General features: G+C 74.8%; 301 protein-coding genes, 1 tRNA gene and 3 pseudogenes (1 of these 305 running past the window's edge). 177 read left to right on the top strand and 128 right to left on the bottom strand.

Annotated features, from left to right (window positions below; genetic code table 11):
• From KLI87_RS26330 to KLI87_RS26320, 3 genes are all read left to right on the top strand, one after another.
• A partial coding sequence (locus tag KLI87_RS26330; RefSeq protein WP_214619081.1) for an alpha-glucosidase C-terminal domain-containing protein occupies positions 1 to 807 on the top strand: 807 nt, incomplete at its 5' end.
• A gap of 2 nt (positions 808 to 809) precedes the next feature.
• On the top strand, positions 810 to 2219 hold the full coding sequence (locus KLI87_RS26325) for a phosphotransferase (RefSeq protein ID WP_173390648.1): 1410 nt from the start codon (positions 810 to 812) through the stop codon (positions 2217 to 2219).
• A 138-nt stretch (positions 2220 to 2357) separates the two neighbouring features.
• Positions 2358 to 3851 (top strand): C40 family peptidase, encoded by a 1494-nt coding sequence (locus tag KLI87_RS26320; protein WP_214619080.1) that lies wholly within the window; start codon positions 2358 to 2360, stop codon positions 3849 to 3851.
• Positions 3852 to 4119: 268 nt separating this feature from the next.
• Here the strand turns inward: KLI87_RS26320 and KLI87_RS26315 are convergent.
• The 3 genes and pseudogenes from KLI87_RS26315 to KLI87_RS26305 form a co-directional block, all read right to left on the bottom strand.
• Positions 4120 to 4761 (bottom strand): annotated as a pseudogene (locus KLI87_RS26315) (serine/threonine-protein kinase); the annotation flags it as partial.
• A gap of 72 nt (positions 4762 to 4833) precedes the next feature.
• Positions 4834 to 6636 carry an N-6 DNA methylase gene (locus tag KLI87_RS26310; RefSeq protein WP_214619079.1) on the bottom strand — a complete coding sequence of 601 codons (1803 nt, stop codon included), beginning with the start codon at positions 6634 to 6636 and terminating at the stop codon, positions 4834 to 4836.
• 197 nt (positions 6637 to 6833) lie between these two features.
• The gene (locus tag KLI87_RS26305; protein WP_214619078.1) at positions 6834 to 7667 is read right to left on the bottom strand and encodes a PP2C family serine/threonine-protein phosphatase; all 834 of its coding nucleotides are present in this window, start codon (positions 7665 to 7667) and stop codon (positions 6834 to 6836) included.
• Positions 7668 to 7922: 255 nt separating this feature from the next.
• Here KLI87_RS26305 and KLI87_RS26300 point away from each other — a divergent pair, with 255 nt between their 5' ends.
• A complete protein-coding gene (locus tag KLI87_RS26300; RefSeq protein WP_214619077.1) occupies positions 7923 to 9266 on the top strand; it encodes a cytochrome P450 in 1344 nt (447 codons plus the stop codon).
• Here the strand turns inward: KLI87_RS26300 and KLI87_RS26295 are convergent.
• Together KLI87_RS26295 and KLI87_RS26290 are read right to left on the bottom strand one after the other, a co-directional pair.
• Positions 9253 to 10761 carry a prenyltransferase/squalene oxidase repeat-containing protein gene (locus KLI87_RS26295; protein ID WP_214619076.1) on the bottom strand — a complete coding sequence of 503 codons (1509 nt, stop codon included), beginning with the start codon at positions 10759 to 10761 and terminating at the stop codon, positions 9253 to 9255. The two genes, KLI87_RS26300 and KLI87_RS26295, sit on opposite strands and share 14 nt — an antisense overlap.
• Positions 10758 to 11630, bottom strand: coding sequence for a terpene synthase family protein (locus KLI87_RS26290; protein ID WP_214619075.1), 873 nt, complete (start codon positions 11628 to 11630; stop codon positions 10758 to 10760). Before KLI87_RS26290 ends, KLI87_RS26295 begins: the two co-directional genes overlap by 4 nt.
• A 269-nt stretch (positions 11631 to 11899) precedes the next feature.
• Here KLI87_RS26290 and KLI87_RS26285 point away from each other — a divergent pair, with 269 nt between their 5' ends.
• The 13 genes from KLI87_RS26285 (at position 11900) to KLI87_RS26230 (ending at position 24996) form a co-directional block, all read left to right on the top strand.
• On the top strand, positions 11900 to 13006 hold the full coding sequence (locus KLI87_RS26285) for a polyprenyl synthetase family protein (protein WP_214619074.1): 1107 nt from the start codon (positions 11900 to 11902) through the stop codon (positions 13004 to 13006).
• 121 nt (positions 13007 to 13127) lie between these two features.
• Positions 13128 to 15218: an ATPase gene (locus KLI87_RS26280; RefSeq protein WP_214619073.1), complete on the top strand. Its 2091-nt coding sequence runs from the start codon at positions 13128 to 13130 to the stop codon at positions 15216 to 15218.
• Positions 15219 to 15424: 206 nt separating this feature from the next.
• A complete protein-coding gene (locus tag KLI87_RS26275) occupies positions 15425 to 16477 on the top strand; it encodes a rod shape-determining protein (protein ID WP_156215533.1) in 1053 nt (350 codons plus the stop codon).
• Positions 16478 to 16589: 112 nt separating this feature from the next.
• Positions 16590 to 17522 (top strand): DUF5954 family protein, encoded by a 933-nt coding sequence (locus KLI87_RS26270; protein ID WP_156215532.1) that lies wholly within the window; start codon positions 16590 to 16592, stop codon positions 17520 to 17522.
• A gap of 64 nt (positions 17523 to 17586) precedes the next feature.
• A tRNA-Leu gene (locus KLI87_RS26265) sits at positions 17587 to 17659 on the top strand.
• Positions 17660 to 17690: 31 nt separating this feature from the next.
• Entirely contained in the window at positions 17691 to 19085 is a 1395-nt protein-coding gene (locus KLI87_RS26260; RefSeq protein ID WP_214619072.1) for an SDR family NAD(P)-dependent oxidoreductase, read from the top strand.
• Entirely contained in the window at positions 19085 to 20227 is a 1143-nt protein-coding gene (locus KLI87_RS26255) for a gala protein (protein ID WP_214619071.1), read from the top strand. The genes KLI87_RS26260 and KLI87_RS26255 overlap by 1 nt, the downstream gene beginning before the upstream one ends.
• Positions 20224 to 21822: an ankyrin repeat domain-containing protein gene (locus KLI87_RS26250; RefSeq protein ID WP_214619070.1), complete on the top strand. Its 1599-nt coding sequence runs from the start codon at positions 20224 to 20226 to the stop codon at positions 21820 to 21822. The genes KLI87_RS26255 and KLI87_RS26250 overlap by 4 nt, the downstream gene beginning before the upstream one ends.
• Positions 21819 to 22022: a hypothetical protein gene (locus KLI87_RS26245; RefSeq protein WP_156215529.1), complete on the top strand. Its 204-nt coding sequence runs from the start codon at positions 21819 to 21821 to the stop codon at positions 22020 to 22022. The genes KLI87_RS26250 and KLI87_RS26245 overlap by 4 nt, the downstream gene beginning before the upstream one ends.
• Positions 22019 to 22957 carry an MBL fold metallo-hydrolase gene (locus KLI87_RS26240; RefSeq protein ID WP_214619069.1) on the top strand — a complete coding sequence of 313 codons (939 nt, stop codon included), beginning with the start codon at positions 22019 to 22021 and terminating at the stop codon, positions 22955 to 22957. Before KLI87_RS26245 ends, KLI87_RS26240 begins: the two co-directional genes overlap by 4 nt.
• A 73-nt stretch (positions 22958 to 23030) precedes the next feature.
• Positions 23031 to 23603, top strand: a complete 573-nt coding sequence (locus tag KLI87_RS40370) for a CDP-alcohol phosphatidyltransferase family protein (RefSeq protein ID WP_156215527.1) — start codon at positions 23031 to 23033, stop codon at positions 23601 to 23603.
• A complete protein-coding gene (locus tag KLI87_RS40365) occupies positions 23600 to 24394 on the top strand; it encodes a phosphatidate cytidylyltransferase (RefSeq protein ID WP_308166176.1) in 795 nt (264 codons plus the stop codon). Before KLI87_RS40370 ends, KLI87_RS40365 begins: the two co-directional genes overlap by 4 nt.
• Complete coding sequence (locus KLI87_RS26230) at positions 24391 to 24996, top strand: 1-acyl-sn-glycerol-3-phosphate acyltransferase (RefSeq protein ID WP_156215526.1); 606 nt, start codon at positions 24391 to 24393, stop codon at positions 24994 to 24996. The genes KLI87_RS40365 and KLI87_RS26230 overlap by 4 nt, the downstream gene beginning before the upstream one ends.
• 115 nt (positions 24997 to 25111) lie before the next feature.
• Here KLI87_RS26230 and KLI87_RS26225 read toward each other — a convergent pair whose 3' ends face one another.
• The 5 genes from KLI87_RS26225 to KLI87_RS26205 form a co-directional block, all read right to left on the bottom strand.
• Entirely contained in the window at positions 25112 to 27079 is a 1968-nt protein-coding gene (locus KLI87_RS26225; protein ID WP_214619067.1) for a hypothetical protein, read from the bottom strand.
• Positions 27076 to 28236, bottom strand: coding sequence for a VWA domain-containing protein (locus tag KLI87_RS26220; protein ID WP_214619066.1), 1161 nt, complete (start codon positions 28234 to 28236; stop codon positions 27076 to 27078). The genes KLI87_RS26225 and KLI87_RS26220 overlap by 4 nt, the downstream gene beginning before the upstream one ends.
• Positions 28233 to 30515 (bottom strand): DUF5682 family protein, encoded by a 2283-nt coding sequence (locus KLI87_RS26215; protein ID WP_214619065.1) that lies wholly within the window; start codon positions 30513 to 30515, stop codon positions 28233 to 28235. The genes KLI87_RS26220 and KLI87_RS26215 overlap by 4 nt, the downstream gene beginning before the upstream one ends.
• A complete protein-coding gene (locus KLI87_RS26210) occupies positions 30515 to 31612 on the bottom strand; it encodes an AAA family ATPase (protein ID WP_156215523.1) in 1098 nt (365 codons plus the stop codon). The genes KLI87_RS26215 and KLI87_RS26210 overlap by 1 nt, the downstream gene beginning before the upstream one ends.
• A 74-nt stretch (positions 31613 to 31686) precedes the next feature.
• Positions 31687 to 34950 carry a DUF4132 domain-containing protein gene (locus KLI87_RS26205; RefSeq protein ID WP_214619064.1) on the bottom strand — a complete coding sequence of 1088 codons (3264 nt, stop codon included), beginning with the start codon at positions 34948 to 34950 and terminating at the stop codon, positions 31687 to 31689.
• 107 nt (positions 34951 to 35057) lie between these two features.
• Between KLI87_RS26205 and KLI87_RS26200 the strand changes: the two genes are divergently transcribed.
• Positions 35058 to 36188: a cystathionine gamma-lyase gene (locus KLI87_RS26200; protein WP_214619063.1), complete on the top strand. Its 1131-nt coding sequence runs from the start codon at positions 35058 to 35060 to the stop codon at positions 36186 to 36188.
• A 101-nt stretch (positions 36189 to 36289) separates the two neighbouring features.
• Here KLI87_RS26200 and KLI87_RS26195 read toward each other — a convergent pair whose 3' ends face one another.
• From KLI87_RS26195 to KLI87_RS26160, 8 genes are all read right to left on the bottom strand, one after another.
• Positions 36290 to 36475: a hypothetical protein gene (locus KLI87_RS26195; RefSeq protein ID WP_214619062.1), complete on the bottom strand. Its 186-nt coding sequence runs from the start codon at positions 36473 to 36475 to the stop codon at positions 36290 to 36292.
• 24 nt (positions 36476 to 36499) lie between these two features.
• Positions 36500 to 36727: a hypothetical protein gene (locus KLI87_RS26190; RefSeq protein ID WP_214619061.1), complete on the bottom strand. Its 228-nt coding sequence runs from the start codon at positions 36725 to 36727 to the stop codon at positions 36500 to 36502.
• 462 nt (positions 36728 to 37189) lie between these two features.
• Complete coding sequence (locus KLI87_RS26185; protein ID WP_214619060.1) at positions 37190 to 37417, bottom strand: hypothetical protein; 228 nt, start codon at positions 37415 to 37417, stop codon at positions 37190 to 37192.
• Positions 37414 to 37587: a hypothetical protein gene (locus KLI87_RS26180; RefSeq protein ID WP_214619059.1), complete on the bottom strand. Its 174-nt coding sequence runs from the start codon at positions 37585 to 37587 to the stop codon at positions 37414 to 37416. Before KLI87_RS26180 ends, KLI87_RS26185 begins: the two co-directional genes overlap by 4 nt.
• A 247-nt stretch (positions 37588 to 37834) precedes the next feature.
• Entirely contained in the window at positions 37835 to 39868 is a 2034-nt protein-coding gene (locus KLI87_RS26175) for a DUF4132 domain-containing protein (RefSeq protein ID WP_214619058.1), read from the bottom strand.
• Complete coding sequence (locus KLI87_RS26170; RefSeq protein ID WP_214619057.1) at positions 39865 to 43194, bottom strand: DUF4132 domain-containing protein; 3330 nt, start codon at positions 43192 to 43194, stop codon at positions 39865 to 39867. The genes KLI87_RS26175 and KLI87_RS26170 overlap by 4 nt, the downstream gene beginning before the upstream one ends.
• A gap of 47 nt (positions 43195 to 43241) precedes the next feature.
• Positions 43242 to 44627 (bottom strand): FAD-dependent oxidoreductase, encoded by a 1386-nt coding sequence (locus tag KLI87_RS26165; RefSeq protein ID WP_156215515.1) that lies wholly within the window; start codon positions 44625 to 44627, stop codon positions 43242 to 43244.
• A gap of 30 nt (positions 44628 to 44657) precedes the next feature.
• Entirely contained in the window at positions 44658 to 45779 is a 1122-nt protein-coding gene (locus KLI87_RS26160; protein WP_308166175.1) for an amidohydrolase family protein, read from the bottom strand.
• A gap of 152 nt (positions 45780 to 45931) precedes the next feature.
• On the opposite strand from KLI87_RS26160, the gene KLI87_RS26155 reads away from it, so the two are divergent.
• Positions 45932 to 47371, top strand: a complete 1440-nt coding sequence (locus KLI87_RS26155) for a glutamine synthetase family protein (protein ID WP_214619056.1) — start codon at positions 45932 to 45934, stop codon at positions 47369 to 47371.
• Between the two features lie 13 nt (positions 47372 to 47384).
• Here the strand turns inward: KLI87_RS26155 and KLI87_RS26150 are convergent, their stop codons facing one another.
• Entirely contained in the window at positions 47385 to 47525 is a 141-nt protein-coding gene (locus tag KLI87_RS26150) for a hypothetical protein (RefSeq protein ID WP_214619055.1), read from the bottom strand.
• A gap of 155 nt (positions 47526 to 47680) precedes the next feature.
• On the opposite strand from KLI87_RS26150, the gene KLI87_RS26145 reads away from it, so the two are divergent.
• Complete coding sequence (locus KLI87_RS26145) at positions 47681 to 48196, top strand: CGNR zinc finger domain-containing protein (protein WP_308166174.1); 516 nt, start codon at positions 47681 to 47683, stop codon at positions 48194 to 48196.
• A 169-nt stretch (positions 48197 to 48365) separates the two neighbouring features.
• Positions 48366 to 49622, top strand: a complete 1257-nt coding sequence (locus tag KLI87_RS26140) for an aromatic acid exporter family protein (protein ID WP_308166173.1) — start codon at positions 48366 to 48368, stop codon at positions 49620 to 49622.
• Between the two features lie 93 nt (positions 49623 to 49715).
• On the opposite strand, the gene KLI87_RS26135 is transcribed toward KLI87_RS26140, so the two are convergent.
• The gene (locus tag KLI87_RS26135; RefSeq protein ID WP_214619054.1) at positions 49716 to 51173 is read right to left on the bottom strand and encodes an LVIVD repeat-containing protein; all 1458 of its coding nucleotides are present in this window, start codon (positions 51171 to 51173) and stop codon (positions 49716 to 49718) included.
• A gap of 219 nt (positions 51174 to 51392) precedes the next feature.
• Between KLI87_RS26135 and KLI87_RS26130 the strand changes: the two genes are divergently transcribed.
• Positions 51393 to 52922: an ABC transporter substrate-binding protein gene (locus KLI87_RS26130; protein WP_214619053.1), complete on the top strand. Its 1530-nt coding sequence runs from the start codon at positions 51393 to 51395 to the stop codon at positions 52920 to 52922.
• Positions 52923 to 52925: 3 nt separating this feature from the next.
• Here KLI87_RS26130 and KLI87_RS26125 read toward each other — a convergent pair whose 3' ends face one another.
• Positions 52926 to 55190 carry an ATP-dependent RecD-like DNA helicase gene (locus KLI87_RS26125; RefSeq protein WP_214619052.1) on the bottom strand — a complete coding sequence of 755 codons (2265 nt, stop codon included), beginning with the start codon at positions 55188 to 55190 and terminating at the stop codon, positions 52926 to 52928.
• Positions 55191 to 55304: 114 nt separating this feature from the next.
• Between KLI87_RS26125 and KLI87_RS26120 the strand changes: the two genes are divergently transcribed.
• Positions 55305 to 57443 (top strand): M28 family peptidase, encoded by a 2139-nt coding sequence (locus KLI87_RS26120; protein WP_156215508.1) that lies wholly within the window; start codon positions 55305 to 55307, stop codon positions 57441 to 57443.
• Here KLI87_RS26120 and mtnA read toward each other — a convergent pair.
• Positions 57433 to 58470, bottom strand: coding sequence for an S-methyl-5-thioribose-1-phosphate isomerase (gene mtnA, locus KLI87_RS26115; protein ID WP_214619051.1), 1038 nt, complete (start codon positions 58468 to 58470; stop codon positions 57433 to 57435). The genes KLI87_RS26120 and mtnA overlap by 11 nt on opposite strands.
• A 147-nt stretch (positions 58471 to 58617) precedes the next feature.
• On the opposite strand from mtnA, the gene KLI87_RS26110 reads away from it, so the two are divergent.
• From KLI87_RS26110 to KLI87_RS26100, 3 genes are read left to right on the top strand one after another with little or no spacing between them, the layout of a single operon-like run.
• Positions 58618 to 59337, top strand: coding sequence for a hypothetical protein (locus KLI87_RS26110; RefSeq protein WP_214619050.1), 720 nt, complete (start codon positions 58618 to 58620; stop codon positions 59335 to 59337).
• Entirely contained in the window at positions 59334 to 60893 is a 1560-nt protein-coding gene (locus KLI87_RS26105; RefSeq protein ID WP_214619049.1) for a DNA polymerase Y family protein, read from the top strand. Before KLI87_RS26110 ends, KLI87_RS26105 begins: the two co-directional genes overlap by 4 nt.
• 9 nt (positions 60894 to 60902) lie before the next feature.
• On the top strand, positions 60903 to 64184 hold the full coding sequence (locus tag KLI87_RS26100) for an error-prone DNA polymerase (protein ID WP_214619048.1): 3282 nt from the start codon (positions 60903 to 60905) through the stop codon (positions 64182 to 64184).
• Positions 64185 to 64214: 30 nt separating this feature from the next.
• Here KLI87_RS26100 and KLI87_RS26095 read toward each other — a convergent pair whose 3' ends face one another.
• Positions 64215 to 65642: a polysaccharide deacetylase family protein gene (locus KLI87_RS26095; RefSeq protein ID WP_214619047.1), complete on the bottom strand. Its 1428-nt coding sequence runs from the start codon at positions 65640 to 65642 to the stop codon at positions 64215 to 64217.
• A gap of 289 nt (positions 65643 to 65931) precedes the next feature.
• Between KLI87_RS26095 and KLI87_RS26090 the strand changes: the two genes are divergently transcribed.
• The gene (locus KLI87_RS26090) at positions 65932 to 67908 is read left to right on the top strand and encodes a protein kinase (protein WP_214619046.1); all 1977 of its coding nucleotides are present in this window, start codon (positions 65932 to 65934) and stop codon (positions 67906 to 67908) included.
• Between the two features lie 12 nt (positions 67909 to 67920).
• Here the strand turns inward: KLI87_RS26090 and KLI87_RS26085 are convergent, their stop codons facing one another.
• Both KLI87_RS26085 and KLI87_RS26080 read right to left on the bottom strand, forming a co-directional pair.
• Positions 67921 to 70089 (bottom strand): MMPL family transporter, encoded by a 2169-nt coding sequence (locus KLI87_RS26085; protein WP_214619045.1) that lies wholly within the window; start codon positions 70087 to 70089, stop codon positions 67921 to 67923.
• 168 nt (positions 70090 to 70257) lie between these two features.
• Entirely contained in the window at positions 70258 to 71187 is a 930-nt protein-coding gene (locus KLI87_RS26080; protein ID WP_156215503.1) for a Ppx/GppA phosphatase family protein, read from the bottom strand.
• An 88-nt stretch (positions 71188 to 71275) separates the two neighbouring features.
• On the opposite strand from KLI87_RS26080, the gene KLI87_RS26075 reads away from it, so the two are divergent.
• Positions 71276 to 71698 carry a PH domain-containing protein gene (locus tag KLI87_RS26075; protein WP_156215502.1) on the top strand — a complete coding sequence of 141 codons (423 nt, stop codon included), beginning with the start codon at positions 71276 to 71278 and terminating at the stop codon, positions 71696 to 71698.
• A gap of 24 nt (positions 71699 to 71722) precedes the next feature.
• Here the strand turns inward: KLI87_RS26075 and KLI87_RS26070 are convergent, their stop codons facing one another.
• Complete coding sequence (locus KLI87_RS26070) at positions 71723 to 71935, bottom strand: hypothetical protein (protein WP_156215501.1); 213 nt, start codon at positions 71933 to 71935, stop codon at positions 71723 to 71725.
• 136 nt (positions 71936 to 72071) lie between these two features.
• On the opposite strand from KLI87_RS26070, the gene KLI87_RS26065 reads away from it, so the two are divergent.
• Both KLI87_RS26065 and KLI87_RS26060 read left to right on the top strand, forming a co-directional pair.
• On the top strand, positions 72072 to 73598 hold the full coding sequence (locus tag KLI87_RS26065; protein ID WP_308166172.1) for an alkaline phosphatase D family protein: 1527 nt from the start codon (positions 72072 to 72074) through the stop codon (positions 73596 to 73598).
• 72 nt (positions 73599 to 73670) lie between these two features.
• On the top strand, positions 73671 to 74114 hold the full coding sequence (locus tag KLI87_RS26060; protein WP_156215499.1) for a hypothetical protein: 444 nt from the start codon (positions 73671 to 73673) through the stop codon (positions 74112 to 74114).
• A 57-nt stretch (positions 74115 to 74171) separates the two neighbouring features.
• Here KLI87_RS26060 and KLI87_RS26055 read toward each other — a convergent pair whose 3' ends face one another.
• Positions 74172 to 75569 (bottom strand): FG-GAP repeat protein, encoded by a 1398-nt coding sequence (locus KLI87_RS26055; RefSeq protein WP_214619044.1) that lies wholly within the window; start codon positions 75567 to 75569, stop codon positions 74172 to 74174.
• A 263-nt stretch (positions 75570 to 75832) separates the two neighbouring features.
• On the opposite strand from KLI87_RS26055, the gene KLI87_RS26050 reads away from it, so the two are divergent.
• Positions 75833 to 77251 (top strand): APC family permease, encoded by a 1419-nt coding sequence (locus KLI87_RS26050; protein WP_214619043.1) that lies wholly within the window; start codon positions 75833 to 75835, stop codon positions 77249 to 77251.
• Positions 77251 to 78159: an acetamidase/formamidase family protein gene (locus KLI87_RS26045; RefSeq protein WP_214619042.1), complete on the top strand. Its 909-nt coding sequence runs from the start codon at positions 77251 to 77253 to the stop codon at positions 78157 to 78159. The genes KLI87_RS26050 and KLI87_RS26045 overlap by 1 nt, the downstream gene beginning before the upstream one ends.
• Positions 78160 to 78166: 7 nt before the next feature.
• Here the strand turns inward: KLI87_RS26045 and KLI87_RS26040 are convergent, their stop codons facing one another.
• Complete coding sequence (locus KLI87_RS26040; RefSeq protein WP_214619041.1) at positions 78167 to 78826, bottom strand: GAP family protein; 660 nt, start codon at positions 78824 to 78826, stop codon at positions 78167 to 78169.
• A gap of 85 nt (positions 78827 to 78911) precedes the next feature.
• Positions 78912 to 79355, bottom strand: a complete 444-nt coding sequence (locus KLI87_RS26035; protein ID WP_214619040.1) for a nuclear transport factor 2 family protein — start codon at positions 79353 to 79355, stop codon at positions 78912 to 78914.
• Between the two features lie 53 nt (positions 79356 to 79408).
• On the opposite strand from KLI87_RS26035, the gene KLI87_RS26030 reads away from it, so the two are divergent.
• From KLI87_RS26030 to KLI87_RS26015, 4 genes are all read left to right on the top strand, one after another.
• Positions 79409 to 80392: a YafY family protein gene (locus tag KLI87_RS26030; RefSeq protein ID WP_214619039.1), complete on the top strand. Its 984-nt coding sequence runs from the start codon at positions 79409 to 79411 to the stop codon at positions 80390 to 80392.
• 678 nt (positions 80393 to 81070) lie between these two features.
• The gene (locus KLI87_RS26025; protein ID WP_156215492.1) at positions 81071 to 84013 is read left to right on the top strand and encodes a helix-turn-helix transcriptional regulator; all 2943 of its coding nucleotides are present in this window, start codon (positions 81071 to 81073) and stop codon (positions 84011 to 84013) included.
• A 249-nt stretch (positions 84014 to 84262) separates the two neighbouring features.
• Positions 84263 to 85357, top strand: a complete 1095-nt coding sequence (locus tag KLI87_RS26020) for an alpha/beta hydrolase (RefSeq protein ID WP_214619038.1) — start codon at positions 84263 to 84265, stop codon at positions 85355 to 85357.
• A gap of 46 nt (positions 85358 to 85403) precedes the next feature.
• Positions 85404 to 88010 (top strand): GMC oxidoreductase, encoded by a 2607-nt coding sequence (locus KLI87_RS26015; RefSeq protein ID WP_156215490.1) that lies wholly within the window; start codon positions 85404 to 85406, stop codon positions 88008 to 88010.
• 119 nt (positions 88011 to 88129) lie between these two features.
• Here KLI87_RS26015 and KLI87_RS26010 read toward each other — a convergent pair whose 3' ends face one another.
• The gene (locus tag KLI87_RS26010) at positions 88130 to 88669 is read right to left on the bottom strand and encodes a CGNR zinc finger domain-containing protein (protein WP_308166171.1); all 540 of its coding nucleotides are present in this window, start codon (positions 88667 to 88669) and stop codon (positions 88130 to 88132) included.
• 107 nt (positions 88670 to 88776) lie between these two features.
• On the opposite strand from KLI87_RS26010, the gene KLI87_RS26005 reads away from it, so the two are divergent.
• Positions 88777 to 89541: a trans-aconitate 2-methyltransferase gene (locus KLI87_RS26005; protein WP_156215488.1), complete on the top strand. Its 765-nt coding sequence runs from the start codon at positions 88777 to 88779 to the stop codon at positions 89539 to 89541.
• Between the two features lie 37 nt (positions 89542 to 89578).
• On the opposite strand, the gene KLI87_RS26000 is transcribed toward KLI87_RS26005, so the two are convergent.
• Together KLI87_RS26000 and KLI87_RS25995 are read right to left on the bottom strand one after the other, a co-directional pair.
• Positions 89579 to 90007 carry a PPOX class F420-dependent oxidoreductase gene (locus tag KLI87_RS26000; protein ID WP_214619036.1) on the bottom strand — a complete coding sequence of 143 codons (429 nt, stop codon included), beginning with the start codon at positions 90005 to 90007 and terminating at the stop codon, positions 89579 to 89581.
• A gap of 184 nt (positions 90008 to 90191) precedes the next feature.
• Positions 90192 to 90911: a hypothetical protein gene (locus KLI87_RS25995; RefSeq protein ID WP_214619035.1), complete on the bottom strand. Its 720-nt coding sequence runs from the start codon at positions 90909 to 90911 to the stop codon at positions 90192 to 90194.
• A gap of 361 nt (positions 90912 to 91272) precedes the next feature.
• Here KLI87_RS25995 and KLI87_RS25990 point away from each other — a divergent pair, with 361 nt between their 5' ends.
• From KLI87_RS25990 to KLI87_RS25980, 3 genes are all read left to right on the top strand, one after another.
• On the top strand, positions 91273 to 91872 hold the full coding sequence (locus tag KLI87_RS25990) for a sigma-70 family RNA polymerase sigma factor (RefSeq protein WP_156215486.1): 600 nt from the start codon (positions 91273 to 91275) through the stop codon (positions 91870 to 91872).
• Positions 91869 to 92564, top strand: coding sequence for a zf-HC2 domain-containing protein (locus tag KLI87_RS25985; protein WP_214619133.1), 696 nt, complete (start codon positions 91869 to 91871; stop codon positions 92562 to 92564). Before KLI87_RS25990 ends, KLI87_RS25985 begins: the two co-directional genes overlap by 4 nt.
• A gap of 83 nt (positions 92565 to 92647) precedes the next feature.
• Entirely contained in the window at positions 92648 to 93382 is a 735-nt protein-coding gene (locus tag KLI87_RS25980; protein WP_214619034.1) for a hypothetical protein, read from the top strand.
• A gap of 5 nt (positions 93383 to 93387) precedes the next feature.
• On the opposite strand, the gene KLI87_RS25975 is transcribed toward KLI87_RS25980, so the two are convergent.
• Both KLI87_RS25975 and KLI87_RS25970 read right to left on the bottom strand, forming a co-directional pair.
• Entirely contained in the window at positions 93388 to 94203 is an 816-nt protein-coding gene (locus KLI87_RS25975) for an ABC transporter permease (protein WP_214619128.1), read from the bottom strand.
• On the bottom strand, positions 94203 to 95174 hold the full coding sequence (locus tag KLI87_RS25970; protein WP_156215482.1) for an ATP-binding cassette domain-containing protein: 972 nt from the start codon (positions 95172 to 95174) through the stop codon (positions 94203 to 94205). Before KLI87_RS25970 ends, KLI87_RS25975 begins: the two co-directional genes overlap by 1 nt.
• A 94-nt stretch (positions 95175 to 95268) precedes the next feature.
• Here KLI87_RS25970 and KLI87_RS25965 point away from each other — a divergent pair, with 94 nt between their 5' ends.
• Entirely contained in the window at positions 95269 to 96030 is a 762-nt protein-coding gene (locus KLI87_RS25965; protein WP_214619033.1) for a TetR/AcrR family transcriptional regulator C-terminal domain-containing protein, read from the top strand.
• A gap of 15 nt (positions 96031 to 96045) precedes the next feature.
• On the opposite strand, the gene hrpB is transcribed toward KLI87_RS25965, so the two are convergent.
• Positions 96046 to 98577, bottom strand: a complete 2532-nt coding sequence (gene hrpB / locus KLI87_RS25960) for an ATP-dependent helicase HrpB (RefSeq protein WP_214619032.1) — start codon at positions 98575 to 98577, stop codon at positions 96046 to 96048.
• A gap of 462 nt (positions 98578 to 99039) precedes the next feature.
• Here hrpB and KLI87_RS25955 point away from each other — a divergent pair, with 462 nt between their 5' ends.
• Positions 99040 to 99705, top strand: a complete 666-nt coding sequence (locus tag KLI87_RS25955; protein WP_246249465.1) for an NERD domain-containing protein — start codon at positions 99040 to 99042, stop codon at positions 99703 to 99705.
• Between the two features lie 131 nt (positions 99706 to 99836).
• On the opposite strand, the gene KLI87_RS25950 is transcribed toward KLI87_RS25955, so the two are convergent.
• Together KLI87_RS25950 and KLI87_RS25945 are read right to left on the bottom strand one after the other, a co-directional pair.
• Positions 99837 to 100241: a hypothetical protein gene (locus KLI87_RS25950; protein WP_156215678.1), complete on the bottom strand. Its 405-nt coding sequence runs from the start codon at positions 100239 to 100241 to the stop codon at positions 99837 to 99839.
• Between the two features lie 124 nt (positions 100242 to 100365).
• Positions 100366 to 100731 carry a hypothetical protein gene (locus KLI87_RS25945; RefSeq protein WP_214619031.1) on the bottom strand — a complete coding sequence of 122 codons (366 nt, stop codon included), beginning with the start codon at positions 100729 to 100731 and terminating at the stop codon, positions 100366 to 100368.
• 100 nt (positions 100732 to 100831) lie between these two features.
• Between KLI87_RS25945 and KLI87_RS25940 the strand changes: the two genes are divergently transcribed.
• Positions 100832 to 101542, top strand: coding sequence for a histidine phosphatase family protein (locus KLI87_RS25940; RefSeq protein ID WP_156215479.1), 711 nt, complete (start codon positions 100832 to 100834; stop codon positions 101540 to 101542).
• A 9-nt stretch (positions 101543 to 101551) separates the two neighbouring features.
• Here KLI87_RS25940 and KLI87_RS25935 read toward each other — a convergent pair whose 3' ends face one another.
• Positions 101552 to 103204: a GAF domain-containing protein gene (locus KLI87_RS25935; protein WP_214619030.1), complete on the bottom strand. Its 1653-nt coding sequence runs from the start codon at positions 103202 to 103204 to the stop codon at positions 101552 to 101554.
• A gap of 290 nt (positions 103205 to 103494) precedes the next feature.
• Here KLI87_RS25935 and KLI87_RS25930 point away from each other — a divergent pair, with 290 nt between their 5' ends.
• The 4 genes from KLI87_RS25930 (at position 103495) to KLI87_RS25915 (ending at position 106180) form a co-directional block, all read left to right on the top strand.
• Complete coding sequence (locus KLI87_RS25930; protein ID WP_214619029.1) at positions 103495 to 103638, top strand: hypothetical protein; 144 nt, start codon at positions 103495 to 103497, stop codon at positions 103636 to 103638.
• 66 nt (positions 103639 to 103704) lie between these two features.
• Positions 103705 to 104346: a hypothetical protein gene (locus tag KLI87_RS25925; protein ID WP_156215477.1), complete on the top strand. Its 642-nt coding sequence runs from the start codon at positions 103705 to 103707 to the stop codon at positions 104344 to 104346.
• A gap of 81 nt (positions 104347 to 104427) precedes the next feature.
• Entirely contained in the window at positions 104428 to 105129 is a 702-nt protein-coding gene (locus KLI87_RS25920; RefSeq protein WP_156215476.1) for an SDR family NAD(P)-dependent oxidoreductase, read from the top strand.
• Positions 105116 to 106180 (top strand): low specificity L-threonine aldolase, encoded by a 1065-nt coding sequence (locus KLI87_RS25915; RefSeq protein ID WP_214619028.1) that lies wholly within the window; start codon positions 105116 to 105118, stop codon positions 106178 to 106180. The genes KLI87_RS25920 and KLI87_RS25915 overlap by 14 nt, the downstream gene beginning before the upstream one ends.
• Before the next feature lie 239 nt (positions 106181 to 106419).
• Here the strand turns inward: KLI87_RS25915 and cqsA are convergent, their stop codons facing one another.
• The gene (gene cqsA, locus KLI87_RS25910; protein ID WP_156215475.1) at positions 106420 to 107592 is read right to left on the bottom strand and encodes an alpha-hydroxyketone-type quorum-sensing autoinducer synthase; all 1173 of its coding nucleotides are present in this window, start codon (positions 107590 to 107592) and stop codon (positions 106420 to 106422) included.
• Between the two features lie 176 nt (positions 107593 to 107768).
• On the opposite strand from cqsA, the gene KLI87_RS25905 reads away from it, so the two are divergent.
• The 3 genes from KLI87_RS25905 to KLI87_RS25895 all read left to right on the top strand — a co-directional run bounded on the left by KLI87_RS25905 (position 107769) and on the right by KLI87_RS25895 (position 110245).
• Positions 107769 to 108380 carry a TIGR03086 family metal-binding protein gene (locus tag KLI87_RS25905; protein ID WP_214619027.1) on the top strand — a complete coding sequence of 204 codons (612 nt, stop codon included), beginning with the start codon at positions 107769 to 107771 and terminating at the stop codon, positions 108378 to 108380.
• Between the two features lie 118 nt (positions 108381 to 108498).
• On the top strand, positions 108499 to 109536 hold the full coding sequence (locus KLI87_RS25900) for a lysylphosphatidylglycerol synthase transmembrane domain-containing protein (protein ID WP_214619026.1): 1038 nt from the start codon (positions 108499 to 108501) through the stop codon (positions 109534 to 109536).
• A 112-nt stretch (positions 109537 to 109648) separates the two neighbouring features.
• Positions 109649 to 110245 (top strand): hypothetical protein, encoded by a 597-nt coding sequence (locus tag KLI87_RS25895; RefSeq protein WP_250904206.1) that lies wholly within the window; start codon positions 109649 to 109651, stop codon positions 110243 to 110245.
• Positions 110246 to 110301: 56 nt separating this feature from the next.
• Here KLI87_RS25895 and KLI87_RS25890 read toward each other — a convergent pair whose 3' ends face one another.
• From KLI87_RS25890 to KLI87_RS25875, 4 genes are all read right to left on the bottom strand, one after another.
• On the bottom strand, positions 110302 to 111114 hold the full coding sequence (locus KLI87_RS25890) for an SGNH/GDSL hydrolase family protein (RefSeq protein WP_156215471.1): 813 nt from the start codon (positions 111112 to 111114) through the stop codon (positions 110302 to 110304).
• 208 nt (positions 111115 to 111322) lie between these two features.
• A complete protein-coding gene (locus tag KLI87_RS25885) occupies positions 111323 to 112147 on the bottom strand; it encodes an SDR family NAD(P)-dependent oxidoreductase (RefSeq protein WP_214619025.1) in 825 nt (274 codons plus the stop codon).
• The gene (locus tag KLI87_RS25880; RefSeq protein WP_156215470.1) at positions 112144 to 113493 is read right to left on the bottom strand and encodes a cation:dicarboxylate symporter family transporter; all 1350 of its coding nucleotides are present in this window, start codon (positions 113491 to 113493) and stop codon (positions 112144 to 112146) included. The genes KLI87_RS25885 and KLI87_RS25880 overlap by 4 nt, the downstream gene beginning before the upstream one ends.
• A 132-nt stretch (positions 113494 to 113625) precedes the next feature.
• Positions 113626 to 114402, bottom strand: coding sequence for an IclR family transcriptional regulator C-terminal domain-containing protein (locus KLI87_RS25875; protein WP_156215469.1), 777 nt, complete (start codon positions 114400 to 114402; stop codon positions 113626 to 113628).
• A gap of 116 nt (positions 114403 to 114518) precedes the next feature.
• Between KLI87_RS25875 and KLI87_RS25870 the strand changes: the two genes are divergently transcribed.
• A complete protein-coding gene (locus KLI87_RS25870) occupies positions 114519 to 115184 on the top strand; it encodes a DUF4286 family protein (RefSeq protein WP_214619024.1) in 666 nt (221 codons plus the stop codon).
• A gap of 24 nt (positions 115185 to 115208) precedes the next feature.
• Positions 115209 to 115772, top strand: a complete 564-nt coding sequence (locus tag KLI87_RS25865; RefSeq protein ID WP_156215467.1) for a carboxymuconolactone decarboxylase family protein — start codon at positions 115209 to 115211, stop codon at positions 115770 to 115772.
• 6 nt (positions 115773 to 115778) lie between these two features.
• Here the strand turns inward: KLI87_RS25865 and KLI87_RS25860 are convergent, their stop codons facing one another.
• Positions 115779 to 116174: a hypothetical protein gene (locus KLI87_RS25860; protein ID WP_214619023.1), complete on the bottom strand. Its 396-nt coding sequence runs from the start codon at positions 116172 to 116174 to the stop codon at positions 115779 to 115781.
• Between the two features lie 149 nt (positions 116175 to 116323).
• On the opposite strand from KLI87_RS25860, the gene KLI87_RS25855 reads away from it, so the two are divergent.
• A complete protein-coding gene (locus tag KLI87_RS25855) occupies positions 116324 to 116683 on the top strand; it encodes a nucleotide pyrophosphohydrolase (protein WP_214619022.1) in 360 nt (119 codons plus the stop codon).
• Between the two features lie 137 nt (positions 116684 to 116820).
• On the top strand, positions 116821 to 118695 hold the full coding sequence (locus KLI87_RS25850; RefSeq protein ID WP_250904205.1) for a DUF2075 domain-containing protein: 1875 nt from the start codon (positions 116821 to 116823) through the stop codon (positions 118693 to 118695).
• On the opposite strand, the gene KLI87_RS25845 is transcribed toward KLI87_RS25850, so the two are convergent.
• Complete coding sequence (locus KLI87_RS25845) at positions 118640 to 119248, bottom strand: hypothetical protein (RefSeq protein WP_214619021.1); 609 nt, start codon at positions 119246 to 119248, stop codon at positions 118640 to 118642. The genes KLI87_RS25850 and KLI87_RS25845 overlap by 56 nt on opposite strands.
• A complete protein-coding gene (locus KLI87_RS25840) occupies positions 119245 to 119658 on the bottom strand; it encodes an ATP-binding protein (protein WP_214619020.1) in 414 nt (137 codons plus the stop codon). The genes KLI87_RS25845 and KLI87_RS25840 overlap by 4 nt, the downstream gene beginning before the upstream one ends.
• Positions 119659 to 119971: 313 nt before the next feature.
• Between KLI87_RS25840 and KLI87_RS25835 the strand changes: the two genes are divergently transcribed.
• From KLI87_RS25835 to KLI87_RS25800, 8 genes are all read left to right on the top strand, one after another.
• Positions 119972 to 120853, top strand: coding sequence for a helix-turn-helix transcriptional regulator (locus KLI87_RS25835; RefSeq protein ID WP_214619019.1), 882 nt, complete (start codon positions 119972 to 119974; stop codon positions 120851 to 120853).
• Positions 120850 to 121044 carry a DUF397 domain-containing protein gene (locus KLI87_RS25830; protein ID WP_214619018.1) on the top strand — a complete coding sequence of 65 codons (195 nt, stop codon included), beginning with the start codon at positions 120850 to 120852 and terminating at the stop codon, positions 121042 to 121044. Before KLI87_RS25835 ends, KLI87_RS25830 begins: the two co-directional genes overlap by 4 nt.
• A 13-nt stretch (positions 121045 to 121057) precedes the next feature.
• Positions 121058 to 122005 (top strand): helix-turn-helix transcriptional regulator, encoded by a 948-nt coding sequence (locus tag KLI87_RS40360; protein ID WP_214619017.1) that lies wholly within the window; start codon positions 121058 to 121060, stop codon positions 122003 to 122005.
• Positions 122002 to 122256 carry a hypothetical protein gene (locus tag KLI87_RS25820; protein ID WP_214619016.1) on the top strand — a complete coding sequence of 85 codons (255 nt, stop codon included), beginning with the start codon at positions 122002 to 122004 and terminating at the stop codon, positions 122254 to 122256. Before KLI87_RS40360 ends, KLI87_RS25820 begins: the two co-directional genes overlap by 4 nt.
• Entirely contained in the window at positions 122253 to 122753 is a 501-nt protein-coding gene (locus tag KLI87_RS25815; protein WP_214619015.1) for a DUF6879 family protein, read from the top strand. Before KLI87_RS25820 ends, KLI87_RS25815 begins: the two co-directional genes overlap by 4 nt.
• Positions 122754 to 122916: 163 nt before the next feature.
• Complete coding sequence (locus KLI87_RS25810; RefSeq protein WP_214619014.1) at positions 122917 to 124035, top strand: radical SAM protein; 1119 nt, start codon at positions 122917 to 122919, stop codon at positions 124033 to 124035.
• The gene (locus tag KLI87_RS25805; RefSeq protein ID WP_214619013.1) at positions 124032 to 124202 is read left to right on the top strand and encodes a hypothetical protein; all 171 of its coding nucleotides are present in this window, start codon (positions 124032 to 124034) and stop codon (positions 124200 to 124202) included. The genes KLI87_RS25810 and KLI87_RS25805 overlap by 4 nt, the downstream gene beginning before the upstream one ends.
• Before the next feature lie 77 nt (positions 124203 to 124279).
• Complete coding sequence (locus KLI87_RS25800; RefSeq protein WP_214619012.1) at positions 124280 to 125128, top strand: GNAT family N-acetyltransferase; 849 nt, start codon at positions 124280 to 124282, stop codon at positions 125126 to 125128.
• Positions 125129 to 125132: 4 nt separating this feature from the next.
• Here the strand turns inward: KLI87_RS25800 and KLI87_RS41120 are convergent, their stop codons facing one another.
• Positions 125133 to 126464, bottom strand: coding sequence for a serine/threonine-protein kinase (locus tag KLI87_RS41120; RefSeq protein WP_214619011.1), 1332 nt, complete (start codon positions 126462 to 126464; stop codon positions 125133 to 125135).
• A 143-nt stretch (positions 126465 to 126607) separates the two neighbouring features.
• Between KLI87_RS41120 and KLI87_RS25790 the strand changes: the two genes are divergently transcribed.
• The 7 genes from KLI87_RS25790 to KLI87_RS25760 all read left to right on the top strand — a co-directional run bounded on the left by KLI87_RS25790 (position 126608) and on the right by KLI87_RS25760 (position 134547).
• Positions 126608 to 129718, top strand: a complete 3111-nt coding sequence (locus KLI87_RS25790) for a BTAD domain-containing putative transcriptional regulator (protein WP_214619010.1) — start codon at positions 126608 to 126610, stop codon at positions 129716 to 129718.
• Positions 129719 to 129785: 67 nt separating this feature from the next.
• Positions 129786 to 131339, top strand: a complete 1554-nt coding sequence (locus tag KLI87_RS25785; protein ID WP_214619009.1) for an MFS transporter — start codon at positions 129786 to 129788, stop codon at positions 131337 to 131339.
• A gap of 40 nt (positions 131340 to 131379) precedes the next feature.
• Positions 131380 to 132291: an SPFH domain-containing protein gene (locus KLI87_RS25780; RefSeq protein WP_156215445.1), complete on the top strand. Its 912-nt coding sequence runs from the start codon at positions 131380 to 131382 to the stop codon at positions 132289 to 132291.
• Complete coding sequence (locus KLI87_RS25775; protein WP_214619008.1) at positions 132288 to 132506, top strand: hypothetical protein; 219 nt, start codon at positions 132288 to 132290, stop codon at positions 132504 to 132506. The genes KLI87_RS25780 and KLI87_RS25775 overlap by 4 nt, the downstream gene beginning before the upstream one ends.
• 2 nt (positions 132507 to 132508) lie before the next feature.
• Positions 132509 to 133135, top strand: coding sequence for a GPP34 family phosphoprotein (locus tag KLI87_RS25770; RefSeq protein WP_156215444.1), 627 nt, complete (start codon positions 132509 to 132511; stop codon positions 133133 to 133135).
• Between the two features lie 118 nt (positions 133136 to 133253).
• Positions 133254 to 133943: a 1-acyl-sn-glycerol-3-phosphate acyltransferase gene (locus KLI87_RS25765; RefSeq protein ID WP_156215443.1), complete on the top strand. Its 690-nt coding sequence runs from the start codon at positions 133254 to 133256 to the stop codon at positions 133941 to 133943.
• Between the two features lie 31 nt (positions 133944 to 133974).
• Positions 133975 to 134547, top strand: a complete 573-nt coding sequence (locus KLI87_RS25760; RefSeq protein WP_214619007.1) for a 3'-5' exonuclease — start codon at positions 133975 to 133977, stop codon at positions 134545 to 134547.
• Positions 134548 to 134571: 24 nt separating this feature from the next.
• Here KLI87_RS25760 and KLI87_RS25755 read toward each other — a convergent pair whose 3' ends face one another.
• Positions 134572 to 135894, bottom strand: coding sequence for an MFS transporter (locus tag KLI87_RS25755; RefSeq protein WP_250904269.1), 1323 nt, complete (start codon positions 135892 to 135894; stop codon positions 134572 to 134574).
• Positions 135895 to 136145: 251 nt separating this feature from the next.
• Between KLI87_RS25755 and KLI87_RS41115 the strand changes: the two genes are divergently transcribed.
• Positions 136146 to 136766 (top strand): TetR/AcrR family transcriptional regulator, encoded by a 621-nt coding sequence (locus KLI87_RS41115; protein ID WP_214619006.1) that lies wholly within the window; start codon positions 136146 to 136148, stop codon positions 136764 to 136766.
• 21 nt (positions 136767 to 136787) lie between these two features.
• On the opposite strand, the gene KLI87_RS25745 is transcribed toward KLI87_RS41115, so the two are convergent.
• Positions 136788 to 137852 carry a mechanosensitive ion channel family protein gene (locus tag KLI87_RS25745; protein WP_214619005.1) on the bottom strand — a complete coding sequence of 355 codons (1065 nt, stop codon included), beginning with the start codon at positions 137850 to 137852 and terminating at the stop codon, positions 136788 to 136790.
• A 146-nt stretch (positions 137853 to 137998) separates the two neighbouring features.
• On the opposite strand from KLI87_RS25745, the gene KLI87_RS25740 reads away from it, so the two are divergent.
• Positions 137999 to 139645 carry a CocE/NonD family hydrolase gene (locus KLI87_RS25740; RefSeq protein WP_308166170.1) on the top strand — a complete coding sequence of 549 codons (1647 nt, stop codon included), beginning with the start codon at positions 137999 to 138001 and terminating at the stop codon, positions 139643 to 139645.
• On the opposite strand, the gene KLI87_RS25735 is transcribed toward KLI87_RS25740, so the two are convergent.
• Positions 139569 to 140255 carry a histone deacetylase gene (locus KLI87_RS25735; protein ID WP_214619004.1) on the bottom strand — a complete coding sequence of 229 codons (687 nt, stop codon included), beginning with the start codon at positions 140253 to 140255 and terminating at the stop codon, positions 139569 to 139571. The genes KLI87_RS25740 and KLI87_RS25735 overlap by 77 nt on opposite strands.
• Before the next feature lie 187 nt (positions 140256 to 140442).
• Between KLI87_RS25735 and KLI87_RS25730 the strand changes: the two genes are divergently transcribed.
• The 7 genes from KLI87_RS25730 to KLI87_RS25700 all read left to right on the top strand — a co-directional run bounded on the left by KLI87_RS25730 (position 140443) and on the right by KLI87_RS25700 (position 152710).
• Positions 140443 to 141705 (top strand): glycosyltransferase, encoded by a 1263-nt coding sequence (locus tag KLI87_RS25730; RefSeq protein ID WP_214619003.1) that lies wholly within the window; start codon positions 140443 to 140445, stop codon positions 141703 to 141705.
• Between the two features lie 314 nt (positions 141706 to 142019).
• On the top strand, positions 142020 to 144953 hold the full coding sequence (locus KLI87_RS41110; RefSeq protein WP_308166169.1) for an AAA family ATPase: 2934 nt from the start codon (positions 142020 to 142022) through the stop codon (positions 144951 to 144953).
• A 315-nt stretch (positions 144954 to 145268) separates the two neighbouring features.
• On the top strand, positions 145269 to 146114 hold the full coding sequence (locus KLI87_RS41635) for a nitroreductase/quinone reductase family protein (RefSeq protein WP_214619001.1): 846 nt from the start codon (positions 145269 to 145271) through the stop codon (positions 146112 to 146114).
• 180 nt (positions 146115 to 146294) lie between these two features.
• Entirely contained in the window at positions 146295 to 148853 is a 2559-nt protein-coding gene (gene lanKC, locus KLI87_RS25715) for a class III lanthionine synthetase LanKC (RefSeq protein WP_214619000.1), read from the top strand.
• 6 nt (positions 148854 to 148859) lie between these two features.
• Complete coding sequence (locus KLI87_RS25710) at positions 148860 to 148970, top strand: SapB/AmfS family lanthipeptide (RefSeq protein ID WP_156215438.1); 111 nt, start codon at positions 148860 to 148862, stop codon at positions 148968 to 148970.
• A gap of 82 nt (positions 148971 to 149052) precedes the next feature.
• Positions 149053 to 150753, top strand: a complete 1701-nt coding sequence (locus KLI87_RS25705; RefSeq protein WP_156215437.1) for an ABC transporter ATP-binding protein — start codon at positions 149053 to 149055, stop codon at positions 150751 to 150753.
• Between the two features lie 16 nt (positions 150754 to 150769).
• Positions 150770 to 152710, top strand: coding sequence for an ABC transporter ATP-binding protein (locus KLI87_RS25700; protein WP_250904203.1), 1941 nt, complete (start codon positions 150770 to 150772; stop codon positions 152708 to 152710).
• Here the strand turns inward: KLI87_RS25700 and KLI87_RS25695 are convergent.
• Positions 152642 to 153166 (bottom strand): annotated as a pseudogene (locus KLI87_RS25695) (DNA-binding response regulator); the annotation flags it as partial. The gene KLI87_RS25700 and the pseudogene KLI87_RS25695 sit on opposite strands and share 69 nt — an antisense overlap.
• Positions 153167 to 153448: 282 nt before the next feature.
• A complete protein-coding gene (locus tag KLI87_RS25690) occupies positions 153449 to 154426 on the bottom strand; it encodes an ornithine cyclodeaminase family protein (protein WP_214618999.1) in 978 nt (325 codons plus the stop codon).
• Between the two features lie 240 nt (positions 154427 to 154666).
• Here KLI87_RS25690 and KLI87_RS25685 point away from each other — a divergent pair, with 240 nt between their 5' ends.
• The gene (locus KLI87_RS25685; RefSeq protein WP_308166168.1) at positions 154667 to 155761 is read left to right on the top strand and encodes a S1 family peptidase; all 1095 of its coding nucleotides are present in this window, start codon (positions 154667 to 154669) and stop codon (positions 155759 to 155761) included.
• Between the two features lie 123 nt (positions 155762 to 155884).
• On the opposite strand, the gene KLI87_RS25680 is transcribed toward KLI87_RS25685, so the two are convergent.
• The gene (locus KLI87_RS25680) at positions 155885 to 156616 is read right to left on the bottom strand and encodes a thioesterase II family protein (protein WP_214618998.1); all 732 of its coding nucleotides are present in this window, start codon (positions 156614 to 156616) and stop codon (positions 155885 to 155887) included.
• A gap of 181 nt (positions 156617 to 156797) precedes the next feature.
• Here KLI87_RS25680 and sbnB point away from each other — a divergent pair, with 181 nt between their 5' ends.
• The 5 genes from sbnB (at position 156798) to KLI87_RS25655 (ending at position 161208) form a co-directional block, all read left to right on the top strand.
• Positions 156798 to 157823: a 2,3-diaminopropionate biosynthesis protein SbnB gene (sbnB, locus tag KLI87_RS25675; RefSeq protein WP_214618997.1), complete on the top strand. Its 1026-nt coding sequence runs from the start codon at positions 156798 to 156800 to the stop codon at positions 157821 to 157823.
• 28 nt (positions 157824 to 157851) lie between these two features.
• Positions 157852 to 158094 (top strand): hypothetical protein, encoded by a 243-nt coding sequence (locus tag KLI87_RS25670; protein ID WP_156215432.1) that lies wholly within the window; start codon positions 157852 to 157854, stop codon positions 158092 to 158094.
• Positions 158095 to 158135: 41 nt separating this feature from the next.
• Positions 158136 to 159143, top strand: coding sequence for an ADP-ribosylglycohydrolase family protein (locus tag KLI87_RS25665; RefSeq protein ID WP_250904202.1), 1008 nt, complete (start codon positions 158136 to 158138; stop codon positions 159141 to 159143).
• Positions 159144 to 159206: 63 nt separating this feature from the next.
• Complete coding sequence (locus KLI87_RS25660; protein ID WP_214618996.1) at positions 159207 to 160004, top strand: alpha/beta fold hydrolase; 798 nt, start codon at positions 159207 to 159209, stop codon at positions 160002 to 160004.
• A 121-nt stretch (positions 160005 to 160125) separates the two neighbouring features.
• On the top strand, positions 160126 to 161208 hold the full coding sequence (locus KLI87_RS25655) for a hypothetical protein (protein WP_214618995.1): 1083 nt from the start codon (positions 160126 to 160128) through the stop codon (positions 161206 to 161208).
• Here the strand turns inward: KLI87_RS25655 and KLI87_RS25650 are convergent.
• Positions 161201 to 161845, bottom strand: coding sequence for a class II aldolase/adducin family protein (locus KLI87_RS25650; protein WP_214618994.1), 645 nt, complete (start codon positions 161843 to 161845; stop codon positions 161201 to 161203). The genes KLI87_RS25655 and KLI87_RS25650 overlap by 8 nt on opposite strands.
• Positions 161846 to 161869: 24 nt before the next feature.
• Positions 161870 to 162514, bottom strand: coding sequence for an ACT domain-containing protein (locus tag KLI87_RS25645; protein ID WP_214618993.1), 645 nt, complete (start codon positions 162512 to 162514; stop codon positions 161870 to 161872).
• 180 nt (positions 162515 to 162694) lie between these two features.
• On the opposite strand from KLI87_RS25645, the gene grpE reads away from it, so the two are divergent.
• The 10 genes from grpE (at position 162695) to KLI87_RS25595 (ending at position 178388) form a co-directional block, all read left to right on the top strand.
• A complete protein-coding gene (grpE, locus tag KLI87_RS25640; RefSeq protein WP_308166167.1) occupies positions 162695 to 163411 on the top strand; it encodes a nucleotide exchange factor GrpE in 717 nt (238 codons plus the stop codon).
• 11 nt (positions 163412 to 163422) lie between these two features.
• Positions 163423 to 165006: an Hsp70 family protein gene (locus KLI87_RS25635; protein ID WP_156215427.1), complete on the top strand. Its 1584-nt coding sequence runs from the start codon at positions 163423 to 163425 to the stop codon at positions 165004 to 165006.
• 10 nt (positions 165007 to 165016) lie between these two features.
• Positions 165017 to 167686, top strand: coding sequence for a hypothetical protein (locus KLI87_RS25630; RefSeq protein WP_308166166.1), 2670 nt, complete (start codon positions 165017 to 165019; stop codon positions 167684 to 167686).
• Positions 167683 to 168948: a GTPase gene (locus KLI87_RS25625; RefSeq protein WP_242886066.1), complete on the top strand. Its 1266-nt coding sequence runs from the start codon at positions 167683 to 167685 to the stop codon at positions 168946 to 168948. The genes KLI87_RS25630 and KLI87_RS25625 overlap by 4 nt, the downstream gene beginning before the upstream one ends.
• A 2-nt stretch (positions 168949 to 168950) precedes the next feature.
• The gene (locus KLI87_RS25620; protein WP_214618992.1) at positions 168951 to 171056 is read left to right on the top strand and encodes a hypothetical protein; all 2106 of its coding nucleotides are present in this window, start codon (positions 168951 to 168953) and stop codon (positions 171054 to 171056) included.
• A 3-nt stretch (positions 171057 to 171059) separates the two neighbouring features.
• Positions 171060 to 172784 (top strand): hypothetical protein, encoded by a 1725-nt coding sequence (locus tag KLI87_RS25615; RefSeq protein ID WP_214618991.1) that lies wholly within the window; start codon positions 171060 to 171062, stop codon positions 172782 to 172784.
• A gap of 127 nt (positions 172785 to 172911) precedes the next feature.
• Positions 172912 to 174138 carry a multidrug effflux MFS transporter gene (locus KLI87_RS25610; protein ID WP_214618990.1) on the top strand — a complete coding sequence of 409 codons (1227 nt, stop codon included), beginning with the start codon at positions 172912 to 172914 and terminating at the stop codon, positions 174136 to 174138.
• 89 nt (positions 174139 to 174227) lie between these two features.
• Positions 174228 to 175295 (top strand): trypsin-like peptidase domain-containing protein, encoded by a 1068-nt coding sequence (locus KLI87_RS25605; protein ID WP_308166165.1) that lies wholly within the window; start codon positions 174228 to 174230, stop codon positions 175293 to 175295.
• A 90-nt stretch (positions 175296 to 175385) separates the two neighbouring features.
• Complete coding sequence (locus tag KLI87_RS25600) at positions 175386 to 177686, top strand: FdhF/YdeP family oxidoreductase (RefSeq protein ID WP_214618989.1); 2301 nt, start codon at positions 175386 to 175388, stop codon at positions 177684 to 177686.
• 9 nt (positions 177687 to 177695) lie between these two features.
• Positions 177696 to 178388: a DUF1707 domain-containing protein gene (locus KLI87_RS25595; protein WP_156215423.1), complete on the top strand. Its 693-nt coding sequence runs from the start codon at positions 177696 to 177698 to the stop codon at positions 178386 to 178388.
• Between the two features lie 21 nt (positions 178389 to 178409).
• Here KLI87_RS25595 and KLI87_RS25590 read toward each other — a convergent pair whose 3' ends face one another.
• Both KLI87_RS25590 and KLI87_RS25585 read right to left on the bottom strand, forming a co-directional pair.
• Positions 178410 to 179834: an amidase gene (locus tag KLI87_RS25590; protein WP_214618988.1), complete on the bottom strand. Its 1425-nt coding sequence runs from the start codon at positions 179832 to 179834 to the stop codon at positions 178410 to 178412.
• Complete coding sequence (locus KLI87_RS25585) at positions 179834 to 180832, bottom strand: D-2-hydroxyacid dehydrogenase (RefSeq protein ID WP_214618987.1); 999 nt, start codon at positions 180830 to 180832, stop codon at positions 179834 to 179836. Before KLI87_RS25585 ends, KLI87_RS25590 begins: the two co-directional genes overlap by 1 nt.
• Before the next feature lie 262 nt (positions 180833 to 181094).
• Between KLI87_RS25585 and KLI87_RS25580 the strand changes: the two genes are divergently transcribed.
• From KLI87_RS25580 to KLI87_RS25560, 5 genes are all read left to right on the top strand, one after another.
• Positions 181095 to 181577 (top strand): DUF3830 family protein, encoded by a 483-nt coding sequence (locus tag KLI87_RS25580; RefSeq protein ID WP_173390688.1) that lies wholly within the window; start codon positions 181095 to 181097, stop codon positions 181575 to 181577.
• A gap of 14 nt (positions 181578 to 181591) precedes the next feature.
• Entirely contained in the window at positions 181592 to 182353 is a 762-nt protein-coding gene (locus KLI87_RS25575; RefSeq protein ID WP_156215419.1) for an Asp/Glu racemase, read from the top strand.
• A 47-nt stretch (positions 182354 to 182400) separates the two neighbouring features.
• Positions 182401 to 183189 (top strand): aspartate/glutamate racemase family protein, encoded by a 789-nt coding sequence (locus KLI87_RS25570; protein WP_214618986.1) that lies wholly within the window; start codon positions 182401 to 182403, stop codon positions 183187 to 183189.
• Between the two features lie 24 nt (positions 183190 to 183213).
• A complete protein-coding gene (locus KLI87_RS25565; protein WP_156215417.1) occupies positions 183214 to 183873 on the top strand; it encodes a GntR family transcriptional regulator in 660 nt (219 codons plus the stop codon).
• A gap of 85 nt (positions 183874 to 183958) precedes the next feature.
• Complete coding sequence (locus KLI87_RS25560) at positions 183959 to 185209, top strand: aspartate aminotransferase family protein (protein WP_214618985.1); 1251 nt, start codon at positions 183959 to 183961, stop codon at positions 185207 to 185209.
• 13 nt (positions 185210 to 185222) lie between these two features.
• On the opposite strand, the gene KLI87_RS25555 is transcribed toward KLI87_RS25560, so the two are convergent.
• The gene (locus KLI87_RS25555) at positions 185223 to 185879 is read right to left on the bottom strand and encodes a TetR/AcrR family transcriptional regulator (protein WP_156215415.1); all 657 of its coding nucleotides are present in this window, start codon (positions 185877 to 185879) and stop codon (positions 185223 to 185225) included.
• Between the two features lie 69 nt (positions 185880 to 185948).
• On the opposite strand from KLI87_RS25555, the gene KLI87_RS25550 reads away from it, so the two are divergent.
• Complete coding sequence (locus tag KLI87_RS25550; RefSeq protein ID WP_156215414.1) at positions 185949 to 187388, top strand: MFS transporter; 1440 nt, start codon at positions 185949 to 185951, stop codon at positions 187386 to 187388.
• Between the two features lie 70 nt (positions 187389 to 187458).
• Here the strand turns inward: KLI87_RS25550 and KLI87_RS25545 are convergent, their stop codons facing one another.
• From KLI87_RS25545 to KLI87_RS25535, 3 genes are all read right to left on the bottom strand, one after another.
• Positions 187459 to 188601 carry a CaiB/BaiF CoA-transferase family protein gene (locus KLI87_RS25545; protein WP_214618984.1) on the bottom strand — a complete coding sequence of 381 codons (1143 nt, stop codon included), beginning with the start codon at positions 188599 to 188601 and terminating at the stop codon, positions 187459 to 187461.
• 83 nt (positions 188602 to 188684) lie between these two features.
• Positions 188685 to 190169 carry a hypothetical protein gene (locus tag KLI87_RS25540; protein ID WP_214618983.1) on the bottom strand — a complete coding sequence of 495 codons (1485 nt, stop codon included), beginning with the start codon at positions 190167 to 190169 and terminating at the stop codon, positions 188685 to 188687.
• Positions 190170 to 190430: 261 nt separating this feature from the next.
• Positions 190431 to 191354, bottom strand: a complete 924-nt coding sequence (locus tag KLI87_RS25535; RefSeq protein WP_214618982.1) for a pyridoxal-phosphate dependent enzyme — start codon at positions 191352 to 191354, stop codon at positions 190431 to 190433.
• Between the two features lie 251 nt (positions 191355 to 191605).
• Between KLI87_RS25535 and KLI87_RS25530 the strand changes: the two genes are divergently transcribed.
• From KLI87_RS25530 to KLI87_RS25505, 6 genes are all read left to right on the top strand, one after another.
• On the top strand, positions 191606 to 192394 hold the full coding sequence (locus KLI87_RS25530; protein WP_156215410.1) for a M50 family metallopeptidase: 789 nt from the start codon (positions 191606 to 191608) through the stop codon (positions 192392 to 192394).
• Positions 192395 to 192474: 80 nt separating this feature from the next.
• Complete coding sequence (locus KLI87_RS25525; RefSeq protein WP_308166164.1) at positions 192475 to 193794, top strand: SWIM zinc finger family protein; 1320 nt, start codon at positions 192475 to 192477, stop codon at positions 193792 to 193794.
• Entirely contained in the window at positions 193791 to 195308 is a 1518-nt protein-coding gene (locus tag KLI87_RS25520; RefSeq protein WP_214618980.1) for a DUF5691 domain-containing protein, read from the top strand. Before KLI87_RS25525 ends, KLI87_RS25520 begins: the two co-directional genes overlap by 4 nt.
• Before the next feature lie 89 nt (positions 195309 to 195397).
• Positions 195398 to 196468, top strand: a complete 1071-nt coding sequence (locus tag KLI87_RS25515; protein WP_214618979.1) for an AAA family ATPase — start codon at positions 195398 to 195400, stop codon at positions 196466 to 196468.
• On the top strand, positions 196465 to 198735 hold the full coding sequence (locus KLI87_RS25510; protein ID WP_214618978.1) for a DUF5682 family protein: 2271 nt from the start codon (positions 196465 to 196467) through the stop codon (positions 198733 to 198735). The genes KLI87_RS25515 and KLI87_RS25510 overlap by 4 nt, the downstream gene beginning before the upstream one ends.
• Entirely contained in the window at positions 198732 to 199898 is a 1167-nt protein-coding gene (locus KLI87_RS25505) for a VWA domain-containing protein (protein ID WP_214618977.1), read from the top strand. Before KLI87_RS25510 ends, KLI87_RS25505 begins: the two co-directional genes overlap by 4 nt.
• Here KLI87_RS25505 and KLI87_RS25500 read toward each other — a convergent pair.
• The gene (locus KLI87_RS25500) at positions 199887 to 201980 is read right to left on the bottom strand and encodes a serine/threonine protein kinase (protein ID WP_214618976.1); all 2094 of its coding nucleotides are present in this window, start codon (positions 201978 to 201980) and stop codon (positions 199887 to 199889) included. The two genes, KLI87_RS25505 and KLI87_RS25500, sit on opposite strands and share 12 nt — an antisense overlap.
• A gap of 113 nt (positions 201981 to 202093) precedes the next feature.
• On the opposite strand from KLI87_RS25500, the gene KLI87_RS25495 reads away from it, so the two are divergent.
• Genes KLI87_RS25495 through KLI87_RS25485 form a run of 3 tightly spaced genes read left to right on the top strand, consistent with a single transcriptional unit; the run spans position 202094 to position 204556 of the window.
• Positions 202094 to 203134, top strand: a complete 1041-nt coding sequence (locus tag KLI87_RS25495; protein WP_214618975.1) for a DUF6777 domain-containing protein — start codon at positions 202094 to 202096, stop codon at positions 203132 to 203134.
• A gap of 25 nt (positions 203135 to 203159) precedes the next feature.
• Entirely contained in the window at positions 203160 to 203549 is a 390-nt protein-coding gene (locus KLI87_RS25490; RefSeq protein ID WP_156215402.1) for a helix-turn-helix transcriptional regulator, read from the top strand.
• Positions 203546 to 204556: a cation diffusion facilitator family transporter gene (locus KLI87_RS25485; protein ID WP_214618974.1), complete on the top strand. Its 1011-nt coding sequence runs from the start codon at positions 203546 to 203548 to the stop codon at positions 204554 to 204556. Before KLI87_RS25490 ends, KLI87_RS25485 begins: the two co-directional genes overlap by 4 nt.
• 6 nt (positions 204557 to 204562) lie before the next feature.
• On the opposite strand, the gene KLI87_RS25480 is transcribed toward KLI87_RS25485, so the two are convergent.
• Positions 204563 to 205417 carry an amidohydrolase family protein gene (locus KLI87_RS25480; RefSeq protein ID WP_214618973.1) on the bottom strand — a complete coding sequence of 285 codons (855 nt, stop codon included), beginning with the start codon at positions 205415 to 205417 and terminating at the stop codon, positions 204563 to 204565.
• A 130-nt stretch (positions 205418 to 205547) separates the two neighbouring features.
• Between KLI87_RS25480 and KLI87_RS25475 the strand changes: the two genes are divergently transcribed.
• On the top strand, positions 205548 to 206525 hold the full coding sequence (locus KLI87_RS25475; protein ID WP_214618972.1) for a diacylglycerol kinase family protein: 978 nt from the start codon (positions 205548 to 205550) through the stop codon (positions 206523 to 206525).
• Here KLI87_RS25475 and KLI87_RS25470 read toward each other — a convergent pair.
• Together KLI87_RS25470 and KLI87_RS25465 are read right to left on the bottom strand one after the other, a co-directional pair.
• Complete coding sequence (locus KLI87_RS25470; protein ID WP_156215398.1) at positions 206522 to 207631, bottom strand: P1 family peptidase; 1110 nt, start codon at positions 207629 to 207631, stop codon at positions 206522 to 206524. The genes KLI87_RS25475 and KLI87_RS25470 overlap by 4 nt on opposite strands.
• Positions 207628 to 208317, bottom strand: a complete 690-nt coding sequence (locus KLI87_RS25465) for a TetR/AcrR family transcriptional regulator (protein WP_156215397.1) — start codon at positions 208315 to 208317, stop codon at positions 207628 to 207630. The genes KLI87_RS25470 and KLI87_RS25465 overlap by 4 nt, the downstream gene beginning before the upstream one ends.
• A 151-nt stretch (positions 208318 to 208468) precedes the next feature.
• On the opposite strand from KLI87_RS25465, the gene KLI87_RS25460 reads away from it, so the two are divergent.
• Positions 208469 to 209902 carry an APC family permease gene (locus KLI87_RS25460; protein ID WP_156215396.1) on the top strand — a complete coding sequence of 478 codons (1434 nt, stop codon included), beginning with the start codon at positions 208469 to 208471 and terminating at the stop codon, positions 209900 to 209902.
• Positions 209903 to 209939: 37 nt separating this feature from the next.
• On the opposite strand, the gene KLI87_RS25455 is transcribed toward KLI87_RS25460, so the two are convergent.
• Together KLI87_RS25455 and KLI87_RS25450 are read right to left on the bottom strand one after the other, a co-directional pair.
• Positions 209940 to 210497, bottom strand: a complete 558-nt coding sequence (locus KLI87_RS25455; RefSeq protein ID WP_156215395.1) for a PadR family transcriptional regulator — start codon at positions 210495 to 210497, stop codon at positions 209940 to 209942.
• Positions 210498 to 210582: 85 nt separating this feature from the next.
• Complete coding sequence (locus KLI87_RS25450; RefSeq protein ID WP_214618971.1) at positions 210583 to 211449, bottom strand: aldo/keto reductase; 867 nt, start codon at positions 211447 to 211449, stop codon at positions 210583 to 210585.
• Here KLI87_RS25450 and KLI87_RS25445 point away from each other — a divergent pair.
• The 4 genes from KLI87_RS25445 to KLI87_RS25430 are packed head-to-tail and all read left to right on the top strand — an operon-like array spanning position 211448 to position 214282.
• A complete protein-coding gene (locus KLI87_RS25445; protein ID WP_250904200.1) occupies positions 211448 to 212218 on the top strand; it encodes a DNA-binding response regulator in 771 nt (256 codons plus the stop codon). The two genes, KLI87_RS25450 and KLI87_RS25445, sit on opposite strands and share 2 nt — an antisense overlap.
• A 29-nt stretch (positions 212219 to 212247) precedes the next feature.
• Complete coding sequence (locus tag KLI87_RS25440) at positions 212248 to 213015, top strand: SDR family oxidoreductase (protein WP_214618970.1); 768 nt, start codon at positions 212248 to 212250, stop codon at positions 213013 to 213015.
• Between the two features lie 24 nt (positions 213016 to 213039).
• Positions 213040 to 213951 carry an NAD-dependent epimerase/dehydratase family protein gene (locus tag KLI87_RS25435; protein ID WP_156215391.1) on the top strand — a complete coding sequence of 304 codons (912 nt, stop codon included), beginning with the start codon at positions 213040 to 213042 and terminating at the stop codon, positions 213949 to 213951.
• A gap of 10 nt (positions 213952 to 213961) precedes the next feature.
• On the top strand, positions 213962 to 214282 hold the full coding sequence (locus KLI87_RS25430; protein ID WP_214618969.1) for a co-chaperone GroES: 321 nt from the start codon (positions 213962 to 213964) through the stop codon (positions 214280 to 214282).
• Here the strand turns inward: KLI87_RS25430 and KLI87_RS25425 are convergent.
• The 3 genes from KLI87_RS25425 to KLI87_RS25415 all read right to left on the bottom strand — a co-directional run bounded on the left by KLI87_RS25425 (position 214279) and on the right by KLI87_RS25415 (position 219386).
• Positions 214279 to 215817: a glycosyltransferase family 2 protein gene (locus KLI87_RS25425; RefSeq protein ID WP_214618968.1), complete on the bottom strand. Its 1539-nt coding sequence runs from the start codon at positions 215815 to 215817 to the stop codon at positions 214279 to 214281. The two genes, KLI87_RS25430 and KLI87_RS25425, sit on opposite strands and share 4 nt — an antisense overlap.
• The gene (locus KLI87_RS25420; RefSeq protein WP_214618967.1) at positions 215814 to 218168 is read right to left on the bottom strand and encodes a glycosyltransferase family 2 protein; all 2355 of its coding nucleotides are present in this window, start codon (positions 218166 to 218168) and stop codon (positions 215814 to 215816) included. The genes KLI87_RS25425 and KLI87_RS25420 overlap by 4 nt, the downstream gene beginning before the upstream one ends.
• 210 nt (positions 218169 to 218378) lie before the next feature.
• Positions 218379 to 219386 carry an SMP-30/gluconolactonase/LRE family protein gene (locus KLI87_RS25415; RefSeq protein WP_214618966.1) on the bottom strand — a complete coding sequence of 336 codons (1008 nt, stop codon included), beginning with the start codon at positions 219384 to 219386 and terminating at the stop codon, positions 218379 to 218381.
• Positions 219387 to 219488: 102 nt separating this feature from the next.
• Between KLI87_RS25415 and KLI87_RS25410 the strand changes: the two genes are divergently transcribed.
• On the top strand, positions 219489 to 219941 hold the full coding sequence (locus tag KLI87_RS25410) for a MarR family winged helix-turn-helix transcriptional regulator (RefSeq protein ID WP_214618965.1): 453 nt from the start codon (positions 219489 to 219491) through the stop codon (positions 219939 to 219941).
• 7 nt (positions 219942 to 219948) lie between these two features.
• Here KLI87_RS25410 and KLI87_RS25405 read toward each other — a convergent pair whose 3' ends face one another.
• The gene (locus tag KLI87_RS25405; RefSeq protein ID WP_214618964.1) at positions 219949 to 220101 is read right to left on the bottom strand and encodes a hypothetical protein; all 153 of its coding nucleotides are present in this window, start codon (positions 220099 to 220101) and stop codon (positions 219949 to 219951) included.
• Positions 220102 to 220170: 69 nt separating this feature from the next.
• On the opposite strand from KLI87_RS25405, the gene KLI87_RS25400 reads away from it, so the two are divergent.
• A complete protein-coding gene (locus KLI87_RS25400) occupies positions 220171 to 220317 on the top strand; it encodes a hypothetical protein (protein ID WP_214618963.1) in 147 nt (48 codons plus the stop codon).
• On the opposite strand, the gene KLI87_RS25395 is transcribed toward KLI87_RS25400, so the two are convergent.
• Both KLI87_RS25395 and KLI87_RS25390 read right to left on the bottom strand, forming a co-directional pair.
• Positions 220310 to 223363: an AAA family ATPase gene (locus KLI87_RS25395; protein ID WP_214618962.1), complete on the bottom strand. Its 3054-nt coding sequence runs from the start codon at positions 223361 to 223363 to the stop codon at positions 220310 to 220312. The two genes, KLI87_RS25400 and KLI87_RS25395, sit on opposite strands and share 8 nt — an antisense overlap.
• The gene (locus KLI87_RS25390; protein WP_156215386.1) at positions 223360 to 224493 is read right to left on the bottom strand and encodes an exonuclease SbcCD subunit D; all 1134 of its coding nucleotides are present in this window, start codon (positions 224491 to 224493) and stop codon (positions 223360 to 223362) included. The genes KLI87_RS25395 and KLI87_RS25390 overlap by 4 nt, the downstream gene beginning before the upstream one ends.
• A gap of 135 nt (positions 224494 to 224628) precedes the next feature.
• Here KLI87_RS25390 and KLI87_RS25385 point away from each other — a divergent pair, with 135 nt between their 5' ends.
• Together KLI87_RS25385 and KLI87_RS25380 are read left to right on the top strand one after the other, a co-directional pair.
• Positions 224629 to 225315, top strand: a complete 687-nt coding sequence (locus KLI87_RS25385; RefSeq protein WP_214618961.1) for a dihydrofolate reductase family protein — start codon at positions 224629 to 224631, stop codon at positions 225313 to 225315.
• Positions 225308 to 225745: a dCMP deaminase gene (locus KLI87_RS25380; protein ID WP_214618960.1), complete on the top strand. Its 438-nt coding sequence runs from the start codon at positions 225308 to 225310 to the stop codon at positions 225743 to 225745. Before KLI87_RS25385 ends, KLI87_RS25380 begins: the two co-directional genes overlap by 8 nt.
• 10 nt (positions 225746 to 225755) lie before the next feature.
• Here KLI87_RS25380 and KLI87_RS25375 read toward each other — a convergent pair whose 3' ends face one another.
• Positions 225756 to 226406, bottom strand: a complete 651-nt coding sequence (locus KLI87_RS25375) for a molybdopterin-dependent oxidoreductase (RefSeq protein WP_308166163.1) — start codon at positions 226404 to 226406, stop codon at positions 225756 to 225758.
• 47 nt (positions 226407 to 226453) lie between these two features.
• Here KLI87_RS25375 and KLI87_RS25370 point away from each other — a divergent pair, with 47 nt between their 5' ends.
• Complete coding sequence (locus KLI87_RS25370; protein ID WP_214618959.1) at positions 226454 to 227020, top strand: TetR family transcriptional regulator; 567 nt, start codon at positions 226454 to 226456, stop codon at positions 227018 to 227020.
• 24 nt (positions 227021 to 227044) lie between these two features.
• Here the strand turns inward: KLI87_RS25370 and KLI87_RS25365 are convergent, their stop codons facing one another.
• The 4 genes from KLI87_RS25365 to KLI87_RS25350 form a co-directional block, all read right to left on the bottom strand.
• Entirely contained in the window at positions 227045 to 227911 is an 867-nt protein-coding gene (locus KLI87_RS25365; protein WP_214618958.1) for an ATP-binding cassette domain-containing protein, read from the bottom strand.
• On the bottom strand, positions 227908 to 228984 hold the full coding sequence (locus tag KLI87_RS25360) for an ABC transporter permease (RefSeq protein WP_214618957.1): 1077 nt from the start codon (positions 228982 to 228984) through the stop codon (positions 227908 to 227910). The genes KLI87_RS25365 and KLI87_RS25360 overlap by 4 nt, the downstream gene beginning before the upstream one ends.
• A complete protein-coding gene (locus KLI87_RS25355) occupies positions 228981 to 229967 on the bottom strand; it encodes a sugar ABC transporter substrate-binding protein (protein WP_156215383.1) in 987 nt (328 codons plus the stop codon). Before KLI87_RS25355 ends, KLI87_RS25360 begins: the two co-directional genes overlap by 4 nt.
• 85 nt (positions 229968 to 230052) lie before the next feature.
• Positions 230053 to 231207 carry a Gfo/Idh/MocA family oxidoreductase gene (locus KLI87_RS25350; RefSeq protein ID WP_214618956.1) on the bottom strand — a complete coding sequence of 385 codons (1155 nt, stop codon included), beginning with the start codon at positions 231205 to 231207 and terminating at the stop codon, positions 230053 to 230055.
• A 378-nt stretch (positions 231208 to 231585) separates the two neighbouring features.
• Here KLI87_RS25350 and KLI87_RS25345 point away from each other — a divergent pair, with 378 nt between their 5' ends.
• Positions 231586 to 231906: a hypothetical protein gene (locus KLI87_RS25345; RefSeq protein ID WP_214618955.1), complete on the top strand. Its 321-nt coding sequence runs from the start codon at positions 231586 to 231588 to the stop codon at positions 231904 to 231906.
• A gap of 165 nt (positions 231907 to 232071) precedes the next feature.
• Here KLI87_RS25345 and KLI87_RS25340 read toward each other — a convergent pair whose 3' ends face one another.
• Together KLI87_RS25340 and lon are read right to left on the bottom strand one after the other, a co-directional pair.
• Positions 232072 to 232479 (bottom strand): VanZ family protein, encoded by a 408-nt coding sequence (locus KLI87_RS25340; RefSeq protein ID WP_308166162.1) that lies wholly within the window; start codon positions 232477 to 232479, stop codon positions 232072 to 232074.
• A 239-nt stretch (positions 232480 to 232718) separates the two neighbouring features.
• On the bottom strand, positions 232719 to 235115 hold the full coding sequence (lon, locus tag KLI87_RS25335) for an endopeptidase La (RefSeq protein WP_156215379.1): 2397 nt from the start codon (positions 235113 to 235115) through the stop codon (positions 232719 to 232721).
• A gap of 378 nt (positions 235116 to 235493) precedes the next feature.
• Here lon and KLI87_RS25330 point away from each other — a divergent pair, with 378 nt between their 5' ends.
• Positions 235494 to 236762, top strand: coding sequence for a serine protease (locus tag KLI87_RS25330; RefSeq protein ID WP_214618954.1), 1269 nt, complete (start codon positions 235494 to 235496; stop codon positions 236760 to 236762).
• Positions 236763 to 237475: 713 nt separating this feature from the next.
• On the opposite strand, the gene KLI87_RS25325 is transcribed toward KLI87_RS25330, so the two are convergent.
• From KLI87_RS25325 to KLI87_RS25310, 4 genes are all read right to left on the bottom strand, one after another.
• Positions 237476 to 238399: a helix-turn-helix domain-containing GNAT family N-acetyltransferase gene (locus KLI87_RS25325; RefSeq protein WP_308166161.1), complete on the bottom strand. Its 924-nt coding sequence runs from the start codon at positions 238397 to 238399 to the stop codon at positions 237476 to 237478.
• 70 nt (positions 238400 to 238469) lie between these two features.
• On the bottom strand, positions 238470 to 238781 hold the full coding sequence (locus KLI87_RS25320; RefSeq protein ID WP_214618953.1) for a DUF3817 domain-containing protein: 312 nt from the start codon (positions 238779 to 238781) through the stop codon (positions 238470 to 238472).
• An 89-nt stretch (positions 238782 to 238870) separates the two neighbouring features.
• A complete protein-coding gene (locus KLI87_RS25315; RefSeq protein WP_214618952.1) occupies positions 238871 to 239230 on the bottom strand; it encodes a hypothetical protein in 360 nt (119 codons plus the stop codon).
• A gap of 1 nt (position 239231) precedes the next feature.
• Positions 239232 to 240533, bottom strand: coding sequence for a citrate synthase (locus KLI87_RS25310; protein WP_250904199.1), 1302 nt, complete (start codon positions 240531 to 240533; stop codon positions 239232 to 239234).
• A gap of 37 nt (positions 240534 to 240570) precedes the next feature.
• Here KLI87_RS25310 and KLI87_RS25305 point away from each other — a divergent pair, with 37 nt between their 5' ends.
• Both KLI87_RS25305 and KLI87_RS25300 read left to right on the top strand, forming a co-directional pair.
• On the top strand, positions 240571 to 241818 hold the full coding sequence (locus tag KLI87_RS25305) for a hypothetical protein (protein ID WP_156215378.1): 1248 nt from the start codon (positions 240571 to 240573) through the stop codon (positions 241816 to 241818).
• Positions 241819 to 242005: 187 nt separating this feature from the next.
• Complete coding sequence (locus tag KLI87_RS25300) at positions 242006 to 242548, top strand: methylated-DNA--[protein]-cysteine S-methyltransferase (RefSeq protein WP_156215377.1); 543 nt, start codon at positions 242006 to 242008, stop codon at positions 242546 to 242548.
• A gap of 85 nt (positions 242549 to 242633) precedes the next feature.
• On the opposite strand, the gene KLI87_RS25295 is transcribed toward KLI87_RS25300, so the two are convergent.
• From KLI87_RS25295 to KLI87_RS25275, 5 genes are all read right to left on the bottom strand, one after another.
• Positions 242634 to 243122, bottom strand: coding sequence for a glutathione peroxidase (locus tag KLI87_RS25295; protein ID WP_214618951.1), 489 nt, complete (start codon positions 243120 to 243122; stop codon positions 242634 to 242636).
• A gap of 93 nt (positions 243123 to 243215) precedes the next feature.
• A complete protein-coding gene (locus tag KLI87_RS25290) occupies positions 243216 to 243383 on the bottom strand; it encodes a hypothetical protein (RefSeq protein WP_173390671.1) in 168 nt (55 codons plus the stop codon).
• 170 nt (positions 243384 to 243553) lie between these two features.
• Positions 243554 to 243712: a hypothetical protein gene (locus tag KLI87_RS25285; RefSeq protein ID WP_156215375.1), complete on the bottom strand. Its 159-nt coding sequence runs from the start codon at positions 243710 to 243712 to the stop codon at positions 243554 to 243556.
• 134 nt (positions 243713 to 243846) lie between these two features.
• Entirely contained in the window at positions 243847 to 244137 is a 291-nt protein-coding gene (locus tag KLI87_RS25280; RefSeq protein ID WP_156215374.1) for a hypothetical protein, read from the bottom strand.
• A gap of 25 nt (positions 244138 to 244162) precedes the next feature.
• Positions 244163 to 245305: an LCP family protein gene (locus KLI87_RS25275; RefSeq protein WP_214618950.1), complete on the bottom strand. Its 1143-nt coding sequence runs from the start codon at positions 245303 to 245305 to the stop codon at positions 244163 to 244165.
• A 307-nt stretch (positions 245306 to 245612) separates the two neighbouring features.
• Between KLI87_RS25275 and KLI87_RS25270 the strand changes: the two genes are divergently transcribed.
• From KLI87_RS25270 to KLI87_RS25245, 6 genes are all read left to right on the top strand, one after another.
• Positions 245613 to 247502: an ABC transporter ATP-binding protein gene (locus KLI87_RS25270; protein ID WP_374225476.1), complete on the top strand. Its 1890-nt coding sequence runs from the start codon at positions 245613 to 245615 to the stop codon at positions 247500 to 247502.
• Between the two features lie 123 nt (positions 247503 to 247625).
• A complete protein-coding gene (locus KLI87_RS25265) occupies positions 247626 to 247775 on the top strand; it encodes a hypothetical protein (protein ID WP_214618948.1) in 150 nt (49 codons plus the stop codon).
• A 73-nt stretch (positions 247776 to 247848) separates the two neighbouring features.
• Complete coding sequence (locus KLI87_RS25260; protein WP_156215370.1) at positions 247849 to 248094, top strand: hypothetical protein; 246 nt, start codon at positions 247849 to 247851, stop codon at positions 248092 to 248094.
• A gap of 7 nt (positions 248095 to 248101) precedes the next feature.
• Positions 248102 to 249766 carry a B12-binding domain-containing radical SAM protein gene (locus KLI87_RS25255; protein WP_214618947.1) on the top strand — a complete coding sequence of 555 codons (1665 nt, stop codon included), beginning with the start codon at positions 248102 to 248104 and terminating at the stop codon, positions 249764 to 249766.
• Between the two features lie 295 nt (positions 249767 to 250061).
• Positions 250062 to 251282 (top strand): MFS transporter, encoded by a 1221-nt coding sequence (locus tag KLI87_RS25250; protein ID WP_156215368.1) that lies wholly within the window; start codon positions 250062 to 250064, stop codon positions 251280 to 251282.
• Between the two features lie 11 nt (positions 251283 to 251293).
• Positions 251294 to 252175, top strand: a complete 882-nt coding sequence (locus tag KLI87_RS25245) for a JmjC domain-containing protein (RefSeq protein WP_214618946.1) — start codon at positions 251294 to 251296, stop codon at positions 252173 to 252175.
• 15 nt (positions 252176 to 252190) lie between these two features.
• Here KLI87_RS25245 and KLI87_RS41630 read toward each other — a convergent pair whose 3' ends face one another.
• From KLI87_RS41630 to KLI87_RS25215, 6 genes are all read right to left on the bottom strand, one after another.
• A complete protein-coding gene (locus KLI87_RS41630) occupies positions 252191 to 255781 on the bottom strand; it encodes an AAA family ATPase (RefSeq protein ID WP_214618945.1) in 3591 nt (1196 codons plus the stop codon).
• 95 nt (positions 255782 to 255876) lie between these two features.
• Positions 255877 to 256641, bottom strand: a complete 765-nt coding sequence (locus tag KLI87_RS25235; protein ID WP_156215649.1) for an SGNH/GDSL hydrolase family protein — start codon at positions 256639 to 256641, stop codon at positions 255877 to 255879.
• Between the two features lie 141 nt (positions 256642 to 256782).
• Positions 256783 to 257358 (bottom strand): ATP/GTP-binding protein, encoded by a 576-nt coding sequence (locus tag KLI87_RS25230; protein ID WP_156215648.1) that lies wholly within the window; start codon positions 257356 to 257358, stop codon positions 256783 to 256785.
• Between the two features lie 40 nt (positions 257359 to 257398).
• Positions 257399 to 257863, bottom strand: coding sequence for a DUF742 domain-containing protein (locus KLI87_RS25225; protein WP_156215365.1), 465 nt, complete (start codon positions 257861 to 257863; stop codon positions 257399 to 257401).
• Between the two features lie 30 nt (positions 257864 to 257893).
• Complete coding sequence (locus tag KLI87_RS25220; protein ID WP_214618943.1) at positions 257894 to 258343, bottom strand: roadblock/LC7 domain-containing protein; 450 nt, start codon at positions 258341 to 258343, stop codon at positions 257894 to 257896.
• Positions 258340 to 261855 carry a sensor histidine kinase gene (locus KLI87_RS25215; RefSeq protein ID WP_214618942.1) on the bottom strand — a complete coding sequence of 1172 codons (3516 nt, stop codon included), beginning with the start codon at positions 261853 to 261855 and terminating at the stop codon, positions 258340 to 258342. The genes KLI87_RS25220 and KLI87_RS25215 overlap by 4 nt, the downstream gene beginning before the upstream one ends.
• An 801-nt stretch (positions 261856 to 262656) precedes the next feature.
• Between KLI87_RS25215 and KLI87_RS25210 the strand changes: the two genes are divergently transcribed.
• The 7 genes from KLI87_RS25210 to KLI87_RS25180 all read left to right on the top strand — a co-directional run bounded on the left by KLI87_RS25210 (position 262657) and on the right by KLI87_RS25180 (position 269320).
• The gene (locus KLI87_RS25210; protein WP_156215363.1) at positions 262657 to 263640 is read left to right on the top strand and encodes an ABC transporter substrate-binding protein; all 984 of its coding nucleotides are present in this window, start codon (positions 262657 to 262659) and stop codon (positions 263638 to 263640) included.
• Positions 263641 to 263731: 91 nt separating this feature from the next.
• Positions 263732 to 264472, top strand: coding sequence for an ABC transporter permease (locus tag KLI87_RS25205; protein WP_242886164.1), 741 nt, complete (start codon positions 263732 to 263734; stop codon positions 264470 to 264472).
• A gap of 52 nt (positions 264473 to 264524) precedes the next feature.
• Positions 264525 to 265379, top strand: a complete 855-nt coding sequence (locus KLI87_RS25200) for an ABC transporter permease (protein WP_214618941.1) — start codon at positions 264525 to 264527, stop codon at positions 265377 to 265379.
• Entirely contained in the window at positions 265376 to 266980 is a 1605-nt protein-coding gene (gene mdlC / locus KLI87_RS25195) for a benzoylformate decarboxylase (RefSeq protein ID WP_214618940.1), read from the top strand. The genes KLI87_RS25200 and mdlC overlap by 4 nt, the downstream gene beginning before the upstream one ends.
• 5 nt (positions 266981 to 266985) lie before the next feature.
• Positions 266986 to 267741, top strand: a complete 756-nt coding sequence (locus KLI87_RS25190) for an ABC transporter ATP-binding protein (RefSeq protein ID WP_214618939.1) — start codon at positions 266986 to 266988, stop codon at positions 267739 to 267741.
• 29 nt (positions 267742 to 267770) lie between these two features.
• Positions 267771 to 268178: a YciI family protein gene (locus KLI87_RS25185; RefSeq protein ID WP_214618938.1), complete on the top strand. Its 408-nt coding sequence runs from the start codon at positions 267771 to 267773 to the stop codon at positions 268176 to 268178.
• Entirely contained in the window at positions 268175 to 269320 is a 1146-nt protein-coding gene (locus KLI87_RS25180) for an RNA polymerase sigma factor (RefSeq protein WP_214618937.1), read from the top strand. Before KLI87_RS25185 ends, KLI87_RS25180 begins: the two co-directional genes overlap by 4 nt.
• A 28-nt stretch (positions 269321 to 269348) precedes the next feature.
• On the opposite strand, the gene KLI87_RS25175 is transcribed toward KLI87_RS25180, so the two are convergent.
• From KLI87_RS25175 to KLI87_RS25145, 7 genes are all read right to left on the bottom strand, one after another.
• The gene (locus KLI87_RS25175; protein WP_214618936.1) at positions 269349 to 271127 is read right to left on the bottom strand and encodes a bifunctional 3'-5' exonuclease/DNA polymerase; all 1779 of its coding nucleotides are present in this window, start codon (positions 271125 to 271127) and stop codon (positions 269349 to 269351) included.
• Between the two features lie 225 nt (positions 271128 to 271352).
• Positions 271353 to 271871, bottom strand: a complete 519-nt coding sequence (locus tag KLI87_RS25170; RefSeq protein WP_156215356.1) for a DUF4234 domain-containing protein — start codon at positions 271869 to 271871, stop codon at positions 271353 to 271355.
• A gap of 152 nt (positions 271872 to 272023) precedes the next feature.
• Positions 272024 to 273571: a metallophosphoesterase gene (locus tag KLI87_RS25165; protein ID WP_214618935.1), complete on the bottom strand. Its 1548-nt coding sequence runs from the start codon at positions 273569 to 273571 to the stop codon at positions 272024 to 272026.
• 90 nt (positions 273572 to 273661) lie between these two features.
• Positions 273662 to 275320 carry a cation acetate symporter gene (locus tag KLI87_RS25160; RefSeq protein WP_214618934.1) on the bottom strand — a complete coding sequence of 553 codons (1659 nt, stop codon included), beginning with the start codon at positions 275318 to 275320 and terminating at the stop codon, positions 273662 to 273664.
• Positions 275317 to 275697 (bottom strand): DUF485 domain-containing protein, encoded by a 381-nt coding sequence (locus KLI87_RS25155; protein ID WP_156215354.1) that lies wholly within the window; start codon positions 275695 to 275697, stop codon positions 275317 to 275319. Before KLI87_RS25155 ends, KLI87_RS25160 begins: the two co-directional genes overlap by 4 nt.
• A 560-nt stretch (positions 275698 to 276257) precedes the next feature.
• The gene (locus KLI87_RS41625) at positions 276258 to 277187 is read right to left on the bottom strand and encodes a diacylglycerol kinase family protein (RefSeq protein ID WP_214618933.1); all 930 of its coding nucleotides are present in this window, start codon (positions 277185 to 277187) and stop codon (positions 276258 to 276260) included.
• A gap of 4 nt (positions 277188 to 277191) precedes the next feature.
• Positions 277192 to 278784 carry an FAD-binding oxidoreductase gene (locus KLI87_RS25145; RefSeq protein ID WP_214619114.1) on the bottom strand — a complete coding sequence of 531 codons (1593 nt, stop codon included), beginning with the start codon at positions 278782 to 278784 and terminating at the stop codon, positions 277192 to 277194.
• Positions 278785 to 278833: 49 nt separating this feature from the next.
• Here KLI87_RS25145 and KLI87_RS25140 point away from each other — a divergent pair, with 49 nt between their 5' ends.
• The 4 genes from KLI87_RS25140 (at position 278834) to KLI87_RS25125 (ending at position 282548) form a co-directional block, all read left to right on the top strand.
• A complete protein-coding gene (locus KLI87_RS25140; RefSeq protein WP_214618932.1) occupies positions 278834 to 279439 on the top strand; it encodes a TetR/AcrR family transcriptional regulator in 606 nt (201 codons plus the stop codon).
• Positions 279436 to 281049 carry a glycerol-3-phosphate dehydrogenase/oxidase gene (locus KLI87_RS25135; protein ID WP_214618931.1) on the top strand — a complete coding sequence of 538 codons (1614 nt, stop codon included), beginning with the start codon at positions 279436 to 279438 and terminating at the stop codon, positions 281047 to 281049. The genes KLI87_RS25140 and KLI87_RS25135 overlap by 4 nt, the downstream gene beginning before the upstream one ends.
• A 46-nt stretch (positions 281050 to 281095) precedes the next feature.
• Positions 281096 to 282067 (top strand): sucrase ferredoxin, encoded by a 972-nt coding sequence (locus tag KLI87_RS25130; RefSeq protein ID WP_214618930.1) that lies wholly within the window; start codon positions 281096 to 281098, stop codon positions 282065 to 282067.
• A 184-nt stretch (positions 282068 to 282251) separates the two neighbouring features.
• On the top strand, positions 282252 to 282548 hold the full coding sequence (locus tag KLI87_RS25125) for a WhiB family transcriptional regulator (protein ID WP_156215350.1): 297 nt from the start codon (positions 282252 to 282254) through the stop codon (positions 282546 to 282548).
• Between the two features lie 240 nt (positions 282549 to 282788).
• Here KLI87_RS25125 and KLI87_RS25120 read toward each other — a convergent pair whose 3' ends face one another.
• The 3 genes from KLI87_RS25120 to KLI87_RS25110 all read right to left on the bottom strand — a co-directional run bounded on the left by KLI87_RS25120 (position 282789) and on the right by KLI87_RS25110 (position 285723).
• Positions 282789 to 283445, bottom strand: a complete 657-nt coding sequence (locus tag KLI87_RS25120; RefSeq protein ID WP_156215349.1) for a phosphoribosyltransferase — start codon at positions 283443 to 283445, stop codon at positions 282789 to 282791.
• A gap of 87 nt (positions 283446 to 283532) precedes the next feature.
• Positions 283533 to 284519 (bottom strand): phosphotriesterase, encoded by a 987-nt coding sequence (locus KLI87_RS25115; RefSeq protein WP_156215348.1) that lies wholly within the window; start codon positions 284517 to 284519, stop codon positions 283533 to 283535.
• Between the two features lie 55 nt (positions 284520 to 284574).
• Complete coding sequence (locus tag KLI87_RS25110) at positions 284575 to 285723, bottom strand: YihY/virulence factor BrkB family protein (RefSeq protein WP_308166160.1); 1149 nt, start codon at positions 285721 to 285723, stop codon at positions 284575 to 284577.
• A 725-nt stretch (positions 285724 to 286448) separates the two neighbouring features.
• Here KLI87_RS25110 and KLI87_RS25105 point away from each other — a divergent pair.
• From KLI87_RS25105 to KLI87_RS25090, 4 genes are read left to right on the top strand one after another with little or no spacing between them, the layout of a single operon-like run.
• Positions 286449 to 288119: a nitrite/sulfite reductase gene (locus KLI87_RS25105; protein ID WP_156215345.1), complete on the top strand. Its 1671-nt coding sequence runs from the start codon at positions 286449 to 286451 to the stop codon at positions 288117 to 288119.
• Positions 288120 to 288134: 15 nt separating this feature from the next.
• Positions 288135 to 288299: an Insertion element protein gene (locus KLI87_RS25100; RefSeq protein WP_156215344.1), complete on the top strand. Its 165-nt coding sequence runs from the start codon at positions 288135 to 288137 to the stop codon at positions 288297 to 288299.
• Complete coding sequence (locus tag KLI87_RS25095; RefSeq protein WP_214618928.1) at positions 288296 to 289006, top strand: phosphoadenylyl-sulfate reductase; 711 nt, start codon at positions 288296 to 288298, stop codon at positions 289004 to 289006. Before KLI87_RS25100 ends, KLI87_RS25095 begins: the two co-directional genes overlap by 4 nt.
• On the top strand, positions 288988 to 289749 hold the full coding sequence (locus KLI87_RS25090; protein WP_156215343.1) for a sirohydrochlorin chelatase: 762 nt from the start codon (positions 288988 to 288990) through the stop codon (positions 289747 to 289749). The genes KLI87_RS25095 and KLI87_RS25090 overlap by 19 nt, the downstream gene beginning before the upstream one ends.
• Before the next feature lie 4 nt (positions 289750 to 289753).
• Here KLI87_RS25090 and KLI87_RS25085 read toward each other — a convergent pair whose 3' ends face one another.
• Complete coding sequence (locus KLI87_RS25085) at positions 289754 to 290485, bottom strand: DUF1707 domain-containing protein (RefSeq protein ID WP_156215342.1); 732 nt, start codon at positions 290483 to 290485, stop codon at positions 289754 to 289756.
• A gap of 172 nt (positions 290486 to 290657) precedes the next feature.
• Here KLI87_RS25085 and KLI87_RS25080 point away from each other — a divergent pair, with 172 nt between their 5' ends.
• Positions 290658 to 292280, top strand: coding sequence for an acyl-CoA dehydrogenase family protein (locus KLI87_RS25080; protein ID WP_308166158.1), 1623 nt, complete (start codon positions 290658 to 290660; stop codon positions 292278 to 292280).
• Positions 292281 to 292392: 112 nt separating this feature from the next.
• Here KLI87_RS25080 and KLI87_RS25075 read toward each other — a convergent pair whose 3' ends face one another.
• From KLI87_RS25075 to KLI87_RS25055, 5 genes are all read right to left on the bottom strand, one after another.
• The gene (locus tag KLI87_RS25075; RefSeq protein ID WP_250904197.1) at positions 292393 to 293127 is read right to left on the bottom strand and encodes a class I SAM-dependent methyltransferase; all 735 of its coding nucleotides are present in this window, start codon (positions 293125 to 293127) and stop codon (positions 292393 to 292395) included.
• Positions 293128 to 293327: 200 nt separating this feature from the next.
• The gene (locus KLI87_RS25070; protein WP_214618925.1) at positions 293328 to 293720 is read right to left on the bottom strand and encodes a hypothetical protein; all 393 of its coding nucleotides are present in this window, start codon (positions 293718 to 293720) and stop codon (positions 293328 to 293330) included.
• A gap of 215 nt (positions 293721 to 293935) precedes the next feature.
• Entirely contained in the window at positions 293936 to 294262 is a 327-nt protein-coding gene (locus tag KLI87_RS25065) for an Lsr2 family protein (RefSeq protein ID WP_156215338.1), read from the bottom strand.
• Between the two features lie 194 nt (positions 294263 to 294456).
• The gene (locus KLI87_RS25060) at positions 294457 to 295338 is read right to left on the bottom strand and encodes a hypothetical protein (protein WP_214618924.1); all 882 of its coding nucleotides are present in this window, start codon (positions 295336 to 295338) and stop codon (positions 294457 to 294459) included.
• Positions 295335 to 295985 (bottom strand): hypothetical protein, encoded by a 651-nt coding sequence (locus tag KLI87_RS25055; protein ID WP_214618923.1) that lies wholly within the window; start codon positions 295983 to 295985, stop codon positions 295335 to 295337. The genes KLI87_RS25060 and KLI87_RS25055 overlap by 4 nt, the downstream gene beginning before the upstream one ends.
• A 107-nt stretch (positions 295986 to 296092) precedes the next feature.
• Here KLI87_RS25055 and KLI87_RS41620 point away from each other — a divergent pair.
• The 7 genes and pseudogenes from KLI87_RS41620 to glgX all read left to right on the top strand — a co-directional run.
• Positions 296093 to 296233: pseudogene (locus KLI87_RS41620) on the top strand (hypothetical protein); the annotation flags it as partial.
• Positions 296218 to 297000 (top strand): SAM-dependent methyltransferase, encoded by a 783-nt coding sequence (locus KLI87_RS25050; RefSeq protein WP_308166157.1) that lies wholly within the window; start codon positions 296218 to 296220, stop codon positions 296998 to 297000. The pseudogene KLI87_RS41620 and the gene KLI87_RS25050, both read left to right, overlap by 16 nt.
• A 99-nt stretch (positions 297001 to 297099) precedes the next feature.
• Complete coding sequence (locus KLI87_RS25045) at positions 297100 to 298158, top strand: PP2C family protein-serine/threonine phosphatase (RefSeq protein ID WP_246249460.1); 1059 nt, start codon at positions 297100 to 297102, stop codon at positions 298156 to 298158.
• Between the two features lie 199 nt (positions 298159 to 298357).
• Entirely contained in the window at positions 298358 to 299299 is a 942-nt protein-coding gene (locus tag KLI87_RS25040) for a hypothetical protein (RefSeq protein ID WP_214618922.1), read from the top strand.
• Positions 299300 to 299450: 151 nt separating this feature from the next.
• Positions 299451 to 300014, top strand: a complete 564-nt coding sequence (locus tag KLI87_RS25035) for a DUF4262 domain-containing protein (RefSeq protein WP_156215333.1) — start codon at positions 299451 to 299453, stop codon at positions 300012 to 300014.
• Positions 300015 to 300054: 40 nt separating this feature from the next.
• The gene (locus KLI87_RS25030) at positions 300055 to 300642 is read left to right on the top strand and encodes a GNAT family N-acetyltransferase (RefSeq protein WP_214618921.1); all 588 of its coding nucleotides are present in this window, start codon (positions 300055 to 300057) and stop codon (positions 300640 to 300642) included.
• A gap of 49 nt (positions 300643 to 300691) precedes the next feature.
• On the top strand, positions 300692 to 302797 hold the full coding sequence (gene glgX, locus KLI87_RS25025; RefSeq protein WP_214618920.1) for a glycogen debranching protein GlgX: 2106 nt from the start codon (positions 300692 to 300694) through the stop codon (positions 302795 to 302797).
• A gap of 6 nt (positions 302798 to 302803) precedes the next feature.
• On the opposite strand, the gene KLI87_RS25020 is transcribed toward glgX, so the two are convergent.
• On the bottom strand, positions 302804 to 303202 hold the full coding sequence (locus tag KLI87_RS25020) for a hypothetical protein (RefSeq protein WP_214618919.1): 399 nt from the start codon (positions 303200 to 303202) through the stop codon (positions 302804 to 302806).
• A 156-nt stretch (positions 303203 to 303358) separates the two neighbouring features.
• Here KLI87_RS25020 and KLI87_RS25015 point away from each other — a divergent pair, with 156 nt between their 5' ends.
• Positions 303359 to 304096: a pyrimidine reductase family protein gene (locus KLI87_RS25015; RefSeq protein ID WP_214618918.1), complete on the top strand. Its 738-nt coding sequence runs from the start codon at positions 303359 to 303361 to the stop codon at positions 304094 to 304096.
• On the opposite strand, the gene KLI87_RS25010 is transcribed toward KLI87_RS25015, so the two are convergent.
• Complete coding sequence (locus KLI87_RS25010; protein WP_156215330.1) at positions 304078 to 304776, bottom strand: dihydrofolate reductase family protein; 699 nt, start codon at positions 304774 to 304776, stop codon at positions 304078 to 304080. The two genes, KLI87_RS25015 and KLI87_RS25010, sit on opposite strands and share 19 nt — an antisense overlap.
• A gap of 77 nt (positions 304777 to 304853) precedes the next feature.
• On the opposite strand from KLI87_RS25010, the gene KLI87_RS25005 reads away from it, so the two are divergent.
• A complete protein-coding gene (locus tag KLI87_RS25005) occupies positions 304854 to 305945 on the top strand; it encodes an ATP-dependent DNA ligase (RefSeq protein WP_214618917.1) in 1092 nt (363 codons plus the stop codon).
• A 60-nt stretch (positions 305946 to 306005) separates the two neighbouring features.
• Here the strand turns inward: KLI87_RS25005 and KLI87_RS25000 are convergent, their stop codons facing one another.
• Entirely contained in the window at positions 306006 to 307691 is a 1686-nt protein-coding gene (locus tag KLI87_RS25000; protein WP_156215328.1) for an alkaline phosphatase, read from the bottom strand.
• A gap of 274 nt (positions 307692 to 307965) precedes the next feature.
• Here KLI87_RS25000 and KLI87_RS24995 point away from each other — a divergent pair, with 274 nt between their 5' ends.
• Positions 307966 to 310365 carry a helicase gene (locus KLI87_RS24995; RefSeq protein ID WP_374225473.1) on the top strand — a complete coding sequence of 800 codons (2400 nt, stop codon included), beginning with the start codon at positions 307966 to 307968 and terminating at the stop codon, positions 310363 to 310365.
• Here KLI87_RS24995 and KLI87_RS24990 read toward each other — a convergent pair.
• Positions 310356 to 311741: a sulfatase gene (locus tag KLI87_RS24990; RefSeq protein ID WP_250904196.1), complete on the bottom strand. Its 1386-nt coding sequence runs from the start codon at positions 311739 to 311741 to the stop codon at positions 310356 to 310358. The two genes, KLI87_RS24995 and KLI87_RS24990, sit on opposite strands and share 10 nt — an antisense overlap.
• A gap of 314 nt (positions 311742 to 312055) precedes the next feature.
• Here KLI87_RS24990 and KLI87_RS24985 point away from each other — a divergent pair, with 314 nt between their 5' ends.
• Positions 312056 to 313990, top strand: coding sequence for a Xaa-Pro dipeptidyl-peptidase (locus tag KLI87_RS24985; protein ID WP_214618914.1), 1935 nt, complete (start codon positions 312056 to 312058; stop codon positions 313988 to 313990).
• 63 nt (positions 313991 to 314053) lie between these two features.
• Here the strand turns inward: KLI87_RS24985 and KLI87_RS24980 are convergent, their stop codons facing one another.
• Positions 314054 to 315136, bottom strand: a complete 1083-nt coding sequence (locus KLI87_RS24980; RefSeq protein WP_156215325.1) for a DNA polymerase domain-containing protein — start codon at positions 315134 to 315136, stop codon at positions 314054 to 314056.
• A 53-nt stretch (positions 315137 to 315189) separates the two neighbouring features.
• On the opposite strand from KLI87_RS24980, the gene msrB reads away from it, so the two are divergent.
• Together msrB and KLI87_RS24970 are read left to right on the top strand one after the other, a co-directional pair.
• Positions 315190 to 315591 carry a peptide-methionine (R)-S-oxide reductase MsrB gene (gene msrB / locus KLI87_RS24975; RefSeq protein WP_214618913.1) on the top strand — a complete coding sequence of 134 codons (402 nt, stop codon included), beginning with the start codon at positions 315190 to 315192 and terminating at the stop codon, positions 315589 to 315591.
• A gap of 4 nt (positions 315592 to 315595) precedes the next feature.
• Entirely contained in the window at positions 315596 to 316204 is a 609-nt protein-coding gene (locus tag KLI87_RS24970; RefSeq protein WP_284734194.1) for a TIGR04222 domain-containing membrane protein, read from the top strand.
• 726 nt (positions 316205 to 316930) lie between these two features.
• Here KLI87_RS24970 and KLI87_RS24965 read toward each other — a convergent pair.
• Genes KLI87_RS24965 through hemG form a run of 3 tightly spaced genes read right to left on the bottom strand, consistent with a single transcriptional unit; the run spans position 316931 to position 319707 of the window.
• Complete coding sequence (locus tag KLI87_RS24965) at positions 316931 to 317545, bottom strand: hypothetical protein (RefSeq protein ID WP_156215322.1); 615 nt, start codon at positions 317543 to 317545, stop codon at positions 316931 to 316933.
• A gap of 31 nt (positions 317546 to 317576) precedes the next feature.
• Entirely contained in the window at positions 317577 to 318281 is a 705-nt protein-coding gene (hemQ, locus tag KLI87_RS24960) for a hydrogen peroxide-dependent heme synthase (RefSeq protein WP_156215321.1), read from the bottom strand.
• A complete protein-coding gene (hemG, locus tag KLI87_RS24955; protein WP_214618911.1) occupies positions 318232 to 319707 on the bottom strand; it encodes a protoporphyrinogen oxidase in 1476 nt (491 codons plus the stop codon). The genes hemQ and hemG overlap by 50 nt, the downstream gene beginning before the upstream one ends.
• Before the next feature lie 184 nt (positions 319708 to 319891).
• Here hemG and KLI87_RS24950 point away from each other — a divergent pair, with 184 nt between their 5' ends.
• Positions 319892 to 320878: a DUF4349 domain-containing protein gene (locus KLI87_RS24950; RefSeq protein WP_214618910.1), complete on the top strand. Its 987-nt coding sequence runs from the start codon at positions 319892 to 319894 to the stop codon at positions 320876 to 320878.
• A 28-nt stretch (positions 320879 to 320906) separates the two neighbouring features.
• Here the strand turns inward: KLI87_RS24950 and hemE are convergent, their stop codons facing one another.
• The gene (gene hemE / locus KLI87_RS24945) at positions 320907 to 321875 is read right to left on the bottom strand and encodes a uroporphyrinogen decarboxylase (RefSeq protein ID WP_242887070.1); all 969 of its coding nucleotides are present in this window, start codon (positions 321873 to 321875) and stop codon (positions 320907 to 320909) included.
• A gap of 346 nt (positions 321876 to 322221) precedes the next feature.
• On the opposite strand from hemE, the gene KLI87_RS24940 reads away from it, so the two are divergent.
• The 4 genes from KLI87_RS24940 to efeU all read left to right on the top strand — a co-directional run bounded on the left by KLI87_RS24940 (position 322222) and on the right by efeU (position 325522).
• On the top strand, positions 322222 to 322422 hold the full coding sequence (locus tag KLI87_RS24940) for a hypothetical protein (RefSeq protein WP_156215316.1): 201 nt from the start codon (positions 322222 to 322224) through the stop codon (positions 322420 to 322422).
• Between the two features lie 133 nt (positions 322423 to 322555).
• Entirely contained in the window at positions 322556 to 323128 is a 573-nt protein-coding gene (locus KLI87_RS24935; protein ID WP_156215314.1) for a DUF3000 domain-containing protein, read from the top strand.
• 199 nt (positions 323129 to 323327) lie between these two features.
• Complete coding sequence (locus KLI87_RS24930) at positions 323328 to 324527, top strand: ribonuclease D (RefSeq protein ID WP_156215637.1); 1200 nt, start codon at positions 323328 to 323330, stop codon at positions 324525 to 324527.
• Positions 324528 to 324661: 134 nt separating this feature from the next.
• Entirely contained in the window at positions 324662 to 325522 is an 861-nt protein-coding gene (efeU, locus tag KLI87_RS24925) for an iron uptake transporter permease EfeU (RefSeq protein ID WP_242886237.1), read from the top strand.
• Between the two features lie 7 nt (positions 325523 to 325529).
• On the opposite strand, the gene KLI87_RS24920 is transcribed toward efeU, so the two are convergent.
• The 7 genes from KLI87_RS24920 to KLI87_RS24890 form a co-directional block, all read right to left on the bottom strand.
• Positions 325530 to 325892, bottom strand: coding sequence for a hypothetical protein (locus KLI87_RS24920; RefSeq protein ID WP_156215312.1), 363 nt, complete (start codon positions 325890 to 325892; stop codon positions 325530 to 325532).
• Between the two features lie 60 nt (positions 325893 to 325952).
• Positions 325953 to 327224 (bottom strand): ABC transporter permease, encoded by a 1272-nt coding sequence (locus KLI87_RS24915; protein WP_308166156.1) that lies wholly within the window; start codon positions 327222 to 327224, stop codon positions 325953 to 325955.
• Positions 327221 to 327898, bottom strand: a complete 678-nt coding sequence (locus KLI87_RS24910) for an ABC transporter ATP-binding protein (protein WP_214618908.1) — start codon at positions 327896 to 327898, stop codon at positions 327221 to 327223. Before KLI87_RS24910 ends, KLI87_RS24915 begins: the two co-directional genes overlap by 4 nt.
• Positions 327895 to 328923, bottom strand: coding sequence for a peptidoglycan-binding protein (locus tag KLI87_RS24905; RefSeq protein ID WP_214618907.1), 1029 nt, complete (start codon positions 328921 to 328923; stop codon positions 327895 to 327897). The genes KLI87_RS24910 and KLI87_RS24905 overlap by 4 nt, the downstream gene beginning before the upstream one ends.
• Complete coding sequence (locus KLI87_RS24900; protein ID WP_214618906.1) at positions 328920 to 329402, bottom strand: hypothetical protein; 483 nt, start codon at positions 329400 to 329402, stop codon at positions 328920 to 328922. Before KLI87_RS24900 ends, KLI87_RS24905 begins: the two co-directional genes overlap by 4 nt.
• Positions 329403 to 329563: 161 nt before the next feature.
• On the bottom strand, positions 329564 to 330430 hold the full coding sequence (locus tag KLI87_RS24895; protein WP_214618905.1) for a hypothetical protein: 867 nt from the start codon (positions 330428 to 330430) through the stop codon (positions 329564 to 329566).
• Positions 330431 to 330598: 168 nt separating this feature from the next.
• Entirely contained in the window at positions 330599 to 331516 is a 918-nt protein-coding gene (locus KLI87_RS24890; RefSeq protein ID WP_214618904.1) for an AraC family transcriptional regulator, read from the bottom strand.
• Between the two features lie 80 nt (positions 331517 to 331596).
• On the opposite strand from KLI87_RS24890, the gene KLI87_RS24885 reads away from it, so the two are divergent.
• From KLI87_RS24885 to KLI87_RS24845, 9 genes are all read left to right on the top strand, one after another.
• A complete protein-coding gene (locus KLI87_RS24885; RefSeq protein WP_214618903.1) occupies positions 331597 to 332439 on the top strand; it encodes an NAD(P)H-binding protein in 843 nt (280 codons plus the stop codon).
• A 519-nt stretch (positions 332440 to 332958) separates the two neighbouring features.
• Positions 332959 to 333858: an SMP-30/gluconolactonase/LRE family protein gene (locus tag KLI87_RS24880; RefSeq protein WP_156215300.1), complete on the top strand. Its 900-nt coding sequence runs from the start codon at positions 332959 to 332961 to the stop codon at positions 333856 to 333858.
• A gap of 45 nt (positions 333859 to 333903) precedes the next feature.
• On the top strand, positions 333904 to 334563 hold the full coding sequence (locus tag KLI87_RS24875) for a response regulator transcription factor (RefSeq protein WP_156215298.1): 660 nt from the start codon (positions 333904 to 333906) through the stop codon (positions 334561 to 334563).
• The gene (locus tag KLI87_RS24870) at positions 334560 to 335801 is read left to right on the top strand and encodes a cell wall metabolism sensor histidine kinase WalK (protein ID WP_250904194.1); all 1242 of its coding nucleotides are present in this window, start codon (positions 334560 to 334562) and stop codon (positions 335799 to 335801) included. Before KLI87_RS24875 ends, KLI87_RS24870 begins: the two co-directional genes overlap by 4 nt.
• Positions 335802 to 335839: 38 nt before the next feature.
• On the top strand, positions 335840 to 337042 hold the full coding sequence (locus KLI87_RS24865) for an acetyl-CoA C-acyltransferase (protein ID WP_214618902.1): 1203 nt from the start codon (positions 335840 to 335842) through the stop codon (positions 337040 to 337042).
• Positions 337039 to 339096 (top strand): 3-hydroxyacyl-CoA dehydrogenase NAD-binding domain-containing protein, encoded by a 2058-nt coding sequence (locus KLI87_RS24860; RefSeq protein WP_214618901.1) that lies wholly within the window; start codon positions 337039 to 337041, stop codon positions 339094 to 339096. Before KLI87_RS24865 ends, KLI87_RS24860 begins: the two co-directional genes overlap by 4 nt.
• Before the next feature lie 97 nt (positions 339097 to 339193).
• Positions 339194 to 340666: an amino acid permease gene (locus KLI87_RS24855; protein WP_214619110.1), complete on the top strand. Its 1473-nt coding sequence runs from the start codon at positions 339194 to 339196 to the stop codon at positions 340664 to 340666.
• A 55-nt stretch (positions 340667 to 340721) separates the two neighbouring features.
• The gene (locus KLI87_RS24850) at positions 340722 to 342092 is read left to right on the top strand and encodes an FAD-dependent oxidoreductase (RefSeq protein WP_214618900.1); all 1371 of its coding nucleotides are present in this window, start codon (positions 340722 to 340724) and stop codon (positions 342090 to 342092) included.
• A 51-nt stretch (positions 342093 to 342143) separates the two neighbouring features.
• Complete coding sequence (locus KLI87_RS24845; RefSeq protein ID WP_214618899.1) at positions 342144 to 342509, top strand: hypothetical protein; 366 nt, start codon at positions 342144 to 342146, stop codon at positions 342507 to 342509.
• A gap of 172 nt (positions 342510 to 342681) precedes the next feature.
• Here the strand turns inward: KLI87_RS24845 and dxs are convergent, their stop codons facing one another.
• Complete coding sequence (dxs, locus tag KLI87_RS24840; protein ID WP_214618898.1) at positions 342682 to 344598, bottom strand: 1-deoxy-D-xylulose-5-phosphate synthase; 1917 nt, start codon at positions 344596 to 344598, stop codon at positions 342682 to 342684.
• A gap of 165 nt (positions 344599 to 344763) precedes the next feature.
• Here dxs and idi point away from each other — a divergent pair, with 165 nt between their 5' ends.
• The 4 genes from idi to KLI87_RS24820 form a co-directional block, all read left to right on the top strand.
• Entirely contained in the window at positions 344764 to 345357 is a 594-nt protein-coding gene (idi, locus tag KLI87_RS24835) for an isopentenyl-diphosphate Delta-isomerase (RefSeq protein ID WP_214618897.1), read from the top strand.
• A 111-nt stretch (positions 345358 to 345468) separates the two neighbouring features.
• The gene (locus KLI87_RS24830) at positions 345469 to 346800 is read left to right on the top strand and encodes an ABC transporter substrate-binding protein (protein WP_308166155.1); all 1332 of its coding nucleotides are present in this window, start codon (positions 345469 to 345471) and stop codon (positions 346798 to 346800) included.
• Positions 346797 to 347699, top strand: a complete 903-nt coding sequence (locus KLI87_RS24825) for a sugar ABC transporter permease (RefSeq protein ID WP_308166154.1) — start codon at positions 346797 to 346799, stop codon at positions 347697 to 347699. Before KLI87_RS24830 ends, KLI87_RS24825 begins: the two co-directional genes overlap by 4 nt.
• Positions 347696 to 348134, top strand: partial view of a carbohydrate ABC transporter permease gene (locus tag KLI87_RS24820; protein WP_156215290.1) — the 5' portion only. The gene runs 401 nt beyond the window's last position; 439 of the gene's 840 nt are visible here — the first part of the coding sequence; the start codon lies at positions 347696 to 347698; its stop codon lies off the right edge, out of view. Before KLI87_RS24825 ends, KLI87_RS24820 begins: the two co-directional genes overlap by 4 nt.

Genomic DNA, 348134 nt, shown 5'->3' with positions numbered 1-348134 from the left:
ACCATCCCCACCAACTGCCAATGGGGCATCTTCCTCCGCAACCACGACGAACTCACCCTGGAGATGGTCACCGACGACGAACGCGACTACATGTACACCGAATACGCCAAAGACCCCCGTATGAAAGCCAACATCGGCATCCGCCGACGCCTGGCCCCCCTCCTGGACAACGACCGCAACCAACTCGAACTGTTCACCGCCCTCCTGCTCTCCCTCCCCGGCTCCCCCGTCCTGTACTACGGCGACGAGATCGGCATGGGCGACAACATCTGGCTCGGCGACCGCGACGCTGTGCGCACCCCCATGCAATGGACCCCCGACCGCAACGCCGGCTTCTCCCGCGCCGACCCCGCCCGCCTCTACCTCCCCGTCATCATGGACCCCATCTACGGCTACCAGGCCGTCAACGTCGAAGCCCAGGCCGACAACCCCGGATCCCTCCTGCACTGGACCCGCACCATGATCGAGATCCGCCAACGCCACCCCGTCTTCGGCGTCGGCACCTACAACGAACTCTCCGCCTCCAACCCCTCCGTCCTCGCCTTCACCCGCGAGATCACGGAAAAGGAAGCGGACCAGTGGGGCGGAACGGACGTCATTCTCTGCGTCAGCAATCTCTCGCGCTTCCCGCAGCCCGTCGAGCTGGACCTGCGGCGCTTCGAGGGCCACTCCCCCGTCGAATGCACGGGCGGGGTGCAGTTCCCCGCGATCGGCGAACTCCCCTACCTCATGACGTTGCCGGGGCACGGTTTCCATTGGTTCCAGCTCACTCCACCGGAGGACGCGGACACCGAGAGGACCGCCTGACCGTGCTGCCGCCGCGGAGCGTCCTGCAGCGGGACCTCGCCGAATGGCTGCCCCGGCAGCGCTGGTTCGGCGGCAAGCACATCCCCATCGACGGCATCACGATCGCCGCGACCACCGAGCTCCATTCCGGCGACCCGGCGCTGCACCATCTCGTCATCCACGTCCGGCAGCACACCGGTACCGACCGGTACCAGCTCCTCCTCGGCACCCGGCGCGACCTGCCCGACCGGCTCAGGCACGCCGAGATCGGCGGCTCCCCCGAGGAGGGGACGCACTGCTATGACGCCGCCCACGACCCCGACCTGACCCGGACCCTGCTGCGCGGCCTGGCGGCCGAGGCGTCCGTCGGCCCCCTGCGCTTCCGGAACGCGGGCGGCGGGGTGATCCGCACCGACCTGACGAGCCTGCCGATCACCGCCGAGCAGAGCAACACCTCGCTGCTGTTCGGCGACGCCTACATCTGCAAGCTGTTCCGGCGGCTAAGCGACGGCGTGAACCCCGACCTGGAGGTCAACCTCGCGCTGACGCGCGGCGGCTGCGCCCACGTCCCGGCCGTCCTCGGGTGGATCGAGCTGGAGCCGGGCGAAGGCGGCGAGCCGACCACGCTCGCGCTGCTCTCGACCTACCTGCGCACCGGCGCGGACGGCTGGAGCCTCGCGATCGCCAGCGTCCGCGACTGGTACGCCCACACGATGCCGCCGGGCGGGGACGAGTGGGCGGAGCTGGACGCGAGCGCCGCGGGCGGCGACTTCGCGGCCGAGGCCGAGCGGCTCGGCGCCGCCACCGCGCGGGTGCACCAGGCCCTCGCGGGCGCGTTCGGCGTGACGACGCTGCCCGCCGGCGAGGTCCACGCGATGGCGGCGCGGATGAACGAGGATCTCACCGAGACCTGCCGCGCCGTCCCCGCGCTGGCCCCGCACGCCAAGGCGCTCACCGGCGCGTTCCTCGACCTCGCGACGCGGGCGGCGCCGCTGCCCGTCCAGCGCGTCCACGGCGACTACCACCTCGGCCAGGTGCTGCGCACCGAGTCCGGCTGGACGGTGCTGGACTTCGAGGGCGAACCCGCCCGCACCCCCGGCGAGCGCCGCGCCCTCGCCCACCCGCTCCGCGACGTCGCCGGGATGCTGCGCTCCTTCGAGTACGCGGCGCGCTTTCTGATCACCAAGGCGGGCGCCCTGCCGCCGGAGTCCGGGCGCCGCCTGGAGACCCGCGCGCACGCGTGGGCCGCGCGCAACCGCGCCGCGTTCTGCCGCGGCTACGCCGCCGCGGGCGGTGTCGACCCGGCCGCCCACGCCGTCCTGACCCGGGCCTTCGAGTTCGAGAAGGCCGTGTACGAGGTGCGCTACGAGGCCCGGAACCGGCCCGCGTGGCTGCCGGTACCGCTCCGCTCGCTGGCCCATCTGACCACATGATCAAAGACACGAAACGCCGGATCCAATTCCGACCCATGATCATGTAAAATCCCCGCACTCACCCCATTCGCCCGCGATCAACGGGTACCCGAACTGTCGGTAGGAGATCATCTGACATCACGAAAACGGAGCACGCGAATGTGCGAAGCACGCCAGTCCGGCCGGCCGAACGACCGGCCCCGGGCATTCCCCGGCCGACCCCGCCACGGCGGGACGACCGAGCGAAAACGCAGGACGCTCCGGCGCGCGGCCACCGTGACCGCCGTCGGGCTCGCGCTCAGCCTTCCGGCGGGCACGCAGGCGCTGGCGGCGCTCAACCCGGTCGTCCTGAAAAGGCTCGACCTGGACGCGGTGACGCTGGGCAAGGTCAAGGCATACGACCGGTACCGCACCCGTGAGGCCAGGCAGAAGACGAAGGCGAAGAAGGCGCTGACCTTCGCCCGCAAGCAGATCGGCAAGCCCTACAGCTGGGGCGCCGCCGGTCCCGCGCGCTACGACTGCTCGGGCCTCGCGATGGCCGCCTGGCGCAGGGCGGGCGTGAAGATCCCGCGCGTCACCTACTCGCAGTACTCCGGCGTCCGGCGCAAGGTCGCCTTCAAGGACCTGCGCCCCGGCGACCTGATCTTCTTCCACGGCCGCAGCCACGTCGGCATCTACGTCGGCCACGGCCGGTTCCTGCACGCGCCCAACAGCCGCTCCCGCGTCCGGATCGACAGACTCGGCGCCGCCCGCAAACGGCAGTTCGCGGGGGCCGTCCGTCCGGGGGCGCCCGCGTACAAGAAGTGGTCGCCCTCCATCCGTGAACTCGTCGAGAAAATCGACCGGATGAGCGCCCAGGAGAAGGCCCACAAGGCACCGGAGACCACGGCGGATTCGCCTCTGGGCCTGCCGCCCGGCATAATCCTGCGCACCACGCTGGCCAAACCCGCGCCGCCCGCCAACGAGGCGGCGGCCACGCAGTCCCAATGGCCCACACCGCCCTACAACGACGCACCGGCCACCCATCAGGCGCCGCTCGTGAACCAGCCGACGCCCGTGGACGAAACGGCATCGACGAGCGAGGAAACGTCCGCGGAAGAGGCGGCGCCGACTCAGGACTCGCCGCCCATCGAGGCGGGGTCGCCGGCCAATCAAGCGGACGACGCGTCACCCGCAGCGGCACCGCCCGCAAATGACGCGGCCCAACCGGAGAACGCGGAGTCGACCGAGGACGGGGCGGCGCCCACCAATGCCGCCGCGCAACCGGAGAACACGGCCCACGCGCACAATGCGGCGCACGCGAACAGCGCGCCGCATGCGGACGCCACGCACTCGCATGATGCGGCCGCCGTCGCGGACGGCGCGGTGGCGGAGGCCGAGAACGCGCACCACGCGAACGAGCAGGCCCTCGCGCAGGAGGCGGCGGCCCTGGACGGCTCCGGGGCGGGGACGCCCGGGAGGCGTGAGCGCCGGCCCGTCCCGCCCAGGGGCGTGTCCCGGCCCGTGCACGAGGTGACCGTGCACGAGGTGAAGGCGCCGGTCGGCACGCACGAGGGGCACGGGCGGCCCGCGAACCTGGCCGCCGCGCAGCCGCGGCCCGCCGTCCTCGCGAAGGGCGAGCGGCCCGTCGCGCACACGGCGGCCCGGAGCTGACAGGACGCGGACCGGCCGGGCGCACGACGGGGGCGCGCCCGGCCGGTCCGTCATGCGCGGGCGTCAGCGGGGGTCGCAGGGCCTGGCCGACGATGAGCGCGTACATCCGCTCGGGGCTGGACGTGGACGCGGGTTCCAAGAATCCGGGCAGGAGCGGAAGGTCGGTCGCGAAGGGACGGACGCGTTCATAGAGGGACGGCGCGTCCGGTGGCCGGTTCTCGGGCTTCTTCTCCAGAAGATCCTGGACGAGGTAGTTGAGTTCGGAGGGGATGCCCTGGATGGGCGGCGGCTGTTCCCGGACGTGCTTGTCGAACACCGCGTAGGCGGTGGGCCCGGCGAACAGCTGCCGTCCGGTCAGCATCTCGTGCAGGACGCATCCGAGCGCGTACAGGTCGCTGCGGGGGTCGGCGACGCCCTGCTCGATCTGCTCGGGGGCCATGTAGGCCGGGGTGCCGAGGATCTGCCCGTGCCGGGTGAAGTGGGCGACGTCGGCGTCGCCGAGGACGGCGAGGCCGAAGTCGAGGACCTTGACGCTCCCGTCGGGGCAGAGCATGAGGTTGGTCGGCTTGAGGTCGCGGTGGCGGATCGACAGGGCGTGCGCGGCGGCCAGGACGGCGGCGGCCTGCGCGGTGATCCCGGCGGCCCAGGCGACGGGGACGGGGCCGTGCTCGGCGATGAGGTCGGCGACGGTGACGCCGTCGATGAACTGCATGACCTGGTAGAGCCGCTGCTCGAACGTGCCGAAGTCGTAGAGGGTGGGGGCGCCCGCGTGCTCCAGCCGGGCGAGGATGCGGGCCTCGCGGATGAAGCGCCGCTCAAGCTCGTCGTCGGGGCCGCCGGGGAGTTGGAGGAACTTCACCGCGACACGGCGGCCGAGGCGGGTGTCGTCGGCGGCGTAGACGGCGCCCATCCCGCCGCGTCCGAGCGGCAGGTCGTCGAGCTCATACCGGTCGGCTATGAGCATCGCGGGAGCCTCCCGGGGTCAACGGCGGGGACGCAGATGACCGTCCACCAGCCCGTCGAAGCTTAGCCGAACCAGCGCGTCGCCAAGGGCCGACATCTCCCGCAATGTCGCGGTCAGCCGGACGAGTTCCTGGAACGCCCGGCCGTATTCGCGCTGCCTTTCGAGGGAGAGCCTGGGGATGCGCGTCCGGCGCAGGTCCATGCGGCTGGAGCCGGTACCGGTGCGGGTGTGCGCGAACGTCAGGAACCCGGCGAGGAAATGCGGATCGAGACGCGCGCCGTCCGGGCGGTAGAGCGTGAGGTGGGGGCCGAGGACGGCGCCGGGCTCGGCGATGACGCGGGCGGACCCGGCGGCGGTGGCGACGACGTCCCCCGGCTGGAGCCTGATCAGGGACGGGTCGGGCGCGGCGGCGCCGGAGGGGTCGCTCCCGGTGGTGAGGTCGTCGACGGTGAGCACCGGCACGGCGCCGCCGGTGAGCGGCCGCGCCGGGGCGTGGATGACGGTGAGGACCCCGGCCCTGGCGAGTTCGGCGATCGTGGTGAACGGCAGCGGCCGCTGTTCGGGCAGGAGGTCGACGCGGGGCGGCTCCGGAGCGGCGGCGGCGAGCCGGTCGAGGGCCTCGGAGAAGCGGCGGCCGAACGCCGGGCCGCTGTGGCGGGGGCGGTGCCGGGAGGGGGTGACGTCGACCTCGTCGTCCAGGAGGTCGACGACGGGCACCGACCATTCGCCGCCGCCGTCGACGTGCCGGTTCCATTCGCGTTCGACGCGGTCGAGGTCGCCCTCGGCGTCCAGCAGGAGGATCCGTTCGGGGGGCCGTTCGCCCGGTCCGGGACGGCGCAGGAGCCACAGGTCGGGGCCGCCGGGCGCGAGGGTCGCGACGGCGCGCAGGGCGCCGGTCCGCAGCAGGTTGCCGCGGACGCGGCGGCCGGGCCGGCGGCTCGCGACGGCGGACGGCATGAGCAGCGCGGCGCGTCCGCCGGGCCGCACATGGGCGAGGCAGTGCTGCACCCAGGCGAGTTCGGGCTCGCCGCGCGGCGGCAGGCCGTACTCCCAGCGCGGGTCGCCGGTCAGGTCCTCGTGGCCCCAGGCGCGGTCGCCGAACGGCGGGTTGCAGACGGCGGAGTCGGCGGCCTCCTCGGCGAAGCCGTCCGCGCGCAGGGAGTCGGCGGCGACGATCTCGGCGGGCGTCCGGGCGAGCAGCAGCCGCAGCAGGGCGATCCGCGCGGCGGCCGGGTCGCTCTCCTGGCCGAGCACGCGCCCCGCGCCGGGCGCGGCGAGGAGCAGGGTGCCGAGGCCGCAGGCCGGGTCGAGGACGGTGTCGCCCTCCCGGCAGGCGAGCCGGGTCATCAGCCGCGCCACGTCCCCGCGGGTGAGGACGAGCCGCCGCGAGTGGGCGGCGGCGTACCGCTCGAAGATCAGCTCGAAGGCGCCCCGGTGGCCGTACTCGGCGGCGAGGTCCTTCAGCATGCCGGGCAGTTCGGGGTCGCCGGGGATGATCGCTGGTTGCGACGACCCGGTCGCGTCGCCGCGGTCGCCCAGCAGGCGCAGCCCGGCCCAGCCGACGAGGTCGGCGAGGCGGAAGTCGTCGGCGGACGCGCGGAGCCGCTGCCAGACCCGGTCGCCGAGCGACACCTCGAACGGCTTGCCATTGCGGATCAGCCAGCCCTCGACGTCGGTGAGCGAGAACAGCGGGCTGGCGGCCGTCCCGCCGACGGGCCGCGGAAAGTCGGCATGCCGGCGGCGCCAGTTGCTGACGGTCGCGCGGCCCACACCCGCGATACGGGCGATGTCGCCTGCGGTCACCCCAGGGTCGTCGCTCATGCCCCAACCCTAACGGAAGCCCAATGCGCGGAAAGAACACCCGTGAATCGTGTCAACAACCACTCCACAGGCCACACCTCGAACTCCCGGCAGGGACCGGGAGCCCAGGAGGCGAAGTCCGTCGCGGGCGGCGACATCGAGGGCACAGGCGGCTGAACACCGGCACCCGCGAACCGGGTCAACGGCTTCTTCGCTCGTCACGCCCGGCGCAAGCGGCGGCCGAGCCTCGCCAGAGGCCCCGTGGGGGCGTGCGCGGCGGCGCCGAGCAGTTCGGGCGACTGTGTATCGGCGTCTGCGGCCTCCGGGACGACGTCGGCGACGACGCAGGTGATGTTGTCGGGGCCGCCCGCACCGTTGGCGAGGGCGACGAGGCGGTCGACGGCCTCCTCGGGGGCCGGGGCGTCCAGCGCGTCCCGGATCGCCTCGTCGGGGATGACGCCGGACACGCCGTCCGAACACAGGAGGTACCGGTCGCCCGGTCGCGCCTCCCGGTGGTAGAGGTCCGGCTGAGCCCGCGCGCCGCCCTGCAACGCGCGCACCAGCACCGAGGCGCGCGGGTGCCGGGCGGCCTGCTCGGGGGTGAGCCGCCCCTCGTCCACCAGGATCTGGACCATCGTGTGATCGCGCGTGATCCGCTCCAGCACGCCGCCGCGCAGGACGTAGGCGCGCGAGTCGCCGATATGGGCGACGGCGAACCCGGCGCCGTCCCAGGCCAGCGCGGTCAAGGTCGTGCCCATCCGGGCGAGGTCCGGGTCGTGGCGTCCGAGGTCGTCCAGGCGGGCGGCGATGTCCGTGACCGCCGAGGCGAGCGCGGGCCCCGGGTCGCCTCCTTCGCGCCCCGCCGCGCGGTGCGGGGCGGCCTCGGCGAGGACGGTGATCGCGGTGCGGCTGGCGACGTCGCCGTGCGGGTGGCCGCCCATCCCGTCGGCGACCGCGAGCAGCCCAGGGGAGGCGAACGCCGAGTCCTCGTTGACCGTCCGCTGCCGTCCGGTGTGCGTCCCGGCCGCGAACCGAAGCACATGGTGAGTCATGCACTCCATGAAAGCACTCATTAACTCGATTCACAAGCAAACCCCTCCTGCGCTGGGCTTACGCGAGAGTCGTGCTTGGGAGGGTCGGTTGGTGGGGTCTCCCAGTGGGGCGGGGATCGTAGATCGTTCTTTGCTTGGTCAACTTCCTCTCTGCGGCGGGTAGTGGTTCGGGCGTCTGGGTGAAGGTGGGCGGTGGTGGCCGGAGGGTTGGGCGGGCGAGGGGATCGCCTCGCCTTCGCTCTTCATGGAGGTTCGATGCCGCTTCTCATCGGTCGCCACGGGCCCGGTGTTCCGCGGGGGCCCGGAGGGTCGGCCGTCGCGCGGCGGCTGCTCCGGGATCCCGTCGGGCTGTTGCAGGATCTGCGGGAGGTGGGGCCGGTCGTGGTGGTGCGGCTCGGGACGGTGCCGGTCTATCTGGTGAACGCGCCGGACCCGCTGCGGCGGATGCTGGTGACCGACGCCGGGTCGTTCGTCCGGGGGCGGGCCTACGACCGGGCGCGGCCGGTGCTCGGGGGCGGCCTGGCCACCGCGGACGGGGACGCGCACCTGCGCCGGAGGCGGCTGATGATGCCGTCCTTCCACCGGGCGCGGCTGCTCGGTTACACCGGGGTCCTGCGGGAGCAGGCGGAGGTGCTCGCCGGGTCGTGGCGGGACGGGCAGCGCGTCGAGCTGGACGTGGCGCTGCACCGGGCGAGCGCGGCCGGGGCACTGCGGGCGCTGCTCCGCGCGGACCTGGACGAGGCCACCGTCGCCGAGATCGACCACTGCGTCACGGTGTTCCTGCGGGAGATCCCGCTGCGGGCCGTGCTGCCGCGCTTCGCCACGCGGCTGCCGCTGCCCGGCAACCGGCGGTTCGCGCGGGTCGCCGCGCGACTCCGGGAGATCGTGGACGGCATGGTCGAGGAGCGGCGGCGCGATCCCGGGGAGCGGGACGACCTGCTGTCGCTGCTGATGGACGCGCGGGACGAGGACACCGGCGCCGCCATGTCGGCCGCGCAGCTCAGGGACGAGCTCGTGACCATCCTCGCGGGCGGGTCCGAGACCGTCCCGACCACCTTGTCGTGGCTGTACCACGAGCTGGGGCGGAACCCGGAGATGCAGGCCCGGTTGCAGGAGGAGCTGGACGCCGTCCTGGGCGGCCGCCCCGTCGAGTTCGACGACCTCCCCCATCTGCGCTACACGCGGCGGCTCATCGACGAGACGCTGCGGCTGCACAGCGTCGCGTGGATGATGTCCCGCCGCGCGCGCGTCGACGTCGATCTCGGCGGATATCGCATTCCGGCGGGAGCGGAGTTGCTCTACAGCCCCACGACGTTCCATCGGGACCCTGTTCTCTATCCGGAGCCGCTCCGGTTCGATCCCGACCGGTGGCTGTCGCCGCCGCCGAGGGAGCATTTCGTGCCGTTCGGCGCGGGGCCCCGAAAATGTATCGGCGACCATTTCTCCTACATACAGCTGAGCGTGATCGTCGCGAGCGTGTCCGCGCGGTGGTCGGTGGCGCCCGCGCCCGGGGCCGAGGTCCGGGAGCGGGTCGCGGGCGCGCTGCGTCCGGACCGCCTGCCGATGCTGGTGTCGCGGCGGACGGCTACGCGCCGCTAGGCGCGGTGCGGGCGGCGGCCAGCGCCGCCCCGGCCAGCACCGTCGAGGACGACACGTCCCGCGGCGTGTAGAGGCTTCGCCCCACCCAGAGTTCCGGGAACGGGCCGTCGAGGTGGTTCCGCAGGTAGCGGTGGGCGCCGACCCACGCCGACCTGGGGACGCGCATGCCGTGGCGGGCCAGGGCGTCCAGGTTGAGGACGGCGCAGCCCGTCTCCTCCGGCGTGCCCGTCCCGTACCAGCCCCACGACCCGTCCGGCCTCTGGGTGGCGAGGAGCCAGGCCAGGGTCCCCTCCAGCGGCAGGGTGGACGCCCGCGTCAGCGCGAACGTCACCTGCGCGGTCGCGTAGTAGGGGGACGCGTGCCATTTGTCGTACCACCAGGCGTCCTCGCGGCGGGTGTCCAGGAGGAACTCGACGATCTTCGCCATCGGACGCGTGTAGGCGGCGGGACGGAGCGCGAGCGCCTCCAGCACGCGGGCGTTCGGGGTGACCGATCCGTCGCGCTCGCCCGGATAGGTGAAGAAGCAGTGCTCGCCCTCGAAGTCGAGCAGGGCGTCCAGCAGGTGCGGGACGCCCCGGCCCGCCGCGTGCAGCACGATGATCGCCATCGCGGTGTCGTCGGGGTCGGGCAGCGGGAAGCCGCCGCTGAGCCCGAGGTGGCCGCGCGGTCCGAGGAGGGCCCGCAGCCGCGCGACGCGGCGGGCGGCGGAAGGCGCCCGCATATCGAGGAGCCCGCCGCGCTGGAGATGGTGCAGCGCCCAGGCCAACTCGAACGCCTCGGTCGGGTAGAGGGACGGGACGCCGCCGTCCGGCATTTCCACGTTCTTCAAATACGCCGGCATCCCGCCGTCCGGGCCGGCCGCCCAGAGCGCCGCCGTCGCGGAGGGGGAATTGGCGAGCGAGCCGTCCGGGCCCGCGAAACGCGCGAGCCCGCGCAGCGCGGGACCGGGGTCGACCGCTTCGAGGGAGTACATCAGCGACGTGGGCTCGCGGAGCAGGCGGTCCCTCGGAATGAGGTCGAGTTTCGCCCGGCGGGTCTTGGCCAGTTCGTCCCAGTCGCCATAGGGCAGGTCCAGTCCGCGGGCGGACGCCTGGCCGAGCAGGAACGGGACGGCCAGTTCGAACCCGATCGTCTCCCCGACGTCGGCGGCCCGCCACGCCGTGGAGTGCGCGCGCAGGTAGGCCAGCCCGGCGCGGACCGCCTCGGCCCGTCCGGGCAGGGGCGGCCCCGGGTCGGTCAGGGCCATGACGGCGGCGAGGGTGCAGACGGTCCTGTCGTGGGGGAGGCCGATGACGGCGCCCCACGAGCCGTCCGCGCGCTGCCGGTCGAGGAGCCAGCGGCGCGCGCGCGGGAACAGCACCCGGTCGCGGTCGCGCAGCCGCGACAGCCAAGCCGTCGTGTACGGGCAGGGGCTGAACGACCCGCCCTCGCCCAGGCCGTCGAGCAGCGTCTCCGCGCGGGCGAGCAGGGACGCGCGGACGTTCCGCCCGGTCATGCCGCGTGCCCGGCGTCGACCCGCTCGTAGTGGCGCACGGCCCACAGGAGTTGGCGCTCCAGGGCGAGCGCCGGCCCGGGGACCTGGCCGATGTGCGGACGCAGCGCCCGGCGGCAGCGCGCGACGCACTCGGCGGAGCGGGCCCGCGCCTCGCCCGGGCTCATGCCGAGGGAGAGCGCGTCCAGCACGCCCTCGGCCCGCTCGCGGCGGTGCCCGCTCAGGTCGTTGGCCAGCCGGACGGCCAGGCACGCGTCCCGCAGCGGCCCTTCCAGCGCGCGCAGCACCGGTTCCGGGCAGGCCATGCCCGACCACATCGCGAGGACGAGCGGGGCCAGCGCGACGCTCGCGGCGCCGTGCCGCAGGTACTCGCGGAGCGGCGGGGGCGGGCCCCCGGCGGCCACCCGCCGCGCGGCCTCGTACTCGAACAGCGCCCCGGCCAGCGCCGCGTCCACGGACCGGCGCCACGGGCCCGGCGCGTCCGGTGCGGCGGCGATCCCGTCCCGGATCTCCGCGAGCCCCTCCCCCAGCGGACCGGAACCGGCGGCCCCGGCGGCGACGGCGCGCAGGTCCGCCAGGCCGCGGCGCAGGGCGGCGGGGTCGCGGCGGGCGGCGGGGCCGTCGGTCCAGGCGTCCAGCGCGAAGATCCACAGGCCGGTGCGGGCGGTCAGGTCGGCGGCGGGGCGCGACGTCCAGGGCGCGACGAACGCGGCGGGCATCCCGCACAGCGGCGCGAGCGCGGGGTCCAGGGGCGGGCCGAGCCGTCTCGCCCACGCGGCGGCGCGGGCGGTGAGCCGGGCGGCGGCGACGGCCGCGTCCGCCGCGGCGAGAACGTCCAGACCCGGGCACGCGTCCGCTGACCTGTAGTCCATTGAGTGCGCTACTCCCCTATTCATGCCATCGATACGTCAGGAACATCCCTGGAACACCTCCGATCTAACCGGTAACAACCGTGTCCGGAGCGCTGTTTTGCCAGGTCACCGTCCCTTTACTCCAGGACCTTTGCCAGGTTGTCGGCAGGTATGGCGACGGTCATGGAAAGGCAATCCCAGCCGGATCGGCCATGTCTCTCCCCGTTGTTCTGGATGGTTCCGAATACGGTGGCCCTGACCTACAGGGCGGACGATGGAGGGGATCGAACATGACGGCGACCGAGGCACCGGCAGCGCCCACCGGAGCCGCCGCGCCCCCCGGAGCCGCTCCACCCGCCGCAGCGCCCGCTCCCCCGCTCGGCGCCGCGTTCGAGCCCGAGCACCTCGCGCTGTTCGAGCCCGCGCTCAGCGCCGCCGTGCACCGCCTGCCCGCCGCCGTCCGCCGCGTCGCGGGCTACCACCTCGGCTGGTGGGACGAGGACGAGCGCCCCCTGTTCGGACCGGACGCCACCGACGAGGCGGCCACGATCCGCCCGGCGCTGGCGCTGCTGTGCGGGGAGGCCGCGGGCGGCCGGGCGAGCAGCGCGCTCCCGGCGGCGGTCGCGGTGGAGCTGGCCCACCACTTCTCCCTGCTGCACGACGACATCATGGACGGCGGCGGGACGCGCCGGCGCAGGCCGGCGGCCTGGACGGTGTTCGGCGCCGCGCAGGCGCTGCTGACCGGCGACTCGCTCATGGTGGCGGCGATGGACGTCCTCGCCGCGGCCCCCCGCGACATCGCGCCGCGGGCCCTGCACGACCTCGCGGCGGGCCTCCAGGACCTCGGCGCCGGACGGAGCGCCGAGCTGCGGCTGGCCTCCGCGCCCGCCCCGACGCCCGACGACTGCCGCGAGGTGATCGCGGGCAAGACCGCGTCGCTGCTCGGCTGCGCCTGCTCGCTCGGGACGATGTTCGGCGGCGGGAGCCCCGAGCGGGTGCGGCTGATGCGGATGTTCGGCGAGCGGCTCGGCCACGCCGCCCACCTCGCCGAGGACATGCGCGGCGTCTGGGGCGACCCGCCCGGGACCGGCGGCGCCGCCCACCGCGACCTGGCCCGCCGGAAGCGGTCGCTGCCGGTCGTGGCGGCCCTCGCCTCCGGCACCGCGGAGGGGCGCGAGCTGGCCGCCGCCTTCGAGACGGGCGCCGAGTTCTCCCCCGCCGTGCTGGCCCACCTCGCCGGGCTCGTCGAGCGGACCGGCGCGCGGCGGCTCGCGGCGGGGCTGGCCGCCGAGAACCTGGCGGGCGCGGCGGCCTGCCTGGACGCCGCCGGCCCCCCGCCCGGGCCCGCCGCGGCGCTGCGCGCCGTCCTCGACCGGGTCGCCGCGAGGATCCCCTGACCACCGCGCCCGCCCACCCCCAGGGCAAAGGAGTCGGGCCGGGTTCGGACGTTCGCCTTACCGCGCGCTGTCGCGCGGCTACCGTCGAGAGTCCCGAAGGAACGCGGAACGGTGGCGCGAGATGAGCACATCGACGACGGCGGGCGGCGGGCGGAGCGGCGGGAACCTGCCCGCGGGGCTGCCGAGCTTCGTGGGCCGGGCCGTGGAGCTGGCCGAGCTGGACGGCGCGCTGGAGGAGTCGCCGCTGGTCACCCTGACGGGGGTCGGCGGCGTCGGCAAGACGCGCACCGCGCTGGAGGCGGCGCGGCGCGCCCGGGGCCGCTTCCCCGACGGGATCTGGCTGGTCGAGCTGTCCCGGCTGCGCGACCCGGTGCTGCTCGTCCCGACGGTCGCGACGACGCTGCGCGTCCACGACCCGGGGACGCGGCCGCTGGCCGAGGTCCTGGCCGGGCACCTGGCGGGCCGCTCCTGCCTGATCGTCCTGGACACCTGCGAGCACCTCACCGGCGCGTGCGCGGCGCTCGCGCGGGCGCTGCTGGCGGAGGCCCCCCGGCTGCGGATCCTCGCGACGACCCGGCAGCCGCTGGGGGCCGACGGCGAGCGCGTCGTCCCGCTCGCGCCGCTGCCGGTCGACCCCGGCGCCAAGGAGGAGGCGGGCGACGCGGTGCGGCTGTTCGCCGAGCGGGCCCGGCACGCCGTCCCCGGCTTCGCGGTGGACGAGGCGAACCGCGACGCCGTCACGCGGCTGTGCCGGCGGCTGGACGGGCTGCCGCTCGCGCTGGAGCTGGCCGCCCCCTGGCTGCGGGTGCTGCCGGTGGAGGCCGTCGCCGACCGGCTCGACGACCGGTTCCGGATGCTCGCCCGGGGCCCCGGCCACGAGCCGGGCCGGCACGAGAGCCTGCGGACGGCGATCGGCTGGAGCCACGAGCTGTGCGGGCCCGCCGAGCGGCTGCTGTGGGCGCGGGCGTCGGTGTTCGCGGCGGACTTCGACCGGCAGACCGTCCAGGAGGTGTGCGCGGGCGGGCCGCTCGCCGCCGCCGACCTGCCGCGGGTGCTGGCCCGGCTGGTGCACAAGTCGGTCCTCACGTGCGACGGGACGGGGCCGCACGCCCGCTACGGGATGCTCGACACCGTCCGCGAGTACGGCGCGCGGTGGCTGGCGGAGTTGGGCGAGGAGCAGGAGATCGCGCGGCGGCACCGCGCCTTCCACCTCGCGCTGGCCCGCCGCGCCTACGCCTTCTGGATGGGCGGCCGGCAGATCGACTGGTACGAGCGCGTCCGGGCCGTCCACCCGGACGTGCGGGCCGCGCTGGAGGGCGCCCTCGCCGACCCGCGCGACGGCGACGACGCGGTCGAGCTGGCGGGCGCGCTCTGGTTCTACTGGTACGCGTGCGGGTTCCAGCGCGAGGGGCGCCACTTCCTCGAACGGGCGCTCGCCGTCTCCTCCAGGCCCGGCCTCGGGCGGACGCGCGCGGCGTGGGCGCGCGGGCTGATCACCCTCGCCCAGGGCGACCTCACGGCCGCCGACCAGTGCATCGAGATATGCCGCGCGGACACCGGGCGGCTCGCCGCGACGGCCGCCGAGTTCCTGGCCGGGTCGGCGATGACGCTGCGCGGCGAGAACGCCGAGGCCCTGCGCGTGCTGCGGGCGCTGCGGCCCGACCCGGCGCGCGGCGGCGTCGACGAGGCGATCTGGTTCCTGGAGCGCGGCGTCCGCGCGTTCGCGCACGTCCAGCTCGGGCAGCTCGACGAGGCGGCGGCGATGGCGCGGGAGTCGCGGACGCGCAGCGCCGAGCGCGGCGAACGCTGCCTCCAGGCGTGGGCCGACTACGTGCACGCGCTGGCGGAGCTGGGCCTCGGCCGTCCCGGCGACGCCGCCGCGCACGCGCGCGACGCGCTGGTGGCCAAGCGCCCGCTGAACGACACCTGGTTCCTCGCCCTCTGCGTGGACGCGCTGTCGCTGGCCCTCGCCGCGACCGGGGAGGCCGAGCCCGCGGCGCGGCTCATCGGGGTCGGGCAGCGGCTGTGGCGCTCGCACGGCCTGCCCCAGCTCGGCGCGCCCGAGCTGGTCGCGGCGCGCGAGGAGTGCGAGCGGGGCCTGCGGTGCGCGCTCGGGGACGCGGCCTACGACGCCGCCCACACCGCCGGGCTGCGCATGCCGACCGAGGACGGCCTCGACTACGCCCTCGCCGCGATCGGCCCGCCCTCCTAGCCCGCGGGGGCGGAGCTGATGATCTCTTGGGCTCGGCACGGGGTTGCGGCGCGGGCGTGGGGAACGGCTCCCCGCCCCTGTCCGACATTCCGGATCCGCGTTCGCCGTGCCGTTGCCATTCGCTTACCCGGCGGTGGGCATTGCCCCGGACACCCGGGGCATGACAGGAATCCGTGGGCATTCCGGGCGATCGGGGGGACGCGAGGATGTGGGACTACGCGGGCCGGGACACGGCGATCGACTTCGGCAGCGCGACCGTGCGGATGCACGTCCGGGGCCGCGGCGTCGTCTGCCGCGAACCGTCGCTGCTGGCCCGCTCGCGGCGCAGCGGGCGGATCCTCGCGCTGGGCGTCCCGGCCCAGCAGATGGCGGGGCGGAGCCCCGACGTGCGGCTGGTGCGGCCGATCCGCGAGGGCGCGCCGACCGAGACCGACGAGGCCGAGTACCTGATGCGCCATCTCGTCCGCACCCACCACCGGCGCCACTACATGGCGCGGCCCCGGCTGGTCATGACCGTGCCGAGCGGGCTGTCGTCCGTCCATTACCGGGCCCTCCAGTTCTCCGCCTACCAGGCGGGCGCGCGCCGCCTCACGCTCGTGCCGACGCCGATCGCCGCCGCCGCCGGGATGGGGCTGATCGAGTCCGGGCCCGAGATCGCGGTCGTCGCCGACATCGGCGCCGAGGTCACCGACGTCGGCGTGATCGCCTTCGGCGGGCTGGTCACCTCGCACACCGCGCACGTCGGCGGCACCACGCTGGACCGCGCGATCGCCGCGCTCGTCCGGCGCGAGCACGGGGTGGCGCTGTCGCCCGCCGCCGCCGAGGCCGCGAAGATCGCGGTCGGCGCGGTGCCGCGGATCGGGCGGCATCCCGCGCGGCAGACGAGCGTGGAGGGGCGGGAGGTCGTCTCCGGGCTGCCCCGGCGGCTGGTCCTCACCACCACCGACGTGCAGCGCGCCATCGAGGGGCCCGTCGCGCGGATCGTCGAGGCGATCCGGACCGGGCTCGGCGGCTGCTCCCCCGAGATCTCCGGCGAGCTGCTCAGCGTCGGCGTGACGCTGACCGGCGGTTCGGCGCGGCTGCCCGGCCTGGACCGGCTGATCCGCGAGCGGACCGGGCTGGACGCCTGGCTCGGCGACGACACCGGCGACGCGGCGGTGATCGGCGCCGCGGGCGTGCTGCGCGCCGCCGGATCGCCGCCCTCCACCCGCGACATCACGCCGCATCCGCAGCCGCTGACGACCGTCCCGCAGTCCTGACCCTCGATGAGACCCCTCCCAAAACGGGAAAAGGCCGCATGACGAGCATGTGTTCGGTGACCGTGCGGTCGTTTGGGGCGCGGCGCGGCGGCCGCGGCGCCACGATGGGTGCATGGCCAGCGAGGGCATGCCCGGATACGACCTGATCAACCTCGTCCGGGATCTCGGGCCCGTCGAGGCGGTCCGCGACCAGGAGTCCGCCGAGCGGATGCGCGTGTACCCCAAGATCGTGGGCGCGGGCCCGCCGGACTTCGGCATCGCCGAGCGCTCCGGCGGCGCGTGGCGGATCCGGCATCTCGGCGCGCTGGAGCCCTACGGGGCGCGGATCGACCTCGCGATCCACCTGCGCGACACCGCCGTACGCCACGAGCGGCGCGTCCGGGAGAAGATGCTCGCGATCGCCGACCGGTGCGACCCCGAGGTGGGCGAGCCGACGACCGAGACCGACTTCGCGGCGGGCGGGCGCCGGTACCGGATCGTCCGGGTGCTGGGCTTCACCCGGTTCGGCGAGGACGGCCCGGAGCCCGCGCGCCCGACCGACACCGAGGAGGGCCCGCTGCGCTCGTTCCTCATCGACCCGACCGCGCCGGTCGGGCCGTCGGACGCGGCGCTGCGGCTGGAGCTGCTGAGCCTGCTGCCCGCCGCCGGGACGGTCCCGGAGGCGGTGCGCCGGGAGGCGGTCGCCGCGATCCGCGAGCATCCGGGCGTGGTGCTGCTGCCGCCGGAGTTCACCGTCGCCGAGGACCTCGACGACCGCTGGCGGCCGCTCACCGGCGGCGACGGCCCGCAGGACGCCCGGGACGCGCTCGCGCACTACTTCCGCGTGATCCTGCCGCGCCACGCGCCGGGCGGCGGGCCGCCGCCGAGCAAGGGCGAGCTGGCCGAGTACGCGCGCGCCGCCGACCAGGTCGACGCCGAGCGGGGCGTGGAGTTCGTGGCGTGCGGGCGGCGGTTCCGCATCGTCCGCGTGGTGCGGATGGTCCGGGTCGGCCCGGACGGGCCCGAGCCCGCCCGCCCCTCCGACGAGGACCCGGGCGACGGCTGAACGCGATCTTCGCGCCGGATCCGGGGGGCGGCGCGCCGGGTGCTTCGCTAGGCTGCCGCACGGCAGGGCCGTAGCGCAGAGGTCGTCGCGCCACCGCAGCTCGCTGGAGGACGCCGGTTCGAATCCGGTCGGCTCTGCCCCATCCGTCCCCGGGCAGCGAGGAGCGCCGTGCCGACCGTCCCGGCCGAGGATGCGCCGGAACCGGCCGACCTCGCCGCGTGCCTGCGGCTGCTGGAGCGGGCGCGGCGCGCCGACCCGGACGATCCGCGCTGGAAGGCGGTGCACGAGGCCGCGTCGCAGGTGCACCGCTCGGGCAAGAAGGCCCGCCGGACGGCCCGCGCCGCCGAGCGCCGCCGCCGCGACCTCGCCGCGCTCGCGTCCACGACCCGCTTCCAGGACCAGAACCCCTCGCCCGAGCCGGCGGCCGCCCCCGAGTCCAGCGCGCCATCGGATGGCGTGCGGCGGACGCTCGTGGCGGCGCGGCCGTGCTATGTGTGCAAGGAGCCCTACCGCGACGTCCACCCCGACTACCACCTGCTGTGTCCGGCGTGCGCGCGGGAGAACGCGGAGCGCCGGCACGCGCGCTGCGACCTGCGCGGGCGCCGCGCCGTCGTGACGGGCGGGCGCGTGAAGATCGGCTTCCAGGTCGCGCTGAAGCTGCTGCGGGACGGCGCGGAGGTGCTGGTCACCACCCGGTTCCCGCGCGACGCGGCGCGCCGGTTCGCGGCGGTCGGCGACCACGGCGACTGGATCGGGCGGCTGCACGTCCACGGCGTGGACCTGCTCGACCTGCCGGGCGTGGCGGGGCTGCTGGACGCGGTGCACGACCGGTTCGACCATCTGGACGTCCTGGTCAACAACGCGGCGCAGACCGTCCGGCGGCCGCCCGCCTACCACCGGGAGGTGCGCGCGGCGGAGGCGCTGCCGCTGACCGGCCCGGCCGCGCGGGTGGACGTCGCGGAGGGCGCCCGCGCGGCCCTCGCCCCGGCGCACGTCGCGATGGCGGCGCTCACCGCCCGCGAGGACGCGCTGTTCCCCGCCGGCCACACGGACGAGACCGGCGAGCCGCTCGACCTGCGCGAGCGCAACAGCTGGAGCCTGCGGCTGCACGAGATCGACCCGGCCGAGTGGGCCGAGGTGCAGATGGTGAACGCGTTCGCGCCGTTCCTGCTGACGGCGCGGCTGCGCGGGCTGCTGGAGCGCTCCCCGTGGCCCGACCGGTACGTCGTGCAGGTGTCGGCGATGGAGGGCAGCTTCTCCCGCCGGAGCAAGACCGTCCGCCACCCGCACACCAACATGGCCAAGGCGGCGCTGAACATGCTGACCCGCACGTCCGCGGCCGACTACGCGGCGGCGGGCATCCACATGACCAGCGTCGACACCGGCTGGGTGACCGACGAGCGCCCGCATCCGGGCAGGCTCGCGCAGCGGGCGGCGGGGTTCGCGCCGCCGCTGGACGTGATCGACGGCGCCGCCCGCGTGTACGACCCGGTCGTGCGGGGCGTCGGCGGCGAGCGGCTGTCCGGGCTGTTCCTGAAGGACTACCGACCGGTGGAGTGGTGATGGCCCCGACCCCCGTGCGCTGCCCCGCGATCGAGCACCCGGACGTGCCGCCCGCCGACCCGGCCGCGCTCGACCCGCTGCTGGCGCGGCTCGCCGAGGGCGCGCCGCCGGAGGCCGACGAGGGCTTCCCGCTCGGGACGCTGCGCCGCGACGGGCGCGTGGACCTGTGCAAGGGGGGCCTCGGCGCGGCGGGCGTCGCGCGGCTCGTCCCGGCGGCGGCCGCGTCCCCGCACGCGGCGCACCTGCTGCTCGGCACGAACGCGATGGGCGACGCGGGTGCGCGGGCGATCGCCGGCGCCCTCGTCCCCGGCCACGGCGTCCGCACGCTCTACCTCGGCTGCAACCGGGTCGGCGCGGACGGCGCGGCGGCGCTGGCCGGGCGGCTCGCCTCCGACACCCGGGTGCGGGCGCTGTGGCTGAAGCGCAACCCGGTGGGCGACGCGGGCGTTTCGGCGCTCGCCGCGATGCTGCGGACCAACCAGACCATCCGGACGCTCGACCTGGTCAACACCGGGGTGGGGACGGCCGGGCTGCGCGCCCTCCGCGACGCGCTGGCGGCGCGCGAGGCGCCGCTGGAGCGGCTGTTCCTCGGCGGCAACGGGCTCGGCCCGGACGCGGCGGACCTGCTCGCCGCGCTGCTGCGCGACGCGGGCGTCCGCGAGCTGTACGTGCCGGTGAACCATCTGGGCGACGGCGGCGCGGCGATCCTGGCGGACGCGGCGGACGCGGCGTGCGCGGCGGGGCGCCCCGTCCGGCTCGGGCTCGGCGGGAACGGCGTCGGGCCCGCCGGGGCGCGGGCCCTCGCGGCGGCGCTCGGCGGGATCGATGCGCTCGACCTCGGCCGCCCGCCGTCGGAACGCGCGCTCGGCGCGCCGCCCAACGCGACCGGCGACGAAGGGGCGGCGGCGCTGGCCGAGGCGCTGCCCGGCAGCCCGATCCGCCGCCTCGAACTGCGGCACAGCGGCGTCACCGGGCGCGGTGCCAAGGCCCTGCTCGCGCGGGTCGGCGACGGGACGCGGCTGGAGCACCTCGGGTTCGGGCCGGGCGTGCCGCGCCGGATCAAGCGGGCCGCCGCCGGGTTCCTGCGCCCCGCCGCCCGCGCCCACCCGGACATGCGCGCGATCGTGAGCGTCTACCGATGACCTGGACGCCCCTTCGGGCGGACCTGGTCGCCGCGCTCCGGATCCGCCGGCACGCCGTCCCCCGCTCGGTGATCGAGAAGGCCACCGAGCGGAGGCTGGCGGGCGACTGGCGCGGGGCGTGCGCGGCGGCGAACCTCGACGTGGCGTTCGAGCTGGACGATGTCGCCGACAGGTTCGGCGCCGAGCTCGCGTCCCGGCTCGCCGACGACCTGCCGCACTTCGCCCCCGACCTGCTGCGCTGGCACCTCCCCCGGGCCGGCGGCGGCCAGACGACCATCGCTCCCCGGCAGGTGCTCGGCCTGGCGCGCTACGGCGGGGGCGCCCGCGCGGCCGCCCTCCAGGTGGTCACGCCGCGCCACGTCCACGGGCCGCAGCGGCCGCGGCTCGTCGTGCTCCCCTGGTCCGAGGAGACTCGGGACTGGACGTCGGCGCCGCACATGTTCGACGCCCGCCGGGCCGGGGACCTGCTCAAGTACTGCGGCGGCGGGGACCGCGCGCCCTTCTTCCACCCGGACGGCACGCCGCTGGCGCCGGAGGAGCTGCCCGCGTCCCCGCCCGAGGGCGGGCCCGCGCTCCACGAGTGGGCGGTCCTCGCCTACGAGCGCGGCGACGTCGAGGCCGCCTTCGACGCCGTCGGGATCGACTTCGACCTGACCGGCGACGAGCGGTACCCGCGCTGGCTCAACGCGGCGACGTACGCGTCGGCGCCGGTGGCGCCCGCGCTGCTCGCGCGCGAGATCGCCCGCCACCCCGGCGGGCCGCCTCCCCTGTGGGTGGCGGTACGGCCGTATCAGGAGCTGGTCGTGCGGGCGGGCGGGAAGCGCACGCGCCCCCTCCTGCGGCCCGTGTCGCGCGGGGAGCGGGCGAAGCGGGCCGTGGAGCTGCCCGAGCACCGGTGGCGCCGGCTGCCCGACCTCGACCTGCTGCGCGCCGGGATGGCCACGCCGGACGAGCTGCACCCGCTCGTCGCGGCGGCGCTGTTCCCGGCCCGTCCGCCCGCCTCGGGCCCGCCGGGAATGGCGCCTCCCGCGCCGACGCGGGTGCGGTGCGGGGGCGAGTGGCACGAGGTCATGCCGGGCGGTCTCGGGCTGCTGATGCCGCACACGGCCGAGGAGCAGCGGAGTGAGGCGGCGCCGGGCGGGCGCGTTCAGGGCTGCTTCGCCGTCCAGCGGATGTGGCGGCGGGGCGGCGGGTGGCTGCCGCGCTCGCTGCGCGAGTACCGGCGGGAGGTGTTCCTGTGCGTGCAGCACGGCGACACCGAGGCCGTGCTGCGGCTGCTGGACGAGGGGCTCGACCCGTTCGTCCGGGACGGGCGCAGGCGCACGCTGCTGCACCAGATCCATCTGATGGACCACGAGGCGCTGCTGCCGAGGCTGCTGGGCGCCGGGCTCGGCCTGGAGGACGTCGACCACGAGAAGCGGACCCCGCTGCACGTCGCGGTGGGCGAGTCCGGTTCGCCGGAGGTGGTCCGCGCGCTGGTCGAGGCGGGCGCGCGCACCGGTGTACGCGACAGCCACGGAAGATCGCTCCAAAAGATGATCAAGGGGTACGGCCGGACGGAGCTGGAGTGGCTCCGCGACGAACCAAAGCGATGACCGCCCGGGAGGCGGTCGACGGGCTGAACGGCCTCGCCGCCGCGCTCGCGCCGCGCGAGCGGCCGCAGGTGGTGATCGTCGTCACCGGCGGATACACTCCGTGGCCCGCCGAGGCGCCCTCCCGCCGGCGCGACGCCCCTGCCCCTCCGTCCTGGGTGGAGACCGTCCACCCGGGCCCGACACCCGGGAGTTCCCCATGAGCGACGCGCCCGACCTCGACGGCCCCGGCGACCCCCGGCTGGTGGAGGTGTCCGACGGGATCTTCGCCTACCTCCAGCCGGACGGCACCTGGTGGATCAACAACACCGGCTTCCTGGTGGGGGCGCGCGGCGTGACGAGCGTCGACGCGTGCTCGACCGAGCGCCGCACCCGCGCCTACCTGGAGGCGATCGGGTCGGTGACGCCGCGTCCCGTCCGGACGCTGGTCAACACCCACCACCACGGCGACCACACGTTCGGCAACTACCTGTTCTCCGGCGCGACCGTCGTCGGGCACGAGGGCACCCGGCAGGGCGCGCTCGACTGGGGGATGCCGTTCGACGAGCCGTTCTGGACGAAGGTCGAGTGGGGCGGCGTCGAGTTGGAGCCGCCGTTCCTCACCTACGCCGACGGCGTGACGCTGTGGGTGGACGACCTGCGCTGCGAGGTCCGGCACGTCGGGACGCCCGCGCACACCACCAACGACTCGATCGTGTGGATCCCCGAGCGGCGGGTGCTGTTCTGCGGCGACCTGCTGTTCAACGGCGGCACACCGTTCCTGATGCAGGGCTCGGTGGACGGCGCGATCAGGGTGCTGACCGAGGTGATCGCGCCGCTGGACGCGGAGACGATCGTGCCCGGGCACGGGCCGGTCGCCGGGCCCGAGCTGATCGAGCGCGTGGTCGGCTACGCGCGGTTCGTGCGGGCCACGGCGGCGGCGGGCCGGGCGGCGGGGCTGACGCCGCTGGAGGCCGCGCGGGAGACCGACCTCGGCGAGTACGCGGAGCTGACCGACCCCGAGCGGATCGTCGGCAACCTGCACCGCGCCTACGCCGAGATGGACGGGTTGGAGCCCGGCGGGCGCATCGACCTGGCCGCCGCGCTCAACGACATGATCGCCTACAACGGCGGACGACCGCTGACCTGCCGCGCCTGACGAGTACTACTCAGAAGTAACCGAGTAGCCCGACGGATGCCCAGAATGTCCGTCCTGTTCGACGCTGGTCGGCATGGACGGACTCTACGCACTCAAGCCCTGGTACGCGGCGCGGCTCGGCGGCGTCCGGGCCGCGCTCGTCCGGCGCGGGGTCGCGCCGGACGCGGTGACCGCCGCCGGGGTGCTGGCGGGCGGCGCGGCGGGCGCCGCGCTCGGCCTCGTCGAGCCGGGCCCGGCCGCCGGGCTCCTCGTCACGCTCCTGCTGGCGGCGCGGCTGGCGTGCGCGAACCTCGACGGCGCGATCGCGCGCGAGTCGGGGCGGAGCACCCCGTGGGGCGCGGTGCTGAACGAGCTGGGCGACCGCGCGGCGGAGCTGGCCGCGCTGGCGGGCTGCCTGGCGCTCGCCCCGGCCTGGCTCGTGGCGTCGGCCGCGCTCGCGGCGACGCTGCCGTCCTGGATCTCCCTCGCGGGCGCGGCCGCCGGGGGCCCGCGCCCGCAGGGAGGGCCGGTCGGCAAGACCGAGCGGTGCCTGCTGCTGGCGGCGGTCGCCTTCACCGGCTGGGCCGTCCCGCTGCTCGCGGTGCTCGCGGCCGGGTCGCTGCTGACGGCGGCCGTCCGGGCGCGGCGGATCCGGAGGGCGCTGTGACCGCGGCGATCCCCTACGTGGGCGGCGCGTTCGTGCTCAGCGGCGTCGCGGTGTGGACGTCGGGCCGCCGCGAGCTGGTCCAGCGGTGGCTCGGCTGGCTGCTGATCGTCCCCGTCGTCGGGGCCGCGTTCTGGCTGGGCGCGCCCGGCGCCGCCGCGCTCGCGGCGGGCGCGGGCGTCGTCGCCGCCGCCGAGTACGCGCGGCTGGCCCGGCTCCGCGGGACCGACCTCGCGGCGATGGCGGTGACGCTGACCGTGTTCCCCGCCGTCGCGTGGCTCGCGCCCGCGCACCTGCTGCGGCTGCTGATGGTGGTGCTGCTGGCCGTCGTGCTCGTCCCGGTGCTGGCGGGCGACGCCGAGGGCGGCGCGGCCCGCGCGCGGGGCGCGGTGTTCGGCGTGGTGTGGCTGGCGCCGCTGAGCGGGCTCGTGCTGCTCGGCGACCTCGCGGCGCCGCTGTGCGCGGCGATCGCGGTCGCCGACGTCGGCGCGTGGTGCGGCGGGAAGCTGCTGCGCGGCCCCGCGCTGTCGCCGCTGAGCCCGGCCAAGCGGTGGGGCGGCGTCGCGGGCGGGGCCGCCGCCGGCATCGCGGTGCTGGCCCTGCTCGGCGCCGCGACCCCGGCGACCGTGCTCGCGGTGGCGGCCGGGGCGCCGCTCGGCGACCTGCTGGAGTCCATGCTCAAGCGCGGCGCCGGGGTCAAGGACGCCGGGACGTGGCTGCCGGGCTTCGGCGGCCTGCTGGACCGGATCGACTCGCTGCTGGTGGCGCTGGCCGTCGCGATGGCGCTCTCATGAAAGGCGCCGTCGTGATCACCGCGTTCTGGCGCAGGGCATGCTGGCGGGCCGCGTTCGGGCTCGCGGGCGGGCTGGAGGTCACCGGCCCCGTCCCGGACGGCCCGTGCGTCATCGTCGCCAACCACTCCTCGCACGCCGACACCGTCGCGCTGCTGGCCGCGCTGCCCGCGCGCCGCCGTCCGGTGGTCGCGGCGGCGGCCGACTACTGGTTCGCCGGACGGTTCCGCGCGCTGGTCTGCCGGACGGCGGTCGCGGGGTTCCCCGTCCGGCGGTCCCGGGGCGGGTTCGACGACCTGGCCTCCGCCGCCGCGCCGCTCGCCCGGGGCCGCTGCGTGATCGTGTTCCCCGAGGGCACCCGCTCCCGGGACGGGGAGGTCGGCGCGTTCCGCACGGGCGCCGCCCGGCTCGCGGACCTCGCCGGGGTCCCGCTCGTCCCGGTCGGGCTCACCGGCACCCGGGACCTGCTGGGCGTGCACGGACGGCTGCGCCGCACCCGCGTCCGCGTCGGCTTCGGCGCGCCGACGCACGATCTGGAGGCCGCGCGGCGCGCCGTCCAGGAATTGACCGCTCGCGCACAGCGCCGCCCCGGCACCCGCACGTGATCAAAGCGCACCGGCCATCAGGCGCGCCGCGAATGGTCCTCGAAAACATGCGGCGACTGCTCGTTCATCGACGTCCATTGAAGGATCCGGCCAGGCCCGGACCGGGGACGGCCGGTCAGCGGAGTTCGGCGGTCACCGTCAGGCGGACGCACGCGTCGGCCCATGCCCGCACGGCCGCCCGCGGGTCGTCGCCGGTGAGCGCGGCGGCGAGGCGCGCGAGCGTTCCGGCGGCGGCGTGCAGGCCGGCGCGGGCGAGGTCGTCGCCCGCGCGGGCGACCCGGTCGCTGAGGCCGGGCGGGAGGTGCCGCAGCCCGCGATGCGCGATCTCGGCGCAGGCGGCGAGCGCGGTGTCGAGGACGGCGCCGAGCGGGTCCGGGGCGGGGGCGGGGGGCGCGGCCAGCACCGCCGTCCCGTCGCCGGGCATCAGGTCGGGCACCACGGGACCGCCCGCGGCCAGCACCGCGAACGGGTCGACGACGAGCCCGCCGCGCTCGCGCCGCACCGCGCCGCTGACGAAGCGCGGGCCGTCCGCGAGCGCGGCGGCGAGCACGTCGAGGGCGGCGGGACGGTGCGGCGCGTACTCGGCCGACAGCACGGCGGTCGCGCCCGCCGCGTCCGCGATCACGGCTTCGAGGCGCTGGGCACCGGGGTGGTAGCCGATGTCGCGGACCTCGGCGATCTCCACCACGCGCACCGTCTCGGCCTCGACGCGGGGCCGGACGAGGCGCGGCGGCCAGGCGTCCATCTCCCGCTCGTGCGCCTCCAGGTCGCGGACGAGCAGCGCCGGCGGCAGGCTCGCCCACGCCTCCCCGAGCGGCGTCACGGTGGTCCTGGCGACCCGGCCCGCCGACACCCGCACGACGCGGCTCGCGCTGCGGGTCGCGCTCTCGGAGACGACGTTGGCGGCGGCGAGCGCGCGCAGGCTCACCCCGAGGACGCGGCGCCCGGCCACGTCGGCGCCGGTCAGCGGCGCGCCGTCGGGCACCGCCCAGTGCCGCCTGAGCACCAGCACGGTGTCGGCGTGGGCGAGGTAGACGTCGGCGGTGCGGCTCTCGGCGGTGCCGCCCACCCGGCAGCCGAGCGCGGTCAGCCGGACGCGGCGCAGCGGCGTGTCGGCGGACTCGTCCGTCCCCAGCACGAGGGAGCGGGGCACCCCCGATCCCGGCGGCGCCGACGCCGCGCGGTCGCGGGCGTGCAGTTCGGCGAGCAGCGCGGCGAGGCGCTCGGGCGCGTAGTCGGCGCGGCGCTCGCGGTGGGCGTCGAGCCGGTCCGCGAGCTCGTCCACCGCGGCGGCGGGCCAGTGCAGGTCGCGGGCCGCGAGGTCGGCGCCGGTCCGCCGCAGCGCCGCCGCGAGGACGGGCCCGGCGTGCGCGGCGCCCTCCACGAGCACCTGCCCGGCGAGGTCGAGCGCGGCCTCCAGCCCGGTGCCGCCTCCGGCGGCCCGGCCGGGTCCGCCGCCGACCTCGACGCGGACGTCGGTGCCGTCGGCGCCCTGCTCGTCGGCGGCGCGGAACGCCCACGCCGCCAGCACGACGACCTCGCCGCGCACCGCCGCGGCGGCGTCGGTGTCCACGTAGCCGAGCTCGTCCGGGACGAGGAACCGGACCGTGCAGGACGGCAGCTCCACCCGCGCCACCGGATCGTCCCCGGACGGCCGGTGGATCCGCGCGGTGTAGCCCGCGCGGAACGCCCGCCGCGCGGCGGTGACGGCCCGCTGCCCGAGGACGCGGGCGAGCGCCTCGTCGTCGAACGCGCCCGGCGACCAGGCCGCCGCGGGCTCGGCGCCCGTTTCGGTGCCGGGCTCGGTCGCGGCCGTCCGCTGGTAGGCGAGGACGAGGCAGACCCGGTGCCGGCAGAGCGACGTCGCCGCGCACGAGCACGTCGCCGCCTCCAGCCCGGCGCCGGGCGGGAGCGCGGCGCGCGTCCCGTCGGGGAACACGCCGTGCACGGCGCCGTCGCCGTCGACGTCCACCTCCGGGCCCTGGCCCGCGTCCAGGTCCTTCGTCGCGCGCTTGACCAGGCCCCGGTTGGCGAGCGCGGCGAGCGCGTCCGGCGTCAGCGCGAGCAGGTCGGCGCGGGTCACCGGCCGATCCTCGCCGCGACGAACTCGGCGAGCCGGCCCGGGGTCATCGCGCCGACGTGCGCGCCGACGTCGGCGAGCCGCCGCCCCATCTCCCGGTCGTAGGCGGGCTCGGCGTCCTCGTCCAGCGCGGCGAGGCCGAGCACCTGCGTGCCCTGCCCGACGAGCCCGCGCACCGCGTGCACGAGCCCGTGCGGGTCGCCGCCCTCGTAGAAGTCGCTGACGATCGCGACGATCGCGCGGCGCGGGTTGTCGAGGAGCCCCGCGCCGTAGGTCACCGCGCGGCAGATGTCGGTGCCGCCGCCGAGCTGCACCTTCATCAGCAGCTCCACGGGATCGGTGACATCGGAGGTGAGGTCCACGACGGAGGTGTCGAAGGCGACCAGGTGCGTGCTCAGACCGGGCAGCCCCCACAGGCACGCGGCGGTGACGGCGGCGTGGATCACCGACCCGACCATCGACCCGGACTGGTCGACCAGCAGGATCAGCTGCCAGCGGTCGGTCCGGCGCCGCGTGCGCGACACGAAGCGCGGACGCTCGATGTACAGGCGCCGCTCGTCCGGGCGGTAGTGGGACAGGTTCGCGCGGACCGTCGCGTGGAAGTCGAAGTTGCGCGAGTTCCTGACCTGGCTCGGGCGCCGCGACCGCGTCCCGTGGAAGGCCGTCCTGACCTCGGTCGCGAGTCTGTCCATCAACTGCCTGACGACGGCGTCGACGATGCGCCGCGCCAGCGCCAGCACCTCGGGGTTCATCAGGTGCTTGGTGCGCAGGACGGCGCGCAGCAGCGCCGGGTCGGGCTCGACGCGCTCCAGCACTGCGGGGTCGGTGACGACCTCGTGGATCTCGTACCGCTCGACGGCGTCGCGCTCCAGCCGCTCGATCGTCTCCTTGGGGAACAGCCGGTGCACGGCGTCGATCCAGTCGACGGTCGTGAGCGCGGACGGCCCGGACCTGCCGGTGCGGTCGCCCGACGGGACGGGGTCTCCGCCACCGCCCGCCCCGCCGCGCCGCACGCCCCGCCGGGCCAGCTCGGGGTCGCGGCCGTACAGCCAGTTGAGGGCCTCGTCGCGGGCGGCGGACGCGCCGTCCAGCCCGCCGGTGGACGGCTCGGCGGGCGCGCCGAGGATCAGCCGCCACCGCTCCAGGTCGGGCGTGGTCATGACTCCTCATCTCCGGTGGGGCCGGTGAGCCCGGCGGCGGCGAGCGCCGCGTCCACGCGGGCCTCCAGCGCGCGGGCCTCCGCGACCGCCATCGGGTCGGCCGGGGAGCGCAGCAGGGCGCGGGCGGAGCCGCGCACGCCGCGCCGCTCCATCAGCCCGCGCGCGATCGTCTCGCGCTCGCGCGGCGGGAAGAACGCGAACGCCTGCCGCAGCGCGGGCAGCGCGACGAGGAAGTCCTCCTCGCCGGCGGCGGCGACCAGCTCGTCCAGGACGGCCAGGACGGCGGCGGCGGGGTCGAGCACCTCCTCGCGCGCCAGCGCGAACAGGCCCGCGAGCCAGTCCCCGAGCACGCGCGGGGACGCCGCGCCCCGGACCGCCCGCGCCGTGTCGCCGGTGTCGCCGAGCGAGCGGGCCAGGCCGAACGCTGCGCCGCGCAGGTCGGGCGGGGCGTCCGGGTCGGCGGCGACGCGGCGGCCGACGGCGAGGGCGGCCGCGCGGTCGAGGCCGAGCGGCGCGGCGGCGTGCAGCAGCGCGTCGCGCAGCGCCGCGACGGCCCGCAGCCGCCCGAGGTCGGCGGGCGCCGCGCCGCCGCGCACCCCCTCCACCAGCCACAGCAGCCGGACGGCGCACTCCTCGATCACGGTGCCGAACAGCGGGCTGCGGGCCGTGCCGAGGACCCGGTCGTGCCGCCACAGCCCGAGGACGACCTCCAGCGCGACCCCGAGGGCCGCGACGTCGGAGGAGCCCGCGATCCCGGCGGCGATCCCCGCCGCGATCCGCTCGGACTGCCCGGCGCACCCGCACAGCGCCGCGTCGAACAGCACGGCCGCGAGCACGCCCATGTCGGTGCCCGCGAGGGCCATGCGCTCCTCCAGCGCGGCGGCCGCCGCGTCCAGCAGCGTCGGCCCGTAGGCGCCCGCCTCGACCAGCGCCGACATGCGGGACGCGGCGTCGTGCGGCGCGACCCGCCAGCGCTCCTCCAGGACGAGGTCGGCGCCCGTGTCCGGCCCGGACTCGCGGTCGAACCCGGGGACGCCGAGGACGCGCAGCCGGTGCAGCGCGCGGCTGCGCTCCAGCCCCCGCTTCTCGGTCAGCTTCACGGCGAGGCGGCCGCCCCGGTCGAGCCCGAGCCGCTCCAGCTCGGCGGCGGCGTCGTGGACGAGCGGCGGCGCGGGCGTGCCCGGGTGCAGCCGCCCGACGCGCTCGCCGCTCAGCGCCGCGACCATCTCGGCGACGGCGGGATGGGAGGCGGACGCGGGGACCCCGCGCGCCGTCCACGGCAGCCGCTCGTCCAGGTCGCTCGTGACGAGGGCGGAGACCAGGCCGTCCAGCAGGTCGGTGCGGGCGGGCGAGCGGTGGCCGCGCAGCCGCGTCAGCCCCTCGGTGAGGGTGCGCGCGGCGATCAGGTCGGCGGTCGAGACGACCTGGCCGCGCCCGCGCAGCCGCGCCACGACCGCCTCGGTGAGCGCGCCCGCCGCCGCGTCCGGGCCGCCCTCCCACAGCCGCTGGTAGTACTCCGGCGAGGGCATGCCCGACTGGTAGCCGGTGAACGCGTCGAGCCGCCGGAACGAGTACGGGACGAGGAAGCTTCCGCCGGACGCACCGTCGCGCGGCGCGGGCACCCCGGGCCACGCGGTGCCGCCCTCCCGCGCCAGCGCCTCCAGCGCGGGCTTGTGGAACCCGCCGGTCACGACCACGACGGGGCGGTCGCCCGCGTCCGCCTCCGCCGCCCGCACCCACTCCGCCATGTAGGACTCGCGGGCGGTGTCGTCGGGCCCGGCGCCGGACTCCCCGCGCAGCAGGTCGAAGTAGGCGCCGAGCCGCTCCGGCAGATCGTCGGCGTCGATCTCGAAGAGGTGGTCCCACAGGACGTCGGTGTTGTCGACGGCGAACTCCCGGCACAGCCGGTCGGTGACCTCGGCGTAGCGGCGCTCGGCGTCGGCGTACCGGTTGCGGCGCTCGGCGAGCGCCGGATGCCAGGCGGGCAGGTCGATGAACCGCAGCTCGGCCCCGGCGGCGCGGCCCGCGTGGAGCGCGACCCACTCCGGGGAGTAGGCGCAGAACGGCGACCAGGAGGCGTGCACCCGCTCCGCGTCGCGGTAGTAGCTGAAGATCGCGACGGGCGGCTCGTGCCCGAGCAGCAGCTCCCCCAGCCGGGACCCGAAGTCGGCCGGGCCCTCGACCAGCACGTACGCGGGCCGCAGCCGCTCGATCGTGGCGCGGACGAGCCGGGCGCAGGCCGGGCTGTGGTGCCGGACGCCGACGAAGGCGACCCCCATCAGCCGGGCAGCAGGTGCCGGGCCGCGTGCAGCGCCCGCCACTGCTCGCCGTCCCGGCGGGGCGCCTGCTGCTCCAGGTAGCGGCGGAGCCGGGTCAGGTCGTCGGGGCTGTCCTTGGCGGCCGTCCCGGCGAGGCACGCGACGATGTCGGCGGCCTCGCCCGCCTCGCCGCGCAGGAACCAGCCGCGCACGCCGACGGCGTGCGCGACCGAGACCGCCTCGGCGGTGCTCATGACCGACGACAGCCGGTCCATGGTGCGGCCGTCCTCGGTGGTGGCGTTCCGCAGCTCCCGGAACGTGGTGACCAGCACCTCCAGGACGTCGCGGCGGGGCGCGACGCCGACGCCGCTGCGCTCCAGCAGCCGCCCGGCCTCGGCCTCCACCAGCTCCAGCTCGGTGGCGAAGTCGGCGATGGGGAACACCGTCTCGAAGTTGAACCGCCGCTTGAGCGCGGCGCTCATCTCGTTGACGCCCCGGTCGCGGGTGTTGGCGGTCGCGATGACGTTGAACCCCTCGCGCGCGAAGACCATCGCGTCCGGGCCGGCCAGCTCGGGGATCGCGAGGACGCGGTCCGACAGCGGCGACAGCAGCGAGTCCTGCACCTCCAGCGGGCAGCGGGTGATCTCCTCGAACCGGACGACCTTCCCGGCGGCCATCCCCTCCAGCAGCGGCGCCGGGACCAGCGACCGCGTCGAGGGCCCCTCCGACACCAGCAGCGCGTAGTTCCAGGAGTACTTGATCTGGTCCTCGGTGGTGGCGGCGCCGCCCTGGATGGTCAGCGTGGACGTGCCGCTCACCGCCGCCGCGACCAGCTCCGAGAGCAGCGACTTTGCCGTCCCCGGCTCGCCGACCAGCATCAGCCCCCGGCTGGTGGCGAGGGTGACCAGGGCCCGGTCGATCAGCGAGGTGTCGCCGACGAACTTGCGGGTGACGCCGAGCGCCTCGTCCCCGACGACGAACCGCCGCGCCGCCGTCAGGCTCAGCGCCCAGCCGGGCGGGCGCGGCCCGGTGTCGTTCTCGCGGAGCCGCTCCAGCTCGCCGGCGAACCGCACCTCGGCGGGCGGCCGCTGGTGGTCGGTGGTGTCGTCGTGTGTCATGTCCTGTTCCGGGGGTGCTGGTGCTGCGGGGGGATCGGTGCCGTCAGCGTAGTGAGGGCCACCGACATCTCCCGCTACGGGACGGCGACCTCGGCGAGGCCGGTCAGCTCGGTGAGCGCCTCCGAGGCGGTGACCGGGTCCAGCTCGGCGAGGCGCGGCAGCGCGTCCAGCCGCTCCTGCCGGTAGGACGGGTAGTCGCCGGGCTGCTCGTCGAGCCACACCCGCTTGAGGAGCTGGTGGTCGCCGGTCGCGCCGAACTCCACCGCGGACAGCCCGGGATGCAGCTCGACGACGAGGTGCCTTCCGCCGTCCACCGGCCGCGAGATCCACATCTCGTTGCCGCCGCCCTGTGGCTCGCCGCGCTCCCAGCCGAACCGGACCAGCCCGGCCACCGACCCGACCGGCACCTTCAGGCCCTCGAACCGCTCCAGCCGCGCGCCGCCCCGCTCCCGCTCGGTGAGCGTGTGGACGGGCCGTCCGAGCTGCCGGAACGGCTGGAGGATCGCGTAGTCCGCGAAGACCTCAGACCATGCCGCCACGTCGAGGTACAGCGGATGCGCGACGCCGACGCGCGCCGACGGCGCGAGCGTGAACGCGTCGTCGGCGACGTCGGCGAAGGTGCCGTCCTCGGCGATCCGGAACGCGTCCTTCTCGTCGGACAGCCAGACCAGGCGGCGCGCGAGGTGCCGGACGAGCGGGTGCCCGGCGATGAACTTCTGGAACTCGGCGCCTGTCCAGCGGCGTCCCGTCACCATGGCGCGTTCGAGCCGCATCACCTGCGCGGCCGCCACGGTTCTGACGTCCTTCTTGAGCGCGGCGAACGCCGCGTGCGCGGCGGGCGCGAGGTCGGGGTCGTCCTTCGCGCCGGGCTTGGGCAGCGATTTGCGGGGCTTGCCGTCCTCGTCCGCGACGACCGGCCGGAGCCGTTCGTCGAAGCCGACGACGAACCGGCGCGGCCCGTAGTCGAGGGTCATCGACCCGGCCGCGTCCAGGCCGAAGGTCGGGACGAGCCGGTCGGCGAGCTGCTCGGTGCCGAGCCCGAGCCGGTCCGCGACCTCGCGGATCCGCGCCAGCGCCTCGCCCTTCAGCCCCTTGAACTTGATCTTCTGCGCGATGCCGTGCAGGTGCATGAGCGCCACGTCCGATCCGATCTCGGCGAGCACGCCGAGGCCGGTGACCGCGTTCTTGTGGCCGCCCTCGCCCGGCCAGGCCCGCACGATCGGCGTGAGGCGGCGGACGGTCTCGTCGTCGCCGCTGCGCCCGAGCTGGACCAGCGCCCAGGTGTCCTTGGACGGGGCGCCCGCGTCCCGCCACTTCCGGAACAGCGCACGCCCGAACTCGGCGACGGACGCGCGGTCGAGGTCGCGCGTCGCCTCCGCGTCATACCGGACGGGCATCGCGAGCAGCTCGACCAGACGGCGCGTCGCGTCCGCCGGGAGGGCCAGCTCGCGGCCGCGCAGCAGGACCTGCGGGAGGGCCGCCGGGTCCATCCAGTCACCGATCTTCGGCGGCTGGACGAGCCCGGTCTCCGCCGGATGCGCCGCCAGCAGCGCCCCGACCGCCTCGGCGGCCTCGTCGCCGTGGGCGTCCTTCGCGGCGGCCACGACGTCGCCGTCCAGGTGGCGCAGCGCGTGCTCGGCGGCGCGCTGCGGGCCCGCCGCGCCGCCGAGCGCGGCCGGGACCAGGAACGCGACGGTGTCCAGCCCGTGGCGGCCGAACCACTCCCGGGCGATGTGCGCGGTCCTGGCGCGGCGGGCCAGCAGGTCGCCCATCAGCAGCGCCACCTCGACGTCCAGGCACGGCATCAGCAGCGCGGCGCGCTCGGAGCCGCCCTCGGACATCCGCAGCAGCATCGGGAGCGCGTCCAGCCCGTACCGGGCGAGGAGGAGGCGCGACCAGTCGTCGGTGTCCCACCAGCTCCGGCCCGCCCAGCCCGGGAGGAGCGGCCGGACGACGTCCTCGGGACCGTGCACCATCAGCGCCACCGACTCCTGCGGGCGGGTGCGGCCCGCGCGGTGCTCGGCGGCGAGCGCGTCCCAGTCGGGGTCCTTCGGCGGTTCGACCGAGGTCACGTCCGAGGCGAGCCACTCGTCTCGTTCGCCCTCGGCCCAGGCCGTCCGCCCGGCGGGCGGCTCCAGCCCGGCGACGAGCGGACGGGTCGGACGCGTCCACGGCGGGTCGGCGAGGATCATCGGCACCGCGTCCCCCACGGCCTCCGGCACCCGGACCAGCGACGCCGCGACCTTCTCCAGGACGGCGCGCGTCCCGTCCGGCAGCCCGGGGAGCGCCGCCGCGACCGTGTCGCCGTGGGCCCGCATGTGGTCGGTGAGCAGCGCCGCCGCGTCCGACGACGGGGACGCGGCGAGGAGCCGCGCCGCCCGCACCGGGAACCGGCCGGACGCCGCGAGCAGCGCCGCGCGGGCGCGCCTGTCCCCGGCCCGCTCCAGCAACGCCTGGAACGCGTCGTCCGTGGGCAGCGCGGCGATCGCCTCGAAGAGGACCTTGTCCTCCTGGGCGCCGCGACCGGCGCTGCGGACCAGCACGGGCAGGACGTCCGCGCCGAAGGTCTCCAGCATCGTCGCGAGCACCCAGGGGGAGGCGTCGGTCCAGCCGAACGCCATCTGCGGCCGGGAGACCTGCGCGACGTCGGAGGCCGCGCAGAGCCACAGCCAGCGGTAGCCGCGGGCCAGCGTGTGGGGCTCCGTCAGGCACTCCTCCAGCCAGTCGCGCCGTTCGGGCACCAGGTAGGACACGACCCACCGCGCGACCGGCGCGGTCCGCAGGGCGGCCAGCCGCTCGACCGCGTCGGCGTGGTCGCGGTCCCCGGCCGACGCGAGCAGGCATCGGACGCGCCGGATCGTCTCCGCCTCCGCCCCTCCGAACCACTTGCGGTAGCCGGCGCCGATCCACTTGCCCTTCCACGGGCCGCCCGGAACAGGCTTCGCGATCATCTGTTCGAGTTCGACGACCGCGCACGCGGCGAACCCCGGCCCGTGCGCGACCGCCCACGCGTCGACGAACGTCCGCTGCACCACGACCGGCCCCGGGGAATCGACCGCCGCGGTGGTGACGGTCGCGAGCGCCGCCGCGCCCGCCGGGTCGGGGTCGCCGCCGAGGTGGCGGCGGGCGGCCTCGGCGAGCGCCGCGTCCCCCGCGTTGCCGGTCAGCAGCGACTCGACCGCAGCCTCCACCTTCCCGACCAGCTTCTCGGCCGCGCGCACCGCCGCCGGGCCCGGCGTGACCTCGGGGCCGGGCGTCCCGCCGCGCCGAGGATGCAGGTACCGCCGCCACGCGTCCGGAATCGTCAGGACATCCTCGCCGAAAAGCCGATCTGTCATGCCGCCCGAGATTAGAGGACGCCTGCGACACTCGCCGCCGATGCCCGATTCGTCCGCATCCGGGCAGGTGAGAGGATGGACAACGGCTTCGGACGAAGGGGACGCACGTGACACTGGGGGATGGAACGCTGGCGGTCGGCGCGGGACGCCCCGCCCCGGAGAAGGGCGCCCCGCCGCTGCCGGGGCCGGTGTTCGCGGCGTACTACCACCTGCCCGGCGAGCCCACGGGCCCCTACACCTACGGGCGCGACGAGAACCCGACGTGGACGCTGCTGGAGGCCGCGATCGGCGAGCTGGAGGGCGGCGCCGAGGTGACGTCGTTCTCGTCCGGGATGGCGGCGGTCGCGGCGGTGGTGCTGTCGCAGACGAGGGCGGGCGACGTGGTCGTGCTGCCCGACGACTCCTACATGCAGACCCGGTCGCTGCGGGAGCGTCTGGAGTCCTACGGCGCACAGGTGCGGACGGGCCCGACGGCCGGTGACGCGCAACTCCGCCTGCTGGACGGGGCGCGCCTGGTCTGGCTGGAGACGCCGTCCAACCCGAACCTGGACACCTGCGACATCCGCCGCATCGCCGACGCGGCCCACGCCCAGGGCGCGCTCGTGGCCGTCGACAACACCCTCGCGACCCCGCTCGGCCAGCGCCCCCTGGACCTCGGCGCGGACTTCTCGGTGGCCAGCGACACCAAGGCCATGACCGGGCACGGCGACCTCCTCCTCGGCCACGTGGCGACCCGCGACCCGAAGCTCGCGGCGGACGTGCGCCTGTGGCGCAAGACGGTCGGCGCGATCCCCGGCCCCATGGAGGCATGGCTCGCGCACCGCTCGCTGGCGACCCTGCCCCTCCGCCTCGACCGCCAGGCCGAGAACGCGCTCGCCCTCGCCCGGGTGCTGCGGCACCGTCCCGAGGTCGCGGACCTGCGCTACCCCGGCCTGCCGGACGACCCCGCTCACGACACGGCCGCGCGCCAGATGCGCCGCTTCGGCGGCGTCGTGTCGTTCACGCTCCCCGACGAGCCGTTCGCCGAGCGCTTCCTCTCATCGCTGCGCCTCGTCACACAGGCCACCAGCTTCGGCAGCGTGCACAGCTCGGCCGAACGCAGGGCCCGCTGGGGCGGCGACACGGTGGCCCCCGGCTTCATCCGCTTCTCCACCGGCATCGAGGACACCGAGGACCTCCTAGCCGACATCCACCAAGCCCTGACCAAAGCCGGTCAGGCCGGTGAGGTCGGCCAGTAACTCCAAGGTGGTGACGGGGCCAGGGCGTCGAACGGGGGCGAGTCTTCGCCGCAATGCTCATGATCCCGTTTTCGGGAGGTGACCACGTGGACGAGAGCGCATCACAGCGCCCCGTCCCGGCCGGTTTCGGCGAGGCTGGGTATCGCTCTGTGGTCGGAGGTGGTCGGTGTCTTCGACTTGAAGGTCGCCGAGTGCCGGACGTTGGAGCAGGTGTGCCGGACGGCGGACGAGGTCGAGCGGATTTCCGCCCAGCTCCGCGACGAGCCGCTCGTCGTGCCCGGGTCCATGGGCCCACGCCCCGGTCGTGGGAGCTACTGCCCGGCCGGCACGCGTTCGACGATCTCCCGCCACGGCTCGGGCTTGCCGGGCCGTACCCGCAGTTCCCGCACGCGGCCCCGGGTGCTCACCCGCCACCAGCCCTCGTCCTCGCCGGGAAGGAAGGTCGCGAGCGTGCGGCCGGTCGGCCGATGGACGGCGACGTACACGACCTCGTCGCCGTACACGTCGATGCGCTCCTGGTCGTCCTTGACGGGGCCCACCTCATCCGCCAATCAGACGCGCGGGGCGTGTCCGCCTCCCGGATCTCGCGCCGGAGCCCCTCCGGGGTGTCGGCGTCCACCGACCCGGCCCTGCCCTCTTCGCCGCGGCCGAGCGGTCCGCGCGTGGCCCACCACCGGCCCGCACTGCTGTAGATGATGCTCCATCCCGGAAACTCGGCCTTGAGCTGGGCTTTGTCGTCATCGTTGAGCATGGCGTCACCTCCACGGGTGAGTGAGCGCGGCGGCACCGTCGCGGGGGAAGGCAGTGCCGCCGCGCCGTCGAAGGGGCCGCCCGCCCGGAGGTCCCGGCCTCCGGGCGGGCGGCGGGCACGGACCTCGGGGGCGACGGGTCCGTGCCGGTGGTGCGGCCACGTCCACGGCGATCCCTGCGCCGGACCTCCAGCCGCACATTCGGGTGGGCGCGGCGGCCGGTGCCGCGCGCAGTGGAACGCCGCGCCCACGTCATCGGGCCGACATCGGGCGCCGGTTTCCTGCCGCGCCCCGCAGCCGCCGGCGCAGATCCTCAGCGGACCAGGTGGTGAAGCCGCCTCGCTCGTCCATACGCTCTCGGACGAGCCCGCGCGTCGCCCACCAGCGCACGCGCCCGGCGGGCCGGGTGTAGACGATCGTCCAGCCGGGGAACTCCGCGCTAAGCTCCGCCCGCTGCTCGTCGAGAGTCGACGCGGTCATCGGGACTCCCGACCGGACCCGATACCAAACGCCGACGCGACCTGGTCGGCCGCCCACTCAGGGTCGGCCGCGAGCTTCTCGCCCTTGTCCGGCCCGAACGACCACACGAAGGTCCCCGCGTCCTCGGTCCAGCGGACCCGGCGCGTGTCCTCGCCGCGCCGGACACGCACGTGGTTCCCCGGCCCCTGGGGCCTGCACTCCAGCCCGTCCGACGAAGGCTCGGGGAGGTAATCACAGCACGCGCCGAGCTGCGGATACCGGGCTGTCACCCTGCCTCTGACCCCCGGCCTCCTCCGGACGAGCGGAGTGGGCCACCGGCAAGGCCGACATGACGACGGCTGCCAGGTCACCACGCACCTGGCGGCCGACGTCTGCCGCGACCCGGCCAAGGCCGCGGATCTCGCCTCGTGCCGGGCCTCAACCTGTCAGGGCGGAGAGGTCGGCCAGCAGTTCTGACGTGGTGACGGGATCCAGGGTGCCGAAGGGGAGGCGGGTCTGTGTGGGCGAGAGCAGGTGGATGTGGACGACGCGCTGGGTGGGTGAGGCGTCGAGCTGTCCCGGCAGGAAGCCCGGGGAGAGGGTGAGGACGGCCCGGCGGCCGTCGCCCGCGTTTCGGACGAGCGTGGCTGCCACACCGGTGTCGTCGTAGGGGCCCCGGCCCCAGCCGCGCCGGGTGAGGGCCAGGACCGCGCCGATTGGGACGGTCAGGCCCTCGAAGGCGGGCAGGCGGTCCGCCGCGCGCTCCTGCGGGGTCAGGGTGTGGACGGCGCGCGCCAGCTGCGGGAACGGCTGGAGGATCGCGTAGTCGGCGAACAGCTCCGACCAGGTCTCCGGCCCGTCCAGCAGCAGCGGGTGGGCCACGCCGACCAGCGCCGTGGGCGGCGGCGTGAAGTCGCCGTCGGACGCGTCGGCGAGCCCGCGATCCTCGGCGATCCGGAACGGCGTCACCTCGCCCTCGTGCTCGGCCGCCCACACCAGGCGGTGCGCGATGTGCCACACCAACGGGTGGTCTGCGAAGTGGGCGCGGAACTCCCGCAGCGGCCAGCGCTCCCCGGCGACCATCGCGGCCTCCAGCCGGTGGACGCGCTCGGCCGCGACCCTACGGGCGTCCTTGCGCAGGGCGGCGAAGCGGGCGCGCGCCGCGTCCGCGCGGACGGGGTCGTCGCGGACGCCGGGCTTCGGGAGGGCCGCGCGGCGGCGGCCCCGCTCGTCCCGGACGTGGGGCACGAGCCGTTCGTCGAACCCGACGAGGAAGCGGCGCGGGCCGTAGTCGAGGACCAGGGTGCCGGACGGGTTGAGCCCGAAGTCCGGGACGAAGCGGTCGGTGAGCCGCTCTGGGGTGGTGCCCGCCGAACGCGCGGCCTCGCGGAGGGTCTCCCCGGCGCGTTCGCGTACGAGCTTGTACCGGGCCGAGCGGGAGATCGCGGCGATGTGCGGCAGCGCGCGGTCGCCGAAGGCGGCGAGCGTCTCCAGTCCGACGGCGGCGCGCGCGAAGGCCGCCCATCCCGGGCACGCCCGCACCCACGCGGCGAGACGGCGGACGGTCTCGTCGTCGCCGACCCGGGCGAGGACGGGCAGCGCCCAATTGTGGGGGCTCGGCGCCCCCGCGTCCCGCCAGCGGACGAACAGCTCCCAGCCGAGTCCGGCGACGTCGGCGGGGTCGCAGCGCCGCAGGGCGGCGTCGAGCCGGGCGGCCGAGCCGGGGTGGTCACCCGGCCGCTTCGTCGCCGCGAGCAGCAGGACCAGCGCGCGGACCTCCTCCGGCGGCAGCTCTCCCCCGGCGCGCAGGCGGACGTGCGGGAGCGTGGCCGGGTCGGCCCAGGCGGGGTAGGGCGGCGGGCACGGCGCCGGTTCGGACGGTCCGTCCGAGAGGAGGCGGGCGACCCCCTCAGCGTCGCGGGCGGCCTCGATCACCGGGCCAGGACCGGCGGACGCGGCGACGCGGCACAGCGCGTGCTCGGCGTCGCGGCGGACGCCCGGCGCCTCGTCCAGGGCCGGGACGAGGAAGGGCACGGCGGCGAGCCCGTGCCGCCGGAACCAGGCGCCGGTCAGCTCCCGCGCCGTCGGGGCCCGCCGCGCCAAGCGGGCCATGAGGCGCGCCACATCGGCGCTGAGGAACGGCAGCAGGATCTCCCCGTTCTCGCGCCAGTTCCACTCGGCGGCGTGGACGGCCATGTCCCAGGCGTCGAGGCCGAAACGGGCGACGAGGGGCTTGAGCGAATCGGTCAGGTCCCAGAACTCCGGACGCCACGCCCGGACGCGGGCGCGGACGGCCTCCTCGGGGGCCTGGGCGAACAGCCACGCCAACTCGAACTCGTGCTGGTCCTCTCCTTCCTCCAGCATGCGGAGGGACTGTGCGAGAGTGCGGTCGTTGTGGAGGTTCCGGAGCGGGGTGGCCGCCCAGGCGTCGCGCTCGCCCGGCTCCCAGGCGAGGGTGCGGTCGGCGGTCATTCGGTCAAGGCGGTGAGGTCGGCCAGGAGTTCGGAGGCGATGACCGGGTCCAGGTCGCCGAAGCGGTGGGGTCCCCCGGACCCCCAGTCGGGGCGGTCGGCCAGGCGGACGGCGGTGAACGTCTGTTCGGCCTCCGCCTCGACGGCGCCGGCGATGATGCCCGGGGTCAGATCGATGACCGCGTACCGGTCGCGGGACAGGCGGCGGGAGATCCAGCACTCGACGCCCGCGTCCTGCGGGACGCCGCGTTCCCAGCCGCGCCGGGTCAGGGCGAGGACGCGGCCCACCGGGACGGTCAGGTTCTCGAAGCGGGTCAGGTAGTCGCCGCCCCGCTCCGCCGGGGTGAGGGTGTGGACGGCGCGTCCGAGCTGCGGGAACGGCTGGAGGATCGCGTAGTCGGCGAACACCTCCGACCAGGTGGCGACCGATTCGCCCAGGTCGATGGGGTGGGCGACGCGGATCTCGCACGAGGCGGGCAGCTCGACGGTGTCGTCGTCGATGTCCGCGTAGGTGCCGTCCTCGGCGACGCGGAACGCGCGCGTCCCGGCGGCGTCGTCGGCGAGCCAGACCAGGCGGCGGACGAGGTGCCCCACCAGCGGGTGCGCGACCAGCAGGTCGTGGAACTCGGCGGCGGGCCAGCGGCGGCGGGCGACCATCGCGTCCTCCAGGCGGCGGAGCTGCCCGGAGGCGACGGTGCGGGCGTCCTTCTTGAGGGCGGCGAACGCCTTGTGAGCGGCGGGCGCAAGGTCGGGGTCGTCCTTGGCACCGGGCTTGGGGAGGGTCTTGCGGCGCTCGCCGTTCTCGGTGACGAACGGCTTGAGGCTCTCGTCGAAGGCGACGCGGAAGCGGCGCGGACCGTAGTCGAGCGTCATGCCGCCGCCGGCGTCGAGCCCGAGGTCGGGGACGAGGCGGTCGGCGAGCTGGTCGGGGGTCAGCTCCAGCCCGGCGGCCACCTCCTCGATCTTCTCGGCGGCGCGGGCCCGCAGCGCCTTGAACCGCACCCGCTGGGAGATCGCGTGCAGGTGCATGAGGGCGGTGTCGGTGCCGATCGCGGCGAGGACGTCCAGCCCGGTCACGGCCCGGGCGTGCCCGCCGTCGCCCGGCCAGGCGCGGATCATCGGGGCGAGGCGGCGGACGGTCTCGTCGTCGCCGGTCAGACCGAGCTGCGTCAGCGCCCACCCGTCCTTCGAGGGCGCGCCGTGCGCCTCCCAGCGCCCGAACACCGCCCATCCGAACTCGGCGAGCGAGGCGGGGTCGCACAGGTCGCGGACGGCGGCGACACCGGCGTACTCCTCGCCGGGCCGGGACAGCGCCAGCATCGTCAGGACGTGCCGTGCCGCCGCCCCGGGCAGCGCGCGTTCACTGTCGCGCAGGAGGAGTTGCGGCAGGAGCCGGACGTCGGCCCAGTCGCCGATCACGGGGACCTTCGCGGGCAGGATGTCGAGCGGGTCGGCCGACAGCAGCGCCGCGATCGCGCCGACCGCCGCGTCACCGTGGACGCGGGCGGCCTCGACGATCCCCTCGGCGCCGTGCTCGGCGGCGATGAACCGCAGCGCCCCCTCGGCGGCGCGGCGCTCGGTGCCGGACGGGCCGAGCGCGCCGGGAAGCAGGGCGGGCGCGGCGGCGAGGCCGTGGCGGCGGAACCAGGCGCGCGCCGTCTCGCCCGCGCGTTTGCGCCGCAGCAGCCAGTCGGCCATCGTGCGGGCGACATCGTCGCTGAGGTAGGGCATCAGGGCGTGGCCGGCGGCAGCCGGGGCACGGCGTGCGGCGAAGAGCACGGGTTCGAGCGCGTCCAACTCGAAGCGGGCGACGACCGCCGGCTCCCAGTCGCCCACCGCGAAGACGTCGGACGGCTCCCATCTCGCCAGCAGCGGGCGCACCAGGTCCTCAGGAGCCCCCAGGAACATGGCCGGATGCAGGTGTTCAGGCAGGTCGTCTTTCTCGAACCGCGCCGCCTGCTCCGCCCACGCGGGCTGTTCCATCCAGCGCCACAGATCGCGGACGTCGGTCGTCCAGTCGTCGCGTTCTCCCGGCTCCCAGACGATGGCACGCAGGGCGGGCAGGGGCAGGCCCTTGATGACGGGGGGCCTGGCCTTCTTGCGCGCACGCGTCCACGGCGGGTCGGTGAGCAGCGGCGGCAGGTCGTCCGCCTCGGGCAGCCGGACGTTGCGCGCGCGGTTCGCATCGACCGCCGCGCGGGACTCCTCCGGCAGGCCGGGGAGCATCGCGTCCGCGAGTTCCGGGTGCGCGAGCAGGTGGGCCGACAGCATCTCGTCGACCTCGGGGGTACCGGCCGACGCGGCGAGCAGCCGCAGCGCTCGCGCGGGATACCGGTTCGCGGCGCCGATCGCGGCGGCCTGGACGTAGCGGCGGCCGAGCCGGTCGACGAGGGCCTGGAACGCGGCGTCCACCGGCAGCCGTGCCAGGGTGTCCAGCAGCAGCCGCGCGGTGTCGGCGCCGAGGTACCGCTCGTCGGCGGCCTCGGTCACCAGCGCGGCGAGCGCGTCCGGGCCGACGCCCTCCAGCAGCGTCGCGATGACGTCCCGGCGGCGGCTGCCCCACTCCAGCGTCAGGCCGCCGACGTCGTCCGGGTCGCCGAGCGCGCACAGCAGCATCCAGGGGTGCCACTCCCGGTCGCCGTACGAGCCGCCGGGGCTCGGGAGCGCGCGGGCCTCGGCCAGCCAGTCCCGCCGCGTGGGCATCAGGTAGGACGCGATCACCTGCTGGGCCGGGGTCCGGCGGTGCCGCGCGACCGCCTCGGCGGCCTCGGCGTAGACGTCGTCGCCGGCGGCCGCCAGAAGGGCGCGCAGACGGCGAACGCCGGCCGGGGCCGTCCACCAGCGGCGGTCGTCGCCGGAGCCCCGTTCCCGGACACCGCTCCAGTCCCACCGGGTGGTACCCGTCCGGGGGTCGAAGGCGGCCGACCGGTAGTCGATGACCACCTCGCTCAGCTCCAGGTAGGCGCACACGGCGAACGCAAGCCCGTGCTCGGCCGTCCACGCGTCCCGGAACGGCTCGGACGCCCAGAGTTCGGGCGTGATGCGCACGGTCAGCGTGAGCGACGCGACCACCGCCGCGCCGAGCGGGCTGGGCGAACCGGCCAGGTGCGCGCGGGCGTGCTCGGCCAGCAGCGGCGTCGTGCCCGGCAGTGCGAGGACGTGCTCGATCTCGGGCAGCGCGGCGTCCACCAGCGTCCGCGCCCGGCCCACCGCTTCGGCGTCGGGACGGACGTCGGGGACGCCCGGACGGTCGCGGCGCGGATGCCGCTCGCGCAGCCATGCTTCCGGGAAGTCCGGGGCGTCCTCGTCGACCGCAGGAGGGTTCATGGCGCCACACCCTAGGAACGGCCACCGACAAACGACGGATCAGCAGGTCAGGGCGCGGAGCGCAGGTCCTCCTCGACGCGCTCGGCGGCCTTGCGCGCGGCGATCAGCACCGGGTCCCAGGTGGGCGAGAACGGCGGCGCGTACCCGAGGTCCAGGCCGGTCATCTCCTCGACCGTCATACCGTGCCACAGTGCGATGGCCAGGCCGTCGACGCGCTTGGCGGCGCCCTCCCGGCCCACGATCTGCGCGCCGAGCAGCCGTCCGGAGCGGCGCTCGGCGACCAGCTTGGTCCGCATCTCGGTCGCGCCCGGGTAGTAGCCCGCGCGGGTGGTGGACGCGACGACGACGCTGAGCGCCTCGAACCCCGCCGCCTCGGCCTCGCGCTCGTTCAGCCCGGTGCGCGCGACCTCGTACTCGCAGATCTTGGCGACGGCCGTGCCCACCACGCCCGGGAACGTCGCGTACCCGCCGCCGATGTTGATCCCGGCGACGCGGCCCTGCTTGTTCGCGTGCGTGCCGAGCGCGATCGCGACGGGCGCGCCGGACACCAGGTGGCGGTTCTCGACGCAGTCGCCCGCCGCCCACACCCGCTCGGTGCGGGTGCGCATCCGCCGGTCGGTGACGATGCCGCCGGTCGGGCCGGTCTCGATCCCCGCCGCGCGCGCCAGGTCGCTGCCCGGCCGCACGCCCAGCCCGAGGACGACCAGGTCGGCGGGCAGCGCGCGGTCCGCCGTGCGGACGGCCGTCACCCGCCCGTCCTCGGTGTCGAAGCCCTCGACGGGCTCGCCCAGGCGCAGCTTGACGCCCACCCCGCGCAGCGCGTCGGCGACGAGCGCTCCCATGTCGGGGTCGAGGGTGCCCATGGGCTGGTCCGCCGCGTCCACGAGGGACACCTCCAGGCCGCGCCGCACCAGCGCCTCGGCCATCTCCAGCCCGATGTAGCCGCCGCCGACGACCACGGCCCGGCGCGGCTTGTCGCGCTCCACCACGCGGCGGACGCGGATCCCGTCGTCCAGCACCTGGATGCCGTGCACGCCCTCCGCGTCGGCGCCGGGCAGCCGCGGGCGCGCGGGGACGGCCCCGGTCGCCACCATCAGCTGGTCGTAGTGCTCCCAGCGCTCGGCGCCGCCCTCCAGGTCGCGGACGCGCACCCGGCCGCCGGACAGGTCGATCTCGGTCGCCTCGGTGCGCGTCCGCAGGTCGATGCCGCGCTCGCGGTGCTCCTCCGGCGTGCGGGCGATGAGGCTCGACTCGTCCTCGACGTCGCCGCCGACGAGGTAGGGGATGCCGCACGCCGAGTACGAGGCGTGCCGCCCGCGCTCGACGACGCCGATCTCCAGCTCGTCCGGGCCGCGGCGGCGCCGCGCCTGCGAGGCGGCGCTCATCCCCGCCGCGTCGCCCCCGATGACCAGCAGCCGCTCGCGTCCTGCCATGTCGCCGCTCCTCCCGTGATCATCACGAGCCTATCCGGGGGCGGGGAGCCCGTAGACGCGGCGGGCGTTGCCGGACGCGACGAGCGCGGCGACGCGGTCGGCGTCGGCCGCCGTCCACGCGCCGTCCCGCACCCCCTCCTCCATGATCCCGGCGAGGCCGCGCCGGAACAGCACCGCGCCGAGGTGGTACAGCTCCGCGAGGCCGAACGCGTCGGAGGAGTACAGCACCTTCCCGAACGGGGCCAGCTCCAGCAGTTCGGCGAGCAGCGCCGGGGCGCGGTGCCCGAGGTTGTGGGTGGCGAGCCCGGCGTCCACGTACACGTTCGGGAGGACCTGCGCGAGATAGCCCGCCCGCCGGTGGAAGGGGTAGTTGTGCAGCAGCATCGCGGGGGTCCCGGCGTCCGCCAGCGCGCGCAGCAGGTCCAGGAGCAGCAGCGGGTCGCCGCGCCGCAGGTCGGCGTCGACGTCGCCGAGCCCGACGTGGAACTGCACCGGCAGGCCCGCGTCGGACGCGCACCACACCAGGAACCGGTGCAGCACCTCATCGTGGACGCGCGGCGCGTCCTGGCGCATCAGCCGCCCGGCCGCCTCCGCCACCCGCGCGGCCGACGGCCGCTCGCCCGCCATCTCCAGCCCCGCCCGGTAGGCGGCGATCGACTTGGCGCCGACCACCGACGGGCCGCGCGCCGCGAGCCGGGAGCGGACCTCGTCGGCGAAGCGCGCCGCCGCGACGCCGTCCGCCGCGACCCGCTCCGCGACCGTCTCCAGCCGGACGATCTCGTACGCGGGGGCGCCGGCGAGCCGTCCGAGGCCGGGCGGGTCGAGGATCGCCTCCGGCGTGTACCCGGTGTCCACGCACAGCGACTCCAGCCCGGCGGCGGCCAGGAACCGGCGGTTGACCTCGGCCGCGCCCAGCTCGGCGCGGCGCGCGAGATAGTCGTCCGGCGCGGCGTGCGCGTCCAGGTCCAGGACGGGCGGGCACCAGCGCCGCAGCGCGAAGCCGATCTGCGAGTCGAACGGGCTCACGCCCGGCGGCCCGCCGGTCTCGGCCTCGGTGAGCAGCGCCTCGAACCCCGCGCGGTCGAGCTCGCGGTCGAGGACGCCGTGGCAGTGGTGGTCGGCCAGTCGCGGCGACTCCGGCCATTGGAGCACGACACCCGCCTCCGTCCCTGAAATCGAGCGGTCGTTGTTCCTACGATGCCCCTACGGGCAAGTGCCGGGGGGCGTGGGGGGTCGCTCCCCACGATGACTCGGCCGCGCCCGCATGGTCCCGCCCCTCGCCGACTCCTCAGGAGAGCCTCATCGTGGAAGACTCCGGACACTCCGCAGCCCCGCTCGGCGCGCTCGACGGGGACGAGCGGGCCAGGCTCGGCGCCCGCGCCGCCGAGGCCGCCCGCCGCCTCGCCGGGCAGGACGTCGTCGCCGTCGCCCTGACCTGGGTGGACGTCAGCGGGATCACGCGTACCAAGACCGTCCCGGTGGCGCGGCTGGAGCACGCGGCCGCCTGGGGTGTCGGCATGTCTCCGGTGTTCGACGTCTTCCTGCTGGACGACTCGATCGTGTCCGGCCGCCACATCGGCGGGCCGACCGGCGACCTGCGGCTCCACCCCGACCTGGACCGGCTCGTCCCGCTGGCCGCGCTGCCGGGTTGGGCGCACGCGCCCGCCTCCCGGTACGCGCAGGACGGCTCCGTCCATCCGCTCGACACCCGCGCGCTGCTGCGCCGCGAGACCGAGCGGCTGGCCGAGGACGGGTGGGGCGTCCGGACGGCGTTCGAGATCGAGTGGGCGGTGTCGGAGAGCCACGGCGACGGCTTCTCCCCCGCCAGCCACGGCCCCGCGTACGGGATGACGCGGATCAGCGAGCTGTCGGGCTACCTGCGCGACCTGCTGAAGGCGCTGGACGCGACGGGCGTCCGCGTCGACCAGCTCCACCCCGAGTACGCGGCCGGGCAGTACGAGGTGTCGGTGGCCGCCGAGGACCCGGTCGGCGCCGCCGACACCGCGGTGCTGGTCAGGGAGACGATCCGGGCCGTGTCGATGGGCCACGGGCTGATCGCCTCGTTCTCCCCCAAGGTCGACGCGGAGGCGGTCGGCAACGGCGCGCACGTCCACCTGAGCCTGTGGCGCCACGACGGCGGCGAGGACCCGGCCGCCGCGGGCAACGCGATGGCGGGCGGCGCCGGACCGTACGGGCTGACGCCCGCCGGGGAGGCGTTCGGCGCCGGGATCCTGCGGCGGCTGCCCGCGCTGCTCGCGGTGGGCGCGCCGTCGGTGGCGAGCTACCTGCGGCTGGTCCCCTCGCACTGGGCGGGCGCGTTCGCCTGCTGGGGGCTGGAGAACCGGGAGGCGGCGCTGCGGCTGGTCGCCGGCGCCGAGGGCGAGCGGGCGGAGGCGGCGAACCTGGAGGTCAAGTGCTTCGACGGCGCCGCCAACCCCTACCTCGCGCTCGCGGCGCTGCTGGCCGCCGGGCGCGACGGGCTGTCCTCCGGGGCGCGGCTGCCCGAGCCGGTGGACGCCGATCCGGCGTCGCTGTCGGAGGAGGAGCGGGACGAGCGGGGCGTCGCGGCGCTGCCGTCCTCGCTCGGGGAGGCGGTCGCGGCGTTCGAGGCCGACGGGGTGCTGCGCGCGGCGCTCGGCGAGGAGGTGGCCGACACGGTGGCGACCGTCCGGAGGGGCGAGATCGCGCTGCTGGACGGCGCGACGCCGCGGCAGATCGCCGCCGCCACCCGCTGGCGCCACTAGCCCCCGCGCCGGCCTAGGACGGTTCGGAGGAGTCCTCCGGGCGGGCTCCCACGACCGCGCCGGGGCCGAACGGCTGGACCCGCACCTGCACCTCCCCGCAGGCGCAGCGCGTGTAACTCACCACGCCCTCCGAGGTCAGGTGGCGCGAGAGCACCTCGTACACCTGGGTCTGGGGCCAGCCACAGCGTGGGCATTCCTCCACCGCGCGTCCTCACGAAACTGTAAGGGTTATAGCTAAGATGTCGTTTACAGCATGGCATGGGAGCGGGAGCCGGGGCAATGCGGATCACTGGGTACAGAAGCCACGGGGTGGCCGCCGCCGTGGCGCTCGTCAACGCGGTGACCAGCGCGGGCGGTGACGCCTCGCAGGAGGCGCTCCAGCGCCTCCTGCGCGAGAACGAGTTCTTCTGGCGGGAGTTCGAGGCGCGCGACGCCGAGGAGTTCCGCCGCTGGGGCGCGACGCTGCGCCCCTTCTTCGAGGCCGCCTCGGTCGAGGACGCGATGCGGCTGCTCAACGAGCTGATGCTGGAGGTCCCCATGCATCCGCACCTGGCCGTGCACGAGCCGCACGGGCTGCACATGCACTACGCGCCGCCCTCGTCCCGGCTGCCGCACCGCTTCCGCGCGACGACGCTGATGAACCTCGCCGAGCTGGTCGTCGAGCACGGCCTCAGCCGGACCGGGGTGTGCGCGGCCGACGGCTGCGACCGCGTCTACGCCGACACCTCCCGCGCGGGCCGCCGCCGCTTCTGCTCCGAGACCTGCGCGAACCGGACGAACGTGGCCGCCTTCCGCGCCCGGCACCGCCCCGAACCTGAGTTTTGACCGGTTTTTGCTTTAGGACGGGAAGGATCGGGGACCTGAACCCCATTGGGTGAAATGTCCGGTCGTCCGACCGGGCTCCCCACCACAGTCCACGACCCCACACCCGATTGCCACGATGCCGCTCGCGTTCCTTCGCCGAGACCGTACCGACCGTCCACCGCCGATCCAGGTGGCGACGGAGGCGCTGCCCACCGCCTACCGCATCGCCCGCCTGACCCTCACCGCCGTCGCCGCGTTCGTGCTGGCGCTGGCGCTGCTGCCCGAGGGCGGTCCGCAGCCGCTGCTGGCACCGCTGACCGCGCTCCTCGTCGTCCAGTACTCGGTGTACGAGACGATCAAGTCGAGCGTGCTGCGGGTCGCGTCGGTGACCTCGGGGGTGCTGGTGGCGGTGCTGTTCGCCAGTACCGTCGGGTTCTCCTGGTGGAGCCTCGGGCTCGCGATCGGCGCCGCGCTGGTCATCGGGAACGTGCTCCGGCTCGGCGAGCACATCCTCGAAGTGCCGATCAGCACGATGCTGATCTTCGCGCTGGGCGCGGCGAGCGAGTCGGGCGCGGCCGAGCGGTTCCTGGAGACGCTGATCGGCGCGGCGACCGGGCTCGCGGCGACGCTGCTGGTGCCCTCGGTGCGGGTGCGTCCCGCCGAGGAGGCCGTCCAGTCCATCGCCGAGCGGCTGCGCGAGCTGATCGAGGACATCGCGGGCGGCCTGGACCGCGAGCCGGAGCCCGGCCAGGCCGCGCGCTGGCAGGACCAGGCGGAGCGGCTCGCCCGCGACCTCGCCCGCACCGACCAGGCGCTCGGCGCGGCCGAGGAGAGCGTCCGGCTCAACCCCCGCGCGCGGCGGCTGGTGGACGCGGGCGTCGCGCTGCGCGACGCCGTCGAGACCATGGAGCACTTCACGCTGTCGCTGCGCGGGCTGACCCGGTCGCTGGCCGACGACGAGCGGCTCGGCCGGCACGGGCGGCTGCTCACCGACCCGGTGCTGCGCCCCAAGCTCGCCGACGCCCTCGCCGGCATCGCCGAGAGCATCGCCGCCTACGGCCGGCTCGCCCGCTCCGACCTGGACCGCGACGCCCGCCCGTTCAAGGCCGAGCAGGACCTGGAGGTCCGCGTCGACATCGCGCGGGAGCGCCGCGCGCGGCTGACGCGGGAACTGCACGAGCGTGCCGCCTCAGGCGACCCGTGGCCGCTGTACGGGGAGGTCACGATGAACCTCGACCGGCTGCTCGGGCACCTGCGGGTCGAGCGCCGCGCCCGCGCCCGCGAGCACTGGCGGCGGCACCGCGACGCGACCCGGCACCTGCCGGAGCGGCCGGTGCAGGTCGTCCGGCAGGCGGGGCACCGGCTGCGCAGGGCCGCCGAGTCGGCGGTGGCCGCCGCCGAGCGCAACGCCCGGGACTCCGACAGCCCCTACCACTACCACCGCTAGCACCCCGCCGGCGGCATCCGCCGACAGCGGGGGGCGGGGGGCGGAGACCCGCCCCTGGGGGGTTGGGACGGGCCTCCGCGCGGGTGGGGGGAGTCAGCGGAAGGTCGGCTCCAGGACGTCGATGCCCCGGGTGTTGTCGGCGACGTAGACGTACCTGCCGTGCCAGTACGGCTGCCAGGACGCCGCGTCGGCGGGCCGGTAGTAGGCGATCTGCCGCGGGTTGGTGGGGTCGCGGACGTCCAGGAAGCGAGTGCCCTGCGAGTAGAACGACTGGGCGATCACGCCGTCGCGGACGTCGAAGTAGTGCGCCGAGCAGTCGTCCTGCTTCGGATCGGGGTCGCTGCCCTCCTTGCCCGCGACGCCCCAGGTGGCGACCGTCTGGAGGCGGAACTTCTTCTCCGGCGTGGAACGCCAGCCCTGGCCGTCGTAGGAGCCGCGCAGCGAGGCGATGACGAGCAGGCCGTCGTTGGCGCAGCCCTCGTTGAACGTCTCCTCGGTGACGAACAGCAGCTTCCCGTTGCCCCAGCGGCGCGGGTCGGCGGCCTGGTTCCGGGTGCGGCCGACGGCCCGGTAGCTGTTGTGCATGAACGTGGAGTTCGTCGTGGCCTCGTCGAGGCCGCCGCCCGCGTAGGGGACGGGGTCGACGGCGCTCGCGCGGCGCCACTTGCGCTTCAGCGGGTCGTAGTGGCGGCCGGTGGTGTGGTAGCCGCGGACGCCGCCGCGCCCGGACGCCCAGGCGACGCCGTCGGAGTCGACCTGGATGTCGTGGGTGTAGTCGGTCTTGCCGTCGTTGCGCCCGGTGTCGATCGGGTCCTTGTGGACGACCGGCTTGGCCGGGTTGCGGACGTCGGTGACCCACACGGGCCGGCCGCCCCAGTCGGCGGGCATCCAGCTCGCCTTGGACGGGCCGCCCGTCCACAGGTACTGGCAGTCGTTGACGCACGTGGTGGTGTGCCCGGCCGGAACCTGCACGTAGGTGATCTGCCGCAGGCTCTCGGGCCGCGAGGCGTCGATGACGTACACGCCGGACTCGCCGGTGGCGGTGGTGCCGCCGAACGCGCGCGGGTCGCGGGACAGGTAAATGATCTTGCGCTTGGGGTCGAAGTCGGTGTCCTCGGTCTCCCACATGCCGGGCATGTTGAGCTGCCCGACCAGCTTGGGGACGCGGGGGTCGGCGGTGATGTCGTAGGCCTTGAGCCCGAACTGGCCGGTCGCGTACATCACCGTGCGCTTGTGGCGGCCGTGCCCGTAGTCGATGAACATCAGCGAGATGGCGCCCTTGGCGTCCGGGACGCCGCCGACGCGCCGCACGTTCTTGATCGACTCCGAGCGCTCGGTGGTCGTGGCGCCGGCGCGGTGGTAGTGGCCGGAATGGCCGCCGGAGCCTTCGCTCTGCGCCTCGGCCTTGGCCCCGCTCGGCGGGGCTCCGGGCTCGGGCGGGCATGCCCAGGCGGTGCCGGCCATCAGTGCCAGCGACGCCGCGACGGCGCCACCGCCCTGGGCCAGCCGTCGTGCCCGGCGCGAGCTGCGGGGGTTGTCGCGGGGTGGCATGGGCGCCTCACTTTCGAAACGATCTGCGCAGCGTCAGTGTGACGAGTAGGCGAACCGTGATCAACAGGGCGGTATGTCACGAATTGGCAACAGGAGCGTAAGGGCAGATGATGCCTGTCATGATCGGGGGGCCGGTAGGCCCATGGTCGCTCTTCCGCCGCCGCCCGGCGGTGCCGTACGCTTCCCGGCGTCCCGCCCCCGACCTCCCGGGAGAGGCCGTTGAAGAGCGCCCCGCGCACCGCCGCCCTGGTCACCGGCGCCGTCGTGATGCTGGTGGCGCCGGTCGTGGCGCTCAAGGCGTGGAGCGATCCCGCCGACCCGCGGATCTCGGTCGGCGCGGCGGCGCCCGCGACGCTGCTGCCCGGCGACGTCCGCGACGCGACCGGCCGCATGATCGCGAACGCCGTGTGGACGGGCCTGATGACCTACGACCCGGCCTCGGGCGCGCCCGTCCCGGGCGCCGCCGAGTCGGTGACGAGCGGCGACCGGAAGGTCTGGACGGTGCGGCTGCGCACCGGCGGCCGCTTCTCCGACGGCACACCGGTCACCTCGCGCTCGTTCACCGACGCCTGGACGGCCGTCCTGCGCGAGAGGTGGGCGGGCGCGCGGCTGTTCACCGACGTCGCGCGGGTGAAGGGCGCCCGCGAGCCGGGCGCGGACGGCGTCGCGGGCCTGAAGGTCAAGGACGACCGGACCTTCGAGGTCACGCTCGACGGCCCGCTGAGCGGGTTCCCGGCGCTGCTCGGCGACCCGGCGTTCCTGCCGCTGCCGGACGGCGTGCTCAGGTCGCGGGACTGGGCGTCCTATGCGCGCCTGCCGGTCGGCAACGGCCCGCTGCGGATCACGGCGCGGACCGGCGCGGAGATCGTGCTGCGGCGCCCGTCCGGCGGCCGCGAGATCGTCGTGAAGACGATCGCGGACGCGGCGCGCCAGTACAACGCCGTCCAGGGCGGTGACCTGGACGTCGCGACCGGGGTCCCGCCCGCGCGGCACGAGTCGATGGACACCGACTTCCGCCGCCGGCACCTCGCCGTCCCCGGCCGGAGCGTGACCTACCTGGGGTTCCCCGCGCCGGTGGAGCGGCTGGCCTCGCCCACCGTGCGGACGGCGCTGTCGATGGCGATCGACCGCCCGGCGGTGACCGAGGGCGTGCTCGGCCACCAGTACTCCCCCTCCGACTCGCTGATCGCGCCCGGCATCCTGCCGGGGCACCGCGACGGCCAGTGCCGGCTGTGCCTGCACGACTCGCAGGCCGCGACCGCCGCGCTGAAGGACGCCGGCGGCCTGACCGGGCCGCTGCGGATCTGGTACCAGACGGGCTCGGGCGACGAGGGCTGGGTGAAGGCCGTCGCCGAGCAGCTCCGCAAGGAGCTCGGGCTGGACGCGCGCCCGCAACCCGTCGCCGACCTGCGCAAGGCGGTGGACGACCGCCAGGTCGACGGCCCGTACGCCGTCCACGCCACGGCCGCCTACCCCGCGCCGCTCGCGTCCCTCACGCCGCTGCTGGACGCCGGGACCGGCTACGCCGACGGCTACGCGACCGGCCTGCTCGGCGAGTCGGCGGCGGCCGCGTCCGCCGAGGACGGCGTGATCCCGGCGCGGCTCGCCGAGAGCGCGCTGCTGCGCGACATGCCCGCGATGCCGCTGTGGTCCGCGCACGACCACCTCGTGTGGTCCGAGCGGGTGCGCGGGGTCGCCTCGAACGCCTTCACCGGCCTGCGCCTGGACCGGCTGACCGTCAAGGACTGACCGTCAAGGGCTGAGGCGGTGGGCGAGGGCGGTGTGGCGGCGTCCCGCGCCCGCCGTGCGGACCGCCGCCGCGAGCGCGCGCGGCGACCCCACCAGCACGACCAGCCTCTTCGCGCGGGTCACGCCGGTGTAGAGGAGGTTGCGGCGCAGCATCGTCCACGCGCCGGTCGTGAGCGGGATGACGACCGCCGGGTACTCGCTGCCCTGCGAGCGGTGGATGGTGATGGCGTAGGCGTGGGTCAGCTCGTCCAGCTCGTCGAAGGCGTAGTCGACGCTCTCGTCCTCGTCGGTGCGGACGGTCAGCGTCTGCTCCTCGGGGGAGACGGCGGTGACGACGCCGACCGTCCCGTTGAACACGCCCGCCTCGCCCTTGTCGTAGTTGTTGCGGAGCTGGGTGACCTTGTCGCCGACCCGGAAGACGCGGCCGCCGTAGCGGCGCTCGGGGCGCGCGTCGTCGTGCGGGGTGAGCGCCTCCTGGAGCAGCGTGTTCAGCGCGCCCGCGCCGGCGGCGCCCCGGTGCATCGGCGCGAGCACCTGGACGTCGCGGCGCGGGTCGAGGCCGAACTTCCGGGGGATGCGGCGGGCGACGACGTCCACGGTCACCTCGGCGGCCTCCTCCTGCTCGTCGCAGGGGAACAGGAAGAAGTCGTCGTAGCCGCGCGTGTGCGGGTGCTCGCCGGAGTTGACGCGGTGCGCGTTGACGACGATGCCCGACCGCTGCGCCTGCCGGAAGATCCGGGTCAGCCGGACGCGCGGGATCGGCTCGGCCGCGAGCAGGTCGGCCAGCACCTCGCCCGCGCCGACCGAGGGCAGCTGGTCGACGTCGCCGACCAGCAGCAGGTGCGCGCCGCGCGGGATCGCCTTCACCAGCTTGTTCGCGAGGATCAGATCGACCATCGAGCTCTCGTCGACGACCACGAGGTCGGCGTCGAGCGGGTTGTCCTGGTCGAACTTGGCGTCGCCGCCGGGCTGGAGCTGGAGCAGCCGGTGGACGGTCGCGGCCTCGTGCCCGGTCAGCTCGGCGAGCCGCTTGGCCGCCCGCCCGGTCGGCGCCGCCAGCACGATCCTCGCGCGCTTGGCCGCCGCGAGCTCCACCACCGAGCGGACGGTGAAGCTCTTGCCGCAGCCGGGCCCGCCGGTGAGCACCGCTACCTTGGAGGTGAGCGCGAGCCTGACGGCCTCCTCCTGCTCGGGGGCGAGCGCCTGGCCGGTGCGCTTCTTCAGCCACGGGAGCGCGCGGTCCCAGTCGACGTCCGCGAACGCCTTCAGCCGGTCCTCCGGCGCGTCGAGCAGCTCGCGCAGGCCCCGGGCGAGCGAGCGCTCCGCGCGGTGGAAGGGGACGAGGTAGACGGCGGGGATCGTCGCCGCGTCCTCCCCCGCGCCGGGGATCGGCTCGCGGACGACGCCCTCCTCGCGGGCCAGCTCGTCCAGCGCCGGGACGATCAGCTCGCGCGGCACGCCGAGGATCTTCTCGGCGGAGGTCACCAGGTTGGGCTCGGGCAGGAAGCAGTGCCCGTCGTCGGCGGCCTCCGACAGCGTGTACTGGAGCCCGGCCTTGATCCGCTCGGGGCTGTCGTGCGGGATGCCGACGGCCTGCGCGATCGTGTCGGCCGTCTTGAACCCGATGCCCCACACGTCCGCCGCCAGCCGGTACGGCTCGCGCCGCACGGTGTCGATGGAGCCGTCCCCGTACTTCTTGTAGATCCGCACGGCGAGCGAGGTCGAGACGCCGACGCCCTGGAGGAAGACCATGACCTCCTTGATGGCCTTCTGCTCCTCCCACGCCTCGGCGATGCGCCTGGTCCGCTTCGGGCCGAGCCCGGGGACCTCGACGAGCCGGCCGGGCTCCTCCTCGATGATCCGGAGGATGTCGGTGCCGAAGTGCGCGACCATCCGGTCGGCCATCACCGGCCCGATCCCCTTGATCATGCCGGAGCCGAGGTAGCGGCGGATGCCCTGCACGGTCGCCGGCAGCACGGTCGTGTAGGAGTCGACCTCGAACTGCCGTCCGAACCTCGGGTGCGAGCGCCACCGCCCGGTGAGCCGCAGGCTCTCGCCGACCTGCGCGCCGAGCAGCGCGCCGACGACGGTGAGCAGGTCGGCGCCGGTCCGGTCGGTCGCGACGCGCGCGACCGTGTAGCCGGTGTCCTCGTTGGCGTAGGTGACCCGCTCCAGGACCGCCTCCAGCGTCACCGCTCCGGGCGCCCCCGAAGGCGGGGGCGTCGGCGTGGCGGACGGGGAGGACGAGGGGCTCGGCACGACAATCATGATGGCCGATCCCGCGCGGGCGGTGGCCGGATCCGGCAGTTGATCTAGATCTTCGCCGATCCGCGACGTACGTTCCGGGCGCACCGTCCCCGCGAACATCCGGAGGTAACGCTGGTGTTCCGCTCTCGAACCCCGGCCCTCGCGGCGCTCTGCGCGCCGCTCGTCACATTCGCCGTCACCCTCGCCGGCGCGGTCGTCGCGCCCGCGTCCGCCTCGCCGGGCGGGGCCCCGCCCGGCGGGGACGAGCCGATCGCCGGCTTCACCCAGAAGAACGCCAGATGGGAGCGGCAGTACGAGAAGCTGCTGAGCGGCATCCCGTCCGGGACGCTGGCCCGGGACCTGGACGCCGAGCTGGCGAGCGAGCCCGGGCTCGCGACCACGACCGGCGACTGGCGGCGCGTCCAGCGCATCGTCAAGCGGCTCAAGTCCTACGGGCTGCAACCCGAGGTCAAGACCTACTACGCGTACCTGTCGATGCCCAAACGGGTCAAGGTCGAGATGACCGCGCCGCAGCGCGTCTCGCTACCGGTGAAGGAGAAGGCGCGCCCCTGGCAGAAGCACTTCGAGGACGTCATCCCCGGGCACAACGGGATGTCGCCGTCCGGTGACGTGCGGGGCGAGGTCGTGTACGCCAACTACGGGCGGCCCGAGGACTTCGCGCTGCTCGCCGAGAAGGGCGTCTCGGTCAAGGGCAAGATCGTCCTCGTCCGGTACGGGTCGGTGTTCCGCGGCATCAAGCCGCGCGAGGCCGCCCGGCACGGCGCCAAGGGCGTGCTGATCTACTCCGACCCGGCCGACGACGGGTTCACCCGGGGCAAGGTGTACCCGGAGGGGCCGTGGCGCCCCGCGGACGGCATCCAGCGCGGCAGCGTCGCGCAGATCCAGCTCGCCGCGGGCGACCCGCAGACCCCGGGCTGGCCCGCGGTGAAGGGCGCGCACCGGATCGACCCGGCCGACGCGCCGATGCTGAAGGGCCTCGTCCCGACGATGCCGATCTCCTACGGCGCCGCCGAGCCGCTGCTGAAGGCGCTGACGGGCCCGGAGGTCCCGAAGGAGTGGCAGGGCGGGCTGAAGTTCCCCTACCGGTTCGGGCCTGGAGGAACCCAGGTCCACCTGGATCTGAAGAACACGTTCAGCGTCCGGCCGCTGTGGGACGTGACCGTGCGCATCCCCGGCAGCGAGCGCCCCGACCAGGAGGTCATCCTCGGCGCGCACCATGACGCGTGGACCTACGGCAGCTCCGACAACCTGTCCGGCGCGGAGAACGTGGTCCAGGTCGGGCGGGCGCTCGGCACGCTGCTGAAGCAGGGCTGGCGGCCGAAGCGGACGATCGTCCTCGCCACGTGGGACGGCGAGGAGTACGGGCTGTTCGGCTCCACCGAGTACGCCGAAGAGCGCGCCGGGCGGCTGCGGAACGCCGTCGCCTACGTCAACATGGACGGCGCGGGCGGCTCGAACTTCGGCCCGGCCGCGACGCCCGCGCTGGACGGGTTCGTGGTGGACGCGTCCAAGGAGGTGCGCTGGCCCGGCACCGACGGGACGCTCTACGAGGCGTGGAAGGCGCAGAACAAGGGCAGGACGCCGATCTCCCGGATCGGTGGCGGCTCGGACTTCCAGGCGTTCTTCCAGCGCTACGGCGTGCCCGCGCTGGACCTCGGCGCGTCGTCCACGGGGTCGGGGGGCAACTACCACTGCTCCTGCGACGACTTCTACTGGATGTCGCACTTCGGCGACCCGACGTGGGAGTACCACGCGGCGATGACGCGGCTGGTGGGGATCTCGACGCTGCGGCTGGCCAACGCCGACGTCGTCCCGCTCGGGTACCGCCCGTACGCGACGGAGACCGCGCAGTACCTCGCCGACTTCACCGCCGAGCAGCGCAAGCGGCTCGGCACGGTCGTCGTGGACGTCTCCCGCGACGTCGACCAGGCCAAGGCGTGGGAGCGGGCGGCCGAGGCGTTGCAGGCCCGCGCGGACGCGGCGCTGCGGGCGGGTGACACGGCCGAGTTCCGCCGCCTCAACGCCAAGATCATGCAGGCCGAGCGCGACCTGCTGACCTCGGCGGGGCTGCCCGGACGGCCCTGGTACCGGCACCAGATCTACGCGCCCGGCATCGACACCGGCTACGCCACGCAGCGGCTGCCCGCCCTGTACGACGCGCTGTTCGTCGACAAGGATCCGGCCACGGCGCGGGCCTACGAGCGGCACCTGAACGCGAGCCTGCGCGCCGCGACCCGCACCCTCACCCCCTAGCGGGACGGGCCGCCCCCGGCGTCCGCCCCGACGACACCTCCAGGACGCCCGTCTCGGTGACCAGCGCGGTCACCAGGCGGGCGGGGGTGACGTCGAAGGCGGGGTTGTGGGCGGCCACGCCGGCCGGGGCGGTGGGCTCGCCGTTCCAGGTCAGCACCTCGGCGGCGGGGCGCTCCTCGATCGGGACGCCCCGCCCGTCGGGCAGCGCGGCGTCGACCGTGCTCCACGGCGCCGCGACGACCAGCGGCGCGCCCGCCGCCGCGCAGGCCAGCGCCACCCCGAGCGAGCCGATCTTGTTGGCGGTGTCGCCGTTGGCGGCGATCCGGTCGGCGCCGATGACCGCGACGTCGGCGAGGCCCCGCAGCAGCGTGCTCGGCGCGGCGCCGTCGGGCTGGACCGCGCACGGGATGCCCGCCCGCGCCAGCTCCCACGCGGTCAGCCGGGAGCCCTGGAGGAGCGGGCGCGTCTCGTCCACGTAGACCATCTCGACGCGGCCCCGGGCGTGCAGTTCGCGGACGACGCCGAGCGCCGTCCCCCAGCCCGCCGTCGCGAGCGCGCCCGCGTTGCAGTGGGTGAGCACGCGCAGCGGCCGGTCGCCCAGGCGGCGCAGGATCCAGTCGGCGCCGAGCGCGCCGATCGCCCGGTTGCCGCGCACGTCCTCGTCCAGGAGCGCCTGGGCCTCGGCCGCGACGGCCTCGGCGCCCGCGCCCATGAGCGGGCGGACGCGGTCGACGCCCGCCGCGAGGTTCACCGCCGTGGGGCGGGCCTCCCGCACCCGGGCGACCGCCTCCTCCAGCGCGGCCGCGTCCCAGCCCTCGCGGGCGGCCTCGCGCAGGGCGATCGCCACCCCGAACGCGCCCGCGACGCCGAGCGCGGGCGCGCCGCGCACCACGAGCCGCCGGATCGCGTCCACAAGCGTCCCGACGTCGCGGACCACGACGTACTCCACCCGGCCGGGCAGGACGGTCTGGTCCAGCAACCGCAGCCCGTCGCCCGTCCACTCCACCGCCGGCGGCTCGGTCTCCATGCCGGGTCATTCTGCCGCAAATCCGCCCGAAGCCCGATGGCGTCGGGCTTTGCGGGTCGTCACGTTCCCCCGGTTGACCTGCGAGAACTTGACACAGATCGAATCTGTGTTCGAAATTGGTGCGGAGCAGCGGAGGGAGGGACGTCCGTGCCGGAGGCGGCGCTACGGGGGATCGCGGCCGGCGCGCCGGAGGGGTCCGGCGTGCCGGTGCTGCCCGCGCTGCGGGCGCTGGTCCCGGGCGGCGTCCTGCGGCCGGGGTCGGTGGTGGGGCTGACCGGCCTGGGCGCGGCCTCGCTCGGGGCGGCGCTCGCGGCGGGCGCCACCGCGCCGGAGGGCGAGGACGGGCCGGGCGGCTGGTGCGGCGTCGTCGGGCTGCCCGAGTTCGGCGTCCTCGCCGCCGCCGGGATGGGCGCGGTGCCCGAGCGGCTGCTGCTGGTCGACGAGCCCGGCGACCGCTGGCCGGACGTGGTGGCCGCGCTCGCCGAGGCGGTCGGCCTGATCCTGCTGCGGCCCCCGGAGCGGCCCGGCGCGGCGGCCGTCCGGCGGCTGTCGGCGCTCGCCCGCAGGCACGGCTGCGTGCTGACGCTGACCGGCGCCTTCGCGGACGCCTGGCCGGGGACCCGGCTGCGGCTCCGGCTGGAGGACGTCGCCTGGCACGGCCTCGGCGACGGGCACGGGCGGCTGCGCGGGCGCCTGGCCGACGTCGTCGCGGAGGGGCCGGGGCCGGCGCGCCGCGTCCGGCTGTGGTTCCCGGACGCGGACGGCGCGGTCGCGCCGGCGGAGACCGTCCCCGCGCTGAAGCCGGTGGGCGGCCCGGTGTCGGCGGGCGGGCCGGTGCACACGGTGGCCGGGGAGGAGATCGCGTGACGCGCGTGCTGGTGGTGTGGTGCCCGGACTGGCCCGCGACGGCGGCCGGGGTGGACGCGGCGACGCCCGGCGCGGCCGTCGCGCGGGGCCGGGTGGAGGCGTGCACGGCGGCGGCGCGGGCGCAGGGCGTGCGGCGCGGGCAGCGGCTGCGGGACGCGCAGCGGCGCTGCCCGGAGCTGGTCGTCCGCGAGCGCGACACCGGCGCCGAGGGGCGGCTGTTCGAGGCCGTCGTCGCGGCGGTGGCGGAGCTGACGCCGAGGGTGGAGGTGGTGCGTCCGGGGCTGTGCGCGATCCCGGCGCGGGGGCCCGCCCGCTTCTACGGCGGCGAGGAGGCGCTGCGCGTCCTCGTCCAGGACATGGTGGTGGAGGCCGGGTACGACTGCGGGTCCGGTGTCGCCGACGGGCTGTTCGCCGCCGAACTCGCGGCGCGCGCCGGGCAGGGCGGCGTGGTGGTGCCCGAGGGCGGCGCGGCGGCGTTCCTCGCCCCGTACCCGCTGTCGGTGCTCGACCGCCCGGAGCTGGCGGACCTGCTGCGGCGGCTCGGGGTGGCGACGCTCGGGGCCTTCGCGGCGCTGCCGTCCGGGCACGTCGCGGGGCGGTTCGGCGCGGACGGCGCGCTCGCGCACCGGCTGGCCCGGGGCGAGGAGCCGCGCCCGCCCGCGCCCGTCCCCGGCGTCCCCGACCTGTCGGTCCGCGCGGACCTCGACCCGCCCGCCGCGCGCGCGGAGCAGGTCGTGTTCGCGGCCAAGCGGCTGGCGGGCGAGCTGCACGAGGGGCTCGCGGCGGGCGGGCTGACCTGCGTGCGGCTGGAGACCTCGGTCGGGTTCGCCGACGGGCACGTGCTGCGGCGGCTGTGGCGGCACGACGGCCGGCTGTCGGCGCTGGCGGTGGCCGAGCGGGTCCGCTGGCAGCTCTCGGCGTGGCGGAGCGAGCGGCCGGTGCCCGGCACCGACCCCGACGGCGTCGAGGCGCCGCCGGAGGACGAGGCGGTGTGGGGCGGCGTCACGTGGCTGGAGCTGGCGCCCGACCAGCTCGTCCCGGACGTGGGGCGGCAGGAGGGCCTGTGGGGCGGGACGGCGGTCACCGACCGGGTCGCGCGGGCCGCCGACCGCGTCCAGGCGCTGCTGGGCCACCACGGGATCACCCGCCCGGTGCTGGCGGGCGGGCGCGGCCCCGGCGAGCGGGTCGTGCGGGTGCCGGTCGGCGACCTGCCCCCGGCGGGCGCCCCGGACGGCCCCTGGCCGGGCCGGGTGGGCGCGCCCGCGCCCGCCGCCGTCCCGCCGCGCGCCGCGTCCGCCGAGGTCGTGGACGCCGCCGGGGGCCCGGTCGTGGTGTCGGCGCGCTGCGCGGTGTCCGCGCCGCCCGCCGCGCTGGCGTTCGGCGGCGGCACGGCGGCGGTGACCGGCTGGACCGGGCCGTGGCCCGCCGACGAGCGCTGGTGGGACCCGGCGCGGTCGCGGCGGCTGGCCAGGTTCCAGGTCGTCACCGAGGACGGCGCCGCCTACCTGCTCGCGGTCGAGGGCGGCCGGTGGCATGTGGAGGCGTCCTATGACTGAGGGGCTCTGATGGGGTGGAACAACCCGCCGGTGCCGTGGCGGGAGTTCGAGGAGCGGCTGTCGTGGCGCCCGTCCGCCGCGCCGCCGGAGCCCGCGCCGGAGCCCGCCCCGCACCGTGCGGCGGGGGCGCCGGTGGCGCCGGGGAGCGTGCCGTGGGCCGAGCTGCACTGCCACTCCTCGTTCAGCTTCCTCGACGGCGCGAGCCACCCCGAGACGCTCGTCGCCGAGGCGGCGCGGCTCGGCGTCGAGACCATGGCGATCACCGACCACGACGGCATGTACGGGGCGGTGCAGTTCGCGCGCGCCGCTGACGAGGCGGGCATCGGCACCGTGTTCGGCGCGGAGCTCGGCCTCGGCCTGCCGGGGCCGCGCGCCGGGGAGCCCGACCCGGCGGGGCGGCACCTGCTGGTGCTGGCGCGCGGCGCGTCCGGCTACGCGCGGCTCTGCTCGGCGATCACGGCGGCGCAGCTCGCGGGCGGGCGCAAGGGCCGCCCGGTCTACGACCTGGACGCGCTCGCCGCCGCCCACGACGGGACGTGGGCGGTGCTGACCGGCTGCCGCAAGGGCCACGTCCCGGCCGCGCTGGAGGCGGAGGGCCCGGACGCAGCCGAACGGGAGCTGGGCCGCCTGACCGGGATGTTCGGGCGGGAGAACGTGTTCGTCGAGCTGGTCGACCACGACCAGCCGGACGACGACCACCGCAACGACGTCCTGGCCGCGCTGGCCGCACGGGCGGGCGTGGACGTCGTCGCGTCCAACAACGTGCACTTCGCCGCGCCGGGCCCGGACGCGCGGCTGGCGCAGGCGATGGCCGCCGTCCGCTCCCGGCGCGGCCTGGACGACATGGTCGGCTGGCTCCCGGCGGGCGGCACCGCGCACCTGCGCGACGGCGCGGAGATGGCGGCGCGGCTGGCGCGCTTCCCCGGCGTCCGCGAGCGGACGGTCGCGCTGGCCGCCGAGTGCGCGTTCCGGTTCGAGGTGATGGCGCCCCGGCTCCCCGACTGGCCCGTGCCGGACGGGCACACCGAGGCGAGCTGGCTGCGGCACCTGGTCGCCGAGGGCGCGCTCGCCCGCTACGGCACGCCGGGGGCCGAGCGCGTCCCGGGCGCGTACGCGCAGATCGCCCGGGAGCTGGACGTCATCGAGCAGCTCGGGTTCCCCGGTTACTTCCTGATCGTCCACGACATCGTCGAGTTCTGCCGGCGGGAGCGCATCCTGTGCCAGGGGCGCGGGTCGGCGGCGAACTCGGCGGTCTGCTACGCGCTCGGCATCACCGGCGTGGACGCGGTGCACCACGGGCTGCTGTTCGAGCGGTTCCTGTCCCCCGGCCGCGACGGCCCGCCCGACATCGACCTCGACATCGAGCACCGCCGCCGCGAGGAGGCGATCCAGTACGTCTACCGCAAGTACGGGCGCGAGTGCACGGCGCAGGTCGCGAACGTCATCAGCTACCGGCCGCGGATGGCCGTCCGGGACGCGGCGCGCGCGCTCGGCTTCTCCCCCGGCCAGCAGGACGCGTGGTCCAAGGGCATCGACCCGCGCGACCCGGTCGGCACCGAGACCGACGTGCCCGCGCCCGTCATGGACCTCGCGGGCCGGATGCTGCGGCTCCCCCGGCACCTCGGCATCCACTCCGGCGGCATGGTCATCGCCGACCGCCCGGTCGGGGAGATCTGCCCGATCGAGTGGGCGACGATGCCGGGGCGCAGCGTCCTCCAGTGGGACAAGGACGACTGCGCCGCCGCCGGGCTCGTCAAGTTCGACCTGCTCGGCCTCGGCATGCTCGCCGCGCTGCACGACTGCTTCGACCTCGTCGCCGAGCACCACGGGCCCCGCCACGACCTCCAGTCGATCCCGCCGGACGACCCCCAGGTGTACGAGATGCTGAGTGACGCCGACACGGTCGGGGTGTTCCAGGTCGAGTCGCGGGCGCAGATGGCGACGCTGCCGAGGCTGCGGCCCCGCGAGTTCTACGACCTGGTCGTGGAGGTCGCGCTGATCCGCCCCGGGCCGATCCAGGGCGGGTCGGTCCACCCGTACCTGCGCCGCCGGAAGGGCCTGGAGCCCGCGACGTGCCCGCACCCGCTGATGGAGCCCGCGCTGTCGCGCACGCTCGGCGTCCCGCTGTTCCAGGAGCAGATGATGCAGCTCGCCGTGGACTGCGCCGGGTTCACCCCCGCCGAGGCCGACCAGCTCCGGCAGGCGATGGGCGCCAAACGCGCGCCCGAGCGCGTGGAGCGGCTCCGGCGCCGCCTGCTGGACGGCATGGCCGCGCGCGGCATCCCCGCCGACGTGGCCGAGGACGTCTACCAGAAGATCCTGGGGTTCACCGGGTTCGGGTTCCCCGAGTCGCACGCGCAGAGCTTCGCGCACCTGGTGTACGCGAGCGCCTGGCTGAAGCGGCACTTCCCGGCGGCGTTCACGGCGGCCCTCGTCCGCAACCAGCCGATGGGGTTCTACAGCCCGCAGAGCCTGCTGGCGGACGCGCGGCGGCACGGGGTGGTGGTCCGGGGCGTGGACGTCAACGCCAGCGGCGTCCATCCGACGCTGGAGGAGCCCGTCGAGGTCGACAGCCCCCACCCGCACGCGCCCGCCGCACCCCAGCCCGCGATCAGGGCCGGCCTGGAGGGGGTCCGCAACCTGGGCACCGAGACGGCCGAGGCCATCGCGGCGGGACGTCCCTACGCGAGCATGGAGGACCTGGCCCGGCGCGTCCCGGTGTCGGCGGCGGCGCTTGAGGCGCTGGCGACCGCCGGGGCGTTCGGCCGCCTCGGCGTGACGCGCCGGGAGGCGCTGTGGGCCGCCGGGGCGCTGGCGGGGTCGGGGCCCGGCCGGATCGAGGGCGTCACGCCCGGCGCCGCCGCGCCCGGCCTGCCCGCGATGACGCCGATCGAGGAGACGCTCGCGGACCTGTGGGCGACGGGCGTCTCGCACACCCATCCCGTCGCGCACGTCCGCGCGGCGCTGGACGAGCTCGGCGCGCTGTCGTCGGAGCGGCTCGCGGACGTCCCGGGCGAGACCAACGTCCTCGTCGCCGGGCTCGTCACCCACCGGCAGCGCCCGCCGACGGCGGGCGGCATCGTGTTCATGACGCTGGAGGACGAGACGGGCATCGTCAACGTCGTGTGCCCGCCGCCGGTGTTCCAGCGGCACCGCGGCCTCGCCGTGGACGCGCAGGCGCTGCTGGTCGGCGGGCGGCTGGAGCGGGCGGACGGCGTCGCCAACGTCCGCGCGACACGGCTGCGGCGGCTGCCGGTCCCGGGCCGCTCCCGCTCCCGCGACTTCCGCTGACCCGTGCCGGCGGAACATGGGTAGGCCGGGTCACATGCCGGAGAACTGGCCGCCGGGCTGCACCGTGTGGCCCGCCATCAGCTCCGAGACGGTCACGAACGTGTAGCCCTTCGCGGCGAGCCGCTTCAGGATGGCGGGGACGGCCTCCGCCGTCGGCCGGTGGTTCTCGTGCAGCACCACGACCGCCCCCGGCCGGGCCCGCTCGACGACCCGGTCGGCGATCCTCCCGGCGCCGCGCTCGCGCAGGTCGCCCGGGTCGAGGCTCCACAGCACCTGCACCAGGCCGAGCGACTTCGCGACGCCCGCGACCGTGCTGCTGGTGGCGCCGTAGGGGGGCCGCATCAGCGTGACGCAGCGGCCGATCGCGCGGCGCAGGACGTCCTGCGTCCGCTGCACGTCGGAGTTGATCTGCATGGTCGGCAGCCGGGTCAGGTCGCGGTGGCTCTGGGTCTGGTTGCCGAACTCGTGGCCCGCCTCGGCGGCGGCGCGGACCAGCCCGGGGTCGGCGGCGGCGTTGTCGCCGACCACGAAGAAGGTCGCGCGGGCGCGGCGCGCCTCCAGGGCGGCCAGCACGTCCCGCGTGCGGGGGCCGGGGCCGTCGTCGAAGGTGAGCGCGACGCACTTGGCGCTCGCGCAGTCGACCCTGGCGGGCGGCGGGCGCGCCGCCGCCAGCTCGCGGGTGGGCGGCGGGCGGCCGACCGGGGGCGCGAGCGCCGCGTCCCGCGCCCGCCGCCCGAACGCCGACAGCAGCGGCTCGGTCACCTCGCGGCCGAGCGCGACGGCGACCCGCCCCGCCGACCCGGGCGCGACCGTGTAGTCGCTGAACTCCACCACGAGGTCGCCCTCGTCGTTGAAGCCGAGCGAGGGGAACGTCTGCGGCTCCGGCCGCACCTGCGCCGGGTTGGCCCGCGAGCCCAGCCGGTCGCGGACGTGCCGGGCGAGCGCGGTCAGCCCGACGCGTCCGGCGATCAGGTCGGCGGAGGGGTGCGCGGTGCGGGTCACGCCGTCGTACCAGAGCGTGCGCCGCGACTCGCCGCCGGAGGTGCCGAGGAACTGCCAGGTCACCAGCCGCACGCCCACGATCTGCCGGGACGCGGCGGTCAGCGACCACTGCACGTTCAGCTCCGGCAGCCCGCCGCCCGGCAGCGGCTCGGCGTCGGCGGTGTGGGCGGTGAAGGGGCGGATCTGCTCCTCCACCACGGCGGCGAGCCGGTCGGTCAGCGGCTCGGCGTCCGGGACGCGGGGGTAGGCGGCGTAGACGCGGCGCGCCGCGCCCTGCTCGACGCGCGTCACGGCGGTGACGCCGGGGACGGCGCCGGGGTCGACGGCGCGGACGGCGGTGTCGTCGGTGGCGGCGCGGCTGGGCCGGTCGGCGTCGCCCGAGCAGCCCTCGACCAGCGGCACGCAGAGCAGCACGGCCACCGCCGCGGCCCTCGCCCGGGTCCATGGGTCGATCACGGGTTCTCCCCACCGAGCCGCATGGGTTCGATCTTGAGTTGATCCGCCTGGTTCGCAGAGTATGCCCCGCTGTGCGGCACGGATCTCCGTCTTCGGGGCGGGTGACGGAGTTTTGCCGTGCGCCGGGCCGGACTTGAGCAACCGTTGACCTTTACCGGAACCCACCGGCACGGGCCCGGGGTCTGGCCGGGACGCCCCGTCCTCTGCCATCGTTGGGGCCGGAGGGGGCCGCGTGCCGTCGCGTGGCGGCCGCCAGGACGCGGCTCTGCGGGGGGCGAAAGGATCGCCGATGGAGAGCCCGAGATCTCATCCGGCGGGCGGGACCGCCCCGGGAGAACTGCGCGCGGACGACCCGGCCCGGGTCGGGCCGTACCGGATCGAGGCCAGGATCGGCGCGGGCGGGATGGGCGCGGTGTACCTCGGCCGCGGCCCGGACGGGCGGCCGGTGGCGGTGAAGGTCGTCCAGCCCGAGCTGGCGAGCGACCCGATGTTCCTCGCGCGCTTCCACGACGAGGCCGCCAACGCCCAGCGGGTCGCCTCCTTCTGCACCGCGCAGGTCCTCGACCACGGCGAGGACGGCGGCCTCGCCTACATGGCCACCGAGTACATCGACGGGCCCACGCTGCTCCAGCACGTGCGGGAGAACGGCGCGCTGTCGCCCGGCATGCTGCACGGCGTCGCGGTCGGGGTGGCCGCCGCGCTCGTCGCGATCCACAGCGCGGGGCTGGTGCACCGCGACCTCAAGCCCGGCAACGTGCTGCTGTCCATCACCGGCCCCCGGGTGATCGACTTCGGCATCGCCCGCGCGCTGGAGGAGCCGAGCGCGCACACCCGCACCGGCCAGGTCATCGGGACGCCCGGCTTCATCGCGCCCGAGCAGATCCTCACCCAGCAGGTCAGCCCGGCCGTGGACGTCTTCGCCTGGGGCTGCCTCGTCGCCTACGCCGCCAGCGGCCGCAACCCGTTCGGGCAGGGTTCGTTCCAGATCATGGCGGCCCGCGCCGTGCACGCCGAACCGGAGCTCGGCGCCCTGCCCGCGCCGCTCGCCGGGCTGGTCCGCGCGTGCCTGGCCAAGGAGCCGGAGCGGCGCCCGTCCGCCCGCGACCTGCTGCTCGCGCTGGTCGGCGGCGGTGACGAGGCCGCCGTGTCCACCACGCTCGGCGCGTCCTGGGCGCCGCCGCCCGTCCCGCTTCCGCCGCCGCGCCCGCCGGAGCCGGTCACGGTGCCGCCGTCCCCTGAGCCGACGCTCGCCGAGCCCCGCCCGGTGCCGCTTCCCCCGGTGCCGCTTCCCCCGGTGCCTGTGTCCGCGGCGCGGAAGGCGCGGCGCGGGCGGTTCGTCCTCGGCGGAGCGCTCGCGCTCGTGGGCGTGGTGGGCATCGCGGCCGGCGCCTACCTGCTCCTGGGAGGGGATGAGAAGGAGAAGCCCGGCCCCCAGGCCCCCCGCGCCGCCGCCACCGGCTTCCCGACCGGGCCGATGCTCGTCCGGATCGACACCGCGCCCGGGTGGCCGAAGACCTGCCACGCCGACATCGGCACCTACAAGGCCGGTGACGCGGCGCCGAAGACGCTGGTCGGCGGACCGGCGTGCGACAGGCTGCCGGTCCGGTCGCCCGACGGCGGGCGCATCGCGTTCACGCGGACGGCCGGGGGCGAGTCGGCGGCGTGGGTGATGAACGCGGACGGAAGCGCCCCCCGGAAGGTCACCGACATGGCGGGCGGGCGCGTGACCTGGTCACCCGACGGCACGAGGCTCGCCTACGTCGCGGGCCCGGGCACCGGCCAGCTCTACACGGTCACGGTCGAGGGCCACGCGGTCACCCGGCTCACCGGCGACGCGTCCGTCAAGGACGATCCGATGTGGTCCAGGACCGGGCGGCTCGTGTTCTGGAGCAAGCGGGACGGCGCCGAGCAGCTCTACACCCTCGATCCGGACCGTCCCGACAGGCCGTGGACGCGGCTCACCCGGGACGGCGTCCGCGCGGTCGACCCGGCGTGGTCGCCGGACGGCTCCATGATCGCCTACACGCGCGGGGCGTCCGGGCAGGCCGACATCTGGGTGATGAAGGCCGACGGGAGCGGCGGGCACCCGCTGGCGCGGACGGACGCGCGCGAGATGGACCCGGGATGGTCCCGCGACGGGCGCTGGATCTGCTACGTCCGGGGGGCGGTGGAGCGCCCGGAGGTCCGCGCCGCCCGCGTGGACGGCACGGGCGACCGGACGATCACCCCGGCGGGCAGCACGCTCGGCCACCCGAGCTGGTCCTGAGCCGCGGGGCGGTCAGGGTTCGCTGTGCCCGGCCGTCGCGGCCTCCCTCGGCACGGGCGGCTCGGCGTGCGGCCGGGCGAGGGCGCTGGGCCACCACATGTGCCGTCCGACGTCCAGGTTCAGCGCGGTGACCAGCACCGACCGGACCACGAAGGTGTCCAGCAGCACCCCGAACGCGACCGTGAAGCCGAGTTCGGTGACGAACACCAGCGGCAGCGAGCCGAGCGCGGCGAACGTCCCGGCGAGGACGGCGCCCGCCGAGGTGATGACCCCGCCGGTCGCGGCGAGGCCGATGAGGGCGCCGCGCCGCGTCCCGTGCTGTTTGGCCTCCTCGTGGACGCGCGTCATCAGGAAGATGTTGTAGTCGGTGCCGAGCGCCACGAGGAACACGAACGTCCAGAGCGCGAAGGACGGGTCGGCCGAGGCGAACCCGAACACATGGTTGAAGACCAGCGCGCTCACCCCGAGCGCCGCGGCGAACGACAGCACGACGGTCGCGACCAGCAGCAGCGGCGCGACCACCGAGCGCAGCAGCACGGTGAGGATCAGGAACACGACGACGAGCACGACCGGGATCACGACGTTCTGGTCGTGGTGGGAGGCGTCGCTGATGTCGAGGGTGACCGCCGAGCCGCCGCCGACCTCGGCGTCCGCGCCGGGGACGGCGTGGACGGCGGCGCGGGCGTGCTTGATCGCGGTGAACCCGCTCTGCCCGTCGGGCGCGGCGGTGAGCGTCCCCTCCAGGTAGACGAGTCCGTCGACGGGTCGGCCCGGGTTGTTCCCGGCGAGCCGCACGTCGGTGATGTTCGGCACCCGGGCGAGCGCGGTCCTGACGGCGTCCTGCGTCCCGGCCTTGGCGATGACCTGGACCGGCGACCCGCTGCCCGCCGGGAAGTGCTGGACCAGGGCCTCCTCGCCGACGACCGAGTCGGGCCTGCCGGAGCTGAAGGAGTCCTTGCTGGGCAGCGAGCCGGTCTTCAGCCCGAACAGCCCGAACGCGAACGCGCCGAGCACCACCGCCGTGGTCAGCCAGGTGACGCGCGGGCGGACGGCGACGAACGCCCCGACCCGCGCCCACGCGCCGCGCTCGGTCGGCTCGGGGGTGCCGTACTTCGGCCGCCTCGGCCAGAACACCCACCGGCCGCAGACGAGCAGCAGCGCGGGCAGCAGCGTGACCATCGCGGCGAGCGCGACGACGACGCCGACGGCCATGACCGGGCCCATGCTCTTGGTCGAGCTGAGCGTGGCCATCAGCAGGCACAGCATGCTGATCGCGACGGTGGAGCCGCTCGCGACGATCGCGGGCCCGGCGCGGTGCAGCGCGATCGCCATCGCCTCGTGCCGGTCGCGGTGCCGCCGCAGCTCCTCCCGGTAGCGGGCGATCAGCAGCAGCGCGTAGTCGGTCCCGGCGCCGAACACCAGGACGGTGAGGATGAACGCGGCCTGGCCGTTCACGGTCAGCCCGGCGTGCTCGGCCAGCAGGTACACCACGGCGTCGGCGGCCATCAGCGCGACGCCGACGCACAGCAGCGGCGCCAGCCACAGGACCGGGCTGCGGTAGGTGACCAGCAGGATCGCGATGACGATGGCGGCGGTGATGAACAGCAGCGTCTTGTCGAAGCCGGAGAAGACGTTGCTGAAGTCGCCGCCGTACCCGGCGGGCCCGGTGACGTGCGCCTTCAGCCCGGAGCCGCCGTTCTGGACGATGTCGCGGTAGTCGTCCACGGCGGGGCCGAGCAGGTTCCAGCCGTCGTTGCCGACCTTGACGTTGATGATCGTCTGGATGGCCTTGCCGTCCCTGGCGACCGTCGGGCCCTGCACGCTCTCGGTGATCCGGTGGGGCGGTTTGGAGCCCTTCGGGTCGCCGGTGACGGTGGTGAGGCGCGCCACGTCCGCCGCCGCCTTGGCCCGGTCGGCCGCCGTCACGGGGGCGCCGTCGCGGTGGTAGACGACCACGGCGGGGAAGGTGTCGGCGGGGACGAACTTCTCGGAGGCGTCGACGACGCGCGTCGACTCGGCGTTCTTGGGCAGCCAGGAGGACGCCTCGTTCGTCTGCGCGTCGGTCAGCTTCCCGGCCAGCATGCCGCCGACCGGGAGGATCAGCAGGACCCAGATCGCCACCACGACGAACTTGCCGACCCGGCCGCAGGGCAGGGACGACAGCCGGTGGGTGTCCGCCATGGATGACCAACTCCTCGGGGTGTGTGCCGCCGCGCTACTTCCTACGTCGCCGCACTCCGAGCGTCAAGACATATCGCGTTCATTCTTGGATCACCGAAACGGACATTCCGGCACGCGCTCCAGGTCATCGGCCCGCGTCCGGATCCGGCCAGCGCGGCCGGCAGCGCCTTACCCGGTGATCATGTCGAGCCGGCGCAGGATCACGCCCTCGCGCAGCGCCCACGGGCAGACCTCCAGCTCGGCGAGCCCCAGCAGGTCCATCGCCGCGTCCGCGACGATCGCGCCCGCCGGGAGCTGCGGGGCGCGCCGCTCGGACACACCCGGCAGCCCGGCCCGCTCGGCGGCGGGCATCCGCGCGAGCCGGTCGGCCCACTCGGTCAGCTCGGCGTCGCGCAGCACCCGCCGCTGGTACGGTCCATCGCCGGACGGCGCCGCCCCGCCGATCCGGGCGAGCTGCTTGAAGGTCTTGGACGTGGCGACCGCGTGGTCGGGCGGCCCGTAGCGGGCGACCTCGCCGACATGGCGGGCGATCTCGGCCCGGACGTGCCGCCGCAGCCCGCGCACCTCGTCCGGGGACGGGGGGTCGGCGGTGAACCAGTCGCGGGTGAGCCGCCCCGCGCCGAGCGGCAGCGAGAACGCCGCGTCGGGCTCCTCGTCGATGCCGACCGCGATCTCCAGCGAGCCGCCGCCGATGTCGACGACCAGCAGCCGCCCCGAGGACCAGCCCGACCAGCGCCGGACGGCGAGGAACGTCAGCCGCGCCTCCTCCTCGCCCGACAGCGCGCTGATGTCCACCCGCGTCTGCGTGCGGAGCCGCGCGAGGACCTCCTCGCCGTTGGAGGCGTCCCGGACGGCGGACGTCGCGAACGCCACCAGGTCCTCCACGCCCTTGTCCTCGGCGATCTGGAGCGCCTCGTCGACGAACGCGCGCAGCCGGGTCTCGCCCTCCTCCGAGAGCCGGTCGCCGTCCTCCAGGTGCGCGGCGAGCCGCAGATCCGCCTTGTGGGAGTACGCGGGGAGAGGCCGCGCACCCTGGTGGGCGTCCACCACCAGCAGATGCACGGTGTTCGAGCCCACGTCCAGCACACCCAGTCGCATGGAGCCGACGTTATCGGAACCGTCTGCGACAAGTGCGGGCAGACCAGCCTCGATAGGGATAGAAGGCACTTGCCGCTACGGTGACGTCATGGAGGGTGACACGGGGGTCGCGGCGCGCTGGCGGGTGCCGACCAAGCAGATCGTGGCCAAATGCGCGGCGGCGGCCGTGGCGGCGGCGCTGGCCGTCGCGAACGCCGGGGACGCCGAGCGCCTGCTGCTGGCGGGCGTCGCGGCGGCGGGGCTGGCCGCGCTCGCGCTGCGCGACCTGATCGCGCCCGTCCGGGTGGCGGCCGATCCGGGCGGCCTCACGGTCCTCACCGGCTACGCGTCCCGCCGCCACGTCCCGTGGAGTCGGGTGACCGCCATCCGGGTGGACGAGCGGCGCCGCCTGCTGCTGCACACCCGGCTGCTGGAGATCGAGACGACCGACGACCTCCACCTGTTCAGCGCGTTCGACCTGGGCGCCGACGTGCACGACGTGGCCGAGGCGCTCTACCGGATCCGCCCCTGAGTCCGGGCGCCCGGTCCCGGGCGCTCAGTCCATGCGCAGCTCGGCCAGGTCGACGGCCTCGGCCAGGTCCTCCACGGTCGGGTAGTAGCCGACGAGCGCGCCGTGCCGGGTGACCAGGAAGGCCGTCTCGCCCGGCACCCCGGCCAGGTCGGCCCACACGCGGTGCGCGCCCTTCAGCCGCACCGCGACCACCCGCAGCCCGTCCGGCCCCGTCCAGCCTTTGCGACACTCCCCCATGTACAGAACGTTACGCTTCGCTACTTTCCGTCATCCCAGCAGGTCACCATGTCGGCTCCGGGCCGCTACGGGAGCTTCACTCCGCGTTGCCCTGATCGTCGGCCGGACCTCGATCCGATGATCTGCACTGGACGGCGTGGACGTGACACGCAGGACGTTCCTGGCAGGCACGACCCTCACCCCTTTCACCGGGCGGGCGACCGGGCGGGCGCCGGAGCCGTTCGCGCTGGGCGTCGCGTCCGGCGACCCCGCGCCCGGCGGCGTCGTCCTGTGGACGCGCCTCGCCCCGCACCCGCTGGCCGAGGACGGCCGCGGCGGCGTGCCGGACCGCGACGTCACCGTGGAATGGCAGGTCGCCGAGGACGAGCGGTTCCGGCGGGTCGCCCGCGCGGGCCGGGCGACGGCGCGGCCGTCGGCCGCCCACAGCGTGCACGTCGAGGTGGACGGCCTGCGGCCCGGCGCGGAGTACTTCTACCGGTTCCGCGCGGACGGGCACCTCTCCCCCGCCGGGCGGACGCGGACGGCCCCGGCGCCGGGCGCGCTGGCCCCGCTGACGTTCGGCGCCGTCTCGTGCGCCGACTACGAGCGCGGCTACTTCACCGCCTACCGGCGGCTGGCCGAGCGGCACCCCGACCTGGTCGTCCACCTGGGCGACTACCTCTACGAGGACGCGGCGGGCGACGACGAGGCCGTGCCGGTCGTCCGGCGGCACACCCCCGGCAAGTGCCTGACGCTCGCGGACTACCGGCGGCGGCACGCCCAGTACCGCACCGACGCCGACCTGCGGGCCGCGCACGCCGCCGCGCCCTGGGCGGTGATCTGGGACGACCACGAGGTCGAGAACAACTGGGCGGGGAGCGTTCCGGGCACGAAGGTCCCCGGGTTCCCGGCGCGCAAGCGGGCCGCGATCCGCGCGTACTACGAGCACATGCCGCTGCGCCCCTCGGCGTTCCGCCGCGACGGCCGGATCACGCTGACGCGCCGCCTGGAGTGGGGCGGGACGGCGGCGCTGCACCTGCTCGACACCCGGCAGTTCCGCTCCGACCAGCCCTGCGGGGACGGGCTGCGCGCCGGCTGCGACGACCGCCTCGACACGCGCCGCGCCCTGCTCGGCCCGGCGCAGCTCCGCTGGCTGGAGGCGGGCCTGCGCGGGTCGCGCGCCCGCTGGAACATCCTGGCGCAGCAGGTGTTCCTCGCCCAGCGCGACCTGCGCCTCGGCCCCGGCCGCGAGATGGCGCTGGACGGCTGGGACGGCTACGCCGCCGAGCGCGACCGGCTCACCCGGGCCCTCACCCGCTCGCGGGCGGCCAACCCCGTGGTGCTCACCGGCGACGTGCACGTGGCGCACGCCTGCGACCTGCTGGCCGACTTCGACGACCCCTCCTCGGCGCGCGTCGGCGTGGAGTTGGTCGCCACGTCGGTCTCCAGCGACGGCGACGGTTACCACGACCCGGCCGAGAACGCGGCCGTCCGCGCGGAGAACCCGCACATCGCGCTCATCGACCAGCGCCGGGGCTTCCTGCTCGGCCGCGCGGGCGCGGACGGGCTGCGCGCCGAGTTCCACACGCTCCCCCACGTCACCCGCCGGGGCGCGGCGTCGTCGGTGGCGGCGGCGTTCACCGTCCCGGACGGCGCGCGGTCGCTGTCGGGTTCGTCCCGCTGAGCGGACCGGGAGGGAACCGGGAACGGGCGACACGCGTCGAAGTCGTGCCGGCTCCCTGCCTGAGGAGGAATCATGGCCGACATGAAACTCCGGCGGCTACCGCTCCTACTGCTCCTCCCGTGCGCGGCGGCGCTGATCGCGTGCGCGTCGGGCGCGTCCGCGGGCACCGACGATCCGACGATCAAGCCGGGCGCGCCGTTCACGCTCGCGCCGGGCCAGACCGGGCGGCTGGACGGCGGCGCCCTGACCGTGCGGTTCGACGGGGTCAGCGACGACAGCCGCTGCCCCGCCACGGTCGACTGCGTGTGGGCGGGCAGCGCGACCGTGCACCTGACGATCACCTTCGGGGAGGCCGCCCCCGCCGCCCGCGACCTGTACGTCAACGGGACGTCCGCGAAGACGGTGGCCGTCTCCGGGTACAAGGTGTCGCTGATCGGGCTGGCGCCGGAGCGGCAGTCGACGAAACCGCTGCCGAAGGACGCCTACCGCGCCAAGCTCCGGGTCGACCGGGACTGACGCGGCGAACGGGCCCGACACGACGAACGGGCCCGACACGACGAACGGGCCTGACGATCAGCCGAGGCTGTATCCGGTCAGCCCCCGGGCGGCCAGCGGGATCCGCGCCGGTCGCGCGGGGGTCCCGGTCACCTCGAACACCGCGCCGCCGAAGCCGTCGGCGCCCGGCGCGCCGACCACCAGCGTCCCGCCGCGGACGGTCAGCGCGCCGCCGAACCGGCTGTAGGGCGCGAGCGGCGCGGTGAGCGTCGTCGCCCTGAGCCGCCTCCCGCGCAGGACGAGGACCGTTCCGGCGCCGGGCGCCCCCGCCGCGAGGTCGGCGTGCCCGTCGCCGTCCAGGTCCCCGGCGGCGAGCGCCGAGCCGAGGCGGTCGTGGTCGCCGCGCCCGTAGCGGGTGGCCCCCGCCTGCGCCAGGCCGGGGCCCGCGAGGATCTGGACGGCGCCCGAGGCGAGGTCGGCGGAGCCGTCGCGGTCCTCGCCGGGCGCGCCGACGGCCAGGTCGTCGCGCCCGTCGCCGTCGAGGTCGGCGGCGGCGAGCGCGGAGCCGAAGCCGTCGGCGCGCTCGGACGTGCCGTCCACGGCGGGCTCGTCCTGGGACACGTAGTCGGCGGACCGTTCCAGCGGGTCGAGGACGGTCACCGTCCCCGCGCCGCGCGCGCCGTCGTCCGGGGCCCCGGCGGCGATCTCCGCGCGGCCGTCGCCGTCGAAGTCGCCCGCCGCGAGCACGCTGCCGAACCCGTCGGTCTCGGCCGCCGACTGGGCCACCCACGGCGTCCGCTGCGTGATCAGCGGGCCGGGCCGCAGCGCCCGCCCGCGCAGCCCGAAGACCGCGACCCCGCCGCCGCCCCGCAGCCCCGGGGCGCCGACCGCCAACTCGTCGTCGCCGTCGCCGTCCAGGTCGGCGGCGGCGAGCGACGCGCCGAAGCGGTCGGTGCCGTGGGCGCGGCGCAGGGAGCAGGCCGTCAGCAGCGGCCCCGGCCGCGGCCCGGACCGGGAGCCCAGGTAGATCCGCACCGCGCCCGCGCCCTCGGCGCCGGGACGGCGGGCCCCGAACACCCGGTCGGGGATGCCGACGGCCAGGTCGGCGCAGCCGTCCCGGTCGAAGTCGCCCGAGGCCAGCGCGGCGCCGAAGCCCTCGCCGAGGCGGGACGCCCCGCCCTCGCTCAGCAGGCTCACGCCGGACGCGGCGCGCACGGCCACCGCTCCCGCGCGCACCTGCCCGCCGACGTCCGCGTACGGCGCGCCCACGGCCAGGTCGGCGGCTCCGTCGCCGTCGAAGTCGGCGGGCGCGGAGCCCCGGCACGGGCCGGCGGGCACGGCCAGCGCCGCGACGCGGACGGGCACGGGCGCGGGCGGCGCACCGGCCATGGGAGCGGACGCGGCGGCCGACGCCGTCGCCACGAGGGCGGCGGCCACGCGTCCGGGCCGGGAGCGGAGGCGGGGGACGGTGCTCACCCCGGCAACGTCCCCGCTACGCGGAACCTGCGGTCACCGGGCGGATGACCGGCCGGTGAACCCGCGACGTCGTCCGGGCCGGGCGCCATCGGGCCGGGCTCGCGGTGGTGCGGCCGTGCGGCCCGCGCTTATTCTCACAGCCGCGCTTTCTCCCACCGCGCCCGCTCCCAGGCGCGTCCGTCCGCTCCCAGCGGGCCTCGACACCCCCGAGGCCCGGCAGGACCCGAACGGCCCACGAGGCCGACCGAAAGGCGTGTGCTCCCATGACGACCGCCCCCTCCGAACCCACGGACCCCACGGGACCCGCGCCGGGCGACCCCGGCGCGCGGACGCTGGAGTCCTTCGGCTACGCCCAGGAGCTGCGCCGCTCGCTCCGGCTGCCCGACCTGGTCGTCTACGGCCTGGTGATGATGCTCCCGATCGCGCCGTTCACGATCTTCGGGGCCGTGTTCAACGAGTCCAGGGGCATGGTGGCGCTGACCTACCTGATCGGGCTGGTCGCGATGGCGTTCACCGCGCTCAGCTACCGGGAGATGTCGCGCGCCTTCCCGATCGCCGGGTCCGTCTACTCCTACGCGGGACGCGGCATCAACGACAAGGCCGGGTTCCTGGCGGGCTGGGCGATCCTGCTGGACTACCTGCTCGTCCCGACCCTGCTGTACGTGATGAGCGCGGCCGCGCTGCACGCGCTGCGGCCCGAGGTGCCGCAGTGGTGCTGGATCGTCATGTTCGTCGTGGTCAACACCGTGATCAACTACCTGGGCATCGAGACGACGGCGCGGCTGAACCGGGTGTTCCTGCTCGCCGAGCTGGTGGCGCTCGCGGTGTTCGTCGGGTTCGGCGCGGCCGCCGTCGCGCGCGGCGAGAACGGCGCGCGCTTCTCCTTCGACCCGCTGGTCAACGCCGACCTGCTGACCCCCGGGCTGATCTTCGGCGCGCTGTCGGTCGCGGTGCTCAGCTTCCTCGGCTTCGACGGCATCTCCACGCTGTCGGAGGAGGTGGCGGGCGGCGACCGCCGGCTCGTCGGGCGCGCCACCCTGCTGGCGCTGTGCCTGGTCGCGGGGCTGTTCGTCGTCCAGACCTGGATCGCGGCGCTGCTGGTGCCGGGCCGCACCGAGTTCGCCGGGGACGAGGCCACGAACTCCGCCTTCTACGACATCGCCTGGATCGCGGGCGGCGGGTGGCTCAAGAACATGACGGCGGTGTCGGCGGCGCTCGCCACCGGCGTGGCGAACTCGCTGGTGGCCCAGGCCGCCACGTCCCGGCTGCTGTTCAGCATGGCGCGCGGCCGCAAGCTGCCCGCCTTCCTCGCGCACGTCCACCCGACCCGCCGCACGCCCGAGCGCGCCCTGCTGTTCGTCGCCGCGATCTCGCTCGTGCTCGGGCTGTCGTTCACGGGCCAGGTCAGCCTGCTGTCCTCGCTGGTGAACTTCGGCGCGCTGTTCGCGTTCCTGCTGCTGCACCTCGCGGTGTTCGTGCACTTCACGCTGCGGCACCGGAGCACCCGCTGGCACCTGCACGTCGCGGCGCCGGCGCTCGGCCTGGTGATCATAGGCTCGGTGCTGTGGAACGCCGACACGCGGGCGAAGACCGGCGGGCTGGCCTGGCTCGCCGCGGGCGTCCTGGTGCTGGTGTTCTACCGGCTCTCGGGCCGCGGGACCGACCTCAACCTGGAGGACTGATGCACATCCGCCGCACGAGCGTGCACAACGCCTGGGACAACGCGATCCCGCCCGTCGCGTCCCTGGTCCCGGACGCGGAGTTCACGGTCGAGACCGCCGACGCGAGCGGCGGGCAGCTCGGCCCGTCCGCCGGCACCGCCGAGGTCGCCGCGCTCGACTTCGCCCGCGTCAACCCGGTGACCGGGCCGTTCCTGGTCGAGGGCGCCCGCGCCGGGGACGCCCTGGTGATCGACGTGCTGGAGATGGCGGTCGGCGACTGGGGCTGGACGGCGAGCATCCCCGGATTCGGGCTGCTCGCCGACGACTTCCCCGACCCGCACCTGCGCGTCTCCAAGATCGCGAACGGGTTCGCCGAGCCGCTGCCGGGGGTGCGCGTCCCGGTCGTCCCGATGGTCGGCACGATCGGGGTGGCGCCGCCCGAGCCGGGGGCGCACTCGATCGTCCCGCCGCGCCGCTGGGGCGGCAACATGGACATCCGGCACGTCGGGCCCGGCGCGCGGCTGATCCTGCCGGTCGGGATCGACGGCGCGCTGCTCTCGCTCGGCGACGCGCACGCCGCGATGGGCGACGGCGAGGTCTGCGGCACCGGGATCGAGACCGAGGCGTCGGTCCGGCTGCGGGTGGGCGTGCGCCCGGGCGCCGCCCCGCCCACCCCGGTCGTCGAGGCCGACCCGCGCACCCACCGCGCGGGACGCGCCCTCGTCACCACCGGCGTCGGCCCCGACCTGATGGAGGCGGCGAGGGAGGCCACCCGCCACCTCGTGGCCGAGGTCTCCGCCCGCACCGGCCTGGCCCCCGCCGACGCCTACCTGCTGGCGAGCGTCGCCGCCGACCTGAAGATCTCCGAGGTCGTCGACGTCCCCAACTGGATCGTCTCCGCCCACCTGGAGCTGTCCCTGCTGGGGTAGCCGCGGCTCAGTCGATCAGGCCGCCGATCCCCTTGGCCACCAGGACGACGCCGATGACCAGCAGCAGCACCGACACGACCGTCGCGCGGTTCGGCTCCAGCCACGCCCCCAGGGCGTCCAGCCGGGGCCGCCACCGCTCGGCGTCGACCACGTAGACGACCACCGGGACGGCCACCCCGCACGCCGCGACCAGGGAGAACACCGCCACCGCCACGACCTGCCCGCCGACGCTCAGCATCCCCTGCGACACCGCGATCGCCGCCGCGACGAACATCAGCAGGTTCGTGGGATTGATGATCGACAGCAGCAGCCCCTGCTGGACGGCCCGCACCGGCGTGACGCCCGCCAGGCGGTCGCGACGGGTGTCCTCGTGCCGCCCCGTCCACTGCCGGACGGCGAGGGTGAGCACGAGGACGCCCAGCAACAATATGATCACCGACACCGATGTCTTCGGTTCGCCGGTGTCGGAATTCATGCCGATCACATTCGCGATCACCAGCAGCACCGTCGTCGTCGCGACGATGCCCGCCGTCCACCCCGCCAGGAACCCGAGCGCCGCGTCCCTCGCGCGCGGCGTCAGCAGCAGGGCCACGATCGCGATGATCGGGATCGGGCTGACCAGCACCCCCAAGGTGAGCGGCAGCACTTGCCGGATGACCTCGCCCATCTCGCCCCCGATTCGCCCCCGCCGATCGCCCCGACGGCCATACCCCCCTGACCAGCGGTGATACCTGACTCGGGAACGCGTGCCGCTACCGGGCGCCCGCCTGGCGCGGCCCGGCGCCCTCCCCGCCACCCTGGAACGCCTCGACGGCGGCCTTGGCGGCGGGCGGCGGCGGGTCGCCGAACTGGTGGTCGGTCATGATCAGCCCGTCGGCGCCGAGGGTGAGGAAGATGGCGCCCCTCCAGGCGATGTCCCCGCCGCCGGCGGGCAGCATGTGGCAGGTGAAGCGCAGGGCGTCGTGATGGCCGGTCGCGTCGCCCGCGGAGACGAAGACGTGGCCGCCGTCCCTGACGAGCCGGTCGTGGGCGGAGGTGACCCGCTCCTCCATCTCCTCAAGGCCGTGGTACTCGGCCGACTCGGTGTACTGCACGCAGTCCCCGGCCCACAGCTCGCGGATCATCGCGCGGCGCGCGGCGGGGTCGGGCTCGTTCCACACGGCGACGTAGCGCGTGACGAAGTTGTCGTAGTCCATGGCGGGACGCTACGGCGGGTCCACTGACAGGGAGTGTCAGTAGAGTTCGGGGCATGCGCGCGAGCCGTCTGGTGTCGATCCTGCTGCTGCTCCAGACACGCGAGCGGATGACGGCGCGGGAGCTGGCCGAGCGGCTGGAGGTGTCCGAGCGGACGATCTACCGGGACGTCGAGTCGCTGAGCGCGGCGGGCGTGCCGGTCTACGGGGAGGCGGGGCACGAGGGCGGCTACCGGCTCCTCGGCGGCTACCGGACGCGGCTGACCGGCCTCACCGGCGACGAGGCCGAGGCGCTGTTCCTCACCGGGCTGCCCGCCGCGGCCGACGACCTCGGGCTCGGCGCGGTGGTCGCGGCGGCGGAGTTGAAGCTGATGGCGGCGCTGCCGGCGGAGGCCCGCGACCGCGGCGCGCGGCTGCGGGCCCGGTTCCACCTGGACGCGCCGTCCTGGTACCAGGCCGGCGCGGCCGCCCCGCACCTGCCGGCGGTCGCGGACGCGGTGTGGCACCAGCGCCGCGTCCGGCTGCGCTACCGCCGCTGGGAGGCGCCGCACGAGGTCACCCGCCTCGCCGAGCCCTACGGCCTCGTCCTGAAGGGCGGGCAGTGGTACGTGGTGGCGCGCCGCGACGGGGAGTTCCGCACCTACCGGGTGTCGCGGATCCTCGACCTGGAGGCGCTGCCCGGGACGTTCGAGCGCGCCGAGGGCTTCGACCTCGCCGCGCACTGGCGCGGCTACCTCGCCGGGTTCGACGCGCGCCGGCACCGCGGCGAGGCGGTCGTGCTGCTGTCCCCCGCCGGGCTGGAACGGCTCCCGCACCTGGCCGAGGCGGCGACCGCGCGGGCCGCGCTGGAGACGGCCGAGCCCCGCCCGGACGGGTGGACGCGCGTCCGCCTGCCCGTCGAGTCCGACGAGCAGGCCGTGTCCGACCTGCTGCGCCTCGGCGCCGACGCCGAGGTCGTGGCCCCGGCGGGGCTGCGCCGGGCGATGGCCCGGACGCTCGCCGCGATGTCCGCCCGCTACGACGAAACCCGCCGAAAATGAACCTCCGAGAATGAGAACCTTTGGGCGGGGTCCCTCGTTGTCACTTCGGGTTCCCTTGGTCGAGCGGGCCCACAGGGACGGTCGGTCGCCCGGGTGGGGACGGTGCGCGAAAGCGCGCGGTCCGGGCACCGACCGTCCCTCCTTTTCCCGCCGTGCTCCCCGCCGCCCTCCCTGCCGCGCTCCCCGCCGTGCCGCCTCGACCGGCGCGGCACCCGGCCGGGTACGGCAGGCGGGGTGGCGGTCGCGCTTCTCCTCAGCCGCGTCCCGGAGCTCCTGATCCCGCGCCGGCCTGTGTAGACACCGTCCAAAAACCTAACTCCCCGCACCGGGCGGGGTTCGCGGTTTATGCTCGGCGCGTGCGGTCGCGACGGGGGCGTCGGCGGCGGCCTTCCGGCGGCGCGCCACGCCCGCGCCCCGAGGGCCGGACGGGGGCCTGGAGGGTGGGGCACGCATGGTGACGAGTCCGGAACGGTTTACCTCCCCGAGGTTGACACGGGGCCCTCCTCGGCGGTTGATAGCTATGGACAACTCGGTCCCGCCAGGGACCCGGCCCGCGGGGGCCGTGCCGTGATCATGGGCGTGTTGTCCCGTCTTATTGACGTATGACTCGATAAGGTATTTTCCGCGGATTCTCAGGTAAACGGCGTATCGACCGCCTGTCGCTGTTGGGGTGTGGACATGGAGGGTCGTACGGGCCAGCGCAACGAAGCGACCGCGAACGGCGCTCCCCTGGTCGGCAGGCGGGCCGTCCTCCACGACTTCGAGGAGGCCCTCGACGACACGGCGGCGGCGGCCTTCCGGTTCCTGGCCCTGGTCGGGGAGCCCGGCGCGGGCAAGACCCGGCTGCTGACCGAGCTGGTCTCGGCGGCGGACGCGCGCAAGCTCAGCATCCTGTCCGGCCGCGCGGCCGAGTTCGAGCAGGAGATGCCGTTCGGCGCGGTCGTCGACGCGCTCGACGACCACCTGGAGGAGCACTTCCCCGACCTCAGCCAGGCCACGATCCGGCTGCTGGCCCCCGTCTTCCCCGCGCTGTTCACCGCGCTCAGCGACGGCGTGGCCGCGGGCCCGCCCGGCGGCGCCGACACCACGCCCGTGGCGCGCTACCAGCTCTACCGGGCGGTGCGGCACCTGCTGGAGGAGCTGGCCGCCCCCTCGGGCCTCGTGCTGATCCTGGACGACGTGCACTGGGCCGACGACGCCACGATCGAGCTGCTGGACCACCTCGTCCGGCACCCGCCGCGCGCCCGGGTGCTGATCGCGCTGGCCTACCGTCCGGCGCAGGCGTCGGCGCGGCTGGCGGCGCTGGTGCAGGCGTCGGTGCGGGCGGTGGGCGGCCGGCGGCTGTCGGTCGAGCCGCTCACCGAGGCCGAGGTCGTCGAGCTGCTCGGCCCCCGCTTCAGCGGGACGCGCTCCCGCGAGCTGTACCGGGCGAGCGGCGGCAACCCCTTCTACCTGGAGGCGCTCGTCCGCACCCGCGAGCCGGTGACGGTCGGGCAGCCCGACGGCGACCTGCCGCCCGCCGTCCGCGCCGCGCTGCAACTGGAGCTGAGCGGCCTGTCGCCGGACGCGCTGCTGATCGCGCAGAGCGCGGCGGTCGCGGCCGACGAGTTCCCCCCGCTGCTGGCCGCCGCCGCGGCCGAGGTCAGCGAGGAGGCCGCGCTCGCGGCGCTGGACGAGCTGGTCGCCCGCGACATCGTCCGCCCGCACGCCGAGCGGTTCCGGTTCCGGCACCCGCTCGTGCGGCACGCCGCCTACCGGTCGGCGGCGGCCGGGTGGCGGCTCGCCGCGCACGGCCGGATCGCCGGCTACCTCACCGAGATCGGCGCGCCCGCCGCCGTCCGCGCCCGGCACATCGAGCGCTCCGGGCGGGCGGGCGACCGGCACGCGATCGCGACGCTGGTGGAGGCCGCGCGCGCGTTCGCCACGCAGGCCCCGGCGACGTCCGCGCACTGGCTCCAGGCGGCGCTGCGGCTCATGCCCGAGACGCGGCCCGAGGCGGCGCCCGGCGCCGAGAACGGCTCGGGCCTGCCGTCCCGGCTGGAGCTGATGATGGAGCTGGCGCAGGTCCAGACCGTCGGCGGTCACCTGGCCGAGGGCCGCGAGACCGCGCGCAGCGTGCTGAAGATGCTGCCCGAGGACGACTACGAGCGCCGGGCGCGGGCGGCCCGGCTCGCCGCGCTGATGGAGCGCCAGCTCGGCCGCCCGCACGAGGCGCGCGCCCTGCTGCTGGACGAGCTGCGCCGCATGCCCGACCCCCGCTCCCCCGCCGCCGTGCCGCTGCGGATGCGGCTGGTCGCCGAGCGGATGATGCGCATCGACTTCCGCGGCGCGCAGGCGGTGCTCGACCTGATGCCCGACGACTCCGAGGACTGGGAGCCCCACCTGAAGCTGGCCGTCGCGGCGCTGCGTCCGATGCCCGCGCTCGCGGCGGGCCGCGTGGAGGACGCGCTGCGCTACCTGGACGCCGCGAACGTCCTGGTCGACGGCGCCCCCGACGAGCACCTCGCCGAGTGGATGGACGCGATCGCCTGGCTGTGCTGGGCCGAGACGTTCACGGGCCAGTTCCTCAGCGCGGTGGGCAAGTTCCAGCGCGCCAGCGCCGTCGCCCGCAGGACGGGCCAGCTCTACGTCGTGACGAACCTGACCGCCGGCCTGGCCCGCGCCTACGGGATGCTCGGCCGGCTGGAGGAGGCGGCGGCCACCGCCGAGGAGGCCGTCGAGGAGGCGCGGCTGCACCACTCGGGGCAGCAGCTGGTGTTCGCGCTCACCCAGCAGAGCCTGGTCGCGGGCTGGTCGGGGGACGAGGAGTCCGCGCTGGCGCACGCCGAGGAGGCGATCGAGAGCGGCGCGGGCGTCGGCGAGTGGTGGGGGTCCATGGCCCGCTACGCGCGCGCGATGGCGCTGTTCGGCCTCGGCCGCCTCGACGAGGCCGCCGACGCCGTGGAGGTCGCGCTCGCGGGCCCGCTGGACCAGCGGACCCACCTGTCGCTGTGCGAGGCGATGGCGTGCCTGGAGGCGAGCCGGGGCCGCGCCGACGCCGCGCGGGGCTGGGTGGAGCGCACCGAGGGGTTCGTCATCCCCGGCCTGGAGGCGCACAACGCGCTCGCGCACCTGGCCCGCGCGCACGCGCTCCAGCTCACCGACGCCGACCGGGCGGCGCGGGAGGCGCTGCGGGCCGCGTCCATGTTCGAGGAGGCCGGGCACCAGATCGAGGCGGGCCGGGCCCGGCTGCGGGCGGGCACCGCGCACGCCGACGCGGGCGATCGCCCCGCCGCGCGCGAGCAGCTGCGGCTGGCCGCCGGGATCTTCTCCTCCTGCGGGGCGCGCACGCTGCACGCGCAGGCCGTCCGGGAGCAGCGCCGCATCGGCGTGCGGGTGCCCTCCAAGGGCGGGCGCCGCTCGGGGCTGCCCGGCGGGCTGTCCAAGCGGGAGTACGAGGTCGCCACGCTCGTCGTCGAGGGGTGCTCGAACTCCCAGATCGCCGAGCGGCTGTTCGTCAGCATCCGCACCGTCGAAACGCACCTGTCGCACATCTTCACGAAGTTCGGGGTGACTTCCCGGGTCGGCGTCGTGAGCGCCCTGACCCGCACCGAGGCCGACCCCGGTGCGCAGAGCGGCTGACCGGGCCTTACCCGGGTCGGGCGGTGGGGCGGGCGGCCGGATTGGAACGCACCAACCTGTCCATTCCCGGACAGTCGGGCAGGTTCCAGAACATCTGCGTCGCGAGGATCGTCACAGAGGTTACGTATGCCCGGTGCCGACGCGTCCCGTCCCCGCTGACCAGGTCGGGGAAGAAGTAAGGGTTTACCACGATGCCGCGTATGGGCCGGTCACCGCATCATCATTGCGGGGACGACGGAGGTGAGGAACATGACACGCACGATCTCGCGTTTCACACTCGAAGGAGTGCGGGAGGCCGATGTATCGGTGCATCCGTTCGGGACGGAGGACGGCCTCGGCCTGAACCTGACCCGCTTCCTGCGGAGCGAGAGCGACGACGTGGTCCTGCTCGTCCACGGGCTCACCTCCGCCAGCGACGTCTTCATCATGCCCGAGCACCGGAACCTGGCGAGCCACCTGCTCGACAACGGCTTCGGCGACGTCTGGGCGGTCGACTTCAGAATGAGCGGGCGCTTCCCCTACGACGGGGAGACGCACCGCTACAACCTCGACGACGTGGCTCTGTACGACTTCCCCGCGACGATGCGCGAGCTGCGCCGCCACGTCGGCGACCGCCGCGTGCACGTCATCGCGCACTGCCTGGGAGCGGTGTCGTTCTCGATGAGCCTGTTCGCCGGGCTGATCGACGACGTCGCGAGCCTGACCTGCAACAGCGTCTCGCTCACCCCCCGCGTCCCGGCGTTCTCCAAGCTGAAGCTGTCGCTCGGCACCTGGCTGCTGGAGTACGTGGTCGGGCTGCCGTTCATCGACCCGAGGTTCGGCCAGGCGCCGGCGTTCACGCGTCCGTGGATGCTGTCGCAGGCGGTGTCGCTGTTCCACGACGAGTGCCGGACGAGCGCGTGCCACATGCAGAGCTTCCAGTGGGGGGCGGGCAGGCCCGCGATGTACGAGCACTCCAACCTGCTGCCCGAGACGCACGCGCGGGTCGCCGACATCTGCTCGGCGTCCGGGCTGAACTACTACCGGCACGTCCGCAAGATGGTCGAGGCCGGCCAGTCGGTGAAGTACGCGCCGACCGACGCGCGGTACGCGCGCCTGCCGCTGACCTACCTGTCGAACGCGGCGGACGTGCGGACGCCCCTGCTGCTGCTCGCGCCCGACCGCAACCGGGTCTTCACCGACTCCAACATCCACCTGCACAAGATCCTGGAGAAGGCCGCGCCCGGACGCCACGAGCTGGCGGTGCTGCCCGGCTACGGGCACCTGGACCCCCTGATCGGCAAGAACTCCTACATCGACGTCTTTCCGCGCATCGTCGACTTCCTCAAGCGGCACAGCGCATGAGCACCGTGACGCTCACGAGCGGAAAGAACTCTGACTGGTGACTGGTATGGAACACGTTGACGCCGTGGTCGTCGGGTCCGGATTCGGGGGCTCGGTCGCCGCGTACCGGCTGGCCGAGGCCGGACGGTCGGTCGTGCTGCTGGAGCGCGGCCAGCCCTATCCGCCCGGCAGCTTCCCGCGCTCGCCGCACGAGATGGGACGGGCGTTCTGGGATCCGGCCGAGGGCCTGTACGGCATGTTCGACGTGTGGTCGTTCAAGGGCTGCGACTCGGTGGTGTCGGCGGGGCTCGGCGGGGGGTCGCTGATCTACGCCAACGTGCTGCTGCGCAAGGACGAGCACTGGTTCGTCACCGAGCGGTCGCTGCCGGACGGCGGGTATGAGTCGTGGCCCGTCTCCCGCGCCGACCTCGATCCGCACTACGACGAGGTCGAGCGGATGATGGGCGCGACCCCCTACCCGCTCGGCCAGCAGCCCTTCGACGACACCCCGAAGGCGCACGCCATGCAGGACGCGGCGGCCGAGCTGGGGCTCCAGTGCACGCTGCCGCCGCTCGCGGTGAGCTTCGCGGCCGAGCCGGGCGGCGCGCCGGGGCTGAGCCTGCCGATCGTCGACGCGGGGTTCCGCAACGTCCACGGGGTGGGGCGGCGGACGTGCAAGCTGTGCGGCGAGTGCAACATCGGCTGCAACGAGGGGTCCAAGAACAGCCTCGACCACACCTACCTGTCGGCGGCCGCGCACCACGGCGCCGACCTGCGCACCTCGCACGAGGTGAAGGCGATCCGGCCGCGGCGGGGCGGCGGGTACGAGGTCGACTACGTCCACCACGCCGACCTGACCGTGCGCGGGGGCCGCTCGCGGATGGCGACGATCTCGTGCGACCAGCTGATCCTCGGCGCCGGGACGTACGGGACGACGTACCTGCTGCTGAAGTCGCGCAAGGCGTTCCCGGGGCTGAGCCGCGCGCTCGGGACCCGCTTCAGCGGCAACGGCGACCTGCTGACGTTCCTGCTGAAGGCGAAGGACCGCAACCGCGTCCGGGCGCTGGACGCGGCGCGCGGCCCGGTGATCACCAGCGCGATCCGGCTGGCCGACGAGCTGGACGGGGTGCCGGGCGCGGGCCGCGGCGCCTACATCCAGGACGGCGGCTACCCGGGGTTCGCCGACTGGCTGATCCAGGGGCTCGACATCCGCAACGACTTCGAGCGCGTCGTGAAGTTCCTGTGGGACCGGTTCACCGAGTTCTTCAAGGACCGTCCCGACACGAACCTGTCCAAGGAGCTGTCGGACCTGATCGGGGAGGGCGCGCTGACGGTCAGCTCGCTGCCGCTGCTCGGGATGGGCCGCGACGTCGCCGACGGGCGGCTGCGGCTGGACGACGGCCGGCTCACCGCCGACTGGACGACGCGGACCAGCGAGGCGCACTTCGCGCGGATCCGCGAGACGATGCAGCGCATCGCGGACGTGCTCGGCGCCGAGTACGCCGACAACCCGATGTGGTTCCGCAAGCGGATCATCACGGTGCATCCGCTCGGCGGCGCCCCCATGGGCGCCCACAAGGACGAGGGCGTCTGCGACGCCTTCGGCGAGGTGTTCGGGTATCCGGGCCTGTACGTCGCCGACGGGGCGGCGATGCCGGGACCGGTGGGCCCGAACCCCTCGCTCACGATCGCCGCGCAGGCCGACCGCATGGCCACGCGGCTGCTGGAGGACGTGCCCGGACGACGGGGTACGGGCACGTCCTCCACGGTCCCGTCCGGCCCCGCGCCGTCTTCGGACGCGGCGCACGGGAGCGCGCCTTCGGGGGGCGTTCCGTCCGGCGCGGGGGTCGGGCCGTCCCGGGGGAACGGCTCGGCGGAGGGGAGAGGCCGGGGCGGCTTGGGGAGCCGCTCCGGGGACCGCCCGGGGGACGGCGGTCAGGGGAACGACTCGACGTACGGTCCGGTCGTGGGCGGGGCGTCCGCCTCGCACACCGCCCGGAACGGATCGGTCCCGGGGAGCCACGGCGGCGTCGGGGGATCGCTCGCCGTGGCATCGGACCGGTCGCCGGCATCGGACCGTACGTCGCTGTCGTTCACCGAGGAGATGAAGGGCTTCGTCACCTACGGGGTGTCCGAGCCGCGGGCGGGGGAACTCGCGGACGGCCGCGAGGCGATGGCGTTCCGGCTGACGATCACGGCCGCGGACACCGACCGCTTCCTGGCCGAGCCCGAGCACACCGCGCTGGCCGAGGGATGGATCGACGCCGCTGGCCACGGGGGCCGGCGTCCTGTCCAGCGGGGCTGGTTCAACCTGTTCGCGCCCGGCGGCGCGGAGGATCGACGGCTGATGAGGTACCGGCTGTACTTCACCGACGGCGAGGACCGGCCCCGCACCCTGTCCGGCACCAAGAACGTGCTGCACGGCCCGCCGACGCGGATCTGGCCCGACACCTCCACGCTGTACGTGCGGATCCTCGACGGCCATGTCGGCGCGGACGCCGAGGACGGCGCGCGGGTGCTGGGCGCGGGCGTGCTGCACATCCAGCTGACCGACTTCGCGCGGCAGCTGGCGACGTTCCGCACGGCCGGTCCGGGCGGCGCCGGGAAGCTGGTCGCCTTCGGCCGGTTCTTCGCCGGCGAGCTGTGGGAGGTCTACGGCCCCGACGAACGGTAGGGGCCGTCCATGTTCGTGCAGGCCGAGGGAACTGCGGGGTGCTCTCGGCCTGCACCTCCTTCTGTCCGGAGCCGTCTTCGGGTCCGCGCTCGGGGCGCGGTCAGGGCGTCTGCGCGCGGTCAGGGCGTCTGCGCGCGGGCGCGGAACGCGGCGGCCTTGACGCGGTTCTGGCAGGCGGTGGAGCAGAACCGGCGGGTGCCGTTGCGCGAGGTGTCGACGTAGACGCGGTCGCAGTGCGGCGCGGTGCAGACGCCGAGCCGGTCCTGGAGTTCGCTGCCGATGACGACGGCGAGGCCGGTGGCGCAGGGCGCGCCCCACATGTCGGCGACGCCCCGCCCGCGTCCGTGGAAGTGGACGTGCCAGGGCTCGCCGTCGTGGCGTTCCAGGCGCGGCCTGGCCTGCGTGGCGTCCAGCAGCGCGTTGACCCGCCCGGCCGCCGCGTCGACGTCGCCCGCGGCGACCGCCTCGAAGACGGCGCGCAGGTCGCGGGCGACGGCGGCCAGCTCGTCCAGCTCCGGGCGGCTGACGGGCACGCCGCCGCTGAGCGACAGGATCGCGCGGGCGGCCTCGGCCAGCTCGTCCGGAGCGGGAGGCGTGTAGGGCCGGCCGCGCCGCTCCCCCTCGGTGAACGCGTTCACCAGCTCCACGGCGGCCCGCACCACCGCGTCTGTATGACTGTTGAAGTTCACTTGACCAGTTACGCCCTCTCCGGTTAGCGTGTCACCGTCCAAAGGCTATACGACAGTTATACGAGGGGGTACGACCCATGCTCACCCGCGAGGTCGCCGACACGTGGATCACCCGCTGGGACGCGCAGCAGGAGGGGTACATCCCCGACCGCGAGGAGCGCTTCACCGTCATGATCGACGCGCTGGAGGCGGGGACCGGGCGTCCCGACCCGCTCATCCTGGACCTCGGCTGCGGCCCCGGCTCGCTCGCGGGCCGCGTCCTGGACCGCATCCCCGGCGCCACGGTCGTGGCGATCGACACCGACCCGCTGCTGATGGGGCTCGGCCGCGCCGTCCACGCCGGGCGCTCCGGGCTGGTCTTCACCGAGCTGGACCTGCGCGAGCCGGGCTGGGCCGCGCGGCTGCGCCTGGACCGGCAGGCCGACGCCGCGATCAGCACGACCGCGCTGCACTGGATCACCAGCGCGGAGCTGCGCGTCACCTACGGCGAGCTGGCGCGGGTGCTGCGCCCCGGCGGGCTGTTCCTCAACGGCGACAACCTGACGGTCGGCGACCGGGCGCCCGGCCTCGCGGCCCTGGACGCGGCGCTGCGCGAGCGCGAGACCGCGCGCCGGTGGGCGGACGAGAGCCCCGAGGAGTGGGGCCAGTGGTGGGACGCGGTCGCCGCCGAGCCCGCGCTCGCCGAACTGCGGGCGGCGCGCGAGGAGACCGTGGGCCACCACGGCTCGGAGTCGACGTTCTTCTCGGCGCACGAGGCCGCGCTGCGCGGCGCCGGGTTCACCGAGGTCGGCACGCTGTGGCAGCGCGGCGACAACCGCGTCCTGGCCGCCCTCCTGCCCTGAGCCCTGAGCCCTGAGCCCTCAGCCCCGGGCCCGGGGCTCAGCCGGCCGGGCGGCCGTAGAGGCGTTCGACGTGCAGGCGGATGACCAGGCGGCCGTCGGCGACCATCGCGCGGCGGTAGTCGTCCCAGTCGGGGTGCTCGCCGCGGATGTCGCGGTACACCGACACCAGCTCCTCGACGGCCGCGTCGGCGGGGTCGGCGGCGATGGCCGTCAGCTCGGCGGTGCCCTCGGCGACCGCGTAGGACCAGCCGTCGGCCGAGCTGACGTGCAGGCTGGCGCGCGGGTCGCGGGCCAGGTTGCGGGCCTTGGCGCGGTCGGCGGTGACCGACACCCGCACGAGGCGGCGCCCGGCGTCGTAGTGGTAGTTGACGTTGGACAGCTGGGGCCGCCCGTCCCGCTTGAGGGTGGCCAGCACCCCGAGGTCGTGCTCGGTCAGCAGCTTCGCCAGCCCCGCGTCGTCCGCCATCGTCCGCCTCCATCGCCGTTCGCCTGTCACCCGTTCGCCTGTCACCGGGGTCAACCCCGGCCACAGGCGATCACTTCCCGGTGCGGGCCGCCGCCGAACACCGGGCCGTGATCACCGGGCCGTGATCACCGGGCCCTGATCACCGGGCCCGGACCCCGGCACCGGCACCGGGCGCGATCACCGGCTACCGGACGGCGAGCGCCGGGAAGTCGTACACCCGGGCCTGCGCGGCGGGCCGGCCCGCCGGCCCGCCGCGTCCCTCCCCGCCCGCCTCGCGCTCTCCGGCGGCGCGGCCGGTGAGGATGTACCCGCGGAAGGCGTCGCCCTTCGCGGTGACCTTGATCGGCTGGAACGCCTCCGGCGGCAGCGCGCAGAACCCGGTCTGCACGACGTCCTCGAACAGCGAGTCCGACACCACGTAGGCGAGGTCGCGGTCCGCGTCGGTGACCAGCAGGCGGCGCAGCGGCCCGGCGTCCAGCAGTCGCTGGACGACGATCGGCGCGTCGCCGGCGGGCCCGAACGGCCCGGCCGCCAGCGTGCCGTGGTGCAGGGCGAGCCGCACCCGCAGCCGGTGCCTGGCGCCCTCGCCGGCGGCGTCGTTGACCTCCGCCAGCGCCGCCGCGAGCCCGAGGACGAAGTCGCCGGCCACCGGCGCCGGGTCGACGCCCTCCGGCAGGGTGGCGAGCTCCCCGTCACCGCCGACCTGCTTCTCCCAGCGGGAGCGGTCGAGGCCGACGCCGAGCGCGGCCCGGTCCAGCGCGTCCGACAGCTGCCGCTGCGCGAGCAGCTGCTCCCGCACGTCCCGCTTGCTGTACCCCTGGATGTCCACCGCCAGGAGCAGCCGGTAGAAGAGCTGGTGCCGCCTGTCGTGCTGGTTCCTGTCCTGTTCCCCGTTTCCTGTCACTCCCGATCCGCCCCTCGGTAGTCCTCCGAGCAAGTCGGGGCCGGTTGCCCCGCATTCGCTCCAGTGCATGGAGTGAGTGTGCCGGTTGGAGGACCGCCGTCGGTCGGTGCCCGGGGAGGGTGCCGCCTCCGTTCCCTGTGCCAGGTGGTGAGGTCTCTTGGACGCGTCCGCCGCGCTCACGGTGCCACAGGTAAGGAACTAGTGGCGAACTAATAAGGCCCCTTCTGGATTGTCCCGGTCCAGGGCTCGCCGACCGGCTCTCGGGCGCCCATTGAACCCTCTGCCGGGGGCCCGCCGTACTGCCCCCCGACGTGACATCAGACTCACGGTCCCCGTCCCCGCACCCCCGCCGGAGACCCCGATGGCCCACCGATCACCGGCCGCGACGACGGCGCCGCCCCGCGACCAGCCGCCCGACCGGTGGAGCTGGTTCCGCGGGCGGCCGCCGGCGGACGTGGACGACCAGGTCCTCGTCACCGAGCTGTACCGGGTGTACGGGCGGCCGCTGCTGTCGTTCGTGCTGCGGCTCACCGGCGGCGACCGGCACTGGGCCGAGGACGTGGTGCAGGAGACGATGATCCGCGCCTGGCGCAGCGCCCACCAGCTCGACGAGCGGGCGGCGTCGCTGCTGCCCTGGCTCGCGACGGTGGCGCGCCGGATCGTCATCGACGACCAGCGGCGCCGCAACGCCCGGCCGCAGGAGGCGGGCGAGGGCCCGCTGGAGAACCTGCGCGTCCCCGACGGGTTGGAGGACCTGCTGCGCTCGGTCGTCGTCTCCGAGGCCCTGCTGGCGCTGTCGCCCGCGCACCGGGAGATCCTTGAGGAGACCTTCTTCCGGGACCGCTCGGTCAACGAGGCCGCGCGGCGGCTCGGCATCCCCGTGGGCACGGTGAAGTCGCGCGTCTACTACGCGCTCCGGGCGCTGCGCGTCGCGCTGGAGGAGAGGGGGGTGACGCCGTGATCGCGGAACCGCCGCACATCGACGTCGGCGCCTACGCCCTCGGCCTGCTGGAGGAGCCGGACCGGCGGGCGTTCGAGGGGCATCTGCGGTCCTGTCAGGGATGCGGGCGGGAGCTCGGCGCGCTGCGCGGGATCGCCGTGACGCTGGAGGGCATCACCCCGGACGCGCGGCCTCCGGCGGCGCCGCCCGAGCCGGTGGTGCTCGCCGACGCGCTGCGCCGGCGGGCCCGGCGGGGGCGGCGGCGCCGCGCGGCGCGGGCGGCGACCGGGCTGGCCGCCGGGATCGTGCTGCTGGGCGGCGCGGCCGGGGCCGGGTTCACGGCCGGCGCCGACCGCGGGACGTCCGCGCGCCCCGAGGCCCCGTTCCCGGACGGGCCGCGCCTGACCGCCGCCGACGCCCGGACCGGCGCGTCGGGGACGGTGACGGCGCTGCCGGTGCCCTGGGGCAGCCGGGTCGGGCTGCGGCTGACCCGCGTCCGGGGGCCGCTGGAGTGCGAGCTGGTCGCCGTGGACCGCGCGGGCCGGGCCCGGACGGTGGCGGGCTGGTCGGTCCCGGCGGGAGGGTACGGCCTGCCCGGGTCGGCGGCGCCGATGCTGACCGTGCAGGGCGGTACCGCGCTGCCGCCCGCCGACATCGCGCGGTACGAGGTCCGCGCGACGGGCGGGCGCACGATCCTGACCGTCCCGGCGTGAGGGGCGCGGTGCTCGCGGCGCGCCGCCGCCCCCGGCCGCACCGGACCGGCGGCGCGCCGCGTCCCACCCCCTAGCCTGGACGGATGAGCGCGACCCGATCCTCGCCCGGCCCCCGGCTGATGCTGCCCGGACTCCGCGAGGTCTACGACGCCTACGTCCGGGAGGCGGACGCGCTGCCGTCGCTGCCGTCCGCCCTGCACGCGGAGGTGTGGGCGTCGCAGCGGCTCGGGAGCCTGGAGGGGGCGGCCCCGGACGCGCGGGCCGCCCGCGCCGCGCTCGCCGACCTGATCGTCTGCCTGCGCGCGGCGGGGACGCCGGGCGCGCGGGCGTTCCTGCGCGTGCTCGCCGCGATCGGCCCCCCGGAGGGGCGCGCGGCGGCGGGCGGCGCGGCGGACGCCTCCCCCGCTCCGGCCGCGCCCTGGGAGGGCGCGCTCGGGCGGGTCGTCCCCGGCCAGGCGTGGCTGATCCAGGAGGGCCCGCTGGACGGCGACCGCCTGGTCTGCGAGTTCCGCTACGAGGGCGCGGGCACCGCCGGGATGCACGCGATCGCCGTCCGGCTGGCCTACGGCGGCGCGCTCACCGAGGCCGTGGCCGTCGGGGACGTGGCGGCGCTGATGGCGGCGGCGCGCACCGCGATGCAGGCCGAGCTGTGCGTCGTCCAGCCCTGTGACGCGGCGGCGGCCGGGGCCAGGCTCCGCGCCGCCCTCCACGGCGCGGAGCCCCCGCCCGAGACGTGCTACCCGGCCCTGGCCCTGGCCCGCCACCGCGCCGGCCTCTTGTGTGGGGACGCCCCCCCACACCCCCCGGAACGGGCCTGACCCCTCTAGCGGCCCATCACCCGGTAGCGGCGAGCGGCGAGCGGGAAGAACACCGCCGTGATCAGCAGCGGCCACAGCACCGCGAGCAGCACGCTGTGCTGCGCCGCCCACGACCCGCCGGTCGGGCCCGGGTCGCCGAACAGCTCGCGGCACGCCGTGACGGTCGCCGACATCGGGTTCCACTCGGCGATGGCGCCGAGCCAGCCGGGCATCGTGTCGGGCACGACGAGCGCGCTGGACAGGAACCCGATCGGCCACACCAGGGTCTGGACGGCGGCGACCGACTCGGGCCCCTTGGCGACCAGGCCGAGGTAGACGCCCATCCAGATCAGCGCGAACCGCAGCAGGAGCAGCAGCCCGAGCCCGGCCAGCGCCCTCGCGGCGCCCTCGTGCGCGCGCCACCCGACCAGCAGCCCGCAGACCGCCATGACCGCGAGCGCGGCGACCGAGTGCAGCAGGTCGGCGGCGCCGCGTCCGGCGATGATGGCGGGCGGGGAGGTCGGCATCGCGCGGAACCGGTCGGTCACGCCCTTGGCGGCGTCCCCGGCGACGGCGGCGAACGTGGTCTCGATGCCGAACAGCATCGTCATCGCGAACATGCCGGGCATGATGAACTCGCGGTAGCCGCCGCCCCCGCCCGGGACGTCCATCTGGCCGCCGAACAGGTAGCCCATCATGAGCACGACCATCACCGGGAACAGCAGCCCGACGGCGACCTCGCCGGGGCGGCGCGCCCAGTGCGCCAGCGCCCGGCCGGTCAGCGTGCGGGTGTCGGCGACGGCCCAGCGCAGCCGTCCCACGGGGGTCTCCGGAAGCGTCATCACGCGGGGACCTCCTTCCTGTCCTGGGCGGTGTCGCCGGTGAGGTGCAGGAACACCTCGTCCAGCGTGGGGCGGCGCAGCCCGATGTCGGCGACGCGCACGCCCGCGGCGTCCAGGGCGCGGACGGCCTCGGTCAGCGCGGCGGCGCGGCCCGCGGCGGGCGCGCCGACCCGCAGCGCGGCGGCGTCGACCTCGGCCTCGGCGCCGACGGCGCGGGCGAGGATCGCGGCGGCGTCGGCCAGCGCGGACGGGTCGTCCAGGACGACCTCGACGCGGTCGCCGCCGAGCCGGGCCTTGAGCCGGTCGGGGGCGCCCTCGGCGATGACGCGGCCGTGGTCGATCACCGAGATCCCGTCGGCGAGCCGGTCGGCCTCCTCCAGGTACTGGGTGGTGAGCAGGACGGTCGTGCCGCCCTCCACCAGGGCGCGGACCTCGTCCCACACCTCGGTGCGCGAGCGCGGGTCCAGGCCGGTGGTGGGCTCGTCCAGGAACAGGACGGGCGGCGCCAGGATCATCGAGGCGGCCAGGTCGAGCCGCCGCCGCATCCCGCCGGAGTACTGCCCGGCGGGGCGCCCGGCGGCCTCGGTCAGCCGGAACCGCTCCAGCAGCTCGTCGGCCCGGCGCCGGGCGGTGCGGGAGCCGAGATGGTAGAGGCGGCCGAACATGACGAGGTTCTGGCGCCCGCTGAGCACCTCGTCGACGGCGGCGTGCTGGCCGACGAGCCCGACGCGGGTGCGGACGCGCGCGGCGCCGCGCACGACGTCGTGCCCGGCGACGGTGGCGGTGCCGCCGTCGGGCCGGGTGAGCGTGGTCAGGACGCGGACGGCGGTGGTCTTGCCCGCGCCGTTCGGGCCGAGCAGCCCGTGCACGGTCCCGGCGGGGACCGCGAGGTCGAGCCCGGCGAGGGCCTCGGTGCCGCCGTAGCGCTTGCGCAGCCCCTCGGCGACGACCGCGAACTGTGGTGCAGTCATCAGTCTCCCATAACTCCGTACGCTATACGGATTTACCATTCCGACGACTATAACGTACGCAGTACAGAGTTTCATCCCTGGGAGGATGGCGAACGTGACGACCGAGTACAGCGGGGCCGGCGACCCCAAGCGCAGCCTGGAGCTGCTGTGGGGCGTCCAGGGCAGGCCCCGGCGCGGCCCGAAGCCCCGGCTCAGCGTCGAGGCGATCGTGCGGGCGGCGATCGCGGCGGCCGACGCCGACGGGCTGGAGGCGCTGTCGATGCGCCGGATCGCCGAGGACCTGGGCGTGGCCACCATGTCGATCTACACCTACGTGCCGGGCAAGGCCGAGCTGGTCGATGTGATGCTCGACCGCGTCGTCGGGGAGCTGACGCCGCCGGAGGGCGGCGGCTGGCGCGACCGGCTGGAGCACATCGCCCGCGACAACTGGGCGCTGTTCCACCGGCACCCGTGGATGCTCCAGATCGCCGTGGCGCGCCCGCCGCTCGGCCCGGGCATGGTCGCCAAGTACGAGTACGAGCTGGCCGCCGTGGACGGCGTGGGCCTGACCGACCTGGAGATGGACTCGGTCGTCGCGCTGGTCACCGGGTTCGCCGAGAGCGCCGCGCGCGTCTCGGTCAACGCCGCCGAGGCCGAGCGGCGCAGCGGGATCAGCGACCTGGAGTGGTGGAAGGCGGCCGCGCCGGTGCTGGAGGAGCTGCTGGACCCGGCCGACTACCCGCTCGGCGACCGCGTCGGCACCGCCGCCGGGCAGGAGTACGGCGCGGTCCTCGCGCCGCGCCGCGCATTCGAGTTCGGCCTCACCCGCATCCTGGACGGCATCGAGGTCCTCATCTCCTCCCGCTCCTCCCGCTGACCCCCGCGCCGCGCGTCAGCGGCGCCGCTTGGCGCGGCGGGTCGGGACGGCGCGCGCCGGGTCCTCGGGCCAGGGGTGGCGGGGGTAGCGGCCGCGCAGCTCCGCCCGCACCGCCCGGTACCCCTCGCGCCAGAACGAGGCGAGGTCGGCGGTGACGGCGGCGGGCCGGCCCGCCGGGGACAGCAGGTGCACCACGAGCGGCACCCGGCCGCCCGCCAGGCGCGGCGCCGCGTCCCACCCGAACAGCTCCTGGAGCTTCACCGCCAGAACCGGCCGCTCCCCCGTGTAGTCCACCCGGATCCGGGACCCGGACGGCACCTCCACCCGCTCGGGGGCCAGCTCGTCCAGGCGGGCGGCGAGATCCCAGGGCAGCAGGCCGCGCAGCAGCGCCGCCACGTCGAGCCGCGCCAGGTCGGCGCGCCGCCGGGCGCCGCCGAGCCGCTCGCGCAGGTGCTCCAGCAGCGCCGCGTCGCCGACGTCGGGCCACGGCTCGCCCAGCGCGCCCCGCAGGAACGCCAGCCGTTCGCGGAGCGCGACGGCGGCGGGCATCCAGGTCAGCAGCCCGAGCCCGGCCTCGCCCAGCCCGGCCAGCAGCGCGGCCCGCACGCGCTCGGGGTCGGGGTCGCGCAGCGGCCGGGCGTCCAGCTCGATCGCGCCGAGCCGCTCGACGCGGCGGGCGGCGACGTCCCCGTCCCGCCAGGCGACCTCGTCGGCCGCCGCCAGCAGCGGCGCGGCGGCGAACCGGGCCACCTCCTCGTCGATCACCACCGCCTGCCGCACCCGCGCCGACGCGCTCCCGGCGGGCCGGTCGGCGGAGGCGACGGCGAGCCATCCCGCCCGCGCCCCGGCGAGCGCCGACCCGGCGGCGAGCACCGCGCCGGTCCCCGACGCCATCAGGTAGCCGTCGCGGTCGCGGGCGCGCGCCACGCGTTCGGGGAACGCCAGCGCCACCACGACGCCCGCCACGGCGTCGTCGCCGCGCCACTCCCCCGCCGGGGCCTTCTCCTCGCCGGGAAGGGCGGCCTGGAGGCGGCGCGCCTCGTCCCGCCAGCGCGCGGCGTGCGGCCCCGCCGGACGGGACGCGCGGCGCAGCACCCGCCAGGTCGCGGCGAGGTCGTCGCCGTCCGCGCGGGGCGGCGGCTCCGACAGCAGCGCGACGATCTCGGCGGCGGGCCGGGCGCCGACCTCGCGGGCGCCGTCGACCAGCGCGCGGGCCAGACGGGGGTGGACGCCGACGCGGGCGAGCGCGCGCCCCCGGTCGGTGACGCGTCCGCCGCGGACGGCGCCGAGCGCGCGCAGCACGGCGCGGGCGGCCTCCAGCGCGGCGGCGGGCGGCGGGTCGGTGAGGGCCAGGCCGCTCGCGTCCGGGTCGCCCCAGCAGGCGGCCTGCAGCGCGAACGCGGTGAGGTCGGCCAGCTCGATCTCGGGGCGCGGCCGGGCGGGCAGCCGGTCGTGCTCGGCCTCGGGCCAGCAGCGGTAGACGGTGCCGGGGGCCTCGCGTCCGGCGCGTCCGGCGCGCTGGTCGGCGGTGGCGCGGGACGCGCGGACGGTGGTCAGCGACCCGAGCCCGCGCGCGTGGTCGGTGCGGGGCTCGCGCGCCAGTCCGGAGTCGACGACGACCCGCACGCCCGGCACGGTCAGGCTCGACTCGGCGACGGAGGTGGCGAGGACGACCCGGCGCCCGGCGGCGGGGGCGAGCACCGCGTCCTGGACGGCGGCCGGCGCCTGCCCGTGGATCTGGAGCACCTCGGCGGGCAGGTCGGACAGCTGCCCGGCGACCCGGGCGATCTCCCCCACGCCCGGCAGGAAGCACAGCACGTCGCCGTCGTGCCCGGCGACCGCGCGGCGGACGGTGGCGGCGACGTGCGCGAGGAGCGCGGGGTCGACGCGCGTCCCGTGCGGCGGCGGGAGCGGGCGCTCCGGCGGCGCCCAGACGGTCGCGACCGGGTGCAGCGCGGCCTCGGTCTCCACGACCGGCGCGCCGCCCATCAGCCGCGACCAGGGCGCGGTGTCGGCGGTCGCGGACGCGGCGACCAGCGCCAGGTCGGGACGCAGCGCGGCGCGCACGTCCAGCAGGAACGCCAGCGCGGTGTCGGCGTCCAGGTGGCGCTCGTGGCACTCGTCCAGGATCACCGTGCCGGTCCCGGCCAGCTCGGGGTCGTCCTGGAGGCGGCGCAGCAGGACACCGGTGGTCACCACGTCGACCAGCGCGCCCGGACGCGACTCCCCCCGCACGACCACGCCGACCCGCCCGCCGACGCGCTCCCCCAGCAGCCACGCCATCCGGCGCGCGGCGGCGCGGGCGGCGAGCCGGCGCGGCTCCACCACGACCACCTTGCCGCCCCGGGACGGGCCGTCCGCGCCGTCCGGGCCGGCGAGGGCGAGCCCGGCCAGCGCGAGCGGGACGAGGGTGGTCTTGCCGGTGCCCGGCGGCGCGGCCAGGACGGCGGCGCCGTGCCCGGCGAGGGCCGCGCGCAGCGCCGGGACGGCGCGGTGGACGGGCAGGCCCTCCGCGTCCGGCAGGCGCGAGGAGCGGGTGTGCTGCATCGCTCCAGTGTGGCGGGAGCGCGGGGCGGGGCGCACGGCGGCAAGGCACGGCGGTGGTGCGGGCGCGGCCCCTTACCGTGCCCGGGAGGTGATCGTCCAGGTGAGAAATGCCACTGCCGCGAAAGGGGCCGTGCGGGTTACGGTGATAGTTGCACCGAGCATTTCGTCCATTTCTCTAGAACGTTCTAAAGAAATTCTCAAGAATCATCCGGGCCGGTTGACGCGTAAGACCAGGTTAGCACCCGTTTTCGCCCCCGAAGTGGCCGTGGAGCCTGAGTTATCTCACCGGTGGAAGTGTGGCGACAATGGCCTAGGTATCCCCATAATGGGAGCGTCGCAGCAGGGTGCCGGGAGGTTCGGATGTTCGGCGGCTCGATCTACACCAGGGATAGGGCGGCGTTCACGGGTGGTTCGCCACAGGCCGTTTACGAGGAGCTCTGGCAGCGGGACCGAAAGGGGCGGTTGCGGACCCGCGCAATTCTGGCGGGTCTGGCGTTCGCGCTGTGCGGGGCGCTGGTCAACGGCGTTTTCGGAATCGCGGTCGCGCTGCTGGTGGCGGGCGCCGACACACTGGTGCATTGGCGGATTTACCACGCGTCCCACGTGTGGCGCCGCGGGCTGCGCGGCGAGGAGCGGATGAACCGGATCCTGCGCCTCACGCTGGAGCGGCGCGGCCACCGGATCCTGTTCGCGCGGACCGTCCCCGGGCACGGCAGCGCCGACGAGCTGGTCGTCGGCCCCGGCGGGCTGTGGCTCGTGCACAACGAGGCGTGGCAGCCCGACTTCGAGCTGTCCCACCACGGCGGCAGGCTGTTCATCGAGGGCCGCACCCAGTCCAAGCTCGTCCGCGAGGTGACCGCGCGGGCCGATGCCGCCGCCCGGCTGATCTCCGACCGCTCGGGGATCCCGGTGAAGGTCAGGCCGGTGCTCGCCGTGCACGGCGGGCGGATGCCGCGCCGGACGCCGTTCGAGGCCGACGGCATCACCTTCGCCCGGCCCCTGAAGCTGATCTGGTGGATGCGGCGCAACCCCTCCGCCGACTACTCCGCCGACGAGGTGGAGGAGATCGCGCGCGCCGCCGTCCACGCGCTGCCGATCGGCGGCCGCGTGATGCCGGCCTCGGTATGAGCAGCGGTGTGGACACCGGTGTGCACAGCGGCTTCAACAGCGGCGTGGGCACCGCCGCCGCGCGGGGCGGCGGGACGCGCGGCGCGGGCCGCGCGGCCGGGCGCCCCCCACGACACCTGTGGCCGGAGGGCTCACCCGCCGCCCACAGGGCGCCCACCGCCCGTGTGGGGCCCGCCACCCGTGCGGGCGGTGCGGCGCAGCCACAGCAGCCCCACGACCGGCAGGACGAGCGGCACGAACCCGTAGCCGCGCCCGAACCCGGACCAGACCGTCGCGTCCGGGAAGGCCGCCGAGTCGATGAGGCTCAGCGTCCCCACGACCAGCACGCCGGCCAGTTCCACCGAGCACGCTGCGACGGCGACGCGGAACGAGGCGGCGCCGCCGCGGGCCAGCGCGACCGTCGCCAGGACGTAGACGACCGCCGCGACCGCCGACAGCGTGTAGGCCAGCGGGGCGTCGGAGAACCGGGTGCCGATCTGCACCCCGGCGCGCGCTCCGGCGGCGAGCGCGAAGATCGCGTAGACGGCGACCAGCAGCCGCCCGGGCCCGGTGCCCGTGGCGGTGGGGCGGGCCCCCGCGGTGCCCGTGCGGTCCTCGGTGCCGGCGCGGGCACCGTCGTCCGCACGGGCTCCGGGCCCGACGGCTCCGGCCCGCTCGCGCTCAGACACCGGTGCCGTCCCAGATCTGCCGCATCCTGACGACCATGACCGCGACGGCCAGGCAGGCGACGACGATCACGCCGGGGCCGTAGCGGGAGCGTTCGAGCACGCCCCACCCGGCGCCCGCGAGGGGCACCAGCAGCGCGCCCAGCATGTAGCCGATGAACATGGCGGGGCTCTCCGGCCCCTCGTCCCCGGCGATCTTGACGAACCCGACCACGACCTGCGCGACCAGCAGCACCTCCAGGACGCCGAGGACGATCAGGTGCGGCAGGCCCATCGCCCGGTCGCGCACCGTCGTCACCAGGGCGTGGGCGGCGGCCACCAGCGCCACCGCGATGATCGCGGCGGCCAGCACGTTCGTCACGGAACGACACAGTACTACCGGCTGTAGAGCGACACCGAACCGGCCGGTCCGCCGCGGGTCCGCCGCAGCGGCGGCGCGGCGGCCCGGCGGGGATGGCAGCATGGCGGGGGTGAACGCGCTCCAGTGGCTCAACCTGACCCGGCACGGTGAGAGCACCGGCAACGTGGCCTACCGGTCGGTGCTCGGCACCGACGCGGAGGAGACCGGCATCACCGAACGCGACGCCGACATCCCCCTCTCCGGCACCGGCCGCGCGCAGGCCGCGGCGCTCGGCCGGTGGCTCGCCGCGCTCCCCGAGGACGAGCGCCCCACGCTCGTGGTCGCCTCGCCGTACCTGCGCGCGCTCGACACCGCGCGGATCGCCCTCGCCGAGGCCCCCTACACCGTCCCGCTGCGGGTGGACGAGCGGCTCCGCGACCGGGAGCAGGGCGTCCTTGAGGGCCTCACGCCGACCGGCGTCCGCCGCCGCTTCCCCGCCGAGGCCGAGCGGGCGCGGCGCCTCGGCAAGTTCTACTACCGGCCGCCGGGCGGCGAGTCGTGGACGGACCTGGCGCTGCGGCTGCGCGGCTTCTACCGCGACCTGGAGGCGGAGGCGCCGGGCGGGCGGGTGCTGGTCGCCACGCACGACGCGATCGTGGTGGTGTCCCGGTACCTGGTGGAGGGCCTGTCCGAGCGGGAGGTCCTGGAGATCGAGAAGGAGCCGGTCGGCAACGCCTCGCTGAGCCGCTGGCGGCAGGACGGCGGCGGGCTGCGCGCGGTCTCCTACAACGACAGCACGCACCTGACCTCGGCGGGCTTCCCGGCCCACTGACGCCCCGGGTCACTCGCCCTCCAGCAGCCGGTCGCGGCGCGAGGCGACGGCGGGCAGCCGCGGGTCGCCCGGCGGCAGGACGGCGCGCAGCCGCTCCAGCACCTCCAGGTCGGCGCGGCCGGGCTCGGTCTGGGCGTAGGTCCACAGCGCGTCCGCACCGCCCCGGTCGAGGGCCTGCCGCCGGACCAGGACGGCGAGCTCGTCGCGTTCGGCGCGGACGGCGGGCGCGTCCGAGCCGGGCAGCAGCTCGCCCCTGTACAGCCGGACGGCGGCGGTGACGTCGCCCTCGTCCAGCAGCCGCCGGACGGCGCGGAAGTCGGCCTCGACCGCGCAGCCGAGCCGGTAGGGCTTGGCGTGCACGAGACCGCCGAGCTGCGCCCGCAGCCGGTGGATCTCGGCGCGGACGGTGCCGGGGCTGCCGGCGTCGCCGTACAGGTACCACGACAGGCGGTCGCCGGTGAGCCCGGCGGGGTGCAGGGCGAGCAGCGCGAGGATCTCGGCGTGCCGGGGCGTGAGCGGCAGGTGCGCGCCGTCCAGCCGCGCGGAGGGCTGGTCGGTGCCGAGCAGCGTCAGCGTCAGCAGCGGCCCCGCGCCCGGCCCGGCGCCCGGCCGCGCCACCGCGGCGGCGGCCGGCCCGCCCGCCGGCCTTTCCCGGAGGCCACGCTTGGAGGGCAGCCGGAGAAGGAAGACCTCACCGAGCGGTTCGGCGACCGCCGCCCGCCCGTCCGGGAGCGCGACCGCGCCGCCGGGGACGGGGACGGCGAGCCGGCGCCCGCACCAGCCGTCCGCACCGCCGTCCGCACCGCCGTCCGCACCGCCGTCCGGGGCCGTCGCCGAGGAGCCCGGCCCGGCGGCGAGGACCCGGCCGGTCGCGGTCAGCAGCAGCCCGCCGCCGCGCAGGCCCCGCAGCCGGGGCAGGAAACGCTCGCGGAGCCCCTCGTCGCGCCGCCGCATGTCCAGCTCCAGCCGCGCCTCGGCGAGCCGGGCCACCGCCGCGACCAGCGCGACCGTCGCGGGATGCAGGGTCTCGGCGACCGCGCTGACATCGACGCAGCCGATCACCCGCCCGGAGTCGGGGTCGGTGATCGGCGCGCCCGCGCACGACCAGCGGTGCAGGACGCGCGCGACGTGCTCGGCGGCGTAGACGTACTCGGGGCGGCCGGTGGCGAGGGCGGTGCCGATGCCGTTGGTGCCGACCGACCCCTCCGACCAGCAGAACCCCGCCGTCAGCCCGACGGCCTCGGCGGCGCGCCGGGTCGCGGGCGGGCCGTGCGTCCACAGCGCATGACCCGCCTCGTCGGCGACCACCATCAGGTGGTCGGACTCGTCGGCGACCCGGCGCAGCAGGTCGCGCAGCAGCGGCAGGTGCCGGTCGAGCGGGTGCGCGCCGCGCGCGTCGGCGAGGGCGTCGCGGTCGAACACCAGCGGCGCCGCGCGGACGCCGCCGTCGACGCCCGCCTCCCGGGACCGCCGCCACGACTCGGCGATCGTCCGCCGCACGGCGGCCATCGGTCCGGCGGGGGGCGGCAGCAGGGCGTCGGGGTCGCCGCGCCCCCGGACGGGCTGGTGCGCCGCCTCGTGCGCGAGGGCGATCCCGCGCGTCAGATCGCCCGGCTCGCGGCACGCGTGCGGCGCCGGCGCGGCCTGGTCGTGCACCACCATCAGCCCTTCCCCCGTGGAGACAAGACACCCCGGCCCCGTTCGAAGGATCGGCCCATTCCGGAGGCGGCGCAACCGATTCCCCGGAACCGGCCGCCCTCAAACCGATACGCAGAGTAGTCAGTCGGTCGCAACGTGCATGCAACGTCGCGGCGCTTACCGTACCTCCACGCCGGGGAGCGGGGGGCCGTCCGCCCCCACCGCCCCGCGCGCGTCCGGGGGACACGCGCGGGCGGGCGGCCGACATCGGCCGCGTCCGGCGCGAGGGGGAGGGAAGAGGGGGAGGAACGAGCATGCTGTGTCTGACCTGTCAGCGGGTCCGCCCGGCCCTGAGCCGGACCGACTACACCGCCGACCGCGCCCGGCTCATCGTCAGCCGGGGGCTGTGCACGTGCCGCGTCGCGCCCGTCCAGCGGACCGCCACGCAAAGTACATGAACCCTTTCACGGCGGTTCGCCTACAGTTAAGGAGCACCCCGTTCGCCGGCTCCTGGAGGGAGCACCATGACCATGATCCCGGGTCTTGTCCGCCGCACCGCCATCGAGGCGGAGCGCCACCTGCGCGAGGGTGCCCGCGAGGGTGTGCGCCTGCTCGGCAGACTCGGACGGGACCTGGAACGCGTCGAGGAGATCGGCCGGCTGCTGCCCGCCCTCGCCGAGCGTATCCGCGCCCTGGAGGAGAGCGTCCGGGCGCGCGAGGCGGAGCTCGCGGGCCTGCGCGCCGAGGTCGACTCCCTGGTCGGGCAGCTGAACGACCGCGTCCTGCCGCGCATCGACGAGCGGATGGACGACACCGAGCGCGACCTGACCGCCGTGGCCGCGGGCCTGATCCGCACCGGCCGCGACACCGCCGCCGGACACGCCCGCCTCGACAGCGCCGAACGCCGCCTCGGCGACCTGCGCACCAAGCTCGGCCAGATGGAGCAGCGCGCCGGGCTGTGGCGCGACGTACAGGCCAGCGTGGCCCGGCTCGGCGACGACGTCGACGCCCTGCTGGTCGGCGCCGCCCGCGACAGCGCCGTCGGCGAACGCGCGGCCCTGCGCCCGGCGGGTCCGCCCGCCCCCGTCCCCGACCCGGTGCCCGACCACGCGCCGCCCGTGGCCGCCGAGCACGCCGCCGAGCACGTCACCGACCGCCCCGCCTGACCCGTCCGCGCGGCCCGGCCGACCCGCCCGCACCCGGCCCTGCCGCGCGTGCGCCGCACATGATCCGCGATGATGGGCGGCATGACGAAGTCGGCGGACGACCCAGCGGGCGGCACGGAGAAGATCGTGGTGGTGACCGGCGCGAACGGCGCCGCCGGGCAGGCCGTGACACGGCGGCTGGCGGCCGGCGGCGCGCACGTCGTCGCCGCCGCACGGCACCCCTTCACCTGGGACGACGAACGCGTCACCCCCTCGGTCGTGGACCTGGCCGACGAGGCCGCCACCCGCGCGTGGGCGAACGACGTCGCCGCCCGCTTCGGACGGGTCGACGGGCTCGTCCACCTGGTGGGCGGCTGGCGCGGCGGCACGCCCTTCCCCGACACCGACCTGGGCGACTGGGCGTTCCTGCACGACCAGCTCGTCCGCACCGTCCAGCACGCGACGCTGGCCTTCCACCCGCACCTGAGCGCCTCCCCCGCCGGACGGTTCGCGATCGTGTCGCAGCACGCGGCGCGGCAGCCCCGGGAGAACGCCGCCGCCTACGCCACCGCCAAGGCCGCGGCGGAGGCGTGGACGCTGGCCATGGCCGACTCGTTCACGGGCACCGGCGCCGCCGCCGTGATCCTCGTGGTCGAGGCGCTGCTGACCGACGCGATGCGCGAGCAGCGGCCGGACGCCGACCTCTCCCGGCTCACGCACGTCGACGACCTGGCCGCCGCCGTCGCCGCGCTGTGGGACGAGCCCGCCGCCGACCTGAACGGAACCCGCCGTGACCTCTCCTGACCCCTCCCCCTCCCCTGGCCGCGCGGCGCGCGGCTTCGCCAGCGACAACCAGGCCACCGTCCACCCCGACGTCCTCGCGGCGCTGGCCGAGGTGAACCACGGCCACCAGCCCGCCTACGGCGCCGACACGACCACCGCGCGGCTCGGCGAGGTCGTCCGGCGCCACTTCGGCGCGCGCGCCGAGGTGTTCCCGGTGTTCAACGGGACGGGCGCGAACGTCGTGTCACTCCAGGCGATGTCGGAGCGGTGGAGCGCGGTGATCTGCCCCGACTCCGCGCACGTCAACACCGACGAGTGCGGCGCCGCCGAGAAGATCGCCGGGCTGAAGCTGATCACCGCGCCGACCCCGGACGGCAGGCTCACCCCGGAGTTGGTCGAGCGGTACGCCACCGGGTTCGGCAACATCCAGCGCGCGCAGCCGTCGGCGGTGTCGATCAGCCAGAGCACCGAACTCGGCACCGTCTACACCGCGGCGCAGGTCGCCGACGTCGCGGCGGCGGCGCACGAGCGCGGCATGCTGCTCCACATGGACGGCGCCCGCCTCGCCAACGCCGCCGCGTCCCTCGACCTGCCGCTGGGCGCGCTCACCACCGACGCCGGAGTCGACGTCCTGTCGTTCGGCGGCACCAAGAACGGGCTGCTGATGGGCGAGGCGATCATCGTGCTGAACCCGGACGCGGTGCGCGGGACGGCGTTCCTGCGCAAGGCGGGCATGCAGCTCGCGTCCAAGATGCGGTACGTGTCGGCGCAGCTCGTCGCGCTGCTGGAGGGCGACCTGTGGCTGCGCAACGCCCGGCACGCCAACGCCATGGCCCGGCGGCTCGCGGACGCGGCGCGCGCCGTCCCGGGTATGGAGATCACCCAGCCGGTCGAGGCGAACGAGGTGTTCGCGGTCATCCCGAAGGACGTCGCGGAACGGCTCCGCGAGCGGTTCGCCTTCTACACCTGGGACGAGCGGACCGGCGAGGTCCGCTGGGTGTGCTCGTTCGACACGACCGAGTCCGACGTGGACGCCTTCGCCGCCGCCCTCGCCGCCGAACTGTCCCCCTGATCCCTCACCACCAACCGCGCCCGCCCCCCCACGCCCGTAGCCGCCGCGCCCGGCGGACCGCCCCTGACCACTCACGCCCGCGGCCGCCCCCGCCCGCCGCGCTTGGTGGGTCGCGCCTGGCGGACCGCCCTTGACCGCTCACGCCCGCGGCCGCTCTCTCGCGTCGCGCCTGACGAAGCGCGCCTGACGAAGCGCGCCTGGCGGGTCGTGGCCGGGCTGGCGACGCGACCCGCCCCGCCCTAGGCGCGGTGGGGGGCGGGGGACGCCGGGGTCTGCGCCTTGTCGCACAGCTCGCGGCAGGCGACCAGGATCCGCTCGACGTCGTCGTCGCTCAGGCCCGCGTGCGTCGACAGCCGGACGATCGTGCGCCGCAGCGACGTCGCCGGCGGGAACAGCGCGGCGCTGAAGATGTCGCGGGCGGCCAGCGCGTCCCGCAGCAGCATCGCCTCGCCCTCCGACCGCGTCTGGAGCGCGATGATCTGCGTGTCGCCCTCCGCCAGGTCGTAGCCGAGCGCGGCCAGGCCGCGGCGCAGCCGCCGGGTGACCGTGCGCAGCCGCTCCCGCCGCCAGGACTCGTCCCGGACGACCTCCAGCGCCGCCGACAGCCCCGCGATGTCGTGCGGGAGCAGCGTCGTGCTGAACACCGACGGGAACGCCGTGTGCTTGAAGTACTCGACGAAGTCGGGACGGTTGCACGCGATCAGCCCGGCCCGCCCCGGGAGCGCCTTGGCGAGGCTCGCGGTGCGGAAGTCCACGCCGCTCTCCAGGCCCAGCTCGCGGGCCAGCCCCTCGCCGCGCTCGCCGTGCGTGCCGAGCGAGTGCGACTCGTCGACCACCAGCAGGCAGCCGTGCTCGCGCGCCACCTCCACCAGGCCCGGCAGCGGGCACACCGAGCCGTCGGTGCTGTAGACGGCGTCGGCGACGATCACGCCCGAGCCGCCGACCTCGATCCGCCGGCGCAGGTGGTCGAGGTCGTTGTGGCGGAAGTAGGCGATCTCGGCGCCCGCCGCCCGCGCGCCCTCCCACAGCGACATGTGCGCCAGGACGTCCAGGTAGACGGGGACGTCGGGCCCCGCGACGACCTGCAGCAGCCCGGTGTTGGCGGCCCAGCCCGACGGGCACAGCACCCCCGCGCCCGCGCCCAGGTGCCGCGCGAACCGCTCGCCCAGCTCGATCTGCGGATGGTCGTCGGGCAGGCAGGGGCCGGGCATCGGCGCGGCGCCGTCGGCCGCGCGCAGGCTCGCGATCATCGCGCCGGTGATCGACGGATGCTCGGCGATGGCCAGGTAGTCGCTGCAGGTGAGCACGATCGCCCTGGTCCCCGGTGCCTTGGCGGGCCGCATGCGGCGCCCGCCCCTGGCGCCGCGGAAGTCCCGGATGCGCTCGCCCAGGCGCTGGTGGGCGCTGGTCATGGTCGTCACACTCCCCCATCGGGTGACGGTCACGGTTGGTAGTGCATGTTAAGCATAGTGTGAAAAGAATCAATGGCGTGGCCCAAAACGGCGCCCGGATCCGGAAAAGTTTGAGTGGAACGAATCATTCCGTTCTGCTAGACTGGAGGCATCGCCAACGACGAGGAGACAGCGCGATGACCACCCCGAACAGCACCCCCGGCACCGGCCTCACCACCGGCTGGGACCTGCTCGACGCCGCCCACGCCGCCCTGCTCGGAACCGTCCGCCGCGTCCCCGCCGGCGCCTGGACGCGCCCCACCCCCTGCGCCGAGTGGAACGTGGCCCAGGTCGTCCAGCACGCCGCCGGAGACCAGCTCGCCTTCGCCGCCGCCATCACCGGTGGGCCCGGCCCCGACTTCAACCCCTTCGCCCCGTCCGGCGTGATCGACGGCGCGCCCGCCGACCTGCTGGAGCCGATGGTCGCCGCCTGCGCCGCCGCGTGGGCCACCGTCGGCGCGGACGCGGAGAGCGTGCCCGTCCCCGTCCCGCCGCACGCCCTGCCCCCGGCCGTCGGGGCGGGCGCCGCCGCGCTGGACGCCGCCGTCCACGCCTGGGACATCGCCAGGGCGACCGGGCAGCCGTCCCCGCTCACCCCCGGCCTCGCGGTCGGCCTGCTCGACGTCGCCCGGCAGATCGTCGAGCCGCTCCGCCGGTACGGCGCCTACGCCCCCGCCATCGAGGGCGCCGGCGACGACGAGACCGCCCTCCTGCACTACCTCGGCCGCGACCCGCACTGGACCGCCTGACCGGTCCGGCGCGGTCCCTCCCCGGGACCGCGCCCGCCCACCAACCTCCCATGGAGCGTTCCCCTCCCCGGCAGCCCACGGTCGCACAGCCGTCAACCGGAACACCGACAACAAGGGTGTGGAGACGATCGCCGCCCCCGCCGGCACGCCCCCCGCCATCCCGACGGCACCCACGACACCGACGACGCCCACGACCCGCGCGGCCTCGGCGGCCCGGCGGAGCGCGATCCGCCGGGCCGCCGCGGGCGTCCTGCTCGCGGCCCTCGCCACCGTCGCGGTCCTGGTCTTCGGCACCGGGCCCGCGCGTCCGGCCCTGACGGCGGTCCGGCACATGCGCTGGGGCTTCCTGCCCGTCCTCGTCCTGCTGGCGGCCCTGCACTACGTGGTCGCGGCGATCGCGCTGCGCGGCGCGTCCGGCCACCGCCTCCCCCTGTACGAGGCGACGCTGACGCAGTTCACCGCCGCCGCCGCCAACCGCGTCACCCCCGGCGGTCTCGGCGCCGTCGCGGTCAACACCCGCTACCTCGTCTGCCGCGGCCTGCCGCTCCCCCGCGCCGCCGTCGCCGTCGCCGTGCTCCAGGCCGCCGGGCTGCCCGCCGACCTGCTGCTCATGGCCGCCGTCCTCGGCGCGGGCGGCGACGACCGCATGCTGGACGCGGCGCGCGTGCACTTCGCGCGCGCCGCCGCGCTCGTCCCGCCGGTCCCGCTGCTGGTCGGCGCCGGGGTGCTGCTCCCCGCCGCCGTGCTGACCGGCCGCCGCGCCGCCCGCTCCGCCCTCGTCGGGCGCGCGGTCGCGGGGTTCGCCGACCTGTGCCGCCGCCCCCGCGACCTCGCCGTCACGCTCGGCGCGTCCGCGACGACCACGTTCATCCTCGCCCTGGCGTTCGCGCTCAGCGTGTGGGCCGTCCCCGCGACCGGCGCCGGGCCCGGCGACGTCTCCGCCCTGCTCGCCGCCTACCTCGTCGGGGCCGCGGCGGGTTCGGCCGTGCCCTCGCCCGGCGGCGTCGGCTCCACCGAGGCCGCGCTCGTCGCCGCGCTCGCGGCGCTCGGCATCCCCGCCGGGCCGGCGCTGCAGGCGGTGCTGCTGTTCCGCGCGATCACCTTCTGGGCGCCCGTCCCGGTGGGCCTCGCCACGTGCCGGACGCTCCGCCGGTGAACCCGCCCGGCGCCTTTACGTTGTAGATCATTAATGGGCTCCCCTGCGCGGGGGAGGCGGTTCCCCCGGAGAGGCGATCCGCGCGGCCGGTCCGCACTGCGATCTTGAGGGCATGAGCACAGTCCTCACCGCCCGTGCGGGCGCGGCCTGGCGGGCCGCGCACGAACCCGTCGCCGGCGTGCCCCGCTGGGCGCGGACCGCCGCCCTCGCCATCCCGTTCCTCGTCCTGCCCTCCAGCCTCTGGCGGATCGTCGGCGTCACCCTCCACGTGCCGATCGTCAACGGCGCCGACGACGCCGGGGCCGACGGCAACCTGCCGTCCTGGCTGCCCGGCGAGGTCTACGTGGTGCTGCTGTCGCTGCTGTCGGAGGGGCTCGCTTTCACCGCGGTCGGCCTGGTCTGCACGTGGGGCGAGGTGTTCCCCCGCTGGGTGCCCTTCCTGCGCGGACGCCGCGTCCCGACGCTCGGCGCCGTCATCCCCGCCGCGCTGGGCGCGGCCATCCTGACTCCCCTGTGGGGGACCCTGGCCGTGTTCGTCCCCTGGGAGAAGACCGTCCAGGGCCGGCCCGTCGAGGGCTCGGACCCGATGGACCTGGGCACCTGGGAGGGCGTGCTCGCCTACGGCGCCTACCTGCCGCTCGTGCTGTGGGGCCCGCTGCTGGCCGCCGTGACCGTCGCGTACTGGCGCCGCCGCCGCGCCGCCGGATGAGGGCACGAAGAAGGGGCGGACGCGGGCGTCCGCCCCTTCTCTCGTCAGCCGGTCCTTCAGGACAGGGAGTGCACCAGCTTGGCGGAGCCGCTGAAGGCCGGCAGGTAGCCGAGCCTCTGGCCCAGGGCGGTCGGGTGGTAGGACGACTCGATCGGCAGGGTCACCGAGTTGAGCCAGTCGTCGCCGGAGCACAGCTCGTGGCCGGCGAACTCGTCCCGCACGTCGGAGAAGGTGAAGCCGGCGCGGCCGGTCGCCGAGGAGACCGTGGTGTCGAGGGCGTCGGCGGCGCCGTTGAGCGCGGTGCGCTTGGTGTTGCTCAGCCCCACGCACACTTTGACGATCTTGTAGAGCCGCGGGTAGCCGAGCACCACGACGCGCGCGGAGGGCGCCTTCACCCGGATCTTGGAATAGATCGAGTCGAGCCGTCCGGGGAGGGTGTTCCTGATATAGGTCTTGGCGTTGTCCACCGCGGTCAGGCACGCCGACTCCGACTGGAGCACGCAGACCTGCATGACGTCGGAGAATCCGGCGTCGTTCCCGCCGACGGTGATGCTCACGAGGTCGGTGGAGGAGTTGAGCGAGTCCAACTGGCCGCTCGCGACCGTGTCGGTGGTCGCCCCGGAGCACGCGGCGAACCTGAACGAGCCGGTGGAGTGCGACGCCGCCCAGAGCTTGGGGTAGGCGTTGGCGCTGCGGTTGCAGTCCCCGCTGGCGGGGTCGTAGTCTCCCGCGCCCGTGCCGGAGGAGTAGGAGTCGCCGAGGGCGACGTAGTCGGGGCCGGCCGCCGAGGCGGTGGCGGGCAGGGCGAGCGAACCGGCGGTGAACGCCGCCACTCCGAGTGCGATCAGACAGGGGCGGGGAAGGCGCATCTGAACTCCGGGGCCGGGTATCGAATTGTGTCGATCTCCTTGTACCCGGCCCGCCATTCCGTGAAGCCCACGGCCTGATCAACAATCTTTGGCAGTTTTCGCCCTTGCCGCTCCCAATTGCCCCACAATAGCCGCTTCGTCCCACCAAGAATTCGCGGCACGTTCAGCGGAATGGCGGAAACGGCCAGGACCGGCCAAGATCGGCCGGTCAGTCGCAGCGGGCGGTCATCCCGCCGTCCACGACGATCTCCGTGCCGGTCACGAACCGCGCCTCGTCGGAGGCCAGGAACAGCGCCGCGTGGGCGGTGTCGCGGCCGTCCCCCATGAACCCGAGCGGGATGCGGTTCAGCCGCTCGCGGAGCAGCCGTCCCACGTTGCCGCCGGTGCGCTGGGCCGCGAGGCGCGCCTCGACCATCGGCGTGTGGAGCTGGCCCGGCACGACCGTGTTGACCCGGATGCCGTGCTCGGCGTGCTCGACGGCGGTGACCCGCGACAGCTGGATCACCCCGGCCTTGGCCGCCGCGTAGGCGGCCTGCGGCGAGCCGGTGTAGCGGATCCCGGACGTGGAGGCGATGTTGACGATGGCCCCGCCGCCCTGCTCGCGCATCACCGGCAGGACGCTCCGGCAGGCGAGGTAGGCGCTCGTGAGGTTGAGGCCGAGCTGCCCGTCCCAGGTCCGCTCGTCGAGGTCGGCCGCGCCGCCCGGACGCGACCCGCCGACGTTGCAGACCAGCACGTCGATCCGCCCGTAGACGGCCTGGCACGCCTCGGTCATCGTGGCGACGGCGGCGGCGTCGGTCACGTCGCACTCGTAGGGGCGGCCCTCTCCCCCGGCCTCCCCGATCAGCTCCATGGTCCGGGCGAGGGACGCGGCGTCCCGGTCGACCGCGAACACCCGGGCGCCCTCGCGCGCGAACACGACGGCGGTCGCGCGCCCGTTTCCCCAGCCCGGCCCCGCGCTGCCCGCGCCGGTGACGAGGGCGACCTTGCCCGCCAGCCTGCCTTCCACCCTGCTCTCCGGTCCGCTGGTCACGCGTTCCCTCCCACCGCGGCGGCGGCCGAGGGCGCGGGCTCCGCCGCGGCCGGGCCGTCCTCGGCGGGGGCGCGCCCGGACAGCACCAGCAGCGCCCGCTCGCGGTCGAAGACGCCCTCCCACGCGCTGACGACGATGCTCGCCAGCATCTGCCCGCACAGGCTCACGATGCCGCGCATCATCGACAGGAACCGGTCGACGCCGAAGATCAGCATGATGCCCGCGACCGGGACGGTGCCCGTGGTCGACAGCGTGGCCGCCAGGAGCACGAAGCCCGCGCCGGCGATCCCGGCGCCGCCCTTGGAGGTCAGCAGGAACACCGCGAGCAGGCCGAGCTGCTGCCAGATCGACAGGTCGATGTCGAAGGCCTGCGCGATGTAGAGGCCCGCGAACCCCATGTAGAGGCAGACGCCGTCGGAGTTGAACGCGTACCCGGACGGGACGACGAGCCCGACGATCGGCTTCGGGCAGCCGAGCCGCTCCAGCTTCTCGATGAGCTGCGGCATCACGGCCTCGTAGTTGGCGGTGCCGAGGGTGATGAGCAGTTCGTCCTTGAAGTAGCGGTACAGCGGCAGGACGCGGATGCCGCAGATCCGGGCGACGGTGCCAAGCACGACGAGGCAGAAGACGATCCCGGTCAGCCAGAACAGCCCGACGAACGTGCCGAGGCTGGTCAGCGTCTTCGTCCCGAACTTGCCGGTGGTGTAGGCCATCGCGCCGAACGCGCCGAACGGCGCCAGGTACATGACGAGCTTGACGATGCCGAAGACGGCCTCGCCGACCCGCTCGACGCCGCGTCCGATGGGGGCGCCGCGCTCGCCCATCATCTTGACGGCGATCGCGAACAGCACCGAGACCAGCAGGATCTGCAGGACGTTGCCGTCCACGAACGCGCCGACGACGCTGTCGGGGATCGTGTTGACCAGGAAGTCGTACCAGTGCTGGTGCTCGCCCTCGGAGGCGTACTCGCTCGCCTTCCCCGCGAGCTTGATGGCGTTCGGATCCGCGTGGACGCCGTCCCCGGGCCGCAGGACGTCCATCACCACCAGGCCCATGATCAGCGCGATCGTGGTGACGACCTCGAAGTAGACCAGCGCCTTGACGCCGATCCGGCCCATGCCCGCGAGCGCTCCCGCCGAGACGACGCCGGTGACGATCGTGCAGAAGATCACCGGCCCGACCAGCATCCGGATCAGCGAGATGAAGCCGTCGCCGAGTGGTTGCAGGGACGCTCCCGCGTCCGGCGCCGCGAGGCCGAGCGCGGCGCCGAGGGCGAGGGCGACCAGGACCGTCAGCCAGAGTCGCGTGGTGAAGGCGGTCCGTAGGAGGGAAGCGGCACGGGACATCGCGGTTCCTCTGTTCGCCAGTCGCACAGTTGTACGTCAGTTAGATGGTGAGTGTGACCGACCTCTCCGACCAGGTCAAGAGGCAGTGTGCGACGGCGGGGTTGGGAATCGGTGGGAGCGGCCCGAGGGGGCTCAGGGGGCGGGGACGAAGCCGATGTCGCGGGAGATCGCGTCCGCCGTCCGGAGCAGCAGCGGGACCTGGTGCTCGCGCAGCTCGTCCACCGACACCCGTCCGGCGTTGGCCGAGACGTTGATGGCCGCGATCACGGCGCCGCTCCCGTCGCGCACCGGCGCCGCCGCCGAGCGCACGCCCTCCTCGCGCTCCCCGTCCACCAGCGCGTAGCCCCGCTCCCGCACCCGGTCCAGCTCCTTCTCCAGCTCGCCGGGGTCGGTGATCGTGTGCGGGGTGAGCGGCTCCAGGGCGACGGCCGCGAGGTGCTCGCGCAGCGCGTCCGGCGGCAGCGCGGCCAGCAGCACGCGCCCCATGGACGTGGGGTAGGCGGGCAGCCGCGAGCCCACGTTGAGCACGATCGACATGCTCCGGTTGGCGGGGACGCGGGCGACGTAGACGATCTCCCCGCCGTCCAGGGTGGCGGCCGAGCACGACTCGCGCACCTCGTCGGCCAGCCGCCGCATGTGCGGCTGGGCCCGGTCCCAGATCGGCAGCGAGGCGAGGTAGCCGTACCCGAGCCGCAGGACGCGCGGCAGCAGCCGGAACCGGCGGTCGTCCACCTCGGCGAATCCGAGCCGGACGCAGGTCAGAAGGATGCGCCGCGCGGTCGCGCGCGACAGCCCGGTCAGCTCGGCCGCCTCGCTGACGGTCAGCGACGGGTGCTCCGCCGAGAACGTCTCCAGCACGCGGAACGCCTTCTCGACCGAGTCGATCACATCGGGGTCCTGCCTTGACATCCCTGACTCCCGCCCTCAAAGTATTCTACTGACGTACACATGTTCGTCAGTAGAACAAACCTACCCGCTGCCGCCAGCTCCCGGCAGGGGAAACACACCGATCGGGAGGGTCCACCGTGGCGGAAGGTCTGCTCTACGTCCTGTCGCAGCCGCGCGACGGCGACGAAGCGGCGTTCCACGACTGGTACGACACCGAGCACGGCCCGGCCAGGCTCGCCCTGCCCGGCGTCCATCGAGGCCACCGGTACCGCGCCGGCGACGGCGAGGTGCCGTCCTGGCTCGCATGGTACGACCTTGACCTGGCCGTCCTCCACACCCCCCGCTACCGCGACCTGCGCGAACACCGCAGCGACCGGGAGCGGTCGGTGATCGCGGCGCTGGAGGTCTTCGAGCGCCGCGTCTACCGGCTGCTGGCCGAGCACGGCGCGCCCGGCACCGCTCCCCCGCCGCTGCTGCTGGCACGGTCCCTCGCGGTCGAGCCCGAGCACGCGGCCGACGTCGACGAGTGGTACGAGCGCGAGCACGTCCCCGCCCTGCTCGCGATCCCGGGCTGGCGCCGCGTCCGCCGCTTCGCCCTGGAGGACGGCGACGCGCCGCGCCTGCTCGCCCTGCACGAGATCGACGACCCGTCGGTCTTCGACACCGAGACCTTCCGCGCCGCGACGGACACGCCGTGGCGCACCGAGATCATGCGGCGCGCGCTCGCGAACGAGCGCCGCCTGTTCACCTACCACTCCACCTTCCAGCCGGACGGCGCGCCCGCCGCCGGGAACACCCGCTGAACCACACACAACCGGGGGACATGAATGCCAGCCCGCGTCGACGCGCTCCGGCCAGCGGACCTGACCGACGAGCAGCGCGCGCTCTACGACCGGCTGCTCGACAGCGCCCGCGCCACCGGCCCGCGCCCCTTCCCGCTCGCCGACGACGAGGGCCGCCTGCGCGGCCCCTTCAACGGCATGCTGCTCAGCCCGGAACTCGGCGACTCCCTCCAGGAACTCGGCAACGCCGTCCGCTACCGGACGGGCTTCACCGCCCGGCAGAAGGAACTGGCGATCCTCACCGTCGCGGCGCAGGAGCACTCCGAGTACGAATGGGCCGTCCACGCCCACGCGGCGCGGGGGGCCGGGCTCACCGAGGAGCAGATCGAGGCCGTCCGCGCGGGCGCCGCCTGCCCGCTGGAGGACCCGTCCGAGACCGCCGTGCTCGCCGCCGCCCGCGAACTGGCCGCCACCGGCGACCTCACCGACACCGCCTTCGCCGAGGCCACCGCCGCCCTCGGCCTGAACCTCCTGTACGAGCTGGTCACCCTCGTCGGCTACTACCGCCTGATCGCCTGCCAGCTCCGCGTCCTGCGCGTCACCGACTGACCCGCCCTACCGCGGGGTGGACATCGTCCCCTCGACCCAGACTCCCGCGCCCCGGACGTCCACGCCGACCGTGACCGCGTCCGCCCCGCCGTTCCACCACACCGCCCTCTCCTCCCCCGCTCCCACCATCCCCCCGCCCACCTCGGCGTCGCCGACGCGCACAACAAAGGAGACCCCCTCCCTGGACGCGCGGTCGCGGACGACGAGCCTGCGCCCCGGCGGCACGAGCACGTCCTGGCAGTGCAGCCAACCGCCGGGCGCCCAGCACAGGAACCGCACCCCCGAATCGGCGCGCCCTCCGCGCGGCCCCCGCGCCTGCGCCGGCGTCCCGACCGGCGTCGGCGGCGCGAACGCGATCGCCACGAACCCCGCCACCGCCGCCAGCAAGATCGTCCGATTCATCACCCCTCCGCTCGTCCCACCCTGCAGAAAGCTACGCCCAGCACCCGCCCCCGCACACACAGTGGCGAAAAACCGGAGCCCCCGAATCTCGCGGCGCCCGCGCGCCGGGGCGCCGCCGCGTCCCGGCGGCGGTTGTCTAGCCTGGGGGGATGCATGACGACGGGACGCTCGCCGAACGGCTCCGGGAGTTCGCGGCGGCGCGCGAGTGGGAGCGGTTCCACACGCCGAAGAACCTCGCGATGGCCCTCGCCGGCGAGGTCGGCGAGCTGGTCGCGGAGTTCCAGTGGCTCACCCCGGAGGAGTCGGCGGCGGTGATGGCCGACCCGGAGTCGGCCCGCCGCGTCCGGGCCGAGCTGGGCGACGTCGCCATCTACCTCACCCGGCTCGCCGACGTCCTCGGCGTCGACCTGGACCGCGCCGCGCACGACAAGCTGGACGAGAGCGGGCGGCGCTACGACGCCGCGTCCTACCGGGGATCCGCGCGCAAGGCCCCGCCCCTGAACCGGTGAGGAATGTCGGCGGCCGCCGATAGCCTCTCCCCGTAAGGAGTTGCGGCCCGACGGGCTTCCCCCTCCCCGACTGATCACGGGCACGGGATACGCCCCCATACCGCACGAGAATTTCGTGCTGCCTGGGGGATGTTCCCTTGACGGTCTTCCGTCGTACCGCCGCGTCGTTGCTGTCACCCGCCGAGCGGAGGTTCTCGCAGGTCCTCGCCGAGCAGATGAAGATGCGGGACGGGCTCAACGTCTCGGCGTCGGAGGTGCGGTCGTGGGAGCGCAGCCTCCCCGTGGTCGCCCAGGACCTCGTCGAGGCGGGCCTCGGCCAGGTCGAGATGCTCATCGAGTACAGGCTGCCGCTGACGAGCAAGCGCGCCGACGTCGTCCTCGCGGGGGTCGACCGGCGCACCGGCGGCGACGCGTATGTGGTCGTCGAGCTGAAGCAGTGGAGCCGCGCCGAGGTGTGGGACGAGGACCCGACCCGCGTCCTCGTCCACAACATGACGGGAAGGCCGAAGCTCCACCCGGCCCTCCAGGCCAAGGGGTACACCGACTACATCTACGGCTTCCTGGTGGAGCTGGCCGACAGGCCCGAGGCGCTGCACGCCGTCGCGTACCTGCACAACGCGGCCCGGGGCGACGTCGTCGACCTCTACGACGCCGTCGAGGACGACCGGACCCGGCTGTTCACGCAGTCGACGCGCGGCGCGTTCGTCGACTACCTGCGCGACCGGTTCGCGCCCGCCCCCGGCCGCGCCGCCGCCGACCGGTTCCTGAGCAGCGAGGTCCGGCCGTCCAAGCAGCTGCTCGCGCACGCGGCGCGGGAGATCCGCGACCGCGACCAGTTCGTGCTGCTGGACGAGCAGCGGCTGGCGTTCGAGATCGTCCTGCACGCGGTCGAGCGGGCGCGCCGGGAGGACCTGAAGACCGTCGTGGTGATCACCGGCGGGCCCGGGAGCGGCAAGAGCGTGATCGCGCTCTCGCTGCTCGGCGAGCTGTCCCGGCGGGGCCTGCCGGTGCTGCACGCCACCGGCTCCAAGTCGTTCACGGAGACGATGCGCCGCCACGTCGCCAAGGGCTCCCCGCGCACGAAGGCGATGTTCAAGTACTTCAACAACTTCATGGAGGCCGAGCGGAACGATCTTGAGGTTCTGGTCTGCGACGAGGCGCACCGCATCCGGAAGGTGTCGGCGAACCGGTACACGCCCGCCCGCCTGCGCACCGGCCGCCCCCAGGTCGACGAGCTGATCGACGCGGCGCGGGTGCCGGTGTTCCTGCTGGACGGGCAGCAGAACGTCCGGCCGGGTGAGATGGGGACGCTGGAGGAGATCCGCGAGCACGCCCGTTCGAAGGGGCTGAGCGTCCAGCACGTCTCGCTGGACGAGCAGTTCCGCTGCGGCGGGAGCCGCAAGTACGAGGAGTGGGTGCTGCGGCTGCTCGGCCTGCACGAGGGCCCGGCGGAGCCGTGGACGGGCGACGACGACTTCGAGGTCTCCCTCGCCGAGTCCCCTGGCGAGTTGGAGGCGCTGCTGCGCGTCCAGCACGAGGCGGGACGCACCGCCCGGATGACCGCCGGGTTCTGCTGGCGGTGGAGCGACCCCCGCAAGGACGCCGGAGCCTATGAGCAGTCGCTCGTCCCGGACGTGGTGATCGGGGACTGGGCCCGGCCGTGGAACGTCAAGGGCGACCGGTCCATCGGCGACGCGCCGCCGAGCGAGCTGTGGGCCACAAACCCCGGCGGGTTCGGGCAGGTCGGGTGCGTCTACACCGCGCAGGGATTCGAGTACGACTGGAACGGCGTGATCCTCGGACCCGACCTGGTGTACCGCGACGGGCGGCTCGTCCCGAGGCGCGGGGCGAGCCGCGACCCGGCGCTGCGCCCGAAGACCGTCACCGACGCGGAGGCGGCGGGGCTGATCCTCAACACCTACAAGGTGCTGCTGACCCGGGGCATGGCCGGGACGCTCATCTACTCCGTGGACGAGGAGACACAGAAGTTCCTGACAAGCCTGCTCGGCTGACCGAGCGCTCGTACTCGCGGACCAGCGCTTCGAAAGGCATGCGCGGCCAGCGGCTGAGCGCACCGGTGTACCGGTCGACGACGAGCAGCGGACCGGGTTCATCGGTCACGCTCTCGACCGGCCGGGCGACGAACCCGCCGGGGAACTCCGCGACGGCCAACGGCACGGAACGCCCGCGACGGCGGAGCCAGGCGTCCGCACGGCGCCACGCCTCCGCCCGGTCGACGACCACCGGACGCACCGAGTAGGCGGCCAGAACATGGTCGACCCCTCGCAGCGTCCGGCAGTCGGGGGTGCCGCAGCCACGGCAGATCTCGCGCCCGTAGGGGTCGTCGCCGGGACGGTGCACCGCGAGCACGCGCGTCATGGCCGTGCCGCAGGCGAGCACCAGCCCGCGCGCCTGGCCGACGAACCTCCGGCTGTCCGGATCGAGCCGCCCGTCCTCCACGAGGACGGCGTCGATCGCGTGCGGGTCCGCGCGCAGCGCGGCGGTCATCGCGGCGTGCACGCCCTTGCCGACCTCGGTGTGCGTCCAGGACGCCGGGCCGCTCACGCGGCGAACACGGCGGTGACCGTGCGGCCGTCGGCGTTGCCGTGCCAGCCCCAACTCCGGGCCGTGAGCGAGACGGTGCGCAGCCCGCGCCCGCTCTCGGCGGACTCGTCCGCGTCGGTGACGGCGGGCTCATCCGGCCCGCCCTGGTCGGCGACCGACACCACGACCACGCGGCCGCACCGGGCGACCTCGACGGCGAACGTCCCGCCGTCCAGGCCGGACCTGGTGTGCCGGATCGCGTTGGCGGCGAGTTCGTCGGCGGCGAGCAGGACATCGTCGAGGCGGGGGCATCCGGCCAGCAGGCAGCCGACGAACCGCCGGACGGCACGGGCCTGCTCGGGACCGCCGGAGAAGGTCCGCCGCCAGAGCAGCGGCACGGACTCTCTCGCCAAGAGCACTACCGGTGACATGGGAACACCTCTGATCATGTCGGGAACGGCATTGCGGGATGTGTCGAGTCACTCCTCTTCCACGAGGCAAGCGTCACAGCCGGTCGAGTCACAGGCACGGAGAATCGGCATTCGCATGGCCCGGGGAGCCATTCGGCACATCGGTAGGAGGTACATGCGATGCGCGCACGTGCGAAATTCGCACGTGCGGATTCGTCCAGCACACCGCCGACCTGCCCATTTGTCGCGACGCCTCGACTACCGACCGCTACAGTCCCGGACAGTGCGGTAACTCAGAGTCAGCCGCCGAAGGCGCTGTCCCCGGGAGGCGGTCATGCCGAGCCCCTACGTCCGCCGCCGCCAGCTGGCGGCCGAGATCCGCAAGCTCCGCGAGAGCCACGGCCTGACGACCGACGACCTGGCCCGCCTCGTCTTCCACTCCCGGACGAAGATCACCCGCCTGGAGACCGCCCAGGTCCGCCCCGACCTCGTCGACATCATGAACATGCTCGACACCCTGGAGATCACCGGCAGCAAGTACGACAGGCTCCTCAAACTGGCCCGCGAGGCCGCCCAGAAGGGCTGGTGGGACAAGTACGGCATGTCCATGGGCCCCCGCCAGAAGCTCGCGGCCGACCTGGAGTACAACGCCGACACCGTCCGCTGCTACGACCAGACCGCGATGCCGGGCGCCTTGCAGTGCCCCGAGTTCATCGACGCCCTCGTCGCCCTGGACGAGAGCCAGCGCACCCTCGACTACCGGCCGAGCCGGATGGCGGAGGCCCGCGCACAGCGGCAACGTGAACTGCTCCGACCGGACGGCCCGCACCACGAAACCATCCTGGACGAATGCGTCATCCAGAGGCTGGCAGTTCCCTCACAGGCAATGGCGGCTCAGCTCAGGCACATGATCACAGTCATCTCCACCGAGGAACGGATCACTATCCGTGTCCTCCTACACGATGCCCGCATCCCCGGCGGCCATCTCCCGCAGTCATCTTTCTGCCTCTACACATTTCCCGAAGCAGGTGACCCCCCGATAGGGGTGGTCGACACCATCGCCACCGACCTGATCGTCACCCAGCGAGGTGAGGTCGCACGCTACGCCCGGATGTACGACCGGCTCAGAGCAGCTGCCTTGACCACCAAGGACAGCCTCGACTTCCTCAACCGGGTAGCCAATCACATCACCGATCGGACAGGATCGGGATTATGACCAAGAACTTTCGGGGCTGGCGCAAGTCCCGTCACAGCAACCCCGACGGCCACTGTGTTGAGGTCGGTCGTGCAGCAGATGGGACCATCGGTGTACGTGACACCGAACTCCACGGCATGGGCCCGATCGTGGAGTTCACCAAGGACGAATGGCTGACCTTTCTTCACCAGATCCGATCGGATCGCGGCTAGCACCTCGCTTCCGGTGGTCACCTCATCATCCTCCTCCGCCCAAGCGGCACGCGAACGGCTTGGTGCCCGGCTCCGCGAACTGCGCGAAGCCGCCAAGATCACCCCGAAGGTCTTCGCGGCTCAGGCGGGCTGGAAGAACACCGTGGTCATCTCGCAGGTCGAGAAGGGCCGAAGGAGCATCACGGCAGCCCACATCGATCTCTGGTGCCGCATCGCCGAGGCCCCATCGCACCGGCAGCGGGAACTCGAAGCGGAGCAGGCAGCAGTGGTCGGGATGTGGCTGAGTTATGCCGAGCTGAACCTGGCGGGGCTAAAGGGCCAGCAGGATCGAGTCAGGGGCCGCTACGACAAAGCCCGCCTCATTCGTGCCTACTGCACGAGAGGCATCCCCGGATTGATGCAGACGGCCGGCTACATCACGACGGCTCTCACCGCCGCCTGGATGGAGCAGGCCGTCGAGGTCGATGACATCGCCGAGGCGGTTGCCGCGCGCCTGGACCGGCAGGCGGTTCTCCGGCTTCCCGGAAAGCGGTTCGTGTTCCTCCTGGAGGAAGATGTCCTCTGGCATCGGGTTACCACCCGGACGACCCACCTCGAACAACTTGAGCACGTACTCGCGGCCATGCGGCTTCCGTCCGTGGCACTCGGCGTGATCCCGCGGACAGCGCGCCGCGAGGTCAGGGGGTTCGGAGTATGGCCCGAGGAGACGTTCTTCATAACCGACGAAACAGAGGTGAATGTCGAGTTGGTCTCGGGTTACCTCTCACTCACTCAGCCTGCCGAGATCGCGATGTACGTCGCCTCCTTCGACAGGCTGCGGACGCTCGCGGTCCATGGTCGAAGCGTAGTCGAGCTGGTCCATGCCGCAATGGGCGCCCTGACGTCGAATCCATCGCCGGGCGAAGGTGCTGAAGGTAGCACCCCACCCGAACCTGAGCCCTCTCGAAGGCGGGAAGAATGATCGAGTTTGTCGGTCAAGACCCAGAAAGTGTTGATCTCAAGTGCCCTGCGGTATGGCGAGACAAGGAAACCCGTCGGATCTACTTTCAGGGAAAGACCGAAACCGATCCCGAGGTGCTGGCAAGGCTCGCCAGAGACATTCCTCCGGCCGCTGACGAGTCCATCGTCTGGCTCGGCGAGAACATGATCCCGACCATCGGGGAGGCGATCGGCGGCACCTACGACGAGGGCAGGAGCGGCACCGCCCCGTGACCGTGGAGGACCTGGTCATGGGTGCGAAGCACTCAGCGATCCACTTGGAGATGCGCGACACCTACACGCCCGGCCATCCGGCGTACCTCGACTGGCTCAACGGTGGTACCGGACGGTACGACCGCACTCCGTTCACGGACCTGGTGCGCGACCTCGTCAGCCGGGGAGTAAGGATGCGGCGCGCCCGCGTCGTCTCCGAGCCGCTGAGCCGGGAGATCCAGTGGGAGCACATGATCACCGACGAGAACATCGAGGCGGGAGAGGAGGTCCGCTGGCTCCCGAGGACCCAGGCGTTCGACCTGTTGCTGCCCGGTGCTGACTTCTGGCTCGTGGACAGCCGGGTCGTCGCCTACAACTTCTGCGCCGGAGATGGCACCGATACCGGAGAAGAAGTGTTCACCAGCGCTCCTGACGCGGTCGCCCGGTGCCTGCTCGCCTTTGAGCAGGTGTGGGAACGCGCCGTACCCCATGTCGACTACAGGCCGCCGACCACATAGCTGCTAAAGCCTGCTAATTCTCTGGCCTTCGACCCAGGGCACGGGGCAAAGTCGATCCAGGTGGCGCGATTCGTACCTGATCGCCGTTCTGGAGGCCTACCCGATGGCTCGAAACATTTTGTCGCACCGACATTCTCGAAGCTCCCCGGGAGAGGGAAGCCTCGTGCATGAGCTGATCGTCAGCCCCTATATGGGTCGTTTCGTCATGGTAAAGCCCGGCCGAAAGGAGGGCGGGACCATGCCCGCGTATCTGTATCGGGAACTGGCCGAGACCGCCCCGACGTCACCGTGTCCGGACTGGCTGGTGAAGGCAGCGCGGCAGGCCTGGCACACCGAGCTGGAGGGCAGACCGCTCGCGCCTGCCGTCCTGGTTCGGGATGACCCGGGCCTGGGCTACGGCCGGGCCTCGTGGGAGCTGAACCTCGGTTGCAACTACGACTGCGAGCACTGCTACCTCGGAATCAAGGACTTCGCGGGGCTGGAGTTGCCGGAGCGTGTCCGCGTTCTGCACACGTTGCGGGACGCCGGGGTGCTGTGGCTCCAGCTGACGGGTGGGGAGCCGATGGTGGACCGGCTGTTCACCGAGACCTATGCCGCCGCCTACGACCTCGGCATGATGCTGACGGTCCTCTCCAACGGGTCCCGTCTGTTCCTCCCGAAGGTGCTCGACCTGCTGACGGAACGCCGGCCGGACCGCGTCACCCTCAGCGTCTACGGCGCGACGGAGGAGAGCTACGACGGGCTGACCCGGCGTAAGGGCGCGTACAGGCTCTTCAAGAAAGGCTTGGATGCGGGCCACGAGGCGGGTCTGCCCCTTTCCCTATCGATGATCGTGACGCGCCACAACGCCCACGAGGTACCCATGATGCGCCACATCGCGGAGCGGATCGGCGCACCGATGGAGGAGTACACGAACATGGTGCCGACGATCTACGGCGGGGACGAGACGCTGCCCACCCAGTCGGCCGAACACCTACGAAGGCGGAAGCCGTTCACCGGCTGCAACGCCGGTCACACGTTCTTCCACGTCAACCCGTTCGGAAGGGCGTCGATCTGCAAGGTCGGCCGCGACCCCGCCGTCGACCTTCTCGCCGAAGGCGTCGAGGGCCTGTCGCGGCTCGGCGCGATCGCCGACTCCCTGCTGCTACGGCAGGGCGGATGCACCGGCTGCGGGCTCCAGGGGACCTGCGGTACCTGTATGCCGCTCGTACAGCTGTACCGCAAGGCCGAGGCGCCCCTGGCCACGTACTGCCAGCACCGAGAGAAGGAGGAGTCTGTATGACCGTCCCATCGTTCGCCGATCCCACGAATCCCACGGAGAGCCTGCCCACGGGCCCGGCCGTGCCGGTCGCAGTCGAGGTGCCCGGGGTCTCGCTCATCGCGAATGTCGATGCCCTGTCGGTGGGCAACGTGTGTTCGTGTGCCGCCGGAGACGACAACCCGTTCTGACCTGCGCCGATCAGGGCCCCGGATCGCTTCGGCGGTTCGGGGCCCCTTCGCCTCCGGCCGTCATTAGCCTGCGAGGCATGGGTTTTCGGTGGGACTGGCTCGGGCCCGTGATGCGCGCACCGTATGTCCCGGCGCTCGGGCCGATGCCGCCCGAGGCCGTCACCGCGGAACTCTTCGACGCTGTACTGGAGATCGCCCGTACCGGACGGTTCCTGCCTTATGACAAGGATCGCCGCTGGATGGCGAGCAAGGACGAGTACGTCCTTGTCGACGAAGTCGTGCACACCCCGTTGGAGACGATCGTCCCCGTGCTGACCTCGCGCGGCGGTGGACTCGTGAAGCTCTACCGGTACGCCGCGCACGACCCCGATCTCAGCGCGTTGAGGCGGCTTGGCGAGCGGATCGCCCGGGACCACGGGGCGGGCAGCCGGGTGATCTGGTTCTCCGACCACGCCGATCAGGCGCACGGCAGGATCATGGTGAAGCGCTTCTCTTCGGACGACGACCAGGCCGCCGACGACGGGGTGCGGGATCTGACGGACTGCCCGGTCGCCGACACCTTCGACGCGTTCGCCGGAGAGATCGGGCCGGAGGGCTTTCAGTTCCTGTGTCAGCGTCTCAAGGCGGGGCATCGGGACGGCCCCATCCTCGTGACGGTCGCCGACGACCGGATCGTCGGCGGGCTCGGACCGCTTTGCGCGGTGGTCGGGCCGGATGGGCGGGTCATCCAGCAGCCCGCTTACTTCGCCGTCCACCCGGACTACCGGGGCCGAGGCTACGGCCGGAGGCTGTGGCGGGCCTCGATGGCCTGGGGCCGCGCGCGTGGGGCCGACGTCAAGGTCCTTCAGGCGGCCCGCGGAAGCGCCGCCGAGGCCCTCTACCTGGCCGAAGGGCTGGAGACGCACGGCTACCTCTGCCAGAGGTAGCAGGTTAGAAGGGGCAGGTGGGGAGGTCGGGGATCGGGGGGGTGGTCCAGGTCGGGGAGACCGAGGTGGCGGGGAACCAGCCCCAGCCCTCGTTCTGGTAGCGGTCGTCGCCCTGGGTGTAGAGCCAGGCGGTGGCGGGGTCGGTGGAGCCCTGGCGTTGGCAGACGAACCAGTTGCTGGTCGATCTGAGGTAGCCGGTCGTGGGGCCGGAGGTCGGTTCCTGGTAGAGCGGGCCCGGGCGGGCGGTCTGGCAGGACCAGGTGTCGAAGCTGCGGCCGGTCGGGTCGGTCACCCGTCTGGTCGCGTGCGTGCAGTGGGCGGCCGGTGCGGACGCGGTCGGGGTGGCGGATTTGGTGGGTGCGGCGGCGGGGGTCGACGGGTCGTGGATGAGGAACGCTCCCGTGATCAGGGTGACGAGGAGGGCCGCCGTGGCCGCGCCCGCCCAGATGGGCCAGGGTGAGCGGCGGGGTGGGGGCGGGGTTTCCTGGTGATGACTCACCATTTGGGTTACTTCGGGGGGTAGCCACTGGTCTGGGGTGGCCTCCGTGGTCAGGCGTTCGAGGATCTCGGGCGGCGTCGGGCGGGCGGCGGGGTCCTTGGCCAGGCAGGACGCGGCGATGTCGTGGATCGCGGGCGGGAGGCCGGTCAGGGTCGGTTCGCCGTGGACGATCCGGTACATCAGGGTGTGGGCCGGGCCCTCGCCGAAGGGGCGGACGCCCGCCGCGTGGCACAGGACCGCTCCCAGCGCGAAGACGTCGGCGGGCGGGCCGACGTCCGCGCCGGTGATGTGCTCGGGGGCCATGAAGCCGGGGGTGCCGACGGAGCCGCCGGTGCGGGTCAGCGCGGTGCCCTCGTCGGCCTGGGCGATGCCGAAGTCGATCACGCGGGGGCCGTCGGGGGCCATGATGATGTTGGACGGCTTCAGGTCGCGGTGCACGAGCCCGGCGGCGTGGATCGCCTCCAGCGCCTCGGCGAGGCCCGCGCCGAGCACGCGCAGGGAGTGCTCGGGGAGGGCGCCGTGCTCGGCGACGACGGCGGCGAGGGACGGGCCCGGGACGTAGGCGGTGACCAGCCACGGCGGGTCGGCGTCCAGGTCGATGTCGACCACCTGCGCGGTGTGGAAGCCGCCGACCCGGCGGGCGGCTTCGGCCTCGCGGGCGAACCGGCGGCGGAAGCCCTCGTCGGAGCCGAGTTCGGCGCGCACGACCTTCACCGCGACGGCGCGTCCGCCCGGCGAGTGGCCGAAGAACACCTCGCCCATGCCTCCGGAGCCGAGCCGTCCCGACAGGCGGTAGCGGCCGATCGTCTGTGGATCGGCGGGTCGCAGCGGCTCCATCGTCCCCCAGCTTCCGATATGCGAACACTCAAGTCTCCTGGACGCGCGGAGCGCCGGGCACGGTTCCGGGTCCGGGGCCGCTTCTGGTCAGGGGGCGTTTTCCGGCGATCTCGCGCACGCTCCCAGGCTGGGAGGATTGGGGTATGTGGTTTGGGGTTCTGGGGGCCGTGGAGGTCCGGGGCGCGGAGGGCGCGGTGGGCGGGCCCCGGGTGCGGGGGCTGCTCGCCATGCTGCTGCTGGAGGCGGGACGGGTCGTCGCCGCCGAGCGGCTGATCGACGGTCTGTACGGGGAGGAGCCGCCGAAGGGGGCGGCGAACGCGCTCCAGTCGCAGGTGTCGCGGCTGCGGCGGGGGCTCGGGGACGCGGGGCTCGTGGAGGGGCACGCGGCCGGGTACCGGCTGGCCGTCGCGCCCGAGCTGGTGGACGTCCACGAGTTCGGGCGGCTGGCGCGGGACGGGCGGGAGGCGCTGGCGGCCGGCGAGCACGCGCGGGCGGCGGCCGTGCTGAGGCGGGCGCTCGGGTTGTGGCGCGGGCCTGCCCTGGCGGACATCAGCGCGCCGTTCGCGGCGGCGCAGGCGGCGCGGCTGGAGGAGTCGCGGGCCGCGGTGGCGGAGGATCTCGCGGAGGCGGAGATCGCGCTGGGCGAGTTCGGGGCGGTGGTGCCCCGGCTGCGGGATCTGCTCGACGCGCAGCCGCTGCGGGAGCGGGCGCGGGCGCTGCTCATGCGGGCCCTGTACGGGGCCGGGAGGCAGGCCGACGCGCTCGCGGTGTTCGAGGACGGGCGGCGGCTGCTGGCGGAGGAGCTCGGCGCCGACCCCTCGCGGGAGCTGGCCGAGGCGCATCTGGCGGTCCTGCGCGGCGAGCCCGCGTCCGAGGCCGCGCCCGGGGCCGCGCCCGCGCGGGAGTTGCCCGCGCAGCTCACCGGCTTCGTCGGCCGCGAGGACGAGGTGCGCCGGGTCGGGGCCATGCTCGCGGACGGGCGGCTGGTCACGCTGCTCGGGCCGGGCGGGGCGGGCAAGACGCGGCTGGCGGTCGAGGCGGCGGGACGCGAGGACGGCGAGGTCCGCTTCGTGGACCTCGCGCCGGTCGACCGGACGGAGGTCGGCAAGGCGCTGCTCGGCGCGCTCGGGCTGCGCGAGAGCGGGATGCTGCCGGGGCCCGCCGAGGGGCAGCCGGGGGCGGAGGAGCGGCTGGTCACAGCGCTGGCGGGGCGGCGGATCCTGCTGGTGCTCGACAACTGCGAGCACGTCGTGGAGCCGGTCGCGCGGCTGGCGCACCGGCTGCTGAGCGCCTGCCCGAGGCTGCGGGTGCTCGCGACGAGCCGGGAGGCGCTCGGGATCACCGGCGAGGCGCTGCGTCCGCTGCCGCCGCTCGCGCTGCCGCCGGAGGGCACGCCCGCCGGTGACCTCACGCGCTATCCGGCGGTGCGGCTGTTCGCCGACCGCGCGGCGGCGGTGCGGCCGGGGTTCGCGGTGGACGAGGCGAACGCGCGGGACGTCCTGCGGATCTGCGGGGCGCTGGACGGGCTGCCGCTGGCGATCGAGCTGGCGGCGGCGCGGCTGCGGTCGCTGCCGGTCGGGGAGGTCGCGACGCGGCTGGACGACCGGTTCCGGCTGCTGTCGCGCGGCAACCGGGGCGCGGCGCCCCGGCACCAGACGCTGCGCGCCGTCGTGGGGTGGAGCTGGGACCTGCTGGACGGCCCCGAGCAGGTCCTCGCGCGGCGGCTGACCGTGTTCTCCGGCGGGCTCACGCTGGAGGCGGCGGCGGAGGTGTGCGACGTCGAGGACGCCGACGAGCTGCTCGTCGGGCTGGCCGACAAGTCGCTGCTCCAGGCCGACGGGGCGCGGTTCAGGATGCTCGACACCGTCCGCGCGTTCTGCGCCGAGCGGCTCGCGGACGCGGGCGAGGAGGAGCGGTTCCGGAGGGCCCACGCCGAGTACTTCCTCGGGCTGGCCAGGCGCGCCGACCCGCACCTGCGGGGCGCCGAGCAGGTGGCGTGGCTGGAGCGGCTCGCCGCCGACCACGGCAACCTGCACGCGGCGCTGCGGCGCAGCGTCCGGCCCGACCCGGCGCTGGCGCTGCGGCTCGTCGCGTCGCTGTCGTGGTACTGGTGGCTGCGGGGGCGGATCGAGGGCGCGGCGCTGGCGACCGCGCTGCTGGAGGAGATCGGGACCGAGCCGCCGGAGGGCCTGGGCGAGGAGTACGTCCTGTGCGTCGCCAACGCGGTGGGGGGCGGCGAGTCCGGCGCGCGGGCGGCGGGGTGGCTCGACCGGGCCGAGGAGCTGCTGAACGGGATCGGCCGCACGCTCGCCTACCCGGTCGTCACCGTCTCCTGGGCGCTGACGGCGGGGCCGGAGCGCACCGACATCGAGGTCATGACGCGGCAGATCGGCGACGACCCGTGGTCGAAGGCGCTGACCAGGATGAGCGCGGCGTTCCTGCTCCAGTTCCGGGGCGACCTGGCGGGCGCGGAGCTGGCCTGCGGCGAGGCCGTCGCCGGGTTCCGCGAGGCCGGGGACTCCTGGGGCATCGCGAACACGCTGGACTCGCTCGCCCAGCTCGCCGACTGGCGCGGCGACCGCGCCCGCGCGCTGGCCCTGCTGGACGAGGCGCTCGCGCTGACCGACCGGCTCGGCGCGCTGGAGGACACCGCCGACCTGCTCTACCGGCGCGGCGACGTGCACGTCCACGCCGGGGACCTGGACGCCGCGCACGCCGACTACACGCGCGGCGGCGGCCTCGCGCGCCGCGCGGGCGCGCCCGACAAGGTCGCGGGCGCCCACCACGGGCTCGGGCAGGTCGCGCGGCTGCGCGGCGACCTGGCCGAGGCGCGCCGCGAGTACGAATTGGCGCTCGGCGGCCCGATGTCCGAGCGGTTCATCGCGGGCGCCGTCCGCGCGGTCGCGCTGGTCGGGCTCGGCTGGGTGGAGCTGCGCGAGGGCGGGACCGCGCGGGCCAGAGAGCTGTTCCGCGCGTCGCTGGCCCTGTCGATCGACCACCCGGTCTTCATGAACCAGGCGGGCGCGGCCGTCGGCCTGGCGGGCGCGGCGCTCGCGGACGGCGACGGGGCGCGGGCCGCGCTGCTGCTCGGCGCGGCCCGCGCGCTGCGCGGCGCCGACGTCGAGCGCGACGCCGACGCGGAGGGCGTCGAGGGCGGGGCCCGCGCGCTGGTGGGCGACGCCGCGTACGAGGCGTCCTACGCCGAGGGCGCCGCGCTCCCCCGCGAGGAGGCCGTGGCGGAGCTGCGCCGCTGACCACCGGCGGGAAGCGCGGTCAGCGGACGGTGCGCGGGCGGTCAGCGGCCCCCGCGAGGCTCCGGCCATGGAAAACCCGACCCGCAAATGGGGCACGTTCGCCATCTGCACGCTGCTCGCCATCGTGCCCAACATCGACCTCACCGCGCTGAACCAGGCGATCCCCCGCCTGAGCGCGGACCTGGACCCCTCCGCCACGCAGATCCTGTGGATCGCCGACGCCTACGGCTTCGCGCTCGCCGGGCTGCTGGTCACGATGGGCGGCGTCGGCGACCGGATCGGCCACAAGAGGCTGCTGCTCATCGGCACGGCCGTTTTCGCCGCCGCGTCCGCCGTGACCGCCTACGCGCCGAGCGCCGAGCTGCTGATCGCGGCCCGCGCGCTGCTGGGCGTCGCGGGCGCGACGCTCATGCCGTCCTGCCTCAGCCTGATCCGGCGGGTGTTCACCGAGCCCAGGCAGCGGACGATGGCGGTGGGGGTGTTCAGCGGCGCCGCCGGGCTCGCGGTCGGGCTCGGCCCGGTCGTCAGCGGCGCGCTGCTCGACCACTTCTGGTGGGGCTCGGTCTTCCTGATCAACGTGCCGCTGATGGCGGTGGCGCTCGTGGCGGGCGCGCTGGTGCTGCCGGGCTCCCACCGGCGGGCGGCGTCCGGGCGGATGGACCTGCCGAGCGTGCCGCTGTCGGTCGCCGGCGTCCTCGGCCTGGTGTACGCGGTGAAGGAGGCCGCCGCCCACGGGGTGGACGAGCCGCGCGTGCCGGTCGCCGCCGCCCTCGGCGCCGCCGCGCTGGCGGCCTTCATGGTCCGGCAGACCCGGGTGGCCGAGCCGCTGATCGACGTCGGGCTGTTCCGCGTCCCCGCCTTCAGCGGGTCGGTCGTCACCAACATGTTCGCGATGTTCACGCTGGTCGCGCAGTCGCTGATCTTCTCGCTGCTGTTCCAGCTCGCGCTCGGCTGGTCGCCGCTGCGGGCCGGGCTCGCCGGGCTGCCCGGCGCGCTCGGCGCGATGATCGGCGGCGCCGCGCTCGCCCCGCCGCTGATCTCGCTGCTCGGCCGCGCCCGCTCGGTCGCGATCGGCATGGCCGTGTCGGCCTGCGCGTTCACCTCGTTCCTGACGATCGGGCTGGACACCTCCTACCTGGCGATGGTCCCGATGATCCTGGTGTCGGGGCTCGGGATGGGGCTCGCGATGACGGTCACCTCCGACACCGTGCTCGCCTCGGTGCCCCGGGAGCGCTCGGGCGCCGCGTCCGCGATCTCCGAGACCGCGACCGAGCTGGGCGGCGCGCTCGGCATGGCGATCCTCGGCAGCGTGCTGAACGCCGTCTACCGCGACAGCCTGGAGCTGCCCGCGGGGGTTCCGGCGCCCGCCGCCTCGGCCGCGCGCGACTCGCTGACCGGCGCCGTGCAGGCGGCGGCCGCGCTGCCCGGACGCCTCGGGGAGCAGGTCGCCGGCGCCGCCCGCGCCGCGTTCGTGGACGGCATGCACGCCGCCCTGCTGTGCAGCGCCGGGCTGGCCGCGCTGGTGGCGGTGTTCGCGCTGGTGACCCTGCGCGGCGTCCCCAAGGTCATCGAGGACGCCGAGGTGTCCGCCGAGGCCCCCGCGCACGAGTCGAAAAAGTGATATCACTTTGCTATGCTCGTGCTAACAAAGGAGGAAGCACATGGTGGAGTCGACACGGGTGGAGATGCCGAGGCCGCAGTCCTCCGAGCGCGCGGCGCGCGACATCGGCGGCTGGCCGATGCTGGGGGCCGGGCTGGCGCTGGTCCTGCTGGGGGCCGTGGCGGTCCTCGCCGGAATCGCCGCCGGGGGCGGCGCGGGGATCGGGGTCGGGATCGCGGCGGCGGTGGTGCTGGTGCTCGCCGGGCTGGTCGTCCTGGCCGGGCTGACGGCGGTCGCGCCGGGCGAGGCGCGGGTGCTCCAGGTCCTCGGCCGCTACGCCGGGACGGTGCGCACCGACGGGCTGCGCTGGGTGAACCCGATCACCGAGCGGCGCAAGGTCTCGACCCGGATCCGCAACCACGAGACCGGTCTCGCGAAGGTCAACGACCTGGACGGGAACCCGATCGAGATCTCGGCGGTGGTGGTCTGGCAGGTGCGCGACACCGCGCGGGCGATGTTCGAGGTCGACGACTTCGTGGAGTTCGTGGCCTTCCAGACCGAGGCGGCGGTGCGGCACATCGCGGGGAGCTTCCCCTACGACGCGCACGACCGGACCTCGCTGCGCGACAACGCCGACGAGATCACCGGGCAGCTGTCGGAGGAGCTGCGGCAGCGGGTCGCCTCGGCCGGGGTGGAGATCATCGAGTCCCGGATCACCCGGCTGGCCTACGCGCCGGAGATCGCGCAGGCGATGCTGCGCCGCCAGCAGGCGGGCGCGGTCGTCGCGGCCCGGCAGCGGATCGTCGAGGGGGCGGTCGGGATGGTGCAGCTCGCCCTGGACCGGCTCGACGAGGAGAACGTGGTGGACCTCGACGAGGAGCGCAAGGCGGCGATGGTCAGCAACCTGCTGGTCGTGCTGTGCGCCGACCGGGACGCACAGCCGGTGGTGAACACCGGCACGCTCTACCAGTGAGCGCCGAGCGGAAGAAGATTTTGCTGCGGCTCGACCCGGCCGTGCACGACGCGCTCGCCCGGTGGGCCGGGGACGAGCTGCGCAGCACCAACGCGCAGATCGAGTTCCTGCTGCGGCAGGCCCTCGCCGAGGCCGGGCGGATGCCCGGCTCGGCGGGGCGGATGCGCCGGCCGGGCCGGCCGTCCAAGGCGGAGACCGAGGGGAACGAGGAGTAGCCATGGTCGAGATACCGGACACGCTGCCGGCCCGCATGTTCCTCCTGGCCTACGATCTGCGGAAGGAACGGATGACGCAGCACGGCCCCCGGCTCGGGTACGTGCTGCGCGCCGCCGCGCTGACCGAGCTGTTCCTGGACGGGCGGCTCGTCGAGGAGCACGGCCGCCCCGTGCCGGGCACGCCCGGCGATGACCCCTACGGGCTGCTCGCGGAGATCTCGGCGTCGCGTCCCCGGTCCTGGCAGCACTGGATCCGCAAGGACGTCCGCGCGATGGCGGGCACCGTCCGCGAGGAGCTGGCCCGGGAGAGGTGGATCCGGGTGACGCGGGAGCGGCGGCTCGGGCTGTTCCCGCGCGACCGCGTGAGCGTGCGGGACCCCCGGGTGGTGAAGGCGCTGTGGGGAGGCGCGTCCTCGGCGCTGCGGGGCCGCCCGGTCGCGCACGTGAACAGCTACGACGCCGCGGCGGTGGCGCTGGCGGCGGCGGGCGAGATGGCCTCGGTGCTGCCCGGCTCGGACCGGCGGCGGCACAGACGGCGGATCGAGGAGCTGACGGCGCGGAGCGGCCCGGCGGTGCCCGCCGTCCGCAAGCTCCTCCGCGCGCGGCGCGCCGCCGCCGCGGCCGGGTAGCGGCCCGAGAGGGAGGGCGGGGCCGCCCGCAATGACGGGGCCGACAAGATTCCGGGGCTGGATCTTGTGTCGGGGCGGCACCGCGACGGCGGACGCGCGGCCCATAACCTGCTCGGACATGGACCCCGAACGCCTGATCTACCCGCTGATGAAGTACGTCCTGGTGGGCCCGGCGATGCGCCTGGCGTTCCTGCCGACGGTGAGCGGGCTGCGGCACATCCCCCGGACGGGCCCGGTGATCCTCGCGGCCAACCACCTCGCGTTCGTGGACTCCTTCGTCCTGCCGCTGATGGTGCCGAGGCGGGTGCACTTCCTCGGCAAGCACGAGTACTTCACGGGGGCGGGCGCGCGGGGCCGCGCGATCGCGACGCTCTTCCGGAGCGTCGGCGCGATCGCGGTCGACCGGTCCGGCGGGCGCGCGGCGCTCGACGCGCTCGACACCTCGGCGCGGGTGCTGGAGGGCGGCGGCGCGTTCGCGATCCACCCCGAGGGCACCCGGTCGCCGGACGGGCGGCTCTACCGGGGCCGGACGGGCGTCGCGCGGCTCGCGATGCGGACCGGCGCGCCCGTGGTGCCGGTGGCGATCGAGGGCACCGACCGCGTCCAGCCGCGCGGGCGGGCCGTCCCGAAGCCGGGCCGGATCGCGCTGCGGATCGGCACGCCCATGGACTTCACCGGACGCGACGCCGGGACCCCGCGCGGCCGCGCCGCCCGCGAGGTCACCGACGAGATCATGGAGGCGATCCGGGGGCTGTCGGGCCAGGAGTACGTCGACGACTACGCGCCGAGGCCGGAAAACGGGTCGTGAGCCGCGCGGCCGGGCCGGTACCGTCCCGCCCATGGACGAGAGGACCGGCCGCTACCTCAACGTGGTCGACGTCGAGGCCACCTGCTGGCCGACGCGGGCCGAGGCGGGCGGGCAGCCGAACGAGATCATCGAGATCGGGCTGTGCGTGGTCGACCTGGAGGCGCGCGAGCGCACCGCGAAGCACCGCGTCCTCGTGCGTCCGGCGCGGTCGGCGGTGAGCGCGTTCTGCACCGATCTGACCGGCCTCACCCAGGACGAGGTGGACGGCGGCGTCCCGTTCGCGGAGGCGTGCGCGATCCTGGAGCGCGAGCACCGCTCCCACACCCGCGCCTGGGCGAGCTGGGGCGACTACGACCGCAAGCAGTTCGAGGCGCAGTGCGCGCGGGCGGGCGTCCGGTACCCGTTCGGGCGGCGGCACACCAACGCCAAGGCGACCTACTCGCAGGCCCGCGGGCTGCCGAAGCGGCTGGGCATGGCGGGCGCGCTCCAGCACGCGGGGCTGCCGCTGGAGGGCCGCCACCACAGCGGCGCCGACGACGCGTGGAACATCGGCGCGCTCGTCCTGGACGTCGTGCGCCGGGGCGCGTGGCCGGAGCGGGCCTAGCGGCGGGCCCCGGCCACGCCCCGCTCACCCGCGGACGCGCATGACCACGAGCGTCACCAGCAGCGCCGCCGCCGCGAACACGGCGCCGGCCGCGAAGGCCGCGTCGATGCCGCTCATCGCGTCCTCCCGCGAGCCCTGGACCGCGACCAGGACGGCCGAGCCGAGCGAGGCGCCCGACCACAGCATGGCCTGCGCGACCCCGGACGCGGCGCCCGCGTGCTCGGGGTCCACGCTCGCGAGGATCGTCGCGTTCAGCGGCAGGATCGTCAGCCCCGCGCCGAGGCCGATGATCATGAAGGGGCCGAGCAGGCCGCTGACGAAGCCGTCCCCGGCCGAGAGCTGCGACAGCCACAGCAGGCCGGCGCCGAGCAGCAGCGTGCCGAGGGCGACCAGGGGACGCGCGCCGGTCCTCGGCAGCACGCGCGGGACGAGCCGGACGGTCGTGAACTGGAGCCCCACCAGCGGCAGGAACGCGACCCCGGCGCGCAGCGGCCCGTAGCCGAGGTTCTGCTGGAGGTACTGGGTCAGGAAGAAGAACGCCCCGAAGATCCCCGCCACGTACAGCAGGAGGACCAGGTAGGACGCGGCGCGGTCGCGCCCGGTCAGCAGCCAGAGCGGCATGATCGGCTGCCGGGCGCGCCACTCGACCGCGACGAACACCGCGAGCAGCACGGCGGCGGCGGCGAAGGCGCCCAGCGCGCGGGCGTCGCCCCAGCCGTCCGAGCCGGCCCGGATCAGCCCGTACACGAGCGCGGTCATCCCGGCCGTGGAGGTGAGCGCGCCGGCGACGTCGAACCGTCCCGGGCGCCGCGCGGTCTCGGCGAGCACGCGCGGGGCCAGCAGCGCCAGCACGACGCCGACCGGCACGTTGATGAAGAACACCCACCGCCAGGACCCCGCCTCGGTGAGGACGCCGCCGACGAGCATCCCGATCGCGCCGCCCGCGCCGGACACGGCGGAGAAGACGCTGAGCGCGCGGACCCGCGCGGGACCCTCGAAGTTGCTCGCGATCAGCGCCATCGCGCTCGGCGCGGCGACGGCGGCGGCCAGGCCCTGGGCGGTGCGGGCGGCGAGCAGGAACCAGCCGCTCGTCGCGAACCCGCCGACCAGGGACGCTGCGGTGAACGCGACGATCCCGGCGGTGAAGGCGCGGCGGCGGCCGAACATGTCCCCGGCGCGCCCGCCGAGGAGCAGCAGCCCGCCGAAGGCGAGCATGTAGGAGTTCTGGATCCAGGCGAGGCCGCCGGTCGACAGCCCGAGCCCGTCGCGGACCCGCGGCAGCGCGATGGTGACGACGGAGGTGTCGAGCGTGATCATGAGCTGGCAGCCCACGATCACGGCGAGCATCACGCCCGGACGGTGTAGGAGGCCCTGAAAAAGGCCATGATTGACTGGCGGAGCGGCGGCGCTGGGAGCGGCGAACTCCCCGCGCGCGGCCGTCCGCTCGTTGGATGTGGTCACGGGTGACCCCCGGAAACGAGAACTTAAGGAACGGGGACGTACACTATGTGGGAAACGTACCACCGATCCGCACAAAAGAGAACGCTAGCGTTCACTATATTGGCGGGGTCGAGGGTGCCGGTGAACGGGAGCGACCGGTGAGCACGGGCACGGGGGCGGACACGGCCGGGGGCGGAGGCCCGGGGACGGGCACGCGCCGCCGCGGCGGCGAACTGGAGGCGGCGATCTACGAGGCCGTGTTCACGCAGCTGGAGGCCGTCGGCTACCGCAGGCTGACCATGGAGGGCATCGCGGGCGCGGCGCGCACCGGCAAGGCCGCGCTCTACCGGCGCTGGCAGTCCAAGGAGGACCTCGTCACCGACGCGCTCAAGCACGCGCTGCCGAACCCGCCGCCGCGTCCGGCGACCGGGAGCGTCCGCGAGGACATGCTGGCCTCCCTCACCTGCCTGCGCGACACGCTGATCGCCTGCCGGGGCGCGGCGTTCAAGGTGCTGAAGGAGGAGGCCGCCGACAGCAACGGCCTGATGCACGACGTGATCCGCGCGCGCATCTCCGAGCCCGTCAGGGAGATGCTCTACCAGGCGCTGGAGCAGGGCGCGGCGCGCGGCGAGGTCCGTCCGGGCGCGGTCACCCGCCAGGTCGCGAACGTCGGCCCGGCGCTGGTCGTGTACGACCACCTCACCGAGGGCGGCGCGATGGACGACGAGCGGCTCGCCTCGATGGTCGACGAGATCCTGCTCCCCATCCTGCGCCCCTGACGCGCTCCCCGGCCCGCGGGGCTACAGGCCCGGCGACACCGGGCGGCCGTCGGGGCCGGACGCCTCGTCCAGCGTCACGCGGCGGCGCGGGTAGGGCGTCTCGACGCCCGCCTCGCGGAACCTCCGGTGCAGCCGCTTGACGAACTCGTGCTTGATGGCGAACTGGTCGCCGAACTCGCTGGTGCGCAGGATCACGGTGAAGTCGACCGACGACTCGGCGAAGGTGTGGAAGCGGACGAGGACCTCCGCGTCCTTCACGCCGCCCTGCACGTCCGCCATCACGCCCTCGCCGACCTCGACGACGAGCTTCTCGACCCGCTCCAGGTCGGCCTCGTAGGGGACGCGCGCCTGGATCAGCAGCGACATGTCCTGCGCGGGCCGGTGGTAGTTGGTGAGGATCGTGTCGGAGAACCGCTGGTTCGGGATGACCTCGATGTTGTCCGACAGCGTGCGGATGGAGGTGTTGCGCCAGTTGATGTCGACGACGTACCCCTCCTGCCCGCTGCTCAGCTTGATGTAGTCGCCGGGCTCGATGGTCTTGGACGCGAGCACGTGCACGCCCGCGAACAGGTTGGCGAGGGTGTCCTGCAGCGCGAGGGCGACCGCGAGGCCGCCGACGCCGAGGGCGCCGAGCAGCGGCGTGATCGACACGCCGAGGCTCTGGAGCATGACCAGCAGGCCGATGCCGATGACGATCACGCGGGTGATGTTGGCGAAGATCGTCACGTTGGCGGCCACGCCCTGCCGCGCCATCGCGATCGAGGTCACCGACCCGGCGATGAGCCGCGCCAGCGCCAGCGACACCACGAGGATCGTCGCGGCGGTCAGCACCCGGGCGGTCACGTCCAGCGTGCCGCGCGGCAGGTGCAGGACCAGCGCCGCGAACCAGGCGCCGGTGAGCACCGCGACCGGCATCGCGAGGTCGCGGATCAGCCGTGCGGCCAGGTCGTCCCAGGTCCAGCGGGTGTCCCCGGCGCGGCGGAACAGCCGCCCGGTGAGCATCCGCAGCGCCACCGCGACCCCCAGCGCGGCCACCATGACGATCGCCGCGATGATGACCCGCCGCCAGTCCAGGTGGTCGCCCATGACGCCCTGATCACTCCTCAATGGTCGACTTGCCGGGCAGATCCGGATTTCGCCCACGATCGTAGTGAAGGACCGGACCGGGTGGGACGCGTCCCGGGACGAGGCCGCCCGCGCGGTACCCGGAACCGGCGATTACGATCGATCAAGTGGTGAGCGTCGGGATGATGCGCCGGCTGGGGGTCACGGCGCTGGGACTGCGGAACGGCCCCCACCGGGTGCGGGTCGAGCGCGACCTGGAGGTCCCCGCCGCCGACGGCGTGACCCTGCTGGCCGACCGGTACGCGCCCGCCGACGTGGAGCGGGCGCCGGTGGTGCTCGTCCGCTCCCCCTACGGGCGGCGCGGCCCGTTCGGGCTGATGTGCGGGCAGGCGTTCGCGTCGCAGGGGTTCCAGGCCGTGGTGCAGAGCGCGCGCGGCGGGTTCGGGTCGGGCGGGGTGTTCGAGCCGCTGGACGAGCGGGAGGACGGCCTCGCCACCATCGCGTGGCTGCGGGAGCAGGAATGGTTCGGCGGCGCGTTCGCGATGCACGGCCCGAGCTACCTCGGCTATGTGCAGTGGGCCGTCGCCGCCGAGGCGGGGCCCGCGCTGAAGGCGCTGTCGATGCAGGTCACGGCGTCCACGTTCCGGGACGCGGTGAACGTCGGCGGGGCGTTCGCGCTGGAGTCGGCGCTGATCTGGGTCGACCTCACGGCCCGGATGAAGCACTCGCTGTCGGGCATCACGACCGGGATCATGTCGCCGCGCCGCGCCCGCCGGGCCGCGCTGTCGGGCCGCCCGCTCGCCGAGCTGGACCGGCTCGCGACCGGCGCGCAGCAGCGGTTCTTCCAGGAACTGCTGGCCAACGGCGCCGACACGCCGTTCTGGGACCGCCGCGACTTCAGCGCCACGGTGTCGCGGGTGGACGCGCCGGTCAACATGACCGGCGGCTGGTACGACATCTTCCTGCCCTGGCAGCTGCGGGACTACGCCGCGCTGCGCGCCGCCGGGCACCGCCCCTACCTGACGATCGGCCCCTGGTTCCACGCCGACCAGCGGATGATGCGCGGCTCGGTCGGCGAGGCGGTGAAGTGGTTCCGCGCGCACCTGCTGGACGACCCGTCGCAGCTGCGGGAGCAGCCGGTCCGGCTGTTCGTGACCGGCGCGGCGGAGTGGCGCGAGTTCCCCGACTGGCCCGTCCCGGGGATGGCCGAGGAGCGCTGGCACCTCCAGCCGGACGGGGCGCTCGCCCCCGCCGGGCCGCCCGAGTCCGACCCGGACTCCTACCGCTACGACCCCCGGCACCCGACGCCGTTCCTCGGCGGGCCCACGCTGCTCGGCGAGACCCGCCCCTCCACCGACCAGCGGCGCCTGGAGCGCCGCCGGGACGTGCTGACCTACACCTCCGCCGTGCTGGAGGAGGACCTGGAGATCATCGGCCCGGTCGCCGCGGACCTGCGGGTCCGCTCGAACCGGGAGCACACCGACTTCGTCGTCCGGCTGTGCGACGTGGCCCCGGACGGCGAGTCGCTGAACCTGTGCGAGGGGATGCGGCGGCTCGTCCCGGGCGCCCCCGAGGCGGGCGCGGACGGCGTCCGCCGCGTCGCCGTCGAGCTGTGGCCGGCCGGCCACCGCTTCCGCCGGGGGCACCGGGTCCGCGTGCAGGTCGCGAGCGGCGCCTACCCCCGGGTCGCGCGCAATCCGGGCACCGGCGAGCCGATCGGCACCGCCACCGCGATGCTCACCGCCGACCAGGAGGTGCTGCACTCCCCCGCGCACCCGTCGGCGGTCCTGCTTCCGGTCGTCCCGGCCCGCTGATCAGCGCCGCCACCTTCTCCGGCCGCCACGTGCCCGCCGCGCCCGGCCGCCCGCACAGGTAGGACGCGGCGCGCGCCGCCGTCCAGCCGTGCGCCTCGCGCAGCCCGTTGCCGAGCATGCCCAGGTACGCGGCGGCCGGGGCGTTCAGCTCGGCGGGGCCGTGCGGCGCGGGCGCGGTGAAGGTGAGCATGGGGTGCCCGGCGCGCTCGCCGACCCTCAGCACGGTCTCGTAGCGGCCGGGGCCGAGCCGCTGGCGGCCCGTGCGCACCGCCTCGGTCAGGTCGACGTCGACGCCGGTGTCGCGCCACATCTCCTGGGAGACCACGTCGCAGAACTGGCGGCGCGAGAGCAGGTAGGCGCGGGCGGCGGCGCGTCCCGGCAGCCCCGGGTCGTAGAAGGCCATGCCGCCGCCCCAGGTCGGCGAGGTCGAGGCGAAGTAGATCCCGCCCGGCAGCGTGACCGGCGCCGCCGCGCGCGCCGGACGCGGGTCGCGGCAGCCGGGGTAGTGCCGGGCGCCGCCGCTCGGGCGCCCCCCGGACAGGTAGCAGCGGAACCTCTCGCGGAACAGGTTCGACCCGTAGGCCACGTACCAGACCGGCTCGTCGTCCACGCCTCCAGTATCGCCGACGGTATAGTGAGGAGTCCTCGCTGGTCACGGCTTGATCGCCGCCCTTGACCCGATGTGATCCCGTTTCGCGAGGTTTGACGGACCGGGCAGACGGAAATAGTCTCCAGCGAGCAGGTGTCTAAGACGCAGATACCTCCAGGCTTCCCCTGTGTTGTCCCGGAGGATCGTCATGCATCGCCCGCTGAACATCGCGCTCGTGTCCGCCTCCGACCTTGACGGCGAGCACGCGCATTCCGTCCACGTCCGGGATCTCGCCCGCTCCCTCGCCCGGCCGCGTCCAGGCGACGAGGACACCAACCACGTCACCGTGTACACCCGGCGGCAGGACCCGTCCGCCCGTGCCCGCGGCCGACTCGGCCCCGGCGCCGCGCTCGTCCAGCTCGACGCGGGCCCCGCCCGGCCCCACACCGAGGCCGAGCAGCTCGACCACGTCCGCGACCTCGCCGACGGGCTGCGCCGCCGCTGGAGCGGCTCCAGCCGTCCCGACGTCGTCCACGCGCACGGCTGGATCGGCGGCCTGGCCGCCTGCGCGGTCGCCCGCGAACTCGGCATCCCCTTCTTCCAGAGCTTCCACGGCGTCGCCGCCACCGAGCGGCGCGCCGGACGCGAGGTGCACCCGCACCGCGACCGGCTGGAGAAGGCCATCGGCCGCGGCGCCGACCTGGTGCTCGCCTCCAGCGTCGAGGAGGCCGCCACGATCGTGCGGATGGGCGTGCCCCGGCCGTCGGTCAAGGTCGTGCCCTACGGCGTGGACGCCGACACGTTCGCGCAGGTCGGCCCGGCGATGCCGCACGGCGGCCGGGACCGGCTCGTGATGGTGTGCCGCGACCTCGCGGCGGGCGACGTCGAGACCGCGCTGCGCGCCCTCGTGCACGTCCCGGACGCGGAGCTGGCCGTCGCCGGCGGCCCCGACCGCGAGGACCTGGAGAACGACCCGGTCGTCCACCGGCTGATGCTGCTCGCCAAGGAGCTGCACGTCGCCGACCGCGTGCTCTTCCTCGGCCGCCTCCCCCGCAAGGCGCTGCCCAAGCTGCTGCGCACCGCCCGGCTGGCGCTGTGCCTGGCGCCCGCCCAGCCGTCCCCGGCGGTGCCGCTGGAGGCGATGGCCTGCGGCGTGCCGGTCGTGGCGACCCCGGCGGGCGGCAACGGCGACGAGGTGCTCGACAAGATCACCGGGCTGCACGTCCCGGCGGGCCGCCCCGTCGTGATCGGGCGGACGATCCGGCGCCTGCTCGCCGAGGAGACCACCCTGCACGGCTACTCCATCGCCGCCGCCGACCGCGCCCGCTCCCGCTACTCCTGGGACCGGATCGCCGGCGAGACCCTGCGCGCCTACGCCAAGGCGCTGCCCGAGCCCGACCCGGTGCCGGCGCCCCGGGCCGCGGACGAGGCGGAGTGCGAGGCCGACCGGACACCCGCCATGGCCGGTTGACGCGCCCCGTCACCGGCGGGCCCCGGATCCCTCCCCGGATCCGGGGCCCGCTCATGTCCGGCCCCCACAGGCACACCCGGCCACCGCCGCCGTCCCGACCCCACACGCGACCCGGCCCCACACGCGACCCGGCCCCACACGCGTCGAGACACCGCACGCTCGGGGGCACCGCACGTGGCCAGGCACCGCACGTGGCCAGGGGCCGCTCGTGGCCGGGGGCCGGGCGTGGCCGGGGGTCGTGTGGTGTATTCGGGTGTTCCAGCCGGTGGGATACTGTGCGGCATGGCCGAATACGCGACGTCCGGGGGCGCCGGGTGCTGATCGGGAGGGCGGCGCAGCTCGCCGAGCTGACCGCCGTGCTCGACCGGGCCGCCGCGGGCAGCGCCGGGGTCGCGCTGGTCAGCGGGGACGCCGGGGTCGGCAAGACCCACCTCGTCACCGCGCTCACCCGCGCCGCCCGCGACCGCGGCTGCGCGGTCCTGGTCGGCCAGTGCGCCGAGCTGGGCGAGAGCATGCCCTACCTCCCGCTCGCGGACGCGCTGTGGACCTCCGCGCGCGCCGCCGCCCCGGAGGCCGCCGCCGTCCGCGCCGCGCTGGAGGCGCGCCCCGTGCTCGGGCTGCTGCTGCCCGACGGCGAGGGGGCGCCGGGCGCCGCGTCCGAGGTCGGCCAGCAGCAGCTGTTCGGCGCGGTCCTCGGGCTGCTCGGCGAGCTGGGCCGGGAGCGGCCCGTCCTGCTGGTGCTGGAGGACCTGCACTGGGCCGACCGCTCGACCCGGCACCTGCTGACGTTCCTGAGCCGCGTCCTGCAGCGCGAGCGGGTCTGCCTGGTCGGCACCTACCGCTCCGACGACCTGCACCGGCGGCACCCGCTGCGCCCGGTCGTCGCGGAGCTGCTGCGGCTGCCGAACGTGACCGGGGTCGAGGTCGCGCCGTTCGGGCCCGGGGAGACCGCCGACTACCTCGCCGCGCTCGCGGGCGGCACCGCGCCGGTGACCGCCGAGGTCGTCGAGCGGGTGCACCAGCGCTCGGAGGGCAACGCCTTCTACGCCGCCGAGCTGTACTCGGCCGAGAGCACCGGCGAGGAACTGCCCGCCGGGCTCGCCGACCTGCTGCTGTCGCGGGTGGAGCGGCTCTCGGAGGACGCGCAGCGCGTCGTGCGGGTCGCGGCCGTCGCCGGGCGGCGGGTCGACGACGAGCTGGTCCGCCGGGTGTCGGGGCTGGACGAGGCGTCCGCCGGGGAGGCGCTGCGGGAGGTCGTCTCGCACCAGCTGCTCGTCCCGGCGGGCACCGGCTACAGCTTCCGGCACGCGCTGCTGCGCGAGGCCGTCTACGCCGACCTGCTGCCCGGCGAGCGGACCCGGCTGCACGCCGGGTTCGCCGAGCTGCTGTCGGGCGAGGCGGCCGCCCGGCGCGGGTCGGCGGCCGAGCTGGCGGCGCACAGCCTCGCCGCGCACGACCTGCCCGCCGCGTTCGCCGCGTCCGTCCGGGCGGGCCGCGAGGCCGAGCGACTCGGCGCGCCCGCCGAGGCGTTTGAGCACTTCGACCGGGCGCTGGAGCTGTGGGACACCGTCCCCGAGCCGGAGGCCGTCGCCGGGACCGACCGGATGGAGCTGTCGCTCGCGACCGTCCGGATGTCGGGGCGGGCGGGCGAGCTGCGCCGGGCCGTGTCGCGCCTGCGGCGGCTGCTGGACCTCGCCGACCCCGCCGACATCGCGCTCGGCGTGCGGCTCCGCGAGCAGCTCGCCTCCTACCTCCTCGACATCGACGAGGACGACGAGGCCGTCGTGGTCGGCCGCGCCGCCGTCGCGCTGCTCGAACCCGGCACCCCCGGCCCGGTGCGCGCCGCCGCGCTCGCCACCTACGCCCGGATGCTGCTCTACAACGACCCCGACGCGGAGATGCCGCGGCTCGCCGAGGAGGCCGTCGTGGAGGCGCGCGCGGCCGGGGCGCGCGACGCGGAGGCGAGCCTGCTGGTCACGCTGGGCCTCTACCGCGAGTCGCGGGAGGCCGACGAGGCGGTCGCCGAGGTGTTCGCCAGCGCCCGCGACCTCGCCGCCGCCGAGGGCAACCAGCCGGCGGCGCTGCGGGCGGCGTTCCAGCACGCCCGCACGAAGTTCGACCGCGGCGACCTCGCGGGCGCGACGCTCGCCGCCGACGAGGGCGTCAAGCTCGCCCTCGACAACGGCCTGGAGTGGAGCTCGTTCGGGACGGTGCTCCGCAGCCTCCAGTACCTCATCCACTACACGGCCGGGGACTGGGACGAGGCGGCCAGGCTCGCCGAGGGGTTCGCGGTGCGGGTCGTCCGCCCGCCCGAGGCGCGGGTCTCGGCCTACGCGCTGTTCCTGGAGGTCGCGCGGGGCGAGCCCCGGGTGGAGGAGCGGCTGCGGTGGATCGCGCCGCTGTGGCACGAGGACTACTTCATCGCCTACGTCGCGCGCGGGCTCGCCGCCGAGCACGAGTTGTGGCGCGGCGGCGTCGACGCCGCGATCGAGCACGTGACGGCGGTGCTGGGCGTCATGTATCCGTTCGAGACCGGCATCATCCGGATCGCCGCGACCGGCCTGTGGGCGCAGGCCGACCGCGCCGCGCGGGCCCGCGCCGCGGGCGACCCGGCCACCGTCGAGGACGCGGCGCGCGTCGGCGACGACCTGCTCGCCCGCGCCCGCCACGTCGCGGCCACCACCTGGGGCGACCACCCCCGCGCGTGGCTCGGCCTGGAGGGGCACGCCTGGCTCGCCCGCGCCGAGGCCGAGCGCAGCCGCCTGGACGGCGGCCACGACCCCGAGCCCTGGCGCAGGTCCGCCGAGCTGTTCACCTACGGCGGCGACGGCTTCACCTACGAGGTCGCGCGGTCGCGGTACCGGCTGGTCGAGGCGCTCGTCGAGCGCGGCGAGCGGGCGGAGGCCGCCGAGCCGTGGCGGTCGGCCGTCGCGATCGCCGAGCGGCTCGGCGCGGCCCCGCTGCTGGCGCGGCTGCGCGAACTCGGCGCCCGCGCGCGGCTCGACCCGGGGCGCCCGGGTCCGGGGCCGGGGCGGGCCAACGGCTCGGCCGGGCCGTTCGCGGCGCTGACCGTCCGGGAGCGCGAGGTGCTCAAGCTGGTCGCGGAGGGGCGCAACAACCGGGAGATCGCGGCGGCGCTGTTCATCTCCCCGAAGACCGCGAGCGTGCACGTATCGAACATCCTCGCCAAGCTGGAGGTCACGAGCCGCACCCAGGCGGCCGCGTTCGCGCACCGCGAGGGCCTTTAGCGGCCCGCCTTGCCACGGCAATCCGATGTCCTTTAGGATCAATTTCGTGACTGCCGGGTCGGCCATGGGCCACTACCGAGTGAGGCACCCGGCCAGGACGTGAGCGCCGGGGCCAGGGCCCCGCCTCCGCCGGTATCCGCGCACCTCGCGCCCCCTTCCTTCTTTCCTCTCGGTGCCGCACGCCCGTGCGCGCGCCGGGCTTCGGCGCGTTTTCCGCGCGCCCTTCTTCACGCGTTACCGCGTTTTTTCGACACGCCACGGTCGAGCACCGTCCCGTGGCGAACTCGGCATGCCCGAAAAAGGAGAGACACCAGAGTGACGAACGAATTCAACCGGCGGATCATCGAGGAGTTCCGCGCGAAGGACGGACGGGTGGGCGGCCCGTTCGAGGGCGGCCGGCTCGTCCTGCTGACCACCACCGGCGCGCGGACCGGCGCGCGGCACACCACCCCGCTCGCCTACCTCCCCGACGCCGGCCAGCGCATCCACGTCATCGCCTCGGCGGGCGGGGCGCCGCGGCACCCGGCCTGGTACCGCAACCTGCTGGCCGACCCCCGCGCCACGGTCGAGACGGGCCTGTTCACCTATGAGGCGCGGGCCGCGGTGCTGGACGGCGCCGAACGCGACGCCGTGTTCGCGCGGGCCGTCGAGGCCGATCCCGGGTGGGCGGAGTACGAGGCCGCCGCGTCCCGGACGCTGCCCGTCGTCGCGCTCGACCCGGCCGTCGAGGGCCCGCCGCAGGTGGCGGGCGGCCCGGCGGCCCAGCTCGTCCGGGTCCACGACGCGTTCCGCCGCGAGCTGGAGCTGATCCGGACGGAGGTCGCCAGGTCCGGGGCCACGATCGGCGCGCAGCTCCGCGTGAACTGCCTGGCGCTGTGCGAGGGGCTCGGCAACCACCACGCCGGGGAGGACCAGATGCTGTTCCCGGTCCTGGCGGAGCGGTACCCGGGGCTCGGCGAGGCCCTGGAGGTGCTCCGCGACGAGCACCGGGTCATCGAGCGGCTCCTGGAGGACCTGCGGGCCGTCCTCGCGGCGCCCTCATCCGGGTCCGCCGCCCTCGCGGCGGAGGTCGAACGCCTGACCGCCGACCTCGAAGCGCACCTGGACCACGAGGAGGAGCGGCTGGTCCAGGCGCTCGCCCAGCTCACGCCGGACCTGTAAGGCCAGGTCGAGGCGGGCGCACGGTCACGAGACGCGGACGCGGGGTGACGAACGCCCACGCGCGGCCGGTACATCTTCACGGGTGAGTCGTTATATCGGCTACTAGCCCCCTTCCCGGCCATTTGCCATTCTTTTACCTGTGACCGGCGCCCGCCGGATCCGGCAGAGAGGACCGTTGTCGTGGACAAGAGGTATGAGCTTTACTGCCTCGCGAACAAGTTCTTCTACGACGCGCCTCCGACGACCCGGGAAACCGCGTTCGAGATCGGATCCCGCCCCCTTCCCGAAGGCTGGGAAAGGATGCCTGGCGACGAATGGACGGTGTACGTCCCGCCGGAGCAGAAGGCGCCGCTCCAGGGCTGGAAGGTGCATGTCACCGGCTGCGCGGAAAGCGCGGACAAGGCTCTCGCCGCCTCGTTCGACTACTGCGTCGAGAACGGCATCGAGTTCAAGCACCTGCACGGCCCGGGGACGCTCCGGATGCGCAACGCGAAATACGCTCCGCGCGGGGCGAGCGGCAAGCTCGTCACCATCTACCCGAGCGATGAGGCGGAACTGGAGGCGGTGCTGGAGACGCTCGGCGAGCGGCTCGCCGGCCTGCCGGGGCCCTACATCCTCAGTGACCTGCGCATCGGCGACGGCCCCCTGTACGTCCGCTACGGCGGTTTCGCCCACCGCCGGTGCCTGGACGAGCGCGGCGAACTCGTCGCCGCGCTGGAGAACGGCGAGGGCGTGCTGGTCCCCGACCGCCGCAACCCCGTCTTCTCCGTCCCGGAATGGGTGACGCTGCCCCGCTGCCTCGAACCGCATCTGGCCGCACGGGGCGCCACCACGACGACCGACCTTCCGTACCGGATCGAGAAGGCGCTGCACTTCTCCAACGGCGGCGGCGTCTACCAGGGAATCGACACCCGCACGGGTGAGAAGGTGGTCCTGAAGGAGGCGCGCCCCTACGCGGGCCTCGCCGCCGACGGCGCCGACGCGGTCGAGCGGCTGGACCGCGAGCGCCGCATCCTCGAACTGCTCGACGGGGTCGAGGGAATTCCCGCCGCGCGCGATTCCTTCACGCTCGGCGAGCACCATTTCCTCGTCCAGGAGTTCATCGAGGGGCGGACGCTCAACACCTTCTTCGCCGAACGCCACCCGATGCTGGACCCCGAGCCGGAGCCCGGGAAGGTCGCCGCGTACACGGCATGGGCGCTGCGCGTCCACGAGGGCGTCGAGCGGGTCGTGCGGGCGATCCACGAGCGCGGCATCGCCTTCAACGACCTGCACATGTTCAACGTGATGGTCCGCCCGGACGACACGATCGCGCTCATCGACTTCGAGGTCGCCGCGCCCGCCGCCGACGGTGGCCGGCAGACGCTCGCCAACCCCGCCTTCATCGCGCCGCCCGACCGGCGCGGCACGGCCGTCGACCTCTACAGCCTGGCGTGCCTGCGGCTCGCGCTGTTCGTCCCGATGACGACGCTGTTCGTGATCGACCGGGGCAAGGCGCGGCAGCTCGCCGACCTGGTCGCCGAGTACTTCCCGGTGCCGCGCCCGTTCCTCGACGAGGCCGTCGCGGAGATCACGCGCGGCGTCCCCGAGGTCCCCGCGCCCGCCTTCGAGCCCGATGCCGGCGGCTGGGAGCGAGCCCGCTCCTCCCTGTCGGACGCCATCCTCGCCAGCGCCACCCCCGAGCGGGACGACCGGCTGTTCCCCGGCGACGTGGAGCAGTTCTCAGGCGCGGCGCTCGGCATCGCCCACGGCGCGGCGGGCGTCCTGTACGCACTGGAGGTGACCGGCGCCGGCCGCCATCCCGCGCACGAGGAGTGGCTCGCCGAGCGGGCCGCCGACCCGCCGCGCGGTACCGGCCTCGGCCTCTACGACGGGTTGCAGGGCGCCGCGTACGTCCTCGCCCGCCTCGGCCACCTCGACGCGGCGCTCGGCGCGGTCGGGCACTGCCTGAACGAGCGGTGGGAGCGCCTCGGCGACGATCTCTACGGCGGGCTCCCCGGGTACGCGCTGGTGCTGTCCCACCTCGCGGACCTGACGGGCGACACCGCACTGGAGGACGCGGCGCGCCGCGCCGTCGAGATCGTCGCGGACCGCGCCCCCCAGGAGAAGAGCCCGCGCCCCGGACTGCTGTACGGCGGGGCTGGGACGGCGCTGATGTTCGTCCGCTGGTACGAGCGGACGGGCGACAAGGCGCTGCTGGACCTCGCCGGGACCGCGCTGCGCCGCGACGTCGCCGCGTGCGTCACCGACGGCAACGGCGCCCTGCACGTCGACCAGGGCCACCGCGTCCTGCCCTACCTCGGGCGCGGCAGCGTCGGCATCGGCCTGGTCGTGGACGACTACCTCGCGCACCGCCCGGACGACCCGGAGTTCGAGAAGGTCCGCGCGTCGGTCCGGCTGGCGGCGATGTCGCGGTACTACGCGCAGCCGAGCCTGTTCAGCGGCCGCGCCGGGATGCTGCTCTACCTGGCGGGCCAGGACCGCGACGACCCCCGCGTCGCGCGCCACGTCCGCGACCTCGCCTGGCACGCACTGCCCTACGAGGGCGGGCTGGCGATGCCCGGCGAGCACATGTACCGGCTGTCGATGGACCTCGCGACCGGCACGGCCGGGGTGCTGCTCGCCCTCGGCGCGGCGCTGCACGAGGCCCCGGCCCGGTTGCCGTTCCTCGGGACGGCCCCTGTTCCCCCCGTGGAGACCTCCACGGCGGCCACCTCTATCCAGCCCGAAAGGAGGTGAAGACAAATGGCGCTTCTTGACCTTCAGGGAATGGTGAGCGAGAACGGCGGCGGCGGCGGTAACAGCAGCCTCAGCCTGCTCTGCCACAGCTCGCACAGCTACACCATCTGCCTGTAACGGCAACGGTGACGGCCATGGTCCGCCCACTGGGGAGGACCATGGCCGTTCATCGCGGGAGACCCATGATGGCACCGAACCCATGACCTCTCCGACGACCGCCGGAGCGGACCGCCTGCTGGTCGGCGCCGCCCGGCACAGCGGCGGCTGGACCGGGCTCGTCGCGGCCACCGCGGTGGCCGACGCCCTCGCCGCCGTCCTGCTCCCCCTCGCACTCGCCCGCGCCGTCGACGCCGCCCCGCCGGGCGGCCCGTCCGCCGCGTCCGCGCTGTGGCCGTGCGTCGCGCTCGTCCTGCTGTCGGCCACCGCCGAGGTGCTGTCGGAACTCGCCACCGGATGCTCGGCGGCGCGCGCGACGGCCTGGCTGCGGCACGCGCTCGTCCGCCATGTCCTCGCCGTCGGCCCCGCGCTGCGCGTCCCGCCCGGGGACGTCGCCGGACGCACCGTCGGCGGCGCCGCCGAGGCGGGGACCGCGCCGTCCGCCGCCCCCGAGGCCGCCGTCGCGCTGCTGCCGCCGCTCGGCGCCCTCACCGTGCTGGCCTTCATCGACTGGCGGCTCGCGGTCGCCGTCGCGGTCGCGCTCCCGGCGATCGTGCTGCTGCTGCGGGTGTTCGTCCGCGACATCACCGCGTCCGCCCACCGCTACCTGAGCGTGCAGGGGACGATCGCCGGACGGCTCGCCGAGGCGCTCGCCGGGGCCCGCACGATCGCCGCCGCCGGCACCGCCGAGCGGGAGGCCGAACGGGTCCTGCGGCCGCTGCCCGGCCTGCGCGCCGAAGGCGAGACGATGTGGACGGTGCAGGGCGGCGTGGCCGCGCGCGGCCTGCTGACGCTGCTGCTGCTCCAGGTCGCCGCCGTCGGCGCGGCGGGCGCGGAGCTGATGGCGGGCCGCGTCACCGCCGGCGAGCTCGTCGCGACCGTCCAGTACGCGGGGCTCGCGGCCGGTTTCGGCCCCGTCCTCACCCATGTGCTGCGGCTCGGCCGGGCGCGCGCCGGGGCCCGCCGCGCCGCCGAGATCCTGGAGCAGCCCGCCCCCGCCGACGGCGACGCCGCCGTCCCGGAGGGACGGGGCACCCTGGAGTTCCGGGGGGTCTCGGCCGGCGGCGTGCTCCACGGCCTGGACCTCACCGTCCCCGGCGGGCTCGCCGTCGCGGTCGTCGGGCGCTCGGGCGCGGGCAAGTCGCTGCTCGCCGCGCTCGCCGGGCGCCTCGCCGACCCCGACCGGGGCGAGGTGCTGCTCGACGGGGCGCCGCTCCCCCGCCTGGCCCGCACCGAGCTGCGCCGCCACGTCGGGTACGCCTTCGCCCGCCCGACGCTGTTCGGCGAGACGGTCCTGGACGCGATCGCGTTCGGACCGTGCCGCCCGCCGGAGTCGTGGCTGCGGGAGTCGGCCCGCACGGCGTGCGCCGACGACTTCGTCCGCCGCCTCCCCCAGGGCTACGCGACGCCGCTCGCGGACGCGCCGATGTCGGGCGGCGAGCTGCAGCGCATGGGCCTCGCCCGCGCGTTCGCGCACGCGGGCCGCGTCCTCGTGCTGGACGACGCGACCTCCAGCCTCGACACCGTCACCGAGGTGCAGGTCACCGGCGCCGTGCTGGACCGCTTCGGCGACCGGACCCGGCTGATCATCGCGCACCGCGCGGGCACCGCCGCCCGCGCCGACCTCGTGGTCTGGCTCGACGGCGGCCGGGTCCGCGGCCGCGGGACGCACGCCGAGCTGTGGCGCGACCCGGCCTACCGGGCCGTGTTCGGGGTGGCCGAGCCCGCCGGGGCGGCACCATGACCTCCGGGCGCGAGTCATGACGTCCAGGCGCGAGGCCGCGCGGCTGCTGTGGCGGACGGCGGCGGGCGCCGTGCGGGGGCGGCCCCGCGCCGCGTCCGCCGTCCTCGCCTGGTCGCTGCTGGAGGCCGTGCCCACCGCCGTGTTCGGGCGGGCCGTGGCGCAGGCCACCGACGCCTTCATCGACGACCGCCCGGTGCGCGCGGCCGCCTGGCTCGCCGCGCTGGCGGTCGCGGCGGTCGTCGGCGCCTACGGGAGCCGCCGCCTCTACCTGGCGCTCGCCGCGCTCGTCGAGCCGTTCCGAGACGACCTGGTCCGCGCGGTCACCCGGGGCGCGCTGTACCGGTCGCTGCGCGGCCGTCCCGACACGGGCGCGGTCGCGCGGCTCACGCACCAGGTGGAGATCGTCCGGGACACCTTCGGCGGCATCCTCGTCGTCGCGCGCGGGTTCGTGTTCGCGGCGGGCGCCGCGCTGCTCGGGCTGGCGACGCTGATGCCCGAGGTGACGCTGCTGGTGCTGCCGCCGCTGGTGGCGGGGCTGGTGCTGTTCGGCGCCGCGTTCGGGGCGGCGGCGATCCGGCAGCGCGCCCTCGTCGTCGGCGAGGAGGAGATCGCCGAGCGGACCACCGCGCTCGCCGAGGGGCTGCGGGACGTCGTCGCGTGCGGCGCGGAGGACCAGGTGCGCGAGCGGCTCGCGGCGGCGGTCGACGCGCAGGCGGCGGCGGGCCGGGCGGTCGCGCGGTTCGCGGCGGTCCGGGCGCTGGCGCTCGCGGTGAGCGGCTGGCTGCCGCTGCTGGTCGTGCTCGCGGCGGCGCCGTGGCTGATGCGGCGCGGCGCGACCCCCGGCATGGTGGTCGGCGCGCTCGCCTACGTCCTGCACGGGCTGCAGCCCGCGCTGCGGACGCTCGTGCAGGGCATGGGCGGCAGCGGCCTGCGGCTCGCGGTGACGCTCGGCCGGATCCTGGAGACGAGCGCCCCCGTCGCGCCGCCCCTGCCCCCCGTGGCCGAGGCGCCCCGCGAGGAGCGCGCGGACGCGCCGGCGGTGGAGCTGCGCGGCGTCACCTTCGCCTACGGCGCCTCGGCGCGGCCGGTGATCAGCGGCCTGGACCTCACGATCCCGCGCGGCGACCACCTCGCGGTCGTCGGGCCGAGCGGCATCGGCAAGTCGACGCTGGCGGCGCTCGTCGCGGGCCTGCTGGCGCCGCTGGAGGGCGAGGTGCTGGTGGCGGGCCGCCCGGCGGGCGACCCGGCCGCGCGGGTGCTCATCCCGCAGGAGGCGTACGTGTTCACCGGCACCGTCCACGAGAACCTGACCTACCTCGCGCCCGACGCCCGCGACGAGGACGTCGTGCGCGCGGCGGACGAGCTCGGGCTGGCGCGGCTCGTCCGGGACCTCGGCGGCTACGGCGCGACCGTGGACCCGGCGGCGCTGACCGAGGGGCAGCGCCAGCTCATCGCGCTGTGCCGCGCCTACCTGGCGCCCGCGCCGCTGATCGTGCTGGACGAGGCCGCCTGCCGGCTGGACGCCGCCGCCGAGGCGCGCGCGGAGGAGGCGTTCGCGCGCCGCCCCGGGACGCTCGTCGTCATCGCGCACCGGGTCAGCTCGGCGGTGCGCGCGCGCCGCGTCCTGGTGCTGGACGGGACGCACGCGCGGGTCGGCCGGCACGCGGACCTGCCCGCCGTCTCCCCCCTCTACCGCGACCTCATCGGCCGCTGGGAGTCGGGGGACCCGGACCGGCCCTCGCCCGAGGCGCCCGGCACGGCGGGCCCGGAGGGGCCGGGCACGGCAGACCCCGAGGGGCCGGGCGGCTCACAGCCACCCGGCCTCCTCGGCGATCCTGATCGCGTGCACCCGGTTCCGCGCGCCGATCTTCCGGTTGATGCGGGAGAGGTGGTTGCGGACCGTCCCGATCGTCAGGACGAGGTCCTCGGCGATCTGCGCCGCCGAGGCCCCGCGTGAGGCCAGCTCCAGCACCTCGCTCTCGCGCTCGGTCAGCGGGCTCACCGCCGAGCCGAGCTCGCTGAAGGCCACCTCGGCGTCCACGACGCGCTGCCCGTCGGCGACCCGGCGGATCGCGTCCACCAGCGCGCCGGGCGAGGTGTCCTTCAGGACCAGCCCCGCCGCCCGGGCGGTGACCGCCCGGCGCAGGTCGCCGGTGCGGTGCCGGCCCGACATGAGCACGGTGCGGCAGTCGGGGAGTTCCTCCCGCAGCCTCCGGGACGCCGAGAAGCCGTCCAGTCCCGGAAGCGCGACGTCTATCAATGCGACGTCCGGCCTCCGTAAATTCGCCATGCGCAGCAAATGATCACCAGAATCGATCGCGGCCACGACGTCCAGGTCTTTCACACCGCCGAAGAACGCGACCAGCCCGCCTCGCAGGAGGGGCGCCTCCTCGGCGAGGAGTATCCGAATCATGTTCTGTCTCCCAAGGCCCGCCACCCATGTGGCCCGAGAAGCACTTACCCACCGTTTGTCAACCTATGAGAAGAAAGAGGCGGTGACCGAGCCGGGGGTCCCGAGGCACGGGGCTCACGATGAGGCTCTTCCTTCGACACGTCTAGACGAACCGATCTCATGAGCGGGACCTACCGAACGGAGCCAACAGTAATCGTCGAGTCAGCATAAAGACGAAATAGAATATTAACAATTACCGTGCGTGATTTTGTCGAAAGAATCCGCTGTCCGCAGTCGGCCAGTTCAACCGAGGAAATCGAACGCCAGCCCTACCTGATTGGAACGGGCCATATTAAAGGCGGCCCAGCTCAGGGCGAGGTCCTGCCAGGGCAGGCCGACCGGCGCGTAGACGGTGCGCCCGTCCTCCGCCGCCCTGCCGGGCGCCCGGCCCGCCAGCACGTCCCCGAGCGTCGCGGCGGACCGTTCCACCTCGGGGCCCGCACCGGCCAGCGCCCCCATCTCCGCCGCGAGCGCGACGTCGTCGACCACGACGCGCGCCGCCCGCAGGAGGCCGGGCGCCAGCTCGGCCTTGCCCGGCTCGTCCGCGCCGAGGGAGGTGACGTGCGCGCCGGGCGCGACGTCCGGCGCGTCCAGGATCGGGCTGCGCGCCCAGGTCGCCGTCACGACGATGCCCGCGTCCCGCACGGCCTCGCGGACGGCGTCCGGCCCCGCGCCGTAGGAGGCCGCGGCGGAGGCGTCCAGCCCGAGCAGGGCGCCGTGCCGCGCGGCGAACGCCTCGGCCCGGCCCGCGTCCAGGTCGTGGACCGCGAGCCGGCGCACCGGCCGCAGCGCCGCGAGCCCGCGCATCACCAACTCCGCCTGCGCCCCGGCCCCGACCACCGCGACCGCGTCGGCGCCCGGACGGGCGAGGACGTGGGTGCCGAGCGCGGCGGCGAGCCCGGTGCGCCACGCGGTGACGGTGGCCGAGTCCAGCAGCGCGAGCAGTTCGCCGGTGCCGAGGTCGTGCAGGCACACCACGCCGCGCAGCGCCGGACGGCTGCCCGGGAACTTGGCGTTGACCTTCACCGTGTAGGCGGGGATGCCCTCGACCGCGCCCGGCAGCAGCGCCGTCGCGGTCCCGGGGCCCGGCGGGCGGGCCACGACGCGGCGCGCCGCGTCCCCGCCCGCGCTCCCCGCGGTGAATCCGCGGCGCAGCTCGGCGAGGCAGGCCGCGGGATCGAGCACGGACTCCAGATCGGACCTGGTCAGCAGCAACGTCACCTGATCATTTTGCCGCAACGTCCTACCCGCCCCACGGCAGGCCCCATACCTGGTGCGAGCTAATTGTCCTTAACAGGCCATCCTGCCCGTGACGGCTAGACAAATCCGCACCCATTGTGCCAAGGCAGTCTCCGCTGATTGGGCACTTTCTAGCCTTCCGTCCGCCCTTGGGGTCTCGGAGCATGTGCGGTGACCTCCGGCATACCAATCCGGGTGTGCCCGCTCCCCCCTGGAGGCTCAGTGAAGATCCGTCACGCTCGCATCAGCGGCGCGGCCGTCACGATGACGGCGACGGGAGTCATGGCGTCCGCCCTGGTCGCCGCCCCCACCGCGAACGCGGCCCCGCAGGCGCCGGCCGCACCGGCCGGCGCCGTCACGACAGCCCAGGCGGCGCAGGCCAGGACGGCCGCGACGCTGGCCCGGCGGCTCGGCTCCCGCAGCGCCGGCTCCTACATCGACGCCGCCACGCGGCAGCTCGTGGTCACGGTCACCGACGCGAGCGCGGCGCGGGCCGTCCGCGCGGCGGGCGCCCAGCCGAAGACCGTCGCGCGCAGCGGCGCGGACCTCAAGCGCGTCATGGCCGCGCTCAAGCGCGACGCGACCGTCCCGGGCACCGCGTGGGCCGCGGACCCGGCCAGTAACAAGGTCGTGCTGTCCATGGACTCCTCGGTCACCGGCGCCGGGCTCGCGAAGGTGCGCCGGGCCGTCGCCAAGCAGGGCGCCGCCGTCCGCACCGAGCGGGTCGCCGGGACGTTCCGCACGTTCACCCGGGGCGGCGAGGCCATCTGGACCAGCGGCGGGCGCTGCTCGCTCGGCTTCAACGTCAAGAAGGGGGGCGCGTACTACTTCCTCACCGCCGGGCACTGCACGAACATCGGCACGAGCTGGTACTCCGACCAGGGCAAGACCAGGCTGCTCGGCAACACCGAGAACGGCAGCTTCCCGGGCAACGACTACGGCATCGTGAAGTACTCCTCCACCCCGGAGGACACCCAGGGCTCGGTCAGCCTCTACAACGGCGGCAGCCAGGACATCACGAGCGCCGGGACCCCGACCGTCGGGCAGACCGTGCAGCGCAGCGGCAGCACCACGCAGGTGCACAGCGGCCAGGTCACCGGGCTCAACCAGACCGTGAACTACCGCGAGGGCAGCGTCACCGGCCTGATCAAGACGACGGTGTGCGCGGAGCCGGGCGACAGCGGCGGCTCGCTGTTCGCCGGGGCCACCGCGCTCGGGCTGACCTCGGGCGGCAGCGGCAACTGCTCCAGCGGCGGCACGACGTTCTTCCAGCCGGTCACCGAGCCGCTCCAGGTATACGGCGCCCAGGTGTACTGACGCTCCGGCCCCGCGACGGCCTTCCGGCCTGCGCGCCCGGGATCGGGCCCCTGGTCCCCCGCCTCGCCCGGCGGGGGCCCGGGGGCTCGCGCGCGTCCGGGCGGGGGTCGGCCCGCCAGGCCCTCAGCCCGCGACGCCCAGCGCCCGGTGGATCTCGGCGATCACGGCGGACTGGTGGGGGGTGAGGTAGAAGTGGCCGCCCTCCATCACCGTCATCGCGAAGGGCCCGTCGGTCAGCTCCGCCCACCGCCGCGCCTGCGCCGGGGTCACGTGCGGGTCGTCGTCCCCGACGATCACGGTGACCGGGACCTCCAGCCGCGTGCCCGGCAGGTGCGCGTAGTTCTCGACCAGCGCGAAGTCGTTGCGGACGTAGGGCAGCACCAGCTCGCGCAGCTCCGGGTCGGCCAGGATCTCGGCGTCGGTGCCGCCGAGCCGCGTCATCTCGGCGAGCACGCCCTCGTCGTCGCGGTCGGAGACGCGGTCATCGCCCCGGTCGTGCGGCGGCCGGGCGCCGGAGGCGAACAGGTGGACGGGCGCGCTCCCGCGCTCCTGGAGCAGCCGAGCGACCTCGTAGGCGACGACGGCGCCCATGCTGTGCCCGAACAGCGCGGCGGGCCGGTCGAGCAGCGGGGCCATCGCGCCCGCGACGAGCCGGGCCAGCTCGTGGGCATCGCCGACGAGGGGGTCGGCCAGCCGGTCGGCGCGCCCCGGGTACTGGACGGCGCGCACCTCCACCGAGGGGTCGGCCTCCTTCGTCCAGGACCGGTAGGACACCGCCGACCCGCCCGCGTGCGGCAGGCAGAACAGCCGCGTCGACGCCCAGGGCCGGGTCTCGGCGCAGCGGAACCAGGTCATGTGCTCGACTCCTCCTCCTCGTCCCGGCGGGGACGAGACGATCTCGGGCGGGGGCGCGGCGGCCCCGGGCGGGGCGGCCTCCGCCGCCACCCTAAGGCCCTGTCCCGGGGGGCGGGGCGGCGGTGCCCGGGGCACGGTTATCCTCGGCTCGAAGATCATCTCGACGGACGGGAGTTCCCCCATGACGCAGGCCCCCACATTCGCCGTGATCTCCGGAGCGCAGGTGCACGAGGTGATCGGCGGGCACGAGGAGCGGGTCACCCGGACCGTCGAGGCGGCCTACCGGCTGCACGGCGAGGGGCAGACCGTGAACCCCGACTCCTACTTCCTGCGCTTCCCGGACCGGCCGTCCGACCGGATCATCGCGCTGCCCGCGTCGGTCAAGGGCGAGATCGGCGTGCACGGCATCAAGTGGATCTCCAGCTTCCCCGGCAACGTCGCGGCGGGCATCCCGCGCGCGTCCGCCGTGCTGATCCTCAACGACGCCGAGACCGGCTACCCGTTCGCGTGCCTGGAGAGCTCGATCATCTCGGCCGCGCGGACCGCCGCGTCCGCCGCGCTGGCCGCGGTCACGCTCGCCGACCTGCGCGGCGAGCGCCCGCGCCGGGTCGGGTTCGTCGGCACCGGGCTGATCGCCCGCTACATCCACACCTACCTGGCGGGCAACGGGTTCGCGTTCGACGAGCTGGGCGTCCACGACCTGTCGGCCGAGCACGCCGAGGGGTTCAAGGGCTACCTGGAGGGCGCGGGGCCGGGCACCGTCACGATCCACGGGTCCGCGCACGACCTCGTCCGCGCGTCGGACCTCGTCGTGTTCGCGACCGTCGCGGGCGAGCCGCACGTCACCGACCCGGCGTGGTTCGCGCACAACCCGCTGGTCCTGCACGTCTCGCTGCGCGACCTGTCCCCCGAGATCATCCTGTCGGCGTGGAACGTGGTGGACGACGTGGAGCACTGCCTGAAGGCCGGCACGTCCCCGCACCTGGCCGAGCAGAAGACCGGCGGGCGGGACTTCGTGGCCGGGACGCTCTACGACGTCCTCACCGGCGCGATCGAGCCGCCCGCCGACCGGCCGATCGTGTTCTCGCCGTTCGGCCTCGGCGTCCTGGACCTCGCCGTGGCCCGCTACGTCTACGACGAGGTCGCCGCGTCCGGCGCGCTGAGCACGGTGCCGGGGTTCTTCCACGAGATGCGCCGCTACGGCTAGACCCGCGCCCAGTGGGCAGGCTGCGGTCATGGATGAGCGAGAGGGCAGGCGCGGGGACGTCCAGGAGCTGAGCGAGTTCGAGCTGGCCGTCTACGAGACGGTCGCGGAGATCGACAAGGGGGGCGGGGCGGCGGACTTCGACACGGTGAGCCGCCTCGTCGCGGCCCCCGAGGAGGAGCTGTGGGCGGCGCTCGGGCACCTCGTCGAGGTCAACCACCTCCACTCGACGCCGAAGGGCTACGTGCTCGGGCCGCACGACTGGGCCCCGTAGCCCCGGCTCGGCAAGGTCGGGGCCTACGGGACAATCCGCCCATGACGACGACACGGCGGGCCAGCGGGGCGATGTTCGGGCTGGCGTACGGGGACGCGCTCGGCGCGCCCACCGAGTTCCTCTCGATGGCGCAGATCGGGCAGCGGTTCGGCGGCCTCGGGCCCGAGCGCCCCGAGGGGGACCCGGCGCTCGTGACCGACGACACGCAGATGGCGATCGCGGTCGGCCTCGCCCTGCTGGACGCGCTGGCCGACCCGCCGCTCACCGCCGACCGGGTCGAGCCGCTGTGGCGGCGGCGGTTCGTCGAGTGGCTCGACAGCCCGGACAACACCAGGGCGCCGGGCAACACCTGCCTGACCGCGTGCCGCCGCCTCGCGGCGCCCGTGCCGTGGACGGAGGCGACCCAGCCCGGCTCCAAGGGCTGCGGCGCGAACATGCGGGTCGCGCCGGTCGGGCTGGCCCCGGGGCTGACCGACGAGACGCGCGCCGCCGCGTCGCAGCTCCAGGCGGCGATGACGCACGGGCACCCGACCGGGCTCGCGGCGAGCGAGCTGACCGCGTTCGCCGTCCGGTGGCTGGCGGACGGCCTGGCGCCCGCCGACCTGCCGGGCGCGCTCCGCGACCGCTGCCACGAGCAGCGCACGACCTATCACGGGGACTGGCTCGGGGACCTGTGGCGCGCCTCCGGCTCGGGCGACCCGTGGCGGTTCGTCTCGCGCGGCTGGGAGGAGTGCCTCGGCGCGGTCGACCGGCTGGAGGAGGCGCTCGCCCGTCCCGACCGCGCGGCCGACCCGTGCGAGGCGACCGGGGCGGGCTGGGTCGCCGAGGAGGCCCTCGCCACGGGCCTGCTGTGCTTCCTGCTCTTCCCCGACGAGCCCGTCGCGGCGATCAGGCGCGGCGCCGCCAGCTCCGGGGACTCCGACTCCATCGCGTGCCTGGCGGGCGCCTTCGCGGGCGCGCACCTCGGCATGGACGCCTGGCCCGCCGAGTGGGCCGCGCGCATCGAGTACGCCGGCGACCTCGCCCGGATCGGGGGCGCCTGGGACTGAGATTTGACGTCACATAGCTCTATGGCTAATCTTCTTAGCCATAGAGCTACGAAGGAGCATGCGATGACCCACTACCTGGAGCTTCCCGGCGGCCGCCTCGCCTACGACGACGAGGGGGACGGCCCGCTCGTCGTGTGCCTGCCGTCGATGCTCGACCTCCGCTCGCAGTACCGGTTCCTGACCCCGCTGCTGGTGGCGGCCGGGTACCGGGTCGTCACGCTCGACCAGCGCGGCATGGGCGACAGCGACGCCGCCTGGCCCGAGTACGGCAGCACGCCCCTCGCCCACGACCTCATGGCCCTGCTGCGGCACCTGGACGCCGGGCCCGCGCTCGTGCACGGCTGCTCGAACGGCGCGGGGGCGGCGGTCTACGCGGCGGCGGAGGCGCCCGAGCTGATCAGCGGGGTCGTCCTGTCGGCGCCGTTCGTCCGGGACGGCGAGGCCGGGCTCGCGCAGAAGCTCACGCAGGCGCTCCTGCGCGTGCCGGGGCTGGCGCGCCCGCTCTACATGTCCTACTACCCGAAGTGGGAGCCGAAGCCGCCCGCCGACTTCGCCGAGCACAGGGCGCGGCTGGACGCGAGCTTCCGCCGCCCCGGCCGCGCCAAGGTCATCGGCGCCTACATGGGCATGTCGCACGCCGAGGCCGAGGCCCGCCTCGACCGCGTCGCCGTGCCCGCGCTGGTCATCATGGGGACGGGCGACATCGACTGGCCCGACCCGATCGCCGAGGCCGAGTGGGTCGCCGGGCGGCTGGGCGCCGAGGTCGTGCTCCTGGACGGCGCCGGGCACCACCCCCACGTCGAGTTCCCCGAGCGCGTCGCCGACGCCGTCACCGCCTTCGCCGGCTCCCTCCCCCGCTGAGCGCGCCCTCCGCCGCGTCCCTCCCCCGCACGGGCTAGGCGGATCAGCCCTCGGCGGGAGGCCCGTCGCCCCGCCCGCCGCGAGAGTGGTCGGCAGCGGAGCCGAGGCGAGGGAGGACGATGTGGGCGTCGCATACGCCGCGTCCGGGCGGGGCGCGACCGGGCGGTGGCCGCGGTGGGCCGGGTACGCGGCCGGGGCGTGGACGCTGCCCGCCGTCGGGCTCGCCCTGTACTGGGCGGCCGGCGGGGACACCGGCTACGTGCTGCGGGACGCGCGGATCGGCCCGGCGCTGGCCTTGCCGGTGGCCGCGCTGCTGCTGGTCGGCGGGATCATGGGGGTGTCGAGCGTGCGGCGCGTCGGCCGGCAGATGCCGCGCTGGTGGCCGCGCGCCGGGCTCTGGGCGGCCTGCGCGCTGACCGGCGCCGGCACGTTCGGGTTCGTCATGAACGCCCTGCAGCTCGTGTTCACCGGCACGGTCGACGACTGGCCCGTGTTCGGCGTCGAGGCGCTGTCGGCCACCGGTGCCGCGCTGTACGCGGCGGCGGCCCTGGCGTTCCAGCGCGCGGCCGCGGGGGCCTGCGCGCGGTGCGGCGGGACCCACCCGGCGGCCGGCGCGGCGGGGGTCGCGGGGAGGGGCGCGGCGGCGCCCCTCCCGGCACCTCGCGCGGTGCGGCGCGCGGCGTACGCGGGGGCGCTCGCGTTCGTCCCGTACATGGCGATGAAGACGACGTGGGCGCTCGGCGGGACGTTCGCGGGCGTGTCCGGCGCGGAGATGGTCGCCGAGTTCGAGCGGAACGGCGCGTCCGGGCTCGTGCTGGCACTGGAGCGGTACGGCGTGGACTTCACCACGCTGTCGGCGCTGCTCGGCGTCTTCCTGCTCCTCGGCCTCACCCACCGGTGGGGGCAGGTGTTCCCCCGGTGGGCGCCGCCGCTCACCGGGCGGCGCGTGCCGCGCTGGCTGCCGCTGGTCCCCGCGTGGCTCGGCGCCCTCACGCTCGGCCCCTACGGCGTCGCCGCGACGCTGCTCTACCTGCTGCCGTCCGCCGCGGGCCTCACCGACCTCCCGGACAAGGAGCCGCTGGCGGGATGGGCGGGCTGGACGGTCGCGGCATGCGGGATCGGCGCGTTCGCGGTCTACGGCACGGCACTGGGCGTCGCGGCGTGGTCGTACCAGCGCCGGACGCGTCCGGTCTGCCTCAGCTAGGGCCGTACCCCCTGGGCCGGTGCCCGCGCTCGGCGGCCCGCGCCAGCTCCTCCCCGCTGAGGACGCGCGGGTCGCCGACCGCTTTCGCCCGGACGTACACCTCGCACAGCCACTCCAGCAGCCGCGCGTTCTCGAACGCCTCGTCCAGGTCGCCGCCGACCGCGACGCCGCCGTGGTTGGCCAGCAGCGCGGCGCGCATCCCCCCGGACATGGCCTTTTCGACGTTCGCCGCCAGCTCCGCCGTCCCGTAGGTGGCATAGGGCGCGACCTGGACCACCCCGCCCAGCAGCAGCGTGTTGTAGTGGACCGGCGGCAGCTCGGTCAGCGTCGAGGCGACCGCCACGCCGTGGGTCGAGTGCGTGTGCACGACCGCCGACGCCGGGGACGCCCCGTACAGCGCGAGGTGCAGGGGCGTCTCGGACGAGGGCTCCAGCCGCCCGTCCACCCGCCGGCCGCGCACGTCCACGACCGGGCAGTCCGCCGGCTCCAGCCGGTCGAGCCGCATCCCGCCGGGCGTGACCGCGACCAGCCCGCCCGCGCGGACGCTCGCGTTGCCGGACGAGCCCAGCACCAGCCCCGCCTCCACCATCCCGCGGCCCGTGCCGCACAGCGCGGCCCGCTCGGCCTCCAGGAGCATCGCCGAACCCCTCCCCTCCCGCCGCTAGGGCGCGAGCGGCAGACCGGCCGCCAGCACCGCGCCCGCCGCGCCCGCGAGCTGCTCCAGGCGCAGCACCTCGGTCCGGTGGAACGGGGGCGCGCCAGCCCGCGACACCACCAGTGTCACCCCTCCCTCCGACAGCGGGCACAGCGCGAACTGCGCGCCGTCCGGCGCGGTGAACGAGCGCGGCCGCACCGGCGCCAGCGCGGGCAGCTCCGCGGGAGCGGGGTCGGCCCCGCCGACGCTGGCGTACACCAGCGCCGCCGCGCCGCCGGCGCCGACCTCCGCGAGGCCCGCCCAGTCGGCGCTCAGGACGGCCGGGACCGCGTCGGCGAGGATCTCCGCGCCGCGCTCGGGGACGGCCGCGACCTGCCCGATCACGGCGGCGTCGGGGAAGGCCCCCTGCGGCTCGCCGGTCGGCCAGACGCCGAGCACCTCCACGCCCGGCACCGAGGCCAGGCCGTCGTGGAGCCGCCCGGTCTCCGCGCCGGCGGGCCAGCAGACCGTGAAGTCGTCCAGCGCCCGCCCGTCGCCGCGTTCGAGCACGGCCATCTGCGCCACGTCGGCGCCCGCCGCGCCGAGCGTGCGCGCGACCCGTCCGAGCGAGCCGGGCCGGTCCGGCAGGCGGACACGAATCCGCAGCAACATCGCCACCTCCTGAATCCGGGACCCCTCCAGGGTCCGCGACACGCGTTTCAGTGGTGTTACCCATGTTTCCGGCACGGAGAAGCCGGTGCTGGATCGGCGGGGCCGGGTCAAACTAGAGTCCGTTGAAGGTCAACCGCGGATCTATCGCCGCACGCCACCTCACGATTAAGGTAACTGCACGTGTCGACGGACGGGGAACGCCCGCTCAACGACGGCTCCGGGGCGCGGGTCGCGGAGGCGCTCGCCGCGCTGTCGGCCCGGCTCGACCGCGAGCACGAGCGCGCCGCGCACCGGGAGGCCGTCATCGACCGGCTGCACGAGGAGAACCAGCGGCTCCGCCGCGGCGAGCTGCAGGCGATGCTGGAGCCCGTCCGCGCCGCGCTGTACCGGCTGCACGACCAGGCGCGCCGCGAGTCGCTGCGGCTCTCGGAGCCCGGCCGCGACGACCCGCCCGACCCCGCGCGGACCGCGCAGCTGCTGGCGGCGGTCGCCGACGACGTCGCCGACGCGCTCGCCCGGCTCGGCGTGGAGCGGTACACCGTCGAGCCCGGCGCCCCCTACGACCCGTCCCGGCATCGGCCGGTGGCGGTCACCTCCGTCGCGGAGCCCGCCCGGGACGGCACCGTGGTGACCGTCCAGTCCGACGGGTTCGAGCAGGGCGGCGCGATCCTGCGCAAGGCGGCGGTGTGCGTCGGCAGGGTCGACCCCGCCGCCGCCGGCGCCACGCCCGGCGCCACGCCCGGCGCCACGCCCGGCGCCACGGCACCCGCCACGGCACCCGTCAGGGCCGGACGCGACATGACCGAGCCGAACAAGACCGGGTCAAGTCGCCCCCGCGCGGCGGGGCGCGGCGCGACGATGAGCACCGAACGCAACACCGGACTCGGCACCGATTAGGTGAGAGGGACATGGCTGTCTACGGGATCGACCTCGGAACCACGTACTCGTGCATCGCCTCCATCGACGAGGTGGGGCGGCCGGCGGTGCTGCGCAACCTGGAGGGCACCGACACCACGCCGTCGGTGGTGTACTTCGAAAGCGGCGACAACGTCGTCGTCGGCGCCGCCGCGAAGGACACCGCCGTCCTGGAGCCCGACAACGTCGTCAGCCTGATCAAACGCGACATGGGCCGGGACGTGACCCGCCCGCTGCACGGGATCGACTTCGCGCCCGAGGAGCTGTCGGCGTTCATCCTGCTGAAGCTCGCCACCGACGCGCGCACCTCGACCGGCGAGGAGACCCGCGACGTCGTCATCACCGTCCCGGCCTACTTCGGCGCGGCCGAGCGGGACGCGACCCGCAAGGCCGGGCGGATCGCCGGGCTGAACGTCATCGACATCGTGTCCGAGCCGATCGCCGCCGCGATCACCTACGGCGTGCTCAACCCCGAGGCGGACCGGACGATCCTCGTCTACGACCTCGGCGGCGGGACGTTCGACACGACGGTCATCGCGCTGCGCGGCGGCCACATCGAGGTGGTGTGCACCGACGGCGACCACGAGCTCGGCGGCGCCGACTGGGACGCGCGGGTCGTGGAGCACCTCGCCGAGCGCTTCCGCGCCGAGCACCCGGACGCCGGCGACCCGCTGGACGACAAGGCCACCGAGCAGCAGCTCCGCCGGGACGCCGAGGACGCCAAGAAGGCCCTCACCACCCGCACCTCGCACACGGTGCGGGTGATGCACGGCGGGCGGGTCGCGGCGGTCGAGGTGAGCCGCGAGAAGCTGGAGGAGCTGACCAAGGACCTGCTGGACCGCACCGTCGAGATCACCGGCCGGACCCTCGCGACCGCCGCCGACAAGGGCGTGGACGACTACGACGACCTCGTCCTCGTGGGCGGCTCGACGAAGATGCCGGTGGTCGCGGCGCGGCTGGAGACCGAGCTGGGCCTGGCGCCGCGCCTCCAGGACCCCGACCTCGCCGTCGCGAAGGGCGCCGCGCTCTACGCCTTCGAGGAGACCTACCGGCGGCTCGTCCGGGAGGGCGCCGCCGAGCGCGCCGAGGAGATGGCGAGCCGGGCGGGGCTGTCGGCCGAGCAGCGCGAGCAGATCGCGGGGCGGCGGATCCGGACGGTCGCCTCGCACGCGTTCGGGATCGTGGTCGTCGACCGCGAGAGCGGCGCCGAGCACGTGGCGCACCTCGTGCACGCCAACGACGAGCTGCCCGCCGCCAAGACCGAGGACTTCTTCACCGTCTACGACGACCAGGCGTCCGCCGACATCCGGGTGATGGAGCAGGCGGGCAGCGTCGAGTCGGTCGAGCTGGTCGACAACACCGAGATCGCGACCGGGGAGATCCGCGTCCCGCCGGGCAAGCGGGCGGGCTGGCCGATCGGGGTGACGTTCGCGCTGGACGCCTCCGGCCTGCTGAACGTCACGGCGGTGGAGAAGGAGACCGGCGAGCGGCTGGAGCTGAAGGTGGACGTCGGCGGCATGTCCGAGGAGGAGGTCGAGCGGTCCCGCAAGGCCCTCTCCCAGGTGCGGGTGAGCTGAGGGGGCGCCCGTGCCGTCCGACAGGGTGCCGTCCGACAGGGTGCCGTCCGACAGGGTGCCGCCCGACAGGGTGCCGTCCGGCGACGAGCCGTTCGACGAGCGCTACCGGCGGGAGGTGCTGGAGCCCGCGCGGGAGGCCGGTGACCGGCCCCCCGACGACCTGCGGGCCCGGTACGCGCTCGCCGAGCCGCTGGCGGCGGACGCGGTCGCCGCGCGGGTGCGCGAGGTGCGGCGGTGCTGGCGGCGCTCGCGCGGGCAGCTGAAGTACCGCAGGCTGATCGACCGGCTGGAGGCCGAGCACCGGGAGCTGGCGCCGCTGTTCGCCGCCGCCGAGCGCGGCGACCCGCGCCCGCTGGCCGACCGGCTGCGCGGCGCGGCCGAGCGCGACGCGCGGCGCGGCCGCGAGGCCCGCGCCCGGCTGGCCGACGCCGCCGGGACGCTGCGGATGGTCGCGCCCGCCGAGATCGAGGCCATCGCCCGGACGGGCGGCGTGCCGCGCACCGAACTGGAGGGCGCGGCGCGCGTGGCGGGCATCGCGGTCCGCGAGCCCGACGCGCTGCCCTCCGCCGCGCCCTACCCCGCCTACCGGAAGGTGCGGGAGTCGCTGGACGTCCTCGGCAAGCGGCACCTGCCCGACTTCCTGTTCGGAGAGCGGCTGGCGGGCCCGATCCGGGTCCTGGACGGCTTCGCCGGGGCGCCGGGCCTGCGCCTCGACCAGGACGCGGTGCGCGCGGCGGGCGAGGCGTGGGCGCGCCGCAGCCGCGACACCAGCACCGCCCACGCGGGCACCGTGCTGGCCGCGCTGCGGTCGGACGCGCCGCTGCACGGCCTCGTGCTGTACGACGTGGCCGACCGGCTGCGGGAGCGGCTGCGGCAGCGCGCGTCCGAGGGGGCGCTGCTCCGGTACGCCACCGCCGACCTCGGCGTCGAGGCGGAGGACGCGCGGCGGCTGGTGTTCGCCGTGCTCCGCGAGACGGGCCGGGACGGCGGCCTCGCGGGACGGCTGCGCGCCCTGCTGGACGCGGGCGAGGTGTTCGCGGCGGCGGAGCTGGCCGACGCCCGCGCCCCCGAGGGCGAGGCCCCCGACGACGAGACGGAGGTGCTGGCCGCCGAGGCCCGGTACCGGCTCGACACCGCGCTGCGGCTGCGCGAGACCGCCGTCGCCGAGCCCGACGCCGACCGCGCGTGGCTGCTGCTCGCCGACGCGCTGCGGCTCGTCGGCGACCTGCCCGGCGCGGCGGAGCACCGGCGGCGGCTGCCGCCGCTCCCGGTCCCGGCCGCGCGGGTGGACGTGGACGGCGCCGCCGTGCGGGTGTCGTGGGAGCCGTCGCCGTCCACGGCGGGCGAGGTGGGCTACCAGGTCGTCCGGCGGGCGGGCCGGGCGCCGCGCGACGCGCGGGACGGGGAGCCGCTCACCGGGCCGCGCGACGCCGCTCCGCCGGTGAACGTCCCGCTGTACTACGGGGTCCTCGCGGTGCGCGGCGAGGCGGCGGCGGCGCCCGCGGTGGCCGGGCCGGTCGTCGTGCGGCCCGAGCCGGGCGAGGTCGAGCTGCTGGCGGGCGACGGCCAGGTGACGGGCCGGTGGCGGTGCCCGGCGGAGGCGGCGCGGGTCGTCGTGGTCCGGGAGGGGCGCGCCGTGCCCGGCGGCCGCGACGGGTTCCGCGAGCACGTCCCCAACGGCCGCACCCACCACTACCTGGTCAGCGCCGTCTACCTGGACGCGTCCGGCCGCGAGGTCGTGACGCCGGGGGTGCGGGCGTCGGTGACGCCGAGCGCGCCGCCCGGGCCGGTGTACGAGCTGGAGGTGGAGCCCGACGCGTCCGACCCGGGCCTGCTGCGGGTGCGGTTCGACCCGCCCGCGCACGGCAGGGCCGAGCTGGTGCTGGCGGCCGCGCCGCCGCCGTGGCCGCGCAGCGCGCTGGTCCCGGTGGAGGAGGTCAGGCGCGCGACGCGGCGGCTGGCGTGCGCGCCCGCCGCCGGGGGGCTGGAGGTGCGGCCGGGGTCGGGCGGCTGGCTGCTCGCGGTGACGGTGGCCGAGGGCACCGCCGCGATCGGCGCCTGCCACCGGCACGTGAACCTGCCGCCGCCGCGCCGGCTGGTCGCCGAGCGGCGCGGCGCCCACGTCCACGTCGGGTTCGACTGGCCGCCCGACGTCGCGGAGGTCGAGGTCGGCGTCGCCGCCGTCGACCGCACGGGGTCCGGGCCCGGCGGGGCGGACCGCGCGGTCGTGACGCGCGCCTCCTACGACACGCAGGGCGGGATCAGGCTGCCCGTGCCCGAGGACGAGCCGGTGGAGGTGTCGGTCGCGGCGTCCGGGACCGTCGGCGGCTCCCGGGTGGTCGGCCCGGCGGTCGCCGCGCGGGTGGAGGCGCGGACGGTCGTCCGCTACGACGTGCGGCGGTCGGGGCCGCCGTGGCGGCGGTCGCTGACGATCCGGCTGACCTCGCCGCGCCCGCTGCGGGTGGCTCGGCTGGCGCTGGTGCTGCGCGCCGGGCGGGTGATGCCGCACCGCGCGGCCGACGGCGAGACGCTCGGCGCGTGGGAGCAGGTGCCCGTGCCCGGCGAGCTGTCGCTGCCCGCCCCGGCGGCGTCCGGCCCGTACTGGCTGCGCTGCTTCGCCGAGGACGACGTCGTCGAGCTGAGCGACCCGCCCGTCCGCACCCTCCAGGTCGCGCGATGACCGGCCCGCTCGCCCGTCCCCGGCTGCCCCGCGTCGGGCTGCCGCGGGTCGGGCTGCCGGGCGCCCCGTCCCGGCCGGGGATCACCTGCCCGTACTGCTTCGCGGCGGTGCCGCCGCAGCGGGTGCTGTTCCGGTGCCGGGGGCAGGCCGGGCGGACGCGGGGGTGCGCGCCCGTCCTGGACGAGCGGCTCGCGGCCTACACCGGCTCGACCGCCGGGGCGTCGCTGCCGCCGGTGTTCGCCGCGCCCGGCCGCGGCGGGCGCGCCGACTGCCCCGACTGCGGCCGGCCGACCGGCAACCGGGCCTGCCCCGAGTGCCACAACCCGCTCCCGGCCGCCTACTGCGACTCCCCCGGCCGGATCGTCGCGCTCGTCGGCGCGAAGAACGCGGGCAAGAGCACCTACATCGCCGTGCTGCTGCACGAGCTGATGAACCGGGTCGGCACCGAGCTGGACGCCTCGCTCGTGGCCTGCGACGACCGCACGATCGAGCGGTACAAGCGCGACTTCGCCCGCCCGCTGCTGGAGGAGCGCAGGCTGCTGCCGACGACGGCCAGCGCGGCGACGGGCCCGCGCGAGCCGCTCGTCTACCTCCTCACCCGGACGCGCAGGGGCCGCTTCTCCCGCGCGCGCAACGAGTCGCTGGCGCTGGTGCTGTTCGACACGGCGGGCGAGGACCTGCGCAGCCGCGAGGCCACCGACCTGCACCTGCGCTACCTGGAGGCGGCGGACGCGGTCATCTTCCTCGTCGACCCGCTGGAGCTGCCCGGCGCCCGGACGGGCCTGGCCGACGTCCCGGTCCCCCGGGGCGCGGGCGAGGACCCCGGCAGCGAGCCGCTGAACGTCATCGCGCGGGTCACCGAGACGCTCCGGCAGCGGCACGGCGCCCGTCCCGGCGAGCCGCTGCCGGTGCCGGTCGCGGTCGCGCTGACCAAGATCGACGTGCTGCGGCCCGCGCCGCTGCGGCAGTCGGCGCTGCACCGCACCCGCGCGGGCTCGGGCGTCCTCGACCTCGACGACAGGGAGGCGGTGGACGCGCAGGTCCGCGCGCTGCTGCACGACTGGGGGGCGGGCCAGCTCGACACCTACCTCGGCCAGCAGTACGCCGAGCACGCGCTGTTCGGGCTGTCGGCGCTCGGCGGCGTCCCCGAGGCGGGGCGGGTCGGCGCGGGCGGCGTCCGGCCGCACCGCGCCGAGGACCCGCTGCTGTGGCTGCTGCACCGGTTCGGGATGCTCGACGGGGCCCGCCCCGGAGGGGCGTGACGGTGGCCTGGCAGCTGCACTACACCTCGGCCCGGCATGGCCCCACCGGCCGGGCGGGGTTCCAGTTCGTCGCCGAGACGCCGGGCCTGCCCGACGGGGTGCGGGCGGGGGTGACGCCGTACCTGTCCTACCGTCCGCCGCCGGACGCGCCGCTCTCGCCGGACGAGGCGGAGCTGGCGGAGTTCCCCGTCTCGCTCCTCTACGACACCGTCGGCGGCAGGCCGCTGCTGCTGCGCAGCCGCTACCTCGGCCGCGACTACTCCGGCCGCTACGGCAACTTCTTCGCCCACGCGGTCGTGGCCGAGCCCGGCGAGCTGGAGGGGCTGCGCCCCGCCGAGCTGTGGCGCGCCCCGCTGTGGACGCACGGCCCGGCCGACGACCCGGCGCTGGAGGAGCTGGACGAGCTGACCCCCGGCGCCGCCCTCGACCCCGAGGCGCTCGCCGCCTGGCTCGCCGCCCCCGGCTCGGACGCCCCCTACGCGACGCTCGCGGGACTGGTCGACGCGGTCTCCTCGGTGCTCGCGCGGGGCCACGGGCGCGTCGTGCTGGTCGCGGGCGACGTGGAGGTCGTCGCCCGGTGGATCGCGGTCGTCTCCTACTCGCTGCCGGTCGCGGCGGCGGCGCGGCTGTCGTTCGTGACCTACACCGCCGACCCGGAGGGCGCCGCGCAGCGCCTCGTCGGCACGACCCCGGGCGTGTGGGCCGCCGTCCGGCACCGCACCTCGCACGCGTTCGCCGTCGACCTCGGCGAGGGCGCGCCGCCGGAGGCCCCGCGCGGGCCGTCCCGGTTCGCCCGGACGGTCGCGGCCTGCTGGCGCGCGGCCGACTTCGCCGGCCTGGACGCCCTCGCCGAGCTGGCGCGCCCCGACACCGCCGCGCTGGACGGCGCGGCCGTGCTGCTCGCGCTGTGCCGGGGCGAGGCGGCGGTGACGGCGGAGGAGGAGCGGGCGGCGGCGGAGCTGGTCTCCCGCCGGGACGCGCTCCCCGACTGGGTGTGGCGGGAGCTGGCGTCCGGCGCCCGGTCCATGGGCCTGGAGCTGGCGCTGGCCGTGCACCGGCGGGCCGGGGCCGGTCGGGGCTTCGCGGACGCGCTGGCCGTCGCGGCGACGCGGGCGGCGCTGGCCCGGCCGGGCGCCGCCGATCTGCCCGCCGTCCACGCGGCGTGCCCGGCGGAGGTCCGGGACGCGCTGCTGGACGGCGTGGTCGCCGGGCTCACCGGGCACGGGCACCGGGACCTCGACCCGGCCGCCTGCGACCTGCTGTACGCGAGCGCCGAGCGGCTGCGCGGGCACCCGGACGTCGCGGTGGCGGTGCTGGCGTCGGCGGGACGGCGCCGCCCGGCGACCCGCGTCGCGGTCACCGGCGAGCTGCTGGGCCTCGCCGAGGAGGCCGAAGGGGTCGGGGCGGCGCTGGGCGAGGTGTGGACGGACCCGCCGTCGGCGCTGGAGTGCGTCGAGCTGCTGGAGGCCCACCCCGCCGGGATGGCCGCGCACCCGGCGCTGGCGGAGCTGCCGTCGCGGGCGTTCGCGCGGCAGGGCGAGACGTTCGCGGACGCGATGACGCTGCGGCTCGCGGCGCGGGTCCTGGCGGTCCTGCCGGACGGGCGGGCCGCGCGCGACGCGGAGGCCGTCCGGGCGCACGCCGACGCGGTCACCGCCGAGCAGCCGAGGGAGGCCGCGCGGGCGCTGGACGAGCTGGCCGGCTCGGGCGCCGGGCCCGACCTCGCCGACGCGGCGTTCACCGCCGCCGCGCGGCTGCTGTGCCGGAGGCCGCCGCGGTTCCGCGCCGCGCTGCTGGCCGCCGCGTCCACGCCCGTGCGGGCGCGGCTCGGCGGGCGGTGGACGGCGGAGCTGCCCGCCCGCGCCCGCGCGGGCCGCGCCCCGCTGCGCGGCGCGGAGATCGGGGAGCGCAACGACCTGGTCGAGGTGGTGCTGCGGCTGCGGACGCGGGGCGTCACCGAGCCCGCGCTGGAGACGTGGGCGCGCGCGGCGGCCGGACGGTGGCTCGCGGCGCGCCAGCTCGACGCGCACCTGTCCGGCGAGCCGCGGCTGCGCGCGGCGCTGAAGGACCTCCTCGCCGAGGCCGGTTCGCGCTTCAGGGGGCGGTGAGGCGTGCATCCCGTTCTCGTGCTGCTGCTGATCGCGGTGTGGCTCGGCGCCATGTACGTCGGGTTCATGGTCGTGTTCCCCGTGCTGTTCCCCGCGACGCTGGTCGTGGCCGGGGCCGCCGCGCTCGGCCTGTACTACCTGCACGCCTGCCGGACGCTCGCGCCCTCCACGCTGGAGGGCCCCTCGCCGGTCGAGCCGCCGCCGGTCGCCTACCGGCACTACCTGCTGTCCCAGGTGTGGCGGGACTGGTGGGCGATCACCCGGACGGTCGTGCCCCGGGTGTGGACGACCGCGTCGGCGATCGTGGTGCGGCTCACCAGGACGCTGCTGCTCGGCGGGCTCTGGGGGTACTTCGCGTTCCCGATCTGGCTGGCGCTGTGCGCGGGGATCGCCACCGCCGCCGTCCCCGCCGGGGTGTTCGTGCTGGCGCTGACCGTCCTGTACGGGCTGGTCGCGGCCGTCGGGCTCGCGGCGTGGCTCGGCTGCGTGCTCGTGCTCGCGGCGGTCGAGCGGGTGTTCATGGCCTACGGCCGGATCCTCCAGACCTGCCCGCACCCGTTCTGCTACGAGCGGATCGGGCTGCCCGAGTACGCGTGCCCGGGATGCGGGGCCCGGCACCGGGGGCTGACGCCGGGCGCGGGCGGCGCGTTCCGGCACGTGTGCCGCTGCGGCGCGCGGCTGCCGACGACCGTGCCGCTCGGACGGTTCCGGCTGGCGGCCTACTGCCCGCACTGCGGCGGGCGGCTGCCCGAGCGGATCGGGCGGGTCCGGGTGGAGCCGCTGCCGTTCGTCGGCGGCCCGGCGGCGGGCAAGACCACGTTCATGGTGCTCGGCATCCGCGCGCTGCACGCGCACGCGCACGCCGTCGACGGGCGGCTCTCGTTCGTGGAGCGGCGGCACGCCCAGGCGTACGCGGGCGCCATCGAGGAGTTCCGGCGCGGCGGACGCCCCGCCAAGACGGGCCCGGAGCTGCCGCTCGCCACGATGGTGGACGTGGAGCTGCCGGGACGCGCGCGGCGCATCCTCTACCTGTTCGACCCGGCCGGCGAGCACTACACGGGCGCGACCGAGGTGGAGTCGCTGCGCTACCTCGACCACGGCGAGGCGCTGCTGTTCGTCGTGGACCCCTTCGCGCTCCCCCAGGTGCGGCGGGCGCTGACCGCCGACGAGCGGCGGCTGGTCGAGGCGGGCGCCGCCTCGTCGGAGGAGGATCCGGCCGACACGCTCCAGCGGGTGCTGAACGAGCTGCGCTCGCGTCCCGACCAGGGGCGGCAGAAGCGCGTCGCGGTCGTCGTCACCAAGATCGACCTGCTCGCCCGCACCGAGGTCGGCCGGGGCCTGCGCGAGGACCCGGACCTGCGCGGCTGGCTCGGCCGGGTCGGGCTCGGCAACACCGTCCGCATGCTCGACCAGGTCGCGGGCGAGGTCCGCTACCTCGGCTCGGGCCTGGCGACCCCGCCCGCGGGCGTCGCCGACCTGCTCGGCTGGCTGTCGGGCCTGACCCCGCCGGCGGCGAACGGCGACGGCCCGGCCACCGGCGACGGCGAGGACGGGGTGCCGGGGACGGCGCCGCCGCGCGCTCCCTGGCCGGTGCGCGGGCGCGCGGGCGGCCGCGTGCCGGTCGGCTACCAGGTCGGACGCTGGGCCGTGCTGGCCGGGGTGTCGGCGCTGACCGTCGCCGCCGTGACCGGCGCGCTGCTCGCCGCCGCCGAGCGGTTCCCTTACTGACCGTGATGTGACGGACGCCACTTCCTGACGCGGCAGATAACGTAGGGTCATCTCGTTAGATCTTCTCGGAGACCTCTCGGACTCCCCGGACCTCCTCCGCCCGGCCGCTTCCCCACGGAGACCCCCCATGCACCAGACGGCCACGCCCTCCGGGCCCGTGTCCCCGGCGCGCGCCGCGCCCGACCGGCGGCTCATGCTGATCCTCGTGCTCGGCGCGCTGACCGCCGTCGCGCCGCTGTCGATCGACATGTACCTCCCGGCGCTCCCCCGGCTCGCCTCCGACCTGTCCACCGGCGCGATGCAGGTGCAGCTCACGCTGACCGCGTGCGTGGTGGGCCTCGCCGCCGGGCAGATCATCGCGGGCCCGCTGAGCGACGCGCTCGGCCGCCGCCGCCCGCTGCTGGTCGGCCTCGCCCTGTACGCGATCGCGTCGGCGCTGTGCGTCATGGTGCCGAACGTGGAGACGTTCATCGCGCTGCGGCTCGTCCAGGGCGCGGCGGGCGCCGCCGGGATCGTGATCGGCCGCGCCATCGTCCAGGACCTCTACGACGGGGTCGCGGCGGCGAAGTTCTTCTCGCTGCTGATGCTCGTCAACGGGCTCGCGCCGATCCTCGCGCCCGTCCTCGGCGGGCAGCTGCTGCGGGTCATGCCGTGGCCGGGCGTGTTCGCCGTCCTCGCCGGAACGGGCGTCGCGCTGTTCCTGGCCGCGCTGCTCGGGCTGCGCGAGACGCTGCCGCCGGGGCGCCGCGAGACCGGCGGGGCCCGCGCCACGCTGACGACGTTCCGCGCGCTCGCCGCCGACCGGACCTTCGTCGCCTACGGCCTGTCGGTCGCGCTGGCGTTCGGCGCGCTGTTCACCTACATCTCGGGCTCCCCGTTCGTCCTCCAGGACATCTACGGCCTGTCGCCGCAGGGCTTCAGCATCGTGTTCGGCGTCAACTCGCTCGGCATCGTCGCGGTCGGCCAGCTCAGCGGGTGGCTGGCAGGGAGGGTCAGGCTGGAGCGGCTGCTGGCCGCCGGGCTGACGGTCGTCGCGGTCGGCGGCGTGGGGCTGCCGATCGCGGTTCTCACCGGGGCGGGCCTGCCCGGCGTCCTGCCCGCGCTGTTCCTGGTCGCCGCCGGGGACGGCCTGATCATGCCGAACGCGACCGCGCTCGCGCTGGCCGACCGGCCGCCCCGGGTCGCCGGGAGCGCGTCGGCGCTGCTCGGGCTGACCCAGTTCGCGATCGGCGGCGCGGCCGCGCCGCTCGCCGGGATCGGGGGCCCCGGCACCGCGCTGCCGATGGCGCTGACGATCGCCGCGCTGGCGCTGGCCGCGTTCGCGATCACGCTCCTGGCCCCGCGCCGCCGGTGAATCCACAGGTCAGAGCGCCTCTCTTCCGGCTCTAGGGACTAAACACCAGAGATCGGGAATCATTGGAGGAAAGCCCGAGGGGAGGCGCGGTGAGCGAGATCCCGGAGCGTCGCGGCGTCCGCGCGGCGGCGCTGGCGGTGCTGGCCGCGCTGGCGGCGCTGCTCGCCCCCGCCTGCCGCGCGGCGGAGGACCCCGAGGTGACCCCGCCCGTCGCGGCCACCTCCACCCGGCACGCGGCGCCGAGCGGGCGCCGCCCCGGCGTCGTCAACATCGACACCGAGCAGGGCCTGAACAGCACCAGCGCCGCCGGGACCGGCCTCGTCCTCGACCAGTCCGGGTTCGTGCTCACCAACAACCACGTCATCCAGGGCGCCACGTCGATCAAGGGCACCGACACCGACGACCACCGCACCTACACCGCGCGGGTCGTCGGCTACGACAAGGCGGGCGACATCGCGGTGATCCGGCTGGACGGCGCGTCCGGGCTGAAGGCGGCCGTGTTCGGCGACGCGTCCCGCGTGCGGGTCGGCGACCCGGTCACCGCCGTCGGCAACGCGGGCGGCAGGGGCGGGAACCCCTCGGTCGTGACGGGCCTGGTCACCTCGCTCGGCCAGTCCGTGACCGCCAGGGACGAGAGCGACGGCACCTCCGAGCGGCTCACCGGCCTGATCGAGACCAGCGCCCCGATCCGGCCGGGCGACTCCGGCGGCCCGCTGCTGGACACCGGGGGCACCGTGATCGGCATCAACACCGCCGCCGCGGGCGGCGCCGAGCTGAAGCAGAAGGGCGCCCACCGCGGCTACGCGATCCCCGCCGGGCGCGCGCTGGAGATCGCCCGGCAGATCCAGCGGGGGCAGGCGTCCGAGACCGTCCACATCGGCCCGACGGCGCTGCTCGGCGTCAAGGTGCGGGGGACGGGCGCGGAACAGGGCGCCCTGGTCGCCGAAGTCGTCCCCGGCACGCCCGCCGAGACCGCCGGGGTGCCGGTGGGCGTGACGATCGTCGCCCTGGGCGGGCGGCGGGTGGAGTCCGCCACCGCCCTCACCGACCTCATGCTGGCCCACCACCCGGGCGACGACGTCCTGCTGGAATGGACGACGGCGCAGGGCGTCCGGCAGTCCGCCGTGCTGCATCTCACCGACGGGCCGCCCCAGTAGCGTCCGTCCAGCGGAACCGGGCGGTGACCAGCGAAGCGGGTCGTGCGAGAGTAGGGGCGGCCCCCTGCCCCTGACCCGAGGACGTGAACGATGAGCCGCAAGGCGCCCGCGGACGACGTCGACCCCGCCGACGACATCGCCGGCACCGAGGTCTCGGAGCCGAAGACCTGGGCGGCGGGCGTGCCGGGCGTCACGGCGGCGCTGCGCCAGGCCTACGACCAGATGGGCGTGCGCCGGACGGCGCTGACGCTGGTCCGGGTCAACCAGAAGCCCGGGTTCGACTGCCCCGGCTGCGCGTGGCCCGAGGGCGACCACCGGCACCTCGCCGAGTTCTGCGAGAACGGCGCGAAGGCCGTCGCGGAGGAGGCGACGACCCGGCGGGTCACCCGGGAGTTCTTCGCCCGCCACACGGTCGCCGAGCTGGCCGAGCGCTCCGACCACTGGCTGGGGCAGCAGGGCCGGCTGACCGAGCCGATGATCCTGCGCGCCGGGTCCGAGCACTACGAGCCGGTGTCGTGGGACGAGGCGTTCGGGCTCCTCGCCGAGGAGCTGAACGCCCTGGACTCCCCCGACGAGGCCCTCTTCTACACCTCGGGCCGGACGAGCAACGAGGCCGCGTTCGCCTACCAGCTCTTCGCCCGCGCGTTCGGCACGAACAACCTCCCCGACTGCAGCAACATGTGCCACGAGTCGTCGGGGTCGGCGCTGGTCGAGACCATCGGCATCGGCAAGGGCTCGGTGCTGCTGGAGGACCTGCACCAGGCCGACCTGATCTTCGTCGTCGGCCAGAACCCGGGCACCAACCACCCCCGGATGCTGTCGGCCCTGGAACGCGCCAAGAAGGACGGCGCGCGGATCGTCGCGGTGAACCCGCTGCCCGAGGCCGGGCTGATGCGGTTCAAGAACCCGCAGCGCGCGTCGGGGCTCGTCGGGAAGGGCACGGGCCTCGCCGACCGGTTCCTCCAGATCCGGCTGAACGGCGACCTCGCCCTGTTCCAGGCGCTCAACCGGCTGCTGCTGGAGTCGGACGCGCCCGACGCGGTCGACGAGGAGTTCCTGACCGCCCACGCGCACGGGTTCGAGGCGTTCCGCGACCACGTCCTCGGCCTGGACTGGGACGCGGTGCTGGAGGCGACCGGCCTGGCCCGGGGCGAGATCGCCGCGACGCTCGGCGACGTGCTGGCCGCGAAGAAGATCGTGGTGTGCTGGGCGATGGGGCTGACCCAGCACCGCAACTCGGTGCCGACGATCCGCGAGGTCGTCAACTTCCTGCTGCTGCGCGGCAACATCGGCCGCCCCGGCGCGGGCGTCTGCCCCGTCCGCGGGCACTCCAACGTGCAGGGCGACCGGACGATGGGCATCTACGAGAAGCCCGCGCCCGCCTTCCTGGACGCCCTCGCCGAGGAGTTCGGCTTCGAGCCGCCGCGCGAGCACGGCCTCGACACCGTGGACGCGATCCGCGCCATGCGGGACGGCACCGCGAAGGTGTTCCTCGGGATGGGCGGCAACTTCGTCCGCGCCACCCCCGACTCGGCGGTGACCGAGGCGGCGCTGCGCGGCTGCCGGCTGACCGCGCAGGTGTCCACCAAGCTCAACCGGTCGCACGCGGTCACCGGGACGCGGGCGCTGATCCTGCCGACGCTCGGCCGCACCGAGCGCGACGTCCAGGACTCCGGGCCGCAGTTCGTCTCCGTCGAGGACTCGATGGGCATGGTGCACGCCTCGCGCGGGCGGCTCGCCCCGGCCTCCCCCGACCTGCTGTCGGAGGTCGCGATCGTGTGCCGCCTCGCCCGCGCCACCCTGTCCGGGCCCGACCTCGGCTGGGCGGAGATGGAGCGCGACTACGACGTGATCCGCGACCGCGTCTCCCGGGTCGTGCCCGGGTTCGACCGCTTCAACGAGCGGATCCGGGAGAAGAACGGTTTCACGCTCCCGCACGCGCCCCGCGACGAGCGCCGCTTCCCCACCGCCACCGGCAAGGCCAACCTGACCGTGAACGAGCTGGAGGTGCTGCGGGTGCCGGAGGGGCGGCTGCTGCTCCAGACCGTCCGCAGCCACGACCAGTACAACACCACGATCTACGGGCTGGACGACCGCTACCGGGGCATCAAGGCGGGCCGCCGCGTCGTGTTCGTCAACCCCGCCGACCTGGAGGCCCTCGGGATCGGCGACGGCGCGGTCGTCGACCTCGTCTCGGAGTGGACGGACGGCACCGAGCGCCGCGCCCCCGCCTTCCGCGTGGTCGGCTACCCGACGGCGCGGGGCTGCGCGGCGGCCTACTTCCCGGAGACCAACGTGCTGGTCCCGCTCGACAGCACCGCCGCCGTCAGCAACACCCCGACCTCGAAGTCGATCATCGTACGGCTGGAGACCACCGGCCGGCCGCTCTAGGCTCGGCGCATGACGAACCTGCCTGAGCGCGCCGGACGGCCCGCGACACCGGAGATGCGGGCCTCCGACGCCGACCGCGAGCGCGTCGCCGGGGTGCTGCGCGACGCGGCCGGCGAGGGGCGGCTCACGCTGGAGGAGCTGGACGAGCGGCTCGACGCGGTGTACGCGGCCAAGACCTACGCGGAGCTGGAGCCGCTCACCCGCGACCTGCCGGCCGAGGGCACGGCGCCGCCCGCGCCCGCGCCGTCCTCGGGGACCGACTTCCGGCCGGTGCGGGGCGCCCCGTCCTGGCGGGGCGGCATCGGGATCATGAGCGGGTTCCGGCGGTCGGGGGTGTGGAACGTCCCCCGGCGGTTCCGCGCGTTCGCGTTCTGGGGCGGCGGCAAGATCGACCTGCGCGAGGCCCGGTTCGAGGAGGCGGAGGCGACGATCTCCGTGCTGGCGGTCATGGGCGGGGTGGAGGTCATCGTGCCGGACGACCTCACCGTGCACGTCAAGGGCCTCGGGATCATGGGCGGGTTCGACCAGCGGGCCAGCGGCCCCGGCGCGCCGGGCGCCCCCGTCGTCGTCATCCGCGGCTTCGCGTTCTGGGGCGGCGTCGGCGTCAAGCGCCGGGCGCGCAAGCACGACAAGCGGCTGCGCAAGGAGATGAGGCGGCGCGAGGCGGAGGCCCAGATCGAGGGCCCCGACGCGCCGTCCTGATCCGCGTGCCTAGTGCGGTGCCTAGTGCGGGACCGGCGCTCCGAGCGCGGCGGGGCGCAGGTCGTGCCAGGGCCGCGCCAGCTCGAAGGCGCGGCAGGCGCGCATGACCAGCGCGTCGGCGTGCCGCGCGCCGACGACCTGGAGCCCGGCGGGCAGCCCCTCGGGCGTGAGCCCGCACGGCAGGCTCGCGGCGGGCTGCTGGGTCATGTTGAACGGGTAGGTGAACGGGGTCCAGCCGGTCCAGCGGGGTGCGGCCGCGCCCGCCGGGGCCTCCCGGCCGGCCTCGAACGCGGTGATCGGCAGCGTCGGGGTGAGCAGCAGGTCGTAGCGCTCGTGGAACAGGCCCATGATCCGCCCGAGCTCCATGCGGCGGGCGGTGGCGTCGAGGTACTCGCCCGCCGTGAACGCCGCGCCCCGGTCGCAGATCTCGCGCAGGCCGGGGTCGAGCGCCGCGCGGGCGTGCGGCGGCAGGTGCTCCACGACCTTGGCCGCGCCCGCGAACCACAGGACCTCGAACTCCTCGACCGGGTCGGCGAAGCCGGGGTCGGCCTCCTCGACCGCGGCGCCCAGCTCGGTGAAGACCCGGGCCGCGGCGGCGACGAGCGCGGCCACGTCCGGGTCGACGGCGGCGAACCCGAGGCGGGGGCTGAACGCGACGCGCAGCCCGGTGAGGTCGGCGGGGTCGCCGGGGGTCCCCGTGAAGGCGGCGGCGGGCGGGGGCAGCGCGGACCAGTCCCGCGCGTCCGCGCCGCAGATCGCGTCGAGCAGCAGCGCCGCGTCCGGCACGCTGCGGGTCATCGGCCCGGCGTGCGCGAGCGTCCCGAACGGGCTGGCCGGGTAGTGCGGGACGCGGCCGTAGGTCGGCTTGAGCGTGAACGTGCCGGTGAACGCGGCGGGGATGCGGACCGAGCCGCCGCCGTCGGTGCCGAGCGCGAGCGGCGCCATGCCCGCCGCGACGGCCGCCGCCGCTCCCCCGCTGGACCCGCCGGGCGTGCGGGAGGGGTCCCAGGGGTTGCGGGTGACGCCGGTGAGCGGTGAGTCGGTGACGCCCTTCCACGCGAACTCCGGCGTGGTGGTCTTGCCGACGATCACCGCGCCCGCCTCGCGGACCCGGGCCACGGTGGGCGCGTCCTCGTCCCAGGGGCCGGACGGGTCGATCGACCGCGAGCCGCGCAGCGTCGGCCAGCCCCGGGTGAGCAGGACGTCCTTGACCGAGACCGGCACGCCGTCCAGCGGGCCGAGCGTCGTGCCGCGCCGCCACCGGTCGGCCGAGGCGCGCGCGGCGGCCATCGCCGAGTCGCCCGTGACCAGGCAGAACGCGTTGAGATAGGGGTCCTCGCGGTCGATCCGGGCGAGGACGGCCTCGGTCGCCTCGACCGGGGACAGCGTCCCGGCCCGGTAGCCCTCCAGCAGCTCGGTCGCCGTGAGGTCGGCCGCGTCGCCCATCACTGAACCCCTCTCGATCCGACGTATCCGAGGCGCTTGTCCACGACGTTGCGCAGCGGGCGGCCCTCGACCCGGCACGCGAGGTTCTCGGCGAAGACCTGGACGAGCGCCTCCCGCCAGCCGGTCGCGTCGCCGGACATGTGCGGGGAGACGATCACGTTCGGCATCTCCCACAGCGGGGAGGACGCGGCGAGCGGCTCGTCCACGAACACGTCGAGCGCGGCGCCCGCGATCACGCCCGCGCGCAGCGCCGCGACCAGGTCGTCCTCCACGACGAGCTGCCCGCGGCCGACGTTGATCAGCCGCGCGGAGGGCCGCATCCGGGCCAGCGCCGCGGCGTCGACCATGTCGCGGGTCGCGTCCGTGAGCGGCGCGGCCAGCACGACGTAGTCGGCGTCCGCGAGCGCCTCGCCCAGCCGCTCCATCGGGTGGACGGTGCCGAGGTCGGGGTCGGCGGCGCGGGCGGCGCGGCCGACCCCCGACACGGCCAGCCCCGCGCCGGCCAGCCTGCGGCCGATCGCGCGGCCGATCGGGCCGGTGCCGACGACCAGCGCGCGCGCCCCGGTGATCCGCTCGGTCTCGCGGTGCCGCCACCGCCGCTCCCCCTGGAGCCGGACGGTGCCGTGCAGGTCCTTCGCCAGCGCGATGACCAGGCCGAGCACGTACTCGGCGATCGGCTCGTCGAACACGCCCCGGGAGTTGGTCACGACGGTGCCGGACTCGACCAGCGCGGGGAACAGCAGCCGGTCGACGCCCGCGCTCGCGATGTGCACCCAGCCCGGCCCGCCGGAGGGCGGCCACGCGGCGGCCACCGCCTCCGTCCAGAAGTCCCAGACGAACAGGACGTCGGCGCCCGGAAGGGCGGCGGCCAGATCCGGCTCTCCGACGAGGCGGACGCGCGCCAGCGCCTCCACCGCCCGCAGGCTCGGGGGCGCGTCGTCCCCGGTCAGCACCACCACGAGCGGTGGCGGCACGGGGCCGGGCGCGGCAGCGTCCATCGGCGTCCCCTCCGGGTCCGGGAAATAACGAGAAGGCAACTCGCCAAGGCATTGACACGCTAGGAACGCTTCGTAGGATTGTCAACAATCAGCGCGGCACGGGCGAGCAGGCCGGACGACCGCACTGAACGTGCTGTAAGACCGTCGCAACCGCTGCCCCAGGGCCAGGACGGATCCCAGAGCGCTCTAACGGAAGAGTCCTTTCGGGTGGCGACGCGCTCGCCCACCCCTGTCCTCGGGGAGGTCCGGCATGCCGAAGCTCATGACCATCTCACTGGAGCGGCGCGGCGTCTCGTGCGTGGCCGAGCTGCTGGAGAAGGACGCGCCGCGCACCTGCGCGGCCGTGTGGAACGCCCTGCCCCTCGGCGGCGACGCCTACCACGCCAAGTACGCCCGCAACGAGGTGTACACGATGGTGGAGCGGTTCGCCGAGGACGAGGTCGGGCTGGAGAACCCGACCGTGACGCCCATCCCGGGCGACGTCGTCCACTTCTCCTTCCCCGGCGGCATGCTCGACCGGGCGTTCAAGGAGGAGAAGGGCATCCACGGGCTGCCCGGCGTCATCGACCTCGCGATCTTCTACGGCCGCAACAACCTGCTGCTGAACGGCGACGTCGGCTGGGTGCCCGGCAACGTGTACGCGACGATCGTCGAGGGCCTGGACCGGATGGCCGAGGCGTGCAACGACGTCTGGCGGTCCGGCGCGGTGGGCGAGCGCCTGGTCTACCGCCGCGCCGAGTCCTGAGCGCGGCGATCCCGATGGCCTTCGACCCCATGCTGGTCCAGCGTCCCGAACTGCTCGCCCAGCACGGCATCGGCGTCGTCGCGCCGTTCGACTTCGCGCTCGACCGCGAGCTGTGGCGGTGGACGCCCGACGACGTGTCGCTGTTCATGACCCGGCTGCCCTACGTGCCGGTGCCGGTGACGGTCGAGATGGCCTCCGCGCTGTCGGACCACTCGATCGTCCGGCAGGCGACGCGGGACGTGCTGGCGCCCGAGCCGCTCGCCGTGGCCTACGCCTGCGCGTCGGGCAGCTTCATCCGCGGCGCGGCGGGCGAGGTCGCGCTGCACCACACGATGGTCGCGGCGGGCGCCCCGGCGGTAGCGACCACCTCGGGCGCGCTGGTGGAGTCGCTGCGGCTGCTGAACGCCTCGCGGATCGCCGTCGTCACCCCCTACATCGACACCGTGACCGACCGGCTCGTGTCCTTCCTCGGCGAGTACGGCATCTCCGTCGCCGGGTCGGTCGGGATGGGGCTGCTCAGCCACATCTGGAAAGTCGGGTACGGCGAGATCGTCTCGGCGGTCTCGGCGGTGGACACGCCCGACGCCGAGGCCGTGTTCATCTCCTGCACCAACGTCCCGACCTACGACATCATCGCGCCGCTGGAGCAGATGATCGGCAAGCCGGTGCTCACCGCGAACCAGGTCACGATGTGCTCGGCGCTGCGCGCGATGGGCCGCCCGGCGGCCGGTCCCGGGCAGTCGCTGGTCCAGCTCACCCGTCCGACCGCCGCGTGAGGCCCGCTCCCCGCTTCATGATCGAGGAAGGTAGGATTGTCGACAACATGCCGCAGACCGCACCGTGCGCCGGTTTCCTCTACCCGGGCTTCAGCGCCGAAGACGACTACCCCGCGATCGAGCGCGCCCTCGGCGGCGTGCGGCTGCCGGTCGTCCACACGCTGATGCGCGAGGACGCCCACCGGGTCGACGCCCTGCTGGACATCGGCGGCCCCGACGTCCTCGCCGAGGGCGCCCGGCAGCTGCGCGGGCTGGGCGTCCAGGCCGCCGTCTGGGCGTGCACCAGCGGCAGCTTCGTGTTCGGCTGGGACGGCGCCGCCGCGCAGGTCGCGGGCGTCGCGGAGGCCGCGGGCGTGCCCGCCTCCAGCACCTCGTTCGCGTTCGTGAACGCCGCCCGGCACCTCGGGGTGCGGCGCGTCGCGGTCGCCGCGACCTACCCCGCCGACGTCGCCGACCGGTTCGGCGCGTTCCTCGGCGAGGCCGGGATCGAGGTCGCGGCGCTGTCGGCGCGCGGCATCGTGACCGCCGCCGAGGTCGGCACGCTGGGCTGCGACGAGGTGCTGGCGTTCGTGGCGGCCAACGACCACGCCGGCGCCGAGGCCGTGCTGGTCCCCGACACCGCCCTGCACACCGTGTCCTGGCTCGACGAGTTGGAGGCGCGGGTCGGCAAGCCCGTCCTGACCGCCAACCAGGTGAGCGTGTGGGAGGGCCTGCGGCTCGCCCACGCCGCCTCCGGCACGGACGGGCCGCGCCCGCGCGCGGGACTCGGCAGGCTGTTCGCGACTCCCGCCGTCACCGGGGCCCACGCGGGCCCCGTGCCGGCGCGACATCCCTGACCCCCAGACGAAAGGGGCCCGCGCATGGGCCGGTTGGGTGAGCTGGAACCCGTCCCCCGCAGATCGACGGTCGAGCTCGTCTCGGACGAGCTGCGCTCGGCGATCATGTACGGCTCCCTGGAGCCGGGCGCGCAGCTCGGGGAGGTGGAGCTGGCGGCCCGGCTCGGCATCAGCCGCGGCCCGCTGCGCGAGGCGATGCAGCGGCTCGTCCAGGAGGGGCTGCTGGTCAGCGAGCCGCACCGCGGCCTGTTCGTGATCACGCTGGACGCCGGCGACGTCGAGGACGTCTACCTGGCGCGGCTCGCGATCGAGCGCGAGGCGTGCCGGCTGATCATGGAGCGGAACCGGGGCGAGGCCGTCGCGCGGCTCACCGACGCGCTGGAGGCGCTGGTGGACGCGGCGCGCGAGCGCGACCGGGTCGCGATGAGCGACGCCGACCAGGCCTTCCACGAGGTGCTGGTCAGCGCGTCCGGCAGCCCGCGGCTGGAGCGGATGGCGCACACCCTGCTGGTCGAGACCCGGATGTGCCTGAACGCGCTCCAGGACACCTACCCCGAGCCGTCCGAGCTGGTCGACGAGCACCGGCGGCTGGTCGACGCGATCGGCGACGGCGCGGAGGAGCGGTTGCTGCGGCTCATCGAGGAGCACATGACCGACTCGATCGAGCGGCTCCGCCCGTCCTGAGGAACACCCGGCCCCGCCCTGGACAGGAGGGCGGGGCGCGTGGTGCCATGGGCTTGCAGATTGTCGACAATCCTACGGAGTTCCCATGGCGACGCTGTCCCCCCTGCTGAAGCAGGCCACCCCCGTCCTGGCCGAGCGCGGCGAGGGCGCCTACCTCTACGACGCCGAGGGGCGCCGGTACCTGGACTTCACGGCGGGCATCGGCGTCACGAGCACCGGGCACTGCCACCCGCGCGTGGTCGAGGCGGCACGGGAGCAGGCCGGCACGCTGATCCACGGCCAGTACACGACCGTCATGCACCGGCCGCTGCTGCGGCTCACCGAGGCGCTCGGCGAGGTGCTGCCGGACGGCCTGGACTCGCTGTTCTACCTCAACAGCGGCAGCGAGGCCGTCGAGGCCGCGATCCGGCTGGCGCGGCACGCGACCGGGCGGCAGAACATCGTCGTCTTCCACGGCTCCTTCCACGGCCGGACGATGGGCGCCGCCGCCCTCACGACGGCGGGCACCAAGTTCCGCGCCGGGATCGGCCCGCTGATGCCGGGCGCCGCCGTCGCCCCGTTCCCGCAGGCCTACCGGTACGGGTGGGACGAGGACGAGGCGACCCGCTTCGCGCTCCGCGAGCTGGACTACGTCCTCGCGACCACCAGCGCCCCCGCCGACACCGCCGCGTTCGTCGTCGAGCCCGTCCTCGGCGAGGGCGGCTACGTGCCCGCGCCGCCCGCGTTCCTGGAGGGCCTGCGCGAGCGCGCCGACCGGCACGGGATCCTGCTGGTGATGGACGAGGTCCAGACCGGCGTCGGCCGGACGGGCCGCTTCTGGGGCCACGAGCACGCGGCCGTGCGGCCCGACGTCCTGATCACGGCCAAGGGCCTGGCCAGCGGGTTCCCGCTGTCGGCGATCGCGGCGCCCACGGCCGTGATGGAGAAGGCCCGGCCGGGCTCGCAGGGCGGCACCTACGGCGGCAACGCGGTCGCCTGCGCCGCCGCGCTCGCCACGCTGGAGGTCGTCCGCGACGAGGGCCTGGTCGCCAACGCCGAGCGGCAGGGCGCGCGGCTGAACGACGGGCTGCGCAAGGTCGCGGCCGACCATCCCGTGATCGGCGACGTGCGGGGCCTCGGGCTGATGCAGGCCAGCGAGTTCACCGCGCCGGACGGCGAGCCCGACGCGGCGACCGCCGCGCGCGCCCACCGCGCCGCCTCCGACCGGGGGCTGCTGCTGCTGACCTGCGGCGCGTTCGGGAACGTCGTCCGCATGATCCCGCCGCTGATCGTGGACGGGGCGCAGGTCGACGCCGCGCTGGAGCTGTGGGCGGCGGCCGTCGCCGACGCCGTCTGAGGGCCCCGCCCGACTATCCGACCAAGCCGTCGACCAGGGCGCGCAGGCCGTCGAGGTAGGTGTCCTCGGCGGTGAGCCGCGCCCACCGGTCGCCGACGGCCGCCAGCCGGGGCAGCTCCTCGGGGTCGAGGTCGGCGAAGACCCGCTCCCGGTAGGTGGCGCGGTCGTCGCCGGCCCGCCGCCGGGCCGAGGCGGCCCGCACCAGCAGCTCCCCCGCCGTGTAGTACCAGATCGCGCGGTAGCCGTGGACGGCCCGCTCGGGCGTGAGCCCGCACTCGACCAGGCCGTCCACGATCTGCTCGGTGAACCACAGCGCCGACCGCGCCATCAGGTCGTCGGCGGTGAGCACCTGCGCGACCCACTCCTGCCCGGCGAGCGCCTCGCGGATCGCCGCCGCCGCCGCGACGACGCGCTCGCGGGGGTCGGCCGGGAGCTCGGGGCGGCGCAGCGCCCGCGCCGCGTACTCGTCGAGCAGCAGGACGAGCAGCTCGTCCTTGTCGCGCACGTGGTGGTAGAGCGCCATCGGCGTGCTGCCGACGTCCTTGGCGAGCCGGCGCATGGTCAGCCGGTCGACGCCCTCCTCGTCCACGATCCGCCGGGCGACGGCGAGGATCTCCGCGCGCGAGATGCGCGGCGGGCGCCCCCTGCGCTGCCCGGTCGGTGTCGCCATGCCCCCCATCATCCCGCACCCGATGCGTCCCGTTCGACATCGCGGACACGTGTCAGCTATTTTTCTTACATGTATAGAAATTCGCGCGGGCGGCCCGGGGTGGTGCTGGCGGCGGCGGCCGTCGCCCAGTTCGTCGTCGCCCTGGACATGGCGGTCGTCAACGTCGCCCTCCCCTCGATCCGCACGTCCCTCGGCTTCGCGCCGGTCGACCTCGCCTGGGTCGTGCACGTCTACGCGCTCACCTTCGGCGGGTTCCTGCTGCTCGGCGGCCGGGCCTGCGACCTGTACGGGCGGCGCCGGCTGTTCACCGGCGGGCTCGCCGCCTTCGCCCTGTTCTCGCTGCTGGGCGGCCTCGCGCAGGCGCCCTGGCAGCTCGTCGCCGCGCGCGCGGGCCAGGGCCTGGCGGCGGCGGCCGTCGCCCCGGCGGCGCTCGCCCTGCTCACCACCACCTTCCCCGAGGGGCGCGACCGGGTCCGCGCCCTCGGCGTGTGGAGCGCGGTCAACGCGGCGGGCGGCGCGCTCGGCGTCCTCGCGGGCGGGCTGCTGACCGAGTACGCGGGCTGGCGCTGGGTGATGCTCGTCAACCTGCCGATCGTCGCGGGCGCGCTCGCGCTGGTGCCGGTCGGCGTGCCCGCCGAGGAGCACCGCGCGGACCGTCCGCGCCTGGACGTGCTCGGTGCCGTCCTCGCCACCACCGGGACGGGCCTGCTGGTGTTCGGCGTCGTCCGCACCGGCACGCGCGGCTGGACCTCGGCGGCGACGCTGTCGACGCTCGGCGCCGCGGCCGTGCTGCTGGCGGCGTTCGTGCTCGCCGAGTCGCGCGTGCGGGCGCCGCTCGTCCGGCTCGGACTGCTGCGGAGCCGGTGGGTCGCGGGCGCGAACGTGTTCGTGTTCCTCGCGGCGGCGGGCCAGTTCGCCGCGTTCTACTTCGTCTCGCTCTACATGCAGGGCGTGCTCGGGATGGGCGCCGCCGCCACCGGCGCGGCGTTCGTCCCGTTCTCGGCGGGCGTCGTCGTCGGCAGCGTCGCGGCGACCCGGATCACCACCGACCGCTCCCCGCGCGCCTCGCTGATCCCCGGCGCGCTGCTCGCCGCCGCCGGCCTCGCCTGGTTCGCGCTGATGAGCCCGGACGGCGGGTTCCTCACCGACGTGCTCGGCCCGTCGGTGCTCACCAGCGTCGGGCTCGGCCTGTGCCTGGCGCCCGTGGCCGCCGCCGCGACGACCGGTGTCCCGCGCGGCGAGGCCGGGATGGCGGCGGGCGTGCTCAACAGCGCGCGGCAACTCGGCGGCTGCGTCGGGCTGGCCGCGCTCGCCACCGCCGCCGCGGGCCGCACCGGCTCGGGCACCGGCGCTGCCGCGCTCAACTCCGGCTACGCGCTCGGCGTCCTGACCGGCGCGGCGCTGCTGCTGGTCGCGGCGCTCGTCGCGGCGACCGTGCTGCCGCGCCACCGCCCGGCGGCGTCCGCCCCGCTCCGCGCCGAACCCGAACTGGAAGGGACCCCGTCATGACCCGGCCGATCATCATGGCCATCACGCCGCGCCGCGGCGGCCGCCTGGAGAGGCGTGCCTGAGGGCGCCCTCACGCCTGGGCGACCGCGCCGTCCGCCAGCAGGTCCTCGACGTCGGTGAACCCGAGGTCCTCCAGGACGGCGCGGGTCTGCCCGCCCGGCAGGACGGGCAGACCGTCGGTCTCGGGGACCGTGCGGGAGAAGCGCGGCGCGGGGGCGGGCTGCCGGTGCCCGGCGATCTCGGGGAACACCTCCCGGGAGGCGTTGTAGGGGTGCGCCTTCGCCTCCTCCATCGACAGGACCGGCGCCACGCACCCGTCGCCGGGCAGGAAGATCGCCGCCCACTCGTCGCGGGTGCGGGTCCGGAACGCGGCGGCGAAGCGGTCGCGGAGGCCGGGCCAGCCCGCGCGGTCGTCCCGGGACGGCAGGTCCTCCGGGTCCAGGCCGAGGCCGCGCACGAACTCGCCGTAGAACCTCGGTTCGAGGGCGCCGACCGCCATATGCCGGCCGTCGGCGGTCTCGTAGACGTCGTACCAGGGCGCGCCGGTGTCGAGCAGGTTGACGCCGCGCCGGTCCTCCCACAGGCCCGCCGCGAGGAAGGAGTGGGTGAACGTCGACAGGTGCGCGGTGCCGTCCACGATGGCGGCGTCGACGACCTGGCCGCGGCCGCTCGTCCTGGCCTCCAGGAGGGCGGCCAGGACTCCGGTGACCAGGTACATGCTGCCGCCCGCGAAGTCGCCGAGCAGGTTCAGCGGCACCTGCGGCGGGCCGCCCGCGCGGCCGATCGCGTGCAGCGCGCCGGTGATCGCGATGTAGCCGATGTCGTGCCCGGCGCTGCGCGCCAGCGGGCCCTCCTGGCCCCAGCCGGTCATCCGCCCGTACACCAGCGCCGGGTTGCGGTCGAGGCAGTCCTCGGGACCGATGCCGAGGCGCTCGGTGACGCCGGGGCGGAACCCCTCCAGCAGGACGTCGGACCGCTCCGCGAGCCGCAGCACGACGTCCCTGCCCCGCTCGGACTTCAGGTCGACGGCGACCGACCGCTTGCCCCGGTTGGTGAAGTCGGTGCCGCCGGTCGCGGCGTCCCCGACGGCGGAGACCCGGTCGATCCGGATGACGTCGGCGCCGAGGTCGGCCAGCAGCATCGCCGCGAACGGCGCCGGGCCGATCCCGGCCAGCTCGACCACCCGTACCCCCGACAGAGGTCCCCTGCCCATCCTCGGCCCCTTTCGCGCCTCGCCCGGCGTCCGGCGACCCAGTGTGCCCGATGGCGGCGGGCGGCGGGCGGCGGGCGGCGCGGTCAGCGGGCCGTGAGCGTGACCGGCGCGCCCGCGCGTCCCCGCGCGACCAGCAGGCGGCCGTCGGTCTCGGGCGAGCGGACCCCGCGGGCCCGGGGCCGCAGTCCGGGCCCGGCGGCGGCGAGGTAGTACCAGCGGCCGGACGGGGCGTGCCACCAGGTGCCGCTGACCGGCCGCCGCTCGTCGCAGGCGCCGGTGCCGCGCTGCTCGCGCGCGCCGAGCAGCGTCGCCTCGGTGGCGGCGGCGCCGTCGGCGAACCGCAGGCGGGTGCACGCCCATCCGGCGCGCCCGCCGCCGTGCGGCAGCGTCCCCGACCAGAACTGCCACGCCGCCGCCTCCGCGACCGGGCGCGCCGGGTGCCGCGTCGCGCAGCCGAGCCGGTCCCAGAACCGCAGGCCGTCCCGGCCGAGCCGCGCCGCCTCCGGCCGCGCGGCCGACGGCGGCCGGTAGGTCAGGACGGCCGCGCGCGGCCCGCCGAGGTCGCCGACCGTCCGCGTGCCATCGAGGTGGAACACGGGGCCCCGGCCGCACCGGGTGCGGGCCGGGACGGGGTCGGTCACGCCGTCCCGGACGGCCAGCTCCGCCCCGGCGAGGGTCTCGGGACGGGTGTCCCAGGGCGCGAGCAGGTAGCGGCCGCCGCCGAGGCTCACCGGGGCGGACGCGCCGGACCCCGCCGTCACCACCTCCAGCCCGGACGGCCCGTACCGGGCGAGCAGGTCGCCGTCGCGCAGCAGCGCGAGCGGGGCGCCGCCGACGTGGCCCGCGTAGAGGAGCCGCACGGCCCGTCCGGGGGCGCCCCGCCCGCCCGCCCAGGCGTTCACGGCGCGTTGCGTGAAGGCGGCGTCGCCCGCGAGGTCGCCGCGCGCGGGCCAGGCGTCCAGGGTCCGGGGGCCGTGCCTCCAGGCGTCCGGCTCCGCGCGGACCAGCCGCGGCCCGCGCGCGGCCTCCGGGCGCGGGTCGCCGCCGAAGGGGCCGTTCCCCTCGGTCAGCACGAGCGCGCCGAGGAGCGCGGCGGTGAGCAGCGCCGCCCCGGCCAGCGGCAGCAGCGACCGGTTGCGGACCGGCGGCAGCGGCGCCGCCTCGAACCGCTCCGGGTAGCGGGCGGGCGGGACCTCCGCCGCGTCGGCGGCGTCGATCACCGCCAGCGGGTCGCGGACGCGCAGCTCGATGAGCTGGTCGCGGACCTTGTAGCGCGGCATGCGCTCCATGTGGCGCAGCACGTAGGCCACCCGGACGGGCGGCTCCAGCCGCGACAGCGCCCCGGTCAGCGCCGGGTCGGGCAGCCGGGCGGGCAGCGCGCGCAGCCACGGCCCGAGCCCGATGTGCAGCCGCCGCGGCGGGCGCATCGCCCGCCGCAGCACGCGGGTGCGGCGCCGCGCCAGCGCGGCGGGCGAGCGGTCGCGGCGGGCGGTGCCGTCCACGATGCGGCGCGCGACCGCGAGCCGGTTGACGCGCCTTCCCCGTCCCGGAAGAACGAAATACGCCATCCGGACAAGCTCGCTGTAAGGCGATTCCGTCGCCGGGTTCGCCATGACCTTTTCCGCCACCGCGGCCACTCCCTCCGGGCGTTTCCCTGACCGTCCCCGACCGCGGAACGGTCGCGAAACCCGAGGTTAGGCAGCATCACGGGGCGTGGAAGCGGAATTTGAATCAACGATTAATCAGGTCGGTGGATATCTCCCATTATTGTTCGCGGGTCGCACTTCGGCGCGGGCGCGGACGGTGGTCGCGGGCGGCCTGAGCGGGGCTCAGTCCTCCGACAGCGCCCGTGTGTAGGCGGGGACGGTGATGTTGCGCCCCGACAGGACGACGACGAGCCGCCCCTCCGCCTCGACCCTCCCGGCGAGGACGGCCGCGACCGCCGCCGCGCCCGCGCCCTCCGCGGCCAGCCCGTGCTCGCGGAACAGCCAGCGCAGCGCGGCGCGGATCTCCGCGTCGGTGACGATGGTCAGCTGGGCGGTGCCCGCGAGCACGCCGGGCGTGACGCTGCCAGGCTCCAGGTTCCCGCTGAGCCCGTCGGCCATGGTGTCGCCGACCTCGACGCGGGTGGTCCGGCCCGCGGCGACCGCCGCCGACACCGCGCGCGACTCCGCCGACTCCACCCCGACGACCTTCACGTCGCCGCGTCCGCGCGCCCACAGCGCCAGGCCCGCGGCGAGGCCCCCGCCGCCGACCGGCGCGACGACCGTGAGCGGCCCGCCGGTCTGGGCGTCCAGCTCGCGGCCGATCGTGGCCTGGCCCGCGATGACGGCGGGGTCGTTGTAGGGGGAGACGTAGCGGCCGGGCAGGCCCATCGCGTGCGCCTCGGCGTCCTCGTAGGTCGTCCCGTGCTCGACGAGCCGCACCGGGAACGCGCGGATCCGCTCGACCTTCGCCGGGGACGCGCGGGTGGACACCACGACGGTCACCCGCGCGCCGGACGCGCGGGCCGCCGCGTAGCCGACGCCGAGCGCGTGGTTGCCCGCGCTGGCGGTGACGGCGGGCTCGCCGTCCGCGAGCGCGGCGAGCGCGGCCAGCCCGCCGCGCACCTTGAACGACCCCGTCGGCTGGAACGTCTCCAGCTTCAGCAGCGCGCCCGGCGCCAGCGTGGTCTCGACGACCGGCGTCGGCGGCAGCACGGCCGACACCGCGCGCCAGGCGGCGTCCAGGTCGTGCCGATCGGGCACCCGCACGGGACGGACGGAACCGGCGCTCATCCGCGCCCTGGCGATCTCATGGCGTTCCCCATGCGCTCCAGATTAGCGATCATGAAGGGCGGCGCTCGCGGTGCCGGGGCGTCCGGGCCGGTCGGTGCGGTGCCGCGCCTGGTCGGCGACGAAGCCGTGGCGTGGATCACATCCGAGGGCGGCCGATGCCGCCGATCAACTGATTCGCGGCTTGCGAGGCGTCCGAACCGAACGCGAACGTTATCCCCGACGTCCTAATGTTGGGCATCGCGAACGACGACACCGGGGTGGACGTGGAGAACGCAAGCATCGGCGACCTGTGGGACCGCGTCACGGGGACGCAGCCGGACCCGCCGTGGTGGCTGGTCGCCCTCGTCGGGCTCGTGGCGCTCGGCGCGGTCGCGCACGGCCCGACCTGGCGCGTCGCGCGCAACACGGTGACGATCGCGCACGAGGGCGGGCACGCGCTGGTCGCCCTCGTCACCGGCCGCAAGCTGGACGGGATCAAGCTGCACTCCGACACCTCGGGCGTCACGGTCTCGCGGGGCAAGCCGCACGGCCCCGGCATGGTGTTCACCGCGATGGCCGGATACCTCACCCCCCCGCTGCTCGGGCTGCTGTTCGCCGCGCTGCTGGCGGGCGGCCGGATCACGCTGATGCTGTGGTTCTCGCTGGCCCTGCTCGCGGGCATGCTCGTGATGATCCGCAACGCCTACGGGGCGCTGTCGGTGATCGTCACCGGCGCGGTGATCTTCGGGGTGTCCTGGCTGGGCGGCGCCAAGGTGCAGGCCGGGTTCGCCTACCTGGCCGCCTGGTTCCTGCTGCTCGCGGCGACGCGCCCGGTGGTCGAGCTGCAGCGGATGCGCGCCCGGCACATGGCGCCGAGCTCGGACGCCGACCAGCTCGCGCACCTCACCGGCGTGCCGGGCCTGGCCTGGGTGAGCCTGTTCGGCGCGGTCGCGCTCGTGGCGCTGCTCGCGGGCGCGGCGCTGCTGTTCCCCGACACGGTGTCGGCGCCCGAGGTGCCGCGCCCGCCCGGCTTCTAGCGCCGGGCCCCCGGCCCGGCGCGCTGACATCGGGCTTGACCGGCGGTCGAATGTCGGACCCGCGGGATAGTTTCGACACCGTGAGCGATCGATGGGAACGGGGGCGGGTGCTCGGGCTGGCGCCCGACGCCGCGGCGGCGAAGGCCGCGGGCGGTGTCGCGGCGGCCGCCTCCTGGTCGGGCACCGGCTGCGACGACGGCGCCGTCTGGGGCGAGTGCCGGGGCAGCGGCGCGACCCCCTACCGGACGTGCGCCGACCTGGCCGAACCCGCGTTCCGCTGCACCTGCCCGAGCCGCAAGTTCCCGTGCAAGCACGCGCTCGCGCTGCTGCTGCTGTGGAGCGAGGGCGCGGTCGGGCCCGGCCCGCGTCCGGGGTGGGCCGCCGAGTGGATGGAGCGGCGGCGCGACCGGGGCCGCGCCGCTCCGGCCGCTCCGGCCGCTCCGGCCGCTGCGGCCGCCAGGGCCCGCGATCCGAAGACCGCCGAACGGCGCGAGCGGCGCGTCGAGGACGGCCTCGCCGACCTCGACCGGTGGCTCCGCGACCAGGTCGCGCACGGCCTGGCCCAGGCGGAGAAGGCGTCCTACCGGCTGTGGGACGACGCGGCCCGGCGCCTGGTCGACGCGCAGGCCGCCGGGCTGTCCGGCCCGGTCCGGGGGCTCGCGTCCGTTCCGCGCCGCCCCGGCTGGCCCGGGCGGCTCCTGGAGGAGTACGCGATGCTGCGGTTGCTGGTGCGGGCCTACCAGCGGCGGGAGGAGCTCCCGCCGGAGCTGCGCGACACCGTCCGCGCGCGGATCGGCTTCACGGTCGCGCAGGAGGAGGTCCTGTCGGCGGGCGAGCGCGTCCGCGACCGCTGGACGGTGACCGGCTCGCGCGACTCCGCGCAGGACCAGCTCACCACGCGCCGCGTGTGGCTGCGCGGCCGCCGGACGGCGCGCCCCGCGCTCGTCCTGTCGTTCGCCGCGCCGGGCGCCGCGTCCGGCGGGCGGCTCGACGCGTCCCTCGCCGTGGGCACCGAGGTCGACGTGGAGCTGGCGTTCTACCCCGGCGCCCAGCCGCTGCGCGCCCTGGTAGCCGACCGGTACGGGCCCGCCGAGGAGGGCACCCCCGAGGGCACCGGCATCGGCGGGTTCCTCGCCGAGCACGCCGCCGCGCTGGCGCGCGACCCGTGGCTCGACGGCTGGCCCGCGACGCTGGCGGCGGTGCGGCTCGGCCGCGACGAGGGCGGCGACCTGTACGCGGTCGACGGTTCGGGCGACGCGCTCCCGCTGCGGCTCACCGACCCGTGGCGGCTGCTGGCGGTGGCGGGCGGCGGCCCGGTCACGCTGTCCGGCGAGTGGGGCGCGGGCGGCCTGCGCCCGCTGACCGCCTGGCAGGCCGACGAGGGGCCGGTGGTCCTGTGAGCGTCTGGTCCGACCATGTCACCGCCGCGCTGCTCGGCACCGAGCGCCGCGACCCGCCCGTCCTGCCCGAGGCGCCGCCGGGCGAGGCCGGCGACCGGGCCGCCCGGCTGCTCGACCAGGCGGCGGTGCTCACCCTGCGCCGCCGCGCGGGCCGCCTGGCCGCGTCCGGGGTCGAGGTGATCGCCCCGGCGCCGGGCGAGGACGCGCCGGTCGTCCCGCCGGGGGCGGCGGCCCGGCTGGCCCGGATCCTCGCCGGGGAGCAGATCCGGGTGCTGCCCGAATGGCTGGACGCGGCGGCCGCGCACGGGCGCCGCGTCCCGGCCCGGCTGCTGCCCGAGCTGCTGGAGCGGGGCCGCAGCGACCGCGTGCTGCGCCCGTCGATCGCCCGTGCCGCGGGACGGCGCGGGGTGTGGCTGGCCCTGCGCAACACCGACTGGGCCTACCTCGTCGGGGCGGGCGACGACCCCGGCGGCGGCGCCGACGTGTGGGAGACCGGCACCCGCAACCAGCGGGTCGCGTTCCTGACCCGGCTGCGCCGCACCGACCCGGGCCGGGCGCGGGACGCGCTCGCCGAGACGTGGGCGCGCGAGCCCGCGCCCGACCGCGCCGCGTTCCTGGCGACCTTCGAGCACGGCCTGACCCTCGCCGACGAGGAGTTCCTGGAGGCGGCGCTCGAAGACCGCGGCAAGGACGTCCGGCAGCTCGCGTCCGACCTGCTGGCCCGGCTCCCCGGCTCGGCGTACGGGCGGCGGATGGCGGCGCGGGCCCGCGCGTGCGTGACCGCGCGCCCCTCCCGGGAGCAGGGGCGCGACCCGGCGGCCATCGCGGTCGAGCCCCCGCACGAGCACGACGAGGACCTCGCGCGCGACGGCGTCCCGTTCCATCCGAGCGGGTCGTTCATGCCGGGCAACGGGAACGGTCCGGTCGGCGCGCGGGCGGCGTGGCTGCGGGAGATCCTCGCGCGGACGCCGCTCGGCACGTGGACGGAGCTGTTCGGGCTCCCGCCGATGGAGATCGTGTGCCTGCGCGTCGCCGACCCCGACGGGCGCGCCGCGCGGGACGTGCACATCGGGTGGGCGCGGGCGGCGCTGCGGCAGCGCGACGCGGACTGGGCACGCGCGCTGCTGCGCGGCGGCGTCGTGGTGGACGAGCCGGAGGCCCTCGCCGGGCTGCTGGCCGTCCTGCCCGCCGACGAGCGCGACCCGGCGGCGGCCGACCTGATCCGCTGGGTCGACGGGCAGCCCGACCTGCTGCGCGTCCTGGAGCGGGTGCCCGGCCCCTGGGCCGGCGACCTCGCGGCGGCGGTCGTCGCGACGCTCACCGCCGCCGCGCGGCGCCCGACCCGGCGCGACGAGCACGCCCTCGGGCAGCTGTGCCGCCTGGCCGACCAGCGGCTCGACCCGTCCGCCGCGTCCCGGCTGGAGGAGATGGGCCCGGCCGTGCCGCGCGCGGTGACCGAGCTGATCACGACCCTGCGTTTCCGCGACGAGATGGTGAAGGAGCTGGCCGAGTGAGCGACGAGCAGTTGCCGGGGGGCCTGGGGGGCCGTCCCCCCAGGGAGGCAGAGCACGGGCTTGGGGATCGGCCCGCCGCGGAGACGGGGGTGTTGCGGCCGCACGCGGAGGAGGAGTACGCGGGTGAGCTGGCGCGGTTGGCCGAGCTGGACGAGCGGCCCCGGCCGCCGGGGTGGCGGTTGTCGCCGTGGGCGGTCAGCACGTACCTGCTCGGCGGCGAGCTGCCGGACGGGACGGTCATCGGCCCGAAGTACGTGGGGTCGCGGCGGCTGATCGAGGTCGCGGTCGCGACGCTCGCCACCGACCGGGCGCTGCTGCTGCTCGGCGTCCCGGGGACGGCGAAGACGTGGGTGGCCGAGCATCTGGCCGCCGCCGTCAGCGGCGACTCCACGCTGCTGGTGCAGGGGACGGCGGGCACGTCGGAGGAGTCCGTCCGGTACGGGTGGAACTACGCGCGGCTGCTCGCGGAGGGGCCCTCGGAGCGGGCGCTGGTGGAGAGCCCGCTGATGCGGGCGATGCGACTCGGGTCGGTCGCGCGGATCGAGGAGCTGACCCGGATGCCCTCCGACGTGCAGGACACGCTGATCACCGTCCTGTCGGAGAAGACGCTGCCGGTGCCCGAGCTCGGCACCGAGGTGCGGGCCCGGCGCGGCTTCACCGTGATCGCGACGGCGAACGACCGCGACCGGGGCGTGAACGAGCTGTCGAGCGCGCTGCGGCGGCGGTTCAACACGGTCGTGCTGCCGCTGCCGGACTCCGTGGACGACGAGGTCGACATCGTCGCCCGCCGCGTCGGGCAGATCGGCGCGGCGCTGGAGCTGCCCGAGGCCCCGGCGGGCCTGGAGGAGATCCGCCGGGTGGTGACGGTGTTCCGCGAGCTGCGCTCGGGGCTGACCGGCGACGGGCGCACGAAGCTGAAGTCGCCGGGCGCGACGCTCGGCACCGCCGAGGCCATCTCGGTGATCACCAGTGGGCTGGCGCTGGCCGCGCACTTCGGCGACGGCGTGCTGCGCGCGGCGGACGTGGCGGGCGGCATCGTCGGCGCCGTCGTGCAGGACCCCGCCACCGACCGGGTCGTGTGGCAGGAGTACCTGGAGACGGTCGTGCGCGAGCGTCCGGAGTGGCAGGACTTCTACCGCGCCTGCCGGGAGGTCTCTTGACGGCGTCCCGGGTCGAGGTCTACGGCGTCCGGCACCACGGGCCGGGGTCGGCGCGCGCGCTGCGCGCCGCACTGGAGGACTTCAAGCCCGACGCGGTGCTGATCGAGGGGCCGCCGGAGGCCGACCCGATCGTGGAGCTGGCCGCCGACCCGGGGATGGTGCCGCCGGTCGCGCTGCTGGCCTACTCCCCCGCCGGGACGGGCGAGGACCGGCGGGCCGCGTTCTGGCCGTTCGCCGAGTTCAGCCCGGAGTGGCAGGCGGTCCGGCACGCGCTCGCGACGGGCGCGCGGGTCAGGTTCTGCGACCTCCCGGCCGCGAACCAGCTCGTCCCGCTCACCGATGAGGAGCCCGTTCCGGAGGGCTCAGGAGACGGGCCGGACGGGGCGGACGAGGGGATCCGGCTCGATCCGCTCGGCTGGCTGGCGAGGGCCGCAGGGTATGACGACACCGAGCGCTGGTGGGACGACGTCGTCGAGCACCGGCACGGCGGCCCGTCCCCGTTCCCCGCGATCGCGGAGGCCATGGCGGAGCTGCGCGCGCGGGTGGACGCGCGGCCGGAGGAGAGCGGCCTGCCCGCCGGATATCTGCGGCGGGAGGAGCGGCGCGAGGCGTACATGCGCCGGACGGTCCGCCGCGTCCTGAAGGAGGGGCACGAGCGGGTCGCGGTGGTGTGCGGCGCGTGGCACGTCCCGGCGCTGCTGGCGGGCGTGCCCGCCGCCCGCGACGACCGGACGCTGCGCGGCCTGCCGAAGACGAAGATCGCGATGACGTGGGTGCCGTGGACGCACGGGCGGCTCGCCGGATGGTCCGGGTACGGGGCGGGCGTACGGTCCCCCGGCTGGTACCACCACCTGTTCACGGCGCCCGACCGCCCGGTCGAGCGGTGGCTGACCGCCGCCGCGCGGGTGCTGCGCGCGGAGGACCTGCACGTCTCGTCCGCGCACGTGATCGAGGCGGTGCGGCTGGCGGAGGCGCTGGCGGCGCTGCGCGGCCGTCCGCTGGCCGGGTTGGAGGAGGTCACCCAGGCGACGCGGGCGGTCCTGTGCGAGGGCGCCGACCTGCCGGTCGAGCTGGTGCGGGAGCGGCTGGTGGTCGGCGAGCGGCTCGGCGCCGTGCCCGAGCGCACCCCGATGGTGCCGCTCCAGCGCGACCTGCGGGCCGAGCAGCGGCGGCTGCGGCTGCGGCCGTCCGCGCTCGACAAGGAGCAGGACCTCGACCTGCGCAAGCCGACCGACCTGGAGCGCAGCCACCTGCTGCACCGGCTGCGGCTGGTGGGGGTGGAGTGGGGGGTCCCGTCCGAGAGCCGGTCGAAGGGGACGTTCCGGGAGACGTGGACGCTGGCGTGGCGGCCCGAGTTCGACGTCGAGCTGATCGAGGCGAGCGCGTGGGGCACGACGGTGCGCGGCGCCGCGACCGCCCGCGCCGAGGCCCTCGCCGGCGGCGCCGGGGCGCTCGCCGACCTGACCTCCGTCGCCGAGCGGTGCCTGCTGGCCGACCTCGGCGACGCGCTGCCCACCGTGATGCGCGCGCTGGCCGACCGCGCCGCCGTGGACACCGACGTCGCGCACCTGATGGCGGCGCTGCCCGCGCTGGTCAGGGCGCTGCGCTACGGGGACGTGCGCGGCACCTCCACCGGCCCGCTCCACACGGTCGTGGACGGCCTGGTCGTGCGGATCTGCGTCGGGCTCCCGGCCGCCGTCGCGGGGCTGGACGACGACGCCGCCCGCGACACGCTCGGCCGGGTCGACGCCGTCCACGGCGCGCTGTCGCTGCTCGCGCACGAGGGCCATCTGGGGCGGTGGCGCCGGACGCTGGAGTCGATGGTCGCCCGCCCCGACGCGCTGCACGGCCTCGTCGAGGGCCGCCTCACCCGCCTGCTGCACGACGCGGGCCGCCTGCCGGACGTCCCCGACCGGATGGCCCGCGCGGTGTCGGTCGGCGCGGCGCCCGCGCGCGCGGCGGCGTGGGTCGAGGGCTTCCTGTCGGGCGGCGGGCTGCTGCTCCTGCACGACGACGCGCTGCTGCGGCTCGTGGACGGCTGGATCTCCGGGCTGCCCGGCGACTCCTTCACCGACGTCCTGCCGCTGCTGCGCCGGACCTTCGGCGCCTACGGGGCCGCCGAGCGGCGCGCGATCGGTGAGCGGGCCCGCCGCCTGCACGCGGGGGCGGGCGCGCCGCGTCCGCCGGGTGACGACCTCGACGAGGCCCGCGCGGCGCCCGCCGCCGCGACGGCGCTGACCATTCTCGGCTGGGAGGGCGCCCGATGAGCGACGAACGGCTGCGGCGGTGGCGGCTGGTGCTCGGCGGCGAGCGCGCCGACGGCACCGGCGCGTCGCTGACCGGCGACGACGCCCGGATGGACGGCGCGCTGGAGCGCCTGTACGGGGCGGGCGACCGCGAGGAGGGGCGGCCCCGCCCGGGGCGGCGCGGCGCGGGCCTCGGCGACTCGGCGCCCTCGGTCGCGCGCTGGCTCGGCGACATCCGCGAGTACTTCCCGTCCACGGTCGTCCAGGTCATGCAGAAGGACGCGATCGAGCGGCTCGACCTGACCCGGCTGCTGACCGAGCCGGAGATGCTGGAGGCCGTCGAGCCCGACGTCCACCTGGTGGGGACGCTGCTGTCGCTCAACCGGGTGCTGCCCGACCGGGCGCGGGAGGCGGCGCGGGCCGTGGTGCGGAAGGTCACCGGCGACCTGGAGCGGCGGCTCGCGGCGCGGACGCGGTCGGCGGCGGGCGGCGCGCTGGACCGGGCGGCCCGCGTGTCCCGTCCGCGGCGGCTCGCCGACGTCGACTGGGACCGGACGATCCGCGCGAACCTGCGCCACTACCTGCCCGAGCACGGGACGATCGTCCCCGAGCGCATGGTCGGCTACGGGCGGCGGCGCGACGGCGTCGAGCGGGACGTGGTGCTCGCCGTCGACCAGAGCGGCTCGATGGCGGCGTCGGTGGTGTACGCGAGCGTGTTCGGCGCGGCGCTGGCCTCGCTGCGGGCGCTGCGGACGTCGCTGGTGGTCTTCGACACCGCCGTCGCCGACCTCACCGACCAGCTCCACGACCCGGTCGAGGTGCTGTTCGGGGCGCGGCTCGGCGGCGGCACCGACATCAACCGGGCGGTCGCGTACTGCCAGGGGCTCATCACCCGTCCTGCGGACACGATCCTCGTGCTGGTCAGCGACCTGTACGAGGGCGGCGACCGCGACGAGATGCTCCAGCGCGCGGCGGCGCTGACGGCGTCGGGCGTGCGGGTGGTGGTGCTGCTGGCGCTGTCGGACGAGGGCGCCCCGTCCTACGACCACGACACCGCGGCGGCGCTGGCCGCGCTGGGCGTCCCCGCGTTCGCCTGCACCCCGGATGCCTTCCCCGACCTGATGGCCGCCGCGATCGAACGCCGCGACCTCACCGAATGGACGTCGCGGGCGTCACCGGGGTGACGAGCGCAGCCCCGCCGCGAGGAGGACCACCACCAGGGCGGTGACGGCGGCGTGCCCGGCCAGCGCGGCGGCGTCCACGGACACGAGCGCGCCCCACACCCCCCACAGCGCGACACGGGTGACGCGGGCGGCCATCGCCGTCCACGCCCCGGCGCGGCTGCCGCGCCACGCGAGGATCACCGCGACCAGCGTGACGGCGGCGAGCACGGTGAACGACGTCGCGACCACGGGCAGCAGCCCGCCCCGATGCCCCTCCGTCAGGGACGGCCGAGCGATCAGGATCGCGAGGGACGCGACGTCCAGCGCGGCGAGAAGCCCGGCGAGCACCAACCCCGCCACCGTGGCGGCGCCCCTCCGCAGCTCCCGCGCCCCCGAGGGCGCCGGGGCGAACGCCCCGTCGGCGGACCCGGACCCGATCCCCTGCGCCGAAACCCCTGGAGGATTCCCAGTCCCCCGACCGAAGGCGTACGCGGACCCGGCCCCGTGGCCGGACACGGAGCCGGCACCCCACGCGACATCGGACGCACCCCCGGAGCCCGGACCGTTCGCGGACCCGTGACCGGACGCGGCACCAACCCCCCGCGCCGAACCCGGCGCGCTCGCGCCGGGCACGGCACCGAACCCCTGCGCGGGACCGGACGCGCTCGCCGAGCCCGGACCGTGCGCGAGCCCAGGACCGTTCGCGGGACTGTAGCCGGACGCACCACCGAAACCCTGCACGGAACCGGGCGCGCTCGCCGAGCTTGGGCCAGGCGCAAGCCCGGAATCGTTCGCGGGGCCATAGCTGGACGCGCCGCCGAAACCCTGCGCGGAACCGGACGCGCTCGCCGAGCCCGCGCCGGGCGCGAGCCCAGGATCATTCGCGGGATTGTAGCCGGACGCACCACCGAAACCCTGCACGGAACCGGGCGCGGGCCCAGGATCATTCGCGGGGCCATAGCCGGACGCGGCACCGAAACCCTGCACGGAGCCGGGCGCGTTCGCCGAGCCCGGGCCGGGCGCGGGTCCGGGATCGTTCGTGGGGGTGTAGCCGGGCGCGTTCGCGGGGCCCGGGCCGTTCGCGGAACGGTTGCCGGGGGCGGCGATGAATCCCGGCGCGTTCGCGGAGCCCTGGGCGGGGCGGGGTGCGGTGTCGGGGGTGGGGGCCGGGCGTGGGGCGGGGACCGGGTCCCGGGCGGGCGTTCGGGGGCCCGGTAGCGGGGTGGTGGGGCGCAGGGCGTAGGGCGGGGTGGAGAAGTCGTGGGCGGCGTGGGGCGGGGCGCCGGACTCGCCGAGGAGGCGCATCAGGACCTGCTCGGACGTGGGGCGGTCCGCCGGGTCGCGGGCCAGGCACGCGGCGGCGACCTCGGCGATCGAGGCGGGGAGCGCGCTCAGGTCGGGGGTCTCGTGCAGGATGCGGTACATGACGGCGGGGACGCTGGCGCCCGCGAAGGGGTCGAGCGCGGTGGCGGCGAACAGCAGCGTCGCCGCCCAGGCGAACAGGTCGGTGGCGGGCCCGATGCGTCCCGCGAACTGCTCGGGCGCCATGTAGGCGGGGGTGCCGACGACCTGGCTGGTCACGGTGGCGCCCGCGGCGTAGGCGCGGGCGATGCCGAAGTCGATCACGCGCGGGCCGTCGCGGCCCATGAGGACGTTGTGCGGCTTGAAGTCGCGGTGCACGATCCCGGCGCGGTGGATGGCGGTCAGCGCGGTGACCGAGCTGATCGCGAGCCGGTCGAGGTCGGCGCCGGCGCGCGGCCCCTCCTCCAGGACGAGGTCGTTGAGCGAGCGGCCCTCGACGTACTCGCTGACGATGTAGGGCCGGTCGCCCGCGGTGTCGGCGGCGAGCATCTGCGCGGTGCAGAACCCGGCGACGCGCTGGAGCAGGGCCAGCTCCCGGACGAAGCGGGCGCGGGCCGCCTCGTCGCCCAGCAGCCGGGTGTGCAGGAGCTTGACGGCGACCAGGGGCGGCAGTCCGGCGCCGGGGTCGAGCGGGCGGCCGAGGAACACCACGCCCTGACCGCCCGTGCCGAGGCGGCCGAGCAACTCGCAGCCACCGAGGCGCGTGGGATCGGAGGCGTCGAGGGGAAGCGGGCTCGCCATTCGTACCCCCCGTTCGGCTCCCCCGAGAAAATCAAGCATTTCACCGGGCACAAAACCGCTTCGCCCGGCATCGAAGAGTATAGGTTCGGCGGACCTGGAGCGGGAGACGACACATGCGTGAGAATTATTCGCCAATTGCCCGGATCAGGGTCGCGGCGGTGTCCCTGGCGGTGCTGTGCGCGGCCGGCGGGGTGCTGACGGGGTGCGGGGACGCGGGGGCGACCATCACCCGGCTGACGGTGGGGTCCCCAGGTCCCGAGCCGTACACGCTGATGTCGGGCACCGACGCGACGAAGGTCACGGCCCGGCCGCGGGCGGGCGGGACGCGGGACGGCGACACCCCCGGCCTGTACGGCGGGACGCGCCGCGCGGCGAGCTGCGACCAGCGCAGGCTGATCGCGTTCCTGCAGGCCAATCCGGCGAAGGCGAAGGCGTGGGCGGGGGTGCAGGGCATCCCGGTGAGCGATATCGCCCGCTATGTCTCGCGCCTGACGCCGGTCCTGCTGCGCACCGACACGCTCGTGACCAACCACGGCTGGCGCGACGGCGCGGCGACGAGCGGCCCCGCCGTGCTGCAGGCCGGAATGGGCGTTCTGATCAATGGCTACGGAGTGCCGACGGTGAAGTGCAATTGCGGCAATCCGCTCACCCAGCCGGAGAAAAAGATCAAGGCGGGCGGCGCGTCCTACCGTGGCCGATCCTGGCCGGGTTTCCAGAAGGGGAAAGTGACGAAGATCCGTCCGCGTGATTCCCGGGAGGGGACGATCGAGACGTTCGTGCTCGTCGACCCGGGCGCGACGATGGGCTTCGAGCGGCCGCGCGCCACGGCGGGCGCGCTGGACGGCCCGCCCACCGAGCTCCCGCCGGAGGAGACGGCCGAGTCGCCGTCCGACTCGCCCGCGCCGATCGACTCCGGCAGCTCCTCGCCCGGCACGGACGTCCCGTCGGACGAGCCGAGCCCGAGCCCGAGTCCCAGCGCGACCGAGCCGACCGAGACCGGCGTCCCGACGGACGAGCCGTCGCCCGGCACCTCGGACGACCCGAACCACGGCGGCACCGCGCCGGCGGCGTCCGAACCGACCTCGGACCCGGGGTCGCCGGGGCCCATCTCCATGGCGCCCACCGAGGAGTCGGGGGCCTCGCCTGACTGGTGAGGCGCGATGGGATACATTTGCTCATATGAGCAGTGCTTCAGACGTTGCCCCCGCCGTGGCGTGCGCGGTGCGGGTGATCGACGCCGAGAAGGTCTCCGTCGTCCGCGCGTCGCTGCCGGAGACGGACACGATCACCGAGCTGGCCCAGGTGTTCGGCCTGCTGGCCGACCCGGGCAGGCTGCGGGTGATCACGGCGCTGCTGGAGGGAGGGGAGATGTGCGTGTGCGACATCGCCGCGTCCTGCGGGCACTCGGAGTCCGCGGTCTCGCACGCGCTGCGCCTGCTGCGCGCCAACCGCGTCGTGCGGGTGCGCCGCGCCGGGCGGATGGCCTACTACCGGCTGGACGACTCGCACGTCCGGATGCTGCTCGACCTCGCCCTCGCCCACGTCCACCACGGGGAGGAGGACGCATGAGCGAGAGCGGGCACGGCCACGGCCACGGCCATGGGCACGGCCATGGGCACGGGGTCTCGCCGGACGCCGACCGCCGCTACCTCGGCGGCGCGCTCACGCTGATCCTCCTCTACATGACCGGCGAGGTCGTGATCGGCCTGCTGGCGCGGTCGCTGGCGCTGATCTCCGACGCCGCGCACATGATGACCGACGCGTTCGCGATCGCGCTGGCGCTGGTCGCGATGCGGATCGCGGCGCGCCCGCCGAAGGGCGGCTACACCTACGGCCTGCGCCGCGCGGAGATCCTGTCGGCGCAGCTCAACGGGCTGACGCTGATCCTGCTGTCGGTCTTCTTCGTCTACGAGGGCGTCCGGCGGCTGATCGACCCGCCCGACGTCGAGGGCCAGCTCGTGTTCTGGACCTCGCTCGCCGGCATCGCGGTCAACATCGCGGCGACCTGGCTGATCAGCAGGGCGAACCGGAGCAGCCTGAACGTGGAGGGCGCGTTCCAGCACATCCTGAACGACCTGTACGCGTTCATCTCCACGGCGGTCGCGGGCCTCGTGGTCTGGACGCTCGGCTTCGCGCGCGCGGACGCGATCGCCTCGCTGGTGGTGGCGGCGCTGATGCTGAAGGCCGGGTACGGGCTGCTGCGGGACGCGGGACGGGTGCTGATGGAGGCCGCGCCCGCGGGGATCGACCCGTCCGAGCTGGGCGGCAGGCTGGCGCGCCGCCCGTGCGTGGAGGAGGTCCACGACCTGCACGTCTGGGAGGTCAGCTCCGGCTACCCGGCGCTGTCGGCGCACGTGCTCGTGGACACCATGGGCGACTGCCACGCCGTCCGGCGCGACCTCCAGGCGCTGCTGCGCGACTCCTACGGGATCACGCACACGACGCTGGAGGTCGACCACGTCGACGAGGCCGCCGCTCCCGGGGCGCACGGCCTCTGCCAGGACGCGCACGGCCCCCGCCATGTCGCCGGGGCGCAGCCGCACCGGCACGCGGGCGGCGCCCCCTGCGACCACTGAACGGCGTCAGGCGAACAGCTCGGCCGCGGAGTCGTGGCAGACGGCGCGCAGCCAGTCGTCGCCGAGGCCGAGGGCGGCCAGCGACTCCAGCTGGTGGGCGTAGGCGTAGGGGATGTTGGGGAAGTCGGTGCCGAGCAGCACCCGGCCCGCGAGGCCGAGGTCGCGCAGGCGCGGCAGCAGCGCGTCCGGGAAGGCGCCCATCTCGGCGAAGCCGGTGAAGGTCATCGTGGTGTCCAGGTGGACGCGCGGGTAGCGGTCGGCCAGGTCGAGGAAGCCCTCGTACTCGGGCGCGCCCATGTGGGCGATGACCGCGGTGAGGTCCGGGTGCCGGGCGAGGACGTCGCCGAACGGGCCGGGGCCGGTGAAGCCGTTGGCGACGGGCCCCGACCCGGCGTGGACGACCGCGGGCGTCCCGGCCTCGGCGAGCGTGCCCCACACCTCGTCCAGTTCGGGGGCGCGCGGGTCGAACCCGCCGACCTGGAGGTGGACCTTGAAGACGCGCGCGCCCCCGTCCAGGGCGCGGCGCACGTAGCCGGCGACGCCCGGTTCGGGGTGGAACGTCGCCGACGGGACGCATTCGGGGACGCGCGCGGCGAAGTCGGCGGCCCACGCGTTCAGCGACTCGGCCATGCCCGGACGGTGCGCGTAGAGCAGCGAGGTGAACGCGCGCACGCCGAGCCCGCGCAGGGTCGCGAGCCGCTCGTCCTCGGGGAGGCGGTACCGGATCGGCCACTCGGTGCCGATCAGCGGGCCCGCGTCGTCGAAGTACGCCCAGACCGCGCTCAGCAGCCGCTGCGGCATGAAGTGGACGTGGACGTCGAAGAGGCCCGGCAGGCCGAGGCTCCGCCAGAACGCGGGCACGGCCGAATCAGAACGCGGTTCTACCACGCCCCCGACTCTAAGCGATCTTCGCCCCGCACGCGCCTCGCCCGTGTACTCCCCGCCCGTGCGGGCAGGAGTCGGCGGAACACCGGCGGGTAGGGTGGCGGCGATGCGGAGCAAGGCGGAGCTGGAGGCGGCGATCCGGGACGGCGGCCGCGCCGTCCTGGTGGTCAACGCCCGTTCGCGGCGGGGCCGCCGGCTCTACGGCGCGGCGCGGCGGCTGCTGCGCGAGGCGGGGCTGGAGTTCGTCCGCGTGCTGCCGGTGACCGACCCGTCGCGGCTGCGCGAGCTGTTTGCGGAGGTCCTGGACCTGGAGCCCGACCTGGTCGTCGTCGGCGGCGGGGACGGCACGGTCGCCGAGGCGGTCGGGCACCTGGCGCACCGCGACATCGCGCTCGGCGTGCTGCCGCTCGGCACCACCAACAACTTCGCGCGGAGCCTGGAGATGCCGCTCGACCTGCCCGGCGCCGTCCGCACGCTCGCCGTGGCCGGGCCGGACGGCGGCAAGGTCGCGGACGTGGACGTCGGCTGGTTCGAGAGCACCGGCGACCGGCGGGGGCCGGAGGACCGCGAGCACATCTTCGCGAACATGATCAGTCTCGGGCTGTCGGTGGAGGTCGCCCGGAGCGTCCCGCACACGCTGAAGCGGTTCCTCGGCCGCCCGGCCTACGCGCTGACGGCGGCGCGGCTGCTGCCGCGGCACTCCGCGTTCACCGCCCGGATCACGATCGACGGCGAGACCCGCGAACTGACGACGCACCAGCTCAACGTGGCCAACGGGGCGCACCACAGCGGGCAGCGCATCGCCCGCGACGCCAGCCCCGACGACCGGCTCCTCGCCGTCTACCGGCTGGGCGACGAGCGGCGGCTGCGGCTGGCGTCGGCGACGGCCCGGCACGTCCTGACCGGGCCGTGGCGGTCGCTGGAGGAGGACGCGTTCCTCACCACCGGGCACGTGGAGATCGAGACCGACCCGCCGCTGCGCGTGGACGTGGACGGTGAGATCCGCGGCCGGACCCCGGTCACGATCCGGCTGCGCGGCAACGCCCTGCGAGTGATCGTTCCTCGCAGTTTCAACGACACCTAAAGCACGCCGCGCGCGGCGAGCAGCTCCTTCAGCCTGTCGTGCGGGAGTGCCGGGGAGCGGTGCCCGTCCCGTCCGACCATGGTGCGGGCGGACAGCAGCGCGTTCAGCACCGCCTCCTCGACCGCCTGCACGACCGCCTCGTAGAACGGGTCGATGCGGTTCCACGGCACGAACCGGAGCGCGTCGTAGCCCGGCTCCCCCACCGGGAACCCGGTGCTGATCGCCCCCGGGTTGGCGCTGGAGAAGGCCAGGAACACGTCGCCGGACGAGTGCTGCCCGTAGGTGCCGGTCCGGGCGAGGCCCAGCGGGACGCGGCGGGCGAGCGCGGCGCACTGGCCGGGCAGCAGCGGCGCGTCGGTGCCGACGACCACGATGACCGAGCCCGCCCCGGCGAGCCCGAGCCAGTCGGTGTCCTCCATGGGGTTGTCGTCGGCGAGGTCCGCGCCGACGGGCACCCCGCAGACGCTGAGCTGCGCGCGGGAGCCGAAGTTGGCCTGGACGAACACGCCGACGGTGTAGGGGTCGGCGCCGTGCTCCACGACCCGCGAGGACGTGCCGCTGCCGCCCTTGAAGCCGTAGCAGTTCATGCCGGTCCCACCGCCGACCGAGCCCTCCTCGACCGGGCCGCCGCGCGCCGCGTCGATCGCCGCGACCGCGTGCTCGGGGCGGACGTGGTCGCCGCCGATGTCGTTGAGGTAGCCGTCCCAGGTCTCGGCGACGACGGGCAGCATCCACTCGCGGGCGTCGGGTCGCTCGCGCAGCGCCCAGTCGATCGCGCCGCGGTGGCACGCGCCGACCGCGTGCGTGTTGGTGATCAGCACGGGCAGCGTCAGCGCGCCGGTCTCGGCGATCCAGTGCGAGCCGGTCATCTCGCCGTTGCCGTTGAGGGCGTGGATCCCGGCGGCGCACGGGTCGCCCGCCCCCGCCCGGCCGCGCGGCAGCAGCGCGGTCACCCCGGTGCGCACCGGCCCCCCGCCGCGGCGGAGCGGGCCGTCGCCACTGGTCAGCGTGGTGTAGCCGACCTCGACGCCGGGGACGTCGGTGATCGCGTTGTGCGGGCCTGGCAGGCCGGGCAGCGGCAGGCCGAACTGGCGGGCGCGGGTCATCGGTCCCCTTCCGGGTCGTGGTCGTGCGGGGCCGCGGCGGTGCGCGGGTCGTCGAGGGCGTGCGGGGGCGCGGCGGCCTCGATGGCCTCCAGGGTGAGGCCGGTGGCGTCGGCGGCGGCGGCGAGCAGCAGCCGCGCGGCGCGGGGGGCGTCGAGGGTCGGCGCGGCCATGACGATGTGCAGGCCGTACCCGTCCTCCAGCGCGACCAGGTTGCGGGCGATCGTCGCGGCGTCGCGGGTCAGCGTGAACGCGCCGGTGGCGGCGCCGGTGTCGAGGATCCCGGCGTAGATGCCGACCTGCCGCTCGTACAGCCGGATGTGCTCGGCGGCGTAGGAGACGTCCCGGCGGGCGATGGTGCCGAGTTCGTACAGCAGCACGCACAGCTCGTCGTCCGGGCCGGTCGGCAGGCCGCTGCGGACCATCGCCGCGAGCCGCCGGAGCGGGTCGGGCTCGCCGCGCACGGCCTCCTCGCGCCCGGCGCAGAACCGCTCGACGGCCTCGCGCTGCACCTCGCGCAGCAGGTCGTCCAGGGTCGGGAAGTAGTACAGGACGGAGCCGGAGGACATGTCCGCCTCCTCGGCCACGTCGCGCAGCCGCAGGTCGAGCACGCCGCGTCCGATGACGGCGCGGCGGGCGGCGGCGACGAGGTCGGCACGCCGTTCGTGGGCCCTGCTGGGTCTCGCCATGCCCGACATTCTCTGAAGATCTTTCAGACAATGCAAGTCAGGCATCGACGCGAGAAAGCCGAGACCAAGACGTTACCCGTCCCCTTATTGACCTGGGCGGCAGGTGTTCTTTGATACTCGTTCAAAGAATTTTCGACGCGGAGGTGCCCTGATGGCCGCTCCTGAGGTCCGTCCCCCGGCCGCCGCCGACCGCCCCCCAGTGCTGCACCGCGGCCTGCGGACGGTCGGCGCGCTGCTCATCGTCCTGTCCGCGGTCACGCCCGCGTCCTCGGTCTTCATCATCGCCCCGGGGGTGATCACCCAGGCGGGCACGGGCGCGTTCCTCACCTTCGCGGCGGCGGGCGTGGTCGGCATCTTCATGGCGTTCGTCTACGCCGAGCTGTCCTCGGCGTATCCGCTGACGGGCGGCGAGTACGCGATCGTCGGGCGCACGCTCGGCCGGATGCCCGGGTTCGTGGTGCTCGGCCTGATCCTCATCACCCAGCTGCTGATCCTGGCCGTGATCGCGCTCGGCGTCGGCACCTACCTCGGCGTGGTCGTCGACGGGCTGAACGGCCCGGTCGTCGCGGCGGTCACGGTGGCCGCCGCGACCGTCATCGCGATCTTCGACATCAAGGTCAACGCGGTGGTCACCGGGATCTTCCTGGCGATCGAGATGCTCGCGCTGCTGATCCTGTCGGCGCTCGGGTTCCTGCACGTCGAGCGGTCGTTCACCGACCTCGTCGCGCACCCGGTGGTGGCGGCCGACGGGTCGGGGGTGACCGCCGCGTCCGCCGGGCTGATCGCCGCCGCGACCGCCGTCGCGATCTTCGCCTACAACGGCTACGGCTCGGCGGTGTACTTCGGCGAGGAGACCCACGACGCGCGGAAGGCCATCGCCCGGACGATCCTGTGGGCGCTCGGCATCACGGTCGCGGCCGAGCTGATCCCGGTCACCGCCGTGCTGCTCGGCGCGCCCGACCTGGACACGCTGCTGCACTCGGACTCGATGATGGAGTACTTCATCACCGAGCGCGGCGGCGCGACCCTCAACAAGGTGATCAGCCTGGCGATCGCGCTCGCCATCCTGAACGCGGTGATCGCCATCATGCTGCTCACCGCGCGGCTGATCTTCAGCTCGGGCCGGGACGGCACCTGGTCGCCGCGCGTCGACAAGGCGCTGACCACGCTGCACCCCCGCTTCGGCACGCCCTGGATCGCGACGGTCATCGGCGGGGTCTTCAGCGCCGCCGCGTGCTTCCTGGAGGAGAAGTTCCTCCTGGTCGTCACCGGCACGTCGCTGGTGTTCGTCTACGGGGCGCTGTGCCTGGCGGTGATCGCCGGGCGCCGCAACGGGACCACCGCCCACGCGGGCTACCGGATGCCCTGGTTCCCGGTCGCGCCGGTCGCCGCGCTCCTCGCGCTCGTCTACGTGGTCTACCAGAACGCCAAGGACCCGGAGGTCGGCCGGCCGAGCCTGTTCGTCGCGCTCGGCGTGATCGCCGCCGCGTCCGCCTACTTCGCGCTCGTGCTGCGCCGCCGCGGCGGCTGGCACCTCCAGGGCGCGGCCGACGAGGAGCCGGCCGGCGAGGACCCGACCGGCTGACCGCGCGGCGGCCCGGTCGGCGACCGGGCCGCCCGCGTCAGCGCGGGTCCTCGGCCATCCGGTAGGCGCCCGACTCCAGGCGCCCGATGAGGCCCTCCGTCCACGCGGTGGCGGACTCGGCCGAGTGGATCCACCAGCCGAGCAGCTCGCGCAGGTGGTCGGCGGGGTCCTGCTGGTCCTGGAGGGGGGCGATCGACGCGCGCCACGCGGCCAGCCCGTCCAGCCGCTCCCGGAGCAGGCGGAGGGCCTCGGCGCGGGTCAGCTCGGTCAGGAACCCGAGCCCGGCCGTGAGCATCTCCGGGTGCCGGACGTCCACCGTGGCGATCGCGCACCGCAGCAGCCGCAGGAACTCCGCCCGGCCCTCCTCGGTGATCTCGTAGTCGGTGTGCGGGGGCCCGGCGTCGCTCTCCTCGACGTCGTGGGCGCGCAGCAGGCCCTCCTTGGCCAGTTGCCTGAGCGCGTGGTAGATCGAGCCGGGGTTCACGTGGGCCCACTCGTCCGAGCCCCATGACATCAGCTCGCGCCGCACCTCGTAGCCGTGCGCGCGCCCGAACCGCCGAACCCCGCCGAGGACCAGCAGCCGCGTCGTCGACATCCCTACCCCGTTCCCCCTGACATGTCCGGGGATCAGGCTAGAGCGTCGGGCGGGCCGATGGCCCCGTGCCCCGCCCGATCGGCGGCTAGCCGCCGAGTTCGGCGAGGTCGTCCTCGGTGAGGCGCAGGCCGGCGGCGCCCATGTTCTCCTCCAGGTGGGCGAGGGAGCCGGTGCCGGGGATCGCCAGCATGACCGGCGACAGCGCCAGCAGCCCGGCGAGCAGCACCTGCGGCACGGTCGCGCCGTGCCGGGCCGCGACGGCCTTGACCCGCGCGTCGTTGGGGATGCCGAAGCCGCCGAGGGGGAAGTAGGGCGCGTAGCCGATGCCCTCGCGCTCGCAGACCGCCAGCATCTCCGCGTCCCGGGGCCGCGTCACGTCGAACCGGTTCTGGACGGCGGCGACCGGCGCGATCGCCCGCGCCTCCGCGAGCTGCGCCGTGCTCACATGGCTCAGGCCGAGGTGCCGGATCAGCCCCTCCTCGCGGAGCCCGGCCAGGGCGGCGAAGCGCTCGCCGATCGCCTCGCCCGCCGGGTCCTCCATGCCGCCGGGCCGCAGGTAGACCAGGTCCAGGCGGTCGAGGCCCAGCTCGCGCAGGTTGCGTTCCACCTCGGCGCGCAGCCCCGACGCCGGGAGCTGCCCGGCGGGCGTCCGGTCGTCCGGGCCCCGGTAGGGCCCGACCTTCGTCGCGACCACCAGGCCGGACGGGTAGGGGCTCAGCGCCTCGCGGATCAGCTCGTTCGCGGCGAGCCCGTGCCGGTAGTAGAACGCGGCGGTGTCGATGTGGTCCGCGCCCAGCTCGACCGCCCGGCGCAGGACGGCGAGGGCCGTCCCCCGGTCGTTGGCGGGCGCCTCCAGCGTGGCGGCGGGCAGCCGCATCGCGCCGAAGCCCAGCCGGGAGATCCGCAGGTCGCCGCCCAGGTCGAAGTGCCGCTCATCAATGATCTTCGTCATGCGTCCCACTGTGCCGACGGGCCCGCGCGGCGGCGAACGGCTGGCAGCTTGCTGCCAGTTCCGGGGGCCCGGCGCCGGTGGCAGACTGGACGCGATGAGCGTCGACCTGGACCGCAACGTCGTCCTGCGCGGCGAGGCGGAGCTGGCCGCGCGCGCCGGGCGGCTGTTCGCCGCGCGCGAGGAGTTCCTGTGCGCGGCGCACGACCTGTGCACGTGGGCGCTGCCGAGCGTCCACGAGGAGGTCGTCGCGCGGTGGCGGCGGGAACCGCCCGCCCCGTCCGCCCCGCGCGCCCGCAAGCTCTACGCCCCGGCGGCGCTCGCCGACGAGGAGTCCGAGCGGCGGCTGGTCGAGTTGGCCGCGCGCGGGCCCGAGATCCGGATCTGCGCGACGCCGCTGCCGCGCGAGACGATCGTCGTCGACCGGCGGGTCGCGATCCTCGCCGGGCCGCCGGTGGCCGGGGTGCGCGAGTACACCGTCGTCCGGTCGCCGGGCGTGGTGGCGGGCGTGCTCGCGCTGTTCGAGGCGACCTGGGAGACGGCCGCGCCCCTCGCCGTCCACCGCCGCTCCCGCCCGCCGGCGCTGGGCGAGGAGAGCCGGACCATCCTGCGGCTGCTCGCGGGCGGCCTGAAGGACGAGGCCGCCGCGCGCCGCCTCGGCCTGTCGCTGCGCACCTACCGGCGCCGGGTCGCCGAGATCCTCGTCCTGCTGGACGCCGACTCGCGCTTCCAGGCCGGGCTGCGCGCCCGGGACCTCGGCCTGATCGGCTGACCCCCCGCCGGGGCCCTAGGCTCGGGGGCATGCCGACCGCCTTCATCACGGGTGCGACCGCCGGGCTCGGCGCCGCGTTCGCGCGCCGCCTCGCCGCCGACGGGTTCGACCTGGTCCTGCTCGCCCGCGACGCCGAGCGCCTCGACCGGGCCGCCGCCGACCTCGGCGGCCGGTACCGGGTGGACACCGAGGCGCTGCCCGCCGACCTGTCGACCGAGGAGGGGCTGCTCGCCGCGCAGGAGCGCGTCCGCGCGGGCGTCGACCTGCTCGTCAACAACGCCGGGTTCGGGCACGGGAACGTGTTCCCCGACGTGCCGCTGGACGCCGAGCTGACCATGCTGCGGGTGCACTGCGAGGCCGTGCTGCGCCTCACCCACGCGGCGGTGCCCGGCATGCTCGACCGGGGGCGCGGCGGTGTCGTCAACGTCTCCTCAGCCGCCGCGTTCGGGGTGCGCGGCACCTACGGCGCGTCCAAGGCGTGGGTGGTGCACTTCAGCGAGGGCGTCGCCGCCGACATCGCGGGACGCTCGCCCGGCACGGTCCGCGTGATGGCGCTGTGCCCGGGGTTCGTGCGCACCGAGTTCCACGAGCGCGCCCGGATGGACGTGAGCGACGTGCCCGGCTTCATGTGGCTGGAGGACACCGCCGTCGTCGACGCGGCGCTGCGCGACCTGCGGCGCGGCGTGCGGGTCAGCGTGCCGAGCCTGCGCTACAAGGCGCTCGTCGGCGCGACCCGGCTGCTGCCCCGCGAGCTGACCGCGCGCGTGTCCTCCACCCGGGGGCGGCGGCGGACCTGACCGCCCGTCCGGGATGCTGGTGGCATGCGGGTTCTGGTGACGGGTGCGGCGGGCTATGTCGGGTACGCGGTCGGACGGCGGCTCGTCGCCGCCGGGCACGAGGTGGACGGCCTCGTGCGGCAGACCGGCGCGGTCCTGCCGAAGGGGGTCCGGCCCGTCCTCGGCGATCTGCTCGACCCCGGCGGGCTGCCGCGCGGCCCCTACGACGGGGTGTGCCACCTGGCGGCGCTGACCCGCGTCCGCGAGTCGTTCGCCGACCCGCTGGGCTTCTTCACCGTCAACGTCCAGGGCACCGTGAACCTGCTGCGGGCGGTGGAGGCGGCGCGCGTCGTCTACGGCTCGACCGCCGCCGTCTACGGGACGCCCGAGCGGCAGCCGATCCCCGAGACCGAGGGCACCGCGCCGACCAGCCCCTACGGCGCGTCCAAGCTGGCCGCCGAGCAGGCCGTCCGCTTCCACGCCCGGACGGGCGCGACCGGCGCCGCCGTGCTGCGGACGTTCAACGTCGCGGGCTCGGTGGACGGCCGCCCCGACCCCGACGAGACCCGGCTGATCCCGAAGGCCCTCGCGGTCGCGGCCGGGCGGGCGCCCCGGCTGGAGGTCAACGGCGACGGCGGCGCCGTCCGCGAGTACCTGCACGTGGACGATCTCGCCGCCGCCCACGTCCGCGCGCTGGAGGCCGTCCGCCCGGGTGAGGAGCGGGTCTACAACGTCGGCAGCGGCACCGGCGCGGCCGTCCGGGACGTGGTCGCCGCCGTCGAGGAGGCCACCGGGCGGGCCGTGCCGACGCTGCGGCGCCCGCCGCAGCCCGAGCCGCCGCTGCTGCTGTGCGAGGCCGCCGCGATCCGCGCCGACCTGGGCTGGCGCCCCGCCCGCTCGTCCCTGCCGGAGATCATCGCGTCCGCGTGGGACGCCCTGACCCGCGCGGACGGCTAAACTCCCCGGCGTGTCCGAACCGAAGTTCGAAGTCCAGATGCTGCACGACCGAGTCATGATCAAGATGGAGAAGGACAGCGGCGAGCGCCGCAGCACCGGCGGGATCGTGATCCCCGCGACGGTCGAGCAGGGCAACCGGCTGGTGTGGGGCGAGGTCTGCGGGGTCGGCCACCACGTCCGGATCGTCAAGACGGGCGACCGCGTCCTGTTCCACCCGGGCGAGCAGTTCGAGGTCGAGATACAGGGCGAGAACTACCTGGTCATGCGGGAGCGCGACCTGCACGCGATCGCCAGCGAGCGCCCCGAGCACGGCACCGGCCTCTACCTCTAGGCGGGCGTCCGCTCCCTGGCGGCCGCGGCGTCCACGGACTCCGCGGCGTCCGCCGCGTCCGCCGCGTCCGCCGCGTTCTCCACGAGGCCGTGGTCGGTGAGCTCCCAGAAGTGCCGCCTGCTCGGCCGGACGAGCTGGAACAGCGCCTTGTACGCCGCGACGCTCATCAGCGCCCAGTACAGCGGGATCGTGACCATGACCCGGACGGCGCGGAACAGGCCGCGCTCCAGGCACCCGGCCATCGCGCAGTAGACCATCAGCAGGTTCCCGGCGACCATCGTGACGACGCCGCAGTACAGGACCGGCGGCGGGAACACCGCCTGCACGTGCCGCGTGCCCGTGCACAGGTAGAGCGCCGTCAGCGTCCAGAAGAACGGGTTCGCGAGCGTGGTGAGCGTCGGGAACCCCATCGTGAGGTGGAAGGCGAGCGTCCGCCGGGTGCCGAGCTGCCGCCACAGCAGCAGCGGGTGCCGGGTGTGGACGAGCCAGGTCTGGATGTACCCCTTGATCCAGCGGCTGCGCTGGCGGATCCAGTTGCCGAGGCGGCTGTTGGCCTCCTCCTCGGTGACCGAGTCCATCATCCGCACCTCCCAGCCCCGGCGGGCGATGCGGATGCCGAGGTCGGCGTCCTCGGTGACGTTGTAGGGGTCCCAGCCGCCGAGCGCCGCGAGCGCGTCGCCCCGGAAGTGGTTGGAGGTGCCGCCGAGCGGGATCGCGAGCCGGTGCCGGTCGAGGCTGCGCAGCCACAGGCTGAAGTTGGTGGCGTACTCGGCGGCGAAGCACCGGGTCAGCCAGTTCGTCCAGGGGTTCCAGTACTGGAGTTCGGCCTGCACGCACACCGTCCGGTCGGGCAGCGACGCGAACGCCAGCGCCGCCTTGCGGAGCTGGTCGCGGTCGGGCCGGTCCTCGGCGTCGTAGATCACGACGAGCTCGCCGCGCGCCCGCGCCAGCCCGATGTCGCACGCCTTCGGCTTCGTCCGGGGCGGCGACGGCGGGATGAGCACGACCTCGAACGGCGCGTCCAGCGCGGGCAGCGCGGCGCGGGTCTCGGCGTCGTCCTCCTCGATGAGCAGCAGGATCTGGAGGCGGTCGGCGGGGTAGTCCAGGCGGCCGAGCCGGTCGAGCAGCACCGGCAGCACCCGCGCCTCCCGGTAGAGCGGCACGAGGACGGTGTAGGGCGGCAGGTCCTCGTCCCGGACGGCGCGCAGCTCGTCCTCGCCGAACCGGATCACCGGCGCGGTCCACGCGGTCGCCACCATCACGGTCCGGAACACCAGCGACAGCAGGTAGGCGCCGGTGACCGCCCAGACCGCCGCCTGGACCCACCGGACCGGCGACGGCCCCGCCCCGGTCAGCGCGTGCGCGGCCAGCGCCGCGGCGACCGCCGACGGCAGCGCGACGGCCACGGCCGCCTGCCCCCGGCTGATCGTGCGGCGCGCGCTCAGCTCCTCGTCCACGGGCGCCACCGGGCCCCACGGCGGCGCGTCCAGGACGGCCGTGTCCGCCGCGCCGCCCGTGGCGTCGGTGAGCGTCATCGCGTCCCCGCCAGCCGGTAGACGCGCTGGGTCGCGTCCCGGTAGAGGAGGGTGTAGTCGCCGGCCAGCCGGGGGTTCTCGCGCAGCGCCCGCCAGGTGCGGTCCGGCGACCCGGGGAGCGTCCGCGCGTAGATCCAGCGGACGCGGCTCCCGGCCGGGTCGGCGAGCGCGCGCTCCCACAGCCGGAAGCTGCCCTCGTAGACGACGCGCCCGATCGGGATGCGCGCCCGGAACGCGATCTCCTCGTTGCCGTAGTTCTCCATCAGCACGGTGCCGCCGTCGTAGTGGGCGCGCAGCCAGGACGCGGCGCCGGTGACCGCCCGGCGGTGCGCGCCGTCCTGCCAGCGCTGGGGTTCGGCGAGCGTCGCGGTCCCGGGCACCGCGAGGGCGGTCGCGACGACGCCGGCCGCCGCCGCGGCCCGCGGCAGGCCGCCGCGGAGGTTCGGCGCCAGCGACACGAGGTACCCGGCGAAGACGGCGGCGGCCAGGGCCATCACCAGCCCGAACCGCACGTTGTAGAACCCGCCCTGGACCTCCGGGACGTACAGGGGGCGCTGCCCGGTGTCGAGGGCGTAGACGAAGAACGGCGCGAACGCCAGCAGGACGAGCGGCGCGACCGCCGCCGGGCGCAGCCTCCCGCGCCACACGTAGGCGGTCAGCCCGGCCGCCGCGAGGAGCAGCGTCGGGTAGCCGAGGTTGTGGACGACGGCGAGCCCGTAGGTCCGCGCGGCCGTGAGCGGCGCCCCGACGTTGGCGTCGCCCGCCATCACCCACAGCGACGGCTTGGCGTAGTCGCCGGAGTACCAGCACAGCGCGTCGTCGAAGATCACGTGGCCCCACACGACCCACGCCGCGATCCCGCCGAAGGCCGCCAGTGCGAAGAAGACGAGGTGCGCCTCCGCCCGCGCGTAGGACCTCCAGCGGCGTACCGCGACGTAGGCCACCACCAGCGTCACGGCCGCCGCGAGCAGCCAGCCCTCGTAGCGCGTCAGGGTGGCCAGCAGCGTCGCCACCGCCGCCGCCGCGAGCCGGGAGTACCGTCCGGTGCGGCACCACGCCTGGAGGTGGTGGACGGCGGCGGCGACGCAGGCGAACAGGAGCAGCTCGGTCATCGGGGTGCTCTGCAGGTAGAGCACGTTGGCGTTGAGCGCGAACAGCCCGGCCGCCGCGAGCCCCGCCCATCGGTCGCGGCCGGTCGTCCGGTCCCGTGCCGGGCCCGCGGCCGCCGCCGCGCCGGCCGCGATCAGGTACACATACCGGACCGTCATCGTGTAACCGGCCATCGAGACCACGGTGCCGCCGAGGCCGGAGTGGAACAGGCCGTCCTGCCAGACGAACGGCAGCGCCAGCAGGTGCGGCAGCGGCAGCCACACCCCGCCGAGCTGCGCCGCGCCCGCCGTCGGGCTGTCGACCACCCGGCGGGCGATGAGCAGGTGCGAGACGGCGTCGTTGTAGGCGAGCACGGTGCCGTGCCGGAGGTGGTGCGCGAGCGCGGCGGCCGACAGCGCCACCGCCGCCGCCGTCACCCCGGCGAGGACGCGGTCCCTCGGGTTCAGCACCCACCGCGCCCACCGCCACGTGTAGCCGTCGCGGACCAGGATCCGGTACACGTGGACGAGGCTCAGCAGCGACCGCGCGATGACCCACGGCGACGCCCCGGTCGGGCGGCCGTGCGCGCGGGGCCGGTGGTCCACCGGGTGCTCGACGACCCGGGCGCCCCGCCGCCTGATCTTGGCGAGGATCTCCGGGTCGATCGCGGCGGCCTCCCCCACCAGGCCGAGGCCCTCGACGACCCGCCGGTCCAGCAGCTTGTAGGCGCAGTCGACGTCCCGGCTGCGGGTGCCGAGCAGGATCCGGCTGAGGATCGTCCACAGCCGTCCGCTGGCGCGGCGCGCGGAGGAGTCGGCGCGGTGGCGGCGGAACCCCGTCACGGCGTCGGCCCGCTCCTCGCGCCTGACCCGCAGCAGCGCGGGCAGGTCCGCGGCCGTGAACTGGCCGTCGGAGTCGGTGAGCAGCAGCAGTGGCAGGTCGGTCAGCTCCAGCGCCACCGCGATGCCCGTGCGGACCGCCGCGCCGTACCCCCGGTTGGTGCCGTGGTGGACGCCGATGACCCGGCCCGCGTGCCGCGCGACCAGGCCGTCCAGGATGTCGCCGGTCGCGTCGGGGCTGCCGTCGTCGACGACCACGACGCGGTGCTCGTGCCCGGCCGCCTCCAGCGTCGCCAGGAAGTCCCCGACGGTCGCCGCGAGGTTCTCCTCCTCGCGGTAGGCGGGCATGACGACGACCACGCCCTCCCGTGTGGCGCGCGCCCCCGGGGCGGTGCCGCCCGCCCGCAGTTCCACCGCCGTCATGAGCGCAATTCCCCGAGACCTCGCCGCCTGGGCGCACCCGGGGTGCGCCCCTCGCGCTCATTCTCACCGCGCCCCCGGCACGCCCCACCAAGCCGACGATCAAGGAGCAGCAAAGATCCACAGCGCCGGGCCCCGACACCTCCCGCTTTGCACGGCTATCCGCCCGAGGCGTCCCGCCAGGCCCGTGACCTGGCGGGACACCTCACCGGGTCACAGCCCCCGGACGGCGGCGACGCTGAACGGGATGCGCGGGACGCCGTCCCCGAGCGGCCCGCCCTTGTCGAACTGCGAGCGGACGACGTAGAGCGTGCCGCGGCTGCGCACCAGCGTCGTCGGCAGCTCCAGCGCCGCGCTCGCGGCCCGGCGCTCCCGGCGGGCGGTGGCGCCGCCGTTCCCGATCCGCCAGCGGGAGATGGCGTTGTCGAGGTTGTGGACCGCCCAGAGGCGCCCGTCCTGGAGTTCCAGGCCGTCGGCGTTGCGCAGGTCGCCGCCCTCCAGCGCCACCTTGCGGACCGCCCCCGAGGCGGCGTCGAGCCGGTACAGGTCGCCGCCGGTCATGTCGACGGTGAGCAGGTACCGCCCGGACGGGTCGGCGACGATGCCGTTCAGCGTGAACGCCCCGGGCGCGTGCTGCTCGACGGCCTCGCGGAGGTCGAAGCGGGGGCGGAGGTCGGCGCGCCCGCCCTGGGCGACGTCGCGCGGCGTCACCCGGTAGACGAGGGAACGCGCGCTGTCGGTGATGTAGGCGTCGCCGTTGGGGGCGACGGCCACGTCGTTGACGAACTTCGCGTCCGTGCCGGGCACAGCGAACCGGGCCAGCAACCTGCGGGTCTTCGTGTCGTAGACCGAGACACCGGACGAGGAGTCGCACACCCAGAGCCGTCCGGCCCGGTCGGCGCGCACGCCGTTGGCGGTGCGGCGGCCGTCCGCGCCGGCGGGCAGGAACACCTCGGCCACGCGCCGTCCGCGCGTCAGCTTGTAGACCGAGCCGTCCTCGTAGGACGCGACGTAGAAGTCACCGGTGCGGGGGTCGAGGGTGATGCCCTCCGGGTAGACGCGGGCGCCCGGCAACTCGAACGCCGTGGACACACGTATCCGGGACGAGGCGGGGGCGACGGCGGCGGCCGGGGCGGCGCCCGCCGGCGCGGCGAGGGACGCCGACGCGGGCAGGACGGCGAGCGCGAGCGCGGCGGCGGTCGTGCGGGTAAGGCGGTTCATACTGCTCCATTCGCACTGACTTATAAGAACGTACACGAACGATAGTTAGAGTTCTAATACTCGTCAACCTGCGATCATTCGAAGGCTCGATACCATGCGGAGATGACCTCAATGCCCGTCCCGGAGCGGATCGGCTCCTACCTCAAACGCGCCGAGCAGGCGCTCAACGGAGCCAAGCAGGCCGCGGTGAAGCCGAGCGGGCTCACGGTGCCGCAGTACGCCGCGCTGCTGCACCTCGCCGACCACCCCGGGATGTCGGCGGCGGCGCTGGCCAGGGCCTGCGCCGTCACCCCGCCGACGATGAACACCGTGCTGAAGAACCTGCGGGAGCGCGGCCTCATCGAGCGGACCCCGCACGAGTGGCACCGCAACATCCTGGAGACCCGCCTCACCGCCGAGGGCGAGGCGGCCATGGCCGACGCGGACGCCCGCGCCGTGCGGATCGAACGCGGCCTCGCCGCCAAGTTCACCGACGCCGAACGCGAGACGCTGGTCGAACTGCTGGGCCGCTGCATCACCTTCCTGGAGGCGGCCCGCCCCGCCCGCAGCGGCTGACCGCCACTCACCCCCCGGCCGCCGCAGACGGCCTCGGGGCCGGCGCCGCGCGCAGCGCCGGGACGAGCATGCGGCGCGCCTCGGCCGGGGTCAGCGCGGCCGGGGTCGGCAGCGGGTTGATGTAGCGGGTGTGGCTGAGCCCGCCGAGCACCGTCACCACGGCCGTGGCGCGGACGGTCGCGTCCCGACCGCCGCGCGCGAGCTGTTCGCCCTACTGCGCACCCCAGGGGTGGGCGAGGAGACGGTCCTGGAGAAATCGCTGTTCGTCGAGGGGCTCCCGGGCACGCTCGCCCCCGCCGACCTCGACGTCTACCGCCGGCCCTGCCCGACCCCGCGGAGCCGCCGCCCGGTGCTGGCGGGGGCGCGGGTCAGATGACGACCTTGGCGGTGGAGCCGGTGCGGTCCTTGGTGACGCGGAGCTGCGCCGGGATGCGGGCGCGCAGTTCGGCGACGTGGCTGACGATGCCGACCGCGCGGCCCCCGTCGCGCAGGCCGTCCAGGACGTCCATGACCTCGTCGAGCGTGTCCTCGTCGAGGGTGCCGAAGCCCTCGTCGACGAACAGCGTGCCGATCTCGGTGCCGCCCGCCTCGGCGGTGACGACGTCGGCGAGGCCGAGCGCGAGCGACAGCGAGGTGATGAACGACTCGCCGCCCGACAGCGTCACCGGGTCGCGTTCCAGGCCGGTCCAGGCGTCGGCGACGCGCAGCCCGAGCCCGCCCGCGCCGCGCTTGGTGTCGCCCGCCGCCTTCTCCGTGGTGTGGACGAGGGCGTAGCGCGCGCCGGACATGCGGGCGAGCCGCTCGTTCGCGGCGGCGACGACCTGCTCCAGCCGCGCGGCCAGCACGTACGCCGACAGCGACATCGCGTGCCGGTTCGCGGCGGACTTGCCCGAGGCGAGCCCGGCGAGGCGTTCGGCGACCTCGTGGCGTTCGGCGGCGGGGCGCCAGGCGCGGACGGCGGCGTCCAGGTCGCGGCGCAGCTCGGCGAGGCGGTCGCGGCGGTGCCGGGCGCGGTCGGCGGCGGACGCGGCGCCGGTGTGCGCGGCCTGCGCCGCCGCGAGCGCGGCCTCCAGCGCGGGCAGGTCGGGCGCGGGCCCGGCGGCGGCCGACCGCAGCGCCGGGTCGTTGAGCTGGTCGCGGACGGCGGCCTCCTCGTCCTCGAACCGGCGGAGTCTGTCGCGCAGCCGCGCCTGGTCCTCGTCGGGCATCGCGGCGGCGAGGACCTCGTCGGGAGCGGCGAACCCCTCGTCCTCGGCGGCGGCCTTCGCGGCGGCGCGGGCGGCGGCCAGCTCCCCGGCGGCGAGGTCGGCCGCGCGGAGCGCCTCGGCGGCCTCGGTGAGCGCGCCCGCCTCGCGGCCGAGCCGGGCGATCCGCTCCTCCAGGCTGCCGTCGTCGCCGCGCGCCTGGTCCAGCTCGGCGCGCAGCCGCGCCTCCTCGGCGGCCAGCTCGCGCTCGCGGGTGCGGTTCTCGGTGAGCGCCCGGTCGATCTCCTGCCGGGCGCCGCGGACGCGGTCGAGCTCCTGCTCGTCCCCGTGCACGGCCGCCTCCAGCCGCTCGGCCTCCGCGAGCGCGGCGTCGGCGTCGGCCAGCGCGGCCTCGGCGCCCTCCAGCTCGGCGCCGAGCGCCCCGGCGGTCAGCTCACCGACGATCTCCAGCAGCCCGTCGCGCTCGGCGCGGCGCGCCTGCACCTCGGCGGTGGCCCGCTCGCGGACGTCCTGTGCCCGCTCGAACGCCGCCTGCGCCTCCTCGACCTGCTCCTGCGTCGGGATCGGCGCGAGCGAGGTGCCGGGCGCGGGGTGGTCGGGCGAGCCGCAGACCCGGCAGGGGACGCCGTCCTCCAGGTCTTCGGCGAGGACGGCCGCCATGCCCTCCAGCCGGGCCTGGCGCAGGTCCTGGACGTGGTCCCGGGCGTCCTGCGCGGCCCCGACCGCGGCCAGCCGGGCCTCCTCGGCCTCGGCGAGCAGATGTTCGACCTGGTCACGGCGCTGCGCGGCGTCGAGCCTGTGCCGGACGCCGTCGGCGGCGGCCACGGCCCCGGGACGCGTCGCGGCGACCGCGCGGGCCGCCTCCAGCTCGGCGCGGCGCGCCTCGACGCGGCCGGGCAGCTCGGCGAGGGCCGCGGACACGCGCGCCTCCTCGGGCTCCAGCCGCCGCAGCTCCGCCGCCAGCTCGCCGCGCTCGTCCCGGACCCGCCGCAGCCGGACCGCCGTGCCGCGTTTGCCCTCCAGCGCCGCGGCGTCGTCGCGGCGCTGCCGCTCGGCCTTGGCGAGCACGTCCTGCGAGGCGTTCGGCGGCAGCAGCGCGCCGACGCGGGCGCGCGTCTCGTCGGCCCAGCGGCGCGCCTGCCGGGCCCGGTCGTGCCGGTCGGCGACCGCCCGCACCAGCGGGACGACGCGCTCGGCCCGGGCGGCGGCGTCCAGCCGCGAGGCGACCCGCGAGCGCTCCTCAGCGCGCTCGGCGAGGGCGGCGCGGCGCGCGGAGGCGTTCTCGTGGCGGCGGCGCAGGTCGGCGAGGTCCTCCGCCGCCTTCAGCGCGGCGCGCGCGGCCTCCACCTCCCCGGCGGCGCCCGCCCGCAGCTCCTCGACCACGGCGCGGACGTCGGCGTGCCCGCCGGCCAGCTCCGCCGCCCACGCGGGCAGCGCCTCGACCTCGGCGGCCTCGGCGTCCCCCCGGCGCGGCGCGGGCACGGCCGCCCGGCGCCGCTCGCCGGCGGGCCCGGCCGGTGCCGTGTTCGCGGCGGCGTGGGGCGGGGGCGAACCGGTCGTCTCGGCGACGCGGTCGGCGACCGAGACGGCGCGCGCGGCCAGCTCGGCGGCCTCGCGGCCGGTGGCGGCGCGGCGGTCGGCCAGCCACTTCTCGACGTGGGTGAACACCTCGGTCGCGAAGAGCCGTTCGAGGACCTCGCGGCGCTTGTCAGCCCCGGCGCGCAGGAACCCCGCGAACTCGCCCTGCGGGAGCAGCGCCACCTGGCAGAACTGCGTGGCGTTCATGCCGAGCAGCCGGGAGACGAGGTCGCCCGCCTCGTCCAGCCGCGTGGTCAGCCCGATCCACCCGCCGTGCTCGAACTCCTCCAGGACGACCTTGGCGTGCTGGGCGGTCGTGCCGGACCCGCGCAGCTTGGGCCGCTCCCACGCCGGGGACCGGGTGAGGCGCAGCCGCCGGCCGCGCACGGTCGTCTCCAGGACGACGCGCGGCGCGGCCCCGGGCGGGGCGTGGTCGCTGCGCAGCCCCTTGACGGCGCCGCGCGCGCCGGGCACCTGCCCGTAGAGGGCGAAGCAGACGGCGTCGAGCACGCTGGTCTTGCCCGCGCCCGTCCGGCCCTGGATGAGGAACAGGCCCGCGTCCGACAGCGCGTCGAAGTCGATCTCCTCCGTCGCGGAGAACGGCCCGAACGCGGTGACCTCCAGGCGGTGCAGCCTCAAGCGAGCGCCTCCTTCCGCCGGAAGGACTCGAACGCCTCGTCCAGCAGGGCGCGCTCGGCGGCGGTCGCCGGGCCGTCGGTGACCTCGGCGACGAAGTCGCCCGCGATGTCGGGGTCGGACCGCTCCGCGACGCGCTCGGACCAGGTGCGGGCGTCCTCCGCCCCGCCGCCCTCGGGCTCGTAGCCGAGGACGAGCGCGTGCGGGAACCGGCGGCGCAGCCGCTCCATCGCCGCGGCGGGGCGGCGCGGGTCGGTCAGCGTGACCTGGAGCCAGCGGTCCTCGTACTTCTTGAACGCCTCGCCCGTGAGGAGGTCGTCGACGCGGCCGCGGATCCGGGAGATCCGGCGCGGGACGGGGGCCTCCGCGAACTCGGCGGCGACGCCGTCCGCGCGCAGGTCGAGCAGCCAGAACCCCTTGACGTGCCGGTCCTCGGAGAAGGAGTAGGCCAGCGGCGAACCCGAGTACCGGACGCGGTCGGTGACGCACCAGGCGCCGTGCAGGTGGCCGAGCGCCGCGTAGTCGACGCCGTCGAACACCGGCGCGGGCACGTGCGACGAGCCGCCGACGGAGATGTCGCGCTCGCTCTCGCTGGCCTCGCCGCCGGTCACGAACGCGTGCGCCAGCACGACCGACCGCAGCCCCGGCCCGCGCCGCGCGGCGTCGGCCCGGACGCGGCGCATCGCCTCCGCCAGCGTCGCCGCGTGGCTGCGCTCGTCCAGCTCCCACTCGTGCCGGACCAGCTCGGGCTCCAGGTAGGGGATGCCGTAGACGGCGGCGTCGCCGACGACGACGGGCTCCCCCACCCGAGTGAAGTCGGTGCGGACGTGCACCCCGGACGCGTCCATCAGCGCCGACCCGAACCCGAGCCGCCGCGCGGAGTCGTGGTTGCCCGCGATGAGCACGACGCGGGTGAGATCCTTCAGCCGTCCGAGCGTGTCGTCGAACAGGCGGACGGCGTCCACGGCGGGCAGCGCGCGGTCGTAGACGTCGCCGGAGATCAGCACGCAGCCCACCCGCTCCGCCCGGACGGTCTCGACCAGATGGTCGGCGAACGCCGCCTGGGCGGCCAGCAGGTCCTCGCGGTGGAACGATCTGCCGAGATGCCAGTCGGAGGTGTGCAGGATTCTCATGTCGCAGCAACCATAGGCACCCCCTACGACACATCCCGCGCAGAAACGCCGCGTTCCCTCGATTCGGCTCAAGAGCCACACCCCGCCGGGGAGCCGCGGGCCCGAGGGGACCGCGGGGAGCCCTAGTCTTGGGGCGTGAGCGAGCGCCCCTACGTGCTGGTGAGCTGCGCGATGTCGGTCGACGGCTATATCGACGACGCGACGCCCGAGCGGCTCCGGCTGTCCAGCCCCGCCGACTTCGACCGGGTCGACGCGGTGCGCGCGGGCTGCGACGCGATCCTGGTCGGGGCCGGGACGGTGCGCGCCGACGACCCCCGGCTGCTGATCCGCTCCCCCGCCCGCCGGGAGCAGCGGGTCGCGCGCGGGATGCCCGCCGACCTGACGAAGGTCACGCTGACCTGGAGCGGCGACCTCGACCCCGGCGCGCGGTTCTTCACCACCGGCGAGGCGCCCAAGCTCGTGTACGCGCCCACCGGCACGGCCGGGGGCCTCGCCGCGCGGCTGGGCGGTCTGGCCGAGGTGATCGACGCGGGCGACCCGCTCACACCGGCCACGGTGCTGCGCGACCTCGCGGCGCGGGGCGTCCGGCGGCTGATGGTGGAGGGCGGCGGCGGGATCCACACGCTGTTCCTGACCGCCGGGGTCGTGGACGAGCTGCGGCTCGTCGTCGCGCCGTTCTTCATCGGCGACCCGTCCGCGCCGCGGTTCGTCGGCTCGGGGGTGTTCCCGCAGGCGCCGGACCGTCCGATGCGACTGGAGGAGATCACCCGCATCGGCGACCTCGCGCTGCTGCGTTTCCTCACCGGGACCGCGCGTGGATGACGCGGGCTGGCTGCGGCTGGCCTGCGAGCTGGCGCGGCGGTGCCCCCCGTCGGGGACGGCGTTCTCGGTCGGCGCCGTCATCGTGGACGCGCGCGGCCGGGAGGTCGCGCGCGGCTTCTCCCGCGAGGACGACCCGTTCGACCACGCCGAGGAGGCCGCCCTCGCCAGGGCGGCCGGCGGGCTGGGGGGCGCGACCGTCTACAGCTCGCTGGAGCCGTGCGGGCACCGGGCCTCCCGCGACCGGCCGTGCGCCGAGCTGATCGTCGCCGCCGGCGCGGCGCGCGTCGTGTTCGCCTGGCGCGAGCCGGCGCTGTTCGCCGAGGGGACGGGCGCGGAGATCCTCACCGCGGCGGGCGTCGAGGTGACCGAACTGCCGGAGCTGGCCGGGCTCGCCCGCGAACCCAACACGCACCTCCTCCGCACCGGCTGACCCGGGGGCGTCACCCGCGCAGGTCGTCGTAGGCGGCGCGGGCCCGGGGCAGCAGGGTGCGCCACAGCGGGCGCCAGAGGCGCCCTGGGAGGTAGCGGCTGCGCTCCTCCAGCGCGACGCGGCCGCGCGGGTGCGCCTTCCAGCCCGCCGAGCCGGGGTCGTACCCGGCCCGGTACTCGATGGCGCAGACGTGCTTCACGCTCTTGTAGCCGTAGTGGGCCGGGGCGACGAGGCGGAGCGGCGCGCCGTGGTCGGCGGTGAGCGGCGCGCCGTCCAGGACGTCGGCGAGCAGGACGCCGGGGGCGAGCGCGTCGTCCAGGAGCAGGGTGCTGCGGTAGCCGTCGAGCCCGGTGAAGGTGACCCAGCGCGCGGCCCGGCCCGGTGCGACGCGCCCCGCGAGGTGGGCGTGGACGGCGGCGAACGGGACGCCCTCCCAACGCAGGCCGAGCGCGCTCCAGGTGGTGACGCAGTGCAGGCCGGAGTGCGTCTCCGCCCGCCCGAGCCGGGTCAGCTCCGCCGCCGGAACCTGCGCCGGGCGCCGGACGGCCCCGGTCACCGTGACGACCGGCGCGGCGGGGACGCTCGGGCGGCGGGCCGCGAACGCGGGCAGCCCGAACGGCGCCAGCGGCGCGGCCGACTGGCCGGGAGGCAGGACGTCCACGGCTCCTCCTTTTAGAGAGTACTCTCCAATACCTTACCCTCTAGCCCATGGGACGACCACCGCGCCACGACGTGGGCCGCCTACTGGACGTCGCCGTCGAGCTGGCGGCGGACGGCCCGGGCCGCGTCACGGTCGCGGCCGTGGCCCGCGCGGCGGGGGCGCCGAGCGGCTCGGTGTACCACCGCTTCGCCGGGCTGCCCGCGCTGCGCGCCGCGCTCTGGCTGCGGACGGTCGAGCGGTTCCAGGCGGGGTTCCTCGACGCGCTGCGCGGCGACCCGCCGGACCGGGCGGCCGGGGAGGCCGCCCGGCACGTGGTCGCGTGGAGCCGGGCGCACCGCGAGGAGGCCCGCGTGCTGCTGCACGGCAGGTCCGCCCTCGACGAGGACGGCTGGCCCGCCGAGGACCGCGCGCGGCTGGGCGAGGCCGACCGGCGCGTCCGCGCGGCCGTCCGCGACCTCGCGGGCCGCCTCGGCGTCGAGGAGGAGCGCGCGGCCGTCGCCGTGATCGACCTGCCCTACGCGATCGTGCGCCGCCACCTGCTGGGCGGCGGCGAGATCGCGCCGGGCACCGAGGACCGCGTCGCCGAGGCGGCCGTCCTGCTCACCCGCCGCTGAGCCCTGCCGCCAAGCCCTGCCGCGCTACTCGGCCTCGCCGGTGAGGCCGAGGCGCTCGGCCTCCTCGGTGAGCCGCCGGGCGGCCGACGCCGAGCCCGCCGAGCCCGTCGAGCCCGCCGCGTCGAGCTCGTGGGCCAGCTGCTCCAGCTCGGCGCCGCCCGCCATGAGCGCGGTCAGCTCCTCGCGGGTGATCTCGTCCTTGCCGTGGTACCCGGCGCTGCGGCCCCGGTTCAGGATCAGGAAGCGGTCGCCGACCGGGTAGGCGTGGTGCGGGTTGTGGGTGATGAAGATGACCGCGAGCCCGCGCTCCCGCGCCTGGACGATGTAGCGCAGCACGACACCGGCCTGCTTGACGCCGAGCGCCGCCGTCGGCTCGTCCAGGACGAGGGCCTTCGCGCCGAAGTACACGGCGCGGGCGATCGCCACGCACTGCCGCTCGCCGCCCGACAGCGTGCCGATCGGCTGGTCGACGTCGCGCAGGTCGATGCCCATCGCGGCGAGCTCGGCGCGGGTCGTCTCGCGCATGAACCGGGTGTCCAGCCGGCCGATGCCCCTGCGGCGCTCCGAGCCGAGGAAGAAGTTGCGCCAGACCGGCATCAGCGGGACGACCGCGAGGTCCTGGTAGACGGTCGCGATGCCCCGTTCGAGGGCGTCGCGCGGCGAGCCGAACGCGACCGGCTCCCCCGCCACCTCGTAGGTCCCGGCGTCGTGCCGGTGCAGGCCCGCGATGATCTTGATCAGCGTGGACTTGCCCGCGCCGTTGTCGCCGAGCACGCAGGTCACCTCGCCCGCGTCCGCCTCCAGGTCGACGTCGCGCAGCGCGATGACGGTGCCGTGGCTCTTGCCGACGCCGGTCAGCCTGACCAGCGGCGGCGTTCCGGTGTCGGTCATGCCGAGCGCTCCACCCTGCGTCGGACGATCAGGTTGACCATGGCGGCGACGAGCAGCATCGCGCCGAGGAAGAACTTGAACCAGTCGGGGTTCCACTCGGCGTACACGATGCCCTTGTTCGTCATCCCGAAGATGAACGCGCCGATGGCGGCGCCGATCGCCGAGCCGTACCCGCCGGTCAGCAGGCAGCCGCCGATGACCGCGCAGATGATGTAGAAGAACTCGTTCCCCACGCCCTCGCCGGACTGGACGGTCGCGAACGCGAACACCAGGTGCATCCCGGAGATCCAGGCGCACAGCGCGACGCCCATGAACAGCCCCACCTTGGTGCGGGCGACCGGGACGCCGACCGCGCGGGCGCTGCCCGCGTCGCCGCCCACCGCGAAGATCCAGTTGCCGGTGCGGGTGCGCAGCAGGATCCAGGTGGCGACCGCGACGAGCCCGAGCCACCAGAACACGGTGACGTTGACCTCCACGTCCCCGATCCCGACCTCGGAGGCGAACACGGCGCGGGCGCTGTCGAAGCCGTCCATGTCCCGGACGGAGTCGGAGGCGACGTTCCCGGTCACCGCCTTCGTCACGCCGAGGTTCAGCCCCGCGAGCATGAAGAACGTCGCGAGCGTGATGATGAAGCTCGGCAGCCGCGTGTTGACGTAGAGCAGCCCGTTCACCATCCCGAGCGCGAGCGTGAGCACCAGCGAGACCGCCACGCCCGCCCACACGTTCAGCGTGAGCTGGTAGGCGGTGAGCGCCGCGAGCAGCGCCGAGGTCGTCACCATCACCCCGGCGGACAGGTCGAACTCCCCGCCGATCATCAGCAGCGACACGCCCACCGCCATGATCCCGAACGTCGAGGCCGCGTACAGGACGGTGGAGAACGACGTGGCCTGGAGGAACGCGTCCGCGACGACGGAGAAGAACACGAACACCGCGACGGCGCCGAGGAGCGCGCCGAGTTCGGGGCGGGCCAGCAGCCCCGACAGCGGGGACCGCCGGGCCAGCCGCTCATCCGCCGGCGCGGCCGGCCCGGCCGGCCCGGTCGGCGCGTCCGGCCCGGCCGTGCTCCGCGTCACCGGGTGCCCCGGCGCGTGAACGCCTCCAGCGCGGCGGCGTTGTCCCGCGTCACGATCGCGGGCCCGGTCAGCACCGGGCGCCCGCCGCCGAGCACGTCGCCGTTGGTCTTCAGCAGCCACAGCGCGTCGACGGCGCTGTACCCCTGGAGGTAGGGCTGCTGGTCGACGGCGAACCGGACGTCGCCCGCCCGGATCGCGTCGATCAGCCCCTTGTTCAGGTCGAACGTCCCGACCTTGGCCTTGCCGCCGACCTCCTTCACCGCGTCCACGGCGGTCGCGGCGAACGGCGCGCCGAGCGTGAGCACGCCGTCGACGTCCTTGTCCGCCTGGAGCCTGGCGGTCACCGACGACCTGACCTCCGGCATGTTCGTGCCGTTCACATACAGGTTGCGCAGGTCGCCGCCGAAGGTCTTGCGCGCGCCCGCGCAGCGGTCCTCCAGGCCCACGTTGCCCTGCTCGTGGACGACGCACAGCGCCTTCCTCGCGCCGATCCGCGCCAGCTCGCGCCCGGCGGCCTCGCCCGCGATCGACTCGTCCTGGCCGAAGTGCGCGATCGCGCCGAGCCGCGCCGAGTCGCCCGCCCCGGAGTTGATCGACACCACCGGGATCTTCGCCGCGGCCGCCTGGGCGAGCGCGTCCCTCAGCGCGTCGGGCTTGGCGAGGGTGACGACGATGCCGTCCACCTTCTGGTCGACCGCGGCCCGCACGAGCTGCGCCTGCTTGCCGCCGTCGGGGTCGGCCGAGTAGAGGAACTCGACGTCGTCCTTCCCGGCGGCGGCCTTCGCTCCCTTCTGGACGATGTCCCAGAACGTGTCGCCCGGGCCCGAGTGGGTCACCATGGCGATCTTCAGCCGGCGCCCCTCGGTCGCCCGCTTCTCCGCCTTCTTGCCGCCCGAACTGCTGCAGGCGCCGAGTACCAGCACCCCCGCGGCCGCCAGCGCCGCGAGTCTCACCGCCGGGCCGCGCGCGAACACGCCTCTCATCGGTCGGTCTCCGTTCTCCCCGATGGACGAGCCGGATCAACGGAAGGAGTCGATCACAGATGGCGACGCCGCGTCGCCCCTTCGCTCACCGCCGTATCTCGCGGGTCTCCACGATCCGTCCCTCCCGCATCGACAGCTCGCACGCCTCGGCCAGGTAGAACGCCTCCAGCGCCTCCTCCGGCGGGCACGGGCTGCCGTGGCGGCCGGTGACGACGTCCATGAAGGCCCGCAGTTCGGCGTCGTAGGCGTCGGCGAAGCGCTCGATGAACCCGCAGTAGGCGCCGCGCGGGCCGGTGTCCGGATCGGGCGCGCCCGCGGCCTGCTCGGGCAGCGGGGTGACGGGGGTCCGCTCGTCCAGGCCCGCGATGATGCTGTCCTTGGAGCCGAACAGCTCCAGCCGGGCGTCGTAGCCCGCCGCGTTGTACCGGGTGGCCGAGACGAGCCCGAGCGTCCCGTCGTCCAGGACGAGCAGCACCGAACCCGTGTCGACGTCGCCGTACTCGCGGAAGAACGCGTCGCCCCGGTTGGCGCCGGAGGCCATCACCCGCACCACCTCCCGGCCCGTCACGAACCTGATGAGGTCGAGGTCGTGGATCGCGCAGTCGCGGAACAGCCCGCCGGACGCCGGGACGTAGGCGACGGGCGGCGGCGCCGGGTCGAAGCTGCACGAGCGCACGGTGTGCAGCCAGCCGAGCCGCCCGGACGCGAGCGCCTCCCGCGCCGCCGCGTTCCCCGCGTCGAACCGCCGCTGGAACCCGACCTGCACGGGGACGCGCGCCGCGTCCGCCGCCGCCACGATCTGGAACGTTCCATCAAGGTCGGGCGCGAGAGGCTTCTCGCAGAACACGGGTATTCGCCCGGCCAGCGCCGCCGCCACCAGGTCGGCGTGCGCGTCGGTGGCCGCCGCGACGATCACGCCGTCGAGCCCGGCGGAGAACAGGTCCGCGACCTCGTCCACGGCCACGACGCGGACCTCTCCGGCCGCGGCGCGCGCGGAACCGACGTCCTGCGCGCACGCGGCGTCCGCCGCCGCGAGGACGTCCGCGACGGGGTCCCCGGGGGCCCGCGACAGGCGGTCCGCCAGGGCGCGGGCCCGGGAGGGGTCCACGTCGGCGATGACGAGCGTGCCCACCTCGGGCAGCTCGCACAGCGCGGCGGCGTGGCGGGCGCCGATGCGTCCCGCCCCGGCCAGCCCGATGGTGAGTCCGGCGGTCGGTCCAGTGGTCGTGGTGTGCGTCATTGTCGATCCCGGCTGTGTCGTCAAGGCCGGTCGAGGGGCGGGCCGCGCGGCGCCCGCCGTCGCCGGTCTTGGGGCGAGCGCGGCACCGCTTCGCGATCCACCCGGATGAGGCTCGCCTGCGGCATCGCCTCGCCCGGGAGCGGGTGACGCGCTCGCGCGTCGGCTGAGGCATCTTCAAAATAGACCCTGGGCCTGAGCCGGTCACCCCTACCGTCCGTCACGTCCTCCAACCAAGCACCGGTTTGCTTCGCATCCGGGTCCCGTCCCCGGCGCCTCGGGGTTCGCCGGTTCCCACACCGTCCGCGCGCTGCTCGCGGCCGGTCATCGGCCGCGCGCGCCGGTCCGGGACGCGGGGCGGGCGGGCGCACCCTCCAGGCGGTGGACGTCCAGGTCAGCGACATCGAGACGGTCGTCGGCGACATGCCGGACACCGGCCCGGCGGCCGCCGCGCCGCGCGTCTGCGACGCGGTCGTCCACGCCGCCACGGCGATCGGCGCGACCGTCCCGGCCGGGTCGCGTCCCCACGCGGACCTGGCCCGGACGCGCGACGTGGCGGGCGGCGCGGTCGCGCAGGGTGGTCGGGCGGTGTACGTCTCGGCGGCCGGGGTGCTCGTCCCGCCGTCCGCGCCGGTCACCACCGCGGACGCGCCGCTCGCGCGCCCCCGCGCCGGCGGCGGCTGGCCGGGAACGGCCACCTGAGCCCCCCGTAGGGCCGGACGGCCCGCGGCCAGGGCACCGCCGAATACACCGAGGTCTGGCCCCGCCTTCTCAATGTCCTACCGGTTTTCGACCGTTACGCAGAACGCGTGGACCGCCAACCGGGAATCTTCCGCCCGATCCCGTGCCGACCCGCATAGGCCGCCGTCAGCCGCCGCGAATCGATTTGGAGAGTCGGCGCCCCAGAAGGAGATAGGCGAGGACGACGCCGACGACATTCAGAATGACGTCGTCCACGTCGAAGGCGCGCCCCATCACCACGGTGCCCTGCACGGTCTCGATCGCCAGGGAGCACATCCCGGCCACGAGCGCGAGGCGGATCGGGCCGCGCAGGCTCACCCAGACGATGGGCAGCAGGACGCCGAGCGGCGCCAGCAGCGCGAGGTTGCCGCCGATCTGGAGCGCGGCGTCCCCGCTCGGGCGGTTCAGATAGAACCGCAGGGAGTCGCCGGGATCGGTGTTGCCCCCGGCCTGCCCATTGTCGTCAACGGGCGTCAGCGTCAGCCGGAACGCGAAGTAGCAGAACACGCCGAGAAAGGCGAGGGCGATCGTCACCGCGACCACCCGTAGAGCGATCACATACCACGGGGACCTTTCACCGGATGCCGCCGGTTGCCACATTCTCACCACCACGGACGACTGGTCCCCGTTACAACGCGAAGTATGCACACCCGCGTTGTCCCCATTTGTTTTGGCACCGGACCCGCATTAAGGGCGTCCGAAAAGGCGGGACGCCCGTGCCGGAATGATTCCGGCACGGGCGTCCCACCCGCCCCCGCGGGCGTTGCCGCCGGTCAGACGGCGACCGGCGTGGTGGCCGGTTCGAGCGCCAGGTCGAGGACCTCGCGGACGTCGCTGACGGCGAAGACCGTCAGGTTCTCCAGCACCTCGGCCGGCACGTCCTCCAGGTCCGGCTCGTTGCGCTTGGGCACGATCGCGGTCGTGATGCCGAGCCGGGAGGCCGCCAGCAGCTTCTGCTTCAGCCCGCCGATCGGCAGCACCCGCCCGGTCAGCGACACCTCGCCGGTCATCGCCACGTCCGAGCGGACGGGCCGGCCCGACAGCAGCGACGCCAGCGCGGTCGTCATCGTGATGCCCGCGCTCGGGCCGTCCTTCGGGATCGCGCCGGCGGGCACGTGGACGTGCACGCCGCGCTCCTTCAGGTCGCCGACCGGCAGCTCCAGCTCCGCGCCGCGCGAGCGCAGGTAGCTGAGCGCGATCCGGGCCGACTCCTTCATGACGTCGCCGAGCTGGCCGGTGAGCGTCACGCCGGTGTCGCCGGTCTCCCGGTCGGCCAGCGACGCCTCGATGTAGAGGACGTCGCCGCCCGCGCCGGTGACCGCGAGCCCCGTCGCGACGCCGGGCACGCCCGTCCGCCGCTCGGACCTGCTCAGCTCGACCTCCGGGGTGTACCGGGGGCGGCCGAGGTAGTCCTTCAGGTCGGCCGCGCCGATCGCGACCGGCAGCTCCGCCTTCTCCAGCGCCACGTTCGCGGCGACCTTGCGCAGCACCCGCGCGATCGAGCGGTCCAGCGACCGCACGCCCGCCTCGCGGGTGTACTCGGCCGCCAGCAGCCGCAGCGCGTCGTCGCCGAACCCGACCTCGGACGCCTCCAGCCCCGCCTTGTCGAGCTGGCGCGGCAGCAGGTGGTCGCGGGCGATCGTGACCTTCTCGTCCTCGGTGTAGCCGTCGAGCTGGACCAGCTCCATGCGGTCCAGCAGCGGCCCGGGGATCGCCTCGACCACGTTCGCGGTGGCGAGGAACAGCACGTCGCTGAGGTCGAGCTCGACCTCCAGGTAGTGGTCGCGGAACGTGTGGTTCTGCTCGGGGTCCAGGACCTCCAGCAGCGCCGCCGTCGGGTCGCCCCGGTAGTCCGCGCCGACCTTGTCGACCTCGTCCAGCAGGACGACCGGGTTCATCGAGCCCGCCTCGCGGATGGCCCGGACGATGCGTCCAGGCAGGGCCCCGACGTAGGTGCGCCGGTGTCCGCGGATCTCCGCCTCGTCGCGGACGCCGCCCAGCGCGACCCGGACGAACCTCCGCCCCATGGCCCGCGCGACCGACTCGCCCAGCGAGGTCTTGCCCACCCCGGGCGGACCGGTCAGCGCGAGCACCGCGCCGCTCCGGCGGCCCCCGACGACGCCGAGCCCCCGGTCGGCCCGCCGCTTGCGGACGGCCAGGTACTCGACGATGCGCTCCTTGACGTCGTCGAGGCCCGCGTGGTCGGCGTCCAGGATCTCCCGGGCGCCCGCGATGTCGTAGGCGTCCTCGGTCCGCTCGTTCCACGGGATGTCGAGGACGGTGTCGAGCCACGTGCGGATCCAGCCGCCCTCCGGGGAGGCGTCCGACGAGCGCTCCAGCTTGTCGACCTCCTTCAGCGCGGCCTCGCGCACCTTCTCGGGCAGGTCGGCGGCCTCGATCCGGGCCCGGTAGTCGTCCTCCTCGTCGGCGGGGTCGCCGTTCAGCTCGGCCAGCTCCTTGCGGATGGCCTCCTGCTGCTGCCGCAGCAGGAACTCCCGCTGCGTCTTCTCCATGCCCTCCTGGACGTCCTTGCGGATCGTCTCCGCCACGTCCAGCTCCGCGAGGTGGTCGCGCGCCCAGCCGATGACCAGCGTCAGCCGCTCGACCACGTCGGGCGTCTCCAGCACCTCGATCTTCTGCTCGTCCGACAGGTAGGGCGCGTACCCGGCGTTGTCGGCCAGCGTGGAGGGGTCGTCGATCTGCTGCACCACGTCCACGACCTGCCAGGCGCCGCGCTTCTGCAGGATCGCGCTGACCAGGCCCTTGTACTCCTTGGCCAGCTCCTCCGCGCGCCCGGTGGCGGGCGGCGTCTCGATCACGGTGCCCTCGACCCACAGCGCGGCGCCGGGCCCGGTGGTCCCGGTCCCGATCCGCACCCGCGAGACGCCCCGGACGACCGCGCCCGGCTCGCCGCCGGGCAGCCGCCCCTCCTGCTCGATCACGCCCAGCGTGCCCACGCCGGCGTACTGCCCGTTGAGCCGGGGCACCAGCAGCACCTGCGGCTTGCCCGCCGACCGGATCCCCGGCCCCTTGGCCCGGGCCACGGCGCGCGCCGCCTCGATCGCCGCCCGCACCTCACCGCTCTCCGACAGGTCGAGGGGCACCACCATGCCCGGCAGAACGGCCCCGTCGTCCAGGGGCAGCACCGGCAGCGTCAGGGTCTCGCTCATGCTCAGCTCCAAGTCCGTGTCTGAGGACCCAACAGCAAGTTGAGTCATACACACTCAAGAAAACGGAGCACGAGTTTGTTTCCTCAACAACGTTCGCTCTCAGCGATCAGAACCGCGCCCGGGGGCGGTGTGGCCCGTGCGGCTCATAGGGCGGGGGCTATGCCAAGGTGCGAGTGATGGCGGTATCGGGCTGGATGTCACAATCTCGTCCTCGCTGGACGTGACACCCGGTCTCCGGCGCGACACCCCACGGCCTCCTTCCGGGCACGCGGCGACCGGCCGCCGGACGCCCGTCCAGCGCTCCCAGAGATCCGGCACCGGCTGAACCGCCGCCACGGTTCCGGTGCCGTGCCCCCCGCTCCCCCCTGGAGGTGCGCCGTGTCCCTGCGGCCACGCGTCCTGATCATCGCGGCCGCCCTGGCGGCCGCCGCGTCCGCTCTGCCGGGCCCCGCCGCACAGGCGGCCGGGGCACGGTCGCCCGACGTCGCCGCGGCGGCGCCCGCCCCCGCCGCCGCCGCGGCTCGGGTGAGCGTCGCCGGCGAGGAGAAGGCCAGCGATGCCGAGCTGCGGTACGCCGCCGCCGGGCGCGCCCGGCGGATCGTCATCCGCGAACCCGGCTCGACCTACGTCAAGGTGCACTTCGCGTCGTTGCGGCTCGTGCCCGGCGACCGGGTGACCGTCGCCGACCCGGCCGGACGCGAGGTCCACACCTACCACGGCGACCCGACCGTCCGGCGGATCCCCGGCGACTCGGCCCACACCGTCCACGGCAGGCCCGGCTTCGCCGCGATGTCCGTGGACGGCGACACCGCCGTGGTCACCCTGCACGCGGCGCCCCGCCAAAACGCCGCCGCCCTGACCCGCCAGGGGTTCGGCGCCCGTATCGACAGCTACTACAGGGGCTTCGACCAGGGTGAGTGGGCCGCGGCGAATCCCGGCACGTTCAGCGTGTGCGGGCCGGACGCGCGGCGCGACGTGAGCTGCTACCAGACCAGCCACCCCACCGAGTACGCCCGCGCGGGCGCGGTGGCCCGCCAACTCCTCAAGGGCGCCGGATACTGCACGGCCTGGCGGGTCGGCAACACCAACCGCATGCTGACCAACCAGCACTGCATGGAGAGCGCCGCCGACCTGCGGGCCAGCGAGTTCCAGTTCGACTACCAGTGCGCCACCTGCGGCGGCAACGACCCCCGGCCCGGCACCAAGGTGAGCGGGGCGGAGCTGATCAAGCTGAGCCCGCTGCGCGACCTGGACTACGCGCTGTTCTCGGTGAACGACTTCGCCTCGATCCAGAAGTTCGGCACCCTCTACCTGGACGCGCGGGAGCCCGTCGCCCAGGAGCGCATCTACATCGCCGGCCACGGCGACGTCCTGCCCAAGCGCCTCTCGCTCTACGAGGACCGCGACGGCGGCGGCTACTGCAAGATCGACACCGTCCAGTCCGGGGTGAACACCGGCTACCGGTGCGACACCTCCGGCGGCAACTCCGGCTCGCCGGTGCTGGCCGCCTCCTCGCACAAGGTCATCGCGCTGCACCACCTCGGCGGCTGCCCCAACTGGGGGACGCGGATCTCGCGCGTCAACGCGGAGATCTCCGGCCTCATCGACAACCGCCCGCCGGCCCCGGGCACCGCCCGCACGTCGTGAATCGCGAGGCGGACGGCAATGGGTCGGCAAAGTCCGCCGCGGATCTTGAATCTTTGCGCCCCGTCCGGTTTACGCGCGCATGACCCGGGGGTACTTAACGCAACGAGATCGTGACACACAGTGAACGACAGGCTCTTCGGCCGGCAAAGCGCCAGGTCCCGAAGGCCGCCACAGGCGAAGGAGGGGCGGAGTGAGGATCACCGCGCGTGCTCACCGCGGACCGGTCCCCGCCGGTGCGTCCGAGGGCGTTCGCCGTCCGTCCCACCGCGGCGGACCACGGCACACCTCGGGTTCTCGGCCGCACCGCCCGGACCACCATCCCGCCGCTCCGGGTCCCGGCGCCGCCCGCCCCCGCGGCACCGGGGTCCCCATGGCCGGGCCGGCGGCGCCCGTCGGCGGCGCCGCCCGCCCGGCCCTCACTCGACCGGACGCCCGCGCGGCGTCCGCGCGCCGGACGGGACCCGTCACGCCCCCGTCCGACCCGGCTCCAGGCCGGCCCGGCTCAGGGAGGGAGGTGAGGCGCAGCACCTACCCGCACCGGCGCCAAGGCCGGTGAGACACCGGCGGCTGGAACTTCCGTCCGACCCCCGTCCCGGCCGCCGACCACGCAGTTAGGGATCGCTGCGGGACCTCGGGCCCGCGAAGGCACGCGCCTTCGCGGGCCCGAGTCCTTTCCCCCGAGTCCTTTCCCCCGAGTCCTTTTTGCGGCGGGTTCAGAGCCTCTTGCGCCAGGTCTGGCCGTGGATCGTGCCGCCGAACCGCCGCGACGGGGGCTCCTCGTCCTCCAGGACGAACCCCGCCCTGGCGTACAGGCGCTGCGCGGGACGCTGGAGCGCCGTCGTCCACAGCATGATCTCGGAGTACCCGGCCTCGGCCGCGAAGCGCGTGCACGCCTCCACGAGGGCGGCGCCGACCCCGCTCCCCCGGGCCTCCGGTTCGACGTGCAGGAGCCGGAGCTGCGCCACCTCGTCGTCGCGGCGGACGCAGAACACGCACCCCACCGGAACGCCCCCGCTCTCGGCGATCCAGGCCCGCTCCGCGCTCGGGTCGTGGTCCTCGACGTAGGCGGCGACGACACCGGCGACCAGCGCCTCGTAGGTGCGGTCCCAGCCGCACTCCTCGGCGTAGAGGGCGCCGTTGCGCTGCACCACCCAGCCGAGGTCGCCGGGACGCGGCTCGCGCAGGACGAGGCCGTCCGGGCGCGGGTCCTCGCCGAGGATGCCGTGGATGGAGCGCATCGCCGCCAGGAGGCGGAGCCGGGAGCCGCCGGGCAGGCGGTCGAGCAGGTCGCGGATCTCCGCGGCGGACCGCTCGTCCAGCATCGCGTAGGCGTCCCGCCCGCCCGGGGTGAGCCGGACGACCTGGCGCCTCGCGTCCCGCTCGGACCGCTCCCGCACGAGCAGGCCGTCGCCCTCGAAGCGGGTGAGCATCCGGCTGAGGTAGCCCGGGTCCAGGTCGAGCGCGCGCCGCAGGGCGAGGACCTCGGTCTCGGGCCGCTGCGCCAGCTCGAAGATCACCCTGGCCTCGGTGAGCGAGTAGGGCGTGCGCATCAGGCCCTCGCCCAGCACACCGATCACCCCGGTGTAGAACCGGTTGAACGAACGGACCGTCGCCACGTCCGCCTGGGTCGCCCGCACATCCGCCTCCAACGTTTGACTCCGTCAAACATTAGGGCACGGGACGCCGCCGGGCCAGCGGTTCGCGGCCTCAGGCGGCGGCGCCGGTCAACTCCCGCGCGTCGCGGACGATCCGGCGCTCCACGAAGAACGTCATCAGCGGGACGATGCCGCCGAGCACGATCATCGCCATCCGGCCGAGCGGCCAGCCGGTGCGCCGCCACAGGTCGTAGGCCGCCAGCAGGTACACCACGTAGAGCGCGCCGTGTACCGGCGCGACGATGCCCGCCATGCCCGGCTCGTCCGTCGGGCCGTACTTCAGCACCATGCCGACCACCAGCAGCACCAGCAGGGTCCCGACCACCAGGGCCAGGATGCGGTACCTGGTCACCGCGCCTTCCACAGATCACACCTTTCCGAAGCCGCGCGAACGCGGGCCGTCGTCAGCGGTGGGGACGTCCGCCGCCGCCCCCGGCACGAGCGGGCACCCCTCTAGTCCCGGCGGTGCGACTCGGAGTTCAGCCGCGCGAGGTAGCGGTTGTAGGCGGCGAGGGCGGGGTCCTCTTCCTCCTGGCGGCGGATGATCTCGCGCGTGACCGCCGCCTCGGCGGGCTCCTCGATCACCCGGGGCGCCTGCGGCTCCACGCCGTCGCGCTCGTCCCTGATCATCTTGACCCACATGACGATCACGAAGATCGCGAAGATCGGCCATTCGAACGTGTAGGCCCAGCTGCGGTCGTTGCCGCCCTGCGCGCGGTCGTACTGCCACCAGCCGAAGCCGAGGAACGACGCGCACAGGGCGATCGCCAGCGCGTGCAGCCCGAGCCAGCCGGGAGTGAGGAACCGTCGCACGTCACCGAGCGTACCCCCGCCCCTCCGCGGCCCGTACCGGGGTGCCGGTGTAGACGGCGCGGGGGCGCAGCGGGCTCGACCCCTCGTACTCCTCCAGCGCGTGGGCCAGCCATCCGGCGGTGCGCGCGACCGCGAAGATCGCCTCACCGGAGCCCGGGGCCAGCCCGGCGACGGCGCCGAGGACGGCGAGCACGAAGTCGACGTTGGGCGGGGGCAGCCTCCGCCGCCGCGCCGCCGCGAGGACGGCCTCGGCGGCGGCGAGGCGCTCGTGGCCGGGCGCCGCGTCCCGGACGAGGTCGAGCAGGAACGCGCAGCGGCCGTCGCCGGAGGCGTAGACCGTGTGGCCGAGGCCGGGGACGCGCTCGCCCGCGCGGAGCCGCTCGCCGACGGCGCGGGAGGCCGAGGCCGCGTCGGCGACCTCGGCGAGCAGCCGCTCCGCGCCGTAGGACGCGCCGCCGTGCAGCGGGCCGCTCGCGACGCCGAGCCCGGCGACGACGACGGCGTAGGGGTCGGCGCGGACGGAGGCGGCCACCCGCGCCGCCACCGTGGAGGCCGCCAGCTCGTGGTCGGCGAGCAGGATCATGGCGGCCTCGAACACCCGCAGCAGGGCGGGGTCCGGCGGCTCCGGGCACAGCCGCGCCCACAGCCGCGCCGCGATCGGGCCCTCGGTGCCGGGCGGCTCGGGGGCGGCGAGCGGCAGCGCCTCGACCAGGCCGGCGGCCAGGGTCCGGGCGGTCGTGGTGACGGAGTCCGGGTCCAGGCGGTGGCGCAGCGGGTCGGTGGCGGCGAGCGCGGCGGCGATCAGCTGGAGGCGGTCGAGCGGCAGCATCCCGGCGGGCAGCCCCGACTGGGCGGCCACGGCCGCCGCGACACCCTCCTCGTCGGCCCGCCAGCCCTCCCCGCCCGGCTCGGACGGCTCGGACGGCTCGGACGGCTCGGACGGCTCCTCCCCCGTCCAGAGCCAGGCCGCGACCTGCTCGAACGTCATGCTCCCCGCGAGGTCGAGGGCGTCGCGGCCCCGGTAGTAGGGCCGGTCGGCGCCGAGCGCCGTGATCCGCGACTCGATCGCCAGCTCGCCCGGCCCCGGCGGGCGGCGCGGCCTGCCGCGCCGGGCCAGCTCCTCGACCTGGGCGGCGTCGAACAGGCTGCGCCTGCCCTCCGGCGCGTGCCTGCGGCGCAGGACGCCCCGGCTCACGTAGGCGTAGAGCGTGGCGGGTTTCACACCGAGGCGTTCGGCGGCGCTCGCGGCGTCGATCCAGCCGTCCACCGGCCCGCCCCCTCCGTTGACATTGATTTTGATCAATATTGATACATATGGATCACGATGTCAATCTGAGGGCATGCCACAGATCCACTTCCTCGACGTCACCAACCGCGACGGCGTCCAGACGGCCCGGACCGGGCTGTCCAAGTTCGGCAAGACGATGGTCAACTTCTACCTGGGCCGGCTGGGGGTGGCGCAGAGCGAGATCGGCTTCCCGTTCCTGTTCCATGAGGCGCCCTACGTCCGGGCGCAGATCGCGCTGGCGGAGGCGGGCGCGTTCGGGGACCTGCGGCTGTCCGGGTGGTGCCGGGGCGTCGCGGGGGACGTGGAGAAGGCCGCCGGGGTGCGGGCCGGGGGGACGGGGCTCGCGCACTACAACCTGTCCATCTCGACGTCCGACTACATGATCGCGAACAAGTTCCGGGGGCGGCTGGACCGGGACTCGATCATCCGCGGGATGGTCGCGGCGGTGCGGGCGGCCAAGGCGGGCGGCGCGGCGACCGTCGGGGTCAACGCCGAGGACGGCTCGCGCACCGGCGACGGCTTCCTCACCGAGTTCGCGCTGGCGGCGAAGGAGGCGGGCGCCGACCGCGTCCGCTACTGCGACACGATCGGCGGCGACACCCCCGACCGGATCCGCGAGCGCTTCGCGGCGCTCGCGGCGGCGGTGGGGATGCCGGTCGAGACGCACTGCCACAACGACCTCGGCATGGCCGTCGCCAACTCCGTGTCGGGCGCGCTCGGCGGCCTGGAGGCGGGCCAGGACGTGTGGATCAACACGTGCGTGAACGGCATCGGCGAGCGGTCGGGCAACGCGGACCTGCTCTCGACGATCCTCGCGTTCCGCCACGGTTTCGGGCTGGAGGAGCGCGGCGCCGACGTCGGCGACCCGATCGACCTGTCCTGGGCGCGCCGGTTCGGGCTGTGGGCGGGCTACGCGTTCGGCCAGCCCCTCCCCTACAACCAGGTCGGCATCGGATGGAACGCGTTCGCGCACGAGTCGGGCATCCACGCGGACGGCGCGCTGAAGGACCACGGCAACTACGAGCTGTACGACGAGGAGACCCTCGGCCCCTTCCCCGACGACCGGCACGCGCGGCGCGGGCGGGTCGTGCTCACCGGCGAGTACGGCGGCAAGGCCGGGTTCCGGCACGTGATGGACGGCCTCGGCGTCGAGCCGGTGGACGAGGACCTGGCGTTCGCGCTCGTCCAGCTGTGCAACGCGCAGACGGGACGCCCGCTGACCGACGACGAGCTGCGGCTGATCGGCGGCTACCCGCGCGAGCTGGCGCTGCTCTTCCCCGGCCGGCTCCCCCAGGACTGAGCGAGGGGCGACCCCGGCACGGATGCGCGCGGGGCGGGTGCGCGCGGGGCGGGTGCGCGCGGGGCGCAACCCCAGGCAGCTCGGCGGTGTTGGCAGGAAGACGACAACGTGCGCCTCGAAAGGCGACATGTCGGCGGAAATGACATAGCCGCGTGGAAGGCTGTCCGCTGGGAAGGAGCCCACCACCATGACCGGAACACTCGCGTTCGGCACGGCCGACACCGTGCTCGGCCGCCTGCTCGTGGGCGAGACCGAGACCGGGATCGTCTCGCTGCACTTCCGCGACACCCCCGCCGCCCGCGAGCGCGTGGCGCGGGCGGCGGGCCTGCCCGTCGTGCACGCCCCGGACCGGCTCGCGCCCGCGCTGTCGGCCCTGTCCGACTACTTCTCGGGCGACCTCAAAAGCTTCGACCTGCCGATCGACTGGCGGCTGACCTCCGACGTCCAGCGGCAGGTGCTCACCACGTTGTACGAGACCGTCCCCTACGGCCGCACGCTCACCTACGGCGAGCTGGGCGACCGCAGCGGGACGGGCGTCCACGCGCAGGTCATCGGCCAGGTGATGGGCTCCAACCCCATCCCGCTGGTCGTCCCGTGCCACCGCGTGGTCGCCGCCACCGGGATCGGCGGCTACAGCGGCGGCTCGGGCGTCGAGGTCAAGCGCTGGCTGCTCATGCTGGAGGGCGCGCTGCCCGCCACCCTCGACTGGGACATCACCCGCGCCCCCTGAGGGCCCGCCGAACGGCTCGGGGACGCGGGGCCCGCCACGGGGGGCGCGGGGCTCAGAGGGCGCGGGAGGCGCGCCGACGGGGGGTTCAGGCCGGGAGGGTCCGCTCGATGGCGGTGACGACCTCGGCGGACTCGGGCTCGGCCTGCGGCGCGAACCGGGCGGCGACGGCGCCGTCCGGGCCGATGAGGAACTTCTCGAAGTTCCAGCGGATGTCGCCGGTGTGCCCCTCGGCGTCGGCCGTGCCGACCAGCCCCTGGTAGAGGGGATGCCGCTGCTCGCCGTTGACGTCGACCTTCTCCGTGAGGGGGAAGGTGACCCCGTAGGTCGCCGAGCAGAACTCGGCGATCTCCTCGGGGGTGCCGGGCTCCTGGCCCATGAACTGGTTGCAGGGGACGCCGAGGACGGTGAAGCCCCGCTCGGCGAAGCGCTCCTGGAGCCGCTCCAGCCCGGCGTACTGCGGGGTCAGGCCGCACTTGGAGGCGACGTTGACGACGAGCACGGACGTGCCCCGATATTGCGCGAGGTCCGCGGACCCGCCCTGCAGGCCGCCGATTTCCACATCGTAGACAGACATGCGACCGATCCTAGGAGACCGGTCCGACATGCCCGCGGGCCCGCCGAGGCCGGCGTCCTCGCCGGACGCCGGCCGCCGCACACCGCGCGCGGCCTACCGGCCGCCGTCGCCCAACCCGTTCACGAACGAGGAGAGCTGGTCGCCGGCGTCTCCGAGCTTACTGAAGGCGTTGTTCACCAGTCCTGCCGCGTCCTCCGGGGAGCTCAGCAAGTAGAAGATGACGAAGGCGATCGCCACATAGCGGAGGTTCTTCTTCAGCATCCGTAACGCCGTCCCTCTAGTAGCGCAGCGACACAATGACCCGATGCGATTGTGCCCAACCACGTCTGCTCGCAAAGGGGGATTTTACTGTGACGGCGGCGACAGTGCTTGCTGCCCGGGTGTGAAAGAACCCCGCGCCCGTCGCGGGCACGGGGTCTGCGAAGGCCGTCCTAGTTGGGGATCGCGCTCATGAACCGCGACACCGACTCGGCCGCGTTCCCGAGGCTCCCCAGGCCGCCGTTGACCAGGCGCGCCGCCCCTTCGGGCCGGCTGATGACGTACCACGCCACGAAGGCGATGCTCACCAGCTTCACGTATTTCTTGTTCACTCGAACCACCCTCTGCGGTCAGATGCCTACGGAGAGTGTTTCCCAGGGACGGCCTCGGAGAGATCAACGGCACGCAAAGACAGGTCCATGTCCCCTTGGCGCCACCCTTCACGGCGGTCCCGGGGACCGGTGCGTCAGGGGGTGCGGGGCCCGGCGAGGTAGTCGATGTAGAAGGGGCGGAGGGCCTCGGCGAGGTCGCCCTCGCCCGCGTGGGTGAACTCCTCCAGCAGCGACAGCCCGTGCAGGAGGTCGAACTCGGCGCGCCCGACCTCCCCGGTGGCCGCGGCGGCGGCCGGGATCGCGCGCAGCAGATCCCACAGGAAACCGACGTCGCGGCGCTCACGGGCCAGGCCCGTGGCCCGCTCGTACAGCTCCTTGGTGGGCAGGTCGTCCAGATCTTCGCCGTGCGGCGTCACCTCGGCCATGCCCCGACTCTAACCGGGGCCGCGCTCACTTGGTGATCGCGCTCTGGGGGATCTTCCGGTCCGACCTGAGCGCGTCGAACAGCGTGGCCGCCCTCGCCTTGTCCCAGGTGATGTAGGAGCCCGCCGCGGTCGTGCGGCCCACGCCGCCGATCGGGACGGTGGTCGTCACGCCGTCCCCGCCGCTGACGCCCTTCATGGCCCACATCATCCGGACAAGGTCGTAGAGGTGGTCGCCGTCGTCCACGAGGAAGTTCTTGGTCGCGTTCGTCGCGAGCGGCCAGCCGCGGAAGGGGTTGAGCAGCGTCCCGGGGCCGGTGGCCTTCTTCATCAGCGCGCCGAAGAACTGCCGCTGGTGCTCGACGCGCTCCAGGTCGGCGCGGGCGAACTTGCGGGTCCGCACGTAGCCGAGCGCCTGGCCGCCGTCGAGCGTCTGGCAGCCGGGGCTGAGCTTCAGGCCCGCCTTCGGGTCGTCCAGCTTCTCCTTGACGCAGATGTCCACGCCGCCGACGGCGTCCACCACGCCGACGAAGCCGCCGAAGCCGATCTCGGCGTAGTGGTCGATGTGGATGCCGGTGCTCTTCTCCACCGTCTGGACGAGCAGCTTCGGCCCGCCGTACCCGAACGCGGCGTTCAGCTTGTTCGACCCGTGCCCGGGGATCGGGACGTAGGAGTCGCGCGGAAGGCTGATCAGCGACGTGCCGCCCGAGCCGTAGTGCAGCAGCATCATGGAGTCGGTGCGGCGGCCCGCCGCGAAACCGGTGCGCAGCCGCCGCTGGTCGGCCTTGGACATGCCCTCGCGGCTGTCGGACCCGACGACCAGCCAGTTGGTGCCGGGGGTGTCGGCGACCCGGCCCGCGTAGTCGGTGAGCACGGACTCGCGCTTGAGCCGCGAGTCGAGGTAGAAGTACCCGGCGACGAGCACCAGCAGCGGGACCAGGACCAGCGCGCCGAGCACGTAGGGCCAGCGCCGCCTGCGGCGGCGGTAGCCGCCGGGCGGCTCGTCGCCGAAGCCGATCCGGCCACCCGCGAGCTGGTCTCCGGAGTACGGGTCCGCGTAGGGATCGGGCTCGTAGGCGTGCGGATGGTCCGCGGGTGCGGACTCGTGCCTGCTGCGTGCCACGCGGTCGTCCTCCTTGCGGGTCCAGCCCTCCGGCCAGCCGTCGGTCATGCCGTAGACCCTAGACAACTCGGGCGGCGCGCGCGTCCATCCGGCGCAGGATTGTCCACACCTCCATATAGCCACTCTTTGTGACATGAAAGGCGGACAACCTCCTCCTCTCGTCGCACACTTCTCCTGCCGGGTGGTACCTGAGGGCGAGGGGCGGGAGCGAATGGGGAAGCGCGCGGACAAACGCCGCGAAAGAGCTGGTGAGAGACGCGCCAGGAGAGGCGGGAGTGACAAGGGCGCACCGGAGTTGCCCGAGCTCGCCACGCATCCCTGGTACTCCAGGACCGGCGAGCTGGCCGAGACCGGGATGCGCGTCATGGCCCGGCGGCTACCGTCGGTGATCGGCCAGGCGGCGCGGCTGGCCTGGCGGGCGAGCCGCGCGGACACGGCGGTGACGATCTCCCTCAACCTCCTCGCCGGCGTCTTCACCGCGTTCGGGCTGCTGGCGACGACCGGCGTGCTCACGGCGCTGTTCAGCGCGGGCCCGACGCCGGGCCGGGTCCGCGACGCGCTGCCCTCGCTGGCGCTGGTCGCGGGCGCGGCGGCGCTGCGGGCGGCGCTGCAGGCGGGCGCGGGCTGGTCGCAGGCGCGGCTGGAGCCGCAGGTCGAGCGGCTGGTGGAGCTGCGGCTGTACGAGGCGACGACGATGGTGGCGCTCGCCGCGCTGGACGACCCCGACTTCCTGGACGAGTTGAAGCGCGCGGAGACCCGGGGCCTGACGGCGGCGCCGAGGGTCGTCCAGCACGCGGTGGACGTGCTGACCGGCGCCGTCGGGCTGGTCGCGGCCGCGGGCACGCTCGGCGTCCTGCACCCGCTGCTGCTGCCGCTGCTCCTGCTGACCGCGCTGCCCGAGGGGTGGGCGTCGGTCCGCAGCGCGCGGATGCGCTACCTGACGCTGCTGAAGCTGGTGGAGGTGGGGCGCCGCAAGTGGATCCTGTCGGACCTGATGACCGAGCGGCGGCACGCGGCCGAGGTCCGCTCGTTCACGATGCGGCCGTTCCTGCTGGAGGAGTACGACCGGTTCGCCGCCTACCAGCGCGGCGTGGAGCTGGACCTGGCGCGGCGCCAGACGGTCGCCAAGGTCGCCGGGGACGCGCTCCAGGGCCTCGCGACCGGCGCCGTCTACGTCGCGCTGGGGCTCATGCTGTGGAAGGGCGCGGTGCCGCTGGCGGTGGCGGGCACGGCCGTGCTCGCGATCAGGACGGGCCAGACGTCGCTGGCCAACCTGGTCTTCGCGGTCAACCAGTGCTACGAGCAGGGCCTGTACTTCGGCGACTACCTGACGTTCTGCGACACGGCCGAGGCGAGGATCCCGCGCCGCGCGCTGCCGTCCGCCGCCAAGGAGGAGGAGGAGGAGGTCCTCCCGGACGACTTCGCCTGCATCCGGGTCGAGGACGTCACCTTCACCTATCCGGGCGCGGACGCCGCCTCCCTGCGGGGGATCTCACTGGAGCTGCGCAAGGGCGAGGTCGTGGCGCTGGTCGGCGAGAACGGCTCCGGCAAGTCGACGCTCTCCCGCGTCATCGCGGGCCTGTACGACCCCGACGGCGGCGAGGTCGCCTGGGACGGCGTGCCGCTGTCGCGGGTCTCCCCCGAGCAGGTGTGGGACCGCGTCGCCGTGATCGCGCAGGAGTACACGCACTGGCCGATGACGGCGCGGGAGAACATCGCGATGGGACGCGGCGGCGGCCCGGCGGACCCCGCCGTCCTCGCCGCCGCCCGCGCCTCGGGCGCCGACGAGGTCGTGGCGGAGCTGGCGCGCGGCTACGACACGCTGCTGGACCGCCGGTTCCAGGGCGGCGCCGACCTGTCGGGCGGCCAGTGGCAGCGGCTCGCGGTCGCGCGCGGCTTCTACCGGGACGCGCCGCTGCTGATCTGCGACGAGCCCTCGGCCGCCCTGGACGCGCGGGCCGAGCACCTGCTGTTCGAGCGGATCCGCGCGCACACCGACGGGCGGACCGTCCTGCTGATCACGCACCGGCTGGCGAGCGTCCGCTACGCCGACCGGATCTACGTCCTGGAGCACGGCCGGGTGATCGAGGAGGGCGACCACGCCGCGCTGATGGCGCGCGGCGGCCTCTACGCCGAGCTGTACGGCCTCCAGGCCGCCGCGTACGGGGCCGCCGACCCTCCGGCGGCCCAGCGCAGCCCCGCCGGGCGCCCGAACAGCGATCGAACCAGAACAGTCAAGAATTAGTCAAGGGCATTGCTAAAGGCATGGTCAACAATGAGGATGGCACTTGTAAGTAGCGAATTGGAGATCGCCCGACAATGGATCACGTCGAGCGTTCGACGATCATCCGGAGAGGGGGGAGGCATCATGAGAACGGATCGCAAGTCGCTACGCGAACTGGTCCGGGACGAGCTTCGCGAGACCAAGAGGGAGGCCCCGGCTTTCACGGACGTGGCGATGGGCAGCGCGACCTACACCAAGATGCTCGGAAAACGCTATTCGGGTACCTCTGGCTGAGCACCCCGACAAGGCGGCGGCCGCCGCGGGAGGCGCCCCTTCCGCGGCGGCGGCCCATCAGGAGGTCATCGCGGTGGCGTTCTACACCATTCTCACGCCCTATCTCGACGAGTGCGGCAGCGTCTACGTCGCGGGCGCCGGCGCGGGCGGATCGGCGGTCCGGCTGAACGAGCGGGCCAGCGCCCTGTGGCGCGACCTGGCCGCGACCGGGCGCTGCGACGCCCCGGCGATGGCGGAGGAGGACAGGGCCTTCGTGCACGCGCTGGTGTCCAGGCGCGTGATCGCCTCCGCCGAAGAGCCCGTTCGCGGCGGCGGGTGAGGCTCGCATGCGGATCGCGTTCCTCAACCCCTCGGTCGGGTTCTCCGACCGCCGCAAGTCCATCCCGATCGGCCTCGCCTACATCATGGCTTTCCTGGAGTCGCGGGGGTACCGCTCCACCGGCTTCGACTTCGGCGACTCCACGACCGGCGCGTCCGACCTGGTGGAGCAGTACCGGCTGTGGGACCACGACCTGCTCGGCATGTCGGTCTACAACGAGTCGTTCCCCATCGCGCTCGACATGGCCCGCGAGGTCAAGCGGCGCAACCCCGGCTGCTTCGTCGTCATGGGCGGCCCGCAGGCCACCGCGACCCACGGGCGGATCCTCCGCGACCACCCCGAGGTCGACGCGGTCGTGCGCAGGGAGGGCGAGCACCCCACGCTCGACCTGGTCCGATGCCTGGAGTCGGGGCCGGACGGGCTCGGCGCGGTGCCGAACCTCACCTGGCGCGAGGGCGCCGCCGTCCGGGTGAACGCCGAGCTGCCCGCGCTCGACGACCTCGACTCGCTCCCGTTCCCGGCGGCCGACTTCGTCACCGACCGCGCCTACGCCAGGCTCCACTTCTACGACGCGCTCCGCGACGAGCTGCGCCCCGCCCTGACGATCAACACCTCGCGGAGCTGCCCCTACAACTGCAGCTTCTGCGGCGTCCTCACGATCGGGCGGCGCTACCGCTCCCGCAGCCCGGGCAACGTGGTCGAGGAGCTGGAGTTCTTCCGGGAGCGCGACGACGTCGACTACCGGCACGTCTACTTCAGCGACGCGAATTTCTTCGTCCAGGCGGGCCGCGCACTGGAGATCGTGCGCGCGCTGCACGCCGCCGACGACCGTGTCACCTTCAGCTTCGGGACGCGCGTCAATCAGATCCTGAAGGCCCAGCACGCGATCATGGAGATGCGGGCGCTCGGGCTGCGGTTCATCGAGGTCGGCGTGGAGAGCGCCTCACCGGCCGTGCTGCGCCGGCTCGCCAAGGGCGTGGGCCCGGAGGTCAACGACGCGGCCGTGGCGTTCCTCAACCGGATCGGCGTGGAGATAGCGCTGGACTTCATCATGGTCGACCCGGCGAGCACCGTCGAGGACCTCCGCCTGAACATGGACTTCATCGAACGGCATTTCCTCGACCACTATCCGCACGAGCATTTCTACACGAGCCTCGCGCTGTATGAGGGAACGCCCATCCGGGAATACTACGAGGAACGCCTCGGAAGGCCGTTCGCCGCCGGCACGCTCCCCGACACGGCCGAGCTTTTCGAGCACGCGGAACTGCGCGTCTGGTGGAATCTCCTCTGGAGTTTCGGTTCCCGTTACCAGGGCCGGATCGACGCGCTGCTGGCGAAAACGGAGACGCTGCTGAAACACCCCGCCGCCGTGAAATGCCTGACCGAGCGGCAGGGGCCCTGGGAGGACCTCTCCCGCCTCCAGCTCGACAGCGTCACGCTGCGGCACGCGCCGCCGATGTTCTTCCGGCGGCTGGTCGACCGGCTCGCCTCGGGCGCGCTGCCCGCGACGCTGGAGGAGGTCGGCCTGCGGGGCTTCGGCCGCCGCGGCACCGACCTCGACGACGTGATCGCCTCGGCCACGGCCGCGCTCGGCCGCCTCGGCGACCGGCTCGGGCTGCCGCCCGGCGAACTCGACCGCGCGCTCCAGGTCTCCGGGGCCGCGTACCAGTGAGCGCCCGCGTACCAATACGCGCCCGCGTACCGGTGAGCGCACGCGCGGCGACGAGCGCCCGGGTACCGGTGAGCGTCCGGCTACCGGTGAGCGTCCGCGCACCGGTGAGCACACGCGCGGCGACGAGCGCCCGGGTACCGGTGAGCGTCCGCGTACCAGTGAGCGCCCGCGTACCAATGCGCGCCCGCGTACCGGTGAGCGCACGCGCGGCGACGAGCGCCCGGGTACCGGTGAGCGTCCGCGTACCAATGAGCGCACGCATCCCAGTGAGCACACGCGCGGCGGTGAGCGTTCGGTGAGGAGCGTCCGCCCACGGCGCGACCTCGCGCTGGTCGCCACGGCCTGCGGCCTGTCCACGCTCGGCACCACGGCGGCGTTCCTCGCCATGGTCCTGCACCTGCGGGAGGCGGGCGCGGGCTGGGTGACGGCGCTGCTGCTGGCGGAGATCTCCCCGGTCATCCTGATGGCGCCGGTGGCGGGCGCGATCGTCGACCGGCTGGAGGCGCGGGCCGTCCTGATCTGGGCGAGCGCGGGCCAGGCGGTGGTGAGCGTCGCGCTGAGCCTGGTGGACGCCCCGGCGGCCGTCGTCGGGCTGGTCGCGCTGCTCGGCGCGCAGGCGGCGGTCGAGCGTCCGGCGGCGGCGGTGCTGGTGCCGCACATCACCGGCGAGGACGGCGCGACCCGCGGCTACGCGCGGCTCGGCACCGGACGCGCGCTGGGCGGGATCATCGGCCCGGCCGTCGGCGGGTTCGCGGGCGCGGCCGGGGGCACCCGCGCGGCGCTGCTCCTCAACGCGGCCAGCTTCCTCGTCCTGGCGATCGCGATGACGACCGTCGGCGCCCGCAGGCGGCCGCACCGCGAGGCCGCCCCGGCGGGCGGCGGGCGCGGCTTCGCCAGGGCCGGGTTCCGGGTCGTGCTGGGCGACCCCGTCCTGCGGTTCGCGATCCCGCTCACCGCGCTGGCCGCCGGCATCGCGCTGGCCGACAACGTCGCCGCGCCCTACCGCTTCACCGACGACCTCGGCGCGGGCCCGGTCGGGTTCGGGGTGTACGAGGCGCTCTACTCGGTGTGCGAGCTGGTCGGCATCCAGGTGTTCGCGCTGGAGGCGGGCCGGGGCCGCGAGGAGGGGCTGCTCGGGGCGGGGAACCTCATGCTCGGGCTCGGCGTCCTCGGCATCGGCCTCGCCGCGACCTACCCCCTCGCGCTCGCGGCGGCGGTCGTCGGCGGCGTCGGCAACGGCATGAGCAACGCCGGGGAGGGCGCGGTGATCAGGCGCTGCACACCCGAGGCGACGCGCGGCCGGGCGTTCGCCGCCAGCGGGTCGCTCATCCAGGCCGCGTCCGTCGCCGGGGCCGCCGCCGGCGCTCCCGCCGTCGCCGCGCTCGGCCCGGCCGCGACGATGGTGGTGTCGGGGGCGCTCGCCTCGGCGGTGGCGTCCGCGGGCGTCGTCGTGGCCCTGCGCCGCACGCGGGAGACCGCGGTCACCGACCACCTCGTCCACGACGAAGCCCGCTAAGGAGCCCGCACATGGATGACCTGCGCACCTCCCGGGAGTACGCGTCGATCGGCGACCTCCTGGTCACGACGGCCCGCACGCGTCCGAGCCGTCCCACCGCCGCGCGCGTGGCCGTGTCGGACGGCTACCGCGTCACCGCCGCGCGCGTCGACACCTGGCTGGACCGGGGCCAGATCACCAGCGCGTCGGTGTCGTTCTCCCGCGACAACACGGCCGCGCCGCTGTCGCTGATGTCGTCGGACTTCGAGGTGCAGGGGCGGGCGTGGCCGTTCCTGCTGTCGGCGGACAAGGTGCGGCGGCTCGTCGCGAGCGGCTACACGATGGTCATCACCGGACCCGAGATCTGGGACGGGACGCTGCGCCGGTCCGCGCTGGAGGTCACCCGCGCGATGGCCGCCTCCCTCAACACGATGGTCTTCCTGACGCCGCCCGGGACCAGCGGCTTCCACCGGCACCGGGACCGGGACGACTTCGTGGTCGTCGTCCAGACCGAGGGCTCCAAGCGGTGGCGGCTCTACGACGCCCCGCCGGACGGGTGGACCGAGGACGACGACACCCGTCCGGCCCCGGCGGCCCAGTCGGCGGAGGTCGTCCTGGACGTCGGCGACACGCTCGTCATCCCCCGGGGCTGGGGGCACGCGGCGTCGGCCGAGACCGGCGGCGTCTCCACCCACCTGTCGTTCGGCGTCAACCACGTGTCCCCGGCGCACCTGCTGCGCACCGCGATCATCGGCGCGCTGCGGCGGATGAAGGAGTCCGCGACGCTGGAGGACACCGAGGCCGCCTACCGCGCGCTCGTCGCCGAGTTCCGGGAGGGCGCCGCCGACGACCTCGTGCTGGAGTACGTGAGCGCCCCCTTCCGGACCGGCGACCTGCGGCTCGGCGACCTCTGACCTGGACGTCGCGGCCTAGATGTAGGGCCCGAAGCCCCCCGCGTCGTCGCGGGACGGGGCGTCCGGCAGGTCCTCGGGCCGCAGCAGCCGCACCTCGGCCGCGTCGACCTCGCCGGAGCCCGCGTCGTGCGCGGCGGTGATGCGCCCCGCCTGCCGCGACACCGCCGCCTCCAGCAGGTTGCGGACGACCCGCGCGTTGCCGAAGGAGGACCCGCGCGGCAGCCCCGCGACGAGCCGGCGCAGCGCGTCCAGCAGGCCGGGGGCCAGCTCGAACCCCTTCTCCGCCGCCATCGACTCGAAGATCGTGACCAGCTCGTCGCCGGAGTAGTCGGGGAAGCGCAGCACCTTCGGGAACCGGGAGTCCAGGCCCGGGTTGAACTTCAGGAAACGCTCCATCTCCGCGTCGTAGCCCGCGACGATGACCACCAGGTCGTTGCGGTGCTCCTCCATCAGCCGCAGCAGTTCGGCGACCGCCTCGTGGCCGAAGTCGCGGCCGTCGCCGCCCGCCGAGGACAGCGCGTACGCCTCGTCCACGAACAGGACGCCGCCGAGCGCGCGCTCGACCGCGCCCCGCACCCGCGGCGCGGTCTGCCCGATGTAGTCGGCGACGAGGTCGGCGCGGGTGACCTCGACGAGATGGCCCGAGGACAGCAGCCCGAGCTGGGCGTACACGGCGGCGATCAGCCGGGCGATCGTCGTCTTGGCGGTGCCCGGGTTGCCCATGAACACCATGTGCCGGGCCGGGGAGGCGATCGGGACGCCCGCGTCCCGCCGGATCTGCTCGGCGCGCGCCTCGGCGACCAGCGAGGCCACCTCCGCCTTGATGGCGTCCAGGCCGATGAGGCGGCCGATGTCGGCGAGCGGGTCGCCCGACCCCTCCTCGCGGCCCCGCGCGAGCGTGTCGGGCACGTCCTCCAGCAGGATCTCGTCCAGCGACTCGTTCTCGTCGACGACGCCGTCGGCCAGGACGCGGCGCCCCTGCATCGCGACGGCCCGGTCCAGCAGGTTGATCATGATGCGGGCGTTGCCGAAGCCGCGGTCGCGCGGCGCCGCCTGGGCGAGCGCGCGGACCTTGTCCAGGACGCCCGGGGCCAGCGCGAACCCGGCGTCGGCGGCCTTGGCGGCGAACACCTCGACCAGCTCGTCGTCGTCGAGGTCGGGGAAGCGGACCGTGCGGGGGAAGAACGCGGCGAGGTCGGGCGTGGACTTCAGCAGCCCGTTCAACTCGGCCTCCGGCCCGGTCAGCACCACGACGAGGTCGTCGGCGTGCGCCTGGACGGCGGTGCCGAGCACGTCCAGCACCTCCCGGCCGCGCGGGCCCTCGGCGGCCGACGGCGCGAACACGTGCGCGTCCCGGACGACCAGGACGCCGCCGAGCGCCTGCTCCACCGCCCGCCGCACGCGCAGCACGCTCTCGCTGGAGTACTCGCCGAGCAGCTCGGCGCGGTCCACCTCGACCAGGTGGCCCGAGGACAGCGCGCCGAGGTCGGCGTAGATCCGGCCGAGGATCCGCGCGACCAGGCTCTTGCCGGTGCCGGGGTTGCCGGTGAACACCAGGTGCCGGGGCCGCGCCGCGACCGCCATCCCCGCCTCGCGGCGCAGGCTCGCCGCCTTCGCCTCGGCGACCAGCGCGTCGACCTCCCGTTTGACCGGCTCGATGCCGGCGCAGGCGGCCAGCTCGGCGAGCGGGTCGCGGTCGGAGCGGCGGCCGTGCACGACCCGCTGCGGCAGGTCCGCGTCGGTGATCTCCAGCTCGTCCGCCGCGGCGGCGGGCGTGCGGGCCCGCGCGGCGGCGACGCACTGCCCGACCATGTGCTCCACGAGCCGCGCCCCGCGCAGGTTGAGCAGCGGCGGCGTGCGGGTGAGCAGCACCCCGGCGGCCTCCGCGACCTCGGCGGCGACGCGCGCGCCGCGCCGGGCGGCGGCGCGGGTGAACAGCTCGGCGAAGCCGTCCTCGGCGAAGTCGCGGGTGCCGACGACCTCGAACGCCCGCACCAGCGCGGGGTTGGCGTCGATCAGCCGCCGGTCGCCGCCCGGCCGGCACAGCGCGACGACGTCCAGCGAGGGCGAGCGGGCGAGCAGCCGCCGCAGCTCCTCCACCGCCGCCGGGCCGCACCGCTCGTAGGTGACGAGCCGCTCCAGGTCGTCGACGACCAGCAGCATCCGCGCCTCCACGCAGTCGCGGACGCGGGCCTGGAGCCACAGCACGGCGTCGCTCACGCCGAGCGAGGCGAACACCTGGTCGGAGACCCACAGCGCCTCGCGCAGCACGCCGCTCTCGGCGAGGGCGCGCTCCACCACCTCGGCGGCGGTGCCCTTGCCCGTCCCCTCGGGACCGGCGACCAGCAGCCGCACCGGCCGCTCCCCCGCGAGCCGCGCCGCCAGCGCGTCCTGGACGGCCCGGGTCAGCTCCGGCTGCCCGACGATCGCCTCCGCGACGGCCTCGTCCCGGGCGGCGCGCCCCTCGTCGGCGGCCTGGCCGGGGCGCCCGGCCGCGACGCGCTCGGGGAACAGCGCCGAGCCCAGCGGGTTGAACACGCGCCGCGCCGTGAACAGCCGCCGCAGGTCGGCCTGGAACGGCCGGACCGGCACCCGGCAGCGCGGGCTGATCGCCGCGTCCGGCAGGCCCTGCACGGCGCCGGTGATCCGCACCGCCATGTCGAGCCAGCCGCGCGCGGCGTCGGCCTCGCCCGCGACCAGCGCGCGGGCCAGCCAGGCGCGCACGTCCTGCTGCCACGCCTCGGCCGCGAAGCCCTCGCGCGCCGCCTGGAACCGCTCCTCCAGCCTCTCGTAGCGGGCCGTGCCGAGCGCGACCGCCAGCTCGGCCGGGACGACCCGCGCCTCCGCCGCGAGCAGCAGCAGCGCGAGCGCGACGTCGGGGTCGTCGCCGTCGGAGACGGCCCCGGCGATCCGCTCGTGCGCCGCGTCCAGGCCCTCGCACGCCCAGCCGAGGTAGGCGAGCGGCCCGGCCATCTCCGGCAGCACGGCCAGCTCGTCCTCGCCGAGGCTCGCCGTCCAGACCTCCTCCAGCGCCTTCTGCGGGACGGTCATGTCCTGCTCCCGCAGCGCCGGATCGGACGCCCGCCGGTCGAACAGGTCCATCAGCGTCCGGCGCCGCCGCTCCAGCGGCTCCAGGCCGTCGAAGACCTCCAGGCCCGCCCGCGCCAGCTCGAACATGACCGCGCGGCGCTCCCGGTCGTCGCCGGCGGGCTCGGGCAGCCACAGCCCCGGCGGCCGCCACCGGCCGCCCTGGGTGAACCACGCCATCGGGTCGCGGACGGCGGGCTCCGGCGTCGCCAGGAACGCCGACAGCAGCTCGTAGTCGACATCGCCGCGCGTCCCGCCGCGCACCGCCGAGGCACCCAGCAGGAACGTCAGCAGCGACCACTGCTCGGCGCCCGCCGCGCTCGTGTCCTTGCCGTAGAAGTCGCTGAGCTGCCTGGTCAGCACGATCGCGCGCGGATCGGCGTTGTAGGCGACCGCGCGTTCGCGCATGTCCTCGTACAGGCCGTCGGGGACGCGCCACGGCCCGAACGCGTACACGTCCAGGACGGGCTCGTCCGTCAGCAGCACTTCGAGGTGGTCCGGCAGCCGGGGGGCACTCACCAGGGGGGTCCTTCTCCTACGCGGCGGGTCGGGGTGACGTACGTCTCGCATGCACCCTACGACCCGGCTCGATCACGCACATCCCCGTCGCGCCGCTAGAGCGGCAGCGCGTTGGGCCGTTTGGGGTCGCGACCGTCGCCGGAGGAGCGGCCGGTGGCGCGGCGCCCGATCCACGGGAGGAGGTACGCGCGGGCCCAGTGGAGGTCCGCGCGGCGCGAGGTGAGCCAGCCGGCGGGGGACGGCGGCGGCCACGGCTCGCGCCAGTCGCCCTGGACCGGGACGCCGATGACCTCGGCGACGCGCAGCGCCATGCGGCGGTGCCCCTCGGGCGACAGGTGCAGCCGGTCCTCGAACCAGGCGCGCCGGTCGTTGAACACCCGCAGCGACCACAGGTCGACGACGTCGCAGTCGCGGCGGTCGGCGATGGCGCGCAGGTGCATGTTGAAGGTCGCGGCCCGGCCGCGGATGCGCGTCGCGGTGTTCAGCCCGCGCGGGTCGAACCCGGTGAAGACGACGACGCGGGCGCCGGTGGCGCGCAGCCGCCGGACGGCGTCGTCGAAGACCACGGCGAGCGCGTCCGGGTCGGCGCCGGGGCGCAGCATGTCGTTGCCGCCGCCGCAGAACGTCACGAGGTCGGGCGACAGCTCGACGGCCCGCGGCACCTGGTCGTCAACGATCTGCCGGACGAGCTTGCCGCGGACCGCGAGGTTGGCGTAGCGCAGGCCCGGGTCGCGGGCGTCGAGATGCTCGGCGAGCCGGTCGGCCCAGCCGCGGAAGCGGTCCCGCTCACCCGGGTAGGGGTCGTTCAGGCCCTCGGTGAAGCTGTCGCCGAGGGCCACGTACGTCCGGATCCGCCCCATCTCCGCCATCGCCGTCCCCCGTGCCCGTTCGTTCTCGATCACGTTGGCAATGATGCATGGTGCACGCAACCTACGCGACCGTAGATCACCCGGATGTGGGCGACACGACACGGGCCCGGCCGGCGGCCGCCGGCCGGAGGATCAGGTCCAGCTCGGGGAGGTCGTCCCCGGCGCGGCGGTGGCGTGCACCGACATCGCGTGCTGGACAAGCGTGATCAGCACCTGCTTGGTCGACTCGCGGTTGCGCGCGTCGCACTGGACGATCGGCACGTGCCCGCTGATCGACAACGCGTCGCGGATGTCCTCGACCGCGTACTGGAACTCGCCGTGGAACCCGTTCACGCCGACGACGAACGGCAGCCCGAGCTCCTCGAAGTAGTCGACGGCGGCGAAGCAGTCCTCCAGGCGGCGGGTGTCGACCAGCACGACCGCGCCGATCGCGCCGCGGACCAGGTCGTCCCACATGAACCAGAAGCGGTGCTGGCCGGGCGTGCCGAACAGGTACAGGATCAGCTCGCGGTCGAGCGAGACGCGGCCGAAGTCCATCGCGACCGTGGTGGTCGTCTTGTCGGGGACGGCCGACAGGTCGTCCACGTCGGCGCTCGCCGCCGTCATCACCGCCTCGGTGGTGAGCGGCATGATCTCCGAGACCGACCCGACGAAGGTGGTCTTGCCGACGCCGAACCCGCCGCCGACGACGATCTTCACAGAGGTCAGCTCGGCCTCTGCGCCGTGCGGCCCCGGGGGTGGAACCTGATCAGAGCTTCCGAAGGCCACTGAGCACCCTTTCTAGCAAACGGAGGTCCGGCTGGCCGCCGGTCGTGGTGGGACGCGACTGGTGCAGGCGCAGCAGTCCCTCGACGGCCATGTCGGCGACGAGCACCCGCGCGACGCCGAGCGGGATGCGGAGCATCGCGGACACCTCCGCCACCGATCGGGCCGACCGGCACAGGTCCATGATCGCCCGGTACTCCGGGGTCAGCACGGCCACGTCCCGCGGCGGGTAGGGCGCCGCGGTGACCAGGGCCTCGATGGCCAGGTCGTACCGCGGCTTCGTGCGTCCCCCGGTGACGGCGTACGGGCGCACCAGCGAACTGGCGTCCTCCTCCTCGCGTGCGGGCGGCCGGCCCCCCTGCCCCGGCACCCGCCCCTGGTCCCCCGGCCAGCGCCCCGGGCCGCCCGGACCTCCCGGACCGCCTCCGTAGGAACTGCCTCGATCCATCTCGCCCGACCTCCGTCAGAGTCAGTCCGGTCAATAACGGGCGGGCCCCGCGCCCATCTCGGTCACCGGCGGTCCCGGGTACGGCGGCTGCTGCTCCGGGGAGCGCAGCGCGGGCGTCAGCACCCGGCCGACCCGCTCCACCAGCAGCGTCATCTCGTACGCGACCAGTCCGAGGTCGCAGTCGGGCGCGGCGAGCACCGCGAACACCGACCCGTTGGTGATCGACATGACGAACAGCAGCCCGCGGTCCATCTCGACGACGGTCTGGCTCACACCGCCCGCGTCGAAGATCTTCGCCGCACCCTGCGTCAGGCTCATCAGCCCGGAGGCGATGGCCGAGAGCTGGTCGGCGCGCTCGGGCGGGAAGCCCGAGGAGTAGGCCATCGGCAGGCCGTCCGAGGAGACCACGACGGCGTGCGCGACCTTCGGGACCCGGTCCGCGAAGTTCGTCACCAACCAGTTGAGATCCTGCCCGCTCACCGGGAGCCTCCTGTCTCGTCGTCGCCCTGCGACGGCGCCTCACCTGACGTGCCGCCGCGAGTCTCGGTGCGGCCCCGATGGACGCCTCGCTGCAGGCTCGCGAAGCGGTTGCGCACCACGTCGGCCTGCGGGCCCTGCGCCTGCCTGCCCTGTGGTTCCTGTCCCGGGCGGTCCTGCGCGGCGGGCTGCGCCTGCCCCGCCTGCGGACGGCCGCCCTGCGGCTGACCGGCCTGCCCCGGTCCGCCCTGCCCCTGACCCGGCTGCGCCTGGCCCTGTCCGGCCTGCGCCTGCCCGGCCTGGGCCTGTCCCGCCTGGCCGGCCTGCGCCTGGCGCCCCACCGCGCCGGGCACGCGGTTCTTGCCCGGCACCCGCTTGGGCAGCCCGACGGACGTGCGCGTGCTCGCCACGGGCTCCCGGACGGCCTCGGCGGCGCGGAACCCCGCGTCCGCCGGGGACTCCCAGTCCTTCGGCGGATCCTCGCCCGACGACGCGTCCGATCTGCGCTGGAACCACTCCGACTGCATCGCGTCGAAGATCGGCGAGCGCTCGGGGACCCGCCTCGGCCCGGCGGCGGGCCGGGGCGGCGGCGGGATCCGCGCGGGCTCGGCCGCCGCGGCGGCCGGCGCGGGCGTCTCGAATCCGGACTGGTCGGTGGCGGGTGGCTCCGGGATGGCGTCCTCCGGCGGGTTGGGCGTGGGCGTGGCCGGCCGCGCCTCGTCGGGCGCCGCCGGGTCGCCGTTGTCCCCCCACGGGGCCCCGCCTCCGCTGGGCCGGGATCGCGCGCCGCCTGGGGAGCCGTCGGCGAGGGTGTCGGACGGCAGCGGGCCTGTGTCGCCGCCGACCTGCTGGAGCGGACCCGTCTCCCAGGGGATGTGCCGCGGGGCGCCCGGCTCGGGCACCACGGGCTGCGCCTCGGGGACGACGGACTGGGGGCCGGTGTGCCGGCCGGGCCGGTAGAGCCCGTTGCGGGCGGCGCCGCCCGGACGCTCGCCGGACGGTCGCTCGGCGGAGGGCTGCTCGGCCTGCGGCCGCTGCTCGCCGCGCGGCTGGAACAGCCCGTTCGGTCCGTCGCCGGCGCCCGGCCGTCCCGGCAGGTTCGCGCCGGGCTCGCGGACGGGCAGCTCGCCGGGCGCGCGGGCGGCGCCGCGGTCGTCGGAGGGCCCGTAGGGCTGCACCGGGTAGGCGTCGGAGCCGAACGGCTCGGACGGGTAGGGCTCGCCGGCGGAGGGCGAGGCGTCGGCCGGGCGCTGGTCGACCGGCGGGACGATCGGGATCGGGCCGGTGAGGCCGGGCGGGGTGGCGTGCGCGCCGCTCCCGGCCTGGGCCATCGGGCCGGTGCCGCCGCCGACCACGCGGTGCGCGCCGCTGCCGCCGACCATCGGGTGGCCGCCGCTGCCGAGCTGCGGCTGCCCGCCGGTGCCGAGCACGGGCTGCGGGCCCGAGCCGTACTCCTCCTGCTGGAGCGCGCCGGCCTGCTCGAACGCGCCGCCCGCGCCGCCGGCCCCGAGGGCGGGCGGCTCGGTGATCGCGGTGAGCGCGGCGAGCTGCCCGCCGCCGCCCGCCGCCTCGCGGGGGGCCGCGGCGCCGCCGAAGCCGCGCGAGCCGATCCCGGCGGACTCGCCGGGGCTGACCACGGCGTCCGGCAGCACGACGAACGCGGTGAGGCCGCCGCCCTGCGCCGCGCGCAGCTCGACCCGGATGCCGTGCCGGACGGCGAGGCGGCCGACCACGAACAGGCCCATGCGCCGCGCGGCGGAGAAGTCGATGACCGGCGGGTTCGCGAGCCGCCAGTTGGCCTGCTCCAGCTCCTCGGGCGAGATGCCGACGCCGTTGTCGGTGATCTGGAGCATCGAGCCGCCGCCGCTGAGCATCTGCCCGGACACCGTGACCTTGGTGTGCTCGGCGGAGAACACCGTCGCGTTCTCGACCAGCTCGGCCAGCAGGTGGACGAGGTCGTTGACGACGGGGCCGGCGACCGTCATGTCGCCCTGAACCCGCAGCGCCACCCGCTCGTACTGCTCCACCTCGGACAGGGACGCGCGGACGACGTCGATCAGCGGGACCGGCCGGTTCCACCGCCGCGCCTGCTCCTGCCCTCCGAGGACGAGGAGGTTCTCGCAGTTGCGGCGCATACGGGTGGCGAGGTGGTCCAGGCGGAACAGGTTGGCGAGCTGCTCCTCGTCGCGCTCGCTCTGCTCCAGCTCCTCGATCAGGCGGAGCTGGCGCTCGATCAGCGACTGGCTGCGGCGGGAGAGGTTGACGAACATCGCGTTGATGTTGCCGCGCAGCACGGCCTCGTCGGCCGCCAGCCGCACCGCCTCGCGGTGGACCTCGTCGAAGGCGCGGGCCACCTGGCCGATCTCGTCGGTGGAGTCGATGTCGATCGGCTGCACCTCGATGCCGCCGGCGGCGGCCTCGGGATCGCGGAGCCGGTCGACCAGGCCGGGCAGCCGGGTGCCGGCGACCTCCAGGGCGCCCTGCTGGAGCCGGCGCAGCGGCTTGACCAGCGAGCGCGCCATGAACGCGGTGATCAGCAGGACGAACAGCAGCAGGATGGCCGCGACGATCGCGTCGGTGATCGTCGACTGCCGCGCGTCGGCGCCCCGCTCGTCACTGATCTTGCTGATCTCGCCGGCCAGCGACTGCTCGACCTTGCGCATCTGGTCGACCATCTCGGTCATCACGCTGCGGATGACGAGGGCCGCGTGCGAGGTGCCGAGCGTGACCGGGAGCCGCCCGTTCCCCGCGCTGGCCGCGGTGATGGCGCGCTGCCGCAGGTCGCGGGCCTGGTCGATGCGGGTGCCGACGACGGTGTCCTCGAAGAGCTGGCGCTGGGCGACCGAGGAGGAGCCGCGGAAGGCGGTGATCGCGCTGTCCTCCTCCGCGCGCGCGGCGGTGAGCGCGTTCAGCTCGTCGGTGGCGAGCCGGTGCCCGTGCGCGCCGATGAGCAGCAGGGCGCGCTCGCGGGAGACGGCCTCCTTGGCGCGCGCGAGCGAGCCGAGCGCGCGGCTGGCCTCCGCGAGCCGGTCGTCGGCGACGTTCTGCGAGAGGGCGTCGAGGATGCCGGCCAGCTCCCGGGCCGACTCGGAGTACTTCTGCAGGACGGTGAACGCGGGCACCCGGGTGCTCGTCGCGAGGGCGCGGACCGCCTTGACGCCGTCCAGCCGTCCGCGCACGGCCGTGGCGTCGCGCAGGGCCTGGCCGCCGAAGGAGGAGTCGATGCGCCCGGCGGCCGAGCGGACGGGGCCGAGTTGCGCGTCGGTCCGGCGCTGCCGGTCCTGGAAGGCGCCCAGCAGGGCCGGGTCGTGGTTGGAGGCGATGTACTCGACGGCGGTGTCGCGCTCGGCGATGAACTCCTGGAGGAACCGGGTGACGTGCTCACCGAGGTCGGCCATCTTCTCGACCCGCCCGTACGCCTCCGTCCGGCCGGCCGAGTTCGAGATGCGAAACCCGGCGAGCGCGACGGCCGCGACCGTCGGAACCAGGATCAGCACGACGAGGCGCTGCGGCACCCGCCAGTTCCGCAGGCTGAACCTGCTGCCCGTCCGTGGTGAAGGATCGGACCGTGCCTCGACCTCCCCGGGTCGAGGAAGGTCGCGACCTGCGTCGCTTGGTTGCATCCGGCGTAAACACCCTCTCCATCACGATGTGCCGCATCCTCTGTGGCCGAACCACCACGAAGAGTCCAAATGCAACATCGTTCCGCCTCCGGCGCTCGACATTGCAGCACATCCAGGGATGGGCCGCAAAGGACCCTAGGCGAGTCGATATGGACTAATGCGACAATCGGGGTTTCGTTACCGTCTGTCCGTTTTCACGGGTACGGTCCGTCACGCTCCGCACATGTTCGTTCAGTCCTTGGGCGGTCTCGGATCGTGACGACCGCTGTTCGCCCGGGATCGATTCGAGATCGTGACCTTCGCGACCCCGTTCGTGGACCGGTCCGATCGCTCACTCTCCGGAGTCGTCCGGCGATGGACGGTCACTCCTGACCGAAAGGACCAATGGGGTCGGGACGGACGGACCGAATCCGCCCCGTCCGGCGGCGATCCCACGGGCCGTACCGACCAGTGGAACAGGGGACGTGCGGGACGGAGTAGTCGCCGACGTACCATGCGTCACGCAAGACCCGCAGGACACAAGACAGTCACGCAATCCGGAAGCAAACCACCCAAGACGCCCAACCCGCGATACTCTCCCCGAACGTGATCATCAGGCGCGGCGGGAACAGTGGCCACAGTCGTCCCCCCTGGCTCTTTCGCCCTGGTCAACCCAGCCACGCCAGCATCTTCCCCTGATGAGTAAGGAGTGCCATGAGGCAATCCGGACGTCGCTCTGTTCTCCTCGGTGCTCTTCTCCTGGTCGCCTCCCTCGCCGTCGGTTGCGGAGACTCCGACGACTCCTCCGGGAGTAGCAAGGGACTGGAAAAGAAGACACTGACGGTCGCGTCGCTGCCCCTCGTGGACGGCGCGGCCCTGCACATCGCGCAGAAGCAGAAGCTGTTCGAAGCCGAGGGCCTGAAGGTACAGATCAAGCCGGTCCAGCAGAGCATCCAGGCGCTGCCCGCCCTCGCCAAGGGCGACGTGGACCTGATCGCCGGCGCCAACTACGTGTCCTTCCTGCAGGCGAACGAGAAGGGCACGCTGAAGCTGAGCATCGTGGCCGAGGGGGCGACACTCACCTCGAACATGATGAACGTGCTGGTCAAGTCCGACTCGAAGATCAAGACCGCGAAGGACCTTGAGGGCAAGAAGGTCGCGGTCAACATCCTCAACAACATCCAGTCGCTGACGCTGAACGCGATCCTCAAGGCGAACAACGTGGACGCCTCGAAGGTCACCTACGTCGCGATCCCGTTCCCGCAGATGGCCGCCGCGCTGGAGAAGGGCCAGGTGGACGCCGTCCACATCGTGGAGCCCTTCCTGTCCGACACCCAGAAGAAGCAGGGCGCGCGGGTGGCGGTCGACGGCGGCAGCGAGCCGGTGACCGGGCTGCCGATCAGCGGCTACGTCAGCACGCAGGACTTCACCAGCAAGAACCCCAAGGCGGCGGCGGCCTTCCAGCGGGCCATCATGAAGGCGCAGGGGATCGCCACCGGCGACCGCAAGCGCGTCGAGGAGGTCCTGCCCGGCTACGCCAAGATCGACCCGCAGGTCGCGTCGGTCATCACGCTGCCGGGCTACCCGACCACGCTGAACACCACCCGGATGCAGCGGGTCGTCGACCTGATGACCACCGCGGGCCTGCTCAAGCAGAAGCCCGACCTGAAGTCCATCCTCTTCCAGCCGACGGCCTGACGGCGGGACACCGAGTTCACCCATGACACACCAGTCGACGTCATCCCGCGGTCTCTCGCGCCCAGGCAAGTGGGCGCGGGGGGCCGTGGGGGTGGCGGTCCTGTTCCTCGCGAGCGAGGCCCTGGGGCGGGCCGAGATCGTGGACCGTTCCTACCTGCCCCCGGCCTCCACCGTGGTCGCCCGCGCGTTCGAGCTGTTCGGCGACGCGGAGTTCCTGCACAACGTGCGCGTCACGCTGACCGCGTGGGGGCTCGGCCTCGGCTTCGCCATCGTGATCGCGGTGCCGCTCGGGCTGCTGTTCGGCAGCGTCCCGGCGATCAACACCGGCGCGCGCGCGATCGTGGAGTTCCTGCGGCCGATCCCCTCGGTCGCGCTCATCCCGCTCGCCGGGCTGGTGCTCGGATCGGGGCTGGGCATGGAGGTGCCGCTCATCGTGTACGCGGCGAGCTGGCCCATCCTGTTCAACACGATGTACGGGCTGGACGACGTCGACCCCACGGCGAAGGAGACCCTGCGCACGTTCGGCTTCAGCCGCACGCAGGTGCTGCTGCGGGTGTCGCTGCGCAGCGCGGCGCCCTTCATCGCGACGGGCGTGCGGCTCGCCGCCTCGATCGCGCTGATCCTCGCGGTCGGCACCGAGATCCTGTCCGGCTTCGGCGAGGGGCTCGGCATCTTCATCGCCAACGCCAGCAACGTGCCGGACGGCACCCGCGACGTCCTCGCCGGGACGGTGTGGGCCGGCTGCCTCGGCCTCATCAGCGACACGCTGCTCGTGCAGGCCGAGAACCGGCTGTTCCGCTGGCACTTCGCGCTCCGGAGCGGTGCCTCGTGACCCGCGCCCCGGACCAGACCCCCGCCTCGACGTGTGAGAGGAGCGGTGCCGCGTGACCGCCGCGACCGCGACCGTGTCGTCCGCGCCGCGCTCCCGCGGCGGCGTCGCCGGGGCGGTGGTGCGGGGCGTCCTGCACCGCTGGCTGCCCCTCGTGATCCTCGTCGCCGCGTGGGAGGTCGCCACGCGGATCTCCGACAGCCCGTTCTTCCCGCCGCCGTGGGAGATCGCCAAGCACATGAAGGACCTGTGGTTCAGCGGACCCGCGAGCCACCTGTTCCTGAACGGCGAGGCGACCGGCAACATCTTCCCGAGCCTCGGCCGGATGGCGCTCGGGCTGGCGCTGTCGACGCTCGCCGGGGTCGTGCTCGGCATCGCCATCGGGCGCTCCGAGCGGGCCCTCGCCTACCTCAACCCGATCATGCAGTTCGCGCGGGTGATCCCGCCGCCGACGCTGGTCCCGGTGTTCATCGTGCTGTTCGAGCTCGGCACCCAGATGCAGGTCGCCTCCATCATCTTCAGCGCGATCTGGCCGATCCTGCTGAACACCGCCGACGGCGTGCGGTCGGTCGACCCGGTGCAGATGGCGACGGCCGAGACGTTCCGGCTGTCGGCGTTCGAGCGGATCCGGTTCCTGATCATCCCCTCGGCGCTGCCCAAGATCTTCGCGGGGCTGCGGCTCGCGCTGTCGCTGTCGCTGATCCTGATGGTCTTCTCCGAGCTGCTGCCCGGCACCTCCGACGGGGTCGGCTTCGAGCTGACCAACGCCCAGAGCGTGTCCGACATGCCCACCATCTGGTGCGTCATCGTGCTGCTCGGCGTCCTCGGCTACCTGTTCAACACGATTCTGCTCGCGGTGGAGCACCGGGTCCTGACCTGGCACCGCGAGGCGCGAAAGGCGGCTTCATGACGACCGGGTCCACCGTCCGGGAGGCGGTGTTCGAGTTCTGCCGGCGCGCCGGGATGACCACGGTCTTCGGCAACCCCGGCTCGACCGAGCTGCGGATGTTCCGCGACTTCCCCGAGGACTTCGAGTACGTCCTGGCCCTCCAGGAGACCGTCGCGGTCGCCGCCGCGGCCGGGCACGCGATCGGCACCGGCAACGCCGGGCTGGTCAGCCTGCACTCGGCGGGCGGGGTCGGGCACGCGCTCGGCGCGGTGTTCAACGCCTACCGCGACCGCGTGCCGCTCGTGGTCTTCGCGGGGCAGCAGTCCCGCGACATGCTGCTGTCGCGCCCGTTCCTCGGCGCCGACGAGCCCGCGACGTTCCCCCGGCCCTACGTGAAGTGGAGCCGCCAGCCCGAGCGCGCCGAGGACGTCCCGGCGGCGCTCGCCGAGGCGTACCGGGTCGCGATGACGCCGCCGCGCGGGCCCGTGTTCATCTCCGTCCCCGAGGACGACTGGGACCGCCCGGCCGCGCCCGTCCCGCACCGCGAGGTCAGGTCCGCCTTCACCGCCGACCCGGCCGCGCTCCGCGAGGTCGCGGACGCGCTGAACGCGGCCGCCGGCCCCGTGATCGTCGTCGGCTCCGGCGTGGACGACGAGGAGGCGCTGCCCCAGGTCGTCGAGCTGGCCGAGCGGCTCGGCGCGCCCGCGTGGATCAGCCCGCTGTCGGGGCGGTCCGGGTTCCCCGAGGACCACGCGCTGTTCCGCGGGTTCCTGCCCCCGGTCAAGGACCAGCTCGCCGCGCGGCTGGACGGGCACGACGTCGTCCTCGTCCTCGGCACGCAGGTGTTCACCTACCACGTCGGCAGCGGCGGCGACGTCCTGCCCGCCGGGGCGCGGCTGTTCCACCTCGACTGCGACCCGGCGCAGACGGCCTGGTCCACGGTCGGGACCAGCCTGCTCACCACGCTGCGGCCCGCGCTGGCCGGGCTGCTCGACCTGGTCGAGAAGGCCGACCGGCCCGCGCCCGAGCCGCGTCCCCGCCCCGCCCCGCCGCGCGCGGGCGACCCGATCGACCCGGCGCTCGCCGTCGAGACCCTCCGCGACCTGCTCCCCGAGGACGCGGTGATCGTGGAGGAGATCCCGAGCCACCGCGACCTGTTCCACGCCCGGATGCCGATCACCCGCTCCGGCGGGTTCCTCGCCTCCGGCAGCGGCGCGCTCGGCTGGGCGCTGCCCGTCGCGGTCGGGCGCGCGATGGCCGGGAACGGCGAGCGGATCGTCTGCGTCATCGGCGACGGCTCCATCATGTACTCGGTGCAGGCGCTGTGGACGGCGGCGCAGCGGCGCGTGTCGCTGACCGTCGTCGTCGTCAACAACGGCGGCTACGGGGCGATCCGGTCGCTCGGCCGCCGCATCGACATCGAGACGGTCCCCGGCGCCGACATCGCCGGCATCGACTACGCGGCCGTCGCCGCCGGGCTCGGCGTCCCCGGCCGGACGGTCGCCTCCACCACCGAGCTGGACGAGGCGCTCGCGCAGGCGCTCGCCCACGAGGGCCCCTACCTCGTGGAAGTCCAGGTCGAGCAAGGCGACCCCACCCTCTACGAGCCCTGGGCGCGGTGATCAGAATGCTGGAGATTTCCGGGCTGGGCCACTCCTACGGTGGTGCCACCCCCGTCCTGAAAGGCATGGACCTCAAGGTCGCCGAGGGCGAACTCGTCACGATCGTCGGCCCGTCGGGCTGCGGCAAGTCGACGCTGCTGCGCTGCATCGCCGGGCTGATCGCGCCGAGCGAGGGCAAGGTCGTCCTCAACGGCACGGCCATCGACGGCGTCCCCGACGAGCTCGCGGTCGTGTTCCAGGACTACAGCCGCTCGCTGCTGCCGTGGCTGACGGTCCGCGACAACGTGGCGCTGCCGCTGCGGCGGCGCGGCGCGAACCGGTCCGAGCGGCGCGAGCAGGCCGCCGAGGCGCTGAAGTCGGTCGGGCTCGCGGACGCGGCGTCCAAGTACCCGTGGGAGCTGTCGGGCGGCATGCAGCAGCGCGTGTCGATCGCCCGCGCGCTCGCCTACCGGCCGTCCTTCCTGCTGATGGACGAGCCGTTCGGGTCGGTGGACGCGCAGACCCGCGAGGACCTGGAGGACCTCGTCCTCCAGGTGCACCGCGCGCAGGGCATGACGATCCTGCTGGTCACCCACGACATCGACGAGAGCGTCTACCTCGGCGACCGCGTCGTGGTGCTGGCCCGCAACCCCGGCCGGATCCGCGAGCAGCTCCAGGTCACGCTCCCGGCGACCCGCGACCAGATCGGCACCCGCGCCGACCCCGAGTTCGTCCGCCTCCGCGCCGAGGTGGGCGGCCTCGTCCGGGGCGTGGCCCACTAGCCTCGTCCCGAGGGGGAGGCGCGACGACGATGAAGTACCTGATCCTGAAGCACTACCGGGGCGGTCCGCCGCCCGCCGTCGAGTACGGGCCGATGGACGGGTGGACGCCGGAGGAGGTCGAGGCGCACCTGCGGTACATGCGCGCGTTCCTCGACCGGCTGCGGGAGCGGGGCGAGTTCGTCGACACGCGGGCGCTGGCGCCCGAGGGCGCGTTCGTGCGGTTCGACGGCGAGGGCCGCCCGCCGGTGACCGACGGGCCCTTCGCCGAGACCAAGGACCTCGTCGCGGGCTGGTGCGTCGTCGACGTGCCCTCCTGGGACCGCGCGGTCGAGCTGGCCGGGGAGCTGTCGGCGGCCCCCGGCCCCGGCGGCGAGCCGCTCCGCGAATGGCTGGAGGTCCGCCCGCTGCTGGGCGAGACGCCCGCGGCCCCGCGGTGAACGAGGCGGAGCTGCGGGAGCTGGTGCCCGCGGTGATCGGCGTCCTCGTCCGGCGCGGCGCCGACTTCGCCTCCGCCGAGGACGCCGTCCAGGAGGCCCTCATCCGCGCCCTGGACACCTGGCCGCACGACCCGCCGCGCGAGCCCAGGGCGTGGCTCGTGGCGACCGGGTGGCGCAAGTTCCTCGACGCCGCCCGGTCCGAGGCGTCGCGGCGGGGCCGCGAGCTCACCGTCGAGGTCGAGCCCGCGCCCGGCCCGGCGCCGTCCGCCGACGACACGCTGCGGCTGTACTTCCTGTGCGCGCACCCCGTCCTCCCGGCGGCCTCGGCCGTCGCGCTGACGCTGCGCGCGGTCGGCGGGCTGACCACCCGGCAGATCGCCGCGGCCCACCTCGTCCCCGAGGCGACGATGGCGCAGCGCATCAGCCGCGCCAAGCGCGGTATCGCGGGACGGGCGCTCGACCGGCCCGGCGACCTCGGGACGGTCCTGCGCGTCCTCTACCTCGTCTTCAACGAGGGCTACGGCGGCGACCTCGACCTGGCCGCCGAGGCGATCCGCCTCACCCGCCAGCTCGACGCCCTGACCGACGAGCCCGAGGTCGCGGGCCTGCTCGCGCTCATGCTGCTGCACCACGCGCGCCGCGACTCGCGCACCGACACGGAAGGCCGCCTGGTGCCGCTCGCCGACCAGGACCGGACGCTGTGGGACACCGGCCTGATCGCCGAGGGGGTGGCGATCCTGCAGACCGCGCTCGCCCGCGACCGGCTGGGCGAGTACCAGGCCCAGGCCGCGATCGCCGCCCTGCACGCCGACGCCGGGACGGCCGCCGCGACCGACTGGACGCAGATCGTCGAGTGGTACGACGAGCTGCTGCTCATCACCGACAGCCCGGTGGTGCGCCTCAACCGCGCCGTCGCGGTCGGCGAGGCCGACGGGCCGCACGCCGGGCTCGCGGCCCTGGCCGGGCTGAGCCCCGACCTGCCCCGCCGCGCCGCGGCGGCGGCCTACCTACACGAGCGCGCCGGCGACCTCGACCGGGCCGCCGACCTGTACGCCCAGGCCGCGCGCGCCGCCGCGAGCGTCCCCGAACGCGACCACCTCACCCGTGAGGCCGCCCGGGTCAGGCACCTCCCCCGCCCGTGAACCGGGGCGCCGCCCAGGCCGGCGGCGGTCACTTCGCGTCGGAGTAGCGGTCGACGGCGGCGACCTCCATCGGGAACACGACGGAGGTGTCGCCGAACAGCAGCCGGCGGGCCTCCTCGGCGGCGGCGTGGACCGCGGCGGTCACCTCCTCCGCCAGCTCCGCCGGGGTGTGCACGATGACCTCGTCGTGCTGGAAGAACACCAGGCGGGGCGGCCCGAGCGCGGTGAGGCGGCGGCGCAGCGAGCCGAGCAGCGCCAGCGCCCAGTCGGCGGCGGTCGCCTGGACGACGAAGTTGCGGGTGAAGCGGCCCCGGCCGCGCAGCGCCTGCGCCGCGTTCGCCTGCCGGCGCCCGCCCGCGCCGTCCTGCGCGCCGTCCGCGCCGTCCGCCTCGTCGTCGGCCGCGGCGGTCAGCTCGCGCCAGCCGGCCGACGGCGGCGGGCAGGTGCGGCCGAGGCGGGAGCGGACGAGGTGCCCGTTCTCGCCCGCGCGCGCCGCGGCCTCCACGTACTCGAACGCGTCGGGGAAGCGGCTCTTCAGGACGCCGAGCAGGTGCACGCCCTCGCCCGTCCCGCCGCCGTACATGGCCGACAGCAGCGCGAGCTTGGCCTTCTCGCGCGGGCCGAGCGTCTCGGGATCGCGCCGGGAGCCCTGCGGGGAGCCCGCCGCGCCGCCGGGGCGCTCCGGGCGCTCCGGGCCGAAGGCCGGGGACAGCGCGGCGTACAGGTCGCCGTGCGCGGCGGCGGCGGCGAACGCGCGGTCGCCCGCGAGGGCCGCGAGGACGCGGGGTTCGAGCTGCGCCGCGTCGGCGACCACGAGCCGCCAGCCCGGGTCGGCGACGACGGCCCGGCGCAGGACGCGCGGGATCTGCAGCGCGCCGCCGCCGTTGGTCGCCCAGCGGCCCGACACCACGCCGCCGACCACGTACTCGGGGCGGAACCGGCCCCCGCGGACCCAGGTGTCGAGCCACCCCCAGCCGTAGGCGGTGTGCAGGCGGGCCAGCTCCTTGTACTCCAGCAGCAGCGGCACGGCGGGGTGGTCGACGCGCTTGAGCACGTGCGCGCGCGTCGAGGCGACGGGCCGCCCCACCGCCGCGAACGCCTTGACGATCTGCGCCGGGGAGTCGGGGTTGACGTGTCCGCGGCCGTCGGCGGCGAACGCGGCGTTGATCCGGTCGGCGAGCGCCTGGAGCCTGCGCGGCCGCAGCCCGCCGGACGGGCGGGGCCCGAGCAGCCCGGTGAGCAGCGCGTCGTGCTCGGCCGCCGACCAGGGCAGGCCGTCGTGGCCCAGCTCGGCCGCGACCAGCGACCCGGCGGACTCGGCGGCGGCGAGCAGCGCGAACCCCTCCAGCGCGGCGATCGCGCGCTGCTGCGCGGCGTGCACGGCGACGACCTGCTCGATGTCGTCGGCGGGAGCGTCCGCGCCGGGGGCGTCGTCGTCGAACAGCGACGCCTGCGCGGGCTCGGCGCGCGGCGGCGGAGGGTCGGGCGGGACGGGTTCGCCCCGCAGCCGCGCCCACGCGGCGCGGACCGCGCGCGGCTCCCCGTAGCGTCCCGCGTGGCCGAGCAGGAGGGTCTCGACCAGCTCCAGGTCATGGCAGCGCGCCACCCGCACCCCGGCCCTCAGCAGCGCCGGGTACAGCCGGGCGGTGGCGGGCCACACCCAGCGCGGCGCGTCGGACCGTTCCCGCGCGGCGATCTCGGCGACCAGGTCGGCCGCCTGCCGGGCCGGGCCGGTGGGCGTGCCGTCCTCGGCGAGGGGCCGCAGCACTCCCCCGCCTCCGCCGTCGGCGGCCACCGCGATCCGCACCCCGCCATTGTGGCGCCGACCTCTGACAGAACCGCGGTCGGGCGGGCCCGTGCGGCATCGGACGGTACGGCGCGGGAACCGTGCGGCATGGGACCGTGCGGCGCGGGACGGTGCGGCGCGGGACCGCCGGACATGCGACGACCCCTCCGCGCCCACGGGGCGCGGAGGGGTTCGGCACGGATGGGTCAGGAGGCCAGGGCCGCGGCCTCTGTCGCCCGGACGGGGTCAGGCGACCAGGGAGACCTGCTGGCCCGCCGGGGTGTCGCCGTAGCGGTCGATGACCTTGTTGAGCTGGAGCTGGTAGTACAGGACGCCGAAGCCGAGGATGCCGAGCAGGAAGCCCATGCCGCCGCTGCAGCTCGCGGGCAGCCCGGCGGCGCGCTGGGCCTCGGCGATGCGGCCGCCGAGCTTCACCCACATGATCAGCGGCCAGATGCCCAGCGTGATGCTGCCGAACAGGATCGACAGCAGGGCGTTGGTCGCGGCGTTGTCGATGCGCCGGTCGTACTCGTGCAGCTCCTGGTGGACCTTGAAGAACCACACCATGCCGTAGATGCCGAACGTGATGATCGGCAGCCCCAGCCAGGCTCCGACCGGGTTGCGGCGCTTCATGTTGGCGCCGGCGCCGCGCGCGACGGGCGCCTGCTGCTGGTGCTGCGGGGCCGGGGCGTAGCCGCCCTGGTACGCCTGCTGCTGTTGCTGCTGCTGGTAAGGCTGGCCCTGGCCCTGCTGGGGGTAACTCATCGCTCTCCTGAAGGACGCGGTCGTTTTCCGGCCGACCGTCCGTTACCGTTCACCCGTGTGGTGAGCCAAGACTGTAACGGGCTCGGGCGGTCGGCCGCTTCAAGATCACGAAATTCCCCGCTTTTCGGCGTCAAGATTATCCGATCTGAGACCTAACGCAGCGGGATCGGCACCTCGTCCTCGCACGGCGGTGACGTTTCGTGGTCGCCGCAGCCGGTCACGCCGAAGCAACGGATGCGCAGCTCGTCCTCCGTCACGTCCACACGCAGGAAGTTCTTGAAGAACGGCGGCGTGTCCCAGTCGGCGAGCTCGGAGCGGAACCGCTGGGGAAGCTTACGCACCGGAAGGCGGGCGAAGCGTGGCCGGGGCCGGCCACCGCGCGGCACGCCGAGGAGCCCGGCGACGAAACGCGCGCGGGCGGACGGCGCGGGCGCGTCGTATCCGCGCCCCGGCTCGATGCCGAGGCGGTGCTGGACGGCGGCCGTCGCCTCCCTCGGGGACAGCTCGAACAGCCTCGGCAGCCGCAGCCAGCGGCCGTAGAGCCTGCTGTAGCGCGAGAGGGAGTCGCCGCGGAGCGGGTAGCAGCGGAAGTCGCCCTCGTCCACGACGCGCGTGCGGGGGATGACGTGGGTCGCGTGCATGAACGCGCCGCCGCCGCCGGAGACGATGTAGTGCAGGACGCGGCCGTCCTCCAGCCCCACCGGGTAGTGCTGGTAGTTGTGGATGTCGCCGCCGATCGCCGCGACGTAGTGGTGCGCCGGGTCGCGCACGATCTCATCGACGGTCCCGCCGCCCTCGATCGGGCAGGGCCGGTGCTGGTCGTCCACGTAGAGCGGCTTGCCGGTGACCAGCATCTTGGGCTTGGGGCCCGCCGACACCTCGCGCAGCCACGCGCCCTGGTCGCGGTCGATGCGCCCGGTGATGCCGGTGTCGATGCCGACGATGCGCAGGGACGGGGTGTCGATCGCCCAGTACGGCCCCGGCTGGACGGCCTGCTGGCCGGGCGCGCCCCGGTAGGCGCGCCGCGCCTCGGCGAGCACGCTCCGCTCGACCGTCCCGGACGCGCGCCAGAACAGGCGCGGCACGAAGGAGAGCGGCCCGCGCCAGGGCGGCGGCGAGCAGTCGGCGTCCAGGTCGCAGAACACGTGCAGGAAGCCGCGCAGCCCGTCGTACCAGTCGTGGTTGCCGGGGACGGCGTAGATGGGGGCGGAGTAGTCCTTGTAGGGCCGGAAGAACTTCGCCGGGTACTGCCCCGCGTCGCCCGCCGGGTAGATGACGTCGCTGGCGATGACCATGAAGTCGGTTCCGGCGCCGGCGCTCAGCAGCGGCGGGACGACCGCGTACTGCGACTTGTCGCCCTCGCCGGTGTCGCCGACGAGCAGGAACGAGAACCGCGCCGCGGACCGGTGGACGGTGAACGCGGCGGGCGTCCCGCGCTCGCGAAGGGCGGCGACGCAGCGGCGGCGGATCGCGTCGGCCGGGTCGCCGAACAGGCGGGCGACCACGTCGTTGCGGGACCGCCACAGGATCGTCGGGCGGCGCCAGGAGAACCCCGGGATCCGGTCGGGCAGCAGCGCGTTGAACGTGCCCGGCGCGCCGCACTCCCAGCCGGCGCCCGCCTCGGACGTGCGCGAGTTGGCGGACGCCGGAACGCGCGGCGGCGGCTCCGCGGCGCCGTCCGCTCCGTCCTCTGCACGCAACAGAACACCTCCGGGGGCTGTGAGGGAGAGCTCACAGCCTGTCCCGGAGGCGTTCCGCCAGTCAAGCGACCTGGCCGATCCCGGAGGGGCTCAGTGCGCGCCGGTTCCGGTCAGCGACCGGACCTCCAGTTCGGCGAACTTCTCGTCCGTGCGCTCCTTGGACAGGACGGTGCCGAGGTAGGCGCACAGGAACCCGATCGGGATCGAGATCAGGCCGGGGTTCTGCAACGGGATGGGCGCGACCGTGGTCTCGCTGAACAGCGCGTCCACGTTGCCCTTGGGCAGGGTGTCGGTCTTGCCGCCCCAGCAGATCGGGCTGAGCAGCACGAGCCCGACCGCCGCGACGAGGCCGCCGTAGATCCCCGCGACCGCGCCGACGGTGTTGAACCGCTTCCAGAACAGCGAGAACAGCAGCGTCGGGAGGTTCGCGGACGCGGCGATCGCGAACGCCAGCGCGACCAGGAACGCCACGTTCAGCCCGCGCGCGAAGATCGACAGGACGATCGCGACCGCGCCGATGACGACGGCCGCGTACCGGGCGGTCACGACCTCGTCCCGCTCGCTGGCCTTGCCGCGCTTGAACACGTTCGCGAACAGGTCGTGCGAGAACGAGGACGAGGAGGCGAGCGTGAGTCCCGCGACCACCGCGAGGATCGTCGCGAACGCGACCGCCGCGATGATCGCCAGGAAGACCGCGCCGCCGGTCGACCCCGCCCCGCCGCCGAGCTCCTGGGCGAGCTGCGGGGCGGCGGTGTTGCCGCCCTTGTCCTGCGCGGCGATCGCCTTGCCGCCGACGAGGGCCGCCGCGCCGAAGCCGATGACCAGCGTCATCAGGTAGAACACGCCGATGATGCCGATCGCCCAGTTGACCGAGGTGCGGGCGGCGCGGGAGGTCGGGACGGTGTAGAAGCGGATGAGGATGTGCGGCAGCCCCGCCGTCCCGAGGACGAGCGCGAGGCCGAGCGAGAGCAGGTCGAGCTTGGACCACACGGTGGTGGCGCCGTACTTCAGGCCCGGCTGGAGGAACTTGTCGCCCTTGCCGCTCTTGTCGGCGGCGTCGCTGAGCAGGTCCGAGAGGTTGAAGCTGTACTTGGACAGCACCCAGACCGTCATGACGACGGCGCCGGTCATCAGCATGACGGCCTTGACCACCTGCACCCAGGTGGTGCCCTTCATGCCGCCGACGGTCACATAGAAGATCATCAGCGCGCCGACGGCGACGATCGTCCAGATCTTGGCGCTCTCGCCGTCGACGTCCAGCAGCAGGCCGACCAGCGCGCCCGCGCCGACCATCTGGGCGAGCAGGTAGAAGATCGACACGACGATCGTGGAGATGCCGGCCGCCGCCCGGACGGGCCGCTGCCGCATCCGGAACGCCAGCACGTCGGCCATCGTGAACCGGCCGGAGTTGCGCAGCAGCTCGGCGACCAGCAGCAGCGCCACCAGCCAGGCGACCAGGAAGCCGATCGAGTACAGGAAGCCGTCATAGCCCGACAGCGCGAACAGGCCCGCGATGCCGAGGAACGACGCGGCGGACATGTAGTCGCCGCTGATGGCCAGGCCGTTCTGGAGCGGGGTGAAGGCGCGCCCGCCCGCGTAGTAGTCGGCTGCGGTCTTGTTCTGCCGCGAGGCCCAGAGGGTGATCCACAGGGTGAGCGCCACGAACAGGGCGAACAGCACCAGGGAGATCGTCCGGTGCTCGCTGTCGGAGGCCGCCAGCACGGGGGCGGCGAGGTGCTGGGGGCTCACGCGCCGTCCTCCTCGGACTCGGACTTCGTCTCGGACTTCGTCTCGGTCTTCGTCTCGCCCTTCTTGAGGTCCTTGACGGCGGTCGCGCCCGCGCCGCCGCCCGTGCGGGTGTCCCGCACGGAGGAGGCCAGCGGTTCGAGGGTGCCGCGCGCGTACCGCTCGTAGAGCCAGGCGATGAGGAACGTCGAGACGAACTGGAGCAGCCCGAAGACCAGCGCCACGTTGATCTCGCCGAACAGCTTGTGCCCCATGAAGCCCCGCGCGTACGCCGACAGGACGACGTAGAGCAGGTACCAGATCAGGAACGCCACCGTCATGGGGAAGACGAAACGGCGGAAGGCCAGGCGTAGCCGTTCGAACTCCGGCGACTGCCTCATCTGCGTGTAGGCCGCGTTGTCGAGTCCGCCTGAAGCGGACCCCGGCCCTGATGACTCGGTTGTCACGACCACCTCCGCCAAACGATCACACTGCGAATCTCACCGAGAATCGCGGTAACGATGCCCTACGAAGTTGGCCGATGCAGGCCAGATGGCCGAGAAGGTGGCACAGGTGTGAGAACGGAGACCCGCCTGATGCGACCCCGATGCTAGACCGTGATCCCCATCACACGATCAATGCGGTATGGGCCGCGGCCGGGGCGGCGGTGAGGCTCCGGATCGGGACGGGGCGGACGCGCGCCGCGCGCGCGGCTCCGCGGCTCCGGAGAGTCGTGGGCGCCGACGCCACCCCCAGGGACGCCGGCGCCACCACGACGAGGGCGTCCGTGGTCATCATGAGTCCCCCCAGAACGGCGAGCAGTCGCCTTCCCATGATGCCTCCACAGACGGCCCCAAGGTCCCGAAACGGGACGTTAACGACGCTATCCGTGGAGCCGTAATGCACGCGTAAATCGACCCAAACGAGGGGTCCAAATCTCGAACTTTTGTGAGACAGCAGGTCAGAGTGCCGTCACGGGGGCCGGGGCGAGCATCCGAAGCGCGCCCGGAAGTACCCGGGCGGTCACCGGCAGGACGCCGGGCAGCTCGCCGTCGGCGCCGTAGGGCAGCCTCCGCCCGGACGCGGCGGACGGCCCCGCCAGCTCGATCCGCACCTCCCGCCCGCGCAGCACCTCGACCTCGGGGCGCCGGACGTGCGCGCCGTCCTCCAGCTCGCGCATGACGGCGAAGAACAGCGTCCGGGGCGCCCGCCGGATGAGGACGACGTCGAGCAGCCCGTCGTCCACGCGCGCGCCCGGCGCGATGTGCTTGCCGGACCCGTAGTAGCCGGAGTTCGCGGCGACGACGGTGTAGCCCTGCCGCAGGTGCTCCGCGCCGTCCACGGTCACCCGGTAGTCCGCCGGGCGCCACGTCGCGATCGCGCGCAGGGCCCCGGCGTAGTAGGCGGCGGACCCGCGCAGCACCCGCGCCCGGTTGGCGTTGCGGTTGGCGACCGCGTCCACGCCCGCGTAGACGCTGCCGAGCACGGCCGTGCCGTTGGCCTCGATGGCGTCCACGGCGCGCGGCGCGCCGTCCAGCAGCAGCGGGGCCAGCCGCTCCGGGTCGGACGGGACGCCGAGCTGCCGGGCGAAGTCGTTGCCGCGCCCGGCGGGGACGACGCCGAGGACCGCGTCCGTCCCGGCGAGGGCGCCGCCGACACGGCCGACCATGCCGTCGCCGCCGACCCCGAGGACGACCCGTCCGGCGCCCGCGGCGGCGCGCGCGAGCGCGGCCGCGTGCTCCAGCCCGCGGCTGTACTCGACGGCGACGTCGGCGCCCGCCGCGCGCAGCAGCCGGGCGAGCGGGATCAGCGTCCGGGCGGGCGCGGAGCCGCCCGCCGCCGGGTTGACGATCGCGGTGAACGCGCGCGGGGTCCCCCGCCGGGCCTCCACCGCGCTACTCCCCCGCCGCCGGCGGGACGAGGACGCCGGGATTCAGCACGCCGGCCGGGTCGAGGCGCTCCTTGACGGCGCGCAGCAGCGCCGCGCCGAGCGGCCCGGCCTCCCGCGCGTACCAGTCGCGGTGGTCGGTGCCCACGCCGTGGTGGTGGCTGATCGTCCCGCCCGCGGCGAGGATCGCCTCGCAGGCCGCGCCCTTGGCCCGCGCCCAGTGCGCGACCGGATCGTCCCCCTGCGCGGACACGACGGTGAAGTACAGCGAGGCCCCGGACGGATACACGTGCGAAATATGGCACATGACCAGCGGCGGCGTGCCCGCGCCCGTCAGCGAGTCGGTCAGCGCCCGGCGCACCGCCCCGTACAGGCCCGGCAGGCCCGACCAGAACGTCGCCGTCTCCAGCGTCTCGGCGAACGCGCCCGCGTCCAGCAGCGCGTCGCGCAGGTAGGGGGCGTCGAAGCGGCCCCGCTCCCAGCGCTCGCCGGGGGCGGCGCCGAGCGGCTCGCCGCCCGCCCGCGCCAGCACGCGGGCGGCCCGCCCCCGGCGCGCGGCGACGTCCGCGGCGGTGCCCTCGAACCCGAGGACGGCCAGGCAGCCCGCGCCGCCCGGGGCCCCGAGCCGCGCGGGATCGGCGAGCCCGACCATGGTCTCGGCCTCGTCGCCGAGCCGGAGCACGGCGGGGAGCGGGCCGTCCTGGGCGAGGTGCCGCAGCGCGGCGGCGCCCTCGTCGAAGGAGGCGAAGCGCCAGCCCTCGTAGGACCGTTCCTCCGGCACCGGGTGGATCCGCACGGTCACCGACGTGATCACGCCGAACGCGCCCTCGGAGCCGAGGACGAGCTGCCGCAGGTCGGGCCCGGCCGCCGACCTCGGCGCGCGGCCGAGGTCCAGCGTGCCCTCGGGGGTGGCGGCGGTGAGCGCCACGACCATGTCGTCGAACCGCCCGTACCCGGCCGACGCCTGCCCGCTGGAGCGCGCCGCCGCGAACCCGCCGACCGTGGCCCACTCGTAGGACTGCGGGAAGTGCCCGAGCGTGTAGCCGCGCGCGGCCAGCAGCGCCTCCGCGTCGGGCGCCCGCAGGCCCGGTTGCAGGACGGCCGTCCGGGACGTCCCGTCCAGCTCCAAGAGGGCGTTCATGCGCCGCAGGTCGAGCGCGACGAACGCGCCGGACCCGCCGGACGCGCCGCCGCGCGGGGCGAGGCCGCCGACGACCGAGGTCCCGCCGCCGAACGGGACGACCGCGACGCCCCGCGCCGCGCAGGCGCGCAGCACGGCGAGGACCTCGTCGTGGGTGCCGGGCAGCACGACCGCGTCCGGCGCGTCCGAGGCGTCGCCGGCGCGTATCCGCAGCAGGTCGGAGGTGGACCTGCCCCGGGTGTGCCGGACGCGCGACTCGGCGTCCGTGCGCACGGGGGCGGTCGCGGCGAGGGCGTCCAGATCAGCGGGATCGAGGCGGCAGGGCGGGACCCTCACCTCCGCCAACGCGACCGGCGGCGCCTCGGCCGGGCGCACCCCGAGCAGGTCGCGCAGCAGCCCGACCACGGCCTCCGGCAGCGGTTCGGCGCGGGCCGGATCGCCCCAGCCGCTCCACAGCATGTCCCGTGCCTCCACCGCGCCTCCCGGTCCTGTGCTTACACTGTGACACATGACGTCTAACCGTCACAACACTGCGGCCGGCCGGACCGCCGGCGACGCCGTCCTGGACGCCGCGCGCGACTGCGTGCTGGCCGTCGGCGTGCGCCGCACCACGCTCACCGACATCGCCCGCCGCGCGGGCGTCTCCCGGATGACGCTGTACCGGCGCTGGCCCGACGTCCGGACGATCGTCGCGGACCTGATGACCCGCGAGTGGACCCGGATCGCGGCCGACGTCCACCCGCCCGACGACGGCCGCGCCGTCCGGCCCCGGCTGGTGGACGGCCTGGTCGCGGGCGTGCGGGCGTTCCGCGCCCACCCGCTGCTCCGCAAGATCGTCGAGGTGGACCCCGAGCTGCTGCTCCCCTACGTCCTGGACCGCCTCGGCGCGAGCCAGCACGCGTTCCTGGAGCTGTTCGAGGAGTCGCTGCGCGCGGGCCAGGACGACGGGACGGTCCGCGCGGGCCACCCCGGGCGGCAGGCGCGCGCGGTGCTGCTGGTCGTCCAGTCGTTCGCGCTGTCGGGCCCGACGGTGACCGGCGACGACCCGGAGCTGTCCCCCGAGGCGCTCGACGCGGAGCTGCGCGCCGTCCTCGACCGGATGCTCGCACCATGACGAAGCCGGCTCTTCGCGGGGGCCCGACCCCCCAGAACCGCCCCGTGCGGTCGTCCCTGAACGCCGCCCGCCGCGAGCGGGAGCTGGCCGCGCTGCCGGACGAGGTCGTGGACGTGCTGGTCGTCGGGCTCGGCGTGACCGGCGCCGGGGTGGCGCTGGACGCCGCGTCCCGGGGCCTGTCGGTCGCCGGCGTCGACGCGCACGACCTGGCGTTCGGCACGTCCCGCTGGAGTTCCAAGCTGGTGCACGGCGGCCTGCGCTACCTGGCGGCGGGCCAGGTGGACGTGGCGCACGAGAGCGCCGTCGAGCGCGGCGTGCTGATGTGCCGGACGGCCCCGCACCTGGTCCGCGCGCTGCCGTTCGTGCTGCCGCTGACGCCGCTGGTGTCGCGCCCGCAGGCCGCGCTCGTGCGCGCCGGGACGCGGGCCGGGGACGCGCTGCGCCTCGCCGCCCGCACCCCGCGCTCGGTGCTGCCAGCCCCCCGCCGCCTGTCGGCCGTCGAGGCGCTGCGGTTCGCGCCCGCGCTGCGCCGGCACGGGCTGCGCGGCGGGCTGCTGTCGTGGGACGGGCAGCTCGCCGACGACGCGCGCCTGGTCACCGCCCTCGCCCGCACCGCCGCCGCGCACGGCGCCCGCGTCCTGACCCGCTGCCGCGCGGTGGCGCTCGCGGGCGACGGCGCGCTCGTCCGGGACGAGGCGACCGGCGCGGAGATCACCGTCCGGGCGCGCGCGGTCGTCAACGCGGCCGGGGTCTGGGCGGGCGGCCTGGTGGACGGGGTGGCGCTGCGCCCCTCGCGGGGCACCCACCTGGTGGTCCGCGCGGAGGCGCTGGGCGGGCTCCAGGCCGGGCTCCAGATCCCGGTGCCGGGCGCGCGCAGCCGGTTCCTGCTGGTGCTGCCGCAGGGCGACGGCCGCGTGTACGCCGGGCTCACCGACGAGCCCGCCGACGGCCCGATCCCCGACGTCCCGAGCGCGACCCGGGAGGAGATCGGGTTCCTGCTGGACGTCCTCGCCTCGGCGCTGGAGGTGCCGCTGCGGCCCGAGGACGTGGTCGGCGCGTTCGCCGGGCTGCGCCCCCTGCTCGACCCGGGACGGGACGGCGACACCGCCGACCTGTCCCGGCGGCACGCCGTCCTGACCTCGCGGGACGGGGTCGTCACCGTCGTCGGCGGCAAGCTCACCGCCTACCGGCGGATGGCGCGGGACGCCGTGGACGCGGCCGTGGCCGCGCGCGGCCTGGACGCCGGGCCCTGCCGCACGGCGCGCCTCCCGCTCGTCGGGGCGGCGGCCCCGGCCCGGCTCGCGGCGCTGGACGCCCCGCGGCGCCTCGTCCAGCGGTACGGGACCGAGGCGCCGCTGCTGGCCGCGCTCGCCGACACGGATCCGGGCCTGCTGGAACCGGTCGTCCCGGGCCTGGCGGTGCTGGGCGCGGAACTGGCCTGGGGCGCGCTGCACGAGGGCGCGCTGGACGCCGCCGACCTGCTCGACCGCCGGACCCGCGTCGGGCTCGTCGACGCCGACCGCGCCGCCGCGCTGCCGACGGCGGAGGCACTCCTTGGAGCCCTCGGGGTGACGTCGGCCACCCCGATTGGCCCCCGGAAGATTAATTAGGTTAACCTAACCTAAGAGGACCAAGGATCGGGGCGGGGGTTGTTCGTTGACGCGTGGTAAGGGCTGCGCGCACTGTCCGGGAAGCCACACCGGCGAGCGGCCGTGCGCGGCGAGCGCGACGACGAAGGCGCGCTCCTGGCTCCTGATCGAGCACCCCGGGCCCTGGCCGGAGCGGATCGAGCAGATCACCGCCCCCGGCCCGGGCCCGCGTGGGGGGACGACCCCCCACACCCCCCGGAACGACCTGGTCGCCGACACCGTCCGGGCCGCGCAGGCCAAGGGCGTCCGCCCCCAGCTCATCCGCCGGTCGGGACGCAGGCGCCCGACGCCGCCGCTCCAGGTCTACGCCGCGTACTCGCAGGGCGACACGGTGTGGATGGAGGGGCGCGAGCTGGCCGGCCCGGCCGAACTCGCCGGCCTCGACCTCGACGCGCTCGCGGCGGGCGTCCGCCCGGGATTCGGCGAGCCGGTCCACGAGCCGGTCCTGCTGGTCTGCACGCACGGGCGCCGCAACGCCTGCTGCGCGCGGACGGGCGCCCCGCTGGCCCGAGCGCTCACGCGACGTTTCGGCCGCCTCGTCTGGGAGACCACTCATGTCGGGGGCGACCGGTTCGCCGCGAACCTGGTCTGCCTCCCGCACGGGCTCAGCTACGGCGACCTCGGAGAGGCCGAGGCCGCCGCGGCGGTGCACGCCTACCTGCGCGGCGAGGTCGTCCTGGACCGGCTGCGCGGCCGCGCCGGAACTCCCGAACCGGCGCAGGCGGCCGAGCACCACGTCCGCGCGGCCACCGGACGGCTCGCGCTGGACGCGGTGACCGTGGAATCGGTCGACCCGGCCCCGGGGCCCCCGAACGGGACGTCCCGGTACTCGGTGGTCGTCACCAGTCGGCGGAGCCGTTACCGGGCGGTCGTCGAGGCCGTCCAACTCCCCCATCCCTGCGGACCCGAGTGCGATGAGAACCAGAGAACCCACGTTGTTAGGGAACTCACCCTTCTCAACGAGGCGGCCCTCGTGTAATCTCACGGAGGCCCCATTCGAGGGTCTCCCTGTCGCACGACCCCAGGTTTCCGGAGTAACCGGACGGGGAACAGAGCGGCAACTCCAGACGTTGGACCATTCGGCGCTTCTGACTCATGTCACCTGAAGCATGTCGAGCGTCCATGTCCCGAAATTGTTCGAAACCAATCAAGGTGGGTGTTCCATGGCTCAGGTACGTCGGCAGGCAAACCTCCCTCGTCCCAGCTGGGGCTGGCAGGACGCCGCGGCGTGCCGGGGGGAAGACCTCGTCCTCTTCTTCGGTCCCGACGGCGAGCGTCAGCCCGAGCGCGAGATCCGCGAACGCAAGGCCAAGCAGATCTGCATGGGCTGCCCCGTCCGCTCGGACTGCCTGGACTACGCGGTGTCCCGGCCCGAGAAGTACGGCACGTGGGGCGGACTCAACGAAGACGAGCGCGCATCCGAGCGCCGTCGCCGGATGCGTCGCGCCAACGCCGCCTAGCCGGCCGTCGCGCCGGCGGCCAGGCCGCTCGAACGCTCCCATCGCGCACCCCGGCACGCCACCGAGAAACGTCACGGCCCCGCCCCGCGGGGCCGTTTGCGTTGCCCGCGTCCACTCCTCCCCCGCGGCTCCCGGATTTCGCCGCTTTACCGTAACGGGAGATGGCGCGTGGCCTTTTCCCGGACATTCGCACGATCCATTCCCGGCCACCGCGCCGGCGCGGCTCCTCGGCCCGCCTCCTCAGCCCGCCTCCCGCGGCCTCGCCAGCCAGGCGACCACGTCACCGTCGGTGAGCTGACCGAAGTCGAGGTACCACTGGCCGACCGCGTGGAAGTCCAGCGGCGCGGCGGGCACCACCAGCTCGTCCACCTCCGCCTCCAGCGACCCGACGGTCTCGGCGGCCGCCACCGGCACCGCGAGGACCAGCCGGGACGGCCCGCGCTCGCGGGTCGCCCGCACGGCCGCGCGGGCGGTGCCCCCGGTGGCGAGGCCGTCGTCCACGACCACGACCGGCCGCCCCGCCGTCTCCGGCAGCGGGCGGTCCCCCCGGTAGACCCGGACGCGGCGCTCCAGCTCGGCGCGCTCGGCGGCCACGATCGGCGCCACGTCGTCCTCGGTGAGGCCGAGCCGCCGCAGCAGCCCCGCGTCCAGCACCGGCGCGCCGCCCTCGGCGATCGCGCCGAGCCCGAGCTCGGGCTGCGGCGGGTAGCCGATCTTGCGGGTCACCAGGACGTCCAGCGAGCCGCGCAGGCGCCGCGCGACCGCGTGCCCGACCGGCACGCCGCCCCTCGGCAGCGCGAGCACCACCGCGCCGTCCAGGCCGAGCGGGACCAGCCACTCGGCGAGCACCTCTCCCGCCGCGAGCCGGTCGGAGTAGGGCAGTGACTTCCACCGCATAGGTGCACCCCCAGGCAATCGAGCACCTGAGGCAGTCCTACCCAGGATCCGGGCCCCGACCGGGCACCGGCCAGGGACCGGGGCGCGTCAGGAGGCGGCGGACCCGGCGGTCAGCCAGCGGAGCGGGTTGTCGCGCAGGACGCCCTCCAGCGTGGCCTCGTCGGCGCCCGCCGCGCGCAGGGCCGGCAGGAACACCTCGAAGAGGTAGCCGTAGCCCACGCCGCCGTTGCGGGCGACCTGGTCCATCCGCGAGACGCCCGTGCTCAGCAGCACGCGGTCGGCGTGCCCGGCCTCCAGCAGGTCCATGACGCCGCGGACGCGGGCGCCGATGGCCGCGTGGTCCTCGCCCGCCAGCCCGAGCGTCCCGAACGACACGTAGGCGCCGGTCTCGGCGATCTTGCGGTGCTGGCCCGGGTCGTCCACGCGGTCCTGCTGGCCGACGGCGACGCGGCCCGGCGCCAGCCCGGCCGCGGTGAGGATCTCCAGCTGCGCGACGCCCGCGCGGCCGTAGGTCGCCACCGACAGGCCCGAGTAGCGGGCGGCCTGGGCGGCGGCGCGCAGGCACGCCTCCTCCGCCTCGGTGGGCGCCTCGCCCCACGCGCCGATCTCGCCGATCACCCCGGGCAGCGAGTTCGTGCCGTCCAGCCCGAAGCCGATCTCGGCGAGCAGCCGCTCGGCGATCCGCTCGACCCCCGCCGTCTCCCCCGCCTCCAGCGCGGTGCGGACGAAGTCCGGGTGGAAGGGCTCGGTGAACACGCCCGTCCCGGCGACGACGGCCACCCGCGACCCGGCGCTGATCCGGGCGAGGCCGGCGGCGTCGCGGCCCATCCCCGAGCAGCTCAGGTCGACGACCAGGCCGAGGCCCGCCGCGGCGCGCAGGTCCGACAGCTCCCGCGTGACGGCCTTCTCCTCGTCCAGCCACCGGTAGGGGTCGGCCTCGGCCAGCTTGGGCCGCGACGGCCAGCGCAGGTCCATCCGCAGGTGCTCGTGGGTGAGCACCGGCCCGGTGATGTCGGACGCCGCGATCGTGCCGGTCACGGTCCGCAGCCGGCCGGTCTTCTCACGAGGGGTCATGTCACGCGAGGTTACGACATGTTTAATCCATTCAGGACGACCCCGGACATAGTTTTTACCCGCGGCCGTCGCCCTCGGCCGCGATGCGCTCCTCCAGCCCGTCCGGCTCCTCCAGCCCGTCCGGCTCGGCCCGCCCGTCCGGCTCGGCCCGCCCGTCCCGGACGGCGCGGGCCCGCGCGGTCCCGGCGCTCGGCCACAGCCGGTCGATCTCGGCGTTCAGCGCGGCGCCGATCAGCACCGCGAGCGCCGCCACGTACAGCCAGGCCAGGACGGCGATCGCGGCCGACAGCGACCCGTACACCGACACGCCGCTCAGCGAGCCGGTCAGGTAGAGCCGGAGCGTGACGCTGCCGAGGATCCACATCAGCAGGGCGACGACCGCGCCCGGCACCTCGCGCCACCAGGCCGTCCGCACCGGGACGCTCATGTGGTAGAGCGTCGCCAGGAACGCGACCGACAGGCCCACCACGACCGGCCAGTAGAACATCAGCACGAACCCGGCGCCCTCGGGCAGCGCGTCCCGCACCAGCGCGGGCCCCGCCACCAGCAGCGGGATCAGGATCAGCATGACCAGCAGGCCGACGAGGTAGAGGAAGAACGCGCGCAGCCGGGTGCGGATCACGCCGCGGATGCCCGACAGCCCGTAGGCGATCGTGATCGTGTCGACGTAGACGTTGGTGGCCCGCGAGCCCGCCCACAGCGAGATCAGGAAGCTGACCGAGACGATGTCGGGGCTGCCGCCCTTGATCACGTCGTCGATCAGCGGCACGACGACCGACTTGACCGCGTCGTCGGTCAGCACGGTCCGGGCGTGCTGGATCAGCCAGGCCCGGACGTCGGCGACGGTGTCGGCGCCGAGCGCGCCCCGGAAGTGGCCCATCGTGCCGATCAGCCCGATGACCAGCGGCGGCAGCGACAGCAGGGCGAAGAACGCCGCCTCGGCCGCCAGGCCCGTGACGCGGTACCGGAACGCGGCGACGGCCGTGCCGCGCGCGAGCAGCCACGCCGTCCGCGCCGCCGTGCGGGTCCACGCCCGGAGCGCCTCCCGGACGCGCCTGAGCGGCCCCCTGAACGGCGCGCCGGTGCTGGGCGCCCTCGACGCGCCCGTGTCGGACTCGCCCGCGTCCGACGGCTCCTCGGGCGCGCCCCGGCGGGCGGGGTCCCCGGCCGGCGAGACGCCCGCGGCGTCGGGGACGGTGGTCACACCACCCCACCGTAGAGCGTTACCTGCCCGGTACATTCCGCATCGCCCATTTCAGTGATCCACTCCGCGCGTGGCGTGCCGACCGCCCCCCGTCGCCCGAACCGTCCCCCGACCGCTTCGGGGGGCCTCCCGGCCCTCCGTTGTACATCCTCGCGCCCATACCCCCTTCGACGTCCCGGAACGTCGGCCGGCCCATGATCGTTTCGAGCGCCGCGGCCGGGGTCCGAGCATCGCGGTCCGTCGGTGACAATGGAAGGGTGATATGCCAGTCGTGCCGGGATCGCCACCACGGGCAGTGCCGTGGCGGGTCGTGGTGCGACTGCCAGCACCTGCCCTCCCCCGCCGCGACCGCGGGCGGCGCCGCCCCGTCCGACCTCGGCGGGGAGCCCGGCCGGCCGGGTACCGGCGACGCCCCCGCACCGGAGCCCCGGGTGAACTGGAGACGGCAGGGATGACTCTTCTCACGTGCGCCGACGCCGGGCGTAACTGGACAGCCCGCGAGACGTCGTGTCAAAGTCTAGGCATGACTGCTGCGGATCCGTTGCTGGCGAAACGCCGGCACGTCGACTTCCTGCGCGTCCGCAGCGCGATCTGTCGCTGACGCCCCGACCACGCCCTGCTCGACGGGCGCGTGGTGCATCGGCGTCATCCCTGGCATCACCCTGCTCAGTGCCGAGCCGGCTGTCCCACACCGCCGGTGCGCTACGCGTCCCTCACCACCACAGATGAGGACGCGCGCCGTGCCACCCGCGATCAAGCGCAAGAAGAAGGGCGAGGGCCAGTGGGCCCTCGGCTACCGGGAACCGCTCAACAAGAACGAGGAGAACAAGAAGAACGACGACGGGCTCAACGTCCGCCGCCGGATCATCGACGTCTACTCCAAGGCCGGCTTCGACTCCATCGACCCGGCGGACCTGCGCGGAAGGTTCCGCTGGTTCGGGCTCTACACGCAGCGCAGGCCCGGCATCGACGGCGGCAAGACCGGCGCGCTCCCCGACGAGGAGCTCGACGACCGCTACTTCATGATGCGGATCCGGATCGACGGCGGCCAGCTCAGCGGCGCCCAGCTGAGCACGATCGCCGACATCTCCACCCGGTACGCGCGCGGGACCGCCGACATCACCGACCGCCAGAACGTCCAGCTCCACTGGGTCCGGATCGAGGACGTCCCCGCGATCTGGGAGGCCCTGGAGGCCGTCGGGCTGCACACGATGGAGGCGTGCGGCGACACCCCGCGCACGATCATCGGCTGCCCGCTCGCCGGGATCGCCGCCGACGAGATCATCGACGCGACGCCGCAGCTGCGCGACATCCACGACCGCTACATCGGCTCGCCGGAGTTCTCGAACCTGCCGCGCAAGTTCAAGACGGCGCTGTCGGGCTGCACCTCGCACTGCACCGTCCACGAGATCAACGACATCGCCTTCGTCGGCGTGGTGAACGAGGCGGGCGCGACCGGCTACCAGCTCTTCGTCGGCGGCGGGCTGTCCACGAACCCGATGTTCGCCAAGAGCCTCGGCGTGTTCGTCAAGCCCGAGCAGGCGCACGAGGTGTGGCACGGCGTCACCTCGATCTTCCGCGACTACGGCTACCGGCGGCTGCGCAGCCGCGCCCGGCTGAAGTTCCTGATGAACGACTGGGGCCCGGAGAGGTTCCGCGAGGTGCTGGAGAAGGAGTACCTCGGGTACGCGCTGCCGGACGGCCCCGAGCCGGACGCGCCGAAGGAGCGCCGCGACCACGTCGGCATCCACCCGCAGCAGGACGGGAACTTCTACGTCGGCTTCGCGCCGCGCGTCGGCCGGGTCAACGGCGAGCTGCTCGGCGCCATCGGCGCGCTGGCCGCCCGCTACGGCTCGGGCCGCGTCCGCACGACGATCGAGCAGAAGCTGGTCATCCTGGACGTCCCGGAGGAGAACACCGAGGCGCTCGCGGACGCCCTCGCCGAGCACGACCTCCAGGTGCGCCCCTCCACGTTCCGGCGCCAGATGATGGCCTGCACGGGCATCGAGTACTGCAAGCTCGCGATCGTCGAGACCAAGCAGCGCTCGATGGACCTCATGGACGAGCTGGAGAAGCGCCTCCCGGACTTCGACCAGCCGCTCACCATCAACGTCAACGGCTGCCCGAACGCCTGCGCCCGCATCCAGGTCGCCGACATCGGCCTCAAGGGCCAGCTCGTCGTGGACGAGAACGGCGACCAGGTCGAGGGCTTCCAGATCCACCTGGGCGGGCAGCTCGGAGCCACGTTCGGCAAGAAGGTCCGCGGGCTGAAGACCACCTCGGCGGGCCTCACCGACTACGTCGAGCGGGTGGTCCGCCGGTTCGACGAGCAGCGCGCCGACGGCGAGAGGTTCGCCGACTGGGTGCGCCGTGCCGACGAAGCCGATCTGAAGTAGCGGAGGGCAGCGGAAATGAGCGAACGTGCCGCGCCGTTCTACTGCCCGTACTGCGGTGAGGAGAACCTGGAGCCCCTCGCGGAGACCGGGGCCTGGTTCTGCCACGACTGCGTCCGTTCCTTCTCGTTGAAGTTCCTCGGTGTTGGAGCGCCCCAGACACGCAAGGAGATCCCTCGGTGACTCTTCTGGAGACCGACAGACCCACACTCGATCTTGAGGACATCGTCGCGTCCGCCGCCGCGGCCCTGGAGGGCGCGCCCACGCTGGAGGTCATCCGGTGGGCGTCGGCGACGTTCGGCGACCGGATCTGCCTGACCTCGTCCATGTCGGACGCGGCGCTGATCCACCTGGTGTCGAAGGTGAAGCCCGGCATCGACGTGCTGTTCGTCGACACCGGCTACCACTTCGCCGAGACGATCGGGACCCGGGACGCGGTGGAGGCCGTCTACCCGGTGAACGTGATCAACGTGACGCCCTCCCGGACGGTCGCCGAGCAGGAGGCCGCGCTCGGCCCGCGCCTGTTCGGCCGCAACCCCGACCTGTGCTGCCACCTGCGCAAGGTCGAGCCGCTCGGCCGCGCGCTGGAGGGCTACATGGCCTGGTTCAGCGGCATCCGCCGGGACGAGACCGCGAGCCGCCGCGACCGCCGCGTCGTCGAGTGGGACCGCAAGCGCGGGATGGTCAAGGTCAACCCCATCCTGGACTGGTCCCAGGAGGACATGGACAACTACATCGAGGACAACGGCGTGCTGGTCAACCCGCTGCACTACGACGACTACCCCTCGATCGGGTGCGCGCCGTGCACGTCCCCCGTCGCGCCGGGCGAGGACCCGCGCAGCGGGCGCTGGGCCGGGATGGGCAAGACCGAATGCGGCATCCACCTGTGAGCACCCCCCTGGTGGCGGTGGCGCACGGCAGCAGGGACCCGCGCGCCGCCGCGACGGTCGCGGGCCTCATGGACGCCGTCCGGGCGCTGCGTCCCGGCGTGCCCGTCCACGCCTCGTTCCTGGACCACGCGCCGCCCGCCCCCGGACGGGTGCTGGACGGCCTGGCCCGCGACGGCGCGGACGCGGCGGTCGTCCTGCCGCTCCTGCTCACCGCCGCCTACCACAGCAAGACCGATGTCCCGGGCGTGCTGGCGCGGGCGCGGAACCGGCATCCGCGCCTGCGGACCCGCACCGCCGCCACGCTGGGCCCGCACCCGCTGCTGATGGACGCGCTGGAGCGGCGCCTCACCGAGGCGGGGGTGCCGCCGGGCGACCCGGACACGGCGGTCGTGCTGGTGTCGGCGGGCTCCTCGGACGCCGCCGCGAACGCGACGATCCGGCGGCTGGCGCGGGAGTGGCGGTCACGGGGCTGGTGGGACGCGGTCCCGGCGTTCGCTTCGGCGTCGCGCCCGTCCCCGGCGGAGGCCGTGGCGGCGCTCCGCGCGGCGGGGGCGCCGCGCGTGGCCGTCGCGTCCTACATCCTCGCGCCGGGCCACTTCGCCGACAAGGTCCGCGCGGAGTCGCTCGCGGCGGGCGCGGACGCGGTGTCGCCGGTGCTCGGGGCGGCCCCGGAGGTCGCCGAGCTGGTCGTCCACCGGTACACCGAGGCGCTCGCCGCCCAGGCGGAGCCCACCGCCGTCTGACCCCTCAGGTGCTGCGGTCCTTCCACCAGGAGGCGATCGCGCGGCGCAGCGGCGCGTGGTGCTCGTCGTCCACGATCTTGACATCGCCCATGATCGCGTGGGCGACCACATGGACGACGGGGACCCGCGCGCCGGGCCGGGGCTCGCGGACCGCGACCCGCCGGTCGCCCATGACGGCGCGGCCGCTCAGCTCGACGGTCACCCCGTCCGGCACGATGATCTTGATGTCGCCCATCACGGCGGTGGCGTAGACGGTGACCTCGCCGGTGGGGACCTGCGCGCCGCGCAGGTCCAACTCGACGTCGCCCATCACCGACACGGCCTCCAGGCGCTCGTCGATGCGGCCGACGATGCGCTCCTTGCAGTCCCCCATGATCGCGCTGAACTTGCGCTTGACCTGCACGGGTGCCGGATTGGCTCCGGGCGCGCCCATGCCGGGCAGGTCACGGGTGATCAGCTCCAGGTCACCGCGCGTGACCGCGGCGTAGGCCGCCTCGGACCGCTCGGTCAGCTCCTCGAAGGTCAGCCGGCCCTCCACCGAGGCGACGCGCAGCCGCTCGACCACGGCCTCCCGCTCGGCGTCCGACGCCCGGACCACGCCCACCCCGGGCACCGCCGCGGGATCCACACCGGGCCCGCCCGCGGTCTCCGGCACCGCGGCGGGACGGGGCTCCTTCCGCAGGTCGGCGGGGCGGCGTTCCGGCGGTCGCCCCGGCTGCGGACTGGACTGACTCATGTTTCCGAAGGTATGCCTTCGAGCCTCGCGGGCAATCAGCCGCGCGGACGAGATCACCCCACCACTTCAGGAGGATGCCCCCGGGAGGCCGGTCGGGGGCACGGCCGGCACCCGTTCCGAACGGCATTCTGTATCGTTCTCCGTGACACCCCGCATACCCGGAGGGAGCACCGTGACCCACGAGGTCCTCAACCAGGTCCCCCCGCTCGCCGGCCACGACGTGGCCGACGACGCCGTGCTGCTGGACGGCCTGGAGCGCGAGGGCGCGGGCTGGGCCGTGCCCGAGGTGCGCGGGCTGGGCCGCCTGGCGGGCACCGGGCACGCGCAGGAGCAGGGCCGCCTCGCCAACGAGCACCCGCCCGTCCTGCGGACGCACGACCGCTTCGGCAACCGCGTCGACGAGGTCGAGTTCCACCCGGCGTGGCACGAGCTGATGACGGTCGCGGTGACCCACGGCCTGCACGGCTCCGCGTGGGCCGATCCCCGTCCCGGCGCGCACGTCGCCCGCGCCGCCAAGTTCTACGTCTGGCGGGTGGACGCGGGCCACGGCTGCCCGATCTCGATGACCTACGCGTCCGTCCCGGCCCTGCGGCAGGCACCGGAGCTGGCCGCCCGGTACGAGCCGCTGCTGGCCCGCCCGGAGTACGACTTCGGCCTCCGCGCCCCGCTGACCAAGAACGCGCTGCTGGCCGGGATGTCGATGACCGAGAAGCAGGGCGGCTCGGACGTGCGCGCGAACACGACCGAGGCGTCCCCGCTGCCGGACGGCACCTACCGCCTCACCGGCCACAAGTGGTTCACCAGCGCCCCGATGTGCGACGTGTTCCTGACCCTCGCGCAGGCCCCGGACGGCCTCACCTGCTTCCTCGTCCCCCGCGTCCTCCCGGACGGGGCGCTCAACCCGCTGCGCCTGATGCGGCTCAAGGACAAGCTCGGCAACCGCTCCAACGCCTCGGCCGAGATCGAGTACGAGGGCGCGCTCGCCTGGCGCGTCGGCGCCGAGGGACGCGGCGTCCGCACGATCATCGAGATGGTCAACATGACCCGGCTCGACTGCGTCATCGGCGCCGCGTCGGGGATGCGCCAGGGCGTCGCCGCGGCCGCCCACCACGCCGCGCACCGCAAGGCGTTCGGCGGATACCTCGCGGACCAGCCCCTGATGCGCAACGTCCTGGCGGACCTGGCGATCGAGTCCGAGGCGGCGACCCTCCTCATGACCCGGCTGGCGGGCGCCACCGACCGCTCCGTCCGAGGCGACGGGACGGAAACGGCGTTCAAGCGCCTGGCGCTGGCGGTCGGCAAGTACTGGGTCTGCAAGCGCTGGCCCGCCCACACGGCCGAGGCCCTGGAATGCCTGGGCGGCAACGGCTACGTCGAGGAGTCGGGCATGCCCCGCCTCTTCCGCGAATCCCCCCTGAACTCGATCTGGGAGGGCTCCGGCAACGTGGCCGCCCTGGACCTCCTCCGAGCCCTGCGCGACCCGCGAACACTGGAGACGTTCTTCGACGAGGTCGCCCTCTCCCAAGGAGCCGACAAGCGCCTGGACGCGGCCGTCAAGGACGCCAGGGAAAGCCTCACCGACACCGCGACGATCGAGTACCGCGCCCGCCGGGTGGCCGAGGGCCTGGCACTGGTCCTCCAGGCGTCGCTGCTGGTCAGGCACGGCCACCCGGCCGTCGCCGACGCCTTCTGCGCCACCCGCCTGGCCGGCGACCGGGGCGGCGCCTTCGGCACCCTCCCGCCGGGCCTGGACCTGGCCCCGATCATCGACCGCGCCACCCCGAAGATCGGCTGACCCCTGCTCCACCATCGGCGTCCGGAGTCTCCCGAGCCACGCGACAACCGACCCAGCGAGATCATTCCCGCGCCGGGTGACCACGGAGCCTGGGTCGTGCCGGTAGGTGTGTTCAGGGGGCGTCTGGTTTGCGGGCGGTGAGCAGGCGGGTCGGTACCCACGGACTGCCCCACCACGCGCGCCAGCCGAGGCTGCGCACGCGGATGTCCTGGGCGTCCAGCCGGGCCAGCACGGCTGCGTACTCGCGGGGGGTCCGCCCCAGGTCGGCGATCAGCAGGCGGCCGCCCGGACGCAGCACCCGGTACGCCTCGGCGATCGCTTGGGCGCGGGTGTGCGCGCCGAAGATGGTGTGCACCGTCAGGCTGGACCCGACCAGGTCGAAGCTCGCCTCCGCGTACGGGAGCCTGCGCAGGTCGCCCCCGTGCACGTGGACGCGGTCGGCGACGCCTTCGGCACGGGCGTTGCGCAGGGTCGCCGCCGGGGAATTGCCGGACTGGTGCAGTCCGCGCCACAGGTCCACGCCGACCGCCCGGCCCCGCGGGAGGCGCCGGGCCGCGGCCACCAGGACGGCGCCACGGCCGCAGCCGAGGTCGAGCAGCCGTTCGTCGCCACGCAGGTCGAGCTCGTCCAGCACGTCCCGCCAGACCAGGAACTTGCCGCGCAGTGAGGTGTGCAGGCTCAGGGCCAGGCATCCCGCCAGCAGGGTGCCCGCGAGCAGCGCGGGCAGCGCGGCGACCAGATCGACGGTGACCGCCATCACCAGCCCGGTCACCCAGAACCCCACCACGACCAGGCCCACGAAGCTGAACCCGTAGGGCGCATCCACCCCGTACCGCGCGCCAGGCATCCCCATACTCTGCCACGAACCGGCCATTCGGGGGGCGGCTACGACGCACTGTTCCACCGCCGCCCCGGCTCGCCGCTGAATACCCGACACCGAGATGACGCCGCCTTGGTCTTCAGCTGTAGACCAAGGCCGGGACGTCGCGCCGCGCGTGGCACGGCAGCCGTTGATTTACCTGAAACGGCCCGGCGGGCGGAGCCGGTTCAACAGTTCGTTCCACCCGGTTCCCACAGCCAGGGGTACTGCCGGCGCAGAATGCCGATGACGCTGCGGCTCTGCCGCCGCAGATCGGCCCACTCCCGCGCAGAGAAGGGCGCTTCGCGCGACCAAAGCGCGCTCGGCCCCTCGGTCATCTCGGCCAAGATTCGATCGATCTTGTTGAGCTCCTCCAGAAGAGCCGCATCAGCGGGCCGCGACGCAAGATGTTGGCCGGCGCCCCGGTACACGTCGTCGAACATCAGCGCCAACTCGTCGACACCCACACGTTCCGCGGTCACATAGGCGACCTGCTCTTCCGCATCCCGCCCCAGCCACCGCAGAGCATGAAGCAGCGGCCGAAGATAAGGGGCGTCGCAATCCCCGTGCGCTTCATCCACCTGGCAAGACCTCCCGGGTCACCACTTTATGACCGGGAGTCTCGCGAGCGCGTGGGACCGGGGGCCTGGGGGCGGGCTGGGCGGGGGTCGGCGCGCGGCGGGCGAGGGCGCGGCCGTCCGCCAGGGGCTCCCCCGCCGACCGCGCCGGGAGCGAGGTCCGCGCCCGCCGCGTCGTGGAGCCTTCCTGCCGGCCGCGCCCCCCGCCGGACGGTGGGTCAGTGGGCGGCCTCGTACTGCTCGATCACGGTCGCGGGGATCCGGCCGCGGTCGTTGACCTTGATGCCGGCGGACCGGGCCCACTCGCGGATCTCGGCGCTGCGCTCGCGGTTGCCGGCCCCGCGGCCGGCGCCTCTGCGGGCGCCGACGGCGCGGGCACGGCGGGCATTGTCCTTGTAGGGCGCGAACGCCTTGCGTAGTTTGGCCGCGTTCTTCTTGTTCAGATCAATTTCATACGACCGGCCGTCGAGGGCGAAGGAGACGGTTTCCTCCGCCGCCCCGCCGTCGAGGTCGTCAACCAGGAGAACCTGGACCTTCTGCGCCATGAGCAACTTCCTCCCACTCGGTTTCTCAGTTCGAGAGTAGCCGATGATAGGCGAGCTTTCCCAATTGCAACAGCCTTACGCCGATGAACGCGCGGAGTTCACTTACCGCAGTTCCTCGGCCGGGCGCCCGTGAAGCAACCGATATGCCCGGAAAGCCCGGCCCCCAGGGCTGTGCGGGGCCCTGACGAGGGCGTTCAGGTGCGGGAGAACTCCAGGCGGAGATTGTCCTTCTCGCTGAGCACCATCACCGCGCCGCCAGGTGCCCAGCTGTCGGAGACCAGAAAATAATGGCCTCCGGCATGGGCGAGCAGGCGCAGGCCGCCATACCGGTAGCCGTAGGCGGCGTTCTTGCCCGGAAGCTCGGTCTCGGTCACCCCGGGGGCGGCCAGGAACAAACGCTTTGGGCTGTAGACGGTGACCTCGTTCTGCCGGTGAATGCCCGTGATGAGCTTGTCGGCGAGGGCATTGCCTTGCAGGGTCGCGTAGTTGGAGGTCCCCCAGAAGAGCATCACCACGACGGCGACCGCGACGAAAGCGCGCAGCAGCGGCTCCTTGTCGGCGGGCGAAGTCCCGCGCAACTGCGTGCCGTAGAAAGTGAGCAGCAGGCCCGCGCCGATACTGAGCGGCCAGGCGACGTAGGCGAACTCCCGCCCGCCGTCCAGGGCGAGGGCGCGGGCGGTGAACCCGAGCGCGTAGACCGCGAGCGGGAGCGCGAGCCAGCTCACCGAGAGGAACCCGAGCGCGCGGCGGACGAGGCGGTCCCGCGTCCCCCGGTCGCGGACCCTCGGGGCGAGCACGCGGTCGACCTGGAGCCACACGAGCCCGCAGACGGCGACCAGCAGGAGCAGCACCAGGGCGGGACGGACGCTCCGCAGCAGGTAGTCGCGCACGGACTGGCCGAGGACGCTCTCCTCGATCCCCACCCGGTCGGCCATGACGTAGTTGCGCTGCCAGCCGAAGTACACCAGCAGCGCCGTCAGCACGGTGACGTTGGCGATCAGCCCGGCGAGCCAGCGCAGCACGCCGGGCCCGACCCCCTCCTGCTCAGGCGGGGGCTCGGGGGCCTCCTGGGTCAACTCGGCTCCGCCGAGGGGGACGGCTCGTCGGTGGGCGGCGGCGACCCGTCGGTGGGCGGGTCGTCGGGACTCACCTCGGGCGAGGGCGAGTCGGAGGTCCCCGTCCCGGGCTGGACGGCGGGGCAGTCGGCGAACGAGGACGGCGGCCGGTGCCGCAGCACGCTGCCCGCCACCGTGTAGAGCTGGCACTGGAACCAGTTGTCGTCGTATCCGGGCCACTCGTAGGACGCGAACTCGTTCAGCGCCGTCGCCCGGTCGCCCCTGCACAGCGCGATCCCGACCCGCAGGATCGTCTTGTCGCCCTCGTCGCTGAGGGTGCCGCCGCTCTCGCCGTAGGCGTCGTACTTCGCCTGGGCCCCGGCGCAGTCGCCCGCCCGGATCGCCATGTAGATCGCGCCGACCGCGACCGTGAGGCCGGGGTCGCCGCCCGGCAGGCTCCAGGGGTACTCCTTCGCACCGGAGCCGGAGCCGGAGCCCTGCCCTGAGCCGCCTCCCGCGCCGCCCTGGCCTGAGCCGGGCGCGCCGACCCCGGAGGGTCCGCCGGAGCGCGCCGGTGCCGTCTGCTCCGTCCCGGGGTCGTCGACCGCCCCGCAGCCGAGGACGAGCGACAGCGCACCCGCGACGGCGCCGATCCGGAGACCCCTCATGGCCACCGCCCCCGCCCCTGCGACATCCGTATTCCGGAGAGTAGTTCGTCCGACACGTCCGCGGCCGCGATGGCCGGAGCGGGACGCGGGGATGGCCGAACCGGGCCATGACGATCCCCGTGGCGGGATGGTTTCCCCGCGAGCGGGATACCCGGCCACGAGGCTCCGGGAGAAGCGATATGGACACGCGAGACATCCCCGACGACGTCCCGACCTCCGCCCGTGTCTACGGGTGGGCCCTCGGCGGCAAGGAGAACTACCAGGTCGATCGGGAGTTCGCGCTGAGGACGGCGCCCGCCTTCCCCCCGAGAGCGTCGACATCACCCGGCAGAACCGCCTCTTCCTGTACCGGGCCGTCCGCCACCTGGTCGTGGGGGCGGGCATCCGGCAGTTCCTCGACATGGGCTGCGGGCTCCCGGCCGACGCCAACGTCCACCAGGTCGATCGGGAGTTCGCGCCGGACGCCCGGGCCGTCTACGCCGGCATCGACCCCGTCGTCCTCGCGCACGCCCGCGCGCTGCTCGCCGGGGACGGCTCCACCGCGGTGATCACCGCCGACCTCCGCGACCAGGAGGCGGTCCTCGGCCATCCGGAGGTCGGCCGCCTGATCGACTTCGACGAGCCGCTCGCGGTGCCGTTCCTGTCGGTCGCCCACCACCTGCTGGACGCCGACGACCCGCGCCGCGTCCTGCGGACGGCGCTGGAGCGCGCCGCGCCCGGCAGCCACCTGGCGTTCTCGGAGATCGTCTGCTCCGACCCCGTCCGCGCCGCCGACCTCGACGCCCGGATGGGCGCCGCCGGGATCGCGTGGCAGACCCGCACCCGCGCGCAGGTCGACGCGCTCCTGGACGGCCTGGACCCGGTCGAGCCCGGCCTGGTCAACGTGGTCCACTGGCGTCCCGACCCGGGCCAGCCGCCGCCGGCGCCCGTGCCCGGCGAGCTGACCCCGTTCGTGGGCGCCTCCCGGATGGGACGGGACTTCCGCGAGTACGGCGGCGTCCTCCGCAAGCCCTGAGGCGCCCCGCCGACCCGGCGGCGTGCTGCGCGGAGAGCGCCACCCGCGACACTAAGCTGCACGTGAGGGGTGGAAAAGGTCGCGGACGGAGGTGGGCAGTTGGGGAGACGCCATGGTTCCCCGCTGACGATCCTGCCCTTCGCGATGATGGCGCTCGTCGCCGCCGTCGACCTGTCCGCCGGGCCCGGCGTGGGCTACCTGCCGCTGCTGTCGCTCGGCCCCGCGTTCGCGAGCCTGGCCGGGGGCGTGCGGCGGACGGCGTGGGTGGGCCTGTTCGCGATCGCGCTGTGCGCGGGGCTGGCGCGGCACGACGAGATCATCGGCACCCGCGCCGGCGACGCCACCTTCATCTCGGTCGTCGGCGTGACGGCCGCCGGGATGCTCGCCGCCGCCTACCGCGAGCGCAACGAGCGCGAGCTGGCCGACGTGCGGACGATCGCCGAGGTGGCGCAGCGGGTGCTGCTGCGCCCGATGCCGCGCCGGGTGGGGCCCGTCCGCGCGGCGGTCCGCTACCTGTCGGCGTCCGCCCGCGCGAGGATCGGCGGGGACCTGTACGAGGTGGTGATGACCGCCCAGGGCGTGCGGGTGATCGTCGGCGACGTCCAGGGCAAGGGGCTGGACGCGGTGGAGACGGCGGCGGTGGTGCTCGGGGCCTTCCGCGAGGCCGCCTACGACGAGCCGGGGCTGCCCGACGTCGCCGACCGGATCGAGCGGGCGCTGGCCCGGCAGCTCACCAGCGAGCAGTTCGTCACCGGGGTGCTCGCCGAACTCGACCCGGCGGGCCGGCTCACGCTGCTCAACCGCGGCCATCCCCCGCCGCTGCTCATCCGTTCCGGTCGCGCGGTGCAGGCGCTCGACCCGCCGGAGCCGGCCCCGCCGCTCGGCCTGTCGGGGCTCGTCGAGGAGCCCGCCGCGCCGTTCTCGGTGGGCTTCGCGCCCGGCGACCGGGTGCTGTTCTACACCGACGGGGTCGTGGAGGCGCGCAACGACCGGGGCGTGTTCTACCCGCTGGCCGAGCGCGCCGACCTCCTCGTCGGCGCCGATCCCGAGACGGCGCTGGACGCGCTCCAAGCGGATCTGCTCCGGTACGCGGGCAAGCCGCTCGACGACGACGCCGCGATGCTGATGCTGACCACGGAACCGTCCATCACCGCCTGACCGCGGGCGCCCCGGCGGGGGTGAATCCGGCCCGCCCGCACGGCCTTTTCGACGCGTACTGAAAGCGCGCTGAAATTCCGATCATTGACACAACGCGGCGCCCGTCATGATCCTTGGGACCGGCACGACACGCCCCCCGCCACGTGCCACGGCAAGCGCGCGCATGCCGACCGCTCCGCCCCCGCCAAGGAGTAGCCCCATGCCGCGTCGAAGCATGCTCACGTGTGCCGCGCTAGCCACCCTCACGGTGGCTCCGGTGGCCGTCCCCGCCGCCGGAGCCACCGCTCCCGCCGCCGCGATGCCCCCGGGCGAGAAGCCGCCCGCGGCCGCCGCGTCCCCGGCCTCCCCCAGCCCGGACGCGCCCAAGAGCGGGACCGTCACCGAGGCCCGGCCGTTCACCCGCGGCGCCGGGGGCGCGAAGGCCGCCCGCGCCTTCCGCGAACTGCACGGCATGCGGGTGCGGCGCGAGCAGCTCCACCATTTCTGGGGCGTCGAGCCGACCGCCGCGAGCCACGACGGGATGATGGCGACGCAGAGCGTCGACACCTCCTACCGGGTGTCCAACAGCGCCGACTTCACCTACACGCCCACCATCAAGGCCGCCGGGTCCTGCATGGAGGTCACGACCGTCTATTCGCAGGCCGTCGGGAACGAGATCTGGGCGTGGGACTGGTGCGGCGGCAACGGGCCCGCCAAAGAGATCAAGATGGACGCCGCCTTCCTGCAGACCTACACCCAGGTCGTGAACGGCCATCCCGCCTACAACATCCAGCTCGTCAGGACCGGCACGAGCGGGAACGCGTGGTCGGCGTACCTCTACAACTACAAGACGGCCAGTTGGAGCCTGTTCTACAGCAAGTCGGGAACCGACACGAGCCAGCTCACCTACGGCTGGGACATCTTCGAGGTGTACGCCAGCCGCAACGCCTCCACCGGGAACGCCTACTACTGCGCCGAGGCCAAGAACGTCGTCTTCGAGAGCAGTGCCATCCAGCTCCGGCAGAACGGCGCGTGGCGTCCGGCGGGAGCGTCGGACTCCCCCTGGCAGCCCTACACCGACCCGAACCCGCGCGACTACTGGTGCCCGACGCTGAAGTTCGTGCGCGCGGGCGCGAACGACCACTGGATCGTGCGGCAGTAGCGGCGGCCGCGGCGACCCGACCAGCCCTTGTTCACGGATTTGTTAGGAAAGTGTCCTGACCGGCGCGGATACGAGCGGTAGGTGAGGAGGCGGCTACGCACGGGCCCGCCGGGGCGAGCCGGAAGCGCGAATTGATCGTAGGCTGAAGGCCATGCCCGACGGTCGCCCCCCATGCGCGTGCGTGATCTGCCACGACCACGGCGACCGCGACCGGCTCGACAACTTCCGCCTCCGCACGATCGTGCACATCACCCAGTACGGGTGGAGCGTCGTCCTCGTCCACCCGGAGGGGGACGTCCCGGGCTGGGCGTACACGATCGGGCTGTGGCACAGCCACCGCTCCCCCGAGCTGGCGATGTTCGGCGGCGACGTGTACGAGACGGAGGAGACGCTCAACGCCCTCGGCCGGCGCGCCGCCGACGGCGCGGAGCCCTCCAACGGCGAGCGGCGCGACGACGTCGTCCGGGGGCGCCCGGCGGCGTTCCGGGCCGTGGACACCCGCTGGTACGACGCGCTGTTCTCCGGGGCGGTCACGTTCTACCGGCAGCCTCCGCTGCCGTTCCTCCAGGTCGTCTGGCCCAACCCCGAGGGCCTGTACCCCTGGCAGCCGGGGACCGAGCTGGAGTTCCGGCGCGCGCAGCCGTGGCTGTGGCTGGCGCCGTCGCAGCACTCCCCGGGCGTCTGGACCCGCCGGCTGCGCGCCACGGGGCTCTGACCGGCCCGTTCGGGACGCCGTACGCCGTAGGATCGGCCGGGTGTTCGGGCCGATCGCCGAGACCATCAGCACGCCGCGCCTCGTCCTGGAGCCGCTGGCGGTCCACCACGCGGCCGAGATGGCCCCGGTGCTGGACGACCCGCGCCTGCACCGCTACATCGGCGGCGAGCCCCTGACCGGCGAGGAGCTGCGCGCGCGGTACGAGCACCTCGTGGCGGGCCCGGCGCCGTTCCACCAGGAGGGCTGGCTCAACTGGGTCGTGCGCCGCGTCCGGGACGGGCAGGCCGTGGGCTACGTCCAGGCGACCGTGACGCCCGCGCGCCCCGGCTACACCGTGGCGGCCCCGGCGGACGGCTCGACGGTCACGCCGTCGGCCGCGCGCAACGCCGCGTCGGTCGCGTGGGTGATCGGCATGCCCTACCAGGGGTTCGGCTTCGCGACCGAGGCGGCGCGGGCGCTGGTGGGCTGGCTGCTCGCGCACGGCGCCGCCGAGATCGTCGCCTCGATCCATCCGGACAACGCCGCGTCGGCCGCGGTGGCGGCGCGGCTCGGGCTGCGGCCCACCGCCGAGACCGACGAGGACGAGATCGTCTGGCGTCTCCCCTATGGAGTGCCGCCGCGCGGGTAGGGCGGGTACGTCAGAATCGATCGGCGACGCCGAGTGGCGAGGGGGGCGCATGGAAGAGGCCGCGCGGGAGGTATGGCCCGGGGACGCGTATCCGCTGGGCGCCACCTGGGACGGCGCGGGCACGAACTTCGCCCTGTTCTCCGAGGTGGCGGAGCGGGTCGAGCTGTGCCTGTTCGACTCCGAGGGCGCCGAGGTGCGGCGCGACCTGCCCGAGGTGGACGGACTCGTCTGGCACGGGTACCTGCCGGGCGTCGGCCCCGGGCAGCGGTACGGGTACCGGGTGCACGGCCCGTACGAGCCCGGCGAGGGTCACCGCTGCAACCCGGCGAAGCTGCTGCTCGACCCCTACGGCAAGGCCGTGGACGGCGCGCTGCGGTGGCACGAGTCGCTGTTCTCCTACCGCTTCGCCGAGCCGGCGGCGCTCAACGAGGACGACAGCGCCCCCTACATGCCGAAGAACGTGGTGGTCAACCCGTTCTTCGACTGGGGCGACGACCGGCCGCCGCGCACCCCCTACCACGAGAGCGTCATCTACGAGGCGCACGTCAAGGGCCTGACCAAGCTGCATCCGGAGATCCCGGAGGACCTGCGCGGCACCTACGCGGGCCTCGCGCACCCGGTGATGATCGAGCATCTGCTCGGCCTCGGCGTGACGGCGGTCGAGCTGATGCCGGTGCACCAGTCGGTGCCCGAGCACGCGCTGGTGGCGCGGGGCCTCGGCAACTACTGGGGCTACAACACGATCGGGTTCCTGGCGCCGCACAACGGCTACGCCTCGGCCGGCAGCGGCGGGGAGCAGGTGGCGGAGTTCAAGGCGATGGTCCGCGCGCTGCACGCGGCGGGCATCGAGGTGATCCTGGACGTCGTCTACAACCACACCGCCGAGGGCGACCACCTCGGCCCGACGCTGTCGTTCCGGGGCATCGACAACGCCTCCTACTACCGGCTGCGCGACGACGACCGCCGCTACCACCTCGACTACACCGGCTGCGGCAACTCGCTGCACGTCCGCAACCCGCACGCGCTCCAGCTCATCATGGACTCGCTGCGGTACTGGATCCTGGAGATGCACGTGGACGGGTTCCGCTTCGACCTGGCCTCGGCGCTGGCGCGGGAGCTGCACGACGTGGACCGGCTGTCGACGTTCTTCGACCTCGTCCAGCAGGACCCGGTCGTCTCGCAGGTCAAGCTGATCGCCGAGCCGTGGGACGTGGGCGAGGGCGGCTACCAGGTCGGCAACTTCCCGCCGCTGTGGACGGAGTGGAACGGCCAGTACCGCGACACCGTCCGCGACTTCTGGCGCGGCTCGTACGCGACGATGCCGGAGTTCGCGTCCCGGCTGACCGGCTCGTCGGACCTGTACGAGCACAGCGCGCGGCGGCCGTTCGCGTCCATCAACTTCGTGACCTGCCACGACGGGTTCACGCTCGCCGACCTCGTCGGCTACGACCACAAGCACAACGAGGCCAACGGCGAGGACAACCGGGACGGCACCGACGACAACCGGTCGTGGAACTGCGGCGCCGAGGGCCCCACCCGCGACCCGGCCGTGCTGGAGCTGCGGGCGCGGCAGCGCCGCAACCTCCTCGCGACGCTGTTCCTGTCGCAGGGCGTGCCGATGCTCTCGCACGGCGACGAGATGCGCCGCACGCAGCAGGGCAACAACAACGCCTACTGCCAGGACAACGAGATCTCCTGGGTGCACTGGGACGATCCCGGCGACATGGAGTTCGTGCGGACGCTCTCGCTGCTGCGCCGCGACCACCCGGTGTTCCGTCGGCGCCGGTTCTTCACCGGGACCGGCACCGGCGCCGCCGCCGACATCGCCTGGCTGACCCCGGCGGGCGAGGAGATGACCGAGCACGACTGGCAGGCCGGGTTCGCCAAGTCGCTCGGCGTGTTCCTCAACGGCGACGCGATCACCGAGCCCGACCCGCACGGGCGCCGCGTCCGCGACGACTCCTTCCTGCTGCTGGTCAACGCGGGTCCGGACGCGGTCGGGTTCACCGTGCCCGGCGGCGAGTACGGCGAGCGCTGGGAGTTCGTCCTGGACACGGCCGAGCCGGACGCGGCGGGCGAGCGCCCGAGCGTCAAGGCGCGCGACGACCTGCGCGTCCCCGGCCGCTCGCTGCTCGTCCTGCGCCGCCTCGGCTGAACCCGCTCACCTGGCCTGGACGATGACGGTGAGGAACACGAGGACGACGGTCACGGCGGCGACCGCCCCGTGCACGGCGACGGCGGTGGCCGGGAACGCCTGCTCGGCGCCCCGCGCGTGCCGCCCGCCGCGTCCGACGAGCCAGCGGGTGAACAGCATGAAGCCCTGGAAGGCGACGACGAGCAGCGCGGCGAACGCCCCCCAGGCGTACCAGGCGGTGCCGGTGAACAGGTAGGCGATCCAGGCGGCGAGCCCGGCCACGGCGGCCAGGGGGTGCCCCACGACGACCAGGATCGGGAACCGGGTGACCTTCGTCGACCGGCCGCCGTTCGCCATCCAGACGACCAGCAGGTAGCCGCCCACCGCCGCGGCGAGGACCCACGCGGTGAGCGCAGCGAACTCCACGTCCGCTCCCTTCGGTGCGGTTCTCGTTCCCCGTGGCCCGAGGTCCCAGTGTGACGCGGCGGGCACACCTCCATGACTGATTCGTACAGATTGCCGCACACTGCGTCACGCGGCCCGTCAGGGAGATGACGGCCCGGGCGGTAACTTGTGTCCTCTATGGACACCTTGGAGACCTTGCGAACGCTGTCGCCGCTGCCGGGCCCGGTCGACCTCGCCGAGCGCTACGCCCCGCCCGAACGGGGCCGCCACCTGAGGGCCAACATGGTGGCCGGGCTGGACGGCGCCGCGCAGCGCGCCGGGCTCAGCGGCGGCCTCGGCAACGCCGCCGACCGGTTCCTGTTCTCGCTGCTGCGCGGGCTCGCGGACGTGGTGATCGTCGGCGCCGGGACCGTGCGGGCCGAGGGCTACGGCCCGGTCCGTCCGGGCGAGGGCTGGGGCGGCCTGCGCGAGGGAAGGTCCGCCGTGCCGCCGCTGGCGGTCATCTCCCGCACGCTCGACCTGGACTTCGACGCGCCCGTGTTCACCGAGGCGGTGGAGCCGACGATCGTGCTGGCGCCCGCCGGCGCGCCCGCCGAGCGGCTGCGGGCGGCCCGCGAGCGCGCCGAGGTGATCACGGCCGGGGAGGCCACGCTCGACTTCGCCGCCGCGCTCGCGGCGCTGGAGGCGCGCGGGCACCGCCGGATGCTGTGCGAGGGCGGGCCCTCGGTCCTCGCGGGGTTCGTCGCGGCGGGGCTGCTCGACGAGCTGTGCCTCACGCTGAGCCCGCTGCTGCTGGCCGGCGCCGCGACGCGGATCCTGAACGGCCCGCCGCTGCCCGTCCCGGAGGAGTTGAGCCTGGCGCACGCGCTCCAGGACGAGGACTTCCTCTTCCTCCGCTACACCCGCACCAGGTAGCGGACGAACAGGACGCCCTCGTCCAGGTAGAGGGCGGCGGGTTCGAGCGGGACCTCCGCGTCCAGGCCGCCGAGGAGGCGGGTGTGGCGGGGCCCGCCGAGGAGGGTGGGGGCGAGGTTCAGGCATAGTTCGTCCACGAGTGAGGCGCGGAGCAGGGCGGTGGCGAGGGCGGGGCCGCCCTCGCAGAGCAACCGCTCGTGGCCGAGGTCCTCGCGCAGCGCGCGGACCGCGGCGGGCAGGTCGACCTCGTCCTCCCCCGCCGCGACGGCCGTGACGCCGGACGGGACGCGGGCCCGCGCGCGCTCCGTCGTCACCACGACCGTCGGGGTCTCGGCCTCGGTGAACAGGGGAAGCGACCAGTCCAGGTCCAGGGAGCGGCTCACCACGACGATGGGGGCGGGCGGGCCGCCCCGGCGCGCGCGCAGGTCGGGACGGAGGCGCGCCGGGCCGAGCCGTCCGGTCCGGACGGTTCCGGCGCCGACGAGGATCGCGTCCGCGAGGGCGCGCAGCGTCCGGAACACGCGGAAGTCGGCCTCGCCGCCGAGGCCGTCAGTCCAGCCCTCGGCGTCGGTGACCGAGCCGTCCGCGCTCATGACCATGCCGAGCCGCAGGCCGGGGGGCTCGCCGTAGGCGTCGTAGGGATCGACGCCGGCGGCGGGCTCGGGGTGCAGGCGGCGCATGCGCGCCAGCGTAGCCAATGACCGTTTCCGGCCCCCCGGCCTGCCCCTTTGTCGGTGGCAGGGCGCAAGATGGGGGCATGGACCTGCCGATCAGTCCGCCGCTGTCGCCGATGCTGGCCAAGGCGGTCAAGACGATGCCCCAGGGCGACCTGCTGTACGAGCCCAAGTGGGACGGTTTCCGCTGCGTCGTCTTCCGCGACGGCGACGAGGTGGAGCTGTCCAGCCGCGGTGAGAAGCCGCTGACCCGCTACTTCCCCGAGCTGGTGGAGGCGGTGAGGCGGGAGCTGCCCGAGCGGTGCGTGGTCGACGGCGAGATCGTCCTGCGCAAGGGCACCCGCCTCGACTTCGACGGCCTCCAGCAGCGCATCCACCCGGCGGCGTCCCGGATCAAGCTGCTCTCGGAGGAGACGCCCGCCTCGTTCGTGGCCTTCGACCTGCTCGCGGTCGGCGACGAGTCGCTGATGGAGGTGCCGCTGGGCGAGCGGCGGCGGCGCCTCGTGGAGACCCTGGCGGGGGTGGGGGCGCCGGTGTTCGTGACGCCCGCGTCCGACTCCTACGAGCTGGCGCTGCGCTGGTTCGAGGAGTTCGAGGGCGCCGGGCTGGACGGCGTGATCGCCAAGCCGCGCGACGTCCCGTACGCGCCCGACAAGCGGGTCCTGTTCAAGGTCAAGCACGAGCGCACCGCCGACTGCGTGGTCGCGGGCTTCCGCTGGCACAAGTCGGGGCCGATCGTCGGCTCGCTGCTGCTCGGCCTGTTCAACGCCGAGGGCAACCTCCAGCACGTGGGGGTCGCGGCCTCGTTCACGATGAAGCGCCGCGCCGAGCTGGTCGAGGAGCTGAAGCCCTACCGGATGGAGGACCTCGACGGCCATCCGTGGGCGGGCTGGGCGCGGCAGACCGAGGCGACCGCCGACCGGATGCCGGGCGCGATCTCCCGCTGGACGGGCAAGAAGGACCTGGCCTGGGTGGCGCTGCGTCCCGAGCTGGTCGTCGAGGTCGCCTACGAGGCGATGGAGGGCGACCGGTTCCGGCACACCGCGCGGTTCCGCAACTGGCGTCCCGACCGGACGCCCGGGTCGTGCACCTACGAGCAGTTGGAGGTGCCGGTCGCCTACGACCTCGACGACATCCTCAGCGGCTCGGCGAAGAAGCCGCGCGCCGACCGCTGAGCCGCGGCGGCCGGGCCGCCCCCGGCTGAGGGAGGCGGCCCGGCCGCGCGCGGCCGGGGGTCAGGGCTGGGTCTCGTTGCGGATCGTCTGGTCGATGACCGCCTGGTCGGACCCGGCCGACGCCTTCGCGGCGGCGTAGGGGCGCAGGTAGGTCTGCTTCGGGCCGGGGACGCGGTCCTCGATGACGAAGGTGGCCTTGGTCGAGATCTCGGCGCCGGGCGTCCGCACGGTCGGGAGGGTCTTGAAGTCGGCCTTCATCTCCTCCTTGCCGATCCGGGTCATGACGTAGCCGCGCTGGTTGTTGTAGAAGCGCAGGTGCTTGTTGATCTTGAGGTAGGGGTGGTCGGCGGGGTTGGAGTCCTTGCCGTCGCCGGTGCTGGTGATCGAGGTGCACACCAGCTCGGAGCCGACGGTCGCCGAGCCCGGGTCGTCGTAGTTCGCCTTGAGCTCGCTCGCCCAGTGCGCGTGGACGTCGCCGGTGAGCACGACGGCGTTGCGGACCTTCGCGTCCACCCAGCCCTTGGTGATGCGGTCACGGGAGGCGACGTAGCCGTCCCAGGCGTCCTGCGAGGTCTTCTTCAGCGGCCCGGCGTCGCTGTCGCGCTGGGCGAAGAAGACCTGCTGGCCGATGACGTCCCAGCGGGCCTCGGAGCGGCGGAACCCGTCGATCAGCCACTTCTCCTGCTGCTCCCCGGTGATGGAGCGCTTCGGGTCGTTCGCGGCGTCGCAGACCTTGTTGCCGTCGCCGCACGCCTGGTCGTCGCGGAACTGGCGGGTGTCGAGCATGTGGAAGTTGGCGAGCTTGCCCCACTGGACCCGCCGGTAGATCTGGATGTCCGGCCCCCTCGGGACCGACCGGCGGCGCAGCGGCATGTTCTCGTAGTACGCCTGGAACGCGGCGGCGCGGCGCTTGGCGAAGTCGGCGGGGTCGGGCGTGTCGGAGCCCTCCTCGGGGACGTCGTCGGCCCAGTTGTTCTCGACCTCGTGGTCGTCGAACACGACGAGCCAGGGCGCGGCCTCGTGCGCGGCCTGGAGGTCGAGGTCGGACTTGTACTGGGCGTGCCGCAGCCGGTAGTCGGCGAGCGTGACGGTCTCGGGGCCCTCGTGGTCGCGGACGTTGCCGCCCGGGATGGTGTAGACGCCCTTCTTGTACTCGTACTGGTAGTCGCCGAGGTGGAGGATCAGGTCGGGGTGCTCCTCGGCGAGCCGCCGGTAGGCGGTGAACCAGCCGTGCTCGAACTGGGAGCACGAGACGAAGCCCATCGCGAGGGCCGGGCCGAAGGAGTCGGCGCGGGGCGCGGTGCGGGTCCGGCCGACCGGCGAGACGTGGGTGCCGGTGCGGAACCGGTACCAGTAGTCGCGGCCGGGGCGCAGGTCGTTCAGCTCGACGTGGACCGAGTGCGCGGCCTCGGGGCTCGCGACGGCGGTGCCGCGCCGGTCGACGCGGCGGAACCGGTCGTCGGAGGACACCTCCCACTGGACGGGGACGGGCCGCGCGGGCATGCCGCCGAGGCCGTCCTCGGCGTGCGGGTCGACGGCGAGGCGCGTCCAGAGGACGAAACCGCGCGGGTCGGGGTCGCCGGAGGCGACGCCGAGCGTGAACGGGTCGCCGGCGAGGGCGCGCGACCGGAGCGTGGCGGCGTGGGCGGTCCCGGGGACGCCGCCCGCCGCGGTGGCGGTGCCGACGGCGAGGCCGCCGACGACGAGGAAGGATCTCCGGTTGAGCTGGGGCGCGGAGTCGGCCATGTGAAACGCGACCTTTCGGACGTCTGGCAGTAAACGCCGGAAAGCCTCGTGAAGGCCGGTGACCGGGAGACGCCGCGCGGGTGACGGCCGCCACAACAGGAAAGATCGGTTCGGCGGCGGACCGGCGGCGGACCGGCCGCGGATCAGCGCCGGATCGGCGGCGGAGAGGTGGTCCTTCGGAACACGCACGAAGGACGGGATTCGGATGATAAGGTGGCGGCTTACGAACTGCGCACACCAAACTCCATCCTATGAACAGGAGTGTAGCCGAGGCATGGGACTCCGTCAACCGGATGCTGTCAAGCCCGAACGTCGAGAACCTCGGGACGAGGTGCGCGAGGCGGCCCTGCGCGCGGAGCAGGAGCATGTGTCCCGCGTGTACGAGCGGCTCGACGCCGAGCGCGCCCGGGCCGAGGACGCGCTGCGCAGGGGCCCGGCCGCGGGGGGCGGGAGCGCGTTCCAGGCACGGCTGGAGAGCGCCGTCGCCACCGACGAGGCGGCCCGGCGGCTGGCCAGGCTGAGCGGCGTCGAGCAGGGGCTGTGCTTCGGCCGCATCGACCACCGCTCCGACGCCGACGGCCCCGGCGACACCTTCTACGTCGGCCGGATCGGGCTGCGCGACGGCGACCACGAGCCGATGCTGATCGACTGGCGGGCCGAGGCGGCGCGCCCGTTCTACACGGCCACGCCGGGCGCGCCCGGCACCCTCGCGCGGCGCCGCCACCTGCACCTGCGGCAGCGGGAGGTCGTCCGGCTGGACGACGAGGTCTTCGACCTGGAGGGGCTGGCGGAGTCCGAGCGCGGCGGGATCGTCGGCGAGGCGGCGCTGCTGGCGACGCTGCGGCGCGGCCGGACGGGCCGGATGAGCGACGTGGTCGCCACGATCCAGGAGGAGCAGGACCAGGTCATCCGCTCGGCGCTGCAGGGCGTGCTGGTCGTCCAGGGCGGGCCGGGCACGGGCAAGACGGTCGCGGCGCTGCACCGCGCCGCCTACCTGCTCTACACGCACCGGGACGTGCTGGAGCGGCGCGGCGTCCTCGTGGTGGGCCCGAACGCGACGTTCCTGCGCTACATCGAGCAGGTGCTCCCGGGCCTCGGCGAGACCGACGTGGCGCTGGCCACGGTCGGCGAGCTGTACCCGGGGCTGCGGGCGACCGCGTCCGACTCCCCCGCCGTCGCGGTCGTGAAGGGCGGCCTCGCGATGGCGGGCCTGGTCGAGGCGGCCGTGCTGGACCGCCAGCGCGTCCCGTCCGGGGGGCTGAGCGTCGAGTCGGACGGCCTGACCCTGCACGTCGAGGAGGTGGCGTGCGCGATGGCCCGCGACCGGGCCCGCGCGCTGCGGCTGCCGCACAACCTCCAGCGGCGGCGGTTCGTCCACGACCTGCTGGAGGCGCTCGCGGTGAACCGCGCCGAGCAGTTCGAGAAGATCATGGACGAGCCGCTGGAGGAGATCATCCGCGCGGGCCAGGTCCCCGGCTGGCTCCAGGAGCTGCTCGACGAGGCCGAGGACGCGCCGCTGCTGGACGAGGCCGACCTCCGCCTGGCCAAGGAGGGCCTCTGGCACGAGCCGCTCGTCCGCGCGGCGATCGAGGCGCTGTGGCCGGAGCTGACCCCGCAGGAGCTGCTCACCGACCTGTTCGCCGACCCCGACGCCCTCGCGCGCCTCGGCGCGGAGGTCCCGGACGTCGCGCTGCTGCACCGTCCGCCCGGGTCGCCGTGGACGACGTCCGACGTCCCGCTGCTGGACGAGGCCGCCGAGCTGCTCGGCTCCGACGACGCGCCCGCGCGGGCCCGGCGCCGGGCGGCGGCCAGGCGGCGCGAGGCGGACGAGCTGTACGCCCGCGAGGTGATCGAGTCGACCGGCGCCGAGACCGTGGACGCGGCGCTGCTCGCCGAGCGCCACCACGACGAGGGGCCGGCGCTGACCACGGCCCAGCGCGCCGCCGCCGACCGCGAGTGGGCCTACGGGCACGTGATCGTCGACGAGGCGCAGGAGCTGTCGGAGATGGCCTGGCGGGCGGTGATGCGCCGCGTCCCGACCCGGTCCCTGACCGTCGTCGGCGACATCGCGCAGACCGGCAGCGCGGCGGGCGCCGCGTCCTGGGGGCAGATGCTCGACCGCTACGTCCCGGGGCGCTGGCGCGAGCAGCGGCTGATGGTCAACTACCGTACCCCGGCCGCGATCATGGAGGTGGCGCAGGACGTGCTGGCCGCCGTCGCGCCGGGCGAGGTGCCCCCGGTGCCCGTCCGCGACGACGGCGCCCCGCCGCGCGCCGTCGAGGCGGGGGTGGCGGAGCTCCCGGCCCTGGTCGGCGCCGAGCTGGCCGAGGTCGCCACCGGCCCGTCGGCGGGCGGCGGCGTCGCGGAGGGGCGGCTCGCGGTGATCTCCTCGGCGGCGCGGCACCCCGGCGTCCTCGCCGCGCTGCCGGACGCGGCCGTGGGCGCCACGCCCGAGGCCCTCGACTCCCCCGTCGTCGTGCTGACCGCCGGGGAGGCCAAGGGCCTGGAGTTCGACTCGGTCATCGTCGTGGACCCCGCCGGGATCCTCGGCGAGTCGCCGAAGGGCGGGCAGGACCTCTACGTGGCGCTGACCCGGGCGACGCGCCGCATGACGGTCGTCCACGACGGCGACCTGCCCGAGATGCTGGGCAGGCTGGCGGAGGGTCAGGAGTAGGGCAGCAGCCCCTTGTCGATCTCCTCCCAGCGCGACTTCAGCGCGGTGAACACCTCCGGGCGGCGGTGCGCCAGGTCGGCCTGCTCCCGGGGGTCGGCGGCGAGGTCGTAGAGGGCGCCCGGGGCGGACGGGGTCGCGCGCAGGTACTTCCAGCGGCCCCGGCGCAGCGCCCGCGCCGTCCGGGTGCGCCAGAACAGGTCGTGCCCGGGGGCGCGCTCGCCGCGCAGCAGGTGCCCGGCGAGGCTCAGGCCGTCCAGCGGGTGGGACGCGGCGGGCCGCACCCCGGTGACCTCCAGGATCGTCGCCGTCCAGTCCTGGGTGATCACGGGGACGCCGCTGACCTGGCGGGGGCGGATCCGGGCGGGCCAGCGCAGGATGTTCGGCACCCGGATGCCGCCCTCGTTGAGCCCGGCCTTGGCGCCGCTGAGCGGCCACTGGTAGGACCAGCGCTCCCCGCCGTTGTCGCTGGAGAACAGCACGAGCGTGTCACGTTCCTGGCCGGTCTCGCGCAGCGCCGCCAGGACGCGGCCGACGCCCGCGTCCATCGCCTCGACCATCCGGCGGTAGGTGTCGAGGGAGCCGCCGTCGTCGTGCCAGAGCGCCCGGGAGTCGCCCGCCCTGATCCGCGCGGTGATCTCCGCGCTCACCGCCCGGTCGCCCGGCCCCTCCCAGGGCCAGTGCGGGGCGGTGAAGTTGAGGTTCAGCAGCCACGGCCCGCCGCGCGCCTCGCGGACGAACGCGGCGGCGCGGTCGGCGATCGTCTCGGTGTAGTAGCCGAGCGACTCGGTGGGGACCTCGCCCTCGTACAGGTCGCGGCCGTCGGCGGTCATCTTGGAGTAGTAGTCGACGGCGCCCGACAGGTTGCCGAAGAAGGTGTCCCAGCCCGACTTGAGGGGGCTGTACCAGGGCAGGAAGCCGCAGTGCCACTTGCCGAACATCGCGGTGGCGTACCCGGCGCCCTTGAGCAGGGACGCGAGCGTCGGATGGCCCGGCGGGATGCCGTGCAGCTCGTCCGGGCGGGCGATCGGCTCCTCCAGTCCGCCGCGCAGCCGTCCGGGGTAGCGGCCGGTGTAGAGGCCGAAGCGGGTCGGTGAGCAGACGGCGGCGGCCGAGTAGGCGTCGGTGAACCGGACGCCCTGCCGCGCGAGCCCGTCCAGGTGCGGGGTGCGGATGGCGGGCGAGCCGTAGCAGCCCAGATCGGCCCAGCCGAGATCGTCGCCGAGGATGACCAGAATGTTGGGCCGCTTGGCGGGCCGCGCCCCGGTGTCGGCGCGGAACGGCCGCTCGTCCGCGTGGGCCGTCCCGGTCGCGAGGGGCCCCGTGGCTGCTGCGACGGCCATGGCGCCCATCGCCGCGGTGGCGCCCCGCCTGCTCATGCTCGCTCCGGATGCTTCATCGTGCTCGGGCATGAGCAACCCACTTTCCCTACCGATTTAGTAAAACAAACCGAAATAGTAGGGAATGTCGATCGTCGGCGCAACGCTGCGAGACGAGGCGGCGGCCGGACGGTGAGGGAGGACACGGACGCGCCGCCCGCAAGGGCAGGTTCTGCCCAAAACCGGTGCAAGATCGCCGAACCGCAAACCTTTACCTCGCGCGCCGAGGCGAGGAGCGTGTGCGCGAACGGAACCACCATCAGCTTCGGAGGTGCGGATTGCCCAGGCGATCCCAGAGACGGACCCGACGGAGCATGACCGTCGCCGTACTCACCGGCGCGGCACTCGTCGGCGCGGGCGGCGCGACGGCCGTCGCGCAGGCGTCCCCCCACATCGTGGTCGAGGGCGGCGTGACCCAGCCGGTCTTCTCCTACAAGGACGCGATCCGCGAGCACGTGTACGTCGAGTCGAGCGTGGACAGCGACCGCGACGGCAAGCTCGACCGGGTCAACGTCGACATCATCCGGCCGAAGGAGACCGAGAGCGGTCTCAAGGTGCCGGTGATCATGGATGAGAGCCCGTACTACGACAACCTCGGGCGCGGGAACGAGAGCGAGCGCAAGACCTACGACGCGAACGGGAACCCGCTGAAGTTCCCGCTGTTCTACGACAACTACTTCGTCCCGCGCGGCTACGCCTTCCTCGCGGTGGACATGGTCGGCACGACCCGCTCGGACGGCTGCCCGGTCAGCGGCGGACCGTCCGACGTGCTCGGCGGCAAGGCCGTCGTCGACTGGCTCAACGGCCGGGCCAGGGCCTACAAGCCGGACGGCACGCCCGCGCAGGCCACCTGGACCACCGGCCGCACCGGCATGATCGGCAAGTCCTACGACGGCACGCTCGCCAACGGCGTCGCCTCCACCGGCGTGGAGGGCCTGGAGACGATCGTCCCGATCGCCGCGATCAGCAGCTGGTACAACTACAGCCGCATGAACGGCGTGAAGTACTGGACCGACGAGCAGCCGGGCCTCGCCGACACCGTCGACACCGACCCGCCCGCCAAGTGCGCCGCCGTCAACGCGGCCCTCGACAAGGGCGAGGACGACGCGACCGGCAACTACAACGCGTACTGGAAGGACGCCGACTACCGGCACGGGTCGGTCGGCCGCCTCGGCAACGTCCGCGCGAGCATCTTCGCCTACCACGGCGTCAACGACCTGAACGTCAAGGACGACCACTTCGCCGAGTGGTGGAAGGGCCTCGCCCAGCGCGGCGTCCGCCGCAAGGTGTGGCTGTCGCAGACCGGGCACGTCGACCCGTTCGACATCCGCCGCGACCTGTGGGTCACGACGCTGCACAAGTGGTTCGACCACGAGCTGCAGAAGATCCCGAACGACGTCCTGGACGAGCCGCGCGCCGACATCCAGGTCGGCCCGGACACGTGGGTCACCCAGGACGACTGGCCCGCGCCCGACGCCAGGACCGTGACGCTGCGTCCCGGCGAGAACGGCTCGCTCGGCCTGTGGCACGCGCCCAAGGGCGCGACCGCGACCTACACCGACGCCGCCGGCTCCCGCAACCAGGGGTACCGCGAGTCGGAGCTGGTGACCGACCCGACGACCGGCAAGCCGTTCCGGCTCGCCTACGTCACGGGCGCGCTGCCCGAGACGACGCGGCTGTCGGGCACGCCCGACGCCCGGCTGCGGATCAAGCTGGACAAGCCGACCTCGAACATCACCGCGCTGCTCGTCGACTACGGCGACGACACCCGCGTCGACTACCTCGGCCCGGGGTCGGGCATCCAGACGCTGACCACCGAGGACTGCCACGGCGAGGCCACCCCGTCCGACGACGCCTGCTACAAGCAGACGAAGATCAGGACGGTGGCCTCCCCGGTGAACGTCGTCGCGCGCGGCTGGCTGGACGCCCAGAACCGCTCGTCGCTGAGCGACCCGTCACCGCTGACGCCCGGCCAGTACTACGACGTCCGCTGGGACACCCTCAGCCAGGAGTACCTGCTGAAGAAGGGCCACCGGCTGGGGCTCGTCCTCGCCGGGACGGACGCCGACTACAACACCGAGACGCCCACCGGCGCCCAGGTGACGGTGGACCTGGCGGCCAGCTCGATCCGCTTCCCCGTCGTCGCCGCCGAGGGCGGCGCGGAGGCACGGCTCGCCCCGCTGCCCGCCACCCCGTGGCGGGGCCCGGCGGAGGTGTCGCTGCCGGTCCAGGAGCGCAGGTTCTCCTGATCCCCGAGTGACCGGAGTGACCGGCGAGGGCCGCCGCCCCCTTCCGAGGGGGCGGCGGCTCTTTCACGCGCGGTCGGTGTCCTTGCTGGGCTGGACGCGCTTGGGCTCCCCCGGCATCTTCGGGTAGTTCGGCGGATACGGCATGTCGCCGAGGCCGTGGTCGCGCTCGTCGCGGTCGGCCAGCTCCAGCAGGCCGTCCAGCGAGAACGCCTTGTCGTCGATCGCGGCGTGCAGGTCGCCGACCCGCGCGAACCGGCCCGGCATGGTCGCGATCGTGAAGTCGTGCGGGTCGGCGTCGGCCAGCTCGTCCCAGGTGAGCGGGGCGGAGACCGCCGCGTAGGGGACCGGGCGGACGCTGTAGGCCGAGGCGATCGTGCGGTCGCGGGCGTTCTGGTTGAAGTCGACGAACACCTGCTCGCCGCGCTCCTCCTTCCACCAGCGGGTGGTGACCTCGTCCGGGACGCGGCGCTCCACCTCCCGCCCGAACGCCAGCGCCGCCCTGCGGACCTCGGTGAACGTCCAGCGCGGCTCGATCCGGACGTAGATGTGCACCCCGCCCTTGCCGGAGGTCTTCACGAAGCCGGTGAGGCCCAGCTCGTCCAGCAGGTCGCGGGCCGGGCCGAGCGCCACGCGGACCGCGTCGGAGAAGTCGGTGCCGGGCTGCGGGTCGAGGTCGATGCGCAGCTCGTCGGGATGGTCGACGTCGCCGTCCCGGACGGGCCAGGGGTGGAAGGTCAGCGTGCCGAGGTTGGCCGCCCAGGCGATCACCGCGACCTCGGTCGGCCGGACCTCGTCGGCCGAGCGGCCGCTCGGGAACTCGATCCGGGACGTGCGGACCCAGTCGGGCGCGCCCTTGGGCACGCGCTTCTGGTAGAACGCGTCGGACTTGCCCGCGCCCATGCCCGCCTGGCCGCGGGCGTAGTCCTCCCGGGTCGCCATCCTGGCGCCCTCGAAGACCCCGGCGGGCCAGCGCTCCAGCGTCGTCGGGCGGTCGCGGGTGGCGCGCAGGATGCCCTCGCCCACGGCGAGGTAGTACTCCACGAGCTGCCGCTTGGTGTAGCCGGGCTCAGGAAAGTAGACCTTGTCGGGGTTGGACACCTTGACGAGTCGATCCCCGACCGGGATCTCGATGTACGGCGAGGCCATAACCAGCACGTTAACCCACGGGCCCGACACTCTCGCCGGGTACGGTCGACGGTATGGAGAAGATCCGTAAAAGCGAGGAAGAGTGGCGGGCGCAGCTGAACCCGGAGGAGTTCCGGGTACTGCGCCGGGCGGGCACCGAGCGCCCCTTCACCGGGGAGTACACCGACACCAAGACCGTCGGCGTCTACCGCTGCCGGGCCTGCGGCACCGAGCTGTTCCGCTCGGAGACCAAGTTCGACAGCCACTGCGGCTGGCCGTCGTTCTACGCCCCGTCCGACTCAGACGCGGTCGTGCTGATCGAGGACCGCTCGATGGGCATGCTCCGCACCGAGGTCAGGTGCGCGACCTGCGACTCCCACCTCGGCCACGTCTTCCACGGCGAGGGCTACGGCACCCCGACCGACGACCGCTACTGCATCAACAGCGTCAGCCTCAACCTGGAGCCCGCCGAATAGGGCCCTGAGCGCAACCATCGGCCCGCGCGGCGCGTCCGAGAGAACGGGCGGCACGGCGGGCGGAGGGTCGATGGGCGAGTTGAACACCTACGAGATCGCGTTCCTGTGCGGCGGCCCCCGGCGGGTCGCCCAGACCGCGCTCCTCGCGCTGGTCGAGGGCCGCCGCGTCCGGGTCTCCCGGGCGCACCGCGTGGAGGCCGTCCGGGCGAGGCCGGACGCCCCCGCACAGGCCGCGCCGGACGACCCCCTTCAGGCCGCGCTCCTGGAGCGCGTTCCCGGCACCGGAACGATGCTGGGCCCACTCCTCGCCGCGGTGGCCGAGACTCCCGAACTGCAAGAGATCGCGGCCGCACTGCGCGAGCGCGGACTCCTGCGCGGGGCGTCCCGCCCCACGCGCAAGGGCAAGGCGGCGCGGCGCGTTCTCGCGGAATCACCGGTCACGACCGACCTCGCCCGCCTCGCGGCGCTCGGCCCGGGGGCCGTCGAGGACGCCAGAATGCGCGAGATCCTCGGCACCGACGACCCGAAACCGATCAAACTCCCCCGAACCAAGCACCGCAGCAACAACCTGGAAGCCAGCAACCTCCCCGACTCCCAGTACAACAGCTTCTGAGCACCCCCGCCCGCACCCTCCCCAACCGGAATCCCGCACCCCGCCCCCGGCCAAGCCCCGGCCCCTGCGTGCAAGCGCGAGCGACACCTCACAACGGGCACTCGCACCTGAACCTCACGGGCACGGGACAACGGACACAGCACTCACGGGCGAGACCTCAGGGCCTGAACCTCACGGACACGGGACCCGCGAGCACGGGACCCGCAGGCGGGCACTCACGCCCTGACCCTCGCCCGCGGACACGGCACCCACGGACACGGCACTCACGGGCGGGAACCTCGCGGCCTGAACCTCACGGACACGGGACCCGCGAGCACGGGACCCGCAGGCGGGCACTCACGCCCTGACCCTCGCCCGCGGACACGGCACCCACGGACACGGCACTCACGGGCGAGACCTCGCGGCCTGAACCTCACGGACACGGGACCCGCGAGCACGGGACCCGCAGGCGGGCACTCACGCCCTGACCCTCGCCCGCGGACACGGCACCCACGGACACGGCACTCACGGGCGAGACCTCGCGGCCTGAACCTCACGGACACGGGACCCGCGAGCACGGGACCCGCAGGCGGGCACTCACGCCCTGAACCTCGCCCGCGGACACGGCACCCACGGACACGGCACTCACGGGCGGGAACCTCGCGGCCTGAACCTCATGGGTACGGGACTCGCGGGGCGGGCCGGGTTTGGAGGTGGGGGGTGCTGGGCGGAGGGTTGGAGGTGGGGTCAGCGGGTTTCGGGGACCTCGCAGTCGTCCTTGTCGCTCTGCTTGTTCGCCAGGACGACGCTGCCGTTGTCGCTGCTCTTGCCGTGGACGAAGACGCGGGGCTCGTCGTCGCCGCCGTCCTTGAGGAACTGGGTCGTCCACTCGCAGAGGGAGAGCGCGGGTTTGGAGTTCTCGTCGCTCTCCCCCAGGTCCGTGTAGACGCGGAGGAAGTCGCCGCTGCGGCGGACGTCGGTGACGTGCCGGGCGATCTTCTTCTCCGGGTCCCTGCTCTCGAAGTAGGGGACGGCCTCGGGGACCTCGTCGGGGTCCTCGACCGACTCGGGCCGTACCCCGGCCGTCGCGGGCGCGGGGCGGCCGGTGTGCGCGGCCACCTCGGCGCGGGGCGCCTCGGCGCCGCCGCCCGGCAGGCCCGGCACCGCCCCGAACACCACCAGCCCGGTCGCCAGCGCGAGGGTCGCGGCGCCCGCCCCGGCGACCGACGCCCGGCGCCGCCGCGACCCGCCCGGCGACCCTCCGGCCAGCCGCCTCCAGCGGATCGACAGCGCGGACGGGGGCTTGGCGTGCCGGCCCCGGGAGTGCTGGGCCGGGTTCTGCTTGGCGGGAGAGTCGGTCACGGGGCGCACTTTACCGAGGGTTTGCCACTGACTAGGGCAGGTTGGCGACGAGTTCGCTGACCGCCTTGCGGCGCCCGGTGTAGAAGGGCACCTCCTCGCGGGTGTGCAGCCGTGCGCGCGCGCCCCGCAGGTGGCGCATCAGGTCGACGATGCGGTGCAGCTCGTCGGCCTCGAACGCCAGCATCCACTCGTAGTCGCCGAGCGCGAACGAGGAGACGGTGTTGGCGCGGACGTCGGGATAGGAGCGCGCCATCTTGCCGTGCTCGGCGAGCATCGCGCGGCGCTCCTCGTCCGGCAGCAGGTACCACTCGTAGGACCGGACGAACGGGTACACGCACGCGTACGCGCGCGGCTCCTCGTCGGCCAGGAACGCCGGGATGTGGCTCTTGTTGAACTCCGCCGGGCGGTGCAGCGCCATCTGCGACCACACGGGCTCGCTCGCGCGGCCCACCGCCGTCCGGCGGAAGCGGGTGTAGACGTCCTGGAGGTCCTCGGCCGTGGGAGCGTGCCACCAGAACATGTAGTCGGCGTCGGCCCGCAGCCCGGCGACGTCGTAGGCGCCGCGCGTGGTGACGTCCTTCTCGGCGACCTGGTCGAGGAGGTCCTGGACCTCCGCCGCGTCCCGCTCGGCGACCGCGCCGGGGGTCGCGACCCGGAAGACCGACCACATCGTGTAGCGGATCACGTCATTGAGCTCGCGTGCCTTCGGCCTGCCCGCCGCTTCCGTCGCTGCCATCGTCTGCTCCTCTTGGACTGCGCACATGTTCGAGTATTCGCACCGCCGCCGCGCGCGCCGACGCGACGCACGCGGGGACGCCCAGACCGTCGTAGGCCGCGCCCGCGACGGCCAGCCCGGGCTCGCCGGCGACGGCGGCGCGGATCCTCGCGACGCGTCCGGCGTGGCCCACGTTGTACTGCGGGAGGCCGCCGCCCCAGCGGGTCACCCGCGTCTCGGCGGGCGGGCCGCCCACCCCGCACGTCTCCGCCAGCTCCGCCGTCGCGGCGGCGACCAGCTCCTCGTCCGCCCTTTGCAGGGTATGTTCCTCGCCGAACCGGCCGATCGAGCAGCGCACCGCGATCAGGCCGGGGTCGTGCGCGCGCAGGTGCGGCCACTTCACCGAGCTGAACGTGACGGCCTTGACCTCGTGCGCGCTCTCCACGGCCGGGACGAGGTAGCCGCTGCCCTTCGGCAGCCTCGGGAACGCCGCCGCCGGGTAGACGAGCGTGACGATCGCCATGCTCGCGTACTCGATCTGCGCCAGCTCGGCCGCGGCGGCGGGCACCTGCGCGCGCAGCAGCCGGGACGCGGGCGCCGCCGGGACGGCGATCACCACGGCGTCGGCGTCGAGGTACTCGGGGTCGCGGGCCGGGCCGAGCGTGAGCCGCCAGCCGTCCTCGCGGCGGCGCAGCTCGCGGACCATGGCATCGGTCCTGATCGTGCCGCCGGCGGCGGCGAGGTCGGCCGCGACCGCGCCCGGGAGCGTGCCGAGGCCGCCGGGCAGCGTCGCGAAGACCGGGCCCTCCTCCTTCGGCGCGGCGTTCCGCACGCCGTGGACGGCGGAGATCAGCGACCGGCGCCCGCGCGCGGCGGCGGCGAGCGCGGGCAGCGTCGCCTCGAACGAGAGCAGCTCGGCGCGCCCGGCGTACACGCCGCCCAGCAGCGGCTCGACGAGCCGGTCGACGACCTCGCGGCCGAGGCGGGCCCCGACCAGGCCCGCGACCGACACGTCCGCGTCGTGCGGCGTGCCGGGCAGGACGAGGTCGAGCGGCACGCGGGCCAGCCCCGCCGGGGACAGCACCTGCGAGGCCGCGAGCGCCCGCAGGTCGGACGGCACGCCCATCACCTGCCCGGACGGGATCGGGCGCAGCGCGCCCCGGCTCAGGATCGCCGAGGACGTGGTGCCCGGGTTCACCAGCTCGCCGCCCCGGCCGAGCTCGCGGACCAGCTCCAGGCCCTCGGGGCGGCGCACCAGCATCGCCTCGGCGCCCTCGTCCACGGGCAGCCCCGCGATCTCGCTGACCTGGAGCTTCCCGCCGGTCTGCGGCGAGCCCTCCAGGACGGTCACCCGCACGCCGGCGCGGGCCAGCTCGCGCGCGGCGGTGAGGCCCGCGATGCCGCCCCCGACGACGACGGCTTGGGTGGCGGCAGGCGAGGAGGTCATGGCTCCCAGCCTCCCAGACGTCCCGCGGAATCGCGCATCGGGGCGTGCGCTGTGGATAACCCGTCGCCGGTGTCCGTGACCGGCGCGTGCCCGCTTCGTGCCCTGATCGCGACCGGGCCGCCGGAACGGTGACGTGGGACACGGCCGTCCAAGCGCAATGCGGATCGTCGGAAGCATCAGGCAGGTGACGTGCGCGCTGCTCGTCCTCCTGCTCGCCGCGGCGCTGGGCGCGTGCGCGAGCGGGTCGGACGAGTCGTCCTCCAGCGGGGACTCGGCGGGCGGCGGGCGCGACTCCTCCGCCGCCCGGCGCGGCGCCGCGCCGCAGGCCGGGGCCACCGGGTCGGCGGCCGGGGCGCCGCAGGACGGCGGCGGCCGCACCGACGCGAAGGTACCGCTACCCGCCGCGCGCTCCGTCGTCTACACCGCGACGCTGCGGATCAGGGCGGACGACGTGGACGCCGCCGCGGCCAAGGCCAAGCAGCGGGCCGTCGCGGCGGGCGGCTACATCGAGCGCGAGCAGGGGTCGAGCGGCCCGCCGTCCTCGACGCTGCGGCTGAAGATCCCCGCCGACCAGTACGCCGGGGTGCTCGCCCGGCTCTCGGTCGACCTCGGCACGAAGGTGTCGCTGAACCAGCAGGCGGAGGACGTCACGGGCGAGGTCGCCGACGTCGACAGCCGGGTCCGCTCGGCGCGGGCCGCGCTGGCCTCCTTCCGCAAGCTCCTCGACAAGGCGAGGACGGTCGGCGAGGTCGTCGACATCGAGCGGGAGATCGCGAGCCGCGAGGCCGACCTGGAGTCGCTCCAGGCGCGCCAGAAGTCGCTCCAGGACAGCACCCGCTACGCGACCCTGACCGTCGAGCTGGAGGCGAAGGGCGGGGCCGTCGCCGCCGAGCCCGACGACGACGGGGGCGGTTTCACCGGCGGCCTGCGCCACGGCTGGGACGCCTTCACCGCGTTCGTCGGCGGCGTCGCGACCGCGCTGGGCTGGCTGCTGCCGTTCCTGGTGACGGCCGCGGTGATCGGGCTGCCCGCGCTGGCCGTCCGGCGGAGGCTGCGTGCCCGGCGCCCGGCCGCACCCGCCGCCGAGCCGGAATCGGAGATGGCGATGGCGGGCGCTCCGGCCGAGGCGCCGCGGGACCTCCCGCCGCACGCCCCGCCGCCGCCCCGCTGACCGCCCCGTACCGACCACCCCGTACCGACTACTCCGTGCTCGCCTCGTGGACGAGGTCCGCGAGGCGGGCCAGCACGTCCGGATCGGTGGAAGGGAGGACGCCGTGCCCCAGATTGAATACATGGCCCTCGGCGGTGCGGCCGCGGGCGAGCACGTCGCGCGCCCGGCGCTCCACGGTCTCCCACGGCGCGAACAGGATCGAGGGGTCGAGGTTGCCCTGCAGCGCCTTGCCCGGCTCGACGCGGCGGACGGCCTCGTCCAGCGGGACGCGCCAGTCGACGCCGACGACGTCCGCGCCCGCCTCGCCCATCAGCCCGAGCAGCTCGCCCGTCCCGACGCCGAAGTGGATGCGCGGGACGCCGAGCCCAGCCACCTCGGCGAAGATCCGGCTCGTGTGCGGCAGCACCGACTCGCGGTAGTCCTGCGGCGAGACCGCGCCCACCCACGAGTCGAACACCTGCACGGCGCTCGCCCCGGCCGCGACCTGCACCTTCAAGAACGCGATCGTCAGGTCGGCGAGCCGGCCCATGAGCGCGTCCCACAGCCGCGGCGCGCCGTACATCATCGCCTTGGTGCGGTCGTGGTTCTTGGACGGGCCGCCCTCGACCAGGTAGGAGGCGAGCGTGAACGGGCCGCCCGCGAAGCCGATCAGCGGCGTCGCGCCCAGCTCGCCCGCCAGCCCCCGCACCGCCTCGGTGACGTAGGAGACGTCGTCCGGTTCGAGCGGACGCACCGCGCCGAGCCCCGCCTCGTCCCGGATCGGGTCGGCGATCACCGGGCCGACCCCGGGCTTGATGTCGAGGTCGACGCCGATCGCCTTCAGCGGCACCATGATGTCGCTGAAGAAGATCGCCGCGTCCACCGCGTAGCGGCGCACCGGCTGGAGCGTGATCTCGACGATCATGTCGGGGCGGGTGCAGGACTCCAGCATCGGGACGCCCTCGCGCAGCCGCAGGTACTCCGGCAGCGACCGCCCGGCCTGCCGCATGAACCACACCGGCGTGTGCGGCACCGGCTCGCGCCGGCACGCCCGCAGGAAGAGGCTGTCGCGCAGGGCCGGGGCCTGCGCGTTCTGGGAGGGGTCGTCGGGACCAGCAACGTCAAGGGCCACCACCCGATGGTCCCACGGATCGCTGAAGCGGCCGCACCGACCCGGCGGAGTCCCCGGCGGAGTCCCCGGCGGAGGGCGCCTCCCGAAACACCGGGGAACGCGCAACAAGCGAACGAAGTTCCGGACACGCCGAGCGAAGTCCCGCATTCTGTCACCGGCTCATGCGAACGTGATCCGTGTCATAGCCGAGGGAGGTTCCCCCTTGTACTGCTCCACCTGCGGTGATGAACGTATGTTCGAGCAGCCGCCCTGCCCCGACGGGCACGGCGAGGAGTGTCCGGAGCGGGCCTGCACCGAGTGCGGCACGGCCATGCTCGTCGGCGCCGTCGCGGCGCCCGGCCCGTCCCCCTCGATCGACCACGCCCAACCGGCCCGAGACCGGTCGGCTCACACCCGCCCGTCCCGTGCCGGCTCCACGCGGGCCGTCGCCTGACCGGCCCGGCCCCCGAAACGAAACCATCTGTGCTGTGCCTGTCTCTCCCCCGCATCCTCCCGTCGCGCGCGGCGGCACCCCGTCCCACCGTCACCGATCCGAGTCCCACCCCCCGCCCCAGGCCGGTCCGACCATGAACCCACCTGCCTTCCAGCGGGCCCTCGACACTCTGCGCGGCATCCTCGACGGGCCGGGCGTCCGGCCCGAGCTCGAACTGGAGGACATGCCCGCCCCGCGGAACCTGGCCCCCTACGCCGCCGCGCTGTCGGGCAGCGTCTACCGCGACGACGACACCGAGATCGCGATGGGGCGGCTGATCGTCCTGTACGACCCCGACGGCGCGCGGGAGAAGGACTGGGCGAACGGCTTCCGCGTCGTCGCCTACATCCGCGCCGACCTGGAGCCCGAGATCGCCGCCGACGAGCTGATCGGCTCGGTCGCGTGGAGCTGGCTGCTGGAGGCGCTGGAGCCCGCCGGGTACGCGGGCGTCTCCGGGACGATCACCCGCGCGGTGTCGGAGAGCTTCGGCGACAAGGCCGACGAGCCCTCCACCACCGAGCTGGAGCTGCGCGCGTCCTGGTCCCCCACCGGCGACGACCTGGCGGGGCACGTGGCGGCGTGGTGCGAGGTGATGTGCACGACGGCGGGCCTGCCGCCCGCCGGAGTCGCGTCCCTGCCCGACCGTCCCGGCGGCACCGGCCGCTGAGAGACGTACGGTAGGGGGCGTGGGAAGCGAAGCGTCCGAAACCGAGGCGGCGGGGGAGAACACGGAAACAGTGGGAGTGTCCGAAACGCGCGCCACCGGTCCCGAGCGGGAGACCGGTGCGGAGAAGCCGCCCGCGGGAGCCACGCCGGAGCAGGACGCCGGCCCCCCGGAACAGGACACCGGGCCCCCTGCCGTCCCGCTGCTGGAGCCCCGCGAGGGCGTGCCGGACGTCGTCGCCGACGCCGCCGGTCTGGAACGTGTCATCGCCGCGTTCGCGGCCGGTACCGGCCCGGTCGCGGTCGACGCCGAGCGGGCCTCGGGCTACCGGTACGGGCAGCGCGCGTACCTGATCCAGCTCCGCCGCGCGGGCGCGGGCACCGCGCTGATCGACCCGGTCGGCTGCCCCGACCTGTCCGGGCTGGACGCCGCGCTCGCCGACGCCGAGCTGGTGCTGCACGCCGCCAACCAGGACCTGCCCTGCCTGGCGGAGGTCGGGCTGGTGCCCCGGCGGCTGTTCGACACCGAGCTGGCCGGGCGGCTGCTCGGCTACCCGCGCGTCGGCCTCGGCTCGATGGTCGAGAACGTCCTCGGCTTCCTGCTGGAGAAGGGGCACTCGGCGGCCGACTGGTCGACCCGGCCGCTGCCCGACGACTGGCTGCGCTACGCCGCGCTCGACGTCGAGCTGCTGGTCGAGCTGCGCGACGCGCTGGAGGCGGAGCTGGAGGCGGCCGGCAAGCTCGGCTGGGCGCTGGAGGAGTTCGCGGCGATCCTGGCGATGCCGCCGAAGCCGCCCCGCGCCGACCCGTGGCGCCGCACGTCCGGCATCCACCGCGTCCGCAACCGGCGCGCGCTCGCGACCGTCCGCGAGGTGTGGGAGGCCCGCGACAAGATCGCCCGCGAGCGCGACCTGTCCCCCGGCCGGGTGCTCCAGGACGCGGCGATCGTCGAGCTGGCGCTCAAGGCCCCCAAGACCCCCGCCGAGCTGCAGGCGCTGCCGACCATGCGGGGCCGCGGCGCCCGCCGCCACCAGTCGGCCTGGCTGCGCGCGGTCTCCCGCGCCCGCGGCCTGTCCGACCGGGAGCTGCCCGAGGCCAACCTCCCCGGCGACGGCCCGCCGCCCGCGCACCGCTGGGCCGACCGCGACCCCGAGGCCGCCAAGCGGCTCACCGCCGCCCGCGCCGTCGTGGCCGCGCTCGCCGAGGAGCACACGATGCCCTCGGAGAACCTGATGCAGCCCGACTCGGTGCGCCGGCTCGCGTGGACGCCGCCCGGCGAGGCGTCCGCCTCCGCGGTCGCCGCCGCCCTCAGCGCGCTCGGCGCCCGCCGCTGGCAGGTGGAGCTGACCGCGCAACCGCTGGCCAGGGCGTTCCTGCGGCTGGAGTACAAGGGGGACGTGTAGGCCGCGGCGTGTAGGCGGCGGAACGTTCCCACCGGCCTGCCGGCGCAAGTCGCTCTTGCGGGGGGCGCCGTCCGAGCACACACTTGTTTAGGTTAGCTTTGCCTAAAACGTGTGGTCGGTGGAGGAGCGTCGCGATGCTGTTGGGCAACTTCCTCATCGGGCTGCGCGAGGGGCTTGAGGCCGCGCTGGTCGTGAGCATCCTCATCGCGTACCTGGTGAAGACCGGCAACCGCCGCGCCCTGCTGCCCGTCTGGACGGGCATCGCCATCGCCATCGCGCTCAGCGTCGGGTTCGGGATCGCGCTGAGCGCCGCGTCCTCGGAGATGCAGTTCAAGACCCAGGAGCTGTTCGGCGGCGTGCTGTCGATCGTCGCGGTCGGGCTCGTGACGTGGATGGTCTTCTGGATGCGCAAGGCCGCCCGGTTCATGAAGGCCGAGCTGGAGGGCAAGCTCCAGGGCGCGCTGGACGTCGGTCCGGTGGCGCTCTCGCTCGTGGCGTTCCTCGCCGTCGGCCGCGAGGGCCTGGAGACCGCGCTGTTCCTGTGGACCAACATCAGCAACTCCTCCGAGGGTTCCACGCAGCCGATCACCGGCGCGTTGCTCGGCCTCGCGGTCGCGGTCGCGCTCGGGTACCTGCTCTACCGGGGCGGGCTGAAGATCAATCTGAAGCGCTTCTTCACCTGGACGGGCGCGGCGCTCATCGTGGTCGCGGCGGGCGTGTTCGGCTACGGCTTCCACGACCTCCAGGAGGCCGAGGTGTTCCCCGGCCTCCGGTCGGTCGCGCTGGAGCCGCATCTGTTCTTCGCCAAGTTCGGCACGCCGGGCGACTGGATGCAGACGATCTTCCAGGGCGTCCTCAACGTCACCCCGCAGATCACCTGGCTCCAGCTCGTCATGTGGGCGCTCTACCTGGTGCCGGTGATGGCGCTGTTCCTGCGCTCCTCGTCGCCGTCCAAGCCGCGCCCGGCCCCGGCGAACCAGCCCGCCACCTCCTGAGGCGGCCTCACAGGTCGGGCAGCGGGTCGCGCGGCAGGCTGTCGCGCGCGAAGATCTCGGTGTCGGCGGCGTTGACCACCGCGACGTACTCGTCGTCGATCTCGAACGCGGCCCCGGCGAACTCGAAGGACGCGCCGGCGCCGAGCTCCACCGGGCCGATCCGGGTGCCGCGCGGGTAGCTGCCCCAGATGCTCTTCGGGGTGCTGCGGCTCAGCGAGCCGGTGGAGATCACCGCGACCTGGTCGTCGGTGACGACGAAGACGAACCCCGCTCCGCCGCCGTGGGCCATCGCGGGAAACAGGTAGCGGATCTCCCCGTCGATCCCGAGGAAATCGCGGCAGCGCTCGCGGAGCGGACGTGGCACGGGCATGGCGGCGGAGGCACCTCCCCAGGTGGGACGTCGTCGGCGTCCCAATCATGCACCGGTTCCTCAGACCGTGGCCAGCGCGGCGGTCGGCGACAGCCGCGCCGCCCGCGCCGCCGGGTACAGCCCCGCCGCCGTCCCGATCGCGAGCGTCGCCGCCAGCGCGCCGCCGAGCGCCCACACCGGGACGACCGGCGGCCACCCCTTGGCGAGCGCGAACCCGGCGGTGACCCCCGTCCCGAGGACGACCCCGACCACCCCGCCGCACGCCGACAGCAGCAGCGACTCGGCGAGGAACTGCACGCGGACCTGCCCCCGCGTCGCGCCGAGGGACCGCCGCAGCCCGATCTCGCGGCGCCGCTCCAGCACCGAGACCACCATCGTGTTCGCGACGCCGACGCCGCCGACCAGCAGCGCGACCGCGCCGAGGCCGAGCAGCAGCCCGGTGAACGCGCCCGCCGCCGCGGCCCTGGCCTCCAGCGCGTCCGAGGGGCGGCTCACCCGCACCTGCTCGGGATGCTCGGGGTCGACCGTCCTGGCGAGGACGGCCCGGACGTCGGCGACCGACGCGTCCGCCGACCGCTCGTAGATCGTCGTCGGATGCCCGCCGAAGCCGAGGTAGCGGCGCGCCGCGTCCCAGCCGACGAGCGCGGACCGGTCGATCTCCGGCGCCAGCTCCGCCGGGGCCAGCACGCCGAGGACGGTGAACCGGCGCCCGCCGATCCACACCTGCACACCGGGCCCTTCCGGGGGGCGTGGGGGGTCGCCCCTCCACAAGTGACCGGGCTGTTCCGGGGGGCGTGGGGGGTCGTCCTCCCACAGGAGATCGGGCCGGTCCAGGCCGAGCCGCCGCGCCGCCTCCGCGCCGAGGACGACCCCGGGGTAGCGCCCGGTCGCCGCGTCCAGCCAGCGGCCCGCCGCCGTCCGCGCGCCGAGGGTGCCGAGCAGGTCGGGCGTCGCGGCCTGCACCGCGATGCCCTGGGTGACCTCCTCCGGGATGCGGTCGGTGCGGCGCACGGTCGCGCCGGTCGCGCCGGTCGCGCCGACCGCCGTCACGGTCCCGATCCGGCGGACCATCTCCGGCGCCGCCTCCGGCAGCTCCGCCGCGTCTCCGAACAGCGTGTCGCCGGGCTCGGCGCGCAGCAGGTTCGTGCCGAGCCGGTCCAGCCGCCGCAGCAGCTCCTCCTCGCCGCTGGAGGAGATCCCGATGACCGCGACCATCGTCGCGATCCCGATCGCGATGCCGAGCGCGGACATCACCACCCGCGCCGGGCGCGCCCGCAGCCCGCCGAGCCCGACCCGCAGCACGTCCCGGGGCCCGAGCCGCGCGGGCCTCACCGGGCGCCCCGCTCGTCGGCGACGATCAGGCCGTCCCGCACCCGGACGCGGCGCGGCGCGGCGGCCGCCACCTCCGTGTCATGCGTGATGATCGCGATCGTGGTGCCCGCCGCGTTCAGCTCGGCGAGCAGCGCCAGCACCCCGGCGCCCGCCGCCGAGTCGAGGTTGCCGGTCGGCTCGTCGGCCAGCAGCAGGTCGGGCTCGCCCGCCACGGCCCGCGCCACCGCGACCCGCTGCTGCTCACCGCCCGACATCTGGTGCGGCCGGTGCCGCGTCCGGTGCCCGAGCCCGACCCGCTCCAGCGCCGCCCGCGCCCGCTCCCGCCGCTCCCGCAGCGGCACCCCGCTGTAGAGGAGCCCGTCCGCGACGTTGTCGAGCGCGCTCACGCCCGCCGCGAGGTGGAACTGCTGGAACACGAACCCGATGTGCCGCGCCCGCAGCGCCGACAGCTCCCGGTCCGACAACCGCGCCACGTCGTGCCCGGCCACCTCCACCCGCCCCGCCGTCGGCCGGTCCAACGTGCCGATCATGTGCAGCAGCGTGGACTTGCCCGACCCGGACGGCCCGATGATCGCGACCATCTCCCCCGCCTCGACGCCGAGATCGACACCGCGCAACGCGACGACCTCGCCCGCGTACTCCTTGGTGACCCCGTCCAACCTGACGATCGTCATCGCTCCGGCACCCCGACCTTCACGCCCTCGGCGACCCCGGTGACCTCCACGCGCCCTCCGCCGAACGCACCGATCCGCACCGGGACGAGCCTGCCCGTCCCGTCGGCGACCTCGACCGCGAACCCGCCCTCCCGCGTCGCCAGCAGCGCCTCGACCGGCACCGACAGCACGCCCCGCCGCCGCTCGCTCTCCAGCTCGACGGTCACGGGCGCCTCGTCCAGCCGTCCCGTGCGCCCCTTGACCGCGATGTCGACGCCCACCGTGGTCTTCTGGTCCTGCCCGCTCCCGCTGCTCTCCGCGACGTCGCCGACCTCGCTGACCGTCCCGGGAACGACCTTGCCGCCGGGCAGCTCGACCGAGACCTTCGCGCCTTCCCGCGCGAGGTCCTGCTTGTCCGCGTCAAGGTCCACATGGACGACCCGCCGCGTCCCCGCCACCTCCAGCACGGGCTGCCCCTGGACGGCCTGCTTCCCCTCAGGCGTCCGCACCTTCCGCACCCGCACCGCCCCGCCAAGGAAAACGATCTGCGCCGGGTCGACGACCCCCGTCTCCTCAAGCCCTCGATCGTCCTGCCATTCCTTGACGGCGGCCTCCGTGGCCTCGGTGAACCGCGTGTCGACGGTCAGATCCCCGTACCCGAGCGCCGCGAGGTTCCCCTCAAGCTGCCGCACGTCCGCACCCGACTCCCCCACCCGGAGCACCCGGTACATGGGACTTCCTCCATACATCAAGGTGACGGGCTTCCCGGAGACCTTCACCAGCGTCCCGCCCCGCCGAACGGTCGCCCCCTCCCTCGGCGCCCATGTCACGATCCCGGACGCGCCGGTCCACACGTCCCGGGCCCCGTCATAGGTGAGCCTTCCGTCCACCTTCTCGGTGTCCACGAGATCCCCCCGCGTCACCACCGCCGTCCCCAGCCGCACCCCGGGCCGTGCCTCCGCCTCGTCCCCGCCGAGACGGAGGACCACACCGCCCACCCCGACCCCCAGGACGACGACGCCGCCCACCACCAGCGCCCATCTCATTTCCCGCTCCCCGGCAGAAGCCCCCGGCAGGCGTTCCGCGCCTTCTCGACCTTCTCGGGGCTGGTGCCGCGCGGAACCTGGATCACGCCGTCCGGCCCCGGGTCCTTCATGTCGACCCCGTTCTCACGCATGCACTGCGCGAACCTGACATAGGAATCCCGTGCCTTCGGATCCTTGAGATCGGGCATCTTCCCGCCGGCCTGGAGCCACGACTGGCACTTCTTGAAAGCCCCCTGGACCTTCTCCCCGTCGCCGCCCTTCCCGAGCCGCAGCGCCTTCTGCCCGCTCCCCGGATCCGGAACGTCCACCCCGTTCTCCCGCATGCACCGGGCGAACCCGAGCTGCGCGTCCTCCACCGAAACCGACTTCTGAGGCGAAGCCGACCCGCCACCCGCGCTGGCGACCCCACCCGACTCCCCACCGCACCCCGAAAGCCCCACCACAACCGCCACCACAAGCCCGAACCCGCGAATCCGCATACCGTCCTCTCCGCCGGAAACCCACGTCCCAGCGCCCCAAGAGGACCACCCCAGGGGTTAAACCCGCATTAGCCGCACCACCGCGACGATCCGACCGGGACCGGCTGACGGCGGCCTGGCCCGTTCGGCGAATCACTCGACCTCGCGAAGGCGGCACACCGTCAGCTCTGTCGCTTGGAGCATTTTAGTGAGATGTCCCCTATCGAACCGATTTTCATCGGCACCACGCCGGGCCGCGAGGCGCCGAGGTCGATCGTGTACGCCCTCTTCTCCGCGATGAACCTGCGCGACGAACAAAGAGGGACGATGCGGAACGGCCTTCGCTCGTCGCCCTCATTGCCTAAGACCAGGGGCGGCTGCACCTTTCCGCCCACCGTGTAGGAGATCGCGACCTTGAAGGACGTGGGCACGCTCAGCGTGTCGACGAACAACTGGACGCTCATCGTCTCCTGGTCCTTCAGCTTGGTGTTGCCCTTTCCATGTCCGGGATAAGGGCCCAGATCCTTCCAGCGGAAAGGAGCATTCTCGCTGTATACGGGCTCGATGGTCCGCGCCCGCACCCGTGGGGGAAGTTTCCGGAAGGCCAACCCGAGGGTCAGCATGACGCCGTCCCCTCCTCCGGGCGGGCTCCACAGCAGTGTGCCGTCCGGCATGGGGATTCTCTTGACCTCCACCGCGGTGATCTGCGTTATCTCGACGACCTGGGCACGCTGCGCCTTGAGGCCGAAAGAGATCTCCGAGTACCCGCTCCCGGCCACCCTCGGGTCATCGGCCTTCTCGTTGTACCGGTCGTAGAATGCCTCATTCGAGGTAGGCGCCACCATTCTTTCGCCGGTGACCATGGCCGCCGACTCGCCCCACCTCGGCGCCCCGGCCAGCACGAGCGACTTCGAGCCCATGAAGCCGCGGGCACGGTCCTGGGTGGATTCCAGCAGGCCAAGTCCTCGAAGCACCCCGCCGCCGGCGTCGGTCAGCGTGATCCAGCCGGCGGCGAACGTCACGGCACCGGCCGTGAAAACGGCGATCATCTTTCGCCTGGGCGGATGGGGGCGCGGAGGGCGGCGGGATGTGCGCGCGTTCCGTGGTTCCATGGCGCCAGTCTCGCGCTCACGATCACTTACCGTGGCCGCCTGACCGCATACGGCCATTGCCAAACGCGGATCTTCAGTTGCTGCCCGTTGGGACGGCTGGGAGCTCTAGGTAGGTGGCCACGAGGGTTTCGCCTTGGTTCTGTGGGTTGTGGGGCGGGTTCCTTTCAGGCGTTTGAAGGCCACGCTCAGGGCGAAGGCGTTGGCATAGCCTACTTTTCTGGCGATGGCGGATACGGTTTCGTCGGTTTCTCTCAGGAGGTCGGCGGCCAGGGCTATTCGCCAGCCCGTCAGGTAGGCCATTGGGGGTTCGCCCACCTGGGCGGTGAAGCGGCGGGCCAGGGCGGCCCTTGATACTCCGGTTCTGGCCGCCAGGTCCGCGACCGTCCAGGGGTGGGCGGGAGATTCGTGCAGCAGGCGGAGGGCGGTGCCCGCTATCGGGTCGTCCAATGCCCGGCACCACGCGGGGGCGGTGGAGTCCGGTGTCTCGAACCATGTGCGGAGGGCGGAGACCAGCATGAGGTCCAGGAGGCGGTCCAGGACCAGTTGCCGGCCTGGGCGTTCTCTGGTGATCTCCGCGGCCATCAGTTCCGTGGACGGGTACGGGCTGTCCCCGGCCGGCACCACCAGGACGGGAGGCAGCGCGTGGAGGAGGTGTCCGCTCAGTTCGCCTCGGCGTTCGAAGGCGCCGCTCAGGAGGACGGCCGCTTCGTCGGCGGGGTCTCCGCAGGTGCCGGTCCGGCCTGAGCAGTAGTCGGCGGTGGTCACCACCTGGGTGGGTTCCGTTGCCGGGTCGTCGGCCACCGTGTAGGGCGCGTCGCCGGGGACCACCGCTATGTCGCCCGGGGCTATGCGCACCGGGTCCCGGCCGTCGGGGACGATCCAGGCGTGGCCGTTCAGCATCGTCGCCAGCGTCAGAGGGGCGCCGCTGGCCATGCGGAGCGCCCAGGGCGGGCGCATGACCGTCTGGCGGAAGACGGCGCCGCGGGCCCGCACGCCTGCCAGGAGTTCCGATACGGCGTCCATGGGCTCAGGTTAGACGGTCAGACATCAGGTAGAGCTTTTCAGGCATGGATCGTCTCGATGATCGCGGGTTGGCTGGGGGCATGGGTGAACACCAGATTCTTGTCACCGGCGCGACCGGTAAGTCCGGCAGGCGTGTGGTCCGGCGGCTGCGGGCGGAGGGGGCGGCGGTCCGCGCGGCGGCGCGGGGCGGGGAGCACTTCTTCGACTGGACGGACCGCGCCACCTGGGACGCCGCGCTGGAGGGCGTGGGGGCCGTCTACATCGTCCCGCTGGACGGGACGGCGCTCGTGCGGCCGTTCGTCGAGCGGGCGGCGCGGCTGGGGGTGCGGCGGGTCGTGCTGGCCTCGGGGCGCGGGATCGACGTGCCCGGTTACGCCAAGGACAGCGGCGGGATGCTGGAGGGCCTCATCGACGGCGAGGCCGCCGTCCGGGAGAGCGGGCTGGAGTGGACGATCAGCAGGCCGGGATGGTTCGCGCAGAACTTCAGCGAGGGGTTCTTCGCCGAGGCCGTCCGCGCCGGGGAGCTGCGGCTGCCGGGCGGCGACGGGGCCGCGAGCTTCGTCGACGCGGAGGACATCGCGGCGGTGGTGGTGGCCGCGCTGACCGGCGACGGGCATTCCGGCCGGACCTACGAGCTCTCCGGGCCCCGGGCCGTGACGCTGGACGAGGCGGCCGCGACGATCTCCGAGGCGGCCGGGCGCGACGTCCGCTATGTGCCGCTGTCCGTCGAGGAGTACGTCGCCGAACTCGTCGGGCAGGGGGTGCCGCCTGAGGATGCGGCGGCCTTCGCGGATCTCATCGAGCCGCTCAGGGAGGGGAAGGACGAGCACGTCTCCGACGGGGTGCCGCGTGCGCTCGGGCGGCCGGCGCGGAGTTTCGGGGAGTTCGCCGCGTCCACCGCCGCCGAGGGCGGCTGGGGCTGAGCGAAGGGCGGCCACCCGCCCTCGGGTGGCCGCCGCTCCTCAGCAGCGCCTTGAGGAAGCGGTGGTGCTCCGGGGTGGTGGTGATCAGCGAATCGGCGGACGACGCCCAGCTGTGGTCGAAGTCGGTGACGTTCTTGAGGGAGCCGCCGGGTGAGGACTGGTTGGAGCCCTGCGCGTGCGGACGAGCACATATTTGGTGTTGGAGTATTTCCATTTCCGCGTGCCGTCGGGGTTGCGCTCCCCCGGCTGGAAGTCCGGACGGGGTGCCGCATCGCCATCGCGAACGGTCCCTCGGGACCGTTCCCGCCGCGCCGGACCGAATCACCGGCTTCTCCATTCTTTGCTGATCTTGACCGCTCGGCATTGACGCCGGGGATTTCGCCTCACCGCCTCGACGGGGGCACCCGGTGCGTCAGGGTAGAGAAAAGGCCACCGCAGGCGCTGGGGACGGCACGCATCGCACAGCAGACGACGCGGATCGCGATGGTGCGGACGGGGGAACCGGGGAATCTTGGCGGCATGTTGTATCGAACTCTTGTCATCGCGCTGACCGCCGGTCTCGTCCTGCCCGTCGGAGGGACCGCCCTCGGCGACACCGAGCCGCCGCCCGACCGCATCCCGCTGCCCAACGGCTTCCAGCCGGAGGGGATCACGGCGAGCCCGCGGGGTGAGGCGTTCCTCGGCTCGCGCGCCACCGGCGCCATCTACCGCGTCGACCTGCGCACCGGGAAGGGCGAGGTGATCACCCCGGCGTCGGGCAAGCCCTCGCTCGGGATGAAGACCGTCGACGGACGCCTGTACGTGGCGGGCGGGCGGAGCGGGACGGGCCGTGTCTACGACACGCGCACCGGGGCGCTGCTCAAGTCCTACGACCTGAACACGGTGCCGTCCTTCGTCAACGACGTCGTGCTGACCGACGACTCGGCCTGGTTCACCGACTCGACCAATCCCGTGCTCTACAAGGTGCCGCTCGACGGGGACGGCGAGGTGGTGAAGGTGCCGCTGACCGGCGACATCGTCTACCAGCCCGGGTTCAACGGGAACGGCATCGCGACCAGCCCGGACCACAAGTCCCTCGTGCTCCTCCAGTCCAACGCCGGGAAGCTGTTCAAGGTCGACCCCGCGACGGGCGTGACGAAGACGGTGGACCTGCACGGCGAGGTCCTCACCAGCGGTGACGGCGTGCTGCGCGACGGCCGCACCCTGTACGCGGTGCAGAACTCGCTCAACACCGTGGCCGTCATCGAGTTGAGCAGGGACGGCGGCGAGGGGAAGGTCACCAAGAAGCTGACCGACAAGCGCTTCGACGTCCCGACGAGCGTCACCCGCTTCGGGAAGCGGCTCTACCTGCCGAACGCCCGGTTCAGCACGCCGCCCGGCCCCGACACGACCTACGAGGTCAATGCCGTCCAGCCCTGAGCTGGGCTTATCCGGGTTTAACCACCGTTGCGCCATGCTCGGCGCATGCGCGTTTTGATCGTCGAGGACGAGCGTGTGCTGGCGGACGCGATCGCGGAGGGGCTGCGGGAGCAGGCCATCGCGGTCGACGTGGTGTACGACGGGGACGGTGCGCTGGAGCGCGCGTCCCGCAACGAGTACGACGTGGTGGTGCTCGACCGGGACCTCCCGGCCGTCCACGGCGACGACGTGTGCCGGGAGCTGGTCGGGCGCCGGCACACGGGCCGGATCCTGATGCTGACGGCCGCCGGGGACGTCGGCGACCGGGTGGACGGCCTGATGCTCGGCGCCGACGACTACCTGCCGAAGCCGTTCGTGTTCGGCGAGCTGGTCGCCCGGGTGCGGGCGCTGGCGCGGCGGTCGCGGACGCCCGTCCCGCCGGTGCTGGAGCGGCGGGGCGTCCGGCTGGACCCGCACCGGCGCCGGGTCCAGCGGGACGGCCGGGAGCTGCGGCTCACCAACAAGGAGTTCGCCGTCCTGGAGGAGCTGCTGCGCGCCGAGGGCGGGGTGGTGAGCGCCGAGCTGCTGCTGGAGCGGGCCTGGGACGAGAACATCGACCCGTTCAGCAACATCGTCCGGGTGACGATGGCGACGTTGCGCCGCAAGCTCGGCGAACCGGGTGTGATCGAGACGGTCACCGGGTCCGGCTACCGGCTGGAGGCATGATGCCGAGGCTGAGCGTCCGGGCGCGGTTGACGCTGGTGTACGGGTCGCTGTTCCTGGCGATGTCGGCGGTGCTGGTCGCGGTGACGTACCTGCTGACCGCGCGGATGATCGAGCAGCGCTACCCGGTGCGCGGGTCGGGGACGACGACCACGCAGCTCTGGAGCCTCACGGACGCGGAGACCACGCGCCGGCTGGAGGAGCTGAAGGCCGAGGTGAACCGGCAGGCGACCCGGCAGAAGCACGACATGCTGGAGCAGCTCCTCCAGAGCTCGCTGGTGACGATGCTGGTGGTCGGCGTCCTCGCGGTGGTGATCGGGTACGTGGTGGCGGGCCGGATGCTGCGGCCCCTGCACCGGGTCACCGCGACGGCGCGGCGGCTGTCGGAGAGCAACCTGTACGAGCGGATCGCGCTGGACGGCCCGCAGGACGAGATCAAGGACCTGGCCGACACCTTCGACCGCATGCTGGACCGGCTGCACCGGGCGTTCGACACGCAGCGGCGGTTCGTCGCGAACGCCTCGCACGAGCTGCGGACGCCGCTGACCATCAACCGGACCGTGCTGGAGGTGGCGCTGGCCAGCGGGAGGAACCCGCCGGAGACCAAGGCGCTCGCCGACGTGCTGCTCGGCAACACCGCGCGGCACGAGCGGCTGATCGAGGGGCTGCTGCTGCTCGCCCGGTCCGAGCACGAACTCGGGACGCGCACGGCCACCCCCCTGCCGGACGTCGTGCGCAGCGCCCTCGACCAGCTCGACGTCCGCGACGACGTGGAGGTGGAGGCGCGGCTCGGCGCGGCCGAGGTGACCGGCGACCCCGTCCTGCTGGAGCGGTGCGCGGTCAACCTGCTGGAGAACGCGCTGAAGTACAACGTGCCGGATGGGCGGATCTGGGTCCGCACGGGAACCGCGGGATCGGCGGGGACCGAGGTGTTCCTCCAGGTCGTGAACACGGGGCGGCCCGTCCCGTCCTACGAGGCGGGGTCGATCTACGAGCCGTTCCGGCGGCTGCGCGCGGACGGCGGCGCGCGCTCCAGGACCGGGTCGGCGGAGGGCGCGGGCCTCGGCCTGTCGATCGTGCGGGCGGTGGTCGGCGCGCACGGCGGGACGATCGAGACGGTGCCGCGCGCCGAGGGCGGCCTCTCGATCACCGTGCGGCTGCCCGCCGCGGGCGCTCCCGCGGCCCCGCGGCGTGCGGGCGTGCTTACCGACGAGTACGATGGGCGGGTTACCGGCGAGTAATCTCGTCGCCGACCCACCAGCGCAGGGAGGACGACACCGTGCCTCGCACCGCACGCGACGTCGTGTTCGTCGACGGCGTCCGCACGCCGTTCGGCAAGGCCGGCCCGAAGGGCCTGTACGCGCAGACCCGCGCCGACGACCTGGTCGTCCGCGCGATCCGCGAGCTGCTGCGCCGCAACCCGTCCCTGCCGCCCGAGCGGGTGGACGAGGTCGCGATCGCCGCCACCACGCAGACCGGCGACCAGGGCCTGACGATCGGACGGTCCGCCGCCGTCCTCGCCGGGCTCCCCAAGAGCGTTCCCGGCTACGCGATCGACCGGATGTGCGCGGGCGCGATGACGGCGGTGACGACGGCGGGCGCGGGCATCTCCTTCGGCTCCTACGACGTCGTGATCGCGGGTGGCGTCGAGCACATGGGCCGGCACCCGATGGGCGAGGGCGTCGACCCGAACCCGCGCTTCCTCGCCGACCGGCTCGTGGACCCGTCCGCGCTGGTCATGGGGTCCACGGCGGAGAACCTGCACGACCGTTTCCCGGGCATCACCAGGCGGCGCGCGGACGCCTACGCGGCGCGCAGCCAGGCGAAGGTGGCCGAGGCGTACGCGGCCGGGCGCGTGCAGCCCGACCTCGTCCCGACGGCGGTCCGCTCGGCGGAGCGGGGCTTCGGCCTCGCGACCGAGGACGAGCCGCCGCGCCCCGGCACGACCGTCGCCGACCTCGCGGCGCTGAAGACGCCGTTCCGCGCGCACGGCAACGTCACGGCCGGGAACGCGGCGGGCCTCAACGACGGCGCGACCGCGTGCCTGCTGGCCGCCGAGGACGTCGCGGCCGACCTCGGCCTCACCCCGCGCATGCGGCTGGTCGACTTCTCCTTCGCCGGGGTGGAGCCGGAGGTCATGGGCGTCGGGCCCGTCCCGGCGACCGAGCGGCTGCTCGCCCGCAACGCGCTGACCATGGACGACATCGGCCTCATCGAGATCAACGAGGCGTTCGCCGTGCAGGTGCTGGCGTTCCTGGAGCACTTCAAGATCGCCGACGACGACGCGCGGGTGAACCCGTGGGGCGGCGCGATCGCGCTCGGGCACCCGCTCGCCGCGTCCGGCGTCCGGCTGATGAACCAGCTCTCGCGGCTGTTCGAGGAGCGGACGGACGTCCGGTACGGCATCACGACGATGTGCGTCGGCATGGGGATGGGCGGCACCGTCCTCTGGGAGAACGTGAACCGGGAGGGCGGCAAGTGAACCCCGACATCTTCGCCGACGAGGTCGTGACGCACGCGCTGGTGCGCGACGTGGCGCTCCCCCGCGGCGCCGGGACGCTCGCGCTGATCACGCTCGACAACGGGCACGACCACACCCGGCCGAGCACGTTCGGCCCGCGCGGCCTCACCGAGCTGGGCGAAGCGCTCGACGCCGTCGCCGCGCGCGAGGACATCGCCGCCGTCGGCGTCACCGGCAAGCCGTTCATCTTCGCGGTCGGCGCCGACCTCAAGGGCGTCCCGCTGATCGGCGACCGCGCGGACGCCGCCGCCGTGGGCAGGCTGGGGCACGACGTGTTCCGCCGCCTCGGCGAGCTGCGCGTCCCCTCGTTCGCCTACTACAACGGCGCGGCGATGGGCGGCGGCGTCGAGATCGGCCTGCACTGCACGTACCGGACGGTCTCCACCGGCGTCACGGCGTTCGCGCTGCCCGAGGCGTTCCTCGGCCTCGTGCCCGGCTGGGGCGGGACGTACCTGCTGCCCCGCCTGGTCGGCGCGGAGAAGGCGCTCAAGGTCGTCATCGACAACCCGCTCGCGCAGAACCGGATGCTGAAGGGCCCGCAGGTCCGCGAGCTGGGCATCGCCGACGCGATCTTCGACTCGGCCGACTTCCTGGAGGAGTCGCTCGCCTGGACGGCCCGCGTCCTGAAGGGCGAGGTCGTGGTCGACCGCCCCGAGGTCGACACCGGCAAGGCGTGGGACGACGCGGTCGCGCTCGCCCGCTGGAACGTGGACGGGCGGCTGCACGGCGCCGCCCCGTCCTACGTGAAGGCCATCGACCTGATCGCCGCCGCCAAGGACCGCACCCGCGACGAGGGCTTCGCGGCCGAGGACGAGGCGCTCGCCGACCTCATCATGAGCGAGGAGCTGCGCGCGGGCCTGTACGCGTTCGACCTCACCCAGAAGCGGGCGAAGAAGCCCGCCGGGGCGCCGGACGCCGCGCTCGCCCGTCCCGTCACGAAGGTCGGCGTCGTCGGCGCGGGCCTGATGGCCTCGCAGCTCGCGCTGCTGTTCGCGCGCCGCCTGGAGGTGCCGGTCGTCATGACCGACCTCGACCAGGAGCGGCTCGACAGGGGCGTCGGCCACGCCCACGCCGAGATCGGCAGGCTGCTCGCCAAGGGGCGGATCTCCCCCGACAAGGCCAACCGCCTCACCGCGCTCGTCACCGGCTCGCTCACCAAGGACGTCTTCGCCGACGCCGACCTCGTCATCGAGGCGGTCTTCGAGGAGATGTCGGTCAAGCGCGCGGTGTTCGCCGAGGTCGAGGAGCACGTGTCGGCCGAGTGCGTGCTGGCCACCAACACCTCGTCGCTGTCGGTGACCGAGATGGCCGCGGGGCTGCGGCACCCCGAGCGCGTGGTCGGGTTCCACTTCTTCAACCCGGTCGCGGTGCTGCCGCTGCTGGAGGTCGTCCGGGGCGAGCGGACCGGCGACGAGGCCCTGGCCACGGCCTTCGCGACGGGCAGGACGCTGAAGAAGTCGTGCGTGCTGGTCAAGGACGCCCCGGCGTTCGTGGTGAACCGCGTGCTGCTGCGGCTGCTCGCCGAGATCGTCGCGGCGGTGGACGAGGGCACGCCGATCGAGGTGGCCGAGCGCGCCGCGGCGCCGCTCGGGCTGCCGATGCCGCCGTTCGTGCTGATGGGGCTGGTCGGCCCCGCGATCGCGCTGCACGTCAAGGAGACGCTGCACGCCGCGTTCCCGGGCCGCTTCCCGCTCTCGGACAACCTCGCCAAGCTGGTGGCGTCGGGCAAGCCCGGCGTGTACCGGCCCGACCTCACGCTCGACCCCGAGGCGGTGGAGATCTTCGCGGGCGGGGACCGCCCCTCCACCGAGGAGCAGGTGCTCGACCGCGCGCTCGCCGCGCTCGCGGACGAGATCCGCCTCATGCTGGACGAAGAAGTCGTCGCCGCTCCGGAGGACATCGACCTCTGCATGCTCCTCGGCGCCGGTTGGCCGTTCCACCTGGGAGGGATCACTCCGTACCTCGACCGGACGGGCATCTCCGAGAAGGTGACGGGACGCCGGTTCCGTACCTGACACGCCGAATCATGCGCCGGGAGCGTCCTTAAGGCGGATAAAGACGGGCATAGGGGTGACGGACATGAGGTCACCCCACCGCGAGGAGCTCCCGGGCATGAACCTGCTGCGCACGAAGTCGGTCGAGCAGTCGATCCGCGACACCGAGTCGCCGGAGCATCAGCTCAACCGATCCCTGTCCGCGTTGGACCTCGTGGTGTTCGGGGTCGGCATCATCATCGGGACCGGGATCTTCGTGCTGACCGGGCAGGTCGCCAGGGACAAGGCCGGCCCGGCGGTCGCGATCTCGTTCGTGCTCGCGGCGGTCGTCTGCGGGCTCGCGGCGCTGTGCTACGCCGAGTTCGCCTCGACGATCCCGGTGGCGGGGTCCGCCTACACCTTCTCCTACGCGACGCTCGGCGAGTTCCCAGCGTGGATCATCGGCTGGGACCTCGTCCTGGAGCTGGCGCTCGCCGCCGCCGTGGTCTCGGTCGGCTGGTCGGGATACGCGGTCTCGCTGCTGGACGACGCTGGCGTGACGCTGCCGGCCGAGCTCGTCCATCCGCCGGGTGAGGCGGGCGGTGCGGTGAACGTCCCCGCGATCGTGCTCGTGCTGGCCGTGACCGTGCTGCTCGTCCTCGGCATCAAGGTGTCCGCGCGCTTCACCGTCGCGATCGTCGCCGTCAAGCTGTCGGTGGTGCTGCTGGTGATCGTCGCGGGGCTGTTCTTCGTCAAGGGCGCCAACTACCACCCGTTCATCCCGCCGTCGGAGGCGACGCCGACGGTCGAGGGCGGCTCCGCGCCGCTGATGCAGGTGCTGTTCGGGATCAAGCCGGCCACCTTCGGCTGGCTCGGCATCTTCGCGGCCGTCTCGGTCGTCTTCTTCGCCTACATCGGCTTCGACGTGGTCGCCACCGCCGCCGAGGAGGCCCGGCGGCCCCAGCGCGACCTCCCGATCGGGCTCATCGGCTCGCTCGTCATCACCGCGATCCTGTACGCGGTGGTGTCGATCGTCGTCACCGGCATGCAGAACTACAAGGACCTGAGCACGGAGGCGCCGCTCGCCGACGCGTTCAAGGCCGTCGGCCATCCCGCGTTCGCCACCGTGATCAGCTTCGGCGCCGTGGTCGGCCTGACGACCGTCGTGCTGATCCTGCTGCTCGGCCAGAGCCGGGTGTTCTTCGCGATGAGCCGCGACGGCCTGCTGCCCCCCTGGCTCTCGACCGTCCACCCGCGCTTCGGCACCCCCTACCGCTCCACCGTGATCATGGGGGTGGTGGTCGCGGCGATCGCCGGGTTCATCCCGCTCGCCAAGCTCGCCGAGCTGGTCAACATCGGCACGCTGTTCGCGTTCCTCGTCGTCTCGGTCGGGGTCGTGGTGCTGCGCCGGACGCGGCCGGAGCTGCCCCGCGCGTTCCGCACGCCGCTGGTGCCGCTCATCCCCGTGCTGTCGGTGCTGGCCTGCCTGTTCGTGATGATCAACCTGCCGGTGGACACCTGGCTGCGGTTCCTCGCCTGGCTCCTGGTCGGCGTCGCCGTCTACTTCGCCTACGGGCGGCGCCACAGCCGTCTGGCGGGCGGGCGGGTCTGACGGAGGCCGCCCGCGATCGGAAACCGCCTGTCCTTTGTCGGTGCCGTGGGCGACAATGGCGGCCATGGCAGACCCAGTGCGCGTCGCCGTCGTCGGGTCCGGCCCCGCCGGACTCTACGCCGCCGAGGCCCTCGTGAAGCAGACCGCCGGCGCAGCGCGCGTCGACGTCCTGGACCGGCTGCCCACGCCCTACGGCCTGGTCCGCTACGGGGTCGCGCCCGACCACACCTCGATCAAGGCGATCGCCCGGTACCTCCAGAAGGTGCTGGAGGGCGAGGGGGTGCGGTTCTTCGGCTGCCTGGAGCTGGGCCGCGACCTCACCCGCGCCGACCTGCTCGGCTGCTACGACGCGGTGATCTACGCGACCGGCGCGATGGTCGACCGGCACATGGGCGTTCCGGGTGAGGACCTGCCCGGCAGCGTCGCCGCCACCGACTTCGTGAACTGGTACTGCGGCCACCCCGACGCCGCCGACCACGAGTTCGACCTGTCGGTGGAGGAGGTCGCGGTGATCGGCGTCGGCAACGTCGCGGTCGACGTCGTCCGGATCCTCGCCAAGACGGCCGAGGAGCTGCGCGCGACCGACGTGCCCGAGCAGGTCGTGGAGGCGCTGTCGCGCAGCCGCGTCCGCCGCGTCCACATGGTCGGGCGGCGCGGCCCCGCGCAGGCCAAGTTCACCACGAAGGAGGCCCGCGAGCTGGGCGAGCTGGACAACGCCGGCATCCACGTCCGCCCCGAGGACATGGCCCTCGACCCGGTGAGCGCCGAGCTCGCCGAGACCGACCGGCACGTCCGCGCGAACGTCAAGGTCCTGAACGGCTGGACGGGCGAGCCCGCCGCGCGGCCCCGCCGCATCGACGTCCGGTTCTGGCGGGCGCCGGTCGAGATCCTCGGCACCACCCGCGTGGAGGGGCTGCGCCTTGAGCGGACCCGCCTGAACGAGTCGGGCCGCGTGACCGGCACCGGCGAGTTCGAGACGCTCCCGGTCGGCATGGTGCTGCGCTCGGTCGGCTACCAGAGCGTCCCGCTGGAGGGCGTCCCGTTCGACGAGCGCGCCTACGTCGTCCCGAACGACGGCGGCCGGATCCTCGCGCCGGACGGCTCGCCCGTCCCCCGCGAGTACGTCGCGGGCTGGATCAAGCGCGGCCCGACCGGTGTCGTCGGCACCAACAAGTCCGACGCCGCCGAGACCGTCCGCCACCTGCTGGAGGACCTCCCCGCCGACCGGACGCCGCCCGACCGCACCCTGGAGGAGCTGCTGGAGTCGCGCGGGCTGGCCGCCGTCACCTACGCCGACTGGCTGGGCCTCGACGCCGCCGAGATCGCCCTCGCCCGCTCCCTCGGACGCGGCGAACGCGTGAAGCTGGCCCGCTGGGAGGACATGACGAAGGCGTGCCGCTCCACCGATGACGCGCGGATGGAATAAACCGCTCGCAGGGTAGTGACGGAAGCGTGACGGGGACGCTACCGTGCGCGTGTGACCGGCGGTCCCGAACTGTACGGGTTCCCCCCACCCGAGACGTTGCCCGATCTGCGGTGGCTGGGCCCGGATTATGTCTCCGTGCTGGTGTACGACCTGACGCAGGGGCTGCTGCGCCAGGATCCCCGCACGGTCGTGATGGGCGTGCGCTGCGAGGGCGACCCCGACCTGCGCCCCTCCGTCGACCCGGGGGGCGTCATCCGCGCGCACGACGCGTGCTTTCCGCTCCAGGTCTACGTGCAGGACGGCGCCGGACGCCCCTGGCGGCTGCGCGGCCGGTGGACCTACTCCGGCCGCGAGCTGGGGACGTCCGCCGCGTCCATCACCCACTTCTGGCACCTGCTGTCGGCCGAGGGGGTCTAGGCCGTGCCGCACGGCGACCTCGGCCGTCGCGGGCGTGTAGCGGACCGGTGGGGCGGGCGCCGGAGGCGAGGCCCCACCGGTCAGGCCGCGAAGCGCCACCGCGCCCGCCAAGGCACGGTCAAGGCATCAGCCGCCAGGCGAGCGCCTTGGGCCGGGACCCGATGAACCCGGCTCAGTCGGAGGTGGCGGGCTCGTGGGTCTCGGTCGAGGTGATCCGCGCGACGTACTCCGTCACGTCGCGGGCGAGGGCCTGCGGGGTCAGGCCGATGTCGGCCAGGATCTCGCCGCGCCCGGCGTGGTCGAGGAACTCCTGCGGGATGCCGAAGGTGCGGACCGGGGTGTCGACCTCGGCGTCGCGCAGCATGCGGGCGACGGCGTCGCCGACCGCGCCGGTGCGGCCGTTGTCCTCGGCGACGGCGACGAGCGCGTGGTCGCGGGCGAGGCCGGGCAGCGCCGCGTCCAGCGGCTTGACCCAGCGGGGGTCGACGACGGTGACCCCGATGCCCTGGGCGGCGATGAGCCCGGCCGCCTCGACGGCGGGCCCGGCCATCGACCCGGCCGCCACCAGCAGGACGCGGGTGCCGTTGGAGCCGTCGTGGCGGGCGATGACGTCCATGTCACCGGCCTTGCCGATCGCCTCGATGTCGGCGGCGGCGGGCCCCTTCGGGTAGCGGATCGCGGTCGGGCCGTCGGAGACGGCGACGCACTCGCGGAGCAGTTCGCGCAGCCGGGCGCCGTCGCGCGGCACGGCGACGCGCAGGCCCGGGACGAGCTGGAGGATCGACAGGTCCCACATGCCGTTGTGGCTGGCGCCGTCGTTGCCGGTGACGCCGGACCGGTCGAGCGCGAACGTGACGGGCTGGCGGTGCAGCGCGGTGTCCATCAGGACCTGGTCGAACGCGCGGTTGAGGAAGGTGGAGTAGAGCGCGACGACCGGGTGCATGCCGCCCATGGCGAGGCCGGTCGCGGAGGTGACCGCGTGCTGCTCGGCGATCCCCACGTCGTAGACGCGGTCGGGGAAGGCGTCGGCGAACGGGGCGAGCCCGACCGGGTGCAGCATCGCGGCGGTAATGGCGACCACGTCGCGGCGCTCGCGGCCGATCGCGACCATCTCGTCGCTGAAGTGCTTCGTCCACGCCGGTGCGCCCTTCTTGGCGGGGAACGCGCCGGTGGCGGGGTCGAACGCGCCGGGACCGTGCATGCAGTCCTCGGTGTCGTTCTCGGCGGGCGCGTAGCCGCGGCCCTTGGTGGTGATGCAGTGCACGATGACGGGGCGGCCGAACCCGTGGGCGCGGCGCAGGGCACGTTCCACCGCGTCGGTGTCGTGGCCGTCGATCGGCCCGACGTACTTCATGCCGAGGTCCTCGAACATCGCCTGCGGCTGGAGGACGTCCTTGATGCCCTTCTTGATGCCGTGCAGCGCCTCGTAGGCGACGGTGCCGACGACCGGGGCGCGCGGCACCGTCTTCTTGATGAGGTCGAGCGCGTGCTCGTAGCCCTGGGTGACGCGCAGGTCGGCGAGGTGGCCGGCGAGCCCGCCGATCGTCGGCGAGTAGGAGCGGCCGTTGTCGTTGACGACGATGATGACCGGGCGGTCGACGCCCGCCGCGATGTTGTTCAGCGCCTCCCAGCACATGCCGCCGGTGAGCGCGCCGTCGCCGACGACCGCGACCACGGCGCGGTCGTCCTCGCCGCGGAGCTGGAACGCCTTGGCCAGCCCGTCGGCGTAGGACAGGGCGGTGGAGGCGTGCGAGTTCTCGATGATGTCGTGCTCGGACTCGGCGCGGCTCGGGTAGCCCGACAGGCCGCCGCGCTGGCGCAGCAGGCCGAAGTCGCGCCGCCCGGTGAGGATCTTGTGGACGTAGGCCTGGTGGCCGGTGTCGAACAGGATCTTGTCGCGCGGCGAGTCGAAGACGCGGTGCAGCGCGATCGTCAGCTCCACCGCGCCGAGGTTCGGACCGATGTGCCCGCCGGTCTTGGAGACCGCGTCGACGAGGAAGTCACGTATCTCCCCGGCGAGACGGGGCAGCTGCCCGGCGTCCAGTCGCTTGAGGTCGTCGGGACCCGTGATCGACTCCAGCAGGCTCACGCGTGTCAACTCCTCCGTCGGGGGCGTCGCTCCCCGCTCCCGGGGCTCCCCTGGTCTCGGGCCGTTCCGAGTTTAATCCCGGTTCGCCCGCGACGCGCCGGACCCCGCCCCTCCCCGGGCGGGAAACGGGTGACCGACGTGGCGCCCATGGGGTAGGAAATGAGCATGGGCGTCGAAGAGATCGTGCTGCTCAACGCGGCTGACGAAGCCGTCGGTACCGCTCCGAAAGCGGAGAGCCACCACCGGGAGACCCCGTATCACCTGGCCTTTTCCTGTTATGTCGTGGATACGGACGGTCGCGTGCTGATCACTCAGCGGGCGCTGGCGAAGCGGACCTTCCCCGGGGTGTGGACGGGGAGCTGCTGCGGGCACCCCGGTCCGGGCGAGGGCCTGCGCGGCGCGGTGGTCCGGCGATTGCAGGACGAACTGGGCATCCCGGACGAGTCGCTGGCCGTCATGGCCCTGTCCCCCGTCCTGCCCGCGTTCCAGTACCGCGCCGTCGCCGAGGACGGGACGGTCGAGCACGAGCGCTGCCCGGTCGTGCGCGCGACGGTGCCGGCCGGGACGCCGGTCACGGCCAACCCCGCCGAGGTCGAGGAGGCCGCGTGGTGGACCTGGCGCGAGTGCCTGGACCTGGCCGGGCGCCCCGAGTCCTCGCCCTGGTACCGGCTCCAGCTCGCCGAGCTGGCCCCGCTGGGCCCCCCGCTCGACTGGCCCGACGCGGGCACCACCGGCCTGCCCCCGGCGCTCCCGTGGTGACCCGGATGGCCGGATAACCGCGAGATCACTTTTCGATACGCGGTGTTGACCCGCCGCCCGTCCGCCCGGACGCTGTGTTTGTTTTCCGGGGCAACGAAAGGACGGGCGACGATGCGACGACAGGCTTCCCCCCGCTCTTCCGGGAGGCGCCGCCCCTCCGGCGGGCGCCTCATGGCCGTCGCCGCGGTGGCGGTGACCGGCGCGCTCGCGGCGGCGGGCTGCGGCGGCGGCTCGACGGGCTCCAACGACACCTCCGAGGTCGAGGTCTTCTCGTGGTGGACCGGGGCGGGCGAGGCCGACGGGCTCGCCGCGATGAAGGCCGACTTCGAGAAGCGCAACCCCGGCACGAAGTTCACCAACGCGGCGATAGCCGGCGGGTCGGGCACCCAGGCACAGGCGGTGCTGGCCAGCCGCCTCCAGAACCGCAAGCCGCCGGACTCCTTCCAGGGCCACGCGGGCGCCGAACTGCTCGACTACATCAAGGCCGGGCAGATCGAGCCGCTCGACTCCTTCTACGACGAGAACCGTCTGAAGGCCGCCTACCCGGAGCAACTCCTCCAGCAGATCACCTACCAGGGCAGGATCTACTCGGTGCCGGTGAACATCCACCGCTCGAACGTGCTCTGGTACAACCCGGGCGTCCTGAAGGACGCCGGGATCTCCGCCCCGCCGAAGTCGATCGCCGAGTTCATCGCCGACCTGAAGGCGGTCAAGGCGAAGACGAAGAAGGTGCCGCTGTCGCTCGGCGCGCAGTGGACGGCCGACCACCTGCTGGAGAACGTCCTGCTCGGCGACCTCGGCACCGACGCCTACAACGCGCTGTGGAAGCCGGGCGCCGACTGGGGCACCCCGGCCGTCGGCAAGGCCCTCGGCGACTTCGGCGAGATCATGGGGTACACGACGCAGGAGGCCGCGTCCACCGACTGGCAGGGCGCGGCGAAGGCGGTCGTGGACGGCCGCGCCGCCTTCAACATCATGGGCGACTGGGCCTACGGGTACTTCACCGGGAACGCCCCGAACGGCCTCGGCAAGAAACTCGACACCGATTTCAAATACGCACCGTCCCCGGGTACCGACGGTACGTACATGTGGTTGTCGGACTCCTTCACCCTTCCCCGCAACGCCCCGCACCGCGGCGGCGCGATCGCGTGGCTGAAGGAGGCGTCCAGCAAGGAGGGGCAGGACCTCTTCAACCCGAAGAAGGGCTCGATCCCCGCGCGCAAGGACGCCGACAGGACGCTCTACAAGGGCTACCTCGAATACGCGTTCAACGAATGGAACAAGCCCGGCGTCAAGCTGGCGGGCTCGTTCTGGCACGGCGTGAACGCGAGCAAGAAGCAGCACACCGACATCGACACCGCGGTGGGCCTGTTCCTACAGAACAAGGACGTCGCGAAACTCCAGGCCGGGCTGGTGAGCGCGGCGAAGAACAGCGGCCAGTGACGCGCCGGGTGCCGCGCCGGGTCCGGAACTGGCTGCCCGGCCTGCTGCTGGTCTCGCCGTCCATCCTGGCGGTCGGCCTGTTCGTGTACGGGCTGATCTTCTGGAACACGCGGGAGGCGGTGAGCGGGAGGCACGACGAGATCTCGCCCTACCGGTTCGACAAGGGCAGGAACTTCGTGGACCTGTGGGACCAGCCGAGCTGGCCCGGCGCGGTGAAGCACGCGCTGCTGTTCACGGCCGTGTTCGTCGCCGGCGCGCTGCTGCTCGGCGCGTTCCTGGCGTTCCTGATGGACAAGGGCATCCGCGGCGAGGCGTCGTTCCGGGTCGTCTACCTGTTCCCGATGGCGGTCTCGTTCATCGCCAGCGGCGTGGTGTGGCGCTGGCTGATGAACCCGGCGCCGCCCGAGCGCGCCGTCGGGCTGAACCAGCTGTTCGGCGAGCTGCACCTCGGAGCGCTCGCGAACGGCTGGTGGCAGGACCCGGACTGGGGCATGGCCGCGATGGCGCTCCCAGCGATCTGGCAGATGTCCGGATATGTCATGGCGTTGTATCTGGCCGGGTTCCGCGGCGTCCCGGAGGAGCTGCGCGAGGCCGCCCGGGTGGACGGCGCGTCCGAGTGGAAGGTGTACCGCCACGTGGTGTTCCCGCAGCTCCGGCCGGTGACCCTGTCCGCACTGATCATCCTCGGGCACATCTCGCTGAAGGTGTTCGACCTGGTCATGGCGATCGCGGGCAAGCAGATCATCACCTACGTCCCGGCGATCGCGACGTACGTGGAGGTGTTCGACCGGCACGACCCCGCCAACGGCGCCACCATCGCCACCTACCTGCTGCTCGCGGTGGCCCTGCTGGTGATCCCCTACCTGGTGTGGTCGGTGCGCGCGGAGCGGACCCGATGACCGCGCCCGCCGCCTCCGCCAGGACGCTGCGGATCCTCCGGCCCGCGATCCTGCTGCTGTTCGTCGTGCTGTTCCTGATGCCGGTGTACGTCCTGGTCGTCACGAGCTTCAAGCCGCTGGACGAGGCGGACCCCGGCAGCGCGTGGAACCTGCCCGGCCACTGGAGCGTGTCGGGCTGGCGCTCGGCGTGGGAGACGCTGCGCCCCGGGCTGGAGAACAGCGTCAAGATCGCGGTCTCCGGCTCGCTGATCTCGGCGGTGCTCGGCTCGCTGAACGGCTACGTCCTGTCCAAGTGGCGCTTCCCCGGCGCGGACGCGGTGTTCGCGCTGTTCCTGTTCGGGATGTTCATCCCCTACCAGGCCATCATGATCCCGCTCGCGGGCCTGCTCACCGACCTGGAGCTGGTCGGCACGATCCGCGGGCTCGTCCTCGCCC

This window comes from Actinomadura sp. NEAU-AAG7, from assembly GCF_018603865.1.
Taxonomy (GTDB): domain Bacteria; phylum Actinomycetota; class Actinomycetes; order Streptosporangiales; family Streptosporangiaceae; genus Spirillospora; species Spirillospora litoris.
The sequence above is the reverse complement of the archived record's forward strand: the minus strand, read 5'-3'. Positions and strand labels throughout refer to the sequence as shown.

Bases quoted from the DNA above. Each gene is read 5' to 3' on its own strand.
- KLI87_RS26320 (WP_214619080.1), top strand. From the start codon at position 2,358: ATGTGCGAAGCACGCCAGTCCGGCCGGCCGAACGACCGGCCCCGGGCA.
- KLI87_RS26310 (WP_214619079.1), bottom strand. From the start codon at position 6,636: ATGAGCGACGACCCTGGGGTGACCGCAGGCGACATCGCCCGTATCGCG.
- KLI87_RS26305 (WP_214619078.1), bottom strand. From the start codon at position 7,667: ATGACTCACCATGTGCTTCGGTTCGCGGCCGGGACGCACACCGGACGG.
- KLI87_RS26300 (WP_214619077.1), top strand. From the start codon at position 7,923: ATGCCGCTTCTCATCGGTCGCCACGGGCCCGGTGTTCCGCGGGGGCCC.
- KLI87_RS26295 (WP_214619076.1), bottom strand. From the start codon at position 10,761: ATGACCGGGCGGAACGTCCGCGCGTCCCTGCTCGCCCGCGCGGAGACG.
- KLI87_RS26290 (WP_214619075.1), bottom strand. From the start codon at position 11,630: ATGGACTACAGGTCAGCGGACGCGTGCCCGGGTCTGGACGTTCTCGCC.
- KLI87_RS26285 (WP_214619074.1), top strand. From the start codon at position 11,900: ATGACGGCGACCGAGGCACCGGCAGCGCCCACCGGAGCCGCCGCGCCC.
- KLI87_RS26280 (WP_214619073.1), top strand. From the start codon at position 13,128: ATGAGCACATCGACGACGGCGGGCGGCGGGCGGAGCGGCGGGAACCTG.
- KLI87_RS26275 (WP_156215533.1), top strand. From the start codon at position 15,425: ATGTGGGACTACGCGGGCCGGGACACGGCGATCGACTTCGGCAGCGCG.
- KLI87_RS26270 (WP_156215532.1), top strand. From the start codon at position 16,590: ATGGCCAGCGAGGGCATGCCCGGATACGACCTGATCAACCTCGTCCGG.
- KLI87_RS26255 (WP_214619071.1), top strand. From the start codon at position 19,085: ATGGCCCCGACCCCCGTGCGCTGCCCCGCGATCGAGCACCCGGACGTG.
- KLI87_RS26250 (WP_214619070.1), top strand. From the start codon at position 20,224: ATGACCTGGACGCCCCTTCGGGCGGACCTGGTCGCCGCGCTCCGGATC.
- KLI87_RS26245 (WP_156215529.1), top strand. From the start codon at position 21,819: ATGACCGCCCGGGAGGCGGTCGACGGGCTGAACGGCCTCGCCGCCGCG.
- KLI87_RS26240 (WP_214619069.1), top strand. From the start codon at position 22,019: ATGAGCGACGCGCCCGACCTCGACGGCCCCGGCGACCCCCGGCTGGTG.
- KLI87_RS40370 (WP_156215527.1), top strand. From the start codon at position 23,031: ATGGACGGACTCTACGCACTCAAGCCCTGGTACGCGGCGCGGCTCGGC.
- KLI87_RS26230 (WP_156215526.1), top strand. From the start codon at position 24,391: ATGAAAGGCGCCGTCGTGATCACCGCGTTCTGGCGCAGGGCATGCTGG.
- KLI87_RS26220 (WP_214619066.1), bottom strand. From the start codon at position 28,236: ATGACCACGCCCGACCTGGAGCGGTGGCGGCTGATCCTCGGCGCGCCC.
- KLI87_RS26215 (WP_214619065.1), bottom strand. From the start codon at position 30,515: ATGGGGGTCGCCTTCGTCGGCGTCCGGCACCACAGCCCGGCCTGCGCC.
- KLI87_RS26210 (WP_156215523.1), bottom strand. From the start codon at position 31,612: ATGACACACGACGACACCACCGACCACCAGCGGCCGCCCGCCGAGGTG.
- KLI87_RS26205 (WP_214619064.1), bottom strand. From the start codon at position 34,950: ATGACAGATCGGCTTTTCGGCGAGGATGTCCTGACGATTCCGGACGCG.
- KLI87_RS26195 (WP_214619062.1), bottom strand. From the start codon at position 36,475: ATGGACCCGGGCACGACGAGCGGCTCGTCGCGGAGCTGGGCGGAAATC.
- KLI87_RS26185 (WP_214619060.1), bottom strand. From the start codon at position 37,417: ATGACCGCGTCGACTCTCGACGAGCAGCGGGCGGAGCTTAGCGCGGAG.
- KLI87_RS26175 (WP_214619058.1), bottom strand. From the start codon at position 39,868: ATGACCGCCGACCGCACCCTCGCCTGGGAGCCGGGCGAGCGCGACGCC.
- KLI87_RS26170 (WP_214619057.1), bottom strand. From the start codon at position 43,194: ATGAACCCTCCTGCGGTCGACGAGGACGCCCCGGACTTCCCGGAAGCA.
- KLI87_RS26165 (WP_156215515.1), bottom strand. From the start codon at position 44,627: ATGGCAGGACGCGAGCGGCTGCTGGTCATCGGGGGCGACGCGGCGGGG.
- KLI87_RS26135 (WP_214619054.1), bottom strand. From the start codon at position 51,173: ATGCCACCCCGCGACAACCCCCGCAGCTCGCGCCGGGCACGACGGCTG.
- KLI87_RS26125 (WP_214619052.1), bottom strand. From the start codon at position 55,190: ATGATTGTCGTGCCGAGCCCCTCGTCCTCCCCGTCCGCCACGCCGACG.
- mtnA (WP_214619051.1), bottom strand. From the start codon at position 58,470: ATGGAGACCGAGCCGCCGGCGGTGGAGTGGACGGGCGACGGGCTGCGG.
- KLI87_RS26100 (WP_214619048.1), top strand. From the start codon at position 60,903: ATGGGGTGGAACAACCCGCCGGTGCCGTGGCGGGAGTTCGAGGAGCGG.
- KLI87_RS26090 (WP_214619046.1), top strand. From the start codon at position 65,932: ATGGAGAGCCCGAGATCTCATCCGGCGGGCGGGACCGCCCCGGGAGAA.
- KLI87_RS26085 (WP_214619045.1), bottom strand. From the start codon at position 70,089: ATGGCGGACACCCACCGGCTGTCGTCCCTGCCCTGCGGCCGGGTCGGC.
- KLI87_RS26080 (WP_156215503.1), bottom strand. From the start codon at position 71,187: ATGCGACTGGGTGTGCTGGACGTGGGCTCGAACACCGTGCATCTGCTG.
- KLI87_RS26075 (WP_156215502.1), top strand. From the start codon at position 71,276: ATGGAGGGTGACACGGGGGTCGCGGCGCGCTGGCGGGTGCCGACCAAG.
- KLI87_RS26070 (WP_156215501.1), bottom strand. From the start codon at position 71,935: ATGGGGGAGTGTCGCAAAGGCTGGACGGGGCCGGACGGGCTGCGGGTG.
- KLI87_RS26060 (WP_156215499.1), top strand. From the start codon at position 73,671: ATGGCCGACATGAAACTCCGGCGGCTACCGCTCCTACTGCTCCTCCCG.
- KLI87_RS26050 (WP_214619043.1), top strand. From the start codon at position 75,833: ATGACGACCGCCCCCTCCGAACCCACGGACCCCACGGGACCCGCGCCG.
- KLI87_RS26045 (WP_214619042.1), top strand. From the start codon at position 77,251: ATGCACATCCGCCGCACGAGCGTGCACAACGCCTGGGACAACGCGATC.
- KLI87_RS26040 (WP_214619041.1), bottom strand. From the start codon at position 78,826: ATGGGCGAGGTCATCCGGCAAGTGCTGCCGCTCACCTTGGGGGTGCTG.
- KLI87_RS26035 (WP_214619040.1), bottom strand. From the start codon at position 79,355: ATGGACTACGACAACTTCGTCACGCGCTACGTCGCCGTGTGGAACGAG.
- KLI87_RS26030 (WP_214619039.1), top strand. From the start codon at position 79,409: ATGCGCGCGAGCCGTCTGGTGTCGATCCTGCTGCTGCTCCAGACACGC.
- KLI87_RS26025 (WP_156215492.1), top strand. From the start codon at position 81,071: ATGGAGGGTCGTACGGGCCAGCGCAACGAAGCGACCGCGAACGGCGCT.
- KLI87_RS26020 (WP_214619038.1), top strand. From the start codon at position 84,263: ATGACACGCACGATCTCGCGTTTCACACTCGAAGGAGTGCGGGAGGCC.
- KLI87_RS26015 (WP_156215490.1), top strand. From the start codon at position 85,404: ATGGAACACGTTGACGCCGTGGTCGTCGGGTCCGGATTCGGGGGCTCG.
- KLI87_RS26005 (WP_156215488.1), top strand. From the start codon at position 88,777: ATGCTCACCCGCGAGGTCGCCGACACGTGGATCACCCGCTGGGACGCG.
- KLI87_RS26000 (WP_214619036.1), bottom strand. From the start codon at position 90,007: ATGGCGGACGACGCGGGGCTGGCGAAGCTGCTGACCGAGCACGACCTC.
- KLI87_RS25990 (WP_156215486.1), top strand. From the start codon at position 91,273: ATGGCCCACCGATCACCGGCCGCGACGACGGCGCCGCCCCGCGACCAG.
- KLI87_RS25980 (WP_214619034.1), top strand. From the start codon at position 92,648: ATGAGCGCGACCCGATCCTCGCCCGGCCCCCGGCTGATGCTGCCCGGA.
- KLI87_RS25975 (WP_214619128.1), bottom strand. From the start codon at position 94,203: ATGACGCTTCCGGAGACCCCCGTGGGACGGCTGCGCTGGGCCGTCGCC.
- KLI87_RS25970 (WP_156215482.1), bottom strand. From the start codon at position 95,174: ATGACTGCACCACAGTTCGCGGTCGTCGCCGAGGGGCTGCGCAAGCGC.
- hrpB (WP_214619032.1), bottom strand. From the start codon at position 98,577: ATGCAGCACACCCGCTCCTCGCGCCTGCCGGACGCGGAGGGCCTGCCC.
- KLI87_RS25940 (WP_156215479.1), top strand. From the start codon at position 100,832: ATGGCGGGGGTGAACGCGCTCCAGTGGCTCAACCTGACCCGGCACGGT.
- KLI87_RS25935 (WP_214619030.1), bottom strand. From the start codon at position 103,204: ATGGTGGTGCACGACCAGGCCGCGCCGGCGCCGCACGCGTGCCGCGAG.
- KLI87_RS25930 (WP_214619029.1), top strand. From the start codon at position 103,495: ATGCTGTGTCTGACCTGTCAGCGGGTCCGCCCGGCCCTGAGCCGGACC.
- KLI87_RS25925 (WP_156215477.1), top strand. From the start codon at position 103,705: ATGACCATGATCCCGGGTCTTGTCCGCCGCACCGCCATCGAGGCGGAG.
- KLI87_RS25920 (WP_156215476.1), top strand. From the start codon at position 104,428: ATGACGAAGTCGGCGGACGACCCAGCGGGCGGCACGGAGAAGATCGTG.
- cqsA (WP_156215475.1), bottom strand. From the start codon at position 107,592: ATGACCAGCGCCCACCAGCGCCTGGGCGAGCGCATCCGGGACTTCCGC.
- KLI87_RS25905 (WP_214619027.1), top strand. From the start codon at position 107,769: ATGACCACCCCGAACAGCACCCCCGGCACCGGCCTCACCACCGGCTGG.
- KLI87_RS25895 (WP_250904206.1), top strand. From the start codon at position 109,649: ATGAGCACAGTCCTCACCGCCCGTGCGGGCGCGGCCTGGCGGGCCGCG.
- KLI87_RS25890 (WP_156215471.1), bottom strand. From the start codon at position 111,114: ATGCGCCTTCCCCGCCCCTGTCTGATCGCACTCGGAGTGGCGGCGTTC.
- KLI87_RS25880 (WP_156215470.1), bottom strand. From the start codon at position 113,493: ATGTCCCGTGCCGCTTCCCTCCTACGGACCGCCTTCACCACGCGACTC.
- KLI87_RS25875 (WP_156215469.1), bottom strand. From the start codon at position 114,402: ATGTCAAGGCAGGACCCCGATGTGATCGACTCGGTCGAGAAGGCGTTC.
- KLI87_RS25865 (WP_156215467.1), top strand. From the start codon at position 115,209: ATGCCAGCCCGCGTCGACGCGCTCCGGCCAGCGGACCTGACCGACGAG.
- KLI87_RS25860 (WP_214619023.1), bottom strand. From the start codon at position 116,174: ATGAATCGGACGATCTTGCTGGCGGCGGTGGCGGGGTTCGTGGCGATC.
- KLI87_RS25855 (WP_214619022.1), top strand. From the start codon at position 116,324: ATGCATGACGACGGGACGCTCGCCGAACGGCTCCGGGAGTTCGCGGCG.
- KLI87_RS25840 (WP_214619020.1), bottom strand. From the start codon at position 119,658: ATGTCACCGGTAGTGCTCTTGGCGAGAGAGTCCGTGCCGCTGCTCTGG.
- KLI87_RS25835 (WP_214619019.1), top strand. From the start codon at position 119,972: ATGCCGAGCCCCTACGTCCGCCGCCGCCAGCTGGCGGCCGAGATCCGC.
- KLI87_RS25830 (WP_214619018.1), top strand. From the start codon at position 120,850: ATGACCAAGAACTTTCGGGGCTGGCGCAAGTCCCGTCACAGCAACCCC.
- KLI87_RS25820 (WP_214619016.1), top strand. From the start codon at position 122,002: ATGATCGAGTTTGTCGGTCAAGACCCAGAAAGTGTTGATCTCAAGTGC.
- KLI87_RS25805 (WP_214619013.1), top strand. From the start codon at position 124,032: ATGACCGTCCCATCGTTCGCCGATCCCACGAATCCCACGGAGAGCCTG.
- KLI87_RS25800 (WP_214619012.1), top strand. From the start codon at position 124,280: ATGGGTTTTCGGTGGGACTGGCTCGGGCCCGTGATGCGCGCACCGTAT.
- KLI87_RS41120 (WP_214619011.1), bottom strand. From the start codon at position 126,464: ATGGAGCCGCTGCGACCCGCCGATCCACAGACGATCGGCCGCTACCGC.
- KLI87_RS25790 (WP_214619010.1), top strand. From the start codon at position 126,608: ATGTGGTTTGGGGTTCTGGGGGCCGTGGAGGTCCGGGGCGCGGAGGGC.
- KLI87_RS25785 (WP_214619009.1), top strand. From the start codon at position 129,786: ATGGAAAACCCGACCCGCAAATGGGGCACGTTCGCCATCTGCACGCTG.
- KLI87_RS25780 (WP_156215445.1), top strand. From the start codon at position 131,380: ATGGTGGAGTCGACACGGGTGGAGATGCCGAGGCCGCAGTCCTCCGAG.
- KLI87_RS25770 (WP_156215444.1), top strand. From the start codon at position 132,509: ATGGTCGAGATACCGGACACGCTGCCGGCCCGCATGTTCCTCCTGGCC.
- KLI87_RS25765 (WP_156215443.1), top strand. From the start codon at position 133,254: ATGGACCCCGAACGCCTGATCTACCCGCTGATGAAGTACGTCCTGGTG.
- KLI87_RS25760 (WP_214619007.1), top strand. From the start codon at position 133,975: ATGGACGAGAGGACCGGCCGCTACCTCAACGTGGTCGACGTCGAGGCC.
- KLI87_RS25755 (WP_250904269.1), bottom strand. From the start codon at position 135,894: ATGCTCGCCGTGATCGTGGGCTGCCAGCTCATGATCACGCTCGACACC.
- KLI87_RS25745 (WP_214619005.1), bottom strand. From the start codon at position 137,852: ATGGGCGACCACCTGGACTGGCGGCGGGTCATCATCGCGGCGATCGTC.
- KLI87_RS25730 (WP_214619003.1), top strand. From the start codon at position 140,443: ATGCATCGCCCGCTGAACATCGCGCTCGTGTCCGCCTCCGACCTTGAC.
- KLI87_RS25710 (WP_156215438.1), top strand. From the start codon at position 148,860: ATGGCGCTTCTTGACCTTCAGGGAATGGTGAGCGAGAACGGCGGCGGC.
- KLI87_RS25705 (WP_156215437.1), top strand. From the start codon at position 149,053: ATGACCTCTCCGACGACCGCCGGAGCGGACCGCCTGCTGGTCGGCGCC.
- KLI87_RS25700 (WP_250904203.1), top strand. From the start codon at position 150,770: ATGACGTCCAGGCGCGAGGCCGCGCGGCTGCTGTGGCGGACGGCGGCG.
- KLI87_RS25680 (WP_214618998.1), bottom strand. From the start codon at position 156,616: ATGACCTGGTTCCGCTGCGCCGAGACCCGGCCCTGGGCGTCGACGCGG.
- sbnB (WP_214618997.1), top strand. From the start codon at position 156,798: ATGACGCAGGCCCCCACATTCGCCGTGATCTCCGGAGCGCAGGTGCAC.
- KLI87_RS25670 (WP_156215432.1), top strand. From the start codon at position 157,852: ATGGATGAGCGAGAGGGCAGGCGCGGGGACGTCCAGGAGCTGAGCGAG.
- KLI87_RS25665 (WP_250904202.1), top strand. From the start codon at position 158,136: ATGACGACGACACGGCGGGCCAGCGGGGCGATGTTCGGGCTGGCGTAC.
- KLI87_RS25660 (WP_214618996.1), top strand. From the start codon at position 159,207: ATGACCCACTACCTGGAGCTTCCCGGCGGCCGCCTCGCCTACGACGAC.
- KLI87_RS25650 (WP_214618994.1), bottom strand. From the start codon at position 161,845: ATGCTCCTGGAGGCCGAGCGGGCCGCGCTGTGCGGCACGGGCCGCGGG.
- KLI87_RS25645 (WP_214618993.1), bottom strand. From the start codon at position 162,514: ATGTTGCTGCGGATTCGTGTCCGCCTGCCGGACCGGCCCGGCTCGCTC.
- KLI87_RS25635 (WP_156215427.1), top strand. From the start codon at position 163,423: ATGGCTGTCTACGGGATCGACCTCGGAACCACGTACTCGTGCATCGCC.
- KLI87_RS25625 (WP_242886066.1), top strand. From the start codon at position 167,683: ATGACCGGCCCGCTCGCCCGTCCCCGGCTGCCCCGCGTCGGGCTGCCG.
- KLI87_RS25610 (WP_214618990.1), top strand. From the start codon at position 172,912: ATGCACCAGACGGCCACGCCCTCCGGGCCCGTGTCCCCGGCGCGCGCC.
- KLI87_RS25600 (WP_214618989.1), top strand. From the start codon at position 175,386: ATGAGCCGCAAGGCGCCCGCGGACGACGTCGACCCCGCCGACGACATC.
- KLI87_RS25595 (WP_156215423.1), top strand. From the start codon at position 177,696: ATGACGAACCTGCCTGAGCGCGCCGGACGGCCCGCGACACCGGAGATG.
- KLI87_RS25590 (WP_214618988.1), bottom strand. From the start codon at position 179,834: ATGGGCGACGCGGCCGACCTCACGGCGACCGAGCTGCTGGAGGGCTAC.
- KLI87_RS25585 (WP_214618987.1), bottom strand. From the start codon at position 180,832: ATGGACGCTGCCGCGCCCGGCCCCGTGCCGCCACCGCTCGTGGTGGTG.
- KLI87_RS25580 (WP_173390688.1), top strand. From the start codon at position 181,095: ATGACCATCTCACTGGAGCGGCGCGGCGTCTCGTGCGTGGCCGAGCTG.
- KLI87_RS25575 (WP_156215419.1), top strand. From the start codon at position 181,592: ATGGCCTTCGACCCCATGCTGGTCCAGCGTCCCGAACTGCTCGCCCAG.
- KLI87_RS25570 (WP_214618986.1), top strand. From the start codon at position 182,401: ATGCCGCAGACCGCACCGTGCGCCGGTTTCCTCTACCCGGGCTTCAGC.
- KLI87_RS25565 (WP_156215417.1), top strand. From the start codon at position 183,214: ATGGGCCGGTTGGGTGAGCTGGAACCCGTCCCCCGCAGATCGACGGTC.
- KLI87_RS25560 (WP_214618985.1), top strand. From the start codon at position 183,959: ATGGCGACGCTGTCCCCCCTGCTGAAGCAGGCCACCCCCGTCCTGGCC.
- KLI87_RS25555 (WP_156215415.1), bottom strand. From the start codon at position 185,879: ATGGCGACACCGACCGGGCAGCGCAGGGGGCGCCCGCCGCGCATCTCG.
- KLI87_RS25550 (WP_156215414.1), top strand. From the start codon at position 185,949: ATGTATAGAAATTCGCGCGGGCGGCCCGGGGTGGTGCTGGCGGCGGCG.
- KLI87_RS25545 (WP_214618984.1), bottom strand. From the start codon at position 188,601: ATGGGCAGGGGACCTCTGTCGGGGGTACGGGTGGTCGAGCTGGCCGGG.
- KLI87_RS25540 (WP_214618983.1), bottom strand. From the start codon at position 190,169: ATGGCGTATTTCGTTCTTCCGGGACGGGGAAGGCGCGTCAACCGGCTC.
- KLI87_RS25530 (WP_156215410.1), top strand. From the start codon at position 191,606: ATGTTGGGCATCGCGAACGACGACACCGGGGTGGACGTGGAGAACGCA.
- KLI87_RS25505 (WP_214618977.1), top strand. From the start codon at position 198,732: ATGAGCGACGAACGGCTGCGGCGGTGGCGGCTGGTGCTCGGCGGCGAG.
- KLI87_RS25500 (WP_214618976.1), bottom strand. From the start codon at position 201,980: ATGGCGAGCCCGCTTCCCCTCGACGCCTCCGATCCCACGCGCCTCGGT.
- KLI87_RS25495 (WP_214618975.1), top strand. From the start codon at position 202,094: ATGCGTGAGAATTATTCGCCAATTGCCCGGATCAGGGTCGCGGCGGTG.
- KLI87_RS25490 (WP_156215402.1), top strand. From the start codon at position 203,160: ATGAGCAGTGCTTCAGACGTTGCCCCCGCCGTGGCGTGCGCGGTGCGG.
- KLI87_RS25485 (WP_214618974.1), top strand. From the start codon at position 203,546: ATGAGCGAGAGCGGGCACGGCCACGGCCACGGCCATGGGCACGGCCAT.
- KLI87_RS25475 (WP_214618972.1), top strand. From the start codon at position 205,548: ATGCGGAGCAAGGCGGAGCTGGAGGCGGCGATCCGGGACGGCGGCCGC.
- KLI87_RS25470 (WP_156215398.1), bottom strand. From the start codon at position 207,631: ATGACCCGCGCCCGCCAGTTCGGCCTGCCGCTGCCCGGCCTGCCAGGC.
- KLI87_RS25465 (WP_156215397.1), bottom strand. From the start codon at position 208,317: ATGGCGAGACCCAGCAGGGCCCACGAACGGCGTGCCGACCTCGTCGCC.
- KLI87_RS25460 (WP_156215396.1), top strand. From the start codon at position 208,469: ATGGCCGCTCCTGAGGTCCGTCCCCCGGCCGCCGCCGACCGCCCCCCA.
- KLI87_RS25455 (WP_156215395.1), bottom strand. From the start codon at position 210,497: ATGTCGACGACGCGGCTGCTGGTCCTCGGCGGGGTTCGGCGGTTCGGG.
- KLI87_RS25445 (WP_250904200.1), top strand. From the start codon at position 211,448: ATGCGTCCCACTGTGCCGACGGGCCCGCGCGGCGGCGAACGGCTGGCA.
- KLI87_RS25450 (WP_214618971.1), bottom strand. From the start codon at position 211,449: ATGACGAAGATCATTGATGAGCGGCACTTCGACCTGGGCGGCGACCTG.
- KLI87_RS25440 (WP_214618970.1), top strand. From the start codon at position 212,248: ATGCCGACCGCCTTCATCACGGGTGCGACCGCCGGGCTCGGCGCCGCG.
- KLI87_RS25435 (WP_156215391.1), top strand. From the start codon at position 213,040: ATGCGGGTTCTGGTGACGGGTGCGGCGGGCTATGTCGGGTACGCGGTC.
- KLI87_RS25425 (WP_214618968.1), bottom strand. From the start codon at position 215,817: ATGACGCTCACCGACGCCACGGGCGGCGCGGCGGACACGGCCGTCCTG.
- KLI87_RS25420 (WP_214618967.1), bottom strand. From the start codon at position 218,168: ATGACGGCGGTGGAACTGCGGGCGGGCGGCACCGCCCCGGGGGCGCGC.
- KLI87_RS25415 (WP_214618966.1), bottom strand. From the start codon at position 219,386: ATGAACCGCCTTACCCGCACGACCGCCGCCGCGCTCGCGCTCGCCGTC.
- KLI87_RS25410 (WP_214618965.1), top strand. From the start codon at position 219,489: ATGACCTCAATGCCCGTCCCGGAGCGGATCGGCTCCTACCTCAAACGC.
- KLI87_RS25390 (WP_156215386.1), bottom strand. From the start codon at position 224,493: ATGAGAATCCTGCACACCTCCGACTGGCATCTCGGCAGATCGTTCCAC.
- KLI87_RS25370 (WP_214618959.1), top strand. From the start codon at position 226,454: ATGGGACGACCACCGCGCCACGACGTGGGCCGCCTACTGGACGTCGCC.
- KLI87_RS25365 (WP_214618958.1), bottom strand. From the start codon at position 227,911: ATGACCGACACCGGAACGCCGCCGCTGGTCAGGCTGACCGGCGTCGGC.
- KLI87_RS25355 (WP_156215383.1), bottom strand. From the start codon at position 229,967: ATGAGAGGCGTGTTCGCGCGCGGCCCGGCGGTGAGACTCGCGGCGCTG.
- KLI87_RS25350 (WP_214618956.1), bottom strand. From the start codon at position 231,207: ATGACGCACACCACGACCACTGGACCGACCGCCGGACTCACCATCGGG.
- lon (WP_156215379.1), bottom strand. From the start codon at position 235,115: ATGAGCGAGACCCTGACGCTGCCGGTGCTGCCCCTGGACGACGGGGCC.
- KLI87_RS25305 (WP_156215378.1), top strand. From the start codon at position 240,571: ATGCCACAGATCCACTTCCTCGACGTCACCAACCGCGACGGCGTCCAG.
- KLI87_RS25300 (WP_156215377.1), top strand. From the start codon at position 242,006: ATGACCGGAACACTCGCGTTCGGCACGGCCGACACCGTGCTCGGCCGC.
- KLI87_RS25295 (WP_214618951.1), bottom strand. From the start codon at position 243,122: ATGTCTGTCTACGATGTGGAAATCGGCGGCCTGCAGGGCGGGTCCGCG.
- KLI87_RS25290 (WP_173390671.1), bottom strand. From the start codon at position 243,383: ATGCTGAAGAAGAACCTCCGCTATGTGGCGATCGCCTTCGTCATCTTC.
- KLI87_RS25280 (WP_156215374.1), bottom strand. From the start codon at position 244,137: ATGGCCGAGGTGACGCCGCACGGCGAAGATCTGGACGACCTGCCCACC.
- KLI87_RS25275 (WP_214618950.1), bottom strand. From the start codon at position 245,305: ATGACCGACGGCTGGCCGGAGGGCTGGACCCGCAAGGAGGACGACCGC.
- KLI87_RS25270 (WP_374225476.1), top strand. From the start codon at position 245,613: ATGCGCGTCATGGCCCGGCGGCTACCGTCGGTGATCGGCCAGGCGGCG.
- KLI87_RS25265 (WP_214618948.1), top strand. From the start codon at position 247,626: ATGAGAACGGATCGCAAGTCGCTACGCGAACTGGTCCGGGACGAGCTT.
- KLI87_RS25255 (WP_214618947.1), top strand. From the start codon at position 248,102: ATGCGGATCGCGTTCCTCAACCCCTCGGTCGGGTTCTCCGACCGCCGC.
- KLI87_RS25245 (WP_214618946.1), top strand. From the start codon at position 251,294: ATGGATGACCTGCGCACCTCCCGGGAGTACGCGTCGATCGGCGACCTC.
- KLI87_RS25235 (WP_156215649.1), bottom strand. From the start codon at position 256,641: ATGGGGCGGATCCGGACGTACGTGGCCCTCGGCGACAGCTTCACCGAG.
- KLI87_RS25225 (WP_156215365.1), bottom strand. From the start codon at position 257,863: ATGGATCGAGGCAGTTCCTACGGAGGCGGTCCGGGAGGTCCGGGCGGC.
- KLI87_RS25210 (WP_156215363.1), top strand. From the start codon at position 262,657: ATGAGGCAATCCGGACGTCGCTCTGTTCTCCTCGGTGCTCTTCTCCTG.
- mdlC (WP_214618940.1), top strand. From the start codon at position 265,376: ATGACGACCGGGTCCACCGTCCGGGAGGCGGTGTTCGAGTTCTGCCGG.
- KLI87_RS25190 (WP_214618939.1), top strand. From the start codon at position 266,986: ATGCTGGAGATTTCCGGGCTGGGCCACTCCTACGGTGGTGCCACCCCC.
- KLI87_RS25185 (WP_214618938.1), top strand. From the start codon at position 267,771: ATGAAGTACCTGATCCTGAAGCACTACCGGGGCGGTCCGCCGCCCGCC.
- KLI87_RS25170 (WP_156215356.1), bottom strand. From the start codon at position 271,871: ATGAGTTACCCCCAGCAGGGCCAGGGCCAGCCTTACCAGCAGCAGCAA.
- KLI87_RS25155 (WP_156215354.1), bottom strand. From the start codon at position 275,697: ATGAGGCAGTCGCCGGAGTTCGAACGGCTACGCCTGGCCTTCCGCCGT.
- KLI87_RS25145 (WP_214619114.1), bottom strand. From the start codon at position 278,784: ATGCTGTGGAGCGGCTGGGGCGATCCGGCCCGCGCCGAACCGCTGCCG.
- KLI87_RS25140 (WP_214618932.1), top strand. From the start codon at position 278,834: ATGACGTCTAACCGTCACAACACTGCGGCCGGCCGGACCGCCGGCGAC.
- KLI87_RS25135 (WP_214618931.1), top strand. From the start codon at position 279,436: ATGACGAAGCCGGCTCTTCGCGGGGGCCCGACCCCCCAGAACCGCCCC.
- KLI87_RS25125 (WP_156215350.1), top strand. From the start codon at position 282,252: ATGGCTCAGGTACGTCGGCAGGCAAACCTCCCTCGTCCCAGCTGGGGC.
- KLI87_RS25120 (WP_156215349.1), bottom strand. From the start codon at position 283,445: ATGCGGTGGAAGTCACTGCCCTACTCCGACCGGCTCGCGGCGGGAGAG.
- KLI87_RS25115 (WP_156215348.1), bottom strand. From the start codon at position 284,519: ATGACCCCTCGTGAGAAGACCGGCCGGCTGCGGACCGTGACCGGCACG.
- KLI87_RS25105 (WP_156215345.1), top strand. From the start codon at position 286,449: ATGAGGACGCGCGCCGTGCCACCCGCGATCAAGCGCAAGAAGAAGGGC.
- KLI87_RS25100 (WP_156215344.1), top strand. From the start codon at position 288,135: ATGAGCGAACGTGCCGCGCCGTTCTACTGCCCGTACTGCGGTGAGGAG.
- KLI87_RS25090 (WP_156215343.1), top strand. From the start codon at position 288,988: ATGCGGCATCCACCTGTGAGCACCCCCCTGGTGGCGGTGGCGCACGGC.
- KLI87_RS25085 (WP_156215342.1), bottom strand. From the start codon at position 290,485: ATGAGTCAGTCCAGTCCGCAGCCGGGGCGACCGCCGGAACGCCGCCCC.
- KLI87_RS25075 (WP_250904197.1), bottom strand. From the start codon at position 293,127: ATGCCTGGCGCGCGGTACGGGGTGGATGCGCCCTACGGGTTCAGCTTC.
- KLI87_RS25065 (WP_156215338.1), bottom strand. From the start codon at position 294,262: ATGGCGCAGAAGGTCCAGGTTCTCCTGGTTGACGACCTCGACGGCGGG.
- KLI87_RS25055 (WP_214618923.1), bottom strand. From the start codon at position 295,985: ATGAGGGGTCTCCGGATCGGCGCCGTCGCGGGTGCGCTGTCGCTCGTC.
- KLI87_RS25040 (WP_214618922.1), top strand. From the start codon at position 298,358: ATGCCGCGTCGAAGCATGCTCACGTGTGCCGCGCTAGCCACCCTCACG.
- KLI87_RS25035 (WP_156215333.1), top strand. From the start codon at position 299,451: ATGCCCGACGGTCGCCCCCCATGCGCGTGCGTGATCTGCCACGACCAC.
- glgX (WP_214618920.1), top strand. From the start codon at position 300,692: ATGGAAGAGGCCGCGCGGGAGGTATGGCCCGGGGACGCGTATCCGCTG.
- KLI87_RS25015 (WP_214618918.1), top strand. From the start codon at position 303,359: ATGGACACCTTGGAGACCTTGCGAACGCTGTCGCCGCTGCCGGGCCCG.
- KLI87_RS25010 (WP_156215330.1), bottom strand. From the start codon at position 304,776: ATGCGCCGCCTGCACCCCGAGCCCGCCGCCGGCGTCGATCCCTACGAC.
- KLI87_RS25005 (WP_214618917.1), top strand. From the start codon at position 304,854: ATGGACCTGCCGATCAGTCCGCCGCTGTCGCCGATGCTGGCCAAGGCG.
- KLI87_RS25000 (WP_156215328.1), bottom strand. From the start codon at position 307,691: ATGGCCGACTCCGCGCCCCAGCTCAACCGGAGATCCTTCCTCGTCGTC.
- KLI87_RS24995 (WP_374225473.1), top strand. From the start codon at position 307,966: ATGGGACTCCGTCAACCGGATGCTGTCAAGCCCGAACGTCGAGAACCT.
- KLI87_RS24990 (WP_250904196.1), bottom strand. From the start codon at position 311,741: ATGAGCAGGCGGGGCGCCACCGCGGCGATGGGCGCCATGGCCGTCGCA.
- KLI87_RS24985 (WP_214618914.1), top strand. From the start codon at position 312,056: ATGACCGTCGCCGTACTCACCGGCGCGGCACTCGTCGGCGCGGGCGGC.
- KLI87_RS24980 (WP_156215325.1), bottom strand. From the start codon at position 315,136: ATGGCCTCGCCGTACATCGAGATCCCGGTCGGGGATCGACTCGTCAAG.
- msrB (WP_214618913.1), top strand. From the start codon at position 315,190: ATGGAGAAGATCCGTAAAAGCGAGGAAGAGTGGCGGGCGCAGCTGAAC.
- hemQ (WP_156215321.1), bottom strand. From the start codon at position 318,281: ATGGCAGCGACGGAAGCGGCGGGCAGGCCGAAGGCACGCGAGCTCAAT.
- hemG (WP_214618911.1), bottom strand. From the start codon at position 319,707: ATGACCTCCTCGCCTGCCGCCACCCAAGCCGTCGTCGTCGGGGGCGGC.
- KLI87_RS24940 (WP_156215316.1), top strand. From the start codon at position 322,222: ATGTTCGAGCAGCCGCCCTGCCCCGACGGGCACGGCGAGGAGTGTCCG.
- KLI87_RS24935 (WP_156215314.1), top strand. From the start codon at position 322,556: ATGAACCCACCTGCCTTCCAGCGGGCCCTCGACACTCTGCGCGGCATC.
- efeU (WP_242886237.1), top strand. From the start codon at position 324,662: ATGCTGTTGGGCAACTTCCTCATCGGGCTGCGCGAGGGGCTTGAGGCC.
- KLI87_RS24920 (WP_156215312.1), bottom strand. From the start codon at position 325,892: ATGCCCGTGCCACGTCCGCTCCGCGAGCGCTGCCGCGATTTCCTCGGG.
- KLI87_RS24910 (WP_214618908.1), bottom strand. From the start codon at position 327,898: ATGACGATCGTCAGGTTGGACGGGGTCACCAAGGAGTACGCGGGCGAG.
- KLI87_RS24905 (WP_214618907.1), bottom strand. From the start codon at position 328,923: ATGAGATGGGCGCTGGTGGTGGGCGGCGTCGTCGTCCTGGGGGTCGGG.
- KLI87_RS24900 (WP_214618906.1), bottom strand. From the start codon at position 329,402: ATGCGGATTCGCGGGTTCGGGCTTGTGGTGGCGGTTGTGGTGGGGCTT.
- KLI87_RS24895 (WP_214618905.1), bottom strand. From the start codon at position 330,430: ATGATCGCCGTTTTCACGGCCGGTGCCGTGACGTTCGCCGCCGGCTGG.
- KLI87_RS24890 (WP_214618904.1), bottom strand. From the start codon at position 331,516: ATGGACGCCGTATCGGAACTCCTGGCAGGCGTGCGGGCCCGCGGCGCC.
- KLI87_RS24885 (WP_214618903.1), top strand. From the start codon at position 331,597: ATGGGTGAACACCAGATTCTTGTCACCGGCGCGACCGGTAAGTCCGGC.
- KLI87_RS24880 (WP_156215300.1), top strand. From the start codon at position 332,959: ATGTTGTATCGAACTCTTGTCATCGCGCTGACCGCCGGTCTCGTCCTG.
- KLI87_RS24875 (WP_156215298.1), top strand. From the start codon at position 333,904: ATGCGCGTTTTGATCGTCGAGGACGAGCGTGTGCTGGCGGACGCGATC.
- KLI87_RS24870 (WP_250904194.1), top strand. From the start codon at position 334,560: ATGATGCCGAGGCTGAGCGTCCGGGCGCGGTTGACGCTGGTGTACGGG.
- KLI87_RS24855 (WP_214619110.1), top strand. From the start codon at position 339,194: ATGAACCTGCTGCGCACGAAGTCGGTCGAGCAGTCGATCCGCGACACC.
- KLI87_RS24850 (WP_214618900.1), top strand. From the start codon at position 340,722: ATGGCGGCCATGGCAGACCCAGTGCGCGTCGCCGTCGTCGGGTCCGGC.
- idi (WP_214618897.1), top strand. From the start codon at position 344,764: ATGGGCGTCGAAGAGATCGTGCTGCTCAACGCGGCTGACGAAGCCGTC.
- KLI87_RS24830 (WP_308166155.1), top strand. From the start codon at position 345,469: ATGCGACGACAGGCTTCCCCCCGCTCTTCCGGGAGGCGCCGCCCCTCC.